General features: G+C 55.6%; 354 protein-coding genes, 1 tRNA gene, 2 rRNA genes, 2 other RNA genes and 1 riboswitch (2 of these 360 cut by a window edge). Of the genes, 157 read left to right on the top strand and 202 right to left on the bottom strand.

Annotation, left to right across the window (positions count from 1 at the left end; all coding sequences use genetic code 11):
* Together SD425_RS15845 and rrf are read left to right on the top strand one after the other, a co-directional pair.
* Window positions 1-2,027: ribosomal RNA gene (locus SD425_RS15845) — 23S ribosomal RNA — on the top strand (it extends 881 nt beyond the left edge of the window).
* 86 nt (window positions 2,028-2,113) lie between these two features.
* Window positions 2,114-2,225: ribosomal RNA gene (rrf, locus tag SD425_RS15850) — 5S ribosomal RNA — on the top strand.
* A 209-nt stretch (window positions 2,226-2,434) separates the two neighbouring features.
* On the opposite strand, the gene SD425_RS15855 is transcribed toward rrf, so the two are convergent.
* The 3 genes from SD425_RS15855 to SD425_RS15865 form a co-directional block, all read right to left on the bottom strand.
* Window positions 2,435-4,255: a cytochrome-c peroxidase gene (locus SD425_RS15855; protein ID WP_324670913.1), complete on the bottom strand. Its 1,821-nt coding sequence runs from the start codon at window positions 4,253-4,255 to the stop codon at window positions 2,435-2,437.
* Window positions 4,252-5,022: a leucine-rich repeat domain-containing protein gene (locus tag SD425_RS15860; protein ID WP_324670914.1), complete on the bottom strand. Its 771-nt coding sequence runs from the start codon at window positions 5,020-5,022 to the stop codon at window positions 4,252-4,254. The genes SD425_RS15855 and SD425_RS15860 overlap by 4 nt, the downstream gene beginning before the upstream one ends.
* 146 nt (window positions 5,023-5,168) lie before the next feature.
* Window positions 5,169-6,845, bottom strand: coding sequence for an alkaline phosphatase PhoX (locus tag SD425_RS15865; RefSeq protein WP_324670915.1), 1,677 nt, complete (start codon window positions 6,843-6,845; stop codon window positions 5,169-5,171).
* A gap of 738 nt (window positions 6,846-7,583) precedes the next feature.
* On the opposite strand from SD425_RS15865, the gene SD425_RS15870 reads away from it, so the two are divergent.
* The 15 genes from SD425_RS15870 (at window position 7,584) to SD425_RS15940 (ending at window position 30,134) form a co-directional block, all read left to right on the top strand.
* Complete coding sequence (locus SD425_RS15870) at window positions 7,584-10,031, top strand: TonB-dependent receptor domain-containing protein (protein ID WP_324670916.1); 2,448 nt, start codon at window positions 7,584-7,586, stop codon at window positions 10,029-10,031.
* A gap of 247 nt (window positions 10,032-10,278) precedes the next feature.
* A complete protein-coding gene (locus SD425_RS15875; RefSeq protein ID WP_324670917.1) occupies window positions 10,279-10,710 on the top strand; it encodes a carboxypeptidase regulatory-like domain-containing protein in 432 nt (143 codons plus the stop codon).
* A gap of 201 nt (window positions 10,711-10,911) precedes the next feature.
* Complete coding sequence (locus SD425_RS15880) at window positions 10,912-11,556, top strand: TIGR02117 family protein (protein WP_324670918.1); 645 nt, start codon at window positions 10,912-10,914, stop codon at window positions 11,554-11,556.
* A gap of 293 nt (window positions 11,557-11,849) precedes the next feature.
* On the top strand, window positions 11,850-12,278 hold the full coding sequence (locus tag SD425_RS15885) for a hypothetical protein (protein WP_324670919.1): 429 nt from the start codon (window positions 11,850-11,852) through the stop codon (window positions 12,276-12,278).
* Window positions 12,279-12,338: 60 nt separating this feature from the next.
* Entirely contained in the window at window positions 12,339-13,745 is a 1,407-nt protein-coding gene (gene hisS, locus SD425_RS15890; protein WP_324670920.1) for a histidine--tRNA ligase, read from the top strand.
* 42 nt (window positions 13,746-13,787) lie between these two features.
* Window positions 13,788-15,188 carry an aromatic amino acid ammonia-lyase gene (locus SD425_RS15895; RefSeq protein ID WP_324670921.1) on the top strand — a complete coding sequence of 467 codons (1,401 nt, stop codon included), beginning with the start codon at window positions 13,788-13,790 and terminating at the stop codon, window positions 15,186-15,188.
* 76 nt (window positions 15,189-15,264) lie between these two features.
* Entirely contained in the window at window positions 15,265-17,217 is a 1,953-nt protein-coding gene (locus SD425_RS15900; RefSeq protein ID WP_324670922.1) for a gliding motility-associated C-terminal domain-containing protein, read from the top strand.
* Between the two features lie 192 nt (window positions 17,218-17,409).
* Window positions 17,410-17,997 (top strand): RNA polymerase sigma-70 factor, encoded by a 588-nt coding sequence (locus SD425_RS15905; protein WP_324670923.1) that lies wholly within the window; start codon window positions 17,410-17,412, stop codon window positions 17,995-17,997.
* Window positions 17,998-18,075: 78 nt separating this feature from the next.
* On the top strand, window positions 18,076-19,092 hold the full coding sequence (locus SD425_RS15910; RefSeq protein ID WP_324670924.1) for a FecR family protein: 1,017 nt from the start codon (window positions 18,076-18,078) through the stop codon (window positions 19,090-19,092).
* A 29-nt stretch (window positions 19,093-19,121) separates the two neighbouring features.
* Entirely contained in the window at window positions 19,122-22,580 is a 3,459-nt protein-coding gene (locus SD425_RS15915) for a TonB-dependent receptor (protein WP_324670925.1), read from the top strand.
* Window positions 22,581-22,606: 26 nt separating this feature from the next.
* Window positions 22,607-24,094, top strand: a complete 1,488-nt coding sequence (locus SD425_RS15920; RefSeq protein ID WP_324670926.1) for a RagB/SusD family nutrient uptake outer membrane protein — start codon at window positions 22,607-22,609, stop codon at window positions 24,092-24,094.
* Between the two features lie 167 nt (window positions 24,095-24,261).
* Window positions 24,262-25,695, top strand: a complete 1,434-nt coding sequence (locus SD425_RS15925; RefSeq protein WP_324670927.1) for a glycoside hydrolase family 30 protein — start codon at window positions 24,262-24,264, stop codon at window positions 25,693-25,695.
* A 236-nt stretch (window positions 25,696-25,931) separates the two neighbouring features.
* Window positions 25,932-27,395, top strand: coding sequence for a glycoside hydrolase family 30 protein (locus SD425_RS15930; RefSeq protein WP_324670928.1), 1,464 nt, complete (start codon window positions 25,932-25,934; stop codon window positions 27,393-27,395).
* A 100-nt stretch (window positions 27,396-27,495) separates the two neighbouring features.
* A complete protein-coding gene (locus tag SD425_RS15935; protein WP_324670929.1) occupies window positions 27,496-29,055 on the top strand; it encodes a carboxylesterase/lipase family protein in 1,560 nt (519 codons plus the stop codon).
* 92 nt (window positions 29,056-29,147) lie between these two features.
* Window positions 29,148-30,134, top strand: a complete 987-nt coding sequence (locus SD425_RS15940) for an SMP-30/gluconolactonase/LRE family protein (RefSeq protein WP_324670930.1) — start codon at window positions 29,148-29,150, stop codon at window positions 30,132-30,134.
* A 192-nt stretch (window positions 30,135-30,326) separates the two neighbouring features.
* Here the strand turns inward: SD425_RS15940 and SD425_RS15945 are convergent, their stop codons facing one another.
* Window positions 30,327-31,187, bottom strand: coding sequence for a sialate O-acetylesterase (locus SD425_RS15945; RefSeq protein WP_324670931.1), 861 nt, complete (start codon window positions 31,185-31,187; stop codon window positions 30,327-30,329).
* A 283-nt stretch (window positions 31,188-31,470) separates the two neighbouring features.
* Between SD425_RS15945 and SD425_RS15950 the strand changes: the two genes are divergently transcribed.
* On the top strand, window positions 31,471-32,625 hold the full coding sequence (locus SD425_RS15950; protein WP_324670932.1) for an alginate lyase family protein: 1,155 nt from the start codon (window positions 31,471-31,473) through the stop codon (window positions 32,623-32,625).
* A 58-nt stretch (window positions 32,626-32,683) separates the two neighbouring features.
* Entirely contained in the window at window positions 32,684-33,919 is a 1,236-nt protein-coding gene (locus tag SD425_RS15955) for a glycoside hydrolase family 88 protein (protein ID WP_324670933.1), read from the top strand.
* A gap of 154 nt (window positions 33,920-34,073) precedes the next feature.
* Here SD425_RS15955 and SD425_RS15960 read toward each other — a convergent pair whose 3' ends face one another.
* From SD425_RS15960 to SD425_RS16015, 12 genes are all read right to left on the bottom strand, one after another.
* Complete coding sequence (locus SD425_RS15960; protein WP_324670934.1) at window positions 34,074-35,090, bottom strand: LacI family DNA-binding transcriptional regulator; 1,017 nt, start codon at window positions 35,088-35,090, stop codon at window positions 34,074-34,076.
* A gap of 217 nt (window positions 35,091-35,307) precedes the next feature.
* The gene (locus tag SD425_RS15965; protein ID WP_324670935.1) at window positions 35,308-38,016 is read right to left on the bottom strand and encodes a glycoside hydrolase family 2 TIM barrel-domain containing protein; all 2,709 of its coding nucleotides are present in this window, start codon (window positions 38,014-38,016) and stop codon (window positions 35,308-35,310) included.
* 141 nt (window positions 38,017-38,157) lie between these two features.
* Entirely contained in the window at window positions 38,158-40,620 is a 2,463-nt protein-coding gene (locus tag SD425_RS15970) for a glycoside hydrolase family 2 TIM barrel-domain containing protein (RefSeq protein ID WP_324670936.1), read from the bottom strand.
* Between the two features lie 260 nt (window positions 40,621-40,880).
* A complete protein-coding gene (gene uxuA, locus SD425_RS15975) occupies window positions 40,881-42,056 on the bottom strand; it encodes a mannonate dehydratase (RefSeq protein WP_324679557.1) in 1,176 nt (391 codons plus the stop codon).
* A gap of 19 nt (window positions 42,057-42,075) precedes the next feature.
* The gene (locus SD425_RS15980; protein WP_324670937.1) at window positions 42,076-42,891 is read right to left on the bottom strand and encodes an SDR family oxidoreductase; all 816 of its coding nucleotides are present in this window, start codon (window positions 42,889-42,891) and stop codon (window positions 42,076-42,078) included.
* A 226-nt stretch (window positions 42,892-43,117) separates the two neighbouring features.
* Window positions 43,118-44,317: an alginate lyase family protein gene (locus SD425_RS15985; protein ID WP_324670938.1), complete on the bottom strand. Its 1,200-nt coding sequence runs from the start codon at window positions 44,315-44,317 to the stop codon at window positions 43,118-43,120.
* Window positions 44,317-45,738, bottom strand: coding sequence for a RagB/SusD family nutrient uptake outer membrane protein (locus tag SD425_RS15990; protein ID WP_324670939.1), 1,422 nt, complete (start codon window positions 45,736-45,738; stop codon window positions 44,317-44,319). The genes SD425_RS15985 and SD425_RS15990 overlap by 1 nt, the downstream gene beginning before the upstream one ends.
* Before the next feature lie 29 nt (window positions 45,739-45,767).
* Window positions 45,768-48,836 (bottom strand): TonB-dependent receptor, encoded by a 3,069-nt coding sequence (locus SD425_RS15995; RefSeq protein ID WP_324670940.1) that lies wholly within the window; start codon window positions 48,834-48,836, stop codon window positions 45,768-45,770.
* A gap of 362 nt (window positions 48,837-49,198) precedes the next feature.
* Window positions 49,199-50,605 carry a YncE family protein gene (locus SD425_RS16000; protein ID WP_324670941.1) on the bottom strand — a complete coding sequence of 469 codons (1,407 nt, stop codon included), beginning with the start codon at window positions 50,603-50,605 and terminating at the stop codon, window positions 49,199-49,201.
* A gap of 24 nt (window positions 50,606-50,629) precedes the next feature.
* Entirely contained in the window at window positions 50,630-51,115 is a 486-nt protein-coding gene (locus SD425_RS16005) for a DUF305 domain-containing protein (protein ID WP_324670942.1), read from the bottom strand.
* Between the two features lie 129 nt (window positions 51,116-51,244).
* Window positions 51,245-52,060: a LytTR family DNA-binding domain-containing protein gene (locus SD425_RS16010; protein ID WP_324670943.1), complete on the bottom strand. Its 816-nt coding sequence runs from the start codon at window positions 52,058-52,060 to the stop codon at window positions 51,245-51,247.
* Between the two features lie 11 nt (window positions 52,061-52,071).
* Window positions 52,072-53,166, bottom strand: a complete 1,095-nt coding sequence (locus tag SD425_RS16015; RefSeq protein WP_324670944.1) for a sensor histidine kinase — start codon at window positions 53,164-53,166, stop codon at window positions 52,072-52,074.
* Between the two features lie 248 nt (window positions 53,167-53,414).
* Here SD425_RS16015 and rpiA point away from each other — a divergent pair, with 248 nt between their 5' ends.
* The 7 genes from rpiA to SD425_RS16050 all read left to right on the top strand — a co-directional run bounded on the left by rpiA (window position 53,415) and on the right by SD425_RS16050 (window position 59,412).
* Window positions 53,415-54,158 carry a ribose-5-phosphate isomerase RpiA gene (gene rpiA, locus SD425_RS16020; protein ID WP_324670945.1) on the top strand — a complete coding sequence of 248 codons (744 nt, stop codon included), beginning with the start codon at window positions 53,415-53,417 and terminating at the stop codon, window positions 54,156-54,158.
* 289 nt (window positions 54,159-54,447) lie between these two features.
* The gene (locus SD425_RS16025) at window positions 54,448-54,999 is read left to right on the top strand and encodes an RNA polymerase sigma factor (RefSeq protein WP_324670946.1); all 552 of its coding nucleotides are present in this window, start codon (window positions 54,448-54,450) and stop codon (window positions 54,997-54,999) included.
* The gene (locus tag SD425_RS16030; RefSeq protein WP_324670947.1) at window positions 54,996-55,682 is read left to right on the top strand and encodes an anti-sigma factor; all 687 of its coding nucleotides are present in this window, start codon (window positions 54,996-54,998) and stop codon (window positions 55,680-55,682) included. The genes SD425_RS16025 and SD425_RS16030 overlap by 4 nt, the downstream gene beginning before the upstream one ends.
* On the top strand, window positions 55,679-56,614 hold the full coding sequence (locus SD425_RS16035; protein ID WP_324670948.1) for a hypothetical protein: 936 nt from the start codon (window positions 55,679-55,681) through the stop codon (window positions 56,612-56,614). The genes SD425_RS16030 and SD425_RS16035 overlap by 4 nt, the downstream gene beginning before the upstream one ends.
* A 20-nt stretch (window positions 56,615-56,634) precedes the next feature.
* Window positions 56,635-58,011, top strand: a complete 1,377-nt coding sequence (locus SD425_RS16040) for a hypothetical protein (protein WP_324670949.1) — start codon at window positions 56,635-56,637, stop codon at window positions 58,009-58,011.
* A gap of 195 nt (window positions 58,012-58,206) precedes the next feature.
* Window positions 58,207-58,743 (top strand): hypothetical protein, encoded by a 537-nt coding sequence (locus tag SD425_RS16045; protein WP_324670950.1) that lies wholly within the window; start codon window positions 58,207-58,209, stop codon window positions 58,741-58,743.
* 57 nt (window positions 58,744-58,800) lie between these two features.
* The gene (locus tag SD425_RS16050; protein ID WP_324670951.1) at window positions 58,801-59,412 is read left to right on the top strand and encodes a hypothetical protein; all 612 of its coding nucleotides are present in this window, start codon (window positions 58,801-58,803) and stop codon (window positions 59,410-59,412) included.
* A 257-nt stretch (window positions 59,413-59,669) separates the two neighbouring features.
* On the opposite strand, the gene SD425_RS16055 is transcribed toward SD425_RS16050, so the two are convergent.
* From SD425_RS16055 to gndA, 5 genes are all read right to left on the bottom strand, one after another.
* Window positions 59,670-60,644, bottom strand: coding sequence for a type IX secretion system membrane protein PorP/SprF (locus tag SD425_RS16055; RefSeq protein WP_324670952.1), 975 nt, complete (start codon window positions 60,642-60,644; stop codon window positions 59,670-59,672).
* A 66-nt stretch (window positions 60,645-60,710) separates the two neighbouring features.
* Window positions 60,711-65,621 (bottom strand): gliding motility-associated C-terminal domain-containing protein, encoded by a 4,911-nt coding sequence (locus tag SD425_RS16060; protein WP_324670953.1) that lies wholly within the window; start codon window positions 65,619-65,621, stop codon window positions 60,711-60,713.
* A 563-nt stretch (window positions 65,622-66,184) separates the two neighbouring features.
* Entirely contained in the window at window positions 66,185-66,928 is a 744-nt protein-coding gene (pgl, locus tag SD425_RS16065; protein ID WP_324670954.1) for a 6-phosphogluconolactonase, read from the bottom strand.
* Window positions 66,915-68,432: a glucose-6-phosphate dehydrogenase gene (gene zwf / locus SD425_RS16070; protein WP_324670955.1), complete on the bottom strand. Its 1,518-nt coding sequence runs from the start codon at window positions 68,430-68,432 to the stop codon at window positions 66,915-66,917. The genes pgl and zwf overlap by 14 nt, the downstream gene beginning before the upstream one ends.
* Before the next feature lie 183 nt (window positions 68,433-68,615).
* The gene (gndA, locus tag SD425_RS16075; RefSeq protein ID WP_324670956.1) at window positions 68,616-70,118 is read right to left on the bottom strand and encodes an NADP-dependent phosphogluconate dehydrogenase; all 1,503 of its coding nucleotides are present in this window, start codon (window positions 70,116-70,118) and stop codon (window positions 68,616-68,618) included.
* Window positions 70,119-70,710: 592 nt separating this feature from the next.
* Here gndA and SD425_RS16080 point away from each other — a divergent pair.
* Together SD425_RS16080 and SD425_RS16085 are read left to right on the top strand one after the other, a co-directional pair.
* Entirely contained in the window at window positions 70,711-71,868 is a 1,158-nt protein-coding gene (locus SD425_RS16080; RefSeq protein WP_324670957.1) for a zinc-dependent alcohol dehydrogenase, read from the top strand.
* 12 nt (window positions 71,869-71,880) lie between these two features.
* A complete protein-coding gene (locus tag SD425_RS16085) occupies window positions 71,881-72,435 on the top strand; it encodes a hypothetical protein (RefSeq protein WP_324670958.1) in 555 nt (184 codons plus the stop codon).
* Between the two features lie 82 nt (window positions 72,436-72,517).
* Here SD425_RS16085 and SD425_RS16090 read toward each other — a convergent pair whose 3' ends face one another.
* Complete coding sequence (locus tag SD425_RS16090) at window positions 72,518-74,395, bottom strand: serine hydrolase (protein ID WP_324670959.1); 1,878 nt, start codon at window positions 74,393-74,395, stop codon at window positions 72,518-72,520.
* Between the two features lie 236 nt (window positions 74,396-74,631).
* Here SD425_RS16090 and SD425_RS16095 point away from each other — a divergent pair, with 236 nt between their 5' ends.
* From SD425_RS16095 to SD425_RS16105, 3 genes are all read left to right on the top strand, one after another.
* Window positions 74,632-75,657: a histidine kinase gene (locus SD425_RS16095; protein ID WP_324670960.1), complete on the top strand. Its 1,026-nt coding sequence runs from the start codon at window positions 74,632-74,634 to the stop codon at window positions 75,655-75,657.
* Window positions 75,658-75,685: 28 nt separating this feature from the next.
* Window positions 75,686-76,387: a LytTR family DNA-binding domain-containing protein gene (locus SD425_RS16100; protein ID WP_324670961.1), complete on the top strand. Its 702-nt coding sequence runs from the start codon at window positions 75,686-75,688 to the stop codon at window positions 76,385-76,387.
* A 213-nt stretch (window positions 76,388-76,600) separates the two neighbouring features.
* Complete coding sequence (locus SD425_RS16105; protein ID WP_324670962.1) at window positions 76,601-77,965, top strand: S41 family peptidase; 1,365 nt, start codon at window positions 76,601-76,603, stop codon at window positions 77,963-77,965.
* A gap of 148 nt (window positions 77,966-78,113) precedes the next feature.
* On the opposite strand, the gene SD425_RS16110 is transcribed toward SD425_RS16105, so the two are convergent.
* Window positions 78,114-78,473, bottom strand: coding sequence for a helix-turn-helix domain-containing protein (locus tag SD425_RS16110; protein ID WP_324670963.1), 360 nt, complete (start codon window positions 78,471-78,473; stop codon window positions 78,114-78,116).
* 234 nt (window positions 78,474-78,707) lie between these two features.
* Between SD425_RS16110 and SD425_RS16115 the strand changes: the two genes are divergently transcribed.
* Window positions 78,708-79,304 (top strand): FMN-dependent NADH-azoreductase, encoded by a 597-nt coding sequence (locus SD425_RS16115; protein ID WP_324670964.1) that lies wholly within the window; start codon window positions 78,708-78,710, stop codon window positions 79,302-79,304.
* A gap of 219 nt (window positions 79,305-79,523) precedes the next feature.
* Here SD425_RS16115 and SD425_RS16120 read toward each other — a convergent pair whose 3' ends face one another.
* From SD425_RS16120 to SD425_RS16150, 7 genes are all read right to left on the bottom strand, one after another.
* On the bottom strand, window positions 79,524-81,593 hold the full coding sequence (locus SD425_RS16120) for a glycoside hydrolase domain-containing protein (protein ID WP_324670965.1): 2,070 nt from the start codon (window positions 81,591-81,593) through the stop codon (window positions 79,524-79,526).
* Between the two features lie 269 nt (window positions 81,594-81,862).
* A complete protein-coding gene (locus SD425_RS16125; protein ID WP_324670966.1) occupies window positions 81,863-82,621 on the bottom strand; it encodes an esterase family protein in 759 nt (252 codons plus the stop codon).
* Window positions 82,622-82,642: 21 nt separating this feature from the next.
* On the bottom strand, window positions 82,643-83,260 hold the full coding sequence (locus tag SD425_RS16130) for a GDSL-type esterase/lipase family protein (RefSeq protein WP_324670967.1): 618 nt from the start codon (window positions 83,258-83,260) through the stop codon (window positions 82,643-82,645).
* Window positions 83,261-83,503: 243 nt separating this feature from the next.
* Window positions 83,504-84,937 carry a CehA/McbA family metallohydrolase gene (locus SD425_RS16135; RefSeq protein WP_324670968.1) on the bottom strand — a complete coding sequence of 478 codons (1,434 nt, stop codon included), beginning with the start codon at window positions 84,935-84,937 and terminating at the stop codon, window positions 83,504-83,506.
* A 6-nt stretch (window positions 84,938-84,943) separates the two neighbouring features.
* The gene (locus SD425_RS16140; protein WP_324670969.1) at window positions 84,944-86,026 is read right to left on the bottom strand and encodes a phosphatidylinositol-specific phospholipase C1-like protein; all 1,083 of its coding nucleotides are present in this window, start codon (window positions 86,024-86,026) and stop codon (window positions 84,944-84,946) included.
* Window positions 86,027-86,243: 217 nt separating this feature from the next.
* Complete coding sequence (locus SD425_RS16145) at window positions 86,244-87,833, bottom strand: RagB/SusD family nutrient uptake outer membrane protein (protein WP_324670970.1); 1,590 nt, start codon at window positions 87,831-87,833, stop codon at window positions 86,244-86,246.
* A 33-nt stretch (window positions 87,834-87,866) separates the two neighbouring features.
* Window positions 87,867-90,788: a SusC/RagA family TonB-linked outer membrane protein gene (locus SD425_RS16150; RefSeq protein WP_324670971.1), complete on the bottom strand. Its 2,922-nt coding sequence runs from the start codon at window positions 90,786-90,788 to the stop codon at window positions 87,867-87,869.
* Between the two features lie 443 nt (window positions 90,789-91,231).
* Here SD425_RS16150 and SD425_RS16155 point away from each other — a divergent pair, with 443 nt between their 5' ends.
* Window positions 91,232-93,967 (top strand): bifunctional YncE family protein/alkaline phosphatase family protein, encoded by a 2,736-nt coding sequence (locus SD425_RS16155; RefSeq protein ID WP_324670972.1) that lies wholly within the window; start codon window positions 91,232-91,234, stop codon window positions 93,965-93,967.
* A 181-nt stretch (window positions 93,968-94,148) separates the two neighbouring features.
* On the opposite strand, the gene SD425_RS16160 is transcribed toward SD425_RS16155, so the two are convergent.
* The 3 genes from SD425_RS16160 to SD425_RS16170 all read right to left on the bottom strand — a co-directional run bounded on the left by SD425_RS16160 (window position 94,149) and on the right by SD425_RS16170 (window position 95,159).
* Window positions 94,149-94,370 (bottom strand): hypothetical protein, encoded by a 222-nt coding sequence (locus SD425_RS16160; RefSeq protein WP_324670973.1) that lies wholly within the window; start codon window positions 94,368-94,370, stop codon window positions 94,149-94,151.
* Window positions 94,371-94,447: 77 nt separating this feature from the next.
* Entirely contained in the window at window positions 94,448-94,627 is a 180-nt protein-coding gene (locus tag SD425_RS16165; protein ID WP_324670974.1) for a hypothetical protein, read from the bottom strand.
* A 292-nt stretch (window positions 94,628-94,919) separates the two neighbouring features.
* Window positions 94,920-95,159 carry a hypothetical protein gene (locus tag SD425_RS16170; RefSeq protein WP_324670975.1) on the bottom strand — a complete coding sequence of 80 codons (240 nt, stop codon included), beginning with the start codon at window positions 95,157-95,159 and terminating at the stop codon, window positions 94,920-94,922.
* 534 nt (window positions 95,160-95,693) lie between these two features.
* Here SD425_RS16170 and SD425_RS16175 point away from each other — a divergent pair.
* Together SD425_RS16175 and SD425_RS16180 are read left to right on the top strand one after the other, a co-directional pair.
* Window positions 95,694-96,023: a YbaB/EbfC family nucleoid-associated protein gene (locus SD425_RS16175; RefSeq protein WP_324670976.1), complete on the top strand. Its 330-nt coding sequence runs from the start codon at window positions 95,694-95,696 to the stop codon at window positions 96,021-96,023.
* Window positions 96,013-97,101, top strand: coding sequence for a glycosyltransferase family 2 protein (locus tag SD425_RS16180; RefSeq protein WP_324670977.1), 1,089 nt, complete (start codon window positions 96,013-96,015; stop codon window positions 97,099-97,101). Before SD425_RS16175 ends, SD425_RS16180 begins: the two co-directional genes overlap by 11 nt.
* 4 nt (window positions 97,102-97,105) lie before the next feature.
* Here the strand turns inward: SD425_RS16180 and SD425_RS16185 are convergent, their stop codons facing one another.
* A complete protein-coding gene (locus SD425_RS16185) occupies window positions 97,106-97,324 on the bottom strand; it encodes a PspC domain-containing protein (RefSeq protein ID WP_188814505.1) in 219 nt (72 codons plus the stop codon).
* 260 nt (window positions 97,325-97,584) lie between these two features.
* Here SD425_RS16185 and SD425_RS16190 point away from each other — a divergent pair, with 260 nt between their 5' ends.
* Window positions 97,585-99,312 carry a tetratricopeptide repeat protein gene (locus SD425_RS16190; RefSeq protein WP_324670978.1) on the top strand — a complete coding sequence of 576 codons (1,728 nt, stop codon included), beginning with the start codon at window positions 97,585-97,587 and terminating at the stop codon, window positions 99,310-99,312.
* A 116-nt stretch (window positions 99,313-99,428) separates the two neighbouring features.
* Here SD425_RS16190 and SD425_RS16195 read toward each other — a convergent pair whose 3' ends face one another.
* Window positions 99,429-99,806: a hypothetical protein gene (locus SD425_RS16195; protein WP_324670979.1), complete on the bottom strand. Its 378-nt coding sequence runs from the start codon at window positions 99,804-99,806 to the stop codon at window positions 99,429-99,431.
* Between the two features lie 372 nt (window positions 99,807-100,178).
* Between SD425_RS16195 and SD425_RS16200 the strand changes: the two genes are divergently transcribed.
* From SD425_RS16200 to SD425_RS16210, 3 genes are all read left to right on the top strand, one after another.
* Window positions 100,179-102,125 (top strand): LIC_10190 family membrane protein, encoded by a 1,947-nt coding sequence (locus SD425_RS16200; protein ID WP_324670980.1) that lies wholly within the window; start codon window positions 100,179-100,181, stop codon window positions 102,123-102,125.
* Window positions 102,126-102,370: 245 nt separating this feature from the next.
* The gene (locus SD425_RS16205; protein ID WP_324670981.1) at window positions 102,371-103,354 is read left to right on the top strand and encodes a pyruvate dehydrogenase complex E1 component subunit beta; all 984 of its coding nucleotides are present in this window, start codon (window positions 102,371-102,373) and stop codon (window positions 103,352-103,354) included.
* Window positions 103,355-103,653: 299 nt separating this feature from the next.
* Complete coding sequence (locus tag SD425_RS16210; protein WP_324670982.1) at window positions 103,654-104,196, top strand: DinB family protein; 543 nt, start codon at window positions 103,654-103,656, stop codon at window positions 104,194-104,196.
* A gap of 87 nt (window positions 104,197-104,283) precedes the next feature.
* On the opposite strand, the gene SD425_RS16215 is transcribed toward SD425_RS16210, so the two are convergent.
* Entirely contained in the window at window positions 104,284-104,736 is a 453-nt protein-coding gene (locus SD425_RS16215) for a thioesterase family protein (protein WP_324670983.1), read from the bottom strand.
* A 253-nt stretch (window positions 104,737-104,989) separates the two neighbouring features.
* Here SD425_RS16215 and SD425_RS16220 point away from each other — a divergent pair, with 253 nt between their 5' ends.
* Entirely contained in the window at window positions 104,990-106,195 is a 1,206-nt protein-coding gene (locus SD425_RS16220; protein ID WP_324670984.1) for an anhydro-N-acetylmuramic acid kinase, read from the top strand.
* A gap of 68 nt (window positions 106,196-106,263) precedes the next feature.
* Here the strand turns inward: SD425_RS16220 and SD425_RS16225 are convergent, their stop codons facing one another.
* Complete coding sequence (locus SD425_RS16225) at window positions 106,264-106,992, bottom strand: class I SAM-dependent methyltransferase (RefSeq protein ID WP_324670985.1); 729 nt, start codon at window positions 106,990-106,992, stop codon at window positions 106,264-106,266.
* Window positions 106,993-107,122: 130 nt separating this feature from the next.
* Between SD425_RS16225 and SD425_RS16230 the strand changes: the two genes are divergently transcribed.
* Window positions 107,123-107,317, top strand: a complete 195-nt coding sequence (locus SD425_RS16230) for a DUF2256 domain-containing protein (RefSeq protein WP_324670986.1) — start codon at window positions 107,123-107,125, stop codon at window positions 107,315-107,317.
* Between the two features lie 87 nt (window positions 107,318-107,404).
* Window positions 107,405-107,794: a hypothetical protein gene (locus tag SD425_RS16235; protein WP_324670987.1), complete on the top strand. Its 390-nt coding sequence runs from the start codon at window positions 107,405-107,407 to the stop codon at window positions 107,792-107,794.
* A 64-nt stretch (window positions 107,795-107,858) separates the two neighbouring features.
* On the opposite strand, the gene SD425_RS16240 is transcribed toward SD425_RS16235, so the two are convergent.
* Both SD425_RS16240 and SD425_RS16245 read right to left on the bottom strand, forming a co-directional pair.
* The gene (locus SD425_RS16240) at window positions 107,859-109,766 is read right to left on the bottom strand and encodes a DUF294 nucleotidyltransferase-like domain-containing protein (protein ID WP_324670988.1); all 1,908 of its coding nucleotides are present in this window, start codon (window positions 109,764-109,766) and stop codon (window positions 107,859-107,861) included.
* A 146-nt stretch (window positions 109,767-109,912) separates the two neighbouring features.
* Entirely contained in the window at window positions 109,913-110,560 is a 648-nt protein-coding gene (locus SD425_RS16245; RefSeq protein WP_324670989.1) for a 3'-5' exonuclease, read from the bottom strand.
* A 365-nt stretch (window positions 110,561-110,925) separates the two neighbouring features.
* On the opposite strand from SD425_RS16245, the gene tkt reads away from it, so the two are divergent.
* The 3 genes from tkt to SD425_RS16260 all read left to right on the top strand — a co-directional run bounded on the left by tkt (window position 110,926) and on the right by SD425_RS16260 (window position 117,775).
* Window positions 110,926-112,980, top strand: a complete 2,055-nt coding sequence (gene tkt / locus SD425_RS16250; RefSeq protein ID WP_324670990.1) for a transketolase — start codon at window positions 110,926-110,928, stop codon at window positions 112,978-112,980.
* Window positions 112,981-113,209: 229 nt separating this feature from the next.
* Entirely contained in the window at window positions 113,210-116,047 is a 2,838-nt protein-coding gene (locus SD425_RS16255; protein WP_324670991.1) for a bifunctional transaldolase/phosoglucose isomerase, read from the top strand.
* 177 nt (window positions 116,048-116,224) lie between these two features.
* Window positions 116,225-117,775, top strand: a complete 1,551-nt coding sequence (locus SD425_RS16260) for an alpha-N-arabinofuranosidase (protein WP_324670992.1) — start codon at window positions 116,225-116,227, stop codon at window positions 117,773-117,775.
* Between the two features lie 288 nt (window positions 117,776-118,063).
* Here SD425_RS16260 and SD425_RS16265 read toward each other — a convergent pair whose 3' ends face one another.
* The gene (locus SD425_RS16265; RefSeq protein ID WP_324670993.1) at window positions 118,064-118,282 is read right to left on the bottom strand and encodes a hypothetical protein; all 219 of its coding nucleotides are present in this window, start codon (window positions 118,280-118,282) and stop codon (window positions 118,064-118,066) included.
* 804 nt (window positions 118,283-119,086) lie between these two features.
* Between SD425_RS16265 and SD425_RS16270 the strand changes: the two genes are divergently transcribed.
* The 4 genes from SD425_RS16270 (at window position 119,087) to SD425_RS16285 (ending at window position 124,631) form a co-directional block, all read left to right on the top strand.
* Entirely contained in the window at window positions 119,087-119,365 is a 279-nt protein-coding gene (locus tag SD425_RS16270) for a hypothetical protein (RefSeq protein ID WP_324670994.1), read from the top strand.
* Between the two features lie 254 nt (window positions 119,366-119,619).
* Window positions 119,620-119,710: riboswitch (SAM riboswitch) on the top strand.
* A gap of 640 nt (window positions 119,711-120,350) precedes the next feature.
* On the top strand, window positions 120,351-121,109 hold the full coding sequence (locus SD425_RS16275; RefSeq protein WP_324670995.1) for a DUF6250 domain-containing protein: 759 nt from the start codon (window positions 120,351-120,353) through the stop codon (window positions 121,107-121,109).
* A 51-nt stretch (window positions 121,110-121,160) separates the two neighbouring features.
* On the top strand, window positions 121,161-123,902 hold the full coding sequence (locus tag SD425_RS16280; RefSeq protein ID WP_324670996.1) for a Tat pathway signal sequence domain protein: 2,742 nt from the start codon (window positions 121,161-121,163) through the stop codon (window positions 123,900-123,902).
* A 252-nt stretch (window positions 123,903-124,154) separates the two neighbouring features.
* Window positions 124,155-124,631, top strand: coding sequence for a nucleoside deaminase (locus SD425_RS16285; RefSeq protein WP_324670997.1), 477 nt, complete (start codon window positions 124,155-124,157; stop codon window positions 124,629-124,631).
* Window positions 124,632-124,783: 152 nt separating this feature from the next.
* On the opposite strand, the gene ffh is transcribed toward SD425_RS16285, so the two are convergent.
* Window positions 124,784-126,127, bottom strand: coding sequence for a signal recognition particle protein (ffh, locus tag SD425_RS16290; RefSeq protein ID WP_324670998.1), 1,344 nt, complete (start codon window positions 126,125-126,127; stop codon window positions 124,784-124,786).
* A gap of 256 nt (window positions 126,128-126,383) precedes the next feature.
* On the opposite strand from ffh, the gene SD425_RS16295 reads away from it, so the two are divergent.
* Window positions 126,384-127,682: a glycosyltransferase family 4 protein gene (locus tag SD425_RS16295; protein ID WP_324670999.1), complete on the top strand. Its 1,299-nt coding sequence runs from the start codon at window positions 126,384-126,386 to the stop codon at window positions 127,680-127,682.
* Window positions 127,683-127,710: 28 nt separating this feature from the next.
* Here the strand turns inward: SD425_RS16295 and SD425_RS16300 are convergent, their stop codons facing one another.
* Window positions 127,711-129,546, bottom strand: a complete 1,836-nt coding sequence (locus tag SD425_RS16300; RefSeq protein WP_324671000.1) for a hypothetical protein — start codon at window positions 129,544-129,546, stop codon at window positions 127,711-127,713.
* A 241-nt stretch (window positions 129,547-129,787) separates the two neighbouring features.
* Here SD425_RS16300 and pseB point away from each other — a divergent pair, with 241 nt between their 5' ends.
* From pseB to SD425_RS16345, 9 genes are all read left to right on the top strand, one after another.
* Window positions 129,788-130,807, top strand: a complete 1,020-nt coding sequence (pseB, locus tag SD425_RS16305; protein WP_324671001.1) for a UDP-N-acetylglucosamine 4,6-dehydratase (inverting) — start codon at window positions 129,788-129,790, stop codon at window positions 130,805-130,807.
* 192 nt (window positions 130,808-130,999) lie between these two features.
* Window positions 131,000-132,181, top strand: coding sequence for a UDP-4-amino-4,6-dideoxy-N-acetyl-beta-L-altrosamine transaminase (pseC, locus tag SD425_RS16310; protein WP_324671002.1), 1,182 nt, complete (start codon window positions 131,000-131,002; stop codon window positions 132,179-132,181).
* Window positions 132,182-132,187: 6 nt separating this feature from the next.
* Window positions 132,188-132,925 carry a glycosyltransferase family protein gene (locus tag SD425_RS16315; protein ID WP_324671003.1) on the top strand — a complete coding sequence of 246 codons (738 nt, stop codon included), beginning with the start codon at window positions 132,188-132,190 and terminating at the stop codon, window positions 132,923-132,925.
* A 2-nt stretch (window positions 132,926-132,927) separates the two neighbouring features.
* Window positions 132,928-134,454 carry a UDP-2,4-diacetamido-2,4,6-trideoxy-beta-L-altropyranose hydrolase gene (gene pseG / locus SD425_RS16320; protein WP_324671004.1) on the top strand — a complete coding sequence of 509 codons (1,527 nt, stop codon included), beginning with the start codon at window positions 132,928-132,930 and terminating at the stop codon, window positions 134,452-134,454.
* A 111-nt stretch (window positions 134,455-134,565) separates the two neighbouring features.
* A complete protein-coding gene (locus SD425_RS16325; RefSeq protein ID WP_324671005.1) occupies window positions 134,566-135,141 on the top strand; it encodes a DUF4328 domain-containing protein in 576 nt (191 codons plus the stop codon).
* 48 nt (window positions 135,142-135,189) lie between these two features.
* On the top strand, window positions 135,190-136,233 hold the full coding sequence (gene pseI / locus SD425_RS16330; protein WP_324671006.1) for a pseudaminic acid synthase: 1,044 nt from the start codon (window positions 135,190-135,192) through the stop codon (window positions 136,231-136,233).
* 5 nt (window positions 136,234-136,238) lie between these two features.
* Window positions 136,239-137,549, top strand: a complete 1,311-nt coding sequence (locus SD425_RS16335) for a hypothetical protein (RefSeq protein WP_324671007.1) — start codon at window positions 136,239-136,241, stop codon at window positions 137,547-137,549.
* 163 nt (window positions 137,550-137,712) lie between these two features.
* Entirely contained in the window at window positions 137,713-139,077 is a 1,365-nt protein-coding gene (locus SD425_RS16340) for a DUF7033 domain-containing protein (protein WP_324671008.1), read from the top strand.
* 140 nt (window positions 139,078-139,217) lie between these two features.
* The gene (locus SD425_RS16345) at window positions 139,218-140,705 is read left to right on the top strand and encodes a lipopolysaccharide biosynthesis protein (RefSeq protein ID WP_324671009.1); all 1,488 of its coding nucleotides are present in this window, start codon (window positions 139,218-139,220) and stop codon (window positions 140,703-140,705) included.
* 120 nt (window positions 140,706-140,825) lie between these two features.
* Here SD425_RS16345 and SD425_RS16350 read toward each other — a convergent pair whose 3' ends face one another.
* The 6 genes from SD425_RS16350 to SD425_RS16375 all read right to left on the bottom strand — a co-directional run bounded on the left by SD425_RS16350 (window position 140,826) and on the right by SD425_RS16375 (window position 146,617).
* Window positions 140,826-141,287: a CPBP family intramembrane glutamic endopeptidase gene (locus tag SD425_RS16350; protein WP_324671010.1), complete on the bottom strand. Its 462-nt coding sequence runs from the start codon at window positions 141,285-141,287 to the stop codon at window positions 140,826-140,828.
* A 21-nt stretch (window positions 141,288-141,308) separates the two neighbouring features.
* Window positions 141,309-141,749 carry a hypothetical protein gene (locus tag SD425_RS16355; protein WP_324671011.1) on the bottom strand — a complete coding sequence of 147 codons (441 nt, stop codon included), beginning with the start codon at window positions 141,747-141,749 and terminating at the stop codon, window positions 141,309-141,311.
* A 96-nt stretch (window positions 141,750-141,845) separates the two neighbouring features.
* Window positions 141,846-143,327: an amino acid permease gene (locus SD425_RS16360; protein WP_324671012.1), complete on the bottom strand. Its 1,482-nt coding sequence runs from the start codon at window positions 143,325-143,327 to the stop codon at window positions 141,846-141,848.
* 201 nt (window positions 143,328-143,528) lie between these two features.
* Complete coding sequence (locus SD425_RS16365; RefSeq protein WP_324671013.1) at window positions 143,529-144,278, bottom strand: EcsC family protein; 750 nt, start codon at window positions 144,276-144,278, stop codon at window positions 143,529-143,531.
* A gap of 33 nt (window positions 144,279-144,311) precedes the next feature.
* Window positions 144,312-145,451, bottom strand: a complete 1,140-nt coding sequence (locus tag SD425_RS16370) for a Gfo/Idh/MocA family oxidoreductase (RefSeq protein ID WP_324671014.1) — start codon at window positions 145,449-145,451, stop codon at window positions 144,312-144,314.
* A complete protein-coding gene (locus SD425_RS16375) occupies window positions 145,448-146,617 on the bottom strand; it encodes a DegT/DnrJ/EryC1/StrS family aminotransferase (RefSeq protein ID WP_324671015.1) in 1,170 nt (389 codons plus the stop codon). The genes SD425_RS16370 and SD425_RS16375 overlap by 4 nt, the downstream gene beginning before the upstream one ends.
* A 157-nt stretch (window positions 146,618-146,774) precedes the next feature.
* Here SD425_RS16375 and SD425_RS16380 point away from each other — a divergent pair, with 157 nt between their 5' ends.
* Complete coding sequence (locus tag SD425_RS16380; protein WP_324671016.1) at window positions 146,775-147,716, top strand: DUF6565 domain-containing protein; 942 nt, start codon at window positions 146,775-146,777, stop codon at window positions 147,714-147,716.
* A gap of 53 nt (window positions 147,717-147,769) precedes the next feature.
* Here SD425_RS16380 and SD425_RS16385 read toward each other — a convergent pair whose 3' ends face one another.
* The 6 genes from SD425_RS16385 to SD425_RS16410 all read right to left on the bottom strand — a co-directional run bounded on the left by SD425_RS16385 (window position 147,770) and on the right by SD425_RS16410 (window position 151,178).
* On the bottom strand, window positions 147,770-148,693 hold the full coding sequence (locus tag SD425_RS16385) for a glycosyltransferase family 2 protein (RefSeq protein WP_324671017.1): 924 nt from the start codon (window positions 148,691-148,693) through the stop codon (window positions 147,770-147,772).
* A gap of 102 nt (window positions 148,694-148,795) precedes the next feature.
* The gene (locus SD425_RS16390) at window positions 148,796-149,494 is read right to left on the bottom strand and encodes a cell division ATP-binding protein FtsE (RefSeq protein ID WP_324671018.1); all 699 of its coding nucleotides are present in this window, start codon (window positions 149,492-149,494) and stop codon (window positions 148,796-148,798) included.
* A gap of 34 nt (window positions 149,495-149,528) precedes the next feature.
* Entirely contained in the window at window positions 149,529-149,732 is a 204-nt protein-coding gene (locus SD425_RS16395) for a fructose-6-phosphate aldolase (protein WP_324671019.1), read from the bottom strand.
* A gap of 90 nt (window positions 149,733-149,822) precedes the next feature.
* Window positions 149,823-150,479 carry a fructose-6-phosphate aldolase gene (fsa, locus tag SD425_RS16400; protein ID WP_324671020.1) on the bottom strand — a complete coding sequence of 219 codons (657 nt, stop codon included), beginning with the start codon at window positions 150,477-150,479 and terminating at the stop codon, window positions 149,823-149,825.
* A 91-nt stretch (window positions 150,480-150,570) separates the two neighbouring features.
* An RNA gene (ffs, locus tag SD425_RS16405) (signal recognition particle sRNA small type) lies at window positions 150,571-150,667 on the bottom strand.
* Window positions 150,668-150,803: 136 nt separating this feature from the next.
* Window positions 150,804-151,178, bottom strand: a complete 375-nt coding sequence (locus tag SD425_RS16410) for a carboxypeptidase-like regulatory domain-containing protein (protein ID WP_324671021.1) — start codon at window positions 151,176-151,178, stop codon at window positions 150,804-150,806.
* Window positions 151,179-151,890: 712 nt separating this feature from the next.
* Here SD425_RS16410 and SD425_RS16415 point away from each other — a divergent pair.
* Window positions 151,891-153,111: a tyrosine-type recombinase/integrase gene (locus SD425_RS16415; protein WP_324671022.1), complete on the top strand. Its 1,221-nt coding sequence runs from the start codon at window positions 151,891-151,893 to the stop codon at window positions 153,109-153,111.
* 243 nt (window positions 153,112-153,354) lie between these two features.
* On the opposite strand, the gene SD425_RS16420 is transcribed toward SD425_RS16415, so the two are convergent.
* The 19 genes from SD425_RS16420 to SD425_RS16510 all read right to left on the bottom strand — a co-directional run bounded on the left by SD425_RS16420 (window position 153,355) and on the right by SD425_RS16510 (window position 171,674).
* Entirely contained in the window at window positions 153,355-153,753 is a 399-nt protein-coding gene (locus SD425_RS16420) for a hypothetical protein (RefSeq protein ID WP_324671023.1), read from the bottom strand.
* On the bottom strand, window positions 153,750-154,016 hold the full coding sequence (locus tag SD425_RS16425; RefSeq protein WP_324671024.1) for a hypothetical protein: 267 nt from the start codon (window positions 154,014-154,016) through the stop codon (window positions 153,750-153,752). Before SD425_RS16425 ends, SD425_RS16420 begins: the two co-directional genes overlap by 4 nt.
* Entirely contained in the window at window positions 154,013-154,624 is a 612-nt protein-coding gene (locus tag SD425_RS16430) for a glycoside hydrolase family 19 protein (protein ID WP_324671025.1), read from the bottom strand. Before SD425_RS16430 ends, SD425_RS16425 begins: the two co-directional genes overlap by 4 nt.
* A gap of 2 nt (window positions 154,625-154,626) precedes the next feature.
* On the bottom strand, window positions 154,627-154,806 hold the full coding sequence (locus SD425_RS16435; RefSeq protein WP_324671026.1) for a hypothetical protein: 180 nt from the start codon (window positions 154,804-154,806) through the stop codon (window positions 154,627-154,629).
* A gap of 4 nt (window positions 154,807-154,810) precedes the next feature.
* The gene (locus tag SD425_RS16440) at window positions 154,811-155,095 is read right to left on the bottom strand and encodes a hypothetical protein (protein ID WP_324671027.1); all 285 of its coding nucleotides are present in this window, start codon (window positions 155,093-155,095) and stop codon (window positions 154,811-154,813) included.
* Between the two features lie 288 nt (window positions 155,096-155,383).
* The gene (locus tag SD425_RS16445) at window positions 155,384-156,109 is read right to left on the bottom strand and encodes a hypothetical protein (protein WP_324671028.1); all 726 of its coding nucleotides are present in this window, start codon (window positions 156,107-156,109) and stop codon (window positions 155,384-155,386) included.
* A 4-nt stretch (window positions 156,110-156,113) separates the two neighbouring features.
* On the bottom strand, window positions 156,114-156,416 hold the full coding sequence (locus SD425_RS16450) for a hypothetical protein (RefSeq protein ID WP_324671029.1): 303 nt from the start codon (window positions 156,414-156,416) through the stop codon (window positions 156,114-156,116).
* 41 nt (window positions 156,417-156,457) lie between these two features.
* On the bottom strand, window positions 156,458-157,519 hold the full coding sequence (locus SD425_RS16455; RefSeq protein ID WP_324671030.1) for a hypothetical protein: 1,062 nt from the start codon (window positions 157,517-157,519) through the stop codon (window positions 156,458-156,460).
* Between the two features lie 3 nt (window positions 157,520-157,522).
* Window positions 157,523-159,676 carry a glycosyl hydrolase family 28-related protein gene (locus tag SD425_RS16460; RefSeq protein ID WP_324671031.1) on the bottom strand — a complete coding sequence of 718 codons (2,154 nt, stop codon included), beginning with the start codon at window positions 159,674-159,676 and terminating at the stop codon, window positions 157,523-157,525.
* A 70-nt stretch (window positions 159,677-159,746) separates the two neighbouring features.
* A complete protein-coding gene (locus SD425_RS16465) occupies window positions 159,747-160,967 on the bottom strand; it encodes a hypothetical protein (protein ID WP_324671032.1) in 1,221 nt (406 codons plus the stop codon).
* Entirely contained in the window at window positions 160,967-163,474 is a 2,508-nt protein-coding gene (locus SD425_RS16470) for a glycosyl hydrolase family 28-related protein (protein WP_324671033.1), read from the bottom strand. The genes SD425_RS16465 and SD425_RS16470 overlap by 1 nt, the downstream gene beginning before the upstream one ends.
* A 3-nt stretch (window positions 163,475-163,477) precedes the next feature.
* Window positions 163,478-164,719, bottom strand: a complete 1,242-nt coding sequence (locus SD425_RS16475; protein ID WP_324671034.1) for a hypothetical protein — start codon at window positions 164,717-164,719, stop codon at window positions 163,478-163,480.
* Window positions 164,719-165,870 carry a hypothetical protein gene (locus tag SD425_RS16480; RefSeq protein WP_324671035.1) on the bottom strand — a complete coding sequence of 384 codons (1,152 nt, stop codon included), beginning with the start codon at window positions 165,868-165,870 and terminating at the stop codon, window positions 164,719-164,721. Before SD425_RS16480 ends, SD425_RS16475 begins: the two co-directional genes overlap by 1 nt.
* A gap of 3 nt (window positions 165,871-165,873) precedes the next feature.
* Entirely contained in the window at window positions 165,874-166,437 is a 564-nt protein-coding gene (locus SD425_RS16485; RefSeq protein ID WP_324671036.1) for a hypothetical protein, read from the bottom strand.
* Entirely contained in the window at window positions 166,434-167,873 is a 1,440-nt protein-coding gene (locus SD425_RS16490) for a hypothetical protein (protein ID WP_324671037.1), read from the bottom strand. The genes SD425_RS16485 and SD425_RS16490 overlap by 4 nt, the downstream gene beginning before the upstream one ends.
* Window positions 167,874-167,910: 37 nt before the next feature.
* On the bottom strand, window positions 167,911-168,549 hold the full coding sequence (locus SD425_RS16495) for a hypothetical protein (RefSeq protein WP_324671038.1): 639 nt from the start codon (window positions 168,547-168,549) through the stop codon (window positions 167,911-167,913).
* Between the two features lie 4 nt (window positions 168,550-168,553).
* Window positions 168,554-169,150: a hypothetical protein gene (locus tag SD425_RS16500; protein WP_324671039.1), complete on the bottom strand. Its 597-nt coding sequence runs from the start codon at window positions 169,148-169,150 to the stop codon at window positions 168,554-168,556.
* 73 nt (window positions 169,151-169,223) lie between these two features.
* Window positions 169,224-170,309: a hypothetical protein gene (locus tag SD425_RS16505; protein ID WP_324671040.1), complete on the bottom strand. Its 1,086-nt coding sequence runs from the start codon at window positions 170,307-170,309 to the stop codon at window positions 169,224-169,226.
* 60 nt (window positions 170,310-170,369) lie between these two features.
* On the bottom strand, window positions 170,370-171,674 hold the full coding sequence (locus SD425_RS16510) for an ATP-dependent Clp protease proteolytic subunit (protein WP_324671041.1): 1,305 nt from the start codon (window positions 171,672-171,674) through the stop codon (window positions 170,370-170,372).
* A gap of 110 nt (window positions 171,675-171,784) precedes the next feature.
* On the opposite strand from SD425_RS16510, the gene SD425_RS16515 reads away from it, so the two are divergent.
* Both SD425_RS16515 and SD425_RS16520 read left to right on the top strand, forming a co-directional pair.
* On the top strand, window positions 171,785-171,943 hold the full coding sequence (locus SD425_RS16515) for a hypothetical protein (RefSeq protein WP_324671042.1): 159 nt from the start codon (window positions 171,785-171,787) through the stop codon (window positions 171,941-171,943).
* Between the two features lie 43 nt (window positions 171,944-171,986).
* The gene (locus SD425_RS16520) at window positions 171,987-172,463 is read left to right on the top strand and encodes a hypothetical protein (protein WP_324671043.1); all 477 of its coding nucleotides are present in this window, start codon (window positions 171,987-171,989) and stop codon (window positions 172,461-172,463) included.
* On the opposite strand, the gene SD425_RS16525 is transcribed toward SD425_RS16520, so the two are convergent.
* The 33 genes from SD425_RS16525 to SD425_RS16685 all read right to left on the bottom strand — a co-directional run bounded on the left by SD425_RS16525 (window position 172,464) and on the right by SD425_RS16685 (window position 193,907).
* A complete protein-coding gene (locus tag SD425_RS16525) occupies window positions 172,464-175,700 on the bottom strand; it encodes a hypothetical protein (protein ID WP_324671044.1) in 3,237 nt (1,078 codons plus the stop codon).
* Window positions 175,701-175,709: 9 nt separating this feature from the next.
* A complete protein-coding gene (locus SD425_RS16530; RefSeq protein ID WP_324671045.1) occupies window positions 175,710-177,893 on the bottom strand; it encodes a hypothetical protein in 2,184 nt (727 codons plus the stop codon).
* 123 nt (window positions 177,894-178,016) lie between these two features.
* Complete coding sequence (locus SD425_RS16535) at window positions 178,017-178,343, bottom strand: GNAT family N-acetyltransferase (RefSeq protein ID WP_324671046.1); 327 nt, start codon at window positions 178,341-178,343, stop codon at window positions 178,017-178,019.
* Entirely contained in the window at window positions 178,340-179,953 is a 1,614-nt protein-coding gene (locus tag SD425_RS16540; protein ID WP_324671047.1) for a hypothetical protein, read from the bottom strand. The genes SD425_RS16535 and SD425_RS16540 overlap by 4 nt, the downstream gene beginning before the upstream one ends.
* On the bottom strand, window positions 179,950-180,453 hold the full coding sequence (locus SD425_RS16545) for a hypothetical protein (protein WP_324671048.1): 504 nt from the start codon (window positions 180,451-180,453) through the stop codon (window positions 179,950-179,952). The genes SD425_RS16540 and SD425_RS16545 overlap by 4 nt, the downstream gene beginning before the upstream one ends.
* Window positions 180,447-180,860: a hypothetical protein gene (locus SD425_RS16550; RefSeq protein WP_324671049.1), complete on the bottom strand. Its 414-nt coding sequence runs from the start codon at window positions 180,858-180,860 to the stop codon at window positions 180,447-180,449. Before SD425_RS16550 ends, SD425_RS16545 begins: the two co-directional genes overlap by 7 nt.
* Before the next feature lies 1 nt (window position 180,861).
* A complete protein-coding gene (locus SD425_RS16555; RefSeq protein ID WP_324671050.1) occupies window positions 180,862-181,257 on the bottom strand; it encodes a hypothetical protein in 396 nt (131 codons plus the stop codon).
* A 151-nt stretch (window positions 181,258-181,408) separates the two neighbouring features.
* Window positions 181,409-182,014 carry a hypothetical protein gene (locus SD425_RS16560; protein WP_324671051.1) on the bottom strand — a complete coding sequence of 202 codons (606 nt, stop codon included), beginning with the start codon at window positions 182,012-182,014 and terminating at the stop codon, window positions 181,409-181,411.
* A gap of 2 nt (window positions 182,015-182,016) precedes the next feature.
* A complete protein-coding gene (locus SD425_RS16565; protein ID WP_324671052.1) occupies window positions 182,017-183,204 on the bottom strand; it encodes a PBSX family phage terminase large subunit in 1,188 nt (395 codons plus the stop codon).
* Window positions 183,197-183,994 (bottom strand): terminase small subunit, encoded by a 798-nt coding sequence (locus SD425_RS16570; protein WP_324671053.1) that lies wholly within the window; start codon window positions 183,992-183,994, stop codon window positions 183,197-183,199. The genes SD425_RS16565 and SD425_RS16570 overlap by 8 nt, the downstream gene beginning before the upstream one ends.
* Window positions 183,995-184,031: 37 nt before the next feature.
* Window positions 184,032-184,409 carry a hypothetical protein gene (locus tag SD425_RS16575; RefSeq protein WP_324671054.1) on the bottom strand — a complete coding sequence of 126 codons (378 nt, stop codon included), beginning with the start codon at window positions 184,407-184,409 and terminating at the stop codon, window positions 184,032-184,034.
* A gap of 75 nt (window positions 184,410-184,484) precedes the next feature.
* On the bottom strand, window positions 184,485-184,775 hold the full coding sequence (locus tag SD425_RS16580) for a CXXC-containing zinc-binding protein (RefSeq protein WP_324671055.1): 291 nt from the start codon (window positions 184,773-184,775) through the stop codon (window positions 184,485-184,487).
* Window positions 184,772-184,966, bottom strand: coding sequence for a hypothetical protein (locus SD425_RS16585; RefSeq protein WP_324671056.1), 195 nt, complete (start codon window positions 184,964-184,966; stop codon window positions 184,772-184,774). Before SD425_RS16585 ends, SD425_RS16580 begins: the two co-directional genes overlap by 4 nt.
* The gene (locus SD425_RS16590; protein WP_324671057.1) at window positions 184,956-185,270 is read right to left on the bottom strand and encodes a hypothetical protein; all 315 of its coding nucleotides are present in this window, start codon (window positions 185,268-185,270) and stop codon (window positions 184,956-184,958) included. Before SD425_RS16590 ends, SD425_RS16585 begins: the two co-directional genes overlap by 11 nt.
* Window positions 185,271-185,272: 2 nt before the next feature.
* Window positions 185,273-185,446, bottom strand: a complete 174-nt coding sequence (locus SD425_RS16595) for a hypothetical protein (RefSeq protein ID WP_324671058.1) — start codon at window positions 185,444-185,446, stop codon at window positions 185,273-185,275.
* Between the two features lie 85 nt (window positions 185,447-185,531).
* Window positions 185,532-185,915, bottom strand: a complete 384-nt coding sequence (locus tag SD425_RS16600; protein ID WP_324671059.1) for a hypothetical protein — start codon at window positions 185,913-185,915, stop codon at window positions 185,532-185,534.
* A complete protein-coding gene (locus tag SD425_RS16605; RefSeq protein WP_324671060.1) occupies window positions 185,912-186,538 on the bottom strand; it encodes a hypothetical protein in 627 nt (208 codons plus the stop codon). The genes SD425_RS16600 and SD425_RS16605 overlap by 4 nt, the downstream gene beginning before the upstream one ends.
* Window positions 186,516-187,562, bottom strand: a complete 1,047-nt coding sequence (locus SD425_RS16610; protein ID WP_324671061.1) for a hypothetical protein — start codon at window positions 187,560-187,562, stop codon at window positions 186,516-186,518. Before SD425_RS16610 ends, SD425_RS16605 begins: the two co-directional genes overlap by 23 nt.
* Window positions 187,559-187,810, bottom strand: coding sequence for a hypothetical protein (locus SD425_RS16615; protein WP_324671062.1), 252 nt, complete (start codon window positions 187,808-187,810; stop codon window positions 187,559-187,561). The genes SD425_RS16610 and SD425_RS16615 overlap by 4 nt, the downstream gene beginning before the upstream one ends.
* Window positions 187,810-189,045, bottom strand: a complete 1,236-nt coding sequence (gene dnaN, locus SD425_RS16620) for a DNA polymerase III subunit beta (RefSeq protein ID WP_324671063.1) — start codon at window positions 189,043-189,045, stop codon at window positions 187,810-187,812. Before dnaN (SD425_RS16620) ends, SD425_RS16615 begins: the two co-directional genes overlap by 1 nt.
* Before the next feature lie 26 nt (window positions 189,046-189,071).
* Window positions 189,072-189,839 carry a hypothetical protein gene (locus tag SD425_RS16625; protein WP_324671064.1) on the bottom strand — a complete coding sequence of 256 codons (768 nt, stop codon included), beginning with the start codon at window positions 189,837-189,839 and terminating at the stop codon, window positions 189,072-189,074.
* A gap of 4 nt (window positions 189,840-189,843) precedes the next feature.
* Window positions 189,844-190,023 carry a hypothetical protein gene (locus SD425_RS16630; protein WP_324671065.1) on the bottom strand — a complete coding sequence of 60 codons (180 nt, stop codon included), beginning with the start codon at window positions 190,021-190,023 and terminating at the stop codon, window positions 189,844-189,846.
* Window positions 190,013-190,264, bottom strand: coding sequence for a hypothetical protein (locus SD425_RS16635; RefSeq protein WP_324671066.1), 252 nt, complete (start codon window positions 190,262-190,264; stop codon window positions 190,013-190,015). The genes SD425_RS16630 and SD425_RS16635 overlap by 11 nt, the downstream gene beginning before the upstream one ends.
* The gene (locus tag SD425_RS16640) at window positions 190,257-190,844 is read right to left on the bottom strand and encodes a DUF551 domain-containing protein (RefSeq protein ID WP_324671067.1); all 588 of its coding nucleotides are present in this window, start codon (window positions 190,842-190,844) and stop codon (window positions 190,257-190,259) included. Before SD425_RS16640 ends, SD425_RS16635 begins: the two co-directional genes overlap by 8 nt.
* Window positions 190,845-190,913: 69 nt before the next feature.
* A complete protein-coding gene (locus SD425_RS16645) occupies window positions 190,914-191,102 on the bottom strand; it encodes a hypothetical protein (protein ID WP_324671068.1) in 189 nt (62 codons plus the stop codon).
* Between the two features lie 10 nt (window positions 191,103-191,112).
* Entirely contained in the window at window positions 191,113-191,547 is a 435-nt protein-coding gene (locus tag SD425_RS16650) for a hypothetical protein (RefSeq protein WP_324671069.1), read from the bottom strand.
* A 3-nt stretch (window positions 191,548-191,550) separates the two neighbouring features.
* Complete coding sequence (locus SD425_RS16655; RefSeq protein WP_324671070.1) at window positions 191,551-191,790, bottom strand: hypothetical protein; 240 nt, start codon at window positions 191,788-191,790, stop codon at window positions 191,551-191,553.
* A 33-nt stretch (window positions 191,791-191,823) separates the two neighbouring features.
* A complete protein-coding gene (locus tag SD425_RS16660; RefSeq protein WP_324671071.1) occupies window positions 191,824-192,105 on the bottom strand; it encodes a hypothetical protein in 282 nt (93 codons plus the stop codon).
* A gap of 68 nt (window positions 192,106-192,173) precedes the next feature.
* A complete protein-coding gene (locus SD425_RS16665) occupies window positions 192,174-192,317 on the bottom strand; it encodes a hypothetical protein (RefSeq protein WP_324671072.1) in 144 nt (47 codons plus the stop codon).
* Between the two features lie 18 nt (window positions 192,318-192,335).
* Window positions 192,336-192,536: a hypothetical protein gene (locus SD425_RS16670; protein WP_324671073.1), complete on the bottom strand. Its 201-nt coding sequence runs from the start codon at window positions 192,534-192,536 to the stop codon at window positions 192,336-192,338.
* Window positions 192,537-192,564: 28 nt separating this feature from the next.
* Window positions 192,565-192,942 (bottom strand): hypothetical protein, encoded by a 378-nt coding sequence (locus SD425_RS16675; RefSeq protein WP_324671074.1) that lies wholly within the window; start codon window positions 192,940-192,942, stop codon window positions 192,565-192,567.
* Between the two features lie 113 nt (window positions 192,943-193,055).
* Window positions 193,056-193,664, bottom strand: a complete 609-nt coding sequence (locus tag SD425_RS16680) for a Rha family transcriptional regulator (protein WP_324671075.1) — start codon at window positions 193,662-193,664, stop codon at window positions 193,056-193,058.
* 3 nt (window positions 193,665-193,667) lie between these two features.
* Window positions 193,668-193,907 carry a hypothetical protein gene (locus tag SD425_RS16685; protein WP_324671076.1) on the bottom strand — a complete coding sequence of 80 codons (240 nt, stop codon included), beginning with the start codon at window positions 193,905-193,907 and terminating at the stop codon, window positions 193,668-193,670.
* 142 nt (window positions 193,908-194,049) lie between these two features.
* Between SD425_RS16685 and SD425_RS16690 the strand changes: the two genes are divergently transcribed.
* Window positions 194,050-194,628 (top strand): helix-turn-helix transcriptional regulator, encoded by a 579-nt coding sequence (locus SD425_RS16690; RefSeq protein ID WP_324671077.1) that lies wholly within the window; start codon window positions 194,050-194,052, stop codon window positions 194,626-194,628.
* A gap of 92 nt (window positions 194,629-194,720) precedes the next feature.
* On the top strand, window positions 194,721-196,253 hold the full coding sequence (gene guaA, locus SD425_RS16695) for a glutamine-hydrolyzing GMP synthase (protein WP_324671078.1): 1,533 nt from the start codon (window positions 194,721-194,723) through the stop codon (window positions 196,251-196,253).
* A gap of 88 nt (window positions 196,254-196,341) precedes the next feature.
* Here guaA and SD425_RS16700 read toward each other — a convergent pair whose 3' ends face one another.
* Window positions 196,342-196,674 (bottom strand): DUF6686 family protein, encoded by a 333-nt coding sequence (locus SD425_RS16700; protein WP_324671079.1) that lies wholly within the window; start codon window positions 196,672-196,674, stop codon window positions 196,342-196,344.
* A gap of 362 nt (window positions 196,675-197,036) precedes the next feature.
* Between SD425_RS16700 and SD425_RS16705 the strand changes: the two genes are divergently transcribed.
* The 8 genes from SD425_RS16705 to SD425_RS16740 all read left to right on the top strand — a co-directional run bounded on the left by SD425_RS16705 (window position 197,037) and on the right by SD425_RS16740 (window position 203,377).
* On the top strand, window positions 197,037-197,861 hold the full coding sequence (locus tag SD425_RS16705; RefSeq protein ID WP_324671080.1) for an OB-fold nucleic acid binding domain-containing protein: 825 nt from the start codon (window positions 197,037-197,039) through the stop codon (window positions 197,859-197,861).
* 140 nt (window positions 197,862-198,001) lie between these two features.
* Window positions 198,002-198,694, top strand: coding sequence for a response regulator transcription factor (locus SD425_RS16710; protein ID WP_324671081.1), 693 nt, complete (start codon window positions 198,002-198,004; stop codon window positions 198,692-198,694).
* Window positions 198,691-200,025, top strand: a complete 1,335-nt coding sequence (locus SD425_RS16715) for a HAMP domain-containing sensor histidine kinase (protein WP_324671082.1) — start codon at window positions 198,691-198,693, stop codon at window positions 200,023-200,025. Before SD425_RS16710 ends, SD425_RS16715 begins: the two co-directional genes overlap by 4 nt.
* Window positions 200,026-200,078: 53 nt before the next feature.
* Window positions 200,079-200,684 carry an RNA polymerase sigma factor gene (locus SD425_RS16720; protein ID WP_324671083.1) on the top strand — a complete coding sequence of 202 codons (606 nt, stop codon included), beginning with the start codon at window positions 200,079-200,081 and terminating at the stop codon, window positions 200,682-200,684.
* Window positions 200,681-201,121, top strand: a complete 441-nt coding sequence (locus SD425_RS16725) for a hypothetical protein (protein ID WP_324671084.1) — start codon at window positions 200,681-200,683, stop codon at window positions 201,119-201,121. Before SD425_RS16720 ends, SD425_RS16725 begins: the two co-directional genes overlap by 4 nt.
* Window positions 201,122-201,255: 134 nt before the next feature.
* On the top strand, window positions 201,256-201,615 hold the full coding sequence (locus SD425_RS16730; protein ID WP_324671085.1) for a hypothetical protein: 360 nt from the start codon (window positions 201,256-201,258) through the stop codon (window positions 201,613-201,615).
* Window positions 201,616-201,727: 112 nt separating this feature from the next.
* Window positions 201,728-202,066, top strand: a complete 339-nt coding sequence (locus tag SD425_RS16735; RefSeq protein WP_324671086.1) for a hypothetical protein — start codon at window positions 201,728-201,730, stop codon at window positions 202,064-202,066.
* An 18-nt stretch (window positions 202,067-202,084) separates the two neighbouring features.
* Entirely contained in the window at window positions 202,085-203,377 is a 1,293-nt protein-coding gene (locus SD425_RS16740) for a pepsin/retropepsin-like aspartic protease family protein (RefSeq protein ID WP_324671087.1), read from the top strand.
* Window positions 203,378-203,407: 30 nt separating this feature from the next.
* Here SD425_RS16740 and SD425_RS16745 read toward each other — a convergent pair whose 3' ends face one another.
* Complete coding sequence (locus SD425_RS16745; protein WP_324671088.1) at window positions 203,408-204,091, bottom strand: DUF1361 domain-containing protein; 684 nt, start codon at window positions 204,089-204,091, stop codon at window positions 203,408-203,410.
* 205 nt (window positions 204,092-204,296) lie between these two features.
* On the opposite strand from SD425_RS16745, the gene SD425_RS16750 reads away from it, so the two are divergent.
* The 3 genes from SD425_RS16750 to SD425_RS16760 all read left to right on the top strand — a co-directional run bounded on the left by SD425_RS16750 (window position 204,297) and on the right by SD425_RS16760 (window position 208,499).
* Window positions 204,297-206,270: an ABC transporter substrate-binding protein gene (locus tag SD425_RS16750; protein WP_324671089.1), complete on the top strand. Its 1,974-nt coding sequence runs from the start codon at window positions 204,297-204,299 to the stop codon at window positions 206,268-206,270.
* Window positions 206,271-206,388: 118 nt separating this feature from the next.
* A complete protein-coding gene (gene hemL / locus SD425_RS16755; RefSeq protein WP_324671090.1) occupies window positions 206,389-207,717 on the top strand; it encodes a glutamate-1-semialdehyde 2,1-aminomutase in 1,329 nt (442 codons plus the stop codon).
* An 80-nt stretch (window positions 207,718-207,797) separates the two neighbouring features.
* Window positions 207,798-208,499 carry a DUF4288 domain-containing protein gene (locus SD425_RS16760; RefSeq protein WP_324671091.1) on the top strand — a complete coding sequence of 234 codons (702 nt, stop codon included), beginning with the start codon at window positions 207,798-207,800 and terminating at the stop codon, window positions 208,497-208,499.
* An 814-nt stretch (window positions 208,500-209,313) separates the two neighbouring features.
* Here SD425_RS16760 and SD425_RS16765 read toward each other — a convergent pair.
* Window positions 209,314-214,398 carry a cellulose binding domain-containing protein gene (locus SD425_RS16765; protein WP_324671092.1) on the bottom strand — a complete coding sequence of 1,695 codons (5,085 nt, stop codon included), beginning with the start codon at window positions 214,396-214,398 and terminating at the stop codon, window positions 209,314-209,316.
* Between the two features lie 41 nt (window positions 214,399-214,439).
* Entirely contained in the window at window positions 214,440-215,702 is a 1,263-nt protein-coding gene (locus tag SD425_RS16770; RefSeq protein WP_324671093.1) for a DNA/RNA non-specific endonuclease, read from the bottom strand.
* A gap of 879 nt (window positions 215,703-216,581) precedes the next feature.
* Between SD425_RS16770 and SD425_RS16775 the strand changes: the two genes are divergently transcribed.
* The 3 genes from SD425_RS16775 (at window position 216,582) to SD425_RS16785 (ending at window position 218,767) form a co-directional block, all read left to right on the top strand.
* On the top strand, window positions 216,582-217,433 hold the full coding sequence (locus SD425_RS16775) for a hypothetical protein (RefSeq protein ID WP_324671094.1): 852 nt from the start codon (window positions 216,582-216,584) through the stop codon (window positions 217,431-217,433).
* Window positions 217,434-217,513: 80 nt separating this feature from the next.
* Window positions 217,514-218,053, top strand: coding sequence for a dCTP deaminase (gene dcd / locus SD425_RS16780; RefSeq protein ID WP_324671095.1), 540 nt, complete (start codon window positions 217,514-217,516; stop codon window positions 218,051-218,053).
* A gap of 186 nt (window positions 218,054-218,239) precedes the next feature.
* Window positions 218,240-218,767, top strand: coding sequence for a hypothetical protein (locus SD425_RS16785; protein WP_324671096.1), 528 nt, complete (start codon window positions 218,240-218,242; stop codon window positions 218,765-218,767).
* An 88-nt stretch (window positions 218,768-218,855) separates the two neighbouring features.
* On the opposite strand, the gene gldC is transcribed toward SD425_RS16785, so the two are convergent.
* Together gldC and dnaN (SD425_RS16795) are read right to left on the bottom strand one after the other, a co-directional pair.
* Window positions 218,856-219,194, bottom strand: a complete 339-nt coding sequence (gene gldC / locus SD425_RS16790; protein ID WP_324671097.1) for a gliding motility protein GldC — start codon at window positions 219,192-219,194, stop codon at window positions 218,856-218,858.
* A gap of 110 nt (window positions 219,195-219,304) precedes the next feature.
* Window positions 219,305-220,429: a DNA polymerase III subunit beta gene (gene dnaN / locus SD425_RS16795; RefSeq protein WP_324671098.1), complete on the bottom strand. Its 1,125-nt coding sequence runs from the start codon at window positions 220,427-220,429 to the stop codon at window positions 219,305-219,307.
* A gap of 480 nt (window positions 220,430-220,909) precedes the next feature.
* On the opposite strand from dnaN (SD425_RS16795), the gene SD425_RS16800 reads away from it, so the two are divergent.
* A complete protein-coding gene (locus SD425_RS16800; RefSeq protein WP_324671099.1) occupies window positions 220,910-221,362 on the top strand; it encodes a BLUF domain-containing protein in 453 nt (150 codons plus the stop codon).
* A 19-nt stretch (window positions 221,363-221,381) separates the two neighbouring features.
* Here the strand turns inward: SD425_RS16800 and gldG are convergent, their stop codons facing one another.
* The 5 genes from gldG to SD425_RS16825 all read right to left on the bottom strand — a co-directional run bounded on the left by gldG (window position 221,382) and on the right by SD425_RS16825 (window position 226,375).
* Complete coding sequence (gldG, locus tag SD425_RS16805; protein WP_324671100.1) at window positions 221,382-223,070, bottom strand: gliding motility-associated ABC transporter substrate-binding protein GldG; 1,689 nt, start codon at window positions 223,068-223,070, stop codon at window positions 221,382-221,384.
* Between the two features lie 77 nt (window positions 223,071-223,147).
* Window positions 223,148-223,873: a gliding motility-associated ABC transporter permease subunit GldF gene (gldF, locus tag SD425_RS16810; RefSeq protein ID WP_324671101.1), complete on the bottom strand. Its 726-nt coding sequence runs from the start codon at window positions 223,871-223,873 to the stop codon at window positions 223,148-223,150.
* A 180-nt stretch (window positions 223,874-224,053) separates the two neighbouring features.
* On the bottom strand, window positions 224,054-224,962 hold the full coding sequence (gldA, locus tag SD425_RS16815; RefSeq protein WP_324671102.1) for a gliding motility-associated ABC transporter ATP-binding subunit GldA: 909 nt from the start codon (window positions 224,960-224,962) through the stop codon (window positions 224,054-224,056).
* Window positions 224,963-225,006: 44 nt separating this feature from the next.
* Window positions 225,007-225,582, bottom strand: coding sequence for a GNAT family N-acetyltransferase (locus SD425_RS16820; protein WP_324671103.1), 576 nt, complete (start codon window positions 225,580-225,582; stop codon window positions 225,007-225,009).
* Window positions 225,583-225,682: 100 nt separating this feature from the next.
* On the bottom strand, window positions 225,683-226,375 hold the full coding sequence (locus SD425_RS16825) for an SDR family oxidoreductase (protein ID WP_324671104.1): 693 nt from the start codon (window positions 226,373-226,375) through the stop codon (window positions 225,683-225,685).
* A 186-nt stretch (window positions 226,376-226,561) separates the two neighbouring features.
* Here SD425_RS16825 and SD425_RS16830 point away from each other — a divergent pair, with 186 nt between their 5' ends.
* Both SD425_RS16830 and SD425_RS16835 read left to right on the top strand, forming a co-directional pair.
* On the top strand, window positions 226,562-227,158 hold the full coding sequence (locus tag SD425_RS16830; protein WP_324671105.1) for a GIN domain-containing protein: 597 nt from the start codon (window positions 226,562-226,564) through the stop codon (window positions 227,156-227,158).
* Window positions 227,159-228,084: 926 nt separating this feature from the next.
* A complete protein-coding gene (locus SD425_RS16835; protein ID WP_324671106.1) occupies window positions 228,085-229,206 on the top strand; it encodes an acyltransferase in 1,122 nt (373 codons plus the stop codon).
* Between the two features lie 132 nt (window positions 229,207-229,338).
* Here the strand turns inward: SD425_RS16835 and SD425_RS16840 are convergent, their stop codons facing one another.
* Window positions 229,339-230,052: an SDR family oxidoreductase gene (locus tag SD425_RS16840; RefSeq protein ID WP_324671107.1), complete on the bottom strand. Its 714-nt coding sequence runs from the start codon at window positions 230,050-230,052 to the stop codon at window positions 229,339-229,341.
* A 115-nt stretch (window positions 230,053-230,167) separates the two neighbouring features.
* On the opposite strand from SD425_RS16840, the gene SD425_RS16845 reads away from it, so the two are divergent.
* Entirely contained in the window at window positions 230,168-230,899 is a 732-nt protein-coding gene (locus SD425_RS16845; protein WP_324671108.1) for an ABC transporter permease, read from the top strand.
* Between the two features lie 69 nt (window positions 230,900-230,968).
* Window positions 230,969-231,775, top strand: coding sequence for an ABC transporter ATP-binding protein (locus SD425_RS16850; protein ID WP_324671109.1), 807 nt, complete (start codon window positions 230,969-230,971; stop codon window positions 231,773-231,775).
* A gap of 64 nt (window positions 231,776-231,839) precedes the next feature.
* On the opposite strand, the gene SD425_RS16855 is transcribed toward SD425_RS16850, so the two are convergent.
* The 4 genes from SD425_RS16855 to SD425_RS16870 form a co-directional block, all read right to left on the bottom strand.
* Complete coding sequence (locus SD425_RS16855; protein ID WP_324671110.1) at window positions 231,840-232,373, bottom strand: YfiT family bacillithiol transferase; 534 nt, start codon at window positions 232,371-232,373, stop codon at window positions 231,840-231,842.
* A 146-nt stretch (window positions 232,374-232,519) separates the two neighbouring features.
* A complete protein-coding gene (locus tag SD425_RS16860; protein WP_324671111.1) occupies window positions 232,520-233,140 on the bottom strand; it encodes a bifunctional nuclease family protein in 621 nt (206 codons plus the stop codon).
* A 121-nt stretch (window positions 233,141-233,261) separates the two neighbouring features.
* Complete coding sequence (locus SD425_RS16865) at window positions 233,262-234,239, bottom strand: electron transfer flavoprotein subunit alpha/FixB family protein (protein WP_324671112.1); 978 nt, start codon at window positions 234,237-234,239, stop codon at window positions 233,262-233,264.
* A 113-nt stretch (window positions 234,240-234,352) separates the two neighbouring features.
* A complete protein-coding gene (locus SD425_RS16870; protein ID WP_324671113.1) occupies window positions 234,353-235,093 on the bottom strand; it encodes an electron transfer flavoprotein subunit beta/FixA family protein in 741 nt (246 codons plus the stop codon).
* A 75-nt stretch (window positions 235,094-235,168) separates the two neighbouring features.
* Between SD425_RS16870 and SD425_RS16875 the strand changes: the two genes are divergently transcribed.
* From SD425_RS16875 to SD425_RS16915, 9 genes are all read left to right on the top strand, one after another.
* Window positions 235,169-235,507, top strand: a complete 339-nt coding sequence (locus SD425_RS16875) for a tetratricopeptide repeat protein (protein ID WP_086595343.1) — start codon at window positions 235,169-235,171, stop codon at window positions 235,505-235,507.
* A 150-nt stretch (window positions 235,508-235,657) separates the two neighbouring features.
* Window positions 235,658-236,335 carry a response regulator transcription factor gene (locus SD425_RS16880; RefSeq protein WP_324679559.1) on the top strand — a complete coding sequence of 226 codons (678 nt, stop codon included), beginning with the start codon at window positions 235,658-235,660 and terminating at the stop codon, window positions 236,333-236,335.
* A 77-nt stretch (window positions 236,336-236,412) separates the two neighbouring features.
* Window positions 236,413-237,768, top strand: coding sequence for a HAMP domain-containing sensor histidine kinase (locus tag SD425_RS16885; protein WP_324671114.1), 1,356 nt, complete (start codon window positions 236,413-236,415; stop codon window positions 237,766-237,768).
* Between the two features lie 212 nt (window positions 237,769-237,980).
* Window positions 237,981-239,084, top strand: a complete 1,104-nt coding sequence (locus SD425_RS16890) for an efflux RND transporter periplasmic adaptor subunit (protein WP_324671115.1) — start codon at window positions 237,981-237,983, stop codon at window positions 239,082-239,084.
* A 296-nt stretch (window positions 239,085-239,380) separates the two neighbouring features.
* Window positions 239,381-240,673 (top strand): TolC family protein, encoded by a 1,293-nt coding sequence (locus SD425_RS16895; protein WP_324671116.1) that lies wholly within the window; start codon window positions 239,381-239,383, stop codon window positions 240,671-240,673.
* Window positions 240,674-240,713: 40 nt separating this feature from the next.
* The gene (locus SD425_RS16900; protein WP_324671117.1) at window positions 240,714-241,820 is read left to right on the top strand and encodes an efflux RND transporter periplasmic adaptor subunit; all 1,107 of its coding nucleotides are present in this window, start codon (window positions 240,714-240,716) and stop codon (window positions 241,818-241,820) included.
* Window positions 241,821-241,961: 141 nt separating this feature from the next.
* Window positions 241,962-245,141, top strand: coding sequence for a CusA/CzcA family heavy metal efflux RND transporter (locus SD425_RS16905; RefSeq protein ID WP_324671118.1), 3,180 nt, complete (start codon window positions 241,962-241,964; stop codon window positions 245,139-245,141).
* Window positions 245,142-245,360: 219 nt separating this feature from the next.
* Complete coding sequence (locus SD425_RS16910; protein WP_324671119.1) at window positions 245,361-245,981, top strand: DUF1349 domain-containing protein; 621 nt, start codon at window positions 245,361-245,363, stop codon at window positions 245,979-245,981.
* Window positions 245,982-246,291: 310 nt separating this feature from the next.
* Window positions 246,292-249,429, top strand: a complete 3,138-nt coding sequence (locus tag SD425_RS16915; protein WP_324671120.1) for a CusA/CzcA family heavy metal efflux RND transporter — start codon at window positions 246,292-246,294, stop codon at window positions 249,427-249,429.
* Between the two features lie 98 nt (window positions 249,430-249,527).
* Here SD425_RS16915 and SD425_RS16920 read toward each other — a convergent pair whose 3' ends face one another.
* Window positions 249,528-250,367, bottom strand: a complete 840-nt coding sequence (locus SD425_RS16920; RefSeq protein ID WP_324671121.1) for a DUF3078 domain-containing protein — start codon at window positions 250,365-250,367, stop codon at window positions 249,528-249,530.
* A gap of 7 nt (window positions 250,368-250,374) precedes the next feature.
* On the opposite strand from SD425_RS16920, the gene SD425_RS16925 reads away from it, so the two are divergent.
* The 3 genes from SD425_RS16925 (at window position 250,375) to SD425_RS16935 (ending at window position 254,299) form a co-directional block, all read left to right on the top strand.
* Window positions 250,375-250,530, top strand: a complete 156-nt coding sequence (locus SD425_RS16925) for a hypothetical protein (RefSeq protein ID WP_324671122.1) — start codon at window positions 250,375-250,377, stop codon at window positions 250,528-250,530.
* 293 nt (window positions 250,531-250,823) lie between these two features.
* A complete protein-coding gene (locus tag SD425_RS16930) occupies window positions 250,824-253,313 on the top strand; it encodes a M1 family aminopeptidase (RefSeq protein ID WP_324671123.1) in 2,490 nt (829 codons plus the stop codon).
* Between the two features lie 143 nt (window positions 253,314-253,456).
* The gene (locus SD425_RS16935; RefSeq protein ID WP_324671124.1) at window positions 253,457-254,299 is read left to right on the top strand and encodes a transporter; all 843 of its coding nucleotides are present in this window, start codon (window positions 253,457-253,459) and stop codon (window positions 254,297-254,299) included.
* A 104-nt stretch (window positions 254,300-254,403) separates the two neighbouring features.
* On the opposite strand, the gene SD425_RS16940 is transcribed toward SD425_RS16935, so the two are convergent.
* Together SD425_RS16940 and SD425_RS16945 are read right to left on the bottom strand one after the other, a co-directional pair.
* The gene (locus SD425_RS16940; RefSeq protein WP_324671125.1) at window positions 254,404-255,747 is read right to left on the bottom strand and encodes a M20/M25/M40 family metallo-hydrolase; all 1,344 of its coding nucleotides are present in this window, start codon (window positions 255,745-255,747) and stop codon (window positions 254,404-254,406) included.
* 140 nt (window positions 255,748-255,887) lie between these two features.
* A complete protein-coding gene (locus SD425_RS16945; RefSeq protein ID WP_324671126.1) occupies window positions 255,888-256,721 on the bottom strand; it encodes a hypothetical protein in 834 nt (277 codons plus the stop codon).
* 186 nt (window positions 256,722-256,907) lie between these two features.
* Here SD425_RS16945 and SD425_RS16950 point away from each other — a divergent pair, with 186 nt between their 5' ends.
* A complete protein-coding gene (locus SD425_RS16950) occupies window positions 256,908-257,390 on the top strand; it encodes an META domain-containing protein (protein WP_324671127.1) in 483 nt (160 codons plus the stop codon).
* Between the two features lie 10 nt (window positions 257,391-257,400).
* On the opposite strand, the gene SD425_RS16955 is transcribed toward SD425_RS16950, so the two are convergent.
* The 3 genes from SD425_RS16955 to SD425_RS16965 form a co-directional block, all read right to left on the bottom strand.
* The gene (locus SD425_RS16955) at window positions 257,401-258,114 is read right to left on the bottom strand and encodes a hypothetical protein (protein WP_324671128.1); all 714 of its coding nucleotides are present in this window, start codon (window positions 258,112-258,114) and stop codon (window positions 257,401-257,403) included.
* Between the two features lie 79 nt (window positions 258,115-258,193).
* Window positions 258,194-258,934, bottom strand: coding sequence for a hypothetical protein (locus tag SD425_RS16960; protein ID WP_324671129.1), 741 nt, complete (start codon window positions 258,932-258,934; stop codon window positions 258,194-258,196).
* A 107-nt stretch (window positions 258,935-259,041) separates the two neighbouring features.
* The gene (locus SD425_RS16965) at window positions 259,042-262,491 is read right to left on the bottom strand and encodes a pyruvate carboxylase (RefSeq protein ID WP_324671130.1); all 3,450 of its coding nucleotides are present in this window, start codon (window positions 262,489-262,491) and stop codon (window positions 259,042-259,044) included.
* A gap of 298 nt (window positions 262,492-262,789) precedes the next feature.
* On the opposite strand from SD425_RS16965, the gene SD425_RS16970 reads away from it, so the two are divergent.
* From SD425_RS16970 to SD425_RS16995, 6 genes are all read left to right on the top strand, one after another.
* The gene (locus SD425_RS16970; RefSeq protein WP_324671131.1) at window positions 262,790-263,506 is read left to right on the top strand and encodes an SDR family oxidoreductase; all 717 of its coding nucleotides are present in this window, start codon (window positions 262,790-262,792) and stop codon (window positions 263,504-263,506) included.
* A gap of 11 nt (window positions 263,507-263,517) precedes the next feature.
* Complete coding sequence (locus SD425_RS16975; RefSeq protein WP_324671132.1) at window positions 263,518-264,840, top strand: deoxyribodipyrimidine photo-lyase; 1,323 nt, start codon at window positions 263,518-263,520, stop codon at window positions 264,838-264,840.
* A 69-nt stretch (window positions 264,841-264,909) separates the two neighbouring features.
* The gene (locus tag SD425_RS16980) at window positions 264,910-265,542 is read left to right on the top strand and encodes a TetR family transcriptional regulator C-terminal domain-containing protein (protein WP_324671133.1); all 633 of its coding nucleotides are present in this window, start codon (window positions 264,910-264,912) and stop codon (window positions 265,540-265,542) included.
* A gap of 129 nt (window positions 265,543-265,671) precedes the next feature.
* Window positions 265,672-267,036: an AarF/ABC1/UbiB kinase family protein gene (locus SD425_RS16985; protein WP_324671134.1), complete on the top strand. Its 1,365-nt coding sequence runs from the start codon at window positions 265,672-265,674 to the stop codon at window positions 267,034-267,036.
* A gap of 139 nt (window positions 267,037-267,175) precedes the next feature.
* Entirely contained in the window at window positions 267,176-268,030 is an 855-nt protein-coding gene (locus SD425_RS16990; RefSeq protein ID WP_324671135.1) for a dienelactone hydrolase family protein, read from the top strand.
* A gap of 210 nt (window positions 268,031-268,240) precedes the next feature.
* The gene (locus SD425_RS16995) at window positions 268,241-268,711 is read left to right on the top strand and encodes a DUF962 domain-containing protein (protein ID WP_324671136.1); all 471 of its coding nucleotides are present in this window, start codon (window positions 268,241-268,243) and stop codon (window positions 268,709-268,711) included.
* 73 nt (window positions 268,712-268,784) lie between these two features.
* On the opposite strand, the gene SD425_RS17000 is transcribed toward SD425_RS16995, so the two are convergent.
* The 11 genes from SD425_RS17000 to SD425_RS17050 form a co-directional block, all read right to left on the bottom strand.
* Entirely contained in the window at window positions 268,785-269,531 is a 747-nt protein-coding gene (locus SD425_RS17000) for a phenylalanine-4-hydroxylase (RefSeq protein ID WP_324671137.1), read from the bottom strand.
* Window positions 269,532-270,040: 509 nt separating this feature from the next.
* Window positions 270,041-271,054 (bottom strand): 3-deoxy-7-phosphoheptulonate synthase, encoded by a 1,014-nt coding sequence (gene aroF, locus SD425_RS17005; RefSeq protein WP_324671138.1) that lies wholly within the window; start codon window positions 271,052-271,054, stop codon window positions 270,041-270,043.
* A 55-nt stretch (window positions 271,055-271,109) separates the two neighbouring features.
* Window positions 271,110-271,892: a tryptophan synthase subunit alpha gene (gene trpA, locus SD425_RS17010; protein ID WP_324671139.1), complete on the bottom strand. Its 783-nt coding sequence runs from the start codon at window positions 271,890-271,892 to the stop codon at window positions 271,110-271,112.
* Between the two features lie 11 nt (window positions 271,893-271,903).
* Window positions 271,904-273,103, bottom strand: a complete 1,200-nt coding sequence (gene trpB, locus SD425_RS17015; RefSeq protein WP_324671140.1) for a tryptophan synthase subunit beta — start codon at window positions 273,101-273,103, stop codon at window positions 271,904-271,906.
* A 131-nt stretch (window positions 273,104-273,234) separates the two neighbouring features.
* Window positions 273,235-273,924 (bottom strand): phosphoribosylanthranilate isomerase, encoded by a 690-nt coding sequence (locus SD425_RS17020; RefSeq protein WP_324671141.1) that lies wholly within the window; start codon window positions 273,922-273,924, stop codon window positions 273,235-273,237.
* 21 nt (window positions 273,925-273,945) lie between these two features.
* A complete protein-coding gene (gene trpC / locus SD425_RS17025) occupies window positions 273,946-274,770 on the bottom strand; it encodes an indole-3-glycerol phosphate synthase TrpC (RefSeq protein WP_324671142.1) in 825 nt (274 codons plus the stop codon).
* A gap of 81 nt (window positions 274,771-274,851) precedes the next feature.
* Complete coding sequence (gene trpD / locus SD425_RS17030) at window positions 274,852-275,841, bottom strand: anthranilate phosphoribosyltransferase (RefSeq protein ID WP_324671143.1); 990 nt, start codon at window positions 275,839-275,841, stop codon at window positions 274,852-274,854.
* A 217-nt stretch (window positions 275,842-276,058) separates the two neighbouring features.
* Window positions 276,059-276,637 carry an aminodeoxychorismate/anthranilate synthase component II gene (locus SD425_RS17035; protein WP_324671144.1) on the bottom strand — a complete coding sequence of 193 codons (579 nt, stop codon included), beginning with the start codon at window positions 276,635-276,637 and terminating at the stop codon, window positions 276,059-276,061.
* Window positions 276,638-276,772: 135 nt separating this feature from the next.
* Window positions 276,773-278,206, bottom strand: coding sequence for an anthranilate synthase component I family protein (locus SD425_RS17040; protein ID WP_324671145.1), 1,434 nt, complete (start codon window positions 278,204-278,206; stop codon window positions 276,773-276,775).
* Between the two features lie 285 nt (window positions 278,207-278,491).
* Window positions 278,492-279,334: an alpha/beta hydrolase gene (locus tag SD425_RS17045; protein ID WP_324671146.1), complete on the bottom strand. Its 843-nt coding sequence runs from the start codon at window positions 279,332-279,334 to the stop codon at window positions 278,492-278,494.
* A gap of 119 nt (window positions 279,335-279,453) precedes the next feature.
* Complete coding sequence (locus SD425_RS17050; protein ID WP_324671147.1) at window positions 279,454-281,853, bottom strand: glycoside hydrolase family 31 protein; 2,400 nt, start codon at window positions 281,851-281,853, stop codon at window positions 279,454-279,456.
* A gap of 376 nt (window positions 281,854-282,229) precedes the next feature.
* On the opposite strand from SD425_RS17050, the gene SD425_RS17055 reads away from it, so the two are divergent.
* From SD425_RS17055 to SD425_RS17075, 5 genes are all read left to right on the top strand, one after another.
* Window positions 282,230-282,829, top strand: coding sequence for an RNA polymerase sigma factor (locus SD425_RS17055; RefSeq protein ID WP_324671148.1), 600 nt, complete (start codon window positions 282,230-282,232; stop codon window positions 282,827-282,829).
* Between the two features lie 203 nt (window positions 282,830-283,032).
* Window positions 283,033-284,094 (top strand): FecR family protein, encoded by a 1,062-nt coding sequence (locus SD425_RS17060; protein ID WP_324671149.1) that lies wholly within the window; start codon window positions 283,033-283,035, stop codon window positions 284,092-284,094.
* A gap of 183 nt (window positions 284,095-284,277) precedes the next feature.
* Window positions 284,278-287,619 carry a SusC/RagA family TonB-linked outer membrane protein gene (locus SD425_RS17065; protein WP_324671150.1) on the top strand — a complete coding sequence of 1,114 codons (3,342 nt, stop codon included), beginning with the start codon at window positions 284,278-284,280 and terminating at the stop codon, window positions 287,617-287,619.
* An 18-nt stretch (window positions 287,620-287,637) separates the two neighbouring features.
* Window positions 287,638-289,248 (top strand): RagB/SusD family nutrient uptake outer membrane protein, encoded by a 1,611-nt coding sequence (locus tag SD425_RS17070; RefSeq protein ID WP_324671151.1) that lies wholly within the window; start codon window positions 287,638-287,640, stop codon window positions 289,246-289,248.
* A 77-nt stretch (window positions 289,249-289,325) separates the two neighbouring features.
* Window positions 289,326-290,117 (top strand): SusE domain-containing protein, encoded by a 792-nt coding sequence (locus SD425_RS17075; protein ID WP_324671152.1) that lies wholly within the window; start codon window positions 289,326-289,328, stop codon window positions 290,115-290,117.
* Window positions 290,118-290,210: 93 nt separating this feature from the next.
* Here the strand turns inward: SD425_RS17075 and SD425_RS17080 are convergent, their stop codons facing one another.
* Window positions 290,211-292,799 carry a cellulase family glycosylhydrolase gene (locus SD425_RS17080; RefSeq protein ID WP_324671153.1) on the bottom strand — a complete coding sequence of 863 codons (2,589 nt, stop codon included), beginning with the start codon at window positions 292,797-292,799 and terminating at the stop codon, window positions 290,211-290,213.
* Between the two features lie 315 nt (window positions 292,800-293,114).
* Here SD425_RS17080 and SD425_RS17085 point away from each other — a divergent pair, with 315 nt between their 5' ends.
* Window positions 293,115-293,993 carry an N-acetylglucosamine kinase gene (locus SD425_RS17085; RefSeq protein ID WP_324671154.1) on the top strand — a complete coding sequence of 293 codons (879 nt, stop codon included), beginning with the start codon at window positions 293,115-293,117 and terminating at the stop codon, window positions 293,991-293,993.
* A 117-nt stretch (window positions 293,994-294,110) separates the two neighbouring features.
* On the opposite strand, the gene SD425_RS17090 is transcribed toward SD425_RS17085, so the two are convergent.
* Entirely contained in the window at window positions 294,111-296,951 is a 2,841-nt protein-coding gene (locus SD425_RS17090) for an alpha-amylase family glycosyl hydrolase (protein WP_324671155.1), read from the bottom strand.
* Between the two features lie 190 nt (window positions 296,952-297,141).
* On the opposite strand from SD425_RS17090, the gene SD425_RS17095 reads away from it, so the two are divergent.
* From SD425_RS17095 to SD425_RS17130, 8 genes are all read left to right on the top strand, one after another.
* Window positions 297,142-298,161 (top strand): DUF2279 domain-containing protein, encoded by a 1,020-nt coding sequence (locus SD425_RS17095; RefSeq protein WP_324671156.1) that lies wholly within the window; start codon window positions 297,142-297,144, stop codon window positions 298,159-298,161.
* Between the two features lie 73 nt (window positions 298,162-298,234).
* Window positions 298,235-299,332, top strand: coding sequence for a Smr/MutS family protein (locus tag SD425_RS17100; RefSeq protein WP_324671157.1), 1,098 nt, complete (start codon window positions 298,235-298,237; stop codon window positions 299,330-299,332).
* A 455-nt stretch (window positions 299,333-299,787) separates the two neighbouring features.
* Window positions 299,788-301,521, top strand: a complete 1,734-nt coding sequence (gene kaiC, locus SD425_RS17105; RefSeq protein ID WP_324671158.1) for a circadian clock protein KaiC — start codon at window positions 299,788-299,790, stop codon at window positions 301,519-301,521.
* 43 nt (window positions 301,522-301,564) lie between these two features.
* Entirely contained in the window at window positions 301,565-301,855 is a 291-nt protein-coding gene (locus SD425_RS17110) for a circadian clock KaiB family protein (protein WP_324671159.1), read from the top strand.
* Between the two features lie 10 nt (window positions 301,856-301,865).
* On the top strand, window positions 301,866-302,195 hold the full coding sequence (locus SD425_RS17115; RefSeq protein WP_324671160.1) for a circadian clock KaiB family protein: 330 nt from the start codon (window positions 301,866-301,868) through the stop codon (window positions 302,193-302,195).
* Complete coding sequence (locus tag SD425_RS17120; protein WP_324671161.1) at window positions 302,188-303,918, top strand: ATP-binding protein; 1,731 nt, start codon at window positions 302,188-302,190, stop codon at window positions 303,916-303,918. Before SD425_RS17115 ends, SD425_RS17120 begins: the two co-directional genes overlap by 8 nt.
* 44 nt (window positions 303,919-303,962) lie before the next feature.
* Window positions 303,963-304,361, top strand: coding sequence for a response regulator (locus tag SD425_RS17125; RefSeq protein WP_324671162.1), 399 nt, complete (start codon window positions 303,963-303,965; stop codon window positions 304,359-304,361).
* Window positions 304,362-304,562: 201 nt separating this feature from the next.
* Window positions 304,563-306,431, top strand: a complete 1,869-nt coding sequence (locus tag SD425_RS17130) for a M1 family metallopeptidase (RefSeq protein ID WP_324671163.1) — start codon at window positions 304,563-304,565, stop codon at window positions 306,429-306,431.
* Window positions 306,432-306,514: 83 nt separating this feature from the next.
* On the opposite strand, the gene SD425_RS17135 is transcribed toward SD425_RS17130, so the two are convergent.
* Both SD425_RS17135 and SD425_RS17140 read right to left on the bottom strand, forming a co-directional pair.
* Window positions 306,515-308,626 (bottom strand): glycoside hydrolase family 3 protein, encoded by a 2,112-nt coding sequence (locus tag SD425_RS17135; RefSeq protein WP_324671164.1) that lies wholly within the window; start codon window positions 308,624-308,626, stop codon window positions 306,515-306,517.
* Between the two features lie 193 nt (window positions 308,627-308,819).
* Entirely contained in the window at window positions 308,820-310,046 is a 1,227-nt protein-coding gene (locus SD425_RS17140; protein WP_324671165.1) for a S8 family serine peptidase, read from the bottom strand.
* 417 nt (window positions 310,047-310,463) lie between these two features.
* Here SD425_RS17140 and rnpB point away from each other — a divergent pair.
* The 3 genes from rnpB to SD425_RS17155 all read left to right on the top strand — a co-directional run bounded on the left by rnpB (window position 310,464) and on the right by SD425_RS17155 (window position 314,676).
* Window positions 310,464-310,861: RNase P RNA component class A (gene rnpB, locus SD425_RS17145), an RNA gene on the top strand.
* Window positions 310,862-311,304: 443 nt separating this feature from the next.
* Window positions 311,305-312,750, top strand: coding sequence for a carbohydrate-binding protein (locus tag SD425_RS17150; RefSeq protein WP_324671166.1), 1,446 nt, complete (start codon window positions 311,305-311,307; stop codon window positions 312,748-312,750).
* Window positions 312,751-313,206: 456 nt separating this feature from the next.
* A complete protein-coding gene (locus SD425_RS17155; protein ID WP_324671167.1) occupies window positions 313,207-314,676 on the top strand; it encodes a glycoside hydrolase family 30 protein in 1,470 nt (489 codons plus the stop codon).
* 123 nt (window positions 314,677-314,799) lie between these two features.
* Here SD425_RS17155 and bglX read toward each other — a convergent pair whose 3' ends face one another.
* The 9 genes from bglX to SD425_RS17200 all read right to left on the bottom strand — a co-directional run bounded on the left by bglX (window position 314,800) and on the right by SD425_RS17200 (window position 330,935).
* On the bottom strand, window positions 314,800-317,067 hold the full coding sequence (bglX, locus tag SD425_RS17160; protein ID WP_324671168.1) for a beta-glucosidase BglX: 2,268 nt from the start codon (window positions 317,065-317,067) through the stop codon (window positions 314,800-314,802).
* A gap of 152 nt (window positions 317,068-317,219) precedes the next feature.
* The gene (locus SD425_RS17165) at window positions 317,220-318,077 is read right to left on the bottom strand and encodes a glycoside hydrolase family 16 protein (protein WP_324671169.1); all 858 of its coding nucleotides are present in this window, start codon (window positions 318,075-318,077) and stop codon (window positions 317,220-317,222) included.
* Between the two features lie 89 nt (window positions 318,078-318,166).
* Window positions 318,167-319,414: a PKD domain-containing protein gene (locus SD425_RS17170; protein ID WP_324671170.1), complete on the bottom strand. Its 1,248-nt coding sequence runs from the start codon at window positions 319,412-319,414 to the stop codon at window positions 318,167-318,169.
* 35 nt (window positions 319,415-319,449) lie between these two features.
* Entirely contained in the window at window positions 319,450-320,979 is a 1,530-nt protein-coding gene (locus SD425_RS17175; RefSeq protein ID WP_324671171.1) for a RagB/SusD family nutrient uptake outer membrane protein, read from the bottom strand.
* Between the two features lie 22 nt (window positions 320,980-321,001).
* Window positions 321,002-324,193, bottom strand: a complete 3,192-nt coding sequence (locus tag SD425_RS17180) for a TonB-dependent receptor (protein ID WP_324671172.1) — start codon at window positions 324,191-324,193, stop codon at window positions 321,002-321,004.
* A 543-nt stretch (window positions 324,194-324,736) separates the two neighbouring features.
* Window positions 324,737-326,566 carry a 7TM diverse intracellular signaling domain-containing protein gene (locus SD425_RS17185; protein WP_324671173.1) on the bottom strand — a complete coding sequence of 610 codons (1,830 nt, stop codon included), beginning with the start codon at window positions 326,564-326,566 and terminating at the stop codon, window positions 324,737-324,739.
* Window positions 326,567-326,778: 212 nt separating this feature from the next.
* A complete protein-coding gene (locus SD425_RS17190) occupies window positions 326,779-328,542 on the bottom strand; it encodes a cellulase family glycosylhydrolase (protein ID WP_324671174.1) in 1,764 nt (587 codons plus the stop codon).
* 1,009 nt (window positions 328,543-329,551) lie between these two features.
* Window positions 329,552-330,298, bottom strand: coding sequence for a ferredoxin reductase (locus SD425_RS17195; RefSeq protein ID WP_324671175.1), 747 nt, complete (start codon window positions 330,296-330,298; stop codon window positions 329,552-329,554).
* A gap of 13 nt (window positions 330,299-330,311) precedes the next feature.
* Window positions 330,312-330,935, bottom strand: a complete 624-nt coding sequence (locus tag SD425_RS17200) for a sulfite oxidase-like oxidoreductase (protein WP_324671176.1) — start codon at window positions 330,933-330,935, stop codon at window positions 330,312-330,314.
* Window positions 330,936-331,222: 287 nt separating this feature from the next.
* On the opposite strand from SD425_RS17200, the gene SD425_RS17205 reads away from it, so the two are divergent.
* Entirely contained in the window at window positions 331,223-333,397 is a 2,175-nt protein-coding gene (locus SD425_RS17205; protein WP_324671177.1) for a S9 family peptidase, read from the top strand.
* 172 nt (window positions 333,398-333,569) lie between these two features.
* Here the strand turns inward: SD425_RS17205 and SD425_RS17210 are convergent, their stop codons facing one another.
* The 9 genes from SD425_RS17210 to SD425_RS17250 all read right to left on the bottom strand — a co-directional run bounded on the left by SD425_RS17210 (window position 333,570) and on the right by SD425_RS17250 (window position 342,044).
* Window positions 333,570-334,013 carry a cytochrome c gene (locus SD425_RS17210; protein ID WP_324671178.1) on the bottom strand — a complete coding sequence of 148 codons (444 nt, stop codon included), beginning with the start codon at window positions 334,011-334,013 and terminating at the stop codon, window positions 333,570-333,572.
* Between the two features lie 10 nt (window positions 334,014-334,023).
* The gene (locus SD425_RS17215; protein WP_324671179.1) at window positions 334,024-335,307 is read right to left on the bottom strand and encodes a PQQ-dependent sugar dehydrogenase; all 1,284 of its coding nucleotides are present in this window, start codon (window positions 335,305-335,307) and stop codon (window positions 334,024-334,026) included.
* Window positions 335,308-335,603: 296 nt separating this feature from the next.
* The gene (locus SD425_RS17220) at window positions 335,604-336,683 is read right to left on the bottom strand and encodes a hypothetical protein (RefSeq protein WP_324671180.1); all 1,080 of its coding nucleotides are present in this window, start codon (window positions 336,681-336,683) and stop codon (window positions 335,604-335,606) included.
* Window positions 336,680-338,350 carry an FAD-dependent oxidoreductase gene (locus SD425_RS17225; protein WP_324671181.1) on the bottom strand — a complete coding sequence of 557 codons (1,671 nt, stop codon included), beginning with the start codon at window positions 338,348-338,350 and terminating at the stop codon, window positions 336,680-336,682. The genes SD425_RS17220 and SD425_RS17225 overlap by 4 nt, the downstream gene beginning before the upstream one ends.
* 52 nt (window positions 338,351-338,402) lie before the next feature.
* Window positions 338,403-339,959, bottom strand: a complete 1,557-nt coding sequence (locus SD425_RS17230) for a polyamine aminopropyltransferase (protein WP_324671182.1) — start codon at window positions 339,957-339,959, stop codon at window positions 338,403-338,405.
* Window positions 339,952-340,167: a DUF350 domain-containing protein gene (locus SD425_RS17235; RefSeq protein WP_324671183.1), complete on the bottom strand. Its 216-nt coding sequence runs from the start codon at window positions 340,165-340,167 to the stop codon at window positions 339,952-339,954. Before SD425_RS17235 ends, SD425_RS17230 begins: the two co-directional genes overlap by 8 nt.
* Before the next feature lie 12 nt (window positions 340,168-340,179).
* Window positions 340,180-340,371 (bottom strand): hypothetical protein, encoded by a 192-nt coding sequence (locus SD425_RS17240; protein ID WP_324671184.1) that lies wholly within the window; start codon window positions 340,369-340,371, stop codon window positions 340,180-340,182.
* Between the two features lie 9 nt (window positions 340,372-340,380).
* Window positions 340,381-341,694 carry a DUF4178 domain-containing protein gene (locus SD425_RS17245; RefSeq protein ID WP_324671185.1) on the bottom strand — a complete coding sequence of 438 codons (1,314 nt, stop codon included), beginning with the start codon at window positions 341,692-341,694 and terminating at the stop codon, window positions 340,381-340,383.
* On the bottom strand, window positions 341,691-342,044 hold the full coding sequence (locus tag SD425_RS17250) for an S-adenosylmethionine decarboxylase (RefSeq protein WP_324671186.1): 354 nt from the start codon (window positions 342,042-342,044) through the stop codon (window positions 341,691-341,693). The genes SD425_RS17245 and SD425_RS17250 overlap by 4 nt, the downstream gene beginning before the upstream one ends.
* A 292-nt stretch (window positions 342,045-342,336) precedes the next feature.
* On the opposite strand from SD425_RS17250, the gene SD425_RS17255 reads away from it, so the two are divergent.
* On the top strand, window positions 342,337-343,494 hold the full coding sequence (locus SD425_RS17255; protein WP_324671187.1) for a sigma-54 dependent transcriptional regulator: 1,158 nt from the start codon (window positions 342,337-342,339) through the stop codon (window positions 343,492-343,494).
* 49 nt (window positions 343,495-343,543) lie between these two features.
* On the opposite strand, the gene SD425_RS17260 is transcribed toward SD425_RS17255, so the two are convergent.
* Window positions 343,544-344,545: an acyl transferase gene (locus tag SD425_RS17260; protein ID WP_324671188.1), complete on the bottom strand. Its 1,002-nt coding sequence runs from the start codon at window positions 344,543-344,545 to the stop codon at window positions 343,544-343,546.
* A 113-nt stretch (window positions 344,546-344,658) separates the two neighbouring features.
* Here SD425_RS17260 and SD425_RS17265 point away from each other — a divergent pair, with 113 nt between their 5' ends.
* A complete protein-coding gene (locus SD425_RS17265; protein WP_324671189.1) occupies window positions 344,659-345,216 on the top strand; it encodes a hypothetical protein in 558 nt (185 codons plus the stop codon).
* A 79-nt stretch (window positions 345,217-345,295) separates the two neighbouring features.
* On the opposite strand, the gene SD425_RS17270 is transcribed toward SD425_RS17265, so the two are convergent.
* On the bottom strand, window positions 345,296-347,710 hold the full coding sequence (locus tag SD425_RS17270) for an alpha-ketoacid dehydrogenase subunit alpha/beta (RefSeq protein WP_324671190.1): 2,415 nt from the start codon (window positions 347,708-347,710) through the stop codon (window positions 345,296-345,298).
* A 284-nt stretch (window positions 347,711-347,994) separates the two neighbouring features.
* On the opposite strand from SD425_RS17270, the gene SD425_RS17275 reads away from it, so the two are divergent.
* The 4 genes from SD425_RS17275 (at window position 347,995) to SD425_RS17290 (ending at window position 352,692) form a co-directional block, all read left to right on the top strand.
* Window positions 347,995-348,777, top strand: a complete 783-nt coding sequence (locus tag SD425_RS17275; RefSeq protein WP_324671191.1) for a DUF1573 domain-containing protein — start codon at window positions 347,995-347,997, stop codon at window positions 348,775-348,777.
* A 172-nt stretch (window positions 348,778-348,949) separates the two neighbouring features.
* Window positions 348,950-350,077, top strand: coding sequence for an alanine dehydrogenase (gene ald / locus SD425_RS17280; RefSeq protein WP_324671192.1), 1,128 nt, complete (start codon window positions 348,950-348,952; stop codon window positions 350,075-350,077).
* Window positions 350,078-350,162: 85 nt separating this feature from the next.
* Complete coding sequence (locus tag SD425_RS17285) at window positions 350,163-350,765, top strand: SMI1/KNR4 family protein (protein WP_324671193.1); 603 nt, start codon at window positions 350,163-350,165, stop codon at window positions 350,763-350,765.
* Window positions 350,766-350,778: 13 nt separating this feature from the next.
* The gene (locus SD425_RS17290) at window positions 350,779-352,692 is read left to right on the top strand and encodes an LTA synthase family protein (protein WP_324671194.1); all 1,914 of its coding nucleotides are present in this window, start codon (window positions 350,779-350,781) and stop codon (window positions 352,690-352,692) included.
* On the opposite strand, the gene SD425_RS17295 is transcribed toward SD425_RS17290, so the two are convergent.
* Window positions 352,689-353,162, bottom strand: coding sequence for a type I restriction enzyme HsdR N-terminal domain-containing protein (locus tag SD425_RS17295; RefSeq protein WP_324671195.1), 474 nt, complete (start codon window positions 353,160-353,162; stop codon window positions 352,689-352,691). The two genes, SD425_RS17290 and SD425_RS17295, sit on opposite strands and share 4 nt — an antisense overlap.
* A 243-nt stretch (window positions 353,163-353,405) precedes the next feature.
* Here SD425_RS17295 and SD425_RS17300 point away from each other — a divergent pair, with 243 nt between their 5' ends.
* The 4 genes from SD425_RS17300 (at window position 353,406) to SD425_RS17315 (ending at window position 357,872) form a co-directional block, all read left to right on the top strand.
* A complete protein-coding gene (locus SD425_RS17300) occupies window positions 353,406-354,179 on the top strand; it encodes an AMP nucleosidase (protein WP_324671196.1) in 774 nt (257 codons plus the stop codon).
* A gap of 37 nt (window positions 354,180-354,216) precedes the next feature.
* Window positions 354,217-355,707 carry an oligosaccharide flippase family protein gene (locus SD425_RS17305; protein ID WP_324671197.1) on the top strand — a complete coding sequence of 497 codons (1,491 nt, stop codon included), beginning with the start codon at window positions 354,217-354,219 and terminating at the stop codon, window positions 355,705-355,707.
* Window positions 355,708-355,798: 91 nt separating this feature from the next.
* Complete coding sequence (locus SD425_RS17310) at window positions 355,799-356,935, top strand: glycosyltransferase family 1 protein (protein ID WP_324671198.1); 1,137 nt, start codon at window positions 355,799-355,801, stop codon at window positions 356,933-356,935.
* A 388-nt stretch (window positions 356,936-357,323) separates the two neighbouring features.
* The gene (locus SD425_RS17315; protein WP_324671199.1) at window positions 357,324-357,872 is read left to right on the top strand and encodes a DUF4468 domain-containing protein; all 549 of its coding nucleotides are present in this window, start codon (window positions 357,324-357,326) and stop codon (window positions 357,870-357,872) included.
* A gap of 143 nt (window positions 357,873-358,015) precedes the next feature.
* On the opposite strand, the gene SD425_RS17320 is transcribed toward SD425_RS17315, so the two are convergent.
* From SD425_RS17320 to SD425_RS17335, 4 genes are all read right to left on the bottom strand, one after another.
* A complete protein-coding gene (locus SD425_RS17320; protein WP_324671200.1) occupies window positions 358,016-360,205 on the bottom strand; it encodes a glutamine synthetase III in 2,190 nt (729 codons plus the stop codon).
* A 163-nt stretch (window positions 360,206-360,368) separates the two neighbouring features.
* Window positions 360,369-361,742: an ammonium transporter gene (locus SD425_RS17325; protein WP_324671201.1), complete on the bottom strand. Its 1,374-nt coding sequence runs from the start codon at window positions 361,740-361,742 to the stop codon at window positions 360,369-360,371.
* Window positions 361,743-361,955: 213 nt separating this feature from the next.
* Window positions 361,956-363,008, bottom strand: a complete 1,053-nt coding sequence (locus tag SD425_RS17330) for an outer membrane beta-barrel protein (protein WP_324671202.1) — start codon at window positions 363,006-363,008, stop codon at window positions 361,956-361,958.
* Between the two features lie 784 nt (window positions 363,009-363,792).
* Window positions 363,793-366,804, bottom strand: a complete 3,012-nt coding sequence (locus tag SD425_RS17335) for a glycosyl hydrolase 115 family protein (protein ID WP_324671203.1) — start codon at window positions 366,802-366,804, stop codon at window positions 363,793-363,795.
* Window positions 366,805-367,029: 225 nt separating this feature from the next.
* On the opposite strand from SD425_RS17335, the gene SD425_RS17340 reads away from it, so the two are divergent.
* On the top strand, window positions 367,030-368,466 hold the full coding sequence (locus tag SD425_RS17340) for an amidohydrolase family protein (RefSeq protein WP_324671204.1): 1,437 nt from the start codon (window positions 367,030-367,032) through the stop codon (window positions 368,464-368,466).
* Window positions 368,467-368,584: 118 nt separating this feature from the next.
* On the opposite strand, the gene SD425_RS17345 is transcribed toward SD425_RS17340, so the two are convergent.
* Window positions 368,585-369,712, bottom strand: coding sequence for an alpha/beta fold hydrolase (locus SD425_RS17345; RefSeq protein WP_324671205.1), 1,128 nt, complete (start codon window positions 369,710-369,712; stop codon window positions 368,585-368,587).
* A 132-nt stretch (window positions 369,713-369,844) separates the two neighbouring features.
* Here SD425_RS17345 and SD425_RS17350 point away from each other — a divergent pair, with 132 nt between their 5' ends.
* The 13 genes from SD425_RS17350 (at window position 369,845) to SD425_RS17410 (ending at window position 387,236) form a co-directional block, all read left to right on the top strand.
* Window positions 369,845-370,417 carry an RNA polymerase sigma-70 factor gene (locus SD425_RS17350; RefSeq protein WP_324671206.1) on the top strand — a complete coding sequence of 191 codons (573 nt, stop codon included), beginning with the start codon at window positions 369,845-369,847 and terminating at the stop codon, window positions 370,415-370,417.
* A gap of 222 nt (window positions 370,418-370,639) precedes the next feature.
* Window positions 370,640-371,653, top strand: a complete 1,014-nt coding sequence (locus SD425_RS17355; protein WP_324671207.1) for a FecR family protein — start codon at window positions 370,640-370,642, stop codon at window positions 371,651-371,653.
* Between the two features lie 119 nt (window positions 371,654-371,772).
* Window positions 371,773-375,165 carry a SusC/RagA family TonB-linked outer membrane protein gene (locus tag SD425_RS17360; RefSeq protein ID WP_324671208.1) on the top strand — a complete coding sequence of 1,131 codons (3,393 nt, stop codon included), beginning with the start codon at window positions 371,773-371,775 and terminating at the stop codon, window positions 375,163-375,165.
* Window positions 375,166-375,190: 25 nt separating this feature from the next.
* Complete coding sequence (locus tag SD425_RS17365; protein ID WP_324671209.1) at window positions 375,191-376,657, top strand: SusD/RagB family nutrient-binding outer membrane lipoprotein; 1,467 nt, start codon at window positions 375,191-375,193, stop codon at window positions 376,655-376,657.
* Between the two features lie 69 nt (window positions 376,658-376,726).
* Window positions 376,727-377,995, top strand: a complete 1,269-nt coding sequence (locus tag SD425_RS17370; RefSeq protein WP_324671210.1) for a DUF5689 domain-containing protein — start codon at window positions 376,727-376,729, stop codon at window positions 377,993-377,995.
* 73 nt (window positions 377,996-378,068) lie between these two features.
* The gene (locus SD425_RS17375; RefSeq protein WP_324671211.1) at window positions 378,069-379,568 is read left to right on the top strand and encodes a calcineurin-like phosphoesterase family protein; all 1,500 of its coding nucleotides are present in this window, start codon (window positions 378,069-378,071) and stop codon (window positions 379,566-379,568) included.
* Between the two features lie 133 nt (window positions 379,569-379,701).
* Entirely contained in the window at window positions 379,702-380,586 is an 885-nt protein-coding gene (locus tag SD425_RS17380; protein ID WP_324671212.1) for a glycerophosphodiester phosphodiesterase family protein, read from the top strand.
* 134 nt (window positions 380,587-380,720) lie between these two features.
* Complete coding sequence (locus tag SD425_RS17385; RefSeq protein WP_324671213.1) at window positions 380,721-383,180, top strand: bifunctional YncE family protein/alkaline phosphatase family protein; 2,460 nt, start codon at window positions 380,721-380,723, stop codon at window positions 383,178-383,180.
* 154 nt (window positions 383,181-383,334) lie between these two features.
* Window positions 383,335-383,967 (top strand): polysaccharide deacetylase family protein, encoded by a 633-nt coding sequence (locus SD425_RS17390; protein ID WP_324671214.1) that lies wholly within the window; start codon window positions 383,335-383,337, stop codon window positions 383,965-383,967.
* Window positions 383,968-383,972: 5 nt separating this feature from the next.
* Window positions 383,973-385,079, top strand: a complete 1,107-nt coding sequence (locus tag SD425_RS17395; protein WP_324671215.1) for a glycosyltransferase — start codon at window positions 383,973-383,975, stop codon at window positions 385,077-385,079.
* Window positions 385,080-385,231: 152 nt separating this feature from the next.
* Window positions 385,232-385,999 carry a TatD family hydrolase gene (locus SD425_RS17400; protein ID WP_324671216.1) on the top strand — a complete coding sequence of 256 codons (768 nt, stop codon included), beginning with the start codon at window positions 385,232-385,234 and terminating at the stop codon, window positions 385,997-385,999.
* A 5-nt stretch (window positions 386,000-386,004) separates the two neighbouring features.
* On the top strand, window positions 386,005-387,084 hold the full coding sequence (locus SD425_RS17405) for a type I asparaginase (protein ID WP_324671217.1): 1,080 nt from the start codon (window positions 386,005-386,007) through the stop codon (window positions 387,082-387,084).
* A gap of 64 nt (window positions 387,085-387,148) precedes the next feature.
* Window positions 387,149-387,236 (top strand) — tRNA-Ser (locus SD425_RS17410).
* A gap of 329 nt (window positions 387,237-387,565) precedes the next feature.
* Here SD425_RS17410 and SD425_RS17415 read toward each other — a convergent pair.
* From SD425_RS17415 to SD425_RS17500, 18 genes are all read right to left on the bottom strand, one after another.
* Complete coding sequence (locus SD425_RS17415) at window positions 387,566-388,534, bottom strand: glycoside hydrolase family 43 protein (protein ID WP_324671218.1); 969 nt, start codon at window positions 388,532-388,534, stop codon at window positions 387,566-387,568.
* 47 nt (window positions 388,535-388,581) lie between these two features.
* Window positions 388,582-391,071: a glycoside hydrolase family 95 protein gene (locus SD425_RS17420; RefSeq protein ID WP_324671219.1), complete on the bottom strand. Its 2,490-nt coding sequence runs from the start codon at window positions 391,069-391,071 to the stop codon at window positions 388,582-388,584.
* A 208-nt stretch (window positions 391,072-391,279) separates the two neighbouring features.
* Window positions 391,280-393,208 carry an alpha/beta hydrolase-fold protein gene (locus tag SD425_RS17425; RefSeq protein ID WP_324671220.1) on the bottom strand — a complete coding sequence of 643 codons (1,929 nt, stop codon included), beginning with the start codon at window positions 393,206-393,208 and terminating at the stop codon, window positions 391,280-391,282.
* A gap of 88 nt (window positions 393,209-393,296) precedes the next feature.
* Window positions 393,297-394,931 (bottom strand): glycoside hydrolase family 43 protein, encoded by a 1,635-nt coding sequence (locus SD425_RS17430; RefSeq protein WP_324671221.1) that lies wholly within the window; start codon window positions 394,929-394,931, stop codon window positions 393,297-393,299.
* Window positions 394,932-394,985: 54 nt separating this feature from the next.
* The gene (locus SD425_RS17435; protein ID WP_324671222.1) at window positions 394,986-397,067 is read right to left on the bottom strand and encodes an alpha-glucuronidase; all 2,082 of its coding nucleotides are present in this window, start codon (window positions 397,065-397,067) and stop codon (window positions 394,986-394,988) included.
* 10 nt (window positions 397,068-397,077) lie between these two features.
* On the bottom strand, window positions 397,078-399,660 hold the full coding sequence (locus SD425_RS17440) for a glycoside hydrolase family 31 protein (RefSeq protein ID WP_324671223.1): 2,583 nt from the start codon (window positions 399,658-399,660) through the stop codon (window positions 397,078-397,080).
* A 111-nt stretch (window positions 399,661-399,771) separates the two neighbouring features.
* A complete protein-coding gene (locus tag SD425_RS17445) occupies window positions 399,772-400,728 on the bottom strand; it encodes a glycoside hydrolase family 43 protein (protein ID WP_324671224.1) in 957 nt (318 codons plus the stop codon).
* Window positions 400,729-400,893: 165 nt separating this feature from the next.
* Window positions 400,894-402,240: a family 43 glycosylhydrolase gene (locus SD425_RS17450; protein ID WP_324671225.1), complete on the bottom strand. Its 1,347-nt coding sequence runs from the start codon at window positions 402,238-402,240 to the stop codon at window positions 400,894-400,896.
* Window positions 402,241-402,397: 157 nt separating this feature from the next.
* A complete protein-coding gene (locus SD425_RS17455) occupies window positions 402,398-403,987 on the bottom strand; it encodes a glycoside hydrolase 43 family protein (protein WP_324671226.1) in 1,590 nt (529 codons plus the stop codon).
* Window positions 403,988-404,017: 30 nt separating this feature from the next.
* Window positions 404,018-405,325 carry a glycosyl hydrolase family 8 gene (locus tag SD425_RS17460; RefSeq protein WP_324671227.1) on the bottom strand — a complete coding sequence of 436 codons (1,308 nt, stop codon included), beginning with the start codon at window positions 405,323-405,325 and terminating at the stop codon, window positions 404,018-404,020.
* An 83-nt stretch (window positions 405,326-405,408) separates the two neighbouring features.
* Window positions 405,409-407,337, bottom strand: a complete 1,929-nt coding sequence (locus SD425_RS17465; protein WP_324671228.1) for a glycoside hydrolase family 97 protein — start codon at window positions 407,335-407,337, stop codon at window positions 405,409-405,411.
* A gap of 32 nt (window positions 407,338-407,369) precedes the next feature.
* On the bottom strand, window positions 407,370-409,052 hold the full coding sequence (locus SD425_RS17470; protein ID WP_324671229.1) for a glycoside hydrolase family 43 protein: 1,683 nt from the start codon (window positions 409,050-409,052) through the stop codon (window positions 407,370-407,372).
* A gap of 63 nt (window positions 409,053-409,115) precedes the next feature.
* Window positions 409,116-411,479, bottom strand: coding sequence for a glycoside hydrolase family 127 protein (locus SD425_RS17475; RefSeq protein WP_324671230.1), 2,364 nt, complete (start codon window positions 411,477-411,479; stop codon window positions 409,116-409,118).
* A gap of 151 nt (window positions 411,480-411,630) precedes the next feature.
* On the bottom strand, window positions 411,631-412,755 hold the full coding sequence (locus tag SD425_RS17480) for an endo-1,4-beta-xylanase (protein ID WP_324671231.1): 1,125 nt from the start codon (window positions 412,753-412,755) through the stop codon (window positions 411,631-411,633).
* 301 nt (window positions 412,756-413,056) lie between these two features.
* Window positions 413,057-414,388, bottom strand: a complete 1,332-nt coding sequence (xylA, locus tag SD425_RS17485; protein ID WP_324671232.1) for a xylose isomerase — start codon at window positions 414,386-414,388, stop codon at window positions 413,057-413,059.
* A 151-nt stretch (window positions 414,389-414,539) separates the two neighbouring features.
* Window positions 414,540-416,492 carry a sialate O-acetylesterase gene (locus SD425_RS17490; RefSeq protein ID WP_324671233.1) on the bottom strand — a complete coding sequence of 651 codons (1,953 nt, stop codon included), beginning with the start codon at window positions 416,490-416,492 and terminating at the stop codon, window positions 414,540-414,542.
* A gap of 473 nt (window positions 416,493-416,965) precedes the next feature.
* Window positions 416,966-418,771, bottom strand: coding sequence for a RagB/SusD family nutrient uptake outer membrane protein (locus SD425_RS17495; protein ID WP_324671234.1), 1,806 nt, complete (start codon window positions 418,769-418,771; stop codon window positions 416,966-416,968).
* Between the two features lie 164 nt (window positions 418,772-418,935).
* A complete protein-coding gene (locus tag SD425_RS17500) occupies window positions 418,936-422,055 on the bottom strand; it encodes a TonB-dependent receptor (protein ID WP_324671235.1) in 3,120 nt (1,039 codons plus the stop codon).
* Window positions 422,056-423,295: 1,240 nt separating this feature from the next.
* Here SD425_RS17500 and SD425_RS17505 point away from each other — a divergent pair.
* Window positions 423,296-427,444: a hybrid sensor histidine kinase/response regulator transcription factor gene (locus SD425_RS17505; RefSeq protein WP_324671236.1), complete on the top strand. Its 4,149-nt coding sequence runs from the start codon at window positions 423,296-423,298 to the stop codon at window positions 427,442-427,444.
* 234 nt (window positions 427,445-427,678) lie between these two features.
* Here SD425_RS17505 and SD425_RS17510 read toward each other — a convergent pair whose 3' ends face one another.
* The 9 genes from SD425_RS17510 to SD425_RS17550 form a co-directional block, all read right to left on the bottom strand.
* Entirely contained in the window at window positions 427,679-428,080 is a 402-nt protein-coding gene (locus SD425_RS17510) for a response regulator (RefSeq protein ID WP_324671237.1), read from the bottom strand.
* Between the two features lie 77 nt (window positions 428,081-428,157).
* The gene (locus tag SD425_RS17515) at window positions 428,158-431,022 is read right to left on the bottom strand and encodes a PAS domain-containing protein (RefSeq protein ID WP_324671238.1); all 2,865 of its coding nucleotides are present in this window, start codon (window positions 431,020-431,022) and stop codon (window positions 428,158-428,160) included.
* Between the two features lie 383 nt (window positions 431,023-431,405).
* Window positions 431,406-433,667: an NADP-dependent malic enzyme gene (locus SD425_RS17520; protein ID WP_324671239.1), complete on the bottom strand. Its 2,262-nt coding sequence runs from the start codon at window positions 433,665-433,667 to the stop codon at window positions 431,406-431,408.
* 88 nt (window positions 433,668-433,755) lie between these two features.
* Window positions 433,756-435,222: a hypothetical protein gene (locus SD425_RS17525; protein ID WP_324671240.1), complete on the bottom strand. Its 1,467-nt coding sequence runs from the start codon at window positions 435,220-435,222 to the stop codon at window positions 433,756-433,758.
* Between the two features lie 109 nt (window positions 435,223-435,331).
* The gene (locus tag SD425_RS17530; RefSeq protein ID WP_324671241.1) at window positions 435,332-436,696 is read right to left on the bottom strand and encodes a dicarboxylate/amino acid:cation symporter; all 1,365 of its coding nucleotides are present in this window, start codon (window positions 436,694-436,696) and stop codon (window positions 435,332-435,334) included.
* A gap of 140 nt (window positions 436,697-436,836) precedes the next feature.
* Window positions 436,837-438,468 carry a phosphoenolpyruvate carboxykinase (ATP) gene (pckA, locus tag SD425_RS17535; RefSeq protein WP_324671242.1) on the bottom strand — a complete coding sequence of 544 codons (1,632 nt, stop codon included), beginning with the start codon at window positions 438,466-438,468 and terminating at the stop codon, window positions 436,837-436,839.
* A gap of 139 nt (window positions 438,469-438,607) precedes the next feature.
* The gene (locus tag SD425_RS17540; protein WP_324671243.1) at window positions 438,608-439,960 is read right to left on the bottom strand and encodes an MFS transporter; all 1,353 of its coding nucleotides are present in this window, start codon (window positions 439,958-439,960) and stop codon (window positions 438,608-438,610) included.
* A 166-nt stretch (window positions 439,961-440,126) separates the two neighbouring features.
* Window positions 440,127-441,398: a sensor histidine kinase gene (locus SD425_RS17545; RefSeq protein ID WP_324671244.1), complete on the bottom strand. Its 1,272-nt coding sequence runs from the start codon at window positions 441,396-441,398 to the stop codon at window positions 440,127-440,129.
* On the bottom strand, window positions 441,395-442,078 hold the full coding sequence (locus tag SD425_RS17550) for a response regulator transcription factor (protein WP_324671245.1): 684 nt from the start codon (window positions 442,076-442,078) through the stop codon (window positions 441,395-441,397). The genes SD425_RS17545 and SD425_RS17550 overlap by 4 nt, the downstream gene beginning before the upstream one ends.
* A gap of 1,475 nt (window positions 442,079-443,553) precedes the next feature.
* Between SD425_RS17550 and SD425_RS17555 the strand changes: the two genes are divergently transcribed.
* The 4 genes from SD425_RS17555 (at window position 443,554) to SD425_RS17570 (ending at window position 448,123) form a co-directional block, all read left to right on the top strand.
* Window positions 443,554-444,861, top strand: a complete 1,308-nt coding sequence (locus tag SD425_RS17555) for an APC family permease (protein WP_324671246.1) — start codon at window positions 443,554-443,556, stop codon at window positions 444,859-444,861.
* A gap of 63 nt (window positions 444,862-444,924) precedes the next feature.
* Complete coding sequence (locus SD425_RS17560; protein WP_324671247.1) at window positions 444,925-446,094, top strand: LLM class flavin-dependent oxidoreductase; 1,170 nt, start codon at window positions 444,925-444,927, stop codon at window positions 446,092-446,094.
* Window positions 446,095-446,317: 223 nt separating this feature from the next.
* The gene (locus SD425_RS17565; RefSeq protein ID WP_324671248.1) at window positions 446,318-447,148 is read left to right on the top strand and encodes an AraC family transcriptional regulator; all 831 of its coding nucleotides are present in this window, start codon (window positions 446,318-446,320) and stop codon (window positions 447,146-447,148) included.
* Window positions 447,149-447,289: 141 nt separating this feature from the next.
* Window positions 447,290-448,123 carry an SDR family oxidoreductase gene (locus SD425_RS17570; RefSeq protein WP_324671249.1) on the top strand — a complete coding sequence of 278 codons (834 nt, stop codon included), beginning with the start codon at window positions 447,290-447,292 and terminating at the stop codon, window positions 448,121-448,123.
* 28 nt (window positions 448,124-448,151) lie between these two features.
* Here the strand turns inward: SD425_RS17570 and SD425_RS17575 are convergent, their stop codons facing one another.
* Complete coding sequence (locus SD425_RS17575; protein WP_324671250.1) at window positions 448,152-449,612, bottom strand: alkaline phosphatase D family protein; 1,461 nt, start codon at window positions 449,610-449,612, stop codon at window positions 448,152-448,154.
* 337 nt (window positions 449,613-449,949) lie between these two features.
* Between SD425_RS17575 and SD425_RS17580 the strand changes: the two genes are divergently transcribed.
* From SD425_RS17580 to SD425_RS17590, 3 genes are all read left to right on the top strand, one after another.
* Window positions 449,950-450,489, top strand: a complete 540-nt coding sequence (locus tag SD425_RS17580) for an ion channel (protein ID WP_324671251.1) — start codon at window positions 449,950-449,952, stop codon at window positions 450,487-450,489.
* Window positions 450,490-450,598: 109 nt separating this feature from the next.
* Complete coding sequence (locus SD425_RS17585) at window positions 450,599-451,195, top strand: Crp/Fnr family transcriptional regulator (protein WP_324671252.1); 597 nt, start codon at window positions 450,599-450,601, stop codon at window positions 451,193-451,195.
* Between the two features lie 113 nt (window positions 451,196-451,308).
* On the top strand, window positions 451,309-451,683 hold the full coding sequence (locus SD425_RS17590) for a DUF4260 domain-containing protein (protein ID WP_324671253.1): 375 nt from the start codon (window positions 451,309-451,311) through the stop codon (window positions 451,681-451,683).
* Window positions 451,684-451,715: 32 nt separating this feature from the next.
* On the opposite strand, the gene SD425_RS17595 is transcribed toward SD425_RS17590, so the two are convergent.
* The 3 genes from SD425_RS17595 to SD425_RS17605 are packed head-to-tail and all read right to left on the bottom strand — an operon-like array spanning window position 451,716 to window position 454,399.
* The gene (locus tag SD425_RS17595; protein WP_324671255.1) at window positions 451,716-452,501 is read right to left on the bottom strand and encodes a hypothetical protein; all 786 of its coding nucleotides are present in this window, start codon (window positions 452,499-452,501) and stop codon (window positions 451,716-451,718) included.
* 2 nt (window positions 452,502-452,503) lie between these two features.
* Window positions 452,504-453,424 (bottom strand): helix-turn-helix transcriptional regulator, encoded by a 921-nt coding sequence (locus SD425_RS17600; RefSeq protein ID WP_324671256.1) that lies wholly within the window; start codon window positions 453,422-453,424, stop codon window positions 452,504-452,506.
* A 12-nt stretch (window positions 453,425-453,436) separates the two neighbouring features.
* On the bottom strand, window positions 453,437-454,399 hold the full coding sequence (locus tag SD425_RS17605) for an NAD(P)H-binding protein (protein WP_324671257.1): 963 nt from the start codon (window positions 454,397-454,399) through the stop codon (window positions 453,437-453,439).
* Between the two features lie 125 nt (window positions 454,400-454,524).
* On the opposite strand from SD425_RS17605, the gene SD425_RS17610 reads away from it, so the two are divergent.
* Window positions 454,525-455,355, top strand: coding sequence for an NADPH-dependent F420 reductase (locus SD425_RS17610; RefSeq protein ID WP_324671259.1), 831 nt, complete (start codon window positions 454,525-454,527; stop codon window positions 455,353-455,355).
* Between the two features lie 84 nt (window positions 455,356-455,439).
* On the opposite strand, the gene SD425_RS17615 is transcribed toward SD425_RS17610, so the two are convergent.
* Entirely contained in the window at window positions 455,440-457,857 is a 2,418-nt protein-coding gene (locus SD425_RS17615; RefSeq protein WP_324671260.1) for a TonB-dependent receptor, read from the bottom strand.
* A gap of 106 nt (window positions 457,858-457,963) precedes the next feature.
* Here SD425_RS17615 and SD425_RS17620 point away from each other — a divergent pair, with 106 nt between their 5' ends.
* Both SD425_RS17620 and SD425_RS17625 read left to right on the top strand, forming a co-directional pair.
* Window positions 457,964-458,671 (top strand): MarR family winged helix-turn-helix transcriptional regulator, encoded by a 708-nt coding sequence (locus SD425_RS17620; RefSeq protein ID WP_324671261.1) that lies wholly within the window; start codon window positions 457,964-457,966, stop codon window positions 458,669-458,671.
* A 519-nt stretch (window positions 458,672-459,190) separates the two neighbouring features.
* Window positions 459,191-459,622 carry a Fur family transcriptional regulator gene (locus tag SD425_RS17625; protein ID WP_324671262.1) on the top strand — a complete coding sequence of 144 codons (432 nt, stop codon included), beginning with the start codon at window positions 459,191-459,193 and terminating at the stop codon, window positions 459,620-459,622.
* 94 nt (window positions 459,623-459,716) lie between these two features.
* Here SD425_RS17625 and SD425_RS17630 read toward each other — a convergent pair whose 3' ends face one another.
* Window positions 459,717-460,601, bottom strand: a complete 885-nt coding sequence (locus SD425_RS17630; RefSeq protein WP_324671263.1) for a universal stress protein — start codon at window positions 460,599-460,601, stop codon at window positions 459,717-459,719.
* A 389-nt stretch (window positions 460,602-460,990) separates the two neighbouring features.
* Between SD425_RS17630 and SD425_RS17635 the strand changes: the two genes are divergently transcribed.
* Window positions 460,991-461,373, top strand: the start of a protein-coding gene (locus SD425_RS17635; RefSeq protein ID WP_324671264.1) for an NADP-dependent oxidoreductase. 592 nt of this gene lie beyond the right edge of the window; the window shows 383 of its 975 coding nt (coding positions 1-383); its start codon is at window positions 460,991-460,993; its stop codon lies off the right edge, out of view.

Raw genomic sequence — 461,373 nt, forward strand, 5'->3', positions numbered from 1 at the left:
GGCGTAGAGTTACGTGGAGGTAGAGCTACCAATAGGACTAGGGGGTGTCAGAGCCTACCGAATCCTGATGAACTCCGAATGCCACGTAATATAGCCGGCAGTGAGGCTTGGGGTGCTAAGGTCCCAGGCCGAGAGGGAAAGAACCCAGACCATCTGCTAAGGTCCCTAAATTCGGACTAAGTTGAACAAAGGAGGTCCACTTGCTTTGACAGCCAGGATGTTGGCTTGGAAGCAGCCATTCATTTAAAGAGTGCGTAACAGCTCACTGGTCGAGCGAGAGGGCATCGATAATACGCGGGCATCAAGTCCGGTACCGAAGCAATGGATTTAGCTTATGGCTAAGTGGTAGGGGAGCATTCTCGTCAGCGGCGAAGGTGTGCTGTCAGGCATGCTGGAGCGGCGAGAAAAGCAAATGTAGGCATGAGTAACGATAAGGCGGGTGCGAAACCCGCCCACCGATAGACTAAGGTTTCCTGCTCAACGCTAATCGGAGCAGGGTTAGTCGGGACCTAAGGCTAGGCCGAGAGGCTACGTCGATGGACAGCTGGTTGATATTCCAGCACTAACGAAGTGGAGTGATGCAGTGACGCAGAAGTGAAAGATGCGCGGGCGGACGGAAGTGCCCGTTGAAGCGTGTAGGTATAGGGAGGGTAGTTAAGTACGCCCACTTTGCTGAAACGTGATAGTACCTGGCGGCTTCGGCCAACGGGATAGTCATCCTAATCAGACTGCCAAGAAAACCTGCTAAGCGTTTACTGCTTTGTTACCCGTACCGCAAACCGACACAGGTAGTCAAGGAGAGAATCCTGAGGTGCTCGAGTGAATCACGGCCAAGGAACTCGGCAAAATGGTCCTGTAACTTCGGGAGAAGGGACGCTTCCTTGTAGCAATACAAGAAGCCGCAGTGAAAAGGCCCAAGCGACTGTTTAACAAAAACACATGACTTTGCGAACGCGCAAGCGGAAGTATAAGGTCTGACACCTGCCCGGTGCCGGAAGGTTAAGAGGGGAACTTAGTCGCAAGGCGAAGGTTTGAATCGAAGCCCCGGTAAACGGCGGCCGTAACTATAACGGTCCTAAGGTAGCGAAATTCCTTGTCGGGTAAGTTCCGACCTGCACGAATGGTGTAACGATTTGGGCGCTGTCTCAGCCGTGAGCTCGGTGAAATTGTAGTCTCGGTGAAGATGCCGAGTACCCGCCACGGGACGGAAAGACCCCGTGCACCTTTACTATAGCTTGCCATTGACGCTGGCTAACACATGTGTAGGATAGGTGGGAGACTGTGAACCGGAGGCGCCAGCTTTCGGGGAGTCAACGTTGAAATACCACCCTTGTGTTAGCCGGTGCCTAATCTGGAAACGGAAACAGTGGCTGGTGGGTAGTTTGACTGGGGTGGTCGCCTCCAAAAGAGTATCGGAGGCTTTCAAAGGTCCGCTCAGTACGCTTGGTAACCGTACGTAGAGCGCAATAGCAGAAGCGGGCTTGACTGTGAGGCCTACAAGCCGAGCAGGGTCGAAAGACGGATATAGTGATCCGGTGGTTCCGCATGGAAGGGCCATCGCTCAAAGGATAAAAGGTACGCCGGGGATAACAGGCTGATCTCCCCCAAGAGCTCATATCGACGGGGAGGTTTGGCACCTCGATGTCGGCTCGTCACGTCCTGGGGCTGGAGAAGGTCCCAAGGGTTCGGCTGTTCGCCGATTAAAGTGGCACGCGAGCTGGGTTCAGAACGTCGTGAGACAGTTCGGTCCCTATCTGTGGTGGGCGTTGGAGATTTGACAGGACCTGTCCTTAGTACGAGAGGACCGGGATGGACCAGCCGCTCGTGCACCGGTTGTGGCGCCAGCTGCAGCGCCGGGTAGCGACGCTGGGATGAGATAAGCGCTGAAAGCATCTAAGTGCGAAACTCACCTGAAGATGAGATCTCCCAATATAAGGGCCGTCAAAGACGATGACGTTGATAGGCTACAGGTGTAGAGCTAGAAATAGCACAGCCGAGTAGTACTAAGCACCCGAACGCTTCTAGACCACACCTGGTACTTTTCTTTTTCCGGCTCGTTGCCGCATGTCAATGGTTTTAGGAGCTGCTCGGAACACGAGTAGTCCCCGCCAGCAATGGTGGCTTTAGCCCGGGTGTTCACCTCTTCCCATTCCGAACAGAGTCGTTAAGCCCCGGTGCGCCTATGGTACTGCCTTCACCGGTGGGAGAGTCGGTCGCCGCCAACCTTTGCTTTTTGCCCGCGTGTGCCGCGGGTGCTTCGCTGCCTGCCTGCGCGAAGCACCCGCGGCACATTCGTTTTTAGCCTAGCTTACTGCTTCGCCACATCACGAGCACCTGGCCTTGGTTAACCTGGCTTGTCTCTATTCTTAGCTTCCCTCTTAGTTATAATTTATAAATCCAGCGTCGAGGCGGTACATAAATATTTTATATCGGTCTATTCTCTTATATCCGATAGTGAGCCAATAAAATCTATGAGAGATTGTCTTTCCTTTTTTGTTAATCTCAACTGGTCCTCTCCTAATGTTTGGGTTGATACTTCCAAACCTAAGCCCGCACCGCCTCCTTTATTGTAAAAATCAATAACCTCCTTTAACGTTAGATAGACACCATTGTGCATATAAGGTGCTGTGTGGTTAGCGTTACGAATAGTAGGTGTTTTGAAGGCATAACGTTGGTGAGCTATTTTGTGTAATAGGTATTTGCCTTCATCAGTATCTAGACTAGGCCGGATTGTGTCGGTTGTAGCCAGCACTCCAAGTACTTCACTTTCTATTTTATCATAAAGAGGTGCTACTGCTCCGTTGAAGAGTGGCATATAGTGACAGGTCCCACATTTTGCCTTGCCCATAAATAGGTTAAAGCCATCAACTTCTGACTCAGAAAGGATGGTCGTGTCACCTCGCATGTATTGATCGAAACGGCTGTTAAGCCGAATCAAAGAACGAATATATGCTGCTAATGCTTTGCGAATGTTTCGCTCTGTAAGAGGCTTATCCTCATTGGGAAAGGCTTTAGAAAACTGTTTACTATAGCTTTTTTTACGCCGGAGCGCATTTGTTACCTCATCAAGATGCCCTCCCATTTCAGCCTTATTTGATACTACTTCGTGAATCTGATCTTCTAGAAACAGCACACGACCATCATAGAATTGAGCAGGCTGTAGACTAGCATTTAGCAGCGTAGGAGTATTGCGCTTCAACGTCACATCTGGTAGAAGAGAACTATTTACCTTCAGACCATCTGTGTATGCTCGATCAGGAATATGACAGCTAGCACAGGTTCTTCTCCCCTCCCCTGATAAGGCAGGCTCTTGAAATAACGCTTTACCCAACGCGAGTATTTCAGGGGTGGCAGGAGCCGCATCAGACGGAGCAAAGAACATTGGATCAAATGCATCGGCAGCAAATAGACTGACTGCGGTTGGGCGGATGGCGCGGCGGGTTTGAAGAAAAACAATGGATTTTGCACGTTGCATTGCATGCAAGCCACTTAGTAATGGCTTGAAATCACGCACTAAAAAAGCTGCACGGTCAAATTGGTTGAACCCAGATACAGTCGTACCTGAAGTGCGTACATCAGTAATACTGCGCTCAACCTCTACCTTGAGCGATAAGGGAAGCTCAAAATAGGATAACACCTCCCCTACCCCTTCCAGAGTGATAGCTGCTTCGGGTAAGGATGCAAAAGCAACAGGAGAATCAAACCCGGATATTCCTTTAACTGCTAGACGATAAAGGTTCAGACGGACAGCATCGAAAATTTCTGCCTCCGAAAAAGTAAGTGCGGGTGCCTGTGCTTGTAAGTAGCGCACTTGATAAAGGATGTTTTCTAGCTCTTGACAGATAAGACCGTGGCTAGCCGGATCATCGGCTGAATCATACACGTATTCTTCCAACACTTGAAATCCTGTAGGCGGAACCACTTGCTCTGGCTCGCTAGGCTCGGCTTCGGGGAGAACAGCCCCATTCAAACGTTGAGCTGCATTAGGATAGTAGTACTCAATAGCAAATTCCAGACGCTTGTATTCGGCACGACAGGCGGTGAAGTTTGCCCGCAATGTGGCCGCATCAGCCTTGTTACTGATTTCCAGAAAGCGTAAGACGGCAGTGTGTAATTGAGCTAGGTGGCTATCATAGTAATCCTTCACTTGCTCAGTGGGCGTTTTGCGCAGCACGGTGCAAGAAAAGAGTAGTACTGCAAAACCAAGTAACAGAGGGCGCCCAAGAGTTTGAAGATGGGCTGTAATAGAGATCATTCGAAGTAAAGTTTTGCACCAGGCAGCATTGCCTCCGCTCGTCGACGTGCTTCAGGGGAAAAGGCGTTACCAACCAAAATAACTGTTTTGAGCTTTTTCAACTTGCCCAATGAGCGCGGCAGTGCTGTTAGCTGGTTATTACTGGCAATGAGAGTTTCTAGCTCGGTGAGCTGACCTAGGCTATTTGGCAAAGCCCTTAGCTGATTATTCGTGAGTGTCAGCGCCTTCAAGGCTCGACAACGTCCTATATCAGCAGGCAGTTGTTCCAGTAAGTTATCAGCTAGGTTCAGCTCTCGTAGTTCCCGTAAATCGCTCCATTCAGATGGCAGATGCTGCAATCGGTTATGATTAAAGTAAGCATACTTCAGGTGCCGCAATCGGCCGAGCGACGTTGGTAAAAACAGGAGCTGGTTGTGCGAAACATCAAAGTATTCTAAGTTAGCTAGGCTACCTAGCTGCTCTGGCAAAGAAGTAAAGTTGTTCCAAGCAGTTATTAGAAACCGCAAGCTATCTAGCTTCGTGATGCTAGGAGGCAGCTCTGCTAGTGCGTTTTCGTTTATCTGCAATTGTCGTAGTTGGCGCAAGTTGCCGAGTTGGGTAGGTAAATCGAGCAAGCCGTTCTTGTTCGCAAACAGTTCGCGCAGACTATCAAGCTTGGTTACCGCATCGGGTAAGTGGCGCAAATGATTGTCTTGCACATGCAAGCGACGCAAGCGCGTAAGTTGGCTGATCGAAGATGGTAGCTGCTCTAGCTCTTGAAAGCGCAAGTTTAACTCAAGCGTGCATGATGGCTGACGTAGGGCTTCTGTCACTGTAAATGCCGCTGGGTTAGAACACTGAGCAAAACACGTGTTGCCCTGCACTAATTGCAGGGCAACACTCAATAGAATCAACCTTAGAAATTGACTTAGCCTCACTTCTTACTAAACGTACGGGTGATAGTAGTGCGGGCAGTTTTGATAACTAAAATGTATTGACCGCTGCGTAAATTATTGACGGGTAGTTTCAGAAGGTTATTACCCTGATTTAACATAATCGTCTTCTCGGCTAATACACGTTGGCCTAGTGCACTTACTATCTGCAGGGAAGCAGCCTCACGGAGGTCATCAGGCAGTTCTAGGGTCAGCTCGTCTGTGACGGGGTTAGGATACACATCTATTTTAGCGGAATTCTTTTGAACCTGCGTGGCTGCGACGATCGAACCTAGGTTTTCCTTCCGGGCAATAACAAGTGTGGTAGCACGGTCGAATACTACTGCTTGGCCAGCAGCATCAGTGGTAGCTTGGGTATTGGTACTGCTCGGACCTTGGATTGACACAAACATGAATTTTTCGTCGGGCGACAAGGTCATACCGGTTGGCTCCGAACCAGCGGGCGTCACGGCAAACACCTGCACTGCAGGGCTAGCTTGCGTGTGGCAAGGCTTCACCAGCCAAATATGATTGCGCCCCCCATCTTGTAGCACGTAGAGGTTGCCGTGTGAGTCGAAGGTCAAGTTGTCGTTGCCCGTGCCCCAAGGCTCCATGATGGTACCGTTGCCGTAGTTGATTGAGTAGCTCTGGTTGGTAACACCTACGGGTTGTCCCACAAAGATTTCAAAGCCACTAACCGCGCTAGCCTCGTCGGTGAAGCGATACACACGACCGGGACCTTTTGCCGTGAAGTAGATGCGGCCATCGTGCGGACCAATTTCTACGTCCTCTACCCCATTGAAGCTGGTAGCACCTAGTGCCGTAGCAAGAGCTACTGTCGTATTGCAATCTGTTTTCGTCTCGTTTGGTACCTGAATCCACTTCCCCGTGGTAGCCGTGCCGATAGCACCATCAAGCTTCAACACGTATAGCTTACCGTTAGCTAACTTGCCAGGCACATCAGCGACGTACTTGTATACGTAGCTGTTACCGCCTTCATCAGCTCCTTCGTACACGGTGCTACCATCGGCCTTCACCACGACGTTTTCGTGCTTCATGCGGCCCATGCGCCACAACTTGTCAGGTTTACCATCGCCATCCTGATCTTTCACGCTGCGCGTAGCAGGATCTAGCTCCACAGTCCAACCGTAGTCCATGTAGCCGTCATTGTTGCTATCGGTAGGCGAGCCAGGCGTATTTTCCTCGCAGGTAATAACGGTTTTCCAGGGTGTAATCCCGCCTGAACAGTTGTTGAAAGTGCCTACTACCGGCGCGAAGTCAACGGGGTTCTTCGCTGACACGACCCACAATTTGGAACCTGCATTGAACTGCAAGTCTAGAATACTTACGCCCGAAGCCGCATCCGATGAACCTTTGTGGTTGATAGAAAGATAGCCGTTGGTGCTGCTATTATTGATAGGAACGTAGCCCGTGAAGTCATTGGCAGCTTTTATAGTGCCATTGTTTGGGTTTGAGTACTCGTTGCCCGTTTGCACCAACATTTGGTACGTGTGAGACGAAGGAATGCTCAAAACCTGCATTTGGGCCGTAGGCTGAACCGAGATGAACTCGCTCAAGTGACCAGTTGGGAGCGGATTACAGCTGGATGGGTTAGTCTGGGCTTGCGCCGTAGTAAGCGCGGCAAAAGCAACAGGAAGAAAGAGTAGGTTTTGTCTCATAGAGCATGGTATGAATGCAGCCGCAAGGTAGATCAACTATGTTTCCTCTAGTTTAACCAAGTATTAATGCAACATGAGGTTTTGATGAAGACAGGGCCAGCTGCGCGACTTAGCAAACTCCTTCCTTTTGCTAATTAAGTAGCGAGACAACACTGCTTGTAAGCAGCGATTACAGCGAACCAGTTGATCTGATAACCTCATGTTAGACAACGCACACCTAGTATAGTGGTATGGTTGTATACATAGCATCTTGCCTAGCAACCACTTTTAGTGGGGCGTTGCTGCTTACTTCCCTAATATAGAACAATGATCCAGGCAACATATAAGATCATAACGCTCTATACATCAGTAATTTAATTCTATATAAAGCACTACCTGCAAAGACACCGAAATTCTACTGATAAATAATTTACCAAGGTACCTTGCGTCGCATAGTACCTTCCATTATCTTTGTAACACTAATTGGAACTAAAACCTGGCCGTTGATACCGCCTAACCGGGGCGCCACCAGCCGGGCCTCCAACGTCACCTGACGCAGGCAAGTCGGTCCGCAAATTTTTGCAACCTCAGACAACCCTCAACCGCCTACCGGCATCTACCAGGACGTTGCACCGATGCTTCTTTACCGGGCATCCTTAAAACTTAGAGTGAATCCCTGCACGGGGTAACCAGCGGAACCGCGGCCGACTGGAACAGCCCCTTATTGCCTGATTCTTCCAACTCTCCTCTCCTATTTTTATGAACTCCTTCCTTACTTTTCGCCGGGCGCTGCGGTGCCTTGGGTTCCTTATTGCGCTCCTTCCTTTGGGGTTACAGGCCCAAAACCTAGGTACAGTTTCGGGTACGCTGCTCGATAAAAGCAACAATCAACCGTTGCCGTTCGCGAATGTGGTGCTTCTAAAAGCTCAGGACTCTAGCTTCGTAGCAGGGGCGCAAACTAGTGAGAATGGGGCATTTGCAGTGGAGAAAGTAACAGCCGACACTTATATGCTCCGCGCTACTGTGGTTGGTTATCAGTCTTTTCGCAAAGCCATAACACTTACCGCAACCAACCCTTCTTTACAGCTAGGTGCGCTGAAGGTAGCACCCACCGCTGTGCAGCTGAAAGGCATAGTAGTGCAAGGAGAAAAGGCTGCCGTTGTAGATAACTTAGATAAAAAGGTAATAAACGTCAGTAAGGATCTGAACAGCACCGGCGGGACGGCCGTGGATGTACTTCAAAATGTACCATCAGTCTCGGTCGATCAGAGTGGTCAAGTAAGCTTACGGGGTACACCCAACGTGACAATTTACGTGGATGGCAAGCCAGCACCTAGCACTTTTCGCCTCGATCAATTACCTGCTAGCCGCATTGAGAATGTGGAGGTTATCACCAATCCTTCGGCCCGCTACTCGGCCGCTGGCTCGGGAGGGGTAATCAACATCACGCTGAAAAAGCAGCAGAAAGACGGCTGGAACGGCCAAGCAGTGGCCAACGTCGGCACACAAGACAAGTATAACACCTCGTTGAATTTGAACCGCAAGACGGGCAAGCTCAACTTCTTCGGTAGCTACGACGGCAACGACAGCCGGTGGCGTGGCTCCGGCGACCTACACCAGGTAGCCACCGTTGGCACGGCCACTACGCGCACCGACCAAGACAATCGCCAAATTAACCACAACTCGTACCACGGCGGCCGGGTGGGAGTCGATTACGAGCTGACAGACAACCAAAAGCTGACGGTGGCTGCCGACCTGAGCCGCAACAAAGGCTGGGAACGGGAGAACCTCAATACGCTACTTACCCGCAATAACGATGCGCCCATAGCCCTCCGCAACCTAGGCTACGACGACGAGCAGCAACGGGAGCTAGATGCCTCCGCCGATTACCGTCGCACGTGGGCCAACAAGAAAGGCCGTGAGCTGACCGCCAACGTAACCTACGTGGATGTAGATGTGGACGTGACCGTGGGGCAACGTGTGCTGGATGGGCCGGTTGAATATCCCAAGCAAGAACGTCAGCAGAAGTATGGTGTAGGCCTGAACCTACTGATGGGCCAGGTAGACTACGTGCACCCACTAGGCGAAAAGAGCCACCTCGACCTAGGTTTGAAAACTGAAAATCTATTTACGAGCGGTGGCGTGGCGTACCTGCTTCAGGATGCTGATGCCGCTACCTTCACTCGCCAAGACGCCTTCTCCTATGACTACCGCTACGAGCGCAACGTCCATGCGGGCTACGCGACCTATCAGGCAGAAGTAGGCAAGTGGAACTACCAAGGTGGCCTGCGCGCCGAATACACCAGCCTGACGGGCAACATCGTACCGAGCTTCGGAAATTTCAACCAGCACTTTATCAACTTATTCCCGTCTGCTACGGTGGCCCGCACGTTGGCCGGCGACCAGCGCGTGCAGTTCAGCTACTCCCGCCGTCTGAATCGGCCTGACTTCATGCAGTTCTTGGCTTTGCCAATCTATTCGGATCAGCGCAACTACCGCATCGGCAACCCCAATATTCGGCCTGAGTACGTGAATGCCTTTGAGCTAGGTCATCAAGTTTCACTGGGCCAAACCAGCTTGAGCACCACCCTTTTCTGGCGCCAGACCAACCAATCGTTGCAATCGATCCGCGAGATTGACACGACCGCTACGCGCCTCAGTGGGCAGCCCGACTTCATCACCCGTACCTCGTACCGCAACTTCGGTCAGACCAACAACTACGGGGCGGAGCTTTCCATTACGCAGCCAGTAGCCAAGTGGTGGAAAGTTACGGCCAGCGGCTCCTTCTTCCGCAATGAGCTAACGAGCTTCAGTGGCGACGGCCGCAACCGCTCTAACTACACGGGCACGGCTCGCCTGATGAATACCTTCAATCCGACCAAAACCCTCGACGTGCAGTTGACCAGCAACTACCGCGGGGCCGTTATCACGGCGCAAGGGCGCATGGCTTCGGTGTACTCCACGGATGTTGCCCTACGCCAGCGTCTCTTCAACGACCGTGCTGCCCTCACGCTACGAGTGAGCGATATTTTCAATACCAAACGGCAGTACACGGAACTGTACTCGGAAGGACTGACCGCCAACTTCCGCAACAAGCGCGAGACACGTGTGGGTTACCTAGGCTTTGCATACTACTTCGGCAACAGCAAACCCTCCAAGAAAATAGATCAGGGTCCGAAAGGCGGTGGTGGCGGTTTTGGCAACTAGCCTACTGACCTTCACATCATTGTGTGATTGACACCCTTTCAAAGCAGCGCTACTTTTGCAACGTCAATCAGCCAAGCCACGGTTTGCTCCAAGCTAGCCGGTCTTACCAGATACACCGATTAAAAGTTATTCCAACGCTCCTTTCTTCTGCTCTGCTTGCTTGAAGTGCTGAACCAGTACCGCGGCTGATCCCGCACGATAGCCAAGCCTGCTCTTCCTTTCCAAACCTTCCTTTTCCTTTTCAACGATGAAAACTTCCTTTGTAAACCGCATCTTATTTGGCGTTATCCTGTTGCTCACCGGCTTGCAGCTTTCCGCCGCCACCTTCTACAACGGTACGCTCACGGGAACCCTACTCGACGCCGATACCCACGAGCCCATTCCTTACGCCAACGTTGTGCTGCTGCGCGCCAGCGATAATGCCTACGTTCGGTCGGTGAAAACAAATGCTGATGGCTCTTTCAGCCTCGACAAAGTAACGTTCGGCAAATACAAGTTTACGACGACCGTGCTAGGTTATCAACCCGTAGAGCCTACTATCACTTTCAACGGCTTGAACACGCGAGTTGCCTTGGGCAGTGTAATCATGCAGCCTGCCAATGCTCTCCTAGCTAGCAAGCCAACTACTACACCTGCAACTGCTAGCTACCAAGCGTCCACTATGTTGGCTCGCAACTAATTAACATCCGTTTCGTTTAGCCGATCCTGCTTTTCACTTGCCCCTGATCGAGGAGCCGTTGCCGAAAGGTAGCGGCTCCTCGTTCGTGTGCGGGTTACCCTATGCAGCGTGTCGTATTAATCGAAGCCGCACCAATCAGACTTGCTGGCGCGAGCATCACGCATGCATTTTATTTGGTTTTCCCGAGGTTTTCGGCTCCTAATGGCAGCACTAGCGGCACTTCTACTTTTTTTCGTGACCGGCACTCTAGTGCCCGTAAATAAACAGTTTCGGCAAACGCCCGGCGGCGTACCCATTTTTGTGGTATCCAATGGCTTTCACTCCGATGTAGTGGTACCACTACGCGAACCGCGCACTCAAACGGATTGGTTGCAAAAGCTAGGGCAACCCACTTGGGCAAACCAATTTGCACGCTATCAATTTGTGGCGTTTGGCTGGGGTAGCGAAGGCTTCTTCTTAGATTCTTATGGCGGGCATTTTCCTCGCCTGAGTACCACGCTACGTGCGGCAGTGCCCGGCCGGTCGCTCATGCACGTAGGCTTTTATCCGGCGGCTCCTGCTGTTGGTGCGCGGGTAATCCCCTTGTTCATTTCCGAGGCCCAGTACCAAAAGCTAGTCGAACGCATCACGCACTCCTTCCAGCCTGACTCTGCAGGGCACTTTTCCCTGCGCAATTCCGCGGGTTATACCCCCCACGATTTCTTCTTTCGTGCCAATGGGCATTACCACCTGCTACGCACGTGCAACGATTGGACAAATCGCACGCTAGGTCGGGCCGGCATTCGAGCAGCTTGGAAGGCGCCGCTTGCCGCTTCTGTGCTCTACCAAGTACGAAAAGCAGAATAATAGCTTACTCGTTGTGCAGTTTTGTTCCTTGCACGGAGATGTCGCGGAAAGAAAGCCGTTTTAGAACTATTTTAAAGCTCCCCGCAAGCTTTGGAGAAGCTCAGAATAGTGAGCTAATCATCTAATTACCATACCTTCTTTCTCCTCAGTTCAGCGCATTGGAGTTCCAGCTTCTATTCCCGCCTAAGAAGTCCTAAAAGTAGTATTCAAGTATTCTACTTTACCAAGTATAATTTATATTATACTGATTATGTGTGTATTTCCCTTTTTTGGTGCCGTTTACCCATTTATATTTGAATACTAGCAAAGCCACAACGAAGGTGCTTTATGCTCCGCTCAGTGGTCCTATGATTATGCTCGACATCCAACGCGAGATACTGCCTGACAGCTATCTCTTGATTTTAGCTCCTGATTCTACTTCGCCTGATGAAATCAAGCTAAGTCGCGCTTTGCACCGAGCTAGTCGTAGCAACAAGAAAGCTGTGTGGGTGGATTGCAGCTTGTTAGAGGCTCTTTCTGAGGATGCCATTGACTTGCTGCTGGCATATGCGTTTCATCTGCGTTGCCAGAATCGGCGCTTGGTACTCTGTCACGTTCCTGACCAAGTGCGTCATCACTTTCTTAATCTTGACTCAGCTTCTCAGCCCCTGCTCGTAGCCTCCTTGCTCGATGCCGTGCACGAGGATGATTACGTTTATCAATACGTAAGACCGCACGCATAACTTTGCTGGTGCCACCCGCTCGTTTGCGTACCTTCGCGGCTCTGAACCGCATTGTATTCGATGAGCATTCAAAAGCCTAGCATTCCCCAAGGTACCCGCGATTTTGGTCCCGCTGTTGTCGTTCGACGCAACTATATCTTCGGCATCATCCGCCGCACATTTGAGAAGTTTGGGTTCGCACCACTCGAAACTCCGACCCTCGAGAATTTGTCGGTCCTGACTGGCAAGTATGGTGAAGAAGGCGACCAGCTCTTGTTTAAAGTCCTGAACTCGGGCGACTTCCTCAATAAAAAGAACGCCGCCGTAACGGCCGACGACCTAGCTACCGGTTCTAAATCGGTGCTACCCAAGATTGCCGAGAAAGGGCTGCGCTACGACCTAACGGTGCCTTTTGCCCGCTACGTGGTGATGCACCGAAACGAAATCACTTTCCCCTTTAAGCGCTACCAGATCCAGCCCGTGTGGCGTGCCGACCGCCCTCAGCGCGGCCGCTACCGCGAATTTTACCAGTGCGACGCCGACGTAGTAGGCACCAACTCGTTGCTGTGCGAGGCGGAGATTGTGCTGATGATGAGTGAGGTGCTCACCACCCTAGGTCTTACGCAGCACACCATCAAGATCAACCACCGTGGCGTACTTGGGGCCATTTACCAGGCGCTGGGCGGTGAGGGCACGGAAGTAGACCTGTTCACGGCTATTGATAAGCTGGACAAGATCGGCCGCGAAGGCGTGGAAAAGGAGCTAGCCGAACGGGGTTTCTCTACCATGGCTATTGATACGCTTTTCGCGCTACTAGGCGTCGGCGGCGGTTTTGCCGAGAAGCTTGAGCGCCTGCTGGCGGCCTTCGTCACGGCCGGCGTGACGCCCGACAATGAAGATGGCTACCGGGGCTTGCAGGACTTACAGCGCGTGTACGAGCTGTTACAGGAATTTGGGTTTGATAACTTCCAGAACCTTGATTTCGACGTGACCTTAGCGCGTGGCCTGAGCTACTACACGGGCTGTATTTTTGAGGTGAAGATCAATAACGTGAACATGGGCAGCGTGTCGGGCGGCGGGCGCTACGATAACCTAACGGGGGCTTTTGGGCTGCCCGGCGTATCGGGCGTGGGCTTCTCCTTCGGCGTCGACCGGCTCTATGACTGCCTAGAAGAGCTAGCCCTCTTCCCAAACAACGCGGCCGTGACGACGCAGTGCTTGCTTGCCAACTTCGATGCGGAGTCGGAGCGGGCGGCGCTGCCGATTTTGCGCCAACTGCGCCAAGCAGGCATCTCGGCAGAGCTGTATCCGGAAAGCAGCAAGTTAAAAAAGCAGTTTCAGTACGCTGACCAGAAGAGTATTCCGTATTTGCTGCTGCTCGGCTCAGAAGAGCGTGCCGTGGGAAAAGGCAAGCTCCGCGACATGCGCACCGGCGAAGAACAGCTGCTGGAGCTACGCCAAGTAGTGGCTACTCTCATTGGCGAGTAAGCGCCGAAACACCTGCGTTGCTTCCCATTACCTTCTGAGCGAATGACTGATTTTGCCCTTCACCCCACTACCCGCCTCGACCTTCCGACGCTTAATGCGCTGCTAACTGATCAACGGCGCGTAGTACTCAGCCCCGAAGCAAAGCAACAGCTAGAAGCAGGGGCAGCATACGCGCGTGCTCAGTTTGCCGACGACAGCCAAACCCCTGCTAGTCAGCTGCTAGCTCACGCATGCGGCATGGGGGAAGAAGTCCCCACAGACTTGGTGCGTCTTATGCTGATGCTCAAGGCGCAAAGCTTGAGCTATGGACATAGTGGTGCCCAAGTGGCAACGGTGCAGCGCCTACTGGACTTTTACAACCGGGAGATGCTGCCGGTCGTGTACCAACAAGGGTCACTCGGGGCCGGCGACCAAGTGCCACTGGCTCACTTATGCCTACCTCTGCTTGGCCTGGGAGAAGTTAATTTTCAAGGGTACCGGTTGCAGACCGCCGATGCCATGCATCTGTTTAGCTGGCCTGCCGTGGAGCTAGCCCCCGGCGAGCACCTAGCTTTGTTAACCGGCACGCAGTTTATGCTGGCGTATGGCGTGCAAGCGTTGCTGCGTGCCCAGCGCCTAGCTCAGGCAGCAGATGTAATCGGGGCCTTGTCGTATCATGTTTTCGGGGGCGATTTGGTGCCGTTTGATGCGCGAATACACGCCCTACGTCCGCACGCGGGGCAGACGTTGGTAGCAGAGCGTTTGCGCAGCCTATTGGCTGACAGTGTTGCCTCTCCGCAACCTAGCTCCACCGAACAACTCCCGTACTCCTTCCGTTGTCTGCCGCAGGTGCACGGCGCCTCCCGCGACGCGCTGGGCTACGTAGCACAGGTACTGGAAGCGGAGTGCAACTCCGTCACGGCCGGCCTAGCTGTTTTCCCTCATGATGAGGCGATACTTCTGAGCGGTAACTTTCATGGTCAGCCACTGGCATTAGCCCTCGATTTTATGGCTCTTGCTACTGCTGAGTTGGGCAGCATTTCGGAGCGCCGCACTGCGCAGCTTCTAAGCAAGCAGCTTGGCCCATCCACTATGGCTGAGTCACCGAGCTTATTAGCACCCCAATACACCGCAGCTAGTCTAGCAAACCAGAACAAGCAATTCTGTTCGCCCGCCTCCCTGGACAATGCAGGCACTGTTGGCGTAGCAGACCACGTTAGTATGGGGGCCAACGCGGCTCTCAAAGCGCGGCGCGTGCTCGAAAATACGGAGCAAGTGTTGGCTATCGAGTTGTACACAGCGGCGCAAGCGCTGTCCTCGCGTCGCCCGGTACGTACCTCGTCGGCGCTGGAACAGATTGTCGCAGCGCTAGCGGCAAAAGTTGATGTAGAGACCCCATCGAAAGCGCCTTACCTAGCGTTGCAAGCCACGGCTGCTTTCGTGCGCACGTATGCCTGGCAGTAGCACTGACGGCTAATGAGCAAGGCGGCCAGCATTGCTCATTGGCAATTGTTCATTGATCTTACACGTTATAGCCTTCGTGAACTACCGTTTTCTGCTCCTGTCCTGGCTTGTCTGGCTAGGTTTTGCTACCGACCTATTTGCGCAAACACCCGTCGACTCCTGCACCCGCACGACCTCTTCGAACCAGCCGCCAGCCGCCTTCGAAGCATATGACGTCGGAACGGGGCAGCGACTCGATGCGTTTTGCCAGGGTCAATTCGTGCGGTTTGCCCCCAATCCAGCCCGGAACCTACCCGCTACCGTTGTGGTGCTCTACGACACCACCCGGTGTAGCAATCCAACAGGCCGGGTTTTCACGATTACGAGTCGGCCGGGCCGGGTGAGCGTGTATGAAAACGCGCAAAACTCTGACCCGACTGCTCCTAGCGGCACGCTGTATGTGCGGCGCTACGCGGTGTATGGCACGCCGAAGCCCGTGGTGACGGCTCGTCCCTGTTCGGCAGGAATCGTGGAGGTCACCATTGCGGCGCCAAACAGCCCTGGCCCGAAGTACAACCGTTACTCGGTTCGTGTTGGCAATGGGCCGCTGGTTTCCAACGTGCAGCCGGGCACAACCTCCTACCCCATTCCGGCAGGTGCGCCTACCACCGTAACGGTAACGGGCAGCTACGATGCGGTGCAGTGCACCGGTTCAGAAACAGTTTCGTTTACGCCCCTCCCAGCCCCGCAGGTGCCCACTATCCAGCGCCTTACGGTGCGGAGCGGTAATCTTGACTTTCAGTTTGCAGCCCTACAGCCTGAGTTCCGCTACGAGCTACAAGTAGCTAGCGGCACTACCTATACTACTCTAGCTACGCTGCCGACTAGCTCCGGCCCAACCTTCACGCTCCCCAGTGCTACGCTGCCGGGCCGCTACCGGCTGCGGCTGGTTAGTCCTTGTCAGATCAACACGTTGGATTACCCTTCAGCGCCGGTAGCTACCACGACGCTGCGCGCTGTTTCTACGAATAGCCGCAACGTGTTGAAGTGGACCTTCCCCGACTCGGCCAGCGCGAGCCGCTACGAAATCACACGTGACGGCCAACGACTAGCGATAATCACCGGCCCGAGTCGGTACGTGGATACGCTTGTGAGTTGCGGCACTACGTACCAATACCGCGTGACGGCAACGGTAGGTTCCTTTACCTCCGCTTCCGACCTAGCTTCGGTGCAAACTGTTTCTACCCTCGCGCCGCCTACGCCGCGCTTAGTAGCTAGCTTCAACCTGCGCAACCAAATAGAACTAACAGCCACCGCTCCTCGCAACCCAACCGGTGGTCAGCTCACGTACACCCGCAACGGCCAAGACCTAGCTACCACTACCGCCCGCACCCTGCGCGACTCAACGCTGGCACCCGGTACTGGGGCGTGCTATACGGTGCGCTTCTTGGACATCTGCGGTAACCGCTCGGCTGATAGTGCCCCAGCCTGCCCGCCCGTGCTAACGGCTCAAGCCGCCGACCCGCTTGGCAGTTCGGCTACGCTGTCGTGGTCGGCGCTGCGCGGCCCCGATCCAGCGGCAGTTATTACCTACCGCCTACTCACCCTAGCGGCCGATGGCACGGTGCTGGCAAGCCGATCGGTGAGCGGCACCACCGAGCTAGACCAGCAGCCCACCAGCAACCGACAGGTGCTCCGTTACCGCCTCGAAGCCAGCGGTGGCGGCTTGCCAGCGGGCACCGTTAGCTATTCAAACATTGCTACGGTAGCTCGCCGCATCACCGTCGTTCTTCCAACGGCCTTTAGCCCCAATGGCGACGGCCTGAACGACGTACTCGAAGTAAAGGGTCGTTATCTAGATAAGTTTAAATTCGTGGTAGTCGACCGCAACGGCCAGGAAGTGTTTCGTGGTACCGACCGCACCCAAACCTGGGACGGCCGCGTACGCAACAACCCGCCCGTGCCCGGCGCCTATGCTTGGCGCTTCGAGGCCACCGATGAAACAGGCCAAGTAGTTGTGCAGAGTGGCACGATTACCATCGTACGCTAAGCTCAGTCGTATACGGCTATCTGCCTTGCAACAAGCCCCTAGTAGCCTAACTCAACCGCTATAAGTGCCGGCAGTAGCATGCTGAATTCATAGGCATTATCCCTGCTTTTCTCAGCCCCGATATACCACTACGTAACACCTGCATCCCTTCCGGGAAAATGGTATCTTTCGTAAAAAACCTGTGGTAATCTTTTGAAAATTGTACGCGAATTTTCGGAGTCAGAATGCCTACGACTTATCAAGCAAAATGATAGTCAGGCATTTGACACGCTATTCTGGCAGTACAGCTCGCTGGTTTACCGCTTCGCGTACGGCTACTTAAAATCTCAGTCAGAGGCGGAAGATATTGTGCAGCAATGCTTTCTGAAGATATGGGAAAAGCGCCATCAGCTTCGCGAAGGTGTGCCGCTCAAAAGCTACCTATTCACCACGGCGCATCACGCCATTCTGAACCAGCTGCGGCATAGTCAATACCAGCGCATCTACCAAGAGCACTTGTTACGCGTTGGCACCAACACCACGGGCAACGAGGTAGAGTTCTCGGAACTGGAAACCTTGTACCTAGCTGCCCTCGCTAAGTTGCCGCCTAAGCGGCGCCAAATCTTTGAGCTAAGTCGCCAGCAAGGGCTCTCCTACCCGGAAATTGCGCAGGAGCTCAATATCTCGGTGAAGACGGTAGAAACCCAGATGACGCAGGCACTTAAGTTCTTACGTGAGTATTTTCAGCAACACGGCACCGCTTTGGTCCTGCTGCCGTTGCTGTATTTTCTAAAAAAATAAAAAAAGTTGCGAGTCGAGTAAGGGTGTTGCCGGAGTTGCGTGTATTACCACAACTACGCACCTCTCACCCCGACTTTCATGTCTCCACCCGTTGATCAAGCAGCGCTCAACCGCTACGTACGCGGTCAGTCGCCCGCGGCGGAAGCAGCGGCCGTGCGCGAGTGGCTCGTGCAGCCCGAAAATCAGCTGCTAGCGCAGTACTGGATGCAAGCCCAGTGGGACCAGCCCGTAAATGTGGCCACCATCCCGGCCCGTGAGCCCGACTACAACCAGCTTCTCTCTTCCTTACACCAGCAGCTAGGTTTCGATTCCACTGAGGCCGACACAGTGGTCGAAGCATCGACGACGCCACGCTGGCGCTATTGGGCTGCTGCCGCTTCTGCGGGTGTGCTCTTGGCAGCAGGTAGCTTGTGGTGGCAGCAGCAACACGCCCAACCAGCAGCGGCCCCTCTTGCTTTTGCTACACCCTACGCCCAGACCCGTCTGATTCAATTACCAGATGGCTCGGAAGTAACCCTGAATAGCCACTCGACGCTGCGTTACGCGCCCGGCAAATCAGCGGATCAGCCCCGGGAAGTTTGGCTTGATGGTGAAGCGTACTTTTCTGTGCAACACCTGCCTAGCAACCAGCCATTCGTGGTGCATACCACCGCTGGCGTGAACGTGGAAGTGCTCGGCACCAAGTTCACCATCTATCGGCGGCATGCCGAGGCCAAGGTGGTGCTGCTCTCCGGCAAGGTACGCCTCACGTTTGCCGACAAGCGCCCTGCCGTGATTATGAAGCCCGGCGAGCTGGTAGCTACGGTGGACAGCTTGCCCCAGCAGCTGGTGCATAAACCCGTGCCAACGACCCAGCCCTACGCTTCCTGGAAAGACGACAAGCTGGTGCTCGACGAAACCACGATTGCCGAGCTAGCTACCCGTTTGCATGACACCTACGGCGTGGACGTGGTGGTGAAAGACCCGGCGCTGAATGAGCGCAGAATCACCGGTACGGTACCCATTGGTGCGCTGAATGTGCTGCTGCAAGCCTTACAAGAAACCTTCAAGCTGAAGATTGAGCGGCAGCAGAACCAGATTATTCTCTCTGACTAGAATTTCTCCACTTCACATACTTCCCACCTATGATCCCAGGCAATACTCGATTGTGTCGTCGTGTTGTGCATACGGCTTCCCTCACCATGTGCACGCTCCTGCTGCACGCTCCCCACAACGCAGCTTCTGCACAGATACTGGCTGTGAATACCGTTTCGCAGCGCAGCAGCGCGCCCCCTGTTCAAACCATTGCTCTAAAAGATCTACTAGGGCGCTGGGAAAAGGAATACGGGGTTACCATTTTCTACGAAAGCGAGCTAGTACGTAACAAACGGGTAATGGCCGCGGCGGAGCCCAATACCTTGGAAGACAAGCTAGCAAGCGTACTTCCCCAAGCAGAGCTAGGCTTTAAAAAGCTCCGCGAGGACTATTACTTGGTAGTTGATGCCAAACCAGCTGTTACTACATCGGCAGGCGCAATCGTTTCCAAAGCCGAAAACGTTACCGTGGCAGGTCGGGTAACGCAAGCTAATGGCGAGCCGTTGCCGGGCGTAACAGTTGTCGTGAAAGGTACAACCACAGGCGCATCCACGGATGCTACCGGAGCCTTCACTCTAAGTGCACCAGTTGGCAGTACACTGGTATTTAGCTATGTAGGCTACACCCGCCGAGAAGTACCCGTCACTGGCGCTACCACATCCTTCAACGTGACCCTCGCGGAAGATGCGCAAGCGCTCAAAGAAGTAGTAGTAGTAGGCTACGGCACGCAAAGCCGCCAGGAACTAACTACTTCCGTGGCTTCGGTAGGAGCAGCGGCTATTGAGCGTCAGCCAGTAGCAGGCTTCGATCAAGCCTTGCAAGGCCAGGCTCCCGGCGTACAAGTGACAGCTCCCTCGGGTGCACCCGGTGCTGGCATCAACGTGCGGGTGCGTGGCAACGCCTCTCTTAGCTTAAATGGCTCGCCGCTCTACGTAATTGATGGCGTGCCAGTGCTGCCAGATTACCAGCAGGAACTCACAACTGGCAATCAACGCCTGAACCCCCTTAACACGCTTAACCCCAATGACATTGAGAGTATCGACGTGCTCAAAGATGGAGCCGGCGCTGCTATCTATGGGGTACGTGCTGCCAATGGTGTTGTGGTTATCACGACCAAAAGAGGCAAAGTAGGCCAAGCGCAGGTAGGCTTGAGCATGTACTATGGCCGTCAGTACCTGCGCAAGAAGCTCGACGTGCTCAACTCGGCGCAGTTTGCACAGGAATACAACGAGATACTTACCAACGCTGGTCAGGCCCCCGGCTTCCCCGACCTGAACAATCTGCCATCTTACAATACCAACTGGCAGGATGAGGTGTACCGCCCCGCCGGCATCCAGAACTACCAGCTTAGCATAAGTGGTGGTACCGAGAAAACCCGTTATTACGTGGCTGGTGGTTATTTCAAGCAGCAGGGTGTCAACATCAACTCCGGCTTCGACCGCTATAATTTCAAGGTCAACCTCAACCAAACGGTAAGTAACCGTTTCCGGCTGGGCACCAACCTTAACATGAGCCGTACCTACACCAACGGAAGCGTGCGCTCAGAGCTAGGGGCAGGCAGTTCGGGTACGGTAATCGGCGCCCTGATTCAGGTACCAACCATTCCAGTTTACAATGCCAACGGCCTATACAGCGTAAACCCATTCGCGTCGAACTTTGACAACCCGGTGGGTAACCTACTGGAAAGCAGCAACAAAGCTATCGTTTATCAAATGATTGGCAACGTGTTTGGCGAGCTGGACATTCTCAAGAACCTTACTTTGCGCTCGTCGCTAGGTCTGGACTTCCGGACGCAAACAGAGAATACGTTTGTCAGTCGTAACTACCCGCCGCTGGCCCTGCCCGGCGTAGATCCGTCGTTGCGCGGCTCGGCCCGCACGGCTACGAACCAGCAGGTTATTTGGCTGCTGGAAAACACCCTTACCTATAACCCCAATCTAGGTGGCCGCCACAACCTGACGTTGCTGGCAGGTCAGTCGATGCAGTCTTCGGAGCGCTTTACCTCAGGAGCCGGCACCCGGAGCTTCGCCTCCAACGCCGTACCGTATCTTAGCGCAGGCGCCATTGCCGACGGCATCCCAGGCAGTTACGCCGACCAGTGGGCACTGCTAAGCTACTTCTCCCGCGCTATCTACAACTACGACGAGCGCTACCTGGCCACCATCAGCTTCCGGGCTGATGCTAGTAGTAAGTTCAGCCCAGACAATCGCTTCGGCTACTTCCCCGCCGTGGCCTTGGGTTGGCGGATTTCTAAGGAAGCCTTTTTCCCACAGACTCGTGCCATTTCGGACCTGAAGCTGCGTGGTAGCTTTGGGGCCAATGGTAACCAGGAATTCTATACCTACCAGCGCTACTCGCGCTATGCTTTGGGGTATAACTACCAGGGTACGGGCTCGGCTATTGTGGGGGGTATCTCGCAGAGCAATATTGGCAACGAGGTGAAGTGGGAAACCACTTACCAATACAACGGCGGCGTGGACTTAGGCATGTTCAACAACCGCCTGACCTTCACCTTCGACATCTACAGCAAGCAAACCAAGGACTTGCTCCTGTCCGTGCCCATCCCACAAAGCACCGGCGGACAAGATTTGAACATTCTTCAAAACCTAGGTGAAATCCAGAATCGTGGCATCGAGATAGGCTTGGTAACGACCAATGTGGAGGCTCAAAACAACGGCTTTGGCTGGACCACGAACTTCAACATCTCGGGCAACCGTAATAAAATTGTAGATCTAGGTTCGTTGCCTAATGATGCAGGCGTACAAACCCCACGTGTCATCATCACGGGCAATACGATTCAGCAAAGAGGCATTCCGTTGAGCGTATTCTATGGTTATGTTGCCGACGGCATTATTCAAAACGCAGACCAGCTCAATGCTTTGAATGCCGGATCACCCACCAAAATCTACCAGGCCGCTCGCACGGCTCCCGGCGACATCAAGTTCAAGGACCTGAACGGCGATGGAGTAATTAATGCGAGTGACCGCACGATCATTGGCAACCCGAACCCAAAGGCATTTGCTGGGGTAACTAACAACTTCTCCTTCAAAGGACTGGAGCTGAGTGTGTTCTTCCAAGGCAGCTTCGGCAATGATATTTATAACCAGACCCGCACGGTTATCGAGGGCCAAAGCGACCCTATCAACCAAAGCACCGCGGTGCTGAACCACTGGACGCCCACCAACACGAATACGACCATTCCGCGCCCAGTACGCAGCGACCCGAACAGCAACAACCGCCTCTCGACTCGCTTCATTGAAGATGGCACCTACGTGCGCCTCAAAAACCTGACGCTGGCTTACACCGTGCCGGCTAGCCTCACCAAAAAGGCGGCCATCAAGAACCTGCGCGTGTATGTAACGGGCCAAAACCTGCTCACCTGGACTGACTATTCGGGCTACGATCCGGAGGTGAGCGCCGACCCATTCTCGTCGACGAGCCTAGGCCGTGACTTTGGCGTGTACCCACAATCGCGCACCTACACAGTGGGCCTAAATGCCACTTTTTAAGCTGACTTCTTAGCCTGAAATTCCCCATGAAAAAGGTATATATCCTCCCTTTAGGCGCACTTATTCTGCTAGGCGGCTGCAACTTCCTGCAAAAAGAGCCCCTAACCAGCATCACGCCGAACAACTTTTTTACCTCCGGCGACGACGCCGAATCTAGCTTAACTGCCGTCTACGATGCCTTGCAAGCTTCTGGAGCTTACGGCCAGGATCTGTTAACGATGGGAGAGATGCCCAGCGACAACTGCACCAGCGTCAGCAATGACGTGAATGCCCTCGAAACAATTGCTTGGACACCCAACACTGGTCAGGTAAGCAACGTGTTTCGGCAGGCATACCTAGGTATCAACCGGGCCAACATTGTACTCAAGTACGTGCCCACCATCACGATGGACACGTTGCGCCGCACTCAGATTCAAGGAGAAGCGCGCTTCGTACGAGGTCTGTGCTACTTCAATCTGGTGCGAGCCTACGGGGGCGTGCCATTGCGCCTAGCGCCCACCGAAACGGCTCAGCCAGCTGAGTTGAACCTACCCCGCGTCACGCCCGAGCAAGTATACGAGCAAGTGATAGCTGACTTGGAGAAGGCCGCTGTTCAGATGCCCACAACCAACGCTAACAGAGCGACCCGCAGTGCCGCTAATGCGCTGCTTGCTCGCGTACAACTCACTCGGCGCAACTGGGCCGCCGCGGAAGCTGCTGCCAACAAGGTTATTACTAGTGGTATTCAACTCAACAACTCCTTCCGGGCACTGTTCCCGGCCGAAAACAAGGGTTCGGAGTCGCTTTTCGAGGTTCAGTTTGCCGGCACCCCCGATGGAAACAACTTGCTTCCCGACGAGATTCTGCCATTCCCGCTTACCACTTACTCGTTCTCCAAGTTCAACCTGCCTACGGCCGAGCTAATTGCCTACGCAGATACGGTGAATGACCAGCGCTGGAGCTATGTGGGCAACGTAGTAGCTAGTGGTGGCCAGTTAATCGGCCGCAACCACGTTAGCTACATCGACGCGCGTAAAAACCGGGCTCCCAGCATCAACAATACCAACGACCGCAACAGCTATCCTTATAAGTGGACCAGCAGCGGCAACAACTTCAACTCAGTGGATAACACCTACGTGCTGCGCTATGCCGAGGTGTTGCTGAACTACGCCGAGGCGGTGAACGAGCAGACGGGCCCTTCGACCAACGTACTGGCCCGCCTGAACCAGGTGCGCCAGCGTGCGGGCCTAGCAGCCCTGACGATGGCTTCGCCGCAAGCCGCTAGTAAACAGGCTATGCGTAACGAAATTGACCGTCAACGCCGCCTGGAGCTAGCGTTTGAAGGCGAACGGTGGTGGGACCTACTACGCTACGCTCGCCACAACCAAGTCGAAGGAGGTGCCCACACCGTTACGGCTCTCGACCTGATTGCACAGTTCCGCAAGGGTGAGCGTGATATAAATTATCTATTGTTCCCCATTCCGCAGGCTGAAATTAACAGCAATCCACAGCTTCAGCAAAACCCTGGCTACTAAACGCCTACCTAGCTATTCTTTCAACCAAACACTTCATTCCGAACCTCTGCTAGGTGAGTGCGGAGGCAACGAATGATTCGGGGCCGGTGCGGCGTGGTGGGACGCAGCCCGGCCCCTTTTGTTTTCGAGGAAATCCCGCTCATCTTCTTCCCTTTTCGAACAGAATTATGCTCATAGAATTCAAACGCTACGTGCTTCCTTCCCTCCTCGCAGTCACGCTGTTGGCGGGCACGAGCCGCCAGCAGAGCCTAGCCCAGACGAGTAAAAAGAAAGCAGCCGGGGTGGCTAGCTGGATTACCAATCCCGACCAGTCGGCTTTGCTCCAACGGCAGCCCGCCCCCCTAGCTTTTACCGGCACAACGAACAGCAACCCAACCATCGAAGTTGACGACAGCCAACGCTTCCAGACCATCGATGGCTTTGGCTACTGCCTTACGGGTGGCAGCGCTATGCTGCTAAGTAAGATGGGCACTAAGGAGCGAGCGGCGCTGCTCAAGGAGCTGTTCACCACCGACGGCAACAACATTGGGGTGAGCTACTTGCGCGTGAGTATCGGCGCTTCTGACCTCGACGACCGGGTGTTCAGCTACGACGACCTGCCCGAAGGCCAAACCGACCCCGAGCTGCGCCAGTTCAGCCTAGCCCCCGACCGGCAGTACCTAATTCCGGTGCTCAAGGAGATTTTGAAGTTACAGCCCAAACTCAAACTCCTCGGCTCGCCCTGGTCGCCGCCAACTTGGATGAAGACCAATAACAACTCGAAGGGTGGCTCGCTGAAGCCGGAGCTCTATAATTCTTATGCCCAGTACTTTGTGAAGTACATCCAGGGCATGAAGGCGGAAGGCATCCGCATTGATGCCATTACGTTGCAGAATGAGCCCTTGCACCCCGGCAACAACCCCAGCCTGCTGATGCCCGCCAACGAGCAAGCTGACTTCATCAAGAAAAGCCTAGGTCCGGCGTTCAAGAAAGCGAAGCTCGACACCAAGATCATTGCCTACGACCACAACTGCGATAAGCCCGAGTACCCGCTCACGGTGCTAAACGACGCTGATGCACGCCAGTACGTAGATGGATCGGCGTTCCACATGTACGCCGGCAAGATCGAGGCAATGTCGCAGGTGCATGAAGCCTACCCCAACAAGAACGTGTACTTCACCGAGCAGTGGGTAGGCTCAAAAACCAAATTTGAGCAAAACCTAGGTTGGCACGTGAAAACCCTCACTATTGGGGGCACGCGCAACTGGGCGCGCACGGTGCTGGAGTGGAACATAGCGGCCGATCCGCAGCAAAACCCGCACACGCCCGGTGGCTGCACCGAGTGCCTAGGTGCCATCACCCTCGATGGCAACGCCGTGCAGCGCAACGTGGCCTACTATACCGTGGCACACGCCAGCAAGTTTGCGCGGCCCGGCTCGGTCCGCATTGGCTCTACGAGCACCGGCACCCCTCCCAATGTGGCCTTCAAAGCGCCCAACGGCGACCATGTGCTGATTGTGCAGAATGACCAGACTACCCCCCAAACCTTCAACGTTCGCTACAAGGGAAAGCAGGTAAGCGCCACCCTGGCTGCCGGTGCCGTGGGCACTTATGTGTGGTAGCTGGTCGTTGGTTGAACCCCGGAAAGAGAGGAGGATCTAGAGCTAGGCAGTTAGTTCCCCTCCTTTTTTAAGGAGGGGCCAGGGGTGGTTCCAATCGTTGAACGACCAGCTAGGTTTAGCTTTCTAATACTAGCCAGACCACCCCTAGCCCCTCCTTAAAAAAGGAGGGGAGCTAACTGCCTAGCTCTAGCTTCTCCAAGCACTATTCAATATCCCATAATTAGATTCTAACGCTCATGACTTTACTCACCCTAAGGAGCCTTCTACTAAGCGGTTCGTTACTGGCTTTGCTGCTGTCGAGTAGCTGCCAGAGCAGCAACAAACCGGACCCAACGCCTGCTCCGCCTACGCCTCCTACGCCTCCAGTGACCGTAGGTCCTTCGCAAGTGGCCTTTTGGCTGACCAACCCGGATAAATCGCAGCTGTTTGCCAAGCAGAAGGTAGCGCTGAACTTCGCTGCCTCTACCAACCAGGATCCGACTATCGTGGTGGATACGACCCAGACGTATCAGACGATCGATGGTTTTGGCTACACGCTCACGGGTGGCAGCGCTTACGTGATGCGGCAGCTGAATACCGCCGACCGTGCAGCGCTGCTCAAAGAGCTTTTCGCTACGGATAGCACCTCGATAGGCATTAGTTACCTGCGCATCAGCATCGGCGCCTCCGATCTGAGTGACCAGGTGTATACCTATAATGACCTGCCCGCCGGCGGCACCGACGTGAACATGGACAAGTTTAGTCTGGAGCCAGATAAAGCGTACTTCCTCCCACTCTTGAAGGAGATTCTAGCGGTCAACCCCAACATCAAAATCCTAGGCTCGCCCTGGACGGCCCCTTCGTGGATGAAGACCAACGGCAGCCCAAAAGGAGGTTCACTGAAACCAGAATACTACCAGGCGTACGCCAAGTACTTTGTGAAGTATTTGCAGGCCATGAAGGCAGAAGGTGTACGACTTGATGCGGTTACGCTCCAGAATGAGCCGTTAAACCCCGATAACAACCCGAGCATGTCGATGTCGGCGACGGAGCAGGCAGCCTTTGTGAAGGTGGTTGGTCCAGCGTTGCTAGCGGCTGGCCTAGACACCAAAATCATTGCGTACGACCACAACGCAGACAGGCCCGATTATCCAACTACGGTGCTCAATGATGCCCAAGCACGTGACTACGTCGATGGCTCGGCCTTTCACCTGTACGCCGGCAAGATTGAGGCTTTATCGCAGGTGCACGGAGCTTACCCAACCAAGAACGTGTACTTCACCGAGCAATGGGTAGGTGCCCCTAGCAGCTTCGCGGGCGACTTTAGCTGGCACGTGAACAACCTCATCATCGGGGCGACGCGCAACTGGAGCCGTAATGTGCTGGAGTGGAACCTAGCCGCCGACGCCTCTAACGGTCCGCACACCAACGGCGGATGCAGCACCTGCCTACCCGCCGTGACGGTTGGCTCCGGCGTGACGCGCAACGTGGCCTATTACATCATTGCGCACGCCAGCAAGTTTGTGCGACCGGGCTCGGTACGCATCAACTCTAGCTTACCAAACAACCTACCGAACGTGGCCTTCAAAACGCCTAGCGGGAAGAAAGTGCTCATCGTCTTGAACACCGGCAATGCGCTTCAGTCCTTCAATATTCAGTACCGGGGCAAGGTGGTATCTAGCGCGCTGTACGGTAGCGCGGCGGGCACCTACGTCTGGTAAGCTTAGCTAGAAAGTTGCGCCAGCCATTAGAACGTCATGCTTCAACCAACGAGCATGACGTTCTTCTGTTTTCAAGCCAAGATTAAGCCTATGTTTACCTATGCGTTTACAAAAGACAAAGTTGGCTAGTGGCTCCTCCGTGCTGCTGGCGTTGCTCCTGCTCCTACCGGGCTTAGCACCCACGCAGCCTTGCGCGGCGCAGGCCGTGGCCACCGCCCCTGCTCTTTCAACCACAATCGTCCGGACGCAGGCTGGTCAGCTGCAAGGCAAGCGGGAGGACGACATGCTCGTGTTTCGGGGCGTGGCGTACGCCGAAGCGCCTGTTGGTGCTCAGCGCTTTCGCCCGCCGCAACCGCTAAAACCGTGGCGCGGTATACGCCAAGTCACGGCTATAGGCCCGAAAGCCACTCAAGTTTCGAACGACAAGCTACAAGGCCAGGAAGATTGCCTGGCCCTGAACGTGTGGGCGCCGGCAACGGCCACGCCCAAGTCTAAGAAAGCAGTGGTGGTGTGGGTGCACGGCGGCGCTTTTACCGGCGGTACCGGCTCCGATTTTCCAGGCGCAAACTTTGCCCAACGCGACGATGTGGTTACGGTCAGCATCAACTACCGGCTTGGTAGTTTGGGCTTCCTGTACCTAGGTAGCGCGCTCGGACCGGCGTACCAAAATTCCGGTAACTGCGGCCTACTCGATGCCGTGGCAGCCCTGCAATGGGTGCACCAAAACATCAGCGCCTTTGGCGGCGACCCAGCCCGTGTGACGGTGATGGGCGAGTCGGCGGGGGCCAAGCTGGTGAGTGCCTTGCTGGTGACGCCGGCGGCGCAAGGTTTGTTTCAGCAAGCCATTCTGGAAAGCGGCTCAGTGCAGTGCGTCCGCGACACAGCTACAGCGGCCACGGTCACGCGTCGGCTGCTGCAGGAGTTGCACCTAGCTCCCAACCAGGCCCAACAGCTCCTCACGCTGCCCCCCGCTACCCTCATGCAAGCCCAAGCCAAGATAGCCAGCGGACCAGGCGGCTTGCAACTGTTCGGGCCGGTGCTGGATGGCACGGTGATTACTACTGCCCCGCTCACCTACCTGAGCCGACCCAATCGGGCACCATTGCGGGTGCTGCTGGGTACCAATCGAGATGAGGCCGCCTCGTTTATGAACTCGTGGCCGACGTTGGCGCAGCCAAATGCAGACGTCCTGACGCCCTTGTTTGGCAAAAACGGCAGCTACGTATGGCGCGCTTACTCATCCCTCAGCCAAACTCAACCTGCTGATAAAGCCTGGCTGACAACCGTCACAGACTACCTCTACCGCATGGCCACGTACCGACTGGCGCAAACGCTGGTTGGGGCCGCGCAACCCGTTTGGCTCTACCGCTTTGACTATGAGCCAAGCGCCGATCAACGGCCCGTACACGCCCGCGAGCTAGGTTATGCGTGGAATTCGCTCCCGCGTGAGCTGTCAGCGAACCCCACAAGTCAGCAGCTCGCTACGCTTATGCACCACCATTGGGTGAGCTTCATCAAGACCGGCAAGCCTGAAGCTGCTTGGCCCGCTTACACCGCCGCCGACCGCCAAGTCATGCTCTTTGATGCCACGAGCCACCCGACGCCGCTGCCCTCCCCTTACGAAGACCCCGCTTTTCCGGTCCAAGGCTTCGTGCTGTAAGCCTCCTGTACCGGTCAGCACCAATTGCCGCCCGTACCTAGGCCACTACCAACGCTAACTTGCCTATTCCTTTACCCACCACCTCACCCCTGATGAACTCTTCTGCTATGACTTCCTTCTGGCTGCCCTTCGTTGTTCTGGGAGCTTGTTTATTCCCCTTGGCTGAGTCGCCAACACATGCCGGGTCGCATCCATCATCTAAGCCCGTAGGTCACACACTACCAACCGATACCAGCAACGCGGGGCGTTTGGGCACCATCGTAGCCGGCTCAACGCAGCCTACGCTGGTGTCCAGCCAATTCAAGTTTACGGAAGGCCCGGCCGTTGATAAGCAGGGTAATATCTTCTTCACCGATCAGCCCAACGATAAAATTTGGAAGTACGGCACCGATGGTAAGCTGTCGGTCTTCCTGGATAAAACGGGTCGCTCCAACGGCTTGTACTTCGATGCGCAAGGCAACCTACTGGCCTGCGCCGACGCCGACAACGAGCTTTGGTCTATCAGCCCCACCGGCAAAGTGACGGTGCTGCTGCGCGACGTGCAACAACACAAGCTCAACGGCCCAAACGATCTGTGGATCAACCCCAAAACTAGCGGCATTTACTTCACCGACCCTTATTACCAACGCTCCTACTGGAGCCGTCAGAGCCCAGACATTGCGGGACAAAAGGTGTATTACCTAGCCAAAGGCAAAACCGAACCCGTCGTAGTAGATGAGCAGGTCAAACAGCCCAACGGCATCGTGGGCTCGCCCGATGGCAAGTACCTGTACGTGGCTGATATTGGCGCCAACAAAACCTACAAGTACCAAATCAATGCTGACGGCTCGCTCGCTAACCGGCAGCTTTTCGTGGCGCAAGGCTCCGACGGCATCACCCTCGATAACAAAGGCAACCTCTACCTCACGGGCAAAGGCGTGATGGTGTACACGCCCCAGGGCCAGAAGCTAGCCCACATCGACGTGCCCGCTGCCTGGACGGCCAACCTTTGCTTCGGCGGCAAAGACCGCAAAACGCTGTTTATCACTGCTTCCGAATCGATCTTCACGCTACCGATGAAGGTAAAAGGCGTAGAATAACCATATCTGGGTCACGAGTCCTGGCAACTTGTAAACTAATCGAAGCCCGTCATCCTGAGTGAGTTGGTCGAAGCATCTCTACCGCCAAACTAACCTAAGCCCCTCTCTTTTGGAGAGGGGTTGGGGTGAGGTTCAACGAAGCGGTAGAGATGCTTCGACCAGCGCAGCATGACGGGCTTTATATGCCGTAGATCAGCGCGGTTTCTTCTTCAGCAAACCTCGCATTGCTGCGGCGTAGCGCTGGCCCATCAAACGAGCCGAGGCTGCATCAAAGTGCAGCTGATCGCCGCGGTCTTTCGTGCCCTCCGCCGTGACGTACGCGTAGTGCGGAATGCTTTTCTTTAATTGGGCAATGCTTTCATTCACCCGAACTGCTGACGCATTCACTTGCTTCCGGTCGGCGCTATCGAGCTTCACGAACTGGAATTCAGGCAACTGGCCGGCCACAAACGGCACCTGGGGCGTATGCAAATCGTGTCGAAAACTAGCAATCAATTCTGTCAGCTTTTGGGCGTAGACCTTGCTGCCTTCCGGGTTGCTGTCGGTTTCGCCTTGATGCCAGATGATACCCTTTAGTATGCCCGTTTGCATCGCCACTTTCGCCCGCGCAATAGCGTCATCATACGGGTTGGTTTTGGTAGCCTCGTAGTAAGCGCCAGGCTGCCAGACCGCAATACCAGAGCCGCCCACAGCGCACGGAATCAGGCCGATAACGACGCTCGTGTCTTGCTCGGTCATTGCTTTGCCAAAAGCTAAGCCTGGCCCTACTCCCGCTCCGGGCTTGTCGAAATGGATGGGGTCTTTGGCTACTTCCCACGCGCCCGCCTGGTTGAGGCGCAACACGCGGCGGTTGGGCACGGTGTCTTGCGCTTCCGGGTAGCCCCGCCCGGCCATATTTGATTGTCCCACAAGCAAGTAAAGTTGAAATTTCCCCTTTCGAACGGGAGGCTTCGCTGAGTAACGTACCTTGGGCTTTAGCCCTTGGGCCCGCAGACCTAGCCCGGCGCTTAGAAGTACGACCAGCGTAAGGATTAAAATAGAAGAAGGCTTCATAGCTGGCGTTTTTCGGAAGATACGTTCAAGGGTGGCTAGACTAACTTATTTCCTGCTGACTGATCCACGGGTGCAACTTCGGCAGAAGAAATTAAAAATTAGTACAGGTTGCGCTTCCTCTGCTACGCAAACGTTTTCGTGAAAAAATGAGCTTTGCGCTAGGCTTGCTGGAGCAAGTTTGGCTAGTTTGTTAACCTCGAATGGTTCATGGTGTGTGAGATGAACTGGCTAACCAAGTATGAGTAGTAAAATAATGAGCAGGAAGGTACTGTGCATCCTGCTTATGCTTTTAGGATGCGTAGTTGGTTGGTCGGCGCCACCTGATGTGCCGGCTAAAAAGCTACAACGGCAAGCTGTTCAAACCTTGCGCAACTACGTGCTTACCCAAGCCACGTGGGCGCTGCAGCAAGCCCCCGTCACCGTCACGAGCAGCACCTCCCTGCGCAGCGCCGGCACCCCGCACGACTTTTTCTCCGAAGGCGATTACTGGTGGCCCGACCCCAATAACCCCGAAGGGCCTTACATACAGCGCGACGGTCTCACGAACCCCGGCAATTTTGTAGCGCACCGCCAGGCCATGATTCGCTTTAGCCGCATCATTGGCGCGCTAGCTTCCGCCTACAAGCTGACGGGCGATGAGCAGTACGTGCGGCACGCGCTGGTGCATCTTAAAGCGTGGTTTACTGATCCGGACACGCGCATGAATCCCTCGCTACTGTACGCACAGGCTATTAAGGGGCGTTTTACCGGTCGGGGCATTGGCATCATCGATACCATTCAGCTGATGGAAGTGGCGCAGGGTGTGTTGGTGATGCAAAATGCCAAAGACTTTACCACCACCGACCTAGCTGGCATCAAAAACTGGTTTGCTCAATACCTGACTTGGCTCACGACGCACCAATACGGCAAAGACGAGATGAACGCCACTAATAACCACGGCACCTGTTGGGTGATGCAAGTCGCGTCTTTCGCTCGCCTGACGGATAATGCAGAGCTCCTAGCTTTTTGCCGCAACCGCTACAAAACGGTGCTGCTCCCCAACCAAATGACCATCAATGGCAGCTTCCCGCAGGAACTCAAGCGGACTAAGCCTTACGGCTACTCCCTCTTCAACCTGGATGCCATGACGATGATCTGCGCTATTCTCTCTAGCAAGTCTGATAACCTGTGGCAGTATCAGACACCAGACGGCCGCTCAATCAAGAAAGGCATTGAGTACCTGTACCCTTACGTGGCCGATAAGAGCAAATGGCCGTTACCTAAGGATGTTATGTACTGGGAGGAATGGCCAGTGGCGCAGCCTTTTCTGGCGCTAGGCGCCATCCAGTTCTCGAATAAAGCGTGGCTGCATACCTGGCAAAAGCTAGAACACGCGCCGGAAGTAGAAGAAGTGATACGCAATCTGCCAGTTCGTAACCCCATTATCTGGTTTAACTAACCTAAAAGCGCTCCGCTCAGCGGCAATGCCACCCCACCCCGAACCCTCCCCTTCTTTCATGAAACCAGCCTTCCTCTATACGCTTACGGTTGCCCTTAGCCTCTGCGCTACCAGCAGTTTTGCCCAAGATGCCCTCACTAAAAAGGTAGTGAAGCTAGCTGAAACGCAAGCAGATGTAATGCTCCAAGAGATTCCGAAAGCCGCGCAGCAGCAATCAGCTACCGCGGCTACGTCGAACACGAAAGCCGTACTAGTATCACCGCGTAGCCTGAAGCCCAACGGCGACCTAGCCCTGGTAGCCTCGCGCGACTGGACCAGCGGCTTTTTCCCTGGCGAGCTGTGGTATCTCTACGGCTTCACCAACAAGGACAAGTGGCAAACGGCAGCTAGGGCGGCCACGGCCAATATCGAGCAGGAGCAAACCAATGGCACCACTCACGACATGGGCTTTAAGGTGTATTGCAGCTTCGGCACTGGCTACCGCTTCACGAAAGATCCCGCTTACCGCGACGTGCTAGTGCAAGCCGCGCGCACGCTCAGCACCCGCTTTTACCCCAAAGTGGGCGTCCTCCTCTCCTGGGACCACAGCCGCGAAAAGTGGGCTTTCCCGGTCATTATCGATAACATGATGAACCTAGAGCTGCTGTTCGTCGCCACCCGCATCACCGGCGACTCTAGCTTCTACAAAATAGCCGTAGCGCACGCCAACACCACGATGAAAAACCACTTTCGCCCCGATTACAGCTCTTACCACGTGGTGGATTATGACTCAGCCACCGGCAACGTGGTGAAGCGCACCACGCACCAAGGCTACGCGAACGAATCGGCGTGGGCGCGGGGCCAGGGCTGGGCGCTCTACGGCTACACTATGTGCTACCGCGAAACCAAGAACAAAGCCTACCTAGCTCAAGCCGAACATGTTGCCCAGTACATCCTCAATCACCCGAACCTCCCGAAAGACCTGATTCCCTACTGGGACTTCAACGCGCCAAACATCCCCAACGAGCCCCGCGACGTGTCGGCTGCCGCGGTTATTGCATCCGCTTTGTATGAGCTGAGCACCTATAGCTCCAACGGCGCCCTCTACCGTAGCAAAGCCGATAAAATGATGCGGAACCTAGCCAAAAGCTACACGGCCGCCCCCGGCAGCAGCAAAGGGTTTCTGCTCCTGCACAGCACCGGCTCCAAACCCTCCAACTCCGAAGTAGACGTGCCCCTCAGCTACGCGGACTACTACTTCATGGAAGCCCTAACGCGCCGAAACGATTTGCAGAAAGGCACCCTAGCGTTCTAGCTGAAACCTAGGTTAATATATTCGCCTAGCATTACATAAGAACGTCATGCTGAGCTTGCCGAAGCATCTCGCGTGCAATGCTAATCAGATTACTTTGGCAACGACCGCACGCGAGATGCTTCGACAAGCTCAGCATGACGTTCTTCTTATTACTTTAATTAACAGCTGTTGATTTCCTTTTAATAAGCTCGGAGCTTAATTCTAAGCTATTAGTTTCTAAAACGGGCTTATTCCTATCGAGAGATCTAAATAATATTCTCGCTGCTTCTTTTCCAATGGAATAAGCCGGCTGCGTAATAGTGGTTAGCGCCGGGTCGAGCAACGAAGCAACATACAAATTTGAAAAGCTTATAATTTTAATATCATCTGGAATAACAATATTTAACTCCTTACACGCTTCATAGCTACTCATTGCCAAACGCTCAACCGACGCAAAAATACCATCAATCTCAGGTCGGTTGCGTAGCAACTGCTTCATCGTTTCGCGGTTTTCCGCATCAGTTCTGTCACCATTTATTATCAAGCTAGCATCACAGGTAATTCCATAATCTTCCAGCGCTTTTACGTAGCCCTGCATACGCTTTTGACCAATAGACAAGTTATTAGATATCAGGAGGTGTGCTATGCACCGGCACCCCGCTTCTATCAGGTGCTGCGTGGCCATATAACCACTTTGGAAGTCGTTGGTCGTTACTTTGGCCGTGGCTAGCTCGTCGCATACCCGGTCAAAAAAAACCATGGGTATATTCTTGCTAGTCAACTCTTTCAGGTGCGCATAATCCCGCGTTTCACTGGAGACGGACATCAAAATACCATCGACACGGCCGCTGGCGAGGTGGTGCGTTATGGTCAGTTCACGGCTGTAGCTTTCGTTGGTTAAATAAATCAGGACGTGATAATCGTTTTCGCGCGCTACTTCTTCTATTCCATTGATAGCCTGCGAAAAGAAATTATTCGAAACTTCTGGAATTACTACGCCAATCGTTTTGCTCTTCTTTCTGCGCAGACTACTAGCGTACGGGTTGGGCTCATAATTTAATTCTTGTGCTAATTTCTTAACTCGTTCTTTTGTTTCCTGCCCTATTTCATAATTATCACGCAAAGCTTTTGAAACTGTCGAGATAGATAAATTCAGCTCTTGCGCGAGTTCTTTTAAGTTGACGGACTTCATGCGTTTGGGTGGGTGAGGTGGTTTATAAAAGCCGTTATTTATAGAGCGGACATTTTTAGAATCACGTGCCTGTCATGCTGAGCTTGTCGAAGCATCTCGCATGTAGTGGTAATTTCCTATCGATTGGAGTTACCATTGCACGCGAGATGCTTCGACAAGCTCAGCATGACGTTCTGTTTTAAGTTACTTGTACCTAAGTTGATATTTTGACTGCCCCTTAATATAGACGCTTTACCTGGATGCCGTTTAGCACCGCTTCGCCAGTTTTGGCTTTGAATTCGACGATAATACCTCGCCCTTGCTGGGCAGAAGCGGGGAACTTGAAGCTAGCAGCTTGCAGCGGCTGTAAGTAGTTCGCAGTACCTAGGTCGGATAGCACGGGCTGGCCGTTGAGCAGCACGTCGAACGACCGGCTGGCTTTCTTATCGGCCGCAGTATTGGCGCCGTTACCTAGGTTGTACACGAGTTGCTCGCCTTGCGGCACGGCTTCCAGTTCGGCAAAGTGCAGCACTACTTCGTACTCTCCATCTGGCACATCGAGGCGGAATTGGGTGAGACCGACGCGCTGGGTTTCGTAGAGGGCATCGTACTCGGTGCCGAGGATGTTGCGGTCGGAGCCGAAGGGCAGGCGGCCACTGCCGGGCAGCTTGAACACCTTACCGCCCACGTAGCCCCAGCCGCCGGGCGTGTATGCCTGTTCGGGAACCCACACTTGCTGAAGCTTGGGGTCGGTGAAATAGCGCGGGTCGCCGAGGCTGACGTTGAGTTCGGTGAAGGGCAACTGCGCCGAAGCTAGCTTTCGGGGTAGCAACTTGAATTGAATGTCAACCTGATCATCAATGGGTTGCCCTTCTACTTGGGCGCTGAGCTGATTCACGCCATTTACAAATGGCACCCGGAACCTAGCCACGCCAAACGTAGCCGGCTGACTACCTAGGTCCTTGCCGTTGAGCACCAAGCGCACACTCGGCTGGTTGGTGTACACCTCCACTGGCTGCGTGCAGAATAGCGAATCACTGCCGCCCGCAAAGCCGCTGCGCAACGTCCAGCCGCGGGAGCCGATCTTTACGAAGGGCGTTTTGAGCAGGTTTGCCTGGTAGAAAAAGTAGGCGTCCTTGGGCTGACGGTCGGCGGTGAGTAGGCTCTTGGTGTTGATATGGGGCGTGGCTTCTTGGCGGCTTTCGGAGTTGAACTCGGCTAGGTTCCAAACGGTGCTGCCGGCCACAAACGGGCGCTCCATGATGGCCTTGAGATAGTACTGGTGGTAGCGGTTGGCGTATTCCTGCGTCTTGTCAAAGCGCTGGGGCTGAAACGAATGCAGGCGCAGGTCGGAGTCGGCGCCGTATTCGGTTATCAGCACGGGCTTGGTGGACAGCTCGCGGTGGTGCTGGTCGAGGTATTGGGCAAAGCCTTCTAGTTCGCCGGAATACCAACCCTGGTAGAGGTTCCAGCCGACGATCATCGGGATGCTGGTCAGGCCGGCATCGCGGTAGAGGTCGAACGCGCCGTGGTTGACGAGCATGGTGTAGCGACTCGGGTCTTCGCGGCGGGTAATGTCGTCGAGCTGCTGGGCGAGCTGTGCCACACGCTTGAAGTACGCTTGGCCGGCGGCATTGTCCTTCTTGATGCCTTCCGGCAGGCGCAGCAGCACCTCGTTCATGTAGTTCCAAATGACGACGCTCGGATGGTTGAAGCCCTGCCGAATCATCTCCACTTGCATGGTTTTGCAGGTATTGAAGAAGCCTTCGGAGTCGGTAATAGCATTCACCACCGGGATTTCCACCGAGGTCAGAATGCCGAGGCGGTCGCAGGCTTGCAGCACCGTGGGGTCTTGCGGGTAGTGCGAGATGCGCAGGAAGTTGCCGCCCATCTGCTTGATCAGCCGCACATCTTGCTCGTGCAAAGCATCAGGCAAGGCGTTGCCGAGACCGGGAAAATCCTGGTGGCGGTTCGTGCCGATCAGTTTCAGCGGCTTGCCGTTCAGGAAAAAGCCTTTGTCGGCATCGAACCGAAACCAGCGCAAACCTAGGGGATTGGTCACCTCATCGAGCGGTTTGTTCCCGTTGCCGTCCTCGATTCTTGAGACAACGCGGTACAGGTACGGGTCGTCGGGCGACCACAGGTGCGGCTGGCGCAGCTTGCCGAAAGTTTGCTTGAAAGCTAGCTTTTGCCCTGCTCTTAGACTAAGCTTAGTGCGCTGCTGGGCTACGGTGCGGCCTTCCCGGTCGAGTACTTGCGTGAGCACAGCTAGCTTACGGTTTGTCGCGGCACCGTTGGTTATGGCACCGTTTACCACGACTTCAGCGGCTTCCGCCGACACATTGGGCGTGGTGATGAAGACGCCGCTCGAAGCATTATTATCTAGGTCGAAGTGCACCGGGTCAGCGGCCAGCAAGTACACGTCGCGGTAGAGGCCGCCGTAGAAGGTGAAGTCGGCGGAGAGTGGCGGGATATCGGGGTTGTGGCGGTTGTTCACCTTCACCGTTACCTCGTTGGCAACCGTGCCTTCGTTGCTGAACTTCAGCAATTTGCTCACGGGAAAGCTAAAGGCTGTATACCCGCCCGCGTGGCGCCCGGCTAATTGGCCGTTCACGTACACTTCGGTTTCCTGATTGGCTCCTTCGAAGTAGAGGTACACACTGCGCTTTTGCCAATTAGCCGGTACGTAGAGCATTTTTTTGTACCAACCTAGGCCACGATAGTAGCCGGGCTCATCGTCGAGGACATCGGCGGCGTTCCAGGTGTGCGGCAACGATATTTTCTCCCACCCTTGCGTTGGGGCCGCTGGCGTTTTGGTGTAATCGGTGCCGTCGTCCTTGCGGAAGAGCCAGTTGGCATTGACGGATTGCAGAATCCGTTGCTGGGCTAGCGTGGGCAGTGCCAGCAGCGCATTGAATAGTAGAAAAACGAAGAACCTTGCGCGCATTTTGACTTGTATGATGTAGGAATGCGCCACGGCGCATTCGGTATTGCACACCTAATTAGTCGGCATCAGTTGACGCCGAACGGCTACCTGGGCCTGTTGCAACATCGGTCGTTCAACGGTGCGCGAAGCGGGAGCTTCGCGCTACAGGGGCAGTAGCTCCGTCATTAAGCCCTCCGACTTCACGCCTACCACGCTCTTGCCGCCATTCGTTTTCACTCGAATGATAGCCCGACCATTATAGGCCTGCACTTTGCGCGAGCCCGACGACGTGCCTAGGTTATCCATTAATTGTCCGTCGCCGCTCAGCGAGAAGTTGATCCAGCTGACGGCATCCAGGCACTGCACGCCATTGGCATCCAGCAGCTTCACCTGTACCGTCGCGAGGCCATTTTGCTCACCTAGCTTTTCTACCACCAGCTTGGCAGGCTTGGCCCATTTCTCGGTTTGGTAGCGCTGGTGGATTTCGTCTTCCACCACGGCTTTGCCTTGGCGAGCTACTACTTTAATAATGTTGTCGCCGGTGTTGTTGAACGGCACCAGCCAGCGTAGACCAGCGGCCGGAAAGTCTTGACTGTTTCGCTTTTTCACGCCGTAGCTTTTGCCGTTGACAAACAGCTCGGCCTCGGCACAATTGGAGTACACTTTCACCATCTTCTGCTCGCCCGCTTCGCCCCAGCGCACCGGCCACGAGTGCCCGTAGATGTGCGCCATCGGCTTGGTGGCCCAGTAGGATTGGAACACGTAGTAGGCTTCCTTTTTGGTGAAATCGCGCTCCACTACGCCCTTTTGGTTCATGTAGGGAATGGGGTTGTCGGGGCGCACGGGCGTGGAGAAATCCTTGAACGGCCAGTACGCCGTGCCGCTGAGCCAGGGCATGGTCTCCTGCTCTTTCAGGTGCCAGTCGACCAAGTTGCAGAGGTAGCTTTCGCTCCAGTCGCCGTCCTTCGACACGCGGGCGCTGCCACCGAACAGCGAGGCGTCGCCGGAGCGCTCGTCGGCGCCTTGGCCGCGGCTGATTTTAGCTAGGGCGTTATCAGGGTTTTCGGAGTGGCGGCCGGCGTGACTGTCACCGCCCCATTCCACGTGCAGGAAGCGTTTTACATCCTTAAACTCTTTCTCCGTCACATCCTTGTACTCGGTGTAAATGCCCCGGTACCAGCCCGCCCAGATAGAAGGCGAGTACACATCGGGGATGTCTTTGCAGAAGTCGCAGCGGCGAATGGCGGTGTAGCGCGAGGCGTCGAGCTGGTGCGAAAGGGCATTTAGCTCCTTCATGAAGGTGCGGATCTTCTCCTTGTCGAACTCGAGGAAGTCGCCGGGCCAGTCGTTCTCGTTGCCTAGCCCCCAGATGATGACCGCCGGGTGATTGTAGTGCTGCTGAATCATGTGGGTCAGCATGCGCTTGGCCTGGCTTTGATATTCCGCTCCTCCTAGCCCGCCCCGGCACCACGGAATTTCTTCCCACACCGTAATACCTAGGCTGTCGCAGAGGTTGAGCACGATGCGCGACTGTTGGTAGTGCCCGAGCCGGATGAAGTTGACGCCCATGTCTTTCATCATGCGCATCTCCTGCCGAATCATGGGCTCGGTCATGGCCGCGGCGACGCCGGCGTGGTCTTCGTGGCGGTGCGTGCCGCGCAGCAACAGGCGTTTGCCGTTGAGCAGAAACGGCCCGTGCTCTACGAATTCGATATGGCGGAAACCTAGCTTTTCGGTCTGCTCATACGTGTCAGCGCCCGCTTTAATGCTGACTTGCACCGTGTAGAGCTGCGGCGCATCTGGCGACCAGAGCTGCGGGCTTTTCACCTGAAATTGATAAATATCCTGCTCGCCGGCTTTGGCCGAAACGGTGGCTTGATACTTTCCTATCTGCTTGCCTTTGGGGTCAAGTAGCCGCACGGAAACTTGCGCGTTGGCGGCCTGCGTCCACTCCGGAAAAACGGCTTTTATCGTCAGCAGCCCTGCTTTGCTCATTTTGTCAACCTCCGCTTTGGCTACCAGCCGCTCTAGGGATGTAGCCGGCACGTACTCCAGATTCAGATAGCGGTAAATGCCGCCGTACAGATTAAAATCCGACAAGTCGGATGGTATCATCTCCAAGTCGCGCGAGTTGTCGCTGCGAATGGAAAGCGGGATTTTGCCTTTGAACTGGGTTTTGTAAGCGTCCGTCTTTTGGAAATCAGCAATGGCTTGGGTGATGTCGACGGTCCATTCATCATAACCGCCCACGTGACTGCCGACTTTGGTGGTGTAGATGTAGACGTCGGTTTTCTGCCCGGCGCCTTCGAAGTGCAGCAACGTGTGGCCGCTAGCGTACGGGTTCTGCACGGTGAGTTGGGTGCGGTACCAGCCGGGACCTTGGTAATAATTCACGTCCGGGTCGACGGCATCGAGGGCGTTGAAGCAGTGCGGCAAGGTCACTTTTTGCCACAGCGGCACGCTTTCGGGGTTGCCAGCCACCACGGGGCGCACGGCTTCCCACACGCCACCTAGGTCTTGGCGCACAAATTCCCAGTTGTCGTTTAGGCGGGTTTTCTTCTGCCCAAACGCCGCACTGCTCAGCACCAAAGCCAGCCAAACCAGCAGCAACTTCTTGTTTCTCACTATCCTGTGTTTCTGCCTTCAACTAAATAGAACGTCATGCTGAGCTTGCCGAAGCATCTCTACCGCTTCGGTTGTCGATTGTAGAGACGCGACACTTCGCGTCTCGGCATTGAACGATTCGCCTAGAACAACCTAGGTAAACAACATTAGCAACGCCGAGACGCGAAGTGTCGCGTCTCTACATTGTTCTGGTATCCGCAACGAAGCAGTAGAGATGCTTCGGCAAGCTCAGCATGACGTTCTTACCTGAGCCATCTTACCTATTCAAAGAAGCTTTTCTGAATACCTAGCTCTAGGCCACGCAACTCGGCCAGGCCGCGTAGGCGGCCGATGCCGGAGTAGCCGGGGTTGGTTTTCTTGTTCAAATCGTCGAGCATCTGGTGGCCGTGGTCGGGGCGCATCGGGATGCTGAGCTGGCGGGTTTGCATGGCGGTGAGCAGCTCACGCACTACGCTGAACATATCTACGTCGCCTTCTAGGTGATTGTCTTCGTAGAAGTCGCCCTCGGCGTTGCGGCGGGTGCTACGCAGGTGGATGAAGTTGATGCGGTCAGCAAACTGCTTCACCATGGCGGGCAGGTCGTTGCTCGGTATTACACCGAAGGAGCCCGTGCAGAAGCACAAGCCGTTGCTCGGTGAAGGGACGGCCTCGAACAAAGCCGCCACATCGGCCGCTGTGCTTACCACGCGCGGCAGACCTAGGATGCTGTAGGGCGGGTCGTCGGGGTGGATGACTAGCTTCACGCCGACTTCCTCCGCTACGGGCACCACTTGTTGCAGGAAGTAGATGAGGTTGGCTTGCAGCTTAGCCGCGTCGATGCCCTCATAGGTATCGAGTGCCTGCTGGAATTGCGCCAACGTGAAGCTTTCCTCGCTGCCGGGCAGGCCCGCAATGATGTTACGCTGAAGCAATTGCTTGTCGGCGTCGCTCATGGCGGCGAAGCGCTGCCTTGCCTTCTCAATTTCCTCGGGCGTGTAATCCTGCTCGGCGTTGCGGCGCTGAAGCAAGAGCACGTCGAAGGCGACGAACGCCGCCCGCTCGAAGCGCAGGGCTTTGGAGCCATCGGCGACGGTGAAAGCTAGGTCGGTGCGCGTCCAGTCGAGCACCGGCATGAAGTTGTAGGTGACGATGTAGATGCCGCACTGGGCTAGGTTGCGCAGCGACTGTTGGTAGTTCTTGATGTAGGTTTCAAACTCGCCCGTTTGCGTCTTGATGTTCTCGTGCACCGGCACGCTCTCCACCACGCTCCACACTAGCCCGGCCGCTTCGATTTCAGCCTTTCGCTTCTGAATTTCCTCTACCGGCCACACCACCCCATTGGGCAAGTGGTGCAAAGCGGTCACGACGCCAGCACAGCCGGCTTGCCGAATGTCGGCCAAACTAACAGGATCATTGGGGCCAAACCAGCGCATGGTTTGCTGCATTGTGTACGCCATTTCTTGCTGCTCTTTTAAGTTAAACGCCGCCAAAAATGGAGAATCCACCGTCGACACAAATCATAGAACCGGTCACAAATTTTGAGGCGTCGCTCAGGAGCCATACCAAAGCGCCTTTCAACTCGTCGGGTTGGCCGAAGCGCTTGAAGGGTGTTTGTTTTATAACTAGCTGGCCACGATCTGTGTAGCCGCCCTCCGGTTTGGTGAGCAGGTTGCGGTTTTGCTCGGTCAGGAAGAAGCCGGGAGCTAGGGCGTTCATGCGAAGCTTGTCGCCGTAGCGGTTAGCCATTTCCACCGCAAACCACTGGTTATAGCAGTCCACAGCAGCCTTGCCCATGTTGTAGCCCAGCACCTTCGTAATGGCCCGCTTCGAGTTCATCGACGAGATATTCACGATACTGCCCCCACCCGATTCGGCAATGGCCTGCCCAAATACTTGCGTGGGGATAATGGTGCCCCACAGGTTCAGCTCCATCACCCGCTTCATGCCAGCGATATTCATCTTGAACACGTCTTCACTAGGGTCGAGCACGCCATCGGGGCCATTGCCGCCAGCGCCGTTCACCAGCCCGTCGATGCGGCCAAACTTGCTTAGTACTTGCTCGCACGCAGCACGTAGCTCCTCTTCCTGCAACACATCGGCCACTAAGGCTAGGGCCTTGCCGCCTTGGCTGTTGATAGCGTCGGCGCGCTCTTGCGCCACCTCAGCGTTACGGCCTAGGATGCCTACAGTGCCGCCCGCTTCCACAATGCCGTTGACGAACGAATCGCCCAAAATACCGGTCCCGCCGGTTACCACAATTACTTTGTCTTGCAAGGAAAAACTGTCGGACATGCTACTGAGTTGAAGGTGATGATTTTGTGTGCGAGGCAAGGTAAGGATTGAGTGAAGGAATGAAGGCTAAACATCTCGCTGACGCCTGAAGGTGTAGAGACACATAGTTGTGTCTCAATCGTTGCTGATGTTGTTTAACCCGAGTTGTTCAGCGCCGGTCGTTCAAAGAGGAGACGCAAGTATGCGTCTCTACATCGGGCAACCAAGCGAGGTACTCCAGCATGTTCTATATAGCCCAGGGTACTCTCGCGTAGGAGGTATTTTGCGCAAACACCTTCTCTGCATCCAAGTCGGGGTACTCGCGGCTGGCGCGATTGTATAGGGCTAGGATGGTGTAGTTGCTGGTGGGCACCACGTCTTGGCGGTCCATCTGCTTCTCTTGGAGTAAGTAAGGTTGAAACCAGGCCACGGCTTTGTGCAGGCTGCGGCCGTCGGGCGTAGTGTAATTCCAGAGGTCGATGTCAACCTTCTTAGCCAGCACCGCCAGCCGCACCCAACCTTGCAGATTCATGGTGGTGTAGTTCCAGGGGCGGGTGCGTTCCAGCTCCAAGGGCTGCGAACCATCGGGGGCTAGCTGAAGCGTGATGCGCGGAATAGTGCGCGTTTCGATGGTCTTCTTAGCCAAGGCTTTGTCACCGGTGAAGAGGGCAAAGTCAACGACTTGCACATCGTAGAAGGTGCCGTGGTTGTTTTTGTTGTTGCCTTCTTCCACGCCTAGCTTGCTGGTCAACAACCAAGTGTTGTAGTCTTTAAACCAAGTCTTTAGGCCGCTCACCAACTTCGCATCTACGCTCTTGCTACCGCTCAGCAAGGCTACCGCGTCCGGTATTTCAGCCAGGTTACGGGTGGCAATAATGCCGTAGCTGCGGCCCTCGGAGGAGCCAGGAACGCCTTGCCCGTAGTTTAGGTTGGGGTTCATACGGGTAGCAGGGTCCAAGAAGAACGTGCGCAACAGCTTCGCCGCATGAGCCGCGTATTTCTCATTGCCGGAGAAGTAATAAGCTAGCCCTAAAGCTTTGGCGTCTTTGCACACGTTGCCTAGCTCCTCCTGATCCTTCAGCGCTGTTGACTCCGGATTGACCAAGCCATCCTTGTTGATGTAAGGCTTACCGTCAGGCTTATCCGGATTGGGCCAGAAGTACGGGGCCTGCGAGATGAAGTCGTGCTTGTCGCCGCTGGGTGGCAGCTTGGTTTTGGATATGACGGTGTACGGCCCGCGACCTAGGGCTTTGTCGGCATCGCTCAGCAACGTTTTTACTTGCTGTACTTCCGCCGTGCCGCCTTTCGTATAGGCTGCTTTGTAGGCGACCATTTGCGCAGCATCGAGCAGCAAAAACGAACTTTGAGGCGCCGGATAAGCTGCCGCCGCGCCGAACCAAAGGAACAGCGCGAGGCAACCTAGCCAACGTTTACAAGAATGAAGCATTAAAAACCAGGGTTTTGCGTCAGGTTCGGATTGAGCACCACTTCCGTTTGTGGGATGGGAAACAGCAGGAAGTTATCGTTGATGTCCCGGTTGAAGATGGCTTTTTCTACCTGCTTCAACCGGTTCAAGCGGATTAGGTCGTAGCGGCGGTGACCTTCGTCGCACAGCTCCCAGGCCCGCTCCTGCACCAGTAAGTCCACGAAAGCGTCTTTGGAAGTAGCCGTAGTGGGCAAGGGAGCTAGGCCTGCCCGCTGCCGCACGCGGTTAATGCCCTGATACTTTGTGGCGTCGCCCGCGTTGATATTATTAATAGCCTCCGACTGCATCAGCAGCACGTCGGCGTAGCGGGTGATGAGCCAGTTGGCGCGCGAGTCGTTGCCGATGCGCTTGTCGTCGCGAAACTTGTTGAAGTAGTACTGCGGCAGCGTGGCGGTACCGGCTTGATTGCTCAGGTTCCAGGCCTTGCGCACATCGTTGTTGGCATAGGATTTCACGAACCAGTCTTCGGCCGTGAACGAGGCGAAACCACCTAGGGCCGCCGGCAGGTTCTGCCGCACGATGATGTTGCCCACGTTCGGCGGCAGGTCAAACTGTACCGAGAAAATGTGCTCCGGCCCGTTCTCTTTGTCGGGCAAGAACACGTCGCCGTACACCGGCGAGAGGCTGTATAAGTTGGAGCTAATCACGCGGTTGCAGGCGTCTAGCGCGTCTTGGTTATCCGAGCTCTTGGCATCGGCCGTGCTGGCCCGCGTCAGGTACACTTTGGCGAGCATAGCCGCCGCTGCGCCGCTCGACACGCGACCTTTGTTGGTGGCCGTAATCTGGTTTTCCTTCAGACAGTTGGCTTCGGCAAACTTCAGATCCTCAATAATTTGGTCGTAAACCTGCGCCTTGGGCGTGCGTGAAGGGCGAATGTCGTCGTTGGGCCCTTTTATGGGAGCTAGGATCAGGGGCACGTCGCCGTACGAGCGCACCAACTCGAAGTAGCCGAGCGCCCGCAGGAAGCGCGCATTGCCGAGGATGTTGTTTTTGTTGGCCTCGTTCATGCTGATGGGCGGCACCTTCTCAATCACGTCGTTGGCCCGACTGATCATGCGATAAAGGTTTACCCACCAGAAGCTTATCTCGCCGTTGTTGGCCGTAAAGGAGAACCGGCTTAGCTCGGCCCGGTCGCCGGTGGTGGCGCCCACTACCGTCATGTAGTCGCCGGGCAGTTCCGTGACAAGCCACACGGTGCGACCGTAGAGCGTTTGGGCCTGCATGGTGCTGAACACGCCGTTCAGGCCCGCAATGGCGTCGCTCTCGTTTTGGTAGAAGTTACTGGACGTCAGAAAATCGTAGGGCTTTTCCTCCAGGAATTTCTCGCAGGAGGTGAAAAGACCTAGGGTGCACAGGCTGAGAAGAAGAATCTTCTTTTTCATGTTGATAGTATTGAAAGCTAGCCAGTTAATTAGAAGCCAATCCGAACGCCACCGATGAAAGTGCGAGTGTTGGGGAAGGCGTTGTAGTCGGTGTTCAGGCTCAGGCCCGAGTTGCCGAACGAGTTGACTTCCGGGTCGTAGCCGGAGTACTTGGTGAGCGTAATCAGGTTCTGGCCGGTCACGTAGATGCTGGCCGTTTTCACCGTTTTGGTAATGGCCTTGGGCACTGGTATCGTGTAGGTAATGGTGGCCGTTTTCAGGCGGACGAAGCTGCCGTTTTCCACGATGTCGCTCGTGATGCCCGTGTTGCGGCGCACCACGCTGTTGGCCTTTGGAATGGTGTTGCTGGTGCCGGGTCCGGTCCAACGGTCCACGACAGTGGCTAGCTTGTTGGTGGTCGTGAAGCCCGACTCTAGCTCGTAGCGGTTCAGGTTCAGGATGTCGGAGCCCTGCACGCCCTGGATGAAGATGCTCACCCCCACGGGCCCAAAGTTGAAGTTGTTAGTGACGCCGTAAATGAACTTCGGCTGAGCCCGCCCGATAATGATGCGGTCGTTGGCGTCAATCTTCTTGTCGCCATTCTGGTCGGCGTACTTAGGGTCGCCGGGGCGCACTAGGTTGGTGATGCCGCTGGCGGTAATTTCCTCCGGCGTCTGCCAGATACCGAGGAACTGGTAGCCGTAGAAGGAGCCAATCGGTTCACCCACGCGCAGCACGCTGGTGGCACCGGTTGCGCCGGGGAAAATGCTCGTGCTCGATTGCCCCACAAAGCGCTGGTACTCGCCGTTGAGATTCACCACTTTATTCCGGTTCAAAGAGATATTCAGGTTGGTATTCCAGGAGAACTTCGCCCCGTCGAAGTTCACGGTGGTCAGCGCAAATTCGAAGCCTTTGTTCTGCACACTCCCGGCATTTTGCAGAATATTCGAGAAGCCCGTCGTCTGCGGAATCGAAACTTCCAGCAGTAAGTCTTTGGTCTTCTTGTAGTAATAATCGGCCGTGATGCTTATCCGGTTCTTGAACAAAGCTAGGTCGATGCCGAAGTCAGCTGAGGAGGTCGATTCCCAGCTCAGGTCGGGGTTAGGCACGTTGGAAGCAGCCAGACCAACCAAGCGCGTTGCCCCAGACGTGTAGGCGTTCAGGCCATAGCGCCCCAGCGACTGGTACGAGCCGATTTCCTGGTTGCCGGTGATGCCGTAGCTCGCCCGCAGCTTCAGGTCACTAACCGCTTGAATGCCCTGCATAAACTTCTCATCGATAAGTCGATAAGCAAAAGCTGCTGAGGGGAAGTAGCCCCACTTATTGTTCGGGCCAAAGCGCGAGGAGCCATCCGCACGCATGGTGAAGGTGAACAGGTAGCGCTCAAACAAGCGGTAGTTTACCCGCCCGAAGTAAGAAGCTAGGGTGTTGGCGTTCTTGCCCGAGATAGGCGTCAGCACGTTGGCCCCGATGCCGATGTTGTCGCTGCCCAAAGCATTGGTGAAGAAGTTGTTAGCGAGGGCGCTGTAGTTTTCGTTTACAAACTGCTGGAAGGTCAGACCAGCCACCACATTCAGGGCATTGTTGGCGTTGAGCTTACGGTCGAACGTCAGCGTGTTCTCGTTGAGCCAACTGTAATTGTTGTTCGAGGCCTTGGTGGCCGAGCCGTTGGTGTTCTGCCCCACGTACACCGTGGAAGGAACAAACTGATTGCGCTGATTGCTGAACAGATCGGCGCCGCCCGAAATCCGCAGCTTCAGCCCCTGAATGATTTCGTATTCGCCCGCTACGTTCACCAGCGCGCGCAGCGTGGTGCGGGCGTCCTTGGCACTCTCGGCGTATGCTACCGGGTTGCCAGCAATTTCGACGGCGGGCAACGGCTGGTTTTGAAAGGTATAGTTGCCAAACTCGTCGCGCACGGGCTGAATGGGACTAAACCGCAAAGCATCCAGCAACACCCCCCCGGCACTACCGCCGTTGGTGTTCACCGTGGTGAGCTTCTGCTGCGTGCGGGCTAGCTGACTCGAAAAATTAACATTGATCTTGTTGCTGACCTTCTTATCGAGGTTCAAGCGCACCGTGCCACGCTGAAAGCCCGAGTTCAGGATAATGCCTTCCTGATCGAAGTAGTTGAAGCTAAGGTTGTAGCGCGTATCCTCAGTGCCGCCGTTGAACCCTAGCTGGTAGTTGCTCTGGCGACCTTGCTGGAAGATAGCATCCTGCCAGTCGGTGCCTTTGCCCAGGGCCGCAATCTGGTCTTGGGTGTAGGGCAGCGCCGTGGTGGTCTTGTTTTCGAGGTTGTTCAACGTCTGAACGTCGTTGAGGTAGTTGGCAAACTGAGGCGCGGTCATCAGATCGTACTTCTTGCGCACGTTGCTCACGCCAGAGTAAGCCTCAAAGTTGATGGCGTTGCGGCCCGCCTTGCCCTTTTTGGTCGTGATAATGATGACGCCGTTGGCACCACGCGAACCATAAATAGCGGTGGCGGAGGCATCTTTCAGCACCTCAATGCTCTCGATATCACTGGGGTTGATCGAGTTCAGGTCGCCGGCGCCGGGGAAGCCGTCGACCACAAACAGCGGCTCGTTGCCGGAGTTGATGGAGTTGGTACCCCGAATCCGAATCGAGACGTTGCCGCCGGGCTCGGAGTTGGTTTGTGTTACCTGCACGCCGCTCACACGCCCCTGCAAGATCTGGTCGGCGCGGGTGATGGGGACTTCGGCCACCTGCTCGGCCGTCACGGAGGCCACGGAGCCGGTCACGTCGCGCTTGCGCTGGGTGCCATAGCCGACCACAACCACGTCGTTCAGGGCCGTGGTTTGCTCTTTGAGGCGCACCGTCACAGTGCCGTCGTTACCTACTTTCGCCTCCGTGGTTTCGAAACCGATGTAGGATAGCACCAGCGTTGGACTGTCGCTGGCGGGTGCAGTTAGGGAGAATTTGCCGTCACTGTCGGTGGTGCTGCCGCTGGTAGTACCTTTCACAACGACCGTCACGCCCGGCAAAGGTGCGTTATCGGCAGCGCTAAGTACCCGGCCTGTTATCTGCCGGTTTTGCGCCTGCGCAACATAGCTGATAAGGACCGCAAAGAGCACGAATAAACGCGTAAATCTTCGCATAGAATAGGTTTTTGGGTGGGTTTGGGAATATGAAGGGGTAAGTACAGCAACTTTGCATTGGTGTAAGACTAATGAGGATTATTTTTTTACGAAAACGTTTGCGAAAACCATTGGGCATAGAATTTCTCTACCACAAGACCTAGCCCCACAGCAGCTATCTGCTTTCCTGAAGCCGTTGAAAAAACCAACGGCGCGCTAATGCACTGGCCGAAGCACCTCTACCGCCCAGTAACTACTTACCATTGCGACAGAGGTGCTTCGGCCAGTGCATTAGCACGGTCTCACCTTGTATTTTACTTCTGACCTAGGTCGTGCGCAGTGAGCTTAGGTACGGTATGAGCCGCCTGCTGCGCCAGCGGGCTCTATTCACTCACGAGCACCGGCGCGTTGCCTGCCGCTTTTGCCGCCACTACCACTCGTTGGTACGCTTTGCTGCCAATGCCTAGGTCGGCGTTTTTCACGTCTTGCACGGGGCCTAGGGTCTGGGCCATCACGCCGCCTTTGGCGTCGGTGTGCACCGTGAGCAAAGGGTAGTCGCGGGAGTACGGCGCCTGAGCGGTTTTGCTGAGGTAAATGTCGTAGTCGGCATTGGGGGCTAGGTTGCGCAAGGCGAAGGAAGCTAGGTCGACCAGCCCTTCGGAGCGCAGCACCAGCGAACCCCCAGCAGCGCCCGCGCCCACAGGCTTTAGCTCGCGCACCACCGAAGGACGCTCGACCAACTGGGTACCTAGGTTGGCCGTCTCGGGGCTGCCGGCCGGCACCGCATTCGGGATGTAGACCAGTGCCATCGGGGCCTGCCCTACCTTCATCTTGGCCAGCACTGTATTGGTGGCCGTGTTAATCGCTACGACTGAGTCCCCGTTTTCCAGGTTTACGTACACGCGGCTGGCATCACCGGAGGACCAGATGCCGTGCGGTAAGCTCCCGACCGGAATAGTCGCCAGCTGCTTGAAACCTGGTTCCCGCGAGTACACTTTCACCACGTCTTCGCCGCCCACACTCACGTAGGCCACTTTTCCCTGACTCGTTTCCAAAGTCGTGACGTGGTTGGTGATGGGCCCGGTGTCGAGCACTTTCATGATGCTCAACGTCTTCACGTCCAGCACCGACACTTTGCCCACGTCCTTATGCGTGAACCAGATCTGCTGGCCGTCTTTAGTAGGAAAGATGTTGGGCGAAAACGGACTTACGACGGGAATGTGCTTGACGATTTTGTACGTGTTAGCGTCCACCACCGTCAGCTCGGGTGAAAAGCTGGAGCACACGAAAGCTAGCTTGCCATCGGGGCTGAAGGCCACCATGCCCGGCCCGTTAGCTACTTGCACGCGGCGCGTTTCGCGCATGGTGGCCACGTCAATGACCGACACGTAATCTTCGCCGCGCACCGTCACCCACACCTCTTTGCCGTTAGGCTTGAACGTGGGTTCGTGCGGGGCCCGGCCCACGTACACACTACCCTTGATGGCGTTGGTGGCGGGGTTGATGAAGGTGAGATTGTTCGAGCCAATAGACACCACGGCCAGGGTCTTGTGGTCGGGCGCGAAACCTAGGCCGTGCACCAGCGCCTGCCCTTTGTAGAGGGCAGAGAGGATGTCGGGTTGGGGCTTACCAAGGATAATTTGGCCCAGCAACTTATTGTCAGCGGGGTCAATGACCGAGACAGTATTAGAAATCTGGTCGGCGGTGTACACCCGGTCGCGGTGGCTCACGGCTTGCGCGCGGCTAGCTAGGGCACTGAATACCAGCAGCCCGGAAAGCAAATATTTCATAGCAGGAAGGAAGAGGAAGATGATTTAGTGTTGGTGCGCGGGCACGGCAGGCGCTACGCTGGTGGCCTTGTCCTGGTGTTTGCGCAGCCACGCATCCATTTGCTGAATTTCGATTTGCTGCTCCGCGATGATGCTTTGAGCTAGGCGGCGCAGCTCCGGGTCTTTGCCGTAGAGCAGCTGCAGGCGGGCCATATCCACGGCGCCTTGGTGGTGGGGCACCATCATAGCCGCGAAGCTAGCGTCGATGTCGGCGGGCGAAACGCCACCCATGGCCTGCATACCCTTGTCCATCACAGTCATCACCGAATCCATCTGCTGGTGAAAGGCGGCTTGGGGCGAGCCGGCGGGCAAGCTAGGGTGGTGCATGCCCGCCATGCTCGTCATACCCGACATGTCGTGCGCCATGCCGCTCATGGTCATTGCCGCCGACATGCTGTGCCCGGTATGACCTTGGGCGTGGGCCGCCGATAAGCCAACTAGCAGCGCGAGAAAAAGCAAGGAGTTCTTCATAACCAATACGTTGCGAGTCCCCAGAAGCAGGAACTACACAAACGTACGGGCTAGGTCAGGCGCGCTATACGCCAGGCGCGGCAAGCTGGCCTTATTCTAGGGCGAATGGGCCTTATGCCGGCCTAGCTTCTAAGCGAAGCGCTTCAGAAACTGCTGAATAACGGCACTGTAGCTACGCGACGACGTCACGTACGCCCCGTTGTTCATCCGAAACACGTACTCGCCGTGCGCCCAGTGCTTGAATTCGCGGATATGATCCACGTTGATGATGCAAGAGCGATGAATGCGCAGAAAGGTAGCGGGGTCCAGGCGACTCTCCAGCTGGGTGAGCGGCGTCCGTAGTGTATATGGCTCCGCGAGGGTGTGCAGGGTAACCACGCTGCCGGTAGCTTCCAGATACAACACCTCAGCGGCAGGCACGAAGAAGTTACGCTCCGTTGTGCGAATCAGAAACCGATCCTGGTATTCAGGCACTTCCGAAGCTGAGTCCGACGCAACAGGCGCAGCAGTAGCTACCGGCCACGCCCCCAGCAGGGAAGCTAGGTGGGTGCTTACGGCGTGGCTTTGCTGCTGGGCGAGTCGCTGCTGCACGCTAGCTAGGCAATCGGCAAACCGGTCAGGGTCGATGGGCTTGAGCAAGTAGTCGACGGCGTGCAAGGCGAACGCCTGCACGGCATACTGGTCGTAGGCCGTCGTAAAAACAATAAGCGGCAGTCGTTGACCTGCTTCGATTAGCTGGCGGAGCACCTGCACACCGTCGAGGTCAGGCATTTGCACATCAAGGAAAGCTAGGTCGTAGGTATTGGCTTGGAGCGCTTCTAGTGCCTCGCGGCCGTTGGTGCACTCGCCAGTCACTTCCACCCGCGGAAAGTCAGTTAGCAATTCCCGTAGGAGGCGGCGGGCCAGCGGTTCATCGTCGACCAGTAAGGCGCGGATTGGGTCCATGCACAGCGGAGTTAGGAAGCGAGGGCAGGTTGGCGATAAGGCAAGGAGATGTGCAGGCAAAAACCTTCATTGGGTGCCGTCTCGACCTCGAAAGTGTACTGGTTGCCGTAGAGGGCGGCCAGCCGGTTCTGCAAGTTGCGCAGCCCAATGCCCCAAGCCATAGAGCCGTCGGCGCCGCGCCCGTCGTCTTTCACCTCCAGCACCAGCCGGTCGGCTTGGCGCCGGGCCGTGAGGGCAAGCTGACCGGCACCTGCATGGGGCGCAATGCCATGGCGCACTGCGTTTTCTACTACGGGTTGCAGCAGTAGCGTCGGGAGCAACGCCCCTAGGGTTTCGGGGGCTAGGTCGTAGTGCACCGCAAGGCGGTCGGGAAAGCGAATTTGCTCAATTTCCAGGTACAGGCGCGTGAGCTGCATTTCTTTTTCCAGGGTCACTTCCTGCTCCTCAGTGCCTTCCAGCACTAGCCGCAAAAATTGACTTAGCTTGGCGAGCATGCGCCGCGCCGTCTTCACATCCTCGGTCATGAGAGCCGAAATGGCGTTCATAGAGTTGAACAGAAAGTGCGGCTGCAACTGCATCTTCAGGGCCTGGAGCTGGGCCTGCACAAGCTGGGTTTCTAAGTGGGCAGCGCGCAGCTGGCCTTCACGGTAGCGCTCCTGGTATTGTACGGCGTAGGCGATGCACAGCAGCATCCAGTAAATGGGCACCCACACGTTGGCATTCAGTACTACTGCCGCCAGCTTAAATCCGCTGCCTGGTTCTACCACTACGTGCATCATGCCCGCGTAAACTAAGCGGTAAATAAGCGTCAGGCCGTAGCTAGCTACCGCGTGCACCAGCAGATAAAGCAAGCGGTAACGGTTCCCCGTCAGATCGAAACGCCGGGCGAGCCAGAACACCAGGGGCGTGAGTAAGCCCCAGATTAGTCCATGCAGCAACCGGCCACCTAGCGCGTCGCGCCAGTCGGTAGGCGTGCCGGTAGATAGGTTTTGCATGAAAACCAGCAGCACCATGAAGACGCTGAACAGCAGCCACGCGACGGCAATGGTGCGGCCGCTGAGCAGCGGCTGCGGGCTAGCGCTGGCTTCTTTCGAGTTTCTACCCATGCTTTAAAGGTACTCAACCGGTGCGGACGCCCGCTGAACCAAGGGGTGAGTTGCCTCTATTACGTGCTAGAATGGATTTCTGTACGTCTGTCAGTCGCTGCGGTCGTCTGCTAGTCCGACGCCTACGGCGTCAGGCCAGCAGCTGTGCCGAATAGATAATGCTGGCAAATCGCACCGCCCGTCTGAAGAGCATTCACTAATATTGCCGACCTGAATCCGCTTGTTATCCGAGCCCAAAACCACTCCTCATGACTCCAGACCAAAGCCAGCTCGCACTAGAAAAGCGTCATGCCGCCGCCGCCGCCCTTCGTTGGGTGCGCGATGGTATGCTCCTGAGCCTAGGTACCGGCAGCACCTCGGCCGCCTTCATCAACTTGCTGGGCGAGGCGGTGCAAGCCGGAAAGCTGCGCGTGCAAGGCACGGCTACGTCGCTGGCCAGCGAGAACCTAGCCCGGCAATTGGGTATTCCGCTGGTGGAGCCTTGCCGCGGGCTACGCTTCGACCTCGCCGTGGATGGCGCCGACGAGCTGGATGGGCAGCTACGGCTCATTAAAGGTGGCGGGGGCGCTTTGCTGCGCGAAAAGCTGCTGGAAACGGCTTCGGACTACCTCCTGGTTATTGTCGACTCTACGAAGCTGGTGCCCCAGCTAGGTCGCTTCCCCCTGCCCCTCGAAGTGGTGCCGTTTGCGCTGCCGTGGGTGATGGATGCCGTCGAAAAGCTAGGTGGCGCCCCCCAAGTGCGTATGGCGCACACAGGTTCGGACCAGCTTTACCGTTCCGACCAGAACAACCTATTGGTGGACTGCTACTTCAATGTTATCTCTGACCCGGAGCACCTGATGCACCAGTTGCAAAACATCCCTGGTATTGTGGAGCAAGGCTTGTTCTTAGGTCTGGCAAAAGCGGCGCTCATTGCTAATGGCGAAGAAGTGCAGGTAATACGGCCCGGCCAAGCGCCCACCCCGGCAAGCGAGTTTGCCGATTTGCCCTAGCTCATGCTTTGCTAGTACAAAGCCAAGGCTTTTGCGCACGTTCGAGATAGTTACAAACAGGCTGAAGACCGACGGTTTTCAGCCTGTTTGTTTTTCGGGACATTCCATCCTAGCAGCTTCGCAGGCGGGTTGATTGCAAGATATCAACCTGTGAACCAGACGCATATCATTGCACGAATAGCACAACCCGAGTAGGCTACGCACGGCGATATAGCGCAGCTAAAAAATATTTTCTGCCGCGACCAACCTTTTGCCATTAGGCTGGCACTTTACGCCAAACTTCAACGCCGTGTCAGCCGCCCCTTTCCAGTTGCCTCCCGACGAACAGCGCCTGCTAACGGCTTGCCTGACCCAAGATCGTCAGGCCCAGTATCAGCTGTATCAACGGTACAAAGCGGCTATGTTTTCGACGGCCCTGCGGATGCTGGGAGGCAACCGGGAATTAGCGCAAGACGCGTTGCAGGAGGCATTTGTCGAAGTGTTCCAGCACTTGCTTGACTTTCGGCAGCAGTCTACCCTTGGCGCTTGGATTAAAGGCATCGTGGTGCGGCGGTCCTTACGGACTCTTCGGGAACAACAGCGCCTGGAAGTCGCCTATGACCAGGAGCACCACCCCGAGCCCCTCGTTCCTTGGCACGACAACCTGACGGGCGAAGCCCTGGACAAGGCCATTGGCGAGCTACCGGCCGGTTATCGGGCAGTGTTCTGCCTCATTGAAGTCGAAGGCTATGCCCACCGCGAAGTAGCCGAATTACTCACCATTACGGAAGGCACCAGCAAGTCGCAACTCTATTACGCTAAGCGCCTGCTACAACGCAAACTCCACTACCTCTATCTATGAGCCAGACCCCCGAACAACCTGAGGCTGGTGGCCTCAACCTCCGGCGGGCCCTCAACGACCTTCCGACGCACGAGCCCGACCCAGCCACGTGGTCCCGAATAGAAGCCCAACTAAGCGCGCAGGCGGCGCTTACCCGCGCCGTGGCTACCCTGCCCGAACACGAACCCGATGCGTTTGTGTGGGACACTATCGCCGCTCGGCTCGACGAGCAAGCGCAGGTGGTTTCCTTACCTAGCACTGCGCCAGCGGCCACCGTTCGGTCGTTGTGGCCTCCCAAGGTTTTGCGTCGGACGCTGGCCATTGCCGCCAGTGTGCTGCTGCTAGTAGGCCTCTGGTGGCAACAGCGGCCGGCTCAACTAGCCACCAGTCCTCGTGAAACGGTGGCCGTCACTCAGGAGGAAGTGGCCACTCCCCTATCACTACCTGCCCCCACCCCAGATCCGCTCGAACAGCAAGGCCGCTCCTTTATTGATGCGCACTGTTCGTCGCTGCCTACGGTGTGCCAATCGGGAGAGTTTCGTGCCCTGCGCACGCAGCTGACGGAGGTGGAAAGCCAGGAGAAACAGCTGCGCCGCGATGCGCGCCGCTTTGGCGAGTCGCCGGACCTGCTGCGCCAGCAGGCCCAGTTGGTAACCTTGAAGGCGACCATCACCCGTGAACTTGTTCAACTGCTTATCTCATGATCATTCCTTTCACTTCCATGCGCATGTGGTGGCGCTCCGGGTTGTTGATCCTGCTGCTAGGGTTACAGCTGTCAGCGGCGCAGGCTCAGCAGAAGGTGCAAGTCGTGACGCGCACCCTGGAGCAGAGCTGGAGCTTTCGGCCGGGCATGAGTGTGACGATCCGGGCGGAAAAGGCCACGATCCGGGTGCAGGGCTGGGACAAGCCGACGGTGCAGGTGGTGCTGCGTTTAAGTGCCCGTCATCCCGAACAAGCAGTGGCCGAGCAGGATCTACCCGTGGCACGCTACCGTCTCCAGCAAACTGGGAACGTGCTGTATCTGCTCAACTTCTTTACGCTGCCGGCCGGCGCTTCGGCCGTGCGCAGTGACTTGCGCGCCGAATACACCGTGATGATGCCAGCCGGTAGCCCCCTGAAAATCGTGAATACCTACGGCCAAACCGAGCTGACTGACCTCACAGGCCAGCAGGAACTAGAGCAAAGCTTTGGCAAGATTGCCCTGCGCAACTTACGCGGGACGCTTACGGTCACGGCCCGCTACGCCGACCTGACCGCGACGAACCTACAGGCTAGCTTCACGTGCGAAGCCAATAAATCGGCGGTGCAGCTGGTGGGGCTAGGCGGCGATTGTACGGTGCACAATTATTACGGCAGCGTCCGCGTCCAGCCCACGGCCAGCTTGCAAAAGCTAACCGTTGTGGCCGACCGCACGGAGGTTACCATCAGCGCGGCCCAACCCGAGTTATTTGCCTACCAGTTGAACGTGCAGCAAGGAGCCTTAGCAGTGCCCCCAGCCTACGCGACCAGTAAAAAAGGAAATGTCAGTCGCGCCTCCTTGACCGTAGCGGCGGGCACGTCGCGCAGCTTAGTGCGCGTGAGCACCTCGTATGCGCCCCTGACCTTGCAAACGCAGCCCCTTTCGCCTCAATTCTAACCCATCTATCCCACTCGCTTATGCTCTATCACTATTCCTTGCGTAGCTGCCGGTCCTTGCTTTGGGCAGTACTGCTGCCCGGTACCTGCTCCCGCGCGATGGCTCAAACGACGCCTGACTCGACCCACTTGAGCTACGGCGAAGAAGTAACGACCCTGCCGACCGTACCCTTACGCGTGCAAGCAGAAGACCGCGGCTTGTGGAAGCTAGGGCTCAACAACTTCTTGCCCGGAACTCATTGGCTTGGAGCGGACAAGTATTATACCCGCTATGGCGTGCACATAGCCTACGAGCGTAGGCTCGACAGCCCTGCTTGGTCGGTGTTGGGCGAAGTCAGTCCGGCGCTTGTCCGCTACCGCGCCGAGCCTGGAGCGTCCCTGCAGCGCAGCCTAAGTGTGCGCACGCAAGTAGCAGGCCGCTACTACTATAATCAGGAACGACGCTTACGGCTGGGCCGCAATACCACCCATTTCTCCGCAAACTATGTATCCGTTGCATTAGGCGCGGGCCTAGGTAAGCAGTCGCGGGAAACGCCCCTACACTCTTACGACAGCCACGGACGCTGGCTCGGTGTCGATGCCGCCGTTCTGTACGGCTTGCAGCGCCGGTGGGGACGCTACGGCTTTGTCGACGCCAACATTGGTGTCAGCAGTTTGCTCGCACCAGCTAGACCGTCCGTCGTGCTCAACGGTAGTTTACGCGTCGGGTTAACGCTCGGCTCTTTGCCAGCCCTTACCTACTCGCCCCGACCAATTGCCCTCGACACCGACGTTTCCCTAAAGCCCAAGGCTTACGCAGGCGTGAATCTCGGTGGCTACCTCTACCAGGTGCATTACTCCGCGCGCAATCCCTATCGAGGGCTAATAACCCTGCGCACCCAAGGGTATGGGACGTACGAGCAACCGCTACTCACGCCCTATGTGTATGCTGGCTATTACCTGCGGCCACGTCTGGCCTTGCAGCTAGGTCTGCAGCGCCAGCGGGCGAACCGACACTCCAGCACCACAGACTTCCAAGGCTATCTATACGCTAGCCAGACCCAGGAGCACGACCTAGCCGTGCCCGTGCTGCTCCGCTATGGCCTAACGCGCTCCTTCCTTCAGCACGTGCAATTTGATGCCGTAGGAGGTCTGGTGCCGGAATGGTCCTCGGTCCGTTATCAAGAACAAACGCGTGTCAGCGGTCAACCGACGGATATGTATAGCTTCCACCGTAGCACCTTTGGTATGCACGCCTCGCTGGGGCTCAACCTAGGTTACGGGTTTGGCCGCCGCCGTCGGATACAAGCCACGGCGGAATGGGTCGCCATCAAGGATCTACGCCAAGACTTACAGAATTTTCAATTCTTGCAATGGGGTACCAGCTTCGGTTTGCGCTACCGTTTTGGCTATCAGTAGGTTATATCGCCAACGCAGAAGCTAGGCATTGGGCAGTAACAATCTACTATTACCTGAAAACCGCCTGTTTTGGCTTGCTGAAGAAGCGAAATAGTCTTTCTTGCGCTGCTCGCTTGTAGCAGTTCCTAGCTAGCCTTTGTGCTTTTCTTTTCCAGTACAAAACCTTATCACTCATCCTTTTATCACCCTACGTTTATGGTACATTTTGCTTACCTGCGGGCATTGGCGCTCGCTCTACTGGTCGTATCCACAACGGGTTGTAACCAACGTGAAGATGACCCGCAGCCTACTACGCGGGTTCCGGTGCCAAACGAGGCCAAATACCATCCGGTTTCCCTGCGCTATTACGTCAAACCGGTAGGTCGTTCTTTTGCGTTGCCAAAGCCCCTGCCGAACATCACAGTAGAATACGAACGGGTCACCGGAGGGTCCTCACAGTCCTACGGCCTGCTCGCGCCCAGTCCTCAGTTCCATGATCAGGAAGTTACCTCAGTCGTCAAGGAAGTAGCATTGCCCCCTATTCCTACCTATGCAAAATCGGGCGCGGTTCAACCGAAAATTACCGTTTCAGCGTGGGTGGACGAGGCGCCCCTAGCCGGCTCCGAGGGAGACTATGAGGTGATCAGTGAATTGCTCATTGATGGCAAGCTAGCGGACACCAACACGCTGAAGGTCGTTTCGGGACAGAATACCCCGCTGTACACGATTGCGCAAACTCAGGTAGCTTATTAAACAACGCTTGAATAGTACGTCTTACTGTCTTATAAGCACTGCGTTTCGAATTTCCTTATGCTCCGTTATTGGCCTAGGTTCATCTGCTCGCTCTCGCTTAGTAGTGCTGCGCTGGTTAGCCGCGGGCAAGCCGTAACGCCCTTACACACCTTCTTTCAGCAGAACTACGATAGCACTATTGTTTACCAGAGTGGTTCCAATTGGAATAATTCACCTCACTACATGATCCTGGCAAAGCACCAGCAGCAACTTGAGTTTTTTACTTACACCAGCCCGTATCGCGATGTACTCGGTCATTACTATCCCGGTCGGCTGGCCCGGCAAATTGCGCGCGAAGAGGCTCACTTTCGAGCAACCATTCCGGATACCAACCGCTACCTGCTCCCCAAAAGAATTCACCCTGCGACGCTTGCACATGGGTGGAGTCAACTACAGGCGCATCAATTATGGCTTGTGCAGGATGACCAACAAGCGCCACCAACATCAAGGACCTGTGTGGTAGAGGATGGGGATGAAAACACCTTCTACCTCATCGACAAGAAGACCGTTAAGGTGGCGCGCTTTTATGCCCCAGCAGCCAAAGAAGAATGCGCAGGAAAAGACCGCAACCGGCAGCAAGCCCTCAAGGCTATAGCCACCTTACGTACGCTTTTGCAGAACGTGCAGTAGCTTACTTAAACACACCTTGTGTGTCTCCTTCCCTAAAAGAAGCTTTGGGAGCAACCTGCTCATGCTTGTAGATGAGAACCGTAGCTGTTGCAGTATGTGGAGCGATAGATTCATCCCGCGCCGAAGAGGATAAAGCACCTCTCATCAGAAACCACAAAGGCACGGCGGAACGCTACCTAGGTAGCGTTCCGCCGTGCCTTTGTGGTGAAACAACGATAAACCAGCACTGGGCAATCAGCCGAGTAGTTGGGCAAGTCCTACCAGAACTTATTAGGAGGGCAAACCGCTTGGGCTCTTTTCTTCAGACGCAAACCTAGCAGCACTTCGTGGCTGCCATGGTGGTAGCCCGACAACTCCGAAGTACCTGCATCATAGGAATAACCTAGCATGAACTGTTCGTAACTCAAGCCTACCATGGCGATAGCCGAATCGAAGGCGCGCCACGATACGCCGGCCCACAACAGGTCTCGGTATTTAAGCTTGGCGTTGAGGTCGAACGAGAGCGGAGCCGGATTAACAGCCTTAACTAATACCGACGGTACCACCGACCAATCTTCACTGAGCGGTATCCGCACCCCACCTGTCACGAAGTAGTGGCGCTTCAGGGTGTTGCCAGGGGCGCCCGCGCCTACCTGGTTGAGTCCGTAGGAGAAGTCGAGCTTATTGCCGAGCAACTGCGTGCCCGATACTCCAACATAAAAACTGGAGCTGTATACCCACAAGCCTACCGAGCCATCGAGCACCCGTGAAGCGGCGCTGGCCGCTTGGGTCGTAGGGTCGAAGAACTGTAGCTGCTGCCCATCAACGGCATATTGTTGCATGCCCACCGATACGCCCAGGGCTGCCCGAATTTTGGGCGTGAGGGCTAGGTTATAGGCGTAGGAAGCATAGGCGCTGGTTCGACTGGTAGGGCCAGTTACGTCTCTGTACACGTAGCCGCCCAACGCGTGAAAGGGCCGGCGCCATTCACGCAGGGTGCGCTTGCCCGTGGTGCGCCACTTGCCCAGCGAAGAGTTGATGCTGGCGTAGTAGGTCTTAGGCGCCCCTTCCAGACCCACCCATTGGGTGCGGTAGCTAAGCTTGACGTCGATGTAGTCCTCCGCGCCCGTTGCGCCGGGGTTTAGGAGGTAATTGTTATTCATGTACTGGCTGTATTGCGCCTCCTGTTGGGCTAAGGCCGGCACGGTGACCAGGAGTAGCAACGGCAGCAGTAGAGATAGAGCTGTTTTCATAACGGGAAGTGCCTTAGTGTCTGGTCAAGAAGAAGGTGGTCTTCTTCGACAAGCCCAGCAGAACAGTTAATACAGGATGGTAATCGACCCACTATAGGACTTGCCCAGCGGCCCCTTCGTGACAACAACGTAGTAATAGGTACCCACCGGCGCGGGCTGGCCGTTGATGTCGCCCCGCCACTCATTAGCCCGACTGTAGTTTTCGGACGAGAAGATTCGGGTGCCCCAGCGGTTAAATACGCTCACCGTCGTGTTGGGGAATTGCTCGATGAACTCGATCTGCCAGGTGTCGTCGCGGCCGTCGCCGTTAGGCGTGAAGGCGTTGGGAATGCGGATGGGCGGGCGCACGGTCACCGTCACCTGATCGGCGTCGGCGCAGCCGCCGGCTCCGGCCGAGAGGGTGTACGTTGTGGTCACCGTGGGCGCGGCCGATGGATGGAGCTGGTCGTTGTTCGGGAAAGAGAGCCCTACTGCCGGCGACCAGGTCACGGGGTACGTACCATCGGCGCGGCCGTCGAGTACCACGGCACTGCCCAGCAGAACTTCCTTATCGGGGCCGGCATCAACGTCAACGGGCGGTTGAATCCGCACGGCTATGCCGTTGGAAACGGCCGTCGTGGGCTGTCCGCACGCGTCGGTTGTACGCAGGCGTAGCGTCACGATCTGGCCCTCCCGCAACGCCGTACTGGTGAAGACCGGGTTCGTGGCGCCGGCTACGTCGCTGCCGTTAACCTGCCATTGATAAGTGGGGGTTAAGCCAGGTTCCGTCACGTTGGCGATGCTGAACGTGAGCGGCGCACCTAGGCAGACTGGTGCACCGGGCTGCACCGCAATGGCAAGCGTGGGCAGCGCAACGGGCGTACGCGTAACTGTAACCGTCGCGGTGGCCGGACCCGTGCTGCATATTCCTACGGAGGCAGTCACCGTCACCCGCACCTGGTCGCCGGTCACGAGCGTACTGCTGGTGAAGGTGGGGCCATTAGCTACGGCGGTGTTGTTGACAAACCACTGGAACGCTGGGGTAGTACCTACGTTAGTTGCCGTGGCGGTAAACGTGAGGGCCGTGCCAGCGCACTGCACGGGCGGAGGCGTCAGACTGACGGTGGGGGTTACAAGGGGCTGCACCTGCACGGCTACTACGTTCGAAACAGCTGTTGAGCAGGTGCCCGTGCCCGACGTTACGCGTCGGCGGAAGTACGTAGTAGCGGTAAGCGAGCTAGGTGCAAAAGTCGGGTTGTTAGCACCACCAATAGCCGTCCAGGTGCTATTGTCCGGCGACGATTCCCACTGGTAAACGTAGGTACCCGTGCCGCCGCTGGCGTCGTTAGTGCTCGATAAAGAGCTAGGGGTAGCACCCGCGCAGATTGTCTGATCGGCGGCAATGCTACCAGCTAGCAACGTTGGCAATACCGTAAGGGTGGCTGTCGGCGAATACACCGGTCCGCATGGCCCCGAGGTTACTCGGCGTCGGAAGTAAGTCGTCGTCGTGAGCGGGCCGGGGGCATAGTCGGCGCCCGTAGCACCATTGATGGCCGTCCAGGTAGCATTGTCCGTGGAGGATTCCCATTGGTAAGTATACGTGCCAGTGCCGCCGGTTGGACTGGTCGTGTTAGTGAGCTGAGCGGGAGTAGCACCCGCGCATAGCGTTTGGTTGGTGCTAATAACGCCCGCTGTTAGCGCCGGCACCACGCCAATAGTAACAACGTTGGAGTAAGCTGGCGCACAACCGCTACTTGCATTGGCGCGGCGCCGGAAATACGTAGTGGTGTTTAGTTGACCTGGCACGTACGTTAATCCATTAGCGCTGCCAATGGCCGCCCAAGTAACATTATCCGTGGATAATTCCCATTGGTACGTAATAGTACCTAGGCCACCGGCCGCCGGTGCGCTACTGGTGAGTGAGCTAGGAGTGCCGCCTGTGCATAGCGTCTGGTCGGCCCCTATGGTGCCAGCCGTCAGCGCTGGAGCTATCGTTATAACTACCACGTTAGAAGGCGTAGTGGTGCAGCCCCCCGATGTGACCTGGCGGCGGAAGTAGGTGGTAGCCGTCAACGGCCCAGGTGCGAAGGTTTCGTTTGTCGCTCCGCTAATAGCCGTCCAGGTACTGTTATCAGCGGATAATTCCCATTGATAGCCGTAGGTGCTCGTGCCACCCGTGGGCCCTGCCGTGCTGGTGAGCAAGTTCGGGGTAGCGCCCGCGCACAGGGTTTGGTTGGCGGCAATGCTACCGGCAGTAAGCGCTGGCAATACCGTCAGAGTAACAGCTGGCGAATACACCGGTCCGCACGGCCCCGAGGTCACGCGGCGGCGGAAGTACGTGGTAGTCGTGAGCGGACCAGGAGCTAGGGTCGAGCCGGTAGCACCCGTTATAGCGGTCCAAGTGCTGTTGTCGGTCGAAAATTCCCACAGGTAGGCGAAGGTACCCGTGCCGCCGCTGGCGTCGGCTGTACTAGTAAGCGAGGCGGGTGTAGCACCGGGGCACAGGGTTTGGTCGGCGCCAACTGTGCCGGCCGTTAGCGCCGGCGTCACCGTGATGGTAATGACATTGGAGTAAGCCGGGGCGCAGGCGCTGCTCGAACTGGCCTGGCGGCGGAAGTAGGTAGTGGTGGTTAGGGTACCCGGTGTGATTTCCAGAGTGCCAGAGCCACCGATGTCGTTCCAGGTACTATTGTCTATCGAATACTGCCACAGATAAACAATAAGACCCGTGCCGCCCGCGGCCGGAGCCACGCTGGTGAGGGCCGCGGGGGCGCTGCCCGCGCAAATGGTTTGATTGGCGGCAATGCTGCCCGATGTGAGAGCCGGGGATACCGTTATGGTAACAGTGTTTGAAACCTCCGAGCAAGCCCCCGATGTAACCCGGCGCCGGAAGGAGGTAGTGACCGACAATGTGCCAGGAGCTAGGGTTTCGCCGTTGGCACCCGGCACGTTCGTCCAGGTTACGTTATCAGTTGAGGATTCCCACTGATAAGCGGGGGTGCCCGTGCCGCCCGAAGCGGGGGCAGTGCTTGTGAGGTTGGCAGCGGCCGCGCCCGAGCAGACGGTTTGGTTGGCCCCGATGCTGCCCGCTGCTAGGGCCGGGGTTACGGTAACGGAGACAACAGCAGTGAAGCTTGGATCACAGTAGGGACCTGATAGGTCGGGCAGCAGCAGTTGAACGCGCCGCTGATAATAAGTCGTGCCAGGCGGCAGCGAAGTGGGTAGCTGGTAGCTGGCACTAGTAGCGCCGGGAATCTCTCTAAAGGAGCCAGGGGTATTATCCGGTGATGATAGCCACTGGTAAACGGGCGGCAGACCTGCATCACTCGACGCATTAACCGTGCTGGTAATAACCGCCGCGGTTCCCTGACATACCTGCTGGGGGGCCGCAATGGTGCCTGGTACAGGCAGGCCTGGTACCTGGATAGTGATTGAGCTTTCGCGGCAGAAGCAGTTGGTTGTGATGCGCAGCGTTATGGTATAAGGGCCGGGTGTCGCGTAAGTATGAACAACGACGGAATCCGTTGTAGACTGACTTATTTTAGTGCCATCGCCAAAATCCCAGTCATAAATTTTTCCGCTAAAATTGATGGACGGGGCCGTAAACGTGATTTGCCGGCAACCCGTAAGCCGCGGAGAGGGGCCGACCCGCAGCAAGGAGCTTTGGTTGAAATTGACTAAGCCTAAACCACTACGGCCTGTTCCCAGCTGCAAGCTATCCTCGGCGTAGCCCACGGCCGCCCCCAGCGAGTCGGGGTAGGCAATGAAGCCCAGGGCGGGCTGGTCGTTGCGGGCCACGTAAATCTTACCATCCGGGGCCACCTGCATGGAACCTAGGTCGGCGGAGGTCTTGAGCGGAATGTTCTGCTTGGGCGGCGTGCCGGTACTGGTGCCGCTGATGTCAAATTGCAGCAACTTGGGTGGGTTCATCACCGTGGCGTATAGCTTACTACCGGGCACAAACTCCACGCCGTAGTATTTGCCCTCGCCACGATCAACGATAAACGGCTTGCTCGGGTCAGCGCTTACCCGACCTATATTAGTATCAAAACTAAATAATTCAACAGTGCTGCTGTTGTCTCCCGTGGTTTCGCTGTAGCGGGCCAAAGCTAGCTGCTGGCCGTTGGGGGTTATCTTCATCTGTCCCTTGTAACCGACGGGCGATATATTAGGAGCGTGCAAAGATCCCACGGGCGAGATGACCGGGGCCGTATCGACGCCGGTTGTCCGCACGCGGTAAGCCAGGAAGGCGTCGCCGCGGTTGTCGTTGCCGGCGGTTGAGTTGCCCCAGCCGTGCACAATTACCCAGATATCGCAGCCATTTTTGTGGAATACACCCGATATTTTTTCGGCGGTACCGCGAGCTAGAGGTGTGTTTTTCGTAGCGAGTATTACTCTACCTGGCCCTCCACCTGCGGGAATCTCAATTTCAGAGTAGCTCAGACCCACAGTGCTGTTCAGCGTGAAGAGCAAGTAACGCGTCGGCTGACCCGGCGCAACAATACCGGGTACCCTGATAGGTAAGGGGCCGTCGGTATTGTTGGCGTTGCCAGCTAAGCCCATACCGTCGGTCATCGGGGAGCCATCACCGTTCCAGACCCTTTCGCCGTTGCTGTAAAAGAGAATTTTACCGGTACCATCCGACATTACCCCGGCGCCGGCGGGCGCATCCATGCCGCTGTTGGTCAGTACTGTGGGCGGAATGGAGTCGGTGGCTCGGTTGAAGTCTAGCCCTGCCTTGTAGCCGAAATACCAGGTGTTGGCGAATTTCTCATCCTGGCTACACTCCGGAGGGGGTGCTGGTGCCGTTTGGGCTAGTATTGTCGTGGCCGCGCCGCTCAGCAGCAGGAGTAGCAGCGTGAGCAGCCAGCTAGCCGCTCGTAGTGTCGGCTTGATTGGGCGCCGATTGCCGATGCCCACCGGCTGGTCCGGCTCAAATAGCTGTGAAGAGGAAGTGCGGGTACTAGATAAGGTATGACAGGGTAGCGTTGCGGGCATAGTAGGGCAGGTAAGTAGCGGACAGATAAGCGGGCACTCCGAAAGCAGAATACCACTCGCCGCCCTTAGAGAACGAAGCTAGATGGCTAGCTATTGCTATCGTGCATTGCTAGTCGGTTTCAGTAAAGCTACACACTGCTAGCCAGGTTTATGTACTGTGATGATTGAATAGTGATAAAGGTCTTGGCTAGTTACCCATTCTGGTCCAGCTTCGTAGAGCCGACATCTTAAGCGGCTCCCTCTCCCCTACTCCCTAGACGAGACCAAGCATCTGTTTTTCGCACCAAATTCTCACCTAGCACCGCTTGTGCTACCTGCTCCAGCCGTCTTCTTTTTGAAGGCTTCACAATGAACGCTTTACGCCTCATTTGAAAAACCTAATGGCAAGTAGAAACAGCTAGGTCACCCGCAGCCTACTTATCTTCTCCGCTTGAGTTCTGATTACCCTTCCAACGCAAAAAGGACCTTCCGAGGCTAGAACAATGGTTTGTTCTGACTCCGAAAGGTCCTTTCAAACTGACAACAAATACGAGCAAGCAAAGCTAGCTCGTATGATGGGTAACCTAGCTTAGCTCCGAGGCCGCAGCGCTATCCAGGAACCATTGTAGGTCCCCTTCTTTGGGGGCAATCAGCTGGGCTGGGTACTCCTCAATATTGCGCTCAGCTTCCAAAATCTGCTGCACGGCCAGGGCTTTGTCTTGGCCATACACCAGAAAAGCCACGGCTTGCGCCTGGTTGATCAGCGGCGCCGTCAGGGTAATGCGGTAGACTTGCTGCTCGGGCAGAAACGCTTCTTTTACCGTGGAGGCTTGCTCGTGCAGCACGGGCGTGTGCGGGAATAACGACGCGGTGTGCGCGTTATCACCTAGGCCGAGCAACACCAGATCGAACCGAGCCGGTAAGCCGTTGAAGTACGACTGAATGTTGGTGGCATACGCCAAGGCAGCTTGCGCTGGCTCCAGCTCCGTATCGACGGCAAACACGTGCGTTGACGGAATTTGTAAGGGGTCGAACAAAGCCGTTTTCGCCATCAGGTAGTTGCTCTCCGGCGCGGTTTGCGGCACGTAGCGCTCATCGCCGAAGAAGAAATCAACTTTATCCCAATCTACTTGGCCCTTGTAGGTATCGGAGGCTAGGAGTTCGTAGAGCTTCTTCGGGGAGTTGCCGCCCGAAAGCGCTACCGCAAATCGGCCTCTCGTTTCAATGTTCTGGTTGGCTAGGTACACGAAGTAGTCGGCGAGGTGCTTGAGGACCTCGTCGGGCGTCGTGAAGACGTTGAGCTTAATGCCAGACTTATTTTTTTCCATTGAGCGGGAGCGTAAACCAGTGGTACCCGTCGCGGGCAATGAGCGCTTCGGCCGACTCAGGGCCCCACGAATCGGCGGAGTAGTTCGGGAAGTTCAGGCTCTTGCGGTTCTGCCAGGTGTTCAGGATGGGCATGATCAGGTCCCAGGCTGCTTCTACCTGGTCGCCGCGCATGAACAAGGTCTGGTCACCTAGCATCGTGTCGAGCAGCAGGGTTTCGTAGGCTTCGGGCGCCTGCGTGGTGTAAGTGCCTTTGTAGTCGAACACCATGTCTACCGTGTTCAGAATCATCTCCAGACCAGGGCGCTTGGCTTGCATTTGCAAACGGATGCTCATCTCGGGTTGGATGCTGATAATCAAACGGTTTTGGTGCCCACCGCCTTCCACCGACTCAATGGGGAATACGGAGTGCGGCACATCTTTAAACTGGATGGTGATAACCGACGACGACTGGTGCATGCGCTTGCCGGTACGTAGGTAGAACGGTACGCCCTGCCAGCGCCAGTTGTCTACGAAGAACTTCACCGCGGCAAAGGTCTCGGTGTTGGACGTTGGGTTAGCGTCATGCTCTTGGCGATAGCCGGGCACTTCTTTGCCCTCAATCCAGCCCGAAGCGTACTGACCGCGCACCGTCGAAAGGCGCACGTCTTCGGGTGAGAAGCGGCGCATGGCACGCAGCACGTCCACTTTACGATTGCGCACCTCATCAGCGTTGAAGTTGATGGGCGGCTCCATCGCCACGAGGCAAAGCAGTTGCAGCAAGTGGTTTTGGATCATGTCGCGCAGGGCGCCTGAGCCATCGTAGTAGCCGGCCCGGTCGCCCACCCCTAGCTGCTCAGTCACCGAAATCTGCACGTGGTCGATGTAGTTGCGGTTCCAGAGCGGCTCTAGCAGCGAGTTGGCGAAGCGGAAGGCCATGATGTTCTGCACCGTTTCCTTACCGAGGTAGTGGTCGATGCGATAGATCTGGCGCTCTTCGAACAGACGGGTGAGCAGCTGATTCAGGTCTTGCGCCGATTTCAGGTCGTGCCCGATGGGTTTCTCCACCACGATCCGCACGCGGTCGGCGGCGGCACCTAGCTTGCTCTTCGCAATATTTTCGGCGATGATGGGAAAGAAATTAGGCGCAACGGCTAGGTAGTAAATGACGTTGGCCTTGGTCTTCCACTCGGCTTCATGCTGCTGAATGCGAGTACCGAACTCCTTATAGGAGTCGACGTTGTTTACATCAGCTACTTGATAGTAAAGGTTTTTGCTAAACACCTCCCACTTTTCCGGTACGGCCTTGCCGGTACGCGAAAATTGATCGATATCCTCTAGCAGATTTTGCCGAAACTCCTCATCCGACAGCTTGGTGCGGCCGGTACCAATAATGGAAAACTGCTCGGGCAGCCATCCTTCCAGATATAAATTATACAAAGCCGGCGCCAGCTTGCGGGCGTTCAGGTCGCCGGTGCCGCCGAAGATGACGAAGACGGTGGGTTGAATGTTATCGTGCGTACTCATGCGATGTGAGCTATTAGCGAGTATGATGATGCGTTGATCGACAGGCAGATACCTAGGTCTGCGAACAGCCCAGGTCCGACACATCAGCGTCCGACCGGTATCGTTGCTGCTGTACGTACGACGTGTCCTAACAGCTCGTTCAACGATACCGGTCGGACGCTAATGCGTCGGACCGGAAGGCGGCTACTTGTTCGGAATAACGGGCTCTTCGTGCTTCACGTAGCCTTCGCCCTCGTGCGTATCCCGCTTGTTAGCAGCATCTTCGTGGTCGGGCGCCCACTGGGTGTGGAACACGCCTTCGTGGCCGATCAACTCGTAGGTGTGCGCTCCAAAATAGTCGCGCTGGGCCTGAATGAGGTTGGAAGGCATACGGCCTGTGCGCAAGGCTTCGAAATAGCTGAGCGAAGCTGCGTAAGCCGGTGTAGCTAGGCCAACCGCCACGGTCTGCGCGAGCAGCGCGCGGGTGCCTACTACCGATTCTTGAACTTGCTTCTGCACCTCCGCGTCGAGTAGCAGGTGAGCTAGGTCGGGCTGGCGCTTGAAGGCGTTGTAGATGTCATTCAAGAACTTCGAGCGGATAATGCAGCCGCCGCGCCAGATCTTGGCGATTTCGGCTAGGTCCAGCTCGTACTTATACTCTACGGAGGCATTTGCCAGCATGTGCATGCCCTGGGCGTAGCTGATAATCATGCTGAAGTAGAACGCCTGCTCTAGTTGCTCCAGAATCTGCTCCTTGTTTGCGTCGCTTAGGGGCTGGCGCGGACCATACAGCCCTTGCATTTGCTCGCGCAGCGCCTTGTACTTCGACATGTCGCGCATCGACACGGCCGTATCAACGGTGCCGAGGGGCGTTTGCAGGTCCATGGCAACTTGTGAGGTCCACTTGCCAGTGCCTTTGGCGCGGGCTTCATCCTTGATGTCGTCGAGCAGCAGGTGGTCGGTGTTCGGCGCTATGAAGGCGAAAATATCTTTGGTGATGTCAACCAAGAAAGACTGCAAGCGGCCTTCGTTCCACTTGGTGAAGAGCTGCTGAATGGCTTGGTTGTCCATACCTAGGCCATTCTTCAGAATGTCGTAGGTCTCGGCTAGCAGCTGCATGATGCCGTACTCGATGCCGTTGTGCACCATCTTCACAAAGTGCCCCGAAGCGCCTGGTCCGATGTAAGTTACGCATGGCTCACCATCTACTTTGGCCGCTACGGCTTCCAGCACAGGCTTCATTTTCTGATAGGCTTCTTTGTCGCCACCAGGCATCATGCTGGGGCCAAAGCGGGCGCCTTCTTCCCCACCCGAAACGCCCATGCCAAAGAAGTGCAAGCCTTTGGCTTGCAGATCCGCATCGCGGCGAGTGGTATCCAGGAAGTAAGAGTTGCCGCCGTCGATAATCATGTCGCCTTTATCGAGCAGCGGGGTTAGTTCCTCAATTACGCTATCCACGATTTTGCCAGCGGGTACTAGCATCATAATGGCGCGGGGCTTTTCTAAGCTAGCAATGAAATCGGGCAGGGCGGAAAATCCTTCAACGGGTTTGCCTTGCCCCTCTTTGGCGAGCAAGTCAATCTTGCTGGCATCTTTATCGTACCCGGCTACCCCAAAATTGTGGTCGGCCATGTTCAACAATAGGTTGCGGCCCATGGTACCTAGGCCAATCATGCCGAACGCGTACTTAGCTGGCTTTTCGCTCATTAGTGCTACGTGTTTTCGTGGTTATACTTTCTGGAAAGGGAAGGAAAGCAGGTTAACTGAAGCGCGCATGAACGAGCATCGGACAGCGCGCAAACCATTGGGTGTACGGAATCTGGCGGCTCCAGATGCTGCAAGGAAGTAAATCGCAGCGTACCGCCCTACTAACAGGATAAAGCGGAGACAGTTTTGGACTAAGCTGCAAAGCGCCGCTGACCGCAACTCTGCCGTTGTGCGCTTGCTAGGTTGATCGAGGAGATAGCTACACTGAAGCTAGCCTATAAAGTGTCCGTTAGTCTGCGCTATGCTCCCCTGCGCCGCTTCCTACTAGCTAGGTACTCTATTAAAAATCAATAGATAACAGGCGGCCATCCGCACATCCGCACCCCTAACCCAGAATAAATACGGAGAACTTCAGGTATAAATACGTAATTATTTTCTCCCGAATCAGTACTCGCAACCTTGCTTGTAGGAATAGCAGTACTCCCTACTTCCGCAGAGGAGTTTTTGCGCCTGAGAGTCTGATGATTCTTTCGCGGCGCTTTTCGAACCGGACTAGAACCTTCCCACCTCACCACCTTCAAAACCAACGTATATGCTCGCCATGGATTATCGGGGCCCCAAAAGGGTCCGTGCCAGTCAGAAGCCAATGCCGGAGATAAAGCACCCGCAGGATGCCATTGTCCGGGTTACTCGCACCTGCATTTGCGGTTCCGACCTGCACTTATATAACGGCAACGTGCCAGATACCCGCGTGGGCTCCACTTTTGGCCACGAGTTTACGGGCGTTGTCGTAGAAGTCGGCCCCGACGTGACCAAGGTAAAAGTGGGTGACCACGTCATTGTGCCGTTCAACGTGGCCTGCGGCGAGTGTCACTTCTGTAAGCAAGGCATGTTTGGTAACTGCCACGAATCGAATACCCAAGCTAGCGCCGTAGGCGGCATCTTCGGCTACTCGCATACAGCTGGTGGCTTCAACGGCGGCCAGGCCGAGTACGCTCGGGTACCCTATGCCAACGTGGGCCCTACGGTCATTCCCGAAGGCATGGACCCGGATGATGCCGTACTGCTAACCGACGTCGTACCAACGGGTTATCAGGCCGCTGAAATGGCTGGCATCCAGCCCGGCGACACGGTTGTCGTGTTTGGTGCTGGGCCGGTTGGTATTATGGCGGCGCGCTGCTGCTGGCTGTTTGGCGCCGGCCGCGTGATCATCATCGATAAGGAAGATTACCGCTTAGAATTCGCGAAGAACTACGCCAATTGCGAAGCCTACAACTTCGAGAAGGACATGGACGATCCGGTGGTATTCATCAAGAAAGCCACTGACTTCATGGGTGCCGACTGCGTGATTGACGCAGTAGGCGCCGAAGCCGCCGGCAACGTGGCGCAAACTATCACGGGCCGCAAGCTGCTGCTCCAAGCTGGCTCGACTACTGCCCTGCACTGGGCTATCAACTCAGTGAAAAAAGGCGGCGTGGTATCGATTGTGGGCGTATATGGTCCTACCGACAACCTAGTGCCGATTGGTAACGTGCTGAATAAGGGCTTGACCATTCGGGCTAACCAAGCTTCGGTGAAGCGCCTGCTACCTAGGTTGATTGACCACATCCAGAACGGCATTATCAACCCGAAAGCGCTTATCACGCACCGCATTCCGCTGGAGGATGTGGCTGATGGCTACCGCATGTTCTCGGCCAAGCTGAACAACTGCATCAAGCCCATTCTCATTTCTCCCTCCGCTAACATCTAACGCGAACTGACCATGGAAAACACGGTGCTAGATCCTCAGAAACTACCCGGTTGGGGCATAGATGCGAACCCCGAAAACGACCCTACGTACCCCATGCGCGAGCCGCGCCTGAACGTAACGCAGGACCCCGACAGCAAACAGCGGCCCTCACAGCAGCCAGTTGATATTGAACTCCTGAAATCCATCGAGCGCGACCACATCTCCTCGGTATTTGGGGAAGCAGCGCCGCCAAGCGGACTCAGCGGCATGATCCGGCGCTGGGCGTTCAAATACAGCGAATCGAACTACGCCCACTGGCTGCCGCTCATTATGGCTGACCGTGTGAACGTGGTGGAAGGCGTGCTAAGCGACCTAGCTCACGGCAAGGTTCCCAACATCTTCGCCGAGAAAGGCTACAAGATGGAGTGGAAATACAACCGCGGACCCTTTGTGCTCAAGATGGCAACTATTGCCGCCGTAACTACTGGCGCCATCCTGTTGTTCACTTCCAAGGACAAGGATAAGCCGAGCAAGAGAGACAAGTACCGGTCGAGAGGTGGGCGTTCCTCACACTTTCCGTACGAGTAATCGTTGCTAACTCCTCAAAAGGCCCCACTGAACCTAGGTTCGGTGGGCCTTTTGCTTTTGGACTCGATGGCAAGGCAGCCATTTACCACGTCCAGACGCGCACCCCAATCAGGCCGTGCATCAACAGCCAGCTTGCTAAGTAACCTAGGCCTAGCGTCATGAAAACAAGTACGCTTTTGGTCCAGCGGCTGGATAGCGTTGACCACTGCCGCCACAGGAGCAGGACCTCTACTCCGGCCAGTCCAGCAAACAACAAAGTACCTAGGTAGATAGCGAGCGTCGTCGCGTTGACGGTGGCAAAAGCAAAGAAGTCTTCCTCGGGCCGCAACAATCGGCTGAGCGCCACCACCAAGGTCAGCGTAGCTAGCAGTGGCACCAAACGCACTGGAAGCTCCTGCCAACGAAGCTGCCTACACGCCGCCTGCCCTAGCCACCAGATTCCTGCTAGCACGGCACCCAACAGCGCTGATGCTCCTAGCAGCAGTAACCCTTGCTGCAAGCGCAAGCTTGCCAACGAAGCTTGTTGGTAGTAGGCGCCATCTTCCAGTATGATCGTTTTAACGCCTTCTGCATCAGTGCCTAGAGTTACGACTGGCGATGCTTGTTGCGGATTGCGGAACAAGCTGCTGCTCATCTGTACCAGCGTATCAAGCCGGCCACGGCCCCTTGTCAGCACGAGGGCATTGCCGGCTTGCGCGAGCTGCGCCCCACCCAGCAGGCGCTCTAGGAAGGCAAACCGCTGTTGTATTGGGTTGCTAGGTTGATAAAAACCTAGGTACGGAGCCACGGCTTCGCTCGCCAACGGCACGACGGCAGGCAGCGTTGGTGCAGGCGCGTTGCGGGTCACGTACTCAGCTACTAGTTGCTCAATGCGGGCGCCGTTAAAGCCTCCATTCACCGCCAGCGCATAACCTACCCCTAGCTTCCGGCTGTATTGAAAGGCAGCATTGAAGCCGACCACCGCCCCGCGGTGACCATGAAAGATAAGATTGTGTGGAAGCGGGCTGGTATGGTTGCCGAAACCGTAGCCGGTGCGCATGCCAAGGCGGGAAGCCAGGGTGCTGTGCACCGTTTCCATATCTTGCAAATACGAGCTAGGTAGCCAAGGCGCACCATTGATCTGCCAGTCGTTCAGGTAAAAACGAATGAAGCGGGCCATGTCCTCAGCGGTAGAATTCAGGGCGCCATCAGCCCCATTACCTAGCATCACGAAGAGAGGCACCGGCACGGCTCTACCCTGCTTCATCACGTAGCCTTGGGCCTGCGGCGCAGATGCCTTGAGATGCAACGCGAAGTTGGTGCGCGCCATGCCCAAGGGTTGCAAAAGCTGCTGGCTGAGGTACGTATCCCAGGACTGCTTTGCTAGCTTTTCAATCAGATAGCCGAGCACGATGTAATCCGCGTTGGAATACGCCATTCGCTCGCCGGGCCGCCACCGGCTGACAAGTTGCTTTTGGAACGGCTGCACGGCAGCTAGGCCGTGCAGGTCTTGGCCCGAGAAGTTGAAGGCTTTGTTTAAGTACACGTCCTCAAAGCCAGCGGTGTGCTCCAGCAGATGCACCACACGCACCGGGTTGGTTCCTTCCCATGCATTCTGAAACGGCACCTCGGGCGCTAGGTCATGAAGCTTATCGGAGAGACGAAGTTTGCCAGCGTGTACCAGGTGAAGGATGCCCAACGCCGTAAAGTTTTTGGTGATAGAGCCAAGCCGAAACTGCGTTTGCGCCGTGACCTTGACACGCGTTTGAAGGTTGGCCTCGCCAAACCCACCGGCAAACAGCACGGAGTCCTTGGTGGCAATAGCGAGCATCAATCCCGGAATCTGCTCTTGCTCCATCACTTCCTGGATTCGGGCCTTGAGTTCAGGCAGATCTTTCGGCGCTTCCGCTGGCTGTGCTCGTTGGGCCAAGGAGCAGAAGCTAGCGCCAAGCAGTAAGAACAAGACGAACAAGTGTTTCATAGCGGTTGAGGACGAAGAGGTTGAATCACAGCCGGAAAGTAGCCAGGCAGCATTCCTACCTAGCCCCGAAATGCGCCAACGGGGTCTTTTCAGCCGCCAGCGCTTCTACTCCCGCCTAAGCGCGACTTGCAGCGGCGTTGGCGGCTCTTTTGCGAGCGTTGACGGAAATCCAGCGCAGCATTTGAGCTGATTTCGATAGTTTGCCAGGGCAACCTTCCTCCTGGTTTTGCGCACTCATGGCCCGTTACCGCACCCTGCTCAACCACCTAGCTTTCTGGACTCTATTTCTGGGCGTAGCGGTTGTGTTCGACACCATTGCGCGAAACCAGGGCGCGTTCAGTGCTTGGCTGTATTTGCGCCAGTTTACGGATCTTTTCACCCTAGCCCGACTGGGGCGCGTTATGTTCACCTTCTACCTGAGTTTGTGGGTGTTCACGCGGTTCTTCTTCCCCCGCCAGGTGGTCGTTATTCTCTTGCAGATCTTGCTACTCGGCGTTTTCGATTCGGTGCTGGGGTATGTTCTAGAGCAGAAAATAATTGGGCCGCTCACCGGCCAATGGTTCTCGCCGCCGGGTACGCCGGTGCTAGGGTTCACCCTGCGCGACCTGACTACCAGCTGGTTGTATGTGCTACTAGCCTTTCTGTTCAAGCACTTGCGCGACCAGCGGCGTACCGAAGCCTTGCAGAACGAGAAGAACGCATTGGAGCTAGCTTACCTGAAATCGCAACTCAACCCGCATTTCCTGTTCAACACCCTCAACAACCTCTACGGCCTAGCCCTCACCGAGCCCGAGCGCACGCCCGACGTAGTGCTGAAGCTAGCCGAGCTAATGCGCTACGTGCTGTATGAGTCGAACGAGCACTACGTGCCGCTCACGAAGGAAATTGACTACCTAACTAGCTACATCGGCCTGGAAAAGCTGCGGCACGAAGGTGAGGTTCATGTTGATTTCAGGGTAACAGGGGCCGTCAGCCACCTTCGCATTGCCCCGCTCCTGCTAATCTGCTTTGTGGAGAATGCCTTCAAGCACGGCACCGTCACCGATGCCACTTACCCCGTTGCATTGCACCTGACGGCCTCCGGAGACACGCTCACCTTCACGACGCGCAACCGCATCGTACCCAAACAAAAAGACCCGGTGGGAGGCATTGGTCTACCTAGCGTGCGGCGCCGACTAGCCCTGCTCTACCCTGACCAGCACAAGCTAGCTACTGGCCAAGAAAACGATATTTTCCGGTGCCATTTGGAGCTAACTACCTAGCTAGCTGTCCATCTTTCTTGATTAGGTTATGCTGAAACTGAATGTCTTAGCCATCGATGACGAGCCCCTTGCCCTGCGCGTCATCACGAGCCACGTGCGGCAAATTCCGTTTTTGCACTTGGTAGGCACCACGACGCAGCCTTTAGACGGGCTCATGCGCGTGCAGCAAGGCGGCATCGATTTGGTATTTCTTGATATTCAGATGGCTACGCTCACCGGACTACAGTTTCTCCACCTCCTGCAAGGCAAATGTGCCGTCATTCTCACCACCGCCTACCCGCAATATGCCCTTGATGGCTATGAGTATGCCGTGGCCGATTACCTGCTCAAGCCCATTGCGTTCGACCGTTTGCTGAAAGCCGCGCAACGCGTATATGCCCAAGCTGCCACTCGGCCAACACCTAGCCCGCCGGAGCTGCCCAAGTGCTTGTTCGTGAAGACCGACCACCGTTTGGTAAAGGTTGATTACGCTGACCTCTGGCACATTGAGGGTGGCAAGGACTACGCTACCGTTGTTACCAGCACCGAAAAGCTCCTGACGCTGATCAGCTTAAATCAGCTCGCCGAGCAGCTGCCGCACCCGCAGTTCTTGCGCGTGCATAAGTCGTACATCGTGGCCTTGGACAAGATCAGCGTGGTAGAGCGCCAACGCATTTACACCGACAAGGCTGTGATACCCATCGGTGACACGTACCGGGCGGCATTTACCAGAGTGGTAGAGGGGCGCTAAGCAAACCTAGCTTCCGGTAGGACGAAGTGCGACATGCCTTATCCGTTGGAAGTTGGCTTTAATCTGCTGTGTCAACAGCTAGCTTCATAATAGCTGCTGCTTGGCTGATAGAGTCCTGATAGCCTATGTGTTGCCTTACGCTTCTATGCGGATTGATAAGAAAGCAACGCTATATTGACCGGCCAATAGCTCCTCTCAGACGTTCTTTTTGCTATGAAGCCTCTTGCTTTGCTGCCTTTGCTAGCCTTGTCCTACCTATCGCACGCCCAAGCGCCACAGCCCTTATTCGCCCAACCTACTCCGGCTCAGGCGAAAGCCGATGAAAAGCTCTTCAACAGCAAGGCGTGGAACACGCCTTACAAAACCAACCTGAGCGAAGACGAGAAAGTAGCTGGCTTGTCGAAGTTTTGGGCAGAGGCCAAGTACAATTTTGCCTTCTTCGACAAGGTTCCGACCCTCTCATGGGATAGTCTTTATCTAGCTTACCTGCCCAAGGTGCGCGCTACCACTTCCATGCTGCGCTATTATGAAGTGTTGCAGGAAATGTGCGCTCAGCTTCACGATGGGCATAGCAATGTGTACCCGCCCGAGGAGCTTTTTGCGGAAGCCTTCGAAGCACCACCCGTTCGTACGGCCCTTATTGAAGGCAAAGTAGTTCTAACTGAGGTCCGTAGCCCTAGCTTGCGCCAACAGGGCGTGGTACCAGGGGTAGAAGTGCTAGCCATCGATGGCGTGCCTGTACGAACATACGCTCAGCAGCGGATAGCGCCTTACCAAAGCGCTTCTACGTCGCAAGACCGCGAGATGCGGACCTATTCCGCGCGCCTTTTAGCGGGTGCCGCCAACCAGCCCGTCACGCTGTCATTGCAAGATGCGAAAGGCCGCCAGTTTACCCGAACCCTAGCCCGCAGCGGCTACTCGGATGCCCAGAGCAACCAGCCGCCGCTGTTAGAAGTCAAGGTTCTGAAGGGCAACATTGGCTACGTAGCACTCAACTCTTTTGCCGACAAGGCCTTGCTGACCCAGTTCGCGGATGCCTACCCACAACTAAAACAAACCAAAGCCCTTATCCTCGATGTGCGCCGCAATGGCGGCGGCAACAGCGACATCGGCTTTAGTATTCTGAAGTATTTGCTCGACAAGCCTTTCCAAACCACCGTGTGGCACACTCGCGACTATCGGCCTTCGTACCGACCTTGGGAACTGCCCGAGCTATGGTACGGGGAAGCCGAAGCGCCCGTATCACCCCAGGGTGCCACTCCCTACGCCGGAAAAGTAGTGGTGCTGACTAGCGCCCGCACGTTCTCGGCCGCCGAGGACTTTGCCGTGGCCTTCGATTACGCGAAGCGTGGCCTCATCATCGGCGAGCCTACGGGCGGCAGCACCGGTCAGCCATTGTCCTTTAGCTTGCCCGGTGGCGGCTCAGCCCGTGTGTGCACCAAGCGCGACACCTACCCTGACGGGAAGGAGTTCGTCGGGGTAGGCGTGCAACCCCAGCGCGTGGTGCATCCTACCATCAGCGATGTGCGCGCTGGGCGTGATACCGTGTTGGAATCAGCCCTACACGAAATTCACTAGTAGTGTAAACCTAGGTTGCTTAGGCTACTCTAGTGCCTGTTAGCTAGACACTTGCAGGTGCATTGAGCGTTGCTTAGGAAACAACAAAATACTTGAATAAGACTGCTCATTTGCTTAAAAGCGCCTAATGGGCGCCAGAACGGCATCCCTACACCGACACCGCATTGCCCGCTTCTAAGCGCTGCTGATGCTGCAGGCCCCACGCTTTCAGGACCTCAATGACGGGGTCGAGCGTGCGCGCATAGGGTAGCGCGTGGTATTCGACCAGCACCGGCGGACCGGGGTGCACCGTGCGAGCAATGAACTGGTGAGCTTCTAAATCCTTCAACTCCTTGGCCAGCACTTTGGTGGAGATACCCGGCACGCTGCGCTCCAAGCCGCGGAAATGCCGGGTGCCGGCATTGAGCGCCACAATGATTTGCAGCTTCCACTTGCCATTCACGACCAGCAGCGCGTTGCGCAAGGCCTGCATCGTTTGGACACATTCAGAGATTTCGGGTTTAGTCATGGAAGTAGAGGGAAGGTTACAAGGCATTACTAGGTCTGATTACCTGCTGGTAATCAGGCTACCAGGGCGTAATCTGAAGTGGCGGCAAGGTACAAACAAACGTTTGACTGATTACTTGAGGTAATCTGAGTACCAAACTACACGCTTGGCTACTCAGTGGGTGGGCAGTCGTTCGTGGTCGGTAGGCCACGGGCAGCTAGCTCGCAGTGTATCACCTCTTTTACTCCCTTTTTTATGCAGATTCTGCAAATCATTTCCAGCGCCCGTGGTGCTGAGTCGTACAGCACGCAACTCAGCCAGGGCATCATCGACAAGCTGTTGGCCGCCCAGCCCGGCAGCAGTGTCGTCGTGCGCGACGTGGCCAAGGCCCCATTCCCACACCTTGAAGAGGCGCACCTCCAAGCCTACTTCACGCCCGCCGAGGGCCGCTCGCCCGAGCAACAGGAAGCCGTGCGTCACTCCGACGAGGCCATTGCACAAGTCATGGCCGCTGATGTTCTGGTCATTGGAGTACCGTTCTACAACTTCAGCATTGCCTCCTCGCTCAAGTCGTGGCTCGACCATCTCACGCGGGCGAACATCACCTTCCGCTACACGCCCACCGGCCCGGAGGGGCTTATCAAAGGCAAGAAGGTATACCTAGCCCTGGCCAGCGGCGGCATCTACTCCGAAGGGCCGATGCAACCTTATGATTTTGCCACACCTTACCTGCGCTGGATGCTCGCCTTCCTTGGTCTGACCGACGTAACCGTGGCCAGGGCCGAAGGGGTTAAGCTGCCCGAGTTTCAACCTACTGCCTTGCAAAAGGGCATTGACAGCGTAGCCGTATAAAGGAGCAATAAAGCAGCGCTGAAGAAGCGTTCTGCCAATAATTGGTCCCAGTCGTTGCTCTCTCAACCGGAGCAATGGCTGGGACCAATTCGTTCTATTAAGAGGCCACTACTGCCCTCATAAGTTCAGGTGTTATGGAGGTGCAAACAACTAGCGCAAATCGTTGGCCGATGCCTTGACAGCGCCCATAATACCGCCCGCGTGTCTACTGCTTGCTCCTTATTTTTCTGCCTGCCCCGTGGCAATCCACGGCTGCTGCGTGCCCCACGTGCGGTTAGGCTCGTCGGCGGCCACGAATACCAGCGTGCCACCAGCCGCCAGCTCTTGGTGCGTGAGCCAGTTGCGGTTCAGAGGCTTGCCATTCAGGCGAGCGGCTTGGATGTAGCGGCGGGCCGGCGCGTAGTTTTCCACCTCGATGACCAGGGGCTGCTTTGCCGCTACTTGTAGCTTGATCTGCCGGAACAAGGGCAGGTTCAGGTAGTACACAGGTTGGCCCACGCAGGCCGGCATCAGGCCGCAAGCCGTTAGCACGTACCACGCCGACATGGCGCCTGCATCGTCGTCCATGGTGCGCAGGTAAGCTTGGGGCTGGTTCTGGTAGATGCGCCCGATGTAGGGGTCGATGCCGCGGCTGTTATCGTTGAAGTAGTGCTGCACCACCGTGTCGGCGGCGAGTTGGTGCATGAGTGCCTGCGACTTCCACGGCTGCTGCGTAGCGTTATAGAGCGTGGGGGCTTGCAGGTCCGTTTCGTTGGCGTGGTTGTAGTAGTCGCCGGCAAAAAACGCGTCGAGCTGTTGACGAAACGCCTCCTCACCGCCCATCATTTGCTGCAAGCCCTTGATGTCGAAGGGCACATTCCAGCGGTACTGCCAGATGGTGCCCTGGTACAGCCCCCGAGTTGGCAGGCGGTCCACGTCGGGGCGCGTCATGTCCTGAAAGTCCTTGCGCCAGTAGTCTTGGTACTGCAACGCCTTTTGCCGGTACTTGGCGCTCAAGGATTTGTCCTTCAGAATACCTAGGATTTCGGACAGCGCCCATGCGTCGTACGACGACTCTAGCGCCTTGTCGGGGTGGGAGTAGTCGAGCCGCTCGACTTCGCTGATGAGCGAGTCGCGAATGCCGCGCAGGTCGACGGCGTACCCTTTGCGCACCGCGTCCAGCAGCACCACAATGGCGTGCTCGGTGCGCACCGTGGGAGAAGGCTCGTGCTGCGTAGCAAAGTTCTTTTTGCCGTAGCGGTACAGGTTGGCCAGCGAGGGCGCAATATCCTGAAACTCGTTGGGGTAAGCCAGCGAGAACAGCGGCAGTTGCGTGTGGTAGTTGTCCCAGATGGCCCATCCGTTATACACCGGCCGCTTCGACTTTTGCAGCGATCCATCGATGGCCCGGTACCGCCCGTCTGGCTCCGACACGAGGTAGGGCGACTGCAAGGTGCGGTAGAGCAACGAGTAGAACAGCCCTTGGCGGTCCGCTTCGCCCTGCACCTGCACGCGAGCGAGCTGGGCATTCCAGGCTAGGCTGGCTGCCCGGCGCACCTCCTCGAACGAGGTATGGGCCTGCCGCTGCACCGTAGCTTGCGCATCGGCAACACTCACGGAGGAGAAAGCCACGCGCACCTCCACCTCGGCGGCACCTGTGGCGGGCAGGCGGACCAGCAACTGGTGCGCCCCGGCCGCCGTCCACTGCGCCGGCTGATTGAGTTCGAGGTAGTAATAAAGTCGGTACGTACCCGCGCTGCACGTCGTGCCGGCTTCAATCCAGCCGCTGAGGGCAGCATCTTGCGTGGCGTGTTCTTCCTGCTTAAAGCCGTTGGCCAAGGAGTGCGCTAGGTCGAGGTACAGCGTCCGCTCAGCGCCAGCGGGGAAGTGGTAGCGGTGCAAGCCAAAGCGCTGGCCTACGGTTAGCTCGGCGCCTATGCCGTTGGCAAACGTGACACTGTAGTAGCCAGGTTCGGCTTGTTCGCTCTTTTTGAGCAGTTGCGTTTGTTGCGGGTCAGGACCTAGGCAAGGCTTTACGAGCAGGTTACCGCCCGCGCCTTGGCAGCCCACCCCTTCGAAGCGCGTGTGCGTGAACCCTAGGAAAGTACGGGCTAGGTGCTCGTAGCCGGTGTGCGTGTTGGGGTACGTCTGCGGCCCCAGGCTGAGCATCGAGAACGGGTAAGAAGCCGCCGGCGAAAGCTGCCCGTGGTCACCAGACGTCCCCAGAAAAACATTGACTTGCTGGGTGGGTGTTTGAGCTAGGGTAGGAAAACAGATCAGCAGGAAAAAGAGCCGGAGTAAATAGCGCATGAAACGGCAGGGTAAAAAGAGAGTCGAACGGGCAGGGAGGACAACGATAAGTGGATGGCCGTGCCAGCAAGTACCAGCCAGACTAATGCTAAAGCTAGTAGCTAGTTCCCCTCCTTTTTTAAGGAGGGGTTCAGGATGGTCTGGCTAGGGCTAGAAAGCTAGCTTCTACTCATTGTTCAACGACAAGGAACCACCCCTAGCCCCTCCTTAAAAAAGGAGGGGAACTAGCTTTAGCTTTTAGCTTTAAACTTCTTTGTCACTTGTGGTAGCTACAAGTACCAATTGACCATTTGCTTCCAGGCTGCCGGGTTATGAGCCTCCCCTTCCCACACATGCAGCTCATGGTCGATATGCTTGGTTTGGAGCTGCTGGCTCAGGAAGAAGTTATCTGCCAAGAACGCATCTTCCGCCCCGATAGCGAAGGTGATATCTAGGCGGCGGAGGTGCTGCAAGTAGAAGTCGTCGCTGAGCTGCGGGATGTAGCGGTTGGGCGTGTTCAGGTACACGTCATCATCTACATAGCCTTGGAATAAATCGGCGAACGTGGCCATGGACTGGGTCAGGTCGTAGCGGCCACTCATGCCCACTACCCGGCCGAAGCGCTGCGGATGCCGAAAAGCTAGGTTCACGGCGTGAAAAGCGCCCATGCTACAGCCCGCAGCTATCAGAAACATGTTGGGGTTGAGGCTTTTTGAGAACGGCAGCACCTCGTCCAGAATGTAGCGCTCGTACTGCAAGTGGCGCTGAATCCGCTCGGCCGGGTGCTTGGCTTTGCAATACAGGCTTTCCGCGTCGATGCTATCCACGCAGTAGAGCTGCAAGAACCCGCTTTCGATCTTAGGCCGCAGAGCTTCCACCACGCCCCAGTTCTCATAATCGTAGAAATGCGCCTTCCGCGTAGGAAAGAACAAGACCCGCGCACCCGCCGTCCCGAAGACGAGCAGCTCCATGCGCCGATTCAAAGCCGAACTGAACCATTCGTGGTACTCGCGGTGCATACGGGTAGGCGAACTACAAGTGGAGAGCATATCGGATCCGGAAAGTGGTGCCTAGGTCTGCCCAGGCGGGGGCAGCATACGCGCTAGCTGCGCCCCGATTTCTCGCTGCCACAGCGCGTAGCCTTGCGGCGAGAGGTGCAAGCCATCGGGGTCAAAGAGCGCGGATTGGGGCTGGCCTCGTTCGTCCAGCATGTGGTGGTAGAGGTCGAGGTAATAGAGCGGGGTGCCCTGCTGCTCGATCAACTGCCCGATGCAGTAGTTGGCGTACTCGATGTTGCCGCGCAGGTGCTGGCGGGCGATGCTAGGCTTAATGGAAATAAAGCACACGGGGATTTTGCCTAGCGCTGCCTGCACGCGCGCCAACAGCTGCTCAAAAAACAGCACCACTTCCTCGGGGTTGCGGCCGTCACCCAGGTCGTTGTCGCCGGCGTACACGAAGAGGTAATCGGGTTGTTGGCGCGGCACAACCCGGGCGAAAAACCAGGCGCAGGCCGCCAACGTCGACCCGCCAAACCCTAGGTTAACGGCCTCAATCTGCGGGAAGCACCGCTCCAGTTCCTCCCCCCAGCGGGTGAAGGTGGAACTGCCATAAAACACCACTTTCGGCCGATCGGACTTGGTTGCTGGCTTCTGCTCCAGGCGTCGGATATCGTCTTGGTACCACTGCATTTGTTCTGGGAAAGCGCTGAGCGCCGGCTAGCCGCTCGGGCTCAGGAAGAAGATCTTTCGGCGGCGACAAAGCAACCTTCTTCTTCGGCAAAGGTCGGCCGGAAAGAAGGGCTTCGTCATTACGCCATCATTACGAGTAGATGACGTTTGAGCTAACGGACGATCATTATGGCCCTGAGTTGCACAGCCGTGGTGGGTTTAAGGGAGTGCGCCGCATAGAATACTCGATTCATTAAGCCAGGGCTAGCCCAACCAGATCGGGTTTGTTAAGGCTAGCATCTCGCCCTGAGGCGTGCGCACTTCCACCCGCACGTACTTCGTCGCACCGGCCGGAACGGTCCAGTGCCAAGTGGCAGCTTTGCCGATGGCAGCTTGCTCCGTGAACAGAACGCCCTTCTCCCCGTGCAGCGTCACGACTGCCTGAGCGGGTATTTGCTGCAAGGTAAAAGCTACTTGGACCTTTTTCCCAACCACAGCAGGCAGCCGGTCACCTAGGTTGGCGGTAGCGGCGCCGGCAGTAGCCGTTAGGGTCAACCTCAGCTTGTTATCGGCACTCAGGTAGGCATTGCCCTTCCGCAACCCTTGCATGATCCCGCTGCGCGACAAGCTTTTAGCCTTCACCACGGTTTGGGGTCGACCGAGCTGGTTGGGAGAAGGCGCCGCTGTGTGCGTGTCACTATCGGCCACGGCCAGCTTAGCCGTGCCGGCACGCAAGAGGTCGTCCCACCACTTCAGCGCGAGTTCGTCGAGGGCATCCCACTGACCGTTCCAGACTTCGATGCCATCAAAGTCCTTGACATCAAACCCGAAGCCGTTGATGCACTCCTTGGTGTAAAAAGCGTGGTTGATGATAGCCAGGCCGCTATCGGCGTGCACTTGGGCTAGGTATTTTGTTACGGCTTTATCCTGGGAGGTGTAGCGCCACTCGATGAGCGTGGTGGGCGACAGGCCCATGGCATTCCAGTGCCCGAAGGCCGTGGTGGTCACTTCCTCCCCGTTAATAATGAGCAGGTTCTTAGGCGCGTACTTGCCCCAGCTCAGGTTGGCGCTGTTAGTGTTGTGCTCGGTCGAGACGATGAAGTCTAGGCCTTGGGCCACGGCTTCGTTCACTAGCTCTTGCGGGGTGCGCTTGCCGTCAGAGTGCAGCGTGTGCATGTGCAAATCGCCGCGGTACCAGCCGGGTTGATTGTTTACCGAAGCCGGCGCGGGCATTAGTTGGAATGCCGGTTTATCGGGGCCGGGCACTAGCGATACGGCTAGCTCCCAGTCAATTCCCTCCGGCAAAATCGTGGAAGGATAAATTAGAATGTGCCAGCGGCCGGGCTTGATCTTGCCGGGTATGTACCCCGTGGAGGCCTCCTGCGCATTGAGAAAGAACTCCGTCTTCGCCCCACCCGACCAGCCCCGGAAACCCGCCGTATTACCCATCTGGTAGCCCTCTGGCCCGTAAATACCTAGGTTCAGAACGTTCTTTCCTTGCTGCGAGTAGATTTCCTTCACCCGCAGCTCCGCAATGCCCGTCGGCACGTCGATGGGCACGTACACCAGCTTGAACAGGCTATCCGCGGGGATGTGCCCCTTCTTGCTGATACTAGTAACAGACTGAGCTGTTGCTAGGTGCGCTAGCGCGAAGCTCAGCACACCTAGCAACAGCAGGAAACGCTTCGTAACTCGCATGCTCTCCTACTTGCCGGCTGTATTCTTAGCAAATACCGGATCGGGCCGGAAATACTTGCCGTCGGAGAAACTGATGACGTAGTCGGATTTGAAGTGCGTGCTCTTCTGGTAAAAATCGGTGCTGATGATCTGCGCACCCGATTTCATAGCCGCTTCAAAGCTGCTCTTATCATTCTTGCGCGCTTCCTGCGTATCGCTGTCGGCCCGCGTCCGGATGATGTAGCCTTTTTGGACTAGCGCCTGAATGGCAGCTAGGTCCTTTTTGGCGTTGTTCATGATGTGAATCGCGGCCTCGGGCGTGCCCGGCTCGGCATCGGCGAACAGCACCCGGCCTTTCAAGGAAGGATGGCCGGCGATGTACGTCGCGCGCTTCTCGCCTATTTCATCCAGAATAAAAATGTACTTGCCCCGCGCTTGCTTCAACGTTGGCCAATTCTGGTGCAGCACGGCGCTTTCCAGCGTCTCGTATTTTCCCCGCACCTGATCGGGCGTAATGATGTTTTCCCGACCTAGGTTATCGATGATTTCCTTGTCCAATTGGTCGAATACGGCGGCGGTAAAGGGCTCCGGCACCGTAAAGCCCGGCCGGCTCATGGCCTCCGATTTGGCGTTCATGGTAATGAACACGGGCGGGTGGTCCGGGTGTGCTGCCGAAAAGCGCTTGAGCTCCTGCAAGCACATTTTGAACGTAGGGCAGTTGCTGCGGAAGTCAATATCTTGAATGTGGAACACCTTGAAGCCCGGCTGCTTCATCACGCCTTCCGTGTCGTAGGCCGGCTGGCCAGGAGCTAGGTCTAGACCTTTAGGGTGGGCGTATTTGCCGCCTTGCTGGTCGGCATACACGTCAATTTCCAGAGCGGACAGTCCCATACCTAGCTGCTCGCTCAGCGACAAATGGCTGTAATCAATCTTGCTCATGCTCACTGAGTCATTCTTCTGGAGCATACGAAACAGCTTCGGGTCAATGGCTTGCTTGTAGCTGTTGTGCGAGCCAATCACCTGTATTTTGTTGATCGGCAACTCATCATCCTTAGCAGGTGACAGAAAGGAGGAAATCAGGAGAAGACTGGACAGTGAAATGACCTTCATGTTGGCTGAGTTATTTGATACCAGAGCTAAAAAGCTAAGGTTAGAAAACTAAAGCTAAGCTCCCCTCCTTTTTTAAGGAGGGGTTGGGGTGGTCCAGTTAGAGCTAGAAAATAGAGCTAGGTTTTAGCCCTGATATCGTTCAACGACCTTAACCACCCCGCCCTTCGGGCACCCCTCCTTAAAAAAGGAGGGGAGTTGAGAACCCTAGACCTAGCTTTTAGTATCCCTCGTTCTGCTTCAGATTGGGGTTGAGCTTCAGCTCGTTGGTGGGCACCGGGTACAGGCGGCGGAAGGTGCTCTTGTCCATTTTCAGGTTGTCATTCGGCAGTGGATATTCTACCTCAAACTGCCCGAACCGGATCAGGTCGTTGCGGCGCCACCCTTCCCAGTACAGCTCACGGGCTCGCTCGTCGGGGATGCCGTTTAGGGTGATGGAACCAGCCGTTTGGGCCCCGGAACGCGCCCGGATTTTGTTGACTAGCACCAAGGGCGTTTGCAGCTCGCCGTTGATGGAGGTGGCGGAGGCACCACGCAGGATGGCTTCCGCTTTCATCAGCATCACGTCGGCGAGGCGGAACACGGGTACGTCATTGCTATTCAGGCGGGTAGCTTGGATGATAGTCGGATCGGGATAGTACTTGATGGAGCGCACACCTTCCGACTGGCTGGTGAGGGTGTTGCCTAGGTCCATGGGCTTGGGCGGCACCAGCGTCAGCACCGGATCAATCACGATTTGCGTGGTCGTGCCGGGGTAGTACACCGGCGTATTGGTGAAGCCACCGTTGCCGTCGGGCACGAACTGCGGGCCGGCTAGCCACGTTTTGGTGCGGAAGTCGCCCAGCAGATTGAAGCGGTTGTAGAACTCGGGCGTGGTGCTCATGGCAATGCTCAGGCCCACGTTGAAGCCATAGGCCTGCGTGAGATAGTAGAAGAAGCCAAAGCGCGTGAACTGGTTACCAGGGATTTGCTGATCGTAGGGAATGGCGAAAATTGTCTCGTTGATCTGCGGGCCGTTGTTGGGCAGGAAGATGTCCCGGTACTTGGCATCGAGGCTGTAGTTGCGATTAGTCTGCACGCTGTCGGCCATGCGCACCACGTCGGGGTAGCGCGGTGTGCCCACGTACACCTCCGAGTTGAGGTACATCTTTGCCAGCAGCGCAAACACCATCCCCTTGGTCGGGCGACCGTATTGCTGGGTGTTCGTGGAGAGTGAGTTCGTTTTGGCCGGCAGCTGCTTCACTACGTCAAGCAGTTCCGTTTCGATGAACTTGTACACTTCCGACCTAGGTTGGGTGGCCGGCGGGTCGTTCACGGGGTACTCCGTCACGATGGGCACGTTGCCGTACAAGTCCATCAGGAAGAAGTAGTACAAGGCGCGCATGGCCCGGATTTCAGCCAACTTGGTGTTCAGTTCGGTCGCGTTGAAGCCGAAGTTGTTCGTAATCGGCAGCAGGCGGTTGCAGGTCAGAATGCCGCTGTAGGCCCACTGCCAAATGCCGAGCACGTTGGGGTGGTCGGGCGTCCAGGTGTGGTAGTGCAACTGCCGGTACTGCCCGCCATCGTCGAAGTTGCCGTCGCGGGCCGGGATGATGGCCGCGTCGGTCGACATTTCCTGCATGCGCCAGTACGGCACGGCGTAGCTCGACGACAGGTTGGCGTAAATGGCTCCTACCGAGGCGTTGTAATCGGACAAGGTTTTGGGGAAGTTGGACTCCACAAATTGCGACTCGACGGGCACATCTAGTTCGCAGGAGCTGGTGAACAAGGCCAGCAGGCCACTAATGAGCAGTAATGCTTTATTTTTCATACAAGTACTTTCAGCAAGCAAGAAGCTAGGTTCTTAAAACGAGGCGTTTAGCCCCAGAATCAGCGTGCGCGTTTTCGGGTAGAAGTTATTGTTGTCGATACCCGGGGTCAGACCGCCGATGTTGATTTCGGGGTCGATGCCACGATACTTGGTGATAATGAACAGGTTGTTGCCGGTCACGTAGAGGCGGATAGCTTTCACCGCGGGCACTTTCGGACGAATCGTGTAGCCGAGCGTGGCGTTGTCGAGGCGCAGGTAGGAGCCGTCTTCCAGGAAGCGGTCGGAGATGAGGTAGCCGTTGATGTCGTTGAACGATTCGCCCAGCGTGAAGCGCGGAATGTTCTGGAGCTTCGAGTCGGCGGGGTTATTCAGGGAAGCTAGGGTGGCGTTCAGGATCTTATTGCCGGTTACCCCGCGCACCAAGAAGTTCAGATCGAAGCCCTTGTAGCTGAAGCTGTTGTTCCAACCGTAAATCAACGTCGGCTGGGCGCTGCCGGCGAGGCGCTGATCAGTCGTGAGGGGCTGCGTGGCCGTGATGCTGCCGTCGGCTTTCTGGTAGGTGCTCACGCCCGCTTCGTTTTTGCCCATGTAGTGCCACAGCATGAACGTGCCGAGCGGAGAGCCGGGCTGCACAATCTGGCTGTAGTTGCCCGACTGGCCCTTCCCCCCTAGCTGCGCCGTCTGGATGTAGGGAATGGTAAACTGCCCCGCCGACAGGTTGTCGATGTTGTTTTTGTTATGCGAGAAGTTGAGCGAGGACGTCCAGCGGAAGTTATTCGTGCGAACCGGCACCACGTTCAAGGCCACTTCGATGCCTTTGTTGGTCATGCGGCCCACGTTGGCGGTGTAGGTGGTGTACTGAAACTGCGTGGAAGACACCGGCAGCGCATCGTTGATCAAGTCGCTGGTTTTCTTGATGTAGTAGTCAACCGAACCCGTGATACGGTTATCCAAGGCGCCGAAATCAATACCGATGTTGGTGGTAGCGGTGCTTTCCCACTTCAGGTCGGGATTTTCATTGCGCACGGCGTTCACCACGTTGGCGATGGTGCCGTTATTCAGGTATTTGCTGCTGCCCGGCGGCGTGCCGTAGATCAGGATGGACGAGAAGGCGTCGAAGCCTTGGCTGTTACCCGATACCCCGTAGCCCGCCCGGATTTTCAAATCGGTCAGAGCCGGCAAATCCTGCATGAACTTCTCGTTGATCACGCGCCAGCCTAGGGCCACCGTGGGGAAGTAGCCGTAGCGGTTGTTCTTACCGAAGGCCGAAGAACCGTCGCGGCGGATCGAGGCCTGGGCTAGGTACCGGTCGCCGTACTGGTATTGCACGCGGCCGTACTGCGAGATGAGGCGAAGCGTGGAAATGGGGTTGTTAGTAAAGGCAATCTGCGAAAGCGAAGCCGGGTTCGACAGGTACAAGTTGTTGTAGCTGAGGGCGTCGTTGGCGAAGTTCTGGGTCGTGATGCCGAAGCCGTCGTTGGTGCGGTCTTGCTGATAGGAGTAGCCAGCCAGCAACTTGAAGCTATGCAGCCCTAGGTCGCGGTCGTAGTTGAAGTACGACTCCACCACGTCGTTCGTGTTGAGGTATTGGTTGCGGCGAGCCACCCCACCTAGGTTTACCGCCAGCCCCGACTTGCTATTCAGGTAGCTGCTGAAGTTGTTTTGCGTTTTCTGCGTAGCACCCGTCAGCGTGAATTTTAGGCCTTTCAGAATATCGACCTGCACCACCCCATTGATTAAGGATTTATTATCCTTGGTCACATACGTATTATTATCAACGAGCGAAAGTGGATTAAGCGGGCCGCTACCCGTGCGGGTATAGTTTTCTTTGTAACTACCATCCGGATTAAAAGGGCTTACCGTTGGCAGATAAAATAGCATTCCGGATAACACGTTGGTTTGCGGAATATCATTTTGATTGGTGGTACTATTAATAAAATTAATACCTAGCTTCAGCCGGTTATTAAAGAAACGTTGATTAACGTAGCCGCGCAGAATAATACGCTCTAGCGAAGTGCGGCGCAAAATACCGTTATTCTTGAGGTAATTGGCACTAGCGCCGTAGTCCGTATTATTAGCAGCGGCGCCAAACGACAGATTGTGGTTGGTAGAATAGCTGGTGCGCTCTACTAAGTCCTGCCAATTGGTGTTCGAGCCATCGTCGTCAGCCGGATTAGCTAGCGGTTTTACCTTGTTATCGGCTAGGTATTTCCGCAACTCATCTGCGGTTAGCATGTTGATGCGCTTGGACACTTTCTCGACCGCGCCGTACGTGCTGTAGGTCAGCCTAGCTTGACCGGCCTTCGACTTTTTGGTGGTAATGATAATGACCCCATTGGCCGCTCTTGCGCCGTAAATAGCTGTGGAAGAAGCATCTTTCAAGACCTCAATGCTGGCAATATCATCAGGAGCTAGCAGGTCGATAGAGGCGCCGGGCACGCCGTCAATCACGTAGAAGGGCTCCGTGACGCCGCCATTTACCGTGCGAATGGTAGAAGGGCCGCGCAACACGACGGAAGGCCGCTGGTTGGGGTCACCGCTCTTAGTGATGTTCAGGCCAGCAACTTTGCCTTGAAGCAGCTGCGCTGGGGTCGTCAGCACCCCTTGGTTGAAATCCTCGGACTTGATGGTGGTTACCGAGCCGGTGATATCCTGCCTCGTTGACGTACCGTAACCAATTACGACTACGTCACTTAGCTGCTTGGCATCGCTGGCTAGGGCAACGTTGATAACGGTTTGCGCGCCTACTGTTACTTCTTTGGCTACCGTTCCGATGGCGGAGAACACCAAAACGTCGGTGGGCGCAGCAACTTCAATTGTATAAGTACCATCACCGCCAGCGGCCACGGCTTTGTTGGAGTCTTTCAATCGGATGGTAGCACCCGGTAGCGCCGTATTCTTCTCGTCGGTTATCGTGCCTTTGACGGTTTGTTGCGCGAATGCAACTGTTGACAACGTCAGAAATATCAGCAGTACGAATGCCCGCTGATGCAATTTCTTTAGAACAATTGTCGAGTGTTTTGGAGGGTAGTATTTTTTCATTGGCCCTTGCTTAGTCTTTTAAAACTTCTGCAAAGCAATGGCCTAGCTATTACCTTAAGGTTAACGGTAGATTACCAATCTACTTGAAGTAATAATCATTTGGATTATTCTACTAATGCCTACATACGGCAATTTTTCTTTTAAATAAATTTACCTTATTCATTAGACACGGATCAAAGATTAACTTAGTATTAAGCAAATATATTTATCTCATGAACTTTGTTTTACACAAGCGCATCTAAATTCTTATAAGTATTTAGTAAAACAATAATACCGCAGTAATAATTACGGAACCCAGCAACCAGTACCTTCGCGTCTTTGTAGCGTAAATTTTGGCCTTACCTGAAGCGCAGCTCATGAAGTGTACCCGCCTTTTTACCCATCTTATCTTGTTCGGTTTCTGGGTTGTCTTTACGAGTTGCTCTACCCAAAAACCTCCGCAGACATCGGTAAGCGCGGAGCAGGCACGGATGCACAGCCCGTACGACGACAGCACTCTGAACAACAATGTGTTGCCCGTACTCATGCCGTACAACCGGTTGATTTCGCCAGCGGGCAAAACCATCGTGTACGGCAGCTCGAACCTAGAAAACCATAGCCTGGACGTGCGGCTGGTGCCGCAAATGCCTTTGCTGGCCGTGGAAGACCGCTACGGCGTGGCCCTGCTTGACACGGTCAAGCGCAACGTGGCAGCCCGCTGGACTTACCTCGACGATGCCCGCTACAAAGGATTTATGAGCACGTACTCAGGCCTGAAAGTGCAGCCGCAAGCCGATGGCGTTCACCTCTTCTGGAGCGCAGCCAACGGCCAGACGCACGAGTCCTACGTGCTGGAGGCCGTGTACACGGGGGGCAAGATCAAGACCCGGCGGCACTTCTCTTTTGCGCCGGTTGCCTCTCCTCTCGCCCTGCCCAATGACCTAGCTCTCACGACGGAGAACGGCCAGAACTACCTCTACGTGGTGCTCAATGGCAACAATCAACTCGTGAAGCTGGACCTCGCTACGGAGCAAGTTGTGTGGACCAAGCCCACGGGCGTCGCGCCCTACGGCATCACGATAGCCGGGCAAAAAGCCTTTGTCAGCAACTGGGCTGGCCCCGTCCCGACCGATACGGTGCGCCGCGAGGTAGCCGGCGTGCCCTACGGCAGCGCGTACATCGAGCCCCGCACTGGTGCCATTGCCCAAGGCACCATCACGGTTCTGAACCTAGCCGATGGTCAATTAGTAAAAGAGCTGCCGGTTGGGCTCCACCCCAACGCGCTTATTACCAGCCCCGACGAGCAGTTTGTGTATGTAGCCAACGGTAACAGTGACCAGGTTTCGGCCATTGCCGTGGGCAGCTTGCAGGTGAGCGAAAGCATAACGGTGCAGCTCATGCCGGGACAACAAGGCTTCGTAGGCGACACGCCCAACGCCCTAGCCCTCGACCCCACGGGCACTACTCTGTACGTAGCCAATGGCCTCGACAATGCCGTGGCGGTTGTGAAGCTAGGTCGTCAAGCTTCGCGGGCGGGCGCTGAAGGCGCAAGCCAAGTGCAGGGCTTTATTCCGACGGAAGCGTATCCCGGCGGTTTGGCGCTTGGCACGAACTCCTTGTTCGTCACGAACATAGAAGGGGAAGGCGCACGCGTCAGCAACCAGGACATGCTGCGCGAAAGAGTTGATTTGGAAACTGCGCTGCGTGGTAGCGCCACCATCTACAACTCCCACCACCAGAAAGCGACCGTTTCGCTGATTCCGCTGCCAACCGCTGCCCAACTGGTGAGCCATTCGGAGAAGGTGCAAAAGCTCAACTTAACGTTTCGTAAAGACCTAGCTCGCCTCCTGCCCCGCGAGAACGTGGCACCTAGGCCCATGCCCGAGCGCATTGGGGAGCCGTCGGTGTTCAAGCACGTTATCTACATTATCAAGGAGAATCGCACCTACGACCAAGTGCTGGGCGACATGCCCGAGGGCAAGGGCATGAAGTCGCTATGCATATTCGGGGACAGCATCACGCCCAACCAGCACCAGCTAGCCCGCGACTTCTTGCTGCTGGACAACTACTATGTATCCGGTAAATCGTCGGCGGAGGGGCACCAGTGGACGGATGCCGCAATGGTGACGGATTACGTGGAGAAGAGTGTGCGAGCCTGGTTTCGGAGCTACCCGCACGTGCAGGAAGACGCGCTGGTGTACAGCACCAACGGCTTTATCTGGAACAACGCCGCCGACCACGGCAAGACCGTCCGGATCTATGGGGAAGCCAGCAAGCCGCACTACGACAACAGCTTAACCTGGACCGACATCTACAACAACCGCAAAGCCGGCAAGCCGTTCGTATTCACGAACACTAGCACTATTTCCCGGGTGCGCCCCCTCCTCTCCCCCCTCTATCCTGGCTCCGACGATTTAAAAATCACGGACCAAATTCGGGCCGACGCCTTTATTAAAGAGCTGGAAGAATACGAAAAGCAACCCGGCGACGCTTTCCCGGAGCTGACGGTTATGGCCCTTTCCACCGATCATACGGTGGGCACCCGGCCCGGCTTCCCGACGCCCAACGCCATGGTCGCCGACAACGACCTAGCCCTTGGCCGAATGATTGAAGCCCTGACCAAGAGCCGCTTTTGGAAGAACACCGTGGTATTTGTGACTGAGGACGACTCCCAAGCTGGCTGGGACCATGTGTCGGCTTACCGCACCACGGGGTTTGTGGTGAGCCCCTACAGCCGCTTGCAGAAAACCGTTTCGACGAACTACAACCAGACGTGCATTGTGCGCTCGATTGAGCAGATCCTAGGTATTCCGCCCATGAACATCATGGATGCCACGGCGTTGCCCATGTTCGACTGCTTTGCCGATAAGCCAACGGCCAAACCCTTCCGCAGCCTGAGCAACCGCGTGCCCATCGACCAAATCAACCCGCCACTTTCCAAGCTAACGGGCGCAGCGCTCCGGTTCGGCCGCCTTTCCCTGCGACCTGAGTTCGACCACATCGACAGCGGGCACGACGATCTGATGAATCGCATTATCTGGTTTGCCACCAAAGGCAAGCAGCGCTACCCCGCGTCTATGGCCGGCAAGGACGAAGACGATGATGACGACTAAGGCGCGCTATACCATCCTAGATTCCTGCAGATAAATTTCGCGCATCAAGCCGTGTGGTTTAGGGTGGTTGATCACTTGTCGAATAACGACTAAATCTCGTTTTCTAGCTTCCAAGCAAAAGCCCCCGGCTGCTCAGCAACCGGGGGCTTTTTGGTTCTTCTCGTAACCTAGACTTCTCTCCTTAGCCTTGCAGCAGAGTGGGCATGATGGCAGCTAGAGGAACGCGACCAGCGACATAACGGGCCAGCAAAATATTCGCCGTTGTGCTCAACGGTGGCACCCCACAGAGTTCCAGAGCAATTCGGATGCTCAATAACCGGCGGCTTGTGGAGGGCACTGCCGGAGCTGATACGGGTGTGTCGGAAGGCGACAAGTGGCAATGGTTGAATAAGATGTTGGTCATGGTTGCGCGATAAGTGACGAGAGCCAAGCACCTGTTGAAGTACCCAGGGCAGTGTGCTGCTCAGATGAAGAAAAAAGCTAGGCGGCCTTGTCCCAAGCGAACTGCTTGGAGGAAGCACCTAGCTCCCGGGTTTGCCGTGAAGGCGCCGGAAACGCTAGCTCCGTTGTGGGCGGCGCTACAGGACTTGCCTGGGTAGTGAGGTGCCGTTTCTGGCGATAGTTGAAACGACCGTTCCGGTACTGAAAGGTCGTTTTCATATGAAAAGGCTGGGCGCGGTGCTAGTCGGAGTAGCTGTTTGCGCCGGGCGGATGAGAGCCGCTAAACGGAGAAGCCAATGGGCGCGCGAGGTTTGCTTGCGGTTGTTCATAGCGTAGAACGATTGTCGCGACAAAATTCGGCGTCTTAGATTACCTCAATGTGCCGATGCTGTAACGGTTTGGTGAAGCTTGCTGGCCACTTGCCTTGCCGCGGCCGAACATCAAACCCTAGGCTGCCTCGTACGGCCCTTCAAGCACTCTTCCGTTACCTAGCTCACCAACACAGTCCTGCTCAACGCACATCGAGGTAATGATTGAGGAGTTGTAGTAGCAGGCCACGGCCTTCCTGAACCTGATAAGTTTCGCCGGAGTTGTAATCTACTTGGATGAGCGGATCTACCAGATGCAGCAGGCGGAGCCATTCCGTGGTGGGCACTTGCAAAAAGACACCTTCCGCGAAAACCGTCCACCGTAACGCCTGCAGAATAGCATATTGCGCCGGAACCGGAAAAGCCAAGAACCGTTTGGACACGACAGAAAAAGGAGCAGCAGGTTCTACAAGCAGCACGATACGCGTTTAAGTGGATCTGGCGACAAATGCGGCGACAAATCTACCACTCGTGGCCGTTGAGCTTATCGGGCAGAGGTTATCATTCCATTATGCCTGCATAGCAAGGCACTGCCACTATCTAGGTAGGTAAAACGTGGAAACTAGCGGTACGAAACGTATACCGGCGTGTAGCGGAACGGCGACCCGCACTTGGCGCAGTCCTTTAGTAGCCTGGTGCTCTTCGCAACCTTTCGCAAACAGCACGTGACAGGTAAGGCCTTCTCACTGTTGGCAGTCGGGAGGCATGGGCTACCCTTGTGGCGGCGAATCACGTAGATTTGTTTGCGTAAGGCTACCTTTCGTCATCAAAAGTGTTTAAAGGTGGCTTCCCTCATCTACTTGGCAAGGATATGCTCTTACGCTCGTGCGGGGTATTCAGAGACTAGATGAAGGAGCCCGCACTGATTTCTCATTCGAAAACCGCTTCCAGACGCTGGAAACTTAGATTACACGCTTATGTTTGATATGATGGGCATGATGGGCAAGGTGAAAGAGCTGCAAGAGAAAATGCAGCAGGCCCAGAGCGAAATGCAATACATTACCGCCACCGCGGAGTCGGGGGGCGGCTTGGTGAAAGCAACAGCCAACGGCGAACGGCTCCTGCTAAAGCTGGAAATCGACGAAACGCTGCTCACCGACCGCGACATGCTCGCCGACTTGGTAGTAGCCGCCGTGAACAAGGCCATACAGGAAGCCGGCGAACAAGCTCGCGAATCGTTGAAAAGCAAAACAGCTGGCCTGATGCCCAATCTGCCGGGCCTCGACCTAGGCAACTTTGGCCTCTAATACCCGCGCGGTGGATTGCACCGATATTGCCATTGTCATTATGAACTGGAACGGCCAGGAGCTGCTGCGACAGTTCCTGCCTTCCGTGCTTGCTTACGCCGATGGCGCCCGCGTCATCGTCGCCGATAATGCCTCCACGGATGATTCGGTGGGCGTGCTGCGCCGAGAGTTTCCAACGGTAGAACTGATTCAGCACCCCGAAAACCTAGGTTTTTGCGAGGGCTACAACCAAGCGTTGCGCCAGGTAGACGCCGCATTTTACGTGCTGCTCAACTCCGACGTGGCCGTGACGCCGGGCTGGTTGCAACCCATCCGCGCACTGTTTGCGGAGCGCCCTACCCTAGCGGCCTGCCAGCCCAAAATCCGTTCGTACGCTGCTCCCGAGCAGTTTGAGTACGCTGGCGCGGGCGGGGGCTACCTCGACAAGCTAGGTTACCCCTTTTGCCGCGGCCGCCTCTTCGATACGATCGAAACCGACACCGGCCAGTACGACGATGCCCGGCCGGTGGCGTGGGCTACGGGTGCGTGCATGATGGTGCAGGCGGCGGCCTGGCACGCCATGGGCGGGCTGGAAAAGGCATTCTTTGCCCACATGGAAGAAATCGACCTGTGTTGGCGCCTGTGGAATGCCGGCTACGAAGTCTGGTACCAAGGAAGCAGCACGGTGTATCACGTTGGGGGCGGCACGCTGCACAAGTCCAATCCGCGCAAGACCTACCTGAACTTTCGCAACGGGCTAGCACTAGTGTACAAAAACCTACCAGAGCCGGAGTTGCGTAGCGTTTTAGCTACGCGGATATTACTGGATTGGGTAGCAGCCGCGCGGTTTCTGGCGCAGGGAGCTATTGCCGACGCACGCGCCATCCTGCGGGCCCATCGTGATTTTCTAAAAGACCGATCTTACTGGAAAAAACGGCGGCAAGAAGCGCAACCTAGGTTGCGCTTGGCCGAACGGCCAGGAACGTATCCCGGAAGCCTCGTATGGGCCTACTTCGTGCAGAGCAAGCGTACGTTCTTGGAGCTGGCTATTCAGCCGACTACACAACAGGAAAGCTACAAGCTAGTAGCCAACAGCTAATAGCTTACAAATCCCAAACGGTGCTCCGCTGTCGGCGCATGGCTCGGCGCACGTTTAACCAGAATGCCAGGGCAAAGTATAATACCACCGGCGAGCCAAACGTGAAAAAAGAGGCATAAATGAAGGAAAGCCGCACACTGCTGGTGGAGAACCCCAACCGGTTTCCCAGAGCATTGCAGACTCCAAAGCTCTGCTTCTCGATGAAATCAGTTATCCGCTTCATACTTATCTCCTTTACACTCCTTTACAGATAATTAGCGTAGCTAACACTCCTTAAAATAAAACGAAACCTAGCAGCTTACAAGCACATCGGTAGCAAATCACGCTAATTTTCGTTTCTGCAATGCAGCTTTGCATTTGTTCTTCCGATATTCCGCGCCGCCTTTCGCCTGTTTGTTCCTTATGAAAAGTGTTTTGTGCCGGTGGTCATCGGCGCTGGTTTTACTAGCTACAAGTACACTTACTAGTTGTACGTTGCCGCGCATGCTTAAGGTTGCGGAGGCCGGACGTCAAGTAAGTGTGCAACCGTCGGTACTGGACAGCAACGGCGAAAATGTGCTGTTTGAAGTGACCGCGCGCGTACCTGTAAAACACTTGCACCGCGGCAAAGCCTACCGCCTCAACCTGCGCTACCGCTACAACAACGGTTTGAGCGAAGACACCGTGGGTCGTCTTGCATTCCTTTCCGGCGAGTACGTGTACGACCCCGAGCACAAAAACCAGCTCGTCATTACCAAGCAGTTTTCCTTTCCCTACGTAGCCACTAAAAACCCCGGCTTTCTGGTAGCTACGCCTGAAGTGTATGAGCTAGGGCAGGAAAGCCAGCGGCGCCGGGCGCCAGAAATTACCCTAGCCCGCGGCATCGTGACGACGGGGCGCTTGGTGGTGCGGCAGGATACCGCTATTCAGATTGTGCCCATCAGCGTTAGCAACGTTATGAGTGGCACGCGCGTGTTGCCGTTTTTCTTCGACGCGGGACAGTCGGCCATCCGCAACTACCTAGGTACCAACGTGGCCGCGCTAGAAGATTTCATCGACGCCAACCAACACACCGAAAAGGTGATGGTAGTGGCTGGCCACTCCCCCGACTCGCTCGATATGCGCGACCCGCGGCTAGCAGACAAGCGCGTGCAGGCCCTGCTGCGCTACTACAAGAAGCGCGTAGATGGCTACTCGTATCTTAACTCGGTGCGCAGCATCAAGTTCGAAACTGCTGCCTACCACCGTCGCTGGGACTTGTTTTTGAACAAAGTACAAGCCTCCGCACTAAAACCCGATCAGATTGACTCCGTGTTGTTTATCATCAACGACACCCCAGGCACCTTTGCTGAGAAAGAGCGTCGCCTGCGCACCCTCTCCTTCTACGACTACCTAGAGCAATATGTCTACCCAGTCATGCGCTTCGGCACGGTGGCTGTGAAGTACACCGCGCCCAAACGCTACGACTCGGAGATTTATCTACTCTCCAAGAAGATTGTGGAGAAGCAAACGGAAGCCGACGCCCTCACGCCGGAAGAGCTCCGCTACTCGGCCCAGCTCACACCGCTACTAGCCGAAAAGCAGCGCATCTACGAAACCTCGGTTGCTACCACTGGTCGTTGGGAGGCCTACTACAACCTAGGGGTCGTGTTGCAGCTCCGCTCGGAGAAAGAGGTGAATGCCAAAGTGGAACGCGCTTACCTACGTCGCGCCGCGACCAACTTCGTGCTGGCCGCGCACCGCAACCCCACGGCTGCCCTCTTCTACCGTGCCGCCAGCGCCTACCACCGCGCCGGCGACCGGCTCGAAGCCCTGCAGAGCTACGACTACGCTATCAAGCTAGGAGGCGCCCGCCAGATGCTCTACAAAGTATTTGCCGACAAAGCCGCGCTCGAAATTGAAATCGGTCAACTCGACGATGCGCTCGGCAGCCTCAGCTACAGCAACAAAACCTACCAAAACTTAATGAACCGGGCGCTAATTCACCTGCTAAAAGGTGACCACGCTGGCGCTACGGTGCTCTACTACGAGGCGTTGCAGCTGAAACCCAACGATGCCCTCTCCTATTACTGCCAGGCCGTGGTAGCGGCCCGCACCAAGAACGAAACGTTGCTAGGTCAACAGCTGCGCCGCGCCGTGGAGCTAGACCGAAGCTTTGCCAACCGCGCCGTAGAAGACCTAGAGTTTCAGGAATACGCGGGGAGTAAGACGTTTGTGGAGGCGCTGCGGTAAGGATACTTACTCAGACTTCCTAAACCCCTTCTGGCGATTAGACCGCTTTTGAAAAAGCTTGCATGTCAAGCCATCTGAATTATTCTGTCCACTAGTTTACCAAATTACTACCTAGGCTATTCTTTATAAGCTCGCGAAGCACCATGATACAACCAGCCGTAAACAAGCCCAACGAATCCATAAATACATAGCACAGTTCCTATCGAACCACGAATATCCAAATGGTACACAATCAGGGTTGTTAGGAATGACCAGACAATGCCATGAGTCAGCCCAACAAGTAAGGCGGTTAGTTGTGTAAACTGCTTACCTAAAAATGTCATCACGAGCTTAAAGCTGAAGCTAGCAATCAAATAGGCAATGCCGTAGTATGCTAGTTCAATAATAGGCGCAACGAAGAAAGCAATAGCCAACCGCCATAATGGGGTGTGCCATAAGCTGAGTCTATCAAACCAGGACAGTTGCGGAAAAAACATACGCACAGAACCGGCCATTAAGGCGCAACCATATAGGATTGTGAGTTGACGTCCTAATGACATTAGATGAGGGACAGGAGAGAAGGCATCTGAATTTTCAACATTAACCGAACGCCACAGATACTAATCTGCACCATTTAGCTGCGCTCACAAGGTAGAAAATCTAACCTAGCTCGGCCGGATTTATAATCCGGCTGTCGTGAGCCGGGGATTTGCAATCTCCTATGGCACAGCCACACGCCTCGCCAGAACAACTTCGGCACCCTAGCTTTACCAACCAGCCGCCACGAACTGCAATAACCTCTAATGCCGCTCATCTTTGTACGCTGGCTGTCGTGAGCCGGGAATTTCTCCCCACTTTTACCCGATAGTTCTACTTCATATTACTTCATGGTTCTTTTATTATTATCGTGTTTGTGGATGTTGCTGGTGCCATTATCATTTGGGAGCTGGTTTTTGGACCAACTTCGGCGGTGGAGCAAAACCTATCTTTCTTCTAATGACACTGAATCCGTATCAGTGCTGGTAATATGGTGGCTGGGCATCGCGCTACTCACAGCCCTGCTCGAAACTTGGGCTCTGTTTGGCCCTTTGCGCGGCCCGACCTTTTTAACTGTTGGGCTTCTGTCAGTGGGCTTACCTCTGCTCAGTCGCAGCGGCTGGCAGCAGGTAGTAGGAAGCCTCCGTTTGCAGTTCGCGCACTGGAGTCCCCTTGCCTGGGTGACCATGGTATTGGTAGGATTGAATTTGCTTGTTTTAGGCACGCTACCACCACTTGATGGGGACACAGCCGTTTACCACGCTCCATTCGTGCGCTGGCTGGAAGAAATGGGAACTGTGCCGGGCTTAGCAAACCTGGATTTGCATCTGGGTTACAACTCGTCCTGGTTTGCTACGGAGGTGCTTAGCAGTTGGGGGCAATGGTTAGGTAGCCCTGTGCAAAGCCTGATGCCGCTCACGTTGATACTCTTCACTGGCTATGCGCTGGCTCCTCTCACTCGCAAACAAACTGGTTTGCTCTCCTACACGGCTCTATTTAGGCTTTTGCTTGGGTTCGTTCTACTCTTTTGGGGTAGCTACGGCATCTTATCGCTGGGAGCCGACTCAGCCTCCATCGTATTAACGTTCACAATACTTAGCCAAACGGCAGAATTGGGTGTTCCTAGTAGAAGCCAACCGTTGGCCCTAGGTCACTTAGCTGTAGTACTACTTATTCTGTACGCTATAACCATTAAGCTGACGGTGGTTCCCTTAGTGCTGATTCCTTTGTTCTGGTTTTGGCATTACCCTAGGCCAGGCCGCATCAAAGTAAATTTGCTTATCCGTATGGTGAGCTTTGGCTTGATCCTAACCCTTCCTTGGCTCCTTAACACGGTTACGTTAACGGGATACTTGTTCTTTCCTTTTCCAGCCCTGGACCTCTTAACGGTTGATTGGAAAGTTCCTGCAACAAGTGTAGCTGACCACGTCTCGTACATCCGCAACTTTGCCCGCAATCCGGCGCTGACCCAGTACAATGTATATGGAAAGCCTGTAAGCTACTGGTTGCCAATCTGGTGGCAGCAGCAGCAACCGTATGATCGTTTTATAACGCTCTTGTTGCCGGGTTTAGCACTAATTAACCTAGGAATATTTATACGCTGCCGCACTTGGCAAAGTCAGCACCGCACAAAATGGAGCTTGCTGATCGGCGTGACTTTACTCGGCATTGTCTTCTGGTTTAATTCCGCGCCGGCTTACCGATTTGGTTACGCCTTCGTCCTGCCGTTGTTCTGCTTACTGCTCATTCCGCTTCTGGCGGTGTGTAGTCGTAAGCTGCACTTAAATCTTAGACCTTGGCTTGCATTGAGCATGGTAGCCGCTTTGCTAGCCACTACAACGTTGATCGAGCTGCGCTCCTTTGGCGTGCCCCGTCAACTGACTCCGACCGAGTTTAGCTCCTTGCTAGCTCACCTACCTGCGGAAGATACGCGCGTTATGGTAGCAGCCTGCTACCCAATCGACTCTACAGGTTACTATTCACTGCGCGCCTACTTACCGGGTACGACCAAGCTAAAGCTCGTGTACACACTCACGCGACATGGCCAGCTGCAGGCCAACGGCTTGGTTGCCACTACGCAACGGTGGCTGCTACCGGCTCCGTACCCAGTCAACACGTTTGAGGTATTCCGGGTTAAACAGGTTAAGTTCCTGCGCCCCGCTGCTCACCCGGCGCATCCCGAGTACGGGTACTGGTATGCGCCATTTCCGGCGACCAGCACCAGTCCCTCGTCTATTTGCCTGCGTTCTGACCAGCTCCGCGAGGGTTTTCTGCCTTGCCAAGCCGCTTCTCGCTAGGAACACTCAGCTTAGGCACAGCAGAAAGCAGCCGGCGCTATTAGTACCCTAGGTGGCGTGGTACATCTCGCTCGTTTGGCCGAACGGCTAGCTCTGTCACTGCCCGTAGGCAGCCTTTGTTAGTTTGCGGCGCCGAAGATGTCCGGCGAGTTTGCCCATCCGCCCCAAGCGTTGTAGCTTTACGGGCCGGTTTGCGCCGGCTTTTCTTCTTTTGAGTTTATCGATTTCTCTGTCAACCAATACCTATGCGGACCATCCAATTCCGGGAAGCCCTGCGTGAAGCCCTGTCCGAAGAAATGCGGCGCGATGAGCGCGTGTTCCTGATGGGCGAAGAAGTGGCCGAGTACAACGGCGCCTACAAAGTAAGCCAGGGCATGCTCGACGAGTTCGGCGCGAAGCGCGTGATTGATACACCGATTGCGGAGCTAGGCTTCGCGGGCATCGGCGTAGGCGCGGCTATGAACGGCCTGATTCCGATCATCGAATTCATGACCTTCAACTTCTCGCTGGTAGCCATCGACCAGGTAATCAACGCTGCCGCCAAGACGTACTCCATGTCGGGTGGTCAGTACTCTTGCCCGATCGTCTTCCGTGGCCCAACCGGCAACGCGGGTATGCTCTCCTCGCAGCACTCCCAGAACTTTGAAAATTGGTACGCCAACTGCCCTGGTCTGAAAGTAGTTGTTCCTTCTAACCCCTACGACGCCAAAGGCTTGCTGAAGAGCGCCATCCGTGACCCCGATCCGGTGATCTTCATGGAGTCGGAGCTGATGTACGGCGACAAAGGAGAAGTACCAGAGGAAGAGTACTTGCTGGAAATTGGCAAAGCCAACGTGGTGCGCCAAGGCAAAGACGTAACACTGGTGAGCTTCGGCAAGATGATGAAGGTAGTGTACGCTGCCGCCGACGAGTTAGCCAAGGAAGGCATCGAAGCCGAAGTAATCGACCTGCGCTCAGTGCGCCCAATCGACTACGATACGCTGGTGGAGTCGGTGAAGAAAACCAACCGCATCGTGATTGTAGAAGAAGCTTGGCCGCTGGCTAGCATCAGCTCGGAGCTAGGCTACATCATCCAGCGCCGCGCATTCGACTACCTCGACGCCCCCGTGGAGCGCATTACCTGCGCCGACGTGCCGTTACCCTACGCGCCTACCCTCATCGAAGCATCGCTGCCGAACGTAGCTCGCACGGTGAAGGCAGTGAAGAACGTACTGTACAAGACTGCCTAAGATCAGTTTTCCTAGCTTCCAGAAGAGCCGCCCCGCACAAGGGCGGCTCTTCTTGTTTGTGGCCCGCTGGTTATTTTAGCCTGCGCACAACATGAAAACCAATTGGTAAACTGATTGTCGTCGGACCGGCAGCCGCCCGCAGCCACACCAGCCTAGCACCTGCGGCGTGGGGTTGGCAGATGGGCGCTTATCAACCTAGGTTTTTTAGGATAAAACCTGCTTCATTTGAGCCAGAACGGCTTGGTTTTTCGTATCTGCTGTTGAGTTGCTCCTTTCCCACTCTACTCCGCTCTGCACGTATGAATCACCGTTTGCACATCCGTTTTGAACAGCTCGAACGGGCCACAGAACAGCTGCTAAGCACAGCTACCGCACTTGGCGCCAAAGACCATCAGGTACCGGGGCCGGAGCAATGGTCAGCGGCGCACGTCGTGCAACATTTGTTACTAGCTGAAGCTAGCATCGGGCAATACTTGGAGAAGAAAGTTATGCAGGAAGACGGGCATGCTCACGCGGGGATTGGGTCTTTCTTCCGATCTAGTTTGCTCCGCGTATTACTACGTCTGCCCTTTCTGCGCTTCAAAGCGCCGGACCGCTTAGCGCGAATGATGCCCGCCGAAATCCCACCCATCAGCCAACTTCAAACGGAGTGGGCTAGCGTGCGCCGTCGCCTCGAACAACTTCTGAATGAATTTCCGTCGAAGCTATTGGGCCGGGCTATCTTCCGTCACCCACGCTCCGGCATGCTCAATATTTATCAGACGCTCGACTTTATGATCGACCACGTGCTGCGCCACCAACGCCAAGTGGAGCGAATTGCACGGGCTGTGCAAGGCGCATAGAAAAGCCCTACAGCGCGTTCAACTGCAGGACGTAACCATCCTCAACGAGTTGCCCGACTGTTAAACTTAAACACGTCGGGCGCGCTCCTACGAGCTTTTAACAATATCCGCGTACGTCTCGTGGCGCGGCAGCTGCTTCATAGCTTCCACCAAATCGTCGGGGGGCAGCGTTAGCTTGCGCAGACGTAGATCCATCCAAGCTCCGTCCACCGTAATCGTGGCGGCCGGACGGCCATCGGCTTTGAAGATGGTGTGCACAATGCGCCACCGCGAACCATCTTCGCTCAACCCAGCCAGTTCGCCCCTGACCCGTATCACTTCGCTTAGCCCAATCTCCTTCAGAAAGCGCGTATCCTCGCGGAACAGGATGGGACCAATAGCTAGCTTGGCAAATGTCTGCATGGGGAACCCGTGCTCAGCTAGGTACTCTAGGCGAAGCTGCGCAGCATAGTCGGTGTAAGCAGAATGGCGCATGTGCACATTCGGGTCCATATCGGCCCAGCGCGCGGTGTACGTTTTCTCGAAAGGTTGCGGCTGCATTCAGGAAGTAAAGGAGGATAAGTGGGTGTACACAACTTGCTATAAGCAACCATATCGCTGCTTGTACCATGTACTGTTTTGTGCCTTTTTATTACTCAGAGCTGACTCCGGTATACTTATTTTCCGATCAAAAATAGGGATATGGCGCCGTACGGCCACAAATAAAGCGATTCGGTTGATACAAATGCCGCTGCAGTTTACAAAATCGGGGTCCTCTTTTGCAACTTGTCGGCTCATTGTTGTAGCGCTGTTTATGAACCCCAACCTGCACCACCTTTTTACCATTGCGCAAAAGCCTGCTCGACGGATCATTGGCCTTATGTCGGGCACTTCGCTCGATGGCCTAGATGTAGCGCTATGCCGCTTTCAGGGCAATGGAACGACCACACAAGTGCAGGTAGAGCGATTCGCTACGGTGCCTTACACCGAGGAAGTAAAAGCAGAAATCCGCCGCGTATTTGCCAAGTCTGAAATTGACTTCGAGCACCTCTGCTTATTGAACCCATGGATTGGGCTGCTGCACGCCGACATGGTGCTGGCCTGCTTGCGTGATTGGCAAATTGAGCCTACCGAAGTAGACTGCATTGCGAGCCACGGGCAAACTGTTTTTCATGCGCCGCAACGCCAACACGGTCACGTTAGCTTTCCGAATGCAACCTTACAAATTGGCGACGGCGACCATGTTGCGGTGCGCTCCGGGATTCTGACGATCAGTGACTTTCGCCAGAAACATATTGCCGCTGGCGGCGAGGGAGCTCCGTTGGCTGCTTACGGCGATTACCTACTGCTTTCGAAAGCCGGTGAAGACCGCATCTTGCTGAACATGGGGGGCATTGCCAACTTTACCTACTTACCTGGCTCCCTCGATCCGGCTAAGGTATTTGCCACCGATGTGGGCACCGGCAACACTTTACTCGACGCCTTCACCCGGCACTTCTTTCCCGAAAAAAGCTTCGATGCCAACGGCGACCTAGCTGCGCAAGGGCAGGTACACCAACCGCTGCTCGCCGCGCTGCTGGCGAATCCTTTCTTTGCCGCCGACTTTCCCAAGACGACCGGCCCGGAGCTATTCAGCATGGCTTACGTGGCTACCGCGCAACAGCGCGCCCAGGCTACCAACCTGTCTCCAGTCGATCTGCTCGCCACGCTCACGCAGTTTAGTGCCGAAGGAATTATCCAGGCTATTGAGCGGTGCGCCCCCACGGCATCGACTGCCAACCTAGCTATTTACGCCAGCGGCGGCGGCACTTACAACACGGTTTTGATGAATACGCTGCGTGAGCGGCTGCCGCGCTTCGCTTTCCACACCACGGCCGACCTAGGTATCCACCCCGACGCGAAAGAAGCAGTCCTATTTGCTACGCTGGCAAACGAATGCTTGGTCGGGAACCCAGCGGCTCAGCCTAGTCAACCGGGCAGCCCTGCTATTTCGATGGGTAAAATTTCGTTTGCGCAGTAATGAGTGACTGAGTGGCTTCGCACTGAGTGACTGAGTAAAAAATGACGTTCAACAACCTGCTCAGCCACTCAACTACGGAGCGTCAGGCGGGCTAGATATTGCTGCTGATCGTCTTCGTCTACGAACTCCACTTCATACCCGGCGGCTTCGGCGTAATCCTGCAAGATCGTTGGGTCGGCAAAGAGCCACGGGAAGCTAGGCCCGGTTTCGTCTTTGTAGGTCATGGTGTACTCTACCTCGCCGTAATAAGGCCCGTTAAGATTAAGCACCAGGGCACCTTCTTCGTCTTCGTAGAGGTAGCTGATATCAGAGGAAGTAGCCAGAATCTGGCCGCCGGGCGCCAGCAAAGAGCGCGCATGCACCAGAAATTTCTCCAGCCCTTCCAGGTTTCCAACTAGTCCTAGGCCATTCATGAGCATCAGAATGGTATCGAAATGCTCTTGGGTGGCGGGCGCGTCGAAGATGTCGTGACGGGCTACTTCCCGCACGCCCCTAGCTTGCATGACTTCTATGGCTCCCGCTGATACGTCGATGGCTTTCACCTCGAAGCCACGGCTTTGCAGCTCTAGCGCGTGTGCCCCGGCCCCGGCACCAGCATCAAGAATACGGCCGCGGCATTCTTCCAACGCGGTGCGCTCTAGCTCAGGCATTTCCCATAGCGTGCGAAATAAGTAGCTGGCGGGCAGCTTATCCTCTTCCGTAACATTGGAATGCACGATGACAGTGGCGCGCTTGTCGCCGTGTTGATACGCAAGCAGCGCCTGACCAATTGGGTCAGCAATGGGTGAATGTGACATAGGGCAAAGATAGGTGGACGTAGCCAGCGGGTAGGCATTTGTAACTAATACGTAAGCCTAGCGGTTTTGAGCAGTGACGAGAAAATGCGTTGGCCTGAGGCCACCAGCAGCTAGCCAACACCTGATTCTTATGCCCCACGCCAAGCCAGACGGCACGCCCCACTTCACGAAGTCGACCCTACCCACCAAGATCTGCCTGACCTGCGGCCGGCCTTTTGCCTACCGCAAGAAGTGGCGCAACTGCTGGGAAGAAGTGAAGTATTGCGGCGAAAAGTGCCAGCGCAACAAGCCTCGGGCGCAAGACGCAATGACTGCCGCGAGCTAGGCTCCAGCGATTCCGCGGGGTGGTGCATCCTTGCTAGGCTTGTTTGCGTTGTTGGGCTGACCACTTACTCTTTTCCGCCTCTCCCCCATGGCCAGTAACCTCGATTACCTCGATCCTTCTCTGTTGCCGCTCGAAGAAAAAGTCACGGCTTACCTCGCAGCCGAAGAAGAGCTGCGCAAAGCATCCATCACGGCCCGTAACCTGCCCGTGATGGATGCCGAAGTAACTGAATCGGAGCAGGAATTCGATCAACGCCCTGCCACCGGCAGCTTCGATCAACAAGCCGACGAAGTGCAGCTCAAGCTCCAGAACATGCAGGAGGACCTAGCTAGCTTACGCCAGGAAATTCTAGAGCTACTGCCCGTGCGCGACGAATTTGTGAAAGTAAACCTAGGGTACGGCCCCAGCCGCGTGGGAGCCTTTGCCATCAAAGCGCTCGACGGCGGCACCGACTACGAGCTGCGCATTGTGCATTAAGCTTTAGTTGCCTTAAGCAGTAGCCCGTAGCGTGGAAATTCGTCCCGTGCTACGGGCTACTGCTTTAATAAAGCGACTTGGTAAAGCCAACCTTGATGCGCACCTGAAAGTCGGAAATCACCTTGAATATTTCCTTGAGCGTCACCTGCTCTACTTTCGTTAGCTTGTTGGGGTCTAGGTAGTTGTCAGGCATGGTGCGGTCGTTGATGATCTGCACAGCTTGTTTCTTCAGGCGCATACCCATCAGGTAATAATACGCGTGCAGCAATTCATGGTACTCCTTCTCGGTGAACACTTGCTCGTGCCACAGCGCCTCTAGCCGTTCGCCGGTGTTTGTGAGAAAGATGCGGTGCTTAAGGGCATACACCCGCACCAAGTCCACGATGGGCGTCATGGTTTTCTTCAGGTTGAACACCTGCTGATTGCCCCTAGCAAACGTGCGGATGTTGCGGAAGAACGTCAATGATGGCTCGTATTGCAGCGCATTTTTGGTCATGTGGAAGAAGAAGCTATCCAAGGGACCTTGCAGCTCTTGGTTCATAAACTCCTTCAACTCGGCCATGATGCTTGGCTCGCCGTAGAGGTAGCGGCAGTCGAAAAAGGCCGAAAACTTCATCACCGTATCCGGGTTAGATTCGGCCATCCACTCCTGGTAGTTGCGCTTCCAGTGCGACAGTGAGTGCGTCCACTTATGGTTTTTTGCCATGTAGCCACCCTCGCAGAAGCTAAACCCAATGGAGTTGAGGCGGTCGGAAATGATTTCGGCGAAGCGCAGGAAGTACTCGCGCACCTCCTCGCGGTGTTCGTTGGCTTTGTCTTCGTAGATAATGGCGTTGTCTTGGTCGGTAAGCAGGGTTTGCTCCTTGCGCCCTTCGCTACCTAGCACCATAAACACGAACTTGGCCGGCGGCGGGCCCATCTCCACTACCACGCCTTCAATGACGCGCAAGGCAATGGTGTCAGCCACGGCCGTAATAACTTGGTTGACGATTTCAGCCCGCACACCGCGGTTTAGCAGTTGGTACACCATCTTGGGCACCTCTTCCCAGCGGCGCTTCAGCTCATTGACCGACAGCGCCTGCCGCACCGATTGAATAAACACAAACGGCGACTGTCCTTGGTCGCTCAACAGCTTGTTCCGACTGATAAAGCCGATGTACTCGCCGTTGCGGCTGATCAGCAGGTAGCGCGTTTTGGTACGGAACATCAGCAACAGCGCCTCGTACACGTACGCCGTACTTTCGATGGACAGCACCGGCGCATCCATAATGCTCGCCACCGGCGAATCAGTGGGCGCTTGCTGGGCCACCACATTGTCACGCAGTGTGATATCCGTCACGTACCCGATAACGTTCGATTGCGCATCAGTTACAAACAAGCAGCTGGTTTTGCCTTCCGCCATGGCGCGGGCCGCTTCGTACACGGGGGCATCCTGCGGGCAAGTCACCAAATCGCGGAATTCGATGGCTTCGATACGGCGCGAGTAGAACTGGTCGGCGGCAATGGCATTTTCTTCCGGAGCCCGCGACGGTTTCACGAAATGCGCGTACTCATCATCGAGCATGCGCTGCCCATAACGGGCGGTGAAATAATGGAAGAAGTTCTCGTACGCTTGGCACAAGGCCTTGAAGTCGTGGCGGTGCAGGAAGTACACCAGCGTGCCTTTCTTGGCAATGACTGTGCGAATCGACCGTTTTTTGTTCAGCAGAATAGATACGCCGCCGTAGCAAGAACCTCGGCGGTAATACTCAATTACGCGCTTGTTCTGCTCACTATCGTAGAAAAACGTTTCGTACTCGCCTTCGACCACAATCTCTACCCCGCGCATTTTCGACTCGTCCTGCAAGTGAATCACGGCTTCTTTCGGGTGCCGTATCTCTTGCAACAGATCTACTACCCCCCGCAGCACATCCTCGGACAGCACGTTGAAGGGCGTTACAGTTTTCAGAAAAGCTAAGCGTTCCTCGTTCATAGAGCGGGCATCATAAAAAGAAGTGCGTAAGGTAGCTAGGCACATAATACAATACGGAGTCGCAATTTCAGCAATAAGCGGCAAGCTACCTGCCTCGGATGATGGCTACCAGGGCCGCAAGTCAGCTTTGCAAAGGCTCGCAACTCCTACAGTTGCCACCAACGACGGCGTTGCACCGCAATTTCTTTCGGTAGCTGCTGGTGCGCAATCGTTTGCTCGTTTATGTCGCCTTTGCGTAGTAATTCGAAAAAACAACGGGCCGCTGCTTGGGCATCTACCCGGGCATCATGCTGGTGCAGCAAGGGCTCGTGGAAAAGCCGTTTGTACAAATCACCCAGTGATAAGTATCGCTGTTGCGCCGGCCGCACGAATCGTTCGGTCAGCTTCATGGTGCAAAAAGTGGGTAAGCTTTGTAAAGGGTTGTCGATTTGGGCGCGGTAGAACCCAGCCCCGAGCATATGCAGATCCAATTCCATGAAGTGCGCTACTACGAGCGGCTGGTACTGGGATAGGTCATCGTGTAAGCGCTGCATTACCAAGCTTCTACTTTGACCATGTGCTTGCAAAAACGCAGAGGTCAGCCCGTGAACCTTGCCAGACGACGGGCTAATCGCGACATCCTCTGGCAGCGACAAGTAGTGATTTTCGGCCTTTACCTGCTCTCCTTCCTTGGTATAAATCACCCAAGCTAGCTGCACGATGTAGGGCCAGTTCTGCTCGGCCGCATACGGTTGGCTCCAGTCGGTAGGCAGTCCTGACGTTTCCGTATCAACGAATAGCAAAAACTCTCTCACAACCCTTAAATCTTGGATACGCCGCCGGAACAACTGCGGCTGATGGTAGCTAGGTGCTTCCGTTGGTGAAGGTAGCAGCCCCCAATTTTTTCACCTATTGACGGAGCTAGTTGACTCCGCGTTCTAGTAATTAACACAAAACTGCACATTTATTCACTCAATTAGCACAAACGATTGTGTAGTTTCGCCCCAAATCGTTGTGCTACTTCCCAAGAATGCCTACTTTGCCGGCCTGAATCCGGTTTTCAGCCGGTGCTTGTGTCCGTACGTAAGCATTCTATAGACAAGCGTAGTCTCTTCCGTCCCGATTCGGCTGCACATTCTTCTCGTCCAAACGCCTTTTCAATTTATCCCATTTTCTTTTCATGGCATCAACAACCACCTCCCTGGAACAGCTTAGCGTCGATACAATCCGACTTCTATCGGTAGATATGGTGCAAAAAGCCAACTCGGGTCACCCTGGTCTGCCGCTGGGCGCTGCCCCGATGGCGTACGTATTGTGGTCACGCTTCTTGCGTTTCAACCCACAAGACCCCAAATGGCCCAACCGGGACCGGTTTGTGCTGTCGGCTGGCCACGGATCGGCCCTGCTTTATAGCCTGCTCCATCTTTATGGCTACGACCTGACTATGGATGAGCTGAAGCAGTTCCGCCAAGCAGGCGCCCGCACTCCCGGCCACCCCGAGTCGAACGTGACGCCCGGTGTAGAGGTAACCACGGGGCCCCTCGGTCAGGGCTTCGCTAACGGAGTGGGTATGGCCATGGCAGAGGCGCACCTAGCTGCTACCTACAATAAGCCTGGCCACGAAGGCATTCAGGACCACTACACCTACTCCATCGTCAGCGACGGCGACTTGATGGAAGGTGTCGCTTCAGAAGCAGCTTCGCTGGCTGGTCACTTGCAGCTAGGTAAGCTCATCTACCTCTACGACGACAACAATATCTCGCTCGACGGCCCCACGAGCCTAGCTTATACCGAAGACGCCATGAAGCGCTTCGACGCGTACGGCTGGCACACTCAACACGTAGCGGACGGCAACAACCTCGACGAGATTGAAGCCGCTATCAAGGCCGCTCAAGAAGTAAAAGACAAGCCGTCGATTATTGCGGTGAAAACCATTATCGGCTTCGGTTCGCCGCTGGCTGGCACCAGCAAGTCACACGGCAGCCCACTTGGCCCCGACAACGTAAAGAAAACCAAGGAGTTCTACGGCTGGGACCCCGAAGCAACGTTCGTAGTACCCGACGAAGTGTACGAGCACTTGCGCGCACCCGGCCAACAAGGCGCCGAGTTGCAAAAAGAATGGGATGCCAAGTTCCAGCAGTATGAGCAGGAGTTCAAAGCGGAAGCCGACCAGTTCCACGTTTCCTTCAACGGCGACCTGCCCGAAGGTTGGGACAAAGACCTACCGGTGTACACGCCCGCCGATGGTGAGCTAGCTACCCGCCAAGCCTCAGGTAAGGCGCTGGTGGCTATTAAGAAAGCTGTGCCCTTTATGTTCGGTGGTTCGGCTGACCTAGCTTCGTCGAACGAAATGGACAAGTCGGGCGACGACTCGTTTCAGCCCGGCCACTACGAGCGCAGCAACATCTGGTTTGGGGTGCGTGAGCACGCCATGGGCGGCATCATGAATGGCATTGCCCACCATGCTGGCCTGCGAACCTACGGCGGTACCTTCCTCACCTTCTCCGATTACATGCGCGGCGCTATCCGCCTCACGGCCCTGGCCGAGTCGGCTTCGACGTTCGTGTTCACCCACGACAGCATTGGCCTCGGCGAAGACGGCCCTACGCACCAGCCCATCGAGCAAATCGTGTCGCTGCGTACGCTGCCCAACGTGGTAGTATTGCGCCCCGGCGACGCTAACGAAACGACTGAAGCGTGGCGCATTGCCATGAACACGCCGAAGTCGCCGGTCTGCCTCATTTTGTCGCGCCAGAAACTGCCGATCTTCGACCAGAGCACCATGGGTTCGGCCCGCGAAGGTGTTGCCAAAGGCGCTTACATCCTGAGCGAAGCCGACGGTGGCACGCCCAAGCTTATCCTCATCGCAACGGGTTCGGAAGTGAGCCTAGCCTTGGCCTCGCAGAAGGCGCTGCAAGAAGAAGGTATTGCTACCCGCGTGGTGAGCATGCCGTCGTGGGAGCTGTTTGAGCACCAAGACAAAGCCTACAAAGAGCAAGTGTTGCCGCCTTCCGTGCGCAAGCGTGTAACCATTGAGGCGGGTTCGCCGATCGGTTGGGCCAAGTACGCTACCGACGAGGGCACCAGCATCAGCATGAACCGCTTCGGCGAGTCGGCTCCGGCTGAGCACCTGTTCGAAGAGTTCGGCTTCACAGTGGAGAATGTGGTGAAAACCGCGCACACTGTATTGCAAGAGCAACCTGCCGAAGAAGACAAGAAGCAAGTCGTTTCGTAAGGCCTCGCGCGAGGCTTTTGCTTGGTGCCCGGGTGAGTAACTTTCACCTAGGCACCAAGTAAAAGCCTCGCGTTATTGTTCTTATTAAATCGTAGAACGTATGCGCTGTTAGCATTGCTGATGTCAGGACCTAGCCTGCAAACGCAGTTAGACTTCCTTGCTTGAGGCGGCATCGGCCCCTCCGCTCAGCACGCGCCATTCATAAAACGGTTCTTTCAACCCCACTTTCATGAACCCATTAGTTGCTATTCGCGAGTTCAACCAAAGCATTTGGTTGGACTTTATTCGCCGCAAAATCCTCATCAACAGGGAGTTGCAGAAGCTTATCAAAGAGGACAGCTTGCGCGGCGTGACCTCAAACCCGGCTATTTTCGAGAAAGCCATCGGCGGCAGTGACGACTACGACGCGGTTATCCGCTCGCTGGCCCTGCAAAACAAGCCCGCCGAAGAAATCTATACCGAGCTAGCTATCGGCGACGTACAGCAAGCCTGCGACCTGTTCCGCGAGCTTTACGACAGCAACGACAACTCCGGCGACGGCTACGTAAGCCTGGAAGTTTCGCCCGAGCTGGTGAACGACACCGAAGGAACCATCGAAGAAGGCATGCGCTTCTGGAAGGCCGTTGATCGTCCGAACGTGATGATCAAGGTGCCCGCTACGCTGGAAGGTTTGCCCGCTATTCGCCGCCTCATTTCGGAGGGTATTAACGTCAACGTGACGCTGATTTTCGGTTTGGAGCGATACCGCTTAGTGGCCGAGGCTTACCTAGCTGGTTTGGAAGACCGCGTAGCGGCTGGCAAGCCCATCGACAACATCGGTTCGGTAGCTAGCTTCTTCCTCAGCCGTATCGACGTACTGATTGACCCCATGCTGGAAAAGCTGGTAGCAGAAGGTGGCGAAAATGGCAAAATTGCCGAAGGGCTGGTAGGCGAAGTCGCTATTGCTAGCGCCAAGAAAGCCTATCAGATCTACAAGGAAATCTTCTCGGGTCCGCGTTGGGAAGCGTTGCAGGCCAAAGACGCCAGTTCGCAGCGCTTGCTGTGGGCTAGCACCGGCAACAAAAACCCTAAGTACGACGACCTGAAGTACGTGGAGACGCTCATCGGGCCGCACACGGTGAACACCATTCCGCTGGAAACACTGGATATCTTCCGCGAAAAAGGCAAGCCCGCCGTGCGTCTGGAAGACAACCTCGATAAAGTAGAGCAGGTTCTCAACGACCTGCCCAAGCTAGGTATCGACCTGGAAACCCTCACGAACCAACTCGAAGTAGAAGGCGCCCAGAAGTTCAAAGACCCCTTCGGCAAGCTGATGGCTTCGTTGGAAAAGAAACGCCAGCTAGCTTTCGAAGAGAAAGTTGTGCCGGCTGATTTTCAGCTAGGTCCGTATCAGAGCGCCATTGACTCGAAGAAGCAAGAGTACCAGTCGAGCAACTTCATCGACGGTTTCTGGCAGAAAGAAGCCACGCTGTGGACCCAGAACGCCGAGGCGCAGGAGAGCATCCGCAGCTTCATGGGTTGGTTGCGCGTCGCTGAAACGATGGTGCCCGCTGCCCCAGCATTGGAGCAGTTTGCCCACGACATGAAAGCCGCTGGCTATACGCACGTGGTGGTAATGGGTATGGGTGGCAGCACCATGGCCCCAATCGTGTTCGAGAAGTCGTTCCAGAAAGGTGAAGGATTCCTCGAAATGCTCATCCTGGACACGACCGACCCCGGCACCGTGCGCCACATCGAAGAAAGCGTACCGCTGGAAACGACGCTGTTCATTGTGGCCAGCAAATCGGGCACCACGGCCGAGCCGTTGGCGTTCGGCGACTACTTCTACGACAAGCTGAAGGCTATCAAAGGCGACAAAGCCGGCGAGAACTTCATTGCCATTACGGACCCAGGTTCCAAGTTCATCAAGACGGCTGAGGAGCTAGGCTACCGTCGTACCTTCTTGAACTTCACGGAAGTAGGCGGCCGTTTCTCGGCTCTCACCTACTTCGGTTTGGTGCCGGCCGCGCTCTACGGCTTGAACGTAGGCGAGCTGCTGGAGCGTGCTATTCGCATGATGCGTGCTTGTGGTGCTTATGGCGCTACCGAGCAGAACCCGGGCCTAGACCTAGGTGTAGCCCTCGGCGTATTGGCTCAGCAAGGCCGCGATAAGATGACGCTCATCACGCCTCCGTCGCTCAGCGACCTAGGATTGTGGCTGGAACAGTTGCTGGCCGAAAGCACTGGCAAAGAAGGCAAAGGCATTCTGCCGGTAGCCGGTGAGCCACTAGCTGAGCCTGCCATCTACGGCAACGACCGGGTGTTTGTGTACGTCGGCTACCAGAACGAAGCCGACGAGGACAACAAGCAGAAGCTACAAGCCTTGGCCGCCGCTGGTCACCCGGTTATCACCATCCTAATGGAAGATACCCTCGACCTAGGTCAGGAGTTCTTCCGCTGGGAAGTGGCCACCTCCATCGTGGGTGCGGTGCTCGGCATCAACCCCTTCGACCAGCCCAACGTGCAAGCCGCCAAAACGGCCACCGACCGCCTGATGAAGGAAGTAACCGAGAAAGGCAGCCTGCCCGAAGAAACGCCTGCCCTCGAAGCTGATGGCGTGAAATACTTCACTACGGCCACTGGCAATGACGCGACGAGCCTCCTGAGCCAGTTCTTCCAGGCGCACCCCAGCGACTACGTAGCGGTTCAGGCCTACCTGACTGAAACGCCAGCGTTGAGCAATGCCTTGGAGCAGCTGCGCGAGTACATCCAGCAGCACCTACACGTGGCTACCACCTTCGGCTATGGCCCGCGCTTCCTGCACTCGACTGGTCAGTACCACAAAGGTGGTCCTAACACGGGCTTGTTCTTGCAGCTCACAGCCGATAACCCGAACGACTTGCCGCTGCCCGGCCGCTCCTACACCTTTGGCACGCTCAAGAACGCCCAAGCCCAAGGTGACCTAGTGGCCCTGCGCGACAATGATCGTCGGACGCTGCACGTGCAGCTAGGTGCCGATGCTTCTGCCGGTCTGCACACGTTGCTTAAGGCACTGCAAGCCGCCACGCTAAACGCGGCGCGTGCCTAAACCCACGTAAGATCAACGGCCTTGCTGATACTCATCAGCAAGGCCGTTTTCTTATCTGACTTTTCCTATTGTTCAGCCCTAAGCCCTTGCTGAATCACCAGTACCGCTAACGTTTGCGGTCTGCTGCCTAGAGTCATCTTTTCATTTCTCGACAGCTTTCTACCTCTAACCCATCCTATGAAATTCAAAAAACTACTCGCCTTAGCTGGTCTGGGCCTCTCCTCTTCTTTTTCCTCCTTTGCACAATCGATTGTGATGAACGTGCAGGCGGGCGACCCCAAGCTCCAGATCAGCAAGCACATTTATGGTCAATTTGCTGAGCACCTAGGTCGTTGCATCTACGGTGGCTTCTGGGTTGATGAAAATCTGAACGTGCCGAAGAAAGACCGCCTTCGCCTTGATATCATCGAGGCTCTCAACAAAATCAAAATCCCCAACCTGCGTTGGCCTGGCGGCTGCTTCGCCGACACCTATCATTGGCGCGACGGCATTGGCCCACGCAACCAGCGCCCAAAGATGCTCAATGGCACTTGGGGCGACGTGGTAGAAGACAATAGCTTCGGCACACACGAGTTCTTGGAGCTGTGCAGCATGCTGAAATGCGAGCCTTACCTAGCTGGCAACGTGGGTAGTGGCACCGTAGAGGAAATGTCGAACTGGATTGAATATCTGAACCTGAATGGCGACACCCCGCTAGCTAAGTTGCGCGCCCAGAATGGCCACCCCGATCCGTTTAAGGTGAGCTTCTGGGGAGTGGGCAATGAGAGTTGGGGCTGCGGTGGCAACATGACTCCGGAGTACTACTCCGACCAGTATAAGCAATACGCGACGTTTGCAAAAAGCTACCCCGGTGCCCCCTTGCGCAAGATTGCCAGCGGTGCCAATGGCGACGACCGTAACTGGACGGAAGTCTGCATGAAGAAGATCCCGGTAGATCAGCTGTGGGGCATTTCGTTGCACTACTACACACTGCCCACTGGCAACTGGGGCAAAAAGGGTCCCGCTACTGGCTTCGATGAGCAGGCTTACTTCAGCACGGTGAAAAACTGCCTGAAGATGGATGAAATCGTAGCGGCGCACTCGGCCATTATGGATAAGTATGACCCCAACAAGAAAGTAGCTTTGGTAGTAGATGAGTGGGGCGTGTGGACGGATGTGGAGCCTGGCACTAACCCAGCCTTTCTTTACCAGCAAAATACCCTCCGCGACGCATTGGTAGCGGGTACCACGCTCAACATCTTCAACAATCACTGCGACCGGGTGAAGATGGCTGAGTTAGCCCAAGCCATCAACGTACTACAATCATTAGTGCTCACTGATAAGGAAAAGATGCTGCTCACACCTACCTACCATGTGTTCGACCTCTACCAGGTGCACCAAGACGCGCAATATCTGCCCCTCAAATTTGCCAGCCCCGACTACGTGCTAGGGAACGACAAAATTCCGGCACTTAATGCTTCCGCCTCCAAGGATAAAGATGGCGTCGTGCATATTTCCCTCGTAAACCTAGATCCGAAAAAATCTATCAAGGTGGAATCGGGCATTGATGGTGTAACCTGGAAGAATGCTACAGGCCAAATCTTGACTTCGGCGAAATTCAATGACTACAACTCTTTCGATAACCCAAATAAGGTGAAGCTAGCCCTCTTTAAAGGCGCGAAAAAGCGTGGGAATAAGCTTGAGGTCGAAATACCTGCGCAGTCAGTTGTAGTATTAGCCTTGAAATAACCGCACCCTATCCATCGTCTGCTATCGATAATTAGTAGATGGACACTACTTAACGCGAAAGGAGAGCATACAGAAATGTATGCTCTCCTTGTTTATAAACAACTCACAAAAGGCTATTTACAGAATACTCGTAATGACATATACAAGAAGCTAGCTAGTAGCATCTCGTTAATATCAGCTTACTTTCGAGCATGATAACGCAAACTCACCTTCCTGTTTTTGCGGTAGCGACAAAGAAAAACTCCTGCTCTTTCGGGCAGGAGTTTTTCTTTGTGAAGGTTATTATGACTAACCTTGGTTTTCTACCTTCTTCGGGCGGCCTGGACGCTTAGCACCTTCTGCGCGAGGCTTACGCTCTTTTTTTGCAGGCTGATAATCAGATTGGAACACAACAGAGAATTCATCAAAGGCAGCTTGCAATTTGCTGTATGCCTTCCGCATCTCGCCAAGCAGCTGCTCATTATTAGAAGCATTTGCAATAGCTTCCTGTATTTTGCTTAAATCCATATTTGCCACTTTCGTACGTTTTTAGGGTTGGCGGTTAAGTAGATTAAATTTACGTTGGCAAAGAAAAAAAGATTTTACCAATAAACAATAACTATAATTTTCACTTGCTGCATTTACCCCTACTATATAGAACTAAATTCTTGCACAAATAATATGCTAGTAGCCTAGCCAATATTCATATTGGGAAGAGGCAGTCAATACTTCGTCGATCAGCTGCGAAAGGCCATATAACCACGTAACTATCAATAAGTCTTTTATTTAACATAAAAGCAGAAAGCTTTAATAGCTATTCTAAGTTGTTTATTATCAATATTTCTGCAATTATTATTATCAGAAATACACAGTTACTAGCTAGCATTCCTACAATCAGTAAGGACCATTTTACGATTGTTTTTAGCGCATAAATGCCAAGAAATTATGCCTAGCCGCTGTGTGACACGGTACCATTGCCTCGCGATAACCAAAATCTTTTGCTAGCTATTAGCAAGAGGACCTCTCAACTATCTAGACACTGCTCGGCTCCTTTGTTAAGCTAGCGCAAATTTGTCATCAGGACGCTAGCAATCTTTATTCTCCGCAGCACTCGTTAGTGGTTACTCAATAAACTTATGACTCGAACTCCGAAGCCGATGTTTAATGTTCTGTATTCCTATAGCTGATTTTAAGAGAGATTGGTTAAAACAGTCACTTATAATTTATACTTAGCCTGGCATGCATTACATTCCGGGCAGCTAACGAAAACCAAGAGCCTCGTTTAGCAGTACTTACTCCATTGTAGAGCTTTGTGCAACTTATTTCAGTATCATGACCGACCAAATAGAAAAGTTTCCTGGTTCTCTCGCTAGCAAAGGTTTACCTACACCTGTTTTAAATGAATTAGAACGGCTTGTAGATGAAATGCATATCACGGAAGCTACTGTAACAGAACACGTCCATGCGCTTTCTGAAAAGCTCATGAAGTTTTACGAGCAAGAGTATAATGCTCCCGTCGACAACGTAGCAGAGTTTACTGCACTCGTAAATTCCGAAACGTGGAATTACCTCTATCAAATGCGCGATGGAGAGGCTGCAAAGAATAGCTAATTCTTCCGCTTTGTTTCTTCTAATTGAGCTTGTCACCGCTAGTGTAACAAGCTCAATTATATTGTACGGAAGCTAGCTTCAGACAGCATTTTCCTGGGGCTAGCTTTATTACTTACGACACACAACGGCTATTTCTAGTTTTGTCAGGTTCAGCAGGTTACTCTCTTATAACCTTCGCTCGCAAACAACTATTTGGTTTTAGCTACCAGATGCCTTTACCTTTAGGGCACCAATTCTTTCCGACAAAAGGATTGTTTTTATACAGAGGCGTGGAGAGACAGGCTCAACGAAACGCCGGCAACCCCTGCAAGTGCAGAACGGTGCCAAGTCCTGATCATATAAAAACAAGTTGCCGTGAATTCCTCGCACAACCCATTTTCTTTTCTCTCCGCTGCTCTTGAGCTACCTTCTGCATGCTGCTGTCGCATGTGTCTGAACGAGCTTATGCGGTGTTGTTGCGCGTGCTAGCTGTTTCCTTAGCAGCAAAAGTACTCTTGTATTTGCGCGGTTAGTTACGCCTAGTGCTTACTGGTTTTCGCACCGGTAGTGCGACCTAGGTTACCGTTCCAGTCTACAAACAAGGTGGACTGCTTTGCAGCCTTTGCGCTGCTTTTTCTACTCGCATTTTGTATTTAACTCATTGGGTAAGGCGCAGATGGCCAGTTAAGCCGGGCGCACTCCCCTCCTCTTTTCCTCGATCATGAAAAAGTATTATGGCTCTTTGTGGCTGTTCCTACTGCTATTACTAGTAAGCGTGGTGTCCTTTTTTTCCCAACAAGAACCTGCAGAGCGTCCAGACCGAGAGTTTGCACAGACTCAGCAATCTTGGCTGCGCCAGCGCTAAGCTAGGGTCGCTGGCACTACGTTCCCCCGCTAGATCTCATTTTTAATTACTTCCTACTTCTGAGGCCTTTGTGTCGTACGGCCACCAGCCACGTATCCCCGTTCATTTCTCCGCTTTAGAACAAACTGCTTTTTGCAACTCATGATTTTAGAAAAGGGCTCGTACTGCAAGCTATTGGTTGCGCTGACAACAGTTTCGTTATCAACGCTGCTCGGGGCCGCCACCTTCTCAAGCGGAAAAGAGCGCAAACCTAGCGCGGCGGTATCACCCAAACCAGCTAAGAAGAAGCTGCTTTTCTCCGATGATTTTCAAATCCTTGATACTCTCAAGTGGCGCCCCGAAATCGAGCCGAAGCCCAATTCAACGGTGTATGCGAAGCAAGGTAAGCTCGTGCTAGATACGCAAGGCGGCGTAACGGTGTGGTTGAAGCAGCCGTTGCACGGCAACATCCAGATTGAATATACTCGGAAGATACCCGTGGCGGGCAACCCCAACGACCGCCTCTCCGATTTGAACCAGTTCTGGATGGCTAGTGAGCCTACCAGTGATGGTACGGCGCTAGTTACTCGTAGCGGTAAGCTGGAAGGGTACGACAACCTCCGCCTTTATTACGTAGGAATGGGTGGCAATACCAACACGACTACGCGCTTCCGCAAGTACCAGGGAAACGGCGAACGAACGCTACTTCAGGAGTACAGCGACCCCGCGCATCTGCTCCAACCCAACAAAGAGTACAAGATCAAAACTATCGTGCAAAACGGTACGACTAGCTTCTGGGTCGATGGTACGTGCTTTTTTACCTACACAGATCCGACACCGTTTAAGACTGGCTATTTCGGTATCCGCTCCACGAAGTCGCGCCAGGAAATAGCGAACTTCCGGGTGTACCAGCTAAACTAAAATCTTAGCTACCTAGGTCGTAATACGTTGATTCATTAGAAAATAATTCGAGTGAAGTTGTTTGATTCCTCTCGTCGCGCCTTTGTCAAAAAATCGTTGGTAATGGGTGCCGCGCTGCCTTTCGTACCTGTACTGGCCGCCGGTGTAGAAAGCGGCGAGGCTGTTGCCGCCAGCTCCGATACCCCTGTTCCTCTACATTGGCTAGAGGATACGACTAGCACCAAAGCGGTTGGGGTAACCTGGGGAGTGCCGTGGCCCAAGAGCAAGCACAAGAAGGGAACTGCCTTTTCACTACGCAACCAGCAAGGCAACTCGTTTGCCGTTCAAAGCTGGCCCCTCGCTTATTGGCCAGATGGCTCGCTCAAGTGGACTGCTCACGCTGCCTACCTAGCTCCGGTACAGGCGCAAGGCTTGGTACTCAGCCCAGTAAAAGCAGCCAACCCTACCAAGGGCTTAACTGTCATAGAAGCAGCAAACGCCATTACAGTAGATACCGGCGCCATTCGGTGCCAGATCAATAAACAAGGTTCGACGCTCATCACGGCTATCACCAGGGATGGCCGGGCAGTTGCTGCCGCTGGCCGTTTGGTGCTACTAACGCAAGACCGTGTTGATGCGGAAGACGAAGGGGTAACACGTACGCAGGAGTTTACGGGCGAAATTAGTCAGGTAACAGTCGAGCAGTCGGGGCCGGTGCGCGCCGTAATAAAGCTAGAAGGCAAGCACCAGCAAGCGAAGGCAAGTCGGGCGTGGCTGCCTTTCGTGGTGCGCCTGTACTTCTATGCTGGCAGCGAGGCCGTGCGCGTGCTACACACCATCACCTACGATGGCGATGAAAACCATGATTTTATCAAAGGCATTGGTATTCGCTTCGCGGTGCCACTGCACGCACCTCTCCACGACCGGCACGTTCGGTTTGTGGGTGAAGACCAAGGTGTTTTCGTGGAGGCGGTGCGGGGGCTGACGGGCTTGCGGCGGGACCCCGGCGCCACGATCACCAAGGCTCAAGTGGCCGGACAAGCCACCGACGAAAAAAGCTTCCCGGCCGAAGTAGCGGGCCACCTTGACCTGATTCCAGCGTTCGGCGACTATATCTTGCTGCAGCCCTCCGCCGATTCATTTGCTATTCGCAAGCGCACTCGGAAAGGCTTTACATGGCTTAACTCGGCCACTGGCAAACGCTCTGCGGGCCTGGCCTACCTAGGTACCCCGACCGGAGGGCTAGCTTTTGGCATCAAGAACTTCTGGCAGAGTCACCCCGCCCAGCTCGATATTCGCAATGCCGTGACCGATGAGGCTGACGTTACGCTGTGGCTGTGGGCACCCGAAGCACCGCCCATGGACCTGCGCTTCTACCACGATGGACTGGGGCAGGATACCTTTGCCAAGCAGCGAGAAGGCCTCGACATTACGTACGAAGACTATGAGCCGGGCTTTGGCACCCCCAAGGGTGTAGCGCGCACCAGTGAGCTGATGCTGTGGGCTTTGCCTGCTACACCATCGGCGCCTGAGCTATCCTCCCTTGCCACTGCCTTGCAAACGCCACCGGTGCTAGCTTGCACGCCGGTTTACTTGCAAGATAGGGCGGTGTTCGGGAACAACTGGAGTGTGCTTAATCCAGTGTTGCCGGCTAGGGCCAAAATCGAAAAGCAGCTAGCCTGGTACTTTGACTTTTATAAAAATCAAGTCGATCAGCGCTCCTGGTACGGGTTCTGGAACTATGGCGACGTGATGCATAGCTATGATGCGAGCCGCCACGTGTGGAAGTACGACATCGGCGGCTTTGCCTGGGACAACTCGGAGCTTTCGACTGATATGTGGCTGTGGTACTACTTCTTAAGCACAGGCCGCGCCGATGTGTTCCGCATGGCGGAAGCCATGACGCGCCACACCGGAGAGGTTGATGTTCACCACCTAGGTCCGTTTGCGCCTCTCGGCTCGCGCCACAACGTGCTACACTGGGGCGACAGCGCCAAGCAGTTGCGCATCAGCACAGCTGCTAATCGCCGATTCTATTATTATCTCACCGGTGATGAACGCGTAGGCGACTTGCTGCGCGAGCAAGTACCCGCCGCTAAAGCGCTGCTTACTATTCAACCCGGCCGCAAGCTTCCCCAAGACGACCCGCGCAAATCGGGCGTAACCAAAACAGAAGCCTACTGCTCCTTCGGCACCGATTGGGGAGCTATTGCCGCCGCGTGGCTCATGGAATGGGAACGCACCGGTGACGCGCAGATCAAGCAGAAGCTATTGAACAGCATGCAGACGATTGCCGCGCAGCCGCACGGCTTTTTCACCGGCAGCGCTCTGCTGGATGTGGAAACGGGAAAGTTTCGCCTTTCGACGGATACCAAACCGTATGCTCAGCACCTGAACGCAGTATTTGGCCTGCCAGAAGTTTGTGCGGAGCTAATTACTCTGGTAAATATGCCGGAGTTTGAACGTGCGTGGCTAGCCTACTGCGAGTTGTATAATGCTCCCGAAGCCGAACAAGCCGCCCGGCTTGGCCAATCGTTGGGCAAGCTTAACCTTCGCCAGGGCCACTCCCGCCTCACCGCCTTTGCCGCTAATCGTAAGAAAGACAAGAGGTTAGCCCAGCGCGCCTGGGACGAATTTTATCACGCGTCGGGAGGACTCACAACGCACCCGCAAGCGCACCTTCTGAAAGGCCCTGAGGTACTAACCCCAATTGACGAGGTGCCAGACATCTCCACGAATTCGGTGGCGCAATGGGGGCTAGCCGCCATCCAATGCCTAGCTCTGGTGGGTAACGAAATTCCAAATGGGCTATAAAAGCAAAAGCCGGTCAATGACCGGCTCCTGTTCCACAACCAAAACACCTAAAAAACTATTCTTTCGTATTAGCTTCTTACAAGTGTCGTGCCAAGAATAAATCAGCAGTTTGAAAAAAGTAGAATTTAGTTCATCTTCTCGCAAGTGAGTTCCGGTGATGCGGCGGAGTGAGGGATAGCAAATGGCCTTTTCCTCGTAAATTGCCCAGTTGCTACTGCTTTTTCTATTCTCTCATTCTTATCAACTCTCTTGATGGAAGCTCCTCACGACGACTTTATGCGCGAAGCCATTCGCCTTTCAATTGAAAAGATGCAGGCCGGTCACGGTGGGCCATTCGGGGCAGTTGTCGTGAAGGATGGCGAAATCATCGCACGTGGCTTCAACCAAGTTACGAGCACCCACGACCCCACTTGCCACGCTGAAGTTGATGCTATTCGCAAGGCCTGTGCTGCACTTGGCACATTCCAACTAACTGATTGTGACCTATATACATCCTGCGAGCCGTGCCCAATGTGCCTAGGTGCAATTTACTGGGCTCGTCCGCGCCGCGTGTTTTATGGTAACACGAAGCAAGATGCTGCCGCCATTGGCTTCGACGACCATTTCATCTACGATGAGATTGAAAAGCCTCTTAGCGAGCGGACCATCCCCATGCACGAATTATTGCGTGAAGAAGCCCGCGCCGGATTTCGCGCGTGGGAGGAGCATGAGAGCCGCAAAGAATATTAGGAGCTAGGCAGCTTAGCTCCCTAGCGAAAAAAATTTTCTCTTACTACCCAAAACGAAGGAAGCCCGGACGCTACTAGCATCCGGGCTTCCTTCGTTTTGACCTGCCCACAAGATTCGTGCAGTAATTGAACTCAGGCAATTATTTCTTGGATTTATTTTCCGCGCATGCCCATCATCTTGGCCATTTGCGCCATACCGCCTTTCGTTTGGCTCATTTTGTTCATGGTGCGCATCATTTTGCGCATGTCCTCAAATTGCTTCATCAGGTTGTTCACCTGCTGAATATCCGTGCCGCTACCTTTTGCCAAACGCTTGCGGCGTGAGCCATTCAGCAACTCTGGCTGGGCGCGCTCCTGTGGGGTCATGCTCTTGATGATGGCCTCGATCGGTTTGAACGCATCATCATCAATATCAATGTCTTTGATGGCTTTGCTCATGCCGGGGATCATGCCTACCAAGTCCTTCAAGTTACCCATCTTCTTGATCTGCTCTAGCTGCGAGAGGAAGTCGTCAAAGTTGAACTGGTTCTTGCGGATCTTCTGGTTGATGCGCTTGGCCTCGTCTTCGTCGAACTGCTGCTGCGCACGTTCTACGAGCGAGATGACGTCACCCATACCGAGAATACGCTGGGCCATCCGGTCTGGATAGAACATATCCAGCGCCTCCATCTTCTCACCCGTCGAGATGAATTTGATGGGCTTCTCTACCACCGCCCGAATGGAGAGGGCCGCACCACCGCGGGAGTCACCATCAAGCTTGGTGAGCACCACGCCGTCAAAATTTAGACGGTCGTTGAAGGTCTTGGCCGTGTTCACCGCGTCTTGGCCCGTCATGGAGTCCACCACAAACAGGGTCTCCGACGGGTTAATGGCGCGCTTTACCTGCTCAATTTCCGCCATCATCTGCTCATCCACGGCCAAGCGGCCGGCGGTGTCAATGATGACTACTTTCTTGTTGTTTTTGCGCGCGTACTCAATAGCATTCTGCGAAATCTGAACGGGATTCTTATTATCCGGCTCCGAGTACACCTCCACACCCACTTGCTCGCCGAGCACCTTCAACTGGTCGATAGCGGCGGGACGGTACACGTCGCAGGCCACAAGCAGCACGTTGCGGTTTTGCTTCTTGATAAAGCTAGCTAGCTTGCCCGCAAAAGTCGTTTTGCCCGAACCTTGCAGACCCGACAACAACACAACGGCCGGCTCGCCTTTGATAATAATATCCTGCTTTTCACCGCCCATGAGCTCGGTGAGCTCATCATAGACGATTTTAACCATCAACTGGCCGGGCGAAACGGTGGTTAACACGTCGCGGCCCATGGCCTCGTCCTTGATCTTGTCGGTTACTTCTTTGGCAACCTTATAGTTTACGTCGGCATCTACCAGCGCGCGGCGGATTTCCTTAATGGTGGCGGCAACGTTGATTTCCGTGATGCTGCCCTGACCTTTCAAGGTCTTAAACGCACGGTCGAGTTTGGTACTTAAGTTATCGAACATCTGCTGATGTGCTGATTGTGTAGGTTGCTAATGAGCTGAGTAAGCGGCGAAGGAGCCTTGTTCAGCACGATGTTTCGAGAGCGACGCGGCAAGGTACTGCGTCGTTCATCGTAGGCTGCACCGTTTTATTCCTGGCTATATCGACTAAGAAAACAGCATGAAATAAAGTTTCGCTCCCAAAATTAACCAGAAAACCCCGAAAGCCGATACTGCTTACCTTCGTGCTTTCCTTGTACCGCCAAACTTCTTTGCTTCTATGCGTCTGCTCGTGATTACCTACTACTGGCCACCTTCGGGAGGCGCGGGCGTGCAGCGAAGCTTAAAGTTTGTGAAACACCTGCCCACGCTGGGAGTAGAGTGCACTGTCATCACGGTCGATCCGGAGAAAGGGGCCTACCCAGTGCTAGATCATTCCTTGGCCGCCGAAATCCCACCTAGCGTGCGTGTCATCCGGACCGACACGTCGGAGCCGTTTGGTAGCTACAAGAAACTCACTGGGCGCCAACAAATTCCTTACGGCGGCTTTGCTAACGAAAGCAAAACCAGCTTTCAGCAGCGCTTTTTCAAGTTTGTGCGCGGCAACGTGTTCATCCCCGATCCGCGCCGCGGCTGGAACCGGCACGTCTTGCAGGCGGTAGCCGACTTGCTAGCCCAAGGCGCAACGTTCGACGCCGTACTAACCAGCTCGCCGCCGCATTCCACCCAGCTCATCGGCCTAGCATTGAAGAAACGTTATGGCTTGCACTGGCTAGCCGATTTGCGCGACCCTTGGACCGATATTTATTACCATAAGGAGCTGAATCAAACCCCACCGGCTAGGTGGCTGGATGCTTATTACGAGCGCCAAGTGCTAGAGCAAGCCGACGAAATTCTCGTGACCAGTCCCGATACGAAGCGCTTATTTTTGGGGAAATCGCCGCGGCTCGTGGCCAGCAAGTTTCACGTGCTGCCTAATGGCTACGATGAAAGCGACTTCCGTATCCGTTCTACTTCACCTATTGATTGCCTGCTGATTACACACACGGGTACCATCAGCGAGACGTACCACATTGAGCAGTTCCTGGCGGCTTGTACCGAATGCCTCCAACGTCACCCAGATGTGCCGCTACGACTCCGGTTTGTAGGCAAGGCATCGGATGGCGTGCGCCAGCAGATTGAGGAAAACAACCTAGCTCCTCACGTGGAGTTCATTCCCTTTGTGCCGCACGAAGAGTCGGTGCGCTACCTGCTGCGGGCTACGGTGCTGCTCATGGCCATTCCCGACGTGCCCAACAATTTCGGCATTCTGCCCGGCAAAGTCTTTGAGTATCTCGCCTCTAATAAGCCTATTATCTGCATTGGTCCGGTTGGTTCCGACGCCGACCACCTGTTAGAGGAGTGTGGCGCTGGTCGCGCTTTGGCCTATGATGACTACCCTACCATGGTCGAGCACTTGGAAGGCTTGATAGCCCAATGGCGCAAGAACCCCAACCTAGACCTGCCGGCCCTGAACAACACGCGCTACTCACGCAAAGCCTTGACCCAGCGATTAGTAAGCTTAATTCAAAATAAATAGAACGCGCGCTACCCGGCCGCTTTTTGCTTTACTTCACCAGCTTTTCCCAGGCGCCGCGCACTTTGCTAGGAACTCGGCTGGCTAGGCGTGCGCGCCAATCGGCCCAGACAGAATGACCTAGCTGCTGACCTTGCCAAGCTTCGATGGCGGTAGCCACGCCCTGCGCCAACGTACGGTAATGTGCCCGTTGGTAATGACGCAGATTATTGGTTACGTCAGCGGGGGTTTGCACAAAATCGCGCACGTCGATGAGGAAGCAGTTTTCAGCTTCAGCGACGAATTCTGCTAACGCTTGGTTCAGCAGGATGTGGCGCTGCTTGGCCCCGGTTTCATTAGAGGTGGGCACCTCAATTTCGGCGCCGTTGAGTAGGAAAATAGGTACGGCGGCGGGTACTTGGGCGCGAAGCCAATGCAGGTTTGCTTTAAACTCGGCAGGTGTAATCTGGCCAACGCAGTGGAACTCCTCCCTAAAACGACGCAAGAATGCTTCGTCCATGCCCCGGAACCTACGTTGGGCATATTTAGCAACTTGCGCGGCAGGGTCAACCTTCGTAAGATCTTGGTAACCACCAAACGGCACGCTTATCCCGGTGCTTTTCTCCTGGTACAGCTCCTGCGTGTAGTCCATCAGCGGACTGTAGACCAACGCATCAAAGTCCGTGCTCCAGAGCTTAGTTTGAAAGGCCTCTTCGCCGAGGAAAGGCAGACTATGGGCCAGACGTTGCTGCTCCGCTACCGCAAGCTCCCGACTTAGCCGCAACAGCGCAGTATGCTCTACGTGAACGGGTATCTGGTTCTCATTGACGTAGTTAAACTCTTCCTGCACATCTAGTTGAAAGGCTTGCAGAAAGGGTGTCAACTGGCCTAGGTCGCAGCCGCCTTTGAGGAGCACACGCAAATGCGAGCCAGATTGGCTGGTTGCCACAGGCGCCGAGTTGATTTCAGCAACAACGGTTTCCGCCGTAACCACCGTAATCCAGTTGGGTTGCTCGGTTTGGTTTAGTTCTGTTGCTACTTCCCCTTGTACTTCGAGTTGGGGGAAACCTAGCCAAGCGTACGTAAACTGCTCAACTCCTAGGTGCAGAATGCGACAGGAGAACACCAGCTGCTCTAAGCGGTTGTCTGTCAGGTTCAGGCAGTACACCCCCACCAAGCCGTAGTCGCCGAAACGGTCGTGTACGCGCACGGTGCCCCAGCGCCGGTTCGCGTCTGCGAAGCTAGCCTGCAGCTCGTCTTTCGTCACGCGCTGCTTGGTGAAGTTCAGTTGGTTGGAGCGGTTGATAAGCTCCTCAATCCGACCTAGGTCAGGCAGCACGGCGGCGCCTTCGCGGAACTGAATGCGCACGTTGGAGTCGCGCAAAAAAGCTAGGTTGTCTTGGTAGGTGGCGCGCGCCTGCTGCTGTCGTTCGAGCAGCTTGTACTGCTCCAGGCGCGAAAAGCTAGGGTCAGGCTTACCACTAGCACGCAGGAGCGGCGCCAGTTGGGGCAAGTCGGCGGGGTCAGCTATTTGCAGCGCAGGGTTGTAGAACTGCGCCTCGGCCCGGTTTATAGGGTTATCATCCAAGAATAGCGCGTTGGGCGCCCGCAGCTGCATTTTCTCCAACAAGTTCTTGATAATAGGGCCTTTGGGTTGCCAGCTAATCTGCGGAAACACGAATAAGTCGCGGATACCTAGCTCCGTTAACTTGGCTTCGGCGGCGGCAAAGTCATTTTTGCTGACGATGGTATGCACGATGCCACGGGCAGCCGTGTCGCGCACCAACGCTAGGTTCTCTTCCAACGCTTCCACGGCCCCCTCCGACAGCGTGCCGCGCCAAAAGGTATCGTCGAGGTCCCAAATAACAACTTTGACTGGTTCGGGCATATTGGGTAGTAGCGCGAACCGAAGGAGGGCATTAGCCAAGCTCCGGCTGCGCGTGGCGTTGAGCAGTAATCAATCGTTGAAACAAATCAGACGGCAAATGTTCAGCGATGCGCGGAGCCGGAGCTTGGCTAACGCCTTCCTTCGGTTTGCGCGGCAACTACAAAAGTACGTAACCTCGGTTCGGAATGCCTATTTTTGCCGTCCTTATCCTAGCTGGCACCTGCTAGCCTTTCTCTTTTCTATGGCCCTCGACCTCAATCATAAATCTATTCTGGTAACCGGTGGCACCGGCTCGTTCGGCAAGAAGTTCGTGCAAACGGTGTTTGAGAAGTATCCGCAGGTAAAACGCTTGGTGGTGTACTCGCGCGACGAGCTTAAGCAATTCGAAATGTCGCAAGTGTTTCCGCACAGCAACTACCCCGCTATTCGCTACTTCATTGGCGACATTCGCGATGGGGAGCGGCTGAAGCGGGCCTGCGAAGGCATTGATGTGATTGTGCACGCTGCCGCTCTGAAGCAAGTGCCCGCGGCCGAGTACAATCCGATGGAGTGCATCAAAACGAACATCTTCGGCGCCGAAAACGTGATTAACGCGGCCCTCGACTGCGGCGTGCAAGACGTGGTAGCGCTAAGCACCGATAAGGCCGCCGCGCCTATCAACCTATACGGCGCAACCAAGCTCTGCTCGGATAAGCTTTTCGTAGCCGCCAACAACATGAAAGGCGCCCGTAATCTGCGCTTCTCAGTAGTGCGGTATGGCAACGTAATCGGCTCCCGCGGCTCGGTCGTGCCCTTTTTCATGCAGCGTCGGCACACAGGCGTATTGCCCATCACCCACCCCGACATGACGCGCTTCAACATCTCGCTCGAAGGCGGCGTCGACTTGGTGCTATACGCGCTGGAGAATGCCTGGGGCGGCGAAATCTTCGTGCCCAAAATACCTAGCTACAAAATCACGGAAGTGGCCCAGGCAATTGCTCCTGGCTGTCGCCAAGAAATTGTTGGTATTCGCCCCGGCGAGAAGTTGCACGAGGAGATGATCACCGAAACCGACGCGCTAAGCACCGTGGAGCTAGATAAATACTACGTAATTCTGCCCTTTACGCCGCAATGGGATGTCGATAAGTTCATCGGGCATTTCAATGGCAAGCGCGTGCCCGCTGGCTTCCACTACGACTCGGCAAACAACAGCGAATGGCTCAACGCTGAGCAGATCCGCGAGGAAATCCGGGAGCATGTAGACCCCGCGTTTGTGGCGTAGCTCCTCTCTAACTTAGCTATAGAAAAGGCTGCTTTCTGCGAAGAAGGCAGCCTTTTGCTTGTAAATCGGAGTGCGGAAATCCATTCCGGCTCTCAAAACCTAGGTCGATAGCCTTTTTTAATACATCCTTAGCTTAGGACGGCCGCAAGTTGTTTACGGTATAGCCCACCGCTTACCTATCTTTGGCCTGCTATGACTCCTGCTGTTTCTACCTTCCGCCCTACCCGTCCCATCCCCTACGGTCGCCAGCACATCACGCCCGACGACGTGCAAGCCGTAATCGAAGCGCTTCAATCTGACTTCCTAACGCAGGGGCCAAAAGTGGTGGAGTTCGAGCAGAAATTTGCTGACTATATAGGTGTGAAATACGCCGTAGCCGTCAGCAACGGCACTGCGGCGCTGCACTTAGCGGCCCTAGCCCTGGGCGTGCAGCCGGGCCAACGCGTAATTACGACGCCCATCACATTTGCCGCTTCCGCCAACTGCGTGCGCTACTGCGGCGGCGAGGTTTACTTCGTCGACATCGACCCCGTCACGGCGCTGATTGATCTACAACAAGTTAGGAGCTTACTAGAGAGTCACCCGCAAGGCTACTTCCATGGGTTTATCCCAGTTGATTTTGCTGGCTTGGCGGTTGATCTGGAAGAAGCCCGTCAGCTCTGCGACGAGTTTGGCCTGTGGCTGATCGAAGACGCGGCGCACTCACCGGGCGGTTTTTTCACCGATAGCCAGGGCGCGGAGCAATGGTGCGGCAACGGAAAATTTGCCGACTTATCCATTTTCTCCTTCCATCCGGTAAAACACATTGCTACCGGTGAAGGCGGCATGATAACGACGAACCGCGAGGATCTGTACGAAAAGCTGCTGCTGCTACGTACCCACGGCATCACCAAAGACCCCGCGAAGCTGCACAAAAACGACGGCGGCTGGTACTACGAAATGCAGGAGCTAGGCTACAACTATCGCCTGCCAGATATGCTCACGGCCCTCGGTATCAGCCAGCTACGCCGCGCCGACGAGGGCCTAGCTCGTCGACGGGCTATTGCGGCGCGCTACGATGCTGCCTTTGCCGACATGTCCGGTGTGCAGCCTCTCGCCGGAGCGCCCGGTCACGCGTATCACCTCTACGTGATTCAGGTGGCAGACCGCAAGGCCCTTTACGACGCCTTGCGCGAACGGCAGATTTTTACCCAAGTACACTACATTCCGGTGCACACCATGCCGTATTATCAGGAGCTAGGGTGGAAAAACGGCGATTTTCCGCATGCCGAGGCTTACTATGCGCATTGCTTGAGCATTCCTATGTTTCCGTCGCTCACCGATGAAGAGCAGGCGTACGTCATTGCCTGCATCCGAGAGCTTCTTAATCAATAGTAGTCTGTGTTCTCCTCTTCCCCACGCATTGGCGTTATTTCCCAAGCCCGCATGACCAGCACGCGCCTGCCTGGCAAGGTGTTGCTGCCTGTCGCGGGCCAGCCGCTGCTCCACTACCACCTAGCTCGTTTGCAGCAAAGTGAGCTGCCCTTGTACCTAGCTATTACCAGTAACGCCACCGACAACCCATTGGCGGATTTCGCCGCCGCGACGTACTTGCCATGCACGCGTGGCGACGAGCACGACGTGCTGGCCCGCTACCACCAGTGCGCGGCCGAGCATGAGCTAGATCTTATTGTACGCGTCACGTCCGATTGCCCGCTGCTGGATGGGCAGCTCATTGCTGAAGGAGTACGCACCTACCTGCGCCAAGCCGATCCGCGCCTGTATCTATCCAACGCGCTGGAGCGCACCTTTCCACGCGGATTCGATTTTGAGGTCTTCTCCCGGGAGCTGCTGGATGAAGCCTTTTCGCACGCCAAGCTGCCCAGCGACCGGGAACACGTGACGCCTTACATTCACCAAAACCGCTCGGGTCGGGTCCGTTTTCAGCACATTACGCGTACTCCCGATCGTAGCCAGTACCGGCTCACGGTGGATACCGCCGATGATTTTACCCTCATCCGCACCCTGATTGAAGACTTCGGCGCTGCCGAGCTATCAGGAGATGAGCTCATTGCGTTGCTGGATGTGCACCCGGAGCTAGTAGCGATAAACCAGCACGTAGAACAAAAAAAACTATAACCATGGCAGAACGCACGCGCCTCATCTTTCGGGCCGATGGCAACCCCCGCATCGGCCTAGGTCACGTCATGCGGCTGCTGGCGCTGGCGGAGATTCTGCGGGAGCAGTTTGCGTGTGTATTTGCTATTCAGGAACCTAGCCCTGAAGTGCTGGCGCAGTTGCGGGCCGTGTGTGAGGAAGTAGTGGAGATGGCGCCTCAGCCGGCCGCCGGTGAACCTGCTTGGCTCCGGCAGCATGTGCTACGCCCCACGGATGTGCTCGTACTGGATGGTTACGGCTTTGAGCTCAACTATCAAGAAGCCGTGCGCCCGGCAGTGGCCCGGCTAGTTTGCCTAGATGATTTGCACGCTTTTCCTTTCGTAGCTGACCTAGTTCTGAATCCGGCTGGCGGTGTTACGCAGGAACGGTACGACCTACGTACGCCGGGCGCGCGCCTACTGGCGGGGCCGGCGTATGCCCCCTTGCGCACTGCATTCCGCGAAGTTGTACACCCCGTGCCTAGCTCCGCTCTGGCGACTACCATACTGGTCTGCCTAGGTGGCGCCGACCCCACGCACCAGACGCAGCAAGTAACCGCCGCGCTGCTGCAACTACCTGCTACGGAGCATGTGCATGCCGTTGTCGGGAGTGCCTATGCGGGTTGGGAAGGCTTGCAAACCTGGGCGCAGGATCAGGCGCGGCTTACGCTGCACCGCAACTTGCCTGCGGCGGAACTGTGCCAACTCATGCAAACTTGCGGCGCCGCCGTGTGCTCACCTAGTACCATCAGCTACGAATACTGCGCGGCAGGTGGTGGCTTGCTGTTCCTGCTTCCTACGGCCGCTAACCAGCACGACCTAGATTTATTCCTGCGCTTAGCCGGCCTAGCCCTCCCCTACGCCAGCGCCTCCAACGTGCTGACCTCCCCAGAAGCTGACCGCATCAGCTTGCAGCTCCGCCAGGCCCAGCAGCACTACTTCGATGGCCAAGCGCCCCAGCGGCTGCGTCAAGAATTTGCGGCGCTGGTGCTACCTAGCTTTTCTTTACAGTTGCGCCCCGTCGCGCCCGCCGATTCCGAGCAGCTTTTTGAGTGGGCCAATGAGCCAGCCGTCCGGCAACATTCCTTTAATCCTAATCCGATCAGTCTGGCTGAGCACGAGCAGTGGTTTCAGAACCGCTTAAATGATCCTAACTCGATTTTATTAATTGCCGAAGATTCGACCACCCGTCAAGCCGCCGGCCTCATCCGGTTTAGTGTAGAGAATACCGAGGCGACGCTGAGCTACTTACTTGGGGCCAACTATCGGGGCAAAGGGCTAGCTGCGGGGCTTTTGGCAGCCGGTACGTGGCAGCTCTTGCAGCAATTTCCGGCAGTACGACAGGTCGTAGGGCATGTGCAGGCGACGAACCTAGCTTCCATCCGGGCATTTGAGCGGGCGGGCTTTCAAGAGTTATCTTTTTCCGAGACGGCCAACGCTAACAGTCGCACTTTCTACTGGCTATCTTCTGGTATTTATCCTATTTTTAGAGCTTTATTCTATACTACTTAAATGTCTATTCCTACTCTTCAAAACAATGCTGAGCGGGCTCAGCATACGGTTCTGCTATTGTGGCTTTTGATTCCGATTCTTCTTCTCTTTTCAACATCTAATTTTCTGCTTTTGCCGGGAAAAGCAGTCAATGAAAATGAAGTACTTAGCTGGTTAACGCTTGCTACAGCACTTGCCCTACTAGGGGTGACCCTGGCGGCCGTCATTTACTTTTTTAGTTGGTTTCGAAGGGCTTACGCCAATTTACAGCGTGCTGGCTGCCGCACGGAACACTCCAATGGCTGGGCTATCGGGGCCTGGTTTGTCCCAATTCTGAATCTATTTCGCCCTTACTCCATCATGCGGGAGATATGGGATGATACACACCGGCTGGCGTATGGGACGGAGCCGCCGCGTCCGCTGCTTGGCTGGTGGTGGGCTAGCTTTTTGGTTATGAGCATCATGAGTCGGGTATCGAATAGCTTGAGCGACCAGGATAAAACCGCGCAACAGCTAGAAAATGCCGCCATCGGCGATGCTATTCATAGCTTATTTGTGGTGGTGTTCATTCTGCTGACTATTGCCATTATCAAGCGGGTGGCAGTTGCGGAAGAGCAACTGCTGCTTCGCCAGCAAGTCAATAGCATTGGGGAGCTAGCCCCGGAGCCTGTCGACCTAGGTGCTACCGAAGAGGAGCACTACTATTGAACAAGCTGGCGACGCCTGCTGTTTGTGGGCTGTTCGTTACTTTGCAGCATGTCTACCTTTTCTATCGGCTCCCGTCTTATCGGTCCCGACCAGCCGCCGTTTATCATTGCGGAACTCAGCGGCAATCATAACCAAGACCTAGAGCGCGGCCTCGCCATCGTCGATGCCGTGGCAGCAGCCGGCGCCCACGCCATTAAGCTCCAGACCTACACCGCAGATACTATGACGCTGCCCGGTGCTTTCCGCATCGACGACCCCAACTCCCTTTGGTATGGCCGCGAGTTGCACGAGCTCTACCAAGAAGCCTACACGCCTTGGGATTGGCACCAGCCGTTGTTTGAGCGGGCTAAGAGTCACGGCATGCTTGCTTTCAGCTCGCCCTTCGACGAGTCGGCTGTCGATTTTCTAGAGACGCTCGACGTGCCCGCTTATAAGATTGCCTCTTTCGAAAACACCGACTGGCCGCTGCTACGCCGGGTAGCCGCGACCGGCAAACCCGTGATTATGAGCACCGGCGCCAGCACCCTAGCTGAGGTTGCCGAAGCCGTGGCCGTACTGCGCGAAGCCGGATGTAAGGACCTAGTGCTGCTCAAATGCACCAGCACCTACCCCGCCACGCCTCAGAACACCAACCTGCGGACCATTCCGCACTTTGCGCAGCTTTTCCCCGAGTCGCCCGTCGGCCTCTCCGATCATACGATGGGCGTGGGCGCAGCCGTAGCCGCCGTGGCCCTAGGTGCTTGCGTGATTGAAAAACACGTCACCTTGCGCCGCGCCGATGGCGGCGTCGATTCGGCTTTCTCGCTTGAACCCGAAGAAGTTGCCGCCCTGGTCACCGAAACGGAGCGGGCCTGGCAGGCGCTTGGTCAGATTCAATATGGCGTGCAGCGGGCCGAAGAAAAGAGCCGCCTGTACAAGCGCTCCATCTATGTAGCTCAGGATATTCGAGCTGGGGAGCCTTTCACGTCGGAGAACATTCGGGTAGTACGCCCCGGTCTAGGGTTGCCGCCGCGTTATTACGAGCCGCTGCTCGGTAAGCCGGCCCGCCAAGATTTGCGCGCCGGCACGCCGCTCACTTGGGAGATGCTGTAGGCGTCATGTCGTATTTGGCGGATCTGGTAAGCCGCACCCGCGACATTTTACAACTACGGTTCTCGGATCTGTTTGCTTCGCTGCCGCCGCGTAGCCTGACCGCTATTTCACCGGCTAGCGCGGCGCGGCGGCTGCTGAAGGTGCTGGGCTACGCGGGTTTACGGCTGGTTGGCAACGTGTTTCAGCCGATTCGCAACGCGGATAACCTAGGTGGCGCGGTGTGGCTGTATGTGGTGAGCCAGAATAACTACGAGGCGCTGCACTTTGTACAAGAAGGCTTGCCGGGTAGTGTTGTCGTAGCTGGGCAAAGCAAACAAATTGGACGCTACAACAAGCAGGTCAACCGGCTTTCGCTGCGGCGTAAGCTGCTCTACTATTGGCAGTTCCCATTTGTCATAGCCGGGTTGCTTCGCCGGGAAGGTCATCGAGCTTGGCGTTTCTTTGATCTGATTTTCAACGCCATCGGCTACTATGAAGTATACTGCCGGGCACTCCGCCAGTACCGACCTAGGGCTATCATCTTCGCCAACGACCACAACGACGATGCCCGGGCACTGTTGCTAGCGGCCCGTCGCTGCGGCGTACCCACCGCTTACGTGCAGCACGCCAGCGTGAGCACCCACTTTCCGCCCCTAGGTTTCGACCTGAGTTTGCTTGAAGGGCAGGATGCGCTGGACAAGTACCAGCAGTGTGGCCCGGTGGCTGGCCGCGTAGAACTTGTGGGCATGCCAAAAGCCGATACCTTTCTGAAGCAGCGTAACCTCAACCCAACGGTGCAGCACCTAGGTATTGCCGCCAATATCCTCGACGATTCGGCGGCGTTGGCGGAGCTGGCAAGACATCTGCACCAGGAATTTCCGGCGCTTACCGTCACGTTCCGCGCCCACCCCGGCGACCCGCGCGACTTTTCATTTCTGCTCCAGCGGCATCCTGGCCTACAGTTTTCCAACGCCCGCGCGCAGAACGTGTTTGAGTTTCTGCTGCAACAAGACGCGCTGATTGCCGCCGATACATCGACGCACCTGGAAGCGACCTTGCTGAACGTAGCCAGTATTTACTACCGCTTCAATACGCACACGGGCACGGATGATTACTACGGCTACGTTGCGCACGGGCTGATCCAGCGAGCTGACTCGCTGCAAGAAGTAACCGCTTCGCTACGACGCTACCAGGTGCAAAAGCCCACCGATCTATTCCGGCGCGCGGCTTACTACAACGCCACCCTAGGTACTCCCGATGAAGGCCACAGCCAAGAGCGGGCGTTGCGCATGTTGCGCGAGTGGCTGCCAGCTAGGGCTCACAGCCACTCTCAGTAGGGCACAACCGTAAAAAGAACGTCCTTTCGACCAACGGGAGAAATCTCGCATGCAGTGCTAATCACAAGTGGTAGGGTTTACTATCACAACATCAGCACATGAGATTTCTCCCGCTGATCGAAAGGACAGCCTAATTGGATTGGTGCCTACTATATTCGCCAACATGGCTCCTATTCTGCCCAAGATTTCTGCTACTGCTGTTTCCGCTGAAATGCGGCTAGCGTATGTGTTGCACCATTTTCAGCAAGCCTATGCGGGTGCGGCTACGATTTCCATTGGCTACGCCGGGCAACAACCGCAAGTAGAAGTAGCGGATGGCGCCGGTGACTTTTTCGAGCGGCAACTACCTTATCCGTCGGCGCCTAACTGGCGTGAGTGGCAAGGTCGACAGCTGCCTTTCTTCTTCGACCTAGCTTCAGATAAGCCCCTACTTGAGCTCCGCCCCGATGGCCGTGCGATTATCCACGCGGATCTGATTTCGGCGGCATTTTACCTGCTTAGTGGCTGGCAAGAATACTTTTGCGAGGAGCGTGACCGGCACGGCCGTTTCCCGTTCAGCGCCAGCGTGCAGCACCGCTATGGCTTTGTGGCGGTACCTATCGTGAACTACTACTTCGATATTCTCCGAGCAGCTGTTGAGCATGTCACTAGCCAAGGCCTGAAGCCGCTTAGATGGGCTGCTGATGCCCCATTTGCGGCTTTCATCACGCACGACGTTGACAATCTATTCAGTGCTTGGAAGGCGCCCGCCAAAGCCGCGTTGCTCCGCTATGATTGGCGGAATTTCGGACAACGACTGTGGCAGCACTTAACCCAGCGCGACGCCTGGGATAACCTGGCCGAGGTGCAGCAGATGGTAGCTAGCTATGGCGCGAAGAGCACGTTCTTTTTTCTGCCAGAGCATCGGCGCAGCGCTAACGGTACGCCGAATGCCGATTATAAGCTGCGTAAAATATGGCCGCAAGCGGCGGTCGACAAATCTGAGGTTGGGTTACACGCGAGCCTAGGTACTGCTGTACACGCCGGCCGTCTGAAGGAAGATTGGCTTAAAATTCCGGTGCCTTGCAGCGGCATACGCTTCCATTATCTAAGCTGGGAGCCGCGCATTACCACCACGTTATTACACATCTACAACTTCACGCACGATTCCACCCTAGGTTTCGCTGAACACTTCGGTTTTCGGAACTCCTACTGTCTGCCTTTTCAGCCATTTCTTTTCCCTAATGGTACCGCTGCTAGCTTCCTCGAAATCCCGCTCAATGTAATGGACGCAACACTTCACCATCCAAACTACTTGCAGCTAACTCCGGATGAAATTCTGCCCGCTCTCACGCCCATGTTCCAGGAAATCGAGCGGTTTGGCGGCGTGTGCACGGTGCTATGGCACAACGAGAACTTCGACCCAGCTAACACCCACAATGGTCCGCAGCAGTTTCGGGAACTCATGGAGTATCTTTGTGGTCGGGGCGCGACATTCGTGACGGGCACGGAAGTAGTGGAAATTCTGCAACCTAGCCCATCCGACTAAGTCCAGCAAAGCATTGTGCGTAGTCGTTGCGAACGGCAACAGTTAGCCTTGCAGGCAAGCGGCCTAGTAGGCTAAGCCAGACGAGCCTCCGCATGCACTCTGGCATAATCACTCAGTCACTCAATCACTCAGTCACTCTTTTGGGTATCGTTCAGCGGCAGGGGCTGCGTAATACTATTATCTCCTACATCGGCCTGGGGCTAGGTTTCGTGAATACGGCCCTGGTGCTGCCGAATTTTCTGGAGCCGCAGCAGCTAGGCCTCACGGCCACGCTGAGCACGATTGCCACACTTTACGCTCAGATAGCCGCTTTCGGGTTTGCCAGTGTTGGCATCCGGTTTTTCCCGTATTTCCGAAATCGCGAAGCTGGCCACCATGGTTTTCTGCCGCTGCTGCTTGGCGTGCCGCTGCTAGGTTTTATAGTCGTGACGGTGCTCTACTTTGCGGGCGAGCCGCTCATGCTGCATTGGTACGCCGACGATGCGGCGCTGCTCCAACCTTACTACGCTTGGGGAGCCGTGCTGGCGCTGTTTATCCTGTTGTTCTCGTTGCAGGATGCCTACTTGAAAGGCCTGTATCACACGGCCGTTTCCTCTTTTATTCAGGATGTGGTGCAACGCTTACTCATCGTGGTGGGCGCCTTGCTCTATGCGCGGGGTGCATTCCCGTTTAGTGGCTATGTGCTTTGGTACGTGGGCGTCAATGGCACTATTTCCCTGCTGTTAACCGGCTACTCACTTTATATCAAGGAGTTGCACCTACGCCCAACACGTGCTGCGTTGCGCATCAAGTCTTTGCGCGAAATGCTGAGTGTGGGCGGTTTTACGCTGCTGGGCAGCCTCTCCGGCAGCATTATCATGTTTGTTGACACGTTGATGGTGGGCGCTCAGGTAAACATAGCCGCCGCGGGCATTTACGGAGTGGCGGCTAACATCAGTTCGGCGCTGGCTATTCCGGCTCGTTCACTCAACAAGATTGCGTTCCCCCTTTTGGCCGACTACTGGAAGCAACAGGACATGCCCCGCATGGCCGACTTTTATCGGCGTACCACCTTGCTCAACACGGCAATTGGCTGTTACCTAGCCTTGGGTATCGGCCTGAACATCGATTTCATCTATTCGCTGATGAAAACGCGCTATGCCGAGGGCACCTTGGTAGTACTGCTGCTGCTGGGCAGCCGTCTTTTCGACGGCATTACGGGCGTGAACGGCCTCATCGTTGTCACTTCCCCGCGCTACCGCTACGATCTTATTTTCAACTCTTCCTTATCCGTCTTGACCGTCGCCCTAAACTGGTGGCTCATCCCAAAGCTAGGTATCAGCGGCGCAGCCGTGGCAGCCGTCATTGCGCAGGTAAGTATCAACCTGGCCCGGACGTGGTTTGTGTGGTATAGCTACCGCCTCCAGCCGTTCACCTGGCGCATTCCGCTGGTGCTTGGCATTGCCGCTGCTGCCGCGCTGGCCGCGTGGCTGGTGCCATTGGTCCATTCACTGCTTATTACCATGCTTGTTCGCTCGGTGGTACTGACGGCGGTATATGGTGTGCTGCTGCTGCTCACGCGGGCCGTGCCAGAGGTGAATGGCCTAGTGCAAAAGCTAGCTGGTAAGCTAGGTTTTCGTAACAAGTAGTCGTCGTTAGAACCCACGAATGGGAAATCTCACACACCCTGCTTTTGGGTAACAGAAGGATGAGCATGTAAGAACCCTGGCAACAGCTAACCTTATACTTGTCTTGTAATCATTTAGCAATCATAACACTGACTCCACTCCACCTGCAGATTCAGTCGCCTGTTGTATCCGTCGGTACGCAACAACAAAAAGCACAGTCGCAGCGAGCATCAACAACGTCAGTTGCAATGGCGCAGGCAGTTGCTGAAGCATTTCCTTTCTACTTTCGCTTCCTTGATTGGCAGTTTGCTGCATTAAGACCCAGGCAACTGTGTTGTTCAAGGCATGCGCAACGATGCACGCACTCAGTGACTGGGTCCGATAATACAGCCATCCTAAAAACAACCCCATCACCATGGCTGATACAGCTTGCATGGGATACAAGTGGATTATGCCGAACAGCAAGCTAGACTGGATGATGGCTTTGCGAGGACTATAGTTTTTCAGCAACCCCGACAGCAGCAAACCCCGGAAAAACAATTCTTCTAAGATTGGGGCCGAAATGCAGACCACCACAAAGGAAAGCACCGGCCATTGGTGCAACTCGGTTAGAGTTTTGTTCGTCTAGTCGGGTAAGGGCAGAAAGACGACCAACGTCCGCAACACCAGTTGCGCTAGCACCCGCACTGGCAGCAGCACGTACACGATTGGCAACTCGCGGGAAGCCAGCAGGCGCAACCGAACACGTCGCACTGCGGGCACCTTCCAAAGCAGAAAAACAAGCGCAAGCACTTTCGACAACTCGCTGACTACTACGAGCGTGATCATACGACGCGTTGGCAAGTCATGCAAAAGGAACGGTACGACCAAGATGCCCGCCACGATGGACATCAGGAAAAACCAACCTACAGCGCCCCAGCTTTCTGCTACGGTTGGGTAAGCGGCAGGTGGGGTTTCTTGCTCTTGTTCTTCAGGCGCGAGTACAGGTTGTTCCATCAGTTGCAAACAAGTAGTAGGAGTAGAAACTACAGGCTCTAAAACTACCTGAATGGCAACAGCTTTCATACGCTTGTTCTGCGCAGCTAAGTTTATAATCTAGTCGTTTGGACCTTTTGATGACAAACCTAGCTGCGCAGAACAAGCGTACGCGCACGTGCTCAGCTACTGCACCTGCGTGCCCTGCGGCTCTATGGAAGCATCAGCTTGCTTTCCCAAACCTAGCTTGCTGTGCTTTTTGCCGTAGGCGAAATAAATTACTAGGCCAATAGCCAGCCACACAAACAAGCGGATCCAGGTATCTTTTGGCAACGACACCATCATCACTAGGCAGGTGAGAATACCGAGGATAGGCACCACCGGCACCCACGGCGTGCGGAACGGCCGCGGCGTATTTGGTTCGCGCTTGCGCAGAATGAGGATGCCGATACACACCATCACGAAAGCTAGCAACGTACCGATGCTCGTCATTTCGCCTACCACGCTAATCGGTACGAGGCCTGCGAACAAGCTGATAAACACACCCAGTAGCAGATTTGACTTATGCGGCGTCTGGAATCGCGGGTGCAACTGCGAGAACACGCCCGGCAGCAACCCGTCGCGCGACATGGTGAAGAACACGCGGCTTTGCCCCAGCAAATCGACCAGAATCACTGATGTATAGCCAATCAGAATGGCCATGATAATCGTGGAGCTAAGCCAGCTGTAGGGCGTTTTTTCGATGGCAATGGCTACGGGCGCCGCGCTGTTTTTGAACTCGGTGTAGTTGGCTAGCCCCGTCATTACATAGCCGAACAGCACAAACAGCACCGTACACACTAGCAGCGACCCAATAATGCCGATGGGCATGTTGCGCTGCGGATTCTTGGTTTCCTGCGCCATGGTGGCCACAATATCGAAACCAATAAACACGAAGAATACCACCCCTGCACCGCGCAGAATACCGCTCCAGCCAAACTCCCCAAACGTGCCCGTATTAGTTGGAATGTAGGGATGGTAATTGGCTGGGTCGATGTATTTCCAACCTAGGGCAATAAACACCAGCACCACTAACACCTTCAACGCCACCACAATGGCGTTGAAAACAGCGGAACCTTGCGTGCCACGGATAATGATGGCCGTGATGGCCAGCACAATTAAAATAGCGGGTAAATTCACAAACCCCGTGACCTGGGCGCCGCTCGCCAACGTAAGCGTCTCGAAAGGCGAAGCCACTAGCTGCGGCGGAATGTGCAGGTCGTACTTGCTCAGAAAGCGCACCAGGTACTGTGACCAGCTGATGGCCACTGTAGCGGCACCAACGGAGTATTCGAGCACCAAATCCCACCCGATAATCCAGGCAAACAGCTCACCTAGGGTAGCATACGCGTAGGTGTACGCCGAACCGGCCACCGGTACCATGGAGGCAAACTCGGCGTAGCATAGCGCCGAGAAGGCGCAGCCTACCGCCGCCACCACAAACGACAGCGTCACGGCCGGGCCGGCGTGGTTGGCCGCCGCAATGCCCGTCAGCGAGAACAGCCCTGCACCGATGATTACGCCAATTCCGATGGCAATTAGGTTAAAGCCTCCAAGACTGCGCTTTAAGGTATTCTTACCGGTTTCGGCTGCCTCCTGCTGGAGCAAGTCGAGTGATTTTTTCAACATAGTTAGGGTAACAAATAAGTCATCAGCAAGCCTAGCTAGGCGGCGCGTGTACTTTTTACGGCCAGCCGGATGAGATGGAGTAGCCAGCAACCACGAAGTACCCGCAGTTGTTAGGCAGAATTTTTTTCAGTTTTTGGCGAAACTACTGCCTACTACGCTTTATCCCAACGGAGGACTGAAGAGCGCACCTAGGTTTTCATCCTAGGCCTCAGCAGCTAACAGCTGCTGAGGCGAGGCTTGCTGCAACCGCATACGGTAACAATTCATAGCGGTGCTACCTAGTTGCTCGATAAGCCGGTAGTTCGCTACGGCCCCCACAGCGGCACCAATTATGGGTACCAGTTGAGCCAGCTTCGCTAGGTCGATGTAGTCGCGGTACTCTTGCTGGAAGGTGCGCCAGTCGAACTCGTGCACATCGGCGGGCAAGGTGTGGCGGTATGCTTCCCAATCGGCCAGCTGCCGGTACACATCGTTGCGCGTGTGCTGGCTGCTGAAGGCGAGCTGAAACACGTGCAGCAGATAGAGGCGCTCGGTATAATCTTTTACATCGTAGCCGTAAAGCGCGGCCACATCGAACAGCAACTTCAACTTCAGGCCAAGCAGCAACGGGAAATCAGCTAGGCCGAACAGAAAGCCGCCGGCGCCCGTCACGGCTCCTTCCGCGGCGGCCATGGTACGGTAGTCGCGTACATACGAGCGCACGGCCACCTCGCGTTCTTCCAAGCTGGCTAGAACCAGCGGCTTGCGCGTCGTGTGCATAGACCCAAACAGCACGCCGCGCACCATCTGCTTGATGGCCGTGGTGATAGCCGCATGTACTTTCTCGGGCAGCAAGGCATTGAGGCGCGCCTGCACCCGCCGCGCCACCCGGTCTAGTATCGAGGGCCGTTGCTGCATCTTGCGCTGCCAGGTGTGCAGTTCTTCCGTGGCTTGCTGTTCGTAAGGAGTCATAAGGCAGAAGATAATGGCGGTAGTCTGCCTAGGTTAGCTGGTTTTCAGCTCGTAAATCCGCTCAATGAGTTCTACCACTTTCAGCCCTTCTAGCGCGTTGGTGGTAGCCGAGCATCGCTCCTGCACTGTATTCACCACGTTTTCAATTACCTGCACATGATTGGCCGCGCTGCCTTGGTAGGAGCCGTAGTCGTTGGCCGGGTTCGTGGGAGCTAGCTCCGGCAAGGTGTAGTCGCGCAGGTGGCAGTACTCTACGCGGTCCATGTACTGTCCCCCGATGCGCAGGCTGCCGTGCTCGGCCACGACCGTAAGACTGCTTTCTAGGTTTCGGTCCCACACGGCAGTGCTGTACTGCAAAGTGCCGCTGCCGCCGCGCACCAAGTCGAAGGTAACGAGGCCACTATCCTCGAACTCGGTGACGCTCTGGTGGTTGAAGTCGCGAAAACGGGCCGTAATATTGGTGATGTCGCCGAAAACCCAGTACAGCAAATCAACGAAGTGACTGAACTGGGTGAACAGCGTGCCCCCATCCTGCGCTAGGCTCCCCTTCCAGTTGCTGTGTTGGTAGTAGCGGGAATCCCGATTCCAAAAGCAATTTATCTGCACCAGATAGATCTGCCCTAGCCTGCCCTCCTCGTAAACCTGCTTGAGCCAAGCGGCCGGTGGCGAATACCGGTTTTGCATCACGCCAAAGGCGCAGCGCCCCGCTTGTTCGGCGGCGGCTACAATTGCTTGGGCATCAGCAGTACGCAGGGCAATGGGCTTTTCTACGACTACGTGCAACCCATGCTGTAAGCCCGCAATTGCCTGAGGAGCATGCAAGTAGTTGGGAGTCGCTACGGTAAGCACGTCGGCCGCGGGGCCATATGCCAAGTAGTCATCGAGCGAGAAGAAAAATGGCACCCCATATTCAGCTTCCAGTGCCGTTTTCAGCTCCGTGCGCGTATCGACCAACGCAACCAACTGAGCACCCGCCTGGCGGGAAACCAGCGTAGCATGGCGGCGCCCAATGTGCCCAACCCCACAGATAACGAAGCGCACGTTGCCTGTAGGAGCCGGAGTAGTCGGCGTCGGGTGCTCGGCTACTTTTTCGAGACCTAGCTTGGCGGCCGCCACAGCGTCTTGCAGGGGCTTGAGTTTGGAGAGAGAGATGAACGGAGGCTGCTGGCTCATGCGGAAGGGGAAGGTACCACGAAAAATGCGCGAACTACTTCCGCAATGTAATCAAGTTGCGCTGACGTAAGTGTAGGATGTATCGGCAAGGATAACACGGTAGTACACAGATGTTCGGCCACCGGAAACTGCCCAGCCACATACCCTAGGTACTGATAGGCAGGCTGCAAGTGCGTGGGCACCGGGTAATACACTACGCTTGGCACGCCATGGTGCTGCAAATGCTGCTGGAGCAAGTTGCGTTGCGATGCGTCGGTTAGCGTGAGCGTATATTGGTGAAAAACGTGACTGCTACGCGGGTCACGCGCTGGAATCTGGAGGCCAGCTATGTCTTGTAACACGGCATCGTAGTGCGCCGCTACCTGCTGGCGAGCAGTGGTCCAGCTGGTTAAGTAGCGCAGCTTCACCCGCAGCAAGGCCGCCTGCAACGTATCCAGGCGGGAGTTGAGGCCAACATACTCGTGGTAGTATTTGCGGGTTTGACCGTGGTTGGCGAGCTGGCGCAGGTACGTGGCCCGGCTTGCGTCGCGCGTAAGCAATGCGCCGCCGTCGCCGAGCGCCCCTAGGTTTTTGGAAGGAAAAAATGACGTGGTACCCACCACTCCCACCGTGCCCGCATAGCGCTCGACGCCGTCAGCAAACCGGTAAGTAGCGCCAATAGCTTGGGCATTATCCTCTAGCAAGGCTACATCATACTTCCTAGCTATTGCTGTTAAACTCTCAAGGTCAACACATTGCCCGAATAGGTGCACCACGATGATGGCCCCCGTGCGGGGCGTGATGGCCGCTTCCACGGCCGCTGGGTCGAGGCCAAAGGTATCGGGGCGGACATCGACCATCACGGGGCGCAAACCGAGAATAGCGACAGCCTCGGCGGTGGCAATGTAGGTGAAGGCTGGCACCACCACTTCGCTGCCTGGAGCTAGGTTCAGGCTCATCAGAGCCAGCTGCAAGGCATCGGTACCATTACCGCAGGGCACCACCTGTACCCCTCCAAGGTACTCTCCTAGCTCTCCTGCAAACTGCTCAACAGCTGCTCCTTGGATATAAGCGCCTTCAGCTATAACACTTTGGAGTGCGGCGTCAAGTTCGGGCTGAACAGCCGCGTGCTGCGCAGCTAGGTCCAGCATTCGGATAGGTAGCGGGGGAGTTAAGGATATTGCCAAGAGAGCAACGCTAGAGGATGTGTACCAAAGATAGAAACTGTGCTCTACGTACCTCAATCAAGGTAAACCGCAACCAGGCGGCAAAAGCTTGCGTTAAGGAAGTCAAAGGTTTAGCCTTCATTATTTCCTAGTCCTGCATTTTTCACACGCTACGACCATGTTAAAAAAGATTCTAACCATTAACGCTCTGACGCTCGTGCTGGCAGTTGGCGGTGTTTCTCTTTCTCAGACTAGCTGCTCACAAGCCGACAAAAAAGAAGCTTCCCAGGAAACCGACAAGGCATACAACAACTTCAAAACGTTTGTTGACAACACCGAAGCCGGCGCCAAAGACGTAGCCAACGAAACCCAAGAAGAATACGACCAGCAAACGACTAAGCTCAAAGCAGATTACGATTCGGCAGTAGCTGCTATCGATCAGGACGCTGACAAGTACGACGATGCCCGGCGCGCTGAAATCGAGCAGCTCCGGGCCCGCTATACTACTGCCTACGACGCCCGCGAACAAGCGTGGCGCGCTCGGTCTGGTGCAGGTGCCGACACCACCACGCTCAGCACTACAACGACCGCTGCGACCACAACGGAGAGCAGCGCTCCTGCCAAGCTAGGTAAGTACTACAAACCGAGTACCCCGGCCGCTGCCATGACGGCCGCCAACGCTCGTTCTACTTACGAAGCGTTTGTGCAACGCGTTAAACAAAACGAAGACCGCTACGACATCGACGACTGGCGCAACGTTAACGCTGAGTGGCGTGCGCTCGATACCAAGTACGATCAGATCAAGTCCAACGTGAGTGGTTCTGACAAAGCGGAAATCACGAAAGAAAAGCTCAAGTACGCTGCGTTTAAATCGTTCGACAAAGCAGAAGCGCGCGGCTCGCAAGTAGGTGACCTGGTGACCGGCGATAAAGCGGAAGCAAAAGCCAAAGGCGGTGGCGTAGAGCTAAAGCAGTCGGCCAAGAATACCGGTAAAGACGTCGGCAATGCCGCCAAAAATGTGGCCCAAGGCGCCGAGAAGGTCGGTAAGAAAGTTGGTGGCGCCGTAAAGGGTGCCTTCAAGGACGTAAAAGAGGAAGTAAAAGGCGACAAGAAAGACTAGCCTAGCTTTCGCCTAGTACCCTTCTGTGCAAACAAAAAAGCCCTAGAGCAGCTCTAGGGCTTTTTTGTTTGTTTATCGGTGGGAAGTACTAGCTCATTGAGCAGCCAGTACAACTTTAGCTTATCTAATTTGCCAAGCTTGGGAGTGGGTGAGAGCAAGTTTTGCAGCATGTGCGGCTCGCGCAGACGCAAAGCAAACCGTGTAGCTTGGGCAAGGCCAAGGCGGCGCAACAGCAACGCGGTCCGAACTAGCTTCGTTTTCTTCGACCCTAGTCCTTCATGTTTGTATAGCCACGCCAGGTTACGAACTCCCTCGTGCGTTTTTTGCAGAAATACTTCGGCTGACTCCAACATGTTGTGCAGCACCGGATTATCGATGTGCGCCACGGGTATCTTGGCAGCTTCCAAATCCCAGCCGAAACGTGTGTCCTCGTGGCCGTACCCATTTAGGCGTTCATCTAACGGATATTGTCGGAGAACATCGGCGCGCAACAACACGTTTTTCAGGTTGAAGCTAGCATATGGGTGTTTTTTCCGAATGATGCCTGGCCGCGCTTCGCGCATGCGGCCGTAGCACCAACGTAGTATAAAGGGCAGCTGAGTGGGAGCAAAAGGCTCGTAGGTACTCCCCCCGACTACTACGGGCGCCTGGTCGCGGGCGGCGGCGTAGCTAGCGAGGAAGCCTGCTTCGGGTAGCTGCACGTTGTTATCCAACAACAGCAGCCACGGATACTGTGCCTGCGCTGCCAAGCGGTTGCGGATGGCTGCTCGGCCTATATTGTGGGCTAACTCTTCGTAGTGCACACCAGCTAGATCCGCTAGCGAACGATTTAGCGCCCGAATATCCTCTTCTGATTCATCATCCAGGCAGATGATTTCCACAGGCCCATCCCACTCCTGCGCTTGCGCCTGCAATGTCTGCACTAGCTTCCTCACGTCGCGGTTATAGACCGGAATCAGGATAGAGAGACCAGGCATGGTTCAGGTAAATAAGTAGCTGTAAATGATGCGGACAGGATAGCCCCACTGCTGTTCTGGAGCGAAAGCTAAGAAAAGTACAGCTACCGCCCATTCTTCGTATCAACTTAATTCTATTCCTACCCGCGCCGAATCGAGCAATTGCCCATCCTTGCACTGTAATACTCGTTTTGGATACTGCTTGATGATTTGGTAGTTATGCGTAGCCATTAGCACCGCCGTACCCGCATTATTGATTTCGACGAAAAGCCGCATAATACTGTCGGCTACGTCAGGATCTAAATTGCCAGTGGGCTCGTCGGCTAGCAGCAGCAGCGGCTCGTTCAGCAAGGCACGGGCAATAACGACGCGCTGCTGCTCACCACCAGAAAGCTGGTGCGGCATTTTGGCGGCGGCGCCAGCTAGGCCCACGCGCATGAGTACTTCCGAAATGCGCTGCTGGATTCTGGCGCGACCTTTCCAACCAGTGGCTCTGAGCACAAACGTCAGGTTCTCAGCCACGCTTCGGTCAAAGAGCAACTGAAAGTCTTGAAAGATGATACCTAGCTTGCGCCGCAAATACGGAACGTTAGCTATGTCTAGCTTCGACAAGCCATGCCCAACAACGGTAGCAGCGCCGCTACCCAGGGGCAAATCGGCGTACAGCGTTTTAAGCAGCGAGCTTTTGCCCGAACCCGTTCGCCCTACCAAATAAGCAAACTCGCCTTTGTCGAGGGAAAAACTCACTTTTTGCAGCACAGTATTCACATCCTGCATCACGTACACGTCGTGAAGCTCAATAACGGGGGCAGAAGGTTGCATACACAGTCAAAAAGAACAGCAAAAGAATAGGACGCTAAACGTCGAGCTTTTGCAGTTTACCAAATTCCAATCCGCTGATAACACTAGCTAGCTCTACTTCTTTGCCTTCTAGCCCGTACCGATGCAAATCCTTCAAGGGCCGGTCGGCCCGGAAGTAAGCAATGAGCACAAATGCTTCGTCGCGCAACTGAATGTAATCCGGAATTTTGGCTTTGCCTTTTACCTTGATGATGTACATGGGCTGGATGATTAAATGGCTGAAAATCGAAGGGCTAAGCGGAAGGTATTTTAGCAGGCAAAACACTCAACCATTCAGCCATCCAACCATTTATCCATTTACTTTCTTGTGGTCGGCTAGAAACTGCGCCAGTCCTTTGTCAGTCAGTGGATGGTACAGCAAGCCCGTGATGACGCTAAGCGGACAGGTAACAACATCTGCTCCGAGTTCGGCGCACTGAATCAGGTGAGGCACGTGACGCACCGACGCCGCCAGCACTTGCGTTGCATAGCCATAGTTGCTAAAAATATCAACAATCTGCTGAATAAGCTGTAGGCCATCAGCTCCGATATCATCCAGGCGTCCGACAAACGGCGACACGTAAGTAGCTCCTGCCTTAGCAGCTAGCAGCGCCTGGCCGGCCGAAAAGATGAGCGTGCAGTTCGTCTTGATACCCTTTTCCGCGAAATACTTAATGGCCTTTACCCCGTCGCGAGTCATTGGTACTTTCACGACAATATTGGGATGTAGCTCGGCAAACATTTCACCCTCCCGAATAATGTCTTCGTATTCTGTACCAATCACTTCCGCCGACACATCACCATCCACTAGCTCGCAAATCTGTTGGTAGTGAGCCATGATATTATCCATGCCTTTAATGCCTTCCTTGGCCATTAATGACGGGTTGGTAGTGACGCCATCCAGTACACCTAGCTCTACGGCTTCCTGAATGTCTTTGAGATTGGCGGTATCGATGAAGAATTTCATTGGGTAACGAGTAAAAAAAAGAACGCCCCAAAGCTAACCTTTTGCCGGCAAAGCGGCAGGAGTTATCCTTGGGGCATTTCGGAAAGGGCAAAAAAAAGCGAACCAATATCGCACCGCTCAACCACCTACCCTTGCTACCTTCCGGTCCTGGGGGAGTTCAGCAGGAGCTGGTCGTACTGATTCGCCGCTGCAAAGATAGGAAAGGCTTCTTACAAAGCCAGCGCAGGTGTTCATTTTTTTCAAAAAACAACGCTTGCGCTGGTTTGCTGCGTGCTATCTACTTGTTGTAGAACGAGAAGCCACCATGCAAAATTTGTAGCGGCCTTAGTGCTTCCAGGCCTTCTGCGCTGCTTTGCTACGCTTCTTGAGCTGTTTCTTGTACTTGTTAATTGGGTTAAGGCTGAAAGTAAGTGGCTCAGTACCTAGCATCTGTTGTTCGTCTTCGTCGTAGCCGGCGTAGCTCACATGGATCATAGGCTTCTCGGCCGCAGTCCGGATCACGAAGCCTCCAGCAGAATTTGTACTAACCGCTCCGTTTTTTTCGCCAACTACTGTCACTGAGGCCCCCGCCAATGGCTGGCCCATGTTGTTGAGTACGGTGCCCGTTACTTCGCGAGGCTCTTGTTGCGCTTGTGCTTTTGTAGTAAGGGCAACCAATGACCAAAGCAAGATGATGAGATGGGAAACAAAGATTTTCATGCTACTAACTATAAAGGAAAGAATGGGTAGGAAGACAGACTAAATGAGGAGTAAAACAGGTAAAAGCATCAGCAAGCCAGAGCCGGCACGTCTTACCTATATAAATAAAAACCTATTCTTTAACGGAGTCAAAAAACACTTATCAGGTAAGTGTAGCTTGTTGAATAGCAAAAATGTTGCACAAAATGTGAGGACTGAATAACAGCGTGGAAGAAAGTAGATAAATGCTATTTGATACTGGATAGAGTAAGTGTTGTGACAGCAATAAACCTAGCTCGTGCCATAAGCCAAACGTCATTTGCCTTTCAGCAAATTTTGCGTGGCGCCCTGCCCCTGCCTACCTTTGCCCATGCAACGCTGGATGCGCTTTGTTTGCAGAACGCCCACCCTTCCCACAGGCTGGGCGTCGTTATTTCTACTCCTTTCGTGAACGGTTCCGCCGAGGTACCCCCTCTTTCGGTTACCCAATTCTTTCTTCTGATAGTGCCATTCCGGGACTATCCGCCTCCCTGTGTCCCATGTTCGGAAAATCCTGTTCCTATTTTGAATCTTACTATTTATATTCTTTTATAGTCTTCATCTTCTCGGCACACTTATTCCCGTGTCGTGGTGCTGGTACCTCTCCGCTCTCTTCTATCCTCGGCCCTGGGCCCCGCCGCCCAAACCCTGCGGCACGGGACCTATGCGTACACCACGCAACAAAACCATTGTCATGAAGCTTCGATTCTGGCTGAAGCTTCACAAAGTAAACAAAGCGGGCACTGCCCCCATCTCGGTTCGTCTCACCATTGCGGGAGCGCGCGCCGAGGTATCCGCGGACCTCCGCGTCTTTCCCGATGAGTGGGACCAAGCCACGCAAAAGGTAATCGCCACGCGCCGCACGCCGAGTGTCGTCGCCAAGCTCAACGACTACCTGGATGACGTGGAAGCCGAAATCCGCACCGCGCGCAAAGACCTGCCCAAGTCCGAACGCACCGCCGCCCGCGTCGCCCAGCAGTACCGGGGCGAAGCGCCACCCGAACCGATCTGTTTACTTACCGCCCTAGAAAAAATGCTTGCTGCTCATTACCGCCACGCCAACCAGCATACGCTGCCCAACTTCGAACGGGCTGCCGTGCTCTTGCGCGAGTGGCATCAGCAGCGTACTACTCGCCCCTCCATCCTAGCCAAACATACCTTTACCGATGACCTTAAGAAAGATTTCACCGCCTATTTGTTACAGCGTATGTCTCCTGCTGGCGTGCGCACTTATCGAATCGCTCTCTCCGCTATGTGGCACCGCGCGGGTATCTACGCCGCCGATGACAAGCCTTTTGCCGGACTCAAACTTCCCAAACACACCGTGAAACAGCGGGCTTCGCTGAGCAAAGACGAGCTCATTTGCTTGCGCAGTAGCCCGCTTCCCTCCTATCAACACCACGCCCGTAATCTATACATGGCGTGTTTCTACCTGCATGGCTCGCGTATTCTGTCCGTGCTCCAGCTGCGCTGGAAGGACTACGACGGCACCCGCATTCGCTACCAAGCGATGAAGGGCGGGCCGCTCAAGTCGGTTGTAGTCGGCGCTGGCTTGCAAGCGATCTTGAATGAGTACACCGACCGCCGCCCCGAGGCGTTTATCTTCCCGTACCTGCCCGCTGACTACTTCAGTCTAAGCCCGCAGGAGCGGCACAAGAAAGCGAAGTCCGGCGTTACAGCGGTCGGGTTCCATCTACGAAAAGCCTGTATCGCCTTGGGGTTACCCGATAACATTCACCCCCATACCGCCCGGCACACCATGGCCCGCATGACCGTGGAAGCCAACAACGGCGACATACGGGCGGCCCAACACGTACTCGGCCACACCAACTACCGGCAGACCGAAGCCTATGTACGGTCGATGCTGACCGAAGAAGTGGATATTGCAGCCAGTAACGTCTACGACTCTTTGTAAATAAGAAAGGCCCGATACGTCACAGCATCGGGCCTTTCTTTGGTGTCGATCTTACGGGGCGCACCACATCCCAGCCTTGCGGATGATGAGGTGAAAACGACGGCCGGTTTAGCACTGGTCGGGCGGTTCAAGACCACTTTCAACCCGGAATTACTTCCGGCCCTATTTCATCTCCACTTAGTCAAACCGGTCAAAAGTGCGGAGCTCTCAGAGTATGCGTCGTTTTCTGCATCTAATATACGACTACTGCCGAAAATAGTACACAAAACCAATCGATAGACCTAGGGCCCCGATCCGCACGACCATGCTAAGCCGCTCGGGGTGCTCGGGCCACACGTGGCGCAGCAGATCATCGGTCAAGGCTGAGGTGCCAACCGTGAACGGCGGCAGCTTCTTGCCTAGGTTCAGGATTACATCAAACATAGCCAGCCGTACCAGCACCGCCAGCACATAGCCCGGCCACCAGCTGCGTACCACAGAGATAGCGAGCAAGCCATACAGCAGCGGGTACAGGTAGTGCAGGGCGAGGCTCACGCGCTTCTGCTCAAAGGGTGGCACCCATTCGCGCGTGACAAGGTTGAGGCGGGCCTGCGCCAAGGCTTCCAGGCACACGGCCAGCGGCAGGAGCAGCAGCCAGATCATGCGTCTGTATCTTTCTCTGCCTGCTTAACGATAGCGCGGGCAGTACGCGGCGCTATCCACGGATCGGTGTCGGGCTTGAGCGGAATGACCTTCGCTTGCTTCTTATTGGCCCGCCAGCCGAGGAAACCAAAGACCAGAAATACCAATAAGCACAGCAGCGCCACGATAACGCGCGGCCAGCCTTCGGGCAGGTGTAGCTGCCACGCTGCGATGAGGATGGCGAGGATAATGAGCACGGGAACAATCAAACGTGGTCCTTTCATACAGTTAATAAACTAGGGTGTAAAGCATCTTTGAAAGCGTTGTAGTAGCCCGCAATCAGCTCCGCCTTATCTAGGCCGTTGATGATGCGGCGGGCGTTGCGCTGATCTTCACGCACACCCACGAAGTAGTCTGCCAGCTTCTTGCCGGTGAACAGCCCACGCACCGAGCCTTCAACCAGAATTTTCGCGGCCGTTGCTGGCTCCTTTGCCTTCTCGGGGTGGCTCACCAGATCAAGCGTGAGCACCTTGCTAAAGGCGGCGTAGTTGGCCCGGCCTGTCAGCTGCACGTAGCCCCGGCCATGGTAGCGCACGCCGTCGCCGGGCATTACGTTGCCGAGGTCGGCGGCCACATGCGGCCGCTTGCCCGCCTTGTCGTACATCTCAAAGAAGTACTTATCCGAGCCGTGCTCATCAATCGGCTGCCACGTCTTCGCGGTTTCGTGGTGCGTCGTGGCGAGCAGGTAGGCTAGCCAATGCTTATCGGTATAGCGCTTGGCGTAGTAGTCGGTGATGGTTTCCAGGCCCGCGAACTGCCCGGCCTTGATGGAGCCCGCGAACAGCCGCGGCCGGATGGCATCGTAAAAAGCGTCTTTGTTGAGCTGGAGCATGGCTAGGCTTGTTTAGAAAGGCGGATGCGCTTGATGAGCTTTGCAGCAATTGAGGCCGTGTTGTGCCGGTAAAAGGCACCGTCGTTGATGGGCCACATGCCTTCCAGCACCCGGCCGTTCCACAGTTCGATGTCGTAGTATTGCTTTTCCGTGGTATAAGGGGGTGTGTAGTCTTGCCACATACAGCTAGGCGGGTGGGTCAGTGGGTGCGCAGTCGGCCTTGCTAGGCACTTTGATCTTTTGGATGGTGTCGGTAATCTTCCCGAGGCCGAGCAGCGTGACGATGAGGCCGATGTTGGCGAGGATGACTTGGAAGAGCACGAAGGCAATGGTTTCGCTCACCTTCGAATCGAAGAGCTTCAACTCCAGGTAGCCCGTGAGCGCCACGCAGGCCAGCACGGTGAGCAGCCGGGGTGAGAAGCGTTCGTTCTCGAGCAGGCTATTGAGCAGCAGGGTAAGCAGGCGTTTCATAGCATGCCCGCGATGATAGGTTGGCGTTTCGCGTTTTTGCGCACCAGCTTACTTAGTAGCTTGTATGGCGGGCCAGTCATGGGCTTGCCAGTTAGAAAGCCAGGGATTCGAGTATGGTCTAGCGGCTCAATAACTTGCCAATTGCCTGTAGGCTTTGGATAGTACTTGCTCATATCTTTTTCACAGGTTGGGGCGGTAACTGATAGTATTTAGGCTTGTAAGGACTGAGCCACCTAGGTCGGTGGGCGCGGCAACTAGTCAAGGCCAGCAGGCAGAGTAGCAGGTATCTCATGCCACCCGCCGCTTATAGTCTAGGCAGAGCAGGCGGAAGAATCCGAAGCCGAGCAGACCGTCGAGCAGGGCTGCTATCCAGAATTCCCAATGCTCATAAAACTTGGTGGTGATGTACACCACGCGCTTATTGGTCTGCTCCGTGATTTCAGCCGGTACCGTAATGTTCTGCTGGGCCTTGACGAGGGTGAAATCGTAGTTGCCATCGGGCCGGCGCTTCACCTGCATGGTGACCGCTACGCCAAAGCCCACCAGGTTGACCGTGGTATCGGGCAGGCAGCCGCGGCGGTTCAGTTCTTTGAGCAGCTGAATGTTGAGCCGGGCAATGGCCGCTTTGAGCTGGCTGTTTTCCTGGGCCCCGAGCGCGGCCTGCTTCAGCTCCGACAGCAGCGAGTCGCGCACCACCTTGTTCTCGATGGTATCGTGCACCACGGGCAGCGTCACGTACACCGTCTTACCGGGCAGCGTGACCGTTTCCGTGCGCGTCACCGTGCGCACCAGTACCTTGCCGGGGTACTTGTGCTGCAAGGCATCGAGCAGTTCCAGCTCGGGGTTGGGCACGTAGCCGTTGAGTGTGTCCGGTGGTACCGGGGGCTCAGTTTTCAGGCTGTTGGTATAGCGGCGCAACTCATCTTGCGCGGCTTGCGCCTGGCGCAGGCGCCGGTTGGCAGCGCAGCCCGAGAGCAGCACCAAGGCAAACAAGAATAGTAGGAGGCGTGGCATGGCGTTATTTAGTTTGGAGTTTATCCGCTAGCTCGGCGACCTTGCCGTACTGGCGGGCTTGAGCTTCCTCGAAGGCGGCGAGGCGTTGTTGACGGCGTATTTCCTCGTTGCGCTTGTCGCCGTGGTACTCGTCTCTTAAGTCCTTGATGCTGGCTTCCAGCTGCGTAATGCGCGTTTCCATCGCACCTTTCTGCTGGTTAAAGGAGCCCCAGCCCGCCACCAAACCCAGCAGCATACTGGCTAGTGGCATGACCCAGCTAGGCAGCGAGGGCGTTGGCGGCGTATCGGTCGTGGTTTTAGGGGCCATAGTGATCTAGCACCCCTCCTTTTCTAAGGAGGGGTTGGGGGTTAGTCGTGTAGAGCGGTGATTTCCAGCGTCGCCGCGCCCGCAGCCAGCTGCAAGCCAAGGGTGTTTTTGATCTTGACCGTGCAGCCTGCAGCCGTGTGCGCCGTCACCTGAGCGGCTAGGCCGAGGATGCTGCCACCTACTAGCTCGGGCTTATTCATCGTGTAGAGGTTGTCGGTAAAGGGCTTGTCCCACACCACATTGATCGTTGCCTCGGCACCGATAAGCATGGCCGGCGTGCTGATGCGCTTGCTGCGGAAGCGGTCAGCCAGGGCCGCGACGGCGGTTTGTGCTGCGGTGGCACTGGTTTGGGCCGCCGTGGCCGTGCTCTGGGCGGCACTAGCGGCAGTGGCGGCACTAGCGGCGTTGCTGATTGCTGTCGTGGCGGAGGCCTGCGCGGTGTTGGCGGAAGCCTGCGCTGCTTGGGCTGCCGTCAAGGCTTGCTCGGCTTTGACCTGGGCGGCTTTGGCTAGCACCTCATCCGCATCCGCCTTGGCTTGGGCCGCGTTAGCCGCTGCCTGCGCCGTAGCAATGGCTTGGGTATTGGCCGTAGCTTGGGCTTTGAGCAAATCCTGTGCGGCAGCAAGAGCGGCTACTTGGCTTTGCGTGGCTTGGGCGTAGGCTCTATCCTGTGCATCAGCTAAGGTGTTGGCTTCAAGTGCTAGCTGCGTGGCGGTAGCCTTGGCTTCCGTGGCCTGCGCGTAGGCGAGCAGGGCCGCATCGGCTAGGTCATCGGCGGCGGCGCGGACTTCTAGCGCCTGCGTAGCGAGTTCGTTGGCGTCGGCATCGGCTTGCGCGGCGTCAGCCTTGCGGATGGCCAGCGCGAGCTGCGGAGCTAGGTCAGCTAGTATCGCTTCGACCACATCCAGACGGCGGGCGCTGCGGTTGTTGGCCATGTTCCAGTTCTGGGGCGGCAAGGTCTGCTGCCCAATGATGCGCCGTGTGCGCTCATCAAGGTCCGATTGTGTCACGACCGGCATGGGGGTGCCGTCCTCGGTGGTGAGGATGGGAACGACGGCCTGTAGGTTGGCTAGGTTGCGGGCGTAGGCGTTGTAGAGCTGCATGGCTTAGATAATATCCAATCCATCCACGATGCCATACTTGCCGCTGGCGTTGCGAATGGTTAAGGAATGCGTTACGTTCGAATCAAACCCATTAAGCACGATGGGGCTGGTATCCGCTGCCGTGGTGGTGTAGACTAGCTGCCCATCCACCAGGATTTCGTTTGAAAACAACGCGTCGGTGCTTTGCAAGAGACGAATACCACTGCCTTTAAACCCCGCTAATAGGGTTGCCGTGTACTGCGCAGAGTCCGGACAATACCGCAGCGTCGAGCCGCGCAGCATGTTGCTGGTTCCAGTCAGCCAGTTGTCGGCGAATCCCCACGCGCCCGGCGTATTATCGTCTATTTGGTCACCCGCCGCCCACGGCGTCGTCCTGCCCGCCGCTGAACGGTAACTCCACATGAGGAAGGTGCCATTTTCCGCGTAGAAGTCGAATTGAAAAATGTAGGTCTCGCCAATGGGTACCGCGACGCCTTTTAGGGTACCAGTCAGCAAGTGGTGGTTGGCCTGATTCGGAATGTTGAAAATGAGCGTGCTGTCTGTGGCGTTTTCCAGACTCAGCTGATACGGTCCTGCTGTTAAGTTACTGAGTGCAATATCGGTTACGCTGCTACCAGTAGCCGTGTAGGACTGATTGCGCCCGTTGTTGCCGTCGAAGGGGATCGGCGAAGAGTAGGCTCGATTGACGAAGGCGCTGCTATCTGGTGTTAGAGGGGCGGTGGGTAGCCCCGTGCTACTTCCCGCGTCAGGGTAGTTTAAGCCGATATCACTTGTGCCATCTATTGCCGTCAACGATGGGTGTCCTAGTACGTAGTTTCGCTTGAAAATAAGGCCCACTATTGTTCCTCCATCGCGCGTGCTAACAGCGTAGGTTTGCCGGCCAACGGTGTTGGTAATGTAGTTATCGGAGACAGTGCTATTGAAGACAGGCGGCGCAATGACCGCAAACGGACGGTACACATTGATATCCGAATAGCCAGAGAGGTCGTACCCGTTGTCGGAAATAGAATTAAAGCGAATCGTTTGATTCGGCATAGCACACTGCACGCCACCGTTGGCATTACGGATAATGGTGCAATTCCACACCGTGTTATTCGGAGCGTTTAAATCAGCGCCATACGCACTATTATTGGTAATTAACGCCTTTTCAATTCGGTTATACGTGCCATCTCCGCGTCCAAATCCACCCTCACAGTAGGTACCAGCAAACTGCGGATAGCCTGGTGCGAGTGGATTGCGGCGGGCGCTGTGATATTTGCCGCCAAAGATGTAGGTATAGGAGGCGTGTAGCCGAGCGTTATCTGAATAGGCAAAGCCTGCTTCACAATTCAGCACAAGCACGCCATCTGTGCTACGCCCAGGCAGATCTGAGTCGTAGGTGAGGGTGGCAACGTTGAAGCTACGCAAGGTAGTAGCGCCCGTGCCTGTGGTAACGATATTGCCGTTAATAGAGCTGGTCAGCACGGAGTCACGCAGCACAGAGTTGCGTACGTTATGAAACCGCGCACCCGCTCCTGCGCAGTCTTTTACCGCGACGTTGTGAATCAGGTGCTCGCTGCCGCCATTGACAAAAATGCCGATGCCTTCGACCGTGGTTTGTGTAGAACTCCACCACGGATTGAGGTATGGTTGTGGGGTGTTGGCGGGGGAGCCAGGCGAATTGATCCAGTTCTTTTGATTGGTCCAGTTGCCATCAATGGTTAAATGTTCTACGCCACTATTGGTAGTGGAGGCGAGCGTGATAGCAGGATAAAACTTACTGTTGGAGGTGTAGCCGGAGTTGTACTCCGTGCTACTTGGGTCCATGTTGTTCTTAGTGAACGTTACGCCTGAAGGAGCCGCAGCGACTTTGAGCGTGGTGCGATCTGCCCCGCGACCCGCTAGTACTACGCCACTGGGTAGTTGAATGCCTTTGGGTTGGTAGGTCGCACTGGTCAGGAAAGCAGTGGCAATGAGCACGATGCCAGCAGGTAGAATCACGAATCGTTTGCCGGACTGCGCGGCCACCTGCGCGGCTTGGTTGATAGCATCCGTGCTGTCCGTCGTGCCGTTGCCCGATGCGCCGTACTGCCCCGCAAACACCGCCTCCGGATCGGAGTACCCACCTGCGCTATAGTTGTTCAGAAACTGGGTTGCCTCTGCAACCACAGCAGACATAGCTACCGCGTCGGCTGTAAAGCCAGGATCACCGGGAACACGGGTAATCGCAACGTAAGGAGTGATATTGTTAGGCATTGGGGTTTTCTTGTAAGGCGTTAATGCGGGTGACTAAGCCAGCGATATCAGCAGAAAGCGTAGTCAAGCGGTCGGTGCGGGCCTGGGTGTCGTAGTTTTCGGTATAGCGGTCGTTGTCGCCGCTGCTGCTGCCACAGGCTAGTCCTTTGTGCCGGTCGCCCGCGGTAGGAGGAAAGGCGGGTTTCAGCTGGTAGGACAGTTTGTCGCTGGAAAACACGTACATGTAATCTTCCAGGAAGCCGGTTTTGGCCGGGTCGGTGTCGGCGAGTTCGGCGTTGATGACCCGGTGGGCTTGGATGGAGTCAGCAGCCAGGGGAAGTGGGCCAAACCACTGATTCGGGTCGCCGGTGGCCGTGAACTCGAACGGCAGCACGCTCGCGGCTGGGGCAGGTGCAGCCTGCTCAAGCGTTGTAATGCGTTGTTCGTGGTCGGCTAGCTCTGCTTCGTTGAGGTCAAAGCGGGCATCGTTGGCGGCTCTAGCTTGGTCATCGGTGTAAGCCGTTGTTGTACCCCCCGTGAGGGCATTTCCAACCGGGCCCCGCCAGATATAGGTTCCGGGCAAGGCCATGAACCCACCAGCGACCCGCTTCAGCCAAAAGGAATCACCTGGATTAACCAGTACATTCGAGTAGGTAGTATCGGTGTAGGTCAGGAACAGTCCCCCATCGGCTGCGTCCACGTACTGCCCTACTTGCTGCGAGACGGGCACCCGCACGCAGATCACCTGTCCAATCTGGTCTACCTTCAGTAAGGTGTGGCCAGAGAAGTTGGTCGTACTGCGTAGCTCCACCACGTTCACATCGGGCGCGAACGTGATTGTTTTCTCGTTGTTGTTGGCCCGTACATCTGCTTGGTAGTAGCTGAAAAGAGCGACCCCCGCCCCCGAGCTAGCGGCTACGTACTGCTCAATCGTGGTCTGATCTGTCGTCGAGAACGGCAGCAGGCCCCAGCTAGGAGCGGGTTGCGTGGCATCAAACAGCACGCTCCAGTTGCCGCCCGAGGGGGCCGCGTTGGCGGTCATGTCCTTGCCTGACTGCCACCACTTCAGCCCGTAGATGAACACGTCGTCTTTCTTGACGGCAGTGTTTTGACCGGGCACGAACACGCCGCGCAGGGGCAAGCCTAGCTTGGCTACAATGTCGGTTAGTTCTTCTTGGAGGTTGGCAAAACCGGGGCGGCTAGCGGCAACCTCCTGTGGTGGTAGGTTATCCATTAGATCGTACGGGCCTCGGTGAAGTCGTTCAGGCTGGAGCCGATATTCCAGCGGTTGTTTTGCAGGATGAGCTTATTGGCCGCGATGTTCTGAAGCACCGTGCCGCTGATCACCGTGTTGTAGGCCCCGCGGTTGAGGTTGTAGGCATTCGCGCAGTTGTTGGCCGTGTTGTTCTGGAAGATAGAGCCCAGGATAGCTGGCGTGTTGATGGTGAGCGTGCCGCCGGCCAGCTGCACAAAGAGGTCGTTGATGTAGCCGTTAGGGAAATCGTCGTCAATCTTGGCCTGGGTGTTAGGCACCAGCGAGTTGATGATGTTATCCCGGCACTCGTAGTTGATGGCTAGGTTGCCGAATAGCTCGCCCACCACGTACACGTTGGGATGCATAGCGATATTGACGCCCATGCGGCCGGCGGTGTCCGATACCGTGTTGCGCTTCACCTCAATGTTGTAGCAGGGCAGCATGCCGAAGGTGGTGCTGTTGCTCGTGAGCTGCTTGGGCGTGATGTCGATGCTGCCCGAGTCGGTCAGCACGTTGTCGACAATGGTCGCGTCGTCGGTGGCATTGTAGTAGATTTCAATACCGCGCTGATTGCCCACGAACGTATTGCCCCGCACCAGCCAGCCACGCGTGCCCCACACAAAAATGCCGTAGCGGCTCGTGCCGTCGGGGATGATAGCCCAGGCCGAAGCCAGGGTCAAGGTCGTGCCGCTCCGGCTGACAATGGTGCGCCACTGGCCCATGCCTTTGCCGGCCACAATGGCGACCACCACATCGACGGAAGGCTGCAAAAAGCTGTTGCTCCAGCTCTTATTGGCGTCGACTAGCGTGGTGGCGGTGGCGCTCGTCACCGTGCCGACTTCCGCGTCGGGCTGGTAGTTGGCGCCTTGCTCGGCCACGATGCTTTCGCCGTCGTTGATGTGCAAGGCGCCTACGGGGTTGATCAGCTCAAACTTGTTGCGCTGAAAGGTGATGCCCCGCGAAAACTCCATGCTCAGCTGGTGGCTTACCAAATCGCCGTACTGCCCGCCGTCGGCGGCGTTTTTCCACGTCTTGCTGCCGTCGCGCTGAAAGAGGCTGTCTTCGATGAGCGTGTTGATCGTGCCGCCCCGCTCGCCCGAGAAGTTGAAGGCCACGCAGCCAGTGGCGTGGTACACCTTGTTGTTGCGCCACACCCCGTTGCGGCTGCCGTCTAGCTGAAACGAGTTGTAGTAGCCTTTCAGCCCGAACGTGTTGCCCTGGTAGAACTCGCAGCCCTCGATGTAGAAGCGGTCCATGTTGAACATTTCCAGGCGCCGACCTAGGTTGATGTTCCACGACACGTTCTTTAGTACCACGTACTTGGTCAGGTTAGAATAGAGCCCGTACTGCCACTCGCCATTCTGCGACTGGTTTTCAATGCTCAAATCCATCAGGCCGAAGACCTGCCCGCCCCCGTTGGTTTCCCAATCCATGAACGAGCCCGTAGCGTTGTTCACGCCGTAGATGATCTTGGTTTGGGTCTTGCCTGCCCCGCGCAAAATGACATTGCGCGTGAGCTGGAAATTAGAGTTGATGCGGTAGGTCCCAGGTGGTAGATACACCACCCCGCCGCCGGCGTCGCGGGCCGCGTAGATAGCCGCTTGCAGCGCGTCGTGGTCGTTGGCTACGCCGTCCCCGACCGCCTTCTGCGTAAGCCGGCTATCGGTTTTGAGGTTGTAGATGTTATTGAGGTACTTAAACTGATGCGACCAGCCAACCGAAATATCCAGCGGGTTGGCCGTGCTGGCAATGACTTGCAGCGAATACGGCAGCTTTACCTCGCCTTGGTCCGAGCGCAGCCCGTTGTTGTAGTACACGTCCCAGAAGCCCTGGCCCAGCGAGCTCGGCACGTTGAGTTTCACGTCGTAGGCATCGCCGAAGCTGGTATCAATGCTGGCATTTACCGACGTTGAGCCCTGCACGAAGCGCACGGCGGGCGTCTTGCCGGTAAAGCGCAGGTTTTTGCCTAGCAGCCGCACCGTGCCGCCGGCGACAACTTCGGGCGAATCGAAGTGCAGGCCGCGGGCGCGGTTGATGAATTTGGAGGCACTGCGCTGGGTGGTGTTGCCGACCCACACCTCGTACAAGTCCAGCGGGAAGCTGGTCGGAATCATGTAGGTGGCCTGCCCGTAGCCGGTGACCTTGCCCACAATGCGCATGCTGCGACTCATGCCCGCCCGGGCGATGTACACATTCGAGCCGTCGGGCACGGCGCCCTGCACGCTCAGGTTGTCGCCGGCTACCCCGCTTTCGCCGTGGTGGAAGATAGCGAGGTCGGCGCTCAGGGTTTGGCCCGCGCCAATCACTAAATCGGTAGGCCGCGAGACGCGCGTCACGCCGCCGGCCGCGTTGCCATTGGCAGCGGCTACGCGAATATCAAGCGCATCAGGCAAGCCCGCGGCGAGCCACTCGGCAGCAGTCAGCTTGATAGCTCCGTTCTCAACGGTAGCACCGGGGCAGAGAGTAGGTAAAGAGGTGTACGCCATGGGTCAGACAGTTGCGGCTTCGTACTGGTCGGGTGTGGAGTAATTGGCGACGAGGGGCACGCTCGTCGTAGTGCCGCTGCTCGTGGCCATGGCTGGTGCGGCGGGCGTGGTACCGGCTGGTGGCGCGGCGCTGCTGATGGGCTCGGCTTCGTAGGCCGCGGGGCTGCTGTAGCCCGTGACCAACGGCACGCTAGAGGTGGTGCCGCTCTGCGTAGCCGCCCCTGGCGCAGCGGGTGTGCCTGTGGGCGGGTCTGGGTCGGGGTCTGGGTCAGGCGCTACCGTGCCTAGCAGCAGCACGGCGCGCAGCTTGTCGCCTTCACGGGCGCCCGTGGCCAGCACGGTGAGCCGGTGCGTGTCGGGGTTGAGCACGTAGTCGTCATCATCCAGCACGCGCCCGCGGGTATTCTTGACGAGTAGCACATCGAAGGCCGTCTCGGGCACTTCGACCGAAGGATTAGCGGCCGTCCAGGTGAAAGTGAGCTTGGAGACGTTCAGGCCCGTGCTGCCTTCTGCGGTGGCGTTGAGCTTGAAGCGAACGGCAGCCGACAGCAAGTCTTCGCCGATGCTATTCGGCTTAACATTCAGCTTGAGCGTGCCGGCTAGGTCGTTGACCTCGGGAGCAATCGTGGCGCTCTCCTGCACGAAGGCGGCAACGGCATCCTGCACCGCCTCGGCGAAATCGGTAATAGCCGAAGACAGGTGCGTGTGAACCTGCTCAGCCTTGCCGTTGATGATGTTTTGTAGGCCTTGGCTCAGCAGATTTAAACCAATGTTGCGGATGTAAACCGTGTAGATTTCATCTGCCGTGGTAATCGTCAGCTTACCACTGGGCTCATCGAACTGCGCCCCGGTCACATCATCCGCGTTCGGGTCGCCACCTGCTGAGGTAGGCAGGTTCAGGCTTTTAGTAGCACCACTACGGCGTGTTACCAGCAGCGTGCCGCCGTTGATGTCCAGATCAACCACGTCCAAGGGACCGCCTGCGCCCGTGCCGCCTGCTTTAGGCTTTAGCCCAGCATTGGTGAGGTCTGATCCCCACGCATGATCCACGCACTCACCGCCGATGATGACGCCGACCGTGCGGCCGTTGAAGCGCACGCTCTGCGGCACCGTGGCCACGGCGTCGGCTATGGAATCATAAGGACCGTACCACGCATCCAGGGGACGCGGGTTTTTGAGTCGGATGCTGATGGGCAGCTCCAGCGCTTCTTTCAGCCATGTCTGAATTGTCGAGAGCAGGCCCATTAGCTAAGCGTGACTTGGTGACGGTGAGAAGCACTGTAGGCCTCGGCAATCGTGAGGCGCCACACTTTGTGCCCGTAGGGTGTGCTGCCGGCGTCCTGCACCTGCAAGGCGCTAGCGTTGTAGGGCATCGGTGCATTGAAGCCATCCAGATCAATCACGCTTACCGTCAGGTTGTCGGGCGCTACGATTTCGAACGTCAGCGCTACAGTGCCCGTGTTCAGAATGAACTGGTTGCCGTCGACGGTAAGCCGACTAAAGGGCAGCGCCCGAGCTTTGGCTGACGTATCGGAGGGGCCAGCCGTGGGGCCGTAGAACAGTCGAGGCGCACCGCTCACGCTGGCCTGCGCCTGCACGGTGCCGGCACCAATGCGACCGGGGGCGGGGTTGCCTTGGTCGCTGAGCTTCAGCGGTCCTTGAGCGTATCCGAACGTGGCGTAATAGGTCACGACCTCTTCGCCAATCTTGTAGGTGTCGGTGAAGGCAGGGTAGGCAATCGGTGCCGTGTTGTCGGAAGCTAGCTGGGTGCCATCACGGCGCAGCTGGTAGCTGGTGAGTGCGCCCGCGTTGCCTTGGTTGAAACCAGGTGTTAGTACCGGCTTGATAGTGGTGCCACGCTCCACATAGCCCTGCATTGAGCTAGCTAGGCTGGCGCTCGGTTGGTCGTAGCCTGGGAACTGTTCTTTCACTAGCAAGCGCCGCGCAAATTCCTGCACGGTACCCGTGAAGGTGGCGTTGAAGCGGTCTCGAAATTCGGTGATGTTGGCCAGCGTAATCAGGCCGCCACCGCCACCGAGGCCGGGCGTGAACTTGCCCGTGGCCACGTCGTAGCTGCCAAAGCTGCCACCTTGCTGGGCGTTACCGAGGTCAGCGTCAGCAGCGTTGAAGCCCGCAAGCAACCCTAGGTTGTCGCCGTCAGTGAGTTGGTAGAGCTGACCAGGCGCAAGCCCGCCGTCGGCCTGTAGCTGCTGAAGTTCCGCTACCGACACGGCAATCACTTCCTCGCCTTGCAGCTTGAACGTATCAATCAGATCATCGAAGTGCTTAATGACTTCGGCCGAGCGCGTAATGGTGGTGGCCGCCGGCCCGCCGCTTTTAACGATGAGGACCTTGCGGCTTTGCGTTTTAAGCTGCGAGCGGGTTTTCTTAGCCATTGCCTAGATCGCGTGAAATTGCAGGCCGCCTTTGCTTTGGCGACCCGTGCGGCGCGGTGGGCAGCCACAGGGAGTAGTGGGTAGAGGCCGGTAGGCTTTGAGCTGCTTCTCGAAAAGGGCGCGGTAGTGATTGCGCTTGTCGAGAATATCCTGCTTCATCTCGTTGCGCTGCGCGCTCGGCACGGGTTGGCCGCCTTCGTTGAAGAACTCCACGCCGCGCGGGGTCACGTGAAAGCCGTGGTAGGTAAAGAGGCGGCGGTAAGTTTCCAGCGCGAACCACGCGCGCACGGCTTCGAATAGCTGATGCTCTTTGAGGGCCTGCTGATCTTCGGCGGGCAAGAGCGTGATTTCTTCTAGCGTCAATTCCGCGTAGCTAGCGAGCTCGGCTTTGCGCTCGGTATCTAGCTTGGTGTAGGCCACGAGCGTGCGCTGCTCGGCTTCTAAGAGCGCGGGCTGCACGTCGAAGAGCCACGCGTCTTTGATGTAGGGGTTGACGAGGTGATCGGGCGTATTCTCCGAGAACTGCACGAACTCCGGCAAGTCCTTTTTGGAAATCAGGAAGTTCATGCGGCGGGGACTGGTGCAGGTGAGGGTTTGGCTAGAGCGGGCAAAAAGGCGCGCAGCTCTTCGGCGGTGAGCGTTTGCAGCACGGCGGCGCGCAACTCGTCAGGCAGCGCACGTAAGGCGCGAATGGTGGCCTGCTGCTCATCGGTGAATTCTTCATCTAGTGGCGGCAAACCACGCAGGGCCCGAATCTCATTATCGGTCATCTTGGCGATGATTGCCGGGTCGATGTAATCGACAGGGTCTAGCTGCGTTACTGTTAGATCAAGCCCAGGGTAGATTTGCGCAAGCGCCTCCGTGAAGAGCTTGCGGCGCGGCTTTACCACGAGGCCAAACAGCTTGATGCTGTTGACGATCTGCTGATTGTTGCCTAGTAGGCCTGCTTGGTCAACGCCAATGAGTACCGGTGGCACGCCAATGTGGCGGCACACCTTGCCCACAATGCGGTTCACCATGTCGGTGAGGTTCTTCGAGTTGGGGCCGTTGTTGAAGAACTCCAGCTTGGGCAGCTCGTCTTCGGAATCAGCCGTCAGCAGGCCGATAGAAGCCCCGTTGGCGCTGCCTTTCATGCCCTTAAGAATCTTCTTAACCGCCGCTAAGTCTTCGGACTCTACCCAAGGAGCATCGTCTAAGGTTTCGTTTTCCGCTGGCTTAAAGTTTGGGTCTGGCTCGCCGCTGTACTTCTTGCCGACCACGGTCATAATGGCGTCGGGAAAGAAGCCATCCACGGCGTTTTTCAAGTCGTACTTGGAAATAGCGGCATCATTCTCCAAATCCTCCTTACCGGAGTAGAAGGATGGCACCGCGTAGTTCGTACGGCCTGATTTCGCGGTAAACGCGTACAGCAAGTGCCCCCAGTAGCCTGCTTCGGAGTTAAAAGCAGCAATCACCTCTTCCGAAATCTCGTCTTGGCTGGCGCGGGCGTTGAACGGGAGATATACCCGGTTGTCGCTGGTGGTCATCTTGCCCTCGGCGAGGCCGTAGTTGATGACATAGCGCCCAAGTCCGTCCTTTTCGCGGCGCAAGCAGCTGGCTTCCTCCAGGAACACCTCGCCTACTTCGCCGCCGAAGGTGTAGCGCACAATCACGGCCACCCCAAAGCCAAACGCCAAGTCCCAACTAGCCTCTTCCAGCAGCTGGTTGAGCGTTTGGTGCTCGTTGGCCATGGTGGTGGCCGTCACTTTGCTGGTAAAGCCTTCGCCGCCGATGAATTGCGCTAAGCGCTCAATGCAGGCTTCCGCCGTGCCCGAGTCGTAGACGATGCGCAAGACATCCTGGGGCAGCATGTTATTGCCGCCCCAGTTAATGATCTTGATTTTCTCCCCCTTGTCGCCGCTGGGCTCCACGGGTGCGAGCAGGTCAGGGCGCCAGCCACGGGCGGCGGCAACCGGTTCCATTTCAACACGCGTAGCAGTGGCAGGACGTTGGCGCTTGGCCATACGAATCAGGGATTAAGGGAGAGAAAGCGGGAAAGGATTACTTCGGGTCGACGTCCGAAGGGCCGGTGCTGTCGCCGGTGGCGTCCGTGGCACCCGTGTCGCTGCTACTGGTGGTATCTTCCGCCTCGAGCTCAGCTTCGCGTTGCGCCGTTTTGGCTTTGAGCTGCTTGATGGTGAGCTTGGGGTCAGCCTCTTCCCCGAAAGCTGCTTTGTAATCAGCTTGGGCCTGCTCTTTCTCGGTGAGCTTTGGAGCCTCGGCCTGCTCATCTTTGGCGCCTTCGGTTGCAATGGCTTTGCCATCCTTCAGGAAGGCATGCCCGTAGCCGTTCTCAATGAAGAACTCGGCGTCTTTATCGGTCAGATTCTCGGCGGATACGACTTTGGCGTGCTGCTCATGCACGAAGGTTTGGTTCTCGAAGCCAGGGGCGAGGGTGTAGGTTTGCTTTGCCACAGTTTCAGGGTGTAGAATGCGTTGGGCCTGGCGGATGTAGCTAGTGACAGCCGCGTTATAGTCGGAGAATTGGCACTGGCGGCAGGAGCCGGCGGCGGTGCCGGTGAGGGCGCTGTAGAGCGCGGCGAGGGTAGCGAGCCCCGCAGGGCTGCGCTTCTCGGTGAGGGGTGTACTGGCCCAGCTCTCAGCCTGGGCCAGCAATTCCTCGGTGTAGTTGACAGCCACGGGGCTAGGCCGGGTCTGCCAGCGTTAGGCTATCCAAGTAGGTAGCCGATGCTTTTAGCTGATCGGTTTCACCGTCTTCGAGTGCTACCTCGAAGAATAAGGGCAGCTCCGTGTCCTCGCCGGTAATGGTGGCAATAAACTCATCGTTCGGATCAAGCAAGCCCGTACCCGTGCCATCGGTGGCGGATCCACCTTCGGAACCGAAGTTCCAGAAGTACACCCGAATGGTGCCCTTGGCCGTCTCTTGGAAAACGATCTTGCCGTCGGCGCGCATGAACTCCATCAAGGCTTTTGCCTCTAGGCCAGTCTGGTACTTGAACTGCGAAACAACGGTCTGGGCGTTCACCACGCCGCCGTTCTCGCCCGTGCTAATGGCCGAAGCACCCGAGCCTTTCTTCGCTTTGCCATTGGCTTTGATGCCTTTTTCACCCGTCTTCAGGGTGAAGCTGGAAAGAGCACCCGTGTTATTGTAGGTCGCGCCGCCCGCGAGTTGAGGTTTCTGAAAAACCCACTGACGACCTGTCGTGCCGCCTGACGTATTGCAGTAGGCGCTTGAGACGTTCTTGCTAAGCTTATTGCAGATGGTTTGTAGTCCTGCCATGTCTGTAGTTGGGGTTGAAATGGCCCTAGCACGAGGCTAGGGCGGGTTTCACAAGAGATAGAATGGCAGAGAGCTAGACCGCGAACGAAACCAAGATGTCGTAGGCGAAGCCAGCACCGAGGCGGAAGAGCACGCGCCACCAGTTGATGCGGGTGCGGGCCTCGTACTTGAATTCGGCCGTGGTCATGTCGGACTCTAGGTCCGTTGCCCAGATCAAATTCTTGGGCGCCGTGTAGAGGGCTAGGTGCGGCGAAGCTGTTGGGAAGTCTTTCTTCATGTACTGCTCCCACACGCGCAGCTCCTTGATCTCAACACCATCGTAGTAGTAGGTGCGGCTGTTCTTCTCGTACTCCAGCTTGAGCGAGTTCTCGGTGCTTTCGTTCGGCGAGTAGGCGAACTTAAGCAGGCGGAATAGGCTCTTGGTGAGGTAAATTACCTTTTGACCATCGTCCACGTCCTGCAACTCATCCGAGCAGTTAATCACTAAATCTTCGAGAACAGGGAAGATTTTCTTGGGGTCTGCCTTTAATGCGGCGTAGTCCAAGGCTGCACCACGATAGGTGCCAGTAGCACCAGTAGCACCAGCGGTTGGGGCAGCCGTCAGCAGCTTTTTGCGCAGGCCGTTGGTTTGATTGTAATCCTTGTTGGCGCTGGATTTATCGGCCAGCATCCAGATGCGTAGCGCATCACCATATACCACGGGGGTTACCGTTTCATTAAGGGCTAGATCGAGCAGGTTGGCAAACTCGGGCTGGTTGCCCACCGGCACCTTGGCGATGCCGCCCTCGGCGTAGGCGCGCACCAGCGTTTCGATCTGCGTACCCGTGAGGTCCGAATCTTCCGCGTGGCCCGCTTTGAGCATGCCCTGCATGATGGTGTTCAGGAACGTCTCGGCGCAGTCTTCGTCCTGGGCCATCAGCGGATCGACACTGATTTCGTTCGTGACGAAGGTGGCCAGCGCGCCGGTGCCTTGGAACTCGCCGCAGCCCGTGTCTTTCACGGTTACTTTGTTCTTGGCGAGCAGACCTTGCATGACAACGCTGGTCTTGATGTTTTCCACCACGCGGATGCCCAGCTCTTCGAGCGTCGGTATCTTGCGGGCGGGTTGGGTCACAACGGCCACCGGGGGCCGGTAAGAAGGAATATTTTCGAAAAACATAACAGTGGGGTAGCTTAAAGCGGTGAGGATGAAAAAGAGCCAGCTAGCTAGGGGTTGTGGTTATAGCTGCGCGTGATGTTCAGCCTTGGGCTTTGGCTTCCCATTGCTGTTTTTGGGGTCAGTTTGGGGCGTGGGCTTACCACCGGCGGGCGTAGGCTTAGCGGGCACCGCTTTGCTGAAGGCAGTTACTTTGCCTTCCATTGAATCCAAGCGCGTCACGATGGGCGCTAGGGCGGCCGTGATGGCAGCGGTCAGCGCTTCAGTGTCAGCAGCAGGAGCAGCAGGATCATCGCCCTCGCCTTCTGCGGAAGGGGTGTTGATTTCCGTTACCACGCCGCCAGCCACCACGATTTCGCGGCCGTCTTCGGCTTCGTAGGTGGCGTCGTCGGTGGGCTCAGTGAGGGCCTCATCGTTGAACACGGCTGAATCAACTGCGAGCGCGCCGTCGGTGTAGAGGGTGCCAGCGCCATTTGCTAGCACGGTCGGCTCGGCAACCGCTTCGGGTGCGTCGCCTTCAGCCGTGATGGTAACGCCCATTTGCTGGGCAAAAGCCTTCACGGCAGCAATGTTGGCCGCTTTAGCAGCGGCCGTAGTGGTAGGTTTAGCAGGTTTGGTAGCCGGCTTTTTTGCAGTAGTAGCCATCGGGCGTGGGGTTATAGCAGCCCGGCGGGCTACTGGGGTTTTGAGTTTGGGAAGAGGCTTTTGGCGGGCGGTCAGCGCGTGCTTGGTAGCGCGGGCCACTGCTGGGGCAAGTCGGGGGCGGCGCGCCTCAATCAAGGCAGTCGCGGCAGCCGGTGTGATCTTGGCGGTTAGCGGCTTAACCGTGCTAGCTAGACCGAATTGCTTTGCTTGGGTAGCCGTGAACCAAGTGTCCTTGGTCATCCACTGCGTTACGGTGTCGACTGTTTGGCCCGTGCGGGACACCATGTAGTCAAGCAGCAGTTGATTCGTATTGTCAAGCCGGTCGGCTTGCGCGCGCAGGTCTTTGGAGGTCTCGGCGAAAACGCCACCGTTGAAGCTAGCTGCGTGCAGCATCATCTGCGCCGTGTATTCCATCTCGGGTGCTTGATCAGCGGCGAGCGCCAACGGCACGGCCATACTCGCGGCGTACCCTGAGATGTAGGAGCGGATAGGCAACTTGAGCCCACGCAGCCGGTTGATGATGTTGAAGCCCTCTAGGGCATTGCCGCCATCACAAGCGCCAATGCTGAGTAGGATGGAATCAGCTTTCTCGCCAATGGCTTCGGCAAACCAAAGCCGCATTTCAATCTCACTCCAAGTAATACCTTCTACCCACTCGCAGGTATCCCAATCCATGTAGGATTCACCGATGTAGGAAGGGACGTTGATAACGAGTTCGGGCATAGTTGCGCAGCAGGTTGGGTGCTGTGCAACAAAGCTTTTACCAGTATTGGGATAGTACAAATAAGCGAACCACTTTGCGACAGGTTTGCAACCATTATGCAACAACTCCTATGCACGTTAGCCCAAAGCCCAACATCACCAAGAAATTAAAAGACATGGCCCAGCAGCAGGGTATTACACTCAACGCCTTGGTGGTGCCATTCCTCAACGACATTGCGGAAGGCCGTCTTGTCAGAGTACCACACTACCCGAGCCAGCCACAGAAATAGAAAAAGCCCGGCACAACACCGGGCTTTTTTGTTACTTGGTAGCATGAAAACGCTATACGCTCTTGCTATCCTCCTATCATGCTTATTGCCTACGCTCGTCTTCGCACAGGTGCCTTCCGCCACGCCACTCAAGAAGGCCAACGCTATCTTAATTGAAACCACTGATAGCGCTACTGTAGCCTACAGAAACATGGGCCGGTTGCTAGTTACGGAAGGCTACACTATCGCAGTCTCTAACGCTGACTTTGCTACCATTTCAACGGGTGACAAGCCCGGCAAGCATGGTGTTTTGCAAGCCTTCACCGTGCTGGTAACGCCTATGAAAGCAGGATCTCAGATTATACTAACCGGTACTTTCGCAGATACCAACATGGGTGTTTTATCTCCAGGTGTTGGCTATCAACGCATACCGATTGCTAACTCAGGCATGAAGGGTAGCCCGGTACAAAACACTTGGGCAAGCCTTGACGCATTAGCCAAAGCGTACCCAGGTGGCAAGGTGCTGTACTTGATCAAGTAGCTACTCCCCAGACCTGCTATCCGTCACTGCCTGCCGGCGCTGGCTGTCTTGCAGCGTACTTACTCCTACATCTAGCTTCACTCCCTTTAGGGCTTGCGCGGTGGCTTTACCGATCTCGCTGGCCGAAGGCGGTACGTTACCCCGTAGATACTGCCGCGTGTAGGCATCTGGTATCACAGTACCGTCGGCGAACCTAGGTCGTTGCAAGGTTGGCATGGCAGGCGTCAGCGGCTTGCCCCCACCTAGCACGTTGAGCATGGAAGCAACGGGCCGTAATGAAGGATTACGCCACACGCCTTTTGCCAGAATGATCTCATCTTTCTCCGCCTCGCCGTAGTGGTAGCCACTGCGGCTGTAGAGCTGCACGCCGCCTTGCTCGTGCGAGGCGCCACCGAGTACCGTGCCTTGTGCGAATTGCTTGGGCGGCGGCGCGGCAAGTGCGCCCTTCACAGCACCAAAGGCTGCTTTGATAAGCGCGACTTGCCCAGCGGCAGCCACTAAGTTTAGCGGAAACGGAAGCGACGCAATTGATTTTGCGGTGGCTTCTACCGTTGCTGTGATGACAGACTTTTCCAACGCGTCTAGCAGAATCACCAACGTCTTTCTGGTAAATTCTTCCAGGCTCAAACCGGTGTCGCTGAGCAGTTGTCCAAACAGCTCGCCTATTTGCTCACCTACCGTTCGGGCGGTCTCAATTGACTCCAAGCTCTTGGCTGTGATGCGTTCTAGATTGGCAATTCGCAGATCGGTGAGTGCCTGATCATCGGCGGCCGTATCCCGATTGAACTGCTCGTTTACGCTACGGCGGGCACTGATGTGGGCTAACTCTTGCTGAAACAAGGCATCTTGATATTCCTGCTCCGTAAGCTTGCCACCAGCACGCGCCTTTTCCAACTGGTTCCGCTCTTCTTGAAAGAACGTTTCGGCTGCCTTGAGGCGTGATTGGTAGACAATTTCTTGTGTCTGCGCCTCAGCATTGGCATTAATAAGCCGCTCCTGCGCGGCCCGTTGCTCGCCTTGGATTCGATCATCAATGGCCTGTTGCTGCTGTTGACGCTGCTGCTCAATCAACTCCTTTTGCAGGGCAATCTCTTCGTCTGATCCTTTGCGAATTGTGGCCAGCCGAGCCGTGATGTTGTTTACCTCTTGCTGCACTTCCAGAGCGGCCCGCTGCTTGAAGGTGTCTTCGAGCAGCTTGGTACTGTCGGCATCGTACTTGGCCTGAATCGTTTTGCGCTGCGCCAACGTCAGGTTTGCTGCGGCGAGTTGGCCATCCCGCTCTAGCTTGAGTTGGCGCTGGCGGATGTTGAGCTCTTCGTCGCTGGCTACCTGCACCTGTTGCAGTCGCTGGTTGAGGGCAACATTCTCCAAGGCGGCCGCTTGCTGAATGGCCTGCTGCTGAAACGCTAAGCGGGCCTGCTGAATCTCGAAATCTGCTTTGGCCGTGATGAGCTTGCGCTGGTTGTTGGTGAGCCCTAGCTCGGTGAGGTCGGCCTGGGCCTGGGCCCGAATGCCGCGAATGCGCGCCTCTAGCTCCGCTCGTGACCCTTTGGCCGCTTCAACCACCTGCTGCTCGTAGTAGGCTTTGGTATCGGCAGCGGCCCGCTCTCTGGCTTCTTTCTCTAACTGAAACCGATTCGTGATTAACTCGTTTTGCTTGCCGGCCGCATCCTCCTGAATATCCACGAGCTCATTCTGGGCCTCTTTAAATTCCTTGAGCTGCTCGTTGTTGGCTTTGTTGAAGCCGCCGCGGCGCTCAATTTCCAGCTGCAAAATATCGACCCGGCGTTTCGCTAGGTCCACGAGTCGGCTTTCCCGCTCCAGTTCAATTTTGTAGGCATCCTCGTTGGCCTTGCGGCGCGTGGTGAGCGAGTTAAACTCATCATCCCGAATGTTCTTGAGCCGCTCGACCTGATTGAGCAGCTTCTTGTTGGTGTCGATGTTGTTGATCTGATCGCGCTCTAATCGCTGCCTGGCTTTGCTCAGATCACCAGCGAGCTTGGTCTCGCGCTCAATCTCGTCGCCGACACCCGCAAAGGACTGCCGCGCCGTTTCAGCCGCGGCCGAGAAGTCCCCGGACAGCGCTTGAAACACGGCTTTGCCGAATGTGCCGATCCGATCGGTGAGCACGTCCACGACGGCACCGACCTTGGTCATGGCCGTTTCCACCAGCTGGGTGCCCTCGCGGGTTTTAGCGAGAAACGTCACCAGCGAGCCGAGGATCACCAGGAACGCCCCGAGCCCCGTAGCAATCAAAGCTAGCCGCAGCGCGCCTAGGGCTAAGGTCTCGCCAGCAGTGGCGGCTCTGGCCAAGGCAGCGGCCTGGCTGTACTTGGCTTGCAAGTCGCTGACCTTATCAATGGCCCCGCCGAGTACGCCGTTTTGCTTAGCGAGATCAAGCACCGAGACTTTTGCCTCTTTGGTTTCAGCCGTGGACTCGCTGAGCGTCTTATTGGCGGCGGCAATCTGAAAGCCAATCTTGCGGTAGCTCTCCGTCATCTCGCCGCCGGTCTCCACAATTTTAGCCTGCTCCTGCTCCAGCTTAACCAAGTTCTGCACGGCGGGCTGAATCTCTTTTGAGTAGTTCTCAATGGCGTTCGTGGCCTCTTCGTAGCTCTTGCCCTGCTTGGCCGCCGCCTGCTGCGCCGCGGTCATAAAGCCCGCAATCTTGGCCTGGCTTTCGCCGAACGCGCGGCTGCTTTGATCTAGGTCCTTCTGCTGCTCTTGGAGCTTGACGAGCTCCTGCACGATGCTTTCAAACGAGCCCTTAAGCTGATTAGCGTAGTCGCCGACGTTGCGGCGGTAGTCGCCAATACTGGCGCCGGCTAGCTTCAACTCTTCGTTGATGCGCAGGGTCTCGGCTTGCAGCAGCTTGCCCGCCTCGGAGTTTTCCCGCTCGGCTTTACTCAAGGCGTTGTAAGCAGCCGTGTTGGCGGCTAGCTGGGCCTTGAGCTGATCGACGGAGCCCTCGGCGAGTTCGGTGCTTTTGTTGAACGCGTCCAGGTTTTTCGAGGCGGCGTTGTACTCTTTTTGCAGCGCGCCAATGGTGCCCTTTAGCTCGACTTGGCGCTTGGCAAATTCCTCATCGGCAATCGTGCCCGCCTTGCGCATGGCGGTGAGCTCCTGCTGCGCTTTGCGGTTGGTTTCCAGCTCCAGCGTGAGCCCTTCCATCTTCTTGATTTCCTGCGCTGGGTCAAGCTGGATGCGGATAATAACGGTTTCGTTGGCCTCTGCCATAACTGTAGCTTAGTAAAATTCTCCGATGACGGTGGCAAACTCGCCGCTGTACCATTCGTGCCCCTGGTCGGCTAACGGCTGCGGGGGCGGCAGGAAACTCGGATGCAGGCGGGCTATCTCGCAAAGCGTAGATGTCGCTGGGTCGTGCTCCACAATCTTGTTCACATATGCGTAGCAGCGCAGCACCCCATCCCAGATGGGCACGCAGAAGTTCGCCCGCAAGCGCTCCACGTCGAGCACCGAGAGCCGGTAGCGCTCTTTCAAAAACCGGGCATCGGTGAGCATGGCCTGCACGTCGCGCCAGTAATTGGGCAGCACGTAGCGCCCGAGGTGTAGCTCCACATCCCCTACCCGGGTGAAGTAAGGCAGGCGCGTGCTGACAGCTCGCTTGTTGACTACATCGGGTTTGCCGTCCTGCTTGATGGTCTCCGAGAGCGTGAGCGCCTGCACAATGTCGCCGCGGAGCGTGAGCCGAGGCTGCGGCTTTTGCAGCGTGTAGGTATAGTCAAACGGGGTGAGTGCGTCCCCTTGGCGCTTCCAGCTGGTAATGCTCAGCAGCCCCGGGTAGTCTTCGCTGTCGGGCGTAGCGGCAAACGGCAACGTGCCGAGGCTTTGCTCAGCGGGCAGGTTGGCATCTGCCACCGTGAGCACCCCGTTCGCGTAGCCCTCATTGGCTTCCTCTTTGCCCGTGCTGGCGAGCGTGTCCTCTTTCCAGGCCAGCGTATTGCGCTGCCCGTAGCTGCCAAAACGGTAGGCCAGCGTGCGCGGCCGGCCGGCGAAGTCACTGGGTTGGTCCCGCTTGTCGGTCCAGTCCCAGGCCCGCACCGAATTGCCGAGCACCGTATAGCCAGGGCGTAAGGTGAGCCGGTCTTCGTACAGGTCCTGCGTTACGGTGAGATTCATCACTAGGCACATGGCCTTGAAGTAGTCGACCTGCTTGATGTTGGGCAGGTAGTCGGCTAGCCGCACCGGGCCGCCCGGCGGTATCTCTTCGAGTACTTCCACTTGGAAGATGTCGCGCGGTACCTGCGTGTCGCCTTCGAAGTAGATAGCGCTGGTAAAGACGCGAAAGCCCCACTTGTTGATGCCCGACTCGTTTTTCATCTTGAGCACGGCTGAAAGCTCTTCGCCGGCCCGCACGAGTAGCCGCTCGTGCGTCACACCCGGGGCGAGAAAATCATCTTCCTTGGTTTCGACTTTGGGGCCCTGCTGCACCTGCGTGCCGTTGATTCTCAGGTTTACCCGCGCCGATACTTTGCCGCCGATGTCGGCCACTTTCATATCGACCACGGTGCGCGCCGTCACGCGCACGTAGCACGTCTTATCGGCCCGCCACGTTGCGGCATACGGCACGCCGGCCGTGAGCCGACCGGGGGTGAAGTTGCCCGCGCTCGGAATCGTGAACGGCGCGCCCTCGTAGCTTAAATCCTGGTAGGGAATCGGAAACGCCTTCTCGTCGCGGCTGGCAGTGGCGCGGCTATCAATCTCGGTGCCGCGCTCCATGCCCGCCAGCAGCATACGCGCTTTGCGGTAGGCTTCCGAGTAGCCCGCCACGGTCGTAGCGGGTAGCTGCAAGCGCTCCCACAGCAGTTCGGGCACGTCATTGGCGGCGAAGCCCGCTTCGGTGAGTAGCTGCTGCCAAACGAGCTTCGCCGAGATGGTGGGCAGGGCCAGGCCGTAGTCGAGGCTATCCAGGTTCACGCGCTGCCCCCGGTCGTAGAGCTCGTAGCCCCAGCCGTTGGCGTCGTAGTAGCTGGCCTGCATCCGATCGGCGACGCCCGAGAGCGTGCGCAAGTGGTCGAAGCGCGAGAAGTCCAGCTCTTGCAGGGTCTTTTCGCCTAAGCTCGCCAGGAAGGGCCGCGCCCCGCCAGCGAGCTGGCATTGGTAGCGGCCGTTCTCGTAGCCATCCACGTACAGAATCGCCCGCGGCAGCGTGTCCACGCCGTTGCAGACGAGGCGGGCGGGCAGCTGCACGTAGGGCACGCGCCCGCTGTCGAGGTCTTCGACGGCATGCTCGAGCAAACTGTCATTGCGCACGGTGGCGGGCAACGAGAAGTTGCTCGAAAAGTCGTTGTCGATGATAGTTTCGGGCTTGGCCACGTCGCGCACCTGATAGGTCGGGTACAGCGCCGTGTTGGCCTCGGTGTCCAGGTCGACTTCAACGCCCTTAACGTAGAGTTGATAGCTACTCACGGCCAATGCGGTCTATGCGGTTCCAGTCCTCACGGAAAACCCGTTGAACTTTGATGATTAAGAGCCGGTGAATGAGTTTAATAGGCAGCGTACCACGCTTCACCTTGAATGAGTTGATCGTTGTCATAACACCTTCACAAATTGAGTGTAGCCATCATGCCCCGGCATGTAAGGCAGAAAACCCAGCCGCTCATATAGTGCTCTAGCCCGGTGGTTGTCGTGGTGAACAGACAAGCCGACCGTACTCTTGCCTATCTCTCGCAACACGGCGAAGGCTGTTTGCATCAGTTCAGTACCAATACCCTTGCCTCTTGCCTCTTCTTGCACAAACAGGGACATGATATAGCCATCTATGTCAATGCGTAGAATGCCTTCTACACCAGTGGAGCCGTGCGAAAACAAGTAGATCGTAGTGTCTGCATCTACTTTTGAATCAACTCGCTGAATCATTGCCCCTGCACGGCCACAGCAGCCGCCTCCGTGAAGTTGATACTAAACTCATACTTGCGCACGCCTTCGCGGTACAACGGAAAGCTGCCACTACCCAGCGTAATCGGCACCCATGGCCCCTCGGGGTCAGGCTGGTACCATGCTTGGGGAGAGAAGCGTAGCGTGCGCAGGCCCAGCAGCAGCTCTTTGCCGGTGAACAGCCCGCTGCTGGCCTCCACGCGCCGGCGGGAAGGTGCCCGCGAGCTGATGCGTTGCTCAGCGGTCACAGCTTCGGTGTAGAGCTGGGCCTCGCCTACTTCGTCACTGTACCTAGGTTGGCCCGCAAACACCCAGTAGCCAAAACCTCCTTCGGGCGAGAGCCACCGCACGGGCAGTGGATTGCTCGGGCAGGGCAAGCCCGATCTAGCCAGGCCGGTTTCGCTTTCCGTGACAGCCTCCAAGGTGCCTTCGCTGGTGCGGCGGGCTATCTCGTAGTCAAATCCGGGCCACACGGGTAGCACGGCGAAGGGCGTGAGGTATACTGGGATCAATTCATCGGGCACCGCGCTGTTCAAAGCCAGGCCTGCCTCGTGCAACTTCACCTCGTCGCGCAACTCGTAGCCCACATACTGCTCTTCGGTCAGAGCATTCACGCTATTCAGGTCTAGGCGCCGTTGTCCGGAGGCCAAGGGACTGCCCAGGAAGGAACGCAGATACGGCCCTAGGTTGAACGTAGCGTACCCATCGGGCCCGACCGTCGCCCGTAGTTGCTGCACGGGCACCAGCGGGCTACCGGCGCGTAATTCCAGGCTCAGGAACGGGGGCAGCGGGTCGCCCGTGGCTTGCACGCGCACCGGCAACGGTGTCCACGCACTACGCCACGGCAACGCCGACGGCTCGGGGCTAGGCTCGGGGTCTGGTGGCGGTGGGGGCAGTACGCAGCTGCCATCGTCTTCGGTAGCTAGCGGGTTGTAGTTGGTGGCCGCTGGGTTCGTGCAGCCCCGTACCGTCTCGGGGGGCGGCGCCTGACAGTCCACCGTGAAGTTCTTCTGATACGTGCGGCCCGTGTTGTCCTGCACAATGGTGTAGTAGGCCCCGTTGCCGAGGCCCGTGCGGCTGAACCGGCGCGTAGTACCGGGCTCGGCACTATCGCGGTTGATCAGCCCCGTGGGGCCGTAGAAGTAGGCTTGCAGGTTCGAGGCGCCGGGGTTGCTGGTGGCGTAGTCGAAGCGTACCTGCCCGCCATCGGCGCCGCAGGCCTGCGTGAAGCCGCGCACCACGAAGCCGTTGCCGCCCTCGGGCGGGTCGGCCGGGTTACTGCCGCCATCCCCGCCCGCGGCGCAACTGATTGTAAAGGGAAAGCTGTACTGCTCGCCGCTGTGGTCAGTTACGCTCGCCGTATAGTCGCCGTCGGGCAAGCCATCTAGGCTAAAGTAAGCCCTTTGCCCATCAGCGGCTTGCCCGATATTGCGCGGGCCAAACAAGTCTACTTGCAAATACGCTGGCCCCACGGGGCCACCGGGGTACTCTTCCGGCGGGTTGTTGGTGCTGGTAGCGTAGAAGCTAACGGTGCCGTTACCGCTGCCCGTGGCAGTGCACGCCGTGCTGAGGCTGTCGATTAGAATACTCATCGGGCGAAGACGCTTTGTAGTTCGGTGGTGATGGCGGTTACCTCGCCGGCGGCAATGCGGGCCTTGAGCACATCGAGACGCTGCGCACTCAGCACGTCGCTGAACAGCCCCGAGGGTTGCTTGTGACGAAACAACGCTGTGCCTTCCGCATGGATTTTCTTGGCTAAAGCAAACCCAAAGGACTTGTACTCGTCTTCATCCGCTAGCTGTATACCCTTGTCTTTTGCCCACTGGGCGAGAATGGCAGCTAGGTTCGGGTTGCCTGCTTCGGCATCGGGGCTAGTCGGCTTGCGGCCGGTAATTAACGCTTGAATGTGTTGCGGCCCGTAGAGCGTCAGACTCGTATCCGTAGCCTCGGCATGGATAGCCCGTGCGGTCTTGCCACTCGCATAGGCGGGCGCACCATGGGGCGGCTGGGGCCGGTTCTTTAGCGCGTCAATAGCGGCAGCTACCAGCTCGGGCGCGGATTGCAGGAAGGCGATGCGGGCAGAGGCTAGCATGCGTTGATACCGATATGGGCAAGCGTGAAACTGATAAAGTACCCCGTGCCCACGCCCGAGCCTTTGCGCAGCACGGGCGAGCGGTTGATCAGCTCGTCTACCACGTCGATGCTTGGCGTAGCCTCTAGGAGGGCCGCAAACTGCTGGGTCAGCAAATCCATCTCATTCTGAATCTTGATGCTGTCCTGCGAGCCGTTTTCGTGGTTGTCGTGGCCGTAGAAGGCCATGGCGACTTGCGTCGTCACGTTACCCGCCTTGAGCTGCGAGGGCATCAGGAAGAGATGGGCCTGCGGAAACTTCGCATCGTAGTTGATGTCGGCCTCGGTCTGCTTGCCATGCCAGAAAGAGGCCGCACCCGCCCGCAAGGCGAGCATTTCGAGAAGGTCGGTGAGTTCGAGGTGGGTCATATCAGCGACTAGCTTTGCGGCCTGCTTTGGCCCGACGGCGGGCAGCTTTACGGGCCTTGGGTGAGGTAATGGGCTTGGTATATGCGCTGCTGTGCTTGGGCTCAAGCGAGCGGGCGTAGGCAGCCTTAGCGGACACTTCAGATGGACCCCAAGTGTAGGTATCAACGGGCTTTATGGGGAACGGCTCAGGCTCAGGGAATGCAGCAGCAAAAGCCTCAGGATTGCGCGTGAAGTATAGTTCCTCACCGCAACGCACATCTACAATCGGCATATCATCCGAACACCCTGGCTGCAACGGCTCCGGTGGGCGCTGTTCATTTAAACACTTGGTTTCCTGCCTAGTAGACTGGGTTTGTGCCAGGATGAGACTTGAGGCGAGTAATAGGCCGTGTTTCATTTCGTCTGCTTCTTGCTTTGAATCTTGCGGAGTCGGTATTGATAGGCTTGCTTGGCGGTTTCGAGTTGCAGCTTGGTGAGCACGGTTTCTGAGTCAAGCTTGAGTATTCCGTCATAGCGCAGCAGGTCGCCGCCGGCCAAGCTATCGAGCGTCAGGAAAGCACCGAAGCGATCCCCGAGCGACGCGAGCCCGGCTTCCTCTTCGTCGTCGTCGGGTTCAATGCGGTCGCCGGGGTCGCTTTTGTGCCTTGTGTAAAGCTGAGAAAGCGACCCCAGATAAAATTTAAATTGGCGTAGGTCTCCGTGATGGAAAGCCCAAGCACGCCTTGGTGTTCGGCTTCAAGCACTTCCTCTTTCACATCATCAGGCAGGCTGTACAAAGCCAGCATGTACGCTGCGGCCGCAAAGCCATGCGCGTCGTCTTGGATGCTTTCAATGTACTGCTGGCTGAGCAGCAGCTTGCCGTAGCTAGCGGCACCTACATCAGGCAGGCCGGGCGTCGCCGTGAGCGCGTGCAGCTCGGTTTGATCTTCAGCGAAGGCCAAGCAGTTGTTGAGGTACACGGCGTCAGTGGCGGCGAGCTTGCCTAGGTCGGCCTCGGTGAGGTCGGTGAGCACGCACAGCACCGGAGTGGTGGTATCCGTGCCCGCCATCAAGCGCAAGTACTGCGCGGTGGTCACGTCACGCCAGCTGGTGGGCACAGTAAGCTCGGTGTTGGGGCGGCCGTCGGAGTAGGTGAGGGTGAAGGTTTGGGGCATAGCTAGTTGATAAGCGAGGCGGGGGCGGATTTGCGGCGGTCGGTCGCCTTTGGCAAGCGGTTTAGCGCTACATAGCGCAGCGCATCAATGCAGTGGTTGAAAGCATCCACCGGCTCATTGGTCGCCTTGCCACTGAGGCGGTCAACCTTCCATTTGTAGTTGCTGAGCTCCTTGCGCAGGTTCACGCTGCCCACGGTCACATTCAGCCGGTAGCGGTGCAACAAGTCTAGGCCTGCGCGTACCGAGTCGGGGCCTTTCTGGGCGGGCTCTACGGAGAGGCGCAGGCGCTGCAAGTCGGTGATGCTCTTGGGCTCCGCTGAGTCGGCAATGATATCCCAGCGCGTGCCAGCGGGGCGGGCCGTAACCCGGCGCAGGCGCTCGGCGATATCGGTGTTGGTGAGGCCAGTCTCATACAGCACCTCGTCTGCCCACAGCTCGCCAGCACCTAGGTACAAGTCGACGGCCGTTGTAGGGTCGTTGGTGAAACCGAAGTCGAGCCCCGTGCCGAGGTACTTGGCGCCGGCGGGTATGCCGGTGGTAGCTAGGTGCCAGTCACGCAGTACCAAGCCTTCAATCTTGCCAGTCAGGCCCCGCGCGTACACCTTCCAGAGCTCTTCGTCCTTTTGCTTGAGGGCTTCGATCTTCTCGCGCTGCTGGGGCCGCACGAACGGGTTGTGAATGTGATAGGATATCAGCTGCTCGACATTGGGCTTGCCCAGAAGCTGCTCATGCACCCAGAACTCAGCGTTGGGGTTGTAGTCGATAAAGCTTTGCTCACTACGCATGTACAGCTCTTCGAACACGCCGTAGGGGATGCCGTTGGCCTCATTCACAAAGAGGTACTTGCGCTTGCCGCTCTTGGCATCCTGGGGGCTGTCGTAGCTCTTGAACTCCATCACGCACCCATTGTGAAAGGTGAAGGTGTGGTCGCTCTTGTTGTAGCTCTTAATCAGGCGTTGCAGCTCGGGGCTGTTGTGGTAAATCTCGTTGGCATCCCGAATAGCACCCGCCTTGAGGTTGGGGATATCTTGCCCGCATACCGTGGCCACAGCCCGCTTATCATCGGCGAGCTTAGCAAACAGGGCTTGCAGGATGGTGTAGGTCTTGCCCGACCACGTGCCGCCTTGATTCACTACCACTTCGGCCGTGCTGTGCAGGTTGGGCTCAAACAGGTCGCCGGTCTTAAACATTATCGGCGGCCTCCTTCTCGCTACGGGCAATGGGCACACCGGAAGAGATGACTTCTACCTTGGCATTGATGACGGCAGTAGCAGCGGCCTGGGTATTGTCCTTCTCAAAGATGCCATGCACGCGGCCCATGTCACGCAAGGCGCCAAGGGCGTCGTACATCTCGACTTTGATACCGAACTCTGAGGGCTGCCACGACTTGATGCGGTTGCGTTCTTTGGCCTGGGCTAGCTTCACGAGGTCGAGCTCAGCACGGTCGACCAGCTCGGGTTTGCCATTGACTACCGTGGTGGCATCGGGGTCACGGTCGAGTTGCATCTGCCAGCGTAGCACCTGTAAGCGCTTCTTGTTGATGTCGTACTGCTTGTCGCTTAGGTAGGCTACTCTCTGTTCACCGATAAAGCCAAGGATATCGACAGACCGAGCGGCGTATTCTTCGTCAAATGCAATTTCTTTCTCAAGCAGCGCAATTGCCTCCGCCAGTGGCTGGGCAATCTTGGGCGTGTGCTCAACCTTTTTAACGACAACGAAGTCATTTACTGAGGTTTGGGCTATCTCTGATATGAGCTTGGTGGTCTCACCTGCACTCAGGCTAAGCGTCGTTAGGCGCTCATCAATAGCCGCCCGAATATGAGGTTTTCTGAGGTTCTCATAAGCTATTTCAGCCGCTGCGCTGTCGCTATAGCCAGCCCGTATTGCCGCTTGAGTACCATTCCAGTCCACGCAATACTCTTCGACAAAGCGCTGTTGCTTGTCAGTTAGCTTGGGGGTATTGGGGGCATCGGCGGACATAGTAGTAAAGTTGCACCCTGCCTAGGCGGGGCTTGTGTTAGGCAATAGACTTTTGTTGCACAGTAGCACAATTGCCAGCCAAGGGCAGTGCCGCCGCCAGTGTATACAGATCAAGATGCTCAGTGTGGGGCGTGAGCCGAAACACGATGCGCTTCACGCTCTCGGGCTGATCGGCGAAGAGCAGGGCCGCCCGGTAAGGGGCACGAAAGCGCAGGCTGCCCCGGTCGTTGCGACCCACCAGATTACAGCAGGATCCCGCCCGCCGGTCCAGCTGCCAGGGTACGTAGCGCGTGGCGGGTGGCAGTAAATCAACCTGCTGGTGGCGCTCGTGCATCAAGCGCGTGGCTTCGCCGTTGAGGTTGACAAAGCCATCGCGGTACACAGTCAGCAGCGGCACATCGTGGATAAGTGGCATAGAACGAATAGCTAGGTCCCGCCCCGGCTGCCCGGGGACGGGCTACGCGCGGGGCGGGAATGTGGGCGAGGGAGGTTAACAGTCGCTTTGGCCTTGGCTTTCCACCTTGGCTATCTGACTGCCAATATTGCTCGCTGGCACATCATAAGAGCGGGCATCCCGAATAGGCTGCGGCTTCACCGTGTTATGCGTGCTACAAGCCGGGCACTGCACATAGAAATGCGCACTCAGGTTGATGAACTCATTGCCATCGGAGTGCTTCACGTCGCCTTGTTCGACCTCCAGAATGGAGTGACAATTCGTGCAGGTAAGGCGAAACGGGTAGATAAATCGGTTGTTGGCGGTGTTGTTTTGGATGATTTTCATTTCTGTGCGTCCTGTAGTTGATTCGTGAAATTCCGCGTGCTGTGCTCTCGCAGGCCGTGCTTGGCACACAGCTGCTTGAACTCTTCGATGAAGGCGGGGCTAATGGCAGGGCTCGGCTGGGCAATGCAGCGGGTGCCGACCTCGGCGTGCTGCACGATGCCGTAGGCGCCGGGGTGTGGGTTAGTAGCCATTCTTAGCTAGGAACTTATCCAGTTGACAGCAGCCCCCGCACTTCTTGTAGGTCGGTGGCACCGTGGCCACCAACCTCGCTTTGTAGCTAGGCCAGTCCTCCAGGTACACCACCTCGGGCATGGGTACGGGCTTACCGGCCTCGCAGAGCTGCACGTCGCGCAGGGCCTCGGCTTTGGAGTCACGGCCGGCGAAGGTAGCGCCGGTGCGGGTGTGGGCGCCGTAGTAGCGCAGCACGCCCAGCGGGCCGGGGAAGGCGTGTACGTGGCCGACGACGGCGTACACCTCGGTTGATTCGGTATTCATAGCTAGGCGTTGAGGGTGTGCCAGCGTTCGAGTTGCTGACGGCGAATGATTTCTTCACGAATGCGAGTCTGCTGGTTCGGGTAGAGCTTGAGCAGGCGGTGCAGGTCCGGAGTGGCCTCGCTACGCAGGCGGGCCGTGATTTTATCGGAGACGAGGGAAGGATGTAGGGTAGTCATGGGAGTTAGGAGCGAAAGGCGCGCTGCACGCGGTAGCTGTAGAAGCGGCGCAGGCGACGAAAGCGGGCCGCGGGGAGGTAGTAGGTCATGGAATAGCAACGACAGTAGGCACGGGCTCTTTAGAGTAATGCAGCGCTGGGTAGCTATGCACGTTATTGATGCCTTCACGCTGGTTACGCTCGTAGTAGATAGCCTTGTAGATTTCGTAGGCTATTTGCGCCTGCTGCTGCTCGGGCTTATCGTTCCAGCCCACGCCATAGCTGGCGCCGCGCATGAGCTCGGGAAAGAGCAGCTGCTTGATATGGTCGCAGGCACGGCGCAGCTCTTCGTAATCGCGGTCTTTGTTTTCAGGTCGCCATTTGATGGCATCGGGCATGTCGATTTGCCCGATGAGCGTGCGCATGAAGAATTCCAAGGCTTCCGCTGTAATGTGCGCTTGTCGCTCGGAGAGGGTGATTTGAATGTTCATGCGGCAGGGGCTTCTTGGTCGGGCTCGGGAGTTACTTCCATCGTTTGGCGGGTCTGCTCGGCAGCCCACTCGGCGCGGTAGCGGCGGTACTCGTCTTCATCGAAGGCTGGCTTCTCGGGCGCAATGGCCTGCTTGAACTTGGCGGCATCTTCGGGCGAGAGGCTGGCGAGCATATCCGGGGCGGGCTGGGCCTTCTGCTGGCGGTGCTCGGCTTCCAGCTCCACGGCCTTGGCGTCGAAGTACTTGTTCAGCACTTCCATCACGGTCTGCACGGACAGGGCGTTGTAGAAGGTGGTGCCGTTCCACTTGGCTTCTTTCAGGGCCAGCATCACGTCTTTGAGGCTGTCGTGGCTGTACTTGAGCAGTACCATCTCGGCGCACTCAATCAAATCGGCCGCTTCCATGCCCTCTTTCACCTTGAGCGAGTCCTGAAAGGCTTTGAGCGTGAACACGAGCAGCTTCAGGGTTTCTTTCTCGCCGAGGTTGCGCTTCACCTGAAAGAGCTTCGGGGCGGCGTAGGCAGCTTGGCGCGTGAGGCCTGACTGAATGTCGACGAGCAGCAGCTTCATCTTGCCCAGGTCCGTGGCGCCAGTGGCCAGGCTAACTGCCGTACTTTGCTTCAAAGTAGCTATCAACAGCTGCTCCGACGTCGGCGAGGGATTCGGACTTGTGGCCACCACCGTAGCCGTTGCGTTGCGGGTTTCCATGGGTCGGGTCGAAAGGCGTGCTCTGATTGCGTTTGTAGATTTCGTACTTGGCCGGGGTGTCATCGAAGACCAGGCCGGTGTAGCCGTTGGTGAGGGCTTTGTCGAAGAGTTGGTGGCAGAATCCCTCGTCGAAGGCGCCGAGCTTGTCAAGCATCTTTTGCAGCGAGGCGGGTTTGAGCTTGTCGCGCTTGGCTTGGCGGTAGGCAAGCCACTCGGCCCACTCGGCGCGGAACGTGTCCGTAGCCCAGGCCGGGAAGATGAGCGCCGGCGCCGCGCCCCCCTTGGTGTGCGAAGCCGGAGCGTTGCTTTTAGCTGGCGGGCTAACTTCCTCGGCGAAGTCAGCTGACAAAACTTGTTCAGCCTCGTGCGCCACTTCCGTAGCGATAGCGGAGGAAGGTTGTGTTTCTGTTTTTACTACAGAACTAGTATTACTATTTAATAAGGCACCGGAATTTTTCCGGTCAACTCCTGCCTTATCCGGCGTATTACCCGCGAATTGACCGGAAAAATTCCCTTCCATTCCTGGGTAATCCGAGGAAGATTGACCGGAATTTTTCCGGTCAACTTCGGGGCTATACAGTTCGGTAGTGGTGTTAATCATCCACACAGCGGCGCGGGTCTTATTGCCGGCTTCGTAGCGAAGCAGGCCCCGGGCTTCTAGTCCCTTGCGGGCCGCGTCGACCGTCTTATCATCTAGGCTCAGGTCGGCCCCTACTTGCTTGGTGGAGCGCGGCATGCTCTTCTTTTTCCACCACTCCTTATTAAAGCGGTACAGCCAATAGATATACAGCTTGTACTGCGCAGGGCTGAACGGCTGTTCAGCTTCCATCTGCATGAAGCGGTCGAGCAGTTGAAAGAAGTCCATGCGCGTAGGTAAAACAGGTGGATTATAGCCGCCTTCGGTACTGCGAAAGCGCTGGGCGGTGGCGAGGCTATTCATCTTGGCGGCGGTGGGGTGGTGAACAGATTACCCGTGCTGGCAGGTCGTAGCGCGGGGTACAGCTGGTAGAGGTCCTGTATCAAATCCTCTAGCGTGGCAATGCGCAGCGCAGCCTCTTCGGGCTTGATCTTCTGGCCGGGCAGGTTGTAGCGCAGATTGTTCTCCCAAATCGGGTAGAAGTGCTTGCGCTTGCCCAGCTCCCGGAGCAACTCAGCTAAGCGCTGGCCCGGGGTGGTTCTCGCTGCCATTAGTAAGGCGCGTTGTAGTCGTTGATCTTTACTGGCATCAGCAGGCACAGCAGGCCATCCTCGCCATCGGCTGAAGTCAGGATGGCCGCGCGGCTGTCGGTGCTCATGCTGAAGCGCACGCTCTGGCAGGGCATCTTTTCCAAGAAGTAGCGCAGGAAGTTGGCGTTGAAGCCAATCGTTAACGGCTTGCCCTCGTAGGTGCCTGGCGCTGATTCCGTGGCCTTGCTGATTTCTTCTCGGTTCTCTGCTTCTAACTCACAGGACGCCTTGTCTAGCTTAAGCTTCACTTGGTACAGGCTACGTGAGCAGAACAAGCCGCAGCGACGCACAGCAGCTAGTAATTCAGCACGATGGGCGACGAACCTATTTGGGTTGTCCAGCGGAATAACGTTCTCGTAATCGGGGAAACGCTCATCAATGAGGCGTATCTGCAGCTCGCCACAATCCATTTTAACGAGTAGTTGCGAGGCGCCCACGGATAGCTCGACATTCTCCCGCGAGCTTACCAGCTTTAGCAATAGCTCAGCAGCGCGGCGTGGTATGATAAACTGCCGCACTTTGCCATCTAGCACGTGCTCATCCACTTTGCTAAAGCGTACTAGACGGTGGCCATCGGTAGCAACAAAGGCAATGCTAGCCTCATTGACCTGCACGAGTATACCCGTCATGGCGGGCCGCAACTCGTCGCGGCTAGTAATGGGGTGTGTTGCGCCAAGGGCAGCCAACAGCACGTGCCCGGCGAGTGTGATGTGGGTTTTTACTTCCCCTAGCGGAATAGGGGCAGTATAGTCGCCGCCTGGTTCGCCACTCAACTCATAGCAAGCCCGTGCTTGGTAGCCAGGAATGAGGTCAAGCGCATTAGGAACAGCCTTAATCTCAACGTAAGGGTGCTTGTCTGTTTCATCCAGAAGGACCGACAATGGTTGATCGGGCAGGTTCTTCAGCAGATCAATGAGCTGAAGGCCTGGCACACACAAGCTAGCCGCTTCCGAACCTTGGTATTCGATTGGTAGGGCACGCGAGGTGAAACGGTTTTCTAGGTCTGAGCCGGTAAAGGTTAGGCTGTGGCCGTCGCCGTGGGCAGTGCTATAAGGAGTGATAGCGAGTAGCAGGCGCTCAAGCACTGGAATCATAGCTTGGTTCTTAGGCGCTACGAGTTGAGCATGCTGGGCAACGCGCAACAAGGCGGCACCAGAAACCAAGAACTTAGCGGAATTAGCAACTAGAGTAGACATAATGAAGATGTTGAGAGAGTGAATACCTAGGCCGCGGCCTGCAATTCTTGATTAAGGCGGCTGCGCGTTTCCTTGGCAGCGGCGAGCACGTCCTGGTCGAGTTCCCACACGCCCTTCACCTCTTCTTTCCAAATAGTTTCGAGCTGGGCGTGCGACTCGGCCGAGCGCAGCAGATCAAGCACCAGCGCCTTAGCTATGACCTCACCATTTTCGTCGACAGCTACGGGTGCTGTAGGGGTTGCGGAAGCCGGCGCGCTCGCCACGGGTGCGGCCGGCTGCGTAGGGCGCGTGCTCACGACCTCGGCCTCCTGCATCTCTTCGGCGGGTGTGGCCTCGTAGCCTGCAGCTTTCATCAGCCAACCTAGGCTCAAGCGGTAGGCCTTGCCCACGGCGCGGGTTTGGGCCATGGAGCAAATGGCGTAATCCGCAAAGCTGCGCTTCGTGCTCTCCTTATTGGAGCAGGTCGCGTAGCCCCGACCCACGACTGCACCCGTGCGAATGTTGATGAGCTGCATGGTAGCCGCCCACTTGATTTCATCGGCGGTGCTCTTATCCTCAATGTTTTCCAGCAAGGGCGACAGACCGAGCAGCGAGCCCGCGAACTGCCACGCTTCCACGTTGGGGAATTGCTTGCCTTGAATGGTGCTGGTGAGCTTGTTGTCGCGCACGAACTTCTGCAGCTCGGTGGCCAGCGTCAGCGCATCATCGGCGTTGCCGAGGGTAAGCGAGCTAACAGCGGTTTTGGGTTTGACAACCTTAGCAGTTGCCACGGCGGGAGTGTTCTCAGTAGCCATAGAGTTAGCGTGCACGGTGCTTTGGGATATAAGGCAGTAGTTCTAGTTTCATGCTCAGCACGCCGCTGACGTGGGCGGCAGCAAACCGCCATTCAGCGACCATGGCAGCGCAGTTAGCATCTTGCCAGGCGAGGCGTTCGAGGCGCGCCAACAGTTCTTTCGTCCGGCGTTGTTTAGTTGCCATCGTAGCCCTGACTAGTCGTGGTGGTGTAAGACTCTTGGTCGGCGCGTTCGCAGCGGGCGAGGCCCACAATGGCCAGCAGGGTGAAGAGGATGCCGACAAAGAGGCGGCGCACGGTGCGGTCGGTACTCGTGTCGAACGCCGGTGGGGCGGGTGCCTGGGCTTGGTGCTGGAGCTGCTGGCGCTCCTGCATGGTGCGCAGGAAGTTGTAGGGGTCGACGCGGCGGGAGCGACGGCTAAGCATCTTGGCCTCCTTTCTGGCTAGGAGCAGCGGGTAGCGGCATCCAGTGCGTGACCGTGTTGTCTATAAAATCAGCCTCATCACCAGCGCCCTCTTGCACGATGTACCAGTCGCCATCATAGCGGTAGCCTAGGGCGTGTGCTGATACATAAGCTTGCGCGGGGCGGGCTACTAGGTAGAGGGTGGTGCCGAATGGGTTCTCGTGGTTATGAACCTCATCAACTGGCAATAACTCTGTTACGGATATCCAAGCCTGTGCTTTCCTCTCATTTAATAAGAGTGCGTTGGCGCTTACACTTACTTGCAAGGCATGGAACACATCATCTAGGCGCGCTCCAATACGGCAGCCGTTGATAGCGTTCTGCTCTTCGTGGGCATCAACTGCCTGCTGATCTAGGCGACCATGCACGTAGTCTTTGAAGGCTTGGAGTTTTTCAATCTGAGCAACAGCTGCATTGTAACCAGCCGTGTAGCAGGCCACGGCTAAACCGCCTTCACTCAGATTAGGCTCGCCTATCTTAAAGTGCCAGCCTTCTTTGTTGGCTGCCTCAAAAGCAGCCCTTTCGAAATCTTCGGTATTCATTACCTTTGTATCCATTGTTATTCGGAGTTTATGAAGGCCACGCAGCGGTAACTGCGTGGCCTTCGCGTTTTAGAAATGGCGAGTAAGAGCGGTTTGGGCAAGCTGCCCGAGTTGAGCCAAGGCTTGCTGTCCCATTTGGCGGGCTTGGTGCTCGGCATCCTTCTTGGAGCGGCAAGCCGCCGAACCGAGGTAGTTACCGTTGTTGTCGTAGGCCGTGGCGCAAAAGCCCATCGGGTCGGGTGTGATTTTGATAGTCATCGGGGTAGGATTAAGCGGTCAGTACTTCGGTTTCGGTTGGGTCAGGGCGCAGGGCCAGCCGGTCTTCAGGCTTGAGGGAAGCGGCGGCGCGGATGCGTAAATGCTTTTGGTTGGCTTTCCACAGGTTGCCCAGCAGCGCCAGTAGCTTGTAAGGCGTGAGCGTCGTGTTGACTTGGCGCTGCAACTCGCTGGCTTTGTTCTCATTGATGTAGCCCTGCTTCTGCGCCTCCTGTATTTGCAGCTGGCAGAAGTAGCGGCCGGGCTCTAGCCATTCACCGGGATAGTGGTAGGTAATGCCTTTCTCTTTCAGACTGGCAGCGGCGAGGCTGGCGAGTTGGCTGGCGGTAGTCGGTCCGTGCAACTGCCGCAGGTAGCCGATGGCGCGCTCCGGGAAGGCAGCGCGGTGCGCCTCGACCATGTTCTTTAGGTGCTGCGAGCCGTGCATGGTTTATGCCTCCTCGTATTTCGCCCCGCAGAAAGGGCAGAAAGTGTGCACGATTGAGAGGTTGCCGCTCTTCACCTTACCCTGGGTGCCGTCTTTTTTCAGCGGGAAGTAGGTGTAATCAAACTCATGTACACCCACCGCGGTAAGGGTATTACCGACCTTAGTAAAGCCGATAGTAGAAATGCTGCCGGTGCTAATGACTGCCTTGTCTTTGTTCAGCTCTTGCAGCTGTTCAAGTGTCATTTTTTCGGTATCTGATAGACAGGTGCACATAGTTTAGCGGATTTGCATCGTGGCTAGATTGCGGCGCTGCTTCTCGACAGCGACCACGAAATCAATCTCTTCGCTTAGGCTGGCATTCTGCGCCTTGATGTAGCAGCCTTCCCGCTCAATCTCTTCTATGGGCGCAAAGCGCACGACTTGCGTAGGCAGGTGCACGGTTTGCACTTCGCGTAGCTCACGCGAGTTGAGGTGCAGCTTCTGGCGTTCAGGCTGCGCGGTCGCCACTTGCATGAAGGAAGTGGCAGGTAGAGCTTGGGGGTGTGCTGTCGTTTGCATTATCTTTGTGCTGCTAAAAAATGATTTGATGAATAGCCCGCTGTCTGATCCACAGCGGGCTTTTTGTTTTAGGAGAAGAATTCGATTATCCAGCTGATGACCGTACCCGCGCCGATGACGGTGAGCAGGGAGAGGCCAGCCAGGGCGAGTAGTAGGCGTGAGCTTTCGCGGGGCAGCTCATCGAAGGTGGTTTCGTAGGGGTGCTTGTGCATGGGTGGGTGTAGTTGGGGCTAGGAGCGTTGGAGGATGTAGCGCAATTCGTCGCGGGCGGCGTCTAGCTGATCGGCGGCATCTCGCAGTGCACGCGACAAGGTGTTGCCACCAGTTGTCTCTTCCTCGTAATCTGACATGTCGGTCAGGCGGGCAGAGAATTCGGCTAGGTCGCTCCGCATCTGTGTTAGTTCATCGCGTTCTTCTGGTTCTAGTGCCATGGTGGTAGGGAGGTTGAAGGATTAGAAATTAGGAGGCGCATCGCTGAGACAGGTAGCAGCCGCCGAGTTCGAGAAAGCAGGTGCGTACCGCGTCCCAATAGCCTGGCGTGTTAGCTTCGATGACATGCTCTGCGACGTAGGCCTGTGCATGCTTCCACTTGCCAGGGTAGCCGGCTAGGTCTAGCCCTTCCTCTGATTCGCGCTGCTCGAAGCTTTTGCCGTACTCGTGCACGCACTGCTTGGCGGCTTCAATAGCGTCAGACTTGCAGCGCTCCATCCACGAAGCCGACATGCCGCCCGATGTCTGTAGGCTAGCCAGCGCGCCAGCTAGGTTGTAGAAGCACTTAGGTAGTGGCGCGTCGGTAGCGGTGGTAATCTGTTCAATGATGGTTCCTAGGTCGGCCATGGTGGTGGGGAGGTGAGGGATGTGTGATATATTGATACAAATGTGTTAAATATATCACACTTATACAAACAATAAACGGACTTATTTCACACAATCTGGCAAAATAAATCGGCTTATAACACCTCGGCTAACACGGATTGATGGTAAGTGCCAACCTTGCCAAAGCGCGGATCATGCGTAGTTCCAACGGTTAGGCCTTTCTCTTTGCTGAGCTTAGCAGCTTTACGGCCCAAAGTTGCTGCAACACGTAAGTTCACCACTTTATGAACAAGAGCAGCATAGCCAGCGACTGTGTAATACTCTTCATTGCGGGTAGTTAGCTGAGCTTTTATCTCGGCCTGCCCTTGCTCCAGAGCTATCATGCGCTTCTCATTCGCTACGTTCTGTTGAGCTAGCATTAAGATTACTTCTGCGGTGCTCTGCGGTGCTCTGCTTGCCTCTAGTGCCTGCCAGCGTTGGATCACTTTCATGCGGGCTGCCACGTCGTAGCCAGTCATTAGGCAGATAGTTGTATCCTTATCCATGTTGTACATCGGATAGGGCCGGTTATCAGTTCCTAGATAAGTGGCTGATTCTACGCACGAAAGCAAATTTGCTTTCGTCAAACTCGACTGCATATTGCGAATGTCACGCATAACATCGGCGTGATTCTTACCGATTAGCTCCGCTACTTCGCGGCTGCTCATACGGTCGGGCGTGTTCTGGTTGGCTAGCTCAAGCATGGGTTAGGCGTTTACAGGTTGAGGCAGGAACTCTTCAAACCAAAAAGCAAGCACATCCCAGTCAATGATGGCGCGCTGACGGACATTGCGGATGTGTGATAGTTCCCGATTCGGGAACCTGCGTGCGGTCATGCGTGAATAAAAGTGATCCATGTATGGATCAACCTCATTTAGAGCGGCTTTGAATCGGGTTTTTTCCTCACGAAGCGTTTCGCCCTGAATCTTTTTGAGAATATGCTCCATATTAAATTCAGGAAATATTAGGTTTTGTGTGAAACATATGGCACTTTTGTTTCAGTGTCTAGCACTTGTAAGACAATACTACACACTTTCTAGACGATTTGCAATAAAATTCCGATAATAATTTCACACTTTCAGACCCGTCATGGAAGACACAATCAACACGCGCTTGCTATTTTTACGCAAGCACTTGGATATGAATGTCAGTGAATTTGCCAAGCATATAGGCATAGATCGCAGCCGTTATGCCAAAATAGAGACAGGCTCTAATAAGCCGGCGCTTGATGCTGTTGAGGCAATTACTTCACGCATGCCTGATTTAAGCTTGGATTGGCTCGTTAATGGCCGTGGCCCTGTTTATCGCGACGGCAGGGCTCTTAAGGATTCAGATGTTCGTTATATATCTGCCGTAAAAAACGATTTACCAGGCTTTACCACTCACGGGCCTATGCCTAATGATGTGGATATAAATGGCGCAATAAAAGAAAGAGGCTTGTCCTCACTTCCTAAAGACCCTTCACCCGCACAGCCAGCCATGCAGGTAGTAGGTGAAACCGAAATGGAGAAGCAGCTTAAAGAAGAGAACCGAGTACTACGGGAGCAGATTAAACTCCTGAATGACATCTTGCGAACCGGAGGCGACCTGAGCAAACTAGGGCCTTTTAATTCGGGTGACCAAGATGCAGCCGGACCCCTTCGCGTCTCCTATCGGAAGACGGCTTAGGGTCTCGCTCGGTTACCCTCTCCTACCCTCTTTCCTAAAAAGTTGCGTAGGACGCTGCAAACAAAGAAGTAAAAAGGTTTCTACCTTTGCCCATGCCACAACAAATTTTGATTCTTGATTTCGGCTCCCAGTACACACAGCTCATTGCCCGGCGCATTCGTGAGCTAAATGTTTACTGCGAGATTCATCCCTTCACGCACGCCCCGGCCCTCACTGAGGATATCCGGGGCGTGGTGCTTTCGGGCTCCCCGTGTTCGGTGCGCGACCCTGAATCGCCGAACCCCGATTTAAGCGAATACCTAGGTCGAGTGCCGGTGCTGGGTGTGTGCTACGGCGCGCAGCTACTCGCCCACCAGAACGGTGGCGACGTGCTGCCAGCCACTATTCGCGAATATGGCCGCGCCCACCTCACGCACATCAATCAGCACCATCCGCTGCTGCATGGTCTCACCCCTGGCTCGCAGGTTTGGATGTCGCACGGCGACACGATTAAGACGTTGCCGGAAGGCTTCCTGACCATTGCTGGCACGCCTGATGTGCAGGTAGCCGCTTACCAAATCGAAGGTCAGCCCACTTTCGGCATCCAGTTTCACCCCGAGGTAACCCATTCCACGGAGGGCAAGTTGCTGATGCAGAACTTTGTGGTAAACATTTGCGGCTGCGACCAAGATTGGACGCCGGAGCACTTCGTGGATTCGATGGTGGCCTCGCTGCAACATACCATCGGCCCCGATGACCAGGTGATCCTAGGTCTTTCCGGCGGCGTCGACTCCAGCGTGGCGGCGCTACTGCTGCACCGCGCTATCGGACCCCGTTTGCACGGTATCTTCGTCGACAACGGCTTGTTGCGCAAAGACGAGTACGAAGGAGTATTAGAAGCCTACAAGGTGCTTGGCTTGAATGTGCGCGGCGTGGATGCTTCGCAGGAGTTCTATGCCGCCTTGGCTGGCCTCACCGACCCTGAGCTGAAGCGCAAAGCCATTGGCCGCACCTTTATTGAGGTATTCGACCGGGAAGCGCACAAAGTAGATGGCGCGCGGTGGCTCGCTCAAGGCACCATTTACCCCGACGTGATTGAGTCGGTATCGGTGAAAGGCCCGGCCGTAACCATCAAGAGTCACCACAACGTGGGTGGCTTACCCGAGAAGATGAATTTGAAGGTGGTTGAGCCCCTGCGGGCTTTGTTTAAAGATGAAGTGCGCGAAGTGGGCGATGCCCTCGGTTTGCCGCACAACATCTTGCACCGCCACCCCTTTCCAGGCCCGGGCCTAGCTATCCGCATCCTAGGCGATATCACGCCGGAGCGGGTGCACATTCTGCAAAAAGCTGACGCCATTTTCATCGACGGCTTGCGCGAGTTTGGCCTTTATAATGAGGTGTGGCAAGCAGGCGTGATGCTGCTGCCCATCCATAGCGTGGGCGTGATGGGCGACGAGCGCACCTACGAGCAAGTAGTTGCCTTGCGCGCCGTAACTAGCGTGGACGGAATGACGGCCGATTGGGCTCACCTTCCCTACGAGTTTCTGGCACACATTTCCAACAAAATCATCAACCAAGTACGCGGCATCAACCGCGTGGTGTACGACATCAGCTCGAAGCCACCTGCTACCATTGAATGGGAGTAAAGAGGAAAGCTATTTCATTCAAAAGCCGCTTCGGGAACCCGAGGCGGCTTTTGCTTTTAGGCGGTTCGCCATTCTGCAAGCTTTCGCTCTATCCGTGCGCGCTATCTGCTAATATCTTCTCTACTTCTAACAGCAAGGCTGTATTCTCCAGAATCTCCCACAACTGCGCTAGCTCGATAGCAGTGAAAACCATGGCCATCTTCTGCGCCGGTGTACGCACGGCAATACACCGCTCTTCAGGGTCTTTGGGAATCAGGTTCAGGTGCTGCTTGTAATAAATGGCCCCAATATGCTCTTTGAAAAGGAAAAAGTCATCTAGGGTGGCGGCAAGAGCTAGGTTACCAAAGCACAGGTGTAAGTGCTGCGTGCGGGGACACCGCGCGCAATAGCCAAAGTCGTTATAATGAAAGAACCGGGCCATGAGCTAGATCCTTAGGTTGCGCCCAAAGGTATGCCGACCCATAACTACTAGCAAAGTTTATTTAGAATTATTTTAAATAGTACTCGTTTTCGGTTTAATCATCTCCATTCTGCACCTCATAGATAGTGTTTGTCTCTAAACGGCTAGGCTTTAACTACGTGGTAGGCTTCACGCTATTAGTGACAGCCATCTATATTATCTTCAAGCAGTAGCAAGCTAAGGGCTAACTAACCATATCTTAAGGGAGTAGTTGCAGTACCTGAAGAAAAATTAATTTCCGCTTCAGGTGGCCCTCAGCACCAGCTTGGACCTTTGGGATAAGCAAACGGAATACACCGACTGCGTTTCTCACTTCCCGTCTTATGCAAAATCTCCTGCACCCTAAGGCCACCATGCTAGTGGCCCTGCTCCTGGCTAGCCCTATCGTTTACGGCCAGCAAACTACTCCTACCAAAAGCAAAAGCACTAGTCGTGCGGCACACCGGATGGCACAAGCTTCTGCAACTACCGCTCCTGCTCCGCCCCCACTGCCTGGTGCACCAGCTGACGGTCCTCGTCCACCGCGCCCCGGCAATGAACCCGGCAAGCACGGCCCGAACGGCCCTAATCAGGACGCTGGCCGCGTGCAGGTCCTCAGTGACTTTAGTGGCACGCTGACCGAGTACACTGCTGGTAACGAAGACCAACTATACGATGGTTTCGCATTGAAAACCAGCGCGGGCACCGAAACCGTGCGCTTCCCGCGCCACCTAGCTCAAGCCCTGATGGCAGCCGCGAAAGTGGGCAGCACCGTCACGATGACTGGCTTCCGTGATACTGACCCCGATGGCCACAGGTTACTACATTTGGTAAGCCTGACCGCCGGCAACCAGACCGTGCGCGACCAAAAACCCGTGCCACCTACCACTCCACCCGCTGAGCAAGCCGCCACTGTGCGTGGCACCGTGCGCAGCCTGAACCAAGACCCTCGGGGCCGCACCAGCGGTGTCGTGATCAGCGACGGCACCGTACTGCGCCTCCCTCCCGATGCCGCCGAGCAGCTAGCCGAAAAGCTGAAAGTGGGAGCCACAGTAGCTGCCACGGGAACGCTACACAGCACTCGGCCCGGCGAAGTAGCCGCCCGCCCAGTGCGGGTGGTGCGCGCAGAAACCATCACCCTCGATGGAGTACAGTTCTTAGTGCACTAACCCAAAGTGACCAACTACCTAGGTAGTGCCTAGCGGGATAATACCGGCCGGCATCAGGCTACGCAGCTTGGAGCCGGCCTTTTATTGTTCAGCTGCGTTAGCCGACAGATCATCCTAGGTGTACTTTGCTTTTCTTGCTCATGCGAATTTTAGTAATTGAAGATGAAGCCCGGCTCGCCGGGTTTGTACAGCAGGGTTTGGGGCAGGCCGGTCACGTCGCTGACGTAGCCGACAATGGCGCGACGGGCCTGGAAATGGCTGCTGCTTTGCCCTATGATGTCATTCTACTCGACCTGATGTTACCTGGCCAAAACGGGCTCGACGTGCTGCGCAATCTCCGCGAGTTTGGGCTAGCGACACCGGTTATCATCGTCAGCGCGCTCAGCGGCACCGAGCACGTTATTCGGGGCCTCGACGCGGGCGCCGTAGACTACCTGCGCAAGCCCTTTGCTTTCGAGGAGCTGCTGGCTCGCCTACGCACGGTGCAACGCCAAGCCCATGCTCCTGCTGGTACTACCGTACTACGTTTGGCGAACCTAGAGCTAGATTTGGTGCACCGCCGCGTAACCCGCGCCGGGCAGGTGCTGAGCCTAACCAACCGAGAATTTGCCTTGCTGGAACTGCTGCTACGTTCCCCCAACCGTGTGGTGACCAAAACGCGCATCGCCGAAAAAGTGTGGGAAGTAGATTTTGACATGGGTTCTAATGTCATTGAAGTGCACATCTCCCAGTTGCGGCGCAAACTCGACCGGGCCTTTCCCGACCTGCCGCCGCTGCTCGAAACAGTCGTCGGGCATGGTTACCGGCTGCACGACCCAGCCGCTGCCCGATGAGAGCGCTGCGCGGTTTGCGGACCCAGTTGGCGCTGGCATTTGCCTGCGTGTTTGGTGCTGCCACGCTAGTAGCTGGCTTCTACCAATACCAGCAAGTAGGTCGGGTGCTGCACCAGCGCGACGACCAGCGCCTCCACAGCCGGGCCACCACATTGCTAGACCGCGTGGAAGTAGAGCCGCAACCGGTGGTGCCACTCCCAAGTCGTGGAGAGCGGCTGCGCGTCGTAGTAGAACACGCTGGCCAGCCGACGCGGGAGTTGTTTCATTCGCCAGGCTTCGCAGCTCCTTCTACCAGCGTACAGAACGGCTGGCGCGTAGTGGAAGTGCAGCAGTTGCACACAGGTGAAACTGGCGCCACATACCGGATACGGCTCTGGCTGGCTCATTCTGGAGCGCCGCTAACTGCCGATTTGGGGCACGTCCGCCAAGGCCTAGCATGGACCTTAGTGGGCAGCCTCGCCCTAGCCGCAGTTTTGGCCACTTGGTTAGGCGGCCGGGTGCTACGACCTCTACGGCGCATCAGCGAGCAGGCCCGGCGCATCCGTACTATGCCGGGCACCGAACGCCTACTAGAGCCGGATACTGGAGACGAGGTGCAGGAACTTGCCCATACGCTGAACCAGATGCTCGACCGACTACAAGTTGGCGCTGCGCTGCAAGACAATTTCTTGTCCGCCGCCGCCCACGAACTACGCACCCCATTAGCAGTGCTCCAAGCTGGGCTAGCTGTAACGCGCCAGGCGCCGGAGCTACCAACTACCCTACAAGAGCCGCTCGATGCACAACTGCGCGAATTGCACCGCTTAGGCCGGTTGGTCGAGGATTTTCTACTGGTGAGCCGCTTGCGCACCGACGCGCTGCCTCTGAGCCGGCATCCGGTGGCGCTCGATGGGCTAGTTGTCGAGGCGGCCGACCGATTGCTGCCACAGTTCCAAGCGGCGGGCCGAATGCTACATCTAGCCATCGATGAGCAAGTAGCCACCTACACCGTAGCCGCCGACGCCGACAAGCTGACTACCGTGGTGCTGAACCTACTCGACAATGCCCTGCGGCATGCCCCGCCAGGCGCGGCGGTGCAAGTGCGTCTGGGGAAGGAACCTACTACAGGCTGGGGCTACGCGGAAGTGAGCAACCCCCTACAGCAATCGTTGGGCGACCTTTCCCGCCTCACTACAGCGCACTACCAAGCCGACGTACTCAGCGGTGGAGCTGGCTTAGGGCTATGGATTAGCAACCGCATTGCTGAGCTACACGGGGCGCCACTGGTGCTACAAGAAGCAGATGGGTACTTTACGGTCCGGCTGCGGCTACCTCTGTTATCCAAGGCGTAGCCTAGCATTCACCATGTGCAACATTTATATGAGCTGCCGGTCTCATGCGCTATATGAGTCAGCAGCCCCCGTCTTTTCCTACTGATCAGAACCTGGTGAACCGGGTGCTGGCTGGCAACGCGGTGGCGTTTGGCGAAATCGTAAAACGCACCGAAGGCCTGGTAACGCAGCTGGTTTTTAAGATGATCCGCCACCCCGCGGACCGCCCGGACCTTGTTCAAGATGTGTATCTGAAAGCGTTTAGCCACCTAGCTAGCTTTCAGTTTCAGGCCAAGCTCTCTACCTGGATTGGGCAGATTGCCTATAACACTTGCCTGCACTACCTAGAGAAAAAACGGCTGGTACTCATCGATTACACAGATCCATCGCCTCCCGAAGGGTCCCACACCCGCGACCCCACGACTTGGCCAGCTGATACTCCCGCGGTAGAGACATTGCTAGCCAGCCAAGACCGCGCCGACGTGCTAGCCGCGGCCATCGATCAACTCTCACCACTTTATCGCACCCTTATCGGCCTGTATCATCAGCAGGAGTTAAGCTACGCCGAAATAGCTCAGATAACCTCTCTGCCCGATGGCACGGTGAAAAACTACCTCTTCCGGGCGCGCAAACAACTTAAAGACATTATTCTGCGGACTTATCAACGCGACGAATTATGACAGATATCCACCTTTCGGAGCAGCAAGCTCAGCAATATGCCGAGCATCCAAGCGGCCATCATAACAGTCTCGATGACCACCTACAGACTTGCGTCCACTGCCAAGATTTAGTTGCTAGTTATCGAGCGCTATTCCAGGCGGTAGCTGCTCTTCCTCCACCTGCATTGAGCTTTGACTTGTCGGCTCAAGTAGCCGGGCAATTGCCAGTGGCGCCTCGCCGAATTCCGTGGGCAGCCATGCTCGCGGGCCTACTGGTGCTGGGCTTTGTGGCCGTAGCACTGGGGTTCTTTTGGCCGTACCTAGGCAGGGTCCTGGCTGGTGTAGGAACCACGATACCCCTGACATTATTGGTAGGAGCGGCCCTCGTGGTATTTGGGCACGGGCTAGGAAGTATCATGGCTCATCGGCGCCAACTGCTCGCTTTAGCTTCTTTTTAACAAAACTGCAACATGCTTACTGTTTGCCGGTCTCATCCAGCATGAGCATTTATCCACGCTTTATGAAGAAGTCACTGCTGTTTTTTGCGCTGCTAGCACCAGGGTTTAGTGCCCGTGCTCAAAGTCTAGGACTAATGCCTCTTTCCTCTGAGTTAAGGCAGGAGCTTTTGCGCAGCACTGTAGCCTTGCTCGTGCTAGGTATCCTGGTCGGGTTTATTCTACGTTTGTTGAAGCTAGTGCTGGAACACCGCCTGAAAATGCGTGTAGTAGACATGGGAACACCCGACACAATAGTGGCTCAACTACTCCCCACGCAGCAGGCATCGCGCGCCGCAGTCTTGAAATGGGTGTTTTTACTCACTGCCAGCGGCTTGGGCCTGACCATAGCTTACTACCAGCAGCCTTGGGGAGTACCCTCTATCATCATTCTGCTGTTTAGTCTCGCCTTGGGCTTTTTGGGCTACTACTTAGCGCTTCAGCGGGTAGCCAACTAAACGATTGCCCATGCCACTGCGGCATCAGGGCCGAAAACAGATTCTTGTTCCTCTCAGGTTAGTCACACAGTGGCCTAGCTTGTTATGCCCTTTTCTCACTCCTTATCTGCCCATGAAACTCTTTTGTATACTGTTCATTAACAGCCTCATCGTATTAAGCACCAGTTGCCAGACGCTGCCGGGTCTAGGTCACCAGCGCACTGTTACGGTCACCGAGACAACCGACTATTATCAGCTCGTGGCAACGTATCCGGCTAGCTCCTATCCTCGGGTAGCGCAGTATATGCGAGCCCATTTGGCGGGGGCGCCTAATCGTCCCTCATACGCCATCTGGACCGCACCGGGCCGGCTACGCCTCACCTTTAACAAACAGACACACAGCGCATCAGCTGCAGCGCACGTTCGGCAACTAGGGCGCGAACTCACGGCTGTTGTTACTACTGATCGTTAGCATTCTGGATTTAGAGCTATGACCATTACGCAACGTATTGCTTGCTATTGGGTACTTGCCTGTTGGCTGTGGAGCTCGGGAAAGCTAGCCCAAGCTAGCCCGTTGCCGGTACTGCACGCTACTGCGAGAGCAGTTTCTATCCGAGATGGTGCTCACTTTCAGCAAAATGTCTGGCAACTCGACCCAACGGCCCAGCCCGACTGCTACTACCCCGAGTTGCCATGTAAGCCTCATTTGGTGGTATTTATCACCGACCAAGATTCTCTGACTATCCCGGTCAGCTATGGCAAGCACTACGACTTTATTATTGTACTCAACCAGCGCGACAGTTGCTATACGCGCATTGTGGCCACGGAGCAGGGTATTTCGACCTACTCTACCACCTACCCGCACCCGCGAGCAGTGCCGGACACCTTGCCGTTTACCCTACGCGGCAGCCGTATTTATCTGACGGGTTTACTGAATAACACCCACCCGGTTAGCATCCAGTTCGACCTAGGTGCCGGCCTGAGTTGCATCAATCAAGTAGCGACCTCCAGTGCTGGCGTACGTTTCGATGGACAAACCACGCTTAACAATTCTGATGGGATGACGACGGCCCCAACCAGTAGCGCCAATCAACTTACTATTGGGCGTTTGACTTGGAACCGAGTCCCCTTGGTACAGTCCCGCAACATGCAGCGCGACGAAGATCTAATCATCGGCAACTCGCTGTTTCAGAACAAGGTCGTTGAGATTGACTATGATCGGCGGCGTATGCTCCTGTACGATACGCTGCCACGTTTGGGGGCTGGCTACTCACGCCACGCGCTTATCTATATTCAGCACCGGCCGCTGGTGCAAGCCACGGTCACCCTAGGGGGCCAGCCCTACACCGGCTGGTTTCTGTTCGATACCGGCCGGGACGGAACGATGGTGTTGCGCGATGATTTCTTTCGGCAGCATCCCGGCAGTTGGCCGCGGCTACACACCCTGCTTCCAATGGGTCGTAAGCACGTGGTAGTGGTACCGCAGGTGCAGCTTGGCGATCAACAATTCACTGATGTGGTCTGTCCGGCTTTCAATCCTAGCGGCCCAGACCTAGGTAGTTCTAGTTTGTTAGGCAACGAGTTGCTGAGCCATTTCAACGTGGTGCTGGACAACCAAAATGGCTACCTCTATTTGCGACCCAATAGTTTGCAGCAGCACGCCTATACCAATTGGAACACCATTAAACTTTGGGGATTGGCGGGCGCTGTTGGGCTCTTAAGCGTGTTGTTAGGCAGCATAGCCTTTTGGCGCGGGCGCCAACGTCGGCTGACGCTTACTTAGCCAGCATTTTCTGCTGCGCGTGGCGCTATTCTATCTTTCTTCCTCGTTAGTAATTTGCCCTAGCTGCCGCACGGTAATGTAACCTAGCAGCAGGAACACGGAGAATAACACCGTCACGCCGTAGGTGCGCGGGTACGTTAGTGGATGCAGCACGCGGTTGAGGATGTCGTAGAAGAGCATGAGCGGATTCGTGAGCACGTCCCAGCTATTCCAGCGCAGGTAGCGACCTAGGTAAATACCAAAGCTACTCAGTACCAAAGCTACGGTGACAAAAGCCCAACCCGCTACTGTTCCTACTCGGCGCCGCACTAGGTTCTGCATCTCTAGCAAGGAAGCGTAGGCGAGCATTAGCCCGTTCCAGGCGCAGGACAGGATAAGACCTAGGTCGTACCAATACGGCACGCCGGGGCGCGGCTCCAAGTGAAACAAGTCGGTGAGAATATAGGGCGCATTCGGGAAAAACAGCAGCCACACCGCCCCAACCGGCAGCAGCAACCCGCGCCGCAGGGAACCAGCCGCCAAACCTAGCATCATGCTGAGGCCAAAGGGCACAAGCGCCAGAAACAGGTTCCAGAGCAAAAACACGAAGGTGAGCTGATGCGTGACAAACACACGAATCGTAATAAGAGCTAGGCTCAGGGCGAGCGAAGCCCCCAAGATCAACATCAGGCTAAGGCGCTGGCGTGTAGGCGCGAAGGGCAGAGAAGTAGGCATCGAGCAACTATTTGATTCGCAGACACCTGCCAAACAAGTATCTGTACTCAGCCAGTTTCCTGGTTGTTACTAAGCAAGATACTACGTAAAGGATAAAAATTGCGCCATCTACCTTCCCCGCTGTTCCTGCGTACCTTTGCTTAATTCAATGGCGCGGTGGTCGTGCCATGTGCTTCTCGCTCCCTATTCCTACTTCTCCTCTTTTATGAGGCCTCTCTCCCGTCTCTGCCTGCCCACCGGACTTCTCAGCTTATGGCTGGCGGCTTCGCCCGTTTGGGCGCAGCAAGCCCCGACCAAGCCAGCAACGACTCCGCCCAAGACAACTACGCCGTCTGCGGCTCCCAAAACCACTACCAGCGCACCTAGCTTCAACAAATCGGCTACGACTCCAGGCAAAGCGACACCCGCGCCAGCCAAAGCCAGCACGACGACAACAGCCCCTGCTAAAACCGGCTCAGCAACCACGCCTACTACCGCTGCGCCCGCTAAGTCTGTGCCGCCGCGCCCGGCTCCTACGGCTAAGCCACAGCCGCCGCTCCCGCAGCATATGGGTTCCGACGACCCAAACATGCGCTACCAGAACGGTAAAACTCTCATCGACCAGGAACGCTACGACCTAGCTATGCAGGAGCTGCAACCGATTACGGCCCCAGCGGCGCAGTTTGTGCGCGGTCCGGAAGCGGCCTATCTGTATGCCGTGGCCGCTAGTCGGGCGAAGAAGTGGGCCGAGGCCGAGCAAATGCTGAATCTGCTGCGCAACGAATACTCGAAGTGGCCCGGCTTGAGTGACGCGCTCTTCTTGCAGGCGCAGGTGTCGTTTGAGCAAAGTGAACCCGACAACGCCTTGCAGGTACTCAGCCAAATTCCGGCCGGAAAATTGGAGGCGGAGCGGACGGCGATGGAAGCCACATATCTGCCCCGCATCAAAGACAAAGTACTGTTTCAAACGCTGGTTCAGAAATACCCACAGGATGCCACGCTGGCCCGCACTTACGCTGGCAAGCTTGCCAACGATGGCTGGTACACCGAGTCCGACAAGTCGCAGCTCAATCAGCTCATTACCCAGTTCAACCTCGATAAGGCGCGCTATACGCCTCGGCCAACAGCGGTGAAGAAGAGCAGCTACAACGTGGCCGTACTCCTTCCCTTCGAGTTTGCCGACCCTAGCTGGGAAACCCGTCGCAAGAATCAGTTCGTCACCGACCTCTACGCGGGCTTGCGTCTGGCGCAAGATTCCTTGCAGCGGGAAGGCCATCCGGTGCAGCTTTTTGCCTACGATACCGGCGCCGATACGCTTCAGCTGAAGCAAGTGTTGGCCTTGCCAGAGCTAGCTTCCATGGATATGATTATTGGCCCGGTCTATAAATCAGGCAGCAAGCTGGTGGCCCGCTACGCACAGCAGCGGCAGATTGTCTGCGTTAACCCGCTTTCGCAGGATGGCGACCTGGTGCTGGATAACGGTTGGCACTACCTCTTCGAACCTAGCTACACAACCCAAGCCAAGCAAGCGGCGCAGTTTGCCCTCACGACGTTTCCGAGCCGCACCGCCATCGTGCTGCACGACAACAGCAGGGACGAAACGACCTTTGCTCAAGCCTATAAAACGGCCTATGAGGCCCTGGGCGGCAAGGTGCAGATGCTCCGCCGCCTCGATGCCAGTTCCGACGAGGCCTTGGAAGCTAGTATCACCGACGTCGACTTTAGATCGACAGGCCACTTGGTAATAGTCTCGGATGCGCGCAAGATCGGGCCGCTCGTGTTCAAGCAGATGCAAGCGCAGAGCGTGCGGGTGCCCATCATCACTTCGGCCACCTGGCTCGATAATCCGCGCGTGAGCCTAGGACAGCTCAACAACCGGGAAGTGTACTTCATTCACCCCAAATACCTTGACCGTACTGCCCCCGGCGTACGCCGCTTTCGTCAGCTCTACATGCTGCAGCAGCACTTACCGCCCTCTGTGTTTGCCTTCACGGGCTTCGAACTGCTTTATTACTTTGGGCAGCAGCTGCACCAGTATGGGCCTAGCTTTCAGCAGAACCTGTCAGCTTCCGGGCCGGTTTCGGGAGCAGTGTTTCAGGGCATTGGCTACCCAGCTGGCGCCCACGACAACCAGTACGTTCCGTTCACGAAGTTAACGCGCTTAGAGCTGGAAGTACTGAACCCAGTGGGCCTGCGCTAGGTTTAGGAGTAGCGCGAAGCTCCAGCTTTGCGTAGCATTACACGTTATCATTCTGGCGTGTGCCATGGTTCTCGTTCAACGATACGCGAAGCTGGAGCTTCGCGCTACATTTCGCTTCATGGAATCTATCAATTCTGTTACCGCCCCCGCACTCAATCTGACCACCAGCGACGCTCTTTTTACCCGCGCCAAGGAGTTGATTCCGGGTGGGGTGAACTCCCCTGTGCGAGCGTTCCGCGCTGTGGGCGGGCATCCGGTGTTCATGCAATCTGCTAAAGGTGCCTGGCTAACCGACGTCGATGGCAACCGCTACCTCGATTTTATCAACTCCTGGGGACCCATGATTTTGGGCCACGCGCCGGAAGTAGTGCTCAACGCGGTACAGGGTGCCATTCAAGGCTCGCTGTCCTTCGGAGCTCCCACGCGCCGGGAGGTCGACATGGCTGAGCTGATCCAGGAAATGGTACCTAGCATTGAGAAAGTTCGGTTGGTGAACTCGGGTACGGAAGCAACGATGTCGGCGATTCGGGTGGCGCGGGGCTATACGGGGCGCGACAAGATTATCAAGTTTGAGGGCTGCTACCACGGCCACGGCGACTCCTTCCTTATCTCGGCGGGCTCAGGCGCGCTCACCCTAGGTACTCCCGACTCGCCCGGCGTGACGCAAGGCGTGGCACAGGATACCATCACGGTACCTTATAATGACCTAGAAGCTACGCGTCAGGCTGTTCTGGCTAATTCTGGTCAGGTGGCAGCGCTGATTCTGGAGCCAGTAGTTGGCAACATGGGTTTGGTGGCACCAGCCGAAGGCTACCTGCAAGGCTTGCGCGACTTGTGCACCGAGCACGGCATCGTCCTGATTTTCGACGAAGTAATGACCGGCTTCCGCCTAGCCCGCGGTGGCGCCCAGGAGCTATTCGGCATCACGCCCGACATGACGACCCTAGGCAAGATCATCGGCGGCGGCATGCCGGTTGGTGCCTACGGTGGCCGCCGCGATATTATGGATTGTGTGGCTCCGGCTGGTAAAGTGTACCAGGCGGGCACACTCTCGGGCAACCCGATTGCCACGGCCGCCGGCATGGCTCAGCTGCGCTACTTGCAGGAGAACCCTGGTCTCTACGATGAGCTGAACCGCACCACCACGCGCATTGCCGACGGCACCCGCCAGATTGCCGCTGACCTAGGTCTAAATTACACCGTGAACCAGGTTGGCTCGATGTTCAGCGTATTCTTCACTTCCAGCCCGGTCAACAACCTGGAAGATGCCAAGAAATCCGATTTGGACGCTTTCGGTCGCTACTTCCGTGGCATGCTGCACCGCGGCATCTACCTAGCCCCGGCGCAATATGAGGCCTTGTTCGTCTCCACTGCCATCACCAATGACTTGGTGGACATGTACTTAACGGCCTGCCGCGAAGCTATGCGCGAAGCGCATGGGATGTAAGTAGTTATATTTTGAAATTTAGAGGCCTAGCTTTTCAGTTTATAGCTGAGGAGCTAGGCTTTCTTTTACAATTCAACCACGTGAAGCCAACTATCAATTTAGACGAATGGAGTTTATCAGAAGAGAGTTTAGAAAGTCTCAATCATCTTGTGCAAGTCAGCATTCACATCCGGTATCCGGGCTATGAGCCTTTTGTAGACCTAGTACCTCAAGAAAGGCGACGAGCAATTAATGCTCACTATCGACAAGCATATTGGCGTTTAATACCTTTACTATCTGCTTTCAATTTTCAACGGCTAGGTAATCACCGCCGCCCTATTGGCATCCGGCTGCAAACTCAACTAAATCAACTTGCTAAGCTATTACCTGTGCTGGCACAGAATGCCGATGTGAGCAGTGTGTCAATTGATGCAGTTGAAGGTTTAGAACCTAAAGAGCCCGCAGAAGAAGCATCGTTTTGGAGCATCCAAGCGCGTTTTGCCATTCAAATTGAGAACGTAACAGGAGGCCTGCAGAAGTACGAAGACCGAATAATATTAGTGAAAGCCTTTACCGAGGCAGAAGCGCAGCAGAAACTGCTAAACGGGTTTGAATCGTACGCCAAACCCTACTTAAACTCCAGTGGTTTGCTAGTACGCTGGAAGTTTGAGGCCTTTACGGACGGCTACCAGCTAGACGCTTCCTCGCCAGAAGATTTTCTACACGAGCAAGGCGTAGAAGTATTTTCTACCTTAGGTAACAGAAGAATACGCCCTGGTCAGGAATGGAAGACCACCGACTAGTGAACACAGTGCTCTGATTATTTTAGCTCAGCCAGATTTGTAATCCGGCTGTTGAGAGTTAGATTTTAATGCTACCATTCAACGATAGAATTAGCTGTGCAACTCTTTACACGCTCCTATGCCTCATCTCTTCCACAAAAGCTGAGATGGCCTGCTATCTGTCGTCGCTTAATGCTGCTTGCAGTAGAGTGTCAATTTCAAGATTGTGGACGCCAATTATTACAATTTTCCGGACTACAAACACTTCATATTCAAGGCCATCATCAAGTTTACGATTGCCTCAATTTCAGCCTACCTGTCGAAATTGGTCAACTTCAGACGTTACGCAGTTTAACGTTGCTGAATCTACCTATTGATTTTCCGGAGTGGATTCAAGACCTGCCAAATCTTCGCTATCTGACGGTACGAGGAACAGACCTAACTACCATTCCTAATTGGATACACCAGTTGAAGCACTTACATACACTCCGTATTGAAAACTGTGCTCTTCAATCGCTGCCGGAGACTCTACGCCAGATGCACTATTTGCGCGAACTCGGACTGTGTGACACACGATTGACAGATCTTCAGCCAGAGCAATTTCCATCTCAGTTACAACGTTTAGATTTAAGCGGCACAGGCTCTTATCAACTGAGTGACCTAGATCGACTACAACGAACCTTGACTGGCACAAAAGTACTCTACTCCCTTTAGCTCAGCCGGATTTGTAATCCGGCCGAACAGACCCAAGCAGACGCCAAATAGCAATTCTCATACACGTAAAAAGCCGGACCTAGCTAGGTCCGGCTTTTTCATTATTGTACTCTTGCGAGGCTTACTGAAGCACCAGCTTCACTTGCTGTACTGTGGTGCCGGTGGTCAGGCGAGCTAGGTAGAGGCCGGTGGGAGTATCGCCAGCTTGCCATTCTACTTCTACCAGCTGTCCAGCCTGAGCTTTACCACTTTGCAGCTTCTTCACCAAGCGGCCGCTGATGTCGTAGATTTCCAACTGATAATTTTTTGACTGCGCTGCGGTAAAGGCGATGGTCGTGCTGCCGGTGAAGGGGTTGGGGTAGCTGCTCACCACGGCCTTGGCTCCCTCTGCCGATTGCGTACCGAGTACAGCAGCCGTCGAGCGGGCGCCAGTTGGCTCCTGGCCGTAGACCAGCGTTCCGTTCACATAAGCCGTGATGTGGGGATTTTCAGCCAGCACATCAGAGAAGGCTAGGTACGAGAAGTCGTTGGCTTGGTTGAAGTTCGACCAGTCCGACTTGGCAACGCGGTACTGCACGTTGCCCGTGCTGCTGAGCGGCGTGAAAGTACCTAGGGTACCGGCGAAGTGCAGCTCAGCGTAGGTTTCGGTGCCGGCTTTGCCGAAGCTAACGGTTACGTTGTTGGTACCTAGCTGCGCGTAGTCGATGTACGAGTTGAGCTGCTGGGTGCCTTCTGGGCTGAGCCAGTAGCGTACGGTCAGGTCTTTGTAGGCAACCGGTGCGGTGCCGTCGTTGCGCACTTGCAGGTAGGTGCTGATAGTATTGGCCGTCGTTTTCTTCTCCTTGTTGGCAGACAGAACGACCAGCTTCGGAGTAGCCGGCATTGTGAGCAGTGCCGGCTCGACACCCGCAATCAGCTCCCCGTTGCGGTACACCGTGATGCGCTCATTCTTCAGGTACGTGGTGTTGGCCGCGTACGAGTAATCGTCAGCCTCGTTGAAGTTTGTCTGCGTCTGCTTATAGATGCGCGACTGAATAGCTCCCGAGTTTCCGCCTGCGGGCAGCGCACCAGCCGCAGTGAAGGAATACTCCACGTAACCGAAGGCACCTTGTGCAGGCTGATCCAAGGCCACGTACCGCGCCTTCACGCCGCTGGTACCTAGCTGGGCGTAATCGATAGCGGCAACCATTGAAGCATAGTCTTCCACCGTAAGCCAGTAACGCACCGTCAGGTCTTTATAAGCAATAGCGGCGGAACTGTTGTTGACCAACTGCAGATTGGGCTTGATGGCGTTGTTGGCTACCTGCCCATCGGCGTTTTGGTGCAGCACCGTCACGACCGTAGGCGTCTGCACGGTTACGACGAAAGTGCCGGAGGTGCTGCCGCAGTCGTTAGTAGCCGTAGCCGTTACCGTGGTGGCACCCAGCGGGAAGACGTAAGGCGAAGCGATGGCTGTTGTGACGCCATTCTTCACAATGGAGTACGCGAGGCTAGGTGCTGGCGTGCTGCCAGTAGCTGTGGCCACAAAAGCAACCGAAGCACCGCGCAGACCCGCCGTAGCGTTGGTAGCCGAAATTGTGGGCAGGGTGAGAACTGGCTTCGTGTTCACCGTCACCGTAGCAGAGCCCGTCGGGGCTAAGCCATCACAGTTGCTATCCACGACAGAAAGAAGTGTGTACGTGGAAGTAACCGTTGGACTTACCGCCAGCTGATAATCACCTGTGCTCGATACGTCGGCCGCGTTGATGGTTAGGGCAGTTGCTGTAGCACCACCGTCGGCTGAGTACTTCACTGTCCAAGGCGCAGTACCCGTTAGGTGCAGCGTTAGGTTTGTGCTGGAGCCCGCACAGATGGTAGACGTACCGCTCAAGGCAACCGTGGGCAGAGCACGTACGGTTACTTGTTGCGTATAGCTATCAGAGCACTGGCCTTGCGTAATCGTCAGCTTGGCTGTGTAAGTGCCCGCTTCTGCGTACGTATGCGAAATGTTCTTGGTAGTGTAATCAACTGTGCCATCGTTGTCCACGTCCCAGGCGTAGGTCGCATTGGCTTCTACTACCTTCGAGGTATTAGTGAAAGCTGTAGGCTGACCTACGCAAGCAGTATTGGCGGTAAAAGCCGGCTGCGGCGGCAAGCAGACGAGGCCGGTGCGAACTACCCGATACGAATTACCAACCCGGATGCCATCAATTACTAGTGTTGGGGCAATAGCGGTAGTGCCTTGGCGGAGCGCTACTGTACCGATATCAGAGGGTGAACCAGAGGTTTCCGTATAAGCAGCATCAGCATTCACGGGCTCAGCGTCCAGCGCGGGGTTGATAAACAGCTTGCTTACGTTGCCGTTCTCGTCGAAGGAATAGTTCACGACTACTAAGTACGTTGTGTTATACTCATAGTCATTCGTGGTGTAGTTCGGTGTGGCACCAGAAGTCCCGTTGCCACTAATACCAAACTGCAATTTGCCTGTTACAGGGTTTTTGCGGGCAAATACGCGCGCCTTGAAATTCCCATTCAACGTAGTAGGACCTAGGTGAAAGAAGTAGTCACCTTCGCCATCCACATTCACCTTTGCAGCCGACACGTTTACCAGGAATGACGCATAGACTGGTGTCCGGGCATACACGGCGGGAAACTGACGGTTTACATCTTGGCCAGTTGTAGTCAAAGAAGCAGCATTGCCGATCTTACTGGCTCCGTAGCTAGCATACTCCAACCCACTCGACGTTACCGGAATAAAATTGCTGGTTCCGCTGTGCGAAGTCCAGTTGTTAGCCGTCAGCAACGTACCCGCTGTGTAGTCAAAGTTCTCTTCCAACAACATGGCCGCAGGCAGCGCTACGGTAGTTTCTACCAGCGTACCGGGCGAAGTAGCTAGGTAGTTTTCGGCGTAGAGTGTGTTGTTGTCGCTATAATCGAAAACAGCAAACGAATAGGAAGTATTTGGACGTAGGTTGGTAACTACCACCGTGTCGCGGGTACCTGCATACACCACGTAGTTGTCAGTGCCTAGCACGGCACCTTTCCCGAAAACGGTGCTATCGGCGTAGGTGGTTGCATCCACCGGCAGGGCATTCACGGCCCCGTTGAGGCGAGCTAGCACGAGGTGCTTCGCGCCATCGCCGCCATTCAGAATCAATTGGATTGAGGTGCTCGTCACTTGGCTAGCTACCGGAGTGGCTGATTGCGTAGGTTCAGTTGCCAATGGCACTTCCACCGTCGTAAAGGAGAATTCTTGACCGTAAGCCGTGCCAGCACCATTAGTGGCGTAAGCGCGCGCATAATAGGTCGTACCAGGAACCAGGCCAGTGATGGCACTGGTGAACGTGCCAGCGCCGGCACCGTCAGCAGTTTTCAAGGTATTGAGCACTGGGTTAGGCGTTTTGGCCCACACGACGCCACGGGCAGTAACAGGGCTACCGCCATCCGGCTCAATCGTGCCGCCTGTTTTGGCGCCTGTCGAAGTAATGTCGAATAGATCTGTAGTGTTCACGGTAGCGGGGTACACCGGCGTAGTGCTGGTGCCACTCACGGCGACGGCTTGGTCTGGCAGACCAGGGCTGGTCACGGGAATGGTTGCTTGGTAGGGCTGTGCTGCTACCGGAGCGAAACGCACGTCGATTGTGGTCGTGTTTACCGTGCCATTGCTAGGTTGCAGCTGAATAACGCAGCAAGAAAAAGGCTGCTCACCCGTGCGAATCTCAAACCCTGCCGGAGGCGAAACAATAAGCGCCGAGGTCAGGCCTGTGCCACTTACCGTGAAGCTTTTAGAAGTGGAGGCTGCACCTGCTACAGTGCTACCGAAAGCTGGCATCGACGTCAGCGACGTAAGAATCTCCGGCTTAGGCGCTGTTACTATTATAGCAATCGGTGTACTCTTACCACTTGCCGTGCCACACGCTGTGGTAGCACTAGCATTTGCCACTACATAATAAGTGCCTGCCGCACCAAAGTCCGAGCCTTTGGGCTGGTAGGTAGCACCGCTAGCACTGGCCAGAGTTGTAAAAGGTCCGCCGGCGCTGATACCATATTGCCACGTAAAAACAGAGCCCGTAGCAGCTTTGGCGGTCAGTGTAGCGCCAGAGCCAGTCAGGGTAATGGTCTGCCCCTCAGCAGGGGTTACCGTTACCGGGTTGGTAGTCGAACCTAGGTTGATGGTCAGGTTAGTGCCATTATCCGTACCGTTGATGGCTGCTGCTTCGTTTATCACTCGAACGCGGTAGCTGGTACCGCTGGCGGTATTGGCCGGAATAGTAGCTGCAATAGGCGAGCTAGCTCCTTCGCCGATAATCGTAGTGCCGGAGGCGAAACTACCGGTAGCATTGGAAAGCTGCGCTTTAAACGTGCCCGTGAGGGTGCCAGTAGTCGTGTAAGCAACGTTGAACGAGGCACTGCCCGCGTCGGCTGTGACACAGTACGGGCTGTTGAACGCTGAAGCCGTAGTAGTAATCGAGGTAGTTGGCGTTGGAGTGCCCGTAGGACTGGTAGCAACCGTAATGTTGTCGAGGCTAATTTTCGGGCGGCTGCCTGTAGTACCACCGCCCGTATTCACCAGATAAAAGCGAATTTTAGCGTCCTTCTTGCCGGCAAAAGCTGCCGGCAAAGGAATGGTAGTTAAGCTGCCATTAGCTGCCACATTATTGGTTATCACTACCGTTGAGCCATCTAGGTCAATGAAGGCACCATTGTCACCAGTATTCGTTTGCAACTTGAACGTAGCCGCCCGGTTGCCAGTGGAGTTACTCACCTCTGCCCAATTCAGCGAAATGCTACCGGCGGTGCTTGCAGTAAAGTCTAAGTTCAGATCGAAAGCGGCGGCACTTGTCCCATCAGTTGAACCAGTAGCAAGGAGGGCAATAGTACCTACGCCGCCGCTAGTAGCCGTGCCTTTTTGCACACCACCTGAAGTGCTAGTCGCGAATACAGTAGTCGAGTTCGGCAAGGTGGCTGGCGCAGTAGCAGTAGCGACACTGAAACGATTCGCGCCAACACCAGAAGCGAAGTTGAACGCCCACCCAGTGGTAGTCCATCCAGCGGAACTAGAGCCAGAGACAGTGCCGATTTGTTCAAAATCCTCTTTGTAGGTTCCACCCGCCAGCGGATATGGAACGGTTTGCCCCCAGCTCAACTGGGTACTGAAAAAGAAGAAGCAAGCAATAAAAGCAGGCAACTGACCTAGCTTCCAAGCAGTTTTATAAAAACGGGTCATAGAGACGTCTATGTCTTTGTAAGAAAATTTGGAAGTTGGCACTAGTTGGTTGCGCCGTTATCAACCTTCGACTCAATAGCATTCTGCACGTCAACCGGCAGGTTCGACAGAATATCGTATTTGGTAACTTCCTCAATCTTATCCACGGAGGTGCGGTAGGTAGCCCAGTTGCTATCGATAGCGTCGATGTTGGGCATGTCAACCGCAATAACCCGAGTACTGGCATTCACGCGGGCGGCATCATTATCACCAACAGGCAGGATCACAATGACTTTCCAGCAATTTGATGGTACCGTTATGTGGCCGTTATCGAGCGTTTCATACTTTACACCGGCTGAGCCAATACCCCCTTTGCCATAGCTACCGCAGATGATATATACCTCATTGCTAGGCAAGAATGTACGGGTATAGTTCTCTAGGTTAGCCCACGGTCCTTGGTTGTTCTTCGCCGACTGCGGCATCATGTTCGTCATAAAGAACGTTGCTGAGTTGTTCTCTATGCTTGACGTCCGGTCAGCAGAGGGGCAATTATGGCCGCGGTCAAAGCCGGTAACGCCACCGTTGTAGCTAGTTGATTGTACTTGGTACCAACCATTGGGTAGAGAGGGGTCGTTCCGGAAATCATCCTGACGGTCAATGCCCCCACGGTCCGAATTATCTACGTGCCAGCTCACCCAGTTCGGTTTGCCTTCATCACGATTGTAGCCAACCACGTACTGGGGCTTCACCAGCAAGTAGTTATTAGGCTGGCTCACATCTGTAACAGCACCGCTGGGGTTACCCAACGCGATATTGCTATTATCGATAGATGGCTGGGCAGCACCGTACTCGGTTACGGCAAAATCATCAATGTTCAGTCGAGCTTTGCCACCAGAAGTCTTGCGGATTTCAAACTTTACGTGGCCCGGGATATTAACCGTGAAGGCCGCTGCTTGCAATGTAGCCGAAGAAGTTAGCACCGTAGCGCCCACTTTCGTCCACTTGTCGCAATTACACGCCTCCGATTGCGCCCACAACTCCCAACTGCTGCTGCCATCTGTGCCGTAAACAGCATGTTGCACGGTCACCGTGGCAGCACCCGTTGGCAGGAAAAAGTCCATCGTGAGCTTGCCACTTTGCTGCAAACGCACTGCCTGCGCACCGTCTTTGTGGTCGGCCTCGGAGCTACCTAGCACCGCATCGGACAGAATCCAAGTGCCGGTAGAAAGTGCAACCTTGCCACTCAGATCCGGCGTGTTGCTACTCTCAAAGTTTTCCTGTGTGCTTTCCGCAAATGGCGCCTGCCAGACGGAATACTTACTCACGCTTGCCGGAGAGAAGGCAAAACACGGTAGCAATAGCAGTAAAATGCTGCTACCGTACCCTAGTAATTGTTTTTTCATTAACTGTAAAAACTACGCGAAAGAAGAGGGATTTTGAACAGAAGGGAGTAGCCGTAAAAGCTGGGTGCAAACTTAACTAGGGAATAGTCTATCGTTGCAATCAAAATCCAAAATTTAATAGTTCAATAATTGTATAAAAATTATATTTAGCACCGTGCTATTCAACAAAATTGATAAAGTATAATCTGCAAGAATTCACAATCTGTGCTAGGTATATTCCGTAACACTTAGGTAACATTACTCCCCTCATACTTGATGAGAATAGAGCAAGAACATTCCTATGAACATAGATGCTCAACACGGACTGATTAGCTTGTTTTATTCACAAAGTCTTGACATTAAAACACTTACTAATAATACAGGCAAATACAAGAAGTTAAATCACAACAAATAGAATTATTCCTGCATGATTCCCGGATAATTGCTCGTCAACCAGTATTCTACAAAACTCGCAACAGTGTATTCAGCTCGACTTTTCTTCTTAATAGCTAGCAAACCTTCGTAAAAAAGGATAGGACAGCAGTTATTTTCATTGATGTTGTGTTGCAAAAGCAACTAAAATCTATTCTAATTAAAAGACTCACTTATCGATCCTCAATATTGTTTTTAGCACTAAAGCGCAGTTAACTCCAGACCCATTCTATTTACTGAACACGAGGCGTTAATATTTTATTTATTATATATTTATTCCCTACAGCCTCAGAGCACCTTGTATTTTGCGCTTAGATTCTGCGCAAATCGGTTTCCTTAGTAGATTCCGGGTCAAACAGCGGTTACCTTTGTGGCCAAATCGCTCTGCTTATGCTTCGACTTCTTACGCCAGTACTTCTTACGTTGTGGCTTGCACTACCTAGCTTGGTTTGGGCGCAAGCGGAAGCTCCGGCCGTTGCGAACAAACGCTTATTCGACCGCACAGTGGATGAGCTCAACTTCCGGACAATGGAAAATGTGTACGATAAAACGTTCACGCGCAATAAGTTTCCGGTTGCTCTTCGTACCCATCAAGCGCGCAAATCATTTGACGGCTTCCAGGGCAATGCTGATCTGAAGCGGTTGTTTCTGAACTATAACGACGTTTCTGAGAAATTTAAGAACCGTTTCGGGAAAGGCCGTACGGATCTGGCGGAGTTTGAAAAGCAGCTCCAGTCCATCATCATCGACAAGAACTTCGAGTTTTTCATTCGGGTACTTCCCCGCAATGAGCGGGTGGCTCTTATCCATTCGTTGCAGCGCGTCACGCAGCAGGCCGCAGCCCAGTTCAACGCGTCCGAAGATCCAGCCCCCGACGAGCTAGCTGCCGACGATGCGGCCGTGCCGCCCGCCGACGCCGAAGTAGAGCCGCCCGTTACGGCCTCCCTTGAGGAGCCTGAAGCGCAGTCTGAAAGTACCGTTGCGCCTACCCACGCTGCAACCATTCGGTCCATCGACGTCGCTTCACGCCACGATTGGCTTGATTATTCGACACTGCTGCTGGCTGGCATTTCCACCTTGGCACTGTTGCATCTGCTGTTCAATGTGCTGCCCGATTTGCGTACCCGCCTCGATGCCTTAGCCGATGAGCTAGATCAACGCCAACCTAATACTACCTCTCGCCGCCACTCCTCCTCTAGTGCTCTTCCCGAAGATCGTTACGAAGAAGAGGAAGAGCAATAAGTTAAAAAGGGTGTGGCTGGAGGCGCTAGAACCTAGGGTAGGTTCAGGGCCATTTAAGCTTCACCGTTCACCATTCCCCCATGATCCTTACCGACCAACAAATCCTTGCCGAAATTGAGCGAGGTAACATTGTCATTGAGCCTTACGACCGCGCTTGCCTAGGCACCAATTCCTACGACGTGCACCTAGGGCGCTACCTAGCCACCTATCGTGATGCCGTGTTGGACGCTCGTCGTCACAATGAAATCGACGTGTTTGAGATTCCAGCCGAAGAGGGCTTCGTGCTGCAGCCAGGTACCCTATACCTAGGTGTGACGGAAGAATACACCGAGAGCCACGCGCAGGTGCCTTTCCTGGAAGGCAAGTCAAGCGTTGGGCGGCTAGGTATTGATATCCATGCCACCGCGGGCAAAGGTGATGTAGGCTTCTGCAACACCTGGACGCTGGAGATTTCGGTTACCCAGCCAGTGCGCGTGTACGCGGGCATGCCCATTGGCCAGCTCATCTACTTTGCAGTGCAGGGCGATGTGCAAACCTTCTATAACCGCAAAGCCAACGCGAAGTACAACGAGCGCACTGATAAGCCGGTCGAGTCGATGATGTGGAAGAATAAGTTCTAACCAGTAGCAGAATAGCTAGGTAACACCTTGAGCGCCAAACTAATTTACGTAGCTGTTCAATTACTCCCCTGCTGGTTAAACTTGCCGGGTTCGTTTTTCGTTAGGTCTAGAAAGCTGCACTGCTTGCTACCTTTTGGCTAGCTTGAAGAGTAGCTGCTGACTAGAAACGCTAACGCCCCGATACCAATGAATACTAAATTTGTCACCGCCGCGCTCGTTTTTGCTGCAACTACTTTTGGCGCCTACGCCCAGCAAGCACCCGGCTCGACGGTTATGCCCCAGGATAAAACACAACCTTCACCGCGTTTGAATCCGGTTCAGACACGTGCCAAGCGCCTGTCGGATCAAATGGCTCGCGACCTACGCCTGAATGGCTACCAAGCAACCAAGTTGCGTGCTATCAACGAAGACAAAGTAGCCAAGATGGCGGCTATTGAGCAGAAATATGCCGGCAATCCTAAGCTCGTTGATGAGCAGTGCCAGGGTGTGTGCCGGGAACGGGACCAAGAGCTGCGCAACGTGCTGAGCAGCGCTCAGTATAGCTCCTACTACGATTCGCGCGCCACATTCTACAAGTTCGACCGCGACTACGCCAACAAAAACGCCGGTTCTATGATGGTAAAGTCGGTGCAAAATCCTCTGCCCGCTAGCAGCAAAGGCTCTATCATCAGCCAAGGCCGCAATACTCAGGCTACCTCTTCTTCCGACAAGTAACCTCGCTGTAAGAGAACTGTATTCAAAACAAAAAGGCTCTGCTGATTGATCAGCGGAGCCTTTTTGTTGCTAGGTAGGAGTACCGAACTTAGCTTTGTTTCTTTGATTCTTCTTCGATGTGCTCCATTAGTTCCTTGCAGAGCGCCCGAATCTTTTTCGACATCACCTCGTCGTTGGTAGCGGTTATGATGCTTTCCGCCATAGCGCCCATGGTGTCTACGTAGAAGTACTTCATATCTTCCACGGGCATGTCCTTGGTCCAGAGATCAATCTTCATGGTACCTGACTGGTCTCGGTCCCATAGAGCAATGTTGATGGCTTTGGCGAAGTGAATATCGGGGCCCGCATCGGTGGCCTGCCAGCTGATAGCCTCGGGTACTTTCTGATCGTCGAGGGCTATGCTGAAGCGGATTTCGGATTTTTTCATGAGAGTTAAAGTGCTAAATGGCTGAATGGTTAGATGATTGGCTGTTCTGAGGTGCACTAGTCACGAGAACAACCAACCATGTAACCATTCAGCCATTTAACCAACAAAGATTAAACGTAGTTATTGAGCATCACCGGCATCACGAGCATGAGAATGTTCTCGTTGTCGTCGGCGGTGGTGGGCATGAGCAGGCCAGCGCGGTTGGGCGTGCTCAGCTCCAAGGTGATTTCCTCGGAATCGATGTTTGACAGCATCTCTGCTAAGAAGCGAGCATTGAAGCCAATTTCCATGTCTTCGCCGTCATACTGGCAAGGCAGCTTCTCGTTGGCTTCGTTGCTGAAGTCGAGGTCTTCGGCCGAAACCGTGAGTTCCGAGCCAGCCAAACGCAAGCGCACTTGGTGCGTGGTCTTGTTGGAGTAGATCGAGATACGCTTCACCGAGTTCAGGAAGTCAGCGCGGCTGATGATGAGACGGTTGGGATTGCTCACCGGAATTACGTTTTCGTAATCAGGGTAACGCTCATCAATCAGGCGGCACACGAGGCGCATCTGGTTGAAGTTGAAGAAGGCGTTGGAGTTGTTGAACTCCACTTTCACCGGGGTAGCCTCGGATGGCAAAGCGCCTTTCAGTAGGTTGAAGGCTTTACGCGGAATAATCAGGTTCGCCGTTTGGCCGGCGCCCACGTCGGAGCGGCGGTAGCGCAGCAGGCGGTGGCCATCGGTAGCCACAAAGGTGATTTGGTTGTCGGCTAGCTGCACTAAGATGCCAGTCATGGCGGGGCGCAACTCATCGGTGCTCACGGCGAAGATGGTCTTGTTGATTGCGCGCGACAACGACGACGATGGAATTTCAATTGGCGCCGAGCCTTTCACCACCGGCACACGGGGGAAATCGGTAGCATTTTCACCGGCTAGCTTGTAGCGGCCGTTAGCTGAGGCAATTTCGATGGTGTACGTTTCCTCGTCCAGCGTGAACGTGACGGGCTGGTCAGGCAGGTTCTTGAGCGTGTCGAGCAGGATACGAGCAGGAGCAGCAATACGGCCAGCTTCGCGGGCTTCTACGGGCAGTTCCGTAATCATGCTGGTCTCCAGATCGGAAGCCGTAATCGTCAGCTTGCCGTCCTCAATCTCGAAGAGGAAGTTCTCCAGAATCGGCACCACGGGATTATTCGTGACCACGCCATTGATGCTCTGGAGCTGCTTGAGCAAGGCGGAAGACGATACGATGAACTTCATAGACGGGTAGTTTACTCTGGCTTTTTTGGGTAGAGGACAAAGATAGATAGATGCGCGGAAGTTTTGGCGTTGCGTAGCGAAGATTCTAGCTACTTGAGCACATACCGTTCTTAGCTTGCTTTAAGATGCAAGCTGCTAGATAGCGGATCTAAATAATTACTTATCAATCTGCTAACTAGAATGTTTCTTCCTACTGGTGCAATTAGCATAGCTCAACGATTGTACTCCTGCCCTGATTTATATAGTATTGTGCATATAATCACTTGCGTAACTCGCCTTTCCCTATTACCGGTAGCAGACCTCTGTTACTTGGTACGCCATGGATCGGCAACCAAGCTTATGACGGAGCATGACCTAGAGCTAATTCTCACTAAACTGAGTTCCGCTATTACGAATCAAACCTGACCTGCGTCCTACTCTACAGCAACAAGCATCAGGCTTCTCGCACTTAGTATCTAGCAAGTAACATCACCCAGATTTATGCTTACTGATTCTCTATACCACTTGGTTTACCAAAGTTTTGCAACAGCTCTCATGAGCGAAAAAGAGCTTGAAACGGTGCTGACACAAGCACGCTCCTGGAACACAGATCACAACTTAACCGGTATGCTGCTCTACAGCAACGGCGACATTATGCAGGTGTTGGAAGGCACGCAGGAAGAAGTTCTTTTTATCTTCAACAAGATCAAGCAAGATCCTCGTCACCGGGACGTGAACAAGCTAGCTGACGGCGCAATTGCCAAGCGAAATTTCTCGCAGTGGTCTATGGGATTCAAGGCTGTAGAACCTGCTGACTTTGAACACTTAGCTGGTTTTCTAAACGTCAACAAGCAAGACTATCTAACTCCTCAATCTGGGTATTTAGCTAGCAGCGATTCGTCTTTGCATTCCCTCTTGGCAACCTTTATAATTGACGACAGCGTCCGGTTTTGACCTTAAGTAACAGCGGCAATTAAAACGACGCATACCGTCGCTTCCGGCGCCACGCACGCACGAGCCCAAACAAACCTAGCAGCACCAGCGGCGTTACGATATTGAGTGCTTGCCAGCGCCGACCCTGTTCGGCTACTTTCACCTTATCGAGCGGACGCAACGTAATCTGCTTACCCCGCACGGCAATCAGGCCGGTTTCATCGAGCATGTAGTCAACAGCATTCAGCACGAGTTCACGGTTAGCAAACTCGGTGTTGGCAAGACGATCAAAGCCGAGCCGAAACGGACGACCCGTTTTGGGATCTAGCTCGCTGCGCACGAAGTCACCATCAGAAATGATCAGGACCTTGCCCGGCTTGGCCCGTGGCGATGTGGCAGGTTGGTATTGCGTGGTACCCGGCTTGGCGCGATTAGCGTACAACGATTGGAACTGCCCCTCCAGCAAGTAGCCAATGGGCTTGAAGCTCTGCTTATATAGTTTCTGATCGGGCTCTAAGCGGGCATCGTTGAGGTTGACGGGCACCGGCGAGGGCAACACCCGCGTGTAGCGCGAGGTAAACATCAGCGGTGTTTTGCGGATGCCAGTGGCCTTCACCGTATCGATGCTGCTCACAAACTTGGTGTACACCGCGTCGAGGTTGCGGGTGATGGGATGCTTGCTGAACTGGTTGATGAGCGGGTAAAACTGCCACGGCATGGGCTCGACTTGGGGTTTGTTGCCCACGTTGCCGGTCACGAGCGGGATGACGCCGGAGTTTAGGTCGAGCAGCAAATCGGGGTTGATGCGCACGCCGTACTTGAACAGTAAGTCTTCCAGGTTGAGCTGGTACGGGAAGGACAGCATGCCGGTGCGCGCCGCACTATCCAGGCTCACGCGCATCTCATCCATAAAGAACAGAGCATTGCCCCCACTGGTCACGAATTGATCTAGCTTGAACTTCTCCGGCTCGGTGTAGGGCATGGTAGGCCGGGCAATGATCAGAGCATCCAAGGCGCGCAGGTCGGGTACTACGTCGAGCTTCACGCGGTACACGTCGTAGCGCTCCTGCAACGAACCGAGCAGGTCGCCGGCTTCGGCGTTGCTTAGCTCGCCGTGTCCATCAACCACACCAATACGCTTGCGGCGGCTAGGTTCGAGCTGCTGAATGGTACTGGCTAGCTCATACTCCAAGCCTTCAATACTTTGGTTTAGACGCACATCGGAGGGAGCAGCCTGGTTGCCGCGTAGCAGCAGGACGTTTTTCTCCTTGGGGCCCACCGTCACGGTTGCCCATGGAAAGATGATCTTCTCAACCCGTTTGCCGTTTTCGGTAGCAGCTAGGTTAGTCGGGCGCAAGCCCTTTTTGAGAAGCGCTTGGTAGGTCTTGTTCCGATCTTGTTCCGAGGTAGCAGCGCTGGGGTCCAGGAATACGTAGTGCAGCTTAGAGCCGCCGTACACCTGCATTTCGTTCAGCGTTTCGCGCACCGATTGTTGTAAGCGGCGAAAAGCGGGCGGAAAGTCGCCGTCGAGGTACACTGTTACGGTCACCGGCTCGGGCATTTTTTCCAAGAGCTGCTTGGTGGCCGCCGACATGGTGTAGCGCTTCTCCTGCGTGAGGTCGAGGCGGAAGAAGAACTGCTGACCTAGGAAATTCAGCAGCAATAAGCCGCCGATAACCGCTAGAAAGCGGAGCAGGTCGCGGCGTTTAGGGGAAGGTCGTTCTTGCATGTTCTATGTGGGGCTACTCCCCTAGCTTTACCTCGGGTGAGGTGCAAAGCTTACTTAATACGTTCCAACGCTAGCTTTTACCAGTTGCGGCTCTGCAATGCCAACCGCGTTGCTAGCAGAAAACCAGCAATTAAGCTCAAGAAATACGTCAAGTCGCGGGAGTCGATGAGGCCTTTGCTGATGTCGCGGTAGTGCGCCGCAATACCTAGCTGGCTGATGTAGTAAGCCGTACTTCCTTCAAAGACCGAAGCCAACGAATCGAAGCCCGAATACACCAGGAAACAGCCCACCACGGCTACGAGGAAAGCAATGACTTGGTCACGGGTGATGGCGGAGGCAAAAAGTCCAATGGCGGCAAACACGCCCGCCAGCAAAGCTAGACCGATGTAAGAGCCCACCGTAGCGGCCGAGTCGATGTTGCCGACCGGATTACCTAGCTGATAAATAGAATAATAGTACAGCAGCGTTGGGATCAATGCGAGCAACGCCAACAGGAAACAAGCGAGGTACTTCCCGCCAATGATCTGCCCATCGGTAAGCGGGCGGGTGAGCAGCAGCTCAATGGTGCCCGCTTTCTTCTCCTCGGCAAACGTGCGCATGGTAATAGCAGGAATCAGGAACAGAAATATCCAAGGAGCGGTGTTGAAGAGCGTTTGCAGATCAGCGAAGCCATACTCCAGTACGTTGCTATCGGGAAAAACCCACACGAATAATCCCGTAGCGACCAGAAACACGCCAATCACGACGTACGCCACTGGCGAGCTAAGGAAGGCGTTAAACTCTTTTCTTAAGATTGAAAACATCTACTAATGATGTGCTAATGATCAATAGGAACGTCATGTCGACCAGCGGGAGACATCTCGCGTGCTGACGCTGCACCTCACCCCAACCCCTCTCCAAAAGAGAGAAGCGTAGATTAGCATTGCAGGAGAGATACTTTGGCAAGCTCAGCATGACAGCTACTGGTTGGGTAAAAGCCAAAGTTAATTCGTCAGGTTCTTAAACACTTGTTCTAGTGATTGTTCCTCCTGCCGCAACCCGAGCAAAATCCATCCTTGCTGCGCTGCCAAGCGCGAGATAGCGCCACGCTGATCGGTGCCAGCCGCAGCGCGGATGCGGTACGTAGTGCCGGTTTCAACTTCCACGCCCGTGATATCGGACAAGGCGAGCAGTGGCGCCGGGTCAATGGCTTGTTCAAACTCAGCCCGGATGATGGTTTCGCCCTTCGCGCCGGCACCTAGATCCGAAACCGGACTATCAGCCACGAGTTGCCCACGGTTAATAATGACCACACGGCTGCACAAGGCCGTGACTTCGGGCAGAATGTGGGTGGAGAAGATAACGGTTTTGTCGCGCCCTATTTCGCGGATGAGGCTGCGGATTTCGCCGATCTGGTTGGGGTCGAGGCCAGTAGTTGGCTCATCGAGGATAAGCGTGCCGGGGTCGTGGATAAGCGCTTGCGCTAGCCCCACACGTTGGCGGTAGCCTTTCGACAAAGCGCCAATCAACTTATTCTGCTCTCGACCTAGGCCCACCCGATCCACCATCTGCTGCACCCGCTGCCGTAGGGAGGCGCCGCGCAGCCCGTGCACCGAGCCGATAAATTCGAGGTACTCGTGCACATACATATCTAGGTAGAGCGGGTTGTGCTCGGGCAGATAGCCTACGCGGCGGCGCACTTCCAGCGGCTGCTCCGTTACGTCAAAGCCATCCAGCTTAACCGTGCCAATGGATGGAGGCAGGTAACCGGTGGCAATCTTCATCGTCGTTGACTTACCGGCGCCGTTTGGCCCGAGGAAGCCGAGGATTTCGCCTTTGCCCGCGGTGAAGCTGATGTTGTTCACGGCAGCTTGCGCGCCGTAGGTTTTGGTAAGATTCTGAACTTCAACCATTGAATAAGGAGCAGATGCAGTTCACCGCTAGAATAGAATAAGTGTTAGGGCAGTTGTAACTCAGCGAGTGGCGTAGGTGGGACGGGCACTAATGGCGGCGTTTGGAGTTGCTTCGCCAGCCATTGCGACGTTTGCCACTTACCAAATTTATAGGCGACATGCTCATACGTTCCGATTAACTCAAACCCCAAGGATTGATGAAAGGCAAAACTCCTTGGATTAGGTTTAATGACACCCGCATAAGCATTCACGTAGCCTTGCCGTTGTAGTAGCTCAAAAAGCCAGTTATAAAGCCGCCGCGCAACTCCTGTGCCGTGATGCGTAATATGCACATAAACAGATGTTTCGACCGACCACAAATAGGCTGCTCGCTCGCGGTGCCGGGCGGCATATGCATACCCCACAACTTGGCCTTCAGCTTCTGCTACTAACCACGGTAATACTCCCTGAAGTTTCCGTACGCGCTCCGCAAATTCGGCCGTGGTGGGCACCTCGTATTCGAGCGTGATGGTCGTATCGGTGATGTAGGGGGTGTAAATAGCGAGCATAGCCGCCGCATCGTCGGGCGTAGCGAGGCGCAACGTATAGCTATCGGCAGCCAGACCTAGGGGAGAACTCATCCGACGTAAATGGAGCAAAAGAACGCTCTTGATTGCATAAATACTTAGTCGATTTGGTAGCGCGGAAATTCATTCCGCGCTACTGTTTCTTGAACCTAGGTTACTTCGGTTGTGAGGGGCGCATTTGTATCTCGGAGACCATAGTCGCCTTCGGTGCTTCCAGCGCGTGCATAATGCTGGCAGCAATATCTTCGGGCTGCATCTTGTGCGGATCAGGTTCGGCACCGGGCTCTGCCCCACCAAAATTGGTTTCGACTGAGCCAGGCATCATGCAAGTCACGCGCACCCCATCTTGCCGTACTTCCTTGAACAAAGCATCCGAGAAGCCACGCACTGCATACTTGGTAGCGCAGTAGCCGGCCATGTTCGGGCTACCCGCCGTGCCAGCCAACGAGGCCACGTTGATGATGTGGCCTTCACCCTGCTTTTTCATCTGCGGCAGCACAACCTTGGTGCAGTAAAATACGCCATGCACGTTGGTATCAAACATGGCGTGCCAGTCGTCGGACGAGAAGCCATCAACCGGGCCCATGTTGCCAATACCCGCATTGTTGACCAAGATGCGCACCTCCGCCCCGACCTCGCGCTGCGTATCTACGTATGCCTCCTGCACAGATACTTCGTTGCGGATGTCGCACTCAAAAAACTGGAATCGTTCGTGCGTCAAACCGTCGGGTGCCGACCGGCCCCAGCCGGCTACAATGGCGCCCTTGGCGAGTAACGCCTCCGCCACGGACCGCCCGATTCCTTTACTGACGCCCGTAACAATAGCTATCTTGCCTGTTAGATCCATGCTGAAGTAATGTTTTGGAGGAAGAATTGGCCGCAAGTTAGCGGCCCTCAGTCGCTTTTACGCGGAATAATCAGTCTAGCTGCATTTCTACCCCTGCTCAGTGGTTGCGGGGAGGGCCACGAAACCGATTGTCTGAAGAGCACGGGCAAAGTAATAACGGAGCGGCGTGCGCTAGCCCCCTTCCGTGTGGTAACGGCCTACGACAACGTCGACCTGCTGCTGGTGCAAGACACCGCTACCTACGCGGAGGTACGCGCCGGCAAGAACTTGCAGGAAGACATCGAGTTGAAGGTGCAAGATGGCCAGCTGACCATTCGCAACACCAGCCGCTGCAACTGGATACGAACCTACGACACCCCCCGCGAGCTAACTCTGCACCTACCCCGCCTCACCGATTTGTTTCTGCGCGGTCAGGGCAACGTGCGCACCGTCGGCAACTTTCGCGCGGATACTATCTTCTGTCACCTCGTCGGGGCTGGCGACTTTGACCTCGACTTGACGAGTACTTACTTGTGGCTCGATTCCTATGAGCTCGGGGACATCGACTTGCACGGGCGGGCTACCGAGGTGCACTACACGCTAGGTGGTAGCGGCAGTTTGCGGGCGGCAGGTCTACAGACGCACACATTTTTTTTCAAGTCCAATAAAGGCAGCAACGGCGATGCACATATCCTGGTGTCTCAGTCGTTGGCTGGCACACATGCTGGCACGGGTACTCTTTACTATACTGGTAGCCCTACCCTGAACCTAGCTGGCAGCGGCAAAGTAGAGAACATCAAGTAGTTACCCCTATCAATCTTCCCTTAGCAGCATCCAATAAGCACTGCATAGTACAGCTGATTTTTTGCTGATTTTACTTGCTGTGAGCACACATATTTTGAGTCGCTAATAGCCCTTGATTCCTGTAGCCAACAGTCAAGCTAGAAGCTGAACCATAACGACGAACCAGAGCATTTTTCTTGTAAAAAGTTGGCTCTCTGACAACTAGCCTCTATCTTTCGTACTCACAAATCGTTCTATGCCAATGTGAATCGTGCCGCATAGGCGTAAAACTTAGAAATCAATGAGCCGATTATGATCGGCTAGTGCACATGGTGTACTAGATTTTTGAGCGATACCCTTGTGCTACTTATGCAGATAGTGGGCCTGTCCTTGGCCCGTGGTGTCGATGCTTTTTGCGCTTCCTGACTTTCTGCCCCGCCCTTTCCGTAGAACTCCCACCCACCTATCGAGCAGCCCCTTCAGGCACCTCTCACGGAGGACCTGCGCCTATTTGCTTTGCTGAATTCTTTTGTGTCGTCGGGTGAGCTAGCGCACGGCTAGGCTTGCGCATGATTGCGCCCCATTTTTTTGTGTCCATCCCTGAATAACCCCTTTGTCCTCAAGGGGCAGTCCGACGCGTGTCCGCCATTTGCTAGTGCTTCTCCCACGGACTATTCACTTCAACACTCCACTTTTTCGTCTCTTCTCTTCTTTCTCACACTCCACTACCCCGCCATTTTCGCGCCGGGCAGCATTCTTCTACAACCAACCACATCCTCTGCTTTACGGGTGACCTAACTCACCGTCAACTGCTTGACTGAACAAGGAGCGTAGGGTAACCGCTCAGATACTTGGCACCGCTGAGAAGTAGCCCTACCCTCCTTGATGCAGTTTGGCTCGCGACGAGAGTTACCGCCCGTCCTGATTTCTGTTCTTACCTCTTCGCTATGACTGCAAAAGAATCTGCTCCACAGGCTCACGTAAACAATTTCGATTTTTTACGGCTGCTCTTTGCCACGCTGGTCCTTATTACTCACTCGTATTTTCTGACGGGCGTACCAGAACACGACCCTCTCTGGCAATTCTCCCACGGACAACTGCGGCTGTCGAAGCTAGGTCTCTGGGGCTTTTTCGTGATTTCAGGTTATCTGATACTCAAGAGTTTACTGCGCAGCTCTTCGCTAAAAGAATACTACTTCAAGCGCATTATCCGAGTATTTCCTGCCCTTTGGGTGATGATCGGTATCACTATGGTAGGCGCTTACTTTTTTTCGGATAAGAGCCTAGGTGCTTACTTCACTGACCGCTCTTTCTTCTTGTATTTGCTTAACTTGGTACTGCGGCTGCACATCAACATCAACGGCGTTTTTGCCTCGAATGCCGTTCCTACCGAAATCAACGGCTCGATCTGGACGGTACCCTACGAGTTCTTTTTTTACCTGCTGCTGACGCCTTTGTTCTTTATCCGACACAGCTTGGTGTGGCTGCGCGGCGTGATGCTTTTCACCTTTGCCGGGCTCCTTCTCCTTCAGCTTACCGGCCAGGTCGATTACCCCACCTACGAACTAGCACTCCTCTCCGACCAGCTTATTTTTCTGGGTCTTTACTTCGTGGCTGGGGGACTACTCGCCTTGTTTCCGGCTTGGGTACGCCAAGCGCGACTACGCACCTATGCAGTTTGGATAACCGGGCTTGGGCTGCTGGCTGTTCTTTATTTCGGCGGCTACGCACAGGCGCAGTTCTTCCTATTACCCGTGTTCGTCATTGCTTTCGGCGAGTCCGATTATCCTGCGTTAAGCTGGATCCGTCGGTACGGTGACATCAGCTACGGGGTGTACATTTGGGGGTGGCCGGTGCAACAAGCGTTGGTTCATTTGCTGCACCCTTCCCAAACTGTACTAGCCTTTCTCAGCATTCCTTTGGCGTGGATTGTTGGGGCAGTCTCCTGGCATTTGCTGGAGAAGAAGGTACTGCGTCTGAAGCTGGCCTTACCCGCACAGCGAGTAGAAGAGCCAGTAGTAGAACGGCCCCAAGTACAAGTAGCTTTCCGCACGGCCCAGCAGGCTTAGCGTATTTTCTTTATAATCAGAAGCCCTTAGCGGCGCACATCAGCATGGCTGTGTGCGCCGCTAAGGGCTTTTAACCTAGCTTCTTAGACAGAAGGCCAACATCAGATGCTTGGCTATTACCTTGTGCTCTATCTAAATATCGCCTAGCTGCGGACGAATCAGTAGTTCTTCCACAACTGCTTGTGGAGACAGGGAATAAGCAGCAAATACCGCCTCTGCTACGTCTTCGGCTTTGATAAATCGTTCATCAGGAAAGTCTGAGCCTTCCCAGCTAGCAGTAAGTGTCGCACCCGGCAGCACTGCCGTTACGCGCAGGTTGTGCGGCTTCAACTCTTCGCGCAGGGCTTTGGTCAGGCCTAGCAAGGCAAACTTGGCAATGCTGTAAGAGCCGCCGCTTGGGTAAGCCCGAATGCTAGCTACTGAGCACATCGTAAAGATATGCCCTTGCTGGCGCTTAATCATGGCCGGGAGCAGCTGTAACGTCAGATCGTAGGCGCTGTACAGGTTCACGTCGATGAGGGCGCGAAGGGCACTGCCATCGAGCGGTTCATCTTGCAAGCGGCCCGGCGTGAAGGCACCAGTGTTGTGAATTAAAACTTCTACTGCACCACCGAGTTCTTGCACAAACGTGGCAAAACGAAGCGTCTCTTCTGGCTTGCTCAAATCAGCCGCTAGGGTGTGCAACTCCGCGCCGGGAACATCTTGGCTCAACGCTGTTTGTAAGCTAGCTAGGTCGGCGGCGGAACGGGCGCACGTCACGACGGGAAAGCCCGCCTGAGCAAAGCGCCACACCAATGCTCGTCCTATGCCCTTCGTTCCGCCGGTAATGATGATATATTTTTGCATTTCGTTGATTGTTGTCGCCGATTTTACGTAAGGAAGCGCAACTGTTCCGCCTCGTTTATTCTCATTGCTTCACCTAGGCTGCAAGTTTCCGTTTTTCCTGTTCAATTTTCCTTTTATGGTTAAGACCTTCGGTGAGTTTATTCTCTTTTTGCAGAGTATGCTGGTGCGAAAAGAGCGATTTAAAACCCTGTTTGAACGCACTATCGATGAATCGGTGATTATCGGTGTTAATTCTGTTTTTATCGTTGCTATTGTTAGTGCTTTTATCGGGGCAGTTACGTGCGTTCAGATTTCCTATAACCTTGTCAACCCGCTCATTCCGAAGTCTACTATCGGCTACATGGTGCGCGAAATGACCATCCTGGAACTGGCTCCTACCATCACGAGCATCGTGCTGGCAGGCAAGGTAGGCTCTAGCATCGCCGGCGGCCTAGGTACCATGCGGATAACTGAACAGGTCGCAGCCTTAGAGGTAATGGGCATCAACTCTGCCTCTTACTTGGTCTTCCCCCGTATCGTCGCATCGATTGTGATGTTTCCGTTGCTGGTTATTCTAGCGATGGTTCTCTCTATTTTAGGAGGCTACCTAGCAGGTACACTAACGGGTGCCATATCTGCGCAGGAATACGTAGAAGGCATTCGGACAGACTTCATTCCTTACAACATTCTTTTCGCGCTGATTAAGTCGGTTGTGTTTGCCTTCTTAGTGTCTGCTATTTCTGCTTACAAAGGCTACTTCACCACGGGTGGGGCCTTGGAAGTAGGATCTGCCAGCACCGCAGCAGTTAACAACTCGATCATCGCCATTCTGTTGGCTGACTTTGTGTTAGCCGCCATTCTATTATAAATTCTACTACTTGATGAAGTACGTTCGCTCGTACGATCATCAAGTACTCCTGACTAAGTACTTCATCCGATGATTGAGATTCATAATATCCAGAAATCATTCGATGGCAACGCGGTGCTCAAAGGCATCACGTGCACTTTCGAAACGGGCAAATGCAACTTGTTGCTAGGTGGTTCGGGTACGGGCAAAAGCGTACTGCTGCAATGCATTGTAGGGCTTATGAAGCCCGATATCGGCAGCATCACCTTCGACGGCACGGTGTTCACGAACAATAAAGTGGGCGTCCGGCAGGAAATTCGCCGCAAGATCGGGATGCTGTTCCAGGGTTCCGCGCTCTTCGACTCCATGACGGTGTTTGAAAACACGGAGTTTCCGCTGAAGATGCTCACACCTGAAATGAGTAAGGAGGAGCGCCGCGACCGGGTAGAATTCTGCCTAAAGCGTGTAGGACTTGAAAATGCTGGCAACAAAATGCCCTCCGAAATTTCGGGTGGTATGAAAAAGCGTGTTGGTATTGCACGGGCTATTGCCCCTAACTGTACTTACCTGTTCTGCGACGAACCAAACTCTGGCCTTGACCCGCTCACCAGCATCAAAATCGACGAGCTGATTCACGAAATCACGCACGAGTACAACATCACTACTGCCATCATCACCCACGATATGAACTCGGTGGTGGAGATTGGTGACCATATCATCTTTCTGCACAAAGGCCTCAAGCTTTGGGACGGCAACAAGGACGAAATCCTGAACGCCCAAGTACCCGAACTGAAAGAGTTTATCTTCAGCAGCAGCCTCGTACGCGCCGCCAAGCGTGTGGACGACGAAGGTGGCTTAGAAGCCATCCTGGCCGAAGATCCTCAGACTCAGTCCTAACCTAGGTAAGCATAACCCAAGAATAAAAAGCGAGCCGCTCCTTATTGAAGGAGCGGCTCGCTTTTTATTCTTGGTACAAGCTTCCGACGTGGGCTAGGTGATGGCGACCATGCCAGGCATACAGCACAAGCGCTTGATCGAGCGTGAACGTCTGTTTTGAGCCTGGATGGTAGAACGTCCGCTGCCATTGCTCCTCCCCTAGGTGGGCTAGCAAGTTGGTCCACCGGGTGTGCAAGGCTTCCAGCAACGTCAATGACACCGTAATAGGTGTTGCCTCAACATCAGGCAGCTCGGCCCACTCTTGCTCCTCGTAGGGGCGGATAGTCGGGTTGTCTTCGGTGAGGGCTAGCTTGAAACGCGTGTAGCTATTCACGTGCGAATCGGCGAGGTGATGAATCACTTGCCGGCCATTCCACCCACCGGGTCGGTAGGGCTCTTGCAAGCGAATGCCTCCTACGCGGCGCGCAGCGGCCGTGAGCTGCGCAGGTAGGTCGGCTAGCTGCCGAATATAAGCTACCCGCTCTGCATTGCTTAATGCTTCTGTAGGTAGCTCAGGTTGTCCGATTGGGTAGCGAAGATCAGGTTGCGAGGTCTCCATCAAAGCTGGCCGTGTATAATGCTTGTGCAAGTAAGCATTTACCAAGTTTGTTTTCTTGCTTCCGCTAATTTGAATCTCGAAAGCTAGCTACACACAAAAGGGCTGCCCCTGTAGGAACAGCCCTTTTATGTAGGTTAAACCGACGTTTAGCCGTTACGCTTATTTAGCTCGTCACGAATCTTGGCAGCCTTCTCGTAGTCTTCTTTCTCAAGGGCTTGAGCGAGCATCTTCGTTAGCTCATCCAAGGAAACTTGACCCGATGGCTCACGCGGCTCGGGCCGAGCTGGTACGGGCTTTTCGGTATCCTCTTCATCCTGATCATCATCGTCGTCGGTATCGTCGACGTTCTCATCTAGGTCACTCAAGATAATACCGGCCTCGCTCAGCACGCTTTCCACCGTGAAAATGGGTACTCCGAACCGCAAGCCAATGGCAATAGCATCGGAAGGGCGAGCATCAAGCTCGAAGGTGGTGGCCCCATCCGAGCAGACGATCTTGGAGTAGAACACTCCCTCTTTCAAATCCGAGATAAGCACCTCCAGAATCGTCACGTGCACATGCTCGGCAAATGATTTAAATAGGTCGTGCGTCAGAGGCCGATTCGGACTGATTTTTTCAATTTGAATGGCAATACTCTGCGCCTCAAACATGCCGATGATGATGGGCAAGCGACGGTTGCCGGTCTTTTCGCCCAAGATAAGGGCGAAAGAACCGGACTGCGACTGGCTAGATGATAAGCCTAGTATTTCGAGCTGGATTTTCTTCACAAGCTGCGGATGTGCTGATTTTTAATGTGCTGAGGGGAAGGAGTACGCTAGCATGTCAGTGTTTCTCTACTACACCAATCTAATATAAATCAGCATATTAGAGCACATGTCAGACAATAATTTACCCTAGCTCCTTCACGGCCTGGGTCAGTTTTGGCAATACGTCGAATACGTCGCCAACGATGCCATAATCGGCGGCCTTAAAGAAAGGTGCCTCCGGATCTTTGTTGATTACGACAATTACTTTCGACGAGTTTACGCCTGCTAGGTGCTGAATAGCGCCTGAGATACCACAAGCAATGTATAAGTTCGGCGATACGGTGATGCCCGTTTGTCCTACGTGCTCGTGATGGGGGCGCCAGTCGGCGTCTGATACTGGCTTCGAGCAAGCCGTAGCTGCGTGCAATGCTTTGGCTAGGTCCTCAATTAGATTCCAGTGCTCTGGGCCTTTCATGCCACGGCCACCCGATACCACCTTGTCAGCCTCGGGGAGGAGCACGCCACCCGCTTGCTCCTGCATGACTACCTGCTTAGGTGCGTCCGCGAAGTCAGCATCGGTGAGTTGAGCCGAGAACTGCTCCACTGTAGCCGCTTGGCCGGCGTTGTGCAGCGCCTCAATAGAGTTTTTCTTCACGGCAATGATTTTCCGGTCACCCGTCAGAATCACGTCGGCCAGGGCTTTGCCGGAGTAGGCCCCACGGCGCACCGTGAACTTACCGCCATCCACTTTGGGCAGCTCCACTACGTTGGTGGCAAGGCTAGCTTTCAGGCGTACCGACAAGCGAGAGCCTACCGCTGCGCCAATGTTAGAGTTGGCTAGCACAATCACTTGAGCTTGCTCATTCTCAGCGGCAGCAGCAATGAGCTTGGTATACGCCCCATTCACGAAGTCCTTCAGACGCGGCTCAGCATCATACAGTACTTTGCTGATGCCCTGCTCACCTAGCTGAGCTAGGTTGGCTTCCGTAGCCACTCCCACCGCAATGGCCGTAGCCGTCGTGCCGAGCAGTTGTGCCACCTGGCTACCGTAAGAAGCCACTTCCAGCGAGGACTTTTTTACCTCGCCATTATCACATTCAACTACAACTAAAACAGACATGATCTTTCAGAACTTAGGTTTTAGAACGTAGAGCTTAGACTTCTATGCATTGAGAGCGAAAAGCTTAACTGGTCACAGTGCAAGCTCTACGTTCTATGCTCTAAGCTCTATAACTAAATGACTTTTGCTTCGTTGCGCAGCAGCTTGATCAGCTCGCCGGCACTCTCGGCCGGGATGAGCTTTACTCCTTGCTTTTTGGGTGGCAGCGCATACTCGGCTACTTCCGTGCGAGCACCAGAACCTACGGGTTCTACTACTTTCAACGGCTTGGTACGGGCCGTCATGATGCCACGCATGTTTGGGATGCGGGGCTCGCACATAGGCTGCTGGCACGAAGCGACAAAAGGCGTGTTTACTTCTACTATCTCCTTGCCACCTTCAATCTCACGCTCTAGGGTGGCAGTGTTGCCGCTCATGTCAAGCTTCATGGCTGGGGCTACAGTCGGAATGCCGAGCAGCTCGCCTACCATGCCATGTACCTGAGAACCATTGTAATCAATGCTCTCCCGGCCCATCAGAATAACATCGTAGGCACCCTCTTTCGCTACGTTCGCAATCTGCTCGGCTACGAAGAAGGCATCAGTAGGCTTGGCATTCACACGAATGGCGTCGTCGGCACCAATGGCTAGGGCTTTGCGAATATTGGGTTCTGTATCGGCCTCACCTACATTGATTACCGTGACGGTACCGCTACCCTGAGCCTCTTTCAGCTCAATGGCGCGAGTGAGGGCGTACTCGTCCCAGGGGTTAATCACGAATTGCACCCCTGCCTTGTTAAACTCTTTGTTATCAGGAGTGAAGGTTATTTTGGTGGTCGTGTCAGGCACGTTGCTAATGCAAACGAGAAACTTCATCTACGGCTGCTTGAATGAACAAATACTAGGGAAACCCCCTACTTTCGGGCGAAGATACAGAAATCTACCTTCCTTATGGAAACCGCTCCAACTCGTCTGCAACAGCTTCTGGCCTTCTACGCCGAAGACCCTAACGATGCCTTCACGATCTACGCGTTGGCTACCGAATACCGCGCTACGGAACCGCAGCGCGCCATGGAATTTTATCAGAAGCTGCTCGACGAACACCCTGACTACGTGGGTACGTACTATCACGCGGGCAAGCTGCTAGAGCAATTGAATAATGCTGAAGAAGCCGAAAAAGTTTACCGCAAGGGCCTACAAGTGAGCCGCCGGGCTGGACAAATGCACGCTGCTAGTGAGCTACAGCAAGCCCTCAATCAGTTCCTAGGTCTCGATTATGAAGATGATTAAAGAGTAGGAACACGACATGACGCATTCCTCGTCTGGGTCATTTATTGCTGTACCGAGTTCCTTTCTATGTCTAGCTCAATGCGCCACGACGCCCCCGCCGTGGCGCATTCCTACACCGCTGCTTCATCATCTTGTCAGCACATTCGCGCAATGAAGATCTTACTTGTTGAAGATGAACCGAAAGTATCTGCCTTTATCCGTCGCGGCCTAGAGGAAGAGAATTACGAAGTAGAAGTAGCCTACGATGGTCATTTCGGGCGGCAGCTAGCCCTTACTCACGATTACGAGTTGATCATCTTGGATGTGATTCTGCCCAATATGAGCGGCCTTGAAGTGCTCCGTGCCGTTCGCGCCCAAGATCAACAAGTACCCATTTTGATGTTGACGGCCCTAGGCACTACTACCGACAAGCTGCAAGGCTTCGACGGAGGCGCCGACGACTATTTGGTCAAGCCATTCGACTTTCAAGAGCTCCTGGCTCGCGTGCGCGCCCTGACGCGCCGCCGCGGCACCGAAAAGAAAGGCGCCCTACTCACCCTCGCCGACCTCACCCTGGATACAGCCGCCAAAACGGTAACGCGCGGTGGTCAGCCAATCAAGCTCACTGCCCGGGAGTTTGGGCTTTTAGAGCTGTTTATGCGCCATAAAGGACGGGTATTGAGCCGAGCAGAAATTGCCGAGAATTCCTGGGAAGAAGCGTTCGATTCTGGCTCGAACGTAATTGATGTGTACGTTAATTATCTGCGCAATAAGATTGACAAAGGCTTTCCCACAAAGCTCATTCATACCGTTGTCGGCATGGGCTACGTCATGCGGGAAGAAGATTGAATTTAGAATCTCGCCCCTAGGTTAGAGCACATAGGCAAGTGACTCTTCGCTAGCCCCAAGCACCTAGCCGTATTATTATGACTATTCGCAATCGGCTCACCCTGCTCTTTTTAGTGTTGGTGGGTATTATTCTATTCGGAGCTTTGTCCGTTACTTTTCTGCTGCACGCGCAGTATACGCGGCAAGAATTTCATCAGCGACTGCGCGACCGGGCCGAGGTGACCGGCTACGTATTTCTGGAGCAAGATGAGCTACACGAGTCGGCTTTCAGCAACTTCCGCCAGCGCTACCTGCGCACGCTTACCGACGAAGTACTTCAGATCTACGACTCCCATCTGAACCCACGCTTTATCAAAGAGGATGCGCGCCTTCACCTTTCCGATTCACTGCTCGTACGCATTATTGCCGAAAAGGAACTCTACTTCACGTTGGGGCCACGCCAAGCTATCGGCTTGTTTTACCACGATAACCAGGGCGACTTCGTGATTGTAGCCGCCGCCGAGAACCGCGCGGGGCGTGCTCGCATGGAGCACCTAGCTTCCATGCTCGCCCTAGTTTTTGTTGGGAGCTTGGTAGTAATTTATGTTGCCGGCCGTTTGTTTGCTGGCCGGGCCTTGGCTCCTATTGCTGCCGTCAACGACCAGGTAGACCGCATTACGGCGCGCGACTTACACCTGCGTGTGGAAGAAGGCCGCAGCGACAAGGACGAGATTACGCGCCTAGCCCGCACCTTTAACCGTATGTTGGAGCGCTTGGAAGAAAGCTTCGAAGGCCAGCGCACGTTCGTCAGCAATGCCTCCCACGAGCTACGCACGCCGCTCACCGCTACCATCGGCGAGCTGCAAGTGCTCCTTGCCCGCGACCGAGAACCTGTTGCTTATCGTGAGGCTTTAAGCTCTGTATTAACAGAGCTACAGCAGCTTAAAACGCTGATAAATAATTTACTCGAATTTACGCAGGCCAATACGGGCACCATGACGGGTGATGAAATCCGCCTGGACGAGTTGCTCTGGGAAGCACGCGAGGCTGTAGCCCCTGACCAACGTCGGCGCATCCATATCACACTTGACTCATTGCCTCCTGATGCTACCCAAATGGAGATTTCAGGTAACCGTCAGCTGTTGAGCCGAGCGTTGGCCAACTTGTTTGATAATGCTCTGAAATACTCTGGTGACAAGCCTGTGGAAGTCCACTTTGAATACGCGGAAGGCTTTGTTTATATCCTGATTGAAGATCAGGGTATTGGTATTTCGGAAAAAGACCTCTCGGGTATCTTCCAACCCTTCTTTCGAGCTGGCAATGCTAGGGGTGTTATTGGGCACGGCGTGGGCTTGCCACTCTCCAAGAAAATTATCGAACTGCACGGTGGTAAGCTCACCATCACTTCGCAGCTAAACGAAGGCACCATAGCGGCTGTAACGTTCAAGTTGTAGCCATTCTCACTCATTTACTTAAGTACAGCTTCCTGAAAATTGGATGAAAAGTTTTGAGATGTTTCATTCCATAGTATGAAATATCTCATAATAATTATGCTTATTTCAGTAAAAATAAACATTATTCTTTTCTCTAATCCGTTTCTAATGTGTCTCTAACCTACCTCTAACTTCGGGCTCGTAGCATTGCACATCACCTATTTAAGATACCTGTGCTACGTACTATCCGTTTTACTACTGCTGTTGTGGCAGCTTTCACCACCTGCACCTTCACGAGTTGCTCGGAAGAAGCCACTGAGTTGGTCACCAAAACACCCGAACGGTCGGCGCTCCACCCCCATATGCTGCGCCATCTTACCTTAGATACCGCCCGAACCGAGGCAGTTCGTAGCGAAGTGAAGCTAACTGGGCGCGTGAGCACCAACCTCGATAAAACGGTGCAGGTGTACCCGTTGGTTGGCGGCGTGGTGGAAGCCGTACGCGTTAGCCTCGGCGACCATGTAGAGAAAGGACAAGTGCTGGCCGTGATTAAGAGCGGCGAAATTGCCGACCTGCAAAACCAGAATTCCGCCGCTGGCTCCGACCTAACTATTGCCCGCAAAAACCTGCAAGTGACAGAAGATCTATTCGGTAGCGGCCTAGCGGCGGAGCGCGATGTACTGACCGCACGGCAGGAACTGCGCAAAGCGCAAGCCAATGCAGGCAAGAGTCGCAAGCAGCTAAGCGTGTACGGTGTATCGGCCGACGGCACCTACACTTTGCGGGCACCCATCTCTGGCTTCATCACTGAAAAGAATGTCACCGACCGCATGCAGTTCAACGCTGATAATGTCGATAACCTGTTCACGATTGCGAACCTGAGCACGGTCTGGGTACTGGCCGACGTTTTCCAGGCCGACATTGCCCACGTGCAGGTAGGTCATACCGCCGACGTAACGACGCTGAGCTACCCCGACAAACATTTCATTGGGCATATCGACAAGGTCTTCAACATGCTCGATCCGGAGAGCAAAGTGATGAAGGTGCGTGTGCGCCTCGATAACTCCGACTACCTGCTTAAGCCCGGTATGCACGCCCGCGTGAACGTCTCGACTATCGAAAAGCAACGGCACGTAGCGGTAGCGCACAAAAACTTGGTTTTCCACAACGACCGCAACTTCGTGCTCGTGTTCAAAGACCCGAAACACATTGAAACGCGTGAGGTGTCGATTCTCAAAACCGTAGGCGACAAGAGCTACGTCTCGTCGGGTTTGCAGGATGGCGAGCGAGTAGTTGCTCAAAACCAGCTCTTGCTCTATAAAGAGCTAAACGATTAACAGTTGCCCGTCGTTGCGGCTTGTTCCTCCGAATGCCTGGGCTTCATCGTCTGGGCATTTTCGGTTTATGGCGGCCAATTCTTCCTAATACAGCGACTACACTATGCACGCTCCGGATGGCGAATCCCACTAATTTCTTGACTATTTCTAAAAAATAGCAACGTCTAAAACCTTCATTCCAAGCTTTAAACGAGGTTTTTTCGAGAAAATATCGTTTCTAATCTGGCTCTAATCTACCTCTAATACGCCCCTAATACCGTGGTCGTACACTTGCATATCCAAACGCTTAATCGGATATGCAACGCCTATTTTTGTTCCTGATTTCTCTACCGCTGCTAGCTGGCACCGCCCAAGCGGCAGCCACTCCAGCGCCCAGTGCGCCGGCCGATACGGTGCAGCTCACGCTGCCGCAAGCCGAGCAGCGTTTCGTCCAAAATAACTTCTCGCTGCTCGCTCAGCAGTACAACGTAACGGCTGCCGAAGCGCAGATTCAGCAGGCTAAGCTGTGGGATAACCCTACTATCTCGCTGGAGCAGAACACCTATAACCCTACCACGGGCAAACACTTCGACATGACGAGAAGTGGTGAGAGCATCGTGCAGGTGCAGCAGCTGTTCTCGATTGCGGGTCGGCGCAAAGCAGCTGGCCGCGTAGCGCAGCAGAACGCCTTAGTAGAACAATTCAACTTCCAGGATTTGCAGCGCAATCTGCGCTTCCAGCTCCGTACTACCTTCTACGATCTGTTCTTCAAACAGCAAACTGTAGGCGCTTACGACCGGGAAATCAACTCCTTCCGCCGCACAGTAGCCCAGTACCAAGGGCAGTATGACAAGGGCAACATTGCCCTGAAAGAAGTGATTCGCCTGAAGGCTTTTTTGTTTCAGCTGGAAAATGAGCGCCAAGGTCTGCTCACGGATATTGCCGGTCAGGAAGCTGACTTAAGGGTGCTGATTCGTGATAACGCAGGCACGTACTACCGCCCCCAAGCCGATCCAGTTCGCTTGCAAGGCCTAGGCCTTGGCGCTTACTCGGTGGAGCAGCTAGCCGATACCGCTCAGATTGCCCGCGCCGACTTACGGGCCCGGCAAGCCGATGTGGAGCAGCAAAACCAAAACCTGCGTTTGCAACGCGCCATTGCGGCTCCCGACCTAGCTGTAGGCTACGTCTACGACCGCGCAGGCAGCTACATCCAGAATTACAACGCCTTAACTCTAGGTATTGCCGTTCCAATCTTCAACCGCAACCAGGGCAACATTCGCTCAGCGCAGGCGCAGATTGAGAGCAGCAAGGCCCAGCTAAACCAGCAGCAGCTGGTGGTGCAGAATGACGTGCAGGAAGCGTACCGTCTCACGCAGCAAACCAACCAACTTTACCAGAATACGAACCGCTCAACCGGGGACTTCGACCGTCTCATTACGGGAATTGAGCAGAGCTATGCTAAGCGCAACATCACCATCGTGGAGTTCCTAGACTTTTACGAAAGCTACAAGAACAACTTGGTACTGCTCAATCAGTTGCGTTCCAATCGAATGCGGGCCTTTGAGCAGCTTAATTTCTCTGTGGGCCGCCCCATTTTCAGGGCAGAATAATTGTATCAGAACTCCTCATTAGATCCAAAGAATCAACGATATGAACCGCATCCCCTCCCTCCTACTCGCTGCTACCGCTTCGCTGGGTTTGCTGGCAAGCTGCTCGCAGAAACCAAAAGACGACGCGGAAACGCCGCAGAAAGCCGAAGCCGGCTTTACGATGTCGGATACTATGCTGCGTGAGTTGAGAATAGATACTGTACACGCTGAGCCCGTACGCGACGAGCTGACGCTCTCCGGCCAGATTGCCTCCGACGGTGACAAAACCGTGAAGGTATATCCGCTGGTAGGTGGCGTCGTTGAGCAACTCAGCGTGGAGCTAGGTGACCACGTGGCGAAGGGCCAAGTGCTAGCCGTAATTAAGAGCGGCGAAATTGCCGACCTGCAAAACCAAAGCTCCGCCGCCGGCTCTGACCTCGATATTGCTCGCAAGAACCTGCAAGTAGCCGAAGATCAGTTTCATGATGGCCTAGCTTCGGAGCGCGACGTGGTGCTAGCCCGCCAAGAGCTGCGCAAAGCGCAAGGCAACGTGGGCAAGAGCCGTAAGCAGCTGAGTGTGTACGGCGTATCGGCCGATGGCACTTACACGTTGCGGGCGCCTATCTCGGGCTTTATAACTGAAAAGAACGTCACCGACCACATGCAGTTCAACGCTGACAACGTAGGCAACCTGTTTACGGTAAGCAACTTGGACGATGTGTGGATTATGGCCAACGTGTTTGAATCGGATATTGCCAAAGTGCGCGAAGGCTATCAGGCCGACGTGACCACGCTGAGCTACCCCGACAAGCACTTCAACGGCCGCATCGACAAGGTCTTCAACGTGCTCGACCCCGAAAGCAAAGTGATGAAGGTGCGCGTACGTCTCGACAACCCCGGTTACCTGCTTAAGCCTGAGATGTATGCCCAAATCAGAGTGGGCAATACGGAAGGCAACAAGATGCTAGCCGTGCCCGCTAAGTGCGTGGTGTTCGACAAAGACCGCAACTTCGTGATGGTCTTCAAGGACCGCAGCCACATCGAAACGCGCCCCGTGCAAATTCTGAAAACGGTAGGCGACGTGAGTTACGTGAAATCGGGTCTGCAAGACGGTGAGAAGATCATCGCTCAGAATCAGCTACTCGTGTACGACGAACTGAACGACTAATTCCAGAGGATTCGGAAGCAATAAGCTAGGAAGTAGAAGTTAGCCTAAGTGCGCTGACGGCCATTCCCTTGCCTTTTCAGAACGGCTTCTTTTTGTTTCCTCCTTCTTCCTAGATTCTGAATTCTAGCTTTTTAGCAAGTCATGAATAAGTTCATCCAAGGCATTATCGCCTTTTCCCTTAAAAACCGCGGCTTCATCTTCCTGGTGACCCTGGTGGCCATCGTGGCTGGGGTAGTGAGCTACCGGAACACGCCGATTGAGGCGTTTCCTGACGTAACGAACACCGAAATCACCATCATCACGCAGTGGCCCGGCCGCTCGGCGGAGGAGATTGAGAAGTTCGTGACGGCGCCCATCGAAATTGCGCTGAACCCCGTGCAGAAAAAGACCAGCATCCGCTCGACGACGCTATTCGGCTTGTCGGTGGTGAAGGTCATCTTCGACGACGGCGTAGACGACGCTTTTGCCCGGGTGCAGGTAAACAACCTGCTCGCTCAGGCTGACCTACCCGAAGGCGCTGATCCCGACGTGCAGCCGCCCTACGGCCCTACTGGCGAGATTTTCCGCTATACCCTAGCTAGCTCGGACAAAACCACTCGCGAGCTGAAAACCATCCAGGATTGGGTGATTGAGCGCAACCTGAAAGCCGTACCTGGCGTGGCCGACGTGAACAGCTTCGGCGGCGAGGTGAAGGACTACGAAATCAGCGTGAACCCCGGCAAGCTACAAGACTTCGGCATCACGCCGCTAGACGTGTACAACGCCATTCAGCGCTCCAACATCAACGTGGGCGGCGACGTGATTAACGAAGGTCAGCAGAACTACGTGGTGCGCGGCATCGGCCTGCTGAATAACATCGGCGACATCAATAACACCGTTATCAAGAACGTGAACGGTGCCCCGATCTTGGTGAAAGACGTGGCTATCGTGCACGAGTCGGCGCTGCCCCGCCTAGGTCGGGTGGGCCGCGGCACCAACGACGATATGGTAGAAGGCATTGTGGTAATGCGCAAAGGCGAAAACCCATCGGAAGTTATTGCCCGCCTCAAGGATAAAGTAGCCGACCTGAACGACAAGATTCTGCCTTCGGACGTGAAGATCAAGACCTTCTACGACCGGCAGCAGCTGATTGACTTCTCGACCGAAACGGTAATCCACAACCTGATGGAGGGTATCATCCTCGTGACGGTGATTGTGTTCATCTTCATGGCCGACTGGCGCACCACGGTTATCGTGTCCGTGATTATCCCGCTAGCCTTGCTGTTTGCCTTCATCTGCTTGCGCTTAAAAGGTATGAGCGCCAACCTATTGAGCATGGGCGCCATCGACTTCGGTATCATCATCGACGGAGCCGTGGTAATGGTGGAAGGGCTCTTTGTTGCCCTCGACCACAAGGCGCACGAAATGGGCATGGAGCGCTTCAACAAGCTTGCTAAGCTAGGTCTGATCAAGAAGACGGGCCGCGAGATGGGTAAGTCGATCTTCTTCGCCAAAGCTATCATTATCACCGCCTTGCTACCCATCTTCTCCTTTGAGAAAGTAGAAGGCAAGGTGTTTTCGCCCCTAGCTTGGACCCTAGGTTTCGCCCTACTCGGCGCGCTTATTTTCACGCTGACTTTAGTGCCGGTGCTGGCTAGCATCTTGCTGCGAAAGAACGTGCGGGAGAAGGACAATTTCTTCGTCCGCGGCATTAACCACGGCGCCCAGCGCTTCTTCCGCTTCACCTATGCCCGCAAAACGGCTAGTTTGCTGGTTGCTACGATCATTGTGGCTGTTGGGGTAGGCTCCTTCCACTTTCTAGGTTCCGAGTTCTTGCCCGAGCTAAACGAAGGTTCGATCTACGTGCGGGCCCAGTTGCCGCTGAGTATCTCTTTGGATGAGTCGAATAAGCTGTGCAACGAGATGCGCCGCGTGTTCCTGACCTTCCCAGAAGTGAGCGACGTGGTAAGCCAGACCGGCCGCCCTAACGACGGCACCGACCCGACGGGCTTCTACAACAACGAGTTCCTGGTGCAGATCAAGCACACGGATGAAGTGCAGAAGAAGATGAAGAGCGCTGCCTACCGTGAGGAATTGATTGCGCACATGAAAGAGAAGCTTAACCGCTTCCCCGGCGTAGACTTCAACTTCTCGCAGCCCATCACCGACAACGTGGAAGAAGCTGCTTCTGGGGTGAAAGGCTCGATTGCCGTGAAGATCTACGGGACCGACCTAAAAACGCTGGAAGGCAAAGCCCGCCAAGTATATGAGCAGCTCAAAACCGTAAAAGGCATCGACGACCTAGGCGTGCTGCGCAACATTGGACAGCCCGAGCTGCACGTTGACCTGGACGAAGGTCGCATGGCCCAGTACGGCGTATCGAAGTCGGATGCCAACGCGGTGCTCGAAATGGCCGTGGGTGGTAAGCAAGCGAGCCAGATGTACGAAGGCGAGCGGAAATTTCCGATCCGGGTACGCTACCAAGAGCAGTTCCGCCAGACGCCTGCCGAAATCGGGGCGCTAATGGTACCGACCCAAGCGGGCAACACCATCCCCATGACGGAAATTGCCAACATCTCCGACGTGAATGGCCCTTCGCTCATCTACCGTGATGACAACCAACGCTTTGCAGCTGTCAAGTTCAGCATCCGCGGCCGCGACATGGGCTCCACGATTGAAGAAGCCCAGCGTAAAGTAAACAAGGTGCTCCAGCTCCCGAAGGGCTACTCGATCAAATGGGCAGGCGACTTCGAGAACCAGCGCCGCGCTACCCAGCGCCTAGGTCAGGTAGTGCCGATTTCGCTGGCCATGATCTTCTTCATCCTATTCATCCTGTTCGGCAACTTGAAAGACGCTGGTCTGGTGCTCGTAAACGTACCGTTTGCGCTTATCGGTGGCATTGCCTCGCTACTGATTACGCACACCAACTTCAGCATCTCGGCCGGTATCGGCTTCATTGCCCTGTTCGGTATCTGTATCCAGAACGGCGTGATTCTCATCTCGGTGTTCAAGCAAAACCTGGTGAAGAAGATGTCGCTCGACGACAGCATCCACGAAGGCGTGATTAGCCGCGTGCGCCCCGTGGTGATGACGGCCATGATGGCAACTATTGGTCTGATGCCCGCTGCTATCAGCACCGGCATTGGCTCGGAAACCTCTAAGCCCCTAGCTATTGTGGTTATTGGCGGCCTGATTACGGGTACCATCCTGACGCTGTTCATCTTCCCGCTGGTGTTTGAGCGCTTCTACCGCGCCGAGCACACGCACTACGGCGATGATCCTAGCTTGCACCCCACGAAGCACCATAAGCAGCCTAGCAACCCGGTGTTGGTAGGAGCCTAAAAATCTTAACCTGTTTTCGGAAAGGCCTTCTCGCTTCGGGAAGGCTTTTTTGTTTTCGGCCTAGTAGGGAAAGCTAGGTTGTAGCATCATGCTACGATGTCCTGCGCCAGACAGCTGAACTGTTTTCTACTACTTTCGGGCGGCATATCGCCTGACGCTTCCTTCACTGGTCAGCTGAACATCTACAGCTGACCACCTAACACTCCTTAACTACAGTACATGAAAACACTGCTCCTTAGCGGCCTCTTTCTAACCCTAGCTACTGCGGCTTCCGCTCAAACCTTCTCAAAGATGAACTGGCAAAACGCGCCCAAAAAAGCTACTATTACCGATCAGAAGGTGCAAGTACAGGTGGATGGTGGTACCGACTTCTGGCGCGTGACGCACTACGGCTTCATCCGCGACAACGGTCACTTCTACTACCAGGAGCAGGAAGGGGACTTCATGGCCAAAGTGAAGATTACCGGCCAGTATAAGGAGCTGTATGACCAAGCTGGCCTTATGATTCGGCTCGACGAGAAGAACTGGATCAAGACTGGCATCGAGTACGTGAAAGGTGTGCAGAACGTAAGTGCCGTCGTGACCCGGGAAGTGTCCGACTGGTCGGTGGTGCCCCGCCAAGACAGCCCCAAAACGGTGTGGCTCACGCTCCTGCGCAAGGGTGACTACGTGGAGATTCAGTACTCCTTCGACAATAAAGACTTCAAGATGCTGCGCCTAGCTTACTTCCCGCCCACGCCCGGCAAGAAAGTACAGATCGGTCTGATGTGCGCCGCCCCCGATGGCAAAGGCTTCCCCGTGACGTTCGAAGATTTTTCCGTGAAGCCCGTCGGGAAGTAATAGGTAGAAACCTAGCTTACTTCACCAACTCCACGCCTGATAAGAGCCTTCCCACTACTGGGAAAGCTCTTTGTTTTTCAGGGCTTTATCAGACGGACTTTGGTTCGACGCCTAGGCCTGTGGGCCAAGGCACCAAGCACCTAACTTTCTTACGATTTCTCTTCATCAAACCCTCACTGAAGATTCATCAGATTCTCACCAATTCTTCATGCAAAACCTAGCCTTACCGCTGTAAAGGCAGAAAGCATGAGCCGCTCTTTTTCACCTTCCCGGCTCCGGGCTTTCACCACCCACTTCCCCTTTCTTCCCCATGGGCAAATTCATTCAAAGCATCGTCGCTTTTTCACTAAAGAACCGCTTCTTCGTGTTCTTCATGACGGCCTTGCTCATCGCCGGTGGCGTTTTTAGCTACCTACACACTCCTATTGAGGCGTTTCCCGACGTTACCAACACACAGATTATCATTGTATCGCAATGGCCGGGGCGCTCGGCGCAGGAGGTGGAGCGGTTCGTTTCGGTGCCGGTTGAGGTAGCCATGAACTCGGTGCAGAAGAAGAGTAATATGCGCTCGATCAGCATGTTCGGCTTATCGGTTCTGAAGATCAACTTCGATGATGATGTGGAGGATTTCTTCGCTCGTCAACAGGTAAACAACTTGCTAGCTGGCGTGAATTTTCCCGATGGCTGCGACACCCACGTGCAGCCGCCCTACGGTCCTACGGGTGAGATTTTTCGCTACACCGTGCAAGGCAAAGATCGCACAACCAACCAGCTGCTCGCCGAGCAAGACTGGGTCGTGGAGCGTCAACTTAAGTCGGTGCCGGGCGTGGCTGATATTGCCGCGTTTGGCGGCACTACCAAAACCTACGAAATCACCGTTGACCCGGCCCAGCTCCAGAAGTTTGACCTCACGCCGCTCGAAGTGTACCAGGCCGTGCAGAAGAGCAATATCAACGTGGGCGGTGACGTGATTGAGAAAAACGGCCAATCGTACGTGGTGCGCGGCATCGGCCTGCTAACGAACGCCGCTGACATCGGCAACATTATCGTCAAGGATATTCACGATACACCCATTCTGGTACGCAACGTGGCGTCCATCACCGAAGGCTTCCGTCCGCGCGTGGGGCAGGCTGGCCTCGACGATAACAATGACGTGGTCGAAGGCATCGTGATTATGCGCAAGGGCGAAAACCCGGCCGAGGTGCTTGCCCGCGTGAAGGCCAAAATCGACGAGCTAAATACGAAGATTCTGCCTTCCGATATCAAGCTCAAGACCTTCTACGACCGCGACGTGCTGATGGACCATTGCACGCACACCGTTATTCACAACCTCATTGAAGGCATTGTGCTCGTCACGCTGGTCGTATTCCTGTTCATGGCCGACTGGCGCTCGACGCTGATTGTGGGTATCGTCGTGCCGCTGGCGCTGCTGTTTGCCTTCATCTGTTTGCGCCTGAAAGGCATGAGCGCCAACCTATTGAGCATGGGCGCCATCGACTTCGGCATCATCATCGACGGAGCCGTGGTGATGGTGGAAGGCATCTTTGTGGTGCTCGACCACAAGGCGCATAAGGTGGGCATGCCAGTGTTTAATAAGCTGGCGAAGATGGGGGTGATTAAGAAAACGGGCGGCGAGCTAGGCAAGGCGGTATTCTTCTCCAAACTCATCATTCTCACCTGCTTGCTCCCCATTTTCTCCTTCGAGAAAGTGGAAGGCAAGATGTTTTCTCCCCTCGCATACACCCTAGGTTTTGCCTTGGTCGGCGCTTTGTTATTAACGCTAACGTTGGTGCCGGTGCTGGCGAGCATCCTGCTCAACAAGGACGTACGCGAGAAGAACAACCCGCTCGTCAACTTCTTCGACCGCATCGTGACGAAAGGCTTTGCCTTTACCTACGCCAACAAGCGCCTGAGCCTAGCTACCGCCTTCCTGATTATGGCCGCGGCGCTGTACTCTTTCTCCTTCCTAGGTTCCGAGTTTTTGCCCGAGCTAAACGAAGGCGCGCTGTGGGTGGAAACCAAGATGCCCATGTCATCGTCGCTAACCGAAACGACGAAGATGGCGGGCAACTTCCGCCGCATCCTGCGCCAATTTCCAGAGGTGCAATCGGTGCTGAGCCAGACCGGCCGCTCCAACGACGGCACCGACCCTTCGGGCATTTACTACGTGCAGTGCCAGGTGAACCTCTACCCAAAGGAAGAGTGGAAGCGCAAAATCACGACGGAGCAGCTGATTGAGGAGATGGACCACAAGCTGAAGGAGTACCCCGGCATCATCTTCAACTACTCCCAGCCCATCATCGACAACGTGGAAGAAGCCGTAGCGGGCATCAACGCAGCGTTGGCCGTGAAGATCTTCGGCAATGACCTGCAAGCCATTGATGACAAAGCCGACTCGGTGATGAACATTCTCAAAACGGTGCGCGGCGTAAAGGACCTAGGTATTCTGCGCAACCTAGGTCAGCCTGAGATGAGCGTGCTGCTTGACCAAACTCGCATGGCCGCCTACGGCGTGAGCGCCGCCGATGCACAAGCCGTGGTCGAAATGGCCATTGGCGGCAAGGCTGCCACGCAGCTCTACGAAGGCGAACGGAAGTTTGACGTGCGTATTCGCTACCCCAAAGACTATCGCAGCACCGAAGCGGAAATTGGCGAGCTACGCGTATCCACTATTCGCGGCAGCAAGGTGGCACTGAAGGAAATAGCGACGATCAAGACGCTCAACGGCCCGGCTTTCGTGTACCACGACGGCGGACAGCGCTTCATTGCCGTGAAGTTCAGTATCCGCGACCGAGACATGGGCTCGACCATTGCCGAAGCGCAGAAGAAAGTTAACGCGCAGATTCACCTGCCCAAAGGCTATAGCATCACTTGGGCGGGCGAGTTCGAGAACCAAGTACGTGCCACGAAGCGCCTCACGCAGGTGGTGCCTATCTCGCTGGTAATCATATTTATTCTGCTGTTTATCACCTTCGGCAACGGCAAGGATGCAGGCCTTGTGCTGGTGAATGTGCCCTTTGCGCTCATCGGTGGCATCGTGGCGCTGCATATCACGCACGTCAACTTCAGCATCTCGGCGGGCATTGGCTTCATTGCCTTATTTGGCATTTGTATTCAGAACGGCGTGATTCTCATCACGGTGTTCAAGCAGAACCTGCGCAACAAAATTCCTCTCGAAGAGTCGCTGCGCCTGGGTGTGGCCTCGCGCGTGCGCCCTGTGGTGATGACGGCGCTGATGGCGATGATTGGCTTGTTCCCAGCCGCGTTGAGCACAGGTATCGGCTCCGAAACTCAGAAGCCGCTCGCCATCGTCGTGATTGGAGGATTGGTGTCCGCCACGATTCTCACCCTATTCATTTTCCCGCTGGTGTTCGATTGGGCATACCGCGAAATGCACCAGGATGCGCCAGCCGCGCCAATAGCAGAAAAACAGTTGGTGGGAGCCTAATTACCTAGCTCATTCGTTTGAACTAACCTAGGTTTAGCCGTGTGCAGACGGCGCTCCTTACCACATCCAGGTAAAGAGCGCCGTCTGCTAGTTGCTACCTACTTCTTTTCCTGGGGATTCTGACGAGTATAAATCAAACCCAGCGACAAGCCCTGGCTATACTGCACGGCTCGGTCCTGGTCGTAGTCGTAGAGCAGGATGCCAGTGAGGGCCACGTTGATGTAGCGGTTGACTTTGGCCGTGAAGCTAGCATCGAGGCGGTGGTCAACGCGGCGTAGGGCTAGCTTTTCGTAGTCGGCGAAGAGTAGGTAGCGGGCCTTCACGTTCATATTGGAGCTCAAGCCCTTATCCAGTTCAGCCAATACTTGCCCAGCCAGCACTTCGAAATGCGTGGAATGGTCTAAGTTCACGCCGTAGGGTTTTTCGCCGAGTACACCCACAAACCGCTCGGGGCGCCCAACAATGGTCAGGCGTGAAGCCAGCGGCGAAAGCCGAATCTTAAACCACTTTTTGGCCACGTACTCCATGCCGTAAGCGGCCGTAATGTAGGCCGGCGCGAAAGCCGATGAAATTCGCTGGGCCCGCTGCTGGCCGTTGGCGTCGGTGCTGTACTTATAGCCGGGTGCAAACTGCGTGAGCAGGTTCAGCGAGGCAAACATGTTCCATTGCGTGCTGATGTTGCAGCCGTACTTGGTATCCAAAAACAGGCGGTCGAGGCTCTTGCGGTAGCCCTGGTCTTTGTTCGCGACGAAGGCGTAGAGAAAATCAGCTTCGTTGTCCCAGCTATTGCGGCCCCGATGGAAGTTGGCTTTCTGATTGACTTGCGCGTTCAGCCCAATGGAGTTCACGCCCCCACCCCGCCAGTTAGAGGACAGGGCGCTTTCATTCAAATTGAATGTTGCTTTAAAGGCGGTTTTCCAAGGAGATGGCGGCCTCATAACCACGATGAGCGTATCGAGTTTGGGCCTAGGTACGGCAGGTAGCCCTGGCGACGCGGGTACGGGCAGCGTAGGCGGTACCGGCAGCGGTGTCACTTGGGCACTCGACCGACTACTAGCTAATCCGACTATTATAAAAGATAGCAACGAAGCTACCGAATAAACTCTCATGACCACGCATACAATTGCGGCCGCAAGTTACTAACGGGCTGCCGTTTCTGCATTTAGCATTCGTAATTTTATATTCTTATTGTCATAATACCATGAGTATGGATGCGGCTGGTGCCTAGACTACACGTCTCAGAGAACTGCCGATAGACTGTGCGACGCAGCAGCCCAAGCGCCCAGAAGCAGCCTTGGTAACAAGAGTTTTCAGGAAAAAGGCAATCTTCACAAAGCAAACCGGTCTTGCCCAGCACCTAGGTTTGCCCGATTCGATTCACCTCAGTTTTTTTCATGAAAAAAGTTCTTGCTGCTGGCGTTTGCCTTTTCAGCTCTTTCAGTCTTTGGGCGCAGGCGCCAACCGGTTCGGCGACGCCCGACCCAGCGCTACTGCCCTACCGTGCAACGGCTACCAAAGTCAATGATTTGGTGCATACCAAGCTCGACGTGCGCTTCGACTACGCCAAAAGCTACCTCTACGGCAAAGCCTGGGTCACGCTAAAGCCCCACGCTTACGCCACCGATTCGCTCCGCTTAGATGCCCAGGGCATGGACATCAAAACGGTGGCATTAGTCGGCAGCAATGGCAGCCAGCAACCGCTGAAGTACGATTATAACCAGCAGCACCTACTCATTCAGCTAGGCAAAACGGTAGACCCGGGCACCCCTTACACCGTGTATCTGGAATACACGGCCAAGCCGAACGAGCTGAAAGTGAAAGGCAGCGCGGCCATCAACGACGCCAAGGGTTTGTACTTCATCAACCCCGACAGCACCGTGAAAGGCAAGCCCGTGCAGATCTGGACGCAGGGTGAGTCGCAGTCGAACTCAGCGTGGTTTCCCACCATCGACAGGCCAAACCAGAAGATGACCACGGAAATCAGCATGACGGTACCGAGCAAGTACCTCACGCTTTCCAACGGCAAAATGGTGTCGCAGACGCCAGCCGGCGCCGGATTGCGCACCGACACCTGGAAGATGGAGCAGCCTCACTCGCCTTACCTGGTCATGATGACGGTGGGCAGCTTCAAGGTAACGCACGACACGTGGCGCAACAAACCCATTGATTATTACCTAGAGCCAACCTACGCCCCCTACGCCAAACAGATCTTTGGCAACACGCCCGAGATGCTGGAATTCTTCTCCACTCGGCTCGGGGTAGAGTTCCCCTGGAATAAGTACGCCCAGATTGTGGTGCGCGACTACGTGAGCGGGGCCATGGAGAACACCACGGCTACCCTGCACGGCGACTTCTTGCAGAAAACACCCCGCGAGCTGATCGACCGGCAGTACGGCAACGACGAGTCGGTGATTGCCCACGAGCTGTTTCACCAGTGGTTTGGCGACTACGTAACCACCGAAAGCTGGAGCAACTTGACGGTGAATGAGTCGATGGCGGATTTCAGCGAAGGCCTGTGGGCCGAGCACAAATACGGCCAGGATGCTGCCGACGCGCACAAGTACGGCTACCTAAACCAGTACCTAGGTAACCCAGAGAACTACACCAAGAACCTGGTCCGCTTCCACTACGCCGAGCGCGAAGACATGTTTGATGCCGTTACCTACCAGAAGGGTGGCCTCATCCTCGACATGCTGCGTGCTTACCTAGGCGACGAGGTGTTCTTTGCGGGCCTGAATCAGTACCTGAAACAAAACGCTTTCGGTAATGGAGAAGCGCACCAGATGCGCCTGGCGTTTGAGGCCGCCTCGGGCAAAGACCTGAACTGGTTCTATAATCAATGGTTCTTCAACGCCGGGCAGCCGACCGTCACCATCGATTACGCCTGGGACGCTGCCCGCAAAGTGCAGACCGTGACCATCAAGCAGCTGCAACCTGGTGAGCCATTTACGTTGCCAATTGCTATTGATTTGTACGTGAAAGGCAAAGTAGAGCGGCGCAATGTGCTGCTCCGCAACGCGACCGAGACGCTGGAGTTCCCCGTAGCGGCCAAACCCGATCTGGTGAACGTGGATGCGCAGAAAGTGCTTCTGTGGCAGAAGAAGGACAACAAGCCTTTCGCTGACTACGTGTACCAGTACCAGCACGCGCCGCGCTATGTAGATCGGTACGAGGCTATTGCCGCCGCCAAGGAACAGCAGGCTACCAATGCCGCCGCGCGCAACATGCTCGTAGCCGCTACCGCCGATAAGTACTATGGCCTTCGCATCGAGGCGCTGCAAGCACTCGACCTCGAGAACAAAGCCATGCAGAAAGCCGTGGCGCCCGCCCTACGCAAACAGCTGACTACGGAGAAAGAAACGCTCGTGCAAGCCGAAATCTTGACCGACCTAGGTCAGCTAGCTGACAAGCGCGACGAGGCCTTGTTCACCAGCAGCCTTAAAAGCCAGTCGTACGCGGTGCAAGGAGCGGCGCTGAGCGGACTGGCGGCCGTGGCACCAGCCAAAGCCCTGCCCCTAGCCAAGACCTTTGAAGCGGACAACAAGGGGAAGCTAACAGCGGCCATTGCCGAGGTGTACGCCACGCAAGGTGGCCTAGAACAGTGGCCTTTCGTGCGCCAAAAATTCGACGAAGCGGGTCCGCAAGGCCGCTTTGACTTGCTCAAAGGCTTTGCTGGCATGCTGATGCGCCTCAATGACCCCACCGCCGTGGCCGAAGGCGTTGACCGCATCAAGAACCTAGGTATTCAGTTCAAAAGCTACGGAGCAGCCGACCCAATGATTAATTTGTTGGAGGCCCTGAAGAGCAAGCAATCGGGAACTGCCGCCGCGCAGAACAAGCAAGTGATTGAGCGCGCTCAGCAGGAGATTCAGCAAGCAAAGTAAAGCACAGTATTAGAACAAACAAGCGGGGTGTCTTCTCAGATGGAGAAGGCACCCCGCTTGTTTATGGCAGCTTATTGCCAAGCTCATAATTGTACTATTTCCATTACCATCGAACTTTATCAAGCAGGTGTGCGTCAGGAAGAATGCGCAAAACGACCACTCTGCTGACCGCTGCCGTTCTTGTAATGGCGGCCCCGGTTTGCACCCTGGCCCAAACGGTAGACCCCAACGTTGGGAACACCGACACACCTTTCATCCAAAACATTCGGCCCGACCGTCCTGGCCAGACGGTTACCACCAACATGCTGCACCCGAGGCAGGTACAGCTCGAAGCCGGCGTGCTGCGCTTCGATCCAGCTGATGCCAGTTGGGGGGCTCGCCGCACGGTTTCTAACGCTTCATTGCGGGTAGGCTTTTTCAACCACATCGAGCTGCGTGCTAGCCAGGGCTATTTGCACCCGCTGCCGGGTACGTCCTCGTTTCGTGAGGGTAGTCCAAGTCCTGCCATTGCCGGTTTCACGCCGCTCACTGTAGGTGCCAAGTTCCTGGCTTCTACTAACCAAGATGCTCGTTCTCAAGTCGTACTGCTAACGGAAATGACTTTACGGACGGGTGACGCCTCTTTCTTGCACAAAAGCTATGAACCGGCCGTACGCCTGCTAGTGTCACAGCAACTTGGGGCACGCTACGGCTTAGAAGCCAACATTGGCTTTCGACAGCGCGGCTTCCAGGCCGCCGACACCAAGCTAGGTCAGTACGTGGGTACTTTAGCGCTCAACGGCCCACTCGGCGGCAACTTCGGGTTCTTCGCCGAAGGCTATGCTACCTGGCAGCGCAGCACTCGCTTTTTGCCAGGGCTAACGAGCGGTTTGTACTGGCGGCTACTCCCCGGCTTGCGGCTGGATGTAACAGCCGGTCAGCAGTTCGGCAACTTAGGTGCGGGCTTCACCTTAGGCGGTGGCTTGAGTGTGCGATTACCAAAATAAAGCACAAAGCTCCGGCTTTGCGCATCGTTGACTAAATCGACCTAGGTTCCGACCTTAGCAGTTAATCAATGACGCACGAAGCCGGAGCTTCGCGTTGCAAGCAACTACGGCCGCTGGCCTACCGACTCGGGCGCAATACGCGTGGGCGTCTGCTGACCCGAGATGATACCGCTGGCGCTCTGGGCAATACCTTGAATAACAGCTGTCATATTCGCCAGGTCCAAGCTTTCCACTTCGTCATCCACGGAGTGATAGAGCTTATCGGTCGGAATCTGGTCGGTGCTGATGGAGTGCGCCGGCACACCTAGCCTAGCTAGCGTCGCATTGTCGGAGCGGTAGAATAAGTTCTGCTCGGTGTAAGGGTCAGGCTCGAAGCGGAACGGCGAGCCTTGCAGATTTTCTTGCAGCAGCTTGCCAAAATCCGACCGTTCGTAGCCGGTGATGAAGGCGGTCTTGGGGCCGAACTGAGCCACTTTGCCGATCATCTCAATGTTGAACATCGTCACGACTTTTGCTGGGTCAAGCTGCTTGGAGAAGTATTGGGAGCCAAAGCCCCCTATTTCTTCGGCCGTAAAAGCCGCAAATACGAGCGTGCGAGCATTGTCCTTCTTTTTCTTAAAATACTCGGCGAGGGTAATAACGGCCGTGGTGCCGCTGGCATCATCGTCAGCGCCGTTGGCAATGGAGTCGCCTGCCACGGCGGGCCGAATACCTAGGTGGTCGTAGTGCCCAGAGAAAACCACCATTTCTGCGGCTTTGACTTTGTCGCGGCCCGGCAACACGCCCACCACGTTGCGCAGCTGCACGGCGTTGATTCTGGTAGTAGCCGTTATCCGGTAGGTGAGCGGCGTAGGCGACGGTGCGCTTAGAATGAATACGCTCGCATATGGCTCCGGCTTTTCGGCGCGTACAGTACTATGCCCAAAGTAGTTCGCGAATCGTTGAAAATAGGCTGTGTGCACTGGGTCGACCAGCACGATGAGATTCTCCTTCGGCTGCAACAAGGGCCGCAGTGCCTGCCCTACTTTCGCCTCCGGTCCAATAACAACGACGCGCGCCACCTGGCTATCTTTGTCCGACCAGTTCAGCTGCGGCACGCCCGAAGCTAGCAGCACCCGCTCGGCGGGCACGGGCTCACCATTCAACTCGGCCTGCACCCCACCCGACTCCATCTCGTAGGCTGGAAACACCTGTTCGAAGCTGCTGAGGCCGGGTAGCGGCTCCAAGCCAATACGCTTGAACTCGCCCGCAATAAACTGCGCAGCTTTGAGGCCACCCGGCGTTCCGGAAGCGCGGCCCTGCATGTCGTCGGCGGCCAGAGCACGCTCTACGCGCGCTACGGATGCCTGCGTGATAGTAGAGGCCGACGTTTTGCTTGCTTTGGTTTTTTGAGCGACACCTGAGTAGCTCAGCCCGAGACTAAGTAGTAGAAAGGCAATTTTCTTCATGCCCCAAAGTAAGTATTCCTACTAACCTTGATCTATTATCCGGCTAGCTTTATTTCCCTATTTACTCGAAGCTAGAAGTCATTTCAGGTCTGAGTAAACCAGGGACGGTAGAAGAGTTTGGGTTATAAATCGTCTGGCTCTCATTTACTACCAGCAGGTGCTGTGCTGTTCAAAATAGCCACGACACGGATTACATCTGCTTCCTTCTGAACGGGTTGCCCGTACTTAGTCATAGCTTCTTGCACCTCTGCTGCATGCTCCGGCAAGGCAGCTACCAATGCCTTACGGTTTAGCTTAAATGCCCGAATATGTCCGTCGGCGTTACGCACGAAGTACTCTGCCTTATCCAGCATTACGTCTTGCACTTGAGTGGACCCGTAAGCTGATTCTTGATTGGCTCGTTGTAGTTCTTTGCGCGTCAATTTCAACAAGGTAGCATAGCTGCCCTCCGAAAGCACCTCAAAATGTTCCCGAGAAAACTTAGCTTCTGGAGCATCAGCATAGCGCCGAAAGCGATGGTCTTCAACGAACGAACCCGCGTTAGTGACGTGCGTATCATGAATCACAAACTCTTGTACGCGGTCCAAACCTACAATGATCGAATCACCATTGGGTTGTAATGCGAGTAGCCCATGGCGATACAAATCGTACTTGAGCGAAACGTTGCGTACCACTTGGTTATGGTCCAAATGAACTTCCCCTTTCCGCCAGCCGGCTACCAGGAATGGGGTTCCACTCATACCATTATACCGGTGGTTGAACGTATAATAATTACGCTCTTCCCCACCGCTGTCACTGCCCGTGTTAGTTGGGGTGTAGGCTCGTAAAGCATCAGCCGTGCGTGATTCAGCTGCTTTGGCAGTGTTGGCAGCATCTTGCTCTGCTTTTTTGGGCTTCGTAGTAGTTGTTTGAGCTAGGCTTGAGCTAAAAGCTCCTAAAGCTAGGACCAGCAATAAACCCAATTGCTTAGGCATGGCAACAGTGTGCATAGTCATGGTTTGAACATTTGCTGATTTTTAAATATAAATAGAACCTATTGCATCATAGATCTACTAGTAAAGAATAAATGCAATAGAGTGCGTTTTCCTGTTAAATGTCAAAATAAGCCCTTACCTAAGCGTAAGTTCACTCAACATTTTTGTCTACTTACCCCAACGCCCATGCTAATTCCCCTTTCTACCTGCGGCCTGCTTCTGAGCGCGGCGCTACTTCTCGGTGCCTGTCAAACTTCACAACCCACAGGTTCACTCACTAGCACTACTGACGCAGCCGCCGCGCAAAAGCTAGCAGCTAGCCTGCGCAACACGCGTTGGGTACTCCGCACGCTGGCGGGTACCGCTGTCACCACGCCCGAAAACGCCCGCGAAATGTACCTGCAATTCGATGCTACCTCCGACAAAGTGAGTGGCCAAGCCGCTTGCAACCGGTTTTTCGGCCAGTTTGCTCAACCTTCGCCTGATGAAGTACGCCTTTCCAACCTAGGCAGCACGCGCATGGCCTGCGACCGAATGGCCTTGGAAACCCAGTACATGCAAGCCCTTACCGCAGCAACGCGCGCACAGATCACCGGCGACACGCTACACCTGTACGCAGGCTCGGAAAGTAAGCCATCGGCTACGTTCGAGGCCGTGTATCTCCACTAGCTTGCGCTGCTCATTTATCTACTGCTTGCAACAGCGCAACTAGGTCGCTTTCCGACCGGGATGGGCGTTTGCTCGCTTCTTCTTTCAACGCGGCAGCTAGGTCGGGTGCGGCAGTCTGTAAGGCTTTCAGATTGAGCTTTGTGGGAATGGCTGCTTTGCCGGCCCCGAGCACGTAGTAAGTAATTCTATCCTGAATATCGTCGGAACGCCGATCAGCGCCGTAGGCTCCTTTGTAGTTGGCTTTCTGTATTTCCTTGTTGTACTGCTTGAGTATCGTGTACTTACCCTGGTGCAGTACCTCCACAAATTCCCGCGACTGCGCCGGATTTGGCGCCTCTAGGAAACGGCGAAACGTGCGCTTTTCTGGTACGCGCGACAAATCATTCAGAACAAAGCTAGCTACGGCGTTGTCGTCCAGCACCATGGAGTCGCCTTTGAGCGGGTCGCGCATCAGCAGGTGCTGCCCGAGCACATCATACTTCAGCGGCACGGCCTCCAGCACTTGTTTCTGCCGAGTCGTAACGGTAGCCGCTAGCCACCGCGGTACCAAGTAAGGCGTACCAGTTACGCCCTCGTAGCGGTTGTCCATGGTCATGCCGGCCGAACCCTTCGCAATGGAGTTCAGATTTTCCTGGATGTTGGCGGAGCTATTAAGGTTATTGTTCTGACAAACAGCAGTTTCCGCACAGATCAGCCCTACTAAGGCAAGAAACAGTTGCTTCATATTTGGTCAACAATGACAGGTGTAAGCAGTTGAACTGCAAGCATTACAAGCCTAGCTGTTGCTGCTCCCACAGGCGCATTCACGGCTTGTCTACTGCTTGCAGTAGTGCCACGGCATCTTCTTCCTTGCCAATCGACTGCTTACGACCTGCTTCCTTAAGTGCGGAGGCCAGTTCGGGCGCAGCCGCCTGCAAAGCTTTCATCTTCAGCTTTACGGGTACTGCCGAGCCGTTTGGGCGCGCTAGGTAGTAGATGACTTTGTCTTCAATGGCCTTAGGGCTCTCATCGTAGAGATAGGCACTTGCATAGCCAGCTGTCTGGATATCTTTCTTATACTGCTTCAGCAGAGTGTACTTGCCTCGGTGCAATACCTCCACGAATTCCCGCGCTTGATCCGGAACGGGCGCTTCTGAGAAGCGACGAAATTCCCGTCTTTCTTGCGCTTGTTCGGGATCCGTCAGCACGAAGCTAGCAATCAGATTATCTTCTACTTGAAGTGAATCACCCTTTTGTTGGTCGCGTATTAACACGCGCTGCCGAAGCACATCGTACTTCAAAGGGACGGTGTCCATCACGGTTTTGCTACGCGTGGTGATAACGGCCGAGAGCCAGCGTGGCACGAGGTAAGGCGACCCGCTTATTCCCTTGAAGGGGCTGTCGTCGCGCATGGCGTCCAGGCTCTTCGTGTACTCATAGATTTTAGAAGGGTCCTGTAGATTGTTAGTTTGGGGGTCCGGACTACCGACCGAAACAGGGCTTTGACATACAGCTACTTGAGAGGCGAATAGCAGCCCTGTAGCACAAAAGAATAGAAGTTTCATAATAGTTAGTAATAGTAATCTAAGGCCAATATACATTACTTTATAATGAAAATGGATGCCTTAGCGCTGTGGCCAAAGCATCCATTTTTCACGGCTACGCCACTAACCTAGCCTAGGGTCAGCACCAGATCATCGGCATTCACCAGCGTACCCTCGCTGAGCTGCACGGCTGCCACTTTGGCGTCGTCGGGGGCAGTGATGGTGGTTTCCATTTTCATGGCCTCAATGATGAAGAGCGGAGCATTGCGTTTCACCTCTTGGCCTGGTTCTACCAGCACTTTCGAGAGCATGCCTTGTAGTGGCGCGCCCACCTGACGACTGTTGTTCTTATCGGCTTTGGGGTTACGTACGGCCTTCACTTCCACCGACCTGTCGCGCACGTCGAGGTTGCGGGTCTGGCCGTTGAAGGAGAAGAACAGCGTGCGGTTGCCTTCGTCATTCACCTCACCAATGGAGCGCAGCTTGATGATAATGGACTTACCGCGGGCAATATCGATGATGGTTTCTTGCCCCGGCTGCAAACCGTAGAAGAACACCCGCGTAGGCACCGGCGATACGTCACCGTACTCCTGCACGTGCGCCCAATACTGCTCGAATACTTTCGGATACAGCAGATACGACAGCAAGTCAGTGAACTTCACACCTTTCCCGAATTGCTCCTGGAATTTAATCCACTCAGCATCGAAGTCGATGGCGGCGAGATGCTCGTTGGGACGGTCGGTGAAGGGCTGCTCCCCTTTCAGGATAACGCGCTGCACGTCGGTGGGCCAGCCGCCTTCGGGCTGCCCAATATCACCTCGGAATAAGCTCACGACGGACTCTGGAAAGTTAAGAGACTCGCCGCGCTCCATTACGTCTTGGGTGGTTAAGTTATTGGTCACCAAGTACAGCGCCATATCGCCTACCACCTTCGAAGAGGGCGTTACTTTGATGATGTCGCCGAAAAGGAAGTTGACGTCGGTGAACATCTTCTTCACCTCCTCAAACCGGTCACCTAGCCCGAGAGCTACCGCCTGTGGCCGCAGGTTGGAGTACTGGCCACCCGGAATTTCATGCTGGAATACTTCCGACGTCCCGGCTTTCAGGCCTGACTCGAACGGATAGTAGTACTCCCGCACCGTTTCCCAATAGTTCGAGAATTGGTTTAAGCTTTCTTGGTTGAACTCCCGGTGTCTCGGCGTGTGGCGGAACATTTCCACCACCGAGTTAAAGTTGGGCTGCGAGGTAAGCCCCGACATCGAACCTAGGGCCACGTCAATCACGTTGACACCCGCTTCTACCGCCTTCATGTAGGTGGCCGCCTGCAACGACGACGTGTCGTGCGTGTGCAAGTGAATCGGAATCTTAACGGTGTCGAGCAGGCCCGTAATCAGCTCGGTGGCGGCGTAGGGCTTGAGTAGGCCCGCCATGTCCTTGATACATAGAATGTGCGCGCCGGCGTCTTCCAGCTGCTTCGCCAGACGCAGGTAATAATCTAGGTTGTACTTGCCGTGCTCCTTGGTGTCCAGAATATCCCCGGTGTAGCAGATACTAGCTTCGGCCAGCGCCTTGGTTTTGTTGCGCACAAAGCCAATGCAGGCGTTCATACCCTTCATCCAGTTCAGCGAGTCGAAGATGCGGAACACGTCGATGCCGGTTTCCCAGGCCTGCTCCACAAACCGCTCGATGAGGTTATCCGGATACGCCTTATAGCCAACGCCATTGGCCCCGCGAATCAGCATTTGCAGCAGAATGTTCGGAATGGCAGTCCGCAGCTTGCTCAGTCGCTCCCACGGATCTTCGTGCAAGAAGCGCAAGGCCACGTCAAACGTTGCGCCGCCCCACACTTCCATAGAGAAAGTTTGCGGGTGCATTTTGGCGTAGCGCTCCGCCACCTTCATCATGTCGAAGGTACGCATACGGGTGGCGAGCAAGCTCTGGTGCGCGTCGCGTAGGGTGGTGTCGGTGTAGTGAATAAGCGCCTCGTTGCGCAGCCACTTCGAGAACTCCTCCGGACCTAGCTCGGTGAGCTTGTCTTTGGTGCCAGGCGTATACGGCGCGGCCGGGTCGTAGTCGGGGCGAATGGCCCGCCGAAACTCACGGGTAGGGTCCACGAGGCCTTTTACGTCGGGGTTGCCATTGACTACGATGTCGCTGACGAAGTTGAGCACCTTCGAGCCCCGGTCCTGCCGCACCTTGAACTTGAAGAGTTCGGGGTGGTCCTTGATGAAGTCCACATTAGCCTGCCCACTCACGAACTCGGGGTGCGAGATGATGTTTTGCAGGAACTGGATGTTGGTGTGCACCCCGCGAATGCGGAACTCATCCAGTGTGCGGGCCATGCGCGAGGCTGCATTGGCTAGCGTGCGGGCCTGCGCCGACACCTTCACCAGCAGCGAGTCGAAGAAGGGCAGAATCTTAGCCCCTTGGTACACCGAGCCTTGGTCTAGACGAATCCCGAAACCGCCCGCCGAGCGGTAGGCGATGATGGTGCCGTAGTCGGGCTTAAAATCCTCCTCGGGGTTTTCGGTGGTGATACGGCACTGAATGGCCACTCCAATCTTGGGCGGCTTCACGTCCGGACCTAGGTTGATTTCGGGGTCGGTTAGCCTGCCGCCGTCGGCGATGTAGATCTGGGTTTTAATTAAGTCGACCCCCGTAATCATCTCCGTGACCGTGTGCTCCACCTGGATACGCGGGTTCACCTCGATGAAGTAGATGCGGTCTTCCTCAGGGTTTACCAAGAATTCGACCGTGCCTACGTTGTTGTAGTTCACCGCCTTACCTAGCTTCAACGAGTACTCGTAGAGCTTCTCGCGCAGGTGGTCGGGCAGGTTAATAGCCGGGGCTACTTCCACCACTTTTTGGAAGCGGCGCTGCACCGAGCAGTCCCGCTCGTAGAGGTGCACGATGTTGCCGTAGCTATCGGCTACTAGCTGCACCTCAATGTGTTTGGGGCGCTCCACGAACTTCTCCAGGAACACGGTATCGTCGCCGAAGGCTTTCTTAGCTTCGTTGCGCGCCTCAAAGAAGCCTTTTTCTAGCTGCTCGTCGTCGCGAATCACGCGCATGCCGCGCCCACCGCCACCCGATGCGGCCTTCAGCATCACGGGGTAGCTGATGCGGTGCGCTTCCTCCCTGGCAATCTCGAAGCTGGTCAGGTCTTGGATGCTACTCTCAATGATAGGCACTTCGCACTCCACGGCTACCCGCTTGGCGGCCACTTTGTCGCCGAGGGCCTCCATTACTTCCGGCCGCGGCCCCACGAACACGATGCCTTCCTCGGCACAACGCCGGGCAAACGTGGCATTTTCGCTCAGAAAGCCGTAACCCGGGTGAATTGCACCAACGCCGTTCTCCTTCGCTGTTCGCAGAATTTCCTCAATATCGAGGTACGGTTTCAGTGGCTCCTCGTCGCGCCCAATCTGGTAGGCTTCGTCGGCTTTATAGCGGTGCAGCGAGTAGCGGTCCTCGTAGGTGTACACGGCCACGGTAGCAATACCTAGCTCGCTCGCGGCGCGTAGTACGCGAATGGCAATTTCGCCCCGGTTGGCGACCAGCAATTTGCGAATGTTCATAGGGGGATTTGGCAGAAAAGTGTATTGCGGCGTAAGCTACTAAAGCACACCAAAGCGACCAACTTTAAGCGAGAATCTCCTATTAAATTGACCAAAACATTAGTTATTTTTCAAAATAAGGAGAGAATTACACGAAAAATTGAAGCAAAACTGCGCCAAATCAGATAAACAGCTATTCTTACTTGCGCATCTATAAGCAAGGCTGAAACACCGCAATAGGTGCGCTTTCACATAGGTATTCCAGAAACCTTCGTCCGACAGCTGAGTTGTAGGTACGTCTACCCTACCGCTCTCACCCATGGATTTTGCCAACCAAAACATACTCGTCGTCGGTGCGTCTTCCGGCATCGGTCTCGCTACCGCCGAGCTGCTGCACCAGATAGGCTACCGGTTGTTTACTGCCTCGCGCCACCTTTCGCCTGAGTTAGCAGCGTTGCAGACTACCCATTTAGAGCTAGACGTCACGCAGCCGTTGGCTTCTACCGTGTTCGACGCGCTGCCGGAAGTGCTGCATGGTGTCGTTTATTGCCCCGGTAGCATCAAGCTGCGCCCCTTCGAACGGATTTCACTGGATGACTTCCGGGCAGATTTTGAGCTAAATGTACTCGGAGCCGTGCAGGTTTTGCAGCCTCTCGTGAAGCGGCTGAAGAAAGCGAATGGCGCTTCCATCGTCTTGTTCAGCACTGTTGCGGCGGGCACTGGCATGAGCTTTCACTCGAGCATTGCTACAGCCAAAGGCGCTATCGAGGGGCTGACCCGCGCCTTGGCCGCCGAGTATGCTCCTAGCAATATCCGGGTGAATGCCGTCGCGCCTTCGCTCACCGATACGCCCCTTGCTGCCTCCTTGCTTAACACACCGGAGAAGGCCGAAGCCGGCGCCAAGCGCCACCCACTTCAGCGTATTGGCCAGCCCCAGGACCTCGCCTACGCGGCTTCGTTCCTGCTTTCGGCGCACAGCTCGTTTATCACCGGCCAGATCCTACCCGTGGATGGTGGCATGTCTCGATTAAAATAAAGACCTAGGTTATGGCGAAGATCACCCTGTTCTGGCATCGCCGCGACTTGCGCCAGCACGACAATGCAGGTTTGACAGCGGCTCTACAATTAGGCTACCTCGTGGTACCCTTATTTATCTACGACCGCGAAATTCTGGACCAGCTTCCGAGCCGCCGGGACGCCCGCGTGACGTTTATCTACGATGAGGTGGAACGCTTGGCCCGCCAAACAGAACAAGCCAGTGGCAGCTTCTTGGCTTATTACGGCCGCCCAGTAGAGGTTTTCGCGGAGCTTTTGCGCGAACACGAAGTGGGTGCCGTGTACACGAATGAAGACTACGAGCCCTATGCTACGGTGCGCGACACGGACATAGCTGAGTTATGCCAGCAGCACGGCGCGGAGTTCAAGGCTTTCAAAGACCAAGTGATTTTCGCTAAAAGCGAGATTCTGACTAAGGGTGGCGCCCCGCCCAAAAACTTCAGCGCCTACCGCGACGCGTGGCTAGCTGCTCTGCGCGACGAACACTTGCAGCCCTACCCATCGGCGGAACTGTTCAAGCAGGATACCTTAGCTTCTCTCTCCAACGCGCCCACCCGCCCGACACTGGAAAGCATGGGCTTTGAGCGATACGAGCAATTCGTTGCCGCCGCTGAGCTGCCATCCGAAGACCTAGTGCGCAATTACCACAAAACCCGCGACCAGCCTGGTTTGGTGAACAGCAGTACTCGCCGCTCGGTGCATCTGCGCTTCGGCACGTTGAGCGTGCGCGAACTCATGCGCCAAGCCAAAGAACTGAACCCGAAGTTGCTAGCCGAACTCGTGTGGCGCGACTTCTTCATGATGCTGTTGTGGCATTATCCGTTCACGGCTACGGAAAGCTACAACCCACGCCTGCGCAACGTACCATACCGTAACAACGAGGAAGAATTTCAGGCCTGGTGCGAGGGCCGCACGGGCTACCCGCTCGTGGATGCCGGCATGCGCGAGCTGAACGAAACGGGCTACATGCCCAACCGCGTCCGCATTGCGGCGGCTGGCTTCCTGGTGAAGCACTTGCTGATCGACTGGCGCTGGGGCGACCGGTACTTTGCTGATAAGCTGCTCGACTACGACATGGCCCAAAATGTAGGCAACTGGCAATGGATGGCAGGCACGGGAGCCGTAGCCGCGCCTTGGTTTCGGGTGTATAGCCCGGCCAGTCAGCAGGAGAAATACGACGCTGACCTAGCCTACATCAAAAAGTGGGTGCCGGAGCTAGGTACCACCGCCTACCCGGCTCCGTTGGTCGATCATCCCTTCGCCCGCCAACGGGCCGTTGACACGCTCCGCGCTGCCTACCAAGCAAGTACTTAATCGCGCTTTTTAGTACACAAACTCAGGCCGGTAGAGCAACCTTCCGGCTCGTCCGTTGGTTGTAAGTATATGGAGAAAGAACGCATCAAACAGGCTTATCTTGATTACGTGCTGCGCAAGGGCGAGCCGCCGATTTCCGTCTTCAAACTCACGCAGAAGCTAGGTATTCCGGAGGCGGAATTTTACCGTTACTACGCCACCTTCGACGCCATTGACCGCGACATTTGGGGCGACTTTGGCCGGCAGGCGCGGGAACGGGCGGCGCAGGAACCCGTGTGGAATGAGTATGGCTCGCGCGAGCGGCTACTAGCTTTTTATTTTACGCTCATCGAAATTCTAAAGCAGAACCGCAGCTACGCGTTGCAGTCATTGCGCCGCTCTATGCCAAAGGTACCCGGCTTCACACCCCGCGTGCTCGATGACTTCCGCCAAGATTTTGAGGTGTTTGCCGAAGATCTGTTGCGCGAAGGCCGTCGCACCGAGGAAGTAGCAAGCCGGCCACTGGTGCAGGAGCAATACCCACGCGCTTTCTGGCAGCAAGTGTTGTTTGTGCTCGGGTTCTTTGCCAAGGACGATAGCCTAAACTTCGAGCGCACCGATGCCGCCGTCGAGAAAGCCGTGACCTTGAGCTTCGACCTAGTGGGCCGCAACTCCCTTGACTCCGCCTTGGACCTAGCTCGCTTTCTACTGCACCGCCGCTAGGGTGCAGCGCGAAGCGTCCGCTTCGCACGTCGTGAAACGATAATCTTATTGAACCGACCTAGGTGCCGTTCGTGCAACGATGCGCCAAGCCGGCGCTTTGCGCCACAGCGCAGTTACCTTACTCCTACCATGTCCGATTCACAAGAGACTATTCCCACCCCGGAATCTTCCAAACCGTTAGTTTCTCTCCCCACCACCAAAGTAGCGCGTGCTGCTCGCTTTGCTAAGACTGGCCTGAAGGTTGGCACCAACTACGTGAAGCACTACGCTAAACGTTCGGTGGGCGTCAACAGCACCACCGAGGACCTTCACGCTGCCAATGCCGCTGAGCTCTACGGTGCCTTGAGCGAAATGAAAGGCTCGGTGCTAAAAGTGGCCCAGATGCTGGCGATGGAGAAGAACATTCTGCCTAGTGCCTACGCCGACCAATTTGCGCAGGCCCAGTACCAAACGCCCCCCTTGTCTGGTCCGCTGGTTATCAAAGTATTTCGCGATACCCTAGGTCGTTCGCCTTACGAGGTGTTCGACGAGTTCGACATCAATGCACGGCAGGCCGCCAGTATTGGGCAGGTACATTTTGCCCGTAAAGACGGTAAGTCGCTGGCGATAAAGGTGCAGTATCCTGGCGTAGCCGACAGTATCCGCTCGGATATTCGCTTGGTAAAGCCAATTGCGCTGCGAGTGCTCGGCCTGGCTGAATCGCAGGTGCGGCCGTACTTGGAAGAAGTAGAAACTCGCTTGCTAGAAGAAACCGACTACAAGCTAGAGCTACGCCGCGGAACCGAAATTGCTACGCAAAGTGCGCACATTCCTCATCTGGAGTTTGCGCGCTACTATCCCGAATACTCATCCGCCCGCATCCTGACGATGGACTGGCTATCAGGGCAGCACTTGAAAGAGTTTTTGGCAACGAATCCTTCCCAAGCTGTACGCAACCAGTTAGGGCAAGCGCTTTGGGACTTCTACGCTTTCCAAATCCACACGCTGCGCCAGGTGCACGCCGACCCGCATCCTGGCAACTTCCTCTTGCGTGCTGACGACGGCGGTGTCCTGGGTGTACTAGATTTTGGCTGTGTAAAGGATATTCCGGCGGATTTCTACGAGCACTTCTTTGCGCTTTTGGAGCCTGGTGTACTGGCTGACGAAGCGCACCTAGCTTCTTTGCTCACTCAACTTGAAGTTCTGCGCTCAGATGATCCGCCTGCCCAGCGCGAGCTGTACTTGCGCACCATTGGTGCGTCGCTGGAGCTAGTGGCCCGCCCCTTTCAGCAGCCCACCTTTGACTTTGGCGATGAAGCGTACATCCAGTCGCTCTACGCGCTCGGTGACGACCTCATGCAACAGCCCGAGCTTCGCCAGCAGCGGGAACCCCGCGGTTCGCGCCACTTCATTTACGTCAATCGTACCTATGTGGGGCTGTATGCATTGCTTTCTGAGCTGAAAGCAGAAGTCCGGACGGAGATGCCGATTCTTTCCTCGGCAGTTAAACCGTAAGCCGTTTTCTTGGTTTAGGGCTACATCGGCAGTTTAGGCGTCACTCATGATATATGCTTGTCATTCCGGAGAATGAGGGCTATTCTTGAAGGGCTCCTGAACTGCCGGTTTTGTTCTACCACTTCCCCTTACCTGTTCCATGAAAAAATTCTGGACTCTCTGCGCTGCGCTTTTGAGCGTAGTATCCGTGGCGTCGGCCCAATCGATGAGCTGCTGCGCCAAGCCAAATACTGCTACTGAGGCATTTGCCATGCTAGCCTCCAACGAAGACTTCTCTGGTGGCCACGATGCTCCCCTACCCTATACTTACGAAGGCCAAGGTGAAAACATCGAATTCAAGACGCCCGATGGCAAAGCCGGCCATGGATTCGAAATCAAGAGCAGTACGCCTTCCACTAAATACCTGTTCGTCATTCATGAATGGTGGGGGCTGAACGACTACATCAAGAAGGAATGCAGCACGTTTGCCAACGAGCTGAAAGGCGTCAACATTATTGCGCTCGATCTGTACGACGGTCAGGTAGCTAGCACGCCCGAAGAAGCCGGCAAGCTCATGCAAGGCGTGCAAACCGACCGCGCTCAGAATATTATTAAGGGTGCCATTCTGTATGCCGGCCCCAAGGCGCAGGTTGCCTCGGTGGGCTGGTGTTTTGGCGGCGGTTGGTCGTTGCAAACAGCTTTGCTCGCCGGCTCCAAAGACGTAGGCTGCGTGATGTACTACGGCATGCCGGAGAAGGACGTCGCGAAGCTCAAGACTCTCAATACGGACGTGCTAGGCATCTTTGGCACCCAAGACAAGTGGATCAACCCTGAAGTAGTCGGCCAGTTTCAAAAGGACATGACCGCTGCCAAGAAGAAGGTAACCATCAAGAGTTACGACGCTGACCACGCCTTCGCTAACCCTTCCAATCCGAAGTTCAACCAGAAATATGCCGCCGAAGCGCACACCGCCACGGTCGACTACCTGCGTAAAAGCTTCAAGCTAAAGGCTTAGCTTTTCCTACAGCAAAGCGTAACTACTAAAGCCCCACCGATGAATTTCGGTGGGGCTTTTTGTATTCACAGACGGCTGTCATTCCGAGCAGAGCGAGGAATCTGGGTCACGAGCTTAGGTTTGATAACTCAGATTTCTCGCTCTGCTCGGAATGACAAAAGAAAGTCTAAAAACTCTTAAATTTAATTACACCCTTCTACCCACCCGATTATGAGCAGCTTACCTAGCCTTTTAGCCGAGTACGGCGAAAGCCACCAGAACCCGACCAACAAGCGCGTGCACTGGATTTGCGTGCCGCTGATCATGTTCAGCATCCTAGGTCTTTTGTGGTCGATACCCGTTCCAGACTTCATGCGTGCGGCTGGCCCGTGGGTCAATTGGGCGACCTTGGTGATGGCGCTGGCCGTGCTATATTATCTGCGCCTTTCCCCACGGCTAGCGCTAGGTATGGTGCTTATCTGGGCAGTCATGGCAATGGGCTTGCGCGTGGTGGAGGCCAGTGCGCCGCTGCCGCTTTGGGTGGTGTGCCTGCTCATCTTCGTGCTGGCCTGGGTTGGCCAGTTCTGGGGGCACAAGATTGAAGGCAAGAAACCTAGCTTTCTGAAAGACTTACAATTCTTGCTTATTGGTCCCGTTTGGCTCCTGCATTTCGTGTATGAGCGCCTCGGCTGGCGCTACTGATTATACCTAGGTAGCACGCAAAAACGCCAGCCAACCTGTGGGCTGACCGGCGCTTTCAAATATAACTTAACAATTAACAAGCAGTCTTCAACGCCCAGTCGTTGACGGTAGCAGTAGCTAACAGAGCGGCTAGTTCGTCCACAATTTCCGTTAGCTGTTCCCACGAGTTCAGCACGAAATATTGCTCCTGCAAGCGTTCCTCTGTGTAGTTCGTGTCCAGTACCATCGCTAGGTTGAAGGCCTGGCGAGGGGTATCCTCGTGTACGCAGTGGTGGGTTTCGAGCGACGACGACAGCAGACCAGCGCCGTAGATGCGGGGCTTGCCATCTTCCATCACCAGCCCGAACTGCACTGTGTAGCCGTAGAGTGCCCGCAGACGGCGCAACGCTTCGGCATCGTGCAGGTGTTGTAGGGCCGTTTTACCCAACAAATGCAGGAAGTTGGCAAAGGTAGCATCCATGAGCAGCGGCACGTGGCCAAACACATCATGAAACAGATCAGGCTCCTTCACGAAGTCGAACTGATCCATGCTGCGGAGCCACATCGTAGCCGGAAACTGACGCTCTGCCAGAAAGGCAAAGAAAGTGGCATCATCTACGCGGCCGGATACGGTCTTCAATTCCCAGCCCGTAGCCCCGCGCAGCCGCTGGCTTACTTCCGAGAACACAGGAATAGCATGACGATTAAAGCCAATACGAGCTAGCCCTTCGACAAACGCGGAAGCCGCGCGTTTGTGGAGCACAGCGGTCTGGCGGTCGAACAGTACCTTCCAGACGAGTTGGTCTTGAGCGGTGTACCGGTCATAGGGTTGCTGAAACATGGTCGTAAAGGATATAGAGAGATAAAAAAAAGCCCGTCCTCTTAGAAGAGGTCGGGCTTTAAAGTTTCAGAGGATTAGTTGCATTTGCTTCTAGCTTCCGTACTGACAATAAAGCCCGACCCCAGTGCGCTTAAAGCGCTTGGTAATCATATTACTTAGGCATTGCACAGCTTGGTTTCGCATAGTGATAGCAAAGGTATAAATATTTATAAATAGGTTGTACACCCTATACTTAAATTTCTAGGGAGCTTTGTTAACAATTTGATAAAAAGCTCAACTTATCCCTGTAATAATTTGGGCCACCTGGCTCATATATTATGATATTTTAAACTAACCCCCTACATTTTCAAGGGGTATTACCGGAAAAAGTATGCATAATGAAACATGTATATAATTTTTCAGCCCCTTATTAGTTTACGTACAAAAATAGGGGCCTGTTATAAGCAACTTTTCACCGCCCACAACAAGCCCTTGTTTTAGCTCCCTTTCAGCGAAGCTAGCTTACTTCGTTACTCTAACTCCTGCCGCACGGCGTATACTTTGCGTAGGTTGCGAATCAAACGCGCTGACTCGGCAAAGTTGAGCGTCTGTTGTCCATCGGAAGCGGCTTCTTCGGGCTTTTCGTGAGCCTCGTAGAGGATGCCGTCGGCGCCAGACATTACGCCCGCCAAAGCCATCGGCGACACATAGTCGCGGATACCGATACCGTGCGAGGGGTCGACCATCACGGGCAGGTGTGTTTTCTCCTTTAGAATTGGAATAGCATTCAGATCGAGCGTGTTGCGGCTGGCGGTTTCGAAGGTCCGAATGCCTCGCTCGCATAAAATCAGCTTTTCATTGCCACCCGAGAAGACATATTCGGCTGAGGATAGCAGTTCTTCGATGGTGCCCGAGATGCCGCGCTTGATTAGCACCGGCTTATCGACGCCGCCGAGGGCATCGAGCAGATTGAAATTCTGGGTATTACGAGCGCCCACTTGGAACACGTCCACGTAGTCGTGCATCTCTTCTACCTGCGACACCTGCATCACTTCCGTCACGATTTTGATGCCTCGCTCGCGGGCCATTTGGTGAAACTGCTTCAGACCATCCATACCTAGGCCCCGAAACGAGTACGGCGACGAACGCGGCTTGAACACACCGCCCCGCATCAGGCGCACGTCGTTGTCCACGAGGTGCTGCATGATCTTCTCCATCTGCTCCTCGCTCTCGATGCTGCACGGGCCAGCCACGATGCTCAGCGAGCCTTCCCCAATACGCACGCCATCACCTAGGTCGAGAACGGTGGGGCGCACGCGCCACTTGCGGCTCACCAGCTTGTAGTCGTCGGAAACGCGATGAATGTCGCGAATACCGGGCAACTGGCCTAGAGGACGCAAGTCGAACTCGGTTTTGCCGATGCCCACCAAGTAATACGCCCGCTGGGTGGTCACCTCCGTGACTTTGTACTTGATGCTTTTAATGTAAGCGATGATGTCCGCTTTGGCAGCTTCGCTGATGGATTGTTCTAGCTGAATGAGCATGGGTGGTGGTATTTTCCTCAGTCATCGGGTGCAAGCTCCAGATGACCGAGTGGGGTTAGTTTAGAACCGATTCAACAAACTCTCGCGCGGCGGCGGGCGCATCTTCCTTGCCTTCCAGGGCCTTGATGAACGCTGAGCCGATGATAGCGCCGTCGGCGTAGCGGCAGGCGCGGTTGAAAGAATCTTTGTCGCCAATGCCGAAACCAATGAGGCGGGGGTTGCGCAGGTTCATGGCAGCAATCCGCTCGAAATACGCTTCCTGCTTCGCGGGGTCTTGCGTGGTGCCACCGCCCGTAGTGCCGGGGCCCGACACGAGGTACAGGAAAGATTCTGTCAGAGCGTCGATGCGACGAATACGCTCAGGCGAAGTTTGTGGCGTAATCAGGAACACGGGCCGCAGGTTGTGGCGGCGGAATACGTCCTGATATTCTTCTTCGTACTCCACCAGCGGCAGATCGGGTAGAATCAGGCCATCAACGCCCGCGGCGGCAGCTTCGCGGCAGAAGTTTTCCATACCGAACTGCATCACTGGGTTCAGGTAACCCATAAGCAGAATCGGCGTTTCGGGCACGCGCTGCCGAATGTCTTTGAGTTGGGCAAACAGCACCCACAGGTTCATGCCGTTGAGCAAGGCCGCCGTGCTACTGGCTTGGATGACCGGACCATCGGCCAGCGGATCGGAGAACGGCATGCCGATTTCGATGAGGTCGGCGCCGGAGCTAGCTAGGGTTTCGATGAGCGGCACGGTGGCGTCGAGCGTAGGATAGCCGGCCGTGAGGTATACGTTGAGCAGATGGTTCTGCTTTTTGGCAAAAGCTTTGGCGATGCGGTTTTCCACGGAGCAGCAGCTTAGAATTCGTAGGAGTTCAGTTTATCAGCGAATTGGAGGTAGGTAGCCAGGTCTTTGTCGCCGCGCCCCGAGAGGTTCACGACCACAATATCCTCCGGACCAGCACCTAGCTGCGGCAAGGCGGCCAGCGCGTGCGCCGTTTCCAGAGCCGGGATAATACCTTCCAATCGGCTCAGCTCAGCCACTGAATACAGCGCCGACTCATCGTCGATGCTGATAAAGCGCGCCCGACCCGACGTGCCGAGGAAGGCGTGCAGCGGCCCAATCCCCGGGTAATCTAGCCCCGCCGACAGCGAATACGGCTCCGTAATCTGGCCGTGCTCGTCCTGCATGAGCAGCGTGCGACTGCCATGAATGATGCCCGGCTTGCCCAGCACCGACGTAGCCGCCGAGTGCCCCGAGTCGATGCCATGACCGGCTGCTTCTACCGCAATCAGCTTCACCGAAGGCTCGTCGAGGAAGTGGTAGAAAGCCCCGGCCGCATTGGAGCCGCCACCCACGCAAGCCACCACGTAGTCAGGCAGCTCACGACCTAGCTCTTCGTTGAGTTGCTTGCGCATCTCCTCGCTAATCACCGATTGCAGCCGTGCCACCAGGTCCGGGTACGGGTGCGGGCCCACGACCGAACCGATGATGTAGTGCGTGTCCACAGGGTTGCTGATCCAGTCGCGGATGGCTTCGTTGGTGGCATCCTTCAAGGTTTGACTTCCGCTCACGGCCGAGCGAACTTCGGCCCCGAGCAAGCGCATGCGCTCCACGTTAGGGCGCTGCCGCTCCATGTCGATTTTGCCCATGTACACGATGCACTCCATGCCCATCAGCGCGCAAACCGTAGCCGTAGCCACGCCGTGCTGACCGGCGCCGGTTTCGGCAATGATGCGCGTTTTGCCTAGGCGCCGCGCCATCAGGATCTGCCCAACCGTATTGTTCACCTTGTGGGCGCCGGTGTGGCACAAGTCCTCTCGCTTCAGGAAGACGCGCGTACCGTACTTTGCCGACAAGCGCTTGGCTTCGAATAGCGGCGTGGGCCGGCCTACGTAGTCGCGCAGCAGCTTCTGGTACTCCTGTTGAAAGCCAGGATCAGCTAGAATTTGCAGGTAGTTCTCCTGGAGCTCCTCCACATTAGGGTAGAGCATTTCGGGAACATAGGCACCGCCAAACTCGCCGTAATAGCCACGGGCATTCGGTTGATAGGTCATGGGGAATTCGGGTATGAGAAGCTAGGGTTATGTTGTTGTTGCTGTCATTCCGAACAGCGTGAGGAATCTGAGTTTAACGGCCAGAATAGCTGGCCCAGATTTCTTACTGCCCTCAAAATGACAAGAGGTAGTTAGTTCTTGGATTTGTTGCGGAGGGCTAGGAGCATTTCGCAGAGCAAATCCACGTTTTTCAAGCCGGGCGATTTTTCAAAGCGGCTGTTCAGATCTACGGCGAACAGGCCGGGTAGCTGTAGTTCTTGCAGCTTCGGCACATGGCCGATTTCGATACCACCAGCCAAGAAGTAAGGCACCGAAAGCGGGTAGCTTTCCAGTAGGCTCCAATCGAAGGTGTGGCCGCTGCCGCCGCGCAAATCGGTTTTGGTATCGAACAGAAAGTAGGTGCAGCTCGAAACGTAGGGCATGAGCGTTGCAAAATCGAACGTCTCGCCCACCGGAAAGGCTTTCATCACCGGCAGCCCCGTGGCCTGGATTTGGGCACACTGTTCCGGCGTTTCTTCGCCGTGCAGCTGCACCAAGTCAAGGCCATATTGCCCGGCCAAGCGGAGGATGATTTCGGTGGTTTCATTCACAAACACGCCTACCCGCTTGACGTGCAGCGGCAAAGCGCGCAGCTGGCGCGGATCAAGAATATCGGCCACATACCGCGAGGAAGACGACACGAAGATGAACCCTAGAAAGTCCGGCTCCAGCAGGGCTACTTCGGCAATGTTTTCGGCAAACTTCATTCCGCACACTTTGATGCGGAGCTTGTTATCTGCTTCGTTTTTCGCAGTAGTACTCGTATTCTCGACAATGGCCATGGGCAAGGAATAATGGTGAACCTAGGCTACGGACACTTCAGTGGTCGTGCTAAGTTCCTGTACCAGCGCCGCACAGGCTTTTTCAGGCCGACTGTGGCGCATAAAAGCCTCACCCATTAAGAAGCCGCGGTAGCCAGCATTGCGCAGGTGTACTAGGTCAGCCGCGGAGTTCAGGCCGCTTTCCGTCACCTTCACAAACTCGTTAGGAACGCGCTCGGCTAGCGCCACCGACGTATCTAGGCTCACGCTGAAATCGTGAAGGTTGCGATTGTTTACGCCCACCAGGCTCACTGCGTCGGGGTGCAGGGTGCGGTCGAGCTCTTCGGCGTTGTGCACCTCCAGCAGCACTTCCATCCCAAGGCTGCGGGCAAACTGACCTAGGTTCTTCACCTCGTCGGCGCTGAGCACAGCCGCAATCAGCAGTACTACATCGGCGCCAATACTTTTGGCTTCCAGAATCTGGTACTCGTCAATGACAAAATCTTTGCGCAAAATTGGGCAGAAGTTGAAGCGCCGAGCCACCGTCAGGTCTTCGTTTTTGCCCCCAAAAAACTCGGTATCGGTCAGCACCGACAGGCCCGAGGCGCCTGCCTGCATGTAGCCGATGGTGGTGCGCTCGACCGGCGCGTGCGGGTTGATCCAGCCTTTCGAGGGCGACTTGCGCTTGAACTCGGCAATGATGCCACTCAGATCTTCACGCAACAAATATTTGCGCAAGCTCAACGGCGCGCTGCCAAAGTACAGGCTGCGCTCCAGCAACTTGGTTGGCACGAGGCTCTGACGCTCGGCTACTTCGCGGCGCTTGTGGGTAATGATCTGGTCGAGAATGGTGGGGGCAGTACTCATATAGTAAGGAGTGAGAAGTTCGAAAGTAGATTCCGGCAGCGGCGCGCGGAGAAAACGCAAGGGTGCGTGGAGGTCGTTCCGTTAGACGTTCATCAATTGGCGGAACGACTCGCGCGCCCGGCCGCTGTCCAACGATTCACGAGCGGCGGCCAAGGCCTCTTCAAACGTGAAAGCGGGGTTGGAGCACTGCAAAGCGAGGGCAGCGTTGACAGTGACTACGTCGCGCTGAGCTACGGTGCCGCGGCTTTCCAATACATCCAGGAACAGCTTGGCCGATTCGGCTACCGTGCTGCCACCGGCTAGGTCGGAAGGCGCGTGCGTGGTTAGTCCGAGCGTTTCGGCCGTCACGACCCGCTCGCCGGCGGATGTAGCGAGCTTGGCCGCGCCAGTCAGGGATATTTCGTCGTAACCATCTAAAGCATGAACGATGGCGTAGCGCGTACCGGTTTGCTGGAAAAGATAGTTGTAGAGGCGCAGCAGCTCTACGTTGAACACGCCAGCAAGCTGGGCATTCGGCTTGGCCGGGTTTACCAGCGGACCTAGGATGTTGAAAAACGTACGCACACCTAGCTCCCGTCGAATGGGCGCCGCAAAACGCATGGCCGGGTGAAATGCCGCCGCGTGCAGAAAACAGATGTTCGCCCGATCAAGCTGCTCGCGCAACTTACCAGAAGGCGCTTCAAAGTCGTAGCCGAAATGAGCCAGGATATTTGCCGAGCCCGTCACCGACGATACCCCGATGTTGCCATGCTTTGCCACCTTGTAACCAGCACCCGCCACCACAAAGCAAGCAAGGGTTGATATGTTGATGGTGTTCTTGCCGTCGCCGCCGGTGCCCACAATATCCACCACTTCGTGGGTGCCGAGCTCCGGGTCGCGGCACAGGTCGAGCAGCGCGTCGCGGAAGCCCGCTAGTTCGGGCACTGTGATGGGGCGCATCAGGTACACCGAGATAAAGGCAGCGGTTTCGGCCGCGTTGGCGCCGCCGTTGCCTATCCGAAACATGGCCTCACGGGCCTCATCGCGGGTGAGGGTTTGCTGATCAAAAAGGGTGGCTAAGATCTGTTTCAAGGTACTGGTTGGTTGACTGATGAACTTGGCTGAAAAAAAGACGAGTAGTTTAGAGCTAGCTCCCCTCCTTTTTTAAGGAGGGGTTGGGGGTGGTTAGACTAGAGCTAGAAATCTAAAACTAGCTTCTACTCCTAACATCGTTCAACGACGTTAACCACCCCGCCCTTTGGGCACCCCTCCTTAAAAAAGGAGGGAAACTAGCCTCTGGTTCCTCTCCCTAATCTTTCCCTTCCAACCAGTTTTTCAGCATTTGGTGGCCGTGTTCCGTCAAGATGGATTCAGGGTGGAACTGCACGCCGCGCACGTCGTACTTGCGGTGACGCAGGGCGAGCACTTGGCCGTTGGCGTCGCGGGCGGTTATTTCCAGTTCCTCGGGCATAGTGTCGGGCGTCACCACCCACGAATGGTAGCGGCCAACCTTGAACTGCGTTGGCAAACCCTGGAACAGCCGATCTTCGCCGGTGATGATGTCGGCATCCGTGGCAATACCGTGCAGCACCGCTGGCAGGTTATACAGCTGGCCTCCAAAGCTTTCCGCAATGCCTTGGTGACCTAGGCACACCCCTAGCATGCGCTTGGTCGGTGCGTAGCGGCGAATTACTTCCGGCATCAGCCCCGCTTCCGATGGCACACCCGGCCCCGGCGAGAGCAGGATAGCGTCGTACTCATCTACTTTATCGAGGTCGATTTTGTCGTTGCGTACCACGTCGGTGCTGTCGCCGTAGCCTAGCTCGCGCAACAGCTGCACGAGGTTGTAGGTGAAAGAGTCGTAGTTATCGAGAACGAGGATTTTCATGGTCTTGGGTCGTTTGTCGTGCTGAGCGGTGTAGAGACACATACTTGTGTCTCAATCGTTGCTGATGTTGTTTACCAGGTTTCGTTCTGGCGTTTGTCGTTCAACGAGGAGACACAAGTATGTGCCTCTACCCTGCTATGCTACCGTTATCTTCTCGCCCACTGTCGCGGCGGCCAGCAGGGCTTTGCGCAGCGCGGCTAGCTTGTGGTGCACTTCGTTGAGCTCCGAGTTGATATCCGAAGCGGCCACTACGCCGGCACCAGCTTGATAATACAGTTGGTTGCCGGTGCTCAGGAAGGAACGAATCATGATGGCGTGGTTGAAGTCGCCATTGAAACCTAGGTGCCCGAGGCAGCCACCGTAGTAGCCGCGGCCGGTGGGCTCCAGGCCGTCGATGAGCTGCATGGCGCGGTGCTTGGGGGCGCCAGAGAGCGTGCCAGCAGGAAAGGTATCGGCCACCACTTGCAGGGAAGCCGCATCGGGCGCCAGCGTAGCATTTACTTCGCTTACCAGATGAATCACATGCGAGTAGAACTGGATTTCGCGGAACACCTTCACTTTCACCTTATCACCGTGGCGGGCGAGGTCGTTGCGGGCGAGGTCCACGAGCATCACGTGCTCGGCGTTTTCCTTGGGGTCAGCAGCTAGCTTTTGGGCGAGGGCCGCGTCTTCGGCGTCGCGGCCAGTGCGGCGGAAGGTGCCAGCGATGGGGAACAGACTAGCTTCGCGCCCTTTGATGAGCAGTTGCGTTTCGGGCGAGGAGCCGAAAATCTTGAAGTTATCGTAGTCGAAGTAGAATAGGTACGGCGACGGATTAATGGAGCGCAGCGCCCGGTACACATTGAACTCATCACCCACAAACCCTTGCTGAAAGCGGCGCGACAGCACAATCTGGAATACGTCGCCCCGGCGGCAGTGGTCCTGGCCGGCAGCCAGCACCTTCAGAAACTCTTCGTCGGTCTGGTTGGTGCTTTCCTCCCCTACCGGCGCAAAGCCAAACTCCGGGATGCTCGGATTGCGAATCAAATTCACCAAACGCGTCAGGCCGTCGTGGTCCGTGGGCTCCTCCACTGGTGTGTGCTCAAACACGTACAGCTCGTTGCGGAAGTGGTTCAGGGCAATAACGTAGCGGTACGTGCCATAGATAATGTCCGGAATCTGGCCGGCCGCTTCCTTCTCCCGGTTCAGCGTGAGGTCTTCGAAGTATTGCACCCCTTCGTAGCCAATGTAGCCAAACAGCCCACCCGTAATGAAATCGAACTCCGTAGGCTCGGTGTCGAAGCTTGCGGCAAACTCCCGCAGCCGATCCAGCGCCAAGCGCGGCTGCGCGAGGGTCTCGGCAGTGCTAGTACCATCGGGGAAGGTCTGGCGCAACTCGCCGCGGCTCACCTCGAAGCGCGCCAGCGGGTCGAAAGCTAGGTAGCTGAAGGCGTTCTGCTGGCCGTGGTAGTCAGAGCTTTCCAGCAACAGGCAGTTGGAATACTGGTCGCGCAAGCGCAGGTAAAGACCTACCGGCGTCACGGTATCAGCAAGCAGACGGACGTGGCGAGTTTTGAGTGCGTATTTCATATGATGGACCTAACCCCTAGGCTTCTACAGAAAAGAAAAGCGGATGAAGTAGTTGTGACGCGTTGGTTGAAACTGGCTTAGAAATAAAAAAGCCCGGCTGGTTGGCCGGGCTTCCTTGAAGGTCGATGCGAAAGTTGAAGAACTGACTTTAGCGCACGCACAGGGTATCCCGTCCGGAGTTACGGAGAGGCCACCACCATGCATTTTGAGTCAGTTGGAAAGTCATTGCCGAGTTTTGTTGGGCGTTGATGGCGCAAAGATAAAAGCACCTAGGTTGTATGCAAATTATTTTTGCGCCGGTCCGCTGAGGTGTGGTTGCCACCAGTGGCGCTTCGGCGCGTACAGCCACTGGTACGCGGCCGGAAACTCGCGGCGCCAAAACCACTCGCTGTGCTTGCCATCGGGGCTCACCTGGTAGTTGATGTCTTTAAGCGCTGCCCCTAGCTGGCGTAGCGAATCGCGCATGGCCTCCATGAGCGGCACCATCGTTGGGCCTTCCTGGGCGCCCGCCACGAAGTAAAAGCGCATCGTCTGGCGAATCTTGGTGCCGCGCACAAACGTAAACAAGGGCTGTTGAGCAAACCAAAACGCTGGCGAAAACAAGCCCACTTTGCTGAACACATCTTGGTGTTTCAAGGCTGCGTACAGCGAAATCAGGGCGCCCATCGAGGAGCCCGCAATGCCCGTGTGCTCACGCCCGGGCAACGTGCGGTAATGCGTGTCGAGGTAGGGCTTGAGGGTTTTTACCAGAAACTCTACGTAAGCATCACCTTCGCCACCACCTAGCTTTTCGTTGCGCCACGGCGAATATTCATCCAAGCGGCGTTTGCCGTCGTTGTCTACCGCTACCACAATGCAGCCTGGGTCTTGGCCATTTTGCTGAAGTTGGCTCAGCGTTTCATCGACGCCCCACTCGCCCGCGTAGGAGGTGGCTTCGTCGAACACATTTTGGCCGTCTTGCAAATACAACACGGGGTAGCGCCGCTGGCTCGTGGCATAATCGTTAGGCAGATACAGCCACACGCGCCGCTCACGACCGAGCTGCGGAATGATGAACGATTCGGTGAGCACCGTTACGTTCGAGGTTATGGTGTGTGGCGTTTGGGCCTGGGTTTCGAGACTTAGCACTAGAAAAATTCCTGCAATTATTCCTCGCAGAAGATTGCGAAAGAAAACCCAGCGGTTCGCCGAAGTCTCCCTCTGCGTGGTCCTGCATTTTCCGCCGCAGTCTTCTGCGAGAGTGTTCTTTACCATGTGATTCGCACCGTTTCCGATGCATTGCGTACTGTTACAACTGGGTTGCGGGTAGTTTCGCCGGTGAGGCTAGCTGGTTTCTGCAAGTGAAATACGCGCGTGGTTGGGGCTAGGCTCTTGCCGGCCGCCTGCACTGTGCGCAACTCATCAAATCCGTGGAAAACGACTTCCACGTTTTTGAATTTCGACTTAAATCCACCTTCCACTTTCCCCAATTCCAAGGAGCGCGCAGTGGGATTCAACGTAATGGTGCGCCGGAAAGATTCCCCTTTTTCGTGGGCATACGTGGTTCCATCATCTTCGTAATATACAAAGCTCGTCGGTACATCACCCTTATAGATATGCAAATAAAGCGTATCCAGTGGAGCTTGCGCGGTGTACTGCACGGGGCTTTGCATCGGAATAATACTACCACCGCGCACATACACGGGCAGCCGGTCGAGGGGCGTGGGCACGTAGCTAGCTTTGCCGCTCGCGGCGGGTTGGTCGTTGTAGAAATCGTACCAGCGGCCCGCGGGCAGATACACTTTGGCCGCCGCTAGGGTGCTGCTCACCGGCGCCACCAGCAAGCCCTGCCCGAACTGGTACTGGTTCTGAAAATCGGGGCTATATACCAGCGAGTCGTTGGGATAATTGATGGCCAAGGAGCGCTGCACCGGCATGCCATCCTGGGTGGCTTCGTAGAACGCGGAGTAGAGGAAAGGCAACAGGTTGTAGCGCAGCTGAATGTAGTTGCGGTTGGTTTCCGTGTTAGCCTCTCCAAAGCTCCAAGGCTCCGCCGACTTGGTATCGACGGCCGAGTGGGCGCGGAAGAAAGGCGTGAAGGTGCCCAGCGAAATCCAGCGGGTGTACAGCTCGGCGGTAGGCGGTGGCGTCGCCGTGAAGCCGCCCACGTCCATACCCGCATTCGGCATCCCGCTCAACCCTAGGCTGTTGACTAGCCGCACGCCGGTAAGCATGTGCTCATCAGTGCTCACATTGTCGCCGGTCCAGATGGCGGTGTAGCGCTGCAGGCCCGCGTAGCCCGCACGCGTGAGGATGAGCGGCCGCCGGCCGTTCATGAGTTTGCGCGTGCCTTCGTAGGTGCTGCGCGCCATCTGCATGCCGTACACATTGCGGGCAGCGTTGGTGGTAGCACCGTGGCCTTCGTAGTTAAACAAGATATTGCTAGGCAAGTGGTTGCCCCACGTTGCCATTTCGTTCATGTCGTTCCAGAAGCCATCTAGCCCGGCATCTACGTAGCCTTTGAACTGCTCGCCCCACCACTGCCTAGCCGCGGGCAGCGTGAAATCGGGGAAGTTGCACCAGCCAGGCCACACCTCGCCGCGGTAGTTGGTACCATCGGGATACTTCACGAACAAGTTTTTCTTCAGCGCGTCTTCGTAGGGCGCGTAGCCTTTCTCGGTCTTCACGCCCGGGTCCACAATGACAGTGGTGTGCACGCCCATGCCTTTCAGGTCTTTCAGCATCTTAGCCGGTTGCGGAAAGCGCTGCGGGTGCCAGGTAAACACCTTATAAGCATCCATGTAGTGGATGTCGAGGTAAAGCACATCCAGCGGAATCTTCTTCTCGCGGAAGGTCTGCACGATGCGCCGCACTTCGGTGTCGGGGTAGTACGTGTAGCGGCTCTGCTGATACCCTAGGCTCCAAAGCGCCGGCATCGGCATGCGCCCCGTCAGGTAGGTATAATCCTGGATAATCCCGGCTGGCTTCCGACGACCAATGAAGTAGTAGTTCATCTCGCCACCGTTGGCCCCAAACGACGAAAACCGGTCGTTGGAGGCCCCAAAGTTGAACTGGCTGACGTAGGTATTGTCGAAGAAGATACCGTAACCTAGCCCATTGTGCAGACCGATATAGAATGGAATGGTGGAGTACAGCGGGTCGACGTTGGTACCGTAGCCATAGTTATCGGTGTTCTGGTTGATGTAGGCTTGGCCGCGGCGGTCGAGCGGACCGGTCTTCTCCCCTAGCCCCAAGAACCGCTCGCCGGGTTGCAGCTTTTTGTACGCCGTGATTTCCTCGCCAACCCAAGACGTACCTAGGCCGGGCTCGTCTTCGTTCAGCAGCTTGCCATCGGCGGCGTAAAAGCTGAAGCGAGCTGGGCTTTTTTGAATCACCAGCCGCACCGAATCGGTGGTGAGTGTTAGGGTATTGCCTTCGTCCCGCACTTGCAGGGCAGCAGCGCTAGGTTGCGCCACGACAGCATAGGAGAAATCTTGCGCTAGCGGCTTCGGGCTCAAGCGCACCCGCAGAATGGAGGGTGAGTAGGCAGTCACCTCACCTGTCGCATTAGCAAAGGTCAATCGTAAGGTATTACCGGCGGGTTCGGCACGCTGTACATTCCCTAAGGTTTGCAGGGCCGGAAATTGTGCGTAGGCGGCTGAATGCATAAGCCCTCCTAGCAAGGAGGTGACTCCTACGCGTAGAAGAGTAGTTTGAAGTGATTTCAAGACCTTCTGGTATTGAGTTGGAGAGGATGTTAACCCGAAGAAAAAGAGCTTCTTGCTTCCATTTTCTGGGTTGAGATGTCAGGCAACGTTGGCTACCCACGGTGCTCTGACTCTAGTAATAGTCGGACAACTTTCCCCTCTCCCTAACGCGCTAGCAAAAAATCAAACAAAAGGGCCCCGTTATGATTTTAGCATCCTTAGCCTACCTTGATACCCTGTTTTTAAAAAAATGAAAATCGGAATCGAATTCGCATTATGAAATCTTTATTTATTATAAATTCGTATCTCTTTTCTGCCCACGCCTTTTGCTCCATTTATGCCCGCTGCTCATCGTACGCTTTACGCCGCTTGGAGCGACGACGCGCTAGTACAAGCGCTCAGTAAGGGAGATGCTAAGGCATTTGAGGAAATCTATACACGCTACTGGTATCCGCTCTTCGAAGTCGCGCATCGTAAGCTCAATTCCCGCGAAGCTGCCGAAGAGCTTGTGCAGGAATTATTTACCGCTCTCTGGCACAAACGGGAGGTGCACACCATCAGTAAGCTGAAGCCCTATCTGCATTCAGCCATCAAGTACCAGATCATTGACGCTATCAAGTCAAAGATTACGCACGCGGGCTACCTTGCTTACACGCGCCCACATTTATCGGACCTAGACTCTACAACGGAAGAGGTAGTTGCGGTGGCTGACCTGTCGTTGGCGTTGGTTGCTAGCGTGCAACACCTGCCGGAGCACACGCAACAGGTCTTCCGCCTGAGCCGGTTTGAGCACCAGTCAGTTCCTGAAATTGCTGTACGGCTCAACTTATCGCAGAAAACCGTGGAGTATCACCTAACGCGGGCTATGAAAATGCTGCGGGTGAAGCTGAAAGACTTTCTCCCCTTGGTGCTTTTCACTTTTATCAACCATTTCTAGCTTTCTGCTTTCGCACACAGTCACATCGCGTGGTGCGAAGAAAGTTTTTATAGTACTTATAACCAGACAATTATTACAACCTAGGATTGTCTTTTATTTACAAGAGTAATTTTTTAACAACTTTTTTTCTTGAGGGGCTAGGGGTCGAAACGGATTGATCGACTTAATAGGCATACGGAGATTTTCTCTGCTATTCCTAGCGCATGAACCCAGCACAACTACAAGATCTTTTGCGGCGTTACCAGCAAGGCGACTGCACGTCCGAAGAGCGACAGGTAGTCGAAACCTGGTACGAGGAGCTAGGTACCCAAGAGAAACCTCAACTTCCGGAAGAGGAACGGCAGTTTTTACAAGCAGACCTCTGGAAGCGTATCGCTCACGAAACGGTATTAGTAGATACCCCTCTTACTACGAGTCAACCGAATAGCTGGTGGCGAACTGCTCCCGTCCGGTGGGCCGCTGCTGCCCTGTTAGCTGTAGGGCTTGGTACTGTAGGTCTTCAGCTAACACAGAACCCCATAGTCGCGCCCCAACAGCCCGCCATAACGGCTATTGCAACGACCCCAGCCTGGTCACCGGATGAGTTACTGGTTTACACCAATTCTACCAAGCAGCCCGCTACCTTTCGCTTGCCCGATGGGAGCATGGTGTTTTTATCGCCGAACAGCCGCTTGCAGTACCCGCAACAATTCACTGGCCCCAGTCGGCAGGTATATCTGACGGGCGAAGCGTCGTTTGATGTACAGCACGACGCTGCTCACCCATTCCGGGTGTATACGGATAAGCTGGTCACGACCGTCCTAGGTACTCTTTTCACCGTACGTTCTTACGCCAATCAGCCCCAGGTACTAGTAAAAGTGCGCCGCGGGAAAGTGCGCGTTACCCCTCGCCTGCCGGATTCGAAGCACCCAGAAGTACTATCGCCGACGCTCGCCAGCCTGGTCGTACGGCCGAATCAGCAGGCCGTTTATTCCGCCAAGGCCCAAGAGCTAACAAAGGAACTGGTAGCTCAACCAGTAATGTTGGTAAATCAACCTTTTGCCTTCGATGACCGCCCCGTTTCAGAAGTTTTGGCAGCATTGGAAAAAGCATACGGCGTTGACATCGTGTATGACGAAAACAAGCTAGCCAACTGCACGGTAAGTCTTGTGCTCAAAGATGAGTCGTTGTTCAACAAGCTAGCTATTCTCTGCAAAACGCTAGGTGCTTCTTACGAGCTTTTGGATACCCAGATAGTTGTCCATAGTCAAGGCTGCAAAAGCTAGCCTTTCCGTCTTCTTCCTTCAAACTAATACCCCACACCTTTTATGGCGAAAGTCGCACACCTTTTCTCCCCCACTCTGCTCTAGCAGCACATTGTTTTGCAGACTTGGTGCAAACGTTTGCGAGGTAGCATCAATTTCTGCAAGATTTTCAGCAGAGACCTCACCCTAATTCATCCCACATTCATGTCCTCTTCGCTACCATCCTCACGCTTCTCTTGCACCGTCAAGAGGCTGCTGCTTACGCAGGCGCTCAGTTTAAGCCTATTTACCAGCATTGCAGGCGCGCATCCTTCTAGTGCGCAACAATTGCTGGATCAACCCATTACGCTACGCGCTAAGGGTGAAACTATCAAGTCCGTTCTGGGGAAAATTGAAACCCAAACGGCTACTCATTTCCTGTATAGCCGCGAGCTGATCGGAGCCAGCCGCCGAGTATCCATTGATGCGGTTGACAAGCCTCTGGCCGACGTGCTCAACGACATGTTGGCGCCCCTGCAAATTCGCTACGAACTGGTGAAGGATGGCATCATCCTCAACCCCGTCGCTGCCGATGGTACCGTTACGGGCCGGGTAGTTGACGCCAAAGGTGAAGGCATCCCTGGTGTAACGGTTATCTTGGAAGGCACGACCCTAGGTGCGTCTACGGATGCTACCGGCGCTTATACGATTTCCAACGTACCCGCTGGCTCCTACACCCTTATTACCTCGTACGTAGGCTACAACGCCAACCGCATTCCGGTGAACGTAACCGGCGGCCAAACAACAACGGTAGCCAACTCTACCCTAGCTGAAAACACGACCCTGCTCAACGAGGCGGTGGTCGTAGGCTACGGCACCCAGCGCCGCCAAGACGTAACGGGGTCGGTAGCTACTGTTACATCGAAGGACTTTGTACAAGGCCAAGTAACGAACCCTGAGCAGCTTATTCAGGGCAAAGTAGCAGGCGTACAAATTACCACTAACGGCGGTGCCCCTGGTTCGGCTTCTACCATTCGTATCCGGGGTGGCTCGTCGCTGAACGCCAGTAACGACCCGCTTATCGTTATTGATGGCGTGCCGGTGGAAACCAACAACTTCACTGGTTCATCCAACCCGCTCAGCCTCATCAACCCGAACGACATCGAAACCTACACCGTGCTGAAAGACGCTTCGGCCACGGCTATCTATGGTTCGCGCGCTTCGAACGGGGTTATTCTTATTACCACCAAGAAAGGCGTACAGGGCGAGAAGCTAACGGTAAGCGTTAACTCTCAGACGTCTATCGCGCGCCGCTACAATTCGGTGCCAGTGCTTTCGGCCGACGATTTCCGGTCAACGGTAAACCGCGTGGCGCCTGGCAAAACGGGCTTGCTAGGTACTGCTAGCACAAACTGGCAAGACGAAATCTTCCGCACGGCTACTACCTTCGATAACAATGTCAGCGTGGGTGGTGCCGTAGGCAAGCTGCCTTTCCGCGCTTCTTACGGTAACCTAAGTCAGCAAGGCATTCTGATTACGAACCGACTGATTCGTAACACGGGCTCGCTTAGCCTGAACCCGGTGCTGCTCGACAACCATTTGCGCGTGAACGTGAACGTGAAAGGTTCATGGATCGACAACAACTTCGCCGACAATGCTGCCGTTGGCTCGGCCGTGGCGTTCGACCCGACGCAGCCTGTAAATAGCGGCGTGGAAAGCTACGGTGGCTACTTCGAATACCTGCAAAGCGCAGGCGGTGCCCCTCAGCTAAACGTACCGCGCAACCCCGTGGCGCAGCTTCGCCTGACGCGCGACCGGAGCACCGTGAAGCGTAGCATCGGCAACATCCAGCTCGACTACAGCCTGCACTTCCTGCCCGATCTGCACGCTAACGTAAACCTAGGATACGACATCACGCGCAGCAACGGCTCCAAGCTGATTGGCTCGAACTCGGCTGCTACTTACGTGAACGTGCCACTTGACCCCGCCAACACGAGCGTACGGGGTGGTTCATTTAACCGCTATACCCAGAACCGCGACAACAAGCTGCTGGAAGCTTACTTGAACTATACCAAGCAGTTCGGTAGCAACAACCGCTTAGAAGTACTCGGCGGTTACTCCTACCAGGACTTCATTCGGGAGGAGCCGGCGTTTGCTACCTACCTAGGCGACCAATCCACGGTGTTCAAAGCCGCTGCTACGAACCCGTTCCGCACTCAGTATACGATTATCTCGTTCTACGGCCGAGCCAACGTAACGCTACGCGACCGGTACATCTTCACGGGTACACTGCGTAACGACGCTTCTTCGCGCTTCTCGCCCGACAACCGCAATGCGTTGTTCCCCGCCGCCTCCTTCGCATGGCGTCTGAAGGAAGAGTCTTTCCTGAAAGACAATACGACGCTTTCTGAGCTGAAATTCCGGGTGGGTTACGGTATCACCGGTCAGCAGGATATTGTGGCTGCTGCTGGTAGCGACTATCCCTACATTCAGCGCTATTCGCGGAACGTACCCACGGCGCAGTACAGCTACTTCGACCAGACGACGGGCACGTATGTCTACCTGACGCCTTACTCACCGCAGGGCTTCAACCGTAACCTGAAGTGGGAGCAAACCGCTACTTACAACGCTGGTATCGACTTCGGCTTCCTAGATGGTAAGCTGAACGGCTCGATTGATGCCTACTACCGCAAGACCAAAGACCTGCTGGCCGTTATTCCAATCCCGTTGCTGACCAACTTCACCAACCAGCTCGTGTCGAACGTAGGTTCTTTGGAGAACAAGGGTATCGAATTTAACCTGAATGCCTCGCCCGTACAAAACGAGCACTGGAACTGGAGCCTGAATGCTAACGCCACGTACAACGTGAACAAAATCCTGTCGCTCGGTACGCAAGCGGCTGATTTCGTAGGCATCGAGACCAACAATGGTGGCACGGTAGCGGGTGGTACGGGTACCAACATTGGCATCTACAGCGTGGGGGCACCTTCTTCCTCTTACTACGTGTACAAGCAAGTGTACGGGGAAAACGGCAAGCCTTTGCAGGATGTGTACGCTGACCTCAACGGCGATGGCAAAGTGGACGTGAACGACCGTTACCTCTACAAGCAATCGGCGCCGCGTGTTATCCTCGGTTTCAGCTCAAACCTGAGCTACGATCGTCTGAGCCTAGCTTTCACGATGCGTAGCCTGTTGGGTAACTACAACTACAACAACATCAACTCGAACAGCGGTAACTACTACGGCATCAACGGCTCAACCAACTTCCTGAGCAATGTGACCAAGGACGCCAACAACACCGGCTTTACCCTGACGAGCCAACAGCGTTACTCTTCGGACTACTACATTCAGAATGCTTCGTTCCTGCGGATGGAAAACATCACGCTGGGCTACAACGTGGGCAAGGTGTTCCATGAAAAGGGGAATTTGCGCTTGACTGCTGCTGTTCAGAATGCCTTCCTGATTACGAAGTACAGCGGCCTCGACCCCGAGATTTTCAACGGGATTGACAACAACATCTATCCCCGGCCCCGCACCTTCACCTTCGGTCTGAATCTGAACCTTTGATTTTCCCACCCTCTGTATATGAAACTCTTTAATTCATCCCGTCATACGCTAGCGCTGGCTCTAGTCTCTTCGGTCTTGGTAGCCGCTTCTTCGTGCACCAAGGACCTGGACCGCGTGCCAACCTACGATCTTAGCACGGAAACTATTTACAAGGACCTAGCTGGTTATCAAGCCGTAGCGGCGAAGGTATACAGCGGCTTTGCCGTAACAGGTGGCCAGGGTCCTGATGCCACTACCGGTGACATTCAAGGTATCGACCAAGGTACTTCCGACTACATCCGGCAGCTGTGGAGTGCCCAGGAGTTGACCACTGACGAGGCCGTTATTGCCTGGAATGACCCAGGCGTACAGGACTTTCACAACATGAACTGGACTACCAGTGGCGTGTTTGTACGAGGCCTTTACAGCCGTATTCTCTACGAGGTAACGCTGTGCAATGGCTTTCTATCCGAGGCGACCGATGCGAAGCTAGCTGATCGTAATATCACGGGAAATGATGCTACCACGGCGCGGGCTTTGCGGGCAGAAGTGCGCTTCCTGCGGGCTCTCTCCTACTATCACGCGTTGGATTTGTACGGTAATCCGCCGTTCGCCACGGAGAACGACGAAATCGGTGGCACTACGCCGCCGAAGCAAATCAGCCGAGCCGATCTATTTAAATACATCGAGCAAGAACTCATAGCTATTGATGCTGACCTGGTAGCACCTGGCCAGAACGTATACGGCCGGGCTGATAAGGCCGCTGCTTGGACGTTGCTCGCCAAACTCTACCTGAATGCGCAGGTATACACGGGCACGGCTCGCTACGCCGATTGCGCTACGTACGCAAAGAAGGTAATCGACAGTGGCGCTTACTCGCTCACAACGCGTTACGCGAACCTGTTCCGCACTGATAACAACACCAGCCGCGAGATTATCTTCCCGATCGTGTACGACGGCAAGCGGACCCAAACCTACGGTGGTACTACCTTCATTACGCACGCCGCTATTGCCGGTACGGCCGATGCTAACTGGAACCCTGCTCGCTACGGCGTAGGCGGCGGTTGGGGCGGTATTCGCACCACAGCCAACCTCTACCAGCAGTTCCCAGATACGGCTGCCGATAGCCGCGGTAAGTTCGTGACGGGTGGTCAGACGCGTGACATTGTCTTGCAGACCGACTTCAAATATGGCTACGTGCCGATTAAGTTCAAGAACATTTCCTCTACCGGCGTAGCAGGCACCGACCCTACATTCGTCGACACCGACTTCCCCATGTTCCGCCTAGCCGACGTGTACCTGATGTACGCGGAAGCAGCCCTACGTGGTGGCGGCGACCAAGGCCTAGCCCTAACTTACGTGAACCGCGTACGCACCCGCGCCTTCAACAACACGGCGGCCGGCAACATCACCGCAACGAACCTGACGCTGGACTTTCTCCTGAACGAACGTTCGCGCGAGCTATTCTGGGAAGCTACCCGCCGCACTGACCTCATCCGCTACGGCCGCTTCACGGGCTCTACTTACCTGTGGCCCTGGAAAGGTGGCGTAGCAGCCGGCACGAGCGTACCGGAGTTCCGCAACTTGTTCCCTATTCCCTCAGCCGACTTGAGCGTGAACCGCAATCTGGTTCAGAACGCTGGCTACTAAGCATTTTGTAGTATTTCCCCGCTCCCGCTGGGGCGGGGAAATAACTTTCCTACTTCCCACCTCCTAGTTAGATAATCATGAAAAATTGGCTTACCCAAGCGCTGGCGGGCCTGTTTGCCATAGCAACGCTTTCTTTAGCATCTTGTGAGAAAGATGAAGTAAAGGCCACGCTAAAGCCTAACAGCACTCCTACGCTCACGGCTTCTACCAACACGGTAGCACTGCTCCAGGCAAACAGCGCGCAAACTGCCGTTACCTATACCTGGACGCCCATCACTGCCTTCACCTGGAGCGAGGTTGAACACCCCTATAATCCGACTGTTACCTACAATATCCAAGTAGATAAGCAAGGCAACAACTTTGCGGCGCCCGTATCAATTGGTGCTGGTGCAGGTCCTACCACGGTGCTCACCGTAGATGCTCTGAATTCGAGCCTGACGACCCTAGGTCTTACCCCGGGCACAGCGACGCCGCTGGAAGTGCGTTTGCAGGCTAGCTATGCTGCCAACAGCCCGTTATTTTCACCAACTGTTCCGCTCACGGCTACCATCTACAAGGCATGCGTACCACCTAACGCAGATACGTGGTCGATTATCGGACCCGCAGGTGTTGATTGGGACACGGATGTACAGCTTACTTACAATTGCGACCTGAAAGCCTACACCATCACGCGTGCGCTGAAGGCAGGTGCGTTCAAGTTTCGCTTAAACAAGGCTTGGACCACCAGCTACGGCTCTACCAGCACAAGAAATAGCAGCGGTACCGCTCCTATCGACACAAATCCGGGCAACGACATTATGGTTACAACCGCTGGCACCTACACCATTATTCTGGATCTGAATAATAAGACCTACTCTTTGAAGCAGTAGTTAAGTGCACAGCATCTAGCTCCAACAAAAAAGCCGCTGACGATCAGCGGCTTTTTTGTTGGAGCTACCAGGAGCTAGGGTCTGTTGGCTAGGTTATTCTAGGCGAACCGATTCAATATCTAAGCTAGGTGCCGTGCCATCGGGGCCGGCTACTACAATCAATTGCAGGACCTCAATGTCACTTAGTGTCAAAGGCTTTGGTGCGGCTGTGGTCTGGAAAGCGAACGGTAAAAAGCTAGGATATGGCCGCGGGATCAGCAATAACGCATCGGGTTGAAGACTGGCGAGTGGAACCCGAATTTCGCGCATCTCTTCGCTAACCGGCACAGCTGCTGAATAAGCAGCAGCTTCTTTGGTTGCCAGCACTAGCTTCACATTAGCCCCCGGCTGACTGGCCCGCGCCTTCACCACCAGCTCTTTGAAGCCGCTGAGTGCAGTCGCACGCGCTTGGAGCTTCTGACCTAGGTAGGCACGCAAGGCAATAGCCGGACCGGGCTCGTTGGCGAGCTCACCGCTACGGGGTGTGGGTACCAATAGACGCAGGTTCAAGGCGCCAGCAGCGCTGGTTACGTAGTCGCTGTAGCTGCTGCGGGCGAGTCTTGCCACGTCTACTTGCTCTTTGTCGGCTTGTGCGTTGTAGAGAGTTAAGGGCGCGTTAGCAGCTACCACGGGCACCTCCCAGTGTTCGGCGTGGAAGTAGTCCCAGTCGCGGGGCGTACCGGCAAAGCCACCGGGGAAAGTTAGGGCTTGCTCGGGCTTGCGCACCACTATCCAATACTGAAGCAGACCCGCGCGCAGTAGTTCGGCAGGTACGGTGGCCGTAGCCGTCAGCAACGTGGGGCGCGTCATGGTCAGCGTGCGGGTGGCACCGTAATACGACCGCGCTACGAGTACTACGCTGTCGGCAGCTTCCGCACCGGTTACCTGTGCTTTCACCTCTAGTGGCTGCCCAGCCGTAGCCTGCACAACGGGTGTATGAACTACTTGGACCGGCAGTTTAGTTGGTGGCGGGGCCACAAACTCACCTAGCTTGCGGTTACTCACAGTAGTTTGGGCGGTCCAGGCAGCCGTGTTTTTGCCAGGGCTAGCAAGCAAGTAGGCGCCAGGTCGCAGCACGACATTGCCACCGGTGGCGGTAGCCCGAAACGTATTACCCTCGCTCAAGCCCTGCACGGTGAAAGTTGTACCTAGGTCGGGTAGGGCGACGCGCATAGGCTGGTTGTTCCATATGATTTGCGTGACGATTTTTTGCAGCGAAGTACGCTCAAAGGGGTCACGCAGCGCCACGGCATCGGGCATCACCTCCAGGCGCCACACACCGGGAGCTAGCTTATCCAAGAAGTAAGCGCCAGTGCCTTGATACGCTACAATTGGCGACGAACCTACGCCCGCCACGTGCTGCAGACTAACGGCTTTGCGGGGCGCTGTTTGGGTGGTGCTGGTATAGAGAAACTCTTCGGCCGTGTTCATCTCGCTCAAGCCTTGCCGGTAGCTCACGTGGAAGGCGTCGAACACTGAGTCGGCGGGGTAACGAGGGAAAGCCTGGTTACGCTTCACGTCGTGAAATACCTTCGAGGCGATGAGTAAGCTCATAGCTTTGGAGGGCGTGTAGGCTAGGTTCAAGTAGTGGGTCTGGTATTCCGTGTTGGCGTACGCTATGACCATGGGGTCGTAAGCAAACTGCGTAGCCCACTGGAATCCTGCTTCGCGGAAGCTGCGAGCCATAAATGGGTACATCACCGGCTGCAAAATATCGGCCGACTCAAACTCGTACACCATCTTCGCCCGGCGCTGAAAACGAGCATCTTTCTGGTAAGGAATCGGGTACTGGTCGACGAAAGGCAGAAAATTACCGCGCAAAGTGTGCCCGCTTACCAGCCCCTGCGGATACCACTGGAAGGTCAGCCCATCCACATTCGCGTTCAAAATGGCTTCGTGTACGCTCGGATTTTCGGCGATGTTATAGAAAACTGGCTTGCGGCAACCCGTCGCCCGAATGGCCTGCGCCATGCGGTTGGCAAATGAGGTCACCTGCTCCTCGGGTTTGTGGTAGCTAGGTTCGTTGCACACCTCAAACGCAATGATGTCGGGGTCCTCGCGGTTGAGCAGCTTGGTGTAGGGGTTGCGGTGGTTCAGAAACTGCGTGAGGTAGTTCTCCTGCGCCTTGATGGCTCGCGGATTGGTATAAGCCTGCTGCTTGTTGTAGATGCTAGAAAAGCCTGTCCCCGTGTTGTTTGGCTCGGGGTAGGCATTACCCCAGTAGGCAATGGGCGTCAGGATGGCTTTGATACCACGCTGCTTGAGCTGCGCCAGCAGGTAATCGAGCAGGCGCAGATGCTCATTATCCTGGAGGTTGCCGAGCGTGTCAGTGATTTCAATATCCCACACGTGCACCCGAAAGGCATCCAGACCGAGGCGGGAAAGATGGTACACGTCCTGGGCAATGGCCTGCTCGTGCGACACGCCTAGCTGCTGGTGCGCCCGATACGCATAGGCAAACGGCGTGGTATAGTTTACCCCGAATAAGGCCACTTCCTGTTTGCCTTGCTGCCAGCGCAGCACGCCTTGCTTATCCACGTACACGTCGCCTTGCTTGCGCTGGGCGGTGCGCTGCGCCACGGCAGTATGTGCAACGGCACCCCACACCAAGCAGAATAGCAGGGTGATAAAGCTCTTGTTCATGCAAATAATTAACTGGTTGATTGAAAGATTTGTATTCGTTCGCGACACATCCTCTACCTTATCAAGGCGAGGTAGGCAGCCGCCCGGCTTCTGGCTTAAAGGCGCAAACAGCACGCAGGACCTAGCTTTTCTCGGCCTGACTGTTTCTCTTCCGCCTGTCCCTCTCCCCTATTTTCTATAGTCGGGTAAAAAGGCTTCATCCCTTGTTAGCCTCGAAAAAGAGAAGGAAGCACCTCTATATTTTTATCTACCAAAATCTTTTCCGTGCTTCGCTACTTCGGTTGCCCCGGTATCGTACCTAGATCAACCGTTTCTTTGTTTGCCCACTCTGTTTTTGCCTTGCCCATGATCCTTATTGCCGACGGCGGTTCTACCAAAAGCAACTGGTGTCAGCTCGATGACGCCGGAAATCGTATTTACTTCAACACTGAAGGCTATAACCCCGATTTCGTTTCGACGGAAGACGTGCTGGTATCACTCGACAAAAACCTTCCTGACACCTTACCGCGCGACCAAGTGCAACGCGTGTACTACTACGGCGCCGGCGTATCGTCGCGGGAAAAGGCAGAGAAAATTGCCAAAGCCATGCGCCAGACGTTCCACAACGCCGAGGTGCACGTCGACCACGACTTGCTGGCCGCAGCCCATGCCCTGCTCGGCGACGAGCCAGGCTTTGCAGCTATCCTCGGCACGGGCACCAACTCCTGCGTGTACGATGGCGAGAAAGTCTCTTACAACGTCGATTCACTGGGCTATTTCCTGGGTGACGAAGGCAGCGGCTCCTTCATCGGCAAGCGCCTGCTGCGCGACTACATGCGCAAGCTGCTGCCCGATGGCTTGCAGGAAATCTTCTGGGAAACCTACAAGCTGGAGCGCGACGACATCTTAGATCGGCTCTACAACCAGCCGTTGCCCAACCGCTTCCTGGCTAGCTTCTCCCGGTTCGCCTACGACCACAACAACATCAGCTACTGCCGCGAGATTGTAGTAGAAGGCTTCCAGGCGTTCTTCAAGAACATTGTGCTGCACTATCCTAATTACCAGTCGTACACCTTCAACTGTATTGGCTCGGTAGGCTACAACTTCCGCGACGCGCTGACGCAGGTGGCCAGCGAGCACGGCATGAAGGTCGGCAAGATCATCCGCTCCCCTATTGATGATTTGGTGACGTACCACACGGATTACAAGAAGTAGGACCTAATAGGAAACTACCTAAAGCAAAAAGGCCGGCCCCACATGGGAGCCGGCCTTTTTGATTGGTGATTCGTGACTTCGCACTGATTGCGCGGCGTGAAGTCACTCACGGCATCCTTAGTGCCGCACCAGCACGCGGGTGGTTTGCTGCAGCGAGCCAGCGCTCAGGCGCACCAAGTACACGCCATTTGCTAGGTTAGCGGTGGGCAAAGCTAGCTCGTGCGCGCCGATGGCTTGGCGGCTAGTTGTGGGCAAGGTATACACGGTAGCCCCGAGTAGGTTAGTCACCGCCAAGCTGACGGGTGCGGCCGAAGCTAGCTCATAGCGCAGGGTAGCCGTGGCGTCGGCAGGATTGGGAGCGGCACTCAGATGCAGCAAGTTCTGCTGGGCTGATTTGGTGGCGAGCACCCCAGGGCGCGTGATGCGGCGCGACGTGTACACGGCGTACTCGCCGGGCTGCAAGGTAATAGCCGCGTTGGGGTCCGTCACGACGCGGGTAGCCCCAGTTAGATAGTTGTACCAAGTGCCAGCCTGCTGAAAGCCGGGGTTCACGTTGGTTGGTACCACGTCAAAGTTGCCGACAACCGTCACGTTCAATCCAGGGCCAGCTAGGTGGATAGTTTTGCCAGCACCCGCGAGCTGCTGCGTATAGGTAGTAGGCGCCTCAAACACCGGTTCATTTACGCGTAGCGCTATTAGGCTGCGGTACACGTCGTAGAGCTGCTTGCGGGCCGGCACTTGCTGGTAGTCCCAGCGAATAGGCTTGTTAGCCGTGCGGCAATTGTCGTTGATCGTGCCGTCCGTGCAGCGGTTGATGCTGAAGTCGTAACCTAGCTCCCCAAACTGCCATACCATCTTCGGGCCGGGTACGGTGAAGAAAAAAGCCGCGGCCATTTCGTCGCGAGCGAGGGCCGTGTTCAGGTCCTTCACGCTGTAAGTGCCAGAACTGTTGCCATAAGCCACGTTCTTGAAGGTCAGGCGCTCCTCATCGTGGCTTTCCATGTAGGTCACGAGGTTGGGCTGGGTCCAAGTGCGGGCGCCGTAGTAGCCGCCGCTGAAATCAGAGCCACCTAGGTAGCCCATCGTAGCCTCGTTGTAGCTACCATTCATATTGCCCCACAACATCAGACCTAGGTCGGCCAGTACTTTCTCCTCGTCATTGTTGCCGAGGTGTTCCAGAATGATGAAAGCATCGGCACTCACGGCCGTAATCGTGTTGCGGTAGTCTTGCCAGATATTTATCCGCGACTGGTCGTACTGGTTCCACTCATCTACGTTTGCGCTTTGCTTCTGCGTAAAGCCCTTGGAGAGGTCGAAGCGGTAGCCATCGATGTGGTATTCCTGAAGCCAATACTCCATCACGCGCTTGCTGAAGTATTTGGTGTAGGGGCTTTCGTGGTTGAAATCGTAACACACGTTGAAAGGGTGCGTGGCATCTTGGTTAAACCATGGACTATTAGCCGCAGGCTTGCCAGTGTTGCCGTTGAAGTAGAGCTGTACCATGGGGCTTTGCCCGCAGGAGTGGTTCAGCACCATGTCCATCACGACGGCGATACCGCGGCGGTGACACTCATCGATAAAGCGCTTGAGGTCGGTTTTGGTACCGTAGTACTTGTCGGGCGCGAAGTAGAACGAGGGGTTGTAGCCCCAGCTTTCGTTGCCCTCAAACTCGTTGAACGGCAGCAGCTCAATTGCATTGACCCCTAGCCGCTGCAAGTAGCTAAGTGTGTCGCGTAGGGTCTTATAATCATGCTGCGCCACGAAGTCGCGCAACAGCAGCTCATAGATAACAAGGTCGGTTTTCTTGGGCCGCTGAAAGTTGGTCACCTGCCAGTTATAGCTAGCTTGGTCCGTTTGCAGCACCGCCACGTTGCCCGTCGTCAAGCCCGTCGGATAGGCTTTTAGGTTGGGGTATGTAACAGGCGGAATGTACTGGTCGTCGGTAGGGCTCAGAATCTTTTCAGTGTAGGGGTCGGCAATGCGCAACTGTCCATCTACCAAAAACTGGTAGGCGTACTCGCGGCCCGGCGCGAGGCCGGTAATATCGAGCCACCAATCTTTGCCGTCTGGTGTGCGATTCATCATCTGAGCGGGCTGCCAACCGTTAAAATCGCCGAGCACGTACACGAATTGCTTTTCAGGCGCCGTGAGCTTCAGGCGCACCGATGTGCTGGAAAGATAAGTGACGCCATCCTTGGTGCCGGCGGGCAGGGCGGCCGTAGGCACATCAGACGAACGCACAATAAATACCACAGAGTCGGACACCGTTTGCGCGCCGCTGTTGCCCTGAATCCGCACGACGTTGCGGCCAACCTGGGTCAAAGGCAGTGAGTACGAGATACTAGTGACACCATACTGCCCGGAAAGCAATGCCTTGTTCAGGTACACTTCCATGCGGGAAGATGCCGAGGCCGCGCCGCTTACCGTCACGGTGGCACCCGCCATCACGAACTGCGGGTTACCGCCCGTGACTGGGCTCGTGATGCGCACGGCATAGCCGCCCTGGAACACGTCCACAAAAATATCAGCGCCCCCGTCGCCGCGGCCGATGGTGTTGCCGGCCGCGTCCTTAAACAGCATACCTAGGCGTAGAATCTGTTCGGCAGCGGGCACGTTGTAGAAGGTGCGCGGCGTCAGCGTAATGGTGTACAGGTTCGGATTGGTGGCGCTGCGCGTCATCAGCGCGGCGGGGTCTGGCTGGTTGAAGCTTGGGCTTTTCACGTAGCGCCAGTTGGTATTGCTGGTGCTAAGGTTCGTAACGACGCCGGTCCAGATGTACACGGGGCCGGTGAAGTTGGCGAGGCCACCGTTCCCTTGGGTCGCGTCGAAGGTGAGTGTGACGGGCGTGTCGTCGCGAAAAAAGTAAGGCTGCGTCGTAACGACTTGCGCTTGGGCCGCAGGCAGGCCAAGGAGCAACAGCAACCAAATCAAACCCGAGAAGAGTCGAAGTTTAGGCATAGAATAGAGAGGTGAATGGGTGGAAGATGGTAGAAGGAAGTACGGATTCTCGCCTGATCCGTCGAGCTGCCGCTCATCTTTGTTTGTAGCTTTGAGGCGGCTTCGGCTGAACTGACGGAAGTTAGGCTTACTGTTTATTGTAAGTCGAACAACTTCCCATCTTCCCTAGGCTAGCTTTTAAAGTCTGCTCATGCTGCGTTGCCCCTTCTCTCCTTACGCTACTTCGTGGCAACGTTTGCTCCTTTTTCTTGCTGGCATCTACTGGTTCACGGCGGCGCGTACGCAAGCCCAACCCTCCCTTTATCAAGCAGATACTAGCCACCACGCGATACGTCACACTGACTCCATTGGTCAGCGCGTCACCACCCAGGCAATGCTACTGCGCCCACCTGCCGATTCGCTGCGGGTGGGCCGGCGGCTGCCTTTGCTCGCGGGTGGGCTAGCAGTAGCCTACACCGGAGGGCTAGTGCTGCTGGGCGAGGCTTGGTACACGGGTCCGCGCACAAAGCTGCACTGGTTCAACGATTTGCCCGAGTGGAAGCAGCTCGATAAAGCCGGACATTTTTGGGGCGCATTCCAAGAAAGCCGGGGCGCCGTAGACATGCTCCGCTGGGCCGGCCTCCCTGACAAGCAGGCCATCTGGTACGGCGGCTTCGTGGGCTTTCTGCTGCAAAGCCCCATCGAGCTGCTCGATGGCCGCGACCCGGCCTATGGCGCCTCAGCCACCGACCTAGCTGCTAACTTCCTAGGGTCGGCGGCGCTCATCGGGCAGCAGCTCACCTGGGGCGAAGTTCGCCTCATGCCGAAGTATTCCTTTCACACCACCCGCTACGCCGAGCTGCGCCCCAATGTGCTCGGCAAATCGCTGGGCGAGCAATTTTTGAAGGACTACAACGGCCACACGTACTGGCTTTGCGCCGACCTAGCTGCTTGGCTGCCTGCCCAAAGCCGTTGGCCCAAATGGCTGCAGCCAGCCGTTGGCTACGGTGCCCAGCAGATGGTGTACAACGACCCTGGCAGCAATGCCGCCCTAGGTTTGCACGCCTATCGCCAGTACTATCTCACCCTCGATGTCAATCTGCTTCGTATTCCCACACGTAGTAAGCTTCTACGCCGCGTGTTTTACGTAGCTAGCATTTTTCACCTGCCGGCACCAGCGTTGGAATTCAACAACCGGCGAGGCTTTGTCTTGCGCGGATTGTACTGGTAGCTTCGTTACTCTAGCGAAGTGACTTTCCCGGTCGCGCAACCGTTACCTTTATCCCACACCCAGCAACAAGTATATGAACGTAGGAGACCGAGTACGCCTGCTTACCGGGCGCGAAGAAGGCATCATCACCCGCCTGCTCGACAACGACCTGGTAGAAGTAGCCATCGATAATGATTTCACGATTCCGGTAATGCGCCGCGAGGTGGTAGTAGTTGCCGCAGAAGAACAAAAAGCGTTCGGCCAGACCGCTAATGCCATTGCTGCCGAGCGCAATGCCGCCGCCGCTGGCACCCGCCAGTCTGCTCCTGGCACTTCTGCCAAGCCGGCTCCGGCGACAGCAAAAGCAGGAACGAAAGCACCGGCTCCCGAGCCCGTACGCGTGCAGAAAGGGCTGTACCTAGCCTTGGTGCACCAGTCTCCGGAGCTGCTGGCGACGCACCTCGTCAACAACACCGACAGCGACTTGCTGTTTACCTACGGCGAAGATCGGGACGGGCAATACCGCGGCTTGTCGTCGGATAAGCTAGGTCCGAAAGCAACGAGTCGCCCACTGGCACATTGGCATTTAAAAGATTTTGAACAATGGCCCGCTGTAGTCATTCAGCTCCTGCCCCACCGCGTGAACGGCGACACAGCTTTTGAACTGCTGACCAAGCGCCAACAGTTTAAAGCGGCCACCTTCTACAACAGCCGCCAACAAGCTCCTATTCTGCAGAAAGAAGCGTATCTCTTTCAGCTCGACGAGAAGCCTGCTGCTCCCGTCGCGCTGGCTCCGGAGAAGCTAGCCGAGCAGCTTAAGCAGCAGCTTACGGGCAACACGCCCCCCAAGCCCGCCGCCGTGGCTCCTGTGCCGGAGCCTGCCAAAGCCATCGTACCGCCCCCCCACGAGTTCGACCTGCACCTGGAGGCGCTCAGCCCGGAAGCCTTGAAAGCGGAGCCACCAATGAGCAACACGGCCATGCTCAAGCTCCAAATTGATGCATTTGAAGATGCCCTGAGCCGCGCCCTTGCTACCAACATGCACGAAATCGTGTTCATTCATGGCTCCGGCAACGGAACCCTGCGCAAGGAGATTCATAAGCTTTTGAGCCGCAACAAAGACATCAAATTCTTTGAAGATGCGCGCAAAGAGAAGTTCGGCTATGGCGCCACACTGGTGCGCCTGAAATAGTAGGGCGCTTACCTAGGTACAGGCCGCTGGGAGTACCTGCCGAAACAGCCAGCACATAGTTATTTACGCCGCAGGCCATGACCAGAGGCGAAGGGGTCCAGTACCAAGCGCGAGTAGGTGGGAAGTGAGCAAAAAATAGTTTTGCCCATATAGAAGTCATGTAGAGCCCCGCGGGGCATGTCGGGTGTACTGGAAACTCTGCTCAGTAGGAACTTCTTACAACAACTGCCCATAAGATGCTCCACGGGGCTCCGCATGCTGCTTTTTAACTTACTGATTATACGCTGTAGAGCGTACCACTACCAAGTCTTTCATACTTACGCGTTTGCCACGGATGTAAACACGACTGTTGCAACCGCGTAAGTAGTAGACTAGCGCATCCACTTTAGCTTTCTGGATTTCTAGGTTGTACCTTGCCTAGTGAAGCATACTATCTATTGTTCGTTTCTGCAGTAATGTCTACTCGTTCTCAATTGCTACCGGCTCTCCCCAAAGCCCCCACTGGTATTGATGGTCTTGATGAAGTTACGGAAGGGGGTTTACCTCGTGGCCGTCCCACATTGATTTGTGGAACAGCAGGCTGCGGCAAGACGCTTATGGGCGTTGAGTTTCTGACGCGAGGCATCCAAGAGTTCGACGAGCCCGGCGTGCTAATGGCTTTCGAGGAGACAGCCGACGAGCTAGCCGCTAACGTCACGTCGCTTGGCTTTGACCTGAAACAGCTGCAAGCCGACAAAAAGCTTCGCATCGACCACGTGCACGTAGACCGTTCCGAGATTGAGGAGACCGGCGAGTACGACCTCGAAGGCTTATTCATTCGGCTAGGGTACGCCATCGACAGCATTGGCGCCAAGCGCGTCGTGCTCGATACCATTGAGTCACTGTTTTCTGGCTTTACGAACCAAGCCATCCTGCGCTCCGAAATTCGGCGGCTGTTCCGCTGGCTCAAGGACAAAGGCGTCACGACGGTCATCACGGCCGAGCGTGGCGAGGGGCAGCTCACCCGACAGGGTTTGGAAGAGTACGTGTCAGACTGCGTGATTCTGCTGGATAACCGCGTCGTAAACCAGATTACGACTCGTCGCCTGCGAATTGTGAAGTACCGCGGCAGCACGCACGGCACCAACGAATACCCGTACCTCATTACCGAGGACGGCATTTCGGTGTTGCCCGTTACGTCCCTCAAACTGGAGCACGAAGTATCAAACGAAGTGGTGTCAACGGGCGTGCCGGGCTTAGACGAGATGTTTACCGGCGGTGGTCTGTACCGGGGCAGTAGCGCGCTCATCACCGGCACGGCAGGCACGGCCAAAACGACGCTCGCTGCCGCTTTTGCCCTAGAGTCCTGCCGTCGCGGCGAGCAGTGCCTGTTCTTCGCTTTTGAAGAATCGCCTCAGCAGCTGATCCGCAACATGCTTTCCGTAGGCATGGACCTGCAACCGTATATCAAGCAAGGGCTACTACACATTGAAGCCTCACGGCCAACCCTCAATGGCTTAGAGCAGCACCTAGTCACGATCCACAAACTGATTGGCGAATACAAGCCTAACACGGTTATTATCGACCCCATCAGCAACCTAGTATCGGTGGGCACCCTGGTAGAAGTGCGCGGCATGCTCACTCGCCTAATCGACTATCTCAAGGTACAAGGTATCACGGCCTTGTTTACGGCTTTAGTAAGCGGCCGCAACACCAACCTAGAGATGACCGAAGAAGGAGTTTCCTCGCTGGTAGACGTCTGGATTCATGTGCGTGACCTCGAAGGCATCGGGGAGCGCAACCGCGGTCTGAGCATTCTGAAAGCACGCGGCATGTCTCACTCCAACCAAGTGCGCGAGTTCTTGGTCACTAGCGAAGGCATTCGGCTGCTCGACGTAGTCCTAGGGCCAACGGGCATTATCACGGGTGCTAGCCGTCATACCCAGTTCTTGCAGGAGCAGGCACAGGCTATGTCCGCTCAGCAAGAAATTGAGCGCCGTGAACGAGAGTTGGAGCGGAAGCGCCGGGTACTGGAAGCCACCATTTCCAACCTACGCACTGAGTTTGAGTCAGTGGAGGAAGAACTCCGCCGTACTAACCGCGAGGAGGAAGAACTCCGCGAGAATCTCACAGTAGGCCGTCGACAGATAGCCGGGCGGCATCCTTCCCAGCAAACTGAGAAATCGCCCGCATCCCCTACTAATTCCTAATTACCCCACCATAGGGAATGCCTTCGGCCCCCTACCTCTGCCCATGGACGAAGAAATTTGGGAACTGCGCTTGTACGTTGCCGGCCAAACGGTTAAATCGGTTACAGCACTAGCCAACCTGAAAAAATACTGTGAGGAGCACCTGAAGGGGCGCTACCAACTGGAAGTAATCGACTTGTTGCAACATCCGCAACTGGCCGAGGGCGACCAGATACTTGCTATTCCGACGCTGGTACGCAAGGTACCCTCCCCCATCCGCAAAATTATAGGCGACCTGTCGAACCAGGAGCGCGTGCTGGTTGGGTTGGATATACGACCTCTTGACCCGAAGTAAGCCGCGCACTATGGAACCAGAGCAAGGCCAGGGGCCGGGCGGTGCTGAGTACGTGCTGCACCTGTATATTACGGGCGCTACCCCCAACTCGACGCAGGCAGTACGCAACTTGAAGGATATCTGCGAACGGTATCTGGCAGGGCGCTATGAGCTTCAGATCGTCGATATATACCAACAGCCAGAAATGGCGCAGGAGGCACGCATTGTTGCGGCTCCCACATTAGTCAAACGGAGTCCGGGTCTGACACGGTGGTTGGTAGGTGACTTGTCAGACCGTCGTCGGGTGTTGGCGCTGCTTGGTCTTTCCCCTGACCCCAACGACCCTTATCTGCATGGCTGATCGTCCGCCGCTTACCGCCACTGAGCTAGCCCAGGAAAATGAGCTGTTGCGTCAACAGTTGCAAGAGGCTGAGGATCTTATTACGGCCATTCGTACCGGCACTATTGATGCCCTAGCGGTGCAGGCGGCCGAAGGACCGCGCATTTTCACCTTAGAAGGCGCCGATCAGAGCTACCGTACCCTCATTGAGCAGATGAACGAGGGGGCGCTGCTGCTGAGTCAGGATGCCACGGTGCTTTACTGCAATGCCTGTCTAGCAGGCTTGCTTGGGCGGCGCATGGAAGCCATCATGGGCACCTCCTTTCGGAGTTTCGTACCCGCCGAGCAGCACACCTACTGGGAGCTGCTGTTAGCCGCAGGCTGGGCTGGGCGCAGCAAGGGTGAAATGCCTTTGGAAACGGCCGATGGTCTGCTCCAGCCTTTTGCACTCGGCCTAAATGTGTTGTCCTTCAACAACACACCCATGCTGGCCGTCATCATCACCGATTTATCGGACAAGCGGGAAATCAACGCTATCCGGGCTCGGGTGGTGGAGCAGAACGATTTGCTGGCGCGTACCAACGAGGAATTGCAGGTACAGGCTCGCGCCCGCCTAGCCGTAGAGCAAGCCGCCGCCGAAACGAGCCGTATTCTAGAAGGCATCCCGCACATTGCCTGGACGGCTGGCCCAAACGGAAGAAACACCTACCTCAACCAGCGCTGGTTTGACTACACGGGTCAACCATCTCCTCACACCTCCTACGACATCCGTACTCAGTTTCATCCTGCCGACCTAGATTCGGCTATGGAACACTGGCGGCATTGCTTGCAGACTTCGCAACCACTGGAAATGGAGTGCCGCATTCGCAACGCGGCGGGTGAATACCGTTGGATGCTGGCCCGGGCGTTGCCGTCGCGCAACGAACAAGGGGAAGTAATTCAGTGGATTGGCACCTATACCGACATTCACGAGCATAAGCTAGGTCAGCAGCGGGAAGCAGAAGCACAGCAACAGTTGCGCGCCAACAACGAGCAGTTGGTGCGCGTGAATGTCGACCTCGACAACTTCATCTACACGGCCTCCCACGACCTGAAGGCCCCGATCACCAATATTGAGGGGTTGGTGTATGAACTGCAAGATCAGCTACCGAAGGAAGGCGAGCTAGGACAAACCGTGGCGCCCTTACTAAGCATGATGCAGGAGGCCGTAGCTCGCTTCCAGCGCACACTTTCGCACCTGAGCGACGTTATTAAGCTTCAAAAGGAGCATCATCAGCCTGCCACCCAAGTAGACCTATCTGCCATTATCCAAGATGTGCAACTGGACTTGCAGCCGCTGATCAAGCAAACTAGTGCGCAGGTGAAAGTGGATGTTACGGCGTGTCCGGCAGTGTCATTTTCGAGCAAGAACCTGCGTTCGGTGGTGTATAACTTGCTGAGCAATGCTGTCAAGTACCGGCATCCACAGCGCACTGCCCAGGTACACTTACGCTGTTATCAGACGGAGGGCTATGTGGTGCTGGAGGTGCAAGACAACGGCCTAGGCTTAAACAAAGAGCAGCAAGCGGAGTTGTTTCAGATGTTTCGGCGCTTTCACGTTGGAATTGAGGGCTCTGGCATCGGCTTGTATATGGTGAAGCGGATGGTAGAGAATGGTGGCGGCATGCTCACCGTCAGCAGTGAAGCGGGTGTTGGCTCTATTTTCTCCGTTTACTTTCGTCACGAAGTGCCCTCACCAGCGTAGAAGTGCTTACATAGTATCTACAAGCGCCTTCTCCTTAAGCTCCAATGCCCAAATTACCCTGTATTCTGCTGGTGGATGATGACCAAACCACTAACTTCCTTAATCAGTTACTGCTAAAGAAGCTTGGTGTAGCCGAGCAGGTTTTGGTAGCGCAGGACGGACAGGCAGCTCTTGATATTCTGAACCAGCAGGGCGACTCACCGGTCTGTCCAGTGCTCATCTTGTTGGACGTGAACATGCCCGGCATGAATGGCATTCAGTTTTTGGAGGCCTACCAGCAGATGTCCCTAGCGCAGCATCAAGCCATCGTCATTATTATGCTCACCACCTCCCTGCATCCGCGCGACGTAGAGCGGGTGCAGCGATTGAGCATTGTAACAGACTTTATCAGCAAGCCGCTCACGGCGGAAAAGATGCAAGCAATTTTGCAGAACCACTTCTAGCCGCTTACCTCGCCTACGGAGCTGCTTGGTCATGGGAAGCTAGGCAGGCATTGCCGCCTAGCTTTAGACCCGGTTTTCATCGCCAGATACTACTGAAAGCACTTGGCTGGACGAGCTTGCTGTGCGGCTTGGTACCTTTTACGCCGCAATGGGCGACATCCGATTTGTGGTAGCCAGGGCGCGGCATCGTACCTTGCGGCTATGTTTCGCACCCTCTTCTTCAGCTTACTTCTTGCGGGCCCTACGGCGGTTCTTGCTCAGTCATATTTACCCATTCCGCGCAATCTTGCGGCTACGTATGCCAAAGGCACGCGGGCACAAAATGGGCAGCCCGGCCCTAGCTATTGGCAGAACACCGCCGACTACGCTATCAAGGTCAACTTCGATCCTTCTTCTCGGCGCATCCTAGGTTCGGTAGCCATTGACTATCTGAATAATAGCCCAGATACGCTCCGGCAGATCCTCTTCAAGCTGTACCCCAACTACTACCAGAAAGGTGCGCCACGCGCGGGCTCGGTGAAGCCAGAAGATGAAAACGACGGCGTGCAGATTCAGCAGATGAGCATCAATGGGCAGGCGCTGGATGTAAGCAGGCTGCGCATCGACGCCACGAATATGCTGGTGCCGGTAGTGAAGCCCATCGGCCCTAAGCAGAAAACCCAGGTGCTGGTCACCTACAGCTACACGCTCAATCAGGGCTCGCACATGCGCACCGGCGAGATTGAGCCCGGCGCTGCTTTTGTGGCCTACTTCTTCCCGCGTATCGCCGTGTACGACGATATCGACGGTTGGAACCGTATCCCGTACACCGGTTCGGCCGAGTTTTACAACGACTTCTGCAACTTCAAAGCCGATGTGACGGTGCCCAAGAACTTCGTAGTGTGGGCCACTGGCGACCTTACGAACGCCGACCAGGTACTCACCAAGAAGTACGCGAAACGCTTGGACGATGCCGGCAAAAAGGACGGCATCACAACCATCATTGATGCCACTGACCTAGGTCGGCGCGATATTACGGCTACTAAGCCACAGAATACCTGGCACTTTGAGGCGGAAAACGTAACCGACTTTGTGTTTGCTACTGCCGACCATTATGTGTGGCAGGCCAGCAGCCTGGTGGTTGACCCGGCCACGAAGCGCCGTACCCGTGTGGATGCAGCATACAATCCCAGGCATAAAGATTTTGAGGAAGTTACGGCGTTTGCGCGCCGTACGGTGGAGGCTATGAGCTACACCTTTCCGAAGTGGCCTTACCCCTACTCGCACGAAACCGTATTCGACGGTCTCGACCAAATGGAATATCCGATGATGGTGAACGACAACCCGCTCGACAAGCGCGAGGACGTCATCACCCTCACCGACCACGAGATATTCCACACGATGTTTCCCTTCTACATGGGCATCAACGAAACCAAGTATGGGTGGATGGACGAGGGTTGGGCAACCATTGGAGAGTGGGTTATTTCGTCACTCATCGAGCCGAAGTTCACCGATGAGTACGGCGTGACACCCTACGCGCGCGCCGCCGATACCGAGGCCGACTTGCCCATTACGACGCTCACTACGCAGCAAAACGGCACGCCCTTCTTCCTCAACTCCTACCCTAAGCCGGGCCTAGGTTACCTCTACGTGAAGGACTTACTCGGCGACGAGCTGTTTACCAAAGCCCTCCACACCTACATCCGGAACTGGAATGGCAAACACCCTATGCCCTTCGATTTCTTCAACAGCATGAATGCTGGAGCTGGCCGCAACCTAAATTGGTTCTGGCAGCGCTGGTTCTTCGACCTAGGCTACCCCGACCTAGCTATTGCAAGCGTCACTAAACAGAGCAATGGCTACGCCGTCGCGGTAGAATCGAAAGGCACTAAACCCGTTCCGGTTGACTTAACCGTAACCTTCGCCGACAATTCCACCCAGAAATTTCATCGCACTATCGAAGTGTGGGAAAAGGGCGAAAAGTCGGTAAATGTGACTTTTTCGGCGGATAAGGAGGTAAAGAAGGTGACGCTAGGAAGCACGTACGTACCAGATAGCTACCCAAAGGATAATACGTGGGAAGGGAAATAAGTACTTATCTCAAGCAACTTAGTTATACATCTTGCAGTCGCTCGGCACAACCAAGCGACTGCAACGCGTTCAAGAAAAGCTAGTTAGTTTACCGAATAGCTCAACCCTTCATCGTACTTGAACAGCGGATACCCCGCCCCTTCTTGGTACCCTGGCACATCTTCCTTCTGGTTCTTAGCCGCTTCTTCGGAAATGGGCGTGGTGAAAGGCATTTTGCCGGTGGGGTTAAACTTACCGCTAATAACATCTAGCAAGGCTTCCGGTGTGGTGCCGAAGGTAGCTACTACCCCTTTGAAACGACCCTTCGTATCGTTGTTGTAGATTTCGTTGATCACCCATGGACTAGTGTAATTCACGGCAAGAATAGTTGGCTTCTTGGCCGTCAAGGCGTTGATGTAAGCGACATCTACAGCATTTTTAGACAGCGACAGATACAGCGGCGAACCATCGGAGGCGAAGAGTGGCTTGCCGCTGGGTTTTAACCACAGTAGAATAACATCCGCTTCCTCGGGCGTTTTTACAAACTCTAGGGTAGCTTGCTCGCCGTTGGCAGCATACACGTCACCAGGGCCAGCATCGGGGGTGCCGTATCTTTTCTGGTAGGACTTGAAGTAAACTTTGGTTTTCCCCTTGAGCGGCAACGCTTTGGTATCGTTGCGCAACAACACGATAGACTTGCGTAGCGCCACATTTGCCCTGGCCGCAAACTGCGGGTTGTTCACAATTTTCTCGGCGGCATCTTCGTCCACGTAGGGGTTCTCGAACAGGCCTAGGTCAAACTTCTCCAGCAAGAGCCGCCGGATCGAGTCGTCAATTAGGGCCATATCCGTGGGGTTGGTCTGCACGGTTTTCAGCAGTTCGGCAGGGTCGGCGGTGCCCGCGAACAGGTTCACCCCCGATTGCAAGGCGCGATGGTAGCGCTGGGTAATCGACCAGCTCTCCGCACCCCAGGGCATCATCTCGATTGGCCCGGTATCAGAGTTGATAATGCCTTTGAAACCTAGCTCCATACGTAGCAAGTCGTGAATGACGCCTCGGTTATAAGCATAAGCAACCTCTTCGTACTTCGTCCCGACGGGCATCGAGTAGTAAGGCATGATGGCCGAAGTGCCCGCTTTGATGGCAGCTTTAAATGGGATAAGGTTGTTGGCCAGCATGTTGCCGGGAAAGACCTCCGTTTTACCCCAGTCAAAGTGCGGATCTTGGCCGTCCTTGCCGGCGCCACCACCCGGAAAGTGTTTGGTGGTCATGGCCACGGAAGTAGGACCTAGCTTTGGTCCCTGAAAGCCGAGTACTATCTGGGTTATCATCTGGCCAGCCCACTCGGCATTTTCCCCGAAGGTGCCATCGACGCGTTGCCAGCGGGGTTCGGTGGCGAGGTCGGCCATGTACATGTAGCCTTTGCGCAACCCGGTAGCGGCCCACTCCTGCCGGGCAATGTCGGCAAATTCGCGCGTCAGCTTGAGGTCGCGCATGGCCGACAGACCTAGCTCGCCGGGCCAGGTTGAGAAGGCGGTTTGCCCCACGCTGGTGCCTATGGCTGCCGTGGCCGTCACGTGGTTGCGCGGGTTGGAGGCCACAATGGCCGGAATGCCCAGCGGTTGCTGCTCGCAAAGCGCCTGGAGCTTATTGGCCCACTCGGCCATCGTACGGGCACTCGTGCTGGCCCGCAGAATAAAATGCCGCAAGTGATACTGCGTTACGGCTTTGGTGGTGCCGGCGGCGTTCATTAAGGGCACAGGTAAGGGCTTGCGCGTGAACATATTGGTGGTAGCCACCAAGTCTTCCTCGTTGAAGTTGCTGGTAATCGGCTCCTTGTTCTTGGGTGCCTCAAAGGCCCAGTCGTTTTGCAAGCGGGTGGTGCTGATCAGCATAAAACCCACCTTCTCCTCCACCGACATACGCGCTAGCAGGTCCTTGCTGCGCGCCTCCGCCGACAAGCGCCAGTCTTCGTACGGGTCAAGCTTGCCGTTTTTGTTCAGATCCTTGAATTTCAACGTGCCCACCTGAATAATCTTGGCCGAGCGGTTCCCTAGGTTCGGTTGTGGTACGCAGTTTTTGGTTTGGCCTTGCGCTGAGCCACAAACGCTGAGCAACGCAAGACCAATCCACCAGGCGCTCCTGCCACTTTTCCGCGGGACGCTGAGTGAATCAAGAGGTGCTACAGCAAATGATGAAGGGGTAAAAATTTGCATAGTTGTTGGTGGGTTTGGGGTGGGATTGGCAGACCGGCACACTACGGCAAACCTAGGTGCAGGGAGAGCATGTAAGTACGTGAAATTCCCGGATGTACGTCACGGCGAATGAGCTCTATACAACTGATGAACAAGCAACTAAAAAGGCCACCCGTTTGGGTGGCCTTTTTGACTATAGCTAGCAAGCTAGGTTCTATAGGTGTGCAATCGGGTCGGCAGTGCCGTCTGGATCGTTTTTCACAGTGCCGCTTGTAGTAAACGACTTGCCCCTCATCAGCAGCACGCCGGCCATGTGCGGTGTGGCCATCGAGGTTCCACTGATCGTATTGTAGCCCCCGTTCAGCCACGTCGACTGAATACTTACACCGGGCATGCAGTAATCAACAGGTGGGTTGCCGTAGTTGGAGAACGAAGCCCACGAATCTGTGTTATTCATGGCCGAGATGGTGAAGATGTTAGCTCCATTCACGCGGCCCGGGGAAGAAGTGGTAGCGCTCGTTGACTCATTGCCAGCAGCCAGAGCAAACAGTACGTTGGCAGAAGCTTTAGCAACGGCATCATCTAGCGCTTGCGAGACGCCACCACCTAGGCTCATGTTAGCTACATCGCCCACTTTGCCGTTGGCAGCTACATAATCGACGCCAGCAATAACGCCAGAGTTGGAGCCACTACCACGTGAGTCGAGCACGCGCACGGCTACCACGGTAGCGCCAGCAGCCACTCCTACCACACCAATGGTGTTGTTTTTGGCGGCAATAGTACCCGAAACGTGGGTACCGTGGCCGTTGCCGTCGTCAGGAGAGGCATAATTGGCGCCACTAGTCAGAAACGATTTGCTGCGGGCCACATCTACGTTCAGGTCAGGGTGGTCGAGGTCGATACCCGTATCGATGATCCAAGCAGTTTTGCCGGTGCCGTCGCCAGTGCCCACGCGGGCAATGCCGTACGGCGTGGTTTGAGTAGGCTGCGTAGTGCCGCCCCCGGTGCTTGGTTTACCGAGCGCAATAATCTGATCCTGCTCTACGTATGCTACGCGGGCATCTTTGCGCAGCTCCGCTACTTCGCCGGGGGTGAGCGAGGCAGAAAAGCCTTTGAGCACGTGGCCGTATGCCAGGCCCATAGCTTCCTGCTTCACGCCTTTTTCCTTCAGCAAGCCTTGGCCTACGTTCTTTACTTTCTTCACTTTCGTGTCGTACGAATCGCCAGTCGTAATTTCTACCGTGCCATCCTTTAGAACGACTATGTACTGACCCGCAATCAGATCTTCGCCGGTTTTGGCGTCGTTGCTGCTTTGCCCTACAACTGCATCTGAAGGGCTAACCTGTTCGGTGGAGCAAGCCGTGAACATAGAAGCACCTGCTACGACTGAAGCACCTAGCAACCAAGAGGCGAAGCGGGGATTTAGTGGTTGTCTTTGCATTTTGTGAGTGGGTTGGAGAGAGAAGAATGGTGTGACACCTGGTGTTGAAGAGTTGAGCGGAGTAATTAAATACCCGTATCAGCCCCCTACTTTCCAGGATTGAGAATGTGAAATGTAGGAATCTTTACACACCATCCATCATTACCTAGTCCAAGCCCAATTGGGATAGTACCAAAATCAGCCATTATCTAGTGTCAAAATCCGCCCTCTTTGCCGAGAAATACCAGATTTAGAAATAACACCAGTATTTGTGACATTCAAAAAACTAAATACTATTAGTAGCTGCCTTACGCTTCTCAACTGCGCGCACCTGATGCATCGCATTAAGCCAGCTACGGCTAGCTTTTGCCGTCGCCGACTAACCCTATAGCCTAAGTGGCGCGTGGCTAATCCATTCTATTCGCCTACCTTTACCCCGTGATGAGTCGCTCCACCGCGGCGCCAGCTTCAAACCTGGTGACGAGGAAAGTCCGGGCAACGCAGAGCACCCTGCTTCCTAACGGGAAGGATGGGCCGCAAGGCTCAGACAGCCAGTGCCACAGAAAATTACCGCCTACGTTGCTTTCGGGCAGCCGGTAAGGGTGAAAAGGTGCGGTAAGAGCGCACCAGCGGCTAGGTAACTAGTCCGGCTGGGTAAACCTCAGGGGTTGAAAGACCAAATAAGCGGGCACGCGGACTTTCGGGTCTGCACCGGGCGGCTCGCTCGGCGTCCGTGGGTAGGTTGATGGAGCCTTTTCGTGAGAACTGGCCTAGATAAATGGTGGAGACGCAACTTCGGTTGTGGACAGAACCCGGCTTACAGACTCGTCACCCTCTACAACGCCCCCCACAACCTAGGTTGCGGGGGGCGTTTGCATTTCAGCCCAACTTGGGTACTCGCACCAATTCAATCATTTTTGTACAAAACTTTGGCCATTGGATAATACGCGGTTTGCTGCGTAGGCGTCAGCGCCACCGACAGGATCAGTTAGTTCTGGCTTTCCCTACTAGGATAGTAGCGAGTTGTTGCGTGTGCAGTAAGCGTATAAAGCACTATTTCAAGTACGCTGAAGCAGGTTTTTACCACTAGCTCCCCACTTGCGCAACCGGCAATAAAAGGCTTACATTTAATCATCGCCCTTGCTGATAGCGTGTGTTCAGCTCTCTTGCTACACCGCTCCCGAGTCACCACCTTTTGCAAGCCCTACTACCTAGGGCAATGCCCTGCTTGTGCGGGCTACTTGCTTGCGACTCATCTTTCCACCAATTCCCACCCATTATGAAACGTATTTTTACCTCCCTCGTGGGAGCGGTTGCGCTATGCTTGCTCGGCCAGACTTCCACCCACGCCCAAACCTATCAGCAAGTCTGGGCCGATGAATTTAACACGGGCATCAGCTCTAGCTGGGTGTTCGAAACTGGTGGCGGTGGCTGGGGCAACAACGAGAAGCAATATTACCAGCGTGCAAACGCTAGCGTTGTCAACGGCATCCTGCAAATCACGGCGAAAAAGGAAACAGTTGGCGGCATGTCCTACACGTCATCCCGCATGAAAACGCAGGGCCTCAAGGAGTTTAAATTTGGTAAGATTGAAGCACGCATGAAGCTCCCACTCGGCCAGGGGCTGTGGCCGGCATTTTGGATGCTGGGAAGTAACATCAACACCGTCAGCTGGCCGGCTTGCGGCGAAATCGATGTGATGGAGCACATTAACGCCGAAAACAAAGTGTACGGCACCGTGCACTGGGACAGCAATGGGCACGCCGAGTACGGTGGCAACCTCGTGACTACGCCGCAAGACTACCACGTGTACAGCATAGAATGGGAGCCTACGTATATCCGCTGGTTCGTGGACGGGGTTAAGTACCACGAAATCAACATCACCAACGGTACCGGCAGCACCGAAGAGTTTCAACGCCCCTTCTTCCTGCTGTTGAACCTAGCCGTCGCCGGCAACTGGCCCGGCCAAACGGTAGACGAGAGCAAGCTGCCCGCGACCATGTACGTCGACTACGTGCGGGTATACCAGAAATCTGGTACCACCACTCCTACCCCTACCGCAAACCTGATTCAGGCAGAGAGCTACAGCTCCATGAACGGGGTACAACTCGAAACAACCTCTGATACGGGTGGCGGCCAGAACGTGGGCTACATTGATCAGGGTGATTGGATGGCTTACAGCAACATCAACTTTCCGGTGTCGGGCAACTACACGCTGGAGTACCGCGTGGCGAGCCCCAGCGGCGGTACGCTGTCGTCGGATCTAAACTCTGGCTCCATTCAGCTAGGCAACACGGCTGTTCCGGCTACAGGCGGCTGGCAAACCTGGACGACGGTTTCCCGCACGGTTTACGTCAATGCGGGCACGTACAGCTTCGGGGTGTTTGCTCAAACTGGCGGTTGGAACCTCAACTGGATTCGAATCACGCCACCTGCTGGCGCGGGTACGAGTGCGGTACTTACGACCCAGAGCAGTTCAAAACTCAATCGGGCCGACCAGCCCCTACAGCTGTACCCGAACCCAGTAGTCGACAAGCTGTACGTATCGGCGCCTGACCTAGCATTAGACGGTAGCCTGTACCAGATTCTGGACGCGCAAGGTCGAAAGGTCGGCAACGGTTCTTTTGCCAGTGGCACTGCTGATGTCGCGACTTTGCCGCCTGGCATGTATGTGCTGGTAGTGCAGGCTAATGGGCAGCAGCTTACCCAGCGCTTTATCAAATAGCTTCTGCTTTCCTCTCCTAACAGGCTACCCATATTGGGTAGCCTGTTTTTACGTGCCCATCAGCCAGAATGCCAGGATATAGCTAGCTTTTTTCGTTGTGTTGTAGCTGCCTGCCTCTAGCCTAACAGGGGAGTCCTCTTTTCTAACAGACAGCCCAAAAACTAGTAGGCTACGTGTGATGTAAGTGCTTAAACACACTTTCTGTTGCGCTTGCGCCGTTTTTCTTGGGCTCTTAAGGCTTGCATTTACCCCCACCAAGCCAATACCTTCGTTGCATGTCGCGTGCTTTAGGAGCTTTGTTTGCGCACAAGTAACGTCAGCCAAAGCACCTTCTTTGACTTGGCTCGTCTACCTAGCTCTGCTAAGCCAAGTACATTTGCCGCAAGCTGTACTCGCTATTTAAGTTGATTCAGTACTGAGCGGTGCGGCATCCTTCGTTTTCCATCCTTTCTACCCATGCACAAAAACCTAGTTGCTGTCCTGATTGCTTCCGCGCTCGGCACCACCGCCTCGGCGCAAAAAACTATCACTTCTGCTGCTCCTAAGTCGTATTCGGCGGTTGGTAAGCAAGTACAGGTGTATACCACCGCTGCCAGCACTCAGCAGCGCCTCACCGCTGGCGAAAAGCTTTCCTTCCAAGAAGTTGGGCAGCCACTCGAAACCCAGCCCACCATCTTTGTTGATCCCAACCACGCCTTTCAAACGCTAGTGGGTATTGGCGGCGCCCTCACCGATGCTTCGGCCGAAACCTTCGCCAAGCTCTCCAAGGCGCAGCAGCAAGAGTTTATGCAAGCCTACTACAGCCCCACGAAAGGCATTGGCTACACCCTAGGTCGCACCAACATTGCTAGCTGCGACTTTTCCAGCGACAGCTACGCCTACATAGCCGACAACGACAAGGAACTCAAGACCTTCAACGTCAAGCACGACGAGAAGTACCGTATTCCTTTCATCAAGCAAGCCATAGCCGCGGCTGGGGGCAAGCTCACAATGTACGTGAGCCCCTGGAGCCCGCCTGCTTGGATGAAAGATAACAACAGTCTGGTGAAAGGGGGCAAGCTGAAGCCCGAGTTTCGCCAGAGCTGGGCTAATCACTACGTGAAGTTCATCAAAGAATATGAGCGCCAAGGCATTCCGATCTGGGGCCTAACGGTGCAGAACGAGCCCATGGCGAAGCAAACCTGGGAGTCATGCATTTTCACAGCCGAAGAGGAGCGCGACTTCGTGAAAGGGTACCTAGGTCCGACCTTGCAAAAAGGTGGGCTAGGCGACCGGAAGCTGATCGGCTGGGACCACAACCGCGACCTAATGTACCAGCGGGCCAGCACGTTATTCGACGACCCTGAGGCTAGCAAATACTATTGGGGCCTCGGCTACCACTGGTACGAAACCTGGACCGGCAGCGGCATGCAGTTCGACAATGAGCGCCGTGTGCACGAAACCTACCCCACCAAGAACCTCGTCTTCACCGAAGGCTGCATTGAGAAATTCGACTTCTCGAAAGTGAACGACTGGGCGCTGGGCGAACGGTACGGTAACTCCCTTATCAACGACTTCAACGCGGGCACCGTGGCGTGGACCGACTGGAACATCTTGCTCGACGAAACCGGCGGCCCTAACCACGTGGGCAACTTCTGCTACGCCCCGGTTATTGGCGATACGAAGTCCGGCAAGCTCATTTACACCAATATTTACTACTATATCGGCCACTTTTCCAAGTTCATCCGGCCTGGTGCGAAGCGCATTGCCACCGCTTCCAGCCGCGACGTGCTGCAAACCACCGCTTTCCTGAACACGGATGGTAAAGTGGCCGTGGTGGTCATGAACAGCACCGACAAAGAGCAGGCTTTCCAACTTTGGATCAAAGGTCAGGCGGCCAACGCTACGAGTCAGCCTCACTCCATCATGACGATGGTGGTGAACTAACGCGTAGCGCGAAGCCTCAGCTTCGCGCTATATCACTGGCAGCCGCCAAAAAGAAAGCGAGGCTTCGGAAGTAACTTCCGAAGCCTCGCTTTCTTTTTGGCTGTTCAGACCTAGCCGAGCAAGTTAGTCTACTAGTTCAAACGTGTCCTGTAGACGAATATCACTCGATGCGCTGCCGATCATTAGGCGGAACTCGCCGGGCTCGGTGGTCCACTTCATATCGGGGTTGTAGAAGGCTAGCTTGTCTTGGTCGAGGGTGAACGTTAGGGTCTTGCTCTCACCAGGTTTGAGCATCACTTTTTGGAAGTCCTTTAGCTCTTTCACCGGGCGCGTCACGCTGGCTACCACATCACGCAGATACAGCTGCGCAACTTCCTCACCGGCGTATTTGCCCTTATTGGTGAGCGTTAAGCTTACGGTGAGCTTATCCGCTTTTCGCAGTTGTTTCGTATTGATCTTCAAGCCGCTGTACTCAAATGTGGTATAGCTTAAGCCATAGCCAAAAGCAAAGCGCGGCGAATTCGGCATATCGAGGTAAGCCGAGCGGTAGTTGGTGTCCTTGTCGTTGGCGGAGGGGCGGCCAGTGCTTTTGGCAGCGTAGAAAATGGGGATCTGACCTAGAGAACGAGGAAAGCTCATGGGCAGCTTACCGGCCGGATTGTAGTCGCCTACGAGCACGTCGGCTATGGCATTGCCAGCTTCCGAGCCGAGCCACCAAGTGTAGAGAATAGCCGGTGCATGGTCGGCTGTCCAGTTGAAAATGAGCGGTCGGCCAGCCATTAGGAGCACCACGACGGGCTTACCAGTTTGCACAATAGCTTTAATCAATTCCTCCTGCTGGCCGGGCAAGTAGATTTCGGCTCGCGACTTGGCCTCGCCGCTCATGTCGCGGGCCTCCCCTACCGCCATCACGACCACGTCAGCTTGTTGGGCCGTTTTTATGGCGTCTGCAAAGCCGGCCTGCGAGTCACCGGTAATGCCGCAGCCTTTGGCGTAGAGCAGCTTTGCCGTTTTCCCAAGCTTGTTTTGCAAGCCTTCGTACAAGCTCACCACCTGTGTCGAATCGGTCGATACATTCCAGAAACCTAGGTGCTGCGTCTTGCTCTGGCCCAACGGCCCAATGATGGCCACGGTCTTCGCCTGCTTCGACAGGGGCAGCACGTTGTTTTCGTTTTTCAGCAGCACGATAGATTTGCGGGCTACCTCGCGGGCAATAGCGCGGCTCTGCGGGTCGGCCAGTACCTGCTTTTCGCGCTTCTCGTCAGAAAACTTATAGGGGTCATCGAAGAGACCTAGCTCAAATTTCTTGCGCAGCACGCGGCGCACGGCGTCGTTTAGCAGCGCTTCCGGCACTTTGCCTTCGCGCACCAGCCCGGGCAGATTGGGTAGGTAGCTGCGACTTTCCATATCCATGTCGCTGCCTGCTGTAATGGCTTCCAGCGCGGCTTCCTTGTTGTCTTTGGCGTAGCCGTGGGCTATCATCTCGCCGATGGAGCCCCAGTCACTCACCACGAAGCCCTGGTAGTTCCACTGCTTTTTCAGGATGTCGCGCTGCAAGTAGCTATTGCCGGTTGCCGGAATACCGTTCAGCTCGTTGAAGGAGTTCATGAACGTAGCCGCGCCGGCATCGGCGGCGGCTTTGAAGGGAGGCAGGTACACTTCCCACAACATCCGCTCACTCATATCAACAGCGTTGTAGTCGCGGCCGGCAATGGCGGCACCATAAGCAGCAAAGTGCTTGGCACAGGCCATTACGGCATCCGTGCTACCTAGCGTTGAGCCCTGAAAACCGAGCACGCGGGCTTTGGCAATCAGTGAACCTAGGTAGGGATCTTCCCCGGCTCCTTCCATCACGCGGCCCCAGCGCGGGTCGCGGGCAATATCCACCATGGGGGCAAAGGTCCAGTGCTGACCAGCGGCGGCGGCCTCGCGGGCAGCTACGTGTGCTGACTGCTGAATGGCCGCTAGGTCCCAACTAGCGGCCTCGCCCAAAGGAATCGGGAAGGTTGTTTGGTACCCGTGAATTACATCGAGGCCGAATAGCAGCGGAATTTTCAGGCGCGACTTCAGGGCCTCGGCTTGCAGAGCACGAGTGCGAGCGGCGCCTTTCACATTCAGCATTGACCCAACTTGGCCCTTTTGGATCTGACCTAGCTTGTTGTTGTCGGTCACGGCGGGGCCGGTAGCGGCGTCGCCAGTGTACTGGTTGAGCTGCCCGACCTTTTCCTCCAGCGTCATTTGCGCTATCAGCTCATCGAGGCGCTGATCAATGGTTTTGGTGGAGGCAGTACTCGATTTTTTGGTTTTCTGGGCTTGCGCGGCAACTGGTGATAAAAGCAGCACGCTGGCTGCTAGGCTCGCGCCCAACAGGAGGCGGGAAAGTTCAGGCATACGAAATGGTTGGATAGGTCAAGACCTAGGTTCCTCAGAACACACTGCTGTGTATTCCGACAAACCTAGGTCTTGAACCGGTGATGATAGTTTTTGACAATTCGCAGGCGGCAACCGGTCAGACGCCTAGGGCGTTGGACCGGTGGATGACCTTACTTATACTGGTAGAAGCGCACGTAATCCACCACCATCTGCTGCGGAAAAGTGGTGGTATTAATCGTGGCGGGGCTAGGGCTACCGAGGAAGTCGCCTCCTATGGCCATGTTCAGAATCACGAAAAACGGATTATTGAACGGGTACGGCGACGCGTCGCTGCTAGTGAACGTGTAGTACTGTTTGCCGTCGAGGTAAAATCGAATTTGATCTTGGCTGCGAACGGCACTGAAGAGATGATAGTCGTCGGAGAAGTTGCCGCTGGGCAGCGTGGTTTCGGTGCCTTTGTAGCGATGGTCGGCTGTGCTGGAGCCAAAGTGCATGGTCGAGAGAATCTTGTTTGGCTCCTGGCCGCGCAACTCCATGATGTCAATTTCGCCGCAGACGGGCCAGTTGTTCTGGTCGATGTTGCTCCCGAGCATCCAGATAGCCGGCCAGATGCCCTGACCTTTGGGCAGTTTCGCCCGCACGTCGATCCGCCCGAAGGTAAAGCTCTGCTTGCCCTTCGTAATCAGGCGCGCCGAGGTATAATCGCGCCCGCCTTGGCTTTGCTTCTGCGCCTGAATAATCAGGCTGCCGCCGCTCACGTAGGCATTCTCTACCGAGTTGGTGTAGTACTGCAATTCGTTGTTGCCCCAACCACCGCCCCCGGTTTCAGCGGTCCACTTGGTGGGGTCAACGGCGCCGCCCCCATCAAACTCGTCGCTCCACTTTAGCTCCGTGTACTGGTCGTAGTCTTTAGCAGTGGCATTGACTTCGGTGCTGCCAGTAGGGTTTGGTGCCGGCGGTATATCGGGCTTTTTTGTTTCGGTGCAAGCCAGCAGGCCCAATGCTAGCCAGAGACTGGTTCCAGCCATACAGGAGCGCGCAAAAAAAGACGCGGGTTTGTTTTTCATAGAATGGAAAAGCGAAGCCGGACTGATCAGTTCAGTCCGGCTCCTAAGAACTATTTAGCGACTAGCTTCATGTCGAAGACAGTACCGTTGTTCTTACCCGAACCAGCCCGCAGCACCATGTTTTTGTCGGTGATGGAAATAATGCGGTAGTTCAGGTCGGGAGCGTCGGTGATGCCGATGAAGGAGCCAGTTTTACTCAGAACAAACTGGGCTAGCCCAGTTCCATCGGCCGGGCCGAAGGTGAAGGCGGAGGTAGTAGAACGAGCTGCCTGGCAGCTGCCAGGGCTACCAGCGACGAAGGTTTCCGCTTTCGCGTCGTATTTATATTCGTTGGCAGCCGAGAAAGTAAACTCGTCGTCGGCCTGGCAAGCAGGCAGCGCGCCCGCTACACCACCCGGATAATACTGCTTCGGGTCTGCTTCGGTACCAACCGTAATCGTTTGATCTACTTTGTTGTCGAGCACCCACGTTTTCTGGGTGCCGCCTGTGAGCAGTTGCTTCACCCGCGTTACGGCGTCGAAGGGCACCAGCGTTACTTCCGTTTTGGTGCTGTTAGCCAGCGTGCCGCGCAGACGCAAGATCGTGTTGCTGGCCTCAATGATGTCGTACGTCTGGCTCGTAACGGCTACACTCTCACCGATGAAAGCGTCAGCAGTACCCAGCACGATCTGACCTAGGCCGCTGCTGTTTGGCTTATAGACGAACGACGATGAGCCGGCTTTCTCCGATCCGCAGACGTTGTTGGCCGCGTAGGTCATGGTGAACGACGTGCCGCTGAACGTAAACTGATCATCGGCCTGGCAAGAAGGCAACGAGTTGGCCGCCGAAGAAGACGTCACGTTGTTGTTGGCATCGAGGCGCTTGATGGCACCCGCCGCCGCCGAGAACGTCCAGACCCGCGCGGAAGGCGCACTGCCCTGGCAGCCAACTAAGGCCGAGAAGCCCGTGTTGCCGCACGCAGTAGGTATTACCACATCGGTTTGAGGCGTGGCACTAAAGCCGCCCTTACCCGACGCGTTCAGGCGTACTTTGTACGTGCCGGGCGTGTTATACGTGTGCGTTACGGGTGAGCCCTTGCCAATGGTGCCGTCGCCAAATTCCCACTGCGTCACAAAAGCGTTCTGACTGTTATCAGTAAAGGTGACGGCGACCGGAAACTGAGTTGAGTTGACGGCGCTGCTGAAGCTAGGTGCCGGCAGGGTACCTTCCAGCTTGCCGTGGTCTTCTTTTTCGCAGGCAGTAAAGAGCAGCGGACTGGTAAGTAAAACCCAGACCGCTTTAGTCCATGTATGTTTCATACAGATGAAAGCTGAAATCGTCGGAAAAAAGCGGCTTAGTAGCCAGGGTTTTGTTTGAGGCCAGGGTTAGCATCTAGCTCAGACTGCGGGATGGGCAACACCAGGTTGGTTTCGGTGGGCGTGCCCCGCTGAATACCGATACTCCGCAGGTAGTTTGCTTGCGCTGTCATCACGGGTATCAGGCCGTAAGGCGTTCCATTGTAGCGCTTTAGATCAAACCAACGATCAAACTCGAAGGCTAGCTCATATTTACGCTCCCGCAGAACAGCACCCGTAAAGTCGGAGGTGCTAGCGGTCAGGTCCTTCGCCGAGGCCGTGTTAATGTCCAGTCCGAAGGCGCGGCGGCGTACTTTGTTGATAGCTTCCAAGCCTTCCGTCGTTGGCCCCACGGCTTCGGCCAGAATTAGGTACATCTCAGCTAGGCGGAGCACCGGCACGTTCAGCGGCGAATCCCAGATGTTGGTATTCACCTTGCCCACAAACCACTTCTTGCAGTTGTAGCCAAACGGCGAGCCAGTAGCCCGCGCCGACTGCTTACCGCCGTCGGGGTACACGTCGCCGGGCACCCACACGGTGGCGGCTTTGCGCGTATCACCTGCCTCGTAACCCGCCACGAAATCAGGCTCCGGCACGTTGAAACCGTAGCCGCTACCCGGCGTCTGGTTGGCACCACGGGGCCCGAAGAACTCGTTCATGGCCGAGCCGACGTTGTTGCGTTCGTATTCGTTGCGACCATTCACGTACTGCACTTCAAAGAGCGACTCCTTACCATTTTGGTTTTCGTTGGCCACTTTGAAGTTGTCAGCGTAGTTGGCCCACAGCGTTTTGCCCGAGTTATTGATTACCTCGCGGGCACGCTGAGCAGCCTCGGTTTTCTTGCCTTCCGTGATGTACACCTTGGCCAACAAGCCCGTAGCAGCCCACTTAGTAGCCCTACCTAGGTCGGCGCCGCTGTAGGAAGTAGGCAGGTTGCCAATGGCATCAATCAAATCCTGCTCGATTTGCTTGTACACGTCGGCGGCCGGCGTGCGAGGGATGTTCACGGCATCTGGGCTAGCGGGTGGAGTCGTAAACAGCGGCACGTCGCCGTACACTCGCACGAGGTCGAAGTAGAACTTGGCGCGCAGGAATTGCGCCTCCCCTAGGCACCGCTTCTGAATAGCGGGGTCCATGTTTTGGATGCTCGGTACTTTCTGCAACACGATGTTGGCCCGCTGAATGCCAATGAAGCAGCCGCCCCACAGGCGCGTAGCCACCGTATTCGTCGTAGGAATGCTGAAGGCTTCGAGCTGCTTGTACTCAATGGCGTCGTTGCCATCGTCGCCGCCCGAAACGGAGATATCCGCCATGATGTCGAATGCCCACATGGCTAGGTTATACTGGCCTTCTTTCGTTAGCTCGCTGTACGCGGCTGTCGTGGCCTGAATGGCATCCTGCTGGGTTTGGTAAAAGTTGGCGTCAGTTACTTGGTCGGCGGGAGCTTCTTCCAAGAACTTCTCATCGCAGCCCGTCAGCAATCCTAGGGAAAGCAGGAAAGCCCCGCACGTAAATTTTGAGATATTCATGACAATAGGGTGGGAATTAGAATTAGAACCCAATGTTCAGGCCGCCCATGAACACGCGCGCTTGCGGATAAATACCTAGGTCAACGCCGCTGGCGCTAACTTCCGGGTCGTACCCGGTGTATTTGGTCAGCGTAATCAGGTTCTGAGCCGTGAAGTACACGCGTAGCTGCGTGGCCGAAATCCGGTCCATAATGCTTTTGGGCAGCGTGTAGCCAAACGTTAGGTTTTTGAGGCGCACGTAAGAGCCATCTTCAATGAAGTGGGTTGATACCCGCAGGTTGTTGTTGGGGTCACCGTTGATGGCGCGGGGCACATCATTGCTGGTGCCGGGGCCCGTCCAGCGGTTCAGGATGCGGGTGGTACCGTTGGTGGTGCTGTACAAGGCACTCTCCGTGATATAGCGGTTGAGGTTGTACACATCATTGCCCTGCACGCCCTGAATGAAGAAGCTCAGATCGAAGCCTTTATACGCCAGATTGTTGGTGAGACCAAACGTCAGGTTTGGGTTTGGATTACCAATAAACTTCCGGTCGGCATCCGTAATAACGCCGTCACCATTCAGGTCGCGGAATTTAATGTCGCCAGGTGCCGTGCCGTTGGTCTGGTAGAACTTGTCGTTCTTCGGGTTACCCACATTGGCGCCGGCATTCAGCGTGTTGAGTTCCTCCTGTGTCTGAATCAAGCCATCGGCTACGTAGCCGTAGAAGGAGCCAAATGCTTGGTTCACATCATAACGCACGATGGTGCCGCTCAAAGAGCCTAGGCCATTATAGGGTACCCCTACCCCTAGCTTCTCCAGGCGCGTCTTGTAAGCCGAGATGTTGAAGGTAGTAGTCCACGTTAGGCCTTGGTCGGTACCCGCGAAGTTGTGGGAGGTCAGCCCCACGTCGATACCACGGTTGTAAGCGGAGGCCGCGTTGCGGTTCACCGATTCGTACGTGCCCGACACCAAAGACGGCGGCACTGGCGCAATCAGATTCGGCGAGTTCCGGTTGTAGAGGTCGATGCTGGCTTCAAAGCGGTTGTCCAAGAAACCTAGGTCGATGCCGACGTTAGCCTGATCATTGTATTCCCAACGCAGATCGGGGTTCCGCAGACGAGTTGGCGCTCCACCGGTGTTGATGGCACCATCTGCACCAAGCGGGTAGGTAATGCCAAAGTTGATGGAAGACAGGTAGGCGTAACGACCGGCGTTCAGCTCATTACCAACTCGCCCGTAGCCAACGCGCAGCTTCAGGTTGCTGATGGTGCTGTTGCCCTTCAAGAAGTCCTCTTCCGAAATGCGCCAGCCCGCGGATGCACCGGGGAAGAAACCAAACTTCTCGCCGACTTGAAAGCGGGAAGAGCCATCGTAACGAACGGTAGCTTGGAAAATGTACTTGCCCCCAAACTCGTAGTTCAAGCGACCAAAGTAGCTAGCCAGGCGCCGAGGTGGGTCAAGGGTGCCCGCATTGTTCAACAGCGTGTTAATTGGACCAGCATTGATTACCTGCAAGTCGTTGCGCAAGTACTGCGAACGATACGCCTCCACGTTGCTGAAAGAGAACTGCTGTGCCGACTGACCCAACAGCAGGGTTACTTGGTGCTTATCAGCGAACAAACGGTCGAGAGTCGCCGTGTTTTCAATCAGGTAGCTAGGCGCGTACCGCGAGGTAGCCGTAGCGCCAGCCGTGATGTAGCGCTGGGTGTAGCCTGTTAGCTCAGGGCCGCGGGGTGCGAAGCTATTGAAGTTTTCAAAGATAAAGTCAGCACCCACGTTCGTGCGGAAGCGCAGTCCTTTTACGGGCTCTAGCTCGGCGAAAAAGGTTGTGAGCGCCCGGTTACGGGTGAATCGCTGATTGACCCGCTGCGAGGTAGCCAGCGGATTTTCCTCCGTGAAGTTGTCGTTTGCGCTATTGGGCTGGTACCAGTAGCCATCGGGACGGTACGGCTGCACAGTCGGGGGCATGCGCAACAGCTGTTGCACGGCGCCATATTCGTTGTTGCCGCCGTTACCGCCGCCGTTGCTCGACACTTGACGGTCGCTCAGGTGGGTCAGGGAGATGTTGTTACCTAGCTTCAGGATTTTACCAATCTGTACATCCCCATTCGCGCGCAGCGTAAAGCGCTCGAAGTTAGAACCTAGGATGATACCGTCCTGCTGGAAGTACGTGCCTGATAGTGCATAACGGGCTTTCTCGCTGCCGCCTGTAGTCGACACCGAATAGTTCTGAATCTTGGCCCGACGGAATAGCAAGTCCTGCCAATCAGTTCCTTTGCCCAGCGAGGCAGGGTCGCGCAGCTTGTCAAGAGCAATAGGCTTACCAGCTGCCAAGAGCGACTCATTGTTGATGGTCGCGTACTCTTGGGCGTTGAGCAAATTCAGCTTGCGCGCTACGACCTGCACACCACGGTAGGCATCCAGATTGAAGGTGGTACGACCAGCTTTGCCCCGTTTCGTGGTAATAATAACTACCCCGTTAGCAGCGCGAACCCCGTAGATGGCCGTAGCAGAAGCATCCTTCAGCACGTCAATCGTTTCGATGTCGTTGGGGCTGATGGCGTTAATCTGACTATCAGAACCGTCCGGCAGCGGAAAGCCGTCCAACACGTACAGTGGGGAGTTGTTACCAGCCGAGGTTATACCGCGGATACGCACCGAAGTACCAGCTGCTCCGCCAGGAGCGCCACCATTGGAGGTAATAGTTACACCAGAAACTTTACCTTGAATGGCTTGCGTAGCATCAGCTACCGGCTGACGCACTAACTCCGCTCCGTTGACGGATGAAATAGCACCCGTTACGCTGCCACGTTCCTGCGTGCCGTATCCCACTACTACGATTTCGCTCAAGGCTTGGCGGTCTTCGACCAAGCTGATGACGAGGCTGGTAGTAGCGCCGCTTAAAGGCACTTCTTTCTTGATGAAGCCAACCGAACTGACTACGAGTGTGCTGCCTTCTGGTACGTTCAACGAGAACGAACCATCGGCCCCAGTGGAAGTACCTAGGGTAGTACCTTTCACGACAACAGTTACGCCGGGCAATCCGGTACCGTTCGCCTGCGTAACCCGACCCGACACAGGGACGTCGGCGCGGTGATCTCCAACGAGCAAGTTGAACGGCCCGTTGGGTATCCTAGGTGTTGCAAGGGCGGGCCAAGCGACTGCTGGCCCGCCTAAAGCGGCTAGCATCACTACTCGCCGCCAAAGAGAATGTTTGTAAGCGTTTGAGCTCATAGAACAAGGTTTGTGGGAATGGTTATAGGGGTGGTGAGGGTAATTGAAAGAAGAATATTGAAAGCAGTAGATGCTGAAAACATCTAGTATGCAAGCAGATAATCGTTTCCGGGAACGTTTCCGGAAACGAAAAAGACTAGCAGTCCAATCCGTGTTATAAAAGCAGTAAGTAGAAAGGGTGGAAAAAGCAGGCGTTGCAAGCAGCTTGATAATGTGCAATACCTTGCACTATTATCACCTGGCTTATTCTAATAGTAAGGGGTGGCTCATCAAGAATAACAAGCCAAATATATCAGATCTTGTTCAGCAAATGCAAGTGCTAAAATCCACTTGTATGCTCTTAAAATGCACTTTTCGTGATAACAAACAATTAATCTATACACTTACTACACACGTAAAAACGGTTTATTATCGCTAGGCGTAACTTAAGTGCACATGGATGCACAACAATTATTCGGCTAAACAACAACTGGAAAATCTACAACAACCTTCTTCCTACTTCATATTTCCTTCATTTTCCGAAAACGTTTCCGATAGCTTAAGCTAGCTCAAACTATCAGAGCGGTCTTGCTTTTCCATCTGCTCCTCAGCATGATCATCATTGGCATCCAATAAGATATGAGTCCAGCTTTCATTTGCCTCGTAATCGACAGCTTGCTCGCGACGTCGTATAGCTTCTAGCACCTTCTGGCTGAAGCTCCAGCAGGTACCTTGGCGTAGATCAAGCACTCGGGATAGCTCCTGGGAAGAATAGTTGCCATTATGCGTGTACAACAGGAACACGGCATAAAAAGCCTTCACTGTCGAAAACTTACACTTCTGTAGTAAGGTGTAAGCCGTAGCCGATTCAACGTAGCGGCAACGGGTGCAACGTCGGGAATGAGGCTCACGTCCATCGCAATACTTTTCATGTCCACAGCGGCGGCACTGGTAGCCATTGACCCATTTCAACTCTGCTAAGTAGCGCAAACAAGCATCCTTGTCTGGATAGATCTGGCTGAATTCACCAAAGTCTACTTCCTTCGACAAAACCCTAGCTTCCTGTGCTTGCTGCAAATCATGGCGCAAATCAGTGTTAAGCTTCTCAATAGCAGCAGATTGCAAGGCTAGCAGGCCATTAGCATGTAACAGTTCGCGGTTCTGAGCAGCAATGGTTTCGCTCTGCTGCCGTAACTCCTCGGTACGCCGAGTTACCAAGGCCTCTAACTCTGTATTTAGCTGATCCTTCAGTTCTTGATTTTGGCGAAGCTGTTCTACTAGCAAGTCTTGCGTTTGGTGCTTTTTCCGTAACTGCTTGACCAACTTTCCCTGCGCGCGGATGGTCGCATCTTTGATGGCTTTGATCTTCTCGCCGAGTGCGTAGGAAAGCACCACTACCTCAATCACAAAGGCTGCATTCATACTGTATACAGTAGCCGTATTGGTAAAGGTATTGATACCTAACTTGCGCAAAATCATAAAGCACACACTAATAGCGACCAAGGCGTGTGCTAGCAGAAAGAAGCGAGCTGGTCGGAACCCACCGCGCCACACCAAAAAGGCCAAGCAATAAAGTATGCCGTAGGGAATCAGGTAAAACCAGAATCCCCATCCGGAGTGAAGCCACAGCGTATCGAGTAAGAGCAGACTAATACTGATCAGGACTACACGCCGCACCCAAGGATCATAATCAGGTAGGCGTTGCGGAGCATCGAGAAACTGCCGGGCGTAGTAGCTGAATGTGAATAGCAGCAGAATGGGCGACAGCGCAATAACCAGCTGATTCATAGCTGGGAAGTCTGGCCATAGGTATTGAAAACCTAGCCCATCTTCTGACAGAAAAACTAGGCTACAACTGAGCACATACAGCACGTAGCGCAAATAGGTCTGTTCGCCGATAAATAGGTAGAGACACAAATTGTACACTACCATGATCAGCAACACTCCATAGAAAGCACCAAGCAGAACATATTCCGTTTGAAAGTGGACGGCTAGTGGCTGCTCTGTGCGAAGGCGGCTCACAAAACTCGTCTTGGAGTTGGATTCGAGGCGGATATAATAAGTACGAGTTTGGTTTTCCTCAAGTGGCAGACGAAATAGGAAGTTTTTATAGGGAAACTTCCGGGAGCTCAACCGGTAATCAGCACCAGTGTGCACCGCTCCCTGCTCCGATTTGGTAAATGGATAAAAGGTGATGTCGCTAAGGTGAGAATCTAGTAATTCCAAGTACCAATGCTGCATCAATGAACCTTTTGCCTGCACAACAAGACGTAACCAGTATGCTGCGCCTGGCTCCTCCATCGTTGTAGGTACCTGGTCGCCGCGCCGAAAGTGCTCTGCCTGAGCAGGCTGCTGGACATCAGCTAGGGTGAGTTGCCCCGAGGGGTCAGCCAAAACACTGTATAAAGCTGGTTCAACGAATAGCTCGTCTAGGCCGGCTCGCACTTTCAACGTGTCAGCTGGGCGCGATGCGGCAGGACTCTCCAACCCAACCAGTAATAATAAGAGAGTTATGACCAGCCTATTGTTCCAAACACGCGAGAACACACCTGAATAGTACAGAGTCGATTTCATAGTACTTCTAAGGTACAAAAATCTGGCGCAGTTTACTGCCCACCAGCAGTGCTGCTAGCGCCTGGCGAGAACCGTAGCCAACTCAACTTCCCAACGGGTTGATCGACGCATAGCCGTAATGTATGCCGCCCTGCTGGCAACGACGCAGCCGGGAGCGTTAAGGTTTGCCAGACGGTTGTATCTCCCTGCGGCTCTATTAGCACTGATCCGAGGGTAGCCTCGCCTAGCTTCAACGTAAGGCGCCCGGGCGTGGTAGTGGGCTGTACGCGGAACTGTACGGCGTAAGCGCCCGCAGCCTTAACCGTTACGGTATAATTAAGCCACTCGCCCGCAGCTAGGTCCCCGACAGCGAAACTATTGCCCTGCGAGCTAACAACTTCCTGAATATCAACCCCATCATTGCGATATACACCTCCCTGGTTCCATGGCTTATTGCTCCGATAGTCGGTTTTAGCGGAGTATTCGTCCTGATACGCCACTCCCGCCCGACCTAGGTCGTAATCAACGGCCTGAATAGTACCTGGCACCATGAGCGAAGCAAAGGGAGCCGAAAAGTTGCTTGGCTGCGTAAGCGCCGCCGCCACATCACGATTGGGAGTGCAGTTGGCAAATTGCACGTTGCGCAACAAAGCAGCACGTCCGGCTGGGGTCAGGATGCTACCGTATGATTTGACACGCAACAAGCTTGCGGGGCTGTTTACCCGCTTGATATTCCAGTGGCACCAGCCAATGTTGTTGGCGTTCAACACTTGCACGGCGGCAGCAAACCACTCATTAGAGTTTTCGCCCGTTTCTCCCACCCATACCGGTACTTGCCACCGGTCACGGAAAGTCACTAGGTTTTTGATCAAGTTGACTTGATTAGGGTTTGGATCTGTGGCTTCCGGAGCGTTCGTACACCAGTAGCGGTGAGCGTTGTACACGAGATTATGCTTGTCTGATACAGCTAGCTTGTCGGGGGTGATGTTCGTGTATTCATTGCCGTAGCCGTTGCCTTCCAGCAATAGTAAATGCTGGTCTCCTTGGCTGCGCACCGCCTCAATGAGCCGAGAATATAGCGCGCTAAGCTCTTTATTATCAGCCGACATGCCGTTGGCCTCATTTAGGTTGTGCGGCTCGTTTATCAAGTCATACATAGCTACTCGCCCGTCTTTTTTGTAGCGGGCAGCTAGCTTTTCCCAAAAGCGCACTGTTATGTCCTGATAGATGGCGCGGCCCTTGGCGTCACGGCGCTTCCACAGATCGAGGGGCAAGAAGTTATCGTTGATGTTGCGGTCGGTACCTTGTCCACCAGGAGCAGCGTGCAGGTCCAGAATCACGTAAAGGTTATTGTCCGCGCACCACTTCAGCACGTTGTCAACTTGCCGAAAGCCTTCAGTGTTTTGATCGGTAAAAAGCCGGTCTTGATCGTACCACGTACTCAGACTTTGCACGTAGGCATCGAGCTTTTTTGCGTTTTTAGGGTCGCGGATGACTTCCGTGCGAGCGTGGCGCTGGGTCGCCGTCAGGAATAAATCATAGTGAAACGGCAGTCGTACGCAGGTAAAACCTTGTTTAGCAATAAAATCGATATCGGCTTTAGTAATAAAATTGGCGCGATACTGCTGGTAAAACTCCTGCATCTGCGCCTCTGGCATCGTACGTAGCAGACCTTGTTTGATGCGCCACTGGCAGTTCAGTGTGTCCGTTTGCAGGATGTAGCTTTCTTGGAGCAACCAGCCTCCTACATTAAACCCACGGAGAATCACTTCTTTCCCACCGCTGTTCACTATCCTAGGTCCCTCGGCATGGAGCATGCTCAGCTGCTGAGCGCCAGAACGTAGACTGTGTAATAAGATTATTACAATGGTACATAGCACGTACGCTACGCCATTGTACCCCTTTTGAGGAGCGTCTCCATCTCGGCCTTCCATAAAATGCTGGTTGAGAACACCTGTTGGCGGAGAAAGAGAAAAAAAGGGCAGAGATACCCCGCCCTCTTTTTACCGTCATTTCTCACGCTACGGTTTTTTATTTACAAGCTTCAGATAGCGCATCTTATGCGCTTGCTTCTCCCCTGCCAGGTTTTCTGCTGGCATACTTATGAATCTGCCTCGTTTCGAATACGACGAGGTTTAGCCTTCGTAACACTGCTATCGTGAAAAGAGAAGGCTCTTACAGCCACTGCTTAGGAAAGTACTACGCCTAGACAGGCGACGTACAAAGACATCAGTCTAGCACCCGCTAAAAAGGCAAGCACTCGAAGTATACCCTAAGCAGATTCTAGAAAAGCAGCTCGACTTAGCTCCTCAGAGAAGCTGCGAGCCAGCAGCAAAAACAGGTCGACAATGCTGGTGCTCAGAGCGACCTTTAGCTAGTGTAAATGCGTTCTTCATGGGTGGTGGGTTTGGGTTGGAAGCAGTACCAAGCAAGTAGGGATGCTGGTACAAATCAGAGTGGACGGCGCTATAGTATAGCTACAAGCAGAGAACCTAGGTTAAGGGATAATTTTTACGCCTCCCTGCTCTCGCTTAGCATATGCAATAGGTTAGCTAACAAGTCTTGAGAGCAACTGCGTGATCAAATATATTGGTGTGTTTTTCTAAAAAGCAAATTACTAAAATGCTTCTATTACTCAGAAACGATGTTTTTTCACTTATCTAACACCATATTTATACACTTACTACACACGCATAAAATCAATTTTTCACGACGTATGGCAGAATAGATGCTACTTCCTACTGTTGCGCTAGCAGATAAGAAACAACGATAAATTCGAATAAATTTTGCTGGTAAGTGCACGTATCATGTATGCGACATGCTAGGCTACTCTGCACCAGTGGGCCCAAATCGCTCCGTGCGAATGCTCTCAGCAGGTAGACCTAGGTCAAGTAGAGTATTAGCGGCTTGTTCAACCAATTGCGTAGGTCCACAGACAAACACCTGCGGCAACACGGAAAATTGCGTCAACACCTCAGTCAGCATTGCTTGGTCGATGCGACGGTGGTATCCGTTCCAAGCTAGCGGGGCTTGCCGAGTGAACGTAAAAACTAGGCTGAAGTGCGGATCTTGCTGCGCTAGCGCTTCCAATTCTTGTCGGTAAATAGCCTCAGCGGCGGTGCGTACGCTGAAAAGCAACACGGTAGGGTTAGTTGCTTGAACGGCAGTGCGATGACGCAGCATAGCCATCAAAGGCACTACTCCAGAACCGCCCGCTACGAGCAGCAATGGCAGATCATACATTTCCTTACGCCACACGAAGTAGCCCCCAATAGGACCGCGCACCTCCAACGAATCGCCAACAGCTACCCCTTCGTGCAAGTAGGCCGACACTTCGCCGTCATCAATTAATTCAATTGTTAAATCAATCTCGCCGACTTGCTCGGGCGGCGAGGCGATGGAATAGCTGCGCTCCGCTTGGTAGCCATCCTCGGCTGTCAGACGCATATCATAATGCTGACCCGGTAAGTGCGGTTGCCAATGCGGCAATTGTAGCGTGAACGTTTTGACGCGTGGCGTTTCTTTCACAATAGCTTTCACCTGAGCTAGCTGCCAGGGCATTTTCTCCGACATGTTCACCGCTAGCTTATTGATCGGAATCGTCTGTGCGATAGCGCTGCTCCTTCCACGGGTCGCCGTACATGCTGTAGCCGCCTCGTTCCCAGAAACCAGGCTCGTCCTCATCCATGAAGCGCAGTCGGTTAATCCACTTTGCGCTCTTCCAAAAGTACAGGTGCGGCACGACTAGCCGCGCCGGGCCGCCGTGCTCTGGGGTGAGCGGCTTTCCGCCGAAACTCAATCCGATGAAGCCTTTGCCGTTGCGCAGATCTTCTAAGGGCACATTGGTGGTGTAGCCGCCGTAAGAATACGCCATTACATAGCGTACTTCAGGCAAGAGCTTGGCGTGTTCAAGTATTGTATCGATGCTCACGCCTTGCCATTGGGTATCTAGCCTCGACCACTTCGTTACGCAGTGTATGTCATTGGTAAATGACTGCTGAGGCAGGGCGTTAAACTGCTCCCACGTCCACTGCACGGGCGTCTCGACCAATCCTTCCAAGCTAAACGTCCAGTTGGCGAGTGCAATACGCGGTGTGGGGCCAGCCGAAAGCACGGGAAAATCGTGGGTCTCATATTGGCCGGGCGGAATTCGGTCGCTAGCTGCCGATTCTCGTTTGCGTCCAAATCCTTTGTTGAAGAAAGCCGCCATAAGGTGCAAAGCTGAAGAGTAGAGGCGCAAAAGGTAGCAAAATATTCACTTGCGGGAAGCTAGGCAGCCTGGTTTTGCGCGTGCCTGTGAGCCTCTGTTGTACCGTTTCAGGTAGCCGTTAATTGCTCTTAGGCAACGTGCAGGCGCTCACAACGTCTTTGTGCTACTTTGTTTGCTCGGTTGCCACAATGGCGCTAAACCATCTACTTTCGTGGCTGCTCTGGGCTGAGAGAAGCACCTAGCTTCGACAGTATTCATTTCAGACTCTCAAAACCTTTATTCTTCGCATGTTTAAACCCCTAGTACGCAATGCAGCGGCGATTATCGTGTTCGTGCAGCTGGCTGTCGCGCCGGTGGCGTGGGCACAGGTCGGCCCCGGCACCCAATGGACTAAAGATGGCTACAGCTATATGCGGGCCCAAGATGATGAAATTGTCCAGCTCGACGCTCGTGACCCTAAGAAGTCGACTACGCTCATCAGCAAACAGTTACTAACGCCACAGGGCCAAACGGCACCGCTAAAAGTGCGCCGCTTTGCTTTCTCCGATGATGGCCGCAAAGTCCTTCTTAGTACGAACACCAAGAAAGTGTGGCGCTACGATACGCGTGGCGACTACTGGGTATTCGACCTAGACAGTAAGAAACTCACCCAGCTAGGCAAAGGGCGACCAGAGTCGTCGTTGATGTTTGCCAAGTTCTCGCCTGATGGCAGCAAAGTGGCTTATGTGAGCGAGCACAACCTTTACGTAGAGACCCTAGCCGATAACCGGATCACGGCTCTCACCTCCGACGGCACCAGCCGCCTCATCAACGGCACGTTCGACTGGGTATACGAGGAAGAACTTGACTGCCGCGACGGTTTCCGCTGGGCGCCTGATGGGCAGAAGCTAGCCTACTGGCAGCTCGACGCCACCAAAACGCGCAACTATCTGATGCTGAACACGACGGATCAGCTCTACCCTTTCACGATTCCGGTCGAGTACCCCGTAGTAGGCGAAGATCCGAGCCGTTGCCGCGTAGGCGTGGTGCCCGTGGCGGGCGGCGCGACCAAGTGGATGGACGTCCCCGGCGACGCCGTGCAGCACTATATTCCGCGCATGGAATGGGCCAGCAACGATGAGCTTATTCTTCAACAGCTCAACCGCCGTCAGAATGAAAGCAAGCTGATGCTGTGCACCGCTAGCAGTGGCACCGTCAAGCCGATTTACAGCGAGACGGACAAGGCTTGGGTGGATGCGAAGGAAGGCGCCGTCGGCTGGAATTGGATTGAGGGCGGCAAGCGCTTTGTGTGGTCGAGTGAGAAGGATGGCTGGCGCCACCTCTATGCCGTCGACCGCAAAGGCAAGGAGCAGCTCTTGACCAAAGGCGACTACGACGTGATTAGCCTGGAGTCGATTGATGAGAAAGGCGGCCAGATCTACTTCATGGCCTCTCCCACGAATGCTACCCAAAAGTACCTCTACCACGTGCCGCTGAAAGGAGGCAAGGCTGAGCGCGTGACCCCGCAGAACTTAGCCGGCTCACACAGCTACGACATCTCGCCCAACGGCAAGCTAGCGCTGCATAATTATTCCAGCAGCTCGGTATTCCCCGTGTCCGATGTGGTGTCGCTGCCCACGCACCAGCGTTTGAGCGGCGGCGAAACACCTGCCCAAGCGCAAAGCATCAAGCTTCCCAAGGTGGAGTTCTTCCAGGTGAAAACGCAAGATGGTGTGACGCTGGATGGTTGGATGGTGAAGCCTACCAATTTCGACCCTAGCAAGAAATATCCCATCGTATTTATGGTGTACGGAGAGCCCGCTAGCCAGACGGTAGTCGACCGCTTCGGAATTAGCAGCAACCGCCTCTACCAGGGCAGCATGGCCGATGACGGCTACATCTACGCTTCGCTGGAAAACCGCGGTGCCCCGGCTCCGCGCGGCCGAGAGTTTCGTAAAGCTATTTACCACAACATTGGGAGCTTAAACATCCGCGACCAGGCCATGGGCGCCAAAGAAGTGCTGAAAAACGCCTTCGTAGACACCAGCCGCGTGGCAGTGTGGGGTTGGAGCGGCGGCGGTTCTTCCACGCTGAACCTGATGTTTCAATACCCACAGATTTACAAAACGGGTATTTCCATCGCTGCTGTCGACAACCAACTGAACTACGATAATATCTACCAGGAGCGCTACATGGGTATAGTGCCTGAAGACAAGCACTTCTTCGTAGACAACTCCCCCTTGGCCCACGCCAAGAACCTGCGTGGCAACCTGCTGCTCGTGCACGGCACCGGCGACGACAACGTGCACTACAACAATGCCGAGCAGATGATCAATGAGCTGGTGCGCAACGGCAAAACCTTCCAGTTGATGTCGTACCCAAACCGCACGCACAGCATCTCGGAGGGCGAAGGTACTAGCCGCCACCTAGCTGCTACCTATACCAAATTCCTGAAGGAAAACTGCCCGCCCGGCGGCCGCTAGTATTTCGCTAGTTTGTCGTTCAGCAAACGACAGAAACAAAAAAGCTCTGGAAGACTTCCAGAGTTTTTTTGTTTCTGTCATTCCGAGCCAAGCGAGGAATCTGGGCCAAACGGCTGCGACCCTACAACTCAGATTCCTCGCTTGGCTCGGAATGACAACGAGAACCTAGCTTTTACTTCTTATTGGTGGCGCGTACAGCTTTTACTTCAGCAGCGGTAACGGCGCTGGCCTTGTTGCCGAAGCTGTTACGCACAAACGTCAGCACGTCGGCAATTTGCTGGTCGTTAAGGAAGTCGTGGGAGGGCATGACGTTATTGTAGGGCTCGCCATCGATATCCACGTCTTGCAAGCCATTGAGCAACACCTTCGCCAGACGGGTTTTATCACCTAGCACGTAGCTCGTTTTGATAAGCGGCGGATTCATGTTCTGGACTCCACCCCCGTCGGCTTGGTGGCAGCTCAGGCAGTACTGGGTGTAGATCTGCTTGCCAGCTGCAATCGACTTCGCTGCTCCGGCAGAGGCAGCAGGGGCCTTGGATTTGGGAGCTGGTTTCTTCTGCGCCGCAAGCGGCAAACTCAGGAAGACGAAAAAGCACAGAATGCTTAACTTCTGCATACCTAGGTGGTTACTTCTTGTTGTAGAAAATGCGGTAAATCGTTCCCTTCGAGTCATCAGTCACATACAGTGAACCGTCGGGGGCTTGCGCTAGACCACAGGGGCGGTGGTCGGCGCGGCCTGAGACAACTTTTTCGGGCGAGCCGGCGAAGTTATCAGCGAATACTTCCCATTTGCCATTGGGCTTGCCGTCCTTGAAGGGTTGGAATACCACAAAATAGCCTGCTTGCGGCTCGGGAGCACGGTTCCAAGAGCCGTGGAAGGCGATGAATGCGCCGTTCTTATAACGCTCCGGGAACATGTTGCCGGTGTAGAACAGCAGACCATTGGGCGCCATGTGCGCCGGGTAAGCCGCCGCGGGGTCAATAAACTTGCTATCGGCCTCTTTCTTACCGTCGCCACCGTACTCGGGCGCTAGCATTTTCTTATTCTGTGTGGGGTCAAAATACAAGTAGGGCCAACCGGCATTGTCGCCCTTCTTCACCGCGTACATGCACTCGGCCGGTAATTGCGCCGACTGCTCCGAAGTGTACATATCGGGAAAAATGTCGTGCAGCTGGTCGCGGCCGTGCTGCATCACAAAGAGCTGGTTGTCTTGTTGATTCCAGTCGAGCCCCACTACGTTGCGCAAACCGGTGGTGTAGCGTGTGCCGTTGCCGTAGGTTTGGTTGAGCTGGTTGGCCTTGAACTGCCAAATGCCGCCTGCCGAATCTAGCACGGGGCAGTTCGGCTGACCAAGGGAGCCTTTCTGCCGGTCACGCTGCTGGCAGGAGTTCGAGTACGCGCCGATGTTCACGTACACATTGCCCGCATTGTCTAGCACAATAGACTTGCTTTCGTGCTGACGCCGGTTGATGAGGCCAGTCACGATCTTCTCAGGTTGACTCGGGTTAGTTACTTCGCCCTTCTCGTTCAGCTTGTAGCGAAATACCTCCTGATCGGAAGAAGTGTACAAGTAACCGTCTTTGTAGTACATGCCGGTACCACCATAGTTGCCAAAGCCGGTTTTTACCTCGGCTTTGCCGCCGCTGGTTGGTTGCAACATCAAAATGCCCTGCCCCGCCTTGTTGACGCGGTTGAGCTTGACATAAATATTACCCTGCGGCGTGATGGTGAGGTGGCGGGGCCTAGCCCCGGTTTCGGCCACTACTAGGGCGCTGAAGCCGGTTGGCAGTTTCAGACCAGCATTATCAGCGTCAGCAACTAGCGTGGGTGGAGCAGTGAGGGCGTAAAGGGACAAGCTTCCGACGAGGGCGGCCGGAAGCAGCAGATAGCGCGTCAAGTTTTTCTTCATGGGTGTAGAACAGTTTTGAGGGCGTTTGGTGGGGTGACAGATAGGTACTTATTCTTTGCGCAAGCTATAGACACGTGATAGTATCCAAAGGTTGGAAACCGAGCGGCTGTTTCCGAATGCAGCGAAGCTACAATTCTTCTCCGCATTGACCTATGTCCATTGGTCGGACGCCTAGGGGGCGTCGTTGCGGGAGTCTGCGCAAGATTGTAGAATCACACGTTTGCGCCTCTGTACGTTACGCGCGAGTTGTTGGCTGAACTACCGGAGCCGCAGTGCTCTGACCTAGCTTTTCAGCCTTAGCTGTTTCGTCGCCAGATAAACCCATCGAGCACGTAGTGCGCCGCTTGGGGCAAGGCTAGCAGCGGCACCAACAAGCTCAGCCACAAGTGATTTTTTACTGCAGGCAACTGCTGAAACCAGCCGAACACCGACGCATGCTCCCGCCATACCAGTCCGTCCCACAAGCCTTCTTCTGCATAGGCCAGCAGGCCTAGCAAGCCCACAAACAGGATAATGCCGTAACGTCCCGTCCACCACGGACGTGGGCCGGCTTTGCGGTCAGCGCCCGGTTGGCTAGTCGTCCAGATCAGGGCCAAGTACGGGATGCCGTGCGACACCACATTGAGCAGGGTAAAAGCCAGGTCACCGTTGTAATACACAATACCGAAGTACCACGACACCAATGTGCCTACTACCAGTAGATTACGCGGTGCGTTAAAAGTACGTTGGCGCTGCCAGGTCTGCGCTTCTTTGCCTAGGTACAGCAGCAAGAGCAAGACGTAAAGCAACGTCGCAAGGTGGCGACCGAGTGGCCAATTGTGTTGTACAAAGTCGCCTTCTACGAACCAGTTGAAATTGCGCGGCGGCGAGAAGTGCCAGTACAGCAGCGGGTAAATAGTGGCGTAGTAGATAATGGCCGTGTCGAGCCAGCGCTGCCGATAGCTAGGTTCGTGACGAGAATAGAGCCGCAGAAAGCCGTATTGCTGCCGGATGAAGTGGAAGACAGCCAAGTACGCCAGCACGCGCCAGAACAGCCACCCGCCCGCGTAGTGCAAGGCTACCCCGGCCAAGTAGCAGCCAAGCGGCACCGCCCAAAATAGAACACGCTGCCGCTGACGGCGCACCGGGTCGAAGTAGGTTCGAAACAAAGTGCTATACACGTGGGCCACATCAATCAGCACTACGAGCCCGAACCACGCCAGCAGCGGCATCTGCGTCGTAGCTCGAAACTGTGCTGGCAGCAGCATGACCACCAGTAACGACAGAAACGGCGGACCCAGCACAAACCACCCATCAAACCAGGCCGAGCGAATCCAAGGCTGCGCCGACGTATGATTCTGTAACCTAGCTGTTGTGGGAGTTAGCAGTGCTTTCATGCGGAAGCCAGGATTTCGCGGGCCGCCCGGATGCCTTGGTAAAAGCCTTCCTCGAAGATGGACATGCCGCTCAGATCCGTGTGGGCGAAGAAGATTCTCTGGCGTAGGGGCTGAGCCGCCGCTAAACGCTCCGAGTGCCACAGAAAGCCGGGCGTAGGTGCAATCATGCCGTGCCCCCACACCCATATCTCGGCTCGTACGACGTGGGATGTAACCCCAGGATGAGCCGTTTCTAGCTCGGCCAGAATACGTTGCAACCACTCGTCGTACGACGTTTGGTACGCGGCGCGGCGGGCTAGGTCAGGCGCTTCGTCGGCCAGCGGCAAGTAGAAGGTGATGACCTTGCGCTGATCGGCCGTCATGGCGAGGTCCTGGTGGTTAGCATTCACGTAACCCACCGACTTGCTGCCGTACAGCACATTATCCCAGCACAGTGGCCGGCCGGGGCCCTGTGGTAAGCCATCCACCGTCAGGTTAGCCACCACCCAAGGCGCGTGATGGCACATAAGCATTTTGGCGTCTGCTACTCCGGCCAATAGTCGCTGGGTAACGAACTGCGGAGTGGCTAGTATCACGTGCTGGGCTTTTAGGCGGATACTCTGCCGGGCGTTTGCATCATACGCCAGCACCTCCACCCCACTCGCAGTTTCGCGAATGGCATAGGCTAGGGTTTGCGGAAGAATATTTTCGGGGCTGACCTGGCGCAGATGGTGCACCAGGAAGCCGTTGCCCTCCGGCCAGGTCAGCACGTCGGAAGAGTTGGCGTTTTGACCGCTGCCCTTGCGGGCGGCGAAGTAATGAATACCCGCCCACGCAGAAGTCGTTGCGGCATTGGAACCGTAATCATCTTTGCAACAATATTCTAAGTACCAGCGCAAGTAGGGCGAGGTGAAACCTTCCCGCGTGAGGTAGTCGCTAAAGGCCAGCTGATCGAGCTGGCGGAAAGCTGCGTCGGCGGAAGAATGGTCGACGGGAATGGCAAAAGCGTCTTTCCCATCATTTCCTTTCGCTTGGCGAAACTGCTCGATCAAGGCAAAGAACCTAGCTATTTGCTGGCGGTCGGCAGCGGGCACCCCTAGCTCCGGCACCAAGCCTATCTGCCAATGCCCTTGAATGTTGAGGCGCTCTTCGGGGTCATGGCAGAGGTGGTATTCATTGTAAATTGGCAAGCCCGTAGCCGCATCGAAGCCCGTAATGGTGCCCGCTTCGTGCAGAAATTCCAGCAGCTCACGGTTACGCGCATCGGGCACGGGCAAGTAGTGCGCCCCCCACGGATACGCCGACACCTCACTGCGCCCCGAAGCTGCATTGCCTCCCACTTGCTCCTCTAGCTCCAGCAGTAACACGTCGTGCACGCCCTGCCGTTGCAGCCAACGCTTCGCCGATAAACCAGCCACGCCCCCACCCACAATAACGACCTCGGCCCGCAACGTGCGGCTAGGTGCCGGCAGCTTTCCCGGCTGCCGCAATAGGTGACCTACTGCATGGTTTGCGCCGTGCAGCTTCCCCTGAATATGCGCCCGCGAGGCTGTTGCTGGTCCGCACGATTCTACTAACAAGCTAGGTCCGAGCATTATGCCGATCAGGCCAGCACTGGCGCGAGTGAGAAAAGCACGGCGGGAAACCTCTCCCCCGAGCCCCGTAAATGGTTGATGCGCATTATTCAAAAGAGAGGGCGAGCTAGCTTTTCGCTTTTTAGATCTAAACACCACAATCAGGTTAGTGCGTGTACGGTCCCCAATCTTCTTCAAAATACCGCACCAGCGCTTGATTATTCAGCTGGTTAACCTCCGTGGGCACTTCCGCCATATCGGGTGGAAAATAGAGCATGTCGTGGATAGTGGCGGGCGTCACGTAGTGTAAGCCGGTCGGCAATGCTCCGTCGCCGCGCCAGTGGCCGTTGCGACCGGCCAGCACGTAGCCCCACTCGCCAAACGAAGGCACGTAGCAGTGGTACGGAATGGTGTGAAAGCCCGCGGCCGCCAATGTGTGCCGCACGCACCAAAATGACTGCCGGGCCACATAGGGTGAGGTGCTTTGCACCACGATCAGTCCGCCGGGAGCGAGCAGCTTATCGAGCTCCCGGTAAAAGGCGGCCGCGTAGAGCTTACCCACGGAGTAGTTGGAAGGGTCAGGAAAGTCTACCACAATGCAGTCGTAGCGAGTGGTATCCTGGCGCACCCATTGGTAAGCGTCGCCATTGATTACCTGCACTTTAGGGTTGAGCAACGACCCTTTGTTTAGCGCCAGCAGCATTTGGTTGTGCTGAAACAGGTGCGTCATGCCGGGATCTAGGTCGACTAGGCGGATGCTTTGCAACTGCTTGTACTTCAATAGTTCGCGCACGGCTAGCCCGTCGCCCCCACCGAGCACCAGCACTTGGCGCGCGTGGGGCAACGCTTGCATCGCGGGGTGCACCAAAGCCTCATGGTAACGGTACTCGTCGGCGGAGCTGAATTGTAGGTTACCATTCAGGAAAAGGCGCAGCTCGCGGTTGTTCTTGCTCAATACAATGCGCTGGTACGGTGTGCTTTTGCTGTAGATAACTTGATCCTGAAAAGCTAGGGTCTCCGTGTAGGTCATGATGCGCTCGGCGTAGGCAAAGCCAACACCTAGCACCAGCAGCGCCATGATAATGACGCCCGTGAACTGACGACGATACGGCCGAGTCTCGCGGAAGCGGTGCAGGGCCACCCCGGCTACAATGACATTCAGCGCCCCAAAAAACAGGGATGTTCGGATGAGACCTAGCTGCGGCACCAGCACCAGCGGGAAGATCAATGAAGCTAGCAGCGCCCCGATGTAATCAAAGGTAAAAACCCTCGACACCAGCTCTTTGAAGGCAAACCGGTCTTCCAGAATCCGCATCAGCAACGGAATTTCCAAGCCCACCAGCACGCCCGTCAGCCCTACCAAGGCATAGAGCATGAGCCGGAATGAGGTGACGTACTCAAACAGCACAAAGAGCAGCGGCGCCGAAAACCCACCGATTAGCCCCACCAATATTTCCAGCCGGATAAACCACTTCAGCAACGGCTCATCCAGATAGCGCGAAAGCCACGAGCCAATCCCCATCGAGAACAGGTATGCCCCGATGATGGTGGAGAACTGCGTGACCGAATCGCCGAGCAGGTAGCTCGCTAGGGTACCGGCAATCAGCTCGTAGATCAGCCCGCACGTAGCGATGACGAACACTGAGCCTAGCAGCAGCCCCGGCAAGTGGTCGGGGGCAGTAGTAGCGCGGCGCGGCGGCGACACAACCGGCTCGTTACCCATGAATGGCCGCGCTGATGATAATAGCCACCGACAACATAAAAGCACCTGCTACGATAGCTAGCGCTGTATTATGCTCGTCAATAATCTCCCGCCAAAGCGTCCGGGGCGTCATTTTCTCCACGATAACAAAACTCACCACCAGGATCAGAATGCCGAGCACTGAATACACGACCGAGGCCGTGATAAGCTTGAAGTTGAGGTATTCCATCGGGAGAGAAGTTTACTTGTGGTAATACGTTCCGTGTCCGGCACGGCCACCGGAGGAGCTGTTGCCGTTGATATTTTCGGTGCTCTCGTTGTCGTCGCCGAGCAGGCGGGTACCGGTTAGGCCAGCCCACACGAAGGTGCCGTAGCCGAGCAGCGCTAGGAAGGCATAGTAGCGAATCGACCAGAGTTGACGAAGGAAGTTCACAAGAGATAATTAAGTTGTTGGACCATAATCACTGTTTTCCCAGCGTTGCTGTTCGTGGTACGAGCGTCGCCAGTATTGAATACCTGGGTAAATTAACAGAGCAAGCAATAGTAATATGGCATTGGAATGCAATGACGATTGTTGGCTGACAGTGAGATAGATAGGCAAATCTAAACCAACTTCCGAGGTTGGATATATGTTTAGATGATAACGGCCAGTGGGAATCTTCCCTAAAGTGGCTTCTTGCTCCTGACTGCCCTCGCTCCAACTTTCCCCACCTTCGTAGCCATGATAGTACTCTAAGGCTTTTGAGAATTCGTAACTCTGACCCGTCTTCTCGTTAATTACTGACACGGGTAGTTCTAACCATTGATTATCTAAAGCGGAGCGCAACTGCACCGAAATAGCTGCCGGACCATCTACCTGAAACGAAGTTGATACAATTACTGCTTCACCTCCTGCTGTAGCCGTTGCAGGCAGCGAAGCATCGAGCCGACTATGAAACTGCTGACTGAGCACTTGGCGTTCGGGCTTGAGTCCTAGCAATAGTAGCTGAGTAGCAACTACTATTAGTGCCAGGAATAGCGTAAAATTCCTTAGAGTGGGCCACGTTTTCTGTCCAGGTGCTGGTTCAATGGCGCCCACTCCTATCGGATCGGGCAATGCATATTTATCCACGCCAAAAGCTAGAGCTACTTGCTCAGCCTTCATGTGCTCTGCTTTATACCAGTCTATGAGTTTGTTTGGTTTGCGTTCCTCGACTAGCATGTAGGGCGCCGCCACAAATTCATGAACACTTAGCTCTTCATCCTCCCGAATATTCCAGTCGAATTCGCCAATCGCGAAGAGTACACGAGGCGAATAACGGTTATAAAGCATGTATGTATCGTCTTCCGCTTCGACATATGCCCGGCGAGAGTCTGCCTGATTGACTTTATAGCTGCGCTCAGCAGGCTTGATGAACATCCAATGACCTTCAAAGACTGATAACTGCGCATAGCTAGCCGTTTTTGAATGAAAAAGCATGTACTCGGCCCAACGTGCGGGTGTGCGGGCTTCTTTGCGCACCATAAAGCCTACTATTCGGTATTCTTCTCCATGCAATACACCCTTAGAACCTAGGGGCAAAGGTGGTCCGATACGGGGTACATCCTGAAACTGATACAGTAATTTAGGTCGGCTTTCACCTTCGTGTTCAAAGAACCAATGACAATGCGGGCAGGCGTAAAAAGAGCTGCCTTGCACATCATAATATGTGATAGTGGTGCCACAATGTGGACATTGTAGTTCAGCCGATGGCGGATTCGTTAGAACTTCACTCATCGAACTACCTCCGTTTTGGTTTGCTCCGTGGCCTCAAAGAAGCGCAGTGTTTCGGCGTATAGCTGGCGCACCGTAGCGGAGTTGTCCTGCTGGAAGTTGGACAAGAACACGTCGAAGGTAGCTAGGCCATGCTCGGGCCAGGTGTGAATGCTCAGGTGCGACTCGGTGAGGCCGACTACCGCCGTGAAGCTGCCGTTCGGAAAAGTGTGGTACACCTCCCCTACCTTAGTTAGGTGCAAGGCAGCAATTTGCTGATCAAAAAACTGCTGGCAAGTGCCAGCATCTAGCAAATGATAAACGGGCGCCGTGAAAGTGGCTAATATGTGTAACCCAGGAGTATAAACGTGCATCAGATAGTAGTTGCGGGCAGCTTAGCAGCTAGCTAGTTAATCTATTTAGGCGCTGTTACTTCCACTTATTGCTTCCAAGATACTAGAGCTAGGTATGCAAGCAAAGCATGCTATATGCTACTAGCAAGGCGACAACTATCAAACCAATAGCAAATCAGAGTTTACTTAGTTTAACTTTACCGTAGCTTGTATAAATCTACCTAGCTGAAGCGCTGCGTATTTCTTTCTCACCTGCGCCTTACAATTTGTTACCTTCGTCACTACTTGCGCTAATCTGTTTTCTAATTTCCCCATGCCCAAAATTCTAATCATCGACGACGAACGGGCCATTCGTAATACTCTGAAGGAGATTCTGGAGTACGAAAGCTACGCTGTGGATCAGGCCGAGGACGGCCCCACGGGCCTGGATATGCTCGTCAAGAATAAGTATGATGTGGTGCTCTGCGACATCAAGATGCCGAAAATGGACGGCCTTGAAGTGCTAGAGCGCGCTCAAACTATATCCCCCGATTCCGCCTTCATCATGGTATCGGCGCACGGCAGCATCGAAACGGCCGTGGATGCCACCAAGAAAGGCGCATTCGATTTCATCCAGAAGCCACCGGACCTGAACCGTTTGCTCATCACTGTGCGCAACGCCCTCGACCGCACCAAGCTGGTAACTGAGACCAAGACGCTCAAGAAGAAGATTGCCAAGAGCTCCGAAATGGTCGGCAACTCGACGGCCCTCGGAGTGGTGCGCAAAGCCATTGAGAAAGTAGCGCCTACCGATGCCCGCGTGCTCATTACGGGTCCGAACGGTGCTGGTAAGGAGATGGTAGCCCGCCAACTGCACGAGCAAAGCAACCGCGCTGGCGGCCCGATGGTAGAGGTTAACTGCGCTGCTATCCCCTCGGAGCTGATCGAAAGCGAGCTATTTGGTCACGAAAAGGGCTCGTTTACGTCGGCGGTAAAACAACGCATCGGCAAGTTCGAGCAAGCGAGCGGTGGCACGCTGTTCCTAGACGAAATAGGCGATATGAGCCTATCGGCCCAGGCCAAAGTGCTGCGTGCCTTGCAGGAAAGCAAAATCACCCGCGTCGGTGGCGAGAAGGAAATATCGGTGGACGTGCGTGTGGTAGCGGCTACAAACAAGAACCTGGTACAGGAAATTGCCGACCGCAATTTCCGCGAGGACTTGTACCACCGCCTGTCGGTTATCCTGATCCAAGTGCCGGCCCTCAACGACCGCCGCGAGGATATTCCGGACCTCGTGCAGAAGTTCTTGAATGACATCGCCCGCGACTACGGCAACAAGCCAAAGAAAGCAGATGCGGCAGCATTGAAGTACCTGCAAAGCCTCAACTGGACCGGTAACATCCGGGAGCTACGCAACGTGGTCGAACGCCTCGTTATCATGAGCGACGACATCATTACCGAAGCCGACGCCAAAGCGTATTCAGGCAAGTAAAATGCTCTGTTTCAACAAAAAAGCCTAGATTCTCATCTAGGCTTTTTTGTTAGGCTACTAATTGATTGCAGCCCCGCACATCTGAATTATCCATGCGGCCCAGCACCTCAAAGGAGCCATCAGGATGCTGGCGAGCTAAGTCCTTGGTCTCGATGAACGCACAAGAATCGATGTTAGCTAGGTCGATAACGTTGATAGCGCCATCGGGGCGGGTGGAGGAAACGGAGAATGGGTCGGATGGGTCACGCAACAGAATGCGCAGCGGCACAGGTTGGTGAAAGCGGCCATCACCTAGGCTGTAGGCTTGCGAAAGCAGCTCCGTCATACCGTATTCGGAGTGAATGCCGGCCGGGCCGAAAGCTAGCTTTAGCTCCGCGTGCAGCTCCTCCCGAATCATTTCGCGGCGCCGACCTTTCATGCCACCGGTTTCCAGCACCGTCAGACCTTGCAGCTCGGGCGCGGCACCGTACTCAGCTGCGAGGTCGAGCAGCGCATACGTCACGCCGATGAGCATCACCCGGCGCCCTAACTGCTTAGCTTCGCCTAAGGCTTGCACCAGCGCCGCGTAGTCGTGCAGGAAGAAGGCTGGTTGCGCTTGCCCCGACTCCTTAGCAAAGTAGTCGACCATGGCTACCAAGGACGACTGTCCTTGCTCCAGGTACGATGGCAGCAACGCCAGGAACGTCCACTCGCGCAAGGGGCTATAGGTTTGCTCGAAGATGCGGGCAGCATTCTGGCGGTAGAGCAGCGGGTCGCGCAAGCGGTGTTGGCTGCGCTGCTGCATCGTGGTGCCACTGCTCAAGAACACTTCCTTTGGCTCCCAACTAGCTGGCTCCGTCCGTACATCATGGGTCTTGAAAAACTCAATAGGCAGGAACGGGATATCTGTAAGTTGCTGTATCTGTTGCGGTTTGCGACCCAGCAGACCTAGGTATTCCTGGTAAGGTGGGCAATGTGCCGCTTGGTGTCGAAAGAGCGCCAGCGCGGTTTGTTCGAAGTCAGTAGCAGTTAGGTGCGGCAGTTGGCGTAGGTAGGCGTCGCGGAAACTCATTACAACACAATTCAGTTAACGTTTTGATATAACAAATAGCACCGCTGTTCGTTGAGAAGCTGTATATTCAGGCTGTGCAGTCAACCGGTTGTTTGCTGCTTTTTTTACCTACTATGACCAAGCTTTCTACTCCATCTCGGATAATGGGCCTAGCCATGCTGATGCTATTCGTCGGCCTTGCTGTTTCGTCCTGTATCGCCACCCCCGACTATCCTGACACACCAGAAATCAGCTTCAAAAGCATTACGCAGCAGCGCTTTAAAACAGATGATGGGACTTTCGATAGTGTTAAGGTGACTATCTCCTTTAGGGACGGTGACGGGGACCTAGGTCTTAGTAACGATGATACAAACCCGCCATATCAGCAGAAGAATTTGGACGGAACCCTCAATCGGTTTTATAACAACTACTTTTTTCAAGCGCAGGTTCTTCGGAATGGCGAGTATAGGGATACCATCTTGAATAAAGACCAACCCTACGATGGCCGATACCCGCTTCTCAACAACACCGGACGGGCAGAGCCGCTTAAAGGCGACTTGACCTTCAGTCAGCGGGTTTTTGTCGGAACTTTTTATTACGGCTCGAGAATACGCTATAAAGTAAGCATCGTGGATAGAGCTCTGCACGAGAGTAACACCATCTTTACCGATCCAATTCTATTCGTTAGATAGGGCTTAGCTCTCCCAGCTTCCCAAACGAAAGCCCGACCAGACACTAAGCGTCTGGTCGGGCTTTTTTATCACTAACGTGTTAGTAGATAGTAGGAAAACGCTTCGGGTCTGTTTCGTGCATGATTTCGTACACTACGTCGAACACGTCCTCCGCATTCGGCTTGCTGAAGTAGTCACCGTCGGTGCCATAGGGCGGGCGGTGCGCCTGCGCGGATAGGCAGCGGGGTTGGGCGTCGAGGTGCCGGTACGCTTGCTGCTCGTCGAGCACCTGCTGCAACATGTAGCCAGTAGCGCCGCCAGGCACGTCCTCATCGGTGAACACCACCCGGTTGGTTTTGCGGATGCTATCCACAATAAGGTGTTCTATATCGAAAGGTAGTAGCGTTTGTACGTCAATCACTTCCACTGATATGCCCACCTTAGCAAGCTGCCGAGCAGCGTCGAGCACAATGCGGCACATCGAGCCGTAGGTAACAATCGTTACGTCGGAGCCTTCTAGCAGTACCTCTGGCACACCAAGCGGCACGGTGAACTCCCCAACGTTTTGCGGAATCGTTTCCTTGAGACGATAGCCGTTAAGACACTCCACTACCACTGCAGGCTCGTCGGAGCGGAGCAGGGTATTATAAAACCCCGCGGCCTGGGTCATATTGCGCGGCACACACACGTGTATTCCCCGCAGGCTGTTCAATATCATACCCATAGGCGAACCAGCGTGCCACACTCCTTCAAGTCGGTGGCCGCGGGTACGCACGATCAGGGGTGCTTTCTGCCCCCCTTTCGTACGATATTGAAGCGTAGCTAGATCATCGGACAAAATTTGGATAGCATAAAGCATGTAATCCAAATACTGGATTTCGGTGATGGGGCGCAAGCCACGCAAAGCGGCTCCTATTCCTTGCCCTATAATGGTGCTCTCGCGGATGCCGGTATCGGTGACGCGTAACTCGCCAAACTTGGCTTGCAAGCCAGCAAAGGCTTGGTTTACATCACCAATCTGCCCTACATCCTCCCCAATAGCAAAGATGGTAGGGTCGCGGCGGAAGTTCGCTTCGAAGCAGGCTTGCAGTACCTCGCGGGCATCTACTTGCGCGGCGTTAGGAGCAAATTCGGCCTTTACTTCCGTGATGTTTAGCGCGGCTTGTTCGCTCTGGCTGTAGAGGTAGGAGTTGTAGCGGTCCGCGTTATCGGCGGTGGCCTGCTCCAGCCACTGCTGCAACTCACGACGAGCAAATCCGCGCTGGCCGCGCACTTGGCGCAGGGCCCGCCGGGCCGTCCGGATAATATCGGCGCGGAGTGCCGTGGGATTCTGCTTCAGGTGCTCGATGGACTTGTGCAGATTGTTGGGCTTCTCAGCCTCCGAAGCTAGCTTTTCTAGTAGCTGGGCTAGCTCCTCCCGCTCTTGCTGAATAGGATTGAAGAAGGCCTGCCAAGCAGCGCTACGCGCCTTTTTCACGGCATCCATCGCCTCATCTTCCAATCGAAAAAGCTCCTCGGGGGTTGCGTAGCCTTCTTTCAACAGCCACTGCCGCATCTTGCGCATGCAGTCATGCTCCTGCTCCCAGGCCAAGCGCTCCTTGCTCTTGTAGCGCTCGTGCGAGCCAGAAGTGGAGTGCCCTTGCGGTTGCGTGACCTCCGTAACGTGGATGAGCACCGGCACATGCTCGCGACGGCACAGCTCGGCGGCGCGCTGGTAGGTTTCGACTAGCGCTGGGTAGTCCCATCCCTTCACCACAAAGATTTCGAAGCCCTGCTCGCCGGGTCCATTGCGTTGGAAGCCCGCTAGTATTTCACTGATGCTCTGCTTGGTGGTTTGGTATTCGGCAGGCACCGAGATGCCGTAGTGGTCATCCCAGACCGATACCAGCATTGGAATCTGGAGAACCCCGGCGGCATTGATGGCCTCAAAGAACATTCCTTCCGAAGTACTAGCGTTGCCAATGGTACCGAACGCTACTTCATTGCCATTCACCGAGAAATCGGTAAGGCCGTGCAACTCTGGGTTCTGGCGGTACAACTTGGAAGCATAGGCTAGGCCTACTAGGCGCGGCATCTGAGCGGCCGTCGGCGAAATATCAGCGCTAGAGTTCTTGCTGGAGGTCTGGGGCTTGAAGTTGCCATCTTCGTCGAGCAGACGCGTGGCGTAGTGCCCATTCATGCAACGGCCGCCGGTGGCGGGGTCCGCTTCCACGTCGGGGTGCGCGTAGAGTTGGGCGAAGTATTGCTGTAAGTTGAGCTCTCCGGCCGCGAGCATAAAGGTCTGGTCGCGGTAGTAGCCGGAGCGGAAATCACCCGCCTGGAATGCGCGGGCCATGGCCAGTTGGGGCAGCTCTTTGCCGTCGCCAAAGATGCCGAACTTAGCTTTACCCATAAATACCTCTTTGCGACCGGCCAACGAAGCCTGTCGGCTTTCCCAGCCAATGCGGTAATCACGCAGCAGTTCTTCTTTGCTCAAGGCAACAGCCGGAGCTAGGGCAGATTCGACAGTAGACATAAAAAACAAAACGGGTGGACAACAAGCAACTGAAACGAATCAGGTGCGCCTAGGCTGCAAACTCGGAGCAAAAGTACAGATTTTGGGAAAGACGCTAGGTGGCCCCTAGGTTTGGGCTGCTTTGGGCAGCCATGCAGCCCGGAACGTTTTTAGTTATCTTTGTGGTACTGTGCTAGTAGCTTCTACCATGCACGCTTACGAGCAAGGTAATTATACGGCTGTCATTGCTCACAGCTGCTTTCTTTTCGCCTTCAAATTCATACATCAGTTTTTATTCCTACCCTATGAAAAAGTTCGCCTCCCTTTTGTTTGGCCTCGGTCTCTTGCTGACCCACTTAGGTGCTCAGGCGCAAGGCATCATGACCTTCGAAAAAGATGCCCATGACTTCGGCAACGTCCCCGAAGGCACGATGGCTACCTATGAATTTAAGTTTAAGAACACCGGTAATCAGCCCGTCGTAATTGCCAACGTGCAGGCGTCTTGTGGCTGTACTACCCCCGACTGGACCAAAACGCCTGTGCTGCCAGGCAAAATTGGCATGGTGAAAGCCGTTTACAGCAGCGCGGGCCGTCCGGGCGTATTCAATAAAACCGTAACGGTAACCAGCAACGCGGCTACCCCAAGCACCGTGCTCAGCATCAAAGGCACCGTGCTCGGCAAGGACGAGATGAAGACCAAGCTTACTCCAGCCCAGCTAGCTCAGTCGCCTCACGCCAAACTAAACACGACCACCCACGATTTCGGCAAGGTGGAAGTGGGCCAGCAGCCGGTAGTACGCCTCACGGTGCAGAACACCGGCAAACAAGATTTAGTGATGGGCATGCTTTCTTCTACGTGCAACTGCGTAGGTTATAAGGCTGCGCCACAACCCATTAAACCCGGCCAGAGTGTACCCGTTGAGCTAGTGTATGCTCCTCGCCAAGCCGGACAGAGCATGGAAGTGGTTACCATGAGTTCCAACGACCTGAATGGCGATTCCAAAGTAACGTTGCGGGCGAACGTCGTACGCGACCTGAATGCAGCCAGCATGGTGAAGGAGAGCGGCACGGCCGTTCCGTTTAAGTAGCGTGCAGCATGAAGCTCCTGCTTCGCGCATCGTGGAACGATAATCGTTTGGGACTGTTTCTCAGAACGAGCTATTCCACGGTGCGCGGCGCAGGAGCTTCGCGCTATACATCGTATCTTTGTCGCCGTTTTTCCACTCCTAGTTTTTCCTCTATCACCCTTCTCCTCTCACCATGATTATCGGTGTTCCAAAAGAAATTAAGAATAACGAAAACCGTGTAGGTCTCACGCCCGCAGGCGTTGCGGAACTGCGCAAGCATCACCACACGGTGTACGTGCAGGCTTCAGCTGGCCTCGGCAGCGGCTTCCAAGACACTGAATACGAACAAGCTGGCGCCGTAATCCTGCCTACAATTGCCGATGTGTACGGCCAAGCCGAGATGATCGTGAAGGTGAAGGAGCCGATTCAGGAAGAATACGCCTTGATCAAGGAAGGACAACTGCTGTTCACGTACTTCCACTTTGCTTCAAGCGAAGATCTTACGCACGCCATGATCGAGCGCAAGGCCACGTGCCTCGCCTACGAAACTGTAGAACGCGCCGACCGGTCGTTGCCCCTACTCATTCCGATGAGTGAGGTAGCCGGCCGCATGGCCCCGCAGGAAGGCGCTAAGTACCTAGAGAAACCCCTAAAAGGCCGCGGCATTCTGCTCGGCGGCGTGCCCGGCGTGAAGCCAGCGCACGTGCTGGTGCTAGGTGGGGGCATTGTGGGTACCCAAGCCGCGAAAATTGCCGCTGGCCTAGGTGCTCAGGTTACGTTGATGGACATCAGCCTGAACCGTCTGCGTGAGCTAGACGATATCATGCCCAAGAACGTGTCGACGGTGTACTCCAACGAGTACAACATCCGCGAAGCCATCAAAACGGCCGACCTAATCGTAGGTGCTGTGCTAATTCCTGGAGCGAAAGCGCCTCACCTGATTACCCGCGACATGCTTAAGACCATGAAGCCCGGCACTGTGCTCGTCGACGTGGCTGTGGACCAGGGCGGCTGCATCGAAACCTGCAAGCCTACCACCCACGAAGATCCCACCTTCATCATCGACGACATCGTGCACTACTGCGTGGCCAACATGCCCGGCGCGGTACCTTACACCAGCACCCTAGCGCTGACCAACGCCACCCTGCCCTACGCTGTGAAGCTAGCTAACCAGGGCTGGCAGGAGGCCTGCCGTCAAAACGCAGACTTACGCCTCGGCCTGAACGTCGTAAATGGCGAAGTGGTCTATAAGGGCGTTGCGGAAGCTTGGAACCTGCCTTTGGTAAGTGTAGAATCGGTATTAGAGCCAGCTCACGCCTAAAGTTTGCTTACCTTTGTCAAAAGCCTTCCTGACGCTCCGTTGGGAAGGCTTTTATTCTTTTGCTGATACCGCTTCCTTTGTTTGCATGATCGGAATTCTTTTCACTGGCGCTCCTATTGCCAGTGCCACGACCCTAGCCCTCCTTCCTTCCTATCTTCAGAACTTTCTCCGCCAGCAAAATGGGGTAGTCGCCTACTTCGGCGGGCTGCACATCCGCGGTTGCGGTGGAGTGCCCGCCTGGCATTCACTAGAGGAAGCGTGGCACGGCCCAAATGCGTTTTGGCGCACTTATGACACCGTAGAGCGGACGGACATTCCGTTTGCGCAAGATTGCCTAGGCAACCAGTTTTTACTGCGACAAGAAGCCGTGTACTTCCTCGACACCGAAACCGGCGAGCTAGCTGACCTAGAGGTAGATTTCAAGCACTTCTTGTTTGGTGTGGAGAAATTCCCAGTTGACGCCCTCGGTATGCAGCCGCTGCGCACCTTTCAGCAGGGTGGCGGCGTACTTCCACCCGGTCAGCTACTAAGCCTTTATCCACCGGCCTGCATTGCCACGGATAGCAAAACAAAGCCAAGCATTAAAGCCGTACCTAGCGTTGAACGGCTAGCTTGGCTAGCTGACTTCTACAAGAAAATCAAAGGCTTACCCGACGGCCAATCTATTCAGTTTAAGTCGGGCGAATAACGTGGCAGCGCGTGTGCCTTCCCTTGCTTTGCGCCTCTTACTGCGGCGCTTTTCCATGCTGCTCGGTTTGTATCTGCTGCTGCGGATCGGCTTTTACGTAGCTAACCACGACGTCTTCCGCGAGGCCTCAAGCGGCCAGGTCCTTTGGGCGTTCTGGCACGGTTTCCGGTTCGATATTGCCGGGTTGCTGCTGCTCAATCTGCCGTTTGTGGTGTTGTCGTTGGTGCCGGCCTTTGGGCGCAATTGGCAGCGGGCACTACGCGGGATCTATCTGGTGCTGAACTCGGTAGGCCTAGCCTTGAATATTGTTGACACCGAGTACTTTAAGTTTATTGGGCGGCGCACATCCAACGAACTGTCCACCATTGGCTCCGACGTATCGCGCCAGGCCGTGCAGCTGCTAGGGCACTACTGGTATCTACTGATTCCATTCATCGCGCTGATGCTACTGCTCGGCTACTTGTACCCGATGCCGGGGCAACAGCCTGCTGTGTCTGCCACCTCCGCTAAACCGCTGCAGCGGTTTGGCTGGCAAGCCGTGGAAGTAGCGCTGGTGGCACTTGCGGTAGTGCTCGGCATCCGAGGTGGCTTGCAGCTGAAGCCCTTGCGCACAGGCCATGCGTTTGTGCAGCAGCCAGCCCTACTCGGCCACTTGGCCCTAAATAGCACCTTCACGTTTTTGAAAAGCCTAGGGTATCAGCCGGCCGAACACAAGCAGTATTTCGCTTCTCCGGCTGCCCTGCGGCACGCATTAGCGGCTCGACCGCTGCCAGCTCGCTCTGCCATGGGCGCGCCCCTACGCGACAATGTGGTCGTGTTGCTGCTCGAAAGCTTTGCTTCGGAGTATACCGGCATCGAAAACAACGGTCAAGGCTACACGCCCTTCTTTGACTCGCTGGCCACTAAAAGCTTATTCTTTCGTGAGCATTACGCCAATGGTCGTCGTTCTATCGAAGCATTGCCGGCTGTGCTGGCGGGGCTACCCTCTCTTATGGAAGGCCCCTTTATCACATCAAATTACCAAACTGACGAGCTACATGGCCTAGGTGAGGTGCTGGGGCGGCAGGGCTATACCACGTCTATGTTTCATGGGGCGCAGAATGGCACCATGGGCTTCAACACCTTTGCCGGTATTGCGGGCGTTCAGCGGTATTATGGCCTATCGGAGTACCCCGGCGGCGCTAACAGCCCCGACTACGATGGTCACTGGGGCATCTTCGACGAGCCTTACCTCCAATACTTTAGCCAGCAGCTAGGGAAGCAGCCCGAGCCTTTTTTCTCTACCCTATTCACCCTCAGCTCGCACGAGCCTTTCACGGTGCCGGCGCAATATCAGGGCCGTTTTCCGGCTGGTGATTTGCCTATCCACGCTACCATTGGCTACACGGACAATGCCCTGCGAAAGTTTTTTGCGGCCGCAAGTCGTCAGCCGTGGTACAAGCACACGTTGTTTATTTTGCTCGCCGACCACACCTCGCAGACGAGCCGGGCGGGGTACCAGAATGCGCTGGGTAGCTACAAAACACCGTTACTGCTCTTTCATCCGGGCCGCCAACTCCCGGCCGCCGACGTGCACCGCATCACGCAGCAAGCCGACGTGCCCGCTACTGTACTCGACTACCTAGGTCTGCGCGCCAACCGCCAACTTCTGCCTTTCGGCTACTCCGTTTTCGACCAGGGCACAACCGGCCGGGCACTTTACCTAAGCGGTGGCTCCTACTTCTTGGTGCACCGCGACCTTGTGACGGAACTTACGGCTGATAACCAAGTATTGCTTTACCCTTATCAGACGCACACCATTTCAACCGAGTCGCTCCCCCACCCCGATGTGCGTAGAGTACAGCAATACGGTGACGAGCTAAAGGCATGTGTGCAGTTCTTCGTGAACGGGCTTTCTGATAATCAGCTTTATAAGGCAGGGAATTAGCTAGAAGCGCCGGAAAGTAGCTGAGCAGCAGCATAGTCTGGAATTTCAGCTAGCTGCTCATTGCGCCGCTGCACAAAATCGACGCGCCAGCAATAATGCTGTAAGCCATTGGTGAGCAGCAATAACGGCGCACCAATCGTCTGGTTGTACGTAGCCGCTTGGTGGGCTACAGCGGCTGTGATGGGCACCGTCGTCGCCTTGCACTCGACCAACAATAAGGGTTGGCCAGCCGAGTTGAAAGCGCACAAATCCGTGCGTTTTTGGCGCTGATTGTACGCGTGGCCCCGTTCTAAGGTCAACAGGCCGCGTGGGTAGCCAAGGTGCTCAATCAGGTAATGAACGACGTGCTGACGCACCCATTCTTCTGGCGTCAGGACTACGTTCTTGCGGCGTAAAACGTCCCAGATTAGCGAATTCGGGCCTGATTTTGTAACTTTGTATTCGAAAGGCGGCAGGTTTAGCGCTTGCATCACCTACAAAGGTACCGCTCGGAGCGTCTGTTTCCGCTTTTCACTGGGGTGCCGTCGTACAGTTTTGTGTGACGGCTTTTTTGTTTATAAAAGGCTGGTTGTTGAACAGCTAAACAGTCAAATTGCTATTGGGATAAACCTGATCATTTCCGAAACCCTAACTAGCTAGCTTCCTCTATTATTAAACAATCAACCTTTCAACAATTAGCCATTTCCTAATCAACCATATAACCATTTAACTGCATGAAAGACAAAGCCTCCATTGTGGAGAATTGGCTGCCGCGCTACACGGGCGTTCCGCTCAAAGAGTTTGGGCAATATATTCTCCTGACTAACTTCATCAACTACGTGCAAATGTTTGCTCAGCAGTTTGGTGTTGAGGTGCGCGGACTAGATAAGCCAATGCAAACGGCAACGGCAAACAATATCACGATCATCAACTTCGGCATGGGCTCGCCGATGGCGGCCACCGTCATGGATTTGCTCTCCGCCATCAATCCCAAAGCGGCGCTTTTCCTAGGTAAATGCGGTGGCCTGAAAAGCAAGACCAAGCTAGGTGACTTGATTCTACCTATCGCGGCTATTCGCGGCGAAGGTACTTCCGACGACTACCTACCTCCGGAAATCCCCGCACTGCCCTCTTTCCGTCTGCAACGCGCTGTTTCTTCAATGATCAAGAAACACGAGAAGGACTATTGGACCGGCACGGTGTACACGACCAACCGTCGGGTGTGGGAACACGACGCCGCTTTCAAGGACTACCTGCGCCAGATCCGGGCCATGGCCGTGGACATGGAAACGGCGACCATCTTCGTGGTAGGCTTTATTAACGAGATTCCGCACGGCGCGCTGCTGCTGGTATCAGATAACCCCATGACGCCAGAAGGCGTGAAAACCGCTGAGAGCGACTCGAAAGTAACGTCGGGCTACGTGCAGGCACACCTTCAAATCGGTATCGATTCCTTGATTGAATTGCAGAACTCCGGCGAGTCGGTGAAGCACTTGCGGTTTGAATAAGCGCGTGGAACCTTGACCTAGCTAGCTGATTCGTCAGTTGCCAGGAGCTAGGTTCCACGTTTGCTTTTCCCGTATTTTCGCCGCGCTTACTTACGCCTCTGCTTCTATCAAAAAGTTTTTCGGAAATATCAGCTTCGTCGTACTGCTCAACCTGCTGGTAAAACCGGGATGGGTAGTGGTAGAAAACCTGGTGCAAGACCGGCTCGGGCACGCCGCTTTTGGCACGTTCACCGCTTTATCAGCCTGGACGCTCATCATTGCTTCTGTGTCGGACCTAGGTACCACGCAGCTCATGACCAAGCGGGTAGCCGCCTCCCCCGACTTTTTGCCCGAGTATTTCCCCACGCTCTTGCCCCTCAAAGGCTGGCTGATGGCGGTATTCCTAGGCATCACGGTGGCCGTTGGTGCGGTACTTGGCTACCAAGGCCATGTACTGCTGCTACTGGCTCTCATCGGAGCCGGTTTGTTGCTGACCCAATACACGCAGTTTTTGCGCGGAGCCTTGCAGGCGCATCAGCGCTTCAATACCGACGCTGTGCTCTCCATCTTGGAGAAAGCCCTGCTGCTCCTGATGGTGCTAGGGTTGCTGCCCATCGGGCTCACCCTCGACCGCTACGTGGGAGCACGCTCGGCGGCGGTTCTCTTCACGTTCGTGGTACTGTACGCACTCGTCTCGCGGCTGTATGGCCGGGTGCGCTACCGCTTGCGCTGGGACCATGCCCGTACCCTCTTGCGCGACAGCATGCCATTTGCGCTCATTGCCCTGCTCTATGGCCTCAATGAGCGAGTGGACATGGGTATGCTGGAGCGGCTTGTGTCGGCGAAGGAAGCTAGCTATTATGCCGGCGCTTACCGCTGGGTCGATGCCGTGATGATGTACCTGTGGACGGTGCTGCCGCTGTTTTTTGCCAAGTTTGCCCTCGCCACGCACCGCCGCGAGGAGCAACAAGAGTTGCTCTGGTTTGGGCAACGCGTCGTTACGGTGCCCTTGCTGTTTGTGTGCGCCTTCGTGCTGTTCCGGGGCGAGGTGCTCTTCTGGCAATTCACTCACAGTTCGCCCGAGGAGCTAGGCCGTATGGCCCTGTGTCTGAAGATCTTGTTTGTGAACGTGCTGGTGCACGCCTTTTTCGCCATTTATAGCACGCTACTCACCAGCACCAGCCAAGAACGCCCCGTTAGCTGGCTGGTAGCCGGGAGCATTTCCTTGAACATAGGGCTAAACTTCGTGCTGCTACCCCGCTACGGTGCCTTGGCAGCTTCGGTCAATACCCTATTGTGTGCTGTATTTGTGTCCGTGGGGTATTTGTGGCTGGTGCGCAATCAGGCAGGCGTTGCCATCCCGTGGCGCGTGCTGGCGCAGCTGTTCCTGGCGTTTGGCCTGCTGTGCGGCACCTTCCTAGGTTTGCGCTGGCTTGTCAATCAATGGCTTGTGGAAGCCGTGCTAGCCGGAGTAGCGTTTGTAGGCATCTTGTTCCTAACAAAGATCGTACGCGTAGCGGAGCTTCAGAAGCTCCGCAAGCGGGGCTAGGTATGGTGTCTCCTAAGCTGGTCTTACCGTAGATAAACCGTAGCCCGCGCACCTACCTCTTTCTCCGTCACTTAGCTATTCAGTTACTCTTTTGATCATCGCCGTCAACGTCCGCTTCTTGCTGCCCGGCAACCAACTTGAGGGCATCGGGCGTTTTACTTACGAAACGCTGATCCGAATGGTGCGCCAGCATCCCGAGCACACCTTCCACTTCCTGTTCGACCGGCCATTTGATCCGAAGTACGTCTTTGCCGAAAACGTGGTGCCCCACGTGCTGTTTCCCCCAGCCCGGCACCCGTTTCTCTTCGTAGCGTGGTTTGAAGGGGCGGTAGCGCAAACGCTACGTCGGTTACGCCCCGATGTGTTTCTGAGTCTCGACGGCTTTACGACACTACGCACCGACGTGCCCCGCGTGACGGTGATGCACGACCTAGCTTTTGAGCATTTTCCGCAAGACGTAGGCTTTTTACAACGGCAGTACTATTACTTCTTTGCCCCGCGCTTTGCCTTCGCTTCAGCTTGCGTGGTTGCCGTTTCGGAAGCTACCAAGCAAGACCTCATTGATACGTACCAACTACCTGCTGAGCGGATTCAGGTAGTTTACAATGCCGCGGATGCTAGGTTCCGGCCGCAACCGGAAGTTAGGCAGGCTGCAACCCGCGCCAAGTTCAGCAGCGACCAGCCTTACTTTCTCTTCGTAGGCGCCTTGCAGCCACGCAAGAACCTAGTGAATCTGCTCCGGGCTTTCGAACAGTTTAAAGATGAAACAGGCGCCGACACGCAACTGGTGGTAGTAGGTCGCAAAGCTTGGAAAGCCGGTGCCATCTTCGATGTGTACGAGCAGATGCACTACCAAGACGACGTGCACCTCACCGGCCGAGTAAACGATGCGGAGCTAGTAGGTCTCTACGCGGCAGCTTTAGCAACGGTATATGTGCCTTACTTCGAAGGCTTTGGCATCCCCGTCATCGAAGCGCAAGCCTGCGGTAGCCCTGTAATCACCTCTAACTGCAGCTCCTTGCCGGAAGTAGCAGGCGATGCAGCCTTGCTCGTCGATCCTTTTTCGGTTGAATCTATTGCCGCCGCCCTAACGCAAATGCAACACGATGCAGCTTTGCGGCAGGAATTGATAGCCAAGGGCTTCCATAATATGGAGCGTTTTTCTTGGGAGCAAAGCGCAGCCAAGCTATGGCAAACACTAGAAGAGGCTGTTGATCCCTCCTACTAGGAAGGAAAGCTTAGCGAATATCCATCCGCTTTATTAGAATTTTTTGTCTATCCAAGTCGGTTGGTAGCCACTGCTTTGTCTGCTGGTAGCTAGGGTGCTTGTAGCTTTTCTTTCCCCGCAACTTTACCGAACTAATTCATATTGAGCGCGTAAATTGTACTATACTAAAAAATAGAAAGCTCAACAAGAAGAGCTTCATTGCTTTTCCATGCTCAAAATCAAGTTAATGAGATTTTAATTCTTTAATCTCATTATAATTTTAAAAAGTTTACTTGCAGACCACCCACTCGCGCTAGGTAAGCTTTACGTTCTTTTTCTGTTGCTCCTCCTCTTCCCCACCACCCTTTCGGCTACTCACCCAGTAGCCGAAAATTATCTATTTACACTCATGAAAGCTGTATGCACTTTTTTGCTCGCTCTAGTCAGTAGTGCGGCACTTGCTCAGCCAGGACCTTATCCTGGGTACTTTCAACTTCCTGTAAATCAGGAAACGAAAAAGGTAGAATACACAGCTGTAGTCCCTGTTGATGATGCTCCTAGGGAAGAGCTTTTCTCGCGAGCTGAAGACTGGCTCACGCAGCTAGGATTGACGCACAAGGTCACTCGCCGAGTGAGCAACCCAGAAGCGGGTACTCTCGTCACGCATGTACGGTCCGGTAATTCCTCTAATAACAAAGCATTCCGGTTGGCTATTCAGGTAAAAGACGGCCAATATCAGTACGTCATTGACCAAATCACCCACACCCAATCGGACTACGCCCGGGCTGGTAAATACAGCGTCGGCACCGTTACCACCAACATCGAAGCGTACGGCCTACGACGGCAGCGCAGGAACCTGATCAAGACGATCGACCAGATCGACAGCTGGATTCTAACGACCATCGGTGGGCTCAATTCAATGATGGTTAGCTCAGAAAAACCCACTAATCTAATCTAAGTCAAACTGTTATTTAAAACAAGCTCAGCTACTGACCTAGCCTAGATGAAGCACAAAAAAAGCCGTCCCACCCGGAACGGCTTTTTCGCGTCTCGACACGCGGAGAAAATTCCCACCCAACTCCGGGTCGAGCCCGTCCGCTGCTAGTGCCGGAACAAAAGTTCGCGGTACTTAACTAGCGGCCAGTCCTCATCGGCCACCATCAGCTCCAGTTTGTCCACTGCACGGCGAATGGGGTCGAAATGTCCTTTCACGGTTTCACAGTAGGCAATAGCCCGCTCCCGTGTATCTTCTATCTTGTTGGCTGCCTTACGGCTGTTCAACATTGTGTCAGACTCCGTCTTAATCGTCGCAATATAGCGCGAAATTGCCTTAATTGTATCAACGGTGACTTGTGAATGCTCATCTTCCAAGCCAAGTTCCCGTAAACCACACAGATTGTTGATCAACTTAGTTTGGTACGCAACGGCCGTGGGGATGATGTGGTTGATGGCTAGGTCACCCATCACGCGGCTTTCAATCTGAATCTTCTTCAGGTACTCTTCCAGCAAGATTTCATGGCGGGCGTGCAGCTCCACGGGCGAGAAGATGCCGTGCTTAGCGAACAAGGTTTCGGCTTCTGGGGCTATTAATGCGTCCAAAGCCTGCGGGGTCGTGGCTACGTTAGCCAATCCTCGGCGGGCAGCCTCTTCTTTCCACTCCTGCGAGTAGCCATTGCCCTCGAAGCGCACATCCTTGGAGCTGATCACGTACTCGCGCAGCACATCCACAATAGCTACTTCCTTCTTCTTGCCTTGTGCTAGCTGCGCATCTACCGCCTGCTTGAAATCGATCAATTGCTCGGCCACAATGGCGTTGAGCACGGTCATGGCCGAGGAGCAGTTGGCTGAGGAACCTACGGCCCGCAGCTCAAACTTGTTGCCGGTAAAAGCAAACGGGGAGGTGCGGTTGCGGTCGGTGTTGTCCAGCAGAATCGCCGGGATCTTGTCAATGCCCAGCTTGAGGTAGATGTTGTCGCCCTTGTCCAGCGGCAGCTTGGCGGTGCGCTCCAGCTCGTTGAGCACGTTGTCCAGCATCGAGCCCACGAACACACTCATAATCGCGGGCGGCGCTTCGTTGGCCCCCAGGCGGTGATCATTGCTGGCCGAAGCAATGCTGGCGCGCAGCAGCTCCCCGTAGGTGTGCACGGCCTTGATGGTGGTGATGAAGAACGTGAGGAACTGCAGGTTCTCCTTGGGCCGCTTACCCGGGGCGAACAGGTTCACACCCGTATCCGTGCTCATGGCCCAGTTGTTATGCTTGCCCGAGCCATTCACTCCCGCAAAGGGCTTCTCGTGCAAGAGCACCTTGAAGTGGTGGCGCTCGGCCACACGGTCCATCACGTCCATCAAGAGCTGGTTGTGGTCCACGGCCAGATTGGCGTCCTCGAAGGTGGGAGCGCACTCAAACTGGTTCGGGGCTACTTCGTTGTGGCGCGTGCGCAGCGGGATGCCGAGCTTGGTGCCTTCTTCCTCGAACTCGACCATGAAGGCGTGCACCCGGCTGGGGATGGAGCCGAAATAGTGGTCCTCCAGCTGCTGACCCTTGGCCGGGGCGTGGCCGAACAGCGTACGCTGGGTCATCACCAGGTCGGGCCGCGCATCATAGAGGGCTTTGTCCACCAGGAAATACTCCTGCTCAATGCCGAGGGTGGTGTTGACCCGCTGCACGTCTTTGTCGAAGTACTGGCACACGTCCACGGCGGCTTTCTCCAGCGCGGCCAGCGACTTGAGTAAGGGCGCTTTGTAGTCCAGCGCCTCGCCGGTGTAGGCCACGAAGATGGTGGGGATGCACAGGGTCTTGGTGCCAGGGGCCTCCAGGATGAAAGCCGGCGAGGTCGGGTCCCAGGCCGTGTAGCCGCGCGCCTCGAAGGTATTGCGAATGCCCCCGTTGGGGAAGGAAGATGCGTCAGGCTCCTGCTGCACCAGCGCCGAACCCTTGAAGTTCTCCACCGGCTGTCCGTCGGAGTTCAGGTCGAAGAAGGAGTCGTGCTTCTCGGCCGTGGCGCCCGTCAGGGGCTGAAACCAGTGGGTGTAGTGGGTAGCGCCTTTGGCCGTGGCCCACGTCTTCATGGCCGAAGCCACCGCGTCGGCCACCGACCGCTCTACGGGCGTGCCTTCTTTGATAGATGCTTCTAGCTTTTTTAAATAGCTACCCGGCATTGTGGCCCGCATGGCCTCTAGGTTGAATACGTTTTTACCAAAGGCCGCAGACCGGCTTTCGGGAGAGGACGTTACGGCTACAGGTTCGCGTTGATCGACTAACTCGAGGGCTTTAAAGCGCAAAATGGACATGCGAGAACTGGAAATGTAAAAGGAATGAAAGTAACGTGGTGTGTGGTATTGTGGCCTGTGGGCGTAGTTGGCATTTTGAGTAGCGCTGGGAGCTGGTCTGATCGTTCTCCGATCTTGTGCAGCGCCCCGGCGCTACTCAGTATGCTGCTTAGCTCAAGAAGACTTAGTGGCGTTCGGACACTAGCTCTTTGCGCGTGCTTTCGTATTCTTCGTCCACGTTATAAGTCGATTCTTCGTGCTGGCTCAGGTCGAGGCCTAGCTCTTCATCGGCTGCTTTCACCCGCAAACCGAAGATCATGTCGGTTACTTTCAGCAGAATCCAAGAGCCAACGAACGTGTAGGCTACAACGATTACCAGCGCCAGCAGGTGGTAGCCAAACAGCGTGGTAGTACCATGCACGAGGCCTACTTTGTCGGCGAACACACCGGTCAGGATCATACCTACAATGCCGCCTAAGCCATGGCAAGGGAACACATCAAGCGTGTCGTCGATGTTGGTGCGGCTGTTTTTCCAATGCACTCCAGCAAAGCTGATGAGCGAGGCTACTACCCCGATCAGAATGCTCTGGCCATAGTTGACAAAGCCAGCGGCGGGCGTGATGGCCACCAGACCAACTACGGCCCCGATGCAAGCACCAACTGCTGTGGGCTTGCCACCGCGGGCTACTTCCACCAGCATCCAAGCCATTAGCGCAGCGGCCGAAGCTAGGTTAGTATTAGCGAAGGCTAGCGTAGCCTGCTCGTTAGCACCCAGCGACGAACCGGCGTTGAAGCCGAACCAGCCAAACCACAGCAGGCCCGTGCCCAGCAGCACAAAAGGAACATTAGGAGTTGAGAAGGAAGTCTGCTGCTTCATGCGTCGCGGCCCCATCACGATGGCACCCGCTAGCGCCGCTACCCCCGCCGAAATGTGCACTACTGTGCCACCAGCAAAGTCGAGGACACCCCACTTGTGCAGGAAGCCATCGGGGTGCCAGGTCCAGTGCGCCAGGGGGCAGTAGATAAACAGCCCGAACAGCACCATAAAAGCTAGGTAGCCTTTGAAGTTGACCCGCTCAGCAAACGAACCCGTGATGAGGGCTGGTGTAATGATGGCGAACTTCAGCTGGAAAGCGAAGTAGAGAATGAAAGGGATGGCCGCGGAAAATGCCGGATTGGGGGCCGTACCTACGTTGCGCAGCAAGGCAAACGTGAGTGGGTTGCCAATCAGGCCGTGCCAGCTGTCACCGTAGGCTAGTGAGAAGCCCACAAAGTACCACAGTACCGAAATGACGCCCATGGCTACAAAGCTTTGCAACATGGTCGAAATCAAGTTCTTGGGCCGCACCATGCCGCCGTAGAAGAACGATAGACCGGGCGTCATGAGCAGCACGAGCGCCGTAGCAGTTAGCATCCAGGCTACGTCGGCGGCGTTAAGCGTGCTGGTAGCACCTGCAGAGGGGTGGACGACGGGAACAAAAGCGGCTACTCCGCTCAGCGCCAGAAGCACCAAGAGCATGAGTGAGCTCGAAGCAGATTTGCGAGGGGCAGTTTCCATAAAGGATAAATTGGTGACTTGAAAGTTGGATTTAAAAGCGACCAGCCTAACGCTTGACTTAAAGGTCAGGCAAACAAGAAAGTATTAATTGGTGTATTTCAGCAGATGAAAGAGCAAACTCTTTTGATCAGCAACCATTTATACTTTTACGAAATGCAAAACCGAGTATTTGTTTTTTACAAGCGAAGTCAAATTTGAGAAGCAAGCCAATTATTAGAATTTATAAACGGCGGCAACAAGCAAGCTTTGAGTTGATTTTTTATTTACTCCTCCCCTGTTCACAAATAATCTTGGATCTCGATTTCCGCTATCAATTCTAAACTCAGGGATAATTGTCAAATTATCGACTCTGATATTTGAAGAAAGCGTCGTCTCAAATACACCCCCGTTAAACCCGATTACGGATTTTTTATCTCCGACGTATTCACTGCGAAGTGTCAGCCCGAACCACGAAGCAGGGTCTAGGTTTGCATATAGCGCAGATCCCCACCAGGTATTGTTATTACTCCAGCTACTTTCGCTTTTACTTTGCCGGGTTTGCACGGTTCCGTTGTAAGACAAACTAAATTTAGAAGAAGCCGCAAACGTGACTACCGCATCAACTTGATGCAAGCGCAATGAATCATTAGGATTACCACCTTGGTAATTCAGATACGCTTTTATTTTATCGTCCTTGGTGCCCGTAGCAAGTTGCGCAATAGCCATTTTCGGCAAGCCGCTCGCGCTTTTCAGGTCGGTTGGGTTGGCTACCCCTACCATGAGGGCCGTTTTGTCGCCAAGGGTAAAATCAGCTTTGACGCCGGTGTGAAAAAAGGGCCCGTATGAGAACATATAGCTCATACTGTAATTACGATTCAGGTATGGATCTACTGACTCGTATCCGATATGCGTGGCCCAACTGCCAGCCGTTAACTTGATTTTTGCTGAAGGCGAGTACGTGATAAACAGCTGCTTAATAGCAAAGCGCGTATTTGAATCATTGTACGAAAACTCTTCTGCGCGCCGTCCGAAACCTAGGTCAGCTACCAATCCTACTTTACCAATTGTATGTTCCGCTTTAGCGGAGATCATACCTAGCTCAAAGGAATTATGCGTATTTGTAAAGCTCGTATAATTATTATACGGAGCCTCTCTCGGATTTTGCAGGTTATAACGATAATACGCATCTGCCGACCCAGACAATTTAAATGGCAGGGTGCGAGTCGAATCTCCCTCACCGCCAAAACTAGAAGCGAGCAGTGATAATGTTGCTGAAAGAATGAGCATGTAGGCAATCTATTTGGTGGAAAATAAAAGACGACGAGCGTGGGACTTGTATTTCCTTCCTCAACCTACTTCACGTTAAAACGTATTCCGTTACTAAAGCTTTACTCTATTTTTAACAAAACATTTTTATTCTCACAACAAGGCATAGTTTTTCTGCTCTGTATTAAACAATACAAATTTTTACAAACTATGCAGGATTATTGACAGCTTACTAAGCAGGTCTTATTGCATCAATTACTTGGCTAGGCTCAATTTCTTTTATTCTGAATCAGCGCACCTCATTGTAGACAAATTAGACCGAGCTTTAAAATTTCCTGTATTACACACTGATCTTTCCACCACCAGAGGCAAGCTAGCTCTAGTGATGAATATCAGCGACACAATAGAAAAATAAGAAGAATGACAAGAAAGCAATGCGACAGACAGCGTTTGTTCGCATTAGTAAGAGGGGCATGTTGTAATTCTGAAGCCAATCTACGCTTAAACTGACTATAAATTCAAATAATACTTTAAATTTTTACTTAATTTTTATAAAAACATGGTTTTTATAGCAATACCCCCCTTAATAAAAGGGTCATTTATCGAAATAAGTCATTTGTCTACTTCCCTATCTGCCTAATCTAGGGCCTGTGTTCTTCACCACACCTAAAATCTGTTGGGTAGCCTCTCAGCTTTGAGGTCAGTCGTGATGAAAGGCACTGATTACAATCGGGCACGCCCTTCTAGCAAGCGCCTTTGCCTTCGCAGATGATGCGCCCGAAGAAGATAGGGCCGAAAAAATAGGCTATTTAATATTGCTGGCTGTTTTATCAGCACGCTCTTGCGCACTAGCCTCTTTCCTAGTTTCAGGAATGGGACTGTAGTGCGGCTTCAACCCACCTAGGTCGATGGTAATTCGGTCGAGCACGACGCCGGGGTCAAGCGCATATACTTTGAGCGTGTGCCGGCCGGGGGTGATGGCCTCCGCTTTTATTTGCCGTTGGGCATTATTGCGCAGTACGTTCTGCTTCCACTCTTCCGAGCGCCCCACGGTGCGAAAATCTACAACGTGCATTGGCTGATCGTCGAGGGCAACGCCGTAGCGCATGCCCGTGAGGCTCGTGAGTTCGTGGGTGGGCAGGGTGAAGACGGTGATGGTGGGTACCGCGGCGGAAAGCGCATAGAAGTCGTACTCGGCAACGGCAGCTTGCGCCGGCGCGCTGGTTGTATCGCTGAGTGAGGCAGCTTGTAGTGGCTGCGCTTGTAAGGCACTTCCGGCTAGACCTAGGTTTGGCACGCTCGCCCATTGCTGCGCCGCTTTGTCTGTTTTACGAGTATAGTTGGCAGCGTCCATCGACACGTAGCCATTGCTTTCAATAAAGCCGGCATAGTCTCCCACCTCCGGCATGACGCCAGTGGCCGAAACCCACACAACAATTTTCTGTCCCGCCGCGGTGAAGGTAATCCGCCCAGGCAGCTTGGCGTGTTTGGGGGCTTTGCTCCAGTCGATGCTTACCTGCACGCGTTGTTCCCGTCGACCTAGGGTTGGGAGCAGTTGCCCCTGCTGGGCCGATAGCGTGATCCATTTTGCTGAAGTCTTGGCCTTCCACGATACGGCTTGGTGGCGGGAGAGAAACAGGTCGATGAAGCGGTGCTGCTGCCCCCACGGGTAAAAAGTGGGCAACACCCGCTCTAGCTTGCTCTTGCTACGGACCAGAAACGACGAATCTTTGCTTACCTCACCTTCCGGCGCGACTCTCCAGGTGAAGGTTGTATCAATCGGAATGGGCTTTAGCACCGGCGCCTGGTACACAGGCAAGTTGCGGGGCTTCATCGACATCATGCCTTGCCATTTGCCACCGGCTAGCTGCTGGTTGAAGTACTCGGTCTCTTGTTCGATCTGGGCGTAAGCTTGCTGAGCTAGGGTAGCATAGTCGCAGGCGCTGGCGCGGTTTTGCCGGGCGTACAGTTCGCTTTTGTCGGCGTACAAGAACTTCTGGTTCATTAGCGCGGCTCCTAGCACCGGGTAGTACACTAGCTCGTAAAAGGCATCGGCTTTGTCGGAACTGATTTGGGTGCGCAGCTGCTTCACTTGCTCAACCAAAGCAGCGTAGCGGTCGAGGCGGCGCTGAGCTTCATCGCCGTAGTAAAAGTGGTTGTATTCGGTGCGCGTGGTGGGCGTGGTGGGTTCGGTGCGGCTCCAGCCCATAAACTCGGGCCGACGCTCAAAAGCTAGGTCATAGTATTCCCACAGCACATGGCGGAGAGAAGCCGCCGTAGCCGAGCCAAAAATGTCCCCCATCCACTGCTCTAAGTGCGCGGGTACGTGCTGACTTTCCTGAAAGGGTTGCGCGTTGTACGCCATATCTAGGAAGAGCTGCGTATTGTATTCGAGCGGCTTCAAGTCGCCCACGTTCAGCACCCAAAGCCCGTCGGCTTGCATGGCGTAGGCTTTCATCATTTCCTCCCGAATGAGGGCGGGGTGCGTGGAGCTGAGCCACAGGTAGTCGTGGGGGCGCCCCCAATACGAAGCGTGGTAGTACACGCCCGAGCGGCCGGCGCGGCGCTGCTCCTCGGCATTAGCCAAGCGACTGATGTAGCCGTAGTTGTCGTCGGGCCACACCAGGGTCACGTCGTCGGGCAGCTTCAGGCCTTGGTCGTACACGTCGAGCACCTCCTTATATAAGGTGAAGACCTGCGGAATGCGCGTCACGTCTTTGGCCACGTTGTTCCGCAAAATTCCGCGTTGGTCGGCAATAATGTTACCTAGCATTTGAGCCGCTTCCTTGGGCGTTTTGGCACCCTCCATGCCGCTGTCGTGCACGCCGCGCATGCCCAGCGAATAGATGGCTTCTTGCTGGCTAGCTTCTTTGGCGCGCTGATTCCAGTAGTTGTACACGGCGGGCTTGTTGCGGAAATAGTCGAAGGGGCCCATGGTTTTCTCGTTCCACTCGTCCACGTTGTTGCGCAGCATGGGCTCGGCGTGCGAGGTGCCCACCAAGATGGCGTAGCGGTCGGCTACTGGCGGATTGCCGGGGTAGTGAAAAAAGGCCTTCGTGCTCGGGTGCATGGCCGGCCAGATCAGGTTGGCTTTCAGGCGCAGCAACAGCTCGAAGAGGTGCGCATAGGTGTTTGGGCCAATGTCTTTGATGTCCTTGTCTAGGTTTTGCGCCGCCCACGGCTGCAAGCCCCAATCTTCATCGTTGAGGAAAATACCGCGGTACTTCACCGAAGGCGGCGCGCTCTGGAAAGTCCCGGCCGTCAGATAAAGATTCGCTTGGTGCTGTGGCGGCACATCGGCCCACCAATACCAAGGCGACACGCCCAAGCGGCGCGACAACTCAAACACGCCGTAGGCCGTGCCCCGCCGGTCGCTCCCGGCAATTACTAGGGCCTTGCCCGGCTTGCCCAGTGGCTGCTCAACGACACTGAGGGTGAAGGTTTCCCACTGCCCTTTCAGGTTTTTCAGGTCGAGCTGTCCGCGGGACGCCAGTTGGTCAATGAGGCGGGAATGACCTAGGGTGCCGATAATCACCGAGTACTCCGTGAGCGGCTCGGTAGCTGCCCGCAACGCCGGCGCACTCCCCGCCACGAGGTTGACGTCTTTGGCTAATGCTTCGGCGGCGACGCGTACTACCTCCGCATCCTGCGCATCGATGTAGAGAGACACCGCGCTATGCTGATGCACCAGCGGAAACACCGCCGGGCTGTGATCCGCCGTTAGGGTCACGGGAGCAGCTAGGTTCTGCTGCGCGGCGGCGGGCCGGTGCAGACCACTCAGCAGGAAGATTAGAGCGTAGGCGAACCACTTTTTCATAATGTGCAATGGCGGGGTAAGCGAGGAGAGGCAGCCAAGACAGGCGCAACTCGGAATCGGCCGTCAGGCGATATACAGGAAAGAATGGGAGCGAACTATCCTGCTCGTTCCTGGGCAAGCTTTTTCCTTGGCTGTATTTGCCAGCAGTTGATGCCGTCGAGTACCACGTCCGGCGAAGATGTTGTATACTACTGCTCGTTTCGTTTTCCCTCTTTGTCTCCGCGTATGCCCTCTTTTATTCTGCGTCGTCTGACCCTAGGTCTAGCTCTGAGCCTAGGCGCATACGTGCCCGGCCGAGCTCAGCAATTTACCTCTCAAGTGCAGGAGTTTATCAGCGTGAACGCGCCTTCCGTGGCCCTCACCGATGCGAAGGTGATCGACGGCACCGGCAAGCCGGCCCAGCTCCACCAGACCGTGCTCCTGCAAAAAGGCCGCATTGTGCAAGTTGGCCCCATGAAAAAGGTGAAGGTGCCCGCCGATGCCAAAGTGATTAACTGCGCGGGCAAAACCCTGATTCCGGGCCTCGTGATGCTGCACGAACACCTGTACTACACCATGCCTGTGGGGAGCTACTTCAACATCGCCCAGATGCCGTACTCCTTCCCGCGGCTGTACCTGGCGGGCGGCGCCACCACCATCCGCACGGCCGGCAGCATCGAACCCCAGACCGACCTCGCCATCAAGCGCATGATTGGGGAAGGCAAGCTTATCGGGCCCGACATGGACGTGACGGCGCCTTATATGGAGGAACCTAGCATGGACATTCCGGCCCTGAATACCATCAAAGGCCCCGAGGATGCGGCGGCGTCTACCATCTTTTGGGCGAACAAAGGCTGCACGTCGTTCAAGATGTACATGCACGCCACCCGCGCCGACCTAGCTGCTGTGGTGCGCGAGGCCCACGCCCGCCACCTGAAAGTAACCGGCCACCTCTGCTCCATTACCTACCACGAAGCCGCTGAAATCGGCATCGACAACCTAGAGCACGGCTTCATGGCTAGCTCCGATTTTGAGCAGAACAAGCCCGTTGACGTGTGCGACTACCCTAATGGGCGGACAGCGCTGCTGAAGCTACCTGTAAACAGCCCCGAGATGAAAAACCTGATCAGTTACTTGGTCAGCAAAAAGGTTGCCCTCACCTCTACCCTGCCGGTATTCGAACCCTACACGGGCCGGGAGGTAGTGCTCGGTGGTGGTCTGGAAGCGCTGGTGCCCCAGCTACAAGAGCGCGAAAAGGCTACTTGGCAGCAAAATCAACAGAAGGACACGGCCAGCGTGCGTCTGTTTAAGAAAGAAATGGCTTGGGAAAAGCAGTTTTACAACGCGGGCGGTCTGCTCGTAGCTGGTACTGACCCCACCGGCGCGGGCCGCACCGTCGCCGGCTACGCCAACCGGCGCCAGATGGAACTACTGGTAGAGGCGGGCTTCACGCCCGTAGAAGCCATCAAGATCAGCACGCTAAACGGGGCTACCTACCTAGGTCGGGAGAAGGAAATCGGCACCATTGAGGCCGGCAAGCAAGCCGATCTGATCCTGATCAACGGCGACCCGGAGAAAGATATCCAGCAAGTGCGCCAGATGGAGACGGTGTTCAAGAATGGCGTGGGCTTCGACTCTGCCAAACTGTTCGAGTCGATGAAGGGGAAAGTGGGGCTGAATTGAGGTAAGAGGATGTAGCGCGAAGCTCCGGCTTCGCGCATCGTTGAACGACCGGCACCTAGGGTATTATTGTGGATTAATCGTGCAACGATGCGCGAAGCCGGAGCTTCGCGCTACGGTTTTACCGTGCCTTCTGCGCCAGGAAGCTCTTAATGTTGTCGTTCAAAAACTTGCTGTCTTCCGGATTGGGCGCGGCGCCGGCCGTGTGTCCCCACAAGGATGGAATCGGCTTCAGCACTACACCCGGAATGAAAGCCGCTTCGTAGCGCGCATCGGTGATTGGGAAGTACAAATCCGTTTCGGAGGGCATGTAGAGAATGGGCACTTTGATAGAGCGCAACGCCTTTTCCACGTCGCCACCGAAGCCTGCTGAGGTGCCCACATTGTGTTGTTCCCAGGTGCGCATTTGCAGAATCAAGTTGTTGGCATCGGCACCGGGGATGAAGTTGGTGCGGTACTCATTCAAGACCTGCTCGAAGGTCGTGCTCGGCTTTGCGCCTACCTTCCACAACTCCTTGCGCCACCACTCCTGCGAGTACAGCCACGCCGTCCAGACGGTGGCAAATGCTTCCAGACCTTTCTTGGGCGGAGCAGTGTAGTCGCCACCCTTAAATGCCTCATCCGCCGTCAAAGCGGCAATTTGCCCCTCCAAACGCACGATACCGTGCGGGTAGGTTTTGGCCGTGCCCGACGTAGCAACGATGCGGTCAGCAAAGCTAGGATAGCTCACGGCCCACTGAAACGCTTGCTGTGCCCCCATCGAGAAACCAATGATGGCTTGCAGGTGCGTTACCTTCAGATCTTTAAGCAAAAGCTGGTGCACAGCTTCCACATTGTCGCGAATGGTCATGACGGGGAAGCGCGGGCCGTGGTAGGGCTCGGGCGTATTGCTCGGTGAGGAGGAATGCCCATTGCCAAATAGCTCCGTAGCGACCAAAAAGACCTTAGTGGTGTCAAGCGCCTTGCCAGGGCCGATGAGCCACTCGTAGCCGTGGTGCGTGGCCATGTAGTGCGAGGGCAGCAAGATGGCATTGTCACGCTTGGCATTCAAGTGGCCGTAGGTGCCGTACACCACGCTAGCCTTCGGGAGCGTGACACCACTTTCCGTCTTGAAGTTTTCTAGCGCAAAAGTGTGGTGCTTAGCACGATCGGGGCGCTTGGGCGTATCCTGTGCGTGTAGGCTAGGGTTGGCTAGGCAGCTAATAAGGAAGGCAAGCAAAAGGGCAGAACGCGGGACAAACAGGCGCATACGAAGAAGGAGGGGAAAAGTAGGTTACTGGAGCTGTGTAACGGTTTACGAAATGATTATTACAATCCAGTTTAATCATAATAAAAGGATAACTTAGGCCAATACCGATAGTCGGTAGCTTTGTCGACTGATATGCCGTTCGCGACTAGCTCCTCAGATCATCATTATTTGCAGGCCCTCGCGCTGAGCGAAGAGGCGGCTTTTGATGCACTTTTCACCCGCTACTATCCCGGGTTGGTACGGTACGCCAAAACCCTGTTGCCCTACCCCACCGACGCCGCCGAAGACGTGACAGCCGACGTGTTCTGCACCCTGTGGACCAACCGGGCACATCTGGTGGTGCAGGGCTCATTGGCAAGCTACCTCTACACCGCCGTCAAGCACCGCGCCTACGACAAACTTCGCCAACAACGGCGCACGCCCCTACGTTTCGACGAGGACGAGCTATCTGCCCGGCAACCCGAATTCTCCTATTTGGAGCCTGACCATCTGCTGACCTTCCAGGAGCTCAATCAGCAGGTGCTTCACCTTATCGACAAGCTTCCCAACCAGACGCGCACCGTGTTCCAGCTGCACCGCGAAGGCAACCTCACCTACGAGGAAATTGCTTCGCTGCTGACTATCTCGATCAACTCCGTAAAAACGCACATGTTCAGAGCCTTGCGCTTCTTAAAATCGGCGCTGCATGTTTCTGGCACTTTGTAAAAGCTAGACAGGCCGCTTGCCTGAGCGCCGACCAACCACCGCAGAATGGCCCTAGCCAACACGGCCAGCGGACTAGCCCTTTTTGTGGTTTTCGGTCTGGCTAAAGCGGTCAAGCCACCGCAACATTACCTTTTTGTTAAATACAATTTTCCTTGTCACGAGGTCAGACGCCCCAAACGTCTTTGAGGAAGAAGGCTGCTAACTAGCCCTCTCCCCGCCGCTTTGGAACAGGAAGAACTTTATTTGCTTATTACCCGCTACCTAGCCCGCCAAACATCGGCGGAGGAAAACGACTGGTTGGCTACCTGGGTAGCCCAGTCGCCGGACCACGAGCGGATGTTTGAGCAACTGAAGCTTGTGTGGCAAGGCAGCAAAGCCCCGGCCGCCAACGCCAAAACGGCCGCCGCGTTGCGCAACGTAAAAAAACGGCTCACCCTGCCGGCACCAGTTCCCACGCCTCCTAGCTTGCCCCGCCGCCCAAAGTACCACCTTGTCGCGTTGGTACTGCTGATCTTGGTCGTGGCGGGGGGCGTGTGGTACCTAGCGGCGCCACCTAGCCCCCAACCCTACACGCTACGGCAGACGCCAGCCGGCCAAAAACAAACGATTCGCTTGGCGGACGGCTCCCGCGTGACCCTCGCCCCGCAAAGTCAGCTGCGGTACCCAGTAGCATTCGACGGTGCTTACCGCGACGTGTACCTCGAAGGCGAAGCTTTCTTTGAAGTCAGCAAGGATGCGCGCCACCCGTTCCGGGTGCACAGTGGCCCTTTAGTCACCCAGGTACTCGGGACTAAGTTCAACGTCAGCACCTTCGGGCCAGGGCAGCTCACCACGGTGTCGCTGGTAGAAGGCAAAGTGCAGGTACTCGACCAGCACGCCCGCTACCTGCTCACGCCCGGCCAGCAGTTGCGCGCCGACCTAACCACTGGGCGCGTCCACCGGCAGCTATTCGACCCGGAGCAGGTATCCGGTTGGCGCTACAACAAGCTGATTTTCAGAAATGAGAAGCTAGCAGACGCTGCGCCCCAGATCGAGCGACTTTACAACGTGAAGCTGGTGTTTGCCGACTCGGCCACGGCTGCGGCACGCCTCTGGGCCACTTTCGACAACGAGCCTCTGTCAGCGGTACTGAGTGCTCTGCAACTCGCCGGCTCCCTCACCAGCCGCCGCGAAGGCCACGTGATTTACCTGACTCGCCAGGTGCCGCCCAACCGGTCAGCGGTCGGCCGCCCCTGATTCCATTATTCCCCAAATACCCACAACCCATCTTTATGAAAAGAACGAGGTACCCCCGCAGAAAGAGTAGGTGGCTAGGCGCGCTATGTGGCCTAGGGCTAGCCGTATCGGGTCCAGTAGTGGTTGCAGCTCCCCTCCCAGCCGCGGCGGTGGCGCAGGGTTTGGCGGCGGTGCCGTGCGCCCTCACGGTGCAACAACAACCTCTAGCCGAGGCCCTAGCTACCATTGAACAGCAAACAGGTTACCGTTTTTTGTACGTGGATCAGGCGAATGTGCTGAACCGCAAGATTAGCGTAGAGGCCCCGCATAGTAACTTAGAAGCGGTCCTACAACTCATTGCCAAGCAGGCCAATGTGCAGTTCACTCCGCAGCAAAAGCGCATTGTGGTGAAGGCGCTAGCCACGGGAGCCAGCACGGCAGCCCCCATCCCGGTTAAAGGGCGGGTAGCTGACGCGAAAGGCGAAGTGCTACCGGGTGTTACCGTCCGGATAAAAGACAGCACCGTGGGTACTACCACCGGTCCCGACGGCACTTACCAACTCAGCGCCGAGCCCGGCAACACGCTGATTTTCTCGTTTATCGGCTTCGAAGTGCAGCAGGTGACGGTAGGCAGCAAGAGCTCCTACGACGTGGTGCTGCGCGAGGACGCCACCAGCCTCGACGAGGTAGTGGTGACGGCGCTCGGCATCAAGCGGGAGGAAAAGGCCCTCGGCTACTCCGTAACGCAACTGCAAAACGAAGCCCTCACGGAAGCTAAGTCAAACAACTGGACCGATGCCTTGTCGGGCAAAGTGGCGGGCCTGAACCTAGTGAAGTCGGGTGGCGGACCAGCGGGCTCCAACAAGATCATCTTGCGCGGCGAAAGCTCGCTGGCCGGCGACAACGAAGCCCTGATTGTGGTAGACGGCGTGGTGCTCGGTGGCAGCAACCGCCGCACCGGCAATGGCAGCTCTGCCTACCTGCAAAGCGAGTCGCCGGTGGACTTCGGTACCAGCCTCAACGATATCAACCCCGAGGACATCGAGTCGGTGTCGGTACTGAAAGGGCCGGCGGCAACGGCGCTCTACGGCGCCCGCGGCGGCAACGGCGCAGTGGTTGTTACCACCAAATCGGGCAAGGCGCGGAAGAAGGGCATCGGCGTTACCTTCAATTCCAACTCCGCCATCGAGACTATTTCGCGCTGGCCTGACTTCCAATATGAGTACGGCCAGGGCGCCGTGGGCGAAAACTATTATTCCTACGGCGCCACCGCCGACGGACCTAGCACACGCAGCACCAGCTCGTCGTGGGGCCCCAAGTTCGATGGGCAATCCTTTTACCAGTACGATCCCGCTACCAACACCGCCGGCACGGAGCGCACGCCGTGGGTACCGTATAAAAACAACCGCAAAGACTTCTTCCAAACCGGCAAGACGTTCACCAACACCATCGCCATCGACGGGGGCACCGACCGCACCGCCGTGCGCCTGTCGCTGACCAACCTCAAGAACACCTGGATTATTCCGAATACCGGCTACGACCGCAACACCGTAGCCCTGTCGGCCAGCCAGAAGATTACCGACAAGCTGCAGGTTTCGACCAAGGTCAACTACACGAACCGCTACAGCGACAACCTGCCGTCGACGGGCTACAACAACCAGACGATCATGTACTGGAACATGTTTCAGGTGCCCAGCGCCGACCTGAACTGGAGCAAGGATTACTGGCTACCGGGCGCCGTGGGCATCACCCAGCGCTACCCTTTCAGCAGCCTCGTCGACAACCCGTATCTAATTGCTAATGAGATGCTAAACAAGGCCAACCGTAACCAGATTACGGGCAACGTGCAGATCAACTACAAGTTCACCAAGCACTTGAACCTGATGCTGCGCTCGGCCATCGACTACTCCTACGAGGCTCGCTCGCAGCAGCGCCCCAAAGACACAGAGAAGTACAAGGAGGGCATGTACCGCACCCAAAACATCTTCTCCCAGGAGATTAACAATGACTTTCTGCTGCAATACAACCAGAAGTTTGGGGCGTTCGAGACGACCTTTTCGGCTGGGGGCAGTCGCCTGCAAAACCGCTATAACAAAGACGAGCTGCGCGCCGAGCGCTTGCTCTATCCCGGCATTTTCACCTTCGCCAACAGCCGCGACCTGCCCATTGCCCTGCCCTACCGCGCTGAATATGGCGTAAATAGCCTCTATGGCCTAGCGACCCTAGGTTACAAGAACTTCCTCTACCTCGACCTGACGGCGCGCCAGGACTGGACAAGTACCCTGGCCACACGCAACTCCACCAAAAACACGGGCTTCTTCTACCCCTCAGCTAGCCTAAGCACGATTCTGTCGGAGCTACTGCCGCTGCCGGAAGTGGTGTCGTTTGCCAAAGTGCGGGGTTCGTGGGCGCAGGTGGGCAGCGGCACGACCACGCCCTACCTGACCTCCTACACCTACGCCGTGGCTACCGGCTTCCCATCGGGCCTGAGTAACCCCAGCGCCATTGCCAACGAAGGCCTAAAACCCCGCCGTACCGAAAGCGTGGAGCTAGGTGCCGACCTGCGCTTCTTCCGCAACCGCGTGGGTGTCGACGTGGCCGTGTACCGCAATAACACTTACGACCAGATCCTGAACGTACCCATCGACCGCGCTTCGGGCTACGAATACGCCGTGCTCAACGCTGGTCTGGTGCGCAACCAAGGCTTGGAAATTCAGGCCAACGCCGTGCTACTCGCACGCCCCACAGGCTTCAACTGGAAACTGTACGGCACCTACACCGCCAACCGCAACAAAGTAGTGTCGCTGGCTGACAGCGTGCTGACGTATCAATTGCAGCGCGGGCCCGGTGGGCGGGGCACGGTGGAAGCCCGCCCCGGCGGCTCGATGGGCGCCATCTACGGCCGCGGCTACGAGCGGGCCCCCGATGGCCAGATTATCTACGAAAATGGCAACCCCGTGCTGGCCGACCAGGTCAAGTACCTAGGTAGTGCGCTGCCAAAGCTCAAAGCTAGCATCGGTAACGAGTTTAGCTACAAGCGCATCCGGCTCAATGTGCTGTTCGACAGTCAGTTTGGAGCCAAGGCCTACTCCATGACGAACGCCGTACTGGCCGAGCAAGGCAAGACCAAACTCACGCTTCCCGGTCGCTACAATGGCATTGTGGGCAAAGGAGTTATCCAGAACGAAGACGGCAGCTTCCGCCCCAACGACGTGGTGGCTGAGAACATCCCGAACTACTACGTGGCCCACTACGGCCGCGACAACGTGGAAGCCAACCTGTTTCGCACCGACTTCATCAAGCTCCGCGAGATGCGCCTCGACTACAGCTTGCCCACGGGCTTGCTGCAAAAGCTCAAGCTGACGCAAGCTTCGATTGGCGTGTACGGCCGCGACCTGTTCATCATCACCAAGTGGCCCGCCTTCGACCCCGAATTCGGCACTCTCAACGATGGCACCATCGACCTAGGCTTCGAGCTAGGGCAGTTCCCCTCCACCCGCACGATGGGCATCAACCTGACGGTTGGCATCTGATTTACCCGTCCCCCAGAACGTCACCATGAAAAAGACAAAACTACTCGCTTGGTTGCTGCTGGCTACCACGAGCCTAGGTGCTGTTTCGGCTTGCACCGATGGGTTTGAAGAGCTCAACGTCAACCCCAACCAGAACCCTAACGTCATCCCCGAAACGCTGCTCGCGCCGGCCCTCACCGACTTGGTGAAGCGCAACATGGACCGCAACATGCGCATCACCAACGAGCTGATGCAGGTGCACGTGTCGCGCCAAGACAATGACGAAATCCACCGCTACGTCATCCGTACGGCCGAAGCCGACTACCTCTGGAACGGCTGGTACACCCAGCTCACCGACTTCCGCGACATGTACCGCAGTGCCCAAGCAGTGAAGAGCAACACGTTCATGGCCATTGCGCGCATTTGCGAGGTCTGGACGTTTTCGCTGCTAACCGATACGTTTGGCGACGTGCCTTATTCGGAGGCAATTACGGGTCGCGAGGGGATTCTGCAACCTAAGTTCGACCACCAAGAAGACATCTACCAGGATCTTTTTCTGAAGCTGGAGGAAGCCAACGAGCTGTTGAAGACCAACACCAACCTCACGGCCGACCAAACCCAGCTCGATCCGCTCTACCAAGGCAACGCCCTGAAATGGCGCAAGTTCGGTAACACGCTGTATTTGCGGCTATTAATGCGGGTATCGCGCAAGACTGACGCTATTGCCAACGGTCTGTCGCCCCAGGCTAAGATGCGCGACATCGTTAACACAAACGCCACCAACTACCCGATCATGGCCGACAACACCGACTCGGCCATCATCCGCTGGACGGGAACAGCACCCTACCAGTCGCCCTTCCAGACGTGGCGCACTGCCGATTTCACGACCAGCAGTTCCATGAGCGAGTTCTTCATCAACAACTTGGTGGAGTGGAACGACCCGCGCCTGCCCAAGTGGTCGACGCTCTACAACGGGAAGTACGAAGGCGTGCAGAGCGGCTACGAAGCCAACAAGGTGCCGGTGGCCAAGTCGACGTATCCTACCGCTCTCATGACGGAGCCCTTGATGGGCAATATCTTGAACTACCCGGAACTCCAGCTCATCTTGGCAGAAGCGGCCGTGCGCGGCTGGATTTCGGGCGACGCCAAAGTGTACTACGAAGCCGGCACGACCAGCGGCATCACGCTCTGGGGCTACACCCTGCCGGCTGGCTACCTCAATGGCCCCGACGTGAAATGGGAAGCGGGCAGCAACCTAGACACCAAGCTCGACCAGATTCACCTCCAGAAGTACTACGCCCTGCTGTTCACCGACTTCCAGCAGTGGTTTGAGTACCGCCGCTCGGGTCACCCCGTGCTGCCGCTAGGTCCGGGCTTGAAGAACAACCGCCAGATGCCCGCTCGCCTGAACTATCCGCTCTACGTGCAGTCGCTGAACCAGCAGAATTATCAGGCCGCCGTCGCCGATCAGGGCGCCGATGATGTCAACACGAAGGTGTGGTGGCAGGAATAGAATTATTCAATCAGGTTGTCATGATGCACTTGCCGAAGCACGACAACGATCCAAAAAGCATTCTATCCAATGAAACATAAAGCACTTGTTTGTAGCCTTTTCGCCATCAGTAGCTTTGCCTTCACGGGCTGTTTGGAAGACAACCCCGACTACGCGGCCGGCCTCCCTAGCCCCATCATCTCGCTGGAAGATGTGCGGCGCCTCTACCAGGGCAGCGACGTGGTCTTGGAACCCGGCAAGCTAGCCGGCGCGCATCAGGTGGTAGGCATTGTTATTTCGGACCCCAGCGGGCAGAACACGCCCGGCGGCCCGAACACCGTGGTGATTCAAAACAAGCGGCGCGGCGCCATTCGCGGCATCATTCTGCCGCTGAGCGACACCCCCACCAACCTAGCCGCCGGCGACTCAGTGGTAGTCGATATTGCGGGCGCCACGCTCTCGAAAGCCAGTGGCGCCCTGCGCATTGAGGGACTGACGTCGGCCAGTATTGAGAAGGTCGCTAGCAACAAGACAGTGAAGCCGCAGGAGGTGAATCTGCAAACGCTGCTAGCCAACCTTGCCATCTACGAAGGCACGCTGGTGCGCATCACGGGCGGCAGCATCACGCCCGTGCCTGTATCGGGCGACACTTATAAGGGCGACAAAACCCTAGCAGATGGAAGCGGCAACAACGTTAACCTGCACACCGAAGCGGCTGCTACCTTCGCCACACGACGGATGCCGGCCAGTGCCACGTTCGTAGGCATTCCCGTTGGCGCTGAAACGACCCCGCAGCTCTGGATGCGTACCGCTAACGACGCTATTGACCCCAGTGGCCCCTTGTATGCCAAGTTTCCGGAGAGCTTTGAGGCAGTGCCGGCGAGCGTGAAAAGCAGCTACCTCATGAACACTGCCGCCGTCCCCGACAACACGGTTACGTTCGGTACTGGCCCCTGGAAGCTGTACCAATCCATCCTAGGCAACACCTCCGGCCGCGACCGGTACACCGGCAACCAGGGCATCCGGATGCAGCAGGGCCTTACGGAATCGGCCTACGTGGAGATGAAGTTCGACGTGCCAAACGGTGCCACAAAAGTCACGCTGATCTACGGTGCTTACTACACCGATGCAGCTAGCTCCTGGAAACTAGAGTACTCGCAGGACCAAGGCAAAACCTGGAAGCAAACCGGCCAAACCATCACCGACGCTGGCAACTGGCAGCATTCCATCACCTTCCTGGTGAGTATCACGGGCCCGGTGCGCTTCCGCATCAACAAGCTAGGTCTGGGTACGAGCAACCCACCGGCGGTTTCAAACGGCCGCCTCGGGCTAGATGACATTGCCATTTACGAGAACTAATCCGTGCGCTGATGCCTGCCGGCCGGACGCCCCAAGTGTCCGACCGGCACACGACTTTTAAGCCAACTATACCATGTTCAGAAGAAAGTTTTTACAGAGCCTAGGTACGTTAGGATTAACGGCTAGTCTACCCTTAGCACCGGCTGTTTTAGCCGAGGAAACAGCGGCAGTCTCTAACAACGCGCAGCAACTCAGCCTCTCTCCTGTTACCATCAAGGGCAAAGTGCACCAGAAAGGCACTGGCATTGCCGGCGTGGCGGTTTCGGATGGCTACAACGTCGTGCTGACGGACAAGGCTGGTAAGTACACGCTGGGGAGCAACGCCACCGCTGAGTTTGTGTACGTCTCGATGCCGCGTGGCTACGCCATTCCGCACGAAAAAGGGATTGCGCAGTTCTACCAACCCATCAAAGCGGGAGCCTCCAACGTAACGGCCGACTTTGCGCTGCAAAAGCTAGCTACCGACGACACCAAGCACACCTTCATCGTGTGGGCCGACCCGCAGATGATTGATAAAAAGGACACCAACCAGCTCATTACCGTTTCGGCGCCCGACCTGAAGGAGCTAGCCGCGCAGTACGACCAGAACACGTTTGCCATCGGCTGCGGCGATTTGGTATGGGATAAGTTTGAGCTGTTCGATGACTACAAAAAAGCGGTAGAAATTACCGGCCTGCCCTTCTTCCAAGTGATTGGCAACCACGACATGAACATCACGGCACGGGCGGATGAGGGCTCGGCCCAGACGTTCAAGAGCCTTTTTGGTCCGACCTACTACTCCTTCAACCGCGGCGAGATTCACTACGTTGTGCTGGATGATGTCTTCTTTATTGGGCCACCCAAAAAATACATTGGCTACTTGACCGAGAAGCAGTTACAGTGGCTGGAGCAGGATCTAAGCCACGTAAAAGCGGGTAGCACGGTCGTCGTGGCCCTGCACATTCCCGTCGATAGCGGCGACCAGCGGCGCAATAAGCTCAAGGACGAACCCCTAGGCGGCGTAGTGTCGAACCGGGCCGAGCTATACCGTATCCTGAAGCCCTATAAGGCGCACATCATGTCGGGTCACACCCACGTGTGCGAGAAGGTAATCAGCGAAAACGCCATCGAGCACACCCACGGCGCCGTGTGCGGCGCGTGGTGGACCGGCCCCATCTGCACCGACGGCACGCCCAACGGCTACGGCGTGTACGAAGTGAACGGCCCGGAGCTGAAGTGGTACTACAAATCCGTCGGCAAGGACCGCAAGCATCAGTTTCGGGCCTACGCCAAGGGCGCAGTGCCCGAGCGCCCCAACGACATCGTGGTGAACGTGTGGAACTGGGACCCCGAGTGGAAAGTGACGTGGTTTGAAAACGGCACCCGCCAAGGCGAAATGCACCAGCAAACGGGCCTCGACCCGCTGGCCGTGCAGCTCCAAGCCGGCGAAAAGCTCCCTGCCAAACACAAGTGGGTCGACCCTAGCCTAACCGACCACCTGTTCTTCGCCAAGCCATCCAAAGACGCTAAGGAAATCCGGATTGAGGTGACCGACCGATTTGGGCAGGTATACACGGATGTTGTGCCGGCTTAGCGACTGTAGCGCGGACTCTGTAGTCCGCGCTGATGCTAGTTTGGGCGCGGACTACAGAGTCCGCGCTACATATCTCACCCAACCGTTGGACCTAGCCGTTCGATGGTTGGGTTTACGCTTAAATTCTGCACCTGTGCCACGTACGCTATTTTTTCTACTGATTCTGAGCCCTTTTGCTGTCGCCGCGCAACGCCCGCTCGACGTGCAAGGCCACCGGGGCTGTCGAGGCCTTATGCCCGAAAACACCATCCCTGCCATGCGCAAAGCGCAGGACCTAGGTGTCACGACCTTGGAAATGGACATTGCCATCAGCAAAGACAAGCAGCCGCTCCTCTCCCACGATCCGTTTATGAACGCCGACTTCGTGTTCCAACCCGACGGCAGCCCCATTCCGAAAGCAGAGGAAAAGAACTACCGCCTGTATGCCATGCCCTACGCCGAAATCCGGCGCTACGACGTGGGCAGTCACGGCAACCCGAAGTTTCCGAAACAGCAGAAGCTGAAGACCTACAAGCCGTTGCTGGCCGAAGTGATTGACTCGGCTGAAGCATACGCTCAACGCAAACACCTAGCTTCGCCCCACTACAACATCGAAACAAAGGTGTCACCCGAAGGTGACAACCAGTTTCACCCCGTGCCAGAGGAGTTTGTGCAAGTGCTCATGCCAGTGCTGGTAGCCAAGAAGGTGCTGGAGCGGGTCACGATTCAGTCGTTTGACCCGCGCACGCTGGAAGTAGTGCACCGCCAGTACCCCGCGGTGCAAACGGCTTTGCTGGTCGAAAACATCAAGGGGCTGGATTACAATCTGCAACGACTAAGCTTTCAGCCTAGCATCTATAGCCCCGCTTATAAGCTCGTTACGCCTGATTTGGTCCAGAGCTGCCACCAAAAAGGGGTAAAAGTCATTCCTTGGACGGTAAATTCTACTGCCGACATCAACAAGCTGATAGAAGAGCAAGTTGACGGCGTTATCACAGATTACCCTGACTTGCTTAGCGCTAAATTGCCAGCCAAGTAGACACACACTTGTGTCTCCGCGTTGAACAGCCGCGCTTGAACAATCAGAGGAGGAATGAGTCGGTCCTGAATACTCCCGGATAAACAACATCAGCAACGAAGAGATACAAATAGGTGTCTCTACAATCTTACCCTATGCGTCCCTTATCCAAAACTGCCCTCTGGGTTTCGCTGCTCGCTGGCGCCTTGCACGCGCTACCGACCCTAGCCCAGGTGCCCACCAATAACCCAAAAGCCGATCGGATTCTGCTGCCTAATGGCTGGTCGCTGAGCCCAGTGGGCACGTCGCTTCAGCTCGGTGACTTACCCTTGAATATCCAGCTCACCAAAAACGGCAAGCTACTGGCCGTCACAAACAACGGCCAAGGCAAGCAGAGCATTCAGCTGATTGACCCCAAGACGGAAAAGCTACTCGATGAGAAGCCGATTGCCAAATCGTGGTACGGGCTGAAGTTCAGCGAGAATGGCAAGAAGCTCTACGCCTCGGGCGGCAACGACAACGTCATTCTGGCTTATAACATCGTTGAGAACAAGCTAAACCTAGCCGACACCCTCCGCCTCGGGCGGCGCTGGCCGAAAGACAAGATCAGCCCGACCGGCATCGAGGTTGACGACGCCCAGAACCGGCTCTACACCGTCACGAAAGAGGACAACTCGCTGTATGTCATTGACCTCAAGACCAAGGCTACCATCAAGAAAGTAGACCTAGGTCATGAAGCGTACAGCTGCCTGCTTTCGCCTGACAAAAAAACGCTCTACATCTCACTTTGGGGCGGTGACAAAGTAGCGCTGTACAACACCCAAACCGGCCAGCTCACGGGGGAAATTGCCACCGAAAGCCACCCCAACGAACTGCTCCAAACCAAGAACGGCCGCTACTTATTCGTGGCCAACGCCAACGACAACTCCGTGTCCATTATCGACACGCGCAGCCGCAAAGTGCTGGAAGTCATTTCCACGGCCTTGTTTCCCACCAAGCTCACCGGCTCCACCACCAACGGCCTAGCCCTTTCGCCCGACGAGAAAACGCTCTACATCGCCAACGCCGACAACAACTGCCTGGCCGTATTCGACGTGACCACGCCGGGCAAAAGCGCGGGTCGCGGCTTCATCCCGACCGGCTGGTACCCGACAAGCGTGAAGACCCTAGGTCAGAAGATCTTGGTAGCCAATGGCAAAGGCTTTTCGTCGCTGGCGAACCCGGCCGGCCCGTCGCCGGTGAAGAAAACCGATAACAGCGGCTCCCACCTAGGCGTCACGAGCCAGCAGGAGGTGCAGTACATCGGCAGCTTGTTCAAGGGCACGCTGTCGTTCATTAAGCAACCTAGCGCCGACCAATTGACCGCCTACTCGAAGCAGGTGTACGCCAATACGCCATTCACGGGCGAGGCGCAGTCGCAGGGCAAGCGCGAGGCCGGCAACCCGGTGCCGAGCAAGGCCGGCGAGAAGTCGCCGATCAAGTACGTGTTCTACGTTATCAAGGAAAATCGCACCTACGACCAAGTGCTGGGCGACATGCCGGAAGGCAACGGCGACTCGACTTTGTGCGTGTTCCCGGAGAAAGTGACGCCGAACCACCACGCGCTAGCGCGCGAGTTTGTACTGCTTGATAACTTCTACGTGAATGCCGAAGTCAGCGCCGACGGCCACAACTGGAGCATGGCCGCCTACGCCACCGACTACACCGAGAAAACGTGGCCGATCAGCTATGGCGGCCGCGGCGGCACCTACGACTACGAAGGCACCCGCAAAATTGCCTACCCTCGCGACGGCTACATCTGGGACTACTGCCAGCGCGCTGGCCTGAGCTACCGTAGCTACGGCGAATTTGCCGACAACGGCAAAGCCAACCTCAATTCCTTGGAAGGCCATATCTGCGTCAAGGCGCCCGGCTTCAACATGGACATCAAGGACGTGGAGCGCGTGCGGGTTTGGAAACAGGATTTCGACTCGTTGCTGGCCCGCAACGCCGTGCCGCAGTTCAGCACCATTCGCCTCAGCAACGACCACACCAGCGGTCAACGCCGCGGCAAGTACACGCCCATCGCCGCCGTGGCTGATAACGACCTAGCTTTGGGCCAACTGGTAGAATACATTTCTAAAAGCGCCATCTGGAAAGAGTCGGCCATTTTCGTGCTGGAAGACGACGCCCAGAACGGTCCTGACCACGTGGATGCGCACCGCTCGCCAGCTTTCGTAATCAGCCCCTACACCCGTAAAGGCGCGGCCAATCACTCGATGTACTCCACCTCGGGTGCCCTACGCACGATGGAGCTGATCCTAGGTTTGCCGCCCATGAGCCAGTACGACGCAGCCGCGCTGCCCCTGTACAACTGCTTTACCACCAGCGCCAACCTAGCTCCTTACCAAGCCCGCGCCGCCCGCGTCAACTTGGAACAGCGCAACGTGGCTTGGAACAAAAGTGCCGAAAAGTCGGAGCGCTTTAACCTAGCTAGTGAAGATGCCATTCCGGATCTGGAGCTAAATGAAGTCATCTGGAAATTTGTAAAAGGCGAAAATGCCGTGGCGCCCGCACCCCGGCGCGGCGCGTTCCTGAAGCTAGAGCAGAAGCGCCGCGACGATGATGACGATTGAGTAGCCAGAACAATGTAGCGCGAAGCTCCCGCTCCGCGTGTCGTTAAACGAAACCGGTGCTACAACCTAGGTACCAGTCGTTCAACGATGCGCGAAGCGGGAGCTTCGCGCTACATGGGCTAATCCTTCCTACTTTTGGGTTTAGCTCACGCCTATGCATTTGTTTCGAATGCCTGCGCCAGTGCGGCGTCTCTTCCCCGATTGTCTGTGGACGATGCCCGCCACCAGCCAGACCCTGTATCTGACGTTCGACGATGGGCCTATCCCCGAAGAAACGCCTTTTGTACTCGAAACCTTAGCCCGCTACCAGGCTCGCGCTACATTCTTTTGCGTGGGCGACAATGTGGTGCGCCACGAAGCGGTGGCCCGTCAGGTGCTGGCCGCGGGTCACCGCTTGGCCAATCATACGTTCCATCACGTCAGCGGCTGGTCGCGCAGCCGGGCTAGCTACCTCGCGGAAGTAGCTGAGTGCCAACAAGCCTTGGATGCGCTGCGGCCTACACCGGAAGCACGCGCCCTCATGCGGCCACCCTACGGCCGCATCACGCGGCCACTCGTGCGGGCGCTGCATCCTAGCCACCAAGTTGTTATGTGGGACGTGCTGACCTGCGACTACGACCGCAGTTTTGCCGCCGAAGACTGCCTGCGTGCCGCCATTCACCACACCCGGCCAGGCTCCATCGTCGTATTTCATGACAGCCTAAAGGCGAGCCGTAACATGCGCTATGTGTTGCCCCGCTACCTCGCGCATTTTGCCGAGCTAGGATATACGTTTGCCTCGCTCTAGCCTTTATGTTCACGCTGCTGACGGTGTATTTTGCTTTGTGGTTTTTGGTGCTAGGTGCTTGCACCTTGTTGTTTGCCATACAAAGCCGGAAGAGCCAGCCTACCCGAGTACCTAGCCCACTGCCTCGCATCAGCATTCTTATTGCGGCCCGCAACGAGGAAGCCGCCATTGGGCGCTGCCTGTCGAGCATCCGTCAGCTCGACTACCCGCCGGAGCTCATTGAGGTACTGCTGGGTGATGATTCCTCCACCGACGCTACCCGTGCCGTCGCCGAGGCGGCCATGCAGGGCTACGCCGGGCAATTTCGCTGCCTCACCATCACGACCATCCTCGGCACCGCCCACGGTAAGAGCAACGTGCTAGCCCACCTAGCTCACGCAGCCACCACCGACTACTTTTTCATCACCGACGCCGATATTGCCGTGCCCCGCACGTGGCTGCAAGGCTTGCTGGCCCATACCCAGGCGGGCGTCGGCACGGTCACGGGCATTACGTTGGTCCAAGGCCCTAGGCTGTTTCACAAGCTCCAAGGGCTCGATTGGCTGCTGTCGCTCGGCTTGGTGCAGGTGGTATCAGACACGGGTGCGCCCGTCACGGCCATGGGCAACAACATGCTCGTGACGCGCGAAGCGTATGAGGCCACCGGCGGCTACGAACGTCTGCCACCTTCCATTACCGAAGATTACGAGCTGTTTCGCGCCACGCTGCGCCACGGCTTCAGCTTCCGCAACGTGTTCCGCCCCGAGGTGCTGGCCGAGTCACTGCCCATTCCCACCTTCCAACGCCTGCTCCACCAGCGCCGCCGCTGGATGCGCGGTGTCGAGCAGCTGCCGTGGTGGCTGAAAATGGGGCTAGCTTTCTACGGCAGTTTCTACCTAGGTGTAGCGCTGCTGGCCTGGGTAGCTGGCCCAATAGCGGTTGCCGTTGTGCTAGGTATCAAAGTATTACAGCAGGGTGTGCTGGCTACCTTGTGCTTCCGCCGCGTCGGGCGACGGCCACCGTTGGAATTGCTGCCCGTTTTTGAAGTATACACGGTGTTTCTGACCATCAGCCTGACGCTGTTTCGCCTGCTGCCCTTGTCGTTTGAATGGAAAGGCCGGCGCTACTCTTAATATGTTGATTTTTAAGCGTTGACTCAGTGGTATTGGATGCATTCGGTAGTTAAATGTACTTGAAGCGTTGAATGCTTCTTTTTAACCCTTCTCCCCTACTAATTCAACATTCGCCCCCTCAACATTCAACATTTCCCCTACTTTCGCCTACCATGCACCTCACCGATTCTCACGCCCACGTTTACTCCGACCAGTTTAAAGCCGACCGCGACGCCATGCTGGAGCGCGCCCTGGAAGCGGGTGTCAGCACCATTGTGATGCCTAATATCGACCACACCAGCATTGATGTGATGCTCGAAACCGAAGCCAGGCACCCAGAGCAATGCATCGCCATGATGGGTCTGCACCCGTGCTCGGTGGGCAAACATGTAGAACGCGAGTTGTACCTAGTGGAAGACTGGCTCAATAAACGCAAGTTTGCCGCTGTAGGCGAGTGCGGCATCGATCTGTTTTGGGATAAAACCTTCTTTCCGCAGCAGCAGGAAGCCTTGCGCGTACAAATTGACCTAGCTAAAAAGCACAACCTACCCCTCGTGCTGCACACCCGCGAAGCGTTCCAGGAGTCGGCCGACTTGATTGAAGCAGCCCAAGATGGCAGCTTGCGCGGCGTCTTTCACTGCTTTTCGGGCTCTAAAGAAGAAGCCGAGCGCGTCATTAAGCTAGGTTTTTACCTAGGTATTGGCGGCGTGGCGACCTTCAAAAACGGCGGCCTCGACAAAGTATTGCCCGGCCTCGATCTGAAGCACTTGCTGCTCGAAACCGACTGCCCCTACCTAGCTCCCGTACCCTACCGCGGCAAACGCAACGAGCCTGCCTACCTGCCTCTCATCAACCGACGTGTGGCCGAGTTGCTCGGCACCGATGCAGAAGCTGTGGCCGATGCTACTACTCAGAATGCCAAGGCCTTGTTCAACCTCTAGCCTATTTGCCTTTGCCTCGCATCGTTATTATTCAAACGGCTGCTTCCCTCACCGACCAAACAGTTGCTTCTATTCTCGTTATCTACACGGGTGGCACCGTGGGTATGGCCTACAACCACGAGGGGCTTCTGGCGCCCATGCGCTTCAGCGAAGTAACCCGGCTCATGCCCGAGCTGCGCGACGTGCGGATGCGGGTGTCGGTGCTGAGTATGCCTCAACCCATTGATTCTTCCAATGTCTCCCCGGCCGACTGGATAACCCTAGCTAGCCTCATTGGCGAATTCTACAATTATTACGACGGCTTTGTGGTGCTGCACGGCACGGATACCATGGCCTATTCGGCCTCGGCTTTGAGCTACATGCTCGAAAACCTAGCCAAGCCCGTGGTCTTCACGGGAGCCCAGGTCCCCGCTGGCCGAGTGCGCACCGACGCCCGCCGCAACTTCATCACGGCCTTGGAAATCGCCGCTGCCCGCCACCCCGATGGCAACGCCCGCGTGCCAGAAGTGTCATTGTTTTTCAACACCATGCTGATGCGCGGTAACCGCACCAAGAAGGTAGAAAGTCAGCATTTTGGGGCGTTTCGCAGCGACAATATGCCACCCTTGGCCCAGGCGGGCATCCGCCTTACGTATAACGACGTTCTTGTCCGCCCGCTCCCCAAGGCGCCGTTGCATATTCACACCCAGCTCAACGACAACGTTACAATTCTAAAACTATTTCCAGGCATCACCGAACGAGTAGTAAACTGTAGCCTAACAGTAGAAGGCCTGCGCGGCTGCGTCCTCGAAACGTTTGGCTCGGGCAATGCCTCCACGCAGCCGTGGTTTTTGAACGCCCTGAAAGAAGCACACGAACGCGGCGTCCACATCCTCAACGTCAGCCAATGCGACGAAGGCCGGGTAGAACAAGGCCGCTACGAAACGAGCGCCTCTTTGCCAGCCGCTGGCGTGCTCAGCGGCGATGATATTACCACGGAGGCTGCTATCACAAAGCTTATGTTTGTGCTAGGTCTGCAAAAAAGTCACGCCGAAACGACCAAGTTGCTCGTGCAAAACCTACGCGGCGAGATTACGCTTCTATAGCAAAGCTGTTCTGGTTTGCGTTTCCGGAAAAATGGCTGTTACTTTGCCCGCAGATTACCGACCCAGAGAGGTGTCCGAGTGGTCGAAGGAGCACGCCTGGAAAGTGTGTATGGCCCAAAAGGTCATCGTGGGTTCGAATCCCATCCTCTCTGCATAAAACCCTGTTTCTAGGTTAGAAACAGGGTTTTTCCTTGTTTGGGGTACATGCCGGAGCACACACGTTTTGGCGCGAATGTCATACGTTTTCTAGTGGCTAATTGGCCTAACTTTTCACAAACGAGAAACGGCACCTCGCTCCTTACCTATCCGCCTGTGTCACACAGTTTCCAACGAGTTCTTCTCATTATCTAGGTCAATTTTTCTTGAGAACAGGCTCTTTGGCAACGAGCTAAAATTATCTGTAGTTCTTCGTCTGAGTGGCAGCAAGCACGAGTGCACCAAGCTGCTTCTCCTTGCCGCGCTAGTGCCTGCTGCCAATAAGCTACTTCACCGGCGCTACCCCCTTGGTCGTCTGCACGATGGGTTTAATGGTACCGTCGGCGTTGTAGTGCATCTCGTCCACGCAGATGGAGCGGCGGAAATTGCCGCCGTTGGGCAACGAGCCATTGTGGTAGAAGAAGTAGCTCTTGCCCTTGTAATCGACGATGCCGGGGTGCGTGGTGCCACTGTTGGGCACGTTGCCCTGAATGATGCCCTGGTAGGCCCACGGCCCAGTGGCGGTGGGGGCCGTACAGTACTCTATCATTTCGGGCTTGGTACCGGCGCTAGCGTACACCAGGTAGTAGAGCTTTTTGCGCTTGTACACCCATGGCCCTTCGATGTAGTTTTTGGGCTTGAAGACGGTAATGGAGCTAGCCAACTCGGTCATGTTGTCTTTGAGTTTGACCCAGCGGCAGCTGCCATTGCCCCAATAGAGATAAATCTGTTGGTCGTCGTCGATAAACACGGTGGGGTCAATGTCGTCCCAGCCATGTTTCTGGTCCAAGGTCATGTCGTTTGAAATGAGCGGCTTGCCAATGGCATCCTTGAATGGGCCCGTAGGCCGGTCCGACACGGCTACCCCGATGGCTGCGCCGCGGTTACCGACCTTGTTATTGGGGTCGGAGTTGCGTTGAAACGTAGCTACAAACCAGTAAAACTTGCCATTGCGGTACACGCACTGCGCGGCGTAGGCATCGCCGGTAGCCCAGGCGAAGCTGTTGACTGAGAGGCGGGTGCCATAGTCCTTCCAGTGCACCATATCGGTGGTGGAATAGATGCGCCAGTCGGGCATCTTGTAGTTGGTTTCCTGTACCGAAGCCGTGTCGTGGCCGGTGTAGAGAAACAGCGTATCGCGGTACACCAGCGGCGCCGGGTCGGCCGTGAATACGTCGCGAATAATCGGGTTTTGTGCCCGCGAAGGCAGGTAGGCCCCGAGGGCCAGCAGGGCGACGAGCAAGGTGTTTTTCATAGAGCTAGGTTGGAGCTATGGAGGCGGGGTAAGCAAGAGCCGCCGAGCTAGCGGGCTTTCAAGTAATAGGTTTGGCCAGCTTGGGTGGGGAAATCATACACGAACGACGGCGCCAGCGTGGGCTGCTTAGTTGTGGTTTTGTCGGATACCAGCGGCGACTTGACGGGTAGGGTTTGGTAAAATGGGTTGGGATTGTCGCCCTGCGCTTCCCGTAGCTTCAAGCCGCTGGCAGCCGCTACCGCGCTGTGCACCCGCACGCGGCAGTTGCCGCCGAGGCGCGAGGTAATGCGCACGCGGGTAATCTTGCCCTTGTCCCAGGCTAGGTCCACTACGTAGCCGCCGCGGGCCACGAGGCCCGTGACTGCGCCCGTGGGCCAGGCGTCGGGCAGAGCGGGCAGCAGGTCAAGGGTGCCGTCGTAGCTCTGCACGAATAGCTCGGCTAGGCCGGCGGTGCAGCCAAAGTTGCCGTCAATTTGGAACGGGGGGTGCGCGTCGAGCATATTGGGGTAGGTGCCGCCGCCCTCGCTCACGCCGCCGGGCTGGCTGGACCGCAGCCGCAGCTGCTCGGTGAGCAGCTTGTAGGCGTGGTTGCCGTCCTGCATGCGGGCCCAGAAGTTCACCTTCCAGCCCATCGACCAGCCGGTGGACACGTCGCCGCGTTGGGTGAGCGTGACGCGGGCGGCTTCAAACAGCGCGGGCGTGCGGTAGGGCGAAATCTGCCCGCTCGGGTACAGCCCGTAGAGGTGCGAAATGTGGCGGTGCTGGTCCTTGGGGTTGTCCACGTCTTGCAGCCACTCCTGCACCTGCCCGTACTGGCCAATCTGCATGGGAGGCAGCCGCTCGCGCATAGCGCGCAGGCTATCGGCAAATGGTTTATCAAGCTGCAGCAGCTCGGCGGCCCGGATGGTCTTTGAGAACAGGTCGAATACCAGCTGGTTGTCCATGGTGGTGCCGGCCACCAGTGCAATCTGCTTGCCCTGAATCGGATAGGTATTTTCGGGCGACACCGACGGCGCTACTACCAGCCAATGGTGGGTAGGCTCTTCCTGTAAGGCATCGACGAAGTAGGTAGCCGCACCCTTCAGCACGGGGTAGTAGGTTCGCAGAAACTGCTGGTCGCCGGTGAACTGGTAATGGTCCCAAAGATGCTGGCTTAGCCAGGCGCCGCCCATAGGCCAGAGGCCGTACTGCGGCGGGTCGACTTGCCCCGTAATGCGCCAAATATCGGTATTGTGGTGCAGGGCCCAGCCGCGGGCACCGTACATCTGGCGGGCACTCTGCTGGCCGGTCACGCTCAGGTCTTTTATCATGCCGAACAGCGGTTCGTGCAGCTCGGTCAGGTTGGTGACTTCGGCCGGCCAGTAGTTCATTTCGGTGTTGATGTTCACCGTGTACTTGCTGTCCCAGGGGCCTTTGAGCTGGTCGTTCCAGATGCCTTGCAGGTTGGCCGGCTGCCCGCCCGGCTGCGACGAGCTGATGAGCAAATAGCGCCCGTACTGAAAATATAAGGCCGCTAGCGCGGGGTCGTGGCCCTGCGCAAAGCCGGCGATGCGCTCAGGGGTAGGGAGCTGTGCGGCGGGCGTGACACCTAGGTTCAGCGTCACGCGGTTGAAGTAGCGCTGGTAGGCTGCTACGTGGGCGGCTAGGACTTGCTTGTATGGCTTGCGCATGGCGGTGGCGAGGTAGGCCGTGGCCCGCGCGGCTGCATCGCCGCTCACGTCGTGGTAGTTGTTGAAGTTGGTACCGATGGAAATGTAGAGCGTGGTGCTGTTGGCGCCCGCAATGCGGATACCGGCGTCGGTGGTTTGCACGGTGCCGCCTTCGGCCACGGCTTGCACGCGCGTTTGGAAGCGAATTTGACCTTCTTGGCCTTCGTGCTCACTGCCACGGCCATCTAGCACCAGCTGGTCTTTTTCGGCGTGCCGGGTGTACTGCATCAGGCTTTCCTCGCTCAGTTGGCAGCTGATTTGGCCCGGCTTGCTGGCCGTGAGGCGCACGATAATCACCTGGTCGGGCAGGGAGCTGAATACTTCGCGGCGGTACGTCACGCCGCCCACCTCGTAGCTAACCGAGGCTACGGCCCGACTGATGTCTAGGTCGCGTTGATAGTGCGTGGCATTGTCGTGGCCCGGAAAGTCGAGGTACACGTTCGACGCCATTTGGTAGGGCATGCCGCTGTTGCCGGCGGGCTGCATTTTGGCTTGGGCCAGGGCCTGCGCTTCTACCAACTGCCCGGCTAGTAGCTGCTCGCGGAGCTGCCGCACCACGGGCAGCGCGTCGGCCTTCACGTTGTTGTTGGGGCCGCCGGCCCAAATGGTTTCCTCGTTTAGCTGGAGCCGCTCGCGCTGAGGCGCGCCAAACACCATAGCCCCCAAGCGGCCGTTGCCTAGCGGTAAGGCCTCATTCCAGTTGGCGGCTGGCTTATCGTACCACAGCCGCAGGTGGGTAGGCTTCGGCTTAGCCGCCACGGCCCCTAGGGTGGTTGCCCAGCAAAGCAGCAGCAATGAGGCTCTGGCTGACCAGTGAAGTTTACGCATAAGTGGGTGGAATGGGCGCTGACTTCCGAGGTAAGTGAGCGTTAGAATGTATTTGGAGACCTACCAGGCCGTCATGCTGAGCTTGTCGAAGCATCTCTACCGCTTCGTCCTCATAGCAGGAGTTACCATTGCGGTAGAGATGCTTCGACAAGCTCAGCATAACGGCCTTTATTACTTATTAATTAAATAGTAACCTGTAGATAGCTTCTTAAAAAAGCTTCTGCGCGAACAGATACAAATCGTGGCGCCAGACGGGCCAGGTGTGGCCGCCGGGGTACTCGCTGTAGGCGTACTTGATGCCGAGCTCGTCCATCTTGGCCCGCATCACCTTGTTGTTGGCGTAGGCAATGTCTTCGGGCCCGCCCATCGAGAGCCACAGCTGCTTAAGGTTGGTGTTGATGGTGCTGGCGTTGGCTTTCATGAAGGCATACTGCGGGTCGGACAAGGCCGCGTTGTTCGCCAAAAAGCCCGAGCTGAACACCCCTAGGTACTGGAACATATCGGTGTTCTTCATGCCCGCATAGAGTGTTTGCAGGCCCCCAAGCGACAAGCCCGCCAGCGCCCGGTTCTGAGCGCCAGGGGCTACGCGGTAGTTGCTTTCCACCACGGGCATCACGGTTTGCTTTAGCTCGTCCTCGAAACGCTTTAGGGTCGGCTCGCCGAAGCCACCTAGGCCGCCGGGGCCACCCATGTTGCCGTCCATCATCACGATGAGCATGGGCTTGGCCTTTTTGTCGGCAATCAGGTTGTCCAGAATGATGTCGGTTTTGCCTTGCTTGGCCCACCCAGTTTCGTCTTCGCCGCCGCCGTGCAGCAGGTAGAGCACCGGGTACTTGGCAGAGGTGTTGGCGTCGTAGCCGGCCGGGGTGTACACGAAAAACCGGCGCCACGAATTGGTGACTTTGGAGAAGAACTTCCGCTCGCGTATTTCGCCGTGGGGCACGTCGCGCTGGGCGTAGAAGCTGGTGCCACGGCCCGGAATCTCGATGCCGCTGGCCATGCGCCCCATGCCATAGAAGGTATCACTGGCGGGGTCGGCGATGGGGAGGCCGTCGAGCAGCAAGGAGTAGTAGTGCAGGCCGCGGCTCAGGGTATCGGTGGTCACGGTCCAGGTGCCGCTGCTGTCTTTCACCATGTCGTATTTCTTCACCAAATCCAGCTGAGCCTTTTGCACGCCGGGAGCTTTCAGGCGGAATACGGCGCGGTTGTCGGGCAGAATCTGGGGGTACTTGGCATTGCGCACGTTGGTGGTGGCCTGGGCGCCTAGCACGGTGTAGGTGGGTAGGGACGCCACATCGACGGGCTTGAACAAGAACTGCGAGAACATGTACAGCCCGTTTTTCCAGACCTTGAAGTCGTGCCCACCGGCTTCGAGGTAGTACACGTGCGGCACGTTGTGCTCGTAGAGGTAGTCGTGCGTGCGCTGGCTGATGGGCAGCAGGCCGTCGGCGTCACCGCACGAAATCCAGAGCAGCTTCAGCAGCTTTTTGGCTTTGGCGGGGTCGGGCACCAGCTGCTCGGGCATCTTGGTATTCGGGGCCGACGAGAAGCCCCCTACCCAGGCAAATTTATCGAGGTTGCCCAATCCGAAATCCAACGACTGGCCGCCGCCCATCGACAGGCCGGCAATGGCCCGGTTCTCGCGGGTGGTGAGGGCCGGGTAGTGCTTCTCGACGTAGGGAATGAGGTCGGTCAGCAGGTCTTTCTCGAAGTTGGCAAACGCGGCCACCTTATCGGGCCCGTAGATATTGCCGATGGGCCGGTCGTCTTTCATGGCCCGGCCGTTGGGCATCACCACAAGCATGGGCTTGAGCTTGCCGGCCGCGTACAGATTATCCAGAATCACCTGCGGGTGCCCGCCCTTGAGCCATTCCTTTTCGTCGCCGCCGATGCCATGCAGCAAATACAACACCGGGTACTTCTTCTTTTTGGAGTAGCCTGGCGGCGTATACACCAGCGCCTTGCGCACCGTGCCCACGGTTTTGGAGGGGTAGCTGATGCTATCCAGCTTGCCGGTGGCAATGCCCGCCACGGGCTGGTCGAAACCCTTGGGCGCTTCCATGAGGGTTTTTTGGGTAAAAGCACTACCCGCGCTTAGCAGGGCAACGCTCACCAATACAGGAAATAACAATCTCATAGCGTGTAAGAAGTGCGCCGCCCTACGGGCAGCTGGGTGAAGAAAATTGGTAAAGCCTCCTAGGTAATCAGCGGTGCGATGGCGCCTATTATTTTGGGGCGGCCGTGGTGTACACGGCCAGCGCAAAGTCGTAGCCCGGCTTATCGTTTAGGCGCAGCGGCTGCCGGTTGAAGTAGGCGCCGCCGGCCGCGTACGCCTCCTGGCGGCTCGCGCGCCAGAAAAGCGGCGCCGACTTTTCCAGGCCTTGCAGCTCAAAGGCGTAGGAATGGCCGGCCAGCAAGGGCACTTGGTTGGCGCCCGCGAAGTCAAACTGCAACAGCCCCGCGGGCTGCGGCGTGTAAGCAATAGCGAGGCCCTGGCCACCCCCTAGCAGGTTGGTGCCAGGGGCGTAGGCCGGGTTCTCCTGCGTGCCTAAGTCATAGAGCGCCAGGGTGACGGACTGCTTGGTATCGGTGCCTAGCCCATCGCCCCCAAACAGGTCGATGCGCGTGAGCTTGCCGTCGGCCTGCACCCGGAAGGTCTGCCCCAAGTTGGTGCCACCCTTGTCGTGATTGAAGCTAATGTTGTCGAGAGCTGTGTTGGCCGGGTCGGGCATGGTGCTCAGCAGGGGCGCGCCGGGCCACTGCGCGGGGCGCGGCAGCAGGTTTTGAACGACGCTGACGCCGGGGGCCGAAGTGGCCGGGGCGCTGGCGTGCGGCGCGGTGCGGCTGGTGCTAGGTTTAGGCGGTACGCTCACGCTGGCCACCGTTTGGGCGATGGGCTGTATGGTGCCGTCGGGGTTGTAATACAGATATTCTACGCACACGCTGCGGCGGCCTAGGGCACCACTTTCGCCGGTGGGCAGGGTAAGCGTCGCGTTGTGGTAGAAGAAGTACCACTGCTTTTTGAACTCGACAATGCCTGGGTGAATGGTGTAGCTGTTCTTGGCCTGGTCGGTCAGGATGCCCCGGTAAGTCCACGGGCCGGTGACCTTGGGGGCCGTGGCGTAGCACATTTTCTCCGACATGCCTTGGTGCGCAAAGGCGGCGTACGTGAGGTAGTACAGGTTGCCCCGCTTGTGCAGCCACGGGCCTTCGGTGTAGTTGGGTACCTCGATGCGCTGGATGGGCCCATCGAGCTCCGTCATGTTGGGCTTGAGCTTGGCGAGGTAGCAGTTGGGGTTGCCCCAAGCCAGCCAGGCCGTGCCGTCGTCATCCACAAACACGGTGGGGTCGATGTCGTCCCAGCCGTTGGGGCCGGGCGTGGTTTTGTCGGAGACGAGCGCCGAGCCGCGGGCATCCACGAAGGGGCCCGTGGGGCTATCCGACACGGCCACGCCGATGGCTTTGGCGTTGGCCGGGGCGCCCTCCTGCACCGCCGCGTAGAAGTAAAACTTGCCATTGCGGGCCACCACCTGCGAGGCCCAAGCATCTTTCGTCGCCCACTTAAAGTCGCGCACGTTCATCACCGGGCCGTGCGCGGTCCAGTGCTTCATGTCGGTGGTCGAGTAGCAGCGCCAGTCGTTCATGTTGAACATCTGACCTTCCTTGGCCTCATCGTGGCCCACGTACAAGTACACCTTATTCTTGTACACCAGCGGCGCTGGGTCGGCGGTGAATACGTCGCGGATAATCGGATTTTCGCCCGGCTTGGCGGCCGCCTGGCCGTAGCTACACGGGGCGAGAGCGGCTTGCCCTAGCGCAACGAATAGGGCAGCATACAGAAATTGCTTAGGCACAGGCATCAGGTAAGGGGGTAGGGTTACGGCTCGCTCGCCGCTGGGCAACAAGCGGAAGCATTAGGGCCGTGGCTGCGGCCTAGGCCGCACCATATCGTTGGCAATCATGGCGTCCAGGGTGTGCATCGGCGGCTCGACGGTGGCCGGAATGGGCATATGGCTAAACTGCTGGAAGTAGAGCAAGCACGCGTCTTTCCATAGCACGGCGTTGCCGCTTTGGGCGCGTAGGTTGTTTTGCACCGCCGCGAAGCGCTGGGCATCCACGTAGGGCTGGGCTTTGTCCCACACCTGCTGAAACTGGCGCACCTGCTGCACGCCGTGGTCGTAGTGCAGGGCTAGCTCGTCCCAGAGCGTGCGGCCGCTTTTCATCTTGAAATCCCAGGGCAAGTGGTGAAACCAGAGCAGGTACTCGTCGGGGCAGGTGGCGGGGTTGTTGAACTGGGCGGCCAGCGGCTCGTGGTACTGGCTCACGGCGTTGCTACCCCCCGTGGTGCGGTCGAAGCCCACGCCGTTGGCGGCGGCCTGGTGGTAGTAGGGCGGGGTCCAGTCGGCGCGCATTTTGGGTGGGGCCCACCAGGGGCCGGGGCCGTAGTGCTCGTGCGTGGCCGACATGATGTGGTGCAACCCCAGGGGCATGGAGTAGTTCACGGCAGCCTCGCGGCTGGCCAGCATCAACTGCGTGACGGGGGCCAGAAAGTTGGCGTTCCAGTCCGAAGCAGCCGCCGTGGTGGCGCGCTGGTCGGCGGCCCCGGCGAAGGTTTGCTTGAGCCACTCGTCGGCAATCTGCGCGCTGGGCATCTGGTCGTTCCAGGCGAGGCGGCCGAAAGCGTACCAGTTGGCCTGGCCGAAGTCCTGGCCGGTCCAGTTGGTGTCTAGTCCCACGTTGGCGACGCCGGCCATGGCCGTGTGCTTTTGCGGGTACACGCTGCCGTCGGTGCAGCGGGCCACGGTGCTGCCGGGGCCGGCCTGGTAGGTGTCGCTGCGCAGGCATTCCTCCCACATGGTCGAGAGAAATACCAGGTCGATGTTGTGCCCTAGGTATTCCTGCGTAACCTGAAACTCGGGCATCACGGAGGTCTTTTTCAGCGCCCCAAAGAGCGGGCTGAACGGCTCGCGGGGCTGAAAATCAACCGGCCCGTTTTTCACCTGCACGATGACGTTGTCGCGGAATTTGCCATCCAGCGGCACAAACTCGTTGTAGGCTTGTTTGGCGCGGTCTTTATCATTGGGGCTATACACGAAGGCCCGCCACATCACGAGGCCGCCGTAGGGTTTTACCGCGTCGGCCAGCATGTTGGCGCCGTCGGCGTGGGTGCGGCCGTAGTCCTGCGGGCCGGGCTGACCCTCGCTGCTGGCTTTCACCAGAAAGCCGCCAAAATCCGGAATCTGCTGATAAATCTCCTTCGCTTTGGCCTGCCACCACTTCTTGACAGCCGGGTCCAGCGGGTCGGCCGTTTTGAGGCCGCCCAGCAGCACCGGCGACGAGAACTTTACCGCCAAAAAGGTCTTCACGCCATACGGCCGCAGCACGTCGGCAATGGCTTTCGTGCGGCCTAGGTACTCGGCCGAGAGGATGAGCGGCGAGGCATTCACGTTGTTGATAACGGCCCCGTTGAGGCCCACCGACGCGTTGGCGCGGGCGTATTGCTGCCACAGCGCTTTGTCCTTGGCCGTGACCACAAACGAGCTGTCTTTGCGCCAAAAAATGGAGTGCCCGGCGTAGCCGCGCTCCACCGAGCCGTCGGGGTTGTCCCAGTGGTTGAGCAGGCGGTACTCGTAGGAAGGATTGAACACCTTATCGGCCACCGGCTGGCCGGTTTGCTGGCGGCGCAGCAACTCAAAAGCGCCGTAGAGTAGGCCCGCTTCGGTCGTGGCGCGCACGCTGGTCGGGCCCAGGCGAAAGCCGTCGTGCTTGATAGCGTTGTCTTTCTTCAGCGTGAGCGTCACGGTAGCCCCGGCCGTGCCCTGCCAGCCGCGCTCCAGCTCTTGCTTGGCCATGGCGAGCAGGGCCGAGTTTTTGGCCGCCACCACTACCGTGACCGGCGCCGCCTGGTGCGGACGCAGCCACAGTTGGTGGCCGTCTTCGGCGCGCAGCCCTAGGGTAGTGCCTAGTAGCCAAAGACTAAAAAGAAGCTTTTTCATGATACAGAACTTATTGCTTAATGGTGAGCGGCTTACCTAGGTAGGCCACTTGCTTGTGGGGTTTACCAAAGGCCTCCCCTAGCCCGGTGGCTTCGCTCACCCACACGATGTTGAAGACGCGCCGCTTCAGCGCGCCGGGGTAGGCGCCCTGCTGCGCGCCGATGGTCAGGGTGCGGCGTTTTTCATCCCACGCAAAGGGAATAGTTGTATGCTGGCCCTGTTCATAGCGGTAGCTGTCGCCCTCGTCTTCGTAGAGCGTAAACCGGCCATCGGCGCCGGCGTACACCCTGATTTCTAGCGTGTCAGCCGTTTTCTGCCCGGTGTATTGCAGGCGCTTGCCTAGGGGCACAATGGCGCCGGCCTTCACAAAAACTGGGGTCGTAGCCATAGGCGCCGGGGCCGTGATGGTTTGCCCGCCAGCGTGGCGCTGGCCGGTCCAGAAGTTGTACCACGCTCCTCCTTGGGGCAGGTACACGGGCCACTCGGTGCGGCCCGGCGCCGTAACGGGCGCCACCAAAAACGATGGCCCAAACAGGTACTCCCCGGCCTGCTTGCGGGCGGTGGTATCGGTCCGAAAATCCATGACCAAGGGCCGCATCAGCGTTGAGCCCTGCGCGTGCACCTGCCAGGCCGCCGAGTAGAGGTAGGGCAGCAGGCGGTAGCGCACGTCCAGCAGCTGCCGGATGTTGGCCTCCACCACGGGGCCGTTTTTCCAGGGCTCGGTTTCAGTTTGGTAGCCGTGCACCCGGAAAATGGGCGTGAAGGCGCCCCACTGGTACCAACGCATCAGGAGCTCGTTGTACTGCGGGTCGGTGTACTGCCCGGCGCCCGGCCGGAAAAACCCGCCGATGTCGGTAGTCCAGTACGGCAGGCCAGTGATACTGAAGCCCAGCCCCGCCGGAATCTGGCGGCGAAACGTGTCCCAGGTGCCCCCAATATCGCCCGACCAGCTGATGGTGCCGTAGCGCTGCTGCCCCAGAAAAGCCGAGCGCGTGAGGATGCACACGCGCTTATCCTGGGTGGCGGCGCGCTGCCCCTCGTACACGGCTTGGTTCACGAAGAGCGGGTACGTGAGGCGGTAAAAATCACCCGGCCCCAGGGCAAGCTGCTTGCCGTGCAGGGCGTCGTTTTCGGGCTCCGTGGCATCCAGCCACCACGAATCGACCCCGTAGCGGAACAGGTGCTGGTTGATGGCCGCCCAGTGCGCCTTGCGAGCGGCGGGGTTCGTGAGGTCGAGCCAGGGGCTATTTGGGATGTAAAAGTTATTGGCGACGTGGCTTTTGCCAATGTCCGATTCCTTGTTCAGGTTCTCCCACACCGAAATATTGAAGCGGGCGTGCTGGGCGTGCAGGTTCTGCATCAGGGCGGCCGGGTCGGGGTAATGGGTTTCGTCGAATTGCATGACGCCCCACCCATACTTGCCCCAGTACTGCCAGTCCTGCACAATCACATCCATCGGGATATTGCGCCGCCGAAACTCTTGCACCGTTTCCTCTAGGTGCGCGCTGGAGGTGTATCGCTCGCGGCACTGCCAAAAACCGTAGGCCCACTGCGGCAGCAGCGGCACCTGGCCCGACAAGTTGCGGTAGGTGCGGATAACCTCGTCGGCCTGCGGCCCATAAAACACCACGTAATCGAGCAGCTTGGCATTGGGCGAGCGAAACGTGGTAAGCCCATCTACCCGCTTGTAGGTCACGCGGGGGGTGTTGTTGGCCTTGCAAATGACCTGCACGGTGTGCGCCCCCGCCTTCAGCACCACTTGGGCGCTGGCCGTGGGCGGCAGCCAAAAATTACGTTGGTCGAGGCACGCTACCCCGTCGATGGTCACGTAATGCCGGTTGCCCATCGCGCCTAGGTCGAGCATCACCGAATAGGTACCGGCCGCGGGCAGCGTAAACGTGCCGGTGTAGGTGGCCTGGTCCTGCGCTACTTTCTGGGTGCCATTGGCGGTGGTGGCATCTACAGTCGTGCCGGTGGCGGCCGTTTCGGGCTGCTTTTCGAGGGCGATGGGCGCATCAGCCGGGTTGAAATCGGTGAGCCCGTACTGGTGCCACAGCAGGCCGTAGCCCTTACTAGAATACAGAAAAGGCAGCGCAATCTGGGTGTTCACCTGCGTGAGCTGCCGGGTCACGCCGCGCAGGTTGAAGTGCCCATCCTGAAACTGCCCTAGGCCCAGCAGCAACTCGTCGGGGCCGGTTTGGAACTGCTGTTGCGCCACCACATTGGCTTCGCCCAGTACGGGCTCGGCTGGTAGCAGGCGGGTAGTAGGCTGCTCGCGCAGAAACACCTGGCCGGCGCTGTTCAGGTAAGAAACTGAGCCGGTGGCCTTGTCCACGCGCACCCGCACCTGCTTGGTAGCTAGCTCCACCGCCGTGCCTGTTTCCGTAGTTTTGAAAGCGGGTGTCGGCCGCTGGCTCGTCAACACTAATTCGGGTGGCGCAGCTAGCGCCTCTTGCGTGTACTGCACCCGAATGGCGTTTTCGGCCAGCGGCCGCAACACCAGCTGCCCTTTGGCCAAGGCAATCGTGACGCGGTCAGCGCTCGGCTTGTAGCTCCGAAAGCTTTGGCCAAACCCCACAACTGGCCAACTCACAAGCACTAGCAAGCAAGCGGGCTTTATTCGGAATAAGGCGAAGCAGCGGTGGAGCATGTTGGCTGTTGAGAAAGAATGAGTGACCTAGGTCCGCTTTGGTGGGCCAGAAGATTACTTGACCAGCCCTACCCCCTTCGTGGTTTGCACAATGGGCTGGATGGTGCCGTCGGCGTTGTAATGCATCTCATCCACGCAGATGGAGCGGCGGTAGCTGCCACCCGTCGGCAGCGAGCCGTTGTGGTAGAAGAAGTAGCTCTTGCCCTTGTAGTCGATGATGCCGGGGTGCGTGGTGAAGCTGTTGGGCACGTTCTCCTGAATGATGCCGCGGTACGTCCAGGGGCCGGCGGCGCTTGGGGCGGTGCAGTACTCTATCATCTCGGGCTTGGTGCCGGCGCTGGCGTACACCAAGTAGTAGAGCTTTTTGCGCTTGTAGAGCCAGGGGCCCTCGATGTAGTTTTTGGGCTTGAAGGTGGTGATGGGGCTAGCCAGCTCGGTCATGTTGTCCTTGAGCTTGACCCATTTGCAGCTGCCGTTGCCCCAGTACATATAGGCCTGCTTGTCATCGTCGATGAACACGGTGGGGTCGATGTCGTCCCAAGAATGCGGCAGGTCCTTGGTCATTTCGTTGACGATAAGGGCCTTGCCAATGGCATCTTTAAACGGACCAGTGGGCCGGTCTGACACCGCCACGCCGATGGCCGAGCCACCCTGGCTATTCTCGTCTTTCTTGTGAAACGTGGCCACAAACCAGTAGAACTTACCGTTGCGGTACACGCACTGCGCGGCGTAGGCATCGCCAGTAGCCCAGGCGAAGGTGCGGGGCGAGAGGCGCACGCCGTAGTCCTTCCAGTGCACCATGTCGGTGGTGGAATAGATGCGCCAGTCGGGCATCTTGTAGTTGGTTTCCTTCACCGAAGCCGTGTCGTGGCCGGTGTACAGAAACAGCGTGTCGCGGTACACCAGCGGCGCTGGGTCGGCCGTGAACACGTCCTTAATGATGGGGTTTTGGGCCTGCGCAGGCAGGTACGCCCCAAGAGCTAGCAGGGCGGCAAGCAGAGTATTTTTCATAGGGCTAGGTGGGTTAGCTAGGATGGGATGGGTAGGAAAAGGCTGCGGAGCTAGCCCACTCCCATCCCATAGAGTTGGCTGATTTGATAGATGGTGACGGCGCTACTGGGGCTGCTGAGCCTAGGTGCCTCTCATCATAAGTAAAAGCACCTAGGCTCAACTCACTTACTCGAACTTGACCCAGTCAATCTCCACGGGCGTGTTCGTTTTGGACGAAACGACCAGCGTGTGCGTGCCTGGCTTGAAGGCCGACAAGGGAGCTTTCACCTCCTGCCACTTGCCGCCCTTGGGCACGGTGACTTGGGCGAGCACCGGGCCGGTGGCCCCATCGGCCCGCAACTGCACTGTGGCGCCGGCAGCCGCCATCGTGCGCAACGTCACTGTCTTGAGCGGCTGCTTGCCGAAGGCTACCCCATTGTATTGCACCCAACCCTGGTTGTTGGCAAACACGGTTTTCCAGCCCTGAAACTTGTTGGCGGTATCTAGGAAGGCGATGTTCGCGCCGTTGCTGCTCAGGCGGCTGTAGCGGTCGAGCTGGATTTTCTGCTTGGCGTCGGTCAGGCCCACGCCGCGCAGGGTCGGCACCACTTTGCGGATGGCGCCATCGGGCTCAAAAAACAGGCTGTCTATGCGGACAGACCGGTTTTTGTCGAAGTTGGGCGACAGGTCGTTGTGGTGGTAAAACAGGTACCACTGGTTCTTGAAATCCAGCAGCGAATGGTGATTGGTCCAGCAGCCCGTCGGCGACTCGTCCATAATCACGCCCTTCACGGTAAATGGACCTAGGGGGCTGGTGCTGGTGGCGTATTCGAGGCGTTCGGTCTTGTTCTCAACGTGCGGGTATGTCAGATAATAAATTCCCTTGCGCTCAAACAGATAAGGGCCTTCCTTCAACCCTTTCGTGGGCAGCTCGCCCAGCGTCTTGGGCTCGGAGGCTAGCTCCAGCATGTTCTCCTTGAGCTTAGCCCCATAGATGTTGCCCTGCGACCAGTACAGGTACGCCTGACCGTCTTTGTCGATAAACACGTTGGGGTCGATTCCACGCACGCCTTTGATGGGCAGTGGCTGCGGCACAAAGGGACCGGTGGGCTTATCCGACACGGCCACCCCTACCGTAAAGCCCTTGCTGATAGTTGTGTCCTTAGGGGTAGTCGGGAAGTAGAAGTAGTACTTGCCGTTGCGGAACATGCAGTCGGGCGCCCACATGCTGTAGCTGTCAGGCTTCACCCAAGGCACTTTGTTCTGGGTCAGAATCACGCCGTGGTCGGTCCACTCCGTAAGGTTGGCCGAGGAAAACACGTGGTAGTCCTCCATCACAAACCAGCCGGCACGCCCATGCCCAGGCGTGGCCCGAATATCGTGCGAGGGGTACACGTACACCCGGCCATTAAACGCCCGCGCCGTAGGGTCGGCCGTGAATTGATTGGTAATAAACGGGTTCTGCGCCTGAGCAGCGCCGCCCATTAGGCAGGCTAGCCCAATCAGGATATAGGAAAGTTTGTGTTTTGGCATCGAGGGTAGGAGTTCGAGTAGGATTGGAAATCAAAAGAGTTGCGTCATGCTGAGCTTGTCGAAGCATCTCTACCGCTTCGTCGAAACAACTCTGACGAAGCGGTAGAGATGCTTCGACAAGCTCAGCATGACTGTTTAGGAGTTTTCAAGCATGCTCTTATTGGGCTCCAGTGGTCTTGTCCGCAATGCGGAAATAATCAAAATCGGCATAGCCGCCGGGGTTCTTGGTGGCGTAGTTAAACAGCCCGAACCGGTAACCCATAAAGTGGGGCAGCGTGTAAGTCATCTTAAGTGGCCCACCAATAGCTTTCCACGTTTTGCCATCGAGACTGTAGAAGAAAGTCGCCACGTCTTTGCGCTCCGTGAAGTCACATTCCGCCTTGAAGTACACCGTGTTCTGCGTCAGCGGCAGGCGTTGCAGTTCCACAGGCCTCTCCGATTGAGCGCTAATCATGACGATGGATTTGGCGCCGTTGCGGTAATCTACCCCTACCAGGCCGTAGCGCTTTTGCAAAAGGGCTAGGCCGGCAAAATCACCGTCTTTCAGGTGTGACACGTCGAGGGCTGTGGTGCCGGCGCTAGTGGGGCCGATGGTGCGCTGGGTGAGGGTGTTGCGCGCCAGCAGAAAAGAAGTGTCTACGCGGCTAGTTTTGAGGCGCAGGTAGCCGGGGCGGTCGGTGAGCGACCAGAGGGATTTTTCAGGGTTATGGTTCCATTGCCACACCAGCGGCAGGGCAGGCTCGCCCTTGCGCCGGGCAAACTCATCCGACGCTACGATGCCCGGAATCAAGCCCTTGCTGGCGGGTAGAGCCAATGTTTGGGGTACTTTGCCATCCGTGCCCAGCACCGGCCAGCCATTGGCCCAGGTTACCGGCACTAGGTAGGGAATGCGGCCCACGGCCCCGTAGTCGCGGAACAGGTAGGAAAACCACCGCCCATCGGGCGTGTCGATGAGGCCGCCCTGCGCCACCCCTAGGTCTTGCAGCGCCACTCGGCCTTCGTAGGGACCCGTGAGTTTGTCGGCTCGGTGCACCACCACGGTGCGCATGCCGCCCTTCGGCCACGTGATGTTGAAGAGGTAGTACTTGCCCTTGATTTTGAACAGCTGCGAGCCTTCGGCGGGTAGGCCGCTGTTAGTACCAGACGGAGCACTCGCGTTTTCAATTAGAACCTGCTCCTTAGCACCGGGCTTCACACCCGAGGCATCGGCCGTCAACTCAATCAGTTGCAGCTTACCAGAACCGTACACCATGTACACGCGGCCATCGTCGTCGAAGAACAAGGAATGGTCGTGGTAGCTCGGCTTGAACGACACAGCTTTCCAAGGCCCTTTCTCGATGTTCTTGGTCGAATAGATATAGGTCTTGCCCGTCGTTTGGGCGAAGGTCGAAACGTAGTACGTACCCTGGTGAAACCGCAAGCTGCTCGCCCACGACCCGCGGCCGTAGGTGCTCTTACCGTTGCGAAGCGTTAGCTCGTCCTGGCTACCTAGGGTATCGGAGGCGTAGCTAACCAAGTGCCAGTTCACCAGGTCCTTGGACTTCATGATGGGCACGCCCGGACTCATGTGCATGGTCGTGCTGCTCATGTAGTAGGTGTCCCCTACCCGTATCATCGACAGGTCCGGCACGTCGGCGTAGATGATGGGATTTTGCGCCTGCTTCACCTGCGCCAGTAGCGGCGAGGTAACGGCAGATGCAAAGGCAATTCCGGCAAGTAAGGCGCTCTGCTTCAGTAAGTAATTCATGGACAAAAAATGACCAGTGCAAGGGTGGGATTAGGGTTGCGCGGGCTTGATAGCCTGGTACTTGCCGCTCAAGTGCATCAGGCTGAACAGGTACAACAGGCCATCGTAGTAGGGGTCGAAGTAGCCATCCTCGTAGGGCGCCAGCTTGGCGTTCCAGAGCGCGTGCACGAAGGCTAGGTTCGGGTCTTGGTGCATAAGCGAGGCCGCCCCGCTGGTAGCCACCAGCCCCAGCGAATGCCGCAGCTTCTTGACGTCGCCGGCAGGCAAGATGAAATCAGGCCGCGAGCCATCCACGTTGAATTGGTCCTCGAACGTGTTTAAGCCCTTGCCGCGCAAAAACCCCTGAAACCGCCGCGCATACTGCTCCTGCCAGGCTTTGTCCTTGCCAAACCACACGTAGTCCATGGCGATGTTCATGGGCACCCGCCACGAATCGTAGCGAAACGCCGGCGGCGCCCACTTGGTGGCGTGGGGCTTGCCACTAAACTCGGTGTAGTCGTAGTTAAGGCCGGTAGGCGCGCTGCACGCTCGGTGCAGAAATGCCCGCGACGTGTCGGCGCAGGTCCGGTAAAACTGCTCGTGTCCGTCCTTGGCGTAGGTGGCCCACACTTCCAGAAAAGCCGGCAGGTGGTAGGACGGGTCGGTCCAGTTGTAGCCGTCGCCGACTGGCACGAAGGTTATCTGCTTGTGTTCGGTATTCAGCAAGTTTCGCACGCCGCCGGTGCCGTCCTTTTTCCACGAGGCATCCAGGATGCGGCGGGCCTCCTTATAGTAATTGATGCCGGTCGCGTTGCCCCAGCGGTTGGACGCAAAGAGCAGGCTAGTAACAAAATACAGCTCGCCATCCGAAGCCGGCCCCTCCGAATTAAGCTTCATCGTGGTGGTGCTAAAACTCCAAGCGAAGTAGCCTTCCAGCGGCCCGCTCTGATGCTGCAAGTTCTTCTTCGACCAGCGCCAGAGGCGGTCAAACACCTCCTTCTTATTGAGCTGCACGGCTACCATCATCCCGTACGACATGCCTTCGGTGCGGGCATCGTGGTTTTTCACGTCCGACACGTAGGCCATCGAGTCGCCCACCTCGAAGTACACCTTGTTAGGCCCTTCAAATACATCGTGGTAGGCCTGCGTTACCTTCTGGTCGATAGCGGCTTGGCTGTAGCCCGCCTCCCGCAGCAAGCTTGGGTACTTGCCCGTGTAAAAAGCTCCCTTCTGCGTGGTGGGCGCTTGTTTAGGTTTAGGCGCGCGCTGGGCAGCCGCGCTACCTAGGCCAGCGCATTGCAGGCCAAGCAGGAGCAAGCCTACTCGGCTGCGGTGAAGGAAAGAAAGGCGGGCATTCATAGAATGGAAATAAGGGGCGGCGGGGCGGCATTTCGCACGGGTTTCCCGCTCGGTGAGGGGGTAGGAAGAATTGCTGGAAGGACCTAGGGCTGCACCACGAAGCCGCCCCGCGCGGGCAGCGTCACGCTGACGGTGTTGCCCGCCACGGCCCGCGTGCTGAAGCTGCGGTTGGTGGCCCCGTCGGTGATGAGCGTGCCGCTCTTTAGGCCGAGTTTGCCTAGGTCAACTTGAATGGTTTTGGGCGCGTCGGTGGCGTTAATGCCGGCCACGTACCACCCGCCGCTAGGTGCCTGGCGAGCCAGCACCGCGTACTCGCCGGGGAAGCCGTCTACCAGCTTCACATCGGCCCAGCGTGGGGGTAGCTTTTTCACGAAATCCTGCACGTATGCCGGCTGCGCGGCCATGCCCTCAGGCACCTCGGCGTAGTGCTGAATGCCCGATTGAAACACCACCGACAAAGCCAGTTCAAAGGCATTGGAGGTGCGGCGCTCTTTGCCCCGAATCTCCGAGAAGGCCATGGGCGTGAAGTCCATCGGACCCACCGCGTTGCGGGTGAAGGGCAGCGTGGCGCAGTGGGTGGGCTCCTGGTCGGTGTTGCGCTGGTCGAAGGTCAGGAACTCGAAGCCCTTCACGGCTTCCATCGTCATTAGGTTGGGGTAAGTGCGGTTCCAACCCCTAGGTAGGGTAGCGCCGTGGAAATTCACCAGCAGGCCCACCTGGGCGGCATCCGTGAGGATGTCCTGGTAGTAGTTCATAAACGACTGCCCATCGCCCCCGAAGAAGTCGATTTTCACCCCAGCCACGCCCATTTGCTTGATGCGGGCAAACTCCTTGCGCCGGCTTTCGGGCTCAAAAAGTACGTTGGTAGGGGTTTGCGGGGCCTGGTTCCAGTGGCCGTTGGAGTTATACCACACCAGCAGGCCCACGTTTTTGGAGCGCGCATACTGGGCTAGCTCCTGCGTTTTTTCGTAACCTATCTGCTTGTCCCATAGCGCATCGACTAGGCAGTAGCGCCAGCCCATGTTGGCGGAGTAGTCGATGAAGCGGCGCTGCACGTCATAGGTGGTATTCTGGTCGCCTAGCAACACCCACGACCACGACGATTTGCCGGGTGCGTCGGTGAGCACGGGCGTTTTAGCGGACGCGCTTAGGTCGGTCGTCAGCGTCGATTCTACGATGGGCGCCAGCGAATTCCCCACTACCACCACGCGCCAGGGCGTGCTCCACGGCAGGCGGCTTTCGGGCAGCAGGGCCGCGTCGGGCGTGGTTTTTTCGGGCGGCTGCGGAAAGGCCACCGCGTACTCGGCATCGGGCGACTCATGGGCCAGGTGGGTGCCGGCGTAGGTGCGACCCATGCCGGCCTCGGTCAGCAACACCCAGTGCCCGTTGGTTTGAAACAAGGCCGGAAATGACCATCCCTGCCCGATGGTAGACGGCGTACCCGCCGCTATGCCCCGCTGGTAATTCTCTTCGTACGAAGGCTGCGTATTGGCAAACCCAGTCTGGGCCTTGGCGTGCGGGTGCAGCCAACCCTTCGCCCCGGCCGGCAAGTGAAACGTGGTGCTCTCAGCCTTAATATGCTGCACCTCCTGGCTTGGGCCTTCCAGCACGTATTGAAACGCTACCCCGTCATTCGACACCTGAAATACCACGCTGAGCTGCGGCGCGCCGGCTGCTCCCGCGAAGTGCAGCACGCGCCGATTGGCCCGGTAGCGACAGTTCGCCCGTTTGTCTGTGGCTAGCTGGTAGTCGTCGGCCACGGCGGTTTGCTTGTCGGCTTTCGTCAGTTTGAGACCCTGCGTGAGGTCGGCACTAGCGAGGCGCAGGCCTAGGTGCGAGGGCCGCAGTAGCTCGGCCTGGCGGTAGCGCACGGCGTAGGTGGGTTGCCCTTGGGCAGTTACGTCTACCGTCACCAACACGGCCCCGTCGGGGCTACTGATGCGGATGGGATGGGCTGCCTGGGCTGCGGCGAGTGGGAATGCCAGCAGGCAAAGGAGTGGGAATAAGCGCATAAAAGGAGGAGAGAAGCGTAGAGGACCGCAGATTATTTCTTGTACATGGGGTCGTGCCCTTCGTACTTCAGCCATTTAAAGGAGGCTGTATTGGTAGTAGGCTGCCCAGCTGATGTGCCGTACATGCCGTACAAGCAGCCTATAAAACCTCCTGCTACCTGCGTGCTTAGGAAGCGCGCATCTACCTTGTCTTTCAGAGACGTATAGGTCTTGCCATCCTCCGAAAAGCGGAAGCTGTATGTATCGCCATCGGCATTGATGCGCAGCTGCACCTTACCGGCCGCCGCTTTCAGGGGCGCTTTCGCCAGCAGCTCCGGGGTCTTCGCGTCAGCCGTGCTCTTGAAAAGCTGTACAACGGGCTTGCCATTCTCTACTGATTTGCAGAAGTAGTAGAAGTGCTTCTCGTCTTGAAAGGCCACCAAGCCAGCCGTTTCGTTTGCCGCCTTAGCTGCGAACGTCAGCTCCGTTTCGGCGCTGCTATACATGTGCTGCTGCCGCTTGCCGATGAAGGCCGGGTTGCCGGTTTCGGCCACCGTTTCGGGCTTTAGCTTCAAAGTGAGGCCCTTGGCTTTGCTCAGCGAGAAATTGGTGCTATCCACCGTGCGCAGGAACAGCAGCGCGGGGTCGAGTTGCTTCTCGAAGGTGAGCGTATAGGCGAAGTTGCCGCTCTGGGGCAGGGCGCCGGGCTGCTTCACTTCGGGGAAGTTGGCCTTGTAGGAGTATTGCACTCCGTTGGGGCCAGGCACCGTTACGGGCCACTCATCTTTCCACTCCACGGGCACGATAAAGGTCTCGCGCCCAGTATTGTAATAGTTGCCTTCGTAAGGTCGCACGGCTAGGAAAATCGCGTACGTCTTCCCATCGGGCCCTTCCACAAATTGCGCATGACCAGCTGAGGTGATGGGGTCTTTGCGGTCTTTGGGAAGTTCGCGCTGCGAGAGGATGGGATTTTTCTCGTAGGGTACAAACGGACCTAGGGGCGCCTTGCTGCGGAACACCACCTCCGTGTGATTCACCGAGGTGCCGCCTTCGGCCGCGTAGAGATAGTACCAGTCGCCCCGCTTCATTAGGTGCGGGCCTTCAATCCAGACAGGCTTTTTGCTGATGTCTACTCCCCCATTCACCACGATTTTGGCCTCACCCACGGTTTGCAGCGTTTGTGGGTTCAGCTCAATAATCTTGATGGAGCGGTGGCCGTCGTAAAGGGGCGTGCCGGGTGGGTCGCTGTTATAGATGACGTAGGCCTTGTCGCCCTCGAAGTACAGCGAGGGGTCGATGCCCCGCACCTCGGGTAAGAAAGTTGGGTTGCTCCACGGCCCGGCGGGGTTCTTAGCCGTCACTACGAAGTTGCCCTTGTGGTCAATCAGCGTGCAGGTGACGTAGTAGGTGCCGTTGTGGTACTCGATGGCCGGCGCAAACAACCCGCGGGTCATTCGGTCGCCCATAAAGGTCATTTGGGAGGGCCGGTCAATGACATTACCAATCTGCTTCCAATTTTTCAGGTCGCGGCTGTGCATCACCGGAATGCCCGGGAAGTAGGAAAAGGTGGAGTTAACTAGGTAGTAATCCTTACCCACCTTGGTAATGCTAGGGTCTGGGTAGAAGCCCGTCAGAATGGGGTTAACTAACTCAATCGATTGAGCAGAGGAAACAGCGTTTTGTAGCAGCAGAGCTGCCAAGGCAGTGAAGAATACTTTTCGTTGCTTTAATAGCATGCTATTAGATTCGGGGATGTTCTAAGGTGTTTTTGAAGGAATATTGTCTGGCTCAGGAGAAGCTTACTTGAGTAACCGCACGTCGTAAACGCCACCTGCCGTAGAGCCCGCCGCGGCCACAAACTTTACGGTGAGCGTGGTGGCAGCATCCCGGCGCAGGGCTTCGGGTAAGGCGTACTCCACGTCGTAGAACTCACGTTGCGAGTTGCCTTCCAAGGCTACCTTTGCTATGGGCGCGCCATTGATTAAGATGGTAAACTGGCGGTTTTTATCGCCCCCAGAATACGTGACCCGAAGCGCGCGAGCGGCCTTATTAGGGTTGCGCAGGTTGTAGCTAAACCACCCAGCGGCGTGCCGCCAATGGCGGTTACGGAAGGTACCCATCTCGGATTGCTCGCCCTGAAAGCCGTGGTCCGACTCCGGCTGCTGCTCGCCGGGGGTGACCTGGTCGATGGTGCGGGCTTCTAAAGCGCGTTTCTCGGAGTCTTTGCGGCGTATTTCTTCTTTGCGGGCAGCTAGGCCTTCGGGAGTTGTCACGGGCCAGTACACCATGTAGCGCGCGTCGTGAATCTGGTAGAAGGGTACCAACTGCACGTCGCGGTTGTGGTCGGAATCGACTAGGCCAGCGGCCGTAAACGTCAGTGGCCGCCCGGCTATGGGCTTTATGCTTTCGGCTACGTTTTGGCTAGTAGAGACGAGCACGGGGGCTTCCTCAATAGGGTAAAGTTGCCCGCTTGGCACGTGCGCCATGCGCTGGCCATTCGCGCGCAGGCCAGTCAGGTCGGTGGTGTCGGTAACGGCAGCCAGCACCACAGGGCCATGCACGAAGGACACCCAGGACGAGTGGTCGGGCAGATACTCCGCTTTGGTTTCCATGGGCAGTGCCACTGTTACCACGTCGCCCGAGCGCCACTTGCGCGTCACGGTAGCGTAGCCCGGCGACGTAGTTGTAGCAGCCACCGGTTTGCCGTTGACCTGCACCCCCATCTTACCGGCTGGCAACCAGCCGGGCTGCCGAATGCTAAGCGCAAACGTGCGCGGCTTTTTCAACTGTAATGCTAGCTGCGAGCGTTCCTCGAAAGGAAACGTCGTTTGCTGCGTGAGGGTGAGGCCCTGCTCAGCCCAACTGAGGCGCGAGGGTACAAACAGGTTCACCAGCAGCTCTTGCTCGGCACGATGCGCGTATACCAGCTCGCCGTACTTGCCGTGGTTTTCCAAGCCCGAACCTACGCAGCACCAGAAGCCCTCCTGCGGCTCGGAATACACGCGGTAGTGGCGCGGGCGCATGGGCGTGAAGTACACGAAGCCGCCCTCGCCGGGGTGCTGCGACGAGAGAATGTGGTTGTAGAGGGCCCGCTCGTAGTAGTCGAGGTAGCGCGTGGAGGAGCTGGTGAGATACAACTGCTTGGTAAGTTTGAGCATGTTGTAGGTGTTGCACGTTTCCGGGCCTTCCGTGCTTTCGAGCATGGAGGTGAAGTTGTCGGCCGGGTTGAAGTGCTCACTGACGCTGTTGCCGCCAATCGACACCGTGCGGTTCTCCACTACCGTTTTCCAGAAGAAAGTGGCGGCGTTAGCCCAAGTAGGGTCCCCTCCTACCTCCGCTATACGCTCAAAGCCAATCACTTTCGGAATTTGCGTATTGGCGTGCATGCCGTTAAGAACGTCTTTGCCTCCCAACAGCGGCTCCAACACCGCCCGGTGGGAAAAGCGCTGCGCCAACTTTAGGTACTTGGGGTCGCCGGTGATGCTAGCTACATCCGCAAACACTTCGTTCAGGCCCCCGTGCTCACTGCGCAGCATATCTTGAATTTGCGCGTCGCTGAGGTTAGCCGTCAGGTCCAAGCACCAATCCGTCAGCTTGATAAGCATGGATTTAGCCTTGGCATTGCCCCCGATCAGGTAGGCGTCGCGCAGGCCGGCGTAGGTTTTATGCAGGTTGTACCAAGGCACCCACTTGTCATTCATCCCGAAGCTGTTGGCCTTGATGTTGCCGGCTTTCACCTGCTGCCACATGGCCTTGCCGCCGGGTATGCCCCCTAGGTAGCCGTTGCCATTTTTCTGCTGGCAGGCGTCGAGCGCATCAATCATGTAGGTGAGGCGCTGCTGCACTTGCGTGTCACCGGTAGCGGCGTACATCAAGGCCAGCGCCGACAGGTAGTGCCCGCCGATGTGGCCATCGAGACCAGTATTTTCCCAGTTACCGTAACGCTCGGCCTTCGGCTGAATACCGGCCTCTGCTTGGTAAGGAGCCAGTAGCCGATCGGGGTTGAGGGCTAGCATGTAGGCCTTATCCGTCTGCTGCGCCTGTTGAAATGGACTTTCAAGCAAGTGTACCGCCGATAGTGGGAAGCTCTGCAGAGCCGTTGTCTGGCCACTGCTCAGAAGAGGCAGCAGGCAGGTGGAGAGGAGCAAAAATCTACGCTTCATGATAATCGATAGTTCGGTTCTTTGACTCAACGGTCTTCTGGCGAAGATTGGCTACTGTTCAACGTTTATCACGCATCTAGTTAGCAAAAAGAAGAACCCAATTGGAGCCAAGACAACCGAATACTATGTAGCCATCCACACTCAGGGTGGCTTACATCTTGTTTTTCGCCGTCTGCAGTACTGCTTGGAATGCGGGCTTGGGTTGATACGCGCGGTCAAATAGCAACGGGTAGCTAGTACGACCTCTAATAGGCCAATTATTCAGCCACGAGTCGGCATCGGTGACGCCCCACAGGGTGATGCGGTCAATCACGTCGCGGTGTTTGTGGAACAAGGCGAACAAGTCGGCGTAGCGCTTGGTGAGCTTTTGCTGCACTGAATCAGGCAAGCCGGTAGGATACACGTTGTACTTGGCATCGGCGGCAAAGTTCTCGGCAATATCGGCGCCTTGGCGCCGACTTGGATTAGGCAGCACATCAATGTCCAGCTCCGTGAAGTTTACATGGACCCCGAGCTTGGAGAAAGCAACTAAGCTAGCTTCTACTTGGTCAATGCTCGGTTTGGTCAGCCCGTAATGGCCTTGCATGCCGATGGCGGTTACTTTGATGCCTTTGGCCTGTAAGCTTTTCACGAGCTTGATCACTCCTTCCCGCTTTTCGGGGCGGTAGAGGCTGTAGTCGTTGTAGTAGAGCTCCGCTTTCGGGTCGGCTTTATGCGCGTACTCAAAGGCTTTGGCGGCGAAGTCTTCGCCTAGGATCTCCAGCCACTTGGTTTTGCGCAACTCGCCTTGCTGGTCGTCAATGGCTTCATTCAGCACGTCCCAGCCGCCAATCTTACCCTTGTAGCGGCCGACAACGGTACTGATATGCTCTTGCAGCCGCTTGAGCAGTACTTCCCGGCTGGCGGGTTGGCCGTTTTCGTCCTCAAACACCCACTTGGGCGTTTGCTGGTGCCACATCAGCGTGTGACCGATGATGAACATCTTGTTTTGCTGCCCGAACGCTACGTAGTCGTCGGCGGGCTTGAAGTTGTACTGGCCGGGTTGCGGGTGCACGGATCCCCACTTCAGCAGGTTCTCGGGGCTGATGGTGTTGAACTGCTGCTTGATCAACGTCGTAGCTTTCGCATCCTGCCCGCTACTTTGCTTATAGTTGAGGGCTGCTCCGACGTAGAAATCGTCCTTGAATACCTCTTTCAACGTGGGTTCTGCTTTCTGCACAAAACCTAGGGTAACGCCAGCTAGGGCGATGTAGAGCAGGTTTTTTTTTGCTTTCATGTTCATGGTCGAGTAGAGAAGCAGGATATGTAAGCACCGCTCATTGAACACAGCTGCGTATTCAACAGCAGAGAATACGATTATCCTGGCTGCTCCTAAATGCTGCGCTAACTTCCATCTTATGATAGAGTAGCGTACATAGCAAGGACAAAAGGTGCCAGCAACGACTTAAAAACCGACCTCCCTGACTGACCTCCATTCGGTTCCCACGCCTACTAGAAGGCCAGCCAGGTCGGCAACTACTGATCTTCCTCTAGGTTCCCACTCCTATTGAAAGCTCAGCAAAATCGGTTGCTAGTGTTTAGATGTACTGATTGATGATGTTCTCCAACCACTCCTGCTTGCCGCTCTTCTGCTCCGGCTCGCCGTTCTGGAGAGCGTACGTGCGTAGGTCCTCCAGCGTGAGCTGCCCCTCTTCGAAGGCTTTGCCTTGGCCGCTGTCGAAGGAGGCGTAGCGCTGCTGACGGAACTGCTTGTAGGGCGACTTCTCCAGGATGTCGTTGGCTACCACCAGCGCCCGAGCAAACGTGTCCATGCCCCCGATGTGGGCCACGAAGATGTCCTCCAGGTCCGTGGAGTTGCGACGGGTCTTGGCGTCGAAGTTGATGCCGCCGGGCTTGATGCCCCCATGCTCCAGGATAATGAGCATGGACTCGGTCAGTTCGTTGAGGTTGTTGGGGAACTGGTCCGTGTCCCAGCCGTTCTGGTAGTCACCCCGGTTGGCGTCCATCGAGCCCAGCATATTAGCATCAGCCGCTACTTGCAGCTCATGCTGGAACGTGTGGCCCGCCAGCGTGGCGTGGTTCACTTCTAGGTTCAGCTGGAAGTCGTTCTCCAGGCCGTGCTCCTTGAGGAAGCCGATGACCGTGGCCGCGTCGAAGTCGTACTGGTGCTTGGTGGGCTCGGCGGGCTTAGGCTCAATGAAGAACTTGCCCTGGAAGCCTTGCTGGCGGGCGTAGTCGCGGGCCATGGTGAGGAAGCGGCCCATGTGGGCCAGCTCACGCTTCATGTTGGTGTTCAACAGGGTCATGTAGCCTTCGCGCCCGCCCCAGAACACGTAGTTCTCCCCGCCCAGGGCGATGGTGGCGTCCAGCGCGTTCTTGACCTGCGTGCCAGCAAAGGCCAGCGCGCCGAACTCGGGGTTGGTGCTGGCCCCGTTCATGTAGCGCGGGTTCGAGAAGACGTTGGCTGTGCCCCAGAGCAGCTTCACGCCGCTTTCTTGCTGGTGCTCTTTCAAGTAGTCCACAATCGACTGCAGGTTGCGCTCGTACTCGGGCAGCGAGGAGCCCTCGTCTACCAAGTCGATGTCGTGGAAGCAGTAGTAGGGCGAGCCGATCTTGGTGAAGAACTCAAAGGCGGCATCGGCCTTGTCCTTGGCCCGACCCAGGAGGTCGCCTTGCGCATCCCAGGGGAAGTGCTTGGTGCCGGGGCCGAAGGGGTCGCCGCCCGTGCCGGTGAACGTGTGCCAGTAGGCCGTGGCGAAGCGCAGGTGCTCCTTCATGGTTTTGCCGGCCACCAGGCGATCAGCATCATACCATTTAAACGCGAGCGGGTTGTCCGACTCGCGGCCTTCAAACTTGATCTGCCCGATACCTTGGAAAAACTCGGTTTTGCTTAGCGTGATGGATGGCATAGTAGTTTGTTTTCGGTGTAGGTTGATGCTCACTGACGCTCGGCAGGTGATTGTACCTCGTTGCCCTAGGTATCAAATGGAATTAGCTTGTTGCTGACGAAGGAGCATGATCTGAGTCTGGCAACGAAAGCAGAGACTGCAACTGCAAAGTCTATTGCACTTGGCTGTCCGCTTGAAAGGGCGAAGCAGGCAATCCTTCCTTGTTGAAAAGATTCGCTCCTTCTGGATTATCGGCCCAAGCGTAACGGACGGATACAGGCGCCGTCACTTGGTCGCTCCAAACGACTACTTTATTGCCTTCCAGCTTAGCCTGCGCCCAGACGTACTTCTTATCGGGGCCAGCTACGGCAAAGTATTTGGGCTCACCATCTTTGGCGACAAGTCCGCTACCTACATTGGTGAAGGTGAGCGTTGCTTTGTTGCCGGCTACTTGCATCGCTTGGTAGAGCGGGCCCGCAGCAACTACTTTCGAGTCGCCGTAAGCCACTTTCTCAGCGGCCAGCGCCAACCGGTGGCCTACCGGCTGCTTGGTAAGCGGGTGAATATCATTCCATTCGCCCAAACCTAGGGTGACGGCCATGCCCGTGTTAGGCACGGCGAGTAGGCGGCGCTGAATGTCACGCATAGTGGCCCAGTCACTTTCCCCCGGCTCCTTTTTGGTAGCCATAAAGTTGGGGAGCTGCACGTAGAGGAAAGGAAGGTTTGGCTGCTGAAAGTGTTGGCGCCAGTCCGCTATCAGGCTGGTCATCAGGGCTTGATAGTCCTGCGGATGGCCAGCGTTTGATTCTCCCTGGTACCAGAGCACTCCTTTGATAGCATATGGTAGCACCGGCGCAATCATGCCGTTGTAGAGGCCGCCTGGCTGGTACTGAAACGTTGTGCTGCTCGGCGACGCCGGCATGGTAGCACCTAGCTTGTACTGCCAAGGCCCGCGCAGGTCAAGCGTTTGACCACTAGCAACGAGCCGATATTGCTTGTCGAGGGTAAAACCGCCCCGCCCGCCATTGCTGATGAGACGCACCACGATAATATTTTTACCGGGTTTCAGCACGTCTGGACCGAAGTCGTACTTGCGGGGTGGGTATTGGTAGCCAGTGGTACCTACTAGCTTGCCATTGAGGTAGGTAAAGTCAGAATCTACGAGCGTACCTAGTTCCAGGCGGGCGGGTTTGCCTACCATGCTGGCCGGCACGTCCACTTCCTTCCGGAACCATACCACTCCATTCACCGGACCGAGCGAAGTTTGGTCGGCCCAGTAGCCGGGCACGTTCATCGTCGCCCACCCTGCCGCCTCATAGCTAGGTGCGTACCACGGCTGCTGACCGGGCGCTTCGCCCTGGTCGGTTTGGTGCAAGCGCTGAGACCAAGCCCGGGAGGCGGCTTGCTCACGTTGCTGCGTGCTAGCTACCAAGGTGCTGTCTTTGTACTTCTCCCCTGCCTGCTGATAAGTCGGAAACTGTTTCAGTGCCTCGGCGCTCAGCCAAGCTTCAGCAGGCGAGCCGCCAACGGCATCTTTTATCAGTCCAATCGGTACTTGATACTTGGCATATAAGTCTTTGGCAAAGAAGTACGCCACAGCTGAAAATTCGCCAATACTTTGCGGGCTGACAGCGACCCAGCTACCACCCGTTAGGTCAGTTTTAGGCCCGTTGAAAGCGTAGCGCATGGGCGCGTTGAACTGCCGAATGCGCGCATTGCTGGCCGTTTCTACTTCTTCAGGGTACTTGTCGCGCACCCGGCTCATGGTGGTCTCCATGTTCGACTGACCCGAGCACAACCACACGTCACCAACCAATATATCACGTAGCGTCAGCTGGTTGCTGGCCGTAAGGGTCATATCAAAGGGGCCACCTGCCTTCAAGGCCGGTAGACTCACGCGCCACTCACCGACGGGGCTAGCCGTCGCACGGTACGTTTCTCCCTGAAAGCTAACTGCCACCTTTTCGCCTCCTGCGGCCCAGCCCCAGATGGTGACGGGCTTATCGCGCTGCAACACCATGCCGTTGCTCACCAACCGAGGCAGACGGACTTGACCCCGTGCGGATGGCAGCGTTAGCACAAACCCAGACGCAAAGAGAAATAAGCCCTTGAACAATACGTTCATATGTAAATAACCTAGGGTAAGTGAAGCGGCAAAAAAGACGCATGTCCTCTCTTGCTGCTTTTGATTGTAGATGACCTAGAAAGCTAGGTAAGAAGCTACTTCTTGGTGGAAGCGCCCCTTACCTAGCTTTTTTGCGCAAGGCAATGATTTAGTAACCAGCATTCTGTGTAACATCACCGCTCATTTGCCCACTCGTACGGTCGATTCCTGCTGCAGAACGGGGGCGTAACACGTGAAACAGCTGGACGTTTTTAGCCGCATCCGAGTCATAGCTCCCGATGTAATCGAGAGTAGACAATGGTTTTGACGCCACAAAAGCGGGCACGTACTTCTTCACCCGCTCCATCAGCTTGCCGGTACGTATTAAGTGGCGCTTACTTTTTCATTCGGGCAACCAATGCATCAAAGAGAAAAGGAGTGAAAGGATTGGCTGCCCACTACGAGTAGCCAATCCTTTCCCTTTCATCAGGCTATTAGTAGCCTGGGTTCTGATAAGCAGCTTTTACATCAGCTGGTACGTCCAGTGCATCAAGCTGGGCCTGCGGAATGGGACGCAGGTAATGATACGGCTGAATGGTACGCGTAACGGTAGTAGGCGTGTGGTCGCCGAAGTTATTGCCGCCAATACGGTAGGTTCCAGCCAGCTCGTTCCATTTCTGGGTGCGCACCAAATCATACCAGCGGTATCCTTCGCCGTAGTACTCACGCGAGCGTTCTGCCAAGATATAGTTGATGTCTATCGTAGCCGGAGTGGCCGCCACCATAGCCGCGCTGTTATCCTGCACCTTGGCTGCGTTGCTACTGTTGTCAAAGCGCCATTTGCCGGCCCGGGCCCGAATAACGTTAATCAATTCACGTGCGCTTTTGCCTGCTTTGGTGGTTGCTCCTTTTACGGCTGCTTCCGCCGCTACAAAGTATAGCTCAGAGAATTTGGCGACGTAGTACGGGCGTGTGCTGCCAGCATTGGGAGAACCTAAGCCCGTACCGTTATCCGTACGGTAAGGGCCAAGCTTCCACAGACCTGGATAGGCAATTCGGCTGATGCCATTCGGCCCAACTACCCAATCCGCTCTGCCGGGCAGCACGCCTGCGCCTACGCCACTTGCGCCTGCTCCGCTAGGATAGGTAATGGCAGTAGCCGGCTCTGAGTTCAGGAACGTCAGGATAGGATCACCCATGCTAACTGGCAGGTTATTGGCGTTGTACAAAGTCGTCTCCGGAACGCCTGTTCCTCTAAGCCAGTTGCCGCGGTACACCGTGGTAAAGGTACCATCGTAGCGAGAATCGTTGGTTTTGTCGGCAAACGTATTCATAATGGCGCCAATGGTAGGAGCCATACGTACCCAAGGGCGACCCAATGGCTGCACTGCTTCCCGCTGCACGGAAGAAGCATTACCTGTTCCGCTAGCTCCTGCTGTTTTGAAGCTTCTGATAGAGGGGTAGTTCCAGGTCAGCATCCAGCTGGCGAAGTTATCAGGGGCGCCGGCACTACCATTACTCAAGTCACCTGCGTTATACAACTGGCTGGATTCGGTATGGTCAGCGTACAACATCGTTTCCGCGTTGCGGTCATTCGTCCCCACGTTCACATCGTAGTACGTTGGTTGCAAGCGGTACTGGCCCGGATTGTCGATACCATCAGCTGCTAGGTCATACGCCTTTTGATAATACCATTGAGCGTTGTGGCCATCAGGATCTGTGCGTTGAGCCTCTGGATAGGTCGGAATGTTATTCGGGTTTTCAAGCCACCAAGCATAGGTTAGGTAGGCTTTTGCCAGATACAAGCGGGCAAGCGTTTTGGTGACACCACCAATAACACGCGGAGTCGCCGGCAAGTCGTTGATTGCGATTAGCAGATCCGGAAAAACGGCTTTGGTATACACTTCGGGTACTGTGTTGCGTACCGAAGTTCTAATCGGGGTGGTATTGAACTGCAGTTCACCTGAGCCTAAATCCAGCGGCACGCCCCCAAAGGTTTGAACCAGCAAGAAGTAGTCGAAGGCTCGGAAGAACCGTGCTTCAGCAACTAAGGCCGGCGAAACGGTACCCACGGCGGAGGCATTTTTAATAACGCCACTAGCCGTATTGATGTTGGGGAACGCCGCAAACCACACCCTGTCGGCGCGGCTGTTATTGCCGTTAAACGCCGCTCTGCCTGAGAGGTCCGCGGCCAGGAAGTTCTCGTCGGCGCTTTGGCCATAGGTTACTTCGTCTGTCCCGGTTTCGGTGACGTTATAATAGTAAGCCTCTCCGTAGATGTAGCGCAGGTGAGCATACATAGATGTCAACCCTCCGCTAACACCTCTTTCGGTTTGAAAAAAGCCTGGCTCGTAAAAACTTCTGGGCTGCTCCTCTAGCAGATCTGTGCAGCCAGGCGCAGCTAGCGAGATTACCGCCGCCCCAATTAAAAAGGTTATGTTAGAACGTTTCATGTCTGATTTCCTTAGAAGGTAAGGGTAAGGCCTGCGAGATAAGTGCGGGTGGCCGGGGCATTAGTTCCCAGCGTTAGGATGCGGCTGAGGTTGGCGCCATATGCTACGGCCGCATTCTCGTTGCCGCGCGAGTTGGTTTCCGGATCCATGCCCGACTCTTTCTTGTAAGGCGAGAAGAACACGAACGGGTTCTGGGCCGTCGCGTAGAGACGCATTCTGCTCACGCCCTTACTTTTCAGCCACGTGATATTGTCGAAGTTATAGCCGAGTGTGATGGTGCGTATCTTCATATAAGAAGCATCAAAGTACCCAAGCGTGCTGCCATACTTCGGATTGTCGCTGCTTCTGGGACCAGCTGGATTAGGATATTTGGCATCCGTGTTAGTAGGAGTCCAGTAATCCACCTTCACGTTGTTGCGACGACCGCTCAGCATGTTGAGATAGCCGGCCGAGCCGTAGATGGTGCTGTTGAGCAAGCCGCCGTTTTGGAAGATACCTACTACGCTCAGATCAAAGCCTTTATACGCAACCCGGGTATTGAATCCGCCTTGAAATTTGGGGTTGGTATCTAGAATTTGCCGGTCTGCTGCGCCAATGGCTCGGGTAGGGGTACCATCTGCATTGTAGTCGCCAGTGTATTTCACCTTGATCATACCTGGGGCTCCGCCGGGCTCTAGAATGTTCAGGTACTGGTCTCCTTCTTGCCAGAGCCCGATTTTCTCGTAGTCAAAAACTACGTTGATCGGTTTTCCAACGAACCACCAGTTGTTTTCGTCCCTGGGCTGATTCCCCGCAAGCGCCGTAATCTTATTGCGGTTGGCGTACGCGTTAAGACCCGCTTCCCAAGTCCAGCCGTTGAGATTGTTCAGGATTACCCCGTTCAACGAAAGCTCAATGCCTTTGTTCTGGGTAGCGCCAACGTTGGCCGTGTAGCTTCCTACGCCCGAAGTGGCTGGCAAGCCTACGCTGAGCAGCAGGTTTTCGGTTTTGGTAACGTAGTATTCGACCGTACCGGAAAGACGGTTATTTAGGAGCGCGAAATCTACCCCGTAGTTCCAGGTCTTCGAGTACTCCCAACCCAACTTCGGGTTAGGCAGCTCGCTCACATACAAGCCGGTCTGGTAGCCAGTCGGCCCAAAATTGTAGGGACGGGTCGTTAACCGGCCCAAGGTAGCGTACGGGTTAACAGATTGGTTGGAAGTGACGCCATAGCCAGCCCGGAACTTCAGCATGTTCACGGCCGAAACATCCTGCATGAACGATTCTTTGGCTACGTTCCAGCCTACCGACACAGCGGGGTAGGTATTCCATTGGTAGCCTGGCGAGAGGCGCGAGGAGCCATCCGAACGAACCGTAGCTGACAGCAGGTACCGGTCGTCGTAGGAGTACATCACGCGGCCCATGTAAGACAACAGCCCGTATTTTGTATATCCTTGTTCGCCATTATTGGGTAAGGATATTTCGCCGGCGGCCAATGCTAGGTTGTAGAACTGGAAGGCGTCGGAAGGAATATCCCGGGCATTAATCTGCGACCGGTTGAACACGTTATTGGAAGCCGAGTACAGGGCTATTGCATTTATATTATGCTTCCCGGCAAAAGTGCGGTCGTACGACAGGATGTTTTCAACGGTATAATCGGTCGTAACGGAGTTGTTGACCGAGCCCGTAGAAACGTTAGTGGGGTTGTCGGAGCCGATGCCTTGCCCGGTGTAAGAGCCACCCTGGCTCTGCCGATAGTTTACGCCCAGATTGAGGCGATACTTCAGTCCTTCTACTCCCGGAATCTTAAACTCTCCGAAGATAGAGTTGTAGCTGGCAAAGCTTCTTGATTGGCTTAACCATTTGTCCTTGTTAGCCTCTACGACATCTTTGTTGTATACCCACTGATTGTCCTGTACCATGCTGACTACTCTTTTCAGAGAGCCATCCGCGTTGTACGGATTAGCAATTGGGGTTGCAGCCAAAATGCCGTATATACCTACGTTGCCGCCTTCGGTTAAGCTATAGCTGTTGTTCGCCGTAAAGCCCAAACGGACGTACTTGCCAACGCCTTGATCAAGCGTTCCGCGCACGGAATAACGGGTGTATTGTTGAGTTGGAATGACACCTTCTTCCTGGTAATAACCCGCGTTGAAATTATATCGCCCGTTCTGCGTGCCGCCGGAAACTCCTATGTTCTGATTGACCTGTATACCCGTTTTGTAGAGATTATCCTGCCAATCAGTATTCACGTCAGGTGACTCATCCAAGCCAAACTGCGGAACGCCGTTAGTTGCGTACAAGCCTGCTGCCTTGCGAAGCTCAACAAATTCAGCCCCATTCATCATAGGGTATCGAGAGAAGAGTGTTTTCGCGCCAACGAACCCATCATACGTTATTTGCGGTTTCTGACCTACTTTCCCGCCTTTGGTGGTTACCAAAACAACGCCGTTCGCCCCACGCGACCCGTAAATAGCTGTGGCCGAGGCATCTTTCAGAACATCAACACTCTGGATGTCGTTGGGGTTGATGTCGCCGATAGAGCCCGGAAAAGGGATGCCATCCAGTACGATCAGCGGATCATTGCTGGCAGTGAGTGACCGTACCCCACGAATGCGAATCTGGGTGGCAGCGCCTGGCTGGGAGGAGGTTTGCGAAAACTGCACACCGGGCAACCGGCCTTGCAGAGCCTGTGAGATGTTAGCAGCAGGTACCTCACGCAAGGTCTCGCCGCTGATGGAAGCCACCGAACCCGTTACCGCTTCGGCGCGCTGCACACCGTAACCTACCACCACTACCTCGTCCAGCGCCTTGGTGTTAGTAGCTAACTTGATATTTATGGTAGATCCGGAAACGACTACCTCTTGGCTTACGAAACCGATAGCGCTAAATACCAGCGTGCTTCCAGTAGGGGCTGACAACGTAAATCCGCCCTCGCCGTTGGTTGAAATCCCGTTGGTGGTACCTTTTTGTAGAACCGTGACGCCGGGCAGCCCTTCGCTGCTTTCTGCGCTGGTAACCCGGCCCGAAACTGTTTGTGTGGCTTGCGCCATTACTAGCGTGGGCGTAAGACCCAGTAGAGATAGGACTACTGCCCCACGCGCTACTGGTTGCCCGAAGCGTAGCATCGCAGCGTATAAAGGTGCTTTCATAATAGGTGGGAAATTGTTGGAAGAAAGAATTTATAAAAGCTGATTACCATCTCTGAAGTCGAAACATCTTCTTCGTAATCGATTGTGCAATCGATTGTGGTAGCATAGGTCAAGAAGACAACTTATGTAGCTGTAGCACACAATTTTTGGAAGCAGTCAGCAACACTTTGCTAAAAAGCAGAGTGATTGATTTACGCCTTTATCTGTATCCTATAATTAGGACAAAATCAACTTATGATTAAGGAAGTACCTTTGTCGACCTAGCCCTTCATACTATAAAGGGAGAGAGCTCTTGTTGATGAGCAATGCAAAGGTTTCTATAGCTTCTCACGTCAGATAAACTAGAAGCTACTATCCTCTTATAAGTAATAGAGCCACTTAATCGCTCCAGAGTCAGTCTCAAAACCTCCTGTGTAGTAATCCAAAGGTATTAGCTCTGCTAGCGCAGATATGCTCATATTCTTACAACAGATGTTCAATCGTTTTATGATAACTTACAAAATAAAAACGCCTTTAACGAGCTATTTAAGGCGTTTTATAAACCGTTGTGCTAGCTTTTTGAACATTTGTTGGCTCTCGTGCTAAGTAGAAATAACGAGGATTCGTCTAACTAGAAACAGATATTACACAAGTTTTTACATCGATAGTGCTTACCTCAGTAGTGCTCTACTATGTCTGTTTCTTAAGTCGTGGTATCGCAGAAACTAATATTCTATCCGCCCATGAGAATGCTACGTGCATAAACTGTTATTAGTCGAAGTAGGTGAAAAACTCTACCCACAACATCATTGAAAACTGCCCTAGGGCTCAACAGTCTAATTGCACTAGTAGCGGACAAACTACTTCGTACAAGGCTTTAGTTCGCCTACCTAGCTAGCACCTGTTTCTGTACATTAAGTCCCGAATGCTTACGCACATTCATGTAGCATCTCTCTTCGCTAGCGTAACTACCCTCACAGCATTCTTCTCTTAACGTGATGAAGTGGTTTGCCAAAAGCGCAAACGTTTCCGAAGTTGTACACGAGTTTACCAGATTACAGTGAGCATGGTTCTGCTAATGCTCTTCTCGCTCCTAGGTGAATGTTACCTTTGTAGAAGTATTTATGCTTGTTGCAGGATGCGGTAGGCGACAGTCATCAACCTAATTGAAGACATACTCCTCAGGTATCTATGGCTCATCCAAAACAACTTCACGCTGGATAGCTGTAAATTGAAAAAGTAGTATTAAAAATAATAGTATATGAGGCAGAAATCTAATTGTTTCGGCTATGTAGCTCCTAATTGGATGTTTGTGTTGTTGCTATATATAGCCATAGGGTTATCAGCGCGCCCTATTTTGGCTCAATCTGCGGATATAAAATTTACCACGCTAACTGCAAAAGACGGCTTATCTTCTAATACTATAAATACTATTTTAAAAGATAAGAGTGGCCTACTCTGGGTTGCTACAGAAGAAGGCTTAAACAGGTACGATGGCCGTAATTTCAAACTATACAACCTAGGAACGTCTAAAGGCACTACTTTTCAAAAAGTAGAAGTTTCTGCTCTACATGAAGACAAGACAGGACGTTTATGGGTTGGAACAATGGGCAATTCGCTTTATAGCTATGACCGATCGAAGGATGCTTTTATTCCATATCATTTCAGCGACAAAAACAATAAACTTTATAGCAAACATATAAAATCTTTGTGCAGTGATTCTTTCGGCAACATCTGGTTTGTAACAATTACAGATTTAAGAGTTCTAAACCCCAAAACTTCTGAAGTTAGCCAAGTTTTATTTAGCAGTTCACTCGATTATCCGAAAGTATCTAACCCCCTGTGTGTTTACAAAGATCATAAAAAAAGAATATGGATTGGAACTGAGCACGGGTTATATGTGCAAAAAGGACATACACGATCATTTCAGGTTTTCAAACATAATCGAACTGATGCAAACAGTGTAGTAAGTGATACAGTCCATACCATAGCAGAAGATCAAAACGGACAATTATGGATAGGCACTAGTAACGGAATAAGTCAACTTAGTGCAGATGAGAGAAGCTTTCGAAACTTCAAATTTTCTCACAAAGACAGTCACACAATTAGTAATAATTTTATTCATGCTATAGCACCCGATCAGGATAATACTATCTGGATTGGTACCGAGGGCGGATTAGATGTTATGGATATAAGGTCGGGAAGAGTTACCCGATACGCGCATGATAGTAGGGATGCCTTCAGCGTAAATAGTAAATCTATACAGAGTATATTAATCGACTCACAAGGTATTCATTGGGTTGGAACGTATAAAGGTGGCATCAATAAGTTCGACCGAAACCTCACGTTATTCGAGGGAAAGCGTAGTAGCGAGCTTGACCCACTCGGCCTTAATGCACCGCTGGTAACTTCTTTTGCGGAGAGCCCTACTGGAGACGTATTTGTAGGTACAGATGGGGGTGGACTCAATGTATATCATCCTAAGACAGGGTTGTTCAGTCGTATTCCCATCAAAAGCAAAGAGCGAATTGACCTAGCTGGTCTGCCCATCTTGAGTATGGTGCTAGACCATCGTAAGCAACTATGGCTAGGCACGTATAATCATGGCTTATTTCGTTACGATATTCAAACTGGTACTTATAAGCAATTCCTACAAGGCCCAGGCGAGTCAGATTTGAATCACAACCAAATTTTTTGCCTTAAAGAAGATAGCAACGGAAATATATGGATTGGTACAAATGGCGGTGGAGTAAACAGATATAACCCAGAGACTAATCAGATTACTAAATTTTTATCCGTTCCTAGTAAAGGAAGTAATCAGCTGTTCCCTATAAATAATTACATCCGTGCCATTGAAGAAGACGCCAACGGAAATATATGGATTGGCTCTCTTGGTAGTGGCATTGCTGTTTATCATCCTACTACTCGGCAATTCACCGCATATAAGTCGGCTCAGACAGGACTTGCATTAGACAATATAGCCTCTATTCAGAAGGATCACCGTGGTAATATCTGGGTTGGGACAGGTGGAGAAGGATTATATCTTTTTGATACTTATAAAAACAAATTTTTTTCTTTTTCTGGCAAAGAGGGCCTGCCAAATGGAGTTATTCATAAGATCTTAGAAGACAACAACGGCAGCATCTGGGTAAGTACGAACCAAGGGGTAAGCAAATTAAACATTGATAAAAAAGCATTTATTAACTACTCCCAAGATAATGGGCTCGTGAACAATGCTTTTCTAAATGGTGCAGGGATTAAATTAGCAAACGGGTTGCTCTTCTTCGGTAGCATCGAAGGATTTAACTATTTTGATCCGTCAAGTATTAAATTCAATCACAATATTCCATCAGTCTTACTAACAGAATTAAAGGTAGATAACAAAATAATAGAACCTAGCAGCACTTCTCCTTTGCAACATCAAATAGCAATAGCGAAGGAGATCCACCTAAACTACAAACAAAATTTTTCAATCGCCTATACTTCACTAAACTATACCTTACCACAGAAAAACCAGTATGCTTATCGCTTGAAGGGCTTTGATGAAGACTGGAATTATGTAGGTTCCACAAACATTGCTTATTACACAAACCTAGACCCTGGCGAGTACGAATTTATTGTCAAAGCTAGCAACAACGATGGCGTTTGGAATACGGTTGGCACTTCTGTCAAGATTATAATTAGTCCTCCTTTTTGGAAAACAATTTACGCCTATACCTTATATGTTGGGCTGCTTGGTTTTGCCATATTGTACATGCGCTACCGCGGTATTAAAAAACTGAAGAAAGAGTTTAGGCAGCAACAAGAAAGAAAAGAGAGAGAACGAGTCCGCGAACTAGACTTACTAAAAATTAAGTTCTTGACCAACTTGAGTCACGAGTTTCGTACTCCTATTTCGTTAATTCTGGCGCCTACCGACAAGCTTCTGGCACAGCAACAAGATCCTCATAGCAATGGGCAGTTGCATGTGATCCGACGTAATGCGCGGCGGCTGTTGCACTTAGTCAATCAATTGTTGGACTTCCGGAAAATGGAAGAGCACGAGCTCAGCCTGAACCTTTCCGCAGGCGAGATAACTGCCTTTGTCCGAGAAGTGACTGACTCTTTCCAAGACCTAGCGGAAGTTAAGAAGATTGACTTATCGTTGCGTTTGCCTTCCAAAAAGCTGTTTGTGCAATTTGATTATGATAAAGTAGAGCGAATTCTGGTTAATCTGCTTTCGAATGCCTTTAAATTCACCCCTGAAGGAGGAACGATCAGTGTTGAGCTAACGGTGCAGGCCAGCCATGATGACACGCTAGAGAAGACAGTATGTATTCAGGTCGCTGATAGTGGTGTTGGAATTCCGTTAGACAAACAAGAACTCATCTTTCAACGCTTCTTCCAGGGGCAGCAAGTCGCTTCCGTGGTAGGCCAGAGTAGCGGTATTGGCCTGTCTATTACCAAGGAATTTGTTCAGCTACACGGTGGTCATATCTCGGTGGAGAGCGAGCTAGGTGAAGGCACAACCTTTACGGTATTACTTCCACTCACAACTACCCCTCCCCTAGCGGACAGTGCAGTAATTACCGAAACACCGGAACCTCGCCAAGAGCCTGCTAAGTCAGTAAAGCTTACTAAAAAACAATCTACCAGTGAGTTGCCCCACTTACTGATTGTAGAGGATGACGACGAGTTTCGTTATTATTTGAAAGACAACCTAAAAGAGCATTATAAAATCACGGACGTGTTGAACGGCAAAGATGGCTGGTATAAGGCCCTCGCTTGTCACCCAGATCTAATTGTCAGTGATATTACCATGCCGTATATGGATGGCGTTGCCCTGAGCCGGAAGCTAAAATCAGATAAGCGAACTTCTCATATCCCCATTATCCTGCTAACTGGCCTCACACGTGAGGAAGAACAACTGAAAGGCCTTGAATCCGGTGCTAGTGATTATTTGACTAAGCCGTTCAACTTCGAGATTCTGAATGCTAAAATCAGGAACCTACTTGAGCTGAACCGGTCTTTGAAAACCACGTACACCAAACAGCTGAAGGTGGTACTTAACCAGGTAGATATAGCATCGAGTAGTGAAAAATTCCTCAACAATGTGGTGCTGTATATTGAGAAAAACCTCACAAACTCGAACTTCTCAGTCGAGGAACTCAGTGAGCATTTTGGCATGAGCCGAGGCTCGATGTACAGTAGAATACTAGAATTGACAGGCATGCCTCCGGTCGAGTTCATACGATCCTTTAAATTGGATCGAGCGGCAGTATTGTTGCGAGAAAGCGACTTAACCATCTCTGAAATTGCTTACCAGGTTGGGTTCGCCACGCCCCACTACTTCACCAAATCCTTCAAAGCCAAGTTCAGCATATTGCCTTCCGATTATAGGAAGAGTAAAAAGCAAGACCTAGCTACTTAATCCAGCCGTGATAGACTAGTATGCTTTACCGCCTGCACCTTGGATGGCTAGTCAGGGCCCGTTCCAAGGGCTTCTGCATCCGGGAAGTGCCGGTGCGTTGGGAATGCAATGGCTGCAGCAAAGCCCGTATTTGGCACCTACTTCGGGAGTTTTAGCAGGTACAACACCTCCAAAAGCAGATCCACTAAGTAGCGAAAAAGGTAAATGGCTGCGCAAAGCACCTGCCTATTGCCCCTAGAAGTACTGCTGAAGCAGGCCTTCCACCTTCTCGCGGGTCAAGGGCTTGTTCAACACTCCCGCCACAGGCAGCAGTTGCACTCGCTCCAGATCCTGGGGCAGCAGCGAGGTCGTCAGCATGACAATGACGATACTCTTCTGCTGGTCTAGCGGTAACCGGGTGTAGGCTTCTAGGAACTCCAAGCCATTCATCACTGGCATTTTCATGTCCAGCAAGATTAGGTTGGGGCAGCTCGCGCTCGGCGGCACGCAGGTCTGATGCAGGAGCTGGAGCGCTTCGGCCCCATTTTCGGCGACTAGCACGTGCTGGGCAGTGCCCATCCGCTTGAGCAAGGTTTGATTTAGGAAGTTAGTGGTCGAGTCGTCGTCCACCAGCAGGATGCTAGAAAGGGAGGGCATGCAAAAAAGAAGGCTACCAACGCGAGAGAAGTAGAGGGTGGTACGGCGAAGCAGGCTAGGGGTTGCCTCAAGGCCTCTTAAGCCGGGAACGAAGCCACGAAGGTAGAGCCCTCCCCTACTTGACTTTCTACAGAAAGTACGCCGCCAACGTTTTCAACCATCTTCTTGACCATGTACAAGCCCACGCCTGTACCTTCCACGTGCGTGTGCAGACGCTGAAACAGTCCAAAGAGCTTGGCCTGTTGTCCCTCCGATAAACCTAAGCCATTGTCCTGCACCCGCAGCACGTGCCGATTGCCTTCGGTGTGGCAGCTAATATGCACGCGGGGTACCCTATCGGGATAGTGGTATTTCAGGGCGTTGCTGATGAGATTGTACAGTATTGAGCGCAGGTTCTTCTCGGAGATAACCAGTGTGGGGCACGCCGCCACATCGACCGTCAGCTGCCCACCCGACTCCATGAGCAGGGGTTGTAGATCCTGGCGCACGTCCTCCAGGACAGGTGCTAGGTCTGTGGACACGGCGGGACGGCTAAATTCGAGTTGAAGCTTGCTCACGTCAGTGAGGTGCTCGATGGTACGCTTGAAGCGCTCCACCGCGTCTTGCATGCGCGTCAGCAAGGCGGTAACATCTTCGTCGGTTTGACCCGCGGCGGGTAGCAAGTCCTCGCGCAGCAGCCGCAACAAGCCTTCGATGTTGCTGATAGGGGCTTTCAGGTCGTGCGAGGCCGAGTAGATGAAGTTGTCGAGATCTACATTGGTGCGCGTAAGCTGACCGTTGGTGAGGCTAAGCTCCGTATTGATTGCTTGCAAATTTTCGTTGAGCTGCTGTACCTGCCGGCGAGCCATTACCTGCTCCGTGACGTCGTAGGCAAAAGTGCTGACGCCCACAATTTCCCCGTTTTCGCGATAGGCCGAAAAGGTAGAGTTGAAATAGGCCTGGCTCGCCGGTCCGCCCTCTACCTCCGTTACTTCATACGGGACTTCGTAGCCGTACGTGGTTTCTCCCGTGGTGTAGACGGTATCGAGCATGGCGGTGTAGCCATGAACTTCTGTATCGGCCATGCCCTCTACCACAGGGCGGCCAACCGAGTTGCGGCCACCATACATGCGAATATGGGTAGGGTTCTGGTAGGAGATACGGTGCTCTGGTCCGCGCAGAATGCAGATTGCCGCCGGAGTTTGCTCTAAGATCTGATAGAAACCCTCACGCTCTTGAGTCACGCGCTGGGTAGCGGCGGCCAACTCCTGGGTGCGCTCCTGCACGCGGGTTTCCAGCTGGTCATTCAACTCGCGCAACTCGGCTTGCGTGTGCTCCAGCTTAGCGTTATTAGTCGTGAGTTCTTCGTTGAGCTGCCTAGTTTGGCGCTCCTGCGCTTCGAGGCGCTGACGAGCCCGCACTTGCTCGGTCACGTCATGGGCAACAACTAGCACGCCGTTCATCTGCCCCTGTGCCGTGCGCTGCGGTTGGTAAACAAAGTTGAAGTAAATGGTCTCAAGCTGGCCATGACGAAGCAAACGAAAGGGTAGCTCGGTTCCCTCGTAAGGCACGCCGGAGTGCAGCACTCCATCGAGCAGGGTGTCCACGCCTTGCCCCTGTAGTTCGGGTAGGGCGTCGAGCAGCGGTTGGCCGAGGAGCAGCGACTCCGGACGGGCCCAAAGCTCGCACACAGTCGGGTTGGCTATTTGGATGCAGTAGTCCGCGCCTTCGAGGTAGGCAATAGCAACGGGCGCTTGGTGGAGTACATCGTGTAGCAGCTGGCGCTGGGCTTCCGTCTCCGATTGGGCACGCAGCACGTCCTGCATTTGGGTCTGCACACGGGCTTCAAGATCCTTGTTGAGTTGACGCAGCTGGATTTGTGTGTAGGTAAGCTCGTCGTTATTAGCCCTGATTTCTTCGTTGGCAGCTTGCAGCTCCTCGTTAAGCAACTGGGTCTGGCGCTCCTGTGCCTGCAACTGCTGGCGAACCAGTATCTGTTCCGTAACATCGATCGACACGTTCAGCACGCCAAGCAGCTTACCATCCGTATCGTAGAAGGGCTGGTACACGAAATTGTGATACGTCGTTTGCACCTGCCCATTGACCAGCAACTCAGCGGGTACTTCCGTGCCGCTGATCGGCACCCCTGTGCGGGCGACTTCCTGCATCAACTCCGTGAAGCCTTGCCCCCGCAACTCAGGAACGCCCACCAGCAGCGGCTGGCCAATTACTTGCTCGGGCACGTAGCCCCACATGGCGCACAACAGGTCGCTGGCGGCGGTTACCACCTGCTGCTCACCCTGGAATACTCCGATGCCGACGGGGGCTTGTGCCAGCACCGCCTGCAACACATTCCGCTCCCGCTCGGCTTCAGCATGGGCGGCCTGCACTTCGGTCATATGCTGCTCCTCGCGGGTTTCCAACTCCTGCTTCAGCAGGCGCAGCTCTTTTTTAAGAGCGTTCAACTCGGACGGTTCCGTGGTCGGACTTGGAACTACTGCGGCGGCTATAGGCGGCTGCTCAGCCTGCGTTTTGGTTTCGCGCAGGGTAGCTTCCGCGGGTAGATGGGCGGGAGTAGTTGTGTCCGTGAGGGTAGCCAGCAGTAACTCATCTACGCGCTGCGCTTCTACCCGGAAAGAATAGTCGTAGCCATCGATCTGGTAGCTAAGCTCGCAGTGCCCTGGCTTGTCGCTCGCATACGTAGCTAGGTGAAAGGCTAGGTCACCGTTGGTACGACTGGCCGGAAACTGCTCAGTGTAAGTACGGGTAGGCACCTGCGACACACCTAGCATGCGCTGAGCAGCGGAATTCAGGTAGGCGAAGCGGAAATCGATGACTTGGCCGCCGTCATCATAGACGGGATGATAGTAGACGACTCCGTGTGGTAAAAGCGCAACCAGCGCTGATAGAGTCGTAATAGCAGGCGGGAGTCCTGCGGGGAGCGATGGGGAAGCGTCAGGCATAGAGCAGCAGAGGGAGCCGCGAAAATACGGTTCCGACTAACCAATAACTACCAGAGCGGTTCCCTAGTTCTGACAAGCTCCGCTCTTGCGCATCACAAGACAATCACGCCGCTAGTCCAAGCGGTTGATCTGATTAGGTTGCTGGGTACAGAAGCGCACTGAGGAGAGGGAATTTACTAGCTAAGCAAAACCCAGATGAGGCTTCTACAGAGAGCACCGCTTTGTGCTGCTCTCTGTAGAAGCCTTCCAAAAAATCAGCCTCCACAGGCTGGAATGTTGTGTTTACTGGTACGTCTGAAGACGCAGTTTTGCTTTACCTATTACTGCTCTACCCTACTTCTTACTCCCACGACCAATACAGCCTTAACTACTATCGCGCAGACTTACGGCTGTTTCTGGGCATCGATAACGGCAATGGCAGTCATGTTCACGATTTCGCGCACCGAGGCACCAATTTGAAGAATATGCACAGGCTTGCGCATACCCATCAGAATAGGACCTACGACTTCGGCCCCGCCAATTTCCTGCAGCACTTTGTAGGCAATGTTGCCCGATTCTACATTGGGGAAGATGAGCGTGTTAGCACCAGCATCGGCTAAGCGGCTGAAGGGGTATTGTTCGCGCAGCAAGTCACGGTTCAGTGCCGTGTTGGCCTGCATCTCACCATCTAGCAACAAGTCAGGGTAACGCTGCTGAGCTAGGTTCGTGGCGCGGCGCATCTTCTCCGGCAACTCACCGGCGTTGGAGCCGAAGTTGGAGTAGCTGATCATGGCCACCCGGGGCTCGATGCCAAAGGCACGTACGCTGCGAGCCGTCAGCCCCACAATGTCCACCAGATCTTCGGCCGTGGGGTTGATGTTCACGGTGGTATCGGCGAAGAAGTACGGGCCTTTTTTGTGTAGAATGACGTACATACTCGCTACGCGTTGGAGCCCAGGTTCCACCCCAATAACGCGCAGAGCTGGCGAAATGCTCTTGCTATAATCTTTGGCTAGGCCTGTGATAAAAGCGTCGGCCTGACCTGTTTCCAGCATGAGCGCGCCGTAATAATCCCGTTCGCGCAGCAGGCGCTGAGCTTCGTATAGTGTTACACCCTTGCGTTGCCGCTTTTGAAACAAGTGCTCTGCAAAGGCTTGGCGTTGCTCGTCTTGTTGCAGAATATCAATGACTTCGCAACCGGCTAGGTCGAGGTTGTTCGCTTGGGCCAAGGCGGCTACTTTCTCCTTGTTGCCGAGCAAAATGGGATTGGCAATGCCTTCCTCCACCAAAATTTGTGCGGCCTTGAGGATCTTGTAATTATCGCCCTCCGCAAAAACAACCCGCTTGGGGCTGGCCTTGGCGCCCGAGGTAATGCGGTTCAAAATCTTCTGATTGACACCTAGGCGGGCGCGCAGTTCCTCGTCGTAGGCTAGCCAGTCGGTTATGGGACGGCGAGCCACGCCGCTTTCCATGGCAGCCCGCGCCACGGCCGGACTGATGCTTAGAATCAAGCGTGGGTCGAGCGGCTTGGGGATGAGGTAGGTGCGGCCAAAAGCGAGGGTATTGTCGCCGTAGGCGTTATTCACGAGGTCGGGCACGGTATCCTTGGCTAGCTCCGCCAGCGCGTGCACGGCGGCTAGCTTCATGGCCTCGTTGATTTCGGTGGCGCGCACGTCCAAGGCTCCCCGGAAGATGTAGGGGAAGCCTAGCACGTTGTTGACCTGGTTCGGGTGGTCGGAGCGGCCCGTGGCCATAATGATGTCGTGGCGCGTGGCGATGGCTAGGTCGTAGTCAATCTCGGGGTTGGGATTGGCTAGGGCAAACACAATGGGGTTGGGCGCCATGGTCAGCAGCAACTCGGCCGGCAGCACGTTCGCCGCCGAGAGACCTAGGAACACGTCGGCACCCTGCATAGCCTCGGCCAGCGTCGTGATCGGGCGTGTAGTGGCAAACTGTAGCTGCAAAGGAGCTAGGTCGGTGCGGGCTGGGGTGATGATGCCATCCTTGTCGAAGACCACCACGTTCTCCAGCTTCACGCCGAGCTCTAGGTACAAGCGCAGGCAAGACACGGCCGCGGCACCTGCCCCGCTCACGACGAGCTTCACTTTGTCAATCTGTTTGCCGACCACTTCTAGCGCATTCAGCAAGGCCGCCGAGGTGATGATGGCGGTACCATGCTGGTCGTCGTGCATGAGTGGAATATTCATCTGCTCGCGCAGCGCCGTCTCGATGCGGAAGCACTCGGGCGCCTTAATATCTTCTAAGTTGATACCACCAAACGTCGGCTCCAAGGCCTTCACGATGCGGATGAACTCGTCGGGGTCGGTGGCGTCAATCTCGATGTCGAAGCAGTCGATGCCGGCAAACTTCTTGAACAACACACCTTTGCCCTCCATCACCGGCTTCGAGGCTTCCGGGCCGATGTTGCCGAGGCCCAGCACTGCCGTGCCGTTGCTGATGACCGCTACCAAATTGCCTTTAGCCGTGTATTTGTACACGTCATCGGGGTTTTCGAAGATGGCCATGCAAGGTTCCGCCACGCCGGGGGAGTACGCCAGGGCTAGGTCGGCTTGGGTACTAACAGGCTTGGTGGGCACTACCTCAATCTTACCGGCTGGGCCTTGAGCGTGATAGTTGAGGGCGTCTTGTTTGTTGATTTTGAGCATAATACAAGGGTAATAAGCAGTGCTTCAGGATGCCTTTGCCTAGGTCGGCTGTGCACTAAAGCGGCTGCACGCGGGGTGCCAACTAGGCCTACAGAATCACTTGCAACTGCATCGTGACTTCAGGCCGGTAGTCAAGATTATTGATGTTATTGAAGTCGGGACGGGCGCGGTAGTTCAGCGTCACTTTGGCCTGGTGCCCGTCGAGCAGCACATTCACGCCCCCGTCCATAACGTGCACGTCCTGTATGCGGCCGTCGGTGCGGCGTAGGCCGTCGTAGCGCCCGTGAGTGTAGTCGACGTACGGCTGCAGGCGGATTTTAGGACCTAGCAACCTTTGCGGCAGCAGGAAACCCGTCTGAATAGTTTGGGCGGTGCCGGTGCCTAGCACCGGTATCGAATTGCCGCGGAGCACGGCTGAGCCTGCCCCTGGGTTGATGGTGCCGCCGTAGCGCATGAAGTTAGAACCCATGTTGTAGCGATAGAAGGCACCGTAAACCGTGAACGCCGTTTTGTTGCCAGCAGTCGTGTCGACCGGCGTATCGTAGAAGATGTCGGCGGCTAACACGCTCAGATCTTGTTTCGTGTACGGAATCGTCCAGGCGCTGGTAGTGGGCTGCAAGCTAGGTGCCGCCTCCGACCGCATGTACATGCCATTGCCGTAGTAGAGGAAACCCGTCCCTATGTTTAGAACCCGCTTGCTGCCGAGGTAAGTACCCACTGTGAAGGGCACCAAGTTGGCTTCTTTTTCCAGGAATTCCCAGGTGAAATAGCCTTGGTACACTTTTCCGCGCGCCCGTGGGTTGAAGGCCGCCACATCGGTGGTGAGGGTGGCGGGCGTGCTGCTCAGGTTGTTGCGGAAGGCATCGTTTACTGACAAACGGTAGTCGAAGTGCCCGAACCGGCCGTGGGCGAATAAGCCGAGCCCCCGGCCCGTCTGGTCGATGGCATCGGTCACGGGCCACTGAGTGCCAGGCACATCCAGGGTAATCAGCGAAAAGGCAGCGAAGCTGCTCTGGCGCGAAATGCCGTTGTAGGCATGCAAGCCGCCGCCTAGGCTCAGGTGGCTGTTTACTTTATAGTCAACGGTGGCGTCGTGCAGGTAGAACGACGGCTTTTTGCCTGGCCCAGTTGGTTCACCCGGCCCCCCACCCGACAGCGTGTTTTGCGAGTTGACACCTAGCTGCGTGATGATGACGAAGCGCGAATTAAGCTGCGCCACCAGCAGTACCCGGGAACGGCGCAGGCTAAAATCGGTCTGGCTAGGGGTAGGTTCCTCCGTGGCCGACAGGGTACCGGTGTTGTTTTCCGTGTAGCGGGCCCAAACCTGGTGCGCGGTCATGATGCGCACGTACTTCGAGCCGTCGGGCGAAATGTTGATCTTCATGCCCGCTCCGTAGGGCGCCGATTTGGCAGGTTGCGCATCGGGCTTCGGAACGACGTTGGGGGCCGGGTCGGGCGCCTTGCCGGGTGTCGGCGGCATGATTACCTGAGCGTGTGCTACCGATCCAGCGAGCAGGGCACCTACGAGTAGGAGCCAGTTCAAAGGCTTGTGCATGAGGGAAAAAAGAATAGTGGGAGTTTGGGGAGGCGGATGCTACCTAGGGCTTGGCAAACCCTAGGAGAGCGAAACTAGCGCGGTGTTTAGGCGGCGCGTGACCTAGGGTTTAGTGCCGAGCCGCAACGGCTACCGGCGCTTCGTTTGGCGTAGGTTTCTCCACGCGGGGCATCATTGAGACTGGCTCTGGCATCAGTTCTTCTGGTACCGAGTTGCCTTGCAAGGCCAACTGGTGGCGCGTTTCGTCGAACTCTCCTTCGCTTTTGGCAATGACCAGCGCGGCCACGCCGTTGCCGATAACGTTGGTGATGGCCCGCGCCTCACTCATAAAGCGGTCGACCCCGAGCAGCAAGGCCACGCTCTCCACCGGAATGGTTTTGGTAGCGGCCAGCGTCGAGGCTAGCACGATAAAGCCCGAACCCGTGACGCCTGCCGCCCCTTTGCTGGTAACTACCAGAATGGCAATCAGCGTGAGCTGCTGGGTAACAGACAGCGGGATATTAAAGGCTTGAGCCAGAAAGATTACCGCAATGGATAAGTAGATAGAAGTGCCATCGAGGTTGAAAGAGTAACCCGTCGGGATAACCAAGCCGGCCACCGAGCGCGAGCAGCCGTAGCGCTCCAGCTTGTCGATCATGCGCGGTAGCGCCGACTCCGAGGAGGACGTGCCCAACACCAACAGAATCTCTTCTTTGATGAAGCGCAGGTACGGACCTAGGCGCAGCTTGTAGTAGCGCAGAATCAGGTTCAGCACCACGAAGATGAACAGGAACATGGTGGTATACACCACCAGCATAAGCTTGCCTAGGGGCAATAGCGTGGCGATGCCGTACTTACCAATAGTGAAAGCCATGCCGCCAAAAGCCCCCAGCGGAGCTAGCTTCATCACGATGGCCAACACCCCAAACATGGCGTGTGAGAGCCGGTCGAAGGTTTTGACGAGCGGCTGCGCGGCTTGCCCCATCTGGTTGAGCGCTAGGCCAAAGAGCACCGAGAAGAGCAATACTTGCAGGATGTCGCCTTTGGCAAAGGCATCGACCACATTACTCGGTACGATGTGCGTGAAGAACTCTACCCAGTTCATCTCGCCGGCTTGGGAAGTGAACTTGGCGGCTTCCTCAGCTTTCTTCGTGTCTTGCAGCACGGCTTGGGCGGTGGCTTGTACGCCGGCGCCGGGCTGGGTCACGTTGGCCACCACAATGCCGATGCCGATGGCTAGGGTCGTCACGATTTCAAAGTACAACAGCGCCTTGCCGCCCACGCGGCCCACCTTCTTCAGGCTGCCCATGCCCGCAATACCGAGCACCACCGTGAGGAAAATGATGGGCGCAATCAGCATCTTGATCAAGCTGATAAACGTGTCGGCAACGGGCTTTAGCGCCGCACCGAAGCTAGGGAACAGCGCCCCCACCACCACCCCTAGGGCAATGGCAGTCAAGACCTGCACGGTCAGGTTCGAATACAATCGTTTCATGAAAGCAGAGAATAGAAGGTGGAAATTTCCCGGGTGCAGCGGCCCCGCAACCCCGGTGGAATAGGCAAGGGCTACCTAGCCCCACGCCCCGGTGAGGCGCGCGGACCAGGAATGAGTGATAGAAGAAGGAATAGAAACCGCTACACAGCTATTGCTGCGGCCACCTTGGGCGCGCCAGCTAGGATGTCGTCGTTGGCGTAGGCGGCGAACTTTTGGAAGTTCTGCACAAACTTCTGGGCTAGCTCCGCGGCCGTCCGGTCGTAGGCTTCCGGGTCTTGCCAGGTGTTGCGCGGGTCCAGAATACGGCTGGGCACGCCGGGCACGGCGCTCGGAATTTTCACCCCGAAGATGGGGTGTTGGCTGAAGCTCGTGTGGTTGAGTGCCCCGTCGAGGGCGGCGGTAATCATGGCGCGGGTGTAGGCTAGCTTCATGCGCGAGCCCACGCCGTAGCTGCCGCCGCTCCAGCCGGTGTTCACCAGCCACACGTGCACATCGGGGTGCTCGTCCATTTTCTGCCCGAGCATTTCGGCATATTGCGTAGGGTAAAGCGGCAGAAATACTTGGCCGAAACAAGCCGAAAAAGTCGTTTGGGGCTCGGTAATGCCCATTTCCGTACCCGCTACCTTGGCTGTATAGCCCGAGAGAAAATGATACATAGCGTGGCTCTTATCGAGCTTGCTGATAGGTGGCAGCACGCCAAAGGCATCCGCCGTCAGGAAGAAAATGTTCTTGGGCGAACTCGCCACGGAAGGCTCCACTGCGTTCGGGATGAAGGGCAGCGGGTAGGCCGTGCGCGTATTTTCTGTAACGGAGGTGTTGGCGTAGTCTACGGTGCGGGTGCCGGGCACGAAGCGCGTGTTCTCTACGATGGCGCCGAACTTAATGGCGTTCCAGATTTCAGGCTCTTTCTCCGGGTTCAGGTCAATGACTTTGGCGTAGCAGCCGCCTTCAAAGTTAAACACGCCCCCGTCGCCGGGCAGCCAGCCGTGCTCGTCGTCGCCGATGAGGCCGCGGCGCGGGTCGGCCGAAAGGGTGGTTTTGCCCGTGCCCGAGAGCCCGAAGAAGATAGCCGTGTCGCCGTCCTCGCCCACGTTGGCCGAGCAGTGCATGGGCAAGGTGTTCTGCTCGTGCGGCAAGAGGTAGTTGAGCACCCCGAAGATGCCCTTCTTCATCTCGCCGGCATAGCCCGTGCCCCCAATCAGGATCATCTTCTTGGTGAAGTTGAGGATGGCGAAGTTCTTCTGCCGGGTGCCATCCACCGCCGGATCTGCCTCGAAGCCGGGCGCGCAGATGATGCTGAAATCGGGCAGCCACGAGGTGTCGGCACCGGCCTCGGGGCGCAAGAACATATTGTAGCAGAAGAGATTGTGCCAAGCTAGCTCGTTTACCACGCGGAGCTTGAGCTGCGAAGCGGGGTGAGCGCCGGCGTAGGCTTCCCGCACGTACAGCGTTTTGTCGGCTAGATAGGCTACCATCTTTGCGTGTAGCTGGTCGAACTTCTCCGCGTCGAACGGGATGTTGATGTCGCCCCACCATACGCTGTCGGTGGTACTGGCGTCCCGCACAATGAAACGGTCTTTGGGCGAGCGACCCGTGAACTGGCCTGTGTCGGCCATCAGGGCACCCGTGTCGGTCAGCGTACCTTCACCGTTGCGAAGCGCTTCTTCCACCAAGGCGGCGGGGGCTAGGTTCAGTCGGACAGCCTGCGCCTGCTGAAAACCCAGCGGCTTGAGTCGGTCGAGAAGGGCGGCGGAAGTGGTGGTTGCGTTCATACTCATGAGGAAGATTAGGTACGCTGGAAAGAAGACGAGTGAAAGGCAGCCTAGCTCAGAGAAGGCAATAAGCGCCCGGCGCCAACGGATTGGCGAGCAAAAACAGCTAGGAATCAGCGGGAAATCGAGGTGCGCGGGCTTAGCCGCCTTCCTCTAGGTTAAGTCGGGAAGTTTGCCTGGTTTCTTCCATCGACAGGAAAACCAGCAGCGACAACCCGATGCAGCCGGCGATATACCAGTAGAAATACGATTCGTGGCCCGTGCCCTTCCACCACAAGGCTAGGTATTCAGCGGTGCCGCCAAATAGGGCCACCGTGAGAGCGTGCGGCAAGCCGATACCTAGGGCTCGGATTTCGACGGGAAACAGCTCTGCCTTCACCACGGCGTTGATGCCGCTATAGCCGCTAACGATGGTGAGGGCTACCACCAGGAGCACAAAGGCGACCCAGGGCGTGGTGGTGTGGCTGAGGGCGGTGAGCAGCGGGACGGTGCCCACTGCCCCAAACAAACCAAAGAACAGCAGCAGCGGCCGCCGCCCAATGCGGTCGGACAACGCCCCGAAAACCGGCTGCAAGCCCGCAAACACGAGCAACGACAGAAAGCAGATGTTGGTGGCCGACTCCTTGCTCATGTGGGCGGTGTTCACCAAAAACTTCAGCATGTAGGTGGTGAACGTGTAGAAGGCGAGCGTGCCACCCATCGTGAGGCCCACCACCGTCAGCACGGCGCGCGGGTGCTTCAGGAGTACTTGCACGCTGCCCCGCTGGTCGTCGGGGGTATGCTGCTGGGTCTGGAAAACAGGCGTCTCGTCGAGGTTGCTGCGCAAGTACAAAGCCACCACCGACAAAGCTGCGCCAATCACAAACGGAATACGCCAGCCCCAGCTCAGAAGCTGCGCTTCCGTGAGCAGTACTTTTTGCAGCACCAGTTGAATGCCGAGGGCTAGTAATTGGGCTCCTATAAGCGTGAAATACAGGAAGCTAGAGTAAAAACCTCGCCGTTTGCGGGTGGCCATTTCGCTGAGGTACGTGGCCGACACTCCGTATTCGCCACCCACACTCAGGCCTTGCAGCAGCCGGGCCGTGAGCAGCATGACGGGCGCCACAATGCCCACGGTTTGGTAAGTCGGCGTGAGGGCGATGAGCAAGGAGCCCAACGACATCAGCAGCACCGACAGTGTCATGGACTGCTTGCGGCCTACTTTATCGGCAATGCGGCCAAACATCCAGCCCCCGATGGGGCGCATCAGGAAACCTAGGGCAAAGATGCCGGCCGTTTGAAGCAGCTGCGCAGTGGGGTCGCCGGAGGGAAAAAACGAGCCCGAGAAGTACAGCGAGAAGGACGAGAAAACGTACCAGTCGTACCACTCCACCAAATTGCCGACCGAGCCACTCAGGATAGCCTTGAGCCGTCGAGGCGAAACTTTCTCCAGCGGCGCGGCCTCCACCGTAGTGGCGTAGGAGCGAGAAGCTGGTGAGAGTTGGGTAGCCACGGGTGGAAACGTTTGAGATGCCGAATAGTAGGAGAAAGATCCTGTTTGTTCGAGGTTGCCTTACAAATGAAGCACCCGATTTTGAAGGAATTTTGAAGAAAACTTATCGATTATCTGAAATTTTGAGCGGCAACCGCAAACGTTTGTTCTCAAGGTCAACAGGTAGCTAGGGTTGATCAGGGGCAAAAGCTAGCCGAATACGGTGCCAGCCGTCTTCGTACGTATAGCTGATGCGATGGCCGTATAACTCGCTGATACGCTTTACGATAGCCAACCCAATGCCAATGGAGTCGAGTGCGGCGTTGCCTTTCTTGAAGCGCCCAAACAACTCACTCACGGGCGCGGAAGGCGCATGGCCGGTATTCGCCAGCACCAATTCTGAAGAAGAAAGCTGAATTTGAATTTCGCCGCCGGGTAAGTTGTGCCGGATAGCGTTGCTGAACAGATTATTGAGCAGAAGCTGGGCTAAGGAGTCATCGAAAGGCACGTGCACATCGTCGGCAATCTGCTCCACCGTCCGGATGCCCTTCATCTCGGCTAGGTCGGCGAAGGCTGCTTCGGTGGTGCGCACGAGCTGGCTCAGGTCGGTGCGCACCTCAGGTTGCGATTCGTAGTGCTCTAGTTTCGCCAGCAGCGTTAGCGACTGGTTGATTTTGGCGAGGCGCTCTAGCTCGTCGTGCATGCCGGTGAGCAGGAGCAATTGTTTTTTGGTTAGCTCCGAGTCTATCAGCAGCTCAATTTTGGCCTTAATACTTGCGATGGGCGTTTGCAGCTCGTGCGATGCATTTTCGGAAAACTCCTTCAGGCCCTGATAGTCGCTTTGCGCCTGCGCCGTCATGCGCACTAGGAATTCGTTGAGCACGTTGAACTCGGCCGTGCGACTTGGGTGCAGGTCGATGGTGTTCTGCTGGCTGAGCTGGAAAAGCTGAATGCCGCGGAGCGTGTTGTTGAACGGCTTGAGAATGTACCAGGAAATTACCTCGCTGAGAATAACCACTAGGGCGAGTAGAAAGACGAACGTCCAGGCAAAGACCAGCATCAAGCCGGTCAGGTACATATCGCTGGGCTCCACCACTGCGGCTTTGCTAATGATGCGGTACGGCTGCCCACCCACCACCGTGTAGGTCGTCAGGCGAATAATAGATACTTCCGACTGAAGGGTTGGGTCCCACTCGTCACGAATCCTGGCCGTGCTGCCGTGGCTCGTCGAGTCGAGGCTAGCTCGGCTGATCTGTACATTGGTCCGCGACGGGTCGCCAGTGTAGTCGCGCCCACTTTTGAGCTGGGATACAATGATTGCGTTCAGGTGTTCGAGCTTGCCAATGGTAGCTTGGGTGACGCTGCGCGACAGGGCCGCGTACACAATGGCAAAGCCGATGCTCAAGACGAAAAACGTGATAACCGCATAGGCGATGGTGTAGCGGTAGTTGAGCTTCACGAGTCGGCCGCGTTTAGCTTGTATCCGAACCCATACACGGTGCTGATGTAATCCTTGCCGCCGGCGTCCGTGATTTTTTTGCGCAAGTTTTTCACGTGCTGGTACACAAAGTCCACGCTATCTAGGTTGTCGGTGTAGTCGCCCCAGAGGTGGGCCGCGATGGCCTGCCGCGTGAGCATGCGGCCCTTGTTGTTGATGAAGTACAGCAGTAAGTTGGTTTCCTTGCGCGTGAGATTCAGTAGCTTACCATTCACGCGGCACTCTAGCGACTCTAGGTCGGCGGTAATGTCTTGGAAGGTGATAATGTTATTCTTGTGCACGCTGCGCCGCCGCATAATGGCTTTGATGCGGGCGTGCAGCTCGGGGAGCGGAAACGGCTTCGTGATATAGTCGTCGGCGCCTTCACTCAGGCCGGTTAGCTTAAAATCCAGCGCGTTTTGGGCCGAGATGATGATGACGCTGCTTTCAACGCCCTCCTTACGCAGCAGCTTCAGCAGGCTGATGCCATTGCCGTCAGGCAGCATAATATCCAGTAGCACACAGTCATACGTGAACAAGGCTAGCTTCTCCCGTGCCTCATCGAACGTGGGAGCCACTTCGCAGATATAATGCTCCTGCGTGAGGTAGCTGGCAATGCTTTTGGCCAGCTCCGGGTGGTCTTCCACTAGCAAGATTTTCATAATGAGTTACCGGGTGGGTGGTAGGCCTAGGTGAGTGACAAGACCTAGGTAGTGGGTACCAGTAAATGTATCAAAACCTGTGGAACCAGCTACCGCTCTTGTGCGTGGTGGCTACTTCTAAGCAGACAACCTATTAATCCGCTGCTACTTGGCTTGGTGTCCGTTCTTTGTTGCAAAAACTTGATGCCACTCCGCTTCTCGTATTTCAGCAGAGTTATCAGGCGCTATTTGCACTCAGGGAATAGCCGTCTTCCGGCGTTGCATCCACCTAGGAAGCATAGCCTAGGCCCCTTGATAGAAATGTGTTCAGTACCGATTGTCGAGAAAAGATTGATTTTATCACTTGAGGATAAGCTCTCTTCTCTCATTTGAAGCCGTGCGCTCTGCTTATGAATTACTACGTATAAACCACCAAAACCACCAAGCTAGCCGGTCCAGCTTGTGATATTTGTACGTATTTGCAATCTTTACAGTCCGTAGTTTTACTGACTGTTGTGCTTTCCTCTTCTGCTCCCTCCTCTTCTTGGCAAGCGCGCCGCCTCGCTATCTATTTTGCGTTCCACTATCCCGCGCACCCTTTCCTGGCACTGACGCCCTATCAGCGTCTGTTGCTAGATACTTTCCTATGCGGAGAACTATCTATGGATCAACTCTTAGTGCACTTAGAAGCCCACGAGTACGAGGGAGAGCATAAGTCGATAACCGGTCTAGCGTAAGGTTGACAGGGCTGAATTGCGCCATACTCACTTACTTAAAACTCGTCACGCTGACAGCTACTAGGCGAGCAAGCTGTTCCAGAAGTTACTAAAGCCCTCTATACGTTTGTCATTATTGCCATCTTTTCTATAATTTTAACGAACGATTATGGAACGACAGCAATGAGCCGCAAGAAACGAGGACACTCTCCGGAAGGGGAAAAATTGATTCGCAAGGCTGAACAGATCCTACGCCTAGCTTCCCATATTGATAAACTCGAACAGAAGGGCCATGGATTGTGGCCACAGTTCCTGGCAACCAACTTCAATTCGTAGAGTTATTCTACTCGCGTCTAGCACTAGAAGCTGTGTAATCGGCTGCCACTGCTTGGCTATGCGAATCGGGCTACTTGAGATACTGTAGGTCATCAAGTTGTGAGCGGCAGCCGATTGAGCAAGTCACTGATCAGTACCAGTAAGACGCTACTCCGCTTGTTCCATTCGGCCCGGCACTGTATAAACACACCTCTTTTTACGGAATAAGGAATGTGGCCTAGCCGTATGGGTAGAGGCTTGTGCCCGTGAGGGTGCTTCTTATCTTTGTCACTGCTCGACCTGGCTGTTGTGACAAGTGTAGATGCAAGAGCCTTTTCTTTTTTCCTAACTCACATGCTACTAGCAAAGCTGACTGGAAAGTGCCGCTGTTGTTGTCTCACAACAACCTAGCCTGCTCAGGTCGTCTTCGGGCTGCCCTCTTCTTATCCGCTTTCCTTTGTTTGCATGACTTCTATTTCCCCGGCCGCGGCACGGCCCGAACTGGTGCGCGGCATCCGGCGCTGGGACTTCGTGGCGCTCATCATTAATATTACCATTGGCGCTGGTATTCTGGGGCTTCCAGCCAAAATCTACGCCTTGGTTGGCACCTATAGCCTAGCTGCCTATGTCGTCAGCGCGGCGATTGTCTCGCTTATCATCTTGTGCTTTGCTGAGGTCAGCAGCCGGTTCAGCGGGGCCGGTGGCCCGTACTTATATGCGCGTGAAGCATTCGGGCCGCTCGTTGGGTTTGAGGTAGGCTGGCTGCTGTGGATTTCGCGCTTGGCTAGCTTTGCCGCCCTCTGCAACTTGTTTACCGATTATGCTGCTTACTTCTGGCCAACCGTAGGAGCGGGTACCGGCCGGGCGGCGCTGATGGCTGGACTTATCGCAAGCCTAACCCTACTCAACTGGGTAGGCGTGCGCACGGCTTCGCTGGTAAACAACCTCTTCACGGTAAGCAAGTTGGTGCTCCTAATCCTGTTTACGACCGTTGGGTTGTTCTTTGTGAATTGGCAGGCGTTTTCGTTTGCGGTTCTTCCCACGTATCCTAGCTTTTCCAGCGCGGTACTACTGCTCATTTTCACCTTCTCAGGCTTCGATGTGGCGGCTATTCCGGCCAGTGAGATTCAGCAGCCCCAGCGCAATGTGCCGTTCGCCTTATTCACGGCCATTGCCACGGTGGCTGTACTGTTCTTATTGGTGCAAGTGGTGTGCATCGGCACGCTCCCGAACCTAGCTACCGCTGAGCGGCCCTTAGCTAGTGCCTCGCAGCAATTTCTGGGACCCGGCGCTGGGGCGCTCGTAGCGGTAGCAGCGATGCTAACGGCCCTAGGCACCCTCAATGCGCTCATGCTCACGGGACCTAGGTTGTTGTTTGCCCTGGCCGAGCAAGGACAAATTCCCGCTATTTTCCGGGCTACGCACCCGCGGTTCCGCACGCCCTACGTGGCCTTGCTGGTATCGGCGGTGCTGAAGCTCGTGCTAGCTATTTCGGGAACGTTCATTTACGCGCTTACCCTTTCCACAATTATCCGGCTCACCTACTTCGCCCTCACATGTGCGGCCTTGCCTGTATTGCGCCGGCGCCAACCCGAGCACCCGGCGCCTTTTCGGGTGCTGGGCGGGAGCGTGGTAGCCGCCGTGTGCGTAGGCTTGTGCCTGTGGCTGTTGCTGAGTAGTACCGGCACCGAAGCGCGCGATGTTGCCGTAATGGCTATCGTAGGGCTAGGTTTGTATGTTGCTGCAAACCAACGGAAAGCAACGGTTAGCTAAGCGGGCCGCACACCACTTCACCTTCTCCCGGTTTCTGAAACTGTATTCTCGTTTTTCCGAGTTATGTCTCTTTCTTCTCCTATTTCCTCCGTTGCCATTCGCACGCCGCAGCGCGTGGCCGAAATTTCCTGGTTTGATGATTTGTGCGGCGGCGATACCCAGTACCTAAGCGTGCTCGATGGCGCGTACCGCAGCTCTTGGGCGCACTGCCGGGATATTACGCTCTCGGCCGAGCGGCTAGGCTATTCCAATATTCTGCTGCCGACCTCTTACACCGTTGGGCAGGATGTACTGACGTTTGCAGCGGGCATTGCCCCCCAAACCTCGCGCATCAACTTGCTGACGGCTATTCGCACCGGCGAGATTCACCCGCCCATGCTCGCCCGCGCCCTCGCCTCGCTCGACCACATGCTCGAAGGCCGGCTCACCATCAACATCATCAACTCTGACCTGCCCGGCTTGCGCGAAGTGCCCGAACTGCGCTACCAACGCTGCGCCGAAACCATCGAGATTCTGCGCCAAGCCTGGACCCAGGAGCGCATTGTGCACAAAGGCGAGCTATACCAGTTTGATATGCCCTCGGACCCGGCCAAGCCCTACCAGCAAAACGGCGGTCCGCTGCTATACTTTGGCGGCACTTCGGAAGGCGCCCGCGAAGTGTGCGCTCAATACTGCGACATGTTCCTGATGTGGCCCGAGACGGAAGAAATGCTCTACGAGACCATGCAGGACCTCAGTGCCCGCGCCGCCCGCCACGGCCGGCAGATTGACTTTGGCTTACGCATTCACGTCATCGTGCGCGAAACGGAGTCGGAGGCCCGCACCTACGCCCGTAAGCTCATGTCGAAGTTTGATCCGGCGAAAGGAGCCGAAATCAAGAGCCGGGCGCAGGACTCTTGGTCGTTGGGCGTGCATCGCCAAAACCAGTTGCGCGAGCACGCCGATAACGAAGGCTTCGTGGAGCCCCTGCTCTGGACGGATATCGGCAAAGCCCGCTCGGGGGCCGGTGGCGCCCTGGTCGGCACACCCGATCAGATTGTGGAGAAGCTCAACCGCTACATGGATATGGGCTTCCGCGCCTTCATCTTCTCCGGCTACCCCCTACTCGACGAAGCCGATTATTTCGCTCGCTACGTGTTGCCACGCCTTCCCAATGTTTCCATGCCGCATTTCCAAGGCCGTATTCCCCACGAAACTCCTGTTACGCCACTCACCACCGCCCCCCTGCGGTAGTACGTGACCCTAGCTTTTTCTCAACAAAACCCGACTCATCAGCGCGAGAGTCGGGTTTTTTGTTAGTAATAATTCCAGACTGTGCGGTTTAGGATAGGCGTGTAGCTGTAACTAATGAAAATACCTGGGCACTTCCTGCCAACGAAAAATTGAGCTTCTCACGCAAACATTCCCTAGCCTCAGCCGCCGACCTTTGTCGAGTCAAGTGTAACCGGGAAACTTTATGAGAACGGAGCCGTCGCCCGCCAGTACAGAGCTAGGTATTGTGCATTCACACTACGCAAGCCGCCATATGGCCAGTGAGCAGTGTGTTGCCGAGCACGGCATGAGCTACATTCTCGCGGGCAGCTTGCGAGTAATTGAGGCCGGCGAAAGTCGCATATTTGAGGCGGGCAGCTTGCTGTTTTACCGGAGAAACTTCCTGGCTAAATTCACCAAACAGCCGGCTGAGAACGGTCCTTTTCGGGCCATTACGGTCATCTTTGACCATGCCCTACTGCAGGAATTCAGTCAACAGTATACGGTGGTAAGCGGCGAGCAGCCTTTTGTGGCCAGCACGGCCGTACTAGCGCTGGCCCACAGCCCCCTACTCCACTGCTTCTACGAGTCACTACAGCACCATTTTGAGGTGCCGCTGTCCGCGTCAGCAGCAAAGCATAAGCAGCAGGAAGCTCTGCAGCTGTTGCTAGAAACGCATCCAGCGCTACAACAGGTACTGTTCGACTTCGGACAACCCGGCAAGATCAACCTGGAAACGTTCATGCAACAGAACTTCCGGTTCAATGTGGCCCCGAGACAACTTGCCTACCTGACTGGCCGGAGCCTAGCCGCCTTCAAGCGGGACTTCGGCAAGATCTTCCATACCTCCCCCAACCGCTGGCTGTACCAAAAGCGGCTAGAAGAAGCCCACTACTTGTTGCAGGAGGAGAACAAGCGCCCCTCAGACGTGTACCACGAGGTCGGCTTCGAGAGCTTGGCGCACTTCTCGTCCGCGTTTAAGCAGCTCTTTGGCCGCACGCCGTCCAGCGTGCAAGGAGCTGCGCCGGCCCACTAAGCCGACGCAACAAGTATTCTGACCAAGCCGGCAAGATCTGCCTCGTAGCTGGGTAGCACAAGTTAGGCTGCCCAGAAGTATCTCACTTGTTGTCGCTTACCTCTGTCTTTACTTTCCACAAACACCCCTTATGCCCTACTTATGCCCGCTATTTTCATCACTGGCGCCTCCTCTGGCTTAGGCAAAGCCACCGCAAAGCTCTTCGCCGCTCGCGGCTGGAACGTCATTGCTACCATGCGCCACCCCGAACACGAAACCGAGTTGACACAGCTGCCAAACGTGCACCTGCTGCCACTGGACGTGACCGACCTAGCCCAGATTGAAACGACTGTGCACCGCGCTATTGCCCTATACCCCGTGGATGTGGTGTTCAACAACGCCGGCTATGGCCTTATCGGCGCGTTGGAAGCCTTATCGGATGAGCAGATTACTCACCTGGTTAACACCAATTTGTTGGGCGTGATTCGGGTAACCAAAGCGTTTCTGCCTCACTTGCGGGAGAAGAGGTCTGGCCGTATTCTCAACACGACGTCTATCGGCGGGCTCATTGCCTTTCCGTTGTACTCGCTCTACCACGCCACCAAGTGGGCCATCGAAGGCTGGAGTGAGAGCCTATCGTTCGAGCTAGCCCTGCACAACATTACGATCAAAACAATCTCGCCCGGTGGCATTGCTACCGACTTCACGGGCCGCTCGCTGCAAGTTGCGCAAAACGAAGCCTACGCCGGCCTGTTGGAGAAACTCATGGGCACCCAAAGCGGTGATAATACGGTTCATTTTGCGTCTCCCGAGGCTATTGCCGAAGTGGTATATCAGGCCGCTACTGAAGAAAAAGACCAACTCCGCTATCAGGCCGGAAGCGATGCCGTAGCTATCTATGCGCAGCGGCTGGCCGTTGGCCCCGAGGCCTTCCGGCAAGGAGTAGCCGCTCAGTTCGGGTTAACTGCTGATACAAGCCAGTCGGCAGCCAATTGACTCGCGCAAGGAGAAGGCATGCCTGCCGCTAGGTTCCTAGCTCCTCCGCACGAGTTGAGAATGAATGTGTGGCTGGGCGCGGGCTCAACTGCTTCCCTTTGCGGTCGAAGTAGGTTACACTAATCCTATCCGGGCGACACGTGAGGCGGCCGAAGTTGTCTTCCGAAAACACGGTGCTGGCGCTTCCTACGTGGTACTCGTTCGGGTGGTCTTTGGGCACGCGCAAGGCTCCGTCGAGTTGAAAGTTTGTTGCGCGCATGTGCGGGTACGGCCAGAAGAAAGAGGAGGAGATAACCGACACCACCTTGAAGGTCGGGTCCTGCTTGCAGGTCAACTCCGCCGTGAAGGAGCAGTGCACATCGCCCGACATAAAAACCACCTTGCGCACGGCATTCTGCTTGATAAAGTCGAGCAGTTGGGTGCGCTCCCGCAGGAAGCCACCCCATTTGTCGGTTTGTTCGTCGCTCGCCTGCAAGTCGGGGAACACCGGCACGGACGTCACAATCAACTTAACGCGGTCCGCGTCCGAGCCCTTCACCAGCCACTGTTGCAGCGCCTCCATTTGCACGCGCGTAATCAAGCTCCGCTTCGTAGAATCCTCGTGCCACACGCGCTCCGTGCGCACATCCATGACGAAGCAGTCCACGCAGCCGTCGCGGAAGGTGTACCAGAACCGATCTGGCGTGCCCGTGATATACCCCTGCGCATCCAGTGCGAACACCGGACTATGGCTGACTTGGTAAATCTGATAAGCGTGGATGGCTTTGGAGTAAAGCAAGATCCGGTCCCGCTGGGTTGCTTTCTGAGGCCAGTTGTCCTCAATCTCGTGGTCGTCGAGAATCATATAGGTGGGCACTTGCTGCATGAGCCGCCGTAGGTAGGGCTGCCCAAAAGCCTCTTGGTAACGACCTAGAAACTGCCCCATAGTGGTATCTGGACGGAAGAAGTTGAGGTCGTCCGCATAGATCTGGTCTCCCATCATCACCAAGGCATCGACATCATCTTTCTGCGCCAGAATGCTGCGAAAGACTTTGTCGCCACGCTCATCGAATACATCGACATCCAAGCCCAACAGGCGCATCTTGAGCAAGTAGCGACACGAGCCGACTACCAACGTGCGCTCCTGGACGGCATTGTTGCTTCCGGTCCGAAAGGGTATTTCTTCTGCTTGGCCCCAGTCCAGCTCGGCCGGATCCGTGGGTAATTGGTTCAGCTCCACGTCGGCATCCGTTTCCACCCAGCCTGCGCGGTAATGATAGGTGGTATTGGGTTCTAGCCCGGTAAAAGCAACCACCCCGGTCATATCGAAATGCGGTTCCAGCTTCTGATACTGTTGGCTCCCCAAACCGGTTGTTGGGTGTTGGAGTTGAACCACCCCAAAGTACCGCCGTTCCGTGGAGCGCCGGTCACCGCGAAGCCAAATGCGGGCTTGTTCGTGGGTAGTGTAGCCTAGGATAGGGCCGAGCGTAGGAGCCTGAATAGAGAGCATATGGCAAGACTGATCAGCAGGAACTCCACTGCCCTACCCACAAAGAGCCGCTGAGCGACCCTACTTAAGGGATGTAGAGCGAACCAACTGAAATGGAACAAACCGCAAAGGAGAGGATAGCTGCTGCATGAAACATCCGTGTTGACACTGAATTGCTGCACCTTCTTGGCTCCTTCAATTCACCTATACGTCAGTTCGGATAGCCACTGGCATGCCCCGTTGAAAATGCGCTGAGAGATCTTACACTTAAGCACCTTTTCCCTTACTTGGCCAGACACACATCCTAAAGAAGACTGTTCGTTTAGCTAGGCTAGGCAGCACGGTACTTTTGCCTGTTATGCATTTTCCGATTCTCCGGGCCATCGCCCTATTTGTCAGCATCATTCTCGGCGGAATCCTCTTGTTCGTCTTTGACCTCTATGAGCTCAACAGCCCAGGTATCAATACCGCCCTACTATTGCTCATGACCATGCTGAAGGTGCTCTACTTTTTAGGAGCAACGCTGCACTGGATACGGCGAACAGTATCTTCCGCGTACCATCTACGCTATTTGATGGGTTTTCTGGTCATGCAAGTATTGCTCATTGTGCTCTCGTTCGCCATTGATTATTACTGCCTCTACCAGATTAACCCAAGCTCTTTCCTGGTACCCAAGGGCCAACTAGGCCACGGACTGGCAGCGCAGTTACTCACCTTCCTCTACTTCAGCCTAGGCAAGTACACCACAGCCGGCGGGGGCGAAATGCACCCGGCTACACCGGCCGCGCAAGTCTGCGCGATGGGCGAAATGGTGGTGTCGTACTTCACCACGGTGCTCATCATCGCCAACGTTGGCTATTTGCAAACCCTTTTTAGCCGCTCTGCACCGGGAACCTAAGAACGGCCTGGCCTCAAACGAGCCTGCGTAGAGGTGAGCCAACGGTTTTGCTCCACAACATCCTACTTTAGCGGAGCTACTGATCTATCACTACGAATTCTCCGTTTCCATGCACCCGCTACGCGCCTATCTTCACCGCTTCGTTCCCTCGCTGACAGATGCCGATTGGCAACCGCTGGCGGAGGCCCTGCGCCCGCGCCACTTAGCTCGCGGGGAGCATTTTGTGCAAGCTGGCGAGCACCTCCCAGAGCTAGCTTTGCTGCTCAACGGTACCTGCCGCCTCTACTACCCTAGCCCCGACGGGGAAGAGCGCACCACGTACTTCTTCTTTGAAAACCACCTGCTGGGGGATTACTCCGGTTGCCTAACGGGGCAGCCCAGTCAGCTTAGCATTCAGGCCCTAGCCGACACCGAGTTGGTCGTCTTTGACTATGCGGTGCTGCGTCAGCTCTACGATGAACGGCCGGTGTACGAGCGGTTTGGGCGTCTCGTGGCCGAATACCACATGCTCGGCACGGATGCTCGCTTGGTCGAGCAACTGCTACTCTCGCCCGAAGAGCGTTACCGCGCGCTGCTAGCCAGCGGCAAAACCAAGATTTTAGAGCGCATCCCGCAGCACCTGGTCGCCAACTACTTAGGCGTCACGCCGGTTTCGCTGAGCCGCATTCGGGGGCGGGTGGCGCGAAAACCGGGCAAGGAGAAGTAGCCAGGAGCTGACTGCTCCCGCAACGGCTCATTTGTTAGCTTTTGTTATCGTTTTATGGGGCCAAGTAGGAGGACTTTTGGGTATTGATTTTTACCCTCCTTCTTTCTCTCCTTATGAAAACCCTACTGAAAACCGAAGAACTAGCCGAAGCACTGTTCGCCCTGGTCGTGTTTGCCCACCTGCCCTACGCCTGGTGGGTGCTGCCCGCCGTCTTTCTGCTCCCTGACCTCAGCATGATCGGCTACCTAGCTGGACCCCGCGTGGGCGCCTTTTGCTACAACTTCGCCCACCATAAAGCACTAGCCATGGTAGTAGGGGTTGCAGGCTGGTGGTTAGGACTACCCGTGCTGATGCTGGCAGGTACGGTACTCCTCTTTCACAGCGCTTTCGACCGGTCCCTGGGCTACGGCCTCAAGTATACGACTGGCTTCCAAGACACGCACCTAGGTCGCGTGGGAAAGAACCAGCCGGCGGCAGCAGCCAACTAGCACAGGCAAAGAGTCTGGCGTTCAGGCTTTTTTTAAACACCTAGGAATAACCGCCGACGCCCCAACGCCCGGCCGCGCAATGCCTGGACCAGCACTGCCCCGGCCAAGCTGGCGTAGAGTAACGCCACTAGCCCGGTCGCTGGCACGCTGAGCTGACCATACCAGGCCAGCAGCGGCAGCACCTGCAAGGCGTGCATCCCGATGAAGTGAGCCACGCGCAAGTCGCCATGGCGGGTGCTCCAGCCGAGACCAGGCAGACCGGGGCCACCATCAGGGCCGCCCACGGTGTGGGCCAGCCGCGACACCATCAGCCCACCCTGGAGAGCAAAGACCACGAACAAGCCAATTCCCAGCCGAATGGCCCAGGCGTAGGCCGGCGGCAAACCCAGTAGCGGCGCTTGGCCAAACACCAGTCCGATATAAGCCGTCCACAACGTCATGACTACAATGGCCACACCCATCGCAATGGACAGCGCTGTGCCGAACGACGAAGCGGTATTGAAGTGAGAGCGTTGCCCCCGAGCGGCCTGCCCGGTGATACAAAGCAGCTCGAAAGCTAGGGTTCCCACCACCACCCAGGTGTACAGGGCCACGGCGGGTTGAGGTCCGAGGTACCCTAGGTACCAGCCCATCGTCCAAGCGAACAGGCTGATGGAGATGAAAAACTTAGCCGGTTTTCCCCAAGCATTGACGCCCATCACCTGCCTGCTACTAAACTGGGTGAGCACCGCGCAAACCAGCGCCGCGACCAAGCACACCCACCCGAAATAATACAGCGGCGCATTGCGCAGCACCAGCGTAGTCAGAAAATGCACCATTCTTAGTTGAACGACTGCCGGAATTCCAGCGGTGAGAGGCTCGTCTTGGTCTTAAACAAGCGGCTGAACGACTGCGCATGCTCGAACCCTAGCGCGTAGGCAATTTCACTGACCGATAAGTTGGTGGTGGAGAGCTGGGCTTTGGCTTTTTCAATCAGCTTGTCGTGGATGTGCTGCTGGGTGCTTTGGCCAGTGAGCACCTGAAGCAAGCCGCTCAAATAATTGGGTGATACGTTCAGCTGGTCGGCCACGTACTGCACAGTCGGTAAGCCGATTGTCGGCAGGGCCTCGCTCGTAAAGTAGGCCGCCAGGACCGTTTCCAGCCGCTGTAAAAGTTGATGATTTGCTACTCTGCGGGTTAAGAACTGCCGGTGGTAAAACCGCTCCGAGTAGGTGAGCAAGACGTCGAGTTGCGCAATAATTACGTCCTGGCTAAACCGGTCCATGTTGCCGCGGTACTCCTGCTCGATGTGCTGGACAACCATGGTGACCTTCTGCTCTTCTTGGTCGGAGAGGTGCAGAGCTTCGTGGACGGCGTAGCTGAAGTATTCGTATTGCTTGATTTTAGTTGCCAGCGGCGTATTCCACAGAAAATCAGGGTGCAGCAGCAGCATCCAACCCGCTTGTTTTCGCTCGGCACCCGCTGTCACCTCAACGCTAAAAACTTGGTTAGGCGCCATAAAAGACAGCACACCCTCGTCGAAATCATACAACTGCTGCCCATAATGCACCTTGGTTTTGAAATCTCTTTTCAGCGAGATGATATAAAAGTCCGCGACTAGGCTTATCGGTTCATAATCGGCCAGCGGCTCCACCGCCGACATATCGATGATGCTGATTAAGGGATGCGCCGGCTTGGGAAAGTTAGCCAACCGGCAATACTCCGTGATGGTCTTGAATCGGTACGGCTGCTTGGTTGCCATGGTCTTTGCGCATTACCTTTTGTGATAAACTGCCGCGAATTCGGGGGCGAAATCGGCCAGCTTGACCTTACCCAACACGGGCCGGTGGCGGTAGTAATCCTCGTCGATCAGCCCGCTGTGAATGGCCGCATTCATTTCCACGATACCTACGGCCCGTGCTTTCGGCACTTTAAACATTTCTAAACCGCTTTGCATCTGTTTGTCGCTCATGAGCGCCCATTGTAAGTACGGCTTGCCAATGGCCTGACCTAGGATGCTAGCAACTTGGTTACAAGTTAGCTCGTCGCTGGCCACGTAGCGCACGTTGCGGCCCGCAAAAGGCGTGGTCAGCTCTTCGGCCACGGCGGCGGCAATATCGCGCGGCGAAACCCAGGGCGTCTTGTCCTCGGCTCCGAAGTTGGCAGCAATGACGCCCGTTTTGCCGGTTATCGCGGCCAGCAAGCCCGAATAGCGCAGGGTTAAGAACCGGCCCAGCAGCCCTTCCCCTCGTATCATATCCATGTAGCTGAACAGATTAGTGTAGAACCCAACGGGGCGCATGTGGGTGATGGACACGTCGGCTGGCAGCTCCCGGAGGATACGCTCGGCAAGGTGATGAAAAGCTAGCACGCCATTACCTTCGGCGAGGTGCGCACCCACGCTGCTCAGGTGAATGACCCGTTTTACACCCGATTGCCGGATGGCCTCGGCATACGCCGTGGTCAGCTTGCGGGCCTCGACCATCACGTCGATGGCCGGGTCGAAGTAGTTGAAGGGCGGCAGCATACAGTACACGGCATCGGCCCCGTTGAAGGTGGCGGTCAGAAACCGAACGTCTTCTATCGTGCCGATGGCAGCCGCAGCACCCAGGGCTTCAATAGCCCGGCGCTTATCCGGCTTGCTGCTGATGACCGTGACGGTATGGCCTTGTTGCAGGAGTTCTTGGGTGAGGGGCGCGCTGATGTTGCCCAGCGAGCCAGTTACGACGAGTTTCATGAGCTTGAGTAATGGATTGCGGAAGCAAAGTTCCGTCAACCCCAAAGCCCCGAGCTAGCTAAATCTCTGGTTGTTGTAACCGAATCTCCGCTGGGGCCAAGCACTTACCTGCTAAAGCCCACCTGTTGGCTACGCGAGCTAGCATCCCCGAAGACAAACAATTTCGCCGGCAGACGGGTCTTACTACATGCAGCTACACAAAGCAGCTGCGCAGAAGTCTCTTATTTTCTCGTAAGATGAATATTGGAATCATTGGTGCCGGCTACATCGGCAGCACCCTCGCCGGCCGGCTGACCAGCCTAGGTCATAAAGTATCCATTGCCAACTCCCGCGGCCCCGAAACGCTACAGGACGTGGTGGCCAAGACCGGCGCCACGGCCGTCACGCCCCAAGAGGCCGCTCGCAGCGGTGAAATTGTCATCGTGACCATTCCGTTGAAGAACATCCCTGACCTCCCCCAAGACTTGTTCGAGGGTGTTTCGGACGATGTAGTCGTGGTTGACACGAGCAACTACTACCCCAAGCTGCGCGATGGGCAGATGCCGGAGTTCGACGGCGAGAGCAACCTGACCGAAAGCGAGTGGGTGCAGCAGCACCTAGGTCGGCCCGTCATTAAGGTGTTCAATAACATCGCTTTCTCGAGCCTCGGCAACGCTGGCAAGCCCGCTGGTACTCCCGGCCGCATCGGCCTGCCCGTGTCGGGCGACGATGCCGCGAACAAGCAGAAGGTGATGCAACTGGTGGATGAGCTAGGCTTTGACCCCGTAGACGGTGGCAGCTTGCACGAGTCGTGGCGGCAGCAGCCCGGCACGCCCATCTACGGCACCGATTCAACGGCGGCAGAAATTCAGAAGCAGCTCGACAGCATGGGCACCGAGCGCACGCCCGAGCAGCACCAGCAGTTTGCAGCCAACCATGCCGCGCTGGAGAAAAAAATAATGCAGGATCATTCGTAGCCCGCTGCCTGTTCTAGCTACAAAAAAGCCTGGCTGTAGTCACAGTCAGGCTTTTTTGGGTAGCGACAAGCGCGGCCTAGAGTCTTAAAACTCCACGATAAACCCGATGGTAGGCAGTACCGTTGCGTCGTTGTTGGTCAGTAGAATCGGAATGGCGTTGGAGCCGTCGGGGCGGACGGGCTGGCTGTCAGTCGTGACGAAGCTAGTGTTGTCGGGTGTGCGTTGGAAGGTGTAGTTGGGCACGCCGGGCGTGGGGAGCAGGAAGGCGTTTTGTATGTCAACGAACAAGTCGATGGTCACGCGCCGCAAGTTGTACTTCTTGTCAAGGCGAAAGTCAAACTGCTGAAAGTTACTGAGGCGCTGCGTATTGAGCTGGTTATAATCGAGTACTCCTTGGGCTAGCGTGAGGTAGTTCTGCTGCGAAAGCTCGGCGTTGAACGGGGTGTAAGGCGCTCCTCCAGCGAACCGATACTTCAGGCCCATTTCCCACCCCCGCTTAAACTTACGCCCCAACAGCGCTGAAGCTAGGTGGCGCGTATCCCAGGCGGAGGGCTTATAAGCGCCGTCGGCACCCGTAAACTCGCTGCGAAACCACGTGTAGGAAGCTACCGCGAAGATGTTTTTGGTGAGCTTTTGCTGGAAAAAGAAATCCCCACCGAAGGCACGGCCGCGGCCCGTGCTGATTACGGCCTCGTTGCCAAGAGCAGCGAAGTCGCCCCCTAGGTTAGCCAGCGAAATACCGTCGCGCACACTCACGGGGTAGTGGTCGTACTGCTTCCAGAAGCCCTCCAGGGTGAAGCGAGTCGTGGGTGTGGGCAAATATTCCAACCCCGTCACGTAATGCGTGCTGCCGATGTAGCGGTTGCGCTGGTTCGCGAGTTGGCCCGTCGCGTCGCGGAAACCTAGCAAGGTGGAGGGCGGAATCTTGTAGTAGCGCCTAATGGAGGCGTTCAGGTTCCAGCGCGAAGCTAGCGCATACGAGGCCGACAGTCGCGGCGATAAGGTACGCAGCGGGTTGGCCCCACCCTCGGTGAAAGAGTTGCCGTCGGCCCGAACTCCGGCGGAAAGGGTCAGGCGGTCGTCGGGGAGAAAGGGGCGCGTCACTTGGGCAAAAGCCCCAAAGCGGGCAAAGCTCAGCGCAGACTGAAAGCGTACGTCGACGCCGGGTTGTTGCACCGTGCCATCGGGTTTGAGCACCTCCCGGCGCAGCCGCAGAAAGTAGCGACTGTCGTATTCGATCCACTGCCCCACGCCGCCGTAGGCATACTGCCATTTCCTAATGCTCCGGTTGACGTCGACGCGCAGCTTGTTTTCCGTTTCGCCGGAGCGGGTGAGCAGCACCCGCCGGCCCTCATCGCCGGCGAAAGCGGTGCCGCCTTCAAAGCGGTCAATCTGATTATTGAGCTGGGTGCGGCTCAGGGCCACATTCAGGTAGCCACGCTCTAGCAGTTGGCGCAGCGACACCCCCACCGTGTAGTTCCATTGGTCGATAGCGGGCGTGTTGAGCAACACGTACTCCTTGTCGGGGGTAGTCTTGCGGGGCACAGCTACCTCAAAGTGGTCGATGGCACCTAGGCCCAGCGCCGTCAGGGTCGTTTTGGACGAGAGCTTGGTGGTGATTTTAAACTGCGCATCCCAGTAATCGGGGCGAATGGGCAAGTCGATGGCTTTGAACAACACCTGCAAGTAAGAGCGCCGAACGGAGGCCAGAAACGTGGTATTCTTGGCCAGCGGCCCTTCCAGCGTGCCCGCCACCTCTGTACCACTCAGGCGCACATTGCCCTGCACCCGGTCGGGGTTGCCGTCGCGCTGCCGGAACTGGAGCACGCTGCTCAGGGCGTTGTCGTAGCGAGCCTCGAACGCGGAGGAGCTGAGCGTTGCGTCTTCGATAAAGCTTACGTTGAGCATCCCCGTGGGGCCGCCAGCACTGCCTTGCGTTTGGAAGTGATTGATAACGGGCACCTCAATACCATCGAGGTAATACACGTTCTCGTTGGGCGCCCCACCCCGAATGATAATGTCGTTGCGGAAGCCAGCGGTGCCGCTCGTGCCACCGCCGCCTACCCCCGGCAGCACCTGGATAACCCGCGAGATGTCGAAGTTGCCGCCTGGGTTACTTTTGATTTCCTCCACGTTCAGGCGCTGCACGCTTAAGGGCGTTTCGGGCGTGGCTACCCTGATGGCTCGGTTGGCCGTTACTTGCACCTCCCCTAGCGTGCGCGCCGCGGGCAGTAAGTCGAAGGTGATGATGTTGGCGTTGCCGGAGGTAATAACCACGTTTGAGCGCAGTAGCGGCTCGTAGCCAATAAACGACACCCGCACATTGTAGCTCCCCGTCGGAATGTTGGTCAGCCGAAAACGCCCTTCCTCATCGGTCGCAGTACCTAGGCTGCCCCCTTCCAGCGCGACCGTTACGCCGGGCAAGAGCTGCTGAGTAGCCCGGTCGCGCACGGTGCCGCTGAGTATTCCTGTATTCTGCGCGTGCACAGCGGCCAGTGGCATAAGCCAACAAAGTAGTCCGAGCAAGTAGCGAAGCGTCATAAGCATGCATTTAGATGGATATCATACGAACAAAACAATTAATAGTATGTTTTAGAACATTAACAGAATGGGTTCATTCTTTTCGGATGTTGTCGTTACTTTGCTGGGCATGGGATATAGCTTATTAAAACAGCTACTGGAGCAGTTAGAGGCGTTTGAGCAGGCCGGCGAAAAAGCTGGCCCTGATGCCGTCCACGACCTAGCTCACTTCGCGGCATGGCTCTATGGTCGCACGGCAGCGCCGCCCGAACCTCGCGGTCCGGCCGCGCCGGCGGAAATTGCTTCTATGCCTGCCGAAGCCGAAATCAGCAAGCTCCTGATTTTTCTTACCCGCTACGCCCGCTCCTATATGCGGCTGGGCCTCGCCGGCTCGGGGCTCCTCACCCCCGATGATTTTGCCTATCTGGCCACCATCATGGGCCACCAGCCTCTGTCGAAAACGGACCTGATTACGCGCAACATTCACGAGAAAGCCACGGGCACAGAAGTAATCAAGCGGCTTTTAGCTAAGGGCTTTGTAGCAGAGCAACGCCACGCAACCGACCGGCGCAGCAAGCTTTTGACTCTTACGCCGGCCGGCATGGCTGTGCTAGGGCAAGTGTTTGGGCCCATGGGCCAAGTCTCGCAACTCGTTGCCGGCAACCTCACGCGCGCCGAGCGGATTCAGTTGCTGTACTTGCTGCAAAAGCTAGATGCCTTCCACCAGCCTATTTTCCAGGGTGCTCGCCCCGAGCAGTTTTCGGACCTCACGCAGCACCTGCTGGAGGGGGAATAGCTTTCTCACCTCCCCTGCACATTATGGCCGCATCAATGCAACCTTGCTCAGCGCTACTGCGACTTTGAGCCATTGTTGCTACTGCCGTTTCCCAGCTATGAAGACCACTATCCCCTTGTGAGCGATGATAATTTAAGTCGCGTCTTTATCAAAAACCACGTTTCTGCCTCAGGAACGTGGTTTTATCTTTTAGTGCAGTAGCATACCTAGGTCTTCCTGCTCACAGCGTATCACCACTGATGAGGTTGCAATAACCACGGCTAACGGCATCGCAGACGCACCAACGGCCTTTCGACAAGCTATAGCCGGATAGGAGCAAATGCGTTACTGTAATAATGACGACAGGGAGTATGCCGTACCGAGAGTTGAGGAACACAACCTAGCCAAAGGTCTTGAGCAGCCTCAGGGAACTGCGACAACTACGTTGCATATACATAATCAAGGCAACACGATAAGACGCTGCTACCGGCTTATATTTACACCTTATAGCGAGCTTCTCTTTTCTCAGTTCTATTCTCCATGCCCACCGCCTCCGACCGTTACGTGCAGCTCCTCGCTCAGCACAACTTACGCAACACGGCTATGCGCCGCGCCGTGTTGGAGCTTCTTTCGCTTACGCCGTATGCTTTATCGAGCCACGATATCGAACAGGAGCTTGGTGAAGGAGTCGACCGCATTACGCTGTACCGCACGCTGAAGTCGTTCGAGGAGAAAGGGCTAATTCACCGGGTTCCCGAAAACTCGGATGTCTCCAAGTATGCCGCCTGTTCCATTGAGTGTTCCCAACACGCCCACTTCGACAACCACGTCCATTTTAAGTGTAACCATTGTCAGCACGTGTACTGTTTGAATCAGGTTACGATTCCGGCCGTGGCTCTTCCGGCAAAGTTTGAGGCTAAAACCAGCGATTACCTGTTAGCCGGTGTATGCCGCGAATGTCAGCCTGCTTAACCTAGCTTTCTAGCGGCAGGACGTGCTTTTTCAGCCACCTACGTTCGCGAATCGTGCGCATGCCAGTGCTAGTCGCGCACTCGGCACTGTCTTTTTATCGGGATTCGTTTTCTAAGCGGAGTGTGGTGTTCAGCAGCGGAGTGTGCTCTTCTTCAACGGGCAGCAGCAGCACCGGAATCGTCGTGTGCCGCGTGACCTCCGCCGTAACGCTGTGGTGAAAAAGAGCGCTCAAGAAGCTGCGCGGCCGGGCAATTAGCAGAATCAGATCGGCCTGTGTAGCGGTGGCGGCTCGTAAAATACCGGCAGCATAAGAAGCATCCTGCATGTGGTAGCCGTGGTCGGTTTCGATGGGCAGCAAGCCGCTGGTACGCACTACTTTCAACGCCTGCGACATGTCGCAGTCAATAGCCGCTTCTGGCTCGCTCACGTGTGCCACGGTGAAAGTAGCTTTCCAACTAGTTAGCACCGGCCTCAGGGCTCTGGCAGCTTCGGTCAAGTGAATAGGCTCTGTATCAGCAGCCAGCAGCACCTTCAACGGAATGGTAGGCAGTTGCTTAGTGGCCACGGGTACCAACAGGAGCGGCAGGCGCGTATCACGTAGCACAGGCAACGTCTGGTTGTGCATCAGCCGATCCAGCCAAGCGCGTTCTTCCCGCACCCCTAGCACAAACAGCTGCGGCTGGTACTGCAAGCGAATTCGGTGCAGCACCTCAGAGAAGGAACCCTGGCAGCTTTCCACCGTTGCGGGCACTGGCAGTTGCTGGGCGAGTTGGGCAAGCGTTTCGCTTAGGTCGGGCACCTGGCTCAAATACTCGGCTGGGCTTAGCAGCATGCCGTACGTGGGCTCAATGATCGGCACCGAATTCACGTGCAGCAGCACCAGTTCGGCGCCAGTTGGCATGGCCAGTTGGGCGGCAAAAGTTGCAATGCGCGAAGCATCTTCCAGCGCGTCGATGAGTACTACAAAGACAGTTTTCATAGGACAAATAGGCTAGGTGTACCACTGATCGAAATACGAAGATCCTATCCTAATGCAACATGTCGTAGGTCATCTTCGCCGCTGATTTATATCAGCTCTTACTCCACAATACGAGTGAAGAAGGCCTTTTGGTATGTCGGAGGGTATGGAAACTCCTCGACTCAGCGCATCAGCAAGTATAAGCTTATCTCCGACAATACCTATTTACAACGCGCAGCACGGTCCCTGTTTAGAACACCTCATCCTAGGCGCAGAAGTGGCTAGCTCTACTGTTTGTCAGAAGCTACTACACGCGGGCGTTTTGACTAACACAAAGGGCATTTCGGTTAATCCGGCCTTTCAAGCGGCGGCGACCTTTGTATCGTCAACAAACCGAAAAACAACTTCTGATGAAAGCAGTAAGAATTCACACCTTTGGCGGACCCGAGGTCCTGCAAATAGAAGACGTAGCGCGGCCGGTGCCGGCCTCTGACGAGATTTTGGTTCAGGTGCATGCCAGTGGCGTAAACCCGGTAGACTGGGTGGTGCGCGAAGGCGGCAACGACGCGTTACGGTCTTTCCTGACTTTGCCGCTGACCATAGGCTGGGACGCGGCCGGCATCGTAGCCGAGGTAGGCAGCGACGTAACCTCTTTCCAAAAAGGCGATGCCGTGTATGGGATTCCCAATTTTCCAGGCGATGGTAGCTACGCCGAATATTGCGCGGCCAAGGCCAACCAATTCGCCCGCAAGCCCACAAGCATTGGCTTTACGGAGGCAGCAGGAGTGCCGCT

Origin of the sequence: Hymenobacter sp. GOD-10R, from assembly GCF_035609205.1 — a bacterium.
GTDB lineage: Bacteria > Bacteroidota > Bacteroidia > Cytophagales > Hymenobacteraceae > Hymenobacter.

Excerpts from the sequence above, each read along its gene's own strand:
- SD425_RS16120 (WP_324670965.1), bottom strand. The coding sequence starts at position 81,593 with ATGCGCTATTTACTCCGGCTCTTTTTCCTGCTGATCTGTTTTCCTACC.
- SD425_RS17570 (WP_324671249.1), top strand. The coding sequence starts at position 447,290 with ATGCCCGCTATTTTCATCACTGGCGCCTCCTCTGGCTTAGGCAAAGCC.
- SD425_RS15855 (WP_324670913.1), bottom strand. The coding sequence starts at position 4,255 with ATGATCTCTATTACAGCCCATCTTCAAACTCTTGGGCGCCCTCTGTTA.
- SD425_RS16380 (WP_324671016.1), top strand. The coding sequence starts at position 146,775 with ATGTTAAAAAAGATTCTAACCATTAACGCTCTGACGCTCGTGCTGGCA.
- SD425_RS17460 (WP_324671227.1), bottom strand. The coding sequence starts at position 405,325 with ATGAATGCCCGCCTTTCTTTCCTTCACCGCAGCCGAGTAGGCTTGCTC.
- SD425_RS16480 (WP_324671035.1), bottom strand. The coding sequence starts at position 165,870 with ATGGCTAAGAAAACCCGCTCGCAGCTTAAAACGCAAAGCCGCAAGGTC.
- SD425_RS16490 (WP_324671037.1), bottom strand. The coding sequence starts at position 167,873 with ATGGCCAAGCGCCAACGTCCTGCCACTGCTACGCGTGTTGAAATGGAA.
- SD425_RS17260 (WP_324671188.1), bottom strand. The coding sequence starts at position 344,545 with ATGAGTTTCCGCGACGCCTACCTACGCCAACTGCCGCACCTAACTGCT.
- SD425_RS16270 (WP_324670994.1), top strand. The coding sequence starts at position 119,087 with ATGACCGACCAAATAGAAAAGTTTCCTGGTTCTCTCGCTAGCAAAGGT.
- SD425_RS16510 (WP_324671041.1), bottom strand. The coding sequence starts at position 171,674 with ATGCCCGAACTCGTTATCAACGTCCCTTCCTACATCGGTGAATCCTAC.
- SD425_RS17555 (WP_324671246.1), top strand. The coding sequence starts at position 443,554 with ATGACTTCTATTTCCCCGGCCGCGGCACGGCCCGAACTGGTGCGCGGC.
- SD425_RS16060 (WP_324670953.1), bottom strand. The coding sequence starts at position 65,621 with ATGCCCGCAACGCTACCCTGTCATACCTTATCTAGTACCCGCACTTCC.
- pckA (WP_324671242.1), bottom strand. The coding sequence starts at position 438,468 with ATGAACGCAACCACCACTTCCGCCGCCCTTCTCGACCGACTCAAGCCG.
- SD425_RS16105 (WP_324670962.1), top strand. The coding sequence starts at position 76,601 with ATGAAGCCTCTTGCTTTGCTGCCTTTGCTAGCCTTGTCCTACCTATCG.
- SD425_RS16585 (WP_324671056.1), bottom strand. The coding sequence starts at position 184,966 with ATGGCTACTAACCCACACCCCGGCGCCTACGGCATCGTGCAGCACGCC.
- SD425_RS16460 (WP_324671031.1), bottom strand. The coding sequence starts at position 159,676 with ATGTCTGCTGTGGTTGCAGAGGCAACCCAGTTTCTGAACAACTATAGC.
- gldA (WP_324671102.1), bottom strand. The coding sequence starts at position 224,962 with ATGGTTGAAGTTCAGAATCTTACCAAAACCTACGGCGCGCAAGCTGCC.
- SD425_RS17455 (WP_324671226.1), bottom strand. The coding sequence starts at position 403,987 with ATGAATTACTTACTGAAGCAGAGCGCCTTACTTGCCGGAATTGCCTTT.
- SD425_RS16230 (WP_324670986.1), top strand. The coding sequence starts at position 107,123 with ATGCCCCACGCCAAGCCAGACGGCACGCCCCACTTCACGAAGTCGACC.
- SD425_RS16715 (WP_324671082.1), top strand. The coding sequence starts at position 198,691 with ATGAGAGCGCTGCGCGGTTTGCGGACCCAGTTGGCGCTGGCATTTGCC.
- SD425_RS17200 (WP_324671176.1), bottom strand. The coding sequence starts at position 330,935 with ATGGCGGCTTTCTTCAACAAAGGATTTGGACGCAAACGAGAATCGGCA.
- SD425_RS17165 (WP_324671169.1), bottom strand. The coding sequence starts at position 318,077 with ATGGCTGGAACCAGTCTCTGGCTAGCATTGGGCCTGCTGGCTTGCACC.
- SD425_RS15985 (WP_324670938.1), bottom strand. The coding sequence starts at position 44,317 with ATGCTTCATTCTTGTAAACGTTGGCTAGGTTGCCTCGCGCTGTTCCTT.
- SD425_RS16840 (WP_324671107.1), bottom strand. The coding sequence starts at position 230,052 with ATGCAAAAATATATCATCATTACCGGCGGAACGAAGGGCATAGGACGA.
- SD425_RS17125 (WP_324671162.1), top strand. The coding sequence starts at position 303,963 with ATGCCCAAATTACCCTGTATTCTGCTGGTGGATGATGACCAAACCACT.
- SD425_RS15925 (WP_324670927.1), top strand. The coding sequence starts at position 24,262 with ATGCTCATAGAATTCAAACGCTACGTGCTTCCTTCCCTCCTCGCAGTC.
- SD425_RS17425 (WP_324671220.1), bottom strand. The coding sequence starts at position 393,208 with ATGAGATTGTTATTTCCTGTATTGGTGAGCGTTGCCCTGCTAAGCGCG.
- SD425_RS16615 (WP_324671062.1), bottom strand. The coding sequence starts at position 187,810 with ATGGCAGCGAGAACCACCCCGGGCCAGCGCTTAGCTGAGTTGCTCCGG.
- SD425_RS16995 (WP_324671136.1), top strand. The coding sequence starts at position 268,241 with ATGAGCAGCTTACCTAGCCTTTTAGCCGAGTACGGCGAAAGCCACCAG.
- SD425_RS16920 (WP_324671121.1), bottom strand. The coding sequence starts at position 250,367 with ATGAGGCCGCCATCTCCTTGGAAAACCGCCTTTAAAGCAACATTCAAT.
- SD425_RS17020 (WP_324671141.1), bottom strand. The coding sequence starts at position 273,924 with ATGGCCATTGTCGAGAATACGAGTACTACTGCGAAAAACGAAGCAGAT.
- SD425_RS17565 (WP_324671248.1), top strand. The coding sequence starts at position 446,318 with ATGAGAACGGAGCCGTCGCCCGCCAGTACAGAGCTAGGTATTGTGCAT.
- SD425_RS16265 (WP_324670993.1), bottom strand. The coding sequence starts at position 118,282 with ATGGATTTAAGCAAAATACAGGAAGCTATTGCAAATGCTTCTAATAAT.
- SD425_RS16590 (WP_324671057.1), bottom strand. The coding sequence starts at position 185,270 with ATGAATACCGAATCAACCGAGGTGTACGCCGTCGTCGGCCACGTACAC.
- SD425_RS17560 (WP_324671247.1), top strand. The coding sequence starts at position 444,925 with ATGTCTCTTTCTTCTCCTATTTCCTCCGTTGCCATTCGCACGCCGCAG.
- SD425_RS16015 (WP_324670944.1), bottom strand. The coding sequence starts at position 53,166 with ATGGGTAGAAACTCGAAAGAAGCCAGCGCTAGCCCGCAGCCGCTGCTC.
- SD425_RS17235 (WP_324671183.1), bottom strand. The coding sequence starts at position 340,167 with ATGGAATACCTCAACTTCAAGCTTATCACGGCCTCGGTCGTGTATTCA.
- SD425_RS16185 (WP_188814505.1), bottom strand. The coding sequence starts at position 97,324 with ATGAAGCGGATAACTGATTTCATCGAGAAGCAGAGCTTTGGAGTCTGC.
- SD425_RS15930 (WP_324670928.1), top strand. The coding sequence starts at position 25,932 with ATGACTTTACTCACCCTAAGGAGCCTTCTACTAAGCGGTTCGTTACTG.
- pseG (WP_324671004.1), top strand. The coding sequence starts at position 132,928 with ATGGCAGAACGCACGCGCCTCATCTTTCGGGCCGATGGCAACCCCCGC.
- SD425_RS16735 (WP_324671086.1), top strand. The coding sequence starts at position 201,728 with ATGAAACTCTTTTGTATACTGTTCATTAACAGCCTCATCGTATTAAGC.
- SD425_RS17600 (WP_324671256.1), bottom strand. The coding sequence starts at position 453,424 with ATGGCAACCAAGCAGCCGTACCGATTCAAGACCATCACGGAGTATTGC.
- gndA (WP_324670956.1), bottom strand. The coding sequence starts at position 70,118 with ATGAGCGAAAAGCCAGCTAAGTACGCGTTCGGCATGATTGGCCTAGGT.
- SD425_RS15920 (WP_324670926.1), top strand. The coding sequence starts at position 22,607 with ATGAAAAAGGTATATATCCTCCCTTTAGGCGCACTTATTCTGCTAGGC.
- trpB (WP_324671140.1), bottom strand. The coding sequence starts at position 273,103 with ATGACCTATCAACCGAATGCCCGTGGCTATTACGGCGAGTTTGGCGGT.
- SD425_RS16640 (WP_324671067.1), bottom strand. The coding sequence starts at position 190,844 with ATGAATACCGAAGATTTCGAAAGGGCTGCTTTTGAGGCAGCCAACAAA.
- SD425_RS17415 (WP_324671218.1), bottom strand. The coding sequence starts at position 388,534 with ATGAAAAACACCTTGCTCGTCGCCCTGCTGGCCCTCGGGGCCTACCTG.
- tkt (WP_324670990.1), top strand. The coding sequence starts at position 110,926 with ATGGCATCAACAACCACCTCCCTGGAACAGCTTAGCGTCGATACAATC.
- SD425_RS16625 (WP_324671064.1), bottom strand. The coding sequence starts at position 189,839 with ATGGCTACTGAGAACACTCCCGCCGTGGCAACTGCTAAGGTTGTCAAA.
- SD425_RS16285 (WP_324670997.1), top strand. The coding sequence starts at position 124,155 with ATGGAAGCTCCTCACGACGACTTTATGCGCGAAGCCATTCGCCTTTCA.
- SD425_RS15875 (WP_324670917.1), top strand. The coding sequence starts at position 10,279 with ATGAAAACTTCCTTTGTAAACCGCATCTTATTTGGCGTTATCCTGTTG.
- SD425_RS16690 (WP_324671077.1), top strand. The coding sequence starts at position 194,050 with ATGGAAGACACAATCAACACGCGCTTGCTATTTTTACGCAAGCACTTG.
- SD425_RS17295 (WP_324671195.1), bottom strand. The coding sequence starts at position 353,162 with ATGCAAGCGCTAAACCTGCCGCCTTTCGAATACAAAGTTACAAAATCA.
- pseB (WP_324671001.1), top strand. The coding sequence starts at position 129,788 with ATGGCCCTCGACCTCAATCATAAATCTATTCTGGTAACCGGTGGCACC.
- SD425_RS16885 (WP_324671114.1), top strand. The coding sequence starts at position 236,413 with ATGACTATTCGCAATCGGCTCACCCTGCTCTTTTTAGTGTTGGTGGGT.
- SD425_RS16665 (WP_324671072.1), bottom strand. The coding sequence starts at position 192,317 with ATGCACAAGCACCCCTACGAAACCACCTTCGATGAGCTGCCCCGCGAA.
- SD425_RS17395 (WP_324671215.1), top strand. The coding sequence starts at position 383,973 with ATGTTCACGCTGCTGACGGTGTATTTTGCTTTGTGGTTTTTGGTGCTA.
- SD425_RS16200 (WP_324670980.1), top strand. The coding sequence starts at position 100,179 with ATGGTTCTTTTATTATTATCGTGTTTGTGGATGTTGCTGGTGCCATTA.
- SD425_RS16000 (WP_324670941.1), bottom strand. The coding sequence starts at position 50,605 with ATGAAATATTTGCTTTCCGGGCTGCTGGTATTCAGTGCCCTAGCTAGC.
- SD425_RS16160 (WP_324670973.1), bottom strand. The coding sequence starts at position 94,370 with ATGACCAACATCTTATTCAACCATTGCCACTTGTCGCCTTCCGACACA.
- SD425_RS16210 (WP_324670982.1), top strand. The coding sequence starts at position 103,654 with ATGAATCACCGTTTGCACATCCGTTTTGAACAGCTCGAACGGGCCACA.
- SD425_RS17625 (WP_324671262.1), top strand. The coding sequence starts at position 459,191 with ATGCCCACCGCCTCCGACCGTTACGTGCAGCTCCTCGCTCAGCACAAC.
- SD425_RS15960 (WP_324670934.1), bottom strand. The coding sequence starts at position 35,090 with ATGAAGTCCGTCAACTTAAAAGAACTCGCGCAAGAGCTGAATTTATCT.
- SD425_RS16870 (WP_324671113.1), bottom strand. The coding sequence starts at position 235,093 with ATGAAGTTTCTCGTTTGCATTAGCAACGTGCCTGACACGACCACCAAA.
- SD425_RS17300 (WP_324671196.1), top strand. The coding sequence starts at position 353,406 with ATGAAAGACAAAGCCTCCATTGTGGAGAATTGGCTGCCGCGCTACACG.
- SD425_RS16845 (WP_324671108.1), top strand. The coding sequence starts at position 230,168 with ATGGTTAAGACCTTCGGTGAGTTTATTCTCTTTTTGCAGAGTATGCTG.
- SD425_RS16875 (WP_086595343.1), top strand. The coding sequence starts at position 235,169 with ATGGAAACCGCTCCAACTCGTCTGCAACAGCTTCTGGCCTTCTACGCC.
- SD425_RS16195 (WP_324670979.1), bottom strand. The coding sequence starts at position 99,806 with ATGGCCGGTTCTGTGCGTATGTTTTTTCCGCAACTGTCCTGGTTTGAT.
- SD425_RS16225 (WP_324670985.1), bottom strand. The coding sequence starts at position 106,992 with ATGTCACATTCACCCATTGCTGACCCAATTGGTCAGGCGCTGCTTGCG.
- SD425_RS15965 (WP_324670935.1), bottom strand. The coding sequence starts at position 38,016 with ATGCGCGCAAGGTTCTTCGTTTTTCTACTATTCAATGCGCTGCTGGCA.
- SD425_RS16835 (WP_324671106.1), top strand. The coding sequence starts at position 228,085 with ATGACTGCAAAAGAATCTGCTCCACAGGCTCACGTAAACAATTTCGAT.
- SD425_RS16045 (WP_324670950.1), top strand. The coding sequence starts at position 58,207 with ATGGTACATTTTGCTTACCTGCGGGCATTGGCGCTCGCTCTACTGGTC.
- SD425_RS16485 (WP_324671036.1), bottom strand. The coding sequence starts at position 166,437 with ATGAACTTCCTGATTTCCAAAAAGGACTTGCCGGAGTTCGTGCAGTTC.
- SD425_RS16865 (WP_324671112.1), bottom strand. The coding sequence starts at position 234,239 with ATGTCTGTTTTAGTTGTAGTTGAATGTGATAATGGCGAGGTAAAAAAG.
- SD425_RS15895 (WP_324670921.1), top strand. The coding sequence starts at position 13,788 with ATGACTGATTTTGCCCTTCACCCCACTACCCGCCTCGACCTTCCGACG.
- SD425_RS16395 (WP_324671019.1), bottom strand. The coding sequence starts at position 149,732 with ATGTACATCATCAAGGTAAAAGGCAAAGCCAAAATTCCGGATTACATT.
- SD425_RS16130 (WP_324670967.1), bottom strand. The coding sequence starts at position 83,260 with ATGCAGTGGTACCAAGACGATATCCGACGCCTGGAGCAGAAGCCAGCA.
- SD425_RS17330 (WP_324671202.1), bottom strand. The coding sequence starts at position 363,008 with ATGCTCATTCTTTCAGCAACATTATCACTGCTCGCTTCTAGTTTTGGC.
- SD425_RS17190 (WP_324671174.1), bottom strand. The coding sequence starts at position 328,542 with ATGCTCCATGCCGAGGGACCTAGGATAGTGAACAGCGGTGGGAAAGAA.
- SD425_RS16145 (WP_324670970.1), bottom strand. The coding sequence starts at position 87,833 with ATGAAAAATAAAGCATTACTGCTCATTAGTGGCCTGCTGGCCTTGTTC.
- SD425_RS17245 (WP_324671185.1), bottom strand. The coding sequence starts at position 341,694 with ATGAGTGAAGTTCTAACGAATCCGCCATCGGCTGAACTACAATGTCCA.
- kaiC (WP_324671158.1), top strand. The coding sequence starts at position 299,788 with ATGTCTACTCGTTCTCAATTGCTACCGGCTCTCCCCAAAGCCCCCACT.
- SD425_RS17445 (WP_324671224.1), bottom strand. The coding sequence starts at position 400,728 with ATGAAAAATACTCTGCTTGCCGCCCTGCTAGCTCTTGGGGCGTACCTG.
- SD425_RS17050 (WP_324671147.1), bottom strand. The coding sequence starts at position 281,853 with ATGCATTCAGCCGCCTACGCACAATTTCCGGCCCTGCAAACCTTAGGG.
- SD425_RS16635 (WP_324671066.1), bottom strand. The coding sequence starts at position 190,264 with ATGCTTAGCCGTCGCTCCCGCCGCGTCGACCCCTACAACTTCCTGCGC.
- SD425_RS17430 (WP_324671221.1), bottom strand. The coding sequence starts at position 394,931 with ATGCCTGTGCCTAAGCAATTTCTGTATGCTGCCCTATTCGTTGCGCTA.
- SD425_RS15955 (WP_324670933.1), top strand. The coding sequence starts at position 32,684 with ATGAAACCAGCCTTCCTCTATACGCTTACGGTTGCCCTTAGCCTCTGC.
- pseI (WP_324671006.1), top strand. The coding sequence starts at position 135,190 with ATGTCTACCTTTTCTATCGGCTCCCGTCTTATCGGTCCCGACCAGCCG.
- SD425_RS16580 (WP_324671055.1), bottom strand. The coding sequence starts at position 184,775 with ATGAAAATCATCCAAAACAACACCGCCAACAACCGATTTATCTACCCG.
- uxuA (WP_324679557.1), bottom strand. The coding sequence starts at position 42,056 with ATGGCGTACACAATGCAGCAAACCATGCGCTGGTTTGGCCCCAATGAT.
- SD425_RS17195 (WP_324671175.1), bottom strand. The coding sequence starts at position 330,298 with ATGTCGGAGAAAATGCCCTGGCAGCTAGCTCAGGTGAAAGCTATTGTG.
- SD425_RS16465 (WP_324671032.1), bottom strand. The coding sequence starts at position 160,967 with ATGGATAACCTACCACCACAGGAGGTTGCCGCTAGCCGCCCCGGTTTT.
- SD425_RS16085 (WP_324670958.1), top strand. The coding sequence starts at position 71,881 with ATGGAAAACACGGTGCTAGATCCTCAGAAACTACCCGGTTGGGGCATA.
- ffh (WP_324670998.1), bottom strand. The coding sequence starts at position 126,127 with ATGTTCGATAACTTAAGTACCAAACTCGACCGTGCGTTTAAGACCTTG.
- SD425_RS16260 (WP_324670992.1), top strand. The coding sequence starts at position 116,225 with ATGAAATTCAAAAAACTACTCGCCTTAGCTGGTCTGGGCCTCTCCTCT.
- SD425_RS15935 (WP_324670929.1), top strand. The coding sequence starts at position 27,496 with ATGCGTTTACAAAAGACAAAGTTGGCTAGTGGCTCCTCCGTGCTGCTG.
- SD425_RS17480 (WP_324671231.1), bottom strand. The coding sequence starts at position 412,755 with ATGAAAGCAAAAAAAAACCTGCTCTACATCGCCCTAGCTGGCGTTACC.
- SD425_RS17055 (WP_324671148.1), top strand. The coding sequence starts at position 282,230 with ATGCCCGCTGCTCATCGTACGCTTTACGCCGCTTGGAGCGACGACGCG.
- SD425_RS17150 (WP_324671166.1), top strand. The coding sequence starts at position 311,305 with ATGAAACGTATTTTTACCTCCCTCGTGGGAGCGGTTGCGCTATGCTTG.
- SD425_RS17470 (WP_324671229.1), bottom strand. The coding sequence starts at position 409,052 with ATGCTATTAAAGCAACGAAAAGTATTCTTCACTGCCTTGGCAGCTCTG.
- SD425_RS16425 (WP_324671024.1), bottom strand. The coding sequence starts at position 154,016 with ATGAAAGGACCACGTTTGATTGTTCCCGTGCTCATTATCCTCGCCATC.
- SD425_RS16650 (WP_324671069.1), bottom strand. The coding sequence starts at position 191,547 with ATGCACGGCTCGCAGCACCTAAAGAACATGGTCGAGGCGCACCGCGCT.
- SD425_RS16470 (WP_324671033.1), bottom strand. The coding sequence starts at position 163,474 with ATGGCGTACACCTCTTTACCTACTCTCTGCCCCGGTGCTACCGTTGAG.
- SD425_RS16660 (WP_324671071.1), bottom strand. The coding sequence starts at position 192,105 with ATGCAAACGACAGCACACCCCCAAGCTCTACCTGCCACTTCCTTCATG.
- SD425_RS15915 (WP_324670925.1), top strand. The coding sequence starts at position 19,122 with ATGATCCCAGGCAATACTCGATTGTGTCGTCGTGTTGTGCATACGGCT.
- SD425_RS15880 (WP_324670918.1), top strand. The coding sequence starts at position 10,912 with ATGGCAGCACTAGCGGCACTTCTACTTTTTTTCGTGACCGGCACTCTA.
- SD425_RS16965 (WP_324671130.1), bottom strand. The coding sequence starts at position 262,491 with ATGAACATTCGCAAATTGCTGGTCGCCAACCGGGGCGAAATTGCCATT.
- SD425_RS16610 (WP_324671061.1), bottom strand. The coding sequence starts at position 187,562 with ATGAATAGCCTCGCCACCGCCCAGCGCTTTCGCAGTACCGAAGGCGGC.
- SD425_RS16675 (WP_324671074.1), bottom strand. The coding sequence starts at position 192,942 with ATGGCCGACCTAGGAACCATCATTGAACAGATTACCACCGCTACCGAC.
- xylA (WP_324671232.1), bottom strand. The coding sequence starts at position 414,388 with ATGCCATCCATCACGCTAAGCAAAACCGAGTTTTTCCAAGGTATCGGG.
- SD425_RS16505 (WP_324671040.1), bottom strand. The coding sequence starts at position 170,309 with ATGTTTTTCGAAAATATTCCTTCTTACCGGCCCCCGGTGGCCGTTGTG.
- SD425_RS16445 (WP_324671028.1), bottom strand. The coding sequence starts at position 156,109 with ATGCCACGCCTCCTACTATTCTTGTTTGCCTTGGTGCTGCTCTCGGGC.
- SD425_RS16670 (WP_324671073.1), bottom strand. The coding sequence starts at position 192,536 with ATGGCACTAGAACCAGAAGAACGCGATGAACTAACACAGATGCGGAGC.
- SD425_RS17130 (WP_324671163.1), top strand. The coding sequence starts at position 304,563 with ATGTTTCGCACCCTCTTCTTCAGCTTACTTCTTGCGGGCCCTACGGCG.
- SD425_RS17140 (WP_324671165.1), bottom strand. The coding sequence starts at position 310,046 with ATGCAAAGACAACCACTAAATCCCCGCTTCGCCTCTTGGTTGCTAGGT.
- SD425_RS17075 (WP_324671152.1), top strand. The coding sequence starts at position 289,326 with ATGAAAAATTGGCTTACCCAAGCGCTGGCGGGCCTGTTTGCCATAGCA.
- SD425_RS16820 (WP_324671103.1), bottom strand. The coding sequence starts at position 225,582 with ATGAGTTCTCCCCTAGGTCTGGCTGCCGATAGCTATACGTTGCGCCTC.
- SD425_RS16785 (WP_324671096.1), top strand. The coding sequence starts at position 218,240 with ATGAATACTAAATTTGTCACCGCCGCGCTCGTTTTTGCTGCAACTACT.
- SD425_RS17500 (WP_324671235.1), bottom strand. The coding sequence starts at position 422,055 with ATGAAAGCACCTTTATACGCTGCGATGCTACGCTTCGGGCAACCAGTA.
- SD425_RS16960 (WP_324671129.1), bottom strand. The coding sequence starts at position 258,934 with ATGAAACTTCTATTCTTTTGTGCTACAGGGCTGCTATTCGCCTCTCAA.
- SD425_RS16190 (WP_324670978.1), top strand. The coding sequence starts at position 97,585 with ATGCTTAAGGTTGCGGAGGCCGGACGTCAAGTAAGTGTGCAACCGTCG.
- SD425_RS16135 (WP_324670968.1), bottom strand. The coding sequence starts at position 84,937 with ATGCGAGTTACGAAGCGTTTCCTGCTGTTGCTAGGTGTGCTGAGCTTC.
- SD425_RS17000 (WP_324671137.1), bottom strand. The coding sequence starts at position 269,531 with ATGTTTCAGCAACCCTATGACCGGTACACCGCTCAAGACCAACTCGTC.
- SD425_RS17580 (WP_324671251.1), top strand. The coding sequence starts at position 449,950 with ATGCATTTTCCGATTCTCCGGGCCATCGCCCTATTTGTCAGCATCATT.
- SD425_RS16985 (WP_324671134.1), top strand. The coding sequence starts at position 265,672 with ATGTCCGATTCACAAGAGACTATTCCCACCCCGGAATCTTCCAAACCG.
- SD425_RS17585 (WP_324671252.1), top strand. The coding sequence starts at position 450,599 with ATGCACCCGCTACGCGCCTATCTTCACCGCTTCGTTCCCTCGCTGACA.
- SD425_RS15995 (WP_324670940.1), bottom strand. The coding sequence starts at position 48,836 with ATGCGAAGATTTACGCGTTTATTCGTGCTCTTTGCGGTCCTTATCAGC.
- SD425_RS17115 (WP_324671160.1), top strand. The coding sequence starts at position 301,866 with ATGGAACCAGAGCAAGGCCAGGGGCCGGGCGGTGCTGAGTACGTGCTG.
- SD425_RS17335 (WP_324671203.1), bottom strand. The coding sequence starts at position 366,804 with ATGAAAAAGTGGTTCGCCTACGCTCTAATCTTCCTGCTGAGTGGTCTG.
- SD425_RS15945 (WP_324670931.1), bottom strand. The coding sequence starts at position 31,187 with ATGAAGCCTTCTTCTATTTTAATCCTTACGCTGGTCGTACTTCTAAGC.
- SD425_RS16125 (WP_324670966.1), bottom strand. The coding sequence starts at position 82,621 with ATGCTCTCCACTTGTAGTTCGCCTACCCGTATGCACCGCGAGTACCAC.
- SD425_RS17465 (WP_324671228.1), bottom strand. The coding sequence starts at position 407,337 with ATGCGCTTATTCCCACTCCTTTGCCTGCTGGCATTCCCACTCGCCGCA.
- SD425_RS16415 (WP_324671022.1), top strand. The coding sequence starts at position 151,891 with ATGAAGCTTCGATTCTGGCTGAAGCTTCACAAAGTAAACAAAGCGGGC.
- SD425_RS17180 (WP_324671172.1), bottom strand. The coding sequence starts at position 324,193 with ATGAGCTCAAACGCTTACAAACATTCTCTTTGGCGGCGAGTAGTGATG.
- SD425_RS16895 (WP_324671116.1), top strand. The coding sequence starts at position 239,381 with ATGCAACGCCTATTTTTGTTCCTGATTTCTCTACCGCTGCTAGCTGGC.
- SD425_RS16055 (WP_324670952.1), bottom strand. The coding sequence starts at position 60,644 with ATGAAAACAGCTCTATCTCTACTGCTGCCGTTGCTACTCCTGGTCACC.
- SD425_RS17495 (WP_324671234.1), bottom strand. The coding sequence starts at position 418,771 with ATGTATGCTCACCTGCGCTACATCTACGGAGAGGCTTACTATTATAAC.
- SD425_RS17520 (WP_324671239.1), bottom strand. The coding sequence starts at position 433,667 with ATGCTCAAAATCAACAAACAAGACGCCCTCAACTATCACGCTCAAGGC.
- SD425_RS17215 (WP_324671179.1), bottom strand. The coding sequence starts at position 335,307 with ATGAAGAAAAACTTGACGCGCTATCTGCTGCTTCCGGCCGCCCTCGTC.
- SD425_RS16545 (WP_324671048.1), bottom strand. The coding sequence starts at position 180,453 with ATGCTAGCCTCTGCCCGCATCGCCTTCCTGCAATCCGCGCCCGAGCTG.
- SD425_RS17065 (WP_324671150.1), top strand. The coding sequence starts at position 284,278 with ATGTCCTCTTCGCTACCATCCTCACGCTTCTCTTGCACCGTCAAGAGG.
- SD425_RS17090 (WP_324671155.1), bottom strand. The coding sequence starts at position 296,951 with ATGCCTAAACTTCGACTCTTCTCGGGTTTGATTTGGTTGCTGTTGCTC.
- SD425_RS17255 (WP_324671187.1), top strand. The coding sequence starts at position 342,337 with ATGCCCAAAATTCTAATCATCGACGACGAACGGGCCATTCGTAATACT.
- SD425_RS17325 (WP_324671201.1), bottom strand. The coding sequence starts at position 361,742 with ATGGAAACTGCCCCTCGCAAATCTGCTTCGAGCTCACTCATGCTCTTG.
- SD425_RS17120 (WP_324671161.1), top strand. The coding sequence starts at position 302,188 with ATGGCTGATCGTCCGCCGCTTACCGCCACTGAGCTAGCCCAGGAAAAT.
- SD425_RS17530 (WP_324671241.1), bottom strand. The coding sequence starts at position 436,696 with ATGAAACGATTGTATTCGAACCTGACCGTGCAGGTCTTGACTGCCATT.
- SD425_RS16595 (WP_324671058.1), bottom strand. The coding sequence starts at position 185,446 with ATGACTACCCTACATCCTTCCCTCGTCTCCGATAAAATCACGGCCCGC.
- fsa (WP_324671020.1), bottom strand. The coding sequence starts at position 150,479 with ATGAAATTCTTCATCGATACCGCCAATCTCAAAGACATTCAGGAAGCC.
- SD425_RS17205 (WP_324671177.1), top strand. The coding sequence starts at position 331,223 with ATGTTTAAACCCCTAGTACGCAATGCAGCGGCGATTATCGTGTTCGTG.
- SD425_RS16420 (WP_324671023.1), bottom strand. The coding sequence starts at position 153,753 with ATGATCTGGCTGCTGCTCCTGCCGCTGGCCGTGTGCCTGGAAGCCTTG.
- SD425_RS16850 (WP_324671109.1), top strand. The coding sequence starts at position 230,969 with ATGATTGAGATTCATAATATCCAGAAATCATTCGATGGCAACGCGGTG.
- SD425_RS17275 (WP_324671191.1), top strand. The coding sequence starts at position 347,995 with ATGAAAAAGTTCGCCTCCCTTTTGTTTGGCCTCGGTCTCTTGCTGACC.
- SD425_RS17100 (WP_324671157.1), top strand. The coding sequence starts at position 298,235 with ATGAACGTAGGAGACCGAGTACGCCTGCTTACCGGGCGCGAAGAAGGC.
- SD425_RS16090 (WP_324670959.1), bottom strand. The coding sequence starts at position 74,395 with ATGAAACACTTGTTCGTCTTGTTCTTACTGCTTGGCGCTAGCTTCTGC.
- SD425_RS17550 (WP_324671245.1), bottom strand. The coding sequence starts at position 442,078 with ATGAAAATCTTGCTAGTGGAAGACCACCCGGAGCTGGCCAAAAGCATT.
- SD425_RS16730 (WP_324671085.1), top strand. The coding sequence starts at position 201,256 with ATGCCTCTTTCCTCTGAGTTAAGGCAGGAGCTTTTGCGCAGCACTGTA.
- SD425_RS17170 (WP_324671170.1), bottom strand. The coding sequence starts at position 319,414 with ATGAAACATACATGGACTAAAGCGGTCTGGGTTTTACTTACCAGTCCG.
- SD425_RS17450 (WP_324671225.1), bottom strand. The coding sequence starts at position 402,240 with ATGCCAAAACACAAACTTTCCTATATCCTGATTGGGCTAGCCTGCCTA.
- SD425_RS16555 (WP_324671050.1), bottom strand. The coding sequence starts at position 181,257 with ATGAAACACGGCCTATTACTCGCCTCAAGTCTCATCCTGGCACAAACC.
- SD425_RS16905 (WP_324671118.1), top strand. The coding sequence starts at position 241,962 with ATGAATAAGTTCATCCAAGGCATTATCGCCTTTTCCCTTAAAAACCGC.
- SD425_RS16935 (WP_324671124.1), top strand. The coding sequence starts at position 253,457 with ATGCGCAAAACGACCACTCTGCTGACCGCTGCCGTTCTTGTAATGGCG.
- SD425_RS16430 (WP_324671025.1), bottom strand. The coding sequence starts at position 154,624 with ATGCTCCAGCTCAACAAAGACGCTTTTTACGATGCCATCCGGCCGCGG.
- SD425_RS16570 (WP_324671053.1), bottom strand. The coding sequence starts at position 183,994 with ATGTCCGCCGATGCCCCCAATACCCCCAAGCTAACTGACAAGCAACAG.
- SD425_RS16970 (WP_324671131.1), top strand. The coding sequence starts at position 262,790 with ATGGATTTTGCCAACCAAAACATACTCGTCGTCGGTGCGTCTTCCGGC.
- gldF (WP_324671101.1), bottom strand. The coding sequence starts at position 223,873 with ATGTTTTCAATCTTAAGAAAAGAGTTTAACGCCTTCCTTAGCTCGCCA.
- SD425_RS16010 (WP_324670943.1), bottom strand. The coding sequence starts at position 52,060 with ATGGACCCAATCCGCGCCTTACTGGTCGACGATGAACCGCTGGCCCGC.
- SD425_RS16515 (WP_324671042.1), top strand. The coding sequence starts at position 171,785 with ATGCACGTTAGCCCAAAGCCCAACATCACCAAGAAATTAAAAGACATG.
- SD425_RS16455 (WP_324671030.1), bottom strand. The coding sequence starts at position 157,519 with ATGCAGCTCTACAACGCCTACGCCCGCAACCTAGCCAACCTACAGGCC.
- SD425_RS16100 (WP_324670961.1), top strand. The coding sequence starts at position 75,686 with ATGCTGAAACTGAATGTCTTAGCCATCGATGACGAGCCCCTTGCCCTG.
- SD425_RS15910 (WP_324670924.1), top strand. The coding sequence starts at position 18,076 with ATGTCTCCACCCGTTGATCAAGCAGCGCTCAACCGCTACGTACGCGGT.
- SD425_RS16155 (WP_324670972.1), top strand. The coding sequence starts at position 91,232 with ATGAAGTGTACCCGCCTTTTTACCCATCTTATCTTGTTCGGTTTCTGG.
- SD425_RS16560 (WP_324671051.1), bottom strand. The coding sequence starts at position 182,014 with ATGCCCCAAACCTTCACCCTCACCTACTCCGACGGCCGCCCCAACACC.
- SD425_RS16915 (WP_324671120.1), top strand. The coding sequence starts at position 246,292 with ATGGGCAAATTCATTCAAAGCATCGTCGCTTTTTCACTAAAGAACCGC.
- SD425_RS17080 (WP_324671153.1), bottom strand. The coding sequence starts at position 292,799 with ATGAACAAGAGCTTTATCACCCTGCTATTCTGCTTGGTGTGGGGTGCC.
- SD425_RS16775 (WP_324671094.1), top strand. The coding sequence starts at position 216,582 with ATGCTTCGACTTCTTACGCCAGTACTTCTTACGTTGTGGCTTGCACTA.
- SD425_RS17375 (WP_324671211.1), top strand. The coding sequence starts at position 378,069 with ATGTTCAGAAGAAAGTTTTTACAGAGCCTAGGTACGTTAGGATTAACG.
- SD425_RS17220 (WP_324671180.1), bottom strand. The coding sequence starts at position 336,683 with ATGAAAGCACTGCTAACTCCCACAACAGCTAGGTTACAGAATCATACG.
- SD425_RS17040 (WP_324671145.1), bottom strand. The coding sequence starts at position 278,206 with ATGAAATACGCACTCAAAACTCGCCACGTCCGTCTGCTTGCTGATACC.
- dnaN (WP_324671098.1), bottom strand. The coding sequence starts at position 220,429 with ATGAAGTTCATCGTATCGTCTTCCGCCTTGCTCAAGCAGCTCCAGAGC.
- SD425_RS17365 (WP_324671209.1), top strand. The coding sequence starts at position 375,191 with ATGAAAAAGACAAAACTACTCGCTTGGTTGCTGCTGGCTACCACGAGC.
- SD425_RS16720 (WP_324671083.1), top strand. The coding sequence starts at position 200,079 with ATGAGTCAGCAGCCCCCGTCTTTTCCTACTGATCAGAACCTGGTGAAC.
- SD425_RS16945 (WP_324671126.1), bottom strand. The coding sequence starts at position 256,721 with ATGCCTAAGCAATTGGGTTTATTGCTGGTCCTAGCTTTAGGAGCTTTT.
- SD425_RS17035 (WP_324671144.1), bottom strand. The coding sequence starts at position 276,637 with ATGAAAATCCTCGTTCTCGATAACTACGACTCTTTCACCTACAACCTC.
- SD425_RS17265 (WP_324671189.1), top strand. The coding sequence starts at position 344,659 with ATGACCAAGCTTTCTACTCCATCTCGGATAATGGGCCTAGCCATGCTG.
- hisS (WP_324670920.1), top strand. The coding sequence starts at position 12,339 with ATGAGCATTCAAAAGCCTAGCATTCCCCAAGGTACCCGCGATTTTGGT.
- SD425_RS16175 (WP_324670976.1), top strand. The coding sequence starts at position 95,694 with ATGTTTGATATGATGGGCATGATGGGCAAGGTGAAAGAGCTGCAAGAG.
- SD425_RS17270 (WP_324671190.1), bottom strand. The coding sequence starts at position 347,710 with ATGTCTACTGTCGAATCTGCCCTAGCTCCGGCTGTTGCCTTGAGCAAA.
- SD425_RS17210 (WP_324671178.1), bottom strand. The coding sequence starts at position 334,013 with ATGCAGAAGTTAAGCATTCTGTGCTTTTTCGTCTTCCTGAGTTTGCCG.
- ald (WP_324671192.1), top strand. The coding sequence starts at position 348,950 with ATGATTATCGGTGTTCCAAAAGAAATTAAGAATAACGAAAACCGTGTA.
- SD425_RS16930 (WP_324671123.1), top strand. The coding sequence starts at position 250,824 with ATGAAAAAAGTTCTTGCTGCTGGCGTTTGCCTTTTCAGCTCTTTCAGT.
- SD425_RS17620 (WP_324671261.1), top strand. The coding sequence starts at position 457,964 with ATGGGTTCATTCTTTTCGGATGTTGTCGTTACTTTGCTGGGCATGGGA.
- SD425_RS16855 (WP_324671110.1), bottom strand. The coding sequence starts at position 232,373 with ATGGAGACCTCGCAACCTGATCTTCGCTACCCAATCGGACAACCTGAG.
- SD425_RS16340 (WP_324671008.1), top strand. The coding sequence starts at position 137,713 with ATGGCTCCTATTCTGCCCAAGATTTCTGCTACTGCTGTTTCCGCTGAA.
- SD425_RS16680 (WP_324671075.1), bottom strand. The coding sequence starts at position 193,664 with ATGCTTGAGCTAGCCAACCAGAACACGCCCGACCGTATGAGCAGCCGC.
- pgl (WP_324670954.1), bottom strand. The coding sequence starts at position 66,928 with ATGGAAAAAAATAAGTCTGGCATTAAGCTCAACGTCTTCACGACGCCC.
- aroF (WP_324671138.1), bottom strand. The coding sequence starts at position 271,054 with ATGCTCATTCAGCTAGAACAATCCATCAGCGAAGCTGCCAAAGCGGAC.
- SD425_RS16540 (WP_324671047.1), bottom strand. The coding sequence starts at position 179,953 with ATGAGTATTCTAATCGACAGCCTCAGCACGGCGTGCACTGCCACGGGC.
- SD425_RS16035 (WP_324670948.1), top strand. The coding sequence starts at position 55,679 with ATGATCATTCCTTTCACTTCCATGCGCATGTGGTGGCGCTCCGGGTTG.
- rpiA (WP_324670945.1), top strand. The coding sequence starts at position 53,415 with ATGACTCCAGACCAAAGCCAGCTCGCACTAGAAAAGCGTCATGCCGCC.
- SD425_RS17060 (WP_324671149.1), top strand. The coding sequence starts at position 283,033 with ATGAACCCAGCACAACTACAAGATCTTTTGCGGCGTTACCAGCAAGGC.
- SD425_RS16765 (WP_324671092.1), bottom strand. The coding sequence starts at position 214,398 with ATGACCCGTTTTTATAAAACTGCTTGGAAGCTAGGTCAGTTGCCTGCT.
- SD425_RS15950 (WP_324670932.1), top strand. The coding sequence starts at position 31,471 with ATGCTTTTAGGATGCGTAGTTGGTTGGTCGGCGCCACCTGATGTGCCG.
- SD425_RS16050 (WP_324670951.1), top strand. The coding sequence starts at position 58,801 with ATGCTCCGTTATTGGCCTAGGTTCATCTGCTCGCTCTCGCTTAGTAGT.
- SD425_RS16355 (WP_324671011.1), bottom strand. The coding sequence starts at position 141,749 with ATGAAAGCTGTTGCCATTCAGGTAGTTTTAGAGCCTGTAGTTTCTACT.
- SD425_RS15940 (WP_324670930.1), top strand. The coding sequence starts at position 29,148 with ATGAACTCTTCTGCTATGACTTCCTTCTGGCTGCCCTTCGTTGTTCTG.
- gldG (WP_324671100.1), bottom strand. The coding sequence starts at position 223,070 with ATGCAAGAACGACCTTCCCCTAAACGCCGCGACCTGCTCCGCTTTCTA.
- SD425_RS15980 (WP_324670937.1), bottom strand. The coding sequence starts at position 42,891 with ATGTCCGACAGTTTTTCCTTGCAAGACAAAGTAATTGTGGTAACCGGC.
- SD425_RS16080 (WP_324670957.1), top strand. The coding sequence starts at position 70,711 with ATGCTCGCCATGGATTATCGGGGCCCCAAAAGGGTCCGTGCCAGTCAG.
- SD425_RS16990 (WP_324671135.1), top strand. The coding sequence starts at position 267,176 with ATGAAAAAATTCTGGACTCTCTGCGCTGCGCTTTTGAGCGTAGTATCC.
- SD425_RS17385 (WP_324671213.1), top strand. The coding sequence starts at position 380,721 with ATGCGTCCCTTATCCAAAACTGCCCTCTGGGTTTCGCTGCTCGCTGGC.
- SD425_RS17595 (WP_324671255.1), bottom strand. The coding sequence starts at position 452,501 with ATGGTGCATTTTCTGACTACGCTGGTGCTGCGCAATGCGCCGCTGTAT.
- SD425_RS16235 (WP_324670987.1), top strand. The coding sequence starts at position 107,405 with ATGGCCAGTAACCTCGATTACCTCGATCCTTCTCTGTTGCCGCTCGAA.
- SD425_RS16005 (WP_324670942.1), bottom strand. The coding sequence starts at position 51,115 with ATGAAGAACTCCTTGCTTTTTCTCGCGCTGCTAGTTGGCTTATCGGCG.
- SD425_RS16565 (WP_324671052.1), bottom strand. The coding sequence starts at position 183,204 with ATGTTTAAGACCGGCGACCTGTTTGAGCCCAACCTGCACAGCACGGCC.
- SD425_RS16750 (WP_324671089.1), top strand. The coding sequence starts at position 204,297 with ATGAGGCCTCTCTCCCGTCTCTGCCTGCCCACCGGACTTCTCAGCTTA.
- SD425_RS17435 (WP_324671222.1), bottom strand. The coding sequence starts at position 397,067 with ATGAAAAAGCTTCTTTTTAGTCTTTGGCTACTAGGCACTACCCTAGGG.
- SD425_RS16360 (WP_324671012.1), bottom strand. The coding sequence starts at position 143,327 with ATGTTGAAAAAATCACTCGACTTGCTCCAGCAGGAGGCAGCCGAAACC.
- SD425_RS17345 (WP_324671205.1), bottom strand. The coding sequence starts at position 369,712 with ATGCGCCTGTTTGTCCCGCGTTCTGCCCTTTTGCTTGCCTTCCTTATT.
- SD425_RS16300 (WP_324671000.1), bottom strand. The coding sequence starts at position 129,546 with ATGCCCGAACCAGTCAAAGTTGTTATTTGGGACCTCGACGATACCTTT.
- SD425_RS17095 (WP_324671156.1), top strand. The coding sequence starts at position 297,142 with ATGCTGCGTTGCCCCTTCTCTCCTTACGCTACTTCGTGGCAACGTTTG.
- SD425_RS16550 (WP_324671049.1), bottom strand. The coding sequence starts at position 180,860 with ATGACCCACCTCGAACTCACCGACCTTCTCGAAATGCTCGCCTTGCGG.
- trpC (WP_324671142.1), bottom strand. The coding sequence starts at position 274,770 with ATGAGTACTGCCCCCACCATTCTCGACCAGATCATTACCCACAAGCGC.
- SD425_RS17525 (WP_324671240.1), bottom strand. The coding sequence starts at position 435,222 with ATGCACAAGCCTTTGAACTGGCTCCTACTCGTAGGTGCCCTGCTCGCT.
- SD425_RS16645 (WP_324671068.1), bottom strand. The coding sequence starts at position 191,102 with ATGACTATCAAAATCACACCCGACCCGATGGGCTTTTGCGCCACGGCC.
- SD425_RS16725 (WP_324671084.1), top strand. The coding sequence starts at position 200,681 with ATGACAGATATCCACCTTTCGGAGCAGCAAGCTCAGCAATATGCCGAG.
- SD425_RS16900 (WP_324671117.1), top strand. The coding sequence starts at position 240,714 with ATGAACCGCATCCCCTCCCTCCTACTCGCTGCTACCGCTTCGCTGGGT.
- SD425_RS17340 (WP_324671204.1), top strand. The coding sequence starts at position 367,030 with ATGCCCTCTTTTATTCTGCGTCGTCTGACCCTAGGTCTAGCTCTGAGC.
- SD425_RS15990 (WP_324670939.1), bottom strand. The coding sequence starts at position 45,738 with ATGAAAAAGAAGATTCTTCTTCTCAGCCTGTGCACCCTAGGTCTTTTC.
- SD425_RS17505 (WP_324671236.1), top strand. The coding sequence starts at position 423,296 with ATGAGGCAGAAATCTAATTGTTTCGGCTATGTAGCTCCTAATTGGATG.
- SD425_RS16925 (WP_324671122.1), top strand. The coding sequence starts at position 250,375 with ATGAGCGTATCGAGTTTGGGCCTAGGTACGGCAGGTAGCCCTGGCGAC.
- SD425_RS16390 (WP_324671018.1), bottom strand. The coding sequence starts at position 149,494 with ATGCAACCTTCTGCCCCCGTTATTGAGCTTCACGACGTGTACGTGATG.
- SD425_RS16110 (WP_324670963.1), bottom strand. The coding sequence starts at position 78,473 with ATGACTAAACCCGAAATCTCTGAATGTGTCCAAACGATGCAGGCCTTG.
- SD425_RS16435 (WP_324671026.1), bottom strand. The coding sequence starts at position 154,806 with ATGTGGCAAGACTACACACCCCCTTATACCACGGAAAAGCAATACTAC.
- SD425_RS16575 (WP_324671054.1), bottom strand. The coding sequence starts at position 184,409 with ATGCCACTTATCCACGATGTGCCGCTGCTGACTGTGTACCGCGATGGC.
- SD425_RS17420 (WP_324671219.1), bottom strand. The coding sequence starts at position 391,071 with ATGCGTAAACTTCACTGGTCAGCCAGAGCCTCATTGCTGCTGCTTTGC.
- SD425_RS16410 (WP_324671021.1), bottom strand. The coding sequence starts at position 151,178 with ATGAAAATCTTTGTTTCCCATCTCATCATCTTGCTTTGGTCATTGGTT.
- SD425_RS16335 (WP_324671007.1), top strand. The coding sequence starts at position 136,239 with ATGTCGTATTTGGCGGATCTGGTAAGCCGCACCCGCGACATTTTACAA.
- SD425_RS16165 (WP_324670974.1), bottom strand. The coding sequence starts at position 94,627 with ATGAAAACGACCTTTCAGTACCGGAACGGTCGTTTCAACTATCGCCAG.
- SD425_RS16525 (WP_324671044.1), bottom strand. The coding sequence starts at position 175,700 with ATGGCAGAGGCCAACGAAACCGTTATTATCCGCATCCAGCTTGACCCA.
- SD425_RS17615 (WP_324671260.1), bottom strand. The coding sequence starts at position 457,857 with ATGCCACTGGCCGCTGTGCACGCGCAGAATACAGGAATACTCAGCGGC.
- SD425_RS17250 (WP_324671186.1), bottom strand. The coding sequence starts at position 342,044 with ATGCACGTTTATACTCCTGGGTTACACATATTAGCCACTTTCACGGCG.
- SD425_RS16700 (WP_324671079.1), bottom strand. The coding sequence starts at position 196,674 with ATGGCCCGGTTCTTTCATTATAACGACTTTGGCTATTGCGCGCGGTGT.
- SD425_RS17230 (WP_324671182.1), bottom strand. The coding sequence starts at position 339,959 with ATGGGTAACGAGCCGGTTGTGTCGCCGCCGCGCCGCGCTACTACTGCC.
- SD425_RS17630 (WP_324671263.1), bottom strand. The coding sequence starts at position 460,601 with ATGAAAACTGTCTTTGTAGTACTCATCGACGCGCTGGAAGATGCTTCG.
- zwf (WP_324670955.1), bottom strand. The coding sequence starts at position 68,432 with ATGAGTACGCACGATAACATTCAACCCACCGTCTTCGTCATCTTCGGC.
- SD425_RS16975 (WP_324671132.1), top strand. The coding sequence starts at position 263,518 with ATGGCGAAGATCACCCTGTTCTGGCATCGCCGCGACTTGCGCCAGCAC.
- SD425_RS17285 (WP_324671193.1), top strand. The coding sequence starts at position 350,163 with ATGATCGGAATTCTTTTCACTGGCGCTCCTATTGCCAGTGCCACGACC.
- SD425_RS16370 (WP_324671014.1), bottom strand. The coding sequence starts at position 145,451 with ATGAGCCAGCAGCCTCCGTTCATCTCTCTCTCCAAACTCAAGCCCCTG.
- dnaN (WP_324671063.1), bottom strand. The coding sequence starts at position 189,045 with ATGTCTACTCTAGTTGCTAATTCCGCTAAGTTCTTGGTTTCTGGTGCC.
- SD425_RS16880 (WP_324679559.1), top strand. The coding sequence starts at position 235,658 with ATGAAGATCTTACTTGTTGAAGATGAACCGAAAGTATCTGCCTTTATC.
- SD425_RS16980 (WP_324671133.1), top strand. The coding sequence starts at position 264,910 with ATGGAGAAAGAACGCATCAAACAGGCTTATCTTGATTACGTGCTGCGC.
- SD425_RS16140 (WP_324670969.1), bottom strand. The coding sequence starts at position 86,026 with ATGAAGGTCATTTCACTGTCCAGTCTTCTCCTGATTTCCTCCTTTCTG.
- hemL (WP_324671090.1), top strand. The coding sequence starts at position 206,389 with ATGGAATCTATCAATTCTGTTACCGCCCCCGCACTCAATCTGACCACC.
- SD425_RS16240 (WP_324670988.1), bottom strand. The coding sequence starts at position 109,766 with ATGAACGAGGAACGCTTAGCTTTTCTGAAAACTGTAACGCCCTTCAAC.
- SD425_RS16205 (WP_324670981.1), top strand. The coding sequence starts at position 102,371 with ATGCGGACCATCCAATTCCGGGAAGCCCTGCGTGAAGCCCTGTCCGAA.
- SD425_RS17605 (WP_324671257.1), bottom strand. The coding sequence starts at position 454,399 with ATGAAACTCGTCGTAACTGGCTCGCTGGGCAACATCAGCGCGCCCCTC.
- SD425_RS16535 (WP_324671046.1), bottom strand. The coding sequence starts at position 178,343 with ATGATTCAGCGAGTTGATTCAAAAGTAGATGCAGACACTACGATCTAC.
- SD425_RS17475 (WP_324671230.1), bottom strand. The coding sequence starts at position 411,479 with ATGAAGCGTAGATTTTTGCTCCTCTCCACCTGCCTGCTGCCTCTTCTG.
- SD425_RS17110 (WP_324671159.1), top strand. The coding sequence starts at position 301,565 with ATGGACGAAGAAATTTGGGAACTGCGCTTGTACGTTGCCGGCCAAACG.
- SD425_RS16800 (WP_324671099.1), top strand. The coding sequence starts at position 220,910 with ATGCTTACTGATTCTCTATACCACTTGGTTTACCAAAGTTTTGCAACA.
- SD425_RS17370 (WP_324671210.1), top strand. The coding sequence starts at position 376,727 with ATGAAACATAAAGCACTTGTTTGTAGCCTTTTCGCCATCAGTAGCTTT.
- SD425_RS17175 (WP_324671171.1), bottom strand. The coding sequence starts at position 320,979 with ATGAATATCTCAAAATTTACGTGCGGGGCTTTCCTGCTTTCCCTAGGA.
- SD425_RS16040 (WP_324670949.1), top strand. The coding sequence starts at position 56,635 with ATGCTCTATCACTATTCCTTGCGTAGCTGCCGGTCCTTGCTTTGGGCA.
- SD425_RS17315 (WP_324671199.1), top strand. The coding sequence starts at position 357,324 with ATGAAAGCTGTATGCACTTTTTTGCTCGCTCTAGTCAGTAGTGCGGCA.
- guaA (WP_324671078.1), top strand. The coding sequence starts at position 194,721 with ATGCCACAACAAATTTTGATTCTTGATTTCGGCTCCCAGTACACACAG.
- SD425_RS16115 (WP_324670964.1), top strand. The coding sequence starts at position 78,708 with ATGCAGATTCTGCAAATCATTTCCAGCGCCCGTGGTGCTGAGTCGTAC.
- SD425_RS16685 (WP_324671076.1), bottom strand. The coding sequence starts at position 193,907 with ATGGAGCATATTCTCAAAAAGATTCAGGGCGAAACGCTTCGTGAGGAA.
- SD425_RS16655 (WP_324671070.1), bottom strand. The coding sequence starts at position 191,790 with ATGACACTTGAACAGCTGCAAGAGCTGAACAAAGACAAGGCAGTCATT.
- SD425_RS15865 (WP_324670915.1), bottom strand. The coding sequence starts at position 6,845 with ATGAGACAAAACCTACTCTTTCTTCCTGTTGCTTTTGCCGCGCTTACT.
- SD425_RS17390 (WP_324671214.1), top strand. The coding sequence starts at position 383,335 with ATGCATTTGTTTCGAATGCCTGCGCCAGTGCGGCGTCTCTTCCCCGAT.
- SD425_RS17320 (WP_324671200.1), bottom strand. The coding sequence starts at position 360,205 with ATGTCCATTTTGCGCTTTAAAGCCCTCGAGTTAGTCGATCAACGCGAA.
- SD425_RS17350 (WP_324671206.1), top strand. The coding sequence starts at position 369,845 with ATGCCGTTCGCGACTAGCTCCTCAGATCATCATTATTTGCAGGCCCTC.
- SD425_RS16630 (WP_324671065.1), bottom strand. The coding sequence starts at position 190,023 with ATGGCAACTAAACAACGCCGGACGAAAGAACTGTTGGCGCGCCTCGAA.
- SD425_RS16745 (WP_324671088.1), bottom strand. The coding sequence starts at position 204,091 with ATGCCTACTTCTCTGCCCTTCGCGCCTACACGCCAGCGCCTTAGCCTG.
- SD425_RS16825 (WP_324671104.1), bottom strand. The coding sequence starts at position 226,375 with ATGGATCTAACAGGCAAGATAGCTATTGTTACGGGCGTCAGTAAAGGA.
- SD425_RS16030 (WP_324670947.1), top strand. The coding sequence starts at position 54,996 with ATGAGCCAGACCCCCGAACAACCTGAGGCTGGTGGCCTCAACCTCCGG.
- SD425_RS17515 (WP_324671238.1), bottom strand. The coding sequence starts at position 431,022 with ATGCCTGACGCTTCCCCATCGCTCCCCGCAGGACTCCCGCCTGCTATT.
- gldC (WP_324671097.1), bottom strand. The coding sequence starts at position 219,194 with ATGAAAAAATCCGAAATCCGCTTCAGCATAGCCCTCGACGATCAGAAA.
- SD425_RS16275 (WP_324670995.1), top strand. The coding sequence starts at position 120,351 with ATGATTTTAGAAAAGGGCTCGTACTGCAAGCTATTGGTTGCGCTGACA.
- dcd (WP_324671095.1), top strand. The coding sequence starts at position 217,514 with ATGATCCTTACCGACCAACAAATCCTTGCCGAAATTGAGCGAGGTAAC.
- SD425_RS17400 (WP_324671216.1), top strand. The coding sequence starts at position 385,232 with ATGCACCTCACCGATTCTCACGCCCACGTTTACTCCGACCAGTTTAAA.
- pseC (WP_324671002.1), top strand. The coding sequence starts at position 131,000 with ATGACTCCTGCTGTTTCTACCTTCCGCCCTACCCGTCCCATCCCCTAC.
- SD425_RS17135 (WP_324671164.1), bottom strand. The coding sequence starts at position 308,626 with ATGCAAATTTTTACCCCTTCATCATTTGCTGTAGCACCTCTTGATTCA.
- SD425_RS16910 (WP_324671119.1), top strand. The coding sequence starts at position 245,361 with ATGAAAACACTGCTCCTTAGCGGCCTCTTTCTAACCCTAGCTACTGCG.
- SD425_RS16520 (WP_324671043.1), top strand. The coding sequence starts at position 171,987 with ATGAAAACGCTATACGCTCTTGCTATCCTCCTATCATGCTTATTGCCT.
- SD425_RS16955 (WP_324671128.1), bottom strand. The coding sequence starts at position 258,114 with ATGAAGCAACTGTTTCTTGCCTTAGTAGGGCTGATCTGTGCGGAAACT.
- SD425_RS16440 (WP_324671027.1), bottom strand. The coding sequence starts at position 155,095 with ATGAAACGCCTGCTTACCCTGCTGCTCAATAGCCTGCTCGAGAACGAA.
- SD425_RS16475 (WP_324671034.1), bottom strand. The coding sequence starts at position 164,719 with ATGGGCCTGCTCTCGACAATTCAGACATGGCTGAAAGAAGCGCTGGAG.
- SD425_RS16220 (WP_324670984.1), top strand. The coding sequence starts at position 104,990 with ATGAACCCCAACCTGCACCACCTTTTTACCATTGCGCAAAAGCCTGCT.
- SD425_RS16940 (WP_324671125.1), bottom strand. The coding sequence starts at position 255,747 with ATGAAGAAAATTGCCTTTCTACTACTTAGTCTCGGGCTGAGCTACTCA.
- SD425_RS16705 (WP_324671080.1), top strand. The coding sequence starts at position 197,037 with ATGCAAAATCTCCTGCACCCTAAGGCCACCATGCTAGTGGCCCTGCTC.
- SD425_RS17490 (WP_324671233.1), bottom strand. The coding sequence starts at position 416,492 with ATGAACGTATTGTTCAAGGGCTTATTTCTCTTTGCGTCTGGGTTTGTG.
- bglX (WP_324671168.1), bottom strand. The coding sequence starts at position 317,067 with ATGCCTGAACTTTCCCGCCTCCTGTTGGGCGCGAGCCTAGCAGCCAGC.
- SD425_RS16255 (WP_324670991.1), top strand. The coding sequence starts at position 113,210 with ATGAACCCATTAGTTGCTATTCGCGAGTTCAACCAAAGCATTTGGTTG.
- SD425_RS17070 (WP_324671151.1), top strand. The coding sequence starts at position 287,638 with ATGAAACTCTTTAATTCATCCCGTCATACGCTAGCGCTGGCTCTAGTC.
- SD425_RS16600 (WP_324671059.1), bottom strand. The coding sequence starts at position 185,915 with ATGAACATTCAAATCACCCTCTCCGAGCGACAAGCGCACATTACAGCG.
- SD425_RS17155 (WP_324671167.1), top strand. The coding sequence starts at position 313,207 with ATGCACAAAAACCTAGTTGCTGTCCTGATTGCTTCCGCGCTCGGCACC.
- SD425_RS17510 (WP_324671237.1), bottom strand. The coding sequence starts at position 428,080 with ATGCCCTCCCTTTCTAGCATCCTGCTGGTGGACGACGACTCGACCACT.
- SD425_RS16740 (WP_324671087.1), top strand. The coding sequence starts at position 202,085 with ATGACCATTACGCAACGTATTGCTTGCTATTGGGTACTTGCCTGTTGG.
- SD425_RS16215 (WP_324670983.1), bottom strand. The coding sequence starts at position 104,736 with ATGCAGCCGCAACCTTTCGAGAAAACGTACACCGCGCGCTGGGCCGAT.
- SD425_RS16095 (WP_324670960.1), top strand. The coding sequence starts at position 74,632 with ATGGCCCGTTACCGCACCCTGCTCAACCACCTAGCTTTCTGGACTCTA.
- SD425_RS16500 (WP_324671039.1), bottom strand. The coding sequence starts at position 169,150 with ATGGCAGGACTACAAACCATCTGCAATAAGCTTAGCAAGAACGTCTCA.
- SD425_RS15870 (WP_324670916.1), top strand. The coding sequence starts at position 7,584 with ATGAACTCCTTCCTTACTTTTCGCCGGGCGCTGCGGTGCCTTGGGTTC.
- SD425_RS16450 (WP_324671029.1), bottom strand. The coding sequence starts at position 156,416 with ATGGCCCCTAAAACCACGACCGATACGCCGCCAACGCCCTCGCTGCCT.
- SD425_RS16710 (WP_324671081.1), top strand. The coding sequence starts at position 198,002 with ATGCGAATTTTAGTAATTGAAGATGAAGCCCGGCTCGCCGGGTTTGTA.
- SD425_RS16365 (WP_324671013.1), bottom strand. The coding sequence starts at position 144,278 with ATGACTCCTTACGAACAGCAAGCCACGGAAGAACTGCACACCTGGCAG.
- SD425_RS16295 (WP_324670999.1), top strand. The coding sequence starts at position 126,384 with ATGCGTCTGCTCGTGATTACCTACTACTGGCCACCTTCGGGAGGCGCG.
- SD425_RS16950 (WP_324671127.1), top strand. The coding sequence starts at position 256,908 with ATGCTAATTCCCCTTTCTACCTGCGGCCTGCTTCTGAGCGCGGCGCTA.
- SD425_RS16385 (WP_324671017.1), bottom strand. The coding sequence starts at position 148,693 with ATGCCTGGTCTCTCTATCCTGATTCCGGTCTATAACCGCGACGTGAGG.
- SD425_RS17575 (WP_324671250.1), bottom strand. The coding sequence starts at position 449,612 with ATGCTCTCTATTCAGGCTCCTACGCTCGGCCCTATCCTAGGCTACACT.
- SD425_RS17590 (WP_324671253.1), top strand. The coding sequence starts at position 451,309 with ATGAAAACCCTACTGAAAACCGAAGAACTAGCCGAAGCACTGTTCGCC.